The 356998-nt window shown below is 72.0% G+C and carries 316 protein-coding genes, 2 tRNA genes, 4 pseudogenes and 1 riboswitch (1 of these 323 only partly in view); of the genes and pseudogenes, 175 read left to right on the forward strand and 147 right to left on the reverse strand.

Features of this window, described 5'->3' with window-relative positions:
* The 5 genes from ACIA6C_RS22035 to ACIA6C_RS22055 form a co-directional block, all read left to right on the forward strand.
* Positions 1-849 carry the 3' portion of a hypothetical protein gene (locus ACIA6C_RS22035; protein ID WP_399278150.1) on the forward strand. Its footprint begins 15 nt before the window's first position, so only the last 849 of its 864 coding nucleotides appear in the window; the start codon falls outside the window, past its left edge; its stop codon occupies positions 847-849.
* 95 nt (positions 850-944) lie between these two features.
* Positions 945-3377 carry a Tex family protein gene (locus ACIA6C_RS22040; protein ID WP_399278690.1) on the forward strand — a complete coding sequence of 811 codons (2433 nt, stop codon included), beginning with the start codon at positions 945-947 and terminating at the stop codon, positions 3375-3377.
* Positions 3378-3621: 244 nt separating this feature from the next.
* Positions 3622-4125 (forward strand): hypothetical protein, encoded by a 504-nt coding sequence (locus tag ACIA6C_RS22045; protein WP_366082743.1) that lies wholly within the window; start codon positions 3622-3624, stop codon positions 4123-4125.
* Complete coding sequence (locus ACIA6C_RS22050; protein ID WP_399278152.1) at positions 4115-5308, forward strand: MAB_1171c family putative transporter; 1194 nt, start codon at positions 4115-4117, stop codon at positions 5306-5308. The genes ACIA6C_RS22045 and ACIA6C_RS22050 overlap by 11 nt, the downstream gene beginning before the upstream one ends.
* A gap of 95 nt (positions 5309-5403) precedes the next feature.
* Positions 5404-6195 carry an SDR family NAD(P)-dependent oxidoreductase gene (locus ACIA6C_RS22055; protein WP_399278692.1) on the forward strand — a complete coding sequence of 264 codons (792 nt, stop codon included), beginning with the start codon at positions 5404-5406 and terminating at the stop codon, positions 6193-6195.
* On the opposite strand, the gene ACIA6C_RS22060 is transcribed toward ACIA6C_RS22055, so the two are convergent.
* Positions 6192-7829, reverse strand: coding sequence for an ABC-F family ATP-binding cassette domain-containing protein (locus ACIA6C_RS22060; protein ID WP_399278154.1), 1638 nt, complete (start codon positions 7827-7829; stop codon positions 6192-6194). The two genes, ACIA6C_RS22055 and ACIA6C_RS22060, sit on opposite strands and share 4 nt — an antisense overlap.
* Positions 7830-7932: 103 nt before the next feature.
* Here ACIA6C_RS22060 and ACIA6C_RS22065 point away from each other — a divergent pair, with 103 nt between their 5' ends.
* Positions 7933-8889 (forward strand): GlxA family transcriptional regulator, encoded by a 957-nt coding sequence (locus ACIA6C_RS22065; RefSeq protein WP_399278156.1) that lies wholly within the window; start codon positions 7933-7935, stop codon positions 8887-8889.
* 206 nt (positions 8890-9095) lie between these two features.
* Positions 9096-9734, forward strand: a complete 639-nt coding sequence (locus ACIA6C_RS22070; RefSeq protein ID WP_399278158.1) for a DJ-1/PfpI family protein — start codon at positions 9096-9098, stop codon at positions 9732-9734.
* On the opposite strand, the gene ACIA6C_RS22075 is transcribed toward ACIA6C_RS22070, so the two are convergent.
* On the reverse strand, positions 9709-10458 hold the full coding sequence (locus ACIA6C_RS22075) for an enoyl-CoA hydratase/isomerase family protein (protein WP_399278161.1): 750 nt from the start codon (positions 10456-10458) through the stop codon (positions 9709-9711). The two genes, ACIA6C_RS22070 and ACIA6C_RS22075, sit on opposite strands and share 26 nt — an antisense overlap.
* A 77-nt stretch (positions 10459-10535) precedes the next feature.
* Between ACIA6C_RS22075 and ACIA6C_RS22080 the strand changes: the two genes are divergently transcribed.
* Together ACIA6C_RS22080 and ACIA6C_RS22085 are read left to right on the forward strand one after the other, a co-directional pair.
* Positions 10536-11252, forward strand: coding sequence for an HdeD family acid-resistance protein (locus ACIA6C_RS22080; RefSeq protein ID WP_399278163.1), 717 nt, complete (start codon positions 10536-10538; stop codon positions 11250-11252).
* Between the two features lie 130 nt (positions 11253-11382).
* On the forward strand, positions 11383-11886 hold the full coding sequence (locus ACIA6C_RS22085; protein WP_366081712.1) for an ATP-binding protein: 504 nt from the start codon (positions 11383-11385) through the stop codon (positions 11884-11886).
* Positions 11887-11896: 10 nt separating this feature from the next.
* Here ACIA6C_RS22085 and idi read toward each other — a convergent pair whose 3' ends face one another.
* The gene (idi, locus tag ACIA6C_RS22090) at positions 11897-12496 is read right to left on the reverse strand and encodes an isopentenyl-diphosphate Delta-isomerase (protein ID WP_366081706.1); all 600 of its coding nucleotides are present in this window, start codon (positions 12494-12496) and stop codon (positions 11897-11899) included.
* A gap of 378 nt (positions 12497-12874) precedes the next feature.
* Between idi and ACIA6C_RS22095 the strand changes: the two genes are divergently transcribed.
* The 15 genes from ACIA6C_RS22095 (at position 12875) to ACIA6C_RS22165 (ending at position 30051) form a co-directional block, all read left to right on the forward strand.
* A complete protein-coding gene (locus tag ACIA6C_RS22095; protein ID WP_399278694.1) occupies positions 12875-14656 on the forward strand; it encodes a DUF5941 domain-containing protein in 1782 nt (593 codons plus the stop codon).
* Entirely contained in the window at positions 14653-15405 is a 753-nt protein-coding gene (locus tag ACIA6C_RS22100; RefSeq protein WP_361132715.1) for a phosphocholine cytidylyltransferase family protein, read from the forward strand. Before ACIA6C_RS22095 ends, ACIA6C_RS22100 begins: the two co-directional genes overlap by 4 nt.
* Positions 15393-16454, forward strand: a complete 1062-nt coding sequence (locus tag ACIA6C_RS22105) for an iron-containing alcohol dehydrogenase family protein (RefSeq protein ID WP_361132712.1) — start codon at positions 15393-15395, stop codon at positions 16452-16454. Before ACIA6C_RS22100 ends, ACIA6C_RS22105 begins: the two co-directional genes overlap by 13 nt.
* Positions 16432-17211 carry a CDP-alcohol phosphatidyltransferase family protein gene (locus ACIA6C_RS22110; RefSeq protein ID WP_366081704.1) on the forward strand — a complete coding sequence of 260 codons (780 nt, stop codon included), beginning with the start codon at positions 16432-16434 and terminating at the stop codon, positions 17209-17211. The genes ACIA6C_RS22105 and ACIA6C_RS22110 overlap by 23 nt, the downstream gene beginning before the upstream one ends.
* An 8-nt stretch (positions 17212-17219) precedes the next feature.
* A complete protein-coding gene (locus ACIA6C_RS22115; protein WP_399278696.1) occupies positions 17220-18101 on the forward strand; it encodes a glycosyltransferase family 2 protein in 882 nt (293 codons plus the stop codon).
* Positions 18102-18199: 98 nt separating this feature from the next.
* The gene (locus tag ACIA6C_RS22120; protein ID WP_361132703.1) at positions 18200-19129 is read left to right on the forward strand and encodes an ABC transporter permease; all 930 of its coding nucleotides are present in this window, start codon (positions 18200-18202) and stop codon (positions 19127-19129) included.
* Positions 19122-19904 carry an ABC transporter ATP-binding protein gene (locus tag ACIA6C_RS22125; RefSeq protein ID WP_399278167.1) on the forward strand — a complete coding sequence of 261 codons (783 nt, stop codon included), beginning with the start codon at positions 19122-19124 and terminating at the stop codon, positions 19902-19904. The genes ACIA6C_RS22120 and ACIA6C_RS22125 overlap by 8 nt, the downstream gene beginning before the upstream one ends.
* A 340-nt stretch (positions 19905-20244) precedes the next feature.
* Positions 20245-21192 (forward strand): squalene synthase HpnC, encoded by a 948-nt coding sequence (gene hpnC / locus ACIA6C_RS22130; RefSeq protein WP_399278169.1) that lies wholly within the window; start codon positions 20245-20247, stop codon positions 21190-21192.
* A complete protein-coding gene (gene hpnD / locus ACIA6C_RS22135) occupies positions 21189-22166 on the forward strand; it encodes a presqualene diphosphate synthase HpnD (RefSeq protein ID WP_399278171.1) in 978 nt (325 codons plus the stop codon). Before hpnC ends, hpnD begins: the two co-directional genes overlap by 4 nt.
* Positions 22167-22227: 61 nt before the next feature.
* On the forward strand, positions 22228-23601 hold the full coding sequence (hpnE, locus tag ACIA6C_RS22140; protein ID WP_399278173.1) for a hydroxysqualene dehydroxylase HpnE: 1374 nt from the start codon (positions 22228-22230) through the stop codon (positions 23599-23601).
* Positions 23602-23669: 68 nt separating this feature from the next.
* The gene (locus ACIA6C_RS22145; protein WP_399278175.1) at positions 23670-24764 is read left to right on the forward strand and encodes a polyprenyl synthetase family protein; all 1095 of its coding nucleotides are present in this window, start codon (positions 23670-23672) and stop codon (positions 24762-24764) included.
* Positions 24765-24894: 130 nt separating this feature from the next.
* Positions 24895-26967, forward strand: coding sequence for a squalene--hopene cyclase (gene shc, locus ACIA6C_RS22150; protein ID WP_399278177.1), 2073 nt, complete (start codon positions 24895-24897; stop codon positions 26965-26967).
* On the forward strand, positions 26967-27614 hold the full coding sequence (locus tag ACIA6C_RS22155; protein WP_399278179.1) for a 1-hydroxy-2-methyl-2-butenyl 4-diphosphate reductase: 648 nt from the start codon (positions 26967-26969) through the stop codon (positions 27612-27614). Before shc ends, ACIA6C_RS22155 begins: the two co-directional genes overlap by 1 nt.
* Before the next feature lie 5 nt (positions 27615-27619).
* Positions 27620-28651 (forward strand): adenosyl-hopene transferase HpnH, encoded by a 1032-nt coding sequence (hpnH, locus tag ACIA6C_RS22160; protein ID WP_366081698.1) that lies wholly within the window; start codon positions 27620-27622, stop codon positions 28649-28651.
* A complete protein-coding gene (locus ACIA6C_RS22165; protein WP_399278181.1) occupies positions 28648-30051 on the forward strand; it encodes an aspartate aminotransferase family protein in 1404 nt (467 codons plus the stop codon). The genes hpnH and ACIA6C_RS22165 overlap by 4 nt, the downstream gene beginning before the upstream one ends.
* Positions 30052-30127: 76 nt before the next feature.
* Here ACIA6C_RS22165 and ACIA6C_RS22170 read toward each other — a convergent pair whose 3' ends face one another.
* Positions 30128-30934, reverse strand: coding sequence for a tyrosine-protein phosphatase (locus ACIA6C_RS22170; protein WP_399278183.1), 807 nt, complete (start codon positions 30932-30934; stop codon positions 30128-30130).
* 326 nt (positions 30935-31260) lie between these two features.
* Positions 31261-31468, forward strand: a riboswitch (cyclic di-AMP (ydaO/yuaA leader).
* 4 nt (positions 31469-31472) lie between these two features.
* On the opposite strand from ACIA6C_RS22170, the gene ACIA6C_RS22175 reads away from it, so the two are divergent.
* The 8 genes from ACIA6C_RS22175 (at position 31473) to ACIA6C_RS22210 (ending at position 39037) form a co-directional block, all read left to right on the forward strand.
* Positions 31473-32444 carry a LysM peptidoglycan-binding domain-containing M23 family metallopeptidase gene (locus tag ACIA6C_RS22175; protein ID WP_361132673.1) on the forward strand — a complete coding sequence of 324 codons (972 nt, stop codon included), beginning with the start codon at positions 31473-31475 and terminating at the stop codon, positions 32442-32444.
* Positions 32445-32618: 174 nt separating this feature from the next.
* Entirely contained in the window at positions 32619-33404 is a 786-nt protein-coding gene (locus ACIA6C_RS22180; protein ID WP_366083456.1) for an SGNH/GDSL hydrolase family protein, read from the forward strand.
* 217 nt (positions 33405-33621) lie between these two features.
* Positions 33622-34821 (forward strand): MBL fold metallo-hydrolase, encoded by a 1200-nt coding sequence (locus tag ACIA6C_RS22185; RefSeq protein ID WP_399278186.1) that lies wholly within the window; start codon positions 33622-33624, stop codon positions 34819-34821.
* Between the two features lie 209 nt (positions 34822-35030).
* On the forward strand, positions 35031-36968 hold the full coding sequence (locus ACIA6C_RS22190) for a sensor histidine kinase (RefSeq protein ID WP_399278188.1): 1938 nt from the start codon (positions 35031-35033) through the stop codon (positions 36966-36968).
* A gap of 73 nt (positions 36969-37041) precedes the next feature.
* On the forward strand, positions 37042-37473 hold the full coding sequence (locus tag ACIA6C_RS22195; RefSeq protein ID WP_399278190.1) for a roadblock/LC7 domain-containing protein: 432 nt from the start codon (positions 37042-37044) through the stop codon (positions 37471-37473).
* Positions 37474-37553: 80 nt separating this feature from the next.
* Positions 37554-37892 (forward strand): DUF742 domain-containing protein, encoded by a 339-nt coding sequence (locus ACIA6C_RS22200; protein ID WP_399278192.1) that lies wholly within the window; start codon positions 37554-37556, stop codon positions 37890-37892.
* Positions 37870-38472 (forward strand): GTP-binding protein, encoded by a 603-nt coding sequence (locus ACIA6C_RS22205; RefSeq protein ID WP_399278194.1) that lies wholly within the window; start codon positions 37870-37872, stop codon positions 38470-38472. The genes ACIA6C_RS22200 and ACIA6C_RS22205 overlap by 23 nt, the downstream gene beginning before the upstream one ends.
* A gap of 19 nt (positions 38473-38491) precedes the next feature.
* The gene (locus ACIA6C_RS22210; RefSeq protein ID WP_399278196.1) at positions 38492-39037 is read left to right on the forward strand and encodes a GAF domain-containing protein; all 546 of its coding nucleotides are present in this window, start codon (positions 38492-38494) and stop codon (positions 39035-39037) included.
* Between the two features lie 27 nt (positions 39038-39064).
* Here the strand turns inward: ACIA6C_RS22210 and ACIA6C_RS22215 are convergent, their stop codons facing one another.
* Together ACIA6C_RS22215 and ACIA6C_RS22220 are read right to left on the reverse strand one after the other, a co-directional pair.
* Complete coding sequence (locus tag ACIA6C_RS22215; RefSeq protein WP_399278198.1) at positions 39065-39976, reverse strand: transketolase family protein; 912 nt, start codon at positions 39974-39976, stop codon at positions 39065-39067.
* Between the two features lie 27 nt (positions 39977-40003).
* Positions 40004-40705, reverse strand: a complete 702-nt coding sequence (locus ACIA6C_RS22220; RefSeq protein WP_399278200.1) for a transketolase — start codon at positions 40703-40705, stop codon at positions 40004-40006.
* A gap of 158 nt (positions 40706-40863) precedes the next feature.
* Between ACIA6C_RS22220 and ACIA6C_RS22225 the strand changes: the two genes are divergently transcribed.
* The 12 genes from ACIA6C_RS22225 (at position 40864) to xdhC (ending at position 53702) form a co-directional block, all read left to right on the forward strand.
* Positions 40864-40937: transfer RNA gene (locus ACIA6C_RS22225), tRNA-Pro, on the forward strand.
* 244 nt (positions 40938-41181) lie between these two features.
* Complete coding sequence (locus ACIA6C_RS22230; RefSeq protein WP_399278202.1) at positions 41182-41772, forward strand: ABC transporter substrate-binding protein; 591 nt, start codon at positions 41182-41184, stop codon at positions 41770-41772.
* 383 nt (positions 41773-42155) lie between these two features.
* Complete coding sequence (locus tag ACIA6C_RS22235; protein WP_399278204.1) at positions 42156-42911, forward strand: hypothetical protein; 756 nt, start codon at positions 42156-42158, stop codon at positions 42909-42911.
* A 184-nt stretch (positions 42912-43095) separates the two neighbouring features.
* Positions 43096-43239 carry a hypothetical protein gene (locus tag ACIA6C_RS22240; RefSeq protein WP_399278206.1) on the forward strand — a complete coding sequence of 48 codons (144 nt, stop codon included), beginning with the start codon at positions 43096-43098 and terminating at the stop codon, positions 43237-43239.
* A gap of 276 nt (positions 43240-43515) precedes the next feature.
* The gene (locus ACIA6C_RS22245; protein ID WP_399278208.1) at positions 43516-44475 is read left to right on the forward strand and encodes a hypothetical protein; all 960 of its coding nucleotides are present in this window, start codon (positions 43516-43518) and stop codon (positions 44473-44475) included.
* A gap of 2 nt (positions 44476-44477) precedes the next feature.
* Positions 44478-45545 carry an NAD(P)/FAD-dependent oxidoreductase gene (locus ACIA6C_RS22250; RefSeq protein WP_399278210.1) on the forward strand — a complete coding sequence of 356 codons (1068 nt, stop codon included), beginning with the start codon at positions 44478-44480 and terminating at the stop codon, positions 45543-45545.
* 22 nt (positions 45546-45567) lie between these two features.
* The gene (locus ACIA6C_RS22255) at positions 45568-47376 is read left to right on the forward strand and encodes a carbamoyltransferase (RefSeq protein WP_399278212.1); all 1809 of its coding nucleotides are present in this window, start codon (positions 45568-45570) and stop codon (positions 47374-47376) included.
* A gap of 15 nt (positions 47377-47391) precedes the next feature.
* Positions 47392-47871, forward strand: coding sequence for an SRPBCC family protein (locus ACIA6C_RS22260; RefSeq protein ID WP_361132588.1), 480 nt, complete (start codon positions 47392-47394; stop codon positions 47869-47871).
* A complete protein-coding gene (locus tag ACIA6C_RS22265; protein WP_399278215.1) occupies positions 47868-48494 on the forward strand; it encodes a histidine phosphatase family protein in 627 nt (208 codons plus the stop codon). Before ACIA6C_RS22260 ends, ACIA6C_RS22265 begins: the two co-directional genes overlap by 4 nt.
* 450 nt (positions 48495-48944) lie before the next feature.
* Positions 48945-50420, forward strand: a complete 1476-nt coding sequence (locus ACIA6C_RS22270) for a xanthine dehydrogenase small subunit (RefSeq protein WP_399278217.1) — start codon at positions 48945-48947, stop codon at positions 50418-50420.
* Positions 50417-52891 carry a xanthine dehydrogenase molybdopterin binding subunit gene (gene xdhB / locus ACIA6C_RS22275; RefSeq protein WP_366082841.1) on the forward strand — a complete coding sequence of 825 codons (2475 nt, stop codon included), beginning with the start codon at positions 50417-50419 and terminating at the stop codon, positions 52889-52891. The genes ACIA6C_RS22270 and xdhB overlap by 4 nt, the downstream gene beginning before the upstream one ends.
* A gap of 1 nt (position 52892) precedes the next feature.
* The gene (gene xdhC / locus ACIA6C_RS22280; RefSeq protein WP_366082842.1) at positions 52893-53702 is read left to right on the forward strand and encodes a xanthine dehydrogenase accessory protein XdhC; all 810 of its coding nucleotides are present in this window, start codon (positions 52893-52895) and stop codon (positions 53700-53702) included.
* Between the two features lie 218 nt (positions 53703-53920).
* Here the strand turns inward: xdhC and ACIA6C_RS22285 are convergent, their stop codons facing one another.
* Positions 53921-54424 (reverse strand): nucleoside deaminase, encoded by a 504-nt coding sequence (locus ACIA6C_RS22285; protein ID WP_366080521.1) that lies wholly within the window; start codon positions 54422-54424, stop codon positions 53921-53923.
* Between the two features lie 638 nt (positions 54425-55062).
* On the opposite strand from ACIA6C_RS22285, the gene ACIA6C_RS22290 reads away from it, so the two are divergent.
* Together ACIA6C_RS22290 and ACIA6C_RS22295 are read left to right on the forward strand one after the other, a co-directional pair.
* Positions 55063-56880: an ABC transporter ATP-binding protein gene (locus ACIA6C_RS22290; protein ID WP_399278220.1), complete on the forward strand. Its 1818-nt coding sequence runs from the start codon at positions 55063-55065 to the stop codon at positions 56878-56880.
* 148 nt (positions 56881-57028) lie between these two features.
* Positions 57029-58954, forward strand: a complete 1926-nt coding sequence (locus ACIA6C_RS22295) for an amino acid transporter (protein WP_399278222.1) — start codon at positions 57029-57031, stop codon at positions 58952-58954.
* Positions 58955-59025: 71 nt separating this feature from the next.
* On the opposite strand, the gene ACIA6C_RS22300 is transcribed toward ACIA6C_RS22295, so the two are convergent.
* Positions 59026-59847 carry a helix-turn-helix transcriptional regulator gene (locus ACIA6C_RS22300; protein WP_361132952.1) on the reverse strand — a complete coding sequence of 274 codons (822 nt, stop codon included), beginning with the start codon at positions 59845-59847 and terminating at the stop codon, positions 59026-59028.
* A 140-nt stretch (positions 59848-59987) separates the two neighbouring features.
* Here ACIA6C_RS22300 and ACIA6C_RS22305 point away from each other — a divergent pair, with 140 nt between their 5' ends.
* Entirely contained in the window at positions 59988-61409 is a 1422-nt protein-coding gene (locus ACIA6C_RS22305; RefSeq protein ID WP_399278224.1) for an MFS transporter, read from the forward strand.
* A gap of 337 nt (positions 61410-61746) precedes the next feature.
* On the opposite strand, the gene ACIA6C_RS22310 is transcribed toward ACIA6C_RS22305, so the two are convergent.
* From ACIA6C_RS22310 to ACIA6C_RS22325, 4 genes are all read right to left on the reverse strand, one after another.
* Complete coding sequence (locus ACIA6C_RS22310; protein WP_399278226.1) at positions 61747-62391, reverse strand: phosphatase PAP2 family protein; 645 nt, start codon at positions 62389-62391, stop codon at positions 61747-61749.
* A gap of 53 nt (positions 62392-62444) precedes the next feature.
* Positions 62445-62723: a DUF3072 domain-containing protein gene (locus tag ACIA6C_RS22315; protein WP_399278228.1), complete on the reverse strand. Its 279-nt coding sequence runs from the start codon at positions 62721-62723 to the stop codon at positions 62445-62447.
* Between the two features lie 75 nt (positions 62724-62798).
* Entirely contained in the window at positions 62799-63194 is a 396-nt protein-coding gene (locus tag ACIA6C_RS22320) for an STAS domain-containing protein (RefSeq protein ID WP_399278230.1), read from the reverse strand.
* Positions 63195-63414: 220 nt separating this feature from the next.
* Positions 63415-63921, reverse strand: a complete 507-nt coding sequence (locus tag ACIA6C_RS22325) for a MarR family winged helix-turn-helix transcriptional regulator (RefSeq protein ID WP_399278232.1) — start codon at positions 63919-63921, stop codon at positions 63415-63417.
* 184 nt (positions 63922-64105) lie between these two features.
* Between ACIA6C_RS22325 and ACIA6C_RS22330 the strand changes: the two genes are divergently transcribed.
* Both ACIA6C_RS22330 and ACIA6C_RS22335 read left to right on the forward strand, forming a co-directional pair.
* On the forward strand, positions 64106-65281 hold the full coding sequence (locus tag ACIA6C_RS22330; protein ID WP_399278234.1) for a PP2C family protein-serine/threonine phosphatase: 1176 nt from the start codon (positions 64106-64108) through the stop codon (positions 65279-65281).
* A gap of 121 nt (positions 65282-65402) precedes the next feature.
* Entirely contained in the window at positions 65403-65573 is a 171-nt protein-coding gene (locus ACIA6C_RS22335; RefSeq protein WP_399278236.1) for a hydrophobic protein, read from the forward strand.
* A 90-nt stretch (positions 65574-65663) separates the two neighbouring features.
* On the opposite strand, the gene ACIA6C_RS22340 is transcribed toward ACIA6C_RS22335, so the two are convergent.
* Positions 65664-65885 carry a hypothetical protein gene (locus ACIA6C_RS22340; RefSeq protein WP_399278238.1) on the reverse strand — a complete coding sequence of 74 codons (222 nt, stop codon included), beginning with the start codon at positions 65883-65885 and terminating at the stop codon, positions 65664-65666.
* 180 nt (positions 65886-66065) lie between these two features.
* Here ACIA6C_RS22340 and ACIA6C_RS22345 point away from each other — a divergent pair, with 180 nt between their 5' ends.
* From ACIA6C_RS22345 to ACIA6C_RS22355, 3 genes are read left to right on the forward strand one after another with little or no spacing between them, the layout of a single operon-like run.
* The gene (locus ACIA6C_RS22345) at positions 66066-66857 is read left to right on the forward strand and encodes a hypothetical protein (protein ID WP_399278240.1); all 792 of its coding nucleotides are present in this window, start codon (positions 66066-66068) and stop codon (positions 66855-66857) included.
* Positions 66858-66859: 2 nt separating this feature from the next.
* A complete protein-coding gene (locus ACIA6C_RS22350) occupies positions 66860-67324 on the forward strand; it encodes a phage holin family protein (protein ID WP_399278242.1) in 465 nt (154 codons plus the stop codon).
* On the forward strand, positions 67300-68052 hold the full coding sequence (locus ACIA6C_RS22355) for a DUF3618 domain-containing protein (protein ID WP_399278244.1): 753 nt from the start codon (positions 67300-67302) through the stop codon (positions 68050-68052). Before ACIA6C_RS22350 ends, ACIA6C_RS22355 begins: the two co-directional genes overlap by 25 nt.
* A 95-nt stretch (positions 68053-68147) precedes the next feature.
* Here the strand turns inward: ACIA6C_RS22355 and ACIA6C_RS22360 are convergent, their stop codons facing one another.
* A complete protein-coding gene (locus ACIA6C_RS22360; protein WP_399278245.1) occupies positions 68148-68975 on the reverse strand; it encodes a DUF1206 domain-containing protein in 828 nt (275 codons plus the stop codon).
* Positions 68976-69441: 466 nt separating this feature from the next.
* On the opposite strand from ACIA6C_RS22360, the gene ACIA6C_RS22365 reads away from it, so the two are divergent.
* Complete coding sequence (locus tag ACIA6C_RS22365; protein WP_399278247.1) at positions 69442-70230, forward strand: restriction endonuclease; 789 nt, start codon at positions 69442-69444, stop codon at positions 70228-70230.
* 77 nt (positions 70231-70307) lie between these two features.
* Here the strand turns inward: ACIA6C_RS22365 and ACIA6C_RS22370 are convergent, their stop codons facing one another.
* From ACIA6C_RS22370 to ACIA6C_RS22390, 5 genes are all read right to left on the reverse strand, one after another.
* Positions 70308-70934 (reverse strand): DUF305 domain-containing protein, encoded by a 627-nt coding sequence (locus ACIA6C_RS22370; RefSeq protein WP_399278249.1) that lies wholly within the window; start codon positions 70932-70934, stop codon positions 70308-70310.
* A gap of 87 nt (positions 70935-71021) precedes the next feature.
* Positions 71022-71429, reverse strand: a complete 408-nt coding sequence (locus ACIA6C_RS22375) for a DUF6153 family protein (RefSeq protein ID WP_399278251.1) — start codon at positions 71427-71429, stop codon at positions 71022-71024.
* 124 nt (positions 71430-71553) lie between these two features.
* Positions 71554-72225, reverse strand: a complete 672-nt coding sequence (locus ACIA6C_RS22380) for a DUF6445 family protein (RefSeq protein ID WP_361132528.1) — start codon at positions 72223-72225, stop codon at positions 71554-71556.
* Between the two features lie 99 nt (positions 72226-72324).
* Positions 72325-73386: an NUDIX hydrolase gene (locus ACIA6C_RS22385; protein WP_399278254.1), complete on the reverse strand. Its 1062-nt coding sequence runs from the start codon at positions 73384-73386 to the stop codon at positions 72325-72327.
* A gap of 61 nt (positions 73387-73447) precedes the next feature.
* On the reverse strand, positions 73448-74071 hold the full coding sequence (locus ACIA6C_RS22390; RefSeq protein WP_399278256.1) for a LysE/ArgO family amino acid transporter: 624 nt from the start codon (positions 74069-74071) through the stop codon (positions 73448-73450).
* Positions 74072-74140: 69 nt separating this feature from the next.
* Between ACIA6C_RS22390 and ACIA6C_RS22395 the strand changes: the two genes are divergently transcribed.
* The 3 genes from ACIA6C_RS22395 to corA all read left to right on the forward strand — a co-directional run bounded on the left by ACIA6C_RS22395 (position 74141) and on the right by corA (position 76777).
* A complete protein-coding gene (locus tag ACIA6C_RS22395) occupies positions 74141-75064 on the forward strand; it encodes a LysR family transcriptional regulator ArgP (RefSeq protein ID WP_399278258.1) in 924 nt (307 codons plus the stop codon).
* A 17-nt stretch (positions 75065-75081) separates the two neighbouring features.
* The gene (locus ACIA6C_RS22400; protein WP_361132520.1) at positions 75082-75474 is read left to right on the forward strand and encodes a TOBE domain-containing protein; all 393 of its coding nucleotides are present in this window, start codon (positions 75082-75084) and stop codon (positions 75472-75474) included.
* A 220-nt stretch (positions 75475-75694) separates the two neighbouring features.
* A complete protein-coding gene (gene corA / locus ACIA6C_RS22405; protein WP_399278260.1) occupies positions 75695-76777 on the forward strand; it encodes a magnesium/cobalt transporter CorA in 1083 nt (360 codons plus the stop codon).
* 41 nt (positions 76778-76818) lie between these two features.
* Here corA and ACIA6C_RS22410 read toward each other — a convergent pair whose 3' ends face one another.
* Positions 76819-77550, reverse strand: a complete 732-nt coding sequence (locus ACIA6C_RS22410; RefSeq protein WP_399278262.1) for an anti-sigma factor domain-containing protein — start codon at positions 77548-77550, stop codon at positions 76819-76821.
* Positions 77547-78071: an ECF RNA polymerase sigma factor SigK gene (gene sigK / locus ACIA6C_RS22415; RefSeq protein ID WP_399278698.1), complete on the reverse strand. Its 525-nt coding sequence runs from the start codon at positions 78069-78071 to the stop codon at positions 77547-77549. The genes ACIA6C_RS22410 and sigK overlap by 4 nt, the downstream gene beginning before the upstream one ends.
* A gap of 292 nt (positions 78072-78363) precedes the next feature.
* Here sigK and ACIA6C_RS22420 point away from each other — a divergent pair, with 292 nt between their 5' ends.
* On the forward strand, positions 78364-79209 hold the full coding sequence (locus tag ACIA6C_RS22420; RefSeq protein WP_399278264.1) for a chitosanase: 846 nt from the start codon (positions 78364-78366) through the stop codon (positions 79207-79209).
* On the opposite strand, the gene ACIA6C_RS22425 is transcribed toward ACIA6C_RS22420, so the two are convergent.
* Positions 79182-80609, reverse strand: a complete 1428-nt coding sequence (locus ACIA6C_RS22425) for a glycosyltransferase 87 family protein (RefSeq protein WP_399278266.1) — start codon at positions 80607-80609, stop codon at positions 79182-79184. The genes ACIA6C_RS22420 and ACIA6C_RS22425 overlap by 28 nt on opposite strands.
* A gap of 185 nt (positions 80610-80794) precedes the next feature.
* Between ACIA6C_RS22425 and ACIA6C_RS22430 the strand changes: the two genes are divergently transcribed.
* Positions 80795-81280, forward strand: coding sequence for a GNAT family N-acetyltransferase (locus ACIA6C_RS22430; protein ID WP_399278268.1), 486 nt, complete (start codon positions 80795-80797; stop codon positions 81278-81280).
* 13 nt (positions 81281-81293) lie between these two features.
* Here ACIA6C_RS22430 and ACIA6C_RS22435 read toward each other — a convergent pair whose 3' ends face one another.
* Genes ACIA6C_RS22435 through ACIA6C_RS22445 form a run of 3 tightly spaced genes read right to left on the reverse strand, consistent with a single transcriptional unit; the run spans position 81294 to position 83283 of the window.
* Complete coding sequence (locus ACIA6C_RS22435; protein ID WP_399278271.1) at positions 81294-81980, reverse strand: class I SAM-dependent methyltransferase; 687 nt, start codon at positions 81978-81980, stop codon at positions 81294-81296.
* Positions 81977-82594 carry a DUF2064 domain-containing protein gene (locus tag ACIA6C_RS22440; protein WP_399278273.1) on the reverse strand — a complete coding sequence of 206 codons (618 nt, stop codon included), beginning with the start codon at positions 82592-82594 and terminating at the stop codon, positions 81977-81979. Before ACIA6C_RS22440 ends, ACIA6C_RS22435 begins: the two co-directional genes overlap by 4 nt.
* Complete coding sequence (locus tag ACIA6C_RS22445) at positions 82591-83283, reverse strand: glycosyltransferase family 2 protein (protein ID WP_399278700.1); 693 nt, start codon at positions 83281-83283, stop codon at positions 82591-82593. Before ACIA6C_RS22445 ends, ACIA6C_RS22440 begins: the two co-directional genes overlap by 4 nt.
* 129 nt (positions 83284-83412) lie before the next feature.
* Between ACIA6C_RS22445 and ACIA6C_RS22450 the strand changes: the two genes are divergently transcribed.
* Complete coding sequence (locus tag ACIA6C_RS22450; protein WP_399278275.1) at positions 83413-84246, forward strand: response regulator transcription factor; 834 nt, start codon at positions 83413-83415, stop codon at positions 84244-84246.
* Positions 84243-85352, forward strand: coding sequence for a sensor histidine kinase (locus ACIA6C_RS22455; protein WP_399278277.1), 1110 nt, complete (start codon positions 84243-84245; stop codon positions 85350-85352). The genes ACIA6C_RS22450 and ACIA6C_RS22455 overlap by 4 nt, the downstream gene beginning before the upstream one ends.
* A gap of 38 nt (positions 85353-85390) precedes the next feature.
* Here ACIA6C_RS22455 and ACIA6C_RS22460 read toward each other — a convergent pair whose 3' ends face one another.
* Positions 85391-86455: an NAD-dependent epimerase/dehydratase family protein gene (locus tag ACIA6C_RS22460; protein ID WP_366080486.1), complete on the reverse strand. Its 1065-nt coding sequence runs from the start codon at positions 86453-86455 to the stop codon at positions 85391-85393.
* Positions 86456-86706: 251 nt separating this feature from the next.
* Between ACIA6C_RS22460 and ACIA6C_RS22465 the strand changes: the two genes are divergently transcribed.
* The 4 genes from ACIA6C_RS22465 (at position 86707) to ACIA6C_RS22480 (ending at position 92735) form a co-directional block, all read left to right on the forward strand.
* The gene (locus tag ACIA6C_RS22465; protein ID WP_366080485.1) at positions 86707-87063 is read left to right on the forward strand and encodes a DUF805 domain-containing protein; all 357 of its coding nucleotides are present in this window, start codon (positions 86707-86709) and stop codon (positions 87061-87063) included.
* Positions 87064-87251: 188 nt separating this feature from the next.
* Positions 87252-89474 carry an NADP-dependent isocitrate dehydrogenase gene (locus tag ACIA6C_RS22470; protein WP_399278279.1) on the forward strand — a complete coding sequence of 741 codons (2223 nt, stop codon included), beginning with the start codon at positions 87252-87254 and terminating at the stop codon, positions 89472-89474.
* A gap of 377 nt (positions 89475-89851) precedes the next feature.
* Complete coding sequence (locus ACIA6C_RS22475; RefSeq protein WP_399278281.1) at positions 89852-91444, forward strand: endo-1,3-alpha-glucanase family glycosylhydrolase; 1593 nt, start codon at positions 89852-89854, stop codon at positions 91442-91444.
* A gap of 109 nt (positions 91445-91553) precedes the next feature.
* Entirely contained in the window at positions 91554-92735 is a 1182-nt protein-coding gene (locus ACIA6C_RS22480; RefSeq protein ID WP_399278283.1) for an aminotransferase class V-fold PLP-dependent enzyme, read from the forward strand.
* 4 nt (positions 92736-92739) lie between these two features.
* Here ACIA6C_RS22480 and cobF read toward each other — a convergent pair whose 3' ends face one another.
* Positions 92740-93492: a precorrin-6A synthase (deacetylating) gene (gene cobF / locus ACIA6C_RS22485; protein WP_361132470.1), complete on the reverse strand. Its 753-nt coding sequence runs from the start codon at positions 93490-93492 to the stop codon at positions 92740-92742.
* Positions 93493-93510: 18 nt separating this feature from the next.
* On the opposite strand from cobF, the gene ACIA6C_RS22490 reads away from it, so the two are divergent.
* The 4 genes from ACIA6C_RS22490 to ACIA6C_RS22505 are packed head-to-tail and all read left to right on the forward strand — an operon-like array spanning position 93511 to position 96843.
* On the forward strand, positions 93511-94287 hold the full coding sequence (locus ACIA6C_RS22490) for a (Fe-S)-binding protein (protein WP_399278285.1): 777 nt from the start codon (positions 93511-93513) through the stop codon (positions 94285-94287).
* Positions 94284-95768: a lactate utilization protein B gene (locus ACIA6C_RS22495; protein WP_399278287.1), complete on the forward strand. Its 1485-nt coding sequence runs from the start codon at positions 94284-94286 to the stop codon at positions 95766-95768. Before ACIA6C_RS22490 ends, ACIA6C_RS22495 begins: the two co-directional genes overlap by 4 nt.
* Complete coding sequence (locus ACIA6C_RS22500; RefSeq protein ID WP_399278289.1) at positions 95765-96448, forward strand: lactate utilization protein C; 684 nt, start codon at positions 95765-95767, stop codon at positions 96446-96448. Before ACIA6C_RS22495 ends, ACIA6C_RS22500 begins: the two co-directional genes overlap by 4 nt.
* A 5-nt stretch (positions 96449-96453) precedes the next feature.
* Complete coding sequence (locus ACIA6C_RS22505; RefSeq protein WP_366080725.1) at positions 96454-96843, forward strand: VOC family protein; 390 nt, start codon at positions 96454-96456, stop codon at positions 96841-96843.
* 33 nt (positions 96844-96876) lie between these two features.
* Here the strand turns inward: ACIA6C_RS22505 and ACIA6C_RS22510 are convergent, their stop codons facing one another.
* Positions 96877-97485 (reverse strand): DUF309 domain-containing protein, encoded by a 609-nt coding sequence (locus ACIA6C_RS22510; RefSeq protein WP_399278292.1) that lies wholly within the window; start codon positions 97483-97485, stop codon positions 96877-96879.
* 124 nt (positions 97486-97609) lie between these two features.
* Here ACIA6C_RS22510 and ACIA6C_RS22515 point away from each other — a divergent pair.
* The 3 genes from ACIA6C_RS22515 to ACIA6C_RS22525 all read left to right on the forward strand — a co-directional run bounded on the left by ACIA6C_RS22515 (position 97610) and on the right by ACIA6C_RS22525 (position 98668).
* Positions 97610-97683: transfer RNA gene (locus ACIA6C_RS22515), tRNA-Pro, on the forward strand.
* A 163-nt stretch (positions 97684-97846) separates the two neighbouring features.
* A complete protein-coding gene (locus ACIA6C_RS22520) occupies positions 97847-98209 on the forward strand; it encodes an STAS domain-containing protein (protein WP_361132456.1) in 363 nt (120 codons plus the stop codon).
* A 60-nt stretch (positions 98210-98269) separates the two neighbouring features.
* The gene (locus ACIA6C_RS22525; RefSeq protein ID WP_366080728.1) at positions 98270-98668 is read left to right on the forward strand and encodes an ATP-binding protein; all 399 of its coding nucleotides are present in this window, start codon (positions 98270-98272) and stop codon (positions 98666-98668) included.
* On the opposite strand, the gene ACIA6C_RS22530 is transcribed toward ACIA6C_RS22525, so the two are convergent.
* The 7 genes from ACIA6C_RS22530 to ACIA6C_RS22560 all read right to left on the reverse strand — a co-directional run bounded on the left by ACIA6C_RS22530 (position 98655) and on the right by ACIA6C_RS22560 (position 107072).
* Positions 98655-99263, reverse strand: a complete 609-nt coding sequence (locus tag ACIA6C_RS22530; RefSeq protein WP_399278294.1) for a hydrolase — start codon at positions 99261-99263, stop codon at positions 98655-98657. The two genes, ACIA6C_RS22525 and ACIA6C_RS22530, sit on opposite strands and share 14 nt — an antisense overlap.
* Before the next feature lie 25 nt (positions 99264-99288).
* Positions 99289-99720, reverse strand: coding sequence for a MarR family winged helix-turn-helix transcriptional regulator (locus ACIA6C_RS22535; RefSeq protein ID WP_399278295.1), 432 nt, complete (start codon positions 99718-99720; stop codon positions 99289-99291).
* A 108-nt stretch (positions 99721-99828) separates the two neighbouring features.
* Positions 99829-100899, reverse strand: coding sequence for an alpha/beta hydrolase (locus ACIA6C_RS22540; protein WP_399278297.1), 1071 nt, complete (start codon positions 100897-100899; stop codon positions 99829-99831).
* Positions 100900-100903: 4 nt separating this feature from the next.
* Positions 100904-102541, reverse strand: a complete 1638-nt coding sequence (locus tag ACIA6C_RS22545; RefSeq protein ID WP_399278299.1) for a molybdopterin-dependent oxidoreductase — start codon at positions 102539-102541, stop codon at positions 100904-100906.
* 82 nt (positions 102542-102623) lie between these two features.
* Positions 102624-102815, reverse strand: a complete 192-nt coding sequence (locus ACIA6C_RS22550) for a hypothetical protein (protein WP_361132441.1) — start codon at positions 102813-102815, stop codon at positions 102624-102626.
* 203 nt (positions 102816-103018) lie between these two features.
* Positions 103019-105310, reverse strand: coding sequence for an alpha-N-acetylglucosaminidase (locus ACIA6C_RS22555; protein ID WP_399278302.1), 2292 nt, complete (start codon positions 105308-105310; stop codon positions 103019-103021).
* Positions 105311-105392: 82 nt separating this feature from the next.
* Positions 105393-107072, reverse strand: a complete 1680-nt coding sequence (locus tag ACIA6C_RS22560) for a ricin-type beta-trefoil lectin domain protein (RefSeq protein WP_399278304.1) — start codon at positions 107070-107072, stop codon at positions 105393-105395.
* Between the two features lie 204 nt (positions 107073-107276).
* Here ACIA6C_RS22560 and ACIA6C_RS22565 point away from each other — a divergent pair, with 204 nt between their 5' ends.
* The 9 genes from ACIA6C_RS22565 (at position 107277) to ACIA6C_RS22605 (ending at position 119348) form a co-directional block, all read left to right on the forward strand.
* Complete coding sequence (locus tag ACIA6C_RS22565; protein WP_399278306.1) at positions 107277-107921, forward strand: TetR/AcrR family transcriptional regulator C-terminal domain-containing protein; 645 nt, start codon at positions 107277-107279, stop codon at positions 107919-107921.
* A gap of 15 nt (positions 107922-107936) precedes the next feature.
* Positions 107937-108872, forward strand: coding sequence for a serine/threonine dehydratase (locus ACIA6C_RS22570; protein WP_399278308.1), 936 nt, complete (start codon positions 107937-107939; stop codon positions 108870-108872).
* A 321-nt stretch (positions 108873-109193) separates the two neighbouring features.
* Complete coding sequence (locus tag ACIA6C_RS22575; protein ID WP_399278310.1) at positions 109194-110513, forward strand: ABC transporter substrate-binding protein; 1320 nt, start codon at positions 109194-109196, stop codon at positions 110511-110513.
* Positions 110510-111427, forward strand: a complete 918-nt coding sequence (locus ACIA6C_RS22580) for a carbohydrate ABC transporter permease (protein WP_399278312.1) — start codon at positions 110510-110512, stop codon at positions 111425-111427. The genes ACIA6C_RS22575 and ACIA6C_RS22580 overlap by 4 nt, the downstream gene beginning before the upstream one ends.
* Before the next feature lie 89 nt (positions 111428-111516).
* Positions 111517-112287 carry a carbohydrate ABC transporter permease gene (locus tag ACIA6C_RS22585; protein WP_399278314.1) on the forward strand — a complete coding sequence of 257 codons (771 nt, stop codon included), beginning with the start codon at positions 111517-111519 and terminating at the stop codon, positions 112285-112287.
* 44 nt (positions 112288-112331) lie between these two features.
* Entirely contained in the window at positions 112332-115355 is a 3024-nt protein-coding gene (locus ACIA6C_RS22590; protein ID WP_399278316.1) for an alpha-mannosidase, read from the forward strand.
* 234 nt (positions 115356-115589) lie between these two features.
* Positions 115590-117605, forward strand: a complete 2016-nt coding sequence (locus ACIA6C_RS22595) for an FAD-dependent oxidoreductase (RefSeq protein WP_399278318.1) — start codon at positions 115590-115592, stop codon at positions 117603-117605.
* A 55-nt stretch (positions 117606-117660) separates the two neighbouring features.
* Positions 117661-118074 carry a PaaI family thioesterase gene (locus tag ACIA6C_RS22600; RefSeq protein WP_366080740.1) on the forward strand — a complete coding sequence of 138 codons (414 nt, stop codon included), beginning with the start codon at positions 117661-117663 and terminating at the stop codon, positions 118072-118074.
* Positions 118071-119348: an MFS transporter gene (locus tag ACIA6C_RS22605; RefSeq protein WP_399278322.1), complete on the forward strand. Its 1278-nt coding sequence runs from the start codon at positions 118071-118073 to the stop codon at positions 119346-119348. The genes ACIA6C_RS22600 and ACIA6C_RS22605 overlap by 4 nt, the downstream gene beginning before the upstream one ends.
* On the opposite strand, the gene ACIA6C_RS22610 is transcribed toward ACIA6C_RS22605, so the two are convergent.
* The gene (locus tag ACIA6C_RS22610) at positions 119308-120246 is read right to left on the reverse strand and encodes an SDR family oxidoreductase (protein ID WP_399278324.1); all 939 of its coding nucleotides are present in this window, start codon (positions 120244-120246) and stop codon (positions 119308-119310) included. The two genes, ACIA6C_RS22605 and ACIA6C_RS22610, sit on opposite strands and share 41 nt — an antisense overlap.
* Before the next feature lie 115 nt (positions 120247-120361).
* Here ACIA6C_RS22610 and ACIA6C_RS22615 point away from each other — a divergent pair, with 115 nt between their 5' ends.
* Positions 120362-121042, forward strand: coding sequence for a TetR/AcrR family transcriptional regulator (locus ACIA6C_RS22615; protein ID WP_399278702.1), 681 nt, complete (start codon positions 120362-120364; stop codon positions 121040-121042).
* A 98-nt stretch (positions 121043-121140) separates the two neighbouring features.
* Here the strand turns inward: ACIA6C_RS22615 and ACIA6C_RS22620 are convergent, their stop codons facing one another.
* A complete protein-coding gene (locus ACIA6C_RS22620; protein ID WP_399278326.1) occupies positions 121141-122685 on the reverse strand; it encodes an alpha/beta hydrolase in 1545 nt (514 codons plus the stop codon).
* A 391-nt stretch (positions 122686-123076) separates the two neighbouring features.
* Here ACIA6C_RS22620 and ACIA6C_RS22625 point away from each other — a divergent pair, with 391 nt between their 5' ends.
* From ACIA6C_RS22625 to ACIA6C_RS22635, 3 genes are all read left to right on the forward strand, one after another.
* A complete protein-coding gene (locus tag ACIA6C_RS22625) occupies positions 123077-123742 on the forward strand; it encodes a DUF4142 domain-containing protein (RefSeq protein ID WP_399278328.1) in 666 nt (221 codons plus the stop codon).
* 9 nt (positions 123743-123751) lie between these two features.
* The gene (locus ACIA6C_RS22630; protein WP_399278330.1) at positions 123752-125134 is read left to right on the forward strand and encodes a DUF1996 domain-containing protein; all 1383 of its coding nucleotides are present in this window, start codon (positions 123752-123754) and stop codon (positions 125132-125134) included.
* A 136-nt stretch (positions 125135-125270) separates the two neighbouring features.
* Positions 125271-126110 carry an RNA polymerase sigma factor gene (locus ACIA6C_RS22635; protein ID WP_399278332.1) on the forward strand — a complete coding sequence of 280 codons (840 nt, stop codon included), beginning with the start codon at positions 125271-125273 and terminating at the stop codon, positions 126108-126110.
* Positions 126111-126140: 30 nt separating this feature from the next.
* Here ACIA6C_RS22635 and ACIA6C_RS22640 read toward each other — a convergent pair whose 3' ends face one another.
* The gene (locus ACIA6C_RS22640; protein ID WP_399278334.1) at positions 126141-127280 is read right to left on the reverse strand and encodes a PucR family transcriptional regulator; all 1140 of its coding nucleotides are present in this window, start codon (positions 127278-127280) and stop codon (positions 126141-126143) included.
* A gap of 459 nt (positions 127281-127739) precedes the next feature.
* On the opposite strand from ACIA6C_RS22640, the gene ACIA6C_RS22645 reads away from it, so the two are divergent.
* The 10 genes and pseudogenes from ACIA6C_RS22645 to ACIA6C_RS22690 form a co-directional block, all read left to right on the forward strand.
* Positions 127740-128867, forward strand: a complete 1128-nt coding sequence (locus tag ACIA6C_RS22645) for a hypothetical protein (RefSeq protein WP_399278336.1) — start codon at positions 127740-127742, stop codon at positions 128865-128867.
* Between the two features lie 5 nt (positions 128868-128872).
* Positions 128873-130312 (forward strand): NADH-ubiquinone oxidoreductase-F iron-sulfur binding region domain-containing protein, encoded by a 1440-nt coding sequence (locus ACIA6C_RS22650; RefSeq protein WP_399278338.1) that lies wholly within the window; start codon positions 128873-128875, stop codon positions 130310-130312.
* Positions 130313-130461: 149 nt separating this feature from the next.
* Entirely contained in the window at positions 130462-131529 is a 1068-nt protein-coding gene (locus ACIA6C_RS22655; RefSeq protein ID WP_399278340.1) for an SCO0930 family lipoprotein, read from the forward strand.
* Positions 131530-131560: 31 nt separating this feature from the next.
* The gene (locus ACIA6C_RS22660) at positions 131561-132160 is read left to right on the forward strand and encodes a hypothetical protein (RefSeq protein ID WP_399278342.1); all 600 of its coding nucleotides are present in this window, start codon (positions 131561-131563) and stop codon (positions 132158-132160) included.
* A 111-nt stretch (positions 132161-132271) separates the two neighbouring features.
* On the forward strand, positions 132272-133402 hold the full coding sequence (locus ACIA6C_RS22665) for a site-2 protease family protein (protein ID WP_399278344.1): 1131 nt from the start codon (positions 132272-132274) through the stop codon (positions 133400-133402).
* 154 nt (positions 133403-133556) lie between these two features.
* Positions 133557-135293 (forward strand): cytochrome c oxidase subunit I, encoded by a 1737-nt coding sequence (gene ctaD / locus ACIA6C_RS22670; RefSeq protein ID WP_399278346.1) that lies wholly within the window; start codon positions 133557-133559, stop codon positions 135291-135293.
* Between the two features lie 15 nt (positions 135294-135308).
* Positions 135309-135656 carry a hypothetical protein gene (locus ACIA6C_RS22675; protein ID WP_399278348.1) on the forward strand — a complete coding sequence of 116 codons (348 nt, stop codon included), beginning with the start codon at positions 135309-135311 and terminating at the stop codon, positions 135654-135656.
* Positions 135657-135793: 137 nt separating this feature from the next.
* Positions 135794-136195 carry a nuclear transport factor 2 family protein gene (locus ACIA6C_RS22680; protein ID WP_366080297.1) on the forward strand — a complete coding sequence of 134 codons (402 nt, stop codon included), beginning with the start codon at positions 135794-135796 and terminating at the stop codon, positions 136193-136195.
* 124 nt (positions 136196-136319) lie between these two features.
* A complete protein-coding gene (locus ACIA6C_RS22685; protein WP_399278704.1) occupies positions 136320-137408 on the forward strand; it encodes a serine hydrolase domain-containing protein in 1089 nt (362 codons plus the stop codon).
* A gap of 277 nt (positions 137409-137685) precedes the next feature.
* Positions 137686-137904 (forward strand): annotated as a pseudogene (locus ACIA6C_RS22690) (DUF1345 domain-containing protein); the annotation flags it as partial.
* Positions 137905-137966: 62 nt separating this feature from the next.
* On the opposite strand, the gene ACIA6C_RS22695 reads toward ACIA6C_RS22690, so the two are convergent.
* The gene (locus tag ACIA6C_RS22695) at positions 137967-139028 is read right to left on the reverse strand and encodes a zinc-binding dehydrogenase (protein WP_399278351.1); all 1062 of its coding nucleotides are present in this window, start codon (positions 139026-139028) and stop codon (positions 137967-137969) included.
* 253 nt (positions 139029-139281) lie between these two features.
* Here ACIA6C_RS22695 and ACIA6C_RS22700 point away from each other — a divergent pair, with 253 nt between their 5' ends.
* Entirely contained in the window at positions 139282-142497 is a 3216-nt protein-coding gene (locus ACIA6C_RS22700; protein ID WP_399278353.1) for a bifunctional cytochrome P450/NADPH--P450 reductase, read from the forward strand.
* A 71-nt stretch (positions 142498-142568) separates the two neighbouring features.
* On the opposite strand, the gene ACIA6C_RS22705 is transcribed toward ACIA6C_RS22700, so the two are convergent.
* The 17 genes from ACIA6C_RS22705 to ACIA6C_RS22785 form a co-directional block, all read right to left on the reverse strand.
* Positions 142569-143213 (reverse strand): TetR/AcrR family transcriptional regulator, encoded by a 645-nt coding sequence (locus tag ACIA6C_RS22705; protein WP_399278355.1) that lies wholly within the window; start codon positions 143211-143213, stop codon positions 142569-142571.
* Between the two features lie 50 nt (positions 143214-143263).
* Complete coding sequence (locus tag ACIA6C_RS22710) at positions 143264-145474, reverse strand: SpoIIE family protein phosphatase (protein WP_399278357.1); 2211 nt, start codon at positions 145472-145474, stop codon at positions 143264-143266.
* A gap of 48 nt (positions 145475-145522) precedes the next feature.
* A complete protein-coding gene (locus tag ACIA6C_RS22715; protein ID WP_399278359.1) occupies positions 145523-146389 on the reverse strand; it encodes a phytanoyl-CoA dioxygenase family protein in 867 nt (288 codons plus the stop codon).
* Between the two features lie 254 nt (positions 146390-146643).
* A complete protein-coding gene (locus ACIA6C_RS22720; RefSeq protein WP_399278361.1) occupies positions 146644-148296 on the reverse strand; it encodes a transporter in 1653 nt (550 codons plus the stop codon).
* Complete coding sequence (locus ACIA6C_RS22725) at positions 148293-148565, reverse strand: hypothetical protein (RefSeq protein WP_399278363.1); 273 nt, start codon at positions 148563-148565, stop codon at positions 148293-148295. Before ACIA6C_RS22725 ends, ACIA6C_RS22720 begins: the two co-directional genes overlap by 4 nt.
* Positions 148566-148661: 96 nt before the next feature.
* Positions 148662-149762, reverse strand: coding sequence for a phosphotransferase family protein (locus ACIA6C_RS22730; protein WP_399278364.1), 1101 nt, complete (start codon positions 149760-149762; stop codon positions 148662-148664).
* Entirely contained in the window at positions 149762-151000 is a 1239-nt protein-coding gene (locus ACIA6C_RS22735; protein ID WP_399278365.1) for an acyl-CoA dehydrogenase family protein, read from the reverse strand. Before ACIA6C_RS22735 ends, ACIA6C_RS22730 begins: the two co-directional genes overlap by 1 nt.
* Positions 151001-151029: 29 nt before the next feature.
* The gene (locus tag ACIA6C_RS22740) at positions 151030-151812 is read right to left on the reverse strand and encodes an SDR family oxidoreductase (protein WP_399278367.1); all 783 of its coding nucleotides are present in this window, start codon (positions 151810-151812) and stop codon (positions 151030-151032) included.
* Entirely contained in the window at positions 151809-153395 is a 1587-nt protein-coding gene (locus ACIA6C_RS22745; RefSeq protein WP_399278369.1) for a class I adenylate-forming enzyme family protein, read from the reverse strand. Before ACIA6C_RS22745 ends, ACIA6C_RS22740 begins: the two co-directional genes overlap by 4 nt.
* Positions 153396-153538: 143 nt before the next feature.
* Positions 153539-155095: a long-chain fatty acid--CoA ligase gene (locus ACIA6C_RS22750; protein WP_399278371.1), complete on the reverse strand. Its 1557-nt coding sequence runs from the start codon at positions 155093-155095 to the stop codon at positions 153539-153541.
* A 98-nt stretch (positions 155096-155193) separates the two neighbouring features.
* On the reverse strand, positions 155194-156450 hold the full coding sequence (locus tag ACIA6C_RS22755; RefSeq protein ID WP_399278373.1) for an aspartate aminotransferase family protein: 1257 nt from the start codon (positions 156448-156450) through the stop codon (positions 155194-155196).
* A 17-nt stretch (positions 156451-156467) separates the two neighbouring features.
* Positions 156468-157583, reverse strand: a complete 1116-nt coding sequence (locus ACIA6C_RS22760; protein WP_399278375.1) for a Zn-dependent alcohol dehydrogenase — start codon at positions 157581-157583, stop codon at positions 156468-156470.
* Between the two features lie 29 nt (positions 157584-157612).
* The gene (locus ACIA6C_RS22765) at positions 157613-158971 is read right to left on the reverse strand and encodes an NAD-dependent succinate-semialdehyde dehydrogenase (protein WP_399278377.1); all 1359 of its coding nucleotides are present in this window, start codon (positions 158969-158971) and stop codon (positions 157613-157615) included.
* Positions 158972-158997: 26 nt separating this feature from the next.
* A complete protein-coding gene (locus ACIA6C_RS22770) occupies positions 158998-159702 on the reverse strand; it encodes a transporter (RefSeq protein WP_399278379.1) in 705 nt (234 codons plus the stop codon).
* On the reverse strand, positions 159699-161093 hold the full coding sequence (locus ACIA6C_RS22775; RefSeq protein ID WP_399278381.1) for a flavin monoamine oxidase family protein: 1395 nt from the start codon (positions 161091-161093) through the stop codon (positions 159699-159701). The genes ACIA6C_RS22770 and ACIA6C_RS22775 overlap by 4 nt, the downstream gene beginning before the upstream one ends.
* Positions 161077-162012 carry an alpha/beta fold hydrolase gene (locus tag ACIA6C_RS22780; protein ID WP_399278383.1) on the reverse strand — a complete coding sequence of 312 codons (936 nt, stop codon included), beginning with the start codon at positions 162010-162012 and terminating at the stop codon, positions 161077-161079. The genes ACIA6C_RS22775 and ACIA6C_RS22780 overlap by 17 nt, the downstream gene beginning before the upstream one ends.
* Complete coding sequence (locus ACIA6C_RS22785; RefSeq protein WP_399278384.1) at positions 162005-163540, reverse strand: flavin-containing monooxygenase; 1536 nt, start codon at positions 163538-163540, stop codon at positions 162005-162007. The genes ACIA6C_RS22780 and ACIA6C_RS22785 overlap by 8 nt, the downstream gene beginning before the upstream one ends.
* A gap of 361 nt (positions 163541-163901) precedes the next feature.
* Here ACIA6C_RS22785 and ACIA6C_RS22790 point away from each other — a divergent pair, with 361 nt between their 5' ends.
* The 3 genes from ACIA6C_RS22790 to ACIA6C_RS22800 all read left to right on the forward strand — a co-directional run bounded on the left by ACIA6C_RS22790 (position 163902) and on the right by ACIA6C_RS22800 (position 168312).
* Positions 163902-165350 (forward strand): APC family permease, encoded by a 1449-nt coding sequence (locus tag ACIA6C_RS22790; RefSeq protein ID WP_399278386.1) that lies wholly within the window; start codon positions 163902-163904, stop codon positions 165348-165350.
* A 512-nt stretch (positions 165351-165862) separates the two neighbouring features.
* Positions 165863-166900 (forward strand): dihydrodipicolinate reductase, encoded by a 1038-nt coding sequence (locus ACIA6C_RS22795; RefSeq protein ID WP_399278388.1) that lies wholly within the window; start codon positions 165863-165865, stop codon positions 166898-166900.
* A gap of 47 nt (positions 166901-166947) precedes the next feature.
* Positions 166948-168312, forward strand: coding sequence for an NAD(P)/FAD-dependent oxidoreductase (locus tag ACIA6C_RS22800; RefSeq protein WP_399278390.1), 1365 nt, complete (start codon positions 166948-166950; stop codon positions 168310-168312).
* Between the two features lie 139 nt (positions 168313-168451).
* Here ACIA6C_RS22800 and ACIA6C_RS22805 read toward each other — a convergent pair whose 3' ends face one another.
* The gene (locus tag ACIA6C_RS22805) at positions 168452-169060 is read right to left on the reverse strand and encodes a helix-turn-helix domain-containing protein (protein ID WP_399278392.1); all 609 of its coding nucleotides are present in this window, start codon (positions 169058-169060) and stop codon (positions 168452-168454) included.
* 323 nt (positions 169061-169383) lie between these two features.
* Here ACIA6C_RS22805 and ACIA6C_RS22810 point away from each other — a divergent pair, with 323 nt between their 5' ends.
* Together ACIA6C_RS22810 and ACIA6C_RS22815 are read left to right on the forward strand one after the other, a co-directional pair.
* Positions 169384-170622, forward strand: coding sequence for a PucR family transcriptional regulator (locus ACIA6C_RS22810; protein WP_399278394.1), 1239 nt, complete (start codon positions 169384-169386; stop codon positions 170620-170622).
* Between the two features lie 850 nt (positions 170623-171472).
* On the forward strand, positions 171473-172291 hold the full coding sequence (locus ACIA6C_RS22815) for a hypothetical protein (protein WP_399278396.1): 819 nt from the start codon (positions 171473-171475) through the stop codon (positions 172289-172291).
* A gap of 428 nt (positions 172292-172719) precedes the next feature.
* On the opposite strand, the gene ACIA6C_RS22820 is transcribed toward ACIA6C_RS22815, so the two are convergent.
* The 8 genes from ACIA6C_RS22820 to ACIA6C_RS22855 all read right to left on the reverse strand — a co-directional run bounded on the left by ACIA6C_RS22820 (position 172720) and on the right by ACIA6C_RS22855 (position 177562).
* Complete coding sequence (locus ACIA6C_RS22820; RefSeq protein WP_399278398.1) at positions 172720-173133, reverse strand: NUDIX hydrolase; 414 nt, start codon at positions 173131-173133, stop codon at positions 172720-172722.
* A gap of 60 nt (positions 173134-173193) precedes the next feature.
* Positions 173194-173829 (reverse strand): GNAT family N-acetyltransferase, encoded by a 636-nt coding sequence (locus ACIA6C_RS22825; RefSeq protein ID WP_399278400.1) that lies wholly within the window; start codon positions 173827-173829, stop codon positions 173194-173196.
* A 17-nt stretch (positions 173830-173846) separates the two neighbouring features.
* On the reverse strand, positions 173847-174200 hold the full coding sequence (locus ACIA6C_RS22830) for a VOC family protein (RefSeq protein ID WP_399278402.1): 354 nt from the start codon (positions 174198-174200) through the stop codon (positions 173847-173849).
* 48 nt (positions 174201-174248) lie between these two features.
* On the reverse strand, positions 174249-175118 hold the full coding sequence (locus ACIA6C_RS22835) for a hypothetical protein (RefSeq protein WP_399278404.1): 870 nt from the start codon (positions 175116-175118) through the stop codon (positions 174249-174251).
* The gene (locus ACIA6C_RS22840) at positions 175115-176614 is read right to left on the reverse strand and encodes an MBL fold metallo-hydrolase (RefSeq protein ID WP_399278406.1); all 1500 of its coding nucleotides are present in this window, start codon (positions 176612-176614) and stop codon (positions 175115-175117) included. Before ACIA6C_RS22840 ends, ACIA6C_RS22835 begins: the two co-directional genes overlap by 4 nt.
* A 94-nt stretch (positions 176615-176708) precedes the next feature.
* Positions 176709-176843: a hypothetical protein gene (locus ACIA6C_RS22845; RefSeq protein ID WP_266906427.1), complete on the reverse strand. Its 135-nt coding sequence runs from the start codon at positions 176841-176843 to the stop codon at positions 176709-176711.
* A 156-nt stretch (positions 176844-176999) separates the two neighbouring features.
* Positions 177000-177359: a DUF6415 family natural product biosynthesis protein gene (locus tag ACIA6C_RS22850; protein WP_399278408.1), complete on the reverse strand. Its 360-nt coding sequence runs from the start codon at positions 177357-177359 to the stop codon at positions 177000-177002.
* Positions 177356-177562, reverse strand: a complete 207-nt coding sequence (locus ACIA6C_RS22855; protein WP_399278410.1) for a hypothetical protein — start codon at positions 177560-177562, stop codon at positions 177356-177358. The genes ACIA6C_RS22850 and ACIA6C_RS22855 overlap by 4 nt, the downstream gene beginning before the upstream one ends.
* Positions 177563-177718: 156 nt before the next feature.
* Here ACIA6C_RS22855 and ACIA6C_RS22860 point away from each other — a divergent pair, with 156 nt between their 5' ends.
* Both ACIA6C_RS22860 and ACIA6C_RS22865 read left to right on the forward strand, forming a co-directional pair.
* Entirely contained in the window at positions 177719-179032 is a 1314-nt protein-coding gene (locus tag ACIA6C_RS22860; protein ID WP_399278412.1) for a helix-turn-helix domain-containing protein, read from the forward strand.
* On the forward strand, positions 179029-179850 hold the full coding sequence (locus ACIA6C_RS22865; protein ID WP_399278414.1) for a class I SAM-dependent methyltransferase: 822 nt from the start codon (positions 179029-179031) through the stop codon (positions 179848-179850). Before ACIA6C_RS22860 ends, ACIA6C_RS22865 begins: the two co-directional genes overlap by 4 nt.
* 26 nt (positions 179851-179876) lie before the next feature.
* On the opposite strand, the gene ACIA6C_RS22870 is transcribed toward ACIA6C_RS22865, so the two are convergent.
* Positions 179877-180608 (reverse strand): hypothetical protein, encoded by a 732-nt coding sequence (locus ACIA6C_RS22870; RefSeq protein WP_399278416.1) that lies wholly within the window; start codon positions 180606-180608, stop codon positions 179877-179879.
* A gap of 589 nt (positions 180609-181197) precedes the next feature.
* Here ACIA6C_RS22870 and ACIA6C_RS22875 point away from each other — a divergent pair.
* A complete protein-coding gene (locus tag ACIA6C_RS22875) occupies positions 181198-181743 on the forward strand; it encodes a restriction endonuclease (protein WP_399278418.1) in 546 nt (181 codons plus the stop codon).
* A gap of 62 nt (positions 181744-181805) precedes the next feature.
* Positions 181806-182648 (forward strand): PE-PGRS family protein, encoded by an 843-nt coding sequence (locus tag ACIA6C_RS22880; protein ID WP_399278420.1) that lies wholly within the window; start codon positions 181806-181808, stop codon positions 182646-182648.
* Here ACIA6C_RS22880 and ACIA6C_RS22885 read toward each other — a convergent pair.
* Both ACIA6C_RS22885 and ACIA6C_RS22890 read right to left on the reverse strand, forming a co-directional pair.
* Positions 182578-184227, reverse strand: coding sequence for a PE-PGRS family protein (locus ACIA6C_RS22885; protein ID WP_399278422.1), 1650 nt, complete (start codon positions 184225-184227; stop codon positions 182578-182580). The genes ACIA6C_RS22880 and ACIA6C_RS22885 overlap by 71 nt on opposite strands.
* A 65-nt stretch (positions 184228-184292) precedes the next feature.
* Positions 184293-186374 (reverse strand): hypothetical protein, encoded by a 2082-nt coding sequence (locus tag ACIA6C_RS22890; RefSeq protein ID WP_399278424.1) that lies wholly within the window; start codon positions 186372-186374, stop codon positions 184293-184295.
* A 1371-nt stretch (positions 186375-187745) separates the two neighbouring features.
* Between ACIA6C_RS22890 and ACIA6C_RS22895 the strand changes: the two genes are divergently transcribed.
* Positions 187746-188672, forward strand: a complete 927-nt coding sequence (locus ACIA6C_RS22895; protein WP_399278426.1) for an HNH endonuclease — start codon at positions 187746-187748, stop codon at positions 188670-188672.
* 193 nt (positions 188673-188865) lie between these two features.
* The gene (locus ACIA6C_RS22900) at positions 188866-194160 is read left to right on the forward strand and encodes an NACHT domain-containing protein (RefSeq protein ID WP_399278428.1); all 5295 of its coding nucleotides are present in this window, start codon (positions 188866-188868) and stop codon (positions 194158-194160) included.
* Positions 194161-194641: 481 nt separating this feature from the next.
* Here the strand turns inward: ACIA6C_RS22900 and ACIA6C_RS22905 are convergent, their stop codons facing one another.
* The 3 genes and pseudogenes from ACIA6C_RS22905 to ACIA6C_RS22915 form a co-directional block, all read right to left on the reverse strand.
* Positions 194642-194941: a hypothetical protein gene (locus tag ACIA6C_RS22905; protein ID WP_399278430.1), complete on the reverse strand. Its 300-nt coding sequence runs from the start codon at positions 194939-194941 to the stop codon at positions 194642-194644.
* A 489-nt stretch (positions 194942-195430) separates the two neighbouring features.
* Positions 195431-196369 carry a hypothetical protein gene (locus ACIA6C_RS22910; protein WP_399278432.1) on the reverse strand — a complete coding sequence of 313 codons (939 nt, stop codon included), beginning with the start codon at positions 196367-196369 and terminating at the stop codon, positions 195431-195433.
* 580 nt (positions 196370-196949) lie between these two features.
* Positions 196950-197081: pseudogene (locus tag ACIA6C_RS22915) on the reverse strand (thioredoxin-disulfide reductase); the annotation flags it as partial.
* A 313-nt stretch (positions 197082-197394) separates the two neighbouring features.
* Between ACIA6C_RS22915 and panD (ACIA6C_RS22920) the strand changes: the two are divergent.
* The 5 genes from panD (ACIA6C_RS22920) to ACIA6C_RS22940 all read left to right on the forward strand — a co-directional run bounded on the left by panD (ACIA6C_RS22920) (position 197395) and on the right by ACIA6C_RS22940 (position 200463).
* The gene (panD, locus tag ACIA6C_RS22920) at positions 197395-197814 is read left to right on the forward strand and encodes an aspartate 1-decarboxylase (protein ID WP_399278434.1); all 420 of its coding nucleotides are present in this window, start codon (positions 197395-197397) and stop codon (positions 197812-197814) included.
* A 15-nt stretch (positions 197815-197829) separates the two neighbouring features.
* A complete protein-coding gene (locus tag ACIA6C_RS22925) occupies positions 197830-198183 on the forward strand; it encodes a GNAT family N-acetyltransferase (RefSeq protein ID WP_399278436.1) in 354 nt (117 codons plus the stop codon).
* A complete protein-coding gene (locus ACIA6C_RS22930; RefSeq protein WP_399278706.1) occupies positions 198177-198800 on the forward strand; it encodes an aspartate/glutamate racemase family protein in 624 nt (207 codons plus the stop codon). The genes ACIA6C_RS22925 and ACIA6C_RS22930 overlap by 7 nt, the downstream gene beginning before the upstream one ends.
* Before the next feature lie 67 nt (positions 198801-198867).
* Positions 198868-199104, forward strand: a complete 237-nt coding sequence (locus ACIA6C_RS22935; protein WP_399278438.1) for a hypothetical protein — start codon at positions 198868-198870, stop codon at positions 199102-199104.
* A gap of 126 nt (positions 199105-199230) precedes the next feature.
* Positions 199231-200463 carry a transglycosylase family protein gene (locus ACIA6C_RS22940; protein ID WP_399278440.1) on the forward strand — a complete coding sequence of 411 codons (1233 nt, stop codon included), beginning with the start codon at positions 199231-199233 and terminating at the stop codon, positions 200461-200463.
* Positions 200464-200565: 102 nt separating this feature from the next.
* Here the strand turns inward: ACIA6C_RS22940 and ACIA6C_RS22945 are convergent.
* Positions 200566-201300, reverse strand: a pseudogene (locus tag ACIA6C_RS22945) (DMT family transporter); the annotation flags it as partial.
* A 213-nt stretch (positions 201301-201513) separates the two neighbouring features.
* Between ACIA6C_RS22945 and ACIA6C_RS22950 the strand changes: the two are divergent.
* The 3 genes from ACIA6C_RS22950 (at position 201514) to ACIA6C_RS22960 (ending at position 204697) form a co-directional block, all read left to right on the forward strand.
* The gene (locus ACIA6C_RS22950) at positions 201514-202995 is read left to right on the forward strand and encodes an SDR family NAD(P)-dependent oxidoreductase (protein WP_366080305.1); all 1482 of its coding nucleotides are present in this window, start codon (positions 201514-201516) and stop codon (positions 202993-202995) included.
* Between the two features lie 386 nt (positions 202996-203381).
* Positions 203382-203549: a hypothetical protein gene (locus ACIA6C_RS22955; protein WP_361132352.1), complete on the forward strand. Its 168-nt coding sequence runs from the start codon at positions 203382-203384 to the stop codon at positions 203547-203549.
* Between the two features lie 164 nt (positions 203550-203713).
* Positions 203714-204697, forward strand: coding sequence for an NAD-dependent epimerase/dehydratase family protein (locus ACIA6C_RS22960; RefSeq protein WP_399278443.1), 984 nt, complete (start codon positions 203714-203716; stop codon positions 204695-204697).
* Here ACIA6C_RS22960 and ACIA6C_RS22965 read toward each other — a convergent pair.
* From ACIA6C_RS22965 to ACIA6C_RS22975, 3 genes are read right to left on the reverse strand one after another with little or no spacing between them, the layout of a single operon-like run.
* Positions 204683-206122: a lipase maturation factor family protein gene (locus tag ACIA6C_RS22965; protein ID WP_399278445.1), complete on the reverse strand. Its 1440-nt coding sequence runs from the start codon at positions 206120-206122 to the stop codon at positions 204683-204685. The two genes, ACIA6C_RS22960 and ACIA6C_RS22965, sit on opposite strands and share 15 nt — an antisense overlap.
* Before the next feature lie 11 nt (positions 206123-206133).
* Positions 206134-206676: a DUF1990 family protein gene (locus ACIA6C_RS22970; protein ID WP_399278447.1), complete on the reverse strand. Its 543-nt coding sequence runs from the start codon at positions 206674-206676 to the stop codon at positions 206134-206136.
* Complete coding sequence (locus tag ACIA6C_RS22975; protein ID WP_399278449.1) at positions 206673-207557, reverse strand: YndJ family protein; 885 nt, start codon at positions 207555-207557, stop codon at positions 206673-206675. The genes ACIA6C_RS22970 and ACIA6C_RS22975 overlap by 4 nt, the downstream gene beginning before the upstream one ends.
* Before the next feature lie 171 nt (positions 207558-207728).
* Here ACIA6C_RS22975 and ACIA6C_RS22980 point away from each other — a divergent pair, with 171 nt between their 5' ends.
* The 4 genes from ACIA6C_RS22980 (at position 207729) to ACIA6C_RS22995 (ending at position 212433) form a co-directional block, all read left to right on the forward strand.
* Entirely contained in the window at positions 207729-208988 is a 1260-nt protein-coding gene (locus ACIA6C_RS22980) for a DUF6777 domain-containing protein (RefSeq protein WP_399278451.1), read from the forward strand.
* Between the two features lie 7 nt (positions 208989-208995).
* Entirely contained in the window at positions 208996-211059 is a 2064-nt protein-coding gene (locus ACIA6C_RS22985; protein ID WP_399278454.1) for a SpoIIE family protein phosphatase, read from the forward strand.
* Positions 211060-211120: 61 nt separating this feature from the next.
* Positions 211121-211981, forward strand: a complete 861-nt coding sequence (locus tag ACIA6C_RS22990) for an Fpg/Nei family DNA glycosylase (RefSeq protein WP_399278456.1) — start codon at positions 211121-211123, stop codon at positions 211979-211981.
* Between the two features lie 47 nt (positions 211982-212028).
* Positions 212029-212433 carry a hypothetical protein gene (locus tag ACIA6C_RS22995; RefSeq protein WP_399278458.1) on the forward strand — a complete coding sequence of 135 codons (405 nt, stop codon included), beginning with the start codon at positions 212029-212031 and terminating at the stop codon, positions 212431-212433.
* A 9-nt stretch (positions 212434-212442) separates the two neighbouring features.
* Here the strand turns inward: ACIA6C_RS22995 and ACIA6C_RS23000 are convergent, their stop codons facing one another.
* Entirely contained in the window at positions 212443-212967 is a 525-nt protein-coding gene (locus tag ACIA6C_RS23000) for a hypothetical protein (RefSeq protein ID WP_399278460.1), read from the reverse strand.
* 211 nt (positions 212968-213178) lie between these two features.
* Positions 213179-213712 carry a sigma-70 family RNA polymerase sigma factor gene (locus tag ACIA6C_RS23005; protein ID WP_361132324.1) on the reverse strand — a complete coding sequence of 178 codons (534 nt, stop codon included), beginning with the start codon at positions 213710-213712 and terminating at the stop codon, positions 213179-213181.
* A 375-nt stretch (positions 213713-214087) separates the two neighbouring features.
* Here ACIA6C_RS23005 and ACIA6C_RS23010 point away from each other — a divergent pair, with 375 nt between their 5' ends.
* A complete protein-coding gene (locus ACIA6C_RS23010) occupies positions 214088-215293 on the forward strand; it encodes a CapA family protein (protein ID WP_399278462.1) in 1206 nt (401 codons plus the stop codon).
* A 103-nt stretch (positions 215294-215396) separates the two neighbouring features.
* On the opposite strand, the gene ACIA6C_RS23015 is transcribed toward ACIA6C_RS23010, so the two are convergent.
* Positions 215397-215858: a universal stress protein gene (locus ACIA6C_RS23015; protein WP_366080314.1), complete on the reverse strand. Its 462-nt coding sequence runs from the start codon at positions 215856-215858 to the stop codon at positions 215397-215399.
* Between the two features lie 59 nt (positions 215859-215917).
* Here ACIA6C_RS23015 and lysX point away from each other — a divergent pair, with 59 nt between their 5' ends.
* Positions 215918-219220: a bifunctional lysylphosphatidylglycerol synthetase/lysine--tRNA ligase LysX gene (lysX, locus tag ACIA6C_RS23020; RefSeq protein WP_399278464.1), complete on the forward strand. Its 3303-nt coding sequence runs from the start codon at positions 215918-215920 to the stop codon at positions 219218-219220.
* 149 nt (positions 219221-219369) lie between these two features.
* A complete protein-coding gene (locus ACIA6C_RS23025; RefSeq protein ID WP_399278466.1) occupies positions 219370-220269 on the forward strand; it encodes a polysaccharide deacetylase family protein in 900 nt (299 codons plus the stop codon).
* A 31-nt stretch (positions 220270-220300) separates the two neighbouring features.
* Here ACIA6C_RS23025 and ACIA6C_RS23030 read toward each other — a convergent pair whose 3' ends face one another.
* Complete coding sequence (locus ACIA6C_RS23030) at positions 220301-220966, reverse strand: class F sortase (RefSeq protein ID WP_399278468.1); 666 nt, start codon at positions 220964-220966, stop codon at positions 220301-220303.
* Between the two features lie 352 nt (positions 220967-221318).
* Here ACIA6C_RS23030 and ACIA6C_RS23035 point away from each other — a divergent pair, with 352 nt between their 5' ends.
* Entirely contained in the window at positions 221319-221831 is a 513-nt protein-coding gene (locus tag ACIA6C_RS23035; RefSeq protein ID WP_399278470.1) for a hypothetical protein, read from the forward strand.
* 113 nt (positions 221832-221944) lie between these two features.
* Here the strand turns inward: ACIA6C_RS23035 and ACIA6C_RS23040 are convergent, their stop codons facing one another.
* The 3 genes from ACIA6C_RS23040 to ACIA6C_RS23050 form a co-directional block, all read right to left on the reverse strand.
* Positions 221945-222550 carry a hypothetical protein gene (locus ACIA6C_RS23040; RefSeq protein ID WP_399278472.1) on the reverse strand — a complete coding sequence of 202 codons (606 nt, stop codon included), beginning with the start codon at positions 222548-222550 and terminating at the stop codon, positions 221945-221947.
* Between the two features lie 212 nt (positions 222551-222762).
* Positions 222763-223533, reverse strand: coding sequence for a hypothetical protein (locus tag ACIA6C_RS23045; protein WP_361132301.1), 771 nt, complete (start codon positions 223531-223533; stop codon positions 222763-222765).
* 30 nt (positions 223534-223563) lie between these two features.
* The gene (locus ACIA6C_RS23050; protein ID WP_399278474.1) at positions 223564-223716 is read right to left on the reverse strand and encodes a hypothetical protein; all 153 of its coding nucleotides are present in this window, start codon (positions 223714-223716) and stop codon (positions 223564-223566) included.
* An 883-nt stretch (positions 223717-224599) separates the two neighbouring features.
* Between ACIA6C_RS23050 and ACIA6C_RS23055 the strand changes: the two genes are divergently transcribed.
* Positions 224600-225430: an SAM-dependent methyltransferase gene (locus tag ACIA6C_RS23055; protein ID WP_399278476.1), complete on the forward strand. Its 831-nt coding sequence runs from the start codon at positions 224600-224602 to the stop codon at positions 225428-225430.
* A gap of 128 nt (positions 225431-225558) precedes the next feature.
* A complete protein-coding gene (locus ACIA6C_RS23060) occupies positions 225559-227712 on the forward strand; it encodes an EAL domain-containing protein (protein WP_366083113.1) in 2154 nt (717 codons plus the stop codon).
* Between the two features lie 86 nt (positions 227713-227798).
* On the opposite strand, the gene ACIA6C_RS23065 is transcribed toward ACIA6C_RS23060, so the two are convergent.
* Positions 227799-228866 carry an FAD-dependent monooxygenase gene (locus tag ACIA6C_RS23065; RefSeq protein WP_399278478.1) on the reverse strand — a complete coding sequence of 356 codons (1068 nt, stop codon included), beginning with the start codon at positions 228864-228866 and terminating at the stop codon, positions 227799-227801.
* A 106-nt stretch (positions 228867-228972) separates the two neighbouring features.
* On the opposite strand from ACIA6C_RS23065, the gene ACIA6C_RS23070 reads away from it, so the two are divergent.
* Entirely contained in the window at positions 228973-229656 is a 684-nt protein-coding gene (locus ACIA6C_RS23070) for a TetR/AcrR family transcriptional regulator (protein WP_399278480.1), read from the forward strand.
* A 45-nt stretch (positions 229657-229701) separates the two neighbouring features.
* Here the strand turns inward: ACIA6C_RS23070 and ACIA6C_RS23075 are convergent, their stop codons facing one another.
* Complete coding sequence (locus ACIA6C_RS23075) at positions 229702-230580, reverse strand: LysR family transcriptional regulator (protein WP_399278482.1); 879 nt, start codon at positions 230578-230580, stop codon at positions 229702-229704.
* Between the two features lie 94 nt (positions 230581-230674).
* Here ACIA6C_RS23075 and ACIA6C_RS23080 point away from each other — a divergent pair, with 94 nt between their 5' ends.
* The 5 genes from ACIA6C_RS23080 (at position 230675) to ACIA6C_RS23100 (ending at position 237260) form a co-directional block, all read left to right on the forward strand.
* Entirely contained in the window at positions 230675-231379 is a 705-nt protein-coding gene (locus ACIA6C_RS23080; protein ID WP_399278484.1) for a succinate dehydrogenase cytochrome b subunit, read from the forward strand.
* 1 nt (position 231380) lies between these two features.
* Positions 231381-233363: a fumarate reductase/succinate dehydrogenase flavoprotein subunit gene (locus ACIA6C_RS23085; RefSeq protein ID WP_399278486.1), complete on the forward strand. Its 1983-nt coding sequence runs from the start codon at positions 231381-231383 to the stop codon at positions 233361-233363.
* Positions 233360-234100 carry a succinate dehydrogenase/fumarate reductase iron-sulfur subunit gene (locus tag ACIA6C_RS23090; protein ID WP_361132279.1) on the forward strand — a complete coding sequence of 247 codons (741 nt, stop codon included), beginning with the start codon at positions 233360-233362 and terminating at the stop codon, positions 234098-234100. Before ACIA6C_RS23085 ends, ACIA6C_RS23090 begins: the two co-directional genes overlap by 4 nt.
* 95 nt (positions 234101-234195) lie before the next feature.
* Positions 234196-234837, forward strand: coding sequence for a hypothetical protein (locus ACIA6C_RS23095; protein ID WP_399278489.1), 642 nt, complete (start codon positions 234196-234198; stop codon positions 234835-234837).
* 125 nt (positions 234838-234962) lie between these two features.
* The gene (locus ACIA6C_RS23100) at positions 234963-237260 is read left to right on the forward strand and encodes a family 20 glycosylhydrolase (RefSeq protein ID WP_399278491.1); all 2298 of its coding nucleotides are present in this window, start codon (positions 234963-234965) and stop codon (positions 237258-237260) included.
* A gap of 7 nt (positions 237261-237267) precedes the next feature.
* Here ACIA6C_RS23100 and ACIA6C_RS23105 read toward each other — a convergent pair whose 3' ends face one another.
* Complete coding sequence (locus tag ACIA6C_RS23105; RefSeq protein ID WP_399278493.1) at positions 237268-239664, reverse strand: ABC transporter; 2397 nt, start codon at positions 239662-239664, stop codon at positions 237268-237270.
* A 10-nt stretch (positions 239665-239674) separates the two neighbouring features.
* Complete coding sequence (locus ACIA6C_RS23110; protein WP_399278495.1) at positions 239675-240691, reverse strand: LLM class flavin-dependent oxidoreductase; 1017 nt, start codon at positions 240689-240691, stop codon at positions 239675-239677.
* Between the two features lie 56 nt (positions 240692-240747).
* Between ACIA6C_RS23110 and ACIA6C_RS23115 the strand changes: the two genes are divergently transcribed.
* The 3 genes from ACIA6C_RS23115 (at position 240748) to ACIA6C_RS23125 (ending at position 243183) form a co-directional block, all read left to right on the forward strand.
* Positions 240748-241245: a hypothetical protein gene (locus ACIA6C_RS23115; protein WP_399278497.1), complete on the forward strand. Its 498-nt coding sequence runs from the start codon at positions 240748-240750 to the stop codon at positions 241243-241245.
* 143 nt (positions 241246-241388) lie between these two features.
* Positions 241389-241958, forward strand: coding sequence for a helix-turn-helix domain-containing protein (locus tag ACIA6C_RS23120; protein WP_399278499.1), 570 nt, complete (start codon positions 241389-241391; stop codon positions 241956-241958).
* Complete coding sequence (locus ACIA6C_RS23125; RefSeq protein WP_399278501.1) at positions 241906-243183, forward strand: MFS transporter; 1278 nt, start codon at positions 241906-241908, stop codon at positions 243181-243183. The genes ACIA6C_RS23120 and ACIA6C_RS23125 overlap by 53 nt, the downstream gene beginning before the upstream one ends.
* A 90-nt stretch (positions 243184-243273) precedes the next feature.
* Here the strand turns inward: ACIA6C_RS23125 and ACIA6C_RS23130 are convergent, their stop codons facing one another.
* Positions 243274-243489, reverse strand: coding sequence for a dodecin (locus ACIA6C_RS23130; RefSeq protein WP_399278503.1), 216 nt, complete (start codon positions 243487-243489; stop codon positions 243274-243276).
* A 271-nt stretch (positions 243490-243760) separates the two neighbouring features.
* Here ACIA6C_RS23130 and ACIA6C_RS23135 point away from each other — a divergent pair, with 271 nt between their 5' ends.
* The gene (locus tag ACIA6C_RS23135) at positions 243761-244555 is read left to right on the forward strand and encodes a GNAT family N-acetyltransferase (RefSeq protein WP_399278505.1); all 795 of its coding nucleotides are present in this window, start codon (positions 243761-243763) and stop codon (positions 244553-244555) included.
* A complete protein-coding gene (locus ACIA6C_RS23140; protein ID WP_399278507.1) occupies positions 244552-245493 on the forward strand; it encodes a lysophospholipid acyltransferase family protein in 942 nt (313 codons plus the stop codon). The genes ACIA6C_RS23135 and ACIA6C_RS23140 overlap by 4 nt, the downstream gene beginning before the upstream one ends.
* Here the strand turns inward: ACIA6C_RS23140 and egtD are convergent.
* Genes egtD through egtA form a run of 4 tightly spaced genes read right to left on the reverse strand, consistent with a single transcriptional unit; the run spans position 245376 to position 249710 of the window.
* Entirely contained in the window at positions 245376-246350 is a 975-nt protein-coding gene (gene egtD, locus ACIA6C_RS23145; protein WP_366080247.1) for an L-histidine N(alpha)-methyltransferase, read from the reverse strand. The genes ACIA6C_RS23140 and egtD overlap by 118 nt on opposite strands.
* On the reverse strand, positions 246347-247105 hold the full coding sequence (gene egtC / locus ACIA6C_RS23150; protein ID WP_399278509.1) for an ergothioneine biosynthesis protein EgtC: 759 nt from the start codon (positions 247103-247105) through the stop codon (positions 246347-246349). The genes egtD and egtC overlap by 4 nt, the downstream gene beginning before the upstream one ends.
* The gene (gene egtB / locus ACIA6C_RS23155) at positions 247105-248421 is read right to left on the reverse strand and encodes an ergothioneine biosynthesis protein EgtB (protein WP_399278511.1); all 1317 of its coding nucleotides are present in this window, start codon (positions 248419-248421) and stop codon (positions 247105-247107) included. Before egtB ends, egtC begins: the two co-directional genes overlap by 1 nt.
* Entirely contained in the window at positions 248418-249710 is a 1293-nt protein-coding gene (gene egtA / locus ACIA6C_RS23160) for an ergothioneine biosynthesis glutamate--cysteine ligase EgtA (RefSeq protein ID WP_399278513.1), read from the reverse strand. The genes egtB and egtA overlap by 4 nt, the downstream gene beginning before the upstream one ends.
* A gap of 125 nt (positions 249711-249835) precedes the next feature.
* On the opposite strand from egtA, the gene ACIA6C_RS23165 reads away from it, so the two are divergent.
* Entirely contained in the window at positions 249836-250702 is an 867-nt protein-coding gene (locus tag ACIA6C_RS23165; protein ID WP_399278515.1) for a TIGR02452 family protein, read from the forward strand.
* A 199-nt stretch (positions 250703-250901) separates the two neighbouring features.
* Complete coding sequence (locus ACIA6C_RS23170) at positions 250902-252056, forward strand: hypothetical protein (protein WP_399278517.1); 1155 nt, start codon at positions 250902-250904, stop codon at positions 252054-252056.
* Positions 252057-252194: 138 nt separating this feature from the next.
* Here the strand turns inward: ACIA6C_RS23170 and ACIA6C_RS23175 are convergent, their stop codons facing one another.
* Positions 252195-252659 (reverse strand): type II toxin-antitoxin system PemK/MazF family toxin, encoded by a 465-nt coding sequence (locus ACIA6C_RS23175; protein WP_361132237.1) that lies wholly within the window; start codon positions 252657-252659, stop codon positions 252195-252197.
* Between the two features lie 33 nt (positions 252660-252692).
* Positions 252693-253121 carry a nuclear transport factor 2 family protein gene (locus ACIA6C_RS23180; protein WP_399278708.1) on the reverse strand — a complete coding sequence of 143 codons (429 nt, stop codon included), beginning with the start codon at positions 253119-253121 and terminating at the stop codon, positions 252693-252695.
* A gap of 83 nt (positions 253122-253204) precedes the next feature.
* On the opposite strand from ACIA6C_RS23180, the gene ACIA6C_RS23185 reads away from it, so the two are divergent.
* Positions 253205-253762 (forward strand): PadR family transcriptional regulator, encoded by a 558-nt coding sequence (locus tag ACIA6C_RS23185; protein WP_399278519.1) that lies wholly within the window; start codon positions 253205-253207, stop codon positions 253760-253762.
* Between the two features lie 25 nt (positions 253763-253787).
* Here the strand turns inward: ACIA6C_RS23185 and ACIA6C_RS23190 are convergent, their stop codons facing one another.
* Positions 253788-254231, reverse strand: coding sequence for a DUF6194 family protein (locus ACIA6C_RS23190; protein WP_399278710.1), 444 nt, complete (start codon positions 254229-254231; stop codon positions 253788-253790).
* A gap of 45 nt (positions 254232-254276) precedes the next feature.
* Between ACIA6C_RS23190 and ACIA6C_RS23195 the strand changes: the two genes are divergently transcribed.
* From ACIA6C_RS23195 to ACIA6C_RS23225, 7 genes are all read left to right on the forward strand, one after another.
* Positions 254277-255011, forward strand: a complete 735-nt coding sequence (locus tag ACIA6C_RS23195) for a MerR family transcriptional regulator (RefSeq protein ID WP_399278521.1) — start codon at positions 254277-254279, stop codon at positions 255009-255011.
* 430 nt (positions 255012-255441) lie between these two features.
* Complete coding sequence (locus ACIA6C_RS23200; protein WP_399278523.1) at positions 255442-256464, forward strand: LacI family DNA-binding transcriptional regulator; 1023 nt, start codon at positions 255442-255444, stop codon at positions 256462-256464.
* Between the two features lie 186 nt (positions 256465-256650).
* Positions 256651-257850, forward strand: coding sequence for a thiolase family protein (locus ACIA6C_RS23205; RefSeq protein WP_399278525.1), 1200 nt, complete (start codon positions 256651-256653; stop codon positions 257848-257850).
* A gap of 193 nt (positions 257851-258043) precedes the next feature.
* On the forward strand, positions 258044-259483 hold the full coding sequence (locus tag ACIA6C_RS23210; RefSeq protein WP_399278527.1) for an aldehyde dehydrogenase family protein: 1440 nt from the start codon (positions 258044-258046) through the stop codon (positions 259481-259483).
* An 83-nt stretch (positions 259484-259566) separates the two neighbouring features.
* Complete coding sequence (locus ACIA6C_RS23215) at positions 259567-259974, forward strand: thioredoxin family protein (protein WP_399278529.1); 408 nt, start codon at positions 259567-259569, stop codon at positions 259972-259974.
* A gap of 42 nt (positions 259975-260016) precedes the next feature.
* Complete coding sequence (locus ACIA6C_RS23220; RefSeq protein ID WP_366080261.1) at positions 260017-261447, forward strand: NAD(P)/FAD-dependent oxidoreductase; 1431 nt, start codon at positions 260017-260019, stop codon at positions 261445-261447.
* A gap of 115 nt (positions 261448-261562) precedes the next feature.
* On the forward strand, positions 261563-262327 hold the full coding sequence (locus ACIA6C_RS23225; RefSeq protein ID WP_399278532.1) for a metallophosphoesterase: 765 nt from the start codon (positions 261563-261565) through the stop codon (positions 262325-262327).
* On the opposite strand, the gene ACIA6C_RS23230 is transcribed toward ACIA6C_RS23225, so the two are convergent.
* The 7 genes from ACIA6C_RS23230 to ACIA6C_RS23260 form a co-directional block, all read right to left on the reverse strand.
* The gene (locus ACIA6C_RS23230) at positions 262300-262626 is read right to left on the reverse strand and encodes a DUF2087 domain-containing protein (protein WP_366080263.1); all 327 of its coding nucleotides are present in this window, start codon (positions 262624-262626) and stop codon (positions 262300-262302) included. The two genes, ACIA6C_RS23225 and ACIA6C_RS23230, sit on opposite strands and share 28 nt — an antisense overlap.
* A 208-nt stretch (positions 262627-262834) precedes the next feature.
* Positions 262835-263485 (reverse strand): hypothetical protein, encoded by a 651-nt coding sequence (locus tag ACIA6C_RS23235; RefSeq protein ID WP_399278534.1) that lies wholly within the window; start codon positions 263483-263485, stop codon positions 262835-262837.
* Positions 263482-263994 carry a DUF6114 domain-containing protein gene (locus ACIA6C_RS23240; RefSeq protein ID WP_399278536.1) on the reverse strand — a complete coding sequence of 171 codons (513 nt, stop codon included), beginning with the start codon at positions 263992-263994 and terminating at the stop codon, positions 263482-263484. The genes ACIA6C_RS23235 and ACIA6C_RS23240 overlap by 4 nt, the downstream gene beginning before the upstream one ends.
* Positions 263985-264647: a DUF6230 family protein gene (locus ACIA6C_RS23245; protein WP_399278538.1), complete on the reverse strand. Its 663-nt coding sequence runs from the start codon at positions 264645-264647 to the stop codon at positions 263985-263987. Before ACIA6C_RS23245 ends, ACIA6C_RS23240 begins: the two co-directional genes overlap by 10 nt.
* Before the next feature lie 126 nt (positions 264648-264773).
* The gene (locus ACIA6C_RS23250) at positions 264774-265565 is read right to left on the reverse strand and encodes a MerR family transcriptional regulator (RefSeq protein ID WP_399278540.1); all 792 of its coding nucleotides are present in this window, start codon (positions 265563-265565) and stop codon (positions 264774-264776) included.
* A gap of 39 nt (positions 265566-265604) precedes the next feature.
* On the reverse strand, positions 265605-266813 hold the full coding sequence (locus ACIA6C_RS23255) for a methyltransferase (protein ID WP_399278712.1): 1209 nt from the start codon (positions 266811-266813) through the stop codon (positions 265605-265607).
* A 93-nt stretch (positions 266814-266906) separates the two neighbouring features.
* Positions 266907-267296, reverse strand: a complete 390-nt coding sequence (locus ACIA6C_RS23260; RefSeq protein ID WP_399278542.1) for a tetratricopeptide repeat protein — start codon at positions 267294-267296, stop codon at positions 266907-266909.
* Positions 267297-267403: 107 nt separating this feature from the next.
* Here ACIA6C_RS23260 and ACIA6C_RS23265 point away from each other — a divergent pair, with 107 nt between their 5' ends.
* Positions 267404-268369, forward strand: coding sequence for a pirin family protein (locus tag ACIA6C_RS23265; protein WP_399278544.1), 966 nt, complete (start codon positions 267404-267406; stop codon positions 268367-268369).
* Positions 268370-268422: 53 nt separating this feature from the next.
* Here the strand turns inward: ACIA6C_RS23265 and ACIA6C_RS23270 are convergent, their stop codons facing one another.
* The 7 genes and pseudogenes from ACIA6C_RS23270 to ACIA6C_RS23300 all read right to left on the reverse strand — a co-directional run bounded on the left by ACIA6C_RS23270 (position 268423) and on the right by ACIA6C_RS23300 (position 274096).
* Positions 268423-268983 (reverse strand): hypothetical protein, encoded by a 561-nt coding sequence (locus tag ACIA6C_RS23270; protein WP_399278546.1) that lies wholly within the window; start codon positions 268981-268983, stop codon positions 268423-268425.
* Between the two features lie 194 nt (positions 268984-269177).
* Positions 269178-269288: pseudogene (locus ACIA6C_RS23275) on the reverse strand (DNA-binding response regulator); the annotation flags it as partial.
* 124 nt (positions 269289-269412) lie between these two features.
* Positions 269413-270090 carry a potassium-transporting ATPase subunit C gene (locus ACIA6C_RS23280; RefSeq protein ID WP_399278548.1) on the reverse strand — a complete coding sequence of 226 codons (678 nt, stop codon included), beginning with the start codon at positions 270088-270090 and terminating at the stop codon, positions 269413-269415.
* Between the two features lie 3 nt (positions 270091-270093).
* Positions 270094-272199, reverse strand: a complete 2106-nt coding sequence (kdpB, locus tag ACIA6C_RS23285; RefSeq protein ID WP_399278550.1) for a potassium-transporting ATPase subunit KdpB — start codon at positions 272197-272199, stop codon at positions 270094-270096.
* On the reverse strand, positions 272196-273860 hold the full coding sequence (gene kdpA / locus ACIA6C_RS23290; protein WP_399278552.1) for a potassium-transporting ATPase subunit KdpA: 1665 nt from the start codon (positions 273858-273860) through the stop codon (positions 272196-272198). Before kdpA ends, kdpB begins: the two co-directional genes overlap by 4 nt.
* Positions 273861-273866: 6 nt before the next feature.
* Positions 273867-273956, reverse strand: coding sequence for a K(+)-transporting ATPase subunit F (kdpF, locus tag ACIA6C_RS23295; protein WP_361132165.1), 90 nt, complete (start codon positions 273954-273956; stop codon positions 273867-273869).
* Entirely contained in the window at positions 273953-274096 is a 144-nt protein-coding gene (locus ACIA6C_RS23300; protein WP_399278555.1) for a hypothetical protein, read from the reverse strand. The genes kdpF and ACIA6C_RS23300 overlap by 4 nt, the downstream gene beginning before the upstream one ends.
* Before the next feature lie 225 nt (positions 274097-274321).
* On the opposite strand from ACIA6C_RS23300, the gene ACIA6C_RS23305 reads away from it, so the two are divergent.
* On the forward strand, positions 274322-276205 hold the full coding sequence (locus ACIA6C_RS23305) for an APC family permease (protein ID WP_399278557.1): 1884 nt from the start codon (positions 274322-274324) through the stop codon (positions 276203-276205).
* A gap of 53 nt (positions 276206-276258) precedes the next feature.
* Here the strand turns inward: ACIA6C_RS23305 and ACIA6C_RS23310 are convergent, their stop codons facing one another.
* Both ACIA6C_RS23310 and ACIA6C_RS23315 read right to left on the reverse strand, forming a co-directional pair.
* Positions 276259-277458, reverse strand: coding sequence for a DUF1152 domain-containing protein (locus ACIA6C_RS23310; protein WP_399278559.1), 1200 nt, complete (start codon positions 277456-277458; stop codon positions 276259-276261).
* Positions 277455-278909 carry a coproporphyrinogen-III oxidase family protein gene (locus ACIA6C_RS23315; RefSeq protein ID WP_399278561.1) on the reverse strand — a complete coding sequence of 485 codons (1455 nt, stop codon included), beginning with the start codon at positions 278907-278909 and terminating at the stop codon, positions 277455-277457. The genes ACIA6C_RS23310 and ACIA6C_RS23315 overlap by 4 nt, the downstream gene beginning before the upstream one ends.
* Before the next feature lie 217 nt (positions 278910-279126).
* Between ACIA6C_RS23315 and ACIA6C_RS23320 the strand changes: the two genes are divergently transcribed.
* Genes ACIA6C_RS23320 through ACIA6C_RS23335 form a run of 4 tightly spaced genes read left to right on the forward strand, consistent with a single transcriptional unit; the run spans position 279127 to position 283995 of the window.
* The gene (locus ACIA6C_RS23320; protein WP_399278563.1) at positions 279127-280380 is read left to right on the forward strand and encodes an ATP-grasp domain-containing protein; all 1254 of its coding nucleotides are present in this window, start codon (positions 279127-279129) and stop codon (positions 280378-280380) included.
* 5 nt (positions 280381-280385) lie between these two features.
* Positions 280386-281711, forward strand: a complete 1326-nt coding sequence (locus ACIA6C_RS23325; protein WP_399278565.1) for an acetyl-CoA carboxylase biotin carboxylase subunit family protein — start codon at positions 280386-280388, stop codon at positions 281709-281711.
* A complete protein-coding gene (locus ACIA6C_RS23330; protein ID WP_399278567.1) occupies positions 281708-282961 on the forward strand; it encodes an MFS transporter in 1254 nt (417 codons plus the stop codon). Before ACIA6C_RS23325 ends, ACIA6C_RS23330 begins: the two co-directional genes overlap by 4 nt.
* On the forward strand, positions 282958-283995 hold the full coding sequence (locus ACIA6C_RS23335) for a peptidogalycan biosysnthesis protein (protein ID WP_399278569.1): 1038 nt from the start codon (positions 282958-282960) through the stop codon (positions 283993-283995). The genes ACIA6C_RS23330 and ACIA6C_RS23335 overlap by 4 nt, the downstream gene beginning before the upstream one ends.
* A gap of 60 nt (positions 283996-284055) precedes the next feature.
* On the opposite strand, the gene ACIA6C_RS23340 is transcribed toward ACIA6C_RS23335, so the two are convergent.
* Positions 284056-284874 (reverse strand): TrmB family transcriptional regulator, encoded by an 819-nt coding sequence (locus tag ACIA6C_RS23340; protein ID WP_399278571.1) that lies wholly within the window; start codon positions 284872-284874, stop codon positions 284056-284058.
* 304 nt (positions 284875-285178) lie between these two features.
* Between ACIA6C_RS23340 and ACIA6C_RS23345 the strand changes: the two genes are divergently transcribed.
* A complete protein-coding gene (locus ACIA6C_RS23345; protein WP_399278573.1) occupies positions 285179-287206 on the forward strand; it encodes a putative Ig domain-containing protein in 2028 nt (675 codons plus the stop codon).
* 118 nt (positions 287207-287324) lie between these two features.
* Here ACIA6C_RS23345 and ACIA6C_RS23350 read toward each other — a convergent pair whose 3' ends face one another.
* Entirely contained in the window at positions 287325-288065 is a 741-nt protein-coding gene (locus ACIA6C_RS23350) for a VOC family protein (protein ID WP_399278575.1), read from the reverse strand.
* Here ACIA6C_RS23350 and ACIA6C_RS23355 point away from each other — a divergent pair.
* On the forward strand, positions 288064-290193 hold the full coding sequence (locus ACIA6C_RS23355; RefSeq protein WP_399278577.1) for an ATP-binding protein: 2130 nt from the start codon (positions 288064-288066) through the stop codon (positions 290191-290193). The genes ACIA6C_RS23350 and ACIA6C_RS23355 overlap by 2 nt on opposite strands.
* On the opposite strand, the gene ACIA6C_RS23360 is transcribed toward ACIA6C_RS23355, so the two are convergent.
* Positions 290164-291000: a hypothetical protein gene (locus ACIA6C_RS23360; RefSeq protein WP_399278579.1), complete on the reverse strand. Its 837-nt coding sequence runs from the start codon at positions 290998-291000 to the stop codon at positions 290164-290166. The genes ACIA6C_RS23355 and ACIA6C_RS23360 overlap by 30 nt on opposite strands.
* Before the next feature lie 115 nt (positions 291001-291115).
* Here ACIA6C_RS23360 and ACIA6C_RS23365 point away from each other — a divergent pair, with 115 nt between their 5' ends.
* From ACIA6C_RS23365 to ACIA6C_RS23375, 3 genes are all read left to right on the forward strand, one after another.
* The gene (locus ACIA6C_RS23365) at positions 291116-291472 is read left to right on the forward strand and encodes a hypothetical protein (protein ID WP_399278581.1); all 357 of its coding nucleotides are present in this window, start codon (positions 291116-291118) and stop codon (positions 291470-291472) included.
* A gap of 663 nt (positions 291473-292135) precedes the next feature.
* Positions 292136-292555 carry a TOBE domain-containing protein gene (locus ACIA6C_RS23370; protein ID WP_366080150.1) on the forward strand — a complete coding sequence of 140 codons (420 nt, stop codon included), beginning with the start codon at positions 292136-292138 and terminating at the stop codon, positions 292553-292555.
* Positions 292556-292767: 212 nt separating this feature from the next.
* Positions 292768-294297 carry a serine hydrolase gene (locus ACIA6C_RS23375; RefSeq protein ID WP_399278583.1) on the forward strand — a complete coding sequence of 510 codons (1530 nt, stop codon included), beginning with the start codon at positions 292768-292770 and terminating at the stop codon, positions 294295-294297.
* Between the two features lie 46 nt (positions 294298-294343).
* Here ACIA6C_RS23375 and ACIA6C_RS23380 read toward each other — a convergent pair whose 3' ends face one another.
* The 4 genes from ACIA6C_RS23380 to ACIA6C_RS23395 all read right to left on the reverse strand — a co-directional run bounded on the left by ACIA6C_RS23380 (position 294344) and on the right by ACIA6C_RS23395 (position 297495).
* A complete protein-coding gene (locus tag ACIA6C_RS23380; RefSeq protein ID WP_399278585.1) occupies positions 294344-295105 on the reverse strand; it encodes a DUF4118 domain-containing protein in 762 nt (253 codons plus the stop codon).
* A gap of 241 nt (positions 295106-295346) precedes the next feature.
* Positions 295347-296681 (reverse strand): diaminopimelate decarboxylase, encoded by a 1335-nt coding sequence (gene lysA / locus ACIA6C_RS23385; protein WP_399278587.1) that lies wholly within the window; start codon positions 296679-296681, stop codon positions 295347-295349.
* Between the two features lie 10 nt (positions 296682-296691).
* Positions 296692-297030, reverse strand: coding sequence for an SAV_915 family protein (locus tag ACIA6C_RS23390; protein ID WP_366080154.1), 339 nt, complete (start codon positions 297028-297030; stop codon positions 296692-296694).
* Positions 297031-297273: 243 nt separating this feature from the next.
* A complete protein-coding gene (locus ACIA6C_RS23395) occupies positions 297274-297495 on the reverse strand; it encodes a hypothetical protein (RefSeq protein ID WP_399278589.1) in 222 nt (73 codons plus the stop codon).
* Positions 297496-297640: 145 nt separating this feature from the next.
* Between ACIA6C_RS23395 and ACIA6C_RS23400 the strand changes: the two genes are divergently transcribed.
* Positions 297641-298483, forward strand: a complete 843-nt coding sequence (locus ACIA6C_RS23400) for a class I SAM-dependent methyltransferase (RefSeq protein WP_399278591.1) — start codon at positions 297641-297643, stop codon at positions 298481-298483.
* On the opposite strand, the gene ACIA6C_RS23405 is transcribed toward ACIA6C_RS23400, so the two are convergent.
* A complete protein-coding gene (locus ACIA6C_RS23405; RefSeq protein ID WP_399278593.1) occupies positions 298393-299283 on the reverse strand; it encodes a serine/threonine protein kinase in 891 nt (296 codons plus the stop codon). The two genes, ACIA6C_RS23400 and ACIA6C_RS23405, sit on opposite strands and share 91 nt — an antisense overlap.
* Positions 299284-299464: 181 nt before the next feature.
* Here ACIA6C_RS23405 and ACIA6C_RS23410 point away from each other — a divergent pair, with 181 nt between their 5' ends.
* Positions 299465-300088: a hypothetical protein gene (locus tag ACIA6C_RS23410; RefSeq protein ID WP_399278595.1), complete on the forward strand. Its 624-nt coding sequence runs from the start codon at positions 299465-299467 to the stop codon at positions 300086-300088.
* A gap of 25 nt (positions 300089-300113) precedes the next feature.
* Here ACIA6C_RS23410 and ACIA6C_RS23415 read toward each other — a convergent pair whose 3' ends face one another.
* The 7 genes from ACIA6C_RS23415 to ACIA6C_RS23445 form a co-directional block, all read right to left on the reverse strand.
* Positions 300114-300434, reverse strand: coding sequence for a hypothetical protein (locus tag ACIA6C_RS23415; protein WP_399278597.1), 321 nt, complete (start codon positions 300432-300434; stop codon positions 300114-300116).
* 172 nt (positions 300435-300606) lie between these two features.
* Positions 300607-301875 carry an MFS transporter gene (locus ACIA6C_RS23420; protein WP_399278599.1) on the reverse strand — a complete coding sequence of 423 codons (1269 nt, stop codon included), beginning with the start codon at positions 301873-301875 and terminating at the stop codon, positions 300607-300609.
* A 72-nt stretch (positions 301876-301947) separates the two neighbouring features.
* Positions 301948-302112, reverse strand: a complete 165-nt coding sequence (locus ACIA6C_RS23425; RefSeq protein ID WP_399278601.1) for a hypothetical protein — start codon at positions 302110-302112, stop codon at positions 301948-301950.
* 189 nt (positions 302113-302301) lie between these two features.
* A complete protein-coding gene (locus tag ACIA6C_RS23430) occupies positions 302302-302433 on the reverse strand; it encodes a hypothetical protein (RefSeq protein WP_399278603.1) in 132 nt (43 codons plus the stop codon).
* Positions 302434-302796: 363 nt separating this feature from the next.
* Positions 302797-303204: a hypothetical protein gene (locus ACIA6C_RS23435; RefSeq protein ID WP_399278605.1), complete on the reverse strand. Its 408-nt coding sequence runs from the start codon at positions 303202-303204 to the stop codon at positions 302797-302799.
* 117 nt (positions 303205-303321) lie between these two features.
* Positions 303322-303537, reverse strand: coding sequence for an MbtH family protein (locus tag ACIA6C_RS23440; RefSeq protein ID WP_399278607.1), 216 nt, complete (start codon positions 303535-303537; stop codon positions 303322-303324).
* Positions 303538-303576: 39 nt separating this feature from the next.
* On the reverse strand, positions 303577-304617 hold the full coding sequence (locus ACIA6C_RS23445) for a methyltransferase (protein WP_399278609.1): 1041 nt from the start codon (positions 304615-304617) through the stop codon (positions 303577-303579).
* 196 nt (positions 304618-304813) lie between these two features.
* Here ACIA6C_RS23445 and ACIA6C_RS23450 point away from each other — a divergent pair, with 196 nt between their 5' ends.
* On the forward strand, positions 304814-305974 hold the full coding sequence (locus ACIA6C_RS23450) for a glycine amidinotransferase (protein WP_399278611.1): 1161 nt from the start codon (positions 304814-304816) through the stop codon (positions 305972-305974).
* 72 nt (positions 305975-306046) lie between these two features.
* Here the strand turns inward: ACIA6C_RS23450 and dpgD are convergent, their stop codons facing one another.
* Complete coding sequence (gene dpgD, locus ACIA6C_RS23455) at positions 306047-306850, reverse strand: enoyl-CoA-hydratase DpgD (protein ID WP_399278613.1); 804 nt, start codon at positions 306848-306850, stop codon at positions 306047-306049.
* Positions 306851-306956: 106 nt separating this feature from the next.
* Here dpgD and dpgA point away from each other — a divergent pair, with 106 nt between their 5' ends.
* From dpgA to ACIA6C_RS23495, 8 genes are all read left to right on the forward strand, one after another.
* A complete protein-coding gene (dpgA, locus tag ACIA6C_RS23460; RefSeq protein ID WP_399278615.1) occupies positions 306957-308033 on the forward strand; it encodes a 3,5-dihydroxyphenylacetyl-CoA synthase DpgA in 1077 nt (358 codons plus the stop codon).
* Between the two features lie 20 nt (positions 308034-308053).
* The gene (gene dpgB, locus ACIA6C_RS23465; RefSeq protein WP_399278617.1) at positions 308054-308800 is read left to right on the forward strand and encodes an enoyl-CoA-hydratase DpgB; all 747 of its coding nucleotides are present in this window, start codon (positions 308054-308056) and stop codon (positions 308798-308800) included.
* Positions 308797-310155 carry a (3,5-dihydroxyphenyl)acetyl-CoA 1,2-dioxygenase DpgC gene (gene dpgC, locus ACIA6C_RS23470; protein ID WP_399278619.1) on the forward strand — a complete coding sequence of 453 codons (1359 nt, stop codon included), beginning with the start codon at positions 308797-308799 and terminating at the stop codon, positions 310153-310155. The genes dpgB and dpgC overlap by 4 nt, the downstream gene beginning before the upstream one ends.
* A gap of 5 nt (positions 310156-310160) precedes the next feature.
* Entirely contained in the window at positions 310161-311456 is a 1296-nt protein-coding gene (locus ACIA6C_RS23475; protein ID WP_399278621.1) for a PLP-dependent aminotransferase family protein, read from the forward strand.
* On the forward strand, positions 311453-312643 hold the full coding sequence (locus ACIA6C_RS23480; protein ID WP_399278623.1) for a cytochrome P450: 1191 nt from the start codon (positions 311453-311455) through the stop codon (positions 312641-312643). Before ACIA6C_RS23475 ends, ACIA6C_RS23480 begins: the two co-directional genes overlap by 4 nt.
* Positions 312644-312657: 14 nt before the next feature.
* Positions 312658-312870, forward strand: coding sequence for a ferredoxin (locus ACIA6C_RS23485; protein ID WP_399278625.1), 213 nt, complete (start codon positions 312658-312660; stop codon positions 312868-312870).
* 29 nt (positions 312871-312899) lie between these two features.
* Positions 312900-314039 (forward strand): glycine amidinotransferase, encoded by a 1140-nt coding sequence (locus ACIA6C_RS23490; RefSeq protein ID WP_399278627.1) that lies wholly within the window; start codon positions 312900-312902, stop codon positions 314037-314039.
* 99 nt (positions 314040-314138) lie between these two features.
* Positions 314139-314981: a phytanoyl-CoA dioxygenase family protein gene (locus ACIA6C_RS23495; protein ID WP_399278629.1), complete on the forward strand. Its 843-nt coding sequence runs from the start codon at positions 314139-314141 to the stop codon at positions 314979-314981.
* 94 nt (positions 314982-315075) lie between these two features.
* On the opposite strand, the gene ACIA6C_RS23500 is transcribed toward ACIA6C_RS23495, so the two are convergent.
* The 4 genes from ACIA6C_RS23500 to ACIA6C_RS23515 form a co-directional block, all read right to left on the reverse strand.
* Complete coding sequence (locus ACIA6C_RS23500) at positions 315076-316374, reverse strand: helix-turn-helix domain-containing protein (protein WP_399278631.1); 1299 nt, start codon at positions 316372-316374, stop codon at positions 315076-315078.
* Positions 316375-316473: 99 nt separating this feature from the next.
* Positions 316474-316680: a hypothetical protein gene (locus ACIA6C_RS23505; protein ID WP_399278633.1), complete on the reverse strand. Its 207-nt coding sequence runs from the start codon at positions 316678-316680 to the stop codon at positions 316474-316476.
* Positions 316681-316968: 288 nt separating this feature from the next.
* Positions 316969-318249: an MFS transporter gene (locus tag ACIA6C_RS23510; protein ID WP_399278635.1), complete on the reverse strand. Its 1281-nt coding sequence runs from the start codon at positions 318247-318249 to the stop codon at positions 316969-316971.
* 31 nt (positions 318250-318280) lie between these two features.
* Positions 318281-320734, reverse strand: a complete 2454-nt coding sequence (locus tag ACIA6C_RS23515; protein ID WP_399278637.1) for a HelD family protein — start codon at positions 320732-320734, stop codon at positions 318281-318283.
* 239 nt (positions 320735-320973) lie between these two features.
* Between ACIA6C_RS23515 and ACIA6C_RS23520 the strand changes: the two genes are divergently transcribed.
* The 8 genes from ACIA6C_RS23520 (at position 320974) to ACIA6C_RS23555 (ending at position 330022) form a co-directional block, all read left to right on the forward strand.
* Positions 320974-322329: a DUF6002 family protein gene (locus tag ACIA6C_RS23520; RefSeq protein ID WP_399278639.1), complete on the forward strand. Its 1356-nt coding sequence runs from the start codon at positions 320974-320976 to the stop codon at positions 322327-322329.
* A gap of 47 nt (positions 322330-322376) precedes the next feature.
* A complete protein-coding gene (locus ACIA6C_RS23525; protein ID WP_399278641.1) occupies positions 322377-323519 on the forward strand; it encodes a hypothetical protein in 1143 nt (380 codons plus the stop codon).
* Positions 323516-324865 (forward strand): hypothetical protein, encoded by a 1350-nt coding sequence (locus ACIA6C_RS23530; RefSeq protein ID WP_399278643.1) that lies wholly within the window; start codon positions 323516-323518, stop codon positions 324863-324865. The genes ACIA6C_RS23525 and ACIA6C_RS23530 overlap by 4 nt, the downstream gene beginning before the upstream one ends.
* A gap of 41 nt (positions 324866-324906) precedes the next feature.
* Positions 324907-325323, forward strand: coding sequence for an aspartate 1-decarboxylase (gene panD, locus ACIA6C_RS23535; protein WP_399278645.1), 417 nt, complete (start codon positions 324907-324909; stop codon positions 325321-325323).
* Between the two features lie 24 nt (positions 325324-325347).
* On the forward strand, positions 325348-326298 hold the full coding sequence (locus ACIA6C_RS23540; RefSeq protein ID WP_399278647.1) for a RimK family alpha-L-glutamate ligase: 951 nt from the start codon (positions 325348-325350) through the stop codon (positions 326296-326298).
* A 186-nt stretch (positions 326299-326484) separates the two neighbouring features.
* Positions 326485-328467, forward strand: coding sequence for an amino acid transporter (locus ACIA6C_RS23545; RefSeq protein ID WP_399278649.1), 1983 nt, complete (start codon positions 326485-326487; stop codon positions 328465-328467).
* A 141-nt stretch (positions 328468-328608) separates the two neighbouring features.
* The gene (locus ACIA6C_RS23550) at positions 328609-328824 is read left to right on the forward strand and encodes a hypothetical protein (protein ID WP_361132120.1); all 216 of its coding nucleotides are present in this window, start codon (positions 328609-328611) and stop codon (positions 328822-328824) included.
* Positions 328825-329056: 232 nt separating this feature from the next.
* Positions 329057-330022, forward strand: coding sequence for an NADP-dependent oxidoreductase (locus ACIA6C_RS23555; protein WP_366083572.1), 966 nt, complete (start codon positions 329057-329059; stop codon positions 330020-330022).
* Between the two features lie 34 nt (positions 330023-330056).
* Here the strand turns inward: ACIA6C_RS23555 and ACIA6C_RS23560 are convergent, their stop codons facing one another.
* The 17 genes from ACIA6C_RS23560 to ACIA6C_RS23640 form a co-directional block, all read right to left on the reverse strand.
* Positions 330057-330374 (reverse strand): hypothetical protein, encoded by a 318-nt coding sequence (locus ACIA6C_RS23560; RefSeq protein WP_361132114.1) that lies wholly within the window; start codon positions 330372-330374, stop codon positions 330057-330059.
* Between the two features lie 135 nt (positions 330375-330509).
* Entirely contained in the window at positions 330510-330983 is a 474-nt protein-coding gene (locus tag ACIA6C_RS23565) for an SMI1/KNR4 family protein (RefSeq protein WP_399278651.1), read from the reverse strand.
* 88 nt (positions 330984-331071) lie between these two features.
* Positions 331072-331797 (reverse strand): 4'-phosphopantetheinyl transferase superfamily protein, encoded by a 726-nt coding sequence (locus ACIA6C_RS23570; protein ID WP_361132108.1) that lies wholly within the window; start codon positions 331795-331797, stop codon positions 331072-331074.
* A 13-nt stretch (positions 331798-331810) separates the two neighbouring features.
* Positions 331811-333073, reverse strand: a complete 1263-nt coding sequence (locus ACIA6C_RS23575) for an MFS transporter (protein ID WP_399278654.1) — start codon at positions 333071-333073, stop codon at positions 331811-331813.
* An 84-nt stretch (positions 333074-333157) separates the two neighbouring features.
* Complete coding sequence (locus ACIA6C_RS23580) at positions 333158-333472, reverse strand: hypothetical protein (protein WP_399278655.1); 315 nt, start codon at positions 333470-333472, stop codon at positions 333158-333160.
* A complete protein-coding gene (locus ACIA6C_RS23585; RefSeq protein ID WP_399278658.1) occupies positions 333469-334773 on the reverse strand; it encodes a glutamate synthase-related protein in 1305 nt (434 codons plus the stop codon). Before ACIA6C_RS23585 ends, ACIA6C_RS23580 begins: the two co-directional genes overlap by 4 nt.
* Complete coding sequence (locus ACIA6C_RS23590) at positions 334770-335753, reverse strand: asparagine synthetase A (RefSeq protein WP_399278660.1); 984 nt, start codon at positions 335751-335753, stop codon at positions 334770-334772. The genes ACIA6C_RS23585 and ACIA6C_RS23590 overlap by 4 nt, the downstream gene beginning before the upstream one ends.
* Positions 335754-335821: 68 nt before the next feature.
* Entirely contained in the window at positions 335822-337132 is a 1311-nt protein-coding gene (locus ACIA6C_RS23595) for a methylaspartate mutase (protein ID WP_399278662.1), read from the reverse strand.
* Positions 337129-337647 carry a cobalamin B12-binding domain-containing protein gene (locus ACIA6C_RS23600; protein WP_399278664.1) on the reverse strand — a complete coding sequence of 173 codons (519 nt, stop codon included), beginning with the start codon at positions 337645-337647 and terminating at the stop codon, positions 337129-337131. The genes ACIA6C_RS23595 and ACIA6C_RS23600 overlap by 4 nt, the downstream gene beginning before the upstream one ends.
* Before the next feature lie 145 nt (positions 337648-337792).
* Positions 337793-337999, reverse strand: a complete 207-nt coding sequence (locus ACIA6C_RS23605) for an MbtH family protein (protein WP_361132087.1) — start codon at positions 337997-337999, stop codon at positions 337793-337795.
* Positions 337996-345045 carry an amino acid adenylation domain-containing protein gene (locus ACIA6C_RS23610; RefSeq protein WP_399278666.1) on the reverse strand — a complete coding sequence of 2350 codons (7050 nt, stop codon included), beginning with the start codon at positions 345043-345045 and terminating at the stop codon, positions 337996-337998. Before ACIA6C_RS23610 ends, ACIA6C_RS23605 begins: the two co-directional genes overlap by 4 nt.
* 159 nt (positions 345046-345204) lie before the next feature.
* Positions 345205-347196 carry an NAD-binding lipoprotein gene (locus ACIA6C_RS23615; protein ID WP_399278668.1) on the reverse strand — a complete coding sequence of 664 codons (1992 nt, stop codon included), beginning with the start codon at positions 347194-347196 and terminating at the stop codon, positions 345205-345207.
* 235 nt (positions 347197-347431) lie between these two features.
* The gene (locus ACIA6C_RS23620; RefSeq protein WP_399278670.1) at positions 347432-352651 is read right to left on the reverse strand and encodes a condensation domain-containing protein; all 5220 of its coding nucleotides are present in this window, start codon (positions 352649-352651) and stop codon (positions 347432-347434) included.
* A gap of 4 nt (positions 352652-352655) precedes the next feature.
* Positions 352656-354485 (reverse strand): amino acid adenylation domain-containing protein, encoded by a 1830-nt coding sequence (locus ACIA6C_RS23625; RefSeq protein WP_399278672.1) that lies wholly within the window; start codon positions 354483-354485, stop codon positions 352656-352658.
* A gap of 5 nt (positions 354486-354490) precedes the next feature.
* Positions 354491-355531 carry a TauD/TfdA family dioxygenase gene (locus ACIA6C_RS23630; protein ID WP_399278674.1) on the reverse strand — a complete coding sequence of 347 codons (1041 nt, stop codon included), beginning with the start codon at positions 355529-355531 and terminating at the stop codon, positions 354491-354493.
* A 47-nt stretch (positions 355532-355578) separates the two neighbouring features.
* Entirely contained in the window at positions 355579-356367 is a 789-nt protein-coding gene (locus ACIA6C_RS23635) for a thioesterase II family protein (protein ID WP_399278676.1), read from the reverse strand.
* Positions 356364-356998, reverse strand: a 635-nt coding sequence (locus tag ACIA6C_RS23640; RefSeq protein ID WP_399278678.1) for a phosphopantetheine-binding protein, incomplete at its 5' end; no start/stop codon positions are given. The genes ACIA6C_RS23635 and ACIA6C_RS23640, both read right to left, overlap by 4 nt.

Consider the following 356998-nt stretch of genomic DNA (forward strand, 5'->3'; position numbering starts at 1 on the left):
CGCGCCGCCCGCCACTGCTGGCACGCAGCGATCAACCCGCTGCACGCCACCATCTACTTCTCGCCCGACCTCGGCAAGGAGTTCGCCGCCCTCGGCGTCACGGACCGCGCAGCCGTGAACCTCGCCTCCCGCTCCGCCGCCATGGGAGCCGTCGGCGCCGGGGCGGTGACCGCCACCTTCTACAACTACCGCAACGACCTGATCGCGCGGCACCTGCCCGCGGTCTGGGAGACCGCCTCGCCCGAGCAGGTACTCGCCGCCCGGCTGCGCGCCGCCGACAGCACCCTGCGCCGCCTCCTCGGCGACGAGACGATCGCGTCCCCCGAGGTCGCCGAAGCCGCCGACCTCGCCATGCGGGCCACCGAGGCCTGCACCCGCCACGGCCGCACCCTCTACGCCGCCCACGCGGACCTGCCCATACCCCAGGAGCCCCACCTGCGGCTGTGGCACGCCACCACCCTGCTGCGCGAGCACCGCGGCGACGGCCACCTCGCCGCCCTCCTCCTCGCGGAACTCGACCCGCTGGAGGCCCTGCTCAGCCACACCGCCACCGGCCGCGGCATGACCTCCGCGTGGATCAAGTCGATCCGCGGCTGGGACCAGTGCGACCTCGACGCCGCCACCGACCGGCTGCGCGAGCGCGGCATCCTGGACGCGGCCGGGGACCTCACCGAGCAGGGCGCCGCCGTACGCGAGCAGCTGGAGACGGACACCGACCGCCTCGACGCCGCTCCCTACGAGCACCTCGGCGTGGAGGGCCTGGGCCGCCTCGCCGAGATCGGCGGAGCGCTCGTCGCCAAGGCCATAGGCGCCGGAGCCTTCCCGAAGGACCTCTTCGGCAAGGCCTGAGCCGGGTCTTTCGGGCGTCCGTCACCGCCACCTGCCACAATTGGCAGCCTTCCACGCATCCCATGCACACGTACGAAGGCAGGCAGGACCGCACCGTGACGATGTCCATCGAAGGCAGGATCGCCGAGGAGCTCGGCGTACGGGAACGGCAGGTCAAGGCCGCCGTCGAGCTGCTCGACGGCGGCTCCACCGTGCCGTTCATCGCTCGCTACCGCAAGGAAGCGACCGAGATGCTCGACGACGCCCAGCTGCGCTCCCTGGAGGAGCGGCTGCGCTACCTGCGCGAGCTGGAGGACCGGCGGGCGGCGATCCTCGACTCCGTGCGCGAACAGGGCAAGCTCGACGCGGAGCTGGAGGCCCGGATCCGGGCGGCCGACACCAAGGCCCGGCTGGAGGACATCTACCTTCCCTTCAAGCCCAAGCGGCGCACCAAGGCGCAGATCGCCCGCGAGGCGGGCCTCGAACCGCTCGCGGAGGGCCTGCTCGCCGACCCCTCGGTGGAACCGGCCGCCGCCGCGGCCGCGTTCGTGGACCCCGACAAGGGCGTCGGCGACACGGCGGCCGCCCTGGAGGGCGCCCGCGCCATCCTCACCGAGAAGTTCGCCGAGGACGCCGACCTGATCGGCGAGCTGCGCGAGCGGATGTGGAACCGCGGCCGGCTCGCGTCCAAGGTGCGCGAGGGCAAGGAGGAGGCGGGCGCCAAGTTCGCCGACTACTTCGACTTCGCCGAGCCCTTCACCGCGCTGCCCTCGCACCGCGTCCTCGCCATGCTCCGCGGTGAGAAGGAGGACGTGCTCGTCCTCGACCTGGAGCCGGAAGAGCCGGCCGGGACGCCCGGCCCGTCCACGTACGAGGGCATGATCGCCCGCCGCTTCGGGATCCAGGCTCCCTCGGAGCGGGGCCGGCCCGGCGACAAGTGGCTCGCCGACACCGTCCGCTGGGCCTGGCGCACGAAGATCCAGGTGCACCTCGGCATCGACCTGCGGACCAGGCTGCGCGCCGCCGCCGAGGACGAGGCCGTACGCGTCTTCGCGGCCAACCTCCGCGACCTGCTCCTCGCGGCCCCCGCGGGCACCCGGGCCACCCTCGGCCTGGACCCGGGCTTCCGCACCGGCGTCAAGGTGGCCGTCGTCGACGCCACGGGCAAGGTCGTGGCCACCGACGTGATCTACCCGCACGTGCCCGCCAACAAGTGGGACGAGTCCCTCGCCAAGCTGGCCCGGCTGGCGAAGGAACACGCGGTCGAACTCGTCGCGATCGGCAACGGCACCGCCTCCCGCGAGACGGACAAGCTCGCCGGCGACCTCATCTCGCGCCACCCGGAGCTCGGGCTGACCAAGGTGATGGTCTCCGAGGCGGGCGCGTCCGTGTACTCGGCCTCCGCCTTCGCGTCGCAGGAACTGCCGGGCATGGACGTCTCGTTGCGCGGCGCCGTCTCCATCGCCCGCCGCCTGCAGGACCCGCTCGCCGAACTGGTGAAGATCGACCCGAAGTCCATCGGGGTCGGCCAGTACCAGCACGATCTGTCCGAGGTGAAGCTCTCCCGCTCGCTGGACGCGGTCGTGGAGGACTGTGTGAACGGCGTCGGCGTCGACGTCAACACCGCTTCCGCACCGCTGCTTTCGCGGGTGTCGGGCATCAGCGGCGGCCTCGCCGAGAACATCGTCGCCCACCGCGACGCCAACGGCCCGTTCCGCAGCCGCAAGGGGCTCAAGGACGTGGCCCGGCTCGGCCCCAAGGCGTACGAGCAGTGCGCCGGCTTCCTGCGCATCCGCGGCGGGGACGACCCGCTGGACGCCTCCAGCGTGCACCCCGAGGCCTACCCGGTGGTGCGGGGCATGGCCAAGACGGTCGGCAGCGAGGTGGCGGCGCTGATCGGCAACAGCGGCGTGCTGCGCTCGCTGCGGCCGGAGCAGTTCGTCACGGAGGCCTTCGGCCTGCCGACGGTCACCGACATCCTGCGCGAGCTGGAGAAGCCGGGCCGCGACCCGCGCCCCGCGTTCAAGACGGCCACCTTCAAGGAGGGCGTGGAGAAGATCGGCGACCTCGCCCCCGGCATGATCCTCGAAGGCGTGGTCACCAACGTGGCCGCCTTCGGCGCCTTCATCGACATCGGCGTCCACCAGGACGGCCTCGCGCACGTCTCGGCCCTGTCGAAGACCTTCGTCAAGGACCCGCGGGACGTGGTCAAGCCCGGCGACATCGTGCGCGTGAAGGTCATGGAGGTGGACATCCCGCGCAAGCGGATCTCCTTGACCCTGCGGATCGACGACGAGGCGACGGGCGACCGCTCGCCGGGCGCCCCGAGGCAGCGCGAGGAGCGGCGCGGCAGCGGCCGCCCGCCGCAGCAGCGCGGCCAGGGCGGCCAGCGCGGTCAGGGCGCCCAGGGCGGCCAGGGCCGCACCGGCGCGCAGAACCGCAACGGCGGCCAGGGCGGCGGCAGCGCGCCGGCCCCCGCCAACAGCGCGATGGCGGACGCCCTGCGCCGGGCCGGCCTCACCGGCAAGGAGGAGCGCCGCAAGCGGTAGCGGCCCCGCGCGCGTGAACACGTACGGGATGGCCGAATAGGTTCCCACCTGGGCACACCGTCTTGCCAACTCCCGTACATGATCTGTAGGCATGAGTGGAACGCCCGTTCGTCCTGACGCGGACGGGCTTCCGCATTCCCCTCAGGGACCGCACTCCCGGGGCCGCCTCAAGGCACAGGATGTAAAGCCCATGCCCACACACGCCTATCGACGCTGCCCGAGAAAGGGTCCGAAGAGGGAACACATGCCCTATCGGAATCTCAACCTGCGGAAACGGTGCGAGACGATTCTCGGCCATCTGGACCTGAGCCGCCCGTTCTCGCTTGAGAACCTCTGCACGGACATAGCCGAACAGCGCGGACGCCCCATCCGGCTCCACCCGCTGCCCAAGGAAGCTGCCGAAACCGGCGTCTGCGGCCTGTGGGTCGGCACGGCCGGCGTGGACTACGTGTTCTACGAGGCCCAGACCACGCCCCTGCACCGGGAGCACATCGTGCTCCACGAGATCGGCCACATCCTGTTCGGCCACCATTCGCTGGAGGGCGAGGAGACCGACGGCAAGGCCCCCGTCGTCCTCGGACGCACCAACTACACCACCCGCCAGGAGCAGGAGGCGGAGATGCTCGCGAGCATGATCCGCACGCGCACCGCCGGCCACGGCCCGCAGTCGCGGACCGCGCCCCGCGGCGCCCTCGCCCGCCTGGAGTCCGCCATGGGGTACGGACGGGGCGTGCACGATGGCAGCTGACCTCACGGCCTTCGGCAACTGGCTCGCCGTCCCCAGCGTGGTGGTCCTGTGGATCGCGGTCCTGCTGCGCGCACCCGGCGCCCTGCGCTCACCGCAGCAACGCGGCCTGTGGCTCGCCGTCGCGACCGCCGCGGCCGCGATGACCCTGAACCTGCCCGGAGTCGTCGCCTACGCCACGAGCCGGGACGCCGGCTACGCGCACGCGATCGGCCTGGTCCGCAACCTCATCGGCGTCCTCTCGGCCGGCGCCGTGGTCTACTTCGTGGCCGCCGCCACCCGGGGCCGCCGACTCCAACTGGCCTCCTGGACCGGCACGGTGCTCTGGCTGGGCATGCTGGTCGTGCTGGACTTCCTCGCGCCCGAACACGGGACGCACACCATCCCGCCCGTCGGGGACCCGGTGCCCTCGCTCGCGTACTGGCTGGTGCTGATCTCGGCCCACCTCGTCGCCAACACCACCTGCGTGTACGTGTGCGCCCGCTACAGCCGGCGCACCGAGAGCCGCGGACTGGCCCTCGGGCTGCGGCTGTTCGGCCTCGGCACGGCCCTCGCCGGCGTGTTCTGGTTCGTGTACCTGCTCAAGGCCCTGTTCGACAGCACCTGGGCCATGCCCGCCCTGCCGCTGATGATGAACCTGCACGGGCTGCTGCGCGCCGCCGCCATAGTCGTCCCGACCCTCTTCACGCTGCGCCGTACGACGGCCGACATCGCCACCGCCTGGCGGCTGTGGCCGCTGTGGCGGGACCTGGTCCAGGCCGTACCGCACGTCGTCCTGTCGAAGCCGCGGGCCGGGCGGGTCGCCGAGCTGATCTGGCCGCCCCTGCCGCGCAGCCTGCTGGTGTACCGCAAGGTCATCGAGACGCGCGACGCGATCTTGATCCTGGGGGAGTACGTGGCCCCGGGCCTCGCGGAACTCGCGCGCAACCACGTCGCCGGGAGCGGGGTGCCCGAGCAGCGGCGGTCCGCGGCCGCGCTGGCCTGCCTGCTCAAGGAGGCCCGGCAGGCGAAGCTGGCCGGAGTGCCCGGACAGCAGTCGGGGGAGGCCTCGGCCCTGGAGCTGCCCGCCGCGATCCAGAGCTCGGCGGAAGGCGGCGACCTGGACGAGGAGGCCCGCTTCCTGGTGCACGTCGCGCAGGCCTACGCCTCGCCCGCGACCACCTCCTTCGCGCCGCAGCCGGCGTGAGGCCGCGGCAGCACCCCGCCTGAACCCGCGCCGGGCCCGCCCGGGCCCGGGTGCACCCGCCGCCCGCCCCCGACACCGTAGGAGTGACCACCGACGTGACCACCGCCCTGATCACCGGCGCCAGTTCCGGCCTCGGCGCGGCCTTCGCGCGGGGCCTCGCCGCCAAGGGCTGCGACCTCGTCCTCGTCGCCCGGGACGAGGGCCGGCTCACCGCCGTCGCCGAGGAGCTCGGCCGGGCGTTCGGGACGTCCTGCGAGGTGCTGCCCGCGGACCTGCTCGACCCGGCCGGGTGCGAGAAGGTGGCCGGGCGGCTCGCCGACCGGACCCGGCCCGTGGACGTCCTCGTCAACAACGCGGGCTTCGGGCTGCCCGCGCCCTTCCCGTACAGCCCCGTCGAAGACGAGGAGCGGATGCTCGACCTGCTGGTCAAGGTCCCGCTGCGGCTGACCCACGCGGTGCTCCCCGGCCTGCGCGAACGCCGCCGCGGCGCGGTGCTCAACGTGGCGTCCGTCGCGGGACTGCTGCCGACCGGGACCTACGGGGCCGCCAAGGCCTGGCTCACCGCGTTCAGCGAATCCCTGCGGATCGACATGGAGCCGTACGGGGTGCGCGTGCTGGCGGTGGTACCGGGCTTCACCCGCACCGAGTTCCAGGAGCGCGCCGGGATGGACGTCAGCGCCTTGCGCGACGCGGTGTGGCTGGAGCCCGCAGCGGTGGTGGACAAGGCCCTGGGCGACCTGGCGCGGCGTCGCCCCGTCAGCATCACCAGCCGCCGCTACCAGGCGTACGCCCTCGCCGCCCGGCACCTCCCGCGGGACTTCGTGGCCCGCCGGATGGCCCGCGCCCGGCGGGCCCCCGACACCCTTCAGCGCCCGGACAGCCCCTAGAGCTCGACGACCTTGCCGCCCGCAACCTCCAGGCGGCGGGTCACGTGCACCGCGTCGAGCATCCGGCGGTCGTGGGTGACCAGCAGCAAAGTGCCCTCGTACGCCTCCAGCGCGGACTCCAGCTGCTCGATCGCCGGCAGGTCGAGGTGGTTGGTGGGCTCGTCCAGCACCAGCAGGTTGACGCCGCGGCCCTGGAGCAGCGCCAGGGCCGCACGGGTGCGCTCACCGGGCGAGAGGGTGGCCGCCGGGCGCAGCACGTGGGCCGCCTTGAGGCCGAACTTGGCGAGCAGCGTACGGACTTCGGCGGGTTCGGTGTCAGGGACGGCGGCGCAGAACGCCTCCAGCAGCGGCTCGTCGCCGAGGAACAGCCCCCGCGCCTGGTCCACTTCACCGACCAGCACCCCCGAACCGAGGGTGGCCGCGCCGGAATCGGGGGCGAGACGGCCGAGCAGCACGGCCAACAGGGTCGACTTGCCGGCCCCGTTGGCGCCGGTGATCGCCACCCGGTCCGCCCAGTCGATCTGCAGGCTGGCCGGACCGAAGTGGAAATCGCCCCGGCTGACGGCCGCTTCGCGCAGCGTGGCGACCACCGCACCCGAACGGGGAGCCGCCGCGATCTCCATGCGCAGCTCCCACTCCTTGCGGGGCTCGTCCACCACGTCCAGACGCTCGATCGCGCGCTGCGTCTGGCGGGCCTTCGCGGCCTGCTTCTCGCTCGCCTCGCTGCGGAACTTCTTGCCGATCTTGTCGTTGTCGGTGGCCTTGCGGCGCGCGTTCTTGACGCCCTTGTCCATCCAGCCGCGCTGCATCGCCGCCCGGCCTTCGAGCGCCGAGCGCTTGTCCGCGTACTCGTCGTACTCCTCGCGGGCGTGCGTACGGGCCCGCTCGCGCTCCTCCAGATAGGCCTCGTAGCCACCGCCGTAGAGGTTGATCTGCTGCTGCGCCAGATCGAGTTCCAGGACCTTGGTGACCGTGCGCGCAAGGAACTCGCGGTCGTGGCTGATGACGACCGTGCCCGCGCGCAGCCCCTTCACGAACTGCTCCAGCCGCTCCAGACCGTCGAGGTCGAGATCGTTGGTCGGCTCGTCCAGCAGGAACACGTCGTACCGGGACAGGAGGAGGGAAGCGAGACCGGCGCGGGCCGCCTGGCCGCCGGACAGGGCCGTCATCGGCAGGTCGAGGCCCACGGACAGGCCGAGGTCGTCGGCCACCTCCTGGGCCCGCTCGTCGAGGTCCGCGCCGCCGAGGTTCAGCCAGCGGTCGAGGGCCTCCCCGTAGGCGTCGTCGGCGCCGGGGGTGCCGTCGACCAGGCCCTGCGTGGCCGCGTCCAGCGCGGCCTGCGCGGCCGCTACGCCGGTACGACGGGCGAGGAACTCGCTGACCGACTCGCCGGGGCGGCGCTCGGGCTCCTGCGGCAGGTGACCGACGGCCGCGCCGGGCGGGGAGAGGCGGAGCTCACCGGTCTCGGGGGCGTCCAGCCCGGCGAGGAGCCGCAGCAGGGTGGACTTCCCGGCGCCGTTGACGCCGACGAGGCCGATGACGTCGCCGGGCGCGACGACGAGGTCGAGGTCGGCGAAGAGCGTGCGCTCACCGTGCGCGGCGGTGAGGTTCTTGGCGACGAGGGTTGCAGTCATGGTCCGTCGATCCTATCCGCGCGGGCGGCAGCGCCCGAGCCGTGGCCGGATAGGTGGGATCCACGACATTGCGGCCCTCACACCGGGGTCACAGGATGGAGGCATGTCATCGCGAAACGTGCTCGTCCTGCTCTATGACGGGGTGCAGAGCCTGGACGTGACCGGCCCGGTGGAGGTGTTCAGCGGGGTCGGCCGGTTCCCGGACCACGCCGGGTACCGGATCAGGACGGTTTCTCCCGGAGCCGCTTCCGTACGCACCACCAGCGGACTGACCCTGGTCCCGGACGGGGACCTGGAGAGCGCCCGGCCCGGGGCGGGGACCACCCTGCTGGTCCCCGGGGGCCGCTACACGGGCGACTTCGACCCGAGGCTCACCGACTGGCTCCGCGCGCACGGGGGTGGCGCGGAGCGGGTGGTGTCCGTGTGCACGGGGGGACTGCTGCTGGCGGAAGCGGGGCTGCTGGACGGCCACCGGGCCACGACGCACTGGAACTCCTGCGAGCGGATGGCGCGGGACTACCCCGCCGTCACGGTCGATCCCGATCCGATCTACGTGCGCGACGGCCGGGTGGCCACATCGGCCGGGGTGACGGCCGGCATCGACCTCGCGCTGGCGCTGGTGGAGGAGGACGTCGGCCGGGACGTGGCGCTGCTGATCGCGCGGCACCTGGTGGTGTTCCTGCGCAGACCCGGGAACCAGGCGCAGTTCAGCGCGCAGCTGGCGGCGCAGACGGCGCAGCGGGAACCGCTGCGGGACGTGCAGCAGTGGATCACCGAGCACCCGGGCGAGGAACTCGGCGTGGAGGCGCTCGCGGCGCGGGCCGCGCTGTCGCCGCGCCATTTCGCGCGGGCGTTCCAGGCGGAGACCGGGGTGACCCCGGGGCGGTACGTGGAGCGGGTGCGGGTCGAGCATGCGCGACGGCTGCTGGAGGAGGGCCGTGAGGGCGTGGCCCAGATCGCCCGCGCGTCCGGCTACCGCACGCCGGAGGCCCTCCGGCGCGCCTTCCTGCGCACGCTCGGCCAACCCCCGTCCGAATACCGCCGCCGCTTCGGGCCGTGACGCCCGGTCTTCGCCGCGGGCCCGGGTCTGCCCGGGCCGCCTCCCGGATCCGCCCGCCTCTGCCGGGTCCGCCCGGGCCGCACAGCCCCCGGGGGACCGCCCGGGCGGCCTCCCCCTGCCCGACCGCCGACCGCCGACCGCCGACCGGCGATCACCGATCGCCGGCAGCCGCCGGCACCGCACACCACTACCGCTCCGGAGGAGCCATGCAGATCGCCGTACTGCTCTACGACCGCTTCACCGCGCTCGACGCCGTCGGGCCCTTCGACACCCTGGGGCGCCTGCCCGGCGCCGACGTCGTCTTCGTCGCCGAGCGGCCGGGACCCGTGCGGGGGGACTCCGGGCAGCTCGCCCTCGTCGCCGACAAGGGTCTCGACGAGGTCACCCGGCCCGACATCGTCATCGTGCCCGGCGGCCCGCACCCAGAGCGGGAGATGGAGAACCCCGCGGTCCTCGACTGGCTGCGGACCGTCGACGCCACCACGACCTGGACCACCTCCGTCTGCACCGGCTCCCTCCTGCTGGCCGCCGCCGGCCTGCTCGACGGGCGCCGGGCCACGGGCCACTGGCTGTTCCTCGACCGGCTTTCCGAGTTCGGCGCCGAGCCCACCGGCGAGCGCGTGGTCTTCGACGGCAAGTACGTGACCGCCGCCGGGGTGTCGGCCGGCATCGACATGGGCCTCACCCTCCTCGGCCGCGTCGCGGGCGACGACGTCGCCAAAACGGTGCAGCTGATGACCGAGTACGACCCCCAGCCGCCCTACGACGCGGGGTCCCCCGCCAAGGCCCCGGCCGAGCTCGTCGCGCGGCTGCGCGCGGTCAACCCGCTGGGGGAGACCAGGTGAAGACGGGAGCCCTGCGCTCCAGGAACGCGGCGACGCCCTCCGCGGCGTCGCCGCTTCCGGCCGCCTGGGCGGCCCAGTGCGCGTCCCGGTCCGTCCGGCCGTCGGCGAACTCCTTCGCCGCGGCCTGCGTCAGCCGCGAACGGGCCGTCAGCGTCCGCGCGAAATCGGCGACCCGCTTGTCGAGTTCCCCGGCCGGCAGCAGCTCGTTGAGGAACCCGGCGCGCAGGGCGTGCTCCGCGTCGATCAACTCGGCCGAGTAGAGCAGGTACTTGGCGGTCGACGGGCCGACCAGTGCGGCCAACCGCCGCGTCGACGAAGCCGGGTAGACGATCCCCAGCTTCGCCGGGGTCACCCCGAACCGCGCCCCCGTCTCCGCGAAGCGCAGATCGCACGCGGCCGCCAGCTGGCTCCCGCCGCCCACGCAGAAACCCCGGATCGCGGCGATCGTCGGCTTGGGGAACGCGGCGAGGGCCTCCTCCGCGGTCACCGACAGCGCCTGCGGGTCGTCGTCACCCCCCAGCGAGGTGATGTCGGCTCCCGCGCAGAAGGTCGGCCCGGCTCCCGTCAGCACGACCACCCGTGCGGACGCGTCGTCCGCCAGGGCGGACAGCAGTCCGGGCAGCGCCCGCCACATGCCGGCCGTCATGGCGTTTCGCTTCGCCGGGTGCGAGATGACGACGGTGGCGACCCCGTCGGCCACCGTGTGAAGGAGGGCTGCGTCCATGGGCCGGATGCTATCCGGGCCGCCCGAACCTATGATCGGTGGTGTCCGTGCGGGGGGCGCTGAAAGGTGGCAGCTTCATGAGCGCAGGCCGGAGCGACCAGCAGGACAGGACCGGCCGGTTCGGCCGGAGCACCTCCCACCGCGGCCGGTCCGAGCCCCAGCGCGAGAAGAAGCAGCTGAGCCGCAGCTTCGGCGTGCTCGCCCTGCTCGGCCTGCTGCTGGTGGCGGCGGGCCTCGTGGGCCTGATCTACACGGGCGTGGCCACCCTCACCTCCATGTTCCTCTTCGGCTGGCTCCTGCTGGCCGGCGGCGTGATCGGCCTCGCCCAGGCGGTGCAGGCACGCAAGAGCAACTACTTCTGGCTCGCCGTCGTCGTCGCGGCCGTCAACCTGGCCGCCGGTTTCGTGATCCTGCGGCGCCCCGAGGCGGGCGCGGAGGCCCTGACGATGTTCGCCGCGCTGCTCTTCCTCACCGGCGGCGTGTTCCGGCTGGCCGGTTCCCTCGTGGTGCGCGGGTCGAACTTCGGGCTGACCCTCGTCCAAGGCGCGTTCGGCATCCTGCTGGGCCTGCTGATCCTGTCCGACTGGCCGGGCAACAGCCTGTACGTGATCGGCACCTTCTTCTCGCTCGCCCTGCTCTTCGACGGGCTGAGCCTGCTGGCCCTCGGCCTGGCGGCCCGCCGCATCCTGGGGCAGGTGAAGGAGGACCGGGTCGCCGGACCCGGCGAGGCGGACGGGGTGCGCGGGACAGCCGAGCAGAGCGGGCCCCTGGGTCAGGAACGGTCGCACAACTGACGCTGTCATACGCCATCGGTCAGAAAGTGCACGATTGACGCTGACTTCTGGTCAGCGATGCGGGCCGGACCTGGCCGTTGTCCACCCTTGAACCGTGGAGACGATCGAGCGCGAAGACGGGGGCGTGAAGATGGACGACAGCGGGAGTGTCCCGCCGGCCAGGGGTGGTGAGCCGGACGGCCCGGCGGACCCTCTCGCGTACGAGGGAGTGTGGAGGTTCACCGCGCCGGCGGTTGAAGAATCCGTTCCGCAGGCCCGCCGCGCGGTCCGGGACCTCCTCGGCCGGCAGGGGGTGCCCGCCCACCAGGACCTGGTCTACTCCCTGCTGCTGATCGTCTCCGAACTGGTGACGAACTCGGTCCGGCATGCCGCCCTGCTCTCCCCGGAGGTCGCCGTCGAGGTGGCGGTGGGCCGCGAATGGGTACGGGTGGCCGTCGAGGACAACCACCCGTACCGCCCCAAGGCACTGGAGGCCGACTTCGGCCAGACCGGCGGCCGGGGCCTGCTGCTCGTCCGGGAGATCACCCTGGAGGCCGGCGGGGTGTGCGACGTGGAGCACACCGCCACCGGCGGCAAGGTGATCTGGGCGGCCCTGCCGCTCACCGCTCCCGTGGCCGCGCCGGTCCGTCCCTAGGGCGTGACGGCTACCAGCCCGCCGCCTCACCGGTCAGCTCGCGGATCGCGGGCCGGGCCGCGTCCAGGACGGTCGTGAACCAGGCGGAGAACGGCGCCTCCGCGTGCCGCTTCGCCAGCTCCTCGGCGGTGACGAAAGCGGTGTCCCCGACCTCTTCCGGGTCCGGCCGCACCGCGGCCTGCGCCAATCCCACGAACAGGTGGTTGTACTCCTGCTCCACCAGCCCCGACGCCGGGTCCGGGTGGTTGTACCGCACCGTCCCCGCCTCCGCGAGCAGCGACGGCGACAGCCCCAGCTCCTCGTGGGTCCGCCGGGCGGCGGCCGCGAACGGCGACTCGCCGGGGTAAGGGTGGCCGCAACAGGTGTTCGACCAGACGCCGGGGGAGTGGTACTTCCCGAGGGCGCGCTGCTGGAGCAGCAGGCGGCCCCGCTCGTCGAAGAGGAACACGGAGAACGCCCGGTGCAGCCGACCGGGCGCCTGATGCGCGGAGAGCTTCTCCGCCGTGCCGATGGTGTTGCCGGACTCGTCGACCAGTTCGAGCATGATCGGTTCCCGGGTCCCGGTGCCGGCGGACGCGCTGTTCCCGGCGGTGGCTGGTGTGATCGGCATACCCATCCTTCGCTTCGGACTTCGGCTTTCAAGTCTGCCGTACAAAAGCGGCTTGTCCCCACTTCGCCGATCCGCGCATGTCTGCCCCCCGACGCGTGGTACGCGGTGCGGGAGCGGTCGGCTGCGCGGGGCACATGAGGACTACCCGGGCCCCCGGCGGCCGAACTACGGACCGGGCGGCGGAACACACGGGCGGTTTGTAGTCCCTCGGCGTGATCGTCAATGATGGCGGGGCCGGGTCCGCCGCCCGGGACATTCGGCTTGTGCGGGCGTAAACGGCTGGTGAACCCCGGCTTCCGTTCATCCGATAGCCTCTGCCGTCGTGCCGCCGCCCCGTTGCGGCGAGCGTCCAGTGTTCGCTGCAAGGAGTGGGTTCGTCTGCCGACCGTCATCCTCACCGGCCTGCCGGTACCCGGATCACCGCTCGCCGACGAGCTGCGGTCGCTCGGCTTCGAGGTCCGCCCGGCCGGGGGACCCGAAGACACCGCGGCCGCCCTGGCCGACGTACCGGCCGACGAGCGGGTCGCCGTCGTCGACAGCGGCTTCGTCGGCCACCGGCACGCCCTGCGCCTCGCCCTCACCGACCCGCGCTTCGACGCCTGCGCCGTGACCGGCGCCTTCGCCGTCCAGCCGGGCGCCCGCGCCGCCCTCGACGCGGCCGCGGCCCTGGCACCCGATGGCCCAGGCCCCTACGCGGACCGTCTGGCGGCCGCCGTCGAGGCCGCCGGCACCCCCGTCCAGCGCCCCGACCTCGGCACCCTCGTCGCCGCCGTCCCCGTCACCACGGCCGAGCGCGAAGCGGCCGCGGCGGCCGTCGCCGCCGTGGACGACGAAGCCGTACGCCTGCGTACCGCCGTCAAGTCCCGCGACGGGTTCTTCACCACCTTCTTCATCAGCCCGTACTCGCGCTACATCGCCCGCTGGTGCGCGCGCCGCGGGCTGACCCCGAACCAGGTCACCACCGCTTCCCTGATCACCGCCCTCATAGCGGCGGCCTGCGCCGCCACGGGTGAGCGCGGCGGCTACGTCGCCGCCGGGGTGCTGCTCCTCGTCTCCTTCGTCCTGGACTGCACCGACGGGCAGCTCGCCCGCTACTCGCTCCAGTACTCGACGATGGGCGCCTGGCTCGACGCGACCTTCGACCGCGCGAAGGAGTACTCCTTCTACGCGGGCCTCGCGCTCGGCGCGGCCCGGCACGACGACGACGTATGGGCGCTCGCGCTCGGCGCGATGATCCTCATGACCTGCCGGCACGTCGTGGACTTCGCCTTCAACGAGGCCAACCACGACGCCGCGGCCAACACGAGCCCGACGGCCGCCCTCTCCGACCGCCTCGACAGCGTCGGCTGGACGGTGTGGGTCCGGCGGATGATCATCCTCCCCATCGGTGAGCGCTGGGCGATGATCGCCGTACTGACCGCCGCGACCAACCCCCGGATCGTCTTCTACGCGCTCCTCGCCGGCTGCGCCTTCGGCGCGCTCTACACCACCGCCGGCCGGGTCCTGCGCTCGCTGACCCGCAAGGCCGAGAGGACCGACCGCGCCGCCCGGGCGCTGGCCGACCTCGCCGACTCGGGCCCGCTCGCCGAACTCGTGGCCCGGTCCGTCGGCCGGATGGCGCCGGGCGCCGGCCTCGCCGCCGCCGTCGTCGGTACGGCCGCCCTGCTGTGGGCGGCGTGGTCCCAGCCGTTCGGCGCCCGGCAGACCGTCGCCGCCGCGGTCTTCTACGTGCTCTGCGCCGCAGTGGCCGTCGCGCGCCCCCTCAAGGGCGCCCTCGACTGGCTCGTCCCGCCCGTCTTCCGGGCCGCCGAGTACACGACCGTACTGGCCCTCGCCGCCAAGGCGGACGTCCCCGGAGCGCTCCCGGCGGCATTCGGACTGGTCGCGGCGGTCGCCTACCATCACTACGACACGGTGTACCGCATCCGCGGTGGCACCGGCGCGCCCCCGCACTGGCTGGTGCGGACGACCGGCGGTCACGAAGGCCGGGTGCTCGTCACCGCCGTCCTGGCCGCCGTACTGGCGACCCGCGCCGCGGACTTCCCCGTCGCGCTCACGGCCCTGGCCGTGGCCGTGGCACTCGTGGTGCTCGTGGAGAGCATCCGCTTCTGGGTTTCCTCCGGGGCACCCGCCGTACATGACGAAGGAGAACCAGCATGATCGGCCTTGTACTCGCTGCCGGTGCCGGACGCCGCCTGCGTCCCTACACCGACACCCTGCCCAAGGCCCTCGTGCCCGTCGGCCCCGAAGGCGACGAGGAGAGCCTCACCGTCCTCGACCTGACCCTGGGCAACTTCGCCGAGGTCGGGCTGACCGAGGTCGCCATCGTCGTCGGCTACCGCAAGGAAGCCGTGTACGAGCGCCGCGAAGCGCTCGAAGCCAAGTACGGCGTCAAGATCACGCTGATCGACAACGACAAGGCCGAGGAGTGGAACAACGCCTACTCCCTGTGGTGCGCGCGTGACGTCCTGAGGCAGGGCGTGATCCTCGCCAACGGCGACACCGTCCACCCCGTCTCCGTCGAGCGGACCCTGCTGGACGCCCGCGGCAACGGCCAGAAGATCATCCTCGCCCTGGACACGGTCAAGAACCTGGCCGACGAGGAGATGAAGGTCATCACCGCCGACGGCGAGGGCGTCCGGAAGATCACCAAGCTGATGGACCCGGCCACCGCCACCGGCGAGTACATCGGTGTCACCCTCATCGAGCCCGAAGCCGCCGAGGCCCTGGCCGAAGCCCTCAAGACCACCTTCGAGCGCGACCCCGACCTCTACTACGAGGACGGCTACCAGCAGCTCGTCGACGACGGTTTCACCATCGACGTGGCCCCCATCGGCGACGTCAAGTGGGTCGAGATCGACAACCACGACGACCTCGCCAAGGGCCGGACCATCGCATGCCAGTACTGACGCGGCTGATCCCCTCGCCCGTTGTCGTCGACATCAGCCGCGGGGCGATGGACGACCTGGCCGGCCTCCTGGCCGACCAGCGCATCTCCGCGTCCGGCAAGCTCGCCATCGCGATCAGCGGCGGCTCCGGCGTGGCGCTGCGCGCCAGGCTGGAGCCCGTCCTGCCGCACGCAGACTGGTACGCGGTCGCGGACGGCACCATCGATTCCGCGGTCAAGCTCGCCGACGACATAAAGGGCCGCCGCTACGACGCCGTGGTCGGCCTGGGCGGCGGCAAGATCATCGACGTGGCGAAGTACGCCGCGGCGCGGGTCGGGCTGCCCATGGTGGCCGTCGCCACCAACCTTTCCCACGACGGGATCTGCTCCCCCGTCTCCATCCTGGACAACGACAACGGCCGCGGCTCCTACGGAGTGCCCACCCCGATCGCGATGGTCATCGACCTCGACGTGATCAAGGAGGCGCCCGTACGGTTCATCCGCGCCGGCATCGGCGACGCGCTCTCCAACATCTCGTCCATCGCCGACTGGGAGCTCTCGCACAAGATCACCGGTGAGCCCGTGGACGGCCTGGCGGCCGCCATGGCGCGCACCGCCGGCGAGGCCGTCCTGCGCCACCCCGGGGAGTGCACCGACGACGAGTTCCTCACCGTTCTCTCCGAGGCCCTGGTCCTCACCGGCATCGCCATGTCGATCAGCGGTGACAGCCGCCCGGCGTCCGGCGCCTGCCACGAGATCAGCCACGCCTTCGACCTCCTCTACCCGGGCCGCTCCGCGCTCCACGGCGAGCAGGTCGGCATCGGCGCCGCCTTCGCGATGCACCTGCGGGGGGCGGTGGAGCAGTCCGCGCTCTTCGTCGAGGTACTGCGCCGCCACGGCCTGCCGACCGCCCCCGAGGAGATCGGCTTCAGCGCGGACGAGTTCGTCGCCGCCGTCGAGTACGCCCCCCAGACCCGTCCGGGACGCTTCACCATCCTGGAGCACCTCAACCTGTCCGCAGCCGAGATCAGGGACGCTTACGCCGACTATGCCAAGACCATCCGTAGCTGAACTCCGGCCCGTCGTGCACCCGGCGGGCGTCAAGGACCGGCGCAGCGGCGAGCACTGGGGCGGCCGCCTGTACATGCGCGAGATCTCCCTGCGCATCACCCGCGTCCTGGTGGGCACCAAGGTCACGCCCAACCAGCTGACCTACGTGATGACGCTCGCCGGTGTCCTCGCCGCCCCGGCCCTGCTGGTGCCGGGCGTCTGGGGCGCCGTACTCGGCGTCGTCGCCGTCCAGATGTACCTGCTCCTCGACTGCGTCGACGGGGAGGTGGCCCGCTGGAAGAAGCAATTCTCGCTCTCCGGGGTCTACCTGGACCGCGTCGGCGCCTACCTCTGCGACGCGGCGGTCCTGGTCGGCTTCGGCCTGCGCGCCAGCGACCTGTGGGGCAGCGGCCGGATCGACTGGCTGTGGGCCTTCCTCGGCACCCTCGCGGCGCTCGGCGCGATCCTGATCAAGGCCGAGACCGACCTGGTCGGCGTCGCCCGCCACCAGACGGGCAAGGCGCCCGTCGCGGAAGCCGCCGCCGAGCCGCGCTCCTCCGGCATGGCGCTCGCCCGCCGGGCCGCGTCCGCGCTCAAGTTCCACCGGCTCGTCCTCGGCATCGAGGCCTCGCTGCTGATCCTGCTGCTGGCCGTGCTGGACCAGGTCCGCGGCGACCTGTACTTCTCCCGGCTCGGCGTCGCGGTCCTGGCCGGCATCGCGCTGCTCCAGACGGTGCTGCACCTGGTGTCGATCCTGGCCTCCAGCAGGCTCAAGTGACGACGCCGATGCGGCTGGGCGCCGTGATCATCACCATGGGCAACCGCCCCGACGAGCTCAAGGCCCTCCTCGACTCGGTGGCCCGCCAGGAAGGCGACCCCGTCGAGGTCGTCGTCGTGGGCCAGGGCGTCGAGGTCACCGGCCTGCCGGAAGGCGTCCGCACCGTGGCGCTGCCGGAGAACCTCGGCATCCCCGGCGGCCGCAACGTCGGCATCGAGGCCTTCCGCACCGCCGGACGTGACGGCTTCGACGTGGACGCGCTGCTTTTCCTTGACGACGACGGACTGCTGGAGCGGACCGACACCGCCGAGCTGTGCCGGCAGGCCTTCGCCGAGGACCCCCGGCTCGGGATCATCAGCTTCCGGATCGCCGACCCCGACACGGGAGAGACGCAGCGCCGCCACGTACCGCGGCTGCGCGCCTCCGACCCGCTGCGTTCGTCCCGCGTGACGACCTTCCTGGGCGGCGCCAACGCCGTGCGCACCGAGGTCTTCGAGCAGGCCGGCGTCCTGCCGGGGCAGTTCTTCTACGCCCACGAGGAGACCGACCTGGCCTGGCGGGCGCTCGACGCCGGGTGGCTGATCGACTACCGCGCGGACATGGTGCTGCTGCACCCGACGACGGCCCCCTCCCGGCACGCGGTCTACCACCGTATGGTGGCCCGTAACCGCGTGTGGCTCGCCCGCCGCAACCTGCCCGCGCCCCTGGTGCCGGTCTACCTGGGCGTCTGGATGGCCCTGACCCTCGTCCGCAGGCCCTCCGCCCCGGCGCTCAAAGCCTGGTTCGGCGGGTTCAAGGAGGGCTGGACCGTACCTTGCGGTCCTCGTCGCCCCATGAAGTGGCGTACGGTCTGGCGGTTGACCCGGCTGGGCCGACCACCTGTCATCTGACAAGCTCGGGTCTGGGAGCATGGGCCCGATCACCGGGCCCGCGCCCCAGGGTCCGATGCCCCCTTCTGCCGCATCTTGAAGACGGAAAGTTTCAACTTGTGAGTGACACAACCCACGACGGCGCCCTCGCCACGAGCAAGCCGCCGTCCGAAGACGCGGGGCTCACCCCCGCCGAGCTCGCCAGGAAGTACGGCCTGTCCGTCAGCGGCGCCCGGCCCAGCCTGGGCGGGTACGTGCGCGAGCTCTGGGGGCGGCGCCACTTCATCATGGCTTTCTCCCGGGCGAAGCTCGTCGCGCAGTACAGCGAGGCGAAGCTCGGCCAGATCTGGCAGGTGGCGACCCCGCTGCTGAACGCCCTGGTCTACTACCTGATCTTCGGCCTGATCCTGAACGCGGGACGCGGCATGCCGAAGGGGGCGTACATCCCCTTCCTGGTGATCGGCATCTTCGTCTTCTCCTTCACCCAGAGCTCGCTGATGGCGGGCGTCAGGGCGATCCCGGGCAACCTCGGCCTGGTCCGCGCGCTGCACTTCCCGCGCGCCTCGCTGCCGATCTCGTTCTCGCTCCAGCAGCTCGGACAGCTGCTGTACTCGATGATCGTGGTGCTCGTCATCGTCGTGGCCTTCGGGAACTACCCGCGGCTGTCCTGGCTGCTGGTGATCCCGACGCTGGCGCTGCAGTTCGTCTTCAACACCGGCCTGGCGCTGATCTTCGGGCGGATGGGGTCCAAGACCCCCGACCTCGCGCAGCTCATGCCGTTCATCACCCGCACGTGGATGTACGCCTCGGGTGTCATGTTCTCGATCGGCGAGATGCTCAAGGGCAGGCCGCACTGGATCGCGGACGTGCTCCAGTGGAACCCCGCGGCGATCTACATGGACCTGATCCGCTTCTCGCTGATCGACAGCTACGGACCGCACCACCTGCCGCCGCACGTCTGGGCCTTCGCGGTGGGCTGGGCCGTCGTCATCGGCGCCGGCGGTTTCGTGTACTTCTGGAAGGCTGAGGAGCGTTACGGCCGTGGCTGAGAACAACAGGGGCGCCGTCCCCACCGTCATCGCCGACGACGTCCACATCGTCTACCGCGTCAACACCGGCAGCGCCGGCAAGGGCAGCGCCACCGCGGCGCTGAGCAAGATCATGCGCCGGGGCAAGGGCGACAGCCCGGGCGTGCGCCGGGTGCACGCCGTACGCGGCGTCTCCTTCACCGCCTACCGCGGCGAGGCCATCGGCCTTATCGGCTCCAACGGTTCGGGCAAGTCGACGCTGCTGCGGGCCATCGCGGGTCTGCTGCCCTGCGAGTCCGGCCGGGTCTACACCGACGGCCAGCCGTCGCTGCTGGGTGTCAACGCGGCGCTGATGAACGACCTGACCGGCGAGCGCAACGTGGTCCTCGGCGGTCTCGCGATGGGCATGACGCGCGAGCAGATCCAGGAGCGCTACGCGGACATCGTCGACTTCTCGGGCATCAACGAGAAGGGCGACTTCATCTCCCTGCCGATGCGCACCTACTCCTCCGGCATGGCCGCACGTCTGCGTTTCTCCATCGCGGCCGCCAAGGACCACGACGTCCTGATGATCGACGAGGCGCTGGCGACCGGTGACCGCAAGTTCCAGGTCCGTTCCGAGGCCCGCATCCGAGAGCTGCGCGAGAAGGCCGGCACGGTCTTCCTGGTGAGTCACAACAACAAGTCCATCCGCGATACCTGTGACCGGGTGCTGTGGCTGGAGAAGGGCGAACTCCTGATGGACGGGCCCACCGAGGAAGTCGTCTCGGCGTACGAGAAGGCGACCAGCCACTGACCGCGCACTCCGTGTGACGACCGCAGGCCCCTGCCGCTCCGTGCGGTGGGGGCCTCGGTGTGAGCCGCATATTCCGAGTGCCCGACATTCCCTCCCGGACGAATACCCGATAGGCCTTCGCGGCGTTGTACAGCGTAAGCTGGACCAGTTCTTCAATCGTGCCGAGAGGGGACGATTCCCCGCAGTCGAAAAAGCCGGGGCACCCCGGGTAAAGTCCGGCGGCGTGTCCGAAATAGGCTGACTTGGGTCGGCAGTGTAGAACGGGAGATGTGACGGCAATGGCGATGGGAATTCTCCGGCCCCCAGGCAGGGGCGCCGTCCCCGCCCCGGGCGGCGGGCGGTGACCCCGGGGCACGGCACCCGACCCCGGCGGCACACGGCCCCCACAGCCTCCGACGCCCACGCGCGCGCCACCCTCGGCAAGGCGCGGACGGAGAACTTCCCCGTCGCCCCCTCCATCCTCCCGCGCGCCTGGCGGGCGGGCCTCATGGCGGTCTACGGGTACGCCCGCCTGGTCGACGACATCGGCGACGGCGACCTCGCCCCCGGCGGACACGACGCCGTGCTCCTGGGCCTGGACGCGGCCGCCGCCGACGACCGGCTCGCCATGCTGGACGCCTTCGAGGCAGACCTGGGACGCGTCTTCGGCGCCGCCGGCGGCTCCCCGCGCCACCCGCTCCTCCAGGCCCTGCAGCCCGTCGTCCGGGCCCACGGCCTCACCCCCGAGCCCTTCCTCGGGCTCATCGAGGCCAACCGCCAGGACCAGCTGGTCTCGCGCTACGACACGTACGAGGACCTCGTCGCCTACTGCGAGCTGTCCGCCAACCCCGTCGGCCGCCTCGTCCTCTCCCTCACCGGTACCAGCACCCCCCAGCGGATCCGCCACTCCGACGCGGTCTGCACCGCCCTGCAGATCGCCGAGCACCTCCAGGACGTCACCGAAGACCTCGGCCGCGACCGGATCTACCTCCCCGGCCAGGACATGCGCCGCTTCCACGTCACCGAGACCGACCTGGAAGCGCCCACCGCCGGAGCGTCGCTGCGCTCCCTGATCGCATTCGAATCCGAACGCGCCCGAGCACTGCTCGACGAGGGCACCCCGCTCGTGGGCAGCGTGCACGGCAGGCTCCGGCTGCTGCTCGCGGGTTTCGTGGGAGGGGGGCGCGCCGCCCTGAACGCGATCGCGGCCGCCGGCTTCGACGTAGCCCCCGGCCCGCCCAAGCCCACCAGGAGCGGCCTGCTCCGCGAGGTGGCCGCCGTCCTGCGCCCAGCGCCGAGAAAGGGGTGAGCCCGAACGTGGAGGGCCCCACACACGCGTCCGCACCGTCCGAGCCGGCCGTGCCGTCCGCACAGGTCTGCGCGGCCTACAGCTACTGCGAGGCCGTCACCGGAACCCAGGCGCGCAACTTCGCGTACGGCATCCGCCTGCTGCCCACGGACAAGCGGCAGGCGATGTCCGCGCTATACGCCTTCTCCCGCCGCGTCGACGACATCGGCGACGGCACGCTGCCCGCCGACGCCAAGCTCGTGCGGCTGGAAGAGACCCGCGCCCTGCTCGGCCGGATCCGCGCCGAGGAGATCGAGGAGGACGACACCGACCCGGTCGCCGTCGCCCTCGCCCACGCCGCGCGCCGCTTCCCGATCCCCCTCGGCGGACTCGACGAACTCATCGACGGAGTCCTGATGGACGTCCGCGGCGAGACCTACGAGACCTGGGACGACCTGAAGGTCTACTGCCGCTGCGTGGCCGGCGCCATCGGACGGCTCTCCCTCGGCGTCTTCGGCACCGCCCCCGGAGCGGCCGACGCGGCCCGCGCCCCCGAGTACGCCGACACCCTGGGCCTCGCGCTCCAACTCACCAACATCCTGCGGGACGTTCGCGAGGACGCGGGCAACGGCCGCACCTACCTGCCCGCCGAGGACCTCGCCAAGTTCGGCTGCTCCGACGGCTTCCGCACCGACCGGGCCCCCGCCGGCGCCGACTTCGCGGGGCTCGTCCACCACGAAGTCCGCCGGGCCCGCGCGCTGTTCGTCGAGGGCTACCGGCTGCTGCCCATGCTCGACCGGCGCAGCGGCGCCTGCGTGGCCGCCATGGCCGGCATCTACCGGCGCCTGCTGGACCGCATCGAACGCGAACCCGAGGCCGTCCTGCGCGGACGCGTCTCCCTTCCGACCCACGAGAAGGCGTACGTCGCCGTCCGCGGCCTCTCCGGCCTCGACGCGCGGACCATCTCCCGCCAGAGCACCAGGAGGCGGAGCTGATGATCGCCGGAGCAACCTCGTGCGGCACCCCGGCGTCCTTCGGGACGACAAGGGAGGACGCATGACCGCGAACCACGCGGTGGTCGTCGGCGGCGGCCTCGCCGGAGTCACCGCCGCCCTCGAACTGGCCGGCGCCGGGCTGCGGGTGACCCTCCTGGAGAGCCGCCCCCGGCTCGGCGGCCTCGCCTTCTCCTTCAAGCGCGGCGACCTCACCGTCGACAACGGCCAGCACGTCTACCTCCGCTGCTGCACCGCCTACCGCTGGTTCCTCGACCGCGTCGGCGGCGCCGCCCTGGCACCACTGCAGGAGCGGCTCGACGTCCCCGTGCTCGACGTCGCCCACCCCGGCGGCCCGCGCCTGGGCCGGCTGCGCCGCAGCGCCCTGCCCGTACCCCTGCACCTGGCGTCCTCGCTGGCCCGCTACCCGCACCTGTCCCTCGCCGAGCGGGCGGGAGTGGGGCGCGCCGCGCTCGCCCTGCGCCGCCTCGACCCCACCGACCCGGCGCTCGACGGACTGGACTTCGCGACCTGGCTCGGCCGCTACGGCCAGTCCCCCCGCGCCATCGAGGCGCTGTGGGACCTCGTCGGCATCGCCACCCTCAACGCCACCGCCGACCAGTCCTCCCTGGGACTGGCCGCCATGGTCTTCAAGACCGGCCTGCTCTCCGAGAACGGCGCCGCCGACATCGGCTGGGCCACGGTCCCGCTCGGCGACCTGCACCACACGCTCGCCCGCAAGGAACTCGACGCCGCCGGCGTACGCACCGAACTGCGCGCCCGCGTCACCGGCATCTCCCGCTCGCAGGACGGGAACTGGCGGGTGGACACCGAGACCGAGACGCTGGACGCCGACACCGTCGTCCTCGCCGTCCCGCAGCGCGAGGCCCACGGGCTGCTCCCGGCCGGGGCACTGGCCGACCCCGACAAGCTCCTCGACATCGGCACCGCGCCCATCCTCAACGTCCACGTCGTCTACGACCGCAAGGTGCTCCGGCGCCCCTTCTTCGCCGCGCTGGGCTCCCCGGTCCAGTGGGTCTTCGACCGCACCGACGCCTCCGGACTCACCGACGGCGGCCAGTACCTGGCCCTGTCCCAGTCCGCCGCCCAGGACGACATCGACGAGCCGGTCTCCGTCCTGCGGACCAAGTACCTGCCCGAACTGGAACGGCTGCTGCCCGCCGCGCGGGGGGCGAAGGTACGGGACTTCTTCGTCACCCGCGAACGCACCGCCACCTTCGCCCCCACCCCGGGCGTCGGCCGGCTCCGCCCCGGATTCCGGACCGACACGCCGGGGCTGTATCTCGCCGGTGCGTGGACCGCCACCGGTTGGCCCGCGACCATGGAGAGCGCCGTCCGCAGCGGAGTGGGCGCGGCACACGCCGCACTCGCCGCGCTCGGCCGCCACCGCGAAAACCCCCTGCAAGAGGCGGCATGACCACCACCAGCACCAGCGGCACGCCCGCAGCACGCACAGCAGTACGTACAGGAACCAGAGGAGAGCCAGTGAACCCGGGGAATCCGGCTGTCGAGAACACCGGCGGCAGTGTGGGCACGGCCGGCGGGGAGGCAGCGGACACGCTCGCCCTCCTGGAACGCGGCCGCACGCTGTCCACCCCCGTGCTCCGCGCCGCCGTCGACCGGCTCGCGCCGCCCATGGACACCGTCGCCGCCTACCACTTCGGCTGGATCGACGCCCAGGGCAACCCCGCGGACGGCGACCAGGGCAAGGCCGTGCGCCCCGCCCTCGCACTGCTCTCCGCCGAAGCCGCGGGCGTCGCCGCCGAGGTCGGCATCCCCGGCGCCGTGGCCGTCGAACTCGTCCACAACTTCTCGCTGCTGCACGACGACCTGATGGACGGCGACGAACAGCGCCGCCACCGTGACACGGTGTGGAAGGTGCACGGCCCCGCGCAGGCCATCCTCGTCGGCGACGCGCTGTTCGCCCTCGCCAACGAGGTCCTGCTGGAGCTGGGTACCGTCGAGGCGGGCCGGGCGGCCCGCCGGCTGACCACCGCCTCCCGCAAGCTCATCGACGGCCAGGCGCAGGACATCTCCTACGAGCACCGCGAGCGCGTCAGCGTCGAGGAGTGCCTGGAGATGGAGGGCAACAAGACCGGCGCCCTGCTCGCCTGCGCGGTCTCCATCGGCGCCGTCCTCGGCGGCGCGGACGACCGCACCGCCGACAAGCTGGAGGAGTACGGGTACCACCTCGGCCTCGCCTTCCAGGCCGTCGACGACCTGCTCGGCATCTGGGGCGACCCGGAGGCCACCGGCAAGCAGACCTGGAGCGACCTGCGCCAGCGCAAGAAGTCCCTGCCGGTCGTCGCCGCCCTCGCCGCGGGCGGTCCCGCCTGCGAGGAGCTGGGCCGGCTGCTGGCAGCCGATGCCAAGAGCAACGACTTCGAGAACTTCTCTGAGGAGGAGTTCGCCGCCCGGGCCGCCCTCATCGAGGAGGCCGGCGGACGCCAGTGGACCGCCGACGAGGCCCGCCGCCAGCACGCCGTGGCGATCCGCGCCCTCGACGACGTCGACATGCCGCGGAAGGTGCGCGACCAGCTCGTCGCCCTCGCCGACTTCGTCGTCGTGCGCAAGAGGTGATTATCGTCCGGGCGCGGATATGAATCATGAGTCGCCGGCCGGCGCCGCCCACCTGCTTGGCACTGCCTAGGCGTGCACCGGCCGACGGCAGACCCCAGCACAGCAGAGGACACTGCACGAAGGGGAAGCCATGACAGCGACGACCGACGGCGCCGGAACCCCGGGCGCGGGGCCCGCGCGCGAGCCGGCCGGCACACCGGGCGTGCTGCCCGGGGTCCAGGAGGCGACCGAGCGCGCCGTCCGCCACCTGCTCGACCGGCAGGATCAGGCCGGCTGGTGGAAGGGCGACCTGGAGACCAACGTCACCATGGACGCCGAGGACCTGTTGCTGCGGCAGTTCCTCGGCATCCGGGACGAGGCCACCACCCACGCCGCCGCCTTATTCGTAAGGGGTGAGCAGCGCGAGGACGGCACCTGGGCGACCTTCCACGGCGGGCCGCCCGAACTCTCGGCCACCATCGAGGCGTACGTGGCGCTGCGGCTCGCCGGGGACCCGCCCGACGCCCCGCACATGGCGCGTGCCTCGGCCTGGGTCCGGGAACACGGGGGGATCGCCGCCGCCCGGGTCTTCACCCGGATCTGGTTGGCCCTGTTCGGCTGGTGGAAGTGGGAGCACCTGCCCGAACTCCCGCCCGAACTGGTCTTCCTGCCGCCCTGGGTGCCCCTCAACATCTACGACTTCGGCTGCTGGGCCCGCCAGACCATCGTCCCGCTCACCGTGGTCTGCGCCCTGCGCCCGGTCCGCCCCGCACCGTTCGCACTGGACGAGCTGCACACCGACGCGCGCAACCCCAACCCGGCCACACCCCTTGCTCCCCTCACCAGTTGGGACGGCGCCTTCCAGCGCATGGACAAGGCCCTGCACGTCTACCGGCGCTTCGCCCCGCGCCGGCTGCGCAAGGCCGCCATGGACACCGCCGCCCGCTGGATCATCGAGCGCCAGGAGAACGACGGCTGCTGGGGCGGGATCCAGCCGCCCGCCGTCTACTCCGTCATCGCCCTGCACCTGCTGGGCTACGACCTCGGACACCCCGTGATGCGGGCCGGCCTGGAATCCCTCGACCGGTTCGCCGTCTGGCGCGAGGACGGTCCCCCCGGGCCGGACGGCCAGGGACGTGCCCCCACCCGGATGATCGAGGCCTGCCAGTCACCCGTCTGGGACACCTGCCTCGCCGCCATCGCCCTGGCCGACGCGGGCCTGCCGGCCGACCATCCCGCCCTGCTCAAGGCCGCGGACTGGATGCTCGGCGAGGAGATCACCCGCAGCGGCGACTGGGCCGTGCGAAGGCCCGGACTCGCCCCCGGCGGCTGGGCGTTCGAGTTCCACAACGACAACTACCCCGACATCGACGACACCGCCGAGGTGGTCCTCGCGCTGCGCCGGATCGCACACCCCGATCCGGCGAAGGTCGAGGCCGCCATCGCCCGCGGGGTGTCCTGGAACCTCGGCATGCAGTCGAAGAACGGTGCCTGGGGTGCCTTCGACGCCGACAACACCAGCCCCTTTCCCAACCGGCTGCCCTTCTGCGACTTCGGCGAGGTCATCGACCCGCCCTCGGCCGACGTCACCGCCCATGTCGTCGAGATGCTGGCCGTCGAAGGCATGACGGACGACGCCCGGACCCGGCGCGGCATCACCTGGCTGCTGGCCGAACAGGAGCCCAGCGGTGCCTGGTTCGGCCGCTGGGGCACCAACTACGTCTACGGCACCGGCTCGGTGGTCCCCGCCCTCACCGCCGCCGGTTTCCCCACCGGGCACCCCGCGATCCGGCGGGCGGTGGCCTGGCTGGAGTCCGTACAGAACGCGGACGGGGGGTGGGGGGAGGACCAGCGCTCCTACAAGGACCCCGCCTGGGCCGGGAAGGGCGCCTCCACCCCTTCCCAGACCGCGTGGGCGCTCATGGCCCTGCTCTCGGCAGGCGAACGCGAGGGCAAGGCGGTCGAACGCGGCATCGCACACCTCGTCCGCACCCAGCGCGGGGACGGCTCCTGGGACGAGCCGTACTTCACCGGCACCGGCTTCCCCTGGGACTTCTCCATCAACTACCACCTGTACCGGCAGGTGTTCCCGCTCACCGCGCTCGGCCGCTACCTGTACGGGGAACCCTTCGGCCCCGAGGGCCGGTACACGGCCGGTGCCGCACACGTCACCACGCCGGGTCCCGTCCGCGAGGCCACGACGGCCCTGGCCGAGGAGGCCTGATGGGCGACCGCGCCGATCCCCCCTCCGTACCGCTGCTCGTCGCCTGCGCCCTGCGCATCGAACGACTGGCCCTGCGCAGCGGCGGCGACCGGGGCTCCCCGCAGGAGTACGCCGTCCTGCGCACCGGCATGGGCCCGCGAGCCGCCGAGCGGGCCGTCACCCGGGCCCTCGCCCCGCCCGGCATGGGCGGCGCCGCCGTCCTCGCCACCGGCTTCTGTGCCGGCCTGGCCCCCGGCATGAACCCCGGCGACCTGGTCGTCGCCGAGGAGGCCCGGGACCCCCGGGGCACCGTCGTCTGCCACGGCGCCCCCCTGCTCGCCGAGGCACTGGCCCGGGCCGTTCCCGGCCGGACCGTGCACATCGGCGCACTGACCGGATCGGACCACGTCGTACGGGGCCAGGAGCGCGCCCAGCTGCGCGCCACCGGCGCCATCGCCGTCGACATGGAATCCGCGGCCACCTTGTGGACCGCGACCAGGGGCGCGAGCCGTCCGGTTGCGGCCGTCCGGGTGATCGTGGACGCTCCGGAGCATGAGCTCGTCCGAATCGGCACGGTTCGCGGAGGAATATCGGCCTTCCGCGTATTGCGTGCCGTACTGCCCGCGTTTTATGACTGGCACCGTTCTTTGCTGCTCCCCAGGAGGTGAGCCAGATGGCCATGCCGTTGCGACAGTCCATCAGGGTCGGGACCTATCTTCTCGAACAGAAGTTGCGCAAGCGTGAGAAGTTCCCGCTGATCGTCGAGCTGGAGCCGCTCTACGCCTGCAACCTGGCCTGCGAGGGGTGCGGGAAGATCCAGCACCCGGCGGGGGTGCTCAAGCAGCGCATGCCCGTCGCCCAGGCCGTCGGCGCAGTGCTGGAATCCGGGGCGCCCATGGTGTCCATCGCCGGCGGCGAGCCCCTGATGCACCCCCAGATCGACGAGATCGTGCGGCAGCTGGTGGCACGCAGGAAGTACGTCTTCCTCTGCACCAACGCGATGCTGCTCCGCAAGAAGATCGAGAAGTTCACCCCCTCCCCGTACTTCGCCTTCGCGGTGCACATCGACGGGCTGCGCGAGCGGCACGACGAGTCCGTGGCCAAGGAAGGCGTCTTCGACGAGGCCGTGGCGGCCATCAAGGAGGCCAAGAGGCGTGGGTTCCGGGTCACCACGAACTCCACCTTCTTCAACACCGACACACCGCAGACGATCATCGAGGTGCTGAACTACCTCAACGACGACCTCAAGGTCGACGAAATGATGATCTCGCCCGCCTACGCCTACGAAAAGGCTCCCGACCAGGAACACTTCCTCGGCGTCGAACAGACCAGGGAACTGTTCAAGAAGGCGTTCGCCGGCGGCAACCGGCGGCGCTGGCGGCTCAACCACTCCCCGCTCTTCCTGGACTTCCTGGAAGGCAAGGCCGATTTCCCCTGCACCGCCTGGGCCATCCCGAATTACTCCCTCTTCGGCTGGCAGCGGCCCTGCTACCTGATGAGCGACGGGTACGTCTCCACGTACCGGGAACTGATCGACGACACCGACTGGAGCAAGTACGGCCGCGGGAAGGACCCCCGCTGCGCGAACTGCATGGCGCACTGCGGCTACGAACCGACCGCCGTCCTCGCCACGATGGGCTCCCTCAAGGAGTCCCTGCGCGCGGCCAGGGAGACGCTCGGCGGCAACCGGGACACCTCGGCATGACACCCGCCACCGGAGGGGGCAAGGGCTTCGACCTCGGCGCCCTGCTGGCCGAACGCGGCGCCGAGCGGTACGAACTGCACGCCCGGCACCTCAACCACCAGCTGCCCCGGATGCTGCACACCCTCGGCTTCGACAAGGTCTACGAGCGGGCGGAAGGCGCCCACTTCTGGGACGCCGAGGGCAACGACTACCTCGACATGCTCGCCGGGTTCGGCGTGATGGGCCTCGGCCGGCACCATCCGGTGGTCCGCCGGGCCCTGCACGACGTCCTGGACGCCCAGCTCGCCGACCTCACCCGCTTCGACTGCCAGCCGCTGCCCGGGCTGCTGGCCGAGAAGCTCCTCTCCTACAGCCCCCACCTGGACCGGGTCTTCTTCGGCAACAGCGGCACCGAAGCGGTGGAGACCGCCCTCAAGTTCGCCCGCTACGCCACCGGACGGCCCAGGGTCCTCTACTGCGACCACGCCTTCCACGGCCTGACCGCCGGCTCCCTCTCGGTCAACGGCGAGACAGGCTTCCGCGACGGCTTCGCGCCGCTGCTGCCCGACACCCGGATCCCGCTCGGCGACCTGGCCGCGCTGGAGCGGGAGCTGAAACGCGGCGACGTGGCCGCCTTTGTCGTGGAACCCGTCCAGGGCAAGGGGGTGCTCGCACCCCCGCCCGGGTTCCTGCTCGCCGCGCAGGACCTGCTGCGCCGCCACAAGGCGCTGCTGATCGCCGACGAGGTGCAGACCGGCCTCGGACGCACCGGGGAGTTCTACGCGTACCAGCACGAACCGGGCCTGGAACCGGACCTGGTGTGCGTGGCCAAGGCCCTTTCCGGGGGCTACGTACCGGTGGGGGCGACCCTCGGCAGGGACTGGATCTTCAAGAAGGTCTACTCCTCCATGGACCGGGTGCTGGTGCACTCCGCGAGCTTCGGCTCCAACGCGCAGGCGATGGCGGCCGGGCTGGCGGTGCTCACCGTGATGGAGGACGAGGGGATCGTGGCCCGTGCCCGGGCGACGGGCGACCTGCTGCGCGGGCGGCTCGCGGCCCTGGTGGACGAGTACGAGCTGCTCCACGAGGTGCGCGGGCGCGGACTGATGATCGGCATCGAGTTCGGCCGGCCGTCCTCGCTCGGCCTGCGCAGCCGCTGGACGATGCTCCAGGCCGCCCGCAAGGGGCTCTTCGCTCAGATGGTCGTGGTGCCGCTGCTCCAGAAGCACCGGATCCTCACGCAGGTGTCCGGGGACCACCTGGAGGTCATCAAACTGATCCCGCCGCTGATCGTGGACGAGGCGGATGTGGACCGGTTCGTCGTCGCCTTCCGCGAGGTCATGGACGAGGCGCACGGCGGGGGCGCCCTGATGTGGGACTTCGGCAGGACGCTGGTGAAGCAGGCCGTCGGCAACCGCTGACGGCCTGCCCCGGTCGTGACGCGGCCGAGGGGCCGGTCGGTCGGGCAGCCGGTCCCTCAGCCGGCCGAGGGACCGGTCAGTCGAGCAGCCGGTCCCTCAGCCGGCCGAGGGTCGCGGGCGCGAGCCCGAGCCCCTCGGCGAGGTAGGGCCCCACCCCGCCCCACGTGGCGTCGATCGTCTCGAAGGCCGTGGCCAGGAACTCGGCGCGGGCGTCGAAGAGCGGGGCCAGCAGCTCCATCACCTCGGGGGAGCGGGCCCCGGGGGAGTCGTCGCCGCGGCGCACCCGGTAGCGGTTGTGCGGGGCGTTCGACTCCAGGTAGTCCGCCACGATCGCCTCGCGCTCGACCCCGAGGGCGAGCAGGGTGACGGCGATCGACAGCCCGGCCCGGTCCTTGCCCGCCGCGCAGTGCATCAGGGCCGGGACGCTGTCCTCGGCGAGCGCGTGGACGACGCGGCTGTGCTCCGTCGTCCGGTCCCTGATGATCGTCCGGTACGAGTTCTGCATCCGGGCGGCGGCCCTTCCCTCGCCCAAGAGGCCCCGGAGCTGCCCGAGATCGCCGTCGCGGACCATTTTCCAGAACTCCCGGCCGTCCGCCGGATCCGTCAGGGGAATGTTCACGTTCCGGACGCCGGGCAGATCGACGTCCGGGCCTTCCAGTGCGTGATCGGCGCCGTTGCGGAAGTCGAAAACGGTGTGCAGACCGAGCGAGGTCAGGAATTCCACATCGTTTTCGGTGGCATGTGCCAGATGTCCGCTTCGGAAGAGAAGTCCCGGCCTGACCCTCCGTCCGTCGGTGGTCGGCAGTCCACCCACGTCACGGAAATTGCGCACTCCGGACAGTTCGGGCCCCGTGGGCGGGTTCGTGGCTATCTGCTGGGTCACGGGACGGGTCCTCCGCATCGTCGTGGGCCGTCGCGGCCGGGGTGGTGGGCGCAGGCGGCCGGGTCCTGTCGCGCTGTCCGAATTGAGCCGGTTGAAGCCAACTTGCCATATCCGGGGGCGAGATCGCGCCGGACGCCGTGAGCCAGATCATACGGTGACGGTGCGTGCCTGATCGCGGAACGCGAATTCCCTCACCGTAACGGTCGTTGAGGGAGCGGAATGGACGCAGGGTGACGGGAATTCAGCCGGTTCCCCGTACCTGCTATTCCGTCAGGGAATTCATGGCTTGTTGTGTACTGCCCCACTGGATTACCTTCGCGATCGATCCGGGTGGACCGCCGAATCCTGCCGCCGCCCGGGAACCGCACCCGACTATTCACGCGCGCGGCAGGAGCGGGGGAACCAGGTAAGCCGCTGTTCCGGATCTTCCCGCCGGAACGGCTCGGGGTGAAGTCGTACATCGCTGCTGTGCGTACGACCGGACATCTCCAGTCCGAACCCGACAGCTCACCTCGCAGGCGACGGAGAGGAATTCGTCATGCCCGCACAAGGCAAGCACCGCCGACCGAAGTCCCGTGCCATACCCCGCGGACTGGCCGCCGCCGGTACCGGCGGCGCGGCGCTCGCGCTGCCGCTGATGGGCGCCGCCGGCGCCCACGCCGCCCCCGCCGCCGCCCACACCACGCTGCCCGTCCAGGCCCCGCAGCACCCGGTGTCCGTGCAGGCGGCACCCGCCGCGGCCGCGGCCACCGCCCCCGCCGTCTACACCGTCGTCCCCGGCGACTACCTGTCGAAGATCGCCGCCGAGCGCCACGTCTCCGGCGGCTGGGAGCGGCTCTACGCCGACAACCGCGAGGCGGTCGGCGCCGATCCCTCCCTGATCCACCCGGGCCTGCGGCTGACGCTCGGCGGTCACGGGGACCGGACCCACGCCAAGCCGGCCCCCCGGGCCGCGGGCACGGCTTCGGCTCCGGATGCCTCCGACCGCTCCTCCGGCGAGGCTCAGGCGCCCTCCGAGGCGGGCTCCGGCAGCGGTTCCGCGGCCGTGCGGCCCGAGGCCCCGTCCGCGCAGGGCTCCGGCTCCTCCACCGGCGCGGTGACGGCGTCCGGATTCGTCGCCCCGGTCAGCGGCGGGATCTCCACCCCGTACAAGCTGGCGGGCAGCATGTGGTCCTCCGGTTACCACACAGGCGTCGACTTCATCGCGAGCACCGGCACCACCGTCAAGGCGGTCGGCGCCGGCACCGTGGTCACGGCGGGCTGGGGCGGTGCGTACGGCAACGAGGTCGTGATCCGGCACGCCGACGGCAAGTACTCCCAGTACGGCCACCTCTCCCAGCTGTCCGTCTCGGTCGGCCAGAGCGTCACGGCCGGCCAGCAGATCGGGCTCTCCGGCGCCACCGGCAACGTGACCGGCCCGCACCTCCACTTCGAGGTCCGCACCGGTCCGTCCTACGGCTCGGACATCGACCCGCTCGCGTACCTGCGCTCGAAGGGCGTCAGCATCTGACGCACCGCGGCACCGCGGTACAGGAACGCGCCGACGCGTGAGGCCGGGGCCCCGAAAGGGGGTTCCGGCCTCACGCGTTTCTTATTCCTCATGTGCATCGTGGCGTAGATCACGGTCCGTCAAACCCTCATTACGTTGGCGTAGGTCGGCCGCGGGGGTGAAGGATGTGGTGCTGTGGCAGCGACGAAGACGACACTCAAGACCATCGGTTCGTACGCGGCGATCGGGGACAGCTTCACCGAGGGCGTAGGGGACCCGGGACCCGGGGATTCGTACCTCGGCTGGGCGGACCGGCTGGCCGTGCTCCTGGCCGATCAGCGGGAAGAACACGATTTCCGGTACGCGAACCTGGCCGTCCGGGGGAAGGTACTCGACCAGATCGTGGCCGAGCAGGTCCCGAGGGCCAAGGCCCTCGCGCCCGACCTCGTCACCTTCTGCGCGGGGGGCAACGACATCATCCGTCCGGGGACCGACCCGGACGACGTGGCCGAACGCTTCGAGGCGGCCGTGGCCGACCTCGCCGGCTCGGTCGGCCAGGTCATGATCACGACCGGGTTCGACACCCGGGGAGTACCGGTCCTCAAGCACCTGCGGGGCAAGGTGGCGACGTACAGCGCACACGTGCGCGCCATCGCCGACCGGTACGACTGCCCGGTGCTCGACCTCTGGTCGCTCAAGTCCGTGCAGGACCGGCGGGCCTGGGACACCGACCGGCTGCACCTCTCACCCGAAGGACACACCCGGGTCGCGCTGCGCGCCGCCCAGGTGCTCGGCCTCGACGTACCCGCCGACCCCGACCAGCCGTGGCCGCCGGAGCGGCCGCGCGGCTCGGTGGACGTGACGCGGGACAACATCCAGTGGGCGCGCGAGCACCTGGTGCCCTGGATCGGGCGGCGGCTGCGCGGCGAGTCCTCCGGGGACCACGTCGAGGCGAAGCGGCCGGACCTGCTGCCGTTGTAGGACTGCCGGGGCTGGGGCTGGGGACGCTGCTGCCGGCTCGGCTGGGGGGATCGGGCCGGGGGCGGCGCCGGGGCCGCTGAGCGGCCGCGCAGGAGGGGATCGCGCGGGGACCCCGCGACACGCCGGGGGCCGCAAGCGGAATCCCTGGGGGCCGGTGTGCGTTGGGATGGTCGTAGACACCTACGACCGTCCTGCCCCCATCCTCACAGGAGGCGCCTTGTCCGGCTCCCGTCCCCTGCGTCCCCGGCTGCGCGCCCTGCGGCCCGAAGCCTTCGGCGCGGACCCGTCCGGTGCCCGGCTGGAGCGGATCCTGTGCTCGCCGAACTTCGCCGACGGAGTCTTCCAGAACCCGGTGGGGGCGCGGACCAGGCCTTCCGGTTCCATGGCGGAGTTCGCCAAGATCTACTTCCACAAGGAGCAGCGCCTGCGGCGCAGCCCGGGTGCGCCCATCCCGGTGTACCCGACGACCCTGGCGGAGCTCGCCAAGCCGCCGGCGAGCGGACTCCGTCTGACGTGGATGGGGCACTCCAGCGTCCTCGCCGAGATCGACGGGCGCCGGGTCCTGTTCGACCCGGTCTGGGGTGAGCGGTGTTCCCCCTTCCCCTTCGCCGGGCCCAAGCGGCTGCACCCCGTGCCGGTACCCCTCGCCTCGCTCGGGGAGGTCGACGTCGTGGTGATCTCGCACGACCACTACGACCACCTCGACCTCCCGACGATCAAGGCGCTCGCCGGCACGGACACGGTCTTCGCCGTCCCGCTCGGCGTCGGCGCCCACCTGGAGCGCTGGGGCGTCCCCGCGGAGCGGCTGCGCGAGCTGGACTGGAACGAGAGCACCAAGGTCGCCGGGCTCTCCCTCACCGCCACCCCCGCGCGGCACTTCTGCGGGCGCGGGCTGCGCAACCAGCAGTTCACCCTGTGGGCGTCCTGGGTCGTCGAGGGCGACGAGCACCGGATCTACCACAGCGGTGACACGGGCTACTTCCCGGGCTTCCGGGAGATCGGCGCCGCGCACGGCCCGTTCGACGCCACGATGATCCAGATCGGCGCGTACTCCGAGTACTGGCCCGACATCCACATGACCCCCGAGGAAGGCATGCGCGCCCACCTCGACCTCCAGGGCGGCATCCCGCACGGCACGATGCTGCCGATCCACTGGGGCACCTTCAACCTCGCCCCGCACCCGTGGGACGAGCCCGGCGAGGGCACCCTCGCGGCGGCGGAGGCGGCCGGAGCGGCGATCGCCCTGCCGGTACCGGGACAGCCCTTCGAACCGGGAGCCGCCGACGCGCCGGCCGAGCCGTGGTGGCGGCCCTTCGTCGCGAACGCCGCCTCCGTGACGGCGCCCGCCGTCCGTCCGGCCTCCGCCACGCCGAAGCCGGCGCTGCCCCACGAGGAGCCGGAGTCGGTGGGCTCGTGACGACCCCGCGCCGCCGCCGGTGACCGCACGGCGCCGGCGGTGGATTCGGGCGGCCGTACGAGCGCTCCTTCCCAGGCGGTAAGACCCCGGCGAAGTTGCCCAACTGGCGGCCTGAGGTGGGACTGTGCGGTCTAGCGTGGGTATCCGGTGATCAACACCGGGCCTTGGCCGTACCGGGGGCCCGGAAGCCCCACGTACCGAGGACCCCGATGTCCGGATACCGCGCCGCCCGCCACGCCCCGTCGAGACACGCCGCCACCGGCCCCGGCCGGCAGTTACGCCCCCAGCTGGTCCGGGCCGCCGTCCTGCCCACGCTCGCCGCCGGGCTCAGCGGCGCCGCCGCCGTGATCTTCACCCTGCAACTCGGTGGCGGTGAGGGCACCCGGGACCCCCGGCTGTGGCCCGTACTCACCGGCTGCGGGCTGCTCGCGGTCGGAGCGCTCGCCGCGGCGCTGCTCGGGGGCCAGCGCGCGGCGAAGGCCGTACGCGAGCGGTGCGAGTCCCTGCGCCGCTCCAGCCTGCGCGGCCGCCAGGAACTGCGGGCGGTCGCCGACCGGCTGGAGCGGGGCGAGACCCCGCCCCGTCCGGTGCGCGGCGGTCCGAGCGGCCCGCCGGCGGGCACCGACCCCGCCGGCGTGGACGAGTTCTGGCTGCTCGCGCAGGAGCTGCGCGGCGCCCGTGAGCAGGCGCACCACGTGCTCGTACGGCTGGCCGGACAGGCCGCCCCGACCGACAGCGACCGCAAGGTCGAGGTCTTCGTCAACCTGGCGCGCCGACTCCAGTCCCTCGTGCACCGCGAGATCTCCCTGCTGGACGGGCTCGAAGACACGGTCGAGGACCCGGACCTGCTGAAAGAGCTCTTCCACGTCGACCACTTGGCCACCCGGATCCGGCGCCACGCCGAGAACCTCGCCGTGCTCGGCGGCGCCGTCTCCCGGCGGCAGTGGACCCGGCCCATCGACCTGAGCGAGGTGCTGCGGTCCTCCGTCGCGGAGGTCGAGCAGTACACACGGGTCAAGGTGGTGCCGCCGGCGGGCGGCACCGTGCGCGGGCACGCCGTCGCCGACGTCGTGCACCTGCTGGCCGAGCTCATCGAGAACGCCACCGTCTTCTCCGCCCCCGACACCGACGTGGTGGTGCGCGCCGAACGCGTCACCTCCGGGATCGCGGTCGAGGTGGAGGACCGGGGGCTGGGCATGCCGGCCGAGGAACAGCACCGGATGAACGCCCTGTTGGGCGATCCCGACCAGGTCAACGTGCGGCACCTGCTGGCAGACGGGCGGATCGGCCTGTTCGTGGTGTCGGCGCTGGCGCGCAGGCACGGGATCGCCGTCGAGCTCAAGTCCAACATCTACGGCGGCGTGCGGGCGGTGCTCGTACTGCCGCACGAACTGCTGGGCGCGCAGCCGCCGGGCGCCGCCGACGCGCAGGGCGGTTCGACGGCCACGTCGTGGGGGACCGGGGTGGGGGCGGCGATGCCTCCGCTGGAGCCGGTACGCGTGCCCCCCGCGCCGCGCCGTCCCGAGCCGGCGGGCGCGGGCCTGACGGTGCCGTCGTGGGCGGAGCCGGTGCCGCGGCCGCGTACGGAGCCGGTCGCCGAGCCGGTCCCGTACGCCGTGTCCGACCCGGGCCCCGGGCCCGGACCCGATGTCGCCCCGGGCTCCGACGAGGGCCCCGCCCTGGACGCGGGCTCCGGAAGCGGAGCCGCCCTGGGGGCGGGCGCACACACCGGAGCAGGGCCTGCCTTGGACGGGGGCCCCGGCCCCGGAGCTGCCCTCGGTGCGGGTGCACACACCGGAGCTGCCTTCGGAACGGGCCCCGGCATCGCAGCCGCCCTCGGTGCGGGCCCACACACCGGTGCAGGGCCTGCCTCGGACCGTCCCGACCCCGGAGCCGGCTTCGACGGCGGTACCGGCTTCGCCGCCGCAGGACTGGTGCCGGCGGCCGTGACCGTGCCCGCCGCGCGGGTGGATCCCGACCGGCCCACGCTGCCCCGCCGCCGCGCACAGGAGCACCTCGTGCCCGAGTTGCGCGAGGCCCCCGCCCCGCGTCCGGCCCCGGAGGCCGAGCCTCCCGTACACGATCCCGGCCTCATGGCGGCCTTCCGGCGCGGCTTCGAAAGGGCCGGGTCGGAGCCCCCGCCATGACGCCGCCCGGCGCCGGGCCCCCGGTCCTCTCCCTTCCCCACCCCCACCCCCCACCCCAGCAAGGAGCGCCCTCATGAGCGGCGAAGTGGCGACCCGGACGAACCGGCTCTCGGATCTCGGCTGGCTGCTCGGCGGCCTGGTCCAACGCGTGCCGTACACGCGCAGCGCGGTGCTGCTCACGGCGGACGGCCTCGTCAGCTGCGTGTACGGCCTGGACGCCGACAGCGCCGACCACCTGGCGGCACTGGCCTCGGGCCTGTACTCGCTCGGCCGCAGTGCCGGATCCCGGTTCGCGGACGGCGCGGAGGTCCGGCAGGTGGTGGTGGAACTCGACTCGGCACTGCTCTTCGTATCGGCGGCCGGGTCCGGCACCTGCCTGGCCGTGCTCGCGGACCGCGAGGCCGACGCCGGGGTGCTGGGCTACGAGATGGCCATGCTGGTGAAGAGCGTACGACCCTACCTGGCGGCACCGCCGCGTCGGCCCGTCGCCGACCCCGGTCGATGAGGGCCGCGGCGCGGGGGGCGTACGGGTCCGGCACGCGGCGGGAGACCGTCCCCTGGCTGGACGACACGGCAGGCCGGGTCATGCGGCCCTACACCGCGAGCGGCGGCCGCACCCGGCCGGCCGTCGCGCTCGACCTGCTCTCGGTGGTGACGGCGACGGGCGTGCGCCCGCGCGCGCCGCTCGGCGCGGAACACACCCTCGCGCTGCGCCTGTGCGCGGGCGCGGCGGCGGTGACGGTCGCCGAGGTGGCCGGTCAGCTGCGGCTCCCGACGGGGGTGGTGAAGGTGCTGCTGTCCGACCTGATGGAACACGGGGCCGTGGAGGCACGGGCGCCGAGGTTCCCGGGCGGTGACTCGCCGGCCGCCGACGACCTCGACCTGCTGCGGGCGGTGCTCGATGGCCTACGCCGAAGGCTGTGACGACCGGGGCCTGCCCGCGACCCTCAAGATCCTGGTCGCGGGCGGGTTCGGGGCGGGGAAGACGACGTTCGTGGGCGCGGTGAGCGAGATCGAACCGCTGTGCACGGAGGAGCGGCTCAGCCACCTCGGCGAGAGCGCCGACGCGCTGGAGGGGGTGCAGGCGAAGACCACGACCACCGTCGCGCTGGACTTCGGGCGGATCACCCTCGACGGCGGCCACGTCCTGTACCTCTTCGGCACGCCCGGGCAGCAGCGCTTCTGGTTCCTCTGGGAGGAGCTGTGCGCGGGCGCGCTGGGGGCGGTGGTCCTCGCCGACACGCGCCGCCTCGCGGACTGCTTCCCGGCCGTGGACTTCTTCGAGCGGCGCGGCATCGGATTCATCGTCGCCGTCAACGAGTTCGACGGCTGCCACCGCTACACGCCCGGGGAGGTCCGGGAGGCGGTGGGGCTCGGACCGGACGTCCCCGTCGTGCGGTGTGACGCACGGCTGACCAGCTCCGGCACGGGGGCGCTGGCCGCCCTCGTCCACCACCTGCTGTTCAACGCCAGGTCCGCGAAAGCGGCGGAGCTGGCCACCTAGGAGGAACGGGGGAACCGTCATGACGTACTACGAATCGACCGGCCACCTGCTGCTCACCCCGGTGGACCGGGAGGCGCCCGCCCGCGCGGTCCGGCTGCGCGAACTGGGCCTCGGGGAGCGGCCCGACGCGGAACTCGACGCCTTCGCGCGGCGGATCGCGCATACCCTGGACGCCCCGTACGCGGGGGTCAACTTCATCGGTGAGGAACGGCAGTTCTTCGCCGGTCTCCACCACCGCCCCGACGCCCCGCCGAGCGGCTACCCGGCCCGAGTACTGGCCCGCGACCACGGGTACTGCCCCCACGTGGTGGTCCGGCGGCGGGCGCTGGTCCTGGAGGACGTACGGGACTTCGCGCGCTTCGCGGGCAACGCCGTCGTGGACGAGAGCGGGGTGCGCTCCTACGTGGGGGCCCCGCTGACGGACCGGCGGGGCGCCGTCCTCGGGACGGTGTGCGCGGTGGACGTGGCGCCGCGGCGCTGGGGGACGGAGGGGCTGGGGACGGTGAAGGCGCTCGCGGCGGAGCTGGCGGGGCTGCTGCGGGAGCGGGAGGACGGGCGGGACTGAGTCCCCGGGCCGGGCCCGCCCCGCGGTTCAGGCCGCCCCAGGGCGCAGGAAGGCGGAGATCCGCTCCCTGAGCGAGCGGGCGTCCAGGCCGTGGGCGGCGGTGTGCTCGGCGATGGTGCCGTAGCGCCGCAGTTCGGCGCGGCCGACGCCGAGCCCGAGCACCCGGTGCGGGACGTCGCCGAGGGCGTCGTTCGCCGCGGCCGTGGACGTACCGGCGAGGTACGGCTCGACCAGGACCACGTCGGCCGACGCGCCCCGGCCGACGGCGGCGCGCAGTGCCGCGTCGTCGAACGGCCGCACGGTCGTCGCGTACAGCACGGTCACGTCCATGCCCTCCGTAGCGGCGAGGACGTTGTCCAGCAGCGGGCCGACCGCCAGCACCACCCCCGCGCGCCCCTCCCGCACGGTGTGCAGGCCCGGCCCGGTGACGGGACGCGGCTCGGCGTTCGTCTGCTCGCTGAGGCGGACGTACACCTTGTCGTCCCCGGCGGCGTACGCGTCGCGCAGCAGCGCCTCCGCCTCGTCGGGGTGGCCCGGCACGTGCACGGTCCAGCCGTCGAGGGTGTCGAGGAGGGCCACGTCGCCGGGTGCCATGTGGGTGAAACCGCCGGCCGGCCAGTCGTAGCTGGCGCTCGCGCTGACGAGGACGCCGCCCGTGTCCTGGTGCCCGAAGTCCAGCTTGACCTGCTCGAACGGCCGTTCCACCAGGAAGCTGGCGAAGGTGTGCATGATCGGCCGCAGTCCGGTCAGGGCCAGTCCGCCGCCCACTCCGACGAGGAGCTGCTCCCGGATGCCCACGTTGATCACCCGGTCCGGGTGGCGCCGCAGGGCGGGGCGGAACCCGTCCATGGTGATCTCGGCGAGTACGAGGGCCAGCCGGGGGTCCTCGTCGAGCATCTTCGACGTGACCGTGATGAACCGCTCCCGCATGGTGTCCATTTCTCCCCATCCCCTTTGCTTGTGGTCTCAGAACTTCTTCTCGACGCGGGCCACGACGGCGTGCGGCCGGCCCGGGTGCGGCGCCGTGAAGGCGGCGTGCAGAGCGGCGTGGTCCCGGCCGTCCACGGTGGTCGCCGACCACCCGGCGGCCTCGAAGCGGGAGGCGATCCCGCCGGGCCAGCCGTGGGTCGCCGAGTCGTTGTCGATCACGACGGTGTGCAGGCGCTCCAGCCCGGCCGAACCGGCGTAGGCGAGCGCCTCGTGGTTGCTTCCCTCGTCCAGCTCCGCGTCCCCGATCAGCACCCACACCGCCGGGTCGTCCAGCCCCTGCGCGCGCAGGCCCAGCGCGGTCCCTACCGCCAGCGGCAGGCCGTGTCCGAGGGAGCCGCTGCCGATCTCGACTCCGGGGATCAAGGTGCGGTCGGGGTGGTGCCCGAGCGGGGAGTCGAACCCGCCGAAGCCGCCCAGCCACTCCACGGGGAAGAACCCCTTGGCGGCGAGCACGGCGTAGTACGCCATCGGACCGTGTCCCTTGGACAGCAGGAACCGGTCGCGCCCCGGGTCCTGCGCGGTCCCGGGCCCGACCCGGAGCACCCGGTCGTACAGCACCCACAGCACGTCGAGCGTGGAGGTGGCGGCGGGCCCGTGCTTCTCGGCGCCGGTCATGAGCGCCATGAGCCGGCCCAGGTCCTCGTAGCGGAGCTCCGTGTCCGCGTGTGTTTGCGTCATGCACCTACCGTGCAACCTCAAGCCCACTTGAGGTCAAGCCGCGGCGGGCCCCGTCCGTCAGATGACCCGGCAGGGGGAATGTGCGCGCGGCCACCCCGCGAAGTGCGGTATTGTTTCCCTGCCGGTTCGGCCAGGGGAAACCCCAGGTCAGCGGGGCTCGGGACGTGGCGCAGCTTGGTAGCGCACTTGACTGGGGGTCAAGGGGTCGCAGGTTCAAATCCTGTCGTCCCGACTTTGCTTCATGCAGGTCGGAGGCCGTTCTCTCATCCATGAGAGGGCGGCCTTTCGTGCGTCCGGAGCCGACGTGCGGGTGGCTACGGTCGATCCATGCGCATCGTCTCCCTGCTTCCGGCGGCGGTCGCCTCCGTACCCGTCGTCACCCGTGCCGAGTTCGAGGCGGACGGACTCGGCAGACCCAGGACCTGTGCGACGTCTGCGCGGTGTTCTACGAAAGCGTCTCGCGGGCCGTGCGCGTCATGGACGCGGCAACCCGTGTGCTGAGCCTGGTGCCGAAAACCCTGGATGACGTCCTGGACTGCCTGGTCACCGTCGGGCAACTGCTCGGGGTGCGAGAGCGGGCCGAGCAGCGGCGCACCGGGCTGCGCGGCCGGCTCGATGCGGTCCGCCGGCTCACCCGGGGACGGGCCCGGCCCCGGGTGGTCGCCATCGAATGGTTCGACCCGTTGTGGCCCGCCGGCCACCGGGTGCCGGAACAGACCGCCTGCGCGGGTGGGGAACCGCCGCCGGCCGCACCCGGTGAGCACACCGGGCCGATCACGTGCGAGGCGGTACGCGCAGCTCGCCCGGACGTCCTCCTGGTGCTGCCCTGCGGCTTCCGGCCCGAACGGACCCTGCGCGAGCGGGACCTGCTGAGCGTCCTCCCGGCCTGGGGCGAACTGCCCGCCGTGCCGGAGGGGGAGGTGTGGGTCCTGGACGGGCCCGCGTACTTCAACCGGCCGGGACCGCGCGTGGTCCGCGGCGCCGAGGTGCCGGCCCATGTCCTTCACGGAGAGCGGGCGGGAGAGCCGGAGACCTCCGACTGCCGTGCGAACTCGCCGACCTCATAGGCCTCGACGCCGTCGACGCCGTCGCGGAGTTGCGGTCGCTCTCTTGCGCGCTGAGGTGACGTGCGAGGTCCCCGGTCGTTGTGCAGTCATGATCAAAATATGCTCGGAGTGGCTGTCCTCGTCAGCGCGGCCGTGGTGAGCGGTACTCAGGCCGTTCAGGCGCAACCCGCGGATGTCCGCAGCGTGCAGCACACCAAGCGGTGGGAGCAGCCGGGACAGTGGGATTGGGCGGTGCCGCAGGGAGTTCGTGAACCCACTGTGTACTCCTGGGGGGCCGGCGGGGGCGGCGGCGGGGGCGGTGGAACCGCAGGTGCGGGCGGTGGCGGCGGTGGCGGGAACGGGGGAAGCTGCGGATCACTGTCGGGGGCGGCGCGGCAGGAGGCGTGGGCGGATCCGGCGGGGCGGAGGGTGCGTACGGGAAGGGCGGGGACAGCACGTTCGGCGGTGGGACCGACGGGGCTGGTGGCACGGCAGGCGGCCCGGGGCATGCCGGAGGCCGCGCCTCGGGCTCGGGCATCGACGTCCGTGACGCGGACAACAAGTTCCTGGAGTCGGTCGCGGGCGCGCCGGGAGGGATCGGCGGTGAGGCGGGGCGGCCCGGCAGCCCCGGCTCGGGCGGTGGAGGCGGCTACAACGGCACCGTCGCGGGCGGGGCCGGTGGCAAGGGTGGCGCCGGCGTCAGCGAGGGGGGCGCGGGCGGAACCGGTGTCGGAGGCAACTCCCCCTCGGCAGGGCCCTGCGGCAAGTACGGGAAAAAGGTCACCGTGGTCGACGGCAAGCCCGGGCAGCCAGGCGGCGCCGGACTGCCCGGCGGCAACGGGACCAACGGCGACCACAATGAAAAGGGAGGCGTGAGCCGGCCCGGAAAGCACGGACAGGGCGGTCACTTCGGCGCCTTCGGCCCAGGCGGCGCCCCGGCCGCGGCGAACGGCATGACCTACGGAGCCGGCGGGAACGGCGGACCCGGATCGTACGGCCACGCAGGCGGTGACGGCGGCCAGGGCGGCGAATGGGTCCCCAACGTCGGCAACGCCAAGGGCGAGAAGTGGATCGGCCTGGACGGAAGGGCCGGACTCGCGGGCACCAAGGGCGTCGCAGGCGCCAAGGGCGGTGACGGAGCAGTCGTCATCACCTGGTGACACCCCCAGCGCCCGGGCTGGTCCTCACCGGCCCGGGCCCGGCCGCCGACGTGCATGGTCCGAGCACCCGTCGTCGATGTGGTCGCTCCTGATCAAGGGCGTAGGCGGGGGAAGGGGCCGAGTCCGAGTCCCGGCACCTTCCGGCAGGGCCGTACGTGACCGCGCCCGCTCGGGTGCTCGCCCGTTGCAGCCGGCCGCCGCGGTGGTGCGCGCGGTGGTGCCCGACGTGGCCGCCGTGGTCGCGGTGGCCGAAACGGAGGTCGGCGCGACCGCGGCGAGGGCGAGGATGCCGGCCGTCTTCGGCCGGGTCGCGATGGCCGGTCCGTAGGCTGAGATCCTGGCGCTCGCCGGGCCGTTCTCCGCCACCCTCACGCGCGGGCGCGGCCGACGCGACGCCCCCGGGCCGGCCGTGTCCGCCATTCGAGAACCCGCGTCGTCGCGCTCCGAAGGCCGCCTGAGCTGCGGCTTCCTATGCGGACTGCCTCATTCTCGTATGAACATACATCTCAGGATGATCAAGCTTCATGTATTCAACGCCTGCCTCGAACCAGCCAGTTGACGATGTACTCCTCGGGCAAGACGAACCGACGAACGGGGAAAAGTCATGTCCGAGAAGCTGTCTGAACGTCAGATCGAGATCTCCTGGCCCGACTTGGGAATCACCGTCACCGCCGATCTTGACGACCGGAACCCGGCGCTCGCCGACGCCCTGTGGGAGTCCCTGCCCTACCAGAGCCTCCAGGGACACGCCCTCATCGCGGGAGAACACCTCTACCACGTGGCGCCGATACCCACCCTGCTGCACACCCCCCACGCCACCCGTATCGCCGACCGGCGCGAGGCCCCCGACGGCACCGTGTTCTGCTCCGGTCTGCAGCACCTGGGCATCAAGTACGGCACCCTGACCGAGCCGATGCCCGCCACCCCCGTCGGCCAGATCCGTGAGGCGGACATGCCCGCCCTGCGAGAAGCCGGGGCCGCGATCTGGGACGCCGTCTACTCCACCAAGAAGCAGATCCTCGCCGAAGTCCGCCGCGCGGGCGAACAGGGCGGTCACCGCATCCCGATGCTCCGCGCCACCAACGCGGACGCCGCCCGGCTGATCGCGGACATCCTCACCGAGACCGAGAAGATCTGGCTCGCACCGCCCGTCGAGCTGGAAGGCCTCCACCAGGGCGTCATCCCGTCCCAGGCGGGCAACTTCGGCACCGTCCTTCCCACCCTGCTGTTCGTGAACGGCGAGACCCGCCCCCTGGGTTACGCGGCCTACGGCGGACTCGTACGCGCCGCCGTACAGGACATGCCCATGGCCTCCCTCGTCCACATGACCCGCCTCCTGGTCGGCGTCCCCGCCGAGTTCCTGGGCTACTGCGGCCTGGAGAAGCTGTGGGCCTTCACCCAGCGGTTCCTCGACGTACTCGACAGCCTCGACCGCGGCGACTTCTACGCCGTCACCAGCCAGATGGCCCTCTACATCAACTGCCTCGGCGGCTGGAACCTCCAGCTGTACCCGTGGGGGACCGGGGACCACCTGCGCCAGCAGGTCGCCGCGGGAGTCGCGTAGCCGTGCCCGCAGCCGAGAAGACATCGAGCGCCCTTCCCGCCCGCGCCGAAGCCGTCGTCATCGGCGGGGGAGTGATCGGAACCTCTGCCGCCTACCACCTCGCCGAAGCCGGCGTGGACACCGTGCTGCTGGAACGCGGAAGCCTCGGCGGCGGGTCGTCCGCGCACACCGCGGGCATGGTCCGCACCTACTTCCCCGGCGACCCCGACACCGGGCGACTGGCCGTGCGCAGCCTGAACGCCTACCACGACTTCGCCCGCCACACCAAGGCCCCCCTCGCCCTGAGGCGGCTCGGGTTCATGGTGCTGTTCACCGACGAGCAGCAGATCGCCGCATTCGAGGCCACCCGTGAGGCACAGGAGGCCGTCGGCGTCCAGGTCGGCCTGATCAGTGCCCGCGAAGCGGCGGGGCTCAACCCGCTGATCGACGAAGGCGCCGTCCTGGCCGCCGCCTGGTCCCCCGAGGCGTACCACGTGGACGGTCTCGACATCGTCCGCGGCTACGCCGCCGGTGCCCGCAACCACGGCGCCCGCCTGTTCACCCACACACCCGTCACACGCATCGATGACGACAACACCATCCACACCCCGCGCGGCAGCATCAAGGCCGACGGCGTCGTGTGCACGGCCGGCCCCTGGTCCGGCGAGGTGGCATCCATGGCGTCGGTCGACCTGCCGCTGGCGCCCCACACGATCGAGATGCTGTTCACCGACGTTGCGCCCGCCCCGCACCGCGAGATGCCCATGACGATGCACGCCACGTCGGGTCTGCGGATCCGCTCGTGGAAGGACCGCATCCTCCTCGCGATGGGCATGCCCAAAGCCGGCGAGGCGCGTGAGGAATGGCTCGGCCGCATCTCCGGCCACCTCGGCACCCTGTTCCCCGCCCTGGACGGCATCGGCCTGCACCGGGCCTGGTCCGGCGACTTCGACGCCAGTCCCGGCAACACCGCCTTCATCGGCGAACACCCCACCCGCCGCTTCCTGTACGCGGCCGGATTCACCGGCGCGGGCCTGTGCCAGGCACCCGCCGCCGGCGAAGAGCTCCGCGACCTGCTGATCGCCAAGTAGCCCCATATCGGGAAGGAATGTCGTGATTGTACTGGGATGTAATGGTTTCAGCCGGGTGTCGGAGTTCTTCTCCGCACGCCTCGGCGCGACCGGCATCAACAAGCACTACCTCTTGGGCCACGACGCCGCCGCCGCACTCCTGGTGGACGGCCGCCTGGTCGCCGCGGTGGAGGAGGAGCGCCTCAACCGGGAGAAGAAGACCACCGACTTCCCGGCGAACGCGATCGACTGGTGTCTGGGGGAAGCCGGGATCACGTTCGACGACGTCGACCTGTTCGCCTTCCCTTGGGACTGGTCCACCCGGGTCCTGGGCGAGATCCTGGACGGGATCCGCTCCTCGCCGGTACCGCAGGCCGCGAAGACCGAACTCATGGGCAACATCTCCGACCTGTTCGACCAGGTCGTCAGCCACGAGGCGATCCTCGCGGACTTCGAGGCCCGCACCGGACACCGCCCCGACCCGGCCAAGGTCCGCTTCGTCCCCCACCACCTGGCCCACGCCACGACCGGCTACTACCTGGCCGGCATGAAGGACTCCGCGTTCCTCGTCAGCGACGGCCGCGCCGAACGCTTCTCGACCTTGACGGGCGAGATCCGCGACGGCCGGATCACCGTGTTCGAAGACTCCGTCAGCGGTGCCGAGTACTCCATCGGCACCCTGTTCTCCTCCATCACCCGCTTCCTCGGCTTCGTCCCGAACAACGACGAGTACAAGGTGATGGGCCTGGCCGGATACACCGACCCGCCGACCCCGAACCCGTTCCTCGACCACCTCCTGACGCTGCACGACGACGGGCGCTACACCTTCACCAAGCGCCTCCAGACCGACGACCTGCACAGTCACGACGCCCTGTTCGAGGAGTACTTCGGACCCTTCGAAGACACCCTCGAATACAAGGCCCGCGTCGCCGCCGCCGCGCAGCAGATGCTGAACGTCGCCACCGCGCACCAGGTCCGCCACCTGGAGAACAGGACGGACCTGGACCGGCTGCTGTTCGAAGGCGGCGTCGCCCTGAACTGCCTGAACAACACGCCGCTGTTCGAGGGCTCCCGCTTCGAGGACATGCAGGTCAGCTTCGGTGCCTCCGACACCGGAATCACCATCGGAGCCGCGGCCCACGCCTGGCTGAACCACCCCGGCACCGATCCCGCGAGCATCCGTGCCGCCGCCGCACCCGTCACCCCCTATCTGGGGCCGTCCTACGACGACGCCGCGATCGAGGAGGCCCTCGCGGGTTTCGCCGGCCGCGTCACGGTCTCGCGCCTGGACGACGACGAGGTCATCGAGCACGTGGCGAAGCTGCTGACGGAGAAGGTCGTCATCGGCTGGTTCGAGGGCCGCGTCGAGCACGGGCCGCGCGCGCTGGGGCACCGCAGCATCATCGCCAACCCCGGTTTCAGCGACATCAAGGACATCATCAACACCCGGGTCAAGCACCGCGAACCGTTCCGCCCGTTCGCTCCTCTCGTCCTAGAGGAGCAGGCGCCGAAGATCTTCGACATGGGGCGCAAGACCAGCTCCCCGTACATGACGTTCGTCTTCCCCGTCCGCGACGAGTACAAGGACCGCATCCCCGGCGCCGTACACGTGGACGGCACCTCCCGCATCCAGACCCTGACGGACGAGGGGACCCCCCGGCTCACCGCACTGCTGCGGAAGTTCATCGAACTCACCGACACGCCCTGCCTGATCAACACCTCGTTCAACGTCGCCGGGGAGCCGATCGTCTGCACTCCCACCGACGCCCTGAACTGCTTCATGGGGACCGAGATCGACTACCTGGTCCTCGGGAACCACCTCGTCGCCAAGAGCGACCTCGTCAACCAGTAGAAGAAGGAGCACTCCGTGCCGATCCAGCGCAAGCACACCATGTACCACTCCACCGTCCTGGAGGCCGACCCGGACACCGTGTGGGCGACCGTCCGCGACGCCATGCAGATCCTGGAGATCGTCTCCCCGGGCGACCTGGACATCCACACGGACGTCACGTGGGTGGACGGAGCCTCGGTGGACACGGTCCCGGCCCGTTACGACTTCAGGCTCACGCTCAACGGCCGCCTCGTCCAGCAGGAGATCGCGGCCCGCGACGAGATCAACAAGACCCAGTCCTACCGGGCCATCGCCCCCACCAGCGGAGTCGCGAACTACGAGGCCACCATCCGCGTGCTGCCCATCACCAACGAACCGGACCGCAGCTTCTTCGACTGGTCGCGGACCCTGGAGATCGCCGAGGACGCCGACCTGAACGTGGTCGAGGCGATCATCGACGTCATGGAGCAGCAGACCGACGCCGTACGGGACCACTTCGCCAAGACCGCCAAGTGAGTGACGTGACGACGCTCGTACTGCTGCGGCACGGCGAGACCCTGCTCACCCCGCAGCGGCGGCTCTCCGGCAGCGGGGGGTCCGACCCGGGACTCTCCCCGGCCGGACGCCACCAGGCCCGGACCGTGGCAGACGCCCTCGCCCGGCGCGGCGACATCGAGGCGGTCGTCACTTCACCGATGCGGCGCTGCCAGGAGACGGCCCGGGCCGTGACCGAGCGCCTCGGCCTGGGCGTGCGGGTGGACCGGGATCTGCGCGAAGCCGACTTCGGCGCCTGGGAGGGCCTGACCTTCGCCGAAGTCCGCGAACGCCACCCGGACGACCTGAACGCGTGGCTCGCCTCGCCCGAGGCGCCACCCTCGGGCGGCGGCGAGACCATGCAGCAGGTCGCCCGCCGGGCGGGCGCCGTACGGGACGGCCTCCTGGCCCGGCACGCCGGCGCCACGGTCCTGGTCGTCTCCCACGTCGGCCCCCTCAGGACCTTGCTCCGCCTCGCCCTGCAGGCTCCTCCTCACACCCTGTTCCGCATGGAGGTGGCGGCGGCCTCCCTGTCGACGGTGACGTACGAGGGGGACGGCACCGCCACGGTGCGGGCGCTCAACGACACTCACCACCTGGACTGAACCGCGCAGGCCATGGGGCCCGGCACACACACGTGTGCCGGGCCCACTGGTTTCGCGTACGAAGCCCTGCCGCAGGAAGGGGCCGGCTTTCATGGAATCGACCCGACAATGGCTTGACCGATGTACTACGGCGACGTAAATTCGACAGCAACGACTCGTGAGCTATCAGAAGGAGGCGAAGTCGGATGTCGACCATCTCCGAGCTGCTTCGCCTCGCTCACAAGATCGCCTGGGCTCCGGGCCGTGTAGCACACGGCTGCTGAGCAGTCCCCTTCCCGGCGTGCCCTTTTTTCGGGCCCCGGGCATCTTTGCGTCTCCATCACCGCTTGGCACGTCGTCGCGTGCTGATTTGTTGCGCTCCGGGTTCTAGAGCTGCGCCACCGAAGTAGAAAGCTCAGAAATGGCTACTAAGATAGTCCGATCGATCGCGTGCCGAAATGAGGACGTGCCATGGTAGCGGCGCGTATCACGGTCAACGGGAAAGAAACCCCGATTTCTCCGGCCGCACCCCACACCACGGCGCTGGATTTCCTGCGCGAGCGCGGCCTCACGGGAACCAAGGAGGGCTGCGCCGAAGGTGAGTGCGGTGCCTGCTCCGTCCTGGTGGCACGCCCCGGCGTGAACAAGCCCACCGACTGGGTGGCGGTCAACGCCTGCCTGGTCCCGGCCGCGGCGCTCGACGGTCAGGAGGTCATCACCTCCGAGGGTCTGGCCACCGTCGGCGAATCCGGCGGGCCGGCCACCCTGCACCCGGTGCAGGAGGAGATGGCGGTCCGGGGCGGCTCCCAGTGCGGGTACTGCACGCCCGGATTCATCTGCAGCATGGCCGCCGAGTACTACCGGCCCGACCGCTGCGCGCACGCGGACGCGGACGCGGAAACGAACGACAGCACCGACCACGAGCACGGTCCGAACGGGTTCGACCTGCACTCGCTGAGCGGGAACCTGTGCCGCTGCACCGGCTACCGCCCGATCCGCGACGCGGCGTACGCCGTCGGTGAGCCCACCGACGAGGACCCGCTGGCGCAGCGTCGCGAGCAGGCCCCGCCGGCACCGGTCGCCACCGAGTACACCCAGGACGGCGCGACGTTCCTGCGCAAGGAAACCCTGGCCGAAACGCTGCAGCTGCTGCGCGAGCGGCCCGACGCGGTAGTGGTCGCCGGCTCCACCGACTACGGCGTCGAGGTGAACATCCGCTCCCGCCGGGCCGAGTGCGTGGTCGCCATCGACCGGCTGCCCGAACTCCGGGAGCTGCGCGTCGAAGCCGACCACATCGAGATCGGGGCGGCGGTGACGCTCACCGAGATCGAACGCCGCCTCGACGGCGACGTCCCCCTGCTGGCCGAGCTGTTCCCGCAGTTCGCCTCCCGCCTCATCCGCAACAGCGGCACCCTCGGCGGCAACCTGGGTACCGGATCCCCCATCGGTGACAGCCCGCCGGTGCTGCTCGCGCTGGAGGCGTCGTTGGTGCTCGCCGACGCCGACGGCGAGCGCGTGGTCCCGCTGGCCGAGTACTTCACCGGCTACCGCCAGAGCGTGCGCCGTCCCGACGAGCTGATCCGCGCGGTGCGCATCCCGCTGCCGCTGTCGCCGGTCACGGCCTTCCACAAGATCGCCAAGCGCCGCTTCGACGACATCTCCAGCGTGGCGATCGGTTTCGCACTCGACATCGAGGACGGGATCGTCCGCAAGGCACGCATCGGTCTGGGCGGCGTCGCCGCCACCCCGATCCGCGCACTCGCCACCGAGGCGGCCCTGGAGGGCAAGCCGTGGTCGGCGGAGACCGTCGAGGCGGCGGCCCGGGTGCTGCGGGGCGAGGGCACGCCGATGAGCGATCACCGCGCCAGCGCCATCTACCGTTCCGCGATGCTCGGCCAGAGCCTGCTGAAGCTGCACGCGCAAACCACCGAGGCGGTGTCGTCATGAGCCATTTGTCCGAGCGTCCCGAGAAGCCCGTAGTCGGCGTCCCCATGCCGCACGAGAGTGCGGTCCTGCACGTCACCGGTACCGCGCTCTACACCGACGACCTGGTGTACCGCACCAAGGACACGCTGCACGCCTACCCGGTCCAGGTCATGAAGACCCGGGGCAAGATCACCGCCCTGCGTACCGAGCCCGCGCTCGCCGTGCCCGGCGTGGTGCGCGTGCTCACCGTCGCCGACGTGCCCGGCGTCAACGACGCCGGCATGAAGCACGACGAGCCCCTGTTCCCCGACGAGGTCATGTTCCACGGCCACGCGGTCGCCTGGGTGCTCGGCGAGACCCTGGAGGCGGCCCGGCTCGGTGCGGCGGCCGTCGAGGTGGAACTCGACGAACTGCCCTCCCTGATCACGCTGAAGGAGGCGATCGCGGCCGAGAGCTTCCACGGCGCCCGGCCCGTGATGGAGACCGGCGACATCGACGCCGGCTTCGCCGACTCCGCGCACGTGTTCACCGGCGAGTTCCAGTTCTCCGACCAGGAGCACTTCTACCTGGAGACCCACGCCGCGCTGGCCTACATCGACGAGGCCGAGCAGGTGTTCATCCAGAGCAGCACCCAGCACCCCTCGGAGACCCAGGAAATCGTCGCGCACGTCCTCGGTCTGCACAGCCACGAGGTGACCGTGCAGTGCCTGCGGATGGGCGGCGGCTTCGGCGGCAAGGAGATGCAGCCGCACGGCTTCGCGGCCATCGCCGCCCTCGGCGCCAAGCTGACCGGCCGTCCGGTCCGGGTGCGGCTCAACCGCACCCAGGACCTGACGATGTCCGGCAAGCGGCACGGGTTCCACGCCGAGTGGAAGATCGGCTTCGACGCCGACGGCCGCATCCAGGCGCTGGACGCCACGCTGACCGCGGACGGCGGCTGGAGCCTGGACCTGTCCGAGCCGGTGTGCGCGCGTGCGCTGTGCCACATCGACAACACGTACTGGATCCCCAACGCGCGGGTCGCCGGTCGCATCGCCAAGACCAACAAGGTCTCCAACACGGCCTTCCGCGGCTTCGGTGGACCCCAGGGCATGCTGGTGATCGAGGACATCCTCGGCCGCGTCGCGCCGCTGCTCGGCCTGGACCCGATGGAGTTGCGCAAGCGCAACTTCTACCAGCCGGGTCTCGGTCAGTCGACGCCGTACGGCCAGCCGGTCCCCCAGGCGGAACGGATCGCCGCGGTCTGGGAGCAGGTCGAGAACAACGGCGGCATCGCCGACCGCAAGCGCGAGATCGCGGCGTTCAACGCCGCGCACCCGCACACCAAGCGGGCGCTCGCGATCACCGGCATCAAGTTCGGCATCTCGTTCAACCTCACGGCCTTCAACCAGGCCGGCGCGCTCGTGCTGATCTACAAGGACGGCTCCGTCCTGATCAACCACGGCGGCACCGAGATGGGCCAGGGCCTGCACACCAAGATGCTGCAGGTCGCCGCGACCACGCTGGGTATCCCGCTGCACAAGGTGCGGCTGGCCCCCACGCGGACCGACAAGGTGCCCAACACCTCCGCCACCGCCGCCAGTTCCGGGGCGGACCTCAACGGTGGCGCCGTGAAGAACGCCTGCGAGCAGCTGCGCGCGCGGCTGCTGCAGGTGGCCGCCAGCCAGCTGGGTTCGAACGCCTCGGACGTGCGCATCGTCGAGGGCGTTGCACGCACCCTCGGCAGCGACAAGGAGCTGGCCTGGGACGACCTGGTGCGCACCGCGTACTTCCAGCGGGTCCAGCTGTCGGCGTCCGGTTACTACCGGACCGAGGGTCTGCACTGGGACGCGAAGACCTTCCGGGGCTCGCCGTTCAAGTACTTCTCGTACGGCGCGGCCGCGGCCGAGGTCGAGGTGGACGGCTTCACCGGCAAGTACCGCATCCGCCGCGTGGACATCGTGCACGACGTCGGCGACAGCCTGTCCCCGATGATCGACATCGGTCAGGTCGAAGGCGGTTTCGTGCAGGGCGCGGGCTGGCTGACGCTTGAGGACATGCGCTGGGACGCCAGTGACGGCCCGAACCGCGGCCGGCTGCTGACCCAGGCCGCGAGCACGTACAAGCTGCCGAGCTTCTCGGAGATGCCCGAGGAGTTCAACGTCACGCTGATGGAGAACGCCCACGAAGAGGGCGCGGTGTTCGGGTCCAAGGCCGTGGGTGAGCCTCCCCTGATGCTCGCGTTCTGCGTGCGCGAAGCGCTGCGTCAGGCCGCTGCCGCGTTCGGTCCGAGCGGGGTCAGCGTCGAGCTGGCCGCGCCCGCGACGCCGGAGGCCGTGTACTGGGCGATCGAGGCGGCCCGCCAGGCTGATGCCTCCCGCAGCGGTGACGCGCGCGAGGGATCTGCCGTCAACGGCTCTGCCAACGGTCACGCCGTCAACGGTCAGGCCGCCAACGGTCATGCTGCCGACGGCAGGGTCCGCGCCGACGCCACCGCGTTGAGCGGTGCCTGACATGACGTGGGTCGCTGCGGTCGCGCGGTTGCGGGCACGCCGGGAGTGCGGCGTGCTGGTGACCGTCGCGACCGTGCGCGGCCACGCCCCGCGCGACGCCGGTGCGAAACTGGTGGTGGGGCGGAGTGAGACCTGGGGCTCGGTCGGCGGCGGCAACGTGGAGGCCGTTGCGATCGACCGCTCCAGGGAGATGATCGCCACGTCCAAGGCCGAGCCGGAGCTGATCGATTTCGCCCTGAACGACAAGGTGACGAACCAGCACGGCGTCCAGTGCTGCGGCGGCACGGTCTCGGTGCTGCTCGAACCCCTGCCGGTGGTGAGGGCGGTGGCAGTGTTCGGCGTCGGTCACGTCGGGCTGGAACTGGCGCGCATCCTCGCACGTCAGGATCTCGACCTCCATCTGATCGACACCCGCTCCGACATGCTTTCCAAGGAGCGGCTCGACGTGCTGTCGGACTCGGTGGCGCAGGTGCACGTGCACCACACGCCCCTGCTGCCCGAGGAGGTGCTGGAGGAGCTGCCGCGCGGTACCCACGTCCTGATCATGACCCATGACCACGCCGAGGACGCCGCTCTGTGCGACGCCGCCTTGCGCACGCCCCACCTCGGCTCCATCGGGCTGATCGGCTCGGCGGCCAAGTGGGTGAGGTTCCGCAAGCGGCTCGCCACCGAGGGCGGTCATGACGAGGCCACCATCGACCGGATCAAGACCCCGATCGGGCTCGCCGACATCACCGGCAAGGAACCCGCGACGATCGCCGTGAGCGTCGCCGCCGACCTGCTGCGCACCTTCGAGGCCGAGGACGACTGACCGTCCGCCGGGATCGACAAAAGTGCCCCCGCGTGTGTGCGAGTGAACGCACACACACGGGGGCACCTTTTTCGGCTGGCCGCCGAAGTCCTGTCAGTCCGTGAAGCCCTGCACGTCTGCCGCCGGCTTCGCCGGGCGGTGGACATCCCCGCTGAAGAACGAACTCGCCCTGTCCTGGCCACACTCGTGGGCCGGGGACAGGGCGGTGGACCGGATTTTCAGTAGTCGATGCGGTCGGACTTGGCGAGCCACGCCTCGAACGGCGCCGTGCGGTTCGGCATGTCCACTCGCTCGATCTCCATCGGCCACAGCTCCGCGGGCCGCTTTTCGAGCAGGTCGTAGAACTTGCGGTCGTCAAAACCGGCCACCGCGGCGTCATCCCGGTCAGCGGCGAAGATGATCCGGTCGACTCGCGCCCACAGCGCGGAGGACAGACACATCGGGCACGGCTCGCACGAGGTGACCAGGACGCAGCCTTCGAGCGAGAAGGAGCCCAGCGCCTGGCACGCGGCGCGGATCGCGGTGACCTCGCCGTGCGCCGTCGGGTCCAGGTGCGAAGTGACGTTGTTGTTCCCGATCGCAATGATTTCGCCGTCCTTGGCGATCAATGCGCCGAAGGGACCACCACCGTTGTGCACGCTGTTGGTGGCGAGGCCGATGGCCTCGTCCATCCAGGTGCGCTCAAGCTCCTGGATGCTCTTTTCTTCGGTGTGCGCGGTCATGGTCTCTCCTTTGTCGCAGACTGTGGGGGCTCCCCGGGTGCACCCGGGGCCAAACAGGTGGGGAATGGCGGTTCCGCCTTCGAGATCAGCTCGGCCGGCGACACCCGCGGGAGAACGGCGCGGATGGGCGCCGCCGACGTGCTGCTCGGGTGAGACCGGGCTGGTCGCCGCGGGCGGGAGAAGTCCGGGTGATCATCAAGAAGCCCCCCACTGTCCCCTCCGAAGCCTCGTTCACGTGCTGTTAATGCGGAATAGCGCAAGTACATCCGGCGGGCCCTCTGGGCGAAAGTCACCGAACCCCTAAATGACTTGGCTGGTCAGCTGGCCCCTCTTGTAGGGATATACAAGAGGCGGTCCTCCGTCCCACCCGCCGGGGCGGGGTGCCCGGGTGGGCGCCTTCGTGCCCCGTCCGTTCAAACCGTTTCCATCTGCACAGGCGCAGGGTCCGGCGGTGACCCCGCTCGGGGGCGCCCGCTGGGCGCGCGGGGCGATGTACGGCGCACCGCGGCGCATGGGTGACGCACCGCGGCGCACGGAGACGCACAGCGGCGAGCGGCGGGGAAAAGGCTTGGACTGCCCGGCCGTCCTTGCAGGACACTGCGGTTCCTGGCCGCCCGTCCCACAACGCAGGGCTCGACATGAAATCGCACGAATTACGTGAAGGTTCACCGGGTGCGGGCGCAACGCTCCTCGCCCTCCGCTACTACGGGCGGGAGCTGGCCCGCCTCAAGTGGCTGACCGCCCCCGCGATGCTGCTCCCGGCGCTGGGCAACATCGGCATCAACTACATCGCCCCCCTGGTCGTCGCGAAGCTCATCGGCCGCATCGCGGGGCACACCGGCACCGGCATCCGCCCGATGCTGCCCTATGTGCTCGGCTTCGCCGGCACCCTGCTGCTCGCCGAGGCGCTGTGGCGGATCGGACTGCACTGCCTGAACCGCCTCGACGCCCGCGGCATCGAGCGCCTCTACGTGATCGGCATGGACGAACTGTTCGCCAAGGACGCGGCGTTCTTCCACGACAACTTCGCCGGGTCGCTGACCAAGCGGGTCCTGAGCTTCGCGTCCCGCTTCGAGGAACTCGTCGACACGCTCACCTTTTCGGTCGTGGGCAGCTTCGTGCCGCTCGCCTTCGGATCCGTGGTGCTCTGGCACTACGAGCCGCTGCTCGTCATGGTCCTCCTGACGATGATCACATTGACGGCCTTCGGCGTGACGCCCCTGATCCGCCGCCGCCAGTCCCTCGTCAGGGAGCGCGAGGAGGCGATCGCCCGGGTCTCGGGCCACGTCGCGGACAGCCTGATGAACATCGACACGATCCGGGCGTTCGGCGCCGAGGAGCGCGAGGCCGCCGAACACCGGTCGCGGGTCGCCGAGTCGCGTCGGCTCATGCTGCGCTCCTGGGACTACGGCAACCTGCGCATCGACACGCTGGTCGCGCCGATGTCCGTACTGACCAACGCGCTCGGCCTGCTCCTCGCCGTCGCGCTCGCCGGGCAAGGGCACGGAGTGGAGGCGGTCGTCGTCGCCTTCACCTACTACTCCAACGCGACGCGGATCATGTTCGAGTTCAACCAGATCTACCGCCGTCTGGAGAGCTCGATGACGGAGGCCGCCCAGTTCACCGAACTGCTCCTGGTGCGGCCGACCGTGCTCGACCCGCCGCGCCCCGAGCCGCTGCTGTCCGGGGCCGGGTCCGGTGCCGGGTCCGGGGCCGACGTGCGCTTCGAACGGGTGACCTTCACCCATGCGGGTGCCCGGCCGCTCTTCGAAGGCCTCGACTTGGCCGTGCCCGGCGGATCGAAGATCGGTCTCGTGGGCCGGTCGGGCGGGGGGAAGACCACGCTCACCCGGCTGCTGCTGCGCATGACGGACATCGACGCCGGCCGGATCCTCATCGGGGGGCAGGACATCAGCCGGCTGCGCCAGACCGACCTGCGGAGCCTGATCGCCTACGTGCCCCAGGACCCGGCGATGTTCCACCGCACGCTGCGGGAGAACATCGCGTTCGCCCGGCCGGACGCCACCGACGCCGACATCCGCCGCGCGGCGCGGGCGGCGCACGTCACGGAGTTCGCCGACGCGCTGCCGGAGGGGTTCGACACCATGGTGGGCGAGCGGGGTGTGAAGCTGTCCGGCGGCCAGCGCCAGCGGGTCGCCCTCGCCCGCGCGATCCTGCGCGACGCGCCGGTCCTGCTGCTCGACGAGGCGACCAGTGCCCTGGACTCCGAGAGTGAGGTCCTCGTCCAGGACGCGCTGTGGCGGCTCATGGAGGGGCGCACGGCCCTCGTGGTGGCCCACCGCCTCAGCACGGTCGCCACCATGGACCGGCTCGTGGTCCTGGACCGCGGCCGGATCATCGAGCAGGGCACGCACGACGAGCTGCGCGTCGCGGACGGCGCGTACGCGAAGCTGTGGCAGCACCAGTCGGGCGGCTTCCTGGAAGACACGGTCTGAGGCGGTCCGGGACGGGGTCCGGCGATCTCTCGCGTTAAGAAGGCGTCAGGATCGTGCTAGAAGCGGGCATAAGTGTTCAGGCTGCGTACGCTGGCTCAGCCGTCGATGCAGATGGCTGATTTCATGCGCACGACAGGAGCCCCCCACCATGGCCACCCCTGCCCGCACGTCACGCCTGCGCGCGTGGCTGCTGGAAGGCTTGACCGACCGCACCAAGCAGCAGGCGCACGCCGAACACGAAGGCCGCACGTGGTGGCGCGTGATGTGCCTCACCGGTCTCGACTACTTCTCCACCCTCGGCTACCAGCCCGGCATCGCCGCCCTCGCCGCCGGCCTGCTGTCGCCGGTCGCGACCATCGTGCTCGTCCTGCTCACCCTCTTCGGCGCCCTGCCCGTCTACCGGCGGGTGGCCGAGGAGAGCCCGCACGGCGAGGGCTCCATCGCGATGCTGGAGCGGCTGCTCTCCTTCTGGAAGGGCAAGCTCTTCGTCCTGACCCTCCTCGGGTTCGCGGCGACCGACTTCCTGATCACCATCACCCTCTCGGCCGCCGACGCCACCGCCCACCTGGTCGAGAACCCGCACCTCACCGGCACCCTGCACGGCCACGAGGTGGTCATCACACTGCTCCTGGTCGCCCTGCTCGGGGCGGTGTTCCTCAAGGGGTTCAGCGAGGCCATCGGCGTGGCCGTCGTCCTGGTGGGCAGCTACCTGGCCCTGAACGTCGTTGTCATCGGCGTCGGCATGTGGCAGGTGCTCTCCCAGCCGCACGTCATCGTCGACTGGTCGCACGCCCTGACCACCGAGCACGGCAACCCGTTCATGATGATCGCCATCGCGCTCGTCGTCTTCCCGAAACTCGCGCTCGGCATGTCCGGGTTCGAGACCGGTGTCGCCGTCATGCCGCACGTCCGGGGCGACGAGGACGACACGCCCGAGAAGCCGGCCGGCCGGATCCGCGGCACCAAGAAGCTCCTGACCACCGCAGCCGTGATCATGAGCGTCTTCCTCATCACCAGCAGCTTCATCACCACCCTGCTCATCCCCGCCGACGCTTTCAAGCCGGGCGGCGAGGCCAACGGACGTGCCCTCGCCTACCTCGCCCACGAGCACCTGGGCTCCGCCTTCGGCACGGTCTACGACGTCTCCACCATCCTCATCCTGTGGTTCGCCGGCGCCTCGGCCATGGCGGGACTGCTCAACCTGATGCCGCGCTACCTGCCCCGCTACGGCATGGCCCCGCACTGGGCCCGCGCGCTGCGCCCGATGGTGATCGTGTTCACCCTCATCGCGTTCCTCGTCACCTGGCTCTTCGACGCCGACGTGGACGCGCAGGGCGGGGCGTACGCCACCGGCGTCCTCGTCCTGATCACCTCCGCGGCCGTCGCCGTGACCATCGCCGCCCGCAAGGCGGCCCAGCGCGGCTGGACCATCGGCTTCGGCCTCATCTCCGCCGTCCTCCTCTACACGACCGCCGTCAATGTCTTCGAACGCCCCGACGGCGTGAAGATCGGCGCCTGCTTCATCGCCGGCATCATGGCGCTCTCGCTGCTGTCCCGCCTCGCCCGCGTCTTCGAGCTCCGCGTCACCGACGTCGAACTCGACGACATGGCGCAGCGGTTCGTGCGCGACACCGCCAACCGCACGATCCGCTTCGTCGCCAACGAGCCCGGCAGCCGCGACCAGGCGGAGTACCGGGACAAGGCCGCGCAGATCCACGAGGACAACGACATCCCGGCCGGCGACGACGTCATGTTCGTGGAGGTCACCGTCCTGGACGCGTCCGAGTTCGAGTCCGGGCTGAGGGTGCGCGGCGAAGTGCTGCACGGCCGCTACCGGGTCCTGACCCTGGAGAGCTCCAGCATCCCCAACGCCCTGGCCGCCCTGCTGCTGCACGTACGCGACGAGACGGGGCAGCGCCCCCACATCTACTTCGAGTGGACGGAGGGCAACCCGATGGCCAACTTCCTGCGCTTCTTCCTCTTCGGCCAGGGCGAGGTGGCCCCCGTCACCCGCGAGGTCATCCGCGAGGCCGAACCCGACCGGCACCGCCGCCCGCACGTCCACGCCGGCTGAGCAGGACCGGTACGAAGGTCCGGACCGGTAGGAAGGCCCGGCCCGGCCGTCGCCGGCGAGCCGGACGGGGCTCAGCCGGCGACCGGGTACATCGAGCCCCGCCGGCCCTCCGGCGAGCTCAGCCACTCCAGCTTCTCCGCCGTGCCGGTGCCGGGCAGCGGCGTGTGCAGCACGATCGCCAGGTCGGGACGGGCCGGGACCCGCAGCTGCGTCGACTCGACGTGGAGCGTGCCCACGACCGGGTGCTCCAGCTGCTTCTGCAGCTGACCGCCGGGCCGGATGTCCCGCCGGTCCCACAGGGCGGCGAACTCCGGGCTCAGCTCCCTGGCCTCCTCGACGACGGCGCGGAACCCGTCGTCGTCGGGGAACTCCGAACAGGCCGCCCGGAACTGCGCGACCACGGCGCCGGCGTTCTCCTCCCAGTGCCGGGACCGCGCCTTGTAGACGGGATCGGTGAAGAACGCGATCAGGCAGTTCTGCACGATCTCCGGGCGCATGCCGAGCACCATCGACGCGGCGTCGTTGTACAGCACCGTGTTCCAGTACGCGTCCATGATGTGCGCGGGGAACGGCATCCACGCGTCGATCAGCCGCTTCAGCCCGTCGCACATGTCCTGGTCGCCCGGCGCCACCGCCAGGGCGGGCGGGTTCAGCCCCGCGAGCACGTACAGGTGCCGGCGCTCGGCGCTGGTCAGTTTCAAGACCCTGCTCACGGAGTCCAGAACCTGCGGCGACACGGTGATGTCGCGGCCCTGTTCGAGCCACTGGTACCAGGACACCCCGACTCCCGCGAGCACCGCGACCTCCTCGCGGCGCAGGCCCGGCGTCCGGCGGCGGCCCCCGCCGACCGGCAGTCCGGCGTCCGTCGGGCTGACCCTGGCCCGCCTGCTCATCAGGAACTCCCGCAGCTCGGAACGGCGGTGCTGCTCGATCGGTGTAGCCACTCACTCCCCCTGTCGGCTGCCTGGTGGTGCCACCAACAGCATAAGTTCCCACTCTCCACGGCCGTTCCCGGGCCACCAGGGTGGTGGTCATGGCGATCGATACCCAAGTGACAACCACCGGGCCGGACGTGACGACGGCCCGCCGCGAGGACCGGCTGACCGGCCGGGCCAAGCTCGTCCTCTTCGTGCTCTGCGCCGCCCAGTTCATGGTGGCCCTCGACTTCTCCGTACTGAACGTGGCCCTGCCGGTCCTCGGCGAGGACCTGGGCCTGAGCCGGTCCGCCCTCCAGTGGGCGGTCACCGCCTTCGCCCTGCCGTCCGGCGGCTTCCTCCTCCTGTTCGGCCGCATCGCCGACCTCTACGGGCGCAAGAAGCTGTTCCTGACCGGCCTCGTCCTCTTCGGCGCCGCCTCCCTGCTCGCCTCGACGGCCTGGGACCCGGCGTCCTTCCTGGCCGGGCGGGCCCTGCAGGGCCTCGGTGCGGCGGTCATCGTGCCCACCGGCATGTCCCTGCTCACCACCACGTTTCCCGAGGGGCCGCTGCGCGACAAGGCGCTCGGGATCTCCGGCACGCTGCTGTCCCTCGGATTCACCATCGGCATGGTCCTCGGCGGCGTCATGACCGACACCCTCGGCTGGCGCTCCACGATGGGACTCCTCGCCGCCACCGCGGTGATCGTGCTCCTCCTGGCCCCGGGGCTGCTGCCCGAATCGCGTACCCCGGACAGGCCCCGGCTGGACGTACCCGGCGCCGTCACCGTCACCGGCGGACTCCTCGCCTTGATCTACTCCCTGTCGACGGCGGCCCAGCGCGGCTTCGGCGGAGCAGACGTGTGGGGCACGCTCGTCGTCGCGGTGGCCCTGCTCGTCGCGTTCGTCGCGGTCGAGTCGAAGTCGCCCGCCCCGCTGGTGTCGCTGCCGATGCTGCGGCGCCGCACGGTGGCCTGGGGCAACGTCGGCGGTCTGGTCACCTTCTCCATGATGTCCACGGTGGTGTTCGTCCTGACCCTCTACCTCCAGGAGACCCTGGAGCTGTCCTCCCTCAGCACGGGCCTGGTCTTCGGCGTCCAGGGCGTCGCGTCCGCCCTCGCCGGCTCGTACGCGCCGAAGGTCATCGGCCGGCTCGGGGCCCGGCGCACCCTCATCGGCTCGCTGCTCGGCCAGGGCCTCTTCACGGCGGCACTGCTGGCGGTGGGCGAGGAGTCCGGCGCGCTCGTGGCGACCATCGCGGTGTCGGTGGCCAGCATGTTCCACCTCGGCGCGATCATCTCGTACGGACTGACCGTCACGAGCGGCGTCCCGGACGAGGAACAGGGCCTGGCGACCGGCCTCGTCACCACCACGCAGCAGGTCGGCATCACCATCGGAATCCCGCTCCTCGGTGTCCTCGCCACCACGCGGGCCTCCCTCTTCGACGGGGTGCACACGGTCCTGCTGATCGACGCGGTGATGGTGATCGCCGCGGCCGCCCTGGTGGCGATCGGCCTCGGGCGTACGGGCAAGGCGTCCTGAACGGGGACGCGACCCGGAGCCGGTCCCGGCCCCGGCCCCGACCTACGGCTCCCGGCGCGCCCCGCGCCGCGGGGCCGTTCGGGCTGCCACGGAACGACGCGCGCCGCATCCGGGGACGGCGCCCCGCGCGGGGCGGGTCCGCCTCGACCTGCGGGACGCGGGGTGCGGCGCCATCATGGGGGAGATCCCACCCCCAGCTTCGTCAGGAGCCTGTCGTGTTCGAACGCCAGCCCCGTCAGGACCGCCCCGAACGCCCCGTCGCCGCCGCGGCGGACGCCACCCGAACCGCGGTCGCCGTGGCAGGGGAGGCCCGTAGGCGTTACCTCGCCGCCGGGGACTACTGGTTCAACGAGGAAGGCGCCGATGGCCGCCACGAAGGCCACGGCCGCCCCGCCCACTGAGGCATGGCAGAAGGCCGTGCCGGCGGCGGGAAGATCCGCCACACCCGGCGCAAGGCCGCGGGCACGGCGTGGGGCAGGGCCCGGGAGACGAGGCCGATGACCGCGCCGGCCGCCACGTCGCTGGGGTAGTGGGCCCCGCTGTGGACCCGTTCGACGGCGACGGCGACGGTCGCCGCCAGGCACAGCGCACCGGCTCGCGGCCACTTCCCGGCGACGCCCGCGGTGAAGGCGACGGCGGCGGCGGTGTGACCCGAGGGGAACGACGAGGAGTCGGGCCGGTCCCGCACCTCGTCCGCGTGGAACCATTCCGTCGGCGGCCTGTCCCGGGGGACGAGGCGTTTCGCGACGCCGTTGGACAGTACTTCGGCCACCGCCATCGCCGTCAGGCCCGCCGCCGCGGCCCGGCGCCCGCGCCGGCCCCCGGTAGCCGCCAGGAGCAGGGCAACTCCCCACCACAGCTTGGTGTGCTGGGCCGCGTCCTCGACCGCCGGCAGCAGCCGGCGCGTCCAGAACGAGTCCCAGCCGGCCACGCGCCGGGTGAGTCGGTGCTCCGCGGCGCGCAGCTCGGCAACGGCGCCCATTGCGGCTCCCAGTCGGGCGTTCCAGGTCGGGACCCCCGGTCACGGCCCTGCGGTCAGGGGCTCTCCGTGTCGCCGGGCCGGGTGGCCGCCTCGTCGGCGGGGGTGCCGGGCACGGTCCCCTGCGGGGCGGCGGTCCGCGGCGAGGCCTGCTGGAGGCGGTCGATCAGCCGGGAGGCCTCCGCCTTGGTGAGGTTCTCGGGCACGTCCCGGCCCGCTTCCCGGGCCAGGGTGTGCAGGTAGCTCAGCTGGGGGCCGGTGGCCGGCTCGTCACCGGTCACCCAGTCGGCGACGTCCTTGTCGGGCTGCTGTTCGTTCGGGTTCACGTCGGTCATGACGTGCGACTACCCGCTGAGGGCCGCACCATTTCCGGCGGCGGCCGATCTCCCGTGCCGGGGTGGACGCCCGGGTCAGGGGAGGTGCGTGCACCCCGCGACGGAGTCCGGTACGGGACGGGCCGCCGGGCGCGGGCCGATCGCGAAGTGGGCGTCCAGTCCGGTCAGGCGCAGCAGCCGGACCACGCAGGGTGCGGGGTCCACGAGGCTGAGCCGGTCGGGGCCGAGGCGCAGGCGGGCCCCCAGCAGGGTGTTGACCAGGGCCGAATCGCCGAAGCGCACGTCCCTCAGGTTCAGCAGGAGGGGCAGGGCCTGCCGGGGGGAAGCCGCTGCCGCCAGGCTGCGCCGCAGGGGTTCGACGGTATCGAGGTCGACCTCTCCGCAGACCGTGATGACCCACGCGGTCTCCGTCCGGACGGTGGTCACGCTCAACAGGTCGTTGCTCAGATGATGGATACGAGTCGTCGGCACAGAGGGCCTCTCATTGGCTGCGCGAGGCCGACCTCGTGGTCGTCACTCGCTTCGGGTTCTGCGGCAGCTCCACCTCGCCGGTGGACAGGCGCAGTTCCGGCCTTGATGCACGACCAGGCTGCCCACGCTAGCGATATAGTTTCCACATGGCAACAATCGCTGGTGGGGGCGCGCGTACCGGGAGCCCCGATTCCGGGGCCGGCGCGCGGCGGGTACCCGCTCAGGCAGTTTCCGCGACGGCGGCCGGGGATCCGGGATCCCGGCGGGGGGCTCCCATGCGGGCCCCGGCGGCCTCCTCGAAGGCGGCGAGTCCGTCGGCGAGCGCGGCGAGCTGCACGGGAGACAGGGAGGCCAGTACGTCGGTCACCTCGCGCCGGCGGAAGGCGCGGATCTGATCGAGGGTGTCCTGGCCGGCCCGAGTGAGGTGCAGCTCGATCTCGCGCGCGCTGTGGGCGCTCGCCGTCCGGTGGAGCAGGCCCACGGCTTCCAGGCGGTCGCACAGGCGGCTCACCGCCGAGGCGCGGGAGCCCAATGCCTCGCCCAGGGCCCGCAGGTTGGTGCCCTGGTTCCCTTCGATGACGAAGAGCGCGCGCAGCTGGGACGGCGGGACCGCCCCCGTCGCCGCCGCCTCCTGGCCGCGCGCCCACAGCACGTCGAGCAGCTGCGAGACCGTGCCGAGGGCGTGCGCGGTCGCGAGGTGGTCGGGGGGAGGGCCGGACGGAGGCATTGGCCTACTGTGTCATCCCGCACCCTGTCCTAGCCATCGCGGCAGTTCCCGGCCGTCGCCCGGGCCGCCGCTCAGCCAGTCTTGCCCGATATGCCCCTACGTCCGACGCTGGTCCTGCAACCGTACTTCTCCCCACCGCCGTGCCCTCAAACCGCTGTGATTCCCAAGAGAGCCTGACCCGACGATGACGAACTTCCTGGCTGTCGAGCGCGCCCTGCGCGCCGCCGCCCCGCATGCACTGATCGAGGCGGCACGCTCCGCCCTCGCCACCCATTACGGGGCCCATGCCGTGGAACTGCTGGTGGCCGACTACAGCCTCGCCACCTTGCACCCCGTCACCGCCGTGCCCCGGACCGCCGAAGGCCTGTCCGTCCACACCACCGTCGCCGGCCGGGCCTTCTGCAGCCAGGTGCCCTGTCAGGAGGACGCCGGCCCCGGCATGGTCGTCCTGCACCTGCCGGTGAGCGTCCGCGGGGACCGGTTCGGCATCCTCTCGGTGTCCCTGCCCGCCGAACTTGCCACCCCTGAGACCCGCAACGACCTCGCGGAGATCGCGGGGCTGCTCGGGCACGAGGTCCTCGTCGCCCAGCGGGACACCGACATCTACCTCCAGGCCCGCCGCGTCAGCCGGCTCACCCTGGCCGCCGAGATGCAGTGGCAGCTGCTGCCGGCCCGTGCCTGCTCGCGGGCCGAGTACTCCATCGGCGCCCAGCTGGAGCCCGCCTACGCCATCCACGGCGACAACTTCGACTGGGCCAGTACGGCCGAGAACCTCACCCTCACCATCACCAACGGCATGGGCGAGGGCATCCAGGCGGCCCTGCTGACCAACCTCGCGGTCAACGCGCTGCGCAACGCCCGGCGCGCGGGGGTCGGCATCGCGGACCAGGCCGCCCTGGCCGACCAGGCCCTGTACGCCGCCCACCGCGGGGAGGCGTACGTCTCCACGCTCCTGCTCTCCTTCGAGCTGGCCACGGGCAGGGTCCAGGTCGTCGACGCCGGCTCGCCGCACCTGTGGCGCCAGCGGGACAAGGTCGTGGAGCGGATCCCCTTCGAGGCCCAGTTCCCCCTCGGCATGTTCGACCAGTCGGAGTACGCGCTCCAGGAATTCCGCGTCCTGCCCGGTGACCGTCTGGTCTTCGTCAGCGACGGCGTCTACGCCGCCTCCTCGCCCGGTGGCGAGCCGTACGAGGAGCATGCGCTGGCCCGGGCGATCGCCTCCGCCGGCCTGCTGCCCGCCGCGGACGTCCCCGCGGCGGTGCTCCGGGCGCTCGGGGACTACCGGGACCGCGACGCGGACGACGACGCACTGGTGGTCTGCCTCGACTGGCACGGTCGCGGCGCCCTGTCCACGGCCTGAGGCCCTGAACTCGCGGGGCCTGAGCGGGAAACCGTTTATAAGAATTTCATAAGAGCGCGCATGGGCGGTGCCGCCGCGGGAAGACGCCGAGTCCCTGGCCGACCGCGCCAGCCGGAGGGTGATGACCATGGTCCCGCTGCTTCTCGTCCTACTGCTCGTGCTGATCCTTTTCGGCGCCGGGTTCGCCGTCAAGATCCTTTGGTGGATCGCCCTGGCGGTCCTGGTGATCTGGCTGATCGGCTTCGTGGCCCGACCGCGCGGCGGCGGTGGCGGTCGCTGGTACCGCTGGTAGCGCGTACGCGCGCTGCCGGAACGAGGGCCCGTCCCGTCAGGGGCGGGCCCTTTCGGTTCCTTCCGCGCTTCGCCGGTGCCGGCGAGCGGGTCACCACTCGGGGTGTACCTCGTAGCTGTCGTACCGGACCCCCTCCACGCTGACCCAGGGCCGCAGGCGGCCGGGGCCGCTGTCGGTGTGGGAGTAGGAGACGGACTCCCCGGTGTCATCCGTGACGATCACGGCCCCGGCTCGCTGCGCGCTGCGCAAGGCGTGCGTCCAATGGCGCCCGCGCCTGCCCGTGCGGTAGTCGGGGGTCTTGCAGTCGGCCATCACCGATCACGCACCCCTCCGCGTTCGTGTGTAGTGCTGAACGGTTCTGCTACCCGTTTCGGCGCCGATTCCACCCTGAGTGGAATATGTCTTTTTTGTCATCATTTGGGGTTTGTTCCGATCGGTCGGGTACGCGCCGGATAGACACCGATCGAACGCTTCGACTCATGAGGAGGAGCCTTGACTGACATCCAGGACACGGGCCGCCGACCGGAGAGCACGTCGGCGGCGGTAGCGCGAACGGCCCAGGAGGCGCTGGGGGACGGCGCCGCGCTGGCCGGCGACAAAGCGGCCGAGGTGGGCCGGACCGCCAAGGAACAGGCGGCGAACGTCGTCGGCGAGGCCGCGAGCCAGGCCAGGGACCTCATCGGCGAATTCAAGGGCCAACTCCGGGACCAGGCAGGATCCCAGACCGGTCGGCTCGCCCGGAACGTGCGCAGGTTCTCGGACGAGCTGCGCGAGATGAGTGAGAACGGTCCGGCTGGTTCACCCGCCGCCCAGCTCGTCGGCCGGGTGGCGGAGGGCGGCCGCCAGGTCGCGGACCGCATGGAAGTGCGGGGTCCCGAAGGCCTGGTCACCGACCTCCAGACCTTCGCCCGGCGCCGTCCCGGTGTGTTCCTCGCCGGCGCCGCGCTGGCGGGCTTCGCCGCCGCGCGCGTGGTGCAGGGGCTCAACTCCGCGCCGCCTTCCGGATCGGGTAACGGCACCGGAACCGGCACCGGCCCCCGGGCCGTCCCGGCCGCGGAGCGCGACCGGGTGGCCTCCGGGCCGCCCCCTACCGACGGCACGGGCGAGGACAGGGGCACGACGCCGGGCGCGGACCGGGGCGTGTACGCCGATCCGCTCGACACCTACGGTCAGTCGCAGCCCCCGCACGTCACCCCGGCCCCGCAGGGCGCCCCCGCCCCGCCGGTCCATCCCCCGGGCTCCCCGCCGGGAACCGACGGCGCCACTCCGACGGGAAGGGGCTGACCGTGGCCATCTCAGCCCACGAACGGCCGCCGGCCCCGTCGGTGCCACCGCGGTGGACCACGGCGGAACGGCGCGCGACCGAGCCGCGGACCGAACCGTCGATCGGTGACCTGGTCGGCGAGATCGGCGCGGACCTGTCGCACCTGGTCCGTGACGAGATCGAACTGGCGAAGGCCGAGATCAAACAGGAGTCGGCGAAGGCGGGCAAGGCCGCCGGGATGCTGGGCGGTGCGGGCTACGCCGGCCACCTGACCATGCTGCTGGGCAGCCTGACGATCGTCTTCGCACTGGCCCACGCCATGGACATCGCCTGGGCGGCGCTGATCGTCACAGGCGTCTGGGCCGTCGCCGGAGCGGTCCTCTACGTCAACGGACGCGCCCAGCTGCGCACCGTCAACCTCAAGCCCGAGCAGACCGTGGAAACGGTGAAGGAGGACGTCCGATGGGCGCGACACCCGATCAGTTGAGAAGCGATGTGGAGTACCGGCGTGCCCACCTGGCGCGCAACGTCGACCTCCTCGCCGACAAGATGGCCCCGCGCCGGATGGCGCGGCGGCGGATCAGCTCGGTGCGACGGGGCCTGACCGGTGCGAGGGAGCGCGTGATGGGCACGGCGTACGAGACCGCGCAAGGCATCGCCGACAGTGCCGGCCAGGCCGCGGAGAACATGGCGGACACCGCCCGCGAGGCGGTGGGCGGCATGACCGAGACCTTCCAGCAGGCACCCGCCCAGGCCAGGCGGCAGACGCAGGGCAGCCCCCTGGCCGCAGGCCTCATCGCCTTCGGCGCCGGCCTGCTCGCAGGGGGCCTGCTGCCGACCACCGAAGCGGAGGAACGGGCGGGCCGGCAACTGCGGGAGCACGGACAGGAGCTGCTGGAGCCCGTCAAGCAGACGGCCCTGGAGGCGGCCCAGGACGTCAAGGACGAGCTGCGCGGACCGGCCGCCGAGGCGGTCGAATCCGTCAAGTCCGCGGCGCAGGAAGCCGTTTCCACCACCCAGGGGCAGGCCGGGGACGCCGCACAGGAGACGGCCGAGGAGCTGCGCCGGGCCGGCCGGGAAACGGCCGGCCAGGCCAAGGCCGCCATGGGCGGGGGCACCGGCGGCCCGGCCGGCGGCGCGACCAGCGACGAGGCCCGCGGCGCTACCACCGACGAGGCCCGCGGCGCGGAAGGGAGCCCCGGTTACATGACCTGATGCCGTGAACCGAGGCCCGGGCCCGGCGCCCGAACGTCCGCGTCCCCCGGCCGAACCGGCCGGGGGACGCGGACGCAGCGGAGGAACCCTCGCGCTCAGACCTCCCGCCAGCGGGCCATCGCCCAGGAGAACACCCCGAACAGCATCAGACCGACGGCCACCGCCACCAGCAGCCACGGCCCGGCCGGGGTCTGCGTCAGGGTGCGCAGGGTGTCGTCCATGCCCTTCGCCTGCGCGGGGTCGTAGCGCACGGCGGCGTGCACCGCGAAACCGCCCGCCGCGGCGAAGACCGTGCCCCGCGCCACACCGCCGGCCACGCCGAGCAGTTCGACGGCCCGGCGCCACTGCGGGGAGAGGCCGCCCAGGTTCATGTGCTTGCGGAACTCGCGCCGAACGGCCCGTACGGCGATGACGACGCCGCCGACGACCAGGGCCGCGCCGACCGCGCCGACCAGCCATTGACCGCCGGGCCAGCCGAGGACCTTCGCCGTCACGTCCCTCGACTGCTCGTCGCCGGAGCGGGTTCCGCCCGAGCCGGCCGCGAAGGACAGGACGGAGTAGGCGGCGACGGCGTAGAACACGGCCCGTGCCGCCGAGGCCAGCCGCTTCGTCGCCGCGTCGCCCTTGGGGCCGGCGGCGCCGAACACCGTTTCGGAGAGCCGCCACAGCATCATGCAGACCAGACCGATGCCGACGGCCCAGACGAGGAAGGGGCCCATCGGCTTCCCGGCCAGTTCCTGCAAGGCGCCTTGCCGGTCCGCCTCCCGGCCGCCGCTGGTGCCGAGGCCGACGCGTACGGCCAGCAGCCCGGTCAGTACGTAGAGCACGCCGCGGGCCACCAGCCCGATGCGCGCCGTGAATTCGCGTGCGGTGCCGCCCCGGGAGACGGCGCGCACCCCTTCGGCCGCCACTGTGGCGCTCATCGGCCCGGACCTCGTCCCGCGGGGCGCCGGAAGTTCACCTCTGTGTGCCACATCCCTCAACCTTCCCCGTGCGGTCGGTTCGTGCGTGCGTGTGCGGGTTGGTGCGGGCAACGGAAGCCGCCGTACCGGCCCTTCGGGCGGAGGGGTACGGCGGCGGATCGTGCCGGTATGGGTCGTGCCGATATGGGGGCCCGCACACGACACCCGGGGGGATGGGGTGCCGCGTGCGGGCGCCGATCCCGATGGACCGCCACACCGCTCGAAGCGCCGGCCCACCGACATCAAGGCGTATGGCCCCGATCCGGAGGCGTAAACGGCCGCCCCGCGAAATTTCTTCGTCCGGCCGCGTCCGGCCGCGTCCGGACGGGACGGGTGGGGCCGCCCAGTGGTCCACCGGCCGCTTCAACGCCGCTCGCCCGGGCAGACGGCAGCAACGATCTTGAGCCGACAGGGGGGCGACGCGCCGATGACCATCTCGACCGAGCGGATACCAGGGCCCACGCGCGTGGCGGGCGGACGCAGACGCCGGTTCAGTCTGCGCGCGACCGCGTTGTGGTTCGCCGCCGTCGCCCTGCTGCTGTGCGGGGCCGGCTTCGCGGTACGGATCCTGGCCGGGGCCGCCGCCGCACACCCGGTCGCGGCCGCCCTCGTGGTGGCGGCCTGCGCCCCGGCGGTGTGGAGCTTCGCCCGCGCCGGGCGCCGGCTGCGCCTGCGGCGGACGGCGCGGCGTGCCGCGCGGGCGCTGGCGCTGGAGTGCGCGGCGGCGGAGATCGCCGTGGCGGAACCGGAGCCGATCGCACCCGCGACGGCCCCCGAACGGGCCGACGACGGGCACGGCTATTGTTACGACTACGACTACGACTACGACGCGCTCGACGCCGACGCGTTCGAGGCGGCGGTCGCCGAGTTGTGCGAACGCGACGGCTGCCGGGACGTGCAGGTCGTGGGGGGCGCGGGCGACCTGGGCGCCGACGTCGTCGCCACCACGCCCGACGGGCGGCGCGTCGTCATCCAGTGCAAGCGCTACTGCGCCACCAACAAGGTCGGGTCCCAGGACATGCAGCGCTTCGGCGGTACCTGCTACGCCGTCCACGAGGCGGATGTGGCGGCGGTCGTGACCACGAGCGACTTCACGACCCCGGCCGCCGAGTACGCCGAACAGTGCGGCATCCTCTGCTTCGACCGCCAAGCCCTCCTGGCCTGGTCCGCCGCGACCGGGCCCGCCCCCTGGGGCTGGGGCATTTCGTCACAGTAGCGCCTGACCCGCGCCGCACGGACAGGGCGGCCCCGTCCGGCCGTCCCGGGTGGGGGCGGCCGGACGGGGAGGGAGGGTCAGAGGCGGGCGAGGATCCGGGTCAGCTGCTCGACCTCCGCCGACTGCGCCGTGACCACGCCGTCGGCCAGCTCCTTCGCGGCGGGGTTGCGGCCGTCCTTCTGCTCGGCGCGGGCCATCTCGATCGCCCCGTTGTGGTGGGCGATCATCAGGCGGGCGAACCTCTTGTCGAAGTCCGCGCCCTTGGCGGCGTCGAGGTCCTTCATGTCCTGGTCGGACATCATCCCGGACATGCCGGATCCGTCGTGCGCGCCCGAGCCGTGGTTCATCCCCGGCATGGCGCTGCCCGATTCCGGCTTCCCCCACGCGGCGAGCCAGGACTTCATGGTCCGGATCTCGGGGTCCTGCGCCGCGCGGACGGCGGCGGCGAGAGTCTTGACCTCGGGGTCCTGGGCCCGTCCGGCTGCCAGCGCGGCCATCTCCACGGCCTGCTGGTGGTGGGGGATCATCTGCTGCGCGAACGTGACGTCGGCCGGGCCGAACGCCGCCACCGTCCGGGAGGCGGTCGGGGCGCCGTGTTCCGTGCCGCTCGTCGCGGCGCCGCCGCCCCCGCAGGCGGCGAGGAGCAGTCCGGCGGCGGTCGCGGTGGCGGTGAGGGAGATACGGCGGAGGGTGGTGCCGGTCATGGTGGAACCTCGTGGTGTCTGATCTGCCTGATGGTGGACGAACGGAGTCCCGCGGGCAGGGCGGACCGGCCCGCGGCGGCGTTCGGCCTATATGCGCAGGATCGACAGGAGGACGAGGTCGGGCGCCCGTGGCGGCGGGCGGGGGACCGGACGGAGCATCGCGCCCGTGCCCGGCCGCGCCACCCGCCCCGTACCCCGGCGCAGGGCGGCGCCCAGCAGCGAGAGGAGGACCGCGGCGCCCAGCACGGCCACGCAGAGGGAGGTCATGTCCATCTGCATGCCGGGAGCGTGCGGCGCCGCCCGGACGCCGCTGTCCGGACCGGCCGCAGCCATCGCGGCCGCCGTGTGCGCGGGCGCCGTGTGGGCGGGGGGATGCGCGGACGGGCTGTCGGGGTGACCGACCGTGTGCATCACGAAGACCCCGAGGGCGAGCACGACGACGAGCAGCAGGTGCGCCCAGGCACCCACCGCCCGCCCACTGCGGCTCGCGTTCACGCTCCGACCTCCGCGCCCGACGATACCGCCGCGGCGCGCGGCGCTGGGTCAGGGGATCCGCGTCGGGGCGGGGCGTCAGGCGGTAGGGACCGGCAGGCCGTACGGAATCAGGCCGTCCAGAGCCTCAGGCCATCCAGAAGAAGACCGCCGTCATGCGCTTCTCCTCCAAGGTGGTGCCGCAGTACCCAGTGGCCGTGTGGATCAGGTTGGCGGAGTAGAGCAGGAGGCGGTTCGCCTTGTGGGGCACGCGCACGTCCTCGACGAAGGAGTCGGGGGAGACGAAGCGGGTGCCGAGGGCGTCCACGAGGTTGTTGTGCGGCGCCGCCACCTGGTTGCCGCCGAGGCTGCCGCCCGCCAGCTGCTGGCGGTAGAAACTCGTCCCGTAGTCCTTGGGGACCAGGGGGTTGAGGTAGAGCACGGCCGCGTAGCGGCACAGGGTGCGCGAGTCCGTGTGGGGGCGCGGCTCGCACTCGCCCGCGCCGACGACCTGGACGCAGTTGTGGTTGAACGTGCCGCCCCCGGCGGGATTTTCCGCCCATATCCTCGGGGCGCCGGTCGCCTTGCGCACCAGGCGTTCGACGTGGGCCAGTTCGGCCGGTTCCAGCGCGGGCATGGTGCGCAGTCCCGGCCAGCTCTCCGGCTTGTGGGGGTAGCCCTCCGTCCAGTCGTCCCTGGCCAGGCAGCGCCGGCGGACGGCGTCCGGGTCCGGCAGCACGTCGTCGAGTACCCAGTAGTCGCGGCCGCGCGTCGGCTTGCGGTACGGCAGTACGGGAAGGGGCGGGGGTCGTAGAGACATGGAGGGGAACGTAGTTGCCGCCCCGACCGGGCTCACCAGGGAAGGGGTCAACCTTCGGTCAAGGGTTCCTCATGGTTCCTCACACGTGTGCGGCGGTGCTCATGTTCCTCCGTACGGACGCCCGGCATGCAATTCCAGGGGGCCGGTGCCCTGCGCCAGCGCCGTCAGGCAGGCCTCGATCTGCCGGCGCAGCAACGGCTTGACGAGGCCCCGCAACTCGCCCCGGGCCGCCGTGCGCCAGCCCAGCAGCTCGCTCGGCGGCAGGCGGATCGCGTCGAGTTCGACCGGCCCGAGCACACCGCCGTCGTAGAGGAACCGGATCCGGGCCGGACGCCCCTGCCCGTGTGCCCAGTTGACGGCGAGCAGGCGCCCGGGGGAGCGGTCCAGGCCGGTCTCCTCACGCACCTCGCGGGCGGCGGCCGCCCGCGGGGTCTCCCCGAGGTCGCTGTCGACGCCGCCGCCCGGGAGGATCCAGCGGCCCGGCTTGCCGTAGGCGGGGCGTACCAGCAGGACCCGGCCGGCCCGGTCGGTGAACAGCACGCTCGCCGCGGTGACGGCCTTGGGGCGCGTCGCGCGGTGGCCGGCGGCGTCGAAGGCCCCCGCGTGCTCCAGTTCGACCCGGCGGGCGGGGTCGAGTCCGGCGGGCGAGCCGGGCTGGGGAACGCCTTGCGCCAAGTGCGCGAAGGAACCGGCGTGGAGGGCCGCCAGACCGGCGCGCAGCCGGTGGACCGCGGCGGCGGGGAGGCGTCCGTAGGCCTCGTCGGGCGTCAGCCAGTGCGCCCCGGCGATCTCGCCGCCCACCGGGGGGTCAGGGGCGGCCGGCCCGCCGGCGAGCGGTCCGACGAGGTGGACGTGTACGACGAGCGACGGCCCCGGCGCGCCGGACCGGCAGGAGTCGACGGCGAGCAGCCGGCCCGCCGGCACGGCCAGGCCGAGTTCCTCGCGCAGCAGCCGGGCCAGACCTTCCTCGGGAGTCTCCGCGCCGGTCACCGCGCCGCCGGGCAGCGCGGGTCCGTGCGCGGTGGTCAGTACGAGGACCCGCCCGCGGGTGTCCATGACGATCCCGGTCGCCACGACGAGCGGGGCGGCCGCAGCGGCCGGAGCGGGCCGGGCGGCGTCGCCGTACGCGCGCGCCTCGCCGGAGGGAGGGTGGTCCGGCACTCGGTCTCCTCGGAGGAAGGGGGCGGGGGACCATTGTGGTCGCCCCGCCGCCGCGGAGCGGTCAGGCGCGGGCCAGCAGCATGCCGCCCATGCTCACCATCGTGGCCGCTACGAGCCCGTCCAGGACCCGCCAGGCCGACGGACGGGCCAGGAACCCGCTCAGCAGGCGGGCGCCGTAGCCCAGGGTGGTGAACCACGTCAGGCTGGCCACGGCGGCGCCGACGCCGAAGGCCCACCGCAGGTCGCCCCGGTCGGCGGCGAGGGACCCCAGGAGCAGGACCGTGTCCAGGTAGACGTGCGGGTTGAGCCAGGTCATGGCCAGGCAGGTCAGCACGGCGCGGCGGGCGGAACCGGCCGCGGCGCCGTCGGCGTTGAGGGCGGCGCCGGGAACGGGCCGCAGCACCCGGCGGGCCGCGAGGAACCCGTAGCAGATCAGGAACCCTCCACCGGCGAGCCCGACGACCGTCAATGCGGCCGGCCAGGCGGTGACGAAGGCGCCGACGCCCGCGACGCCCAGGACGATGAGGACCAGGTCGGACACGGCGCAGATGGCCACGACCGGGAGGACGGCGTGCCGGCGCGCCCCCTGGCGCAGGACGAACGCGTTCTGCGCGCCGATGGCGACGATGAGGGAGAGGCCGGTGCCGAAGCCCGCCAGGGCCGCTGTGGTGATGCCGTGTGTCATGAGTCCGACCGTAGGCGGCGAAGGCGGTGCAGTACAGCTAAAGATTTTTACGTAGCATTAGCGCTTGTGATGGATGAGCTTCCCCTTGAACAGGTGCGCACGCTGCTCGCGGTCGTGGACGAGGGCACCTTCGACGCGGCGGCGGCCGCCCTGCATGTGACGCCCTCCGCCGTGAGCCAACGGGTCAAGGCGCTGGAGCAGCGCACGGGCCGCGTACTGCTGATGCGGACCAAGCCGGTACGGGCCACCGAGTCCGGGCAGGTGGTGGTCCGCTTCGCCCGGCAGCTGGCCCGGCTGGAGCGCGACGCCCGGGCCGAGCTGGGCATGGACATGGCTGACGGACGGGGCCCGGTGCGGCTGCCGGTGGCGGTCAACGCCGACTCGCTGGCCACCTGGTTCCTGCCGGCCCTGACGCGGGTCCCGCAGGACCCGCCGGTCTGCTTCGAGCTGCACCGCGAGGACGAGGCGCACACGACGGCGCTGCTCCGGGAAGGGCAGGTGATGGCCGCGGTGACCTCCTCGCCCGACCCGGTGGCCGGCTGCACGGTACGGGCGCTGGGCCTCGCGCGGTACCTGCCGGTGGCCGCCCCCGCCTTCGTGGCCCGGTACCTGGGCGGGCCGCGGTCCCTGGCCGACCGGCTGCGCGGGGCGCCGACGATCGTGTTCGACCGCCGGGACGAGCTGCAGGACAGGTTCGTCCGGTCGCTCGCCGGGGCCGGCGCGGATGAGGCCCCGGCCGGCGCGGTGCGGCACCACGTGCCGACCTCGGAGGGCTTCCGTGACGCGGTGGCGGCGGGGCTCGGCTGGGGGATGGTGCCGCAGTCGCAGGCCGAGCCCCTGCTGGCGTCCGGGGAACTGGTCCTGCTGACCCCGCGGCGGCCGCTGGACGTGCCGCTGTACTGGCAGCAGTGGAAGCTGGACTCGCCCGCCTTGGCGGCCCTCGCCGCGGTGATCGCCCGCGCCGCGGAGGAGGTGCTCCTGCCTGCGGGATGAGCCTTTAGGGTGTGCCCATGGACTCCTACACGATCGGCCAGGCGGCCCGGCTGCTCGGTGTGAGCGTCGACACGGCGCGCCGCTGGGCCGACGCCGAACGGTTCCCGACCCGCCGCGACGGGCTGCGGCGGATGGTCGACGGGCCCGATCTGGCGGCCTTCTGCGTGGAGCTGGCGAAGGAGGGGGCGGAGGAGGACGAGGCCCCGTACACGTCGGCGCGCAACGCCTTCCCCGGGATCGTCACCGCCGTGAAGCTCGGCACCGTGGACGCGCAGGTCGAGATCCAGGCCGGGCCGCACCGCGTGGTGTCCCTGCTGACGCGGGAGGCGGTGGAGGAACTCGGCCTGGAGGTCGGGGCGCGGGCCGTCGCCCGCGTCAAGTCGACCAGCGTCTTCGTCGACAGGGCCTGAGCCGACCGGGCCCCGACGGGCGGCCCTGAGGCGGCCGGGCTCGAGGCGGCCGGGTTTGAGGCGGCCGAGCCTGAGGCGGCCGGCCCCGACGGGCGGGAGTCGCGGGTGCGGGGGTGCGCGGCTGCGCGGGTACGGCCCCCTGCGGTGTGCGCCGAGGGGCGCGGGCGGCGGCGGTGGCAGACTGGCCGCTGATCCGCCGAAGGGAAGTACCCCGTTGTCCATGTTCAGCAGCCTGCGCCGGGCCGTCCGCCGTGGTTACCGCCGGGCCGTCGACCTCAGCCACCCGGCCCGTTCCCCGCTCGGCAGCGCGGTCGTCAACTGCGTGGTCTACCGCGACGGCGTCCGCCAGGACGGCTGCGCCGACGCGGAGGAGGCGCTGCGCCGGGTCCGCAAGACCGGCGACGCCTTCGTCTGGATCGGCCTGCACGAGCCGTCCGAGCAGGAACTCGCGGGCCTGGCGGAGCTGTTCGGGCTGCATCCCCTCGCGGTCGAGGACGCCGTCAACGCGCACCAGCGCCCCAAGGTGGAGCGCTACGACGACACCCTCTTCGCGGTGTTCAAAACGGTCCGCTACGTCGAGCACGAGGAGCTGACCGCGACCAGCGAGGTCGTCGAGACCGGCGAGCTGATGGCCTTCACCGGACAGGACTTCGTCATCACCATCCGGCACGGCGGCCAGGGCACCCTCGGGCCCGTCCGCGAGGCCCTCGAAGCCGCACCGGAGCAGCTCGCCAAGGGACCGGCGGCCGTCCTGCACGCGATGGCCGACCACGTGGTGGACGACTACGTGGCCGTCACGGACGCCGTGCAGAGCGACATGGACGCCGTCGAAACGGCCGTGTTCAGCGAGAACGGCGCCCGCGGCGACGCGGGCCGGATCTACCAGCTCAAGCGCGAACTGCTCGAACTGCGCCGGGCCGTGGCACCGCTGAGCCGGCCGCTCCAGCTCCTCGCCACGCAGCCGATACCGGTCATCCCGGCCGAGGTCCGCGCCTACTTCCGCGACGTGGCCGACCACCTGACCCGCGCCACCGAGCAGATCAACTCCTACGACTCCCTCCTCGACTCGATCCTCCAGGCCCACCTCGCGCAGGTGACCGTCGCCCAGAACGAGGACATGCGCAAGATCACGGCCTGGGCGGCGATCGTCGCCGTCCCCACCATGGTCTGCGGCGTCTACGGCATGAACTTCGACCACATGCCCGAGCTGCACTGGACGTACGGCTATCCGGCCGTCCTCGTCGTCATGGCGCTGGCCTGCTACGTCATCCACCGCGGCTTCCGGCGCAACGGCTGGCTCTGAGCGCTACCGGCCGCCACGGCGGGCAAGGGCGCGGGCGCCGGTCAACGGCCCGGGCCGGCGGCCAGGGCCAGCAGCACCAGCGGCCGTGTCGTCGGCTGCGCCGAACCGCCCGCCGGCTCCAGGGTGAGGCCGACCGCCGTGGCACGGCCCACCGGGCCGCTCATGAGGGTGGCGCCCCCGCCCGCGACGAGACCGGCCGGGCGCATCCCCCCGTCGTCGGCGAACCACAGCTGGTACGTCTTGCCGTCCGGGGCGGCCGGCAGCCCCGAGCCCAGGAACGCCGCCCGGTCCTGCGCCGCGCTGACCACCACGGCCGCCCTCGCGCCGGACACCGACCGGCCGGTCACCGTACGGGCGTCGGGGGCCGTGAGCACCCCGGTCAGCTCCCGCAGGTCTCGCACCGCGCGGTCCGCCTCCCGGGCCTGCTCCCGCTGCCACAGCGTCGCGGCGCCCAGCGCCGTCGCCAGGGCCAGGCACGCCGCGAGGGCCAGCGGGAGGGCCCGTCTGCGCAGGGCCACGATGCCCCGCCGGACCGGGGGCTGCTGGCGCACCGTGTCGATGCGGGCCAGCACCGCGGCGCGCATCGCGGGCGGCGGCGCCAGGGCGACCGCCGCGCCGAGCCGGGCCGCCGTGGCGCTGAACTCCCGTACCTCCTGGACGCACAGCGGACAGGAGGCCAGGTGGCGCGCGAACGCCTCGTGTTCCGCGGGGTCCAGCGCGTCCAGGGCGTAGGCGCCGGACAGCGCGTGCAACGGGTCGGCGCCGCCGCTCATGCGGTGACCCCCATGCAGTCGCGCAGCCGGATGAGTCCGTCGCGCAGTCGTGTCTTGACGGTGGGGAGCGGGGTGCGCAGGGACTCGGCGACCTCGCGGTAGGTGAGTCCGCCGTAGTAGGCCAGATGGACGGCCTGCCGCTGGAGTTCGGTGAGCCCGCGCACGCAGCGGCGTACCTGTTCGCTCTCCAGTCGGATCTCCACCCGCTCACTCACCTCGTCGTAGGCGCGCGTGTGCTCCCGCGCGGCGTTGTCCTGCTCGCGTACCGTCGCGGCCTGCGCCGAGCGGACCCGGTCCACCGCCCGGCGGTGGGCGATGGTCATCACCCAGGTCATCACGCTGCCCTTGTCGGGGCGGTAGCGCGGAGCCTGGCGCCAGACCTCGATCAGCACCTCCTGGGTGACCTCCTCGGACTGCGCGCGGTCGCGCAGGACCCTGACGACGATCCCGTGGACGGGGCCCGCGATCACCTCGTACAACTGCGCGAAGGCGTCCTGGTCGCCGCCGGCGATCAGCGCCATCAGGGCGGGGAGGTCGGGTCCGGAGCGTTCCCGGGACGCGCCGGAGGTCACCGGTTGCTGCCGCACGCGGACCTCCTTCGGTGGCCGGGGCGGCCGTTTCGCGTACACGTCATGGCGGGTCGTCCTTCCGGAGTGGGCGCGGTACCCGGGGCGTCGCCAAGCATTCGGAGCCGAGGGCGCCTGCGGATTGGATTGCTCCGGAAATGACAACGGGGGTTTCCGCCGCACCCGTTGTCTGGTAGGAAAGTTTCCTAACGGAATCGGAACGCCTCAACCCCCGTATGGAGGCCTTGTGTTCGCCGCCCACCGCAAGAGCAGGACTATCGCCGTCGGAGCCCTCCTGGGCGCCGCCCTGATCGCCGTCCCCGTCGCCGCTCACGCCACTGTGGCCCCCGCCGCGCCGGCGACCGCGCCGACGGCCGTCAAGGCGACCGGACTCGACGACCCGGCGAAGAAGGACATCGCCATGCAGATCGTCTCCAGCGCGGAGAACTCCTCACTGGACTGGAAGGCCCAGTACAAGTACATAGAGGACATAGGCGACGGGCGCGGCTACACGGCCGGCATCATCGGCTTCTGCTCCGGCACCGGCGACATGCTCGACCTCGTCGAGTACTACACGCAGGTCAAGCCCGGCAACGTACTCGCCAAGTACCTCCCGGCCCTGCGCAAGGTCGACGGCAGCGACTCGCACCAGGGCCTGGACCCCAACTTCACCAAGGACTGGGCGAAGGCCGCCCAGGACAGCGAGTTCAAGAAGGCCCAGGACCACGAGCGCGACCGGGTCTACTTCGATCCCGCCGTCAAGCAGGGCAAGTCCGACGGGGTCGGCACGCTCGGCCAGTTCATGTACTACGACGCCATCGTCATGCACGGTGACGGAACCGACCCCACCAGCTTCCGCAACATCCGCAAGCGCGCCCTGTCCAAGGCCAAGCCCCCCGCCCAGGGCGGCAACGAGACCACCTGGCTGAACGCCTTCCTCGACGCCCGGGTCTGGGCGATGAAGCAGGAGGAGGCGCACAGCGACACCAGCCGCGTCGACACCGCCCAGCGGGTCTTCCTCAAGAAGGGCAACCTCAACCTCGACACCCCGCTCGACTGGAAGGTCTACGGGGACTCCTTCCACATCGGCTGAGCCATGCGCGGCGGCCCGGACCGTACGCCCCTCCCGGCCCGGGCCGCCCACCCCGCCAGCACCGCCGCGGCCGCCAGCCCGTACACCACCTGCACCGTCGCACCGCCCAGCAGGCGCGGGGCGACGTACGCCACGGCGCCCGCCGCCGCGACCCCCAGCCACTCGGCGCGACCGTCCAGCGCCACCAGCGCGACCAGCAGCAGCGCGTACCAGGAGTACCCCGGGGTCATCAGCAGGAACGCGGTACCGGTCACCGTCAGCGCCCCGCTCCACGGCCGCAGCGGATCCCCGCGCCACCAGACGTACGCCACCGCCGCCGCCATCCCCACCGCCACGGCCGGCACCGCCCAGGACGCCGGGAGCACCATCCGCAGCAGCGCGTACCGGCCGCCCGCGCCCGGATCCCGGTACCCCTCCTCCTCGGCGTAGCCGCCGAGGTACCCGAAGACGGAGGAGCGGGACACGAGGACGTACGGCAGGTACGCCAGCCCCACCACCGCAGCCGCCGGGAGCAGCAGCGCCGCCGCCTCCCGCCACCGCCGTACGCCCGCCAGCGCTCCCGGCAGCAGCACGGCGGGCAGCAGCTTCGCGGCGACCGCCAGCCCGAACAGCACCCCGCCCGCCGCCCGGCGGCGCACCACCACCCCCAGAGCGGCCAGCGACAGCAGCACCGCCAGGCCGTCGACGTGCGCGTCGTTCACCGCCTCCACCGCGACCGCCGGGCACCACGCCCAGTACGCCGCAACACGGGGATCCGCGCCCGCGCGCCGCCGGACCAGCAGCAGGGCCCCCGTGACGCCGAGCGCCGTCAGCGCGCCCCCGGCCTGGAGCGCCTTGTGGCGCACCCCCGCCGGCGACAGGACGTGCACGAGGGCGAAGTACCCCTGCGCGACGGGCGGGTAGATGGTGTGCGCGGCCGGCCGGTTGATGCGGGTGCACACCCCCGGCTCGACGGCCGCCCGGTCCGGACCGGCGCAGGCCGCCCGGCCGCGCGGGAACAGCCAGCCGTCGCGCAGCCCCCGCAGGGCCGGATCCGCGGGGGCGTGGTCGTACGGGGAGATCCCGGCGGCCTGGACCCGTCCGTCCCAGGCGTACCGGAAGGAATCGGTACTGGTCAGCGGAGGCCCGGCCAGCCCCACCGCCGCCACGGCCAGCGCACCCGCCAGCACCAGCGGGACGACGCGCCGCCGCGGGACGCGGCGCAGCGACCACAGGGCGGCGCCGAACAGCGCCCAGGCGGCGGCGTACCACCGGATGAGCCCCGCCGGGTCGGTGAAGTAGCCCGCATCGCGGACGGCCGGCACGAGGACGGCGGCCAGGGCGGCGAGCAGCAGTGCGGTGACGGCGGTCCAGGGACCGCGGCGGGGACGGTCATGGGGGCGGCGACGGGGCTCGTTCATTGCGCCAGCCTCCCAGCGCGAGCCCGCGCCCGGCCGATGACCTGCCCGACGTCCGCGTTCCGTAAGGTGTCCGACGGCCCGCGCCCTGGGGGCGGTGGCGGCGGCGACCGGGCTCGTCCCGGCGGTCGCGGCGGTGCGTTCGCGCGGCCGTCGCCGACGGGAACGTGAGTGCATATGCTGGCGCCATGGTGAGGCTGGAGCGGCTCAGGGCCGATCACGAGGACGCCCTGCTGGCCTTCGAGCGGAAGAACCGGGCGTACTTCGCGCGCACGGTGCCGGACCGGGGGGACGCGTACTTCGCCGACTTCCCGGGCCGCCACCGTGCGCTGCTCGCCGAACAGGAGGCGGGCGTCTGCCACTTCCACCTCGTGTTCGACGCCGAGGGACAACTCGCCGGGCGGATCAACCTCGTGGACGTCCAGGAGGGCAGCGCCGAGCTCGGCTACCGGATCGGCGAGAGCGCGGCCGGCCGCGGCCTGGCGACGGCGGCGGTCGCCGCGATCCTCCGCCTCGCCGCGGACCCGTACGGCCTGCGCGAACTCAGCGCCGTCACCACCCTCGACCACCCCGCCTCCATGACCGTCCTCACCCGCAACGCCTTCACCCCCACCGGCGACCCCCTCATCGACGGCCGCCCGGGCATCCGCTACACCCACCGACTCCCCGCCTGACAGGGCAACACACCTAGCGCCCGGAGGGGCGGCGGGGTGGGGAGGGGCGGGTGAGGTCCAGGAAGACCCGGTCCCCGGCCGACCAGCGGTGGGCCGGGGTCCAGCCGGAGGCCTTCGCGTGGGAGGCCAGCGCTGCCGGGCCGACGCGGGCCCAGGGGAACGGGGAGCCGAGGCCGCCCCGGCCGTCCGCGACGCGGACCTCGCAGCGCTCGTCCACCTCCACCTCCGCGCACTCGACGACGAGCCTGCCCGCCTCGGCCAGCACCTCGGCCATCCGCCGCAGCAGCGCCACCGGGTCGCCGCCGATGCCGATGTTCCCGTCGATCAGCAGCGCCGTGTCCCAACGCCCCTCCCCGGGAAGGGGGTCGAAGACCGACCGGTGCAGTGCCGTGCCGCCGGAGCGGGCCGTGCGGGCCACCGCCTCCGGGCTGACGTCGATCCCCAGCGCGCGGTGCCCCCGCGCGGCCAGCGCCGACACCAGCCGGCCCGGACCGCAGCCGATGTCCAGGACCGCGCCCCGGCAGCGGTCCAGCACCGTCCGGTCCGCCCCGTCGGGCTCCTCGCACCAGCGCTCCACGTCCAGCGGCAACAGCCAGCCGTCCCCGCGCCGCAGGAACAGCGGCCCGCGGCCGCTGCGCAGCGCGACGGCGTACGGGTCCGCCGACCAGGCCGCGGCCGCGACCACCCCCCGCCCGCTCATCGGCGGACCGCCGGGGCGAGCCGCGCCAGGCGGGCCGCGAACGCACCCGCCGGGGCGTCGAGCGCCACCAGCCGGGCGTCCTCGGCGGTGTCCACGTCCCGCAGCACCGGCAGCCGCCCGATCCGCAGCCCGGCCGCGCGCAGCCGCTCGTACTGGACGGCGCCCGTCACCGGAACGGACATCGGCACGCCCCGCAGCAGCGCCGGATCCGGCGCTGCCAGACCGAGGGCCCAGAACCCCCCGTCCACGGCCGGTCCGAACCACGCGTCGTACTGCGACCAGTCGACCGTCAGCAGCTGCGGAGTGACCTGCGGGGTGTCCATCCCGATCAGCAGCGTCGGACCCCCGCACCTCCCGAAGGCGGCAGCGAGCCGCTCGTCCAGGCCCCCGGCCGCCTGCGGCACCACCTCGAACCCGGGCGGCAGCCACGGACCGGGCCGCCCCTCCAGTACCAGCACCCGCCGCTCGGCAGGGGTCCGGGCCACCGCGTCCAGGGTGTCGGCCAGCGCGGCCTCCGCCAGTCCGGCCGCCTCGGTGGCGGTGAACGGCGGCGTCAGCCGGGTCTTGACCCGGCCCGGCAGCGGTTCCTTGGCGATCACCAGTAGCGTGCTCACCGGGCACCTCCGGCCACCGGGCGTCCGGCGGCGGGCTCCGCCAGTACCCGGCTCATGTCCCGCACCGCCTGCCACGTGCCCCGCCAGGTTCCGGTCACCTTCGACTTCCCGGACCGTGGCAGGTACGGCACGTCCACCTCCCGGACCCGCCATCCCGCGTCCGCCGCCCGCACCACCATCTGCAACGGGTACCCCGAGCGCCGGTCGGTCAGGTCCAGCCCCAGCAGGGCGGTCCGCCGCGCGGCCCGCATCGGACCCAGGTCGCGCAGCTCCAGCCCGGTCCGGCGGCGCAGCATCCGGGCGAGTGCCAGGTTCCCGGCCCGGGCGTGCGCGGGCCAGGCACCCCGGCCCTGCGGACGGCGCCGGCCCAGCACCAGATCGGCCTCGCCGGCCGCCACCGCCGCCACGAACCCGGTCAGCAGCCCCGGGTCCAGGGAGGCGTCGCAGTCGCAGAAGCAGACGACTTCCGCCTCGGCGGCGAGCAGCCCGGCGTGGCAGGCGGCGCCGAACCCGCGCCGCTCCTCGCGCACCACGCTCGCGCCGAGCGCGCGGGCGATCCCGGCGGAGCCGTCGGTGGAGCCGTTGTCCACGACCAGGGCCCGCCAGCCGGCGGGGATGCGGTCCAGCACCCAGGGCAGGGCCTCGGCCTCGTTCAGGCAGGGGAGTACGACGTCTACGGTCGCGGTCATGGTCACGGGTCCACCGTAGGAAGCCGAAGGCCCGGATCGGGCCTGCCACTCCTTACGGAACGCGGACGTCTCCCCGGTCGGCCCGGGGCGCGGCCCCGGACGGGGACGGCGGATGGGAGGGTGGACGGCATGAGCATGGATGCGCCCCCCGCCCGGGTCCTGGTCGTGGACGACGACCCGACCGTCTCCGAGGTCGTCGCCCAGTACCTCAGGCGGGCCGGGTTCACCGTCGAGGAGGCCGGTGACGGACCGTCCGCCCTGGACCGGGCCGGGCGGGTCCGCCCCGATCTGGTGGTCCTGGATCTGATGCTGCCGGGGCTGGACGGGCTGGAGGTGTGCCGGAGGCTGCGCGAGACCGGTCCCGTACCGGTGATCATGCTGACGGCCCGGGGCGACGAGGACGACCGGATCGCGGGCCTGGAGGTGGGCGCGGACGACTACGTCACCAAGCCGTTCAGCCCGCGCGAGCTGGTGCTGCGCGTGACGTCCGTCCTGCGGCGCAGCCGGGCCGCCGGGCCCGCCGGCGTACCGCGGACCCTGACGGGTGCCGGGATCGCGCTCGACCCCGCGACCCACCGCGCCACCAAGGGCGGGCGGGAACTCGCCCTGACCTTGCGGGAGTTCGACCTGCTCGCGCACTTCCTGCGGCACCCCGGGCGGGCGCACGGCAGGGAGGAGCTGATGCGGGAGGTGTGGGGCTGGGACTTCGGGGACCTGTCGACGGTGACCGTGCACGTACGGAGGCTGCGCGCGAAGGTCGAGACCGACCCGGGCCGGCCGCGGCTGATCCAGACGGTGTGGGGCGTCGGCTACCGCTTCGACCCCACCGGCGCCACGGAACCGCCGGACCCCGGGAACCCCGCGCGCGGCGCCGACCCTAAGACCCCTTCGGGCGCCACCGACCCCGGGAATCCCGCGCCCCCCGCCGACGCGCGGCCCGCCGGGACGGGGGAGACGGGATGACCGACACCCTGCTCATCGCGCTGTTCGCCCTCGGCGGTGCCGCCTGCGCCGGGGTGCTCGGCGCGGGCGTCCTGCGCCTGGTGCGGCACCGGTCGGTCGCCGTCTCGCTCACGGTCGTCGCCGCCGTCACCGTCACCGCGATGCTGGCCGGCACCCTCGCCGTCGCCCAGGCGATGTTCCTGTCCCCGCACGACCTCGGCGTGGTGACCCTGGTCGCGGCGATGGCGGCGGTGGTCTCGCTGGGGACCGCGCTCCTGCTCGGGCGGTGGGTGGTCGCCCGCAGCAGGGAACTGTCCCGCGCGGCACGCGACTTCGGCGACGGCGGCAGCTTCGCGGCCCCGCCCGGCCAGACCACCGCCGAACTGGACGCGCTGTCCCGCGAGCTGGCGGTGACCAGCACGAAGCTGGCCGCCTCCCGGCAGCGGGAACGCGCCCTGGAGACCTCGCGGCGCGAGCTGGTGGCCTGGATCTCGCACGACCTGCGGACCCCGCTGGCGGGGCTGCGGGCCATGTCGGAGGCGCTGGAGGACGGCATGGCCGCCGATCCGGCCCGCTACCACCGGCAGATCCGCACCGAGGTCGAGCGGCTGAACTCCATGGTCGGCGACCTCTTCGAGCTCTCCCGGATCCATGCGGGCGCGCTCTGCCTGACCCCGAGCCGGATGTCGGTGTACGACCTGGTCGGGGACGCGCTGTCAGGAGTGGACCCGCTCGCGCGCGAGCACGGGGTCCGGCTGGTTGGGGACACCGTCGAGCGGGTGCCGGTGGAGGTGGACGGCAAGGAGATGACCCGGGTCCTGGCCAACCTGCTGATCAACGCGATCCGGCACACCCCGGCCGACGGGACCGTCGCCATCGCCGCCCGGCGGCAGGCCGGGGCGGTCATCCTGTCCGTCACGGACGGCTGCGGCGGCATCCCGGCCGAGGACCTGCCCCGGGTCTTCGACACCGGCTGGCGCGGCACGACCGCCCGTACGCCCCCGGCCGGGGCGGGCCTCGGGCTCGCCATCGTCCGCGGCATCGTCGAGGCCCACGCCGGGCGCGCGACGGTCCGCAACGTCCCGGGCGGCTGCCGCTTCGAGGTGACCCTGCCGCTCACGGCGTGACCGGACCGGCCCGGACGGCCTTCAAACGGCGACAGCCCTCAAACGGCGACGGCGCGCTGCGCCGCGTGGGCGAACTCCGCCATGCCCTTCGCGAAGGAGACCTCCGGGCTCCAGCCGAGGTCCGCGCGGAGCCGGCGGGAGTCGGCCGTGATGTGCCGGACGTCGCCCAGCCGGAACTCGCCCGTCACGACCGGGTCCGGGCCGCCGTGCGCGGCCGCCAGGGCCGAGGCCATCTCCCCGACCGTGTGCGGTTCGCCGCTGCCCGTGTTGTACGGGGTGCAGGCGCCCGGCGGGAGGACGCCCGGGGTCTCCAGCGCCTCCAGGGCGCACACGTTGGCCGCCGCGACGTCCCCGACGTGGACGAAGTCGCGCCGCTGCGCCCCGTCCTCGAAGACCCGCGGTGCCTCGCCCCTGGCCAGCGCGGAGCGGAAGAACGAGGCCACACCCGCGTAGGGGGTGTCACGCGGCATCCCCGGCCCGTACACGTTGTGGTAGCGCAGCGACACCGCCCCGCCGTCCACGCAGCGCGCCCAGGCGGCGGCCAGGTGCTCCTGGGCCAGCTTCGTGGTCGCGTAGACGTTCCGCGGGTCGGCCGGCGCGTCCTCGGACACCAGGCCCGGGGCGAGGTCCGCGCCGCACGAGGGGCACCGCGGCTCGAAGCGGCCCTCGGTGAGGTCCGCCACCCGGCGCGGGCCGGGACGGACGACCCCGTGGCGGGTGCATTCGTAGCGGCCCTCCCCATAGACGACCATCGAGCCCGCGAGGACGAGCCGGCGGACACCCCTTTCGGCCATCGCCGCGAGCAGGACCGCCGTGCCCAGGTCGTTGGCCCCCACGTAGGCGGGTGCGTCGGCGAAGTCCTTGCCGAGTCCGACCATCGCGGCCTGGTGGCAGACCGCGTCCACCCCGCGCAGCGCCGCCAGCACGGCGTCGCGGTCGCGTACGTCGGCCCGTACGAAATCCGGTCCCGGCGGCGGCTCCGGGGCGGGGTGGGCGGCGGGCAGCAGGGAGTCCAGGACGAGGGGGTGGTGCCCGCGCCGACGCAGGGCCGTGACGATGTGCGAGCCGATGAACCCGGCTCCTCCGGTGACGAGTACGCGCATGCACCGGACGCTACGGAGTCCGCCGCGCCGGCGGCGTCCGCCGCGCGCCGCCGTAAGGGTTCCGTCACCCCTTCCGCGCTGCCCGGCGGAGCACGGACCGTGTCACGGAAGCGTCAACTCCCCGTCACCGTAAGGGAACCGCGGTATCTTCCGGCTCGCGGGCGGCTTGAGGGCGCCGTAAGGAGGGCATAAATCCGGCCTGTGGCCGCTCCTGCGGGAGGAGTGGCCGAATCCGCTCCCTGGGGGGACCCGTGCACTACTACACGGACGTACTCAAGCGCTACGCGGACTTCGACGGCCGGGCCCGCCGGCAGGAGTACTGGATGTTCGTCCTGTGGAACATCCCGGTCGTCGTCGTGCTGATGGTCATCGACTTCGCGCTCGACAGCTACCCCGTTCTCACCTGGATCTACACCCTCGCCGTCTTCCTGCCCAGCCTGGGCGTCTCCGTCCGCCGGCTGCACGACACCGGCAAGTCCGGCTGGTGGTACCTCATCAGCCTGATCCCCTTCATCGGCGGGATCTGGCTGATCGTCCTCATGGCCACCGAAGGCCACCGCGGCGCGAACCAGTACGGGCCGGACCCCAAGCAGGTCATCGCCGCCTGACCCGCACCCCGCCCTTCCGGCGCCGCCTCCGGTCGCGAACCGACCGGAGGCGGCGCTTTCGCGTCCCTGGTGACATGTCTCTCGCGATCTCGCGGCCGGGGGGCTGTCCAGACCGGCCCGATCACGAGATATCTTGATGTCGAGCAATGTTGCAGACGAGAGACGCAGACTGTGGAGCGGAGCATCCGGTGACTGACTCGACCATCATCTACACGCACACTGACGAGGCCCCGGCCCTCGCGACGTATTCCTTCCTGCCTGTGGTCCAGGCGTACGCGTCGACGGCCGGTGTGAATGTCGAGACCCGTGACATCTCCCTGGCCGGTCGGATCATCGCCAGCTTCCCCGAGCACCTGGAAGAGGGACAGCGGATCGCCGACGCCCTCGCCGAGCTCGGCGAGCTGGCGAAGACGCCCGAGGCGAACATCATCAAGCTGCCGAACATCTCGGCCTCGATCCCGCAGCTCAAGGCCGCGGTCGCCGAGCTCCAGGCCCAGGGCTACGCGCTCCCGGACTACCCGGACGACCCGAAGACCGACGAGGAGCGCGAGATCCGCGCCCGCTACGACAAGGTCAAGGGCAGCGCCGTCAACCCGGTCCTGCGCGAGGGCAACTCGGACCGCCGCGCCCCCGCCTCGGTCAAGAACTACGCCAAGGCCCACCCGCACCGCATGGGTGCCTGGAGCGCCGACTCGAAGACGAACGTCGCCACCATGGGCGAGAACGACTTCCGCTCCACCGAGAAGTCCGCCGTGATCTCCGAGGCCGGCACGCTCCGCATCGAGCACGTCGCCGCCGACGGCACCACCACCGTGCTGCGCGAGTCCGTACCGGTGCTGGCCGGTGAGGTCGTGGACGCGTCCGTCATGCACGTCGACGCGCTGCGCACCTTCCTGAACGACCAGATCGAGCGTGCCAAGGCCGAGAACGTGCTGTTCTCCGTGCACCTCAAGGCCACGATGATGAAGGTCTCCGACCCAATCGTCTTCGGCCACGTGGTCCGCGCCTTCTTCCCGAAGACCTTCGCCCGCTACGGCGACGTCCTCGTCGCCGCCGGCCTGTCCCCGAACGACGGCCTCGGCGCGATCCTCAAGGGCCTCGACGGCGTCCCGCACCTCGGCGACGAGATCAAGGCCTCCTTCGAGGCCGAGCTCGCCCACGGCCCGGCCCTCGCCATGGTCGACTCGGACAAGGGCATCACCAACCTGCACGTCCCGTCCGACGTCATCGTCGACGCCTCCATGCCGGCCATGATCCGCACCTCCGGCCACATGTGGGGCCCGGACGGCAAGGAGGCCGACACCCTCGCCGTCCTGCCGGACAGCAGCTACGCCGGCGTCTACCAGGCCGTCATCGACGACTGCCGCGCGCACGGCGCCTTCGACCCCTCCACCATGGGCTCGGTGCCGAACGTCGGCCTCATGGCGCAGAAGGCCGAGGAGTACGGCAGCCACGACAAGACCTTCGAGATCGCCGACGCCGGCACCGTCCGCGTCGTCGACGCCGCGGGCAACGTGGTCCTGGAGCAGGAGGTCGCCGCCGGTGACATCTTCCGCGCCTGCCAGACCAAGGACGCGCCGATCCAGGACTGGGTCAAGCTCGCCGTCACCCGCGCCCGCGCCACCGGCGTCCCGGCCGTCTTCTGGCTGGACGAGGGCCGCGCGCACGACGCGCAGCTGATCGCCAAGGTGAACGCGTACCTCGCCGAGCACGACACCGAGGGCCTCACCATCAAGATCCTCCCGCCGGTCGAGGCCACCGCCTACTCCCTGGAGCGGATCCGCCGCGGCGAGGACACCATCTCGGTGACCGGCAACGTGCTGCGCGACTACCTGACCGACCTCTTCCCGATCCTGGAGCTGGGCACCAGCGCCAAGATGCTGTCGGTCGTCCCGCTGATGAACGGCGGCGGCCTGTTCGAGACGGGCGCCGGCGGCTCCGCCCCCAAGCACGTCCAGCAGCTCGTCAAGGAGAACTACCTGCGCTGGGACTCGCTCGGCGAGTTCCTCGCGCTGGCCGTGTCCTTCGAGCACCTGGCGACCAGCACCGGCAACTCCCGCGCCCAGGTGCTGGCCGACACCCTGGACCGCGCGACCGGCACCTTCCTCAACGAGGACAAGTCGCCGAGCCGCAAGCTGGGCGGCATCGACAACCGCGGCAGCCACTTCTACCTCGCGCTGTACTGGGCGCAGGAGCTGTCGCGCCAGACCGACGACCCGAAGCTGGCCGCGGCGTTCCACCCGCTCGCCAAGACGCTGGCCGAGTCCGAGGAGAAGATCGTCGGCGAGCTCATCGCCGTCCAGGGCTCCCCGGCCGAGATCGGCGGCTACTACCAGCCCGACCCGGCCAAGGCCGCCGCGGTGATGCGCCCGTCCGTCACCTTCAACGAGGCGATCGCGACCCTGGGCTAAAAGCCCTGCGCGTCCCGCGTGTTCCGCCCCGGCCGGCCAAGCGCCCGGCCGGGGCGGACCCGTTCCCGGCCCCGTTTCCGGGCTCGCTCCCGGGGTCCTTCCCGGCGCCGTCCGCGGGCCCGCCGCGCCGTTCCGTGCCGTGGGGCGAGGGCCTGCCTTCGGCGTAGGGGCCCTGGGCCCCCTGACGTACGCGCCGCGGCCCGGCCGTCCGCGAACGGTTGTCCGGGCGCCGGGAATCCGCTCTACTGCTGTGCAGCCCCGCACGGGGCATATTCCGGGAGGGGCGGCGGATGAGAGCGGACCGGCGGGCAGAGCGGGCGGCGCGTCCCCCCTCGCACCGGCGCCGCCCCCGCTTCCGGGGGCGCAGGCCCCTCCTGGTGCTCCTGATCTCGGCGTTCCTGCTCGTCGGCGTCTGCGCCGCGACCGGCATCGCCTGGGACCCCTTCACCGCCGAGGCCCACCAGGAACGTTCGGCGCCCGCCGTTGCGAACCCCCGCTCCGGCGCCCCCACCACCACTCCCACGCCGAGCGACGGCAAGGCCCCGAGCCCCGGGACCCCGCAGAAGGCGCCGCCCCGCGAGGAGGCCGGCACCGGGGCGCCCCGCCCGACCGGAGCGCTGCCCTTCGACCTGCCCGCACCGGCGGTTCTGCGCTCCGGCGCCGCGGGCAGGAAGCTGGTGTTCGCGCACTACTTCACCCCGTACCCGCTCTCCCTCGACAACGCGAGCGCCGACGCCGACTACTACACCCGCAACTACCTCGACCCCGCGGGCGAGAACGGCAAGCACCAGCGCTACGGCGGTCTGCTGCGCGACCGCCCGCTGCCCGTGCCGCCCAAATCCGGTGACTGGGAGTACGCCAACCTCCGCCAGGAGGTGCGCACCGCCCGCGACGCCGGCATCGACGGGTTCACCCTCGACCTGCTGTCCCTGTCCGGGAGCAACTGGGACCGGGCCAAGCTGCTGATGGCCGCGGCCCGGTCGGTGGACCCCGCCTTCAAGGTCATGCTGATGCCCGACATGACCTCCCTGACGTCCGACGACCCGGCGGTGCTCGCCGACGCCCTCGCCACGCTGGCCGCCTACCCCGCCGCGCACCGGCTCGGTGACGGACGGCTCGTGGTGTCGCCCTTCAAGGCGGAGGCCAAGAGCGCCGGCTGGTGGTCCCGGGTCATGGACTCCTTGAAGACCAGGCACGGCATCCGCACCGCCCTCGTGCCGCTCTTCCTCGACTTCGACGCGAACCAGGCGGCGTTCGCCCCGATCAGCCACGGCTTCTCCGAATGGGGCACCCGCAGTTACGTCGGCCAGGAGGGGACCCCGGCCGAGGTGCGCCGGGCCCACCAGGCGGGCAAGATCTGGATGCAGCCCGTATCCGTCCAGGACAGCCGCCCCAACCAGGGCGTCTACGACGAGGCGGGCAACACCGCCACCCTCCGCTCGACGTGGGCCCACGCCATCGACGACGGCGCCGACTGGGTGCAGCTGACCACCTGGAACGACTACTCGGAGGGCACCCAGTTCGCGCCCTCCCTGCACAACGGCTACACCTACCTCGACCTGACCTCCTACTACCTGACCCGGTTCAAGACCGGCAGCGCGCCCCGGATCGTGCGGGACACCCTCTACCTGACGGCCCGCACCCAGTTCGCCGCCGCCGGCCCCACCGGCGGGCAGTCGCTGGTGATGACGCCGCGCAAGGGCAGCGCCGCGCCCCGCGACACGGTGGAGGTGCTCAGCTTCCTCACGGAGCCCGCGACCCTGCGTACGACCGTCGGCTCCTTCCAGGACACGCGCGAGGCGCCCGCGGGCCCGCACTCCGAGCTGCTGCCCCTGAGACCCGGCGCGAGTTCCGCCCGCGCGGTCCGGGGCGGCCGCACCTGCGCGGAGGTGGAACTGCCGTACCCGGTGGACCGGACGGTGGACGTGCAGGACCTCCAGTACTACGGCGCGACCAGCGGACGGGAGTAGGGCCGGGGCGCCCGACCACACTGGCGCAATTGGCCCTGGCGGTCCGCTCGGGGACGCCCGCATGCTCCGCAGGACCGCCCGCCGCCCGCCGCCGTCCCGGAGGAGCAACGTGACCCAGCCGACCACCGACCCGAAGAGCACGCGGACCACCACACCGACCCGCCCCTCGGCGTTCCCGGGCGGGCCGCAGCTCTTCCGCCTCGACCCCGGGATCGCCCACCTCAACCACGGGTCGTTCGGGGCCGTCCCCATCGGCGTCCAGGAGGTCCAGGCGGCGCTGCTGGAGGAGGTCCACGCAGACCCCGACACCTTCTTCGTCGGCGTGGCCGACCGGATCGCCACCGCCCGCGGCAGGGTCGCCGCGCACCTGGGCGCCGAACCCGACGGGATCGCGTTCATCTCCAACGCCACCGAAGGCGCCAACCTCGCGCTGAACGCCGTCGAACTCGCCGACGGGGACGAGATCCTGGTCACCGACCACGGCTACGGCACGGTGGTCGCTGCCGCCGCCCGCCGGGCACCCGTCACCACCGTCGCACTGGACCCGGACCTCCCCGACGAGGACGCCGTACGGGAAGCCGTCCTGGCCGGTCTGACCCCCCGCACCAAGGTGGCGCTGCTCGACCACATCAGCTCGCCCACCGCCCGCCTCATCGCGAGCCCGGCGCTCCTCGCCGACCTGGCCGCCCGGGGCGTCACCACCGTCGTCGACGGTGCCCACGCCCCCGGCATGCTCGCCGACCCCCTCGCGGGCGGAGCCGACTTCTGGTTCGGGAACCTGCACAAGTGGGGCTACGCCCCCTCGGGCAGCGCCCTCCTGGCCGTCGCCCCCCGCCACCGCGGCCGCGTCAGGGCACTGGTGCCCTCGTGGGAGGACGGCGACGGCTTCCCCCGCTCCGTCGAGAACCGGGCCACCGCCGACTACACCGGCTGGCTCGCGGCCCCCGAGGGACTGGACCTGCTGGAGCGGCTCGACGCCGTCAAGGTACGGGCCCACAACAGCGCCATCGCCGCCTACGGCGCGGCCCTGCTCGCCGAACTCCCCGGGCTCACCCCGCTCCCGCACACCGCCGGGCTCGGCATGCGCGCCCTGCGGCTGCCGCCCGGCATCGCCGAGACCCCCGCCGACGCCCGGGAACTGCGCGAGCGGATCGCGCGGGAGCTGCGGATCAGGGTGCTGGTCTGGCCCTGGAAGGGCGGCGGCGGCATCCGGGTCTGCGGGCAGCTCTACACCCGGCCGGAGGAGTACGAACGCCTCGCCGCCGAGCTGCCCGCCCAACTGGAGCGCTGACGCCTCAGCCGCGCCGCAGCAGGTAGGTGTCCATGATCCAGCCCTTGCGGGCCCGGGCCTCGGTCCGCAGCTCCTCGATCCGGCCCGCGACTTCCGCCAGCTTCCCCGAGACCAGGATCTCGTCCGGCGTGCCGACGTAGGCGCCCCAGTAGATGAAGAGGTCCTGGTCGAGGTGGGCGGTGAAGGCGTGCCGCGCGTCCAGCATCACCACCACGTCGTCCACGTCCTGCGGCCAGCCCTCGGCCAGCCGCCGCCCGGTGGTGATCTGGACCGGCCGCCCCACCCGGTTCAGGTGAGTGCGGTGCCGGGCCAGCAGCGAGGAGATGCTGCTGATGCCCGGCACCACCTCGTGCTCGAAGGCCACCCGGCCGCGTTCCAGCACCTCGTCCAGGATGGCGAGGGTGGAGTCGTACAGCGAGGGGTCGCCCCAGACCAGGAACGCGCCCGTCTCGCCGTCCGCGAGGTCCTCGGCGATGAACCGCTCGAAGATCTCCGCCCGCGCGCTGCGCCAGCCGTCCACCGTCGGGGCGTACTCGGCCGGTGTCCGGTCGCGATCCGGGTCGCGGCCCTCCACCAGCCGGTGGCCCGGGCGGGCGTGCGCTTCGAGCATCGCCCGCCGCAGCCCCGTCAGGTCCGCCTTCTCCTCGCCCTTCTCCAGGATGAGGAACGCGTCCGTTGCGCCGATCGCCTTGACCGCCTGGAGGGTCAGGTGGTCCGGGTCGCCCGCGCCTATGCCGATCACCGAGAACTTCTTCACGCCGCTATTGTGCCCGTCATGCGTGCCGCCTTGTTCGTCACCTGTGTCAACGACGCGCTGTACCCGCGCACCGGCGTCGCCGTCGTACGCCTGCTGGAGCGGCTCGGCGTGGCCGTGGACTTCCCCGCGGCCCAGGGCTGCTGCGGTCAGCCCCCGTACAACACCGGCTACCGGTACGAGAGCGAACCGCTGCTGCGCCGCACCGCCGGGGCCTTCGCCGGCCACCCCTACGTGGTCGCGCCCTCCGGCTCCTGCGTCGCCATGATCCGCGAGCACTACCCCCGCATCGGCGCCAAGGCGGCGGCCGAGGGGCGCGGCAGCGAGCTGGCGGACCTCGCGGCAGACCTCGTGCCGCGCGTGTACGAGCTCACCGAGTTCCTGGTCGACGTCCTCGGCGTGACCGACGTCGGCGCCCACTTCCCGCACACCGTCACCTACCACCCCTCCTGCCACGGTCTGCGGATCCTCGGCCTCGGCGACCGCCCCCGGCGCCTCCTGGCCGCCGTCAGGGGCCTGGACCTGGTCGAGCTGCCCGGCGCCGAGGAGTGCTGCGGGTTCGGCGGCACCTTCGCCGTCAAGAACCCCGACGTGTCCGCCGCGATGGGCGCCGACAAGATCCGCGCCGCCCGGGCCACGGGCGCCGAAGTGCTCTGCGGCGCCGACAACTCCTGCCTCGCCCACCTCGACGGAACGCTCCGCCGGGCCGGCGCGCCGCTGCGGACCCTGCACATCGCCGAGATCCTCGCCTCGACGCAGACGACCGCCACCGCGACAGAGGGGAACCGCCTGCGATGACCGGCACCTACCTCGGAATGCCCCCCTTCCCCGCCGGCGCCCGGGAAGCCGTACGGGACGAGGTGCTGCGCGCCAACCTCCGCCGCGCCACGCACACCATCCGCGACAAACGGGCCCGCGCCGTCACCGAACTGGCCGACTGGGACCGGCTGCGGGCGGCGGGCAAGGCCGTCAAGGACCACACCCTGCGCCACCTCGACCACTACCTGCTGCGGCTGGAGGCGGCGGTGACCGCCGCCGGCGGCACCGTGCACTGGGCGGCGGACGCGGCCGAGGCCAACCGCATCGTGACCGCGCTGGTGCGGGCCACCGGTGAACGGGAAGTCGTCAAGGTCAAGTCGATGGCCACCCAGGAGATCGGCCTCAACGAGGCCCTGGAGGCGGCGGGGATCACCGCGTACGAGACCGACCTGGCCGAACTCATCGTGCAACTGGGCCACGACCGGCCCTCGCACATCCTCGTCCCGGCCATCCACCGCAACCGCGCGGAGATCCGCGACGTCTTCCGCACCGAGATGGGCCGGTGGGGACGGCCGGCCCCCGACGGGCTGGGCGACGACCCGCGAGAACTGGCCGAAGCGGCCCGGCTGCACCTGCGCGAGAAGTTCCTGCGCGTCAAAGTCGCCGTCTCCGGGGTCAACTTCATGGTCGCCGAGACGGGGACGATGGTCGTCTTCGAGTCCGAGGGCAACGGCCGGATGTGCCTGACCCTGCCCGAGACGCTCATCTCCGTCGTGGGCATCGAAAAGGTGGTGCCGACCTTCCGGGACCTGGAGATCTTCCTCCAGACGCTGCCGCGCTCCTCAACCGCCGAGCGGATGAACCCGTACACCACCATGTGGACCGGGCTGGGTCCGTCGAAAGGGGCCGACGGCGACGGGCCCGCCGCGTTCCACCTCGTCCTCCTCGACAACGGCCGCACCGACAGCCTCGCCGACGAGGTGGGCCGCCAGGCCCTGCGCTGCATCCGCTGCTCCGCCTGCCTGAACGTCTGCCCCGTCTACGAACGCGCCGGCGGCCACGCCTACGGCTCCGTCTACCCCGGCCCGATCGGCGCGATCCTCAGCCCCCAACTGCGGGGCACCGACAGCGGGATCGACGCGTCGCTGCCCTACGCCTCGACCCTGTGCGGCGCCTGCTACGAGGTGTGTCCCGTCGCCATCGACATCCCCGAGGTCCTCCTCCACCTGCGCGAACGCGTGGCCCAGGGCGGTCCGGCGACCCGCGAGGGCATCCGCGTACGCATCCGGCCCGCGCGCGGTCACACCGCCGAACGGGCCGCGATGCGCGCCGCCCGGCTGCTGCTGGAACGCCCGGGCGCGCTGCGCGCGGGGGAGCGGCTGCTGTCCCGGGCCCGGCGGCTGCGGCCGCGCCGGCTGCCCGGACCGGGGGGTGCCTGGACCGACAGCCGCGAGCTGCCCCGGCCGCCGCGGGAACCGTTCCGCGACTGGTGGGCCCGTGAGCGGGGAGGACGTGCATGAGCGGCAGGGACCGCGTACTGGGCCGGATCCGGCGCGCCCTGGGCGAGCCGGGCGCGGGCAGGACAGGGATCGGGCGGGCGACGGGGGAGCCGGGCGCCGGTGAGGCCGGCATCCCCCGCGACTACCTCCGTGTCCACGGCGACCGCACACCCGCCGAATCCGCGGACCTCCTCGCCGCCCACCTCACCGAGTACCGCGCGAAGGTCCACCGCACCGACGAGGACGGCCTCGCGCCGCTCCTGGCCCGGCTGCTCGCCGAACGCGGCGCCCGGACCGTGCTCGTACCGCCCGGCCTGCCCCCGTCCTGGCTCGACGCGGCGCAGGCGGCCCGCGTCGAAGACCGCTCCGACTCCACCCCCTACGCACTCGACGCCGTGGACAGCGTGGTGACGGGCTGCGCCCTGGCCGTCGCCGAGACCGGCACGATCGTCCTGGACGGCGGCCCCGACCAGGGGCGGCGGCGCATCACCGTGGTCCCCGACCACCACATCTGCGTGGTCCGTGTCCCCGGCCAGTTGGTGGACTCCGTCCCGCAGGCACTCGAACGCCTCGATCCCACCCGCCCGCTGACCTGGATCTCCGGGCCCTCCGCCACCAGCGACATCGAGCTCGACCGGGTGGAGGGCGTCCACGGCCCCCGTACCCTGGAGGTCGTCCTGATCGACGCACCCGCACAATGAGCGGCATGTCCGCACACATCGCCCTCACCGCCCTCGTGGTCCACGACTACGACGAGGCCATCGACTTCTACACCCGGGCCCTCGGCTTCACCCTCGCCGAGGACACCGCCCGGCCCGACGGTTCGCGGTGGGTCGTGGTCCGTCCGCCCGGCGCCACCGAATCCGCGCTGCTGCTGGCCCGCGCCAAGGACGACGCGCAGCGCGCCCGGGTCGGCGACCAGACGGGCGGCCGCGTCGGCTTCTTCCTGTACACCGACGACTTCGCCGGCGACCACGCCCGGATGACCGCCGAGGGCGTTCGCTTCCTGGAGGAGCCGCGCCACGAGACGTACGGTTCCGTCGCCGTCTTCGAGGACCTCTACGGCAACCGCTGGGACCTGCTCCAGCCGGCGTAGGCCCCGCCGCGGGCCGGCCCGGCGGGTCGCCGGTCAGGCGGAGTCCGGCCGGTCCGGCGTGGAGGTGAGGAGCGGGGCCTCGGCCGCCGCGTCAACCTCCTGCCCGGCGTCCACCCGTCCGGCCAGCTCCCGGGCCCACCGGACCAGCCCGGCCACCTCGATCCCGTACGGAGCCGGGCCCCCACCCGCGGCGTCCACCCCGCCCAGGGCCGCTTCCCCCTCCGCTTCCACCCCGCCCAGGGCGGCTTCCCCTTCCGCGTCTGCCCCGCCCAGGGCCGCACCCCCTTCCGCCTCCAGCCCGGCCAGGGCATCGGCTCCGCGCCGCAGCAGCCGCGCGCCGCCCACCGCGTTCCCGCGCGCGGCGTGCGTCAGCCCCACCGCCAGCTGCGCGAGCGCCCGCCACAGCGGGGCCTCGGCCCCCGGCCCGGATTTCCAGGCGTCCTCGAACACCTCGTGCGCGTGGAACGGCATCCCGCCGTCCAGCAGCCGCTGTGCCTCCGCCACCGTCTCGGCCGGCGCCCGCACCACCCCCTCGGGCTGCCGCTCCACCCCCGGCGTCCCGTACGGCAACGGCCGCCCCAGCCCGTCCCGCGGCCGCGCACTGCGCGCCCGCCCTTCGTCATCGCGATCCCGTCCGTTCACCCGCCCATCGTGCCTCCCCGTCGATCACCCGTGCACGTACACCCCCCGGCGTGCGGTAATGTTCTGCATGTGCCCGCCGCGGAGGGGGGAAACCCCTGGTGGGGGGCACAGTGCCGAGGCACGACGGGACGTGGCGCAGCTTGGTAGCGCACTTGACTGGGGGTCAAGGGGTCGCAGGTTCAAATCCTGTCGTCCCGACTTTACGAAGTCGCAGTTCAGGGGCCGTTTCAGAGCAATCTGGGACGGCCCTTGACCGTTTTCCGGGGTGCCTGACGCGGTGGTCCGGGGCGCCGGGGCCGCGTGCGCGTATACCGGCGGGATCCGGGCAGGTGCACCCACAGCTGGACGGAAGGTGGTGCCGATGGTGCCGGGAGCGGGCAATGAGCGGTTCACGGTCGATGTGCGGGCCGTGGACGGAACCGTCGTCCTCGCGCTCGCCGGAGAGCTGGACCATGACACGGCCCAGCCGCTGCGGGACGCCCTGGACGCGGCGGTCACCCCGGGTGGCCGGTTGCTGGTCGACGTGTCGGGGCTGGGCTTCTGCGACTCCACCGGACTCAACGTGCTGCTGCACGGCAGGATCGCGGTCCAGGAAGCCGGCGGCACGCTGGAGCTGGCCGGTCTGAGCGGACCGGTCGCACGGATGTTCCGCATCACCGGCGCGGACGGTGTGTTCCCGGTGTACGCGGACGTGGCGCAGGCACTGGAGCGACAGCCCGGCTAGCCGCTCGGACGGCCGGCGTACGGAGGCCCGCGGGGTCGAGGCGAAACGAGGAGATGAGCCATGCAGCAGCGAGGGTCACCCGGCCGGGCGCGGCTCTTGCTGCTGGAGGGTGCGGCCGACCCGGTGTCCCGCAGCCGGGACTTCGCGCGCCGGGCGCTCACCTCCTGGAAATGGCTCCCCGAGACCGCCGAGGACGTCCTGCTGCTGGTCTCCGAGCTCGTGTCCAACGCCTGTGTGCACGGCGGGGGCCCCGGAACGCTGCTGATGCACTGGACGCCGGAGCGGCTGCGGATAGAGGTGACCGACGGCAACCCGGCGCCGCCGGTGCGCGCCCGGGCCGCCGAGCCGGGGCGCCCGGGCGGGCACGGGCTGCTCATCGTGGAGCGCCTGTCCCGTAGTTGGGGCTCGCACCCCGGGAACGGCGGCAAGTGCGTCTGGCTGGAGGTCAGTCCCGGCTGACCGGCTCGTCGTCCAGGGCCTTGAGGGCCGTGACGATGTCGGCCGTGGTGCTCACCTTGCCCAGGCGCGGGAAGATCTTGCCGAAGCTGTGGTCGTGGGAGTCGGCGTCCATGTCGGTGGTGGCGTCCTCGGCGAAGACGAGTTCGTAGCTGTGCTCCCAGGCGGTGCGCGCGGTGGATTCGACGCCGATGCTGGTGGAGATGCCGCCCAGCACGATCCGGTGGACGCCGCGGCGGCGCAGCTGGAGGTCGAGTTCCGTACCGGTGAACGCACCCCAGTGCCGCTTGGTGACCACGACGTCCCCGAGGGCCGCGAGTTCCGCGGGGAGCTCGGAGAAGGCGGCGGGCGGAGCCGAGGCGGGGCCGGGCCGGTCGACGTTGGCGGTGGGCAGGTCGCCGCCGTCGGGGGACCAGGCCACCTTGACCAGGACCACCGGCAGCCGCCGGGCCCGGAAGGCCTCGGCGAGGGCGACGCCGTTCTCCAGGATCCGAGGCGCGGGGGTGGCGGTGGGAAGGGCCAGGATGCCCTGCTGCAGGTCGATGAGGACCAGCGCGGTGCCGCGGTCCAGGGTGAGGGCGGGCGCGGGGGCGGTCATGGGGGCTCCTCGGTTCGGTGGGCGTTCAGTCCTCGGCCAGGCGCCGCAGCAGCGGAACGGCTTGGGCCAGCAGCTGCTGTTCCGCCGGGCCGAGCCGCTCGGCGATGAGTTCGGCGATCCGGCCCTGCCCCGCCTCGCGCCGCTGTTGTACGAGGCCGCGGCCCTGCGGCGTCAGGGCGATGAGCTGCTGGCGCCGGTCGGTGGGGTGCGGGCTGCGGGCGACGTGGCCTTCGGCCTGGAGCGAGTTCACGGTGGCGATGACGGACTGCGGCCGGATCCTCTCGGCCCGTGCCAGCTCGGAGGCCGTGGAGGGCCCGAGCCGGTCCAGCCGTTTGAGTACGGACATCTGCGACAGGCTCACCCCGTCCCCGGCGGCGGCCCGCAACTGCCGCACCAGGATGGCGATGGCCAGCTGGAGTTCCTCGGCGATGTCGCGCGGAGGGGCGGGGTCGGTCATGTCCCTCACGCTAATGATCTACAGGCAGGCTTGCAAGTTTGCCTTGTGGTTTTGACCCGCCCCCCGGCCCCTCGGCCCGCCCTCGTCGCCCTTCCCGTGAGGTGCGGGTCAGTGCTGGGGCGCGGACGGGGCCGGGACCTCGGCGCTCAGCCAGCCCAGGGCATCGGGGTACATCCCCGTCCAGGTCTGGAAGTTGTGGCCGCCTGAGGGGCGCACCAGCGTCTTGACCCGGACCCCCGTCCCCGCGGCGGCTGCGGCGAAGGCCTCCAGCTGCCTCGGCGGACTGTCCTTGTCCTGCGCGGACGTGGCCAGGAACAGGCCGACGTCCGCCTTCTTCACATGCTTGACCAGCCACATCGGGCTGTTGCGCTCGCGCAGGCCCCGGTCGGCCAGCACCCCCGCGTCCCCCGTCAGCGCGTCGGGGTCCAGGGCCGCCCCCGCGCCGAACACCTTGGGGTACTGCAGCGGCAGCTTCGCCGCGCAGAACGCCCCCGTCGAGATGCCCATCACCGCCCACCCCTTGGGCTGGGGCAGCGTGCGGAAGTGCCGCGCGACCAGCCCCGGCACGTCGTCCGCCAGCCAGGTGGCCACCTTGTGCCCCGGCACGTCGCTGCAGTCGGTGTTCACCCCGCCCGGGTAGATCTCCGGGATCACCAGGATGAAGGGGTGCGCCGCGCCCAGCCGGACCAGGTCGTCCAGCGCACCCGGCATGTCGCCCAGCTCCATCCACGAGCGCGGCGAGCCCGGGTACCCGTGCAGCAGCGTCAGCACCGGGAACCGGGTCTTCGCCGCGCCCGCCGCGTTGTACTCCGGGGGAGTCCAGACGATCACCTGCCCGGCCAGCTTGGAGTGCGAGCCCCGGAAGTACGTGCTGCGCGTGCCGTCCTCGCCCAGGGTGAAGGTGGCCCGGCCCACCGGGGGGCCCGTCATCGTGGACTCGTTCCCGGCCTGGGTGCCCAGCAGGTCGTCCCAGGAGGCGTAGAGCCCGTAGCTGCCGTTGATCCAGGCCGCCACCACGCAGATGGCGGTCAGCTGGCACAGCCCGATCATCAGCACCCGCGCGGTCCAGCGCAGCCAGCCGGGCCCGGGAAGGCGGTTCCACAGCAGCAGCGCCGCGAGCATGGCGAGCGCGGTGACCACTACCAGGGTCACCAGGAACGACGTGCTGGTCAGCTCCACCGCCTCAATGTACGGCGCCCCCGCCCGCGCCGGCGGCGGAACGCACCGTGTCGGCGGCCCGCACGCGCACCGTCACCGCGTGCCACCCGGTGGCCCCGTCCGGGACGGTCCCCCTGCGCTCGCCCGTCTGTACGGCGCCGGTACGGTCCGTGGCGCGCACCTCCAGGGTGTGCCGCCCGGGCGTCGCCCCCCAAGGCCACAGCCACTGGCGCCAGGTGTCGTCGCCGTCCGCGTCCGCCAGCCGGGCCTCGTGCCAGGGGCCGCCGTCGACCCGGACCTCGACCCTGCTGATGCCCCGGTGCTGCGCCCACGCCACCCCGGCCACCGCCACCCGCCCGGCAGCGGGTTCCGCGCCCGCGCGCGGGGTGTCGATCCGCGACTGCGTCTTGACCGGACCCTGCTGCGCCCACGACCGGCGCACCCAGTACGCGTCGTACGCGGCGAAGGTGGTCAGCCGCAGCTCGCGCAGCCACTTGCAGGCCGACACGTACCCGTACAGGCCCGGCACCACCATCCGCACCGGGAAGCCGTGCGCGAAGGGCAGCGGCTCGCCGTTCATCCCCACCGCCAGCAGCGCCTCACGGCCGTCCATCACCGCTTCGACCGGGGTGCCGATCGTCATCCCGTCCACCGACCGCGCCACCAGCTGGTCGGCCCGGCCGCCCTGCGACGGCGGCCGCACGCCCGCTTCCCGCAGGAGGTCGGCGAGCCGGACGCCGAGCCAGCGGGCGTTGCCCGCGTACGGGCCGCCCACCTCGTTCGAGACGCAGGTGAGGGTGATGTCGTGCTCGACGAGGGGGCGCGCGAGCAGCTCCCGCAGGTCCAGGGACAACGGCCTGGTCACCCCCTCCCCGTGGATGCGCAGCCGCCAGTCACCGGCGTCCACGCGCGGCACGACGAGGGCGGTGTCCACCCGGTAGAAGTCACGGGCGGGCGTGAGGAACGGCGACACCCCGGGCGCCCGCGCCTGCGCGCCGGGCGGGACCGGCGCGGCCGGAACCGCGGGCGCCGGCAGGACGAGGCCCGCCCGGGAGGCCGTCGCCCCCGCCGATCCGTACGCGCCCAGGCGCCGCCCGGCGTACCAGGCGCCCGCCGAGACGGCGGCGGTGCCCAGCACCAGCCGCCCGAAGCCCCGCCGGTCCATCACGTAGGCCCCGCCGGACGGCGCGCCCACCGGACGCGGCCGGTTCAAGGCCCTGACCAGCAAGTACAGCACCGCGGCCGCGACCGAGCCGCCGAGCAGTGAGGGCAGCGCGTCCGGCCAGGCCGCCCCGGGCCGGCTGAGCGCTGCCACGGCGCCGACGACACCGAAACACACGGCCACGGCGAGACCGGCGCGCAGCCGGCGCACGGCGAGCGTCCCGGCCACCACGGCGACCAGAGCCAGCACCACGACGATGCCGAGGGTGAGGACCGTCTTGTCGGCCGTGCCGAAGGTCCGCACCGCCCATTCCTTGACGGCCGCCGGCGTACGGTCCACCGCGGCCCCGCCGACGGCGGTCACCGGGGACGCCTCGGGACGGACGAGCGCGGCCGCCAGCTGCGCCGCCGCCAGCCCGGCGAAGGCCGCGAGCACCCCGCAGACCGCCCCGAGGGCCGTCCGCGCCCGCGGACGCGCCGATGCCGACCGCACACCGCTCATCAGGGTCACCGCCCGGGCTCGTACCGGCCCCCACGACTGCACCTACGACTGTACGAGCCTGCGGGCCCCGCGGCCGCCCCTGTCAGGCGAGCGGATGCCCGGCCCGCTCGGCGGCCCGCCGGGCCATGCTCTCCAGGCAGTCCTCGCAGCCGGCGGCCGTAGGGCGCGCCGCCAGCTCACCCCGCTTGCGCAGCTCCACCACCCCCTCGGTGGCCGCGAGCAGCGCCAGCAGCCCCGGCGTGGCGGAGGGCCGCTCGCTTTCGGTCTCGGACATGCCCCATGCACTCCTGACGGCGTCGGAAGGGGCGGCCGCCCGGGAGTACTCCGGGTGGCCGCCCCAGTCGGGTCCGGGTCAGTGAACCGACGACCCGGACCGTACGGCGCCGCGCTGCGCGCCCTCTCCCTCGCACGAGTGCCGAATTTCCCACGGGAGGGTGACGCTCACCCGGCGGCGGTCGCCGCCCGCGCCGGTACGGCTCAGGCACCGGCCTTCGGCAGGGCCGCCGCCACGGCGGCGGCCAGCGCGTGCGGGTCCCCGCTCGGGGCCGACGGGTGGCGGGTGGTTCGCCGCGCCCACGCCTCCTCGAAGGCGTGCCAGTCGATCGCCTCGGGGGCGGCACGCTTGACCAGCGCCTCCTCCAGCGAGGCGAAGTACCGGTCCCACCGGGCGGCGTACAACTCCGAGACCAGGCCGCTCCATTCGCGGTTCGCGTAGTCGTGCAGGAAGCCGCCCTCGCTGGTGCTCCGCCGCCCCCACACGCTCAGGATCGAGCGCGCGTCGTACTCGTACCGGTCCTGCTCGGCGCGGTCCGCGCCGTGCGAGCGGGCCGCGGCCAGCCAGCGGCCCAGCAGGAAGTGCGGGTCGGAGCCGGTCACCGCGTCCAGCTTCCGCTCCCCGTCGCGCCATTGGGCGGTCAGCTGCCGCAGCCGCGTCAGGTCCTTGGCCTCGTAGGCGGCCCGGATCTTCGGCAGCAGCACCCGGGAATGATTGGCGAGGGCCTGGCGGGCGGTGTCCACCAGGTCGAAGCGGTAGGCGCTGGAGGACCTGAGCGCCGGGGGCACCGCCAGCAGCTGGTCCAGCGCCCGGCGGACCGAATCGGCCTGGTAGCGCATGGACTTGGGGCTCCAGTGGGCCGCGCCCGTCGCCGTCAGACTCGGCCGGGCGGTGAACAGGCTGTCCTGGGACTCCGACCACAGCCCCGACGAGGTGCTGTACGGGCCCTTGCGCAACTCCTCCCAGGCCGCGGCGGCATGGGCGTCCGGGCGTCCGTAGCGGCGGGCCGCGAAGTCGGCGAACCACTTGCGCTGGTCGACCGGCCCCGGCTCCCAGGCCAGGTCCGTGAAGAGGTCGAAGGCGGCCGGGTTGGTGCCGGTGGCCTCCGGCAGGTACGCGGTGCCCCGGAGCGCGCTGTCCGGCTTGTCGCGCCAGGCGCCGAACCGGTCGATCCACACCGAGGTGTTGGCACCGATCGTGGTGTGACCGCCGAAGTTGTAGATGGTGCCCATCGCGTACGGGGTGCCACCCCAGCGGGCCTCCCGGTCCAGGCGGTTGTACCGGTCGGACAGGCCGTCCAGGATCAGCAGCTTCGAGGTGTCCACCCCGGCCAGGAGTTCCTTCGTCGGGTCGTCCTGCCAGCCCAGCACCGCCCACAGGGCGCCCGGGTGGGCCGCCCACAGCGCCCGCTGGATGGCCCCCGCGGCGGCCCTGACGTCCACCGAACCCGTCCGGCCCCCCTCGTGCAGGGGGCTCATCCGGTACATGGCGCTGTCGCCGAAGACCTCGCGCTGCTCGTCGTAGTACGCGGCCGCCAGGTCCCCGAACACCGGGGAGGCGGGGTCGAGCCAGTCCGGCCGGTCGAAGCCGGCCCAGTCGCCCTGGGCCACGGTGGTCGCGCCCTGGTGGCGCGCGGCGAAGCCCGGCGGGACGGTGCCGAAGTAGCCGGGCAGCACCGGCGTCATGCCGAGGCCGCGCAGCTGGTCCGCGATCCGGGCGCCCAGGTCGGCGCGCTCGCGCATCAGGCGCTCGGTGACCGGGCCGCCGAAGCCGCTGAGGTTCTGCAGCAGCCACCAGCTCTGGTGGCCTGGGGCCGGGATCCACTTGCGCAGTTCCCCGGCGGAGTAGCCGAACCGCTGGAGCGCCCGGTAGTACGGGTATTCGGCGCCGGTCTGCACGAACACCTCGTTGACGCCGTGCAGCGCGAGCAGGTCGATCTGCCGCTGGTGTTCCTCGAAGGTGCGGTACGGGCCCGAATAGCCGTCGTCGGTGTCGTTGAGCGCGTACCGGTGGGGCACCCGCGCGCTGCGGGTGACCGGGGCGGGTACGCCGGGCAGGGTGGCGGGCAGCATGCCGATGCTGTCGCCGGGCCAGCCGATGTCGGCGCCGGCGATGTGCTGGAGGTACCAGCCGACGCCGGTGAGCAGGGTCGCCCCGGTGGAGCCGCGTACGGTGACGGCGCCCGGGGTGCCGGAGACGGTGAAGGTGTCGGCCTCGGCGGAGGTGTCGGGCACCAGGGTGAACTGGCCGGCGTGGCGGGGCAGCAGCCGCCGGAGGGCGTCGCGCGCCGGACCGGTGTCGAAGGTGCGCGGCCGGGTCGCGGGGTGCGGGCCCTGGCGTACGTCCGCTCGTGCGGGCGAGACCGGGGCGGGGGCGGCTGCGGCGGGGGCGGCCGTCCCGGGGTTGGTGCCGGCGAGGATCAGGGTGAGCAGCGCGGTGGGAAGCGTCGCGAGCGCGACGGACCGGCGCGTGCGGGGGCGCGGAACGCGTGGCATCGGGTGTGCGTCGTCCTCTGGTGTGGGGGCTGTGACGGGTCGGGCCCGGGGGCTGTGACGGGTCGGGCCTGGGTGGTTGTCGTCAGACCGGCAGGGCCCAGGTCTGGTCGACCCGGTGGTCACCGCAGGCGGCGAGCCGGAGCCTCTCGGCGGGGGCGTCCAGGGCCGTCGTCGCGGCGGGGGCGGTCAGGCACAGCCCGCTGACGGTCTCGGTCAGCGTGCCGCTGCGGTCGTGCTCCCAGCTCTGTCCCGGCTGACCGGGCGCGCAGCGGGCCAGCTCCACCAGGCCGCCGTCGCCCGCCGACAGACAGGCGCCGGCGAGTCGCAGTGTCGCCCCGTCCCCGAGGCTCCACCGCTGGTCGGGGGCTCCGGTGCAGGCCGCCATCACGACGGCGCCCACCGCGGTGGTGTTGGCCCCGTCGGCGCACCGTGCTCCGGCCCCGGCGATCTGCCCGGTCGGGACCTCCCCGGCGCAGCCGCGCGGGGTGAGCCGCCAGACGCCGGTGTCGTGAGCGGCCACCCTCCCGGTCAACGCCGCGCCGATCGGGCCGCGCCGACCGTTCCACAGGTCCTTGGCGTCGGCGGTGCACCCGGGCAGGCCGACCTCCTCGAGCGGCACGTTGATGTCGCGGGCGGCGCCCGAGCGGTTGAGGACGGCCACCGCGCGGTCACCGTTCGCGAGCGGTCGCACCAGGATGTCGAAGGTGGCGTTGGAGGAGACGACGGCCCCCTGACGGCCCATCGGGTCTTGGTCGAGCGCGATCAGATCGGTGTTGCCGAGGGCGGCGAGTCCGGCCGGGCTCAGCTCGGAGACCTGTGAGGAGAGGATGAAGGGGGCCGCCATCATGGCCCACAGGCCGACCTGGCTGCGGCCCTCCGCCGCGCTCAGTCCGGGCGCGCCCGCGATCAGGAAGTCCGGGTCGTTCCAGTTGCCGGGACCCGCGTACCGGCCGAGCCAGCGGTTGTAGCCGTAGTTGCCGAGGACCGAACTCCAGCGGGAGGTGTTCGGTGCCTTCGGGTTGTAGACCTTGATGTCCCGTCCCTCGCGCCACAGTTGGCCGGTCTCGCCGACCCAGTGGAGCACCCTGTGCCAGTCCGAGCCGCCCCATTCGCCCTGCTGGAAGTAGGCGGGTGCGGACGCGGACAGCACCATGTCCCGGCCGCTGTGGCGCAGGGCCCGTGCGACGGCGTGGTAGGCGTCGCGGTAGGCCCGTTCCTTCGTGGTGCCGGGCGGCACGTGCAGGTTGCAGCCGTCCATCTTCACGTAGTCCACGTTCCAGGACGCGAACAGCCGGGCGTCGCGCGCGTAGTGGTCCGCGCCGCCGCCCGCCGGGGCACCGCTTCCGGGGTACCCCTCGCAGGTGAGGGATCCGGCGTCCTGGTAGATGCCGAACTTCAGCCCCTTGGCGTGCAGGTGGTCGCCGAGCCAGGCCATGCCATGCGGGAACTTCCGGGTGTCGGTGACCAGATCGCCCTGCGCGTCGCGGGACTTCGTCATCCAGCAGTCGTCGACGGTCACCGTGTCGTAGCCCTTGGCGGCGAGCCCGGTGGACACGAGGGCGTCGGCGTTCGCGACCACCTTCGCCTCGTTGATGTCGCACATGTAGTGCGCCCAGTTGTTCCAGCCCATCGGCGGGGTCAACGCGAGGGGGGTGTCGGAGGTGGCGGTGGGCTCGGCCGCCGCGGGCGCGGCGCCGAGGGCGAGGGCGAGCAGGGCGGCCGCGGTCAGACAGGGGAGCGACGCACGCGGGCGAGGCGGCACGGGATCTCCTTGCGTGGGGGAGGTACCGACGGGCTGTCGAGCGCTCAGTGCAGCGGTGCGACTACCCGCTGTCAACGGTGCCGGGGGCTTTCGTCCCGATCACCAGCAATATGGGCGCAGCCGCATCACACGATCGAGGCGGTCCTCCCTGGGCGGATCCTTTCTGCGGGAACCTTTTGTGACGATGTCTGTTACGGTGTATCCATGCCTCGCAGATCAGCCGCCCTCGACCGCGCCACGCCCGGGGCGATCGCCGAAGCAGCCCTGGCGATCCTGGACGAGCAGGGCCCCGGCGCCCTGAGCTTCCGCGCCCTCGCCGACCGGCTCGACGTCTCGCACGCCACCGTCCAGCGGCGCTGCGTCGACCTCGCCGGGCTGCTGGACCTGTGCACCGAGCACCTGGCCGCCCGGCTGCCCGACATCCCGCCCACCACCGGCTGGGCCGAGGCCACCGAGCTGCGCTTCCGCGCCCTCTACCGGCTGCTCGTCGCACATCCGGGGCTGCTGGTGCTGCGCGGCGGCCGGCCCTGGCTCGGCCGCGAACTGCTGGCCCGGCTCGTCGAACCGGCCCTCGCCGACAGCGTCGCCGCCGGCATGGACGCCGCCGAGGCGATGACCGTCTACCGCCGCATGTACCTGCTCACCCTCGGCAGCGCCGCCTTCGTCGACCACCGCGATCCGGCGGGGGCCGCCGCCGCCTCGCGCACCGCGCTGGCCGCCCTGGACCCCGCCGAGTTCCCGGTGCTCTCCGCCGGGATCGCCGACGTGCTGCCCGCCCTGACCGACCACGAGGTGTACTACGGCGCCCTGCGCCAACTCATCGAAGCCGCCCGCCCCGCCGCCTCCTGAAAGGGGCCGACGCCCATGGAACAGCAGCTCGACTACGCCGCCGTACGCGCCGCCGCCGACCGGATAGCCGGGGTGACCCGGCCCGCCGCCGTGGTGGCCGCCGGCGACGGCGTCTTCTACGCGCTGGAGTACCTCCAGCACACCGGCTCCTTCAAGGCCCGCGGCGCCCACAACTTCCTGGCCGCCCACCGCGCGGCCGGCACCCTCCCGCCCGCCGGGGTCACCATTGCCTCCGGCGGCAACGCCGGCCTCGCCTGCGCCTGGGCGGCGCGCGCCCAGTCCGTGCCCGCCACCGTGTTCCTGCCCGCCAACGCGCCCCGCGTCAAGGTGGAACGGCTGCGCGGCTACGGGGCGGACGTGCGCCTCGTCGGCGACCGGTACGCCGAAGCCCTCACCGCCTGCCGGGAGTTCGCGGCCGACAGTGGCGCACTGAGCAGCCACGCCTACGACCACCCGCTGATCGCGGCGGGCGCCGGGACCCTGCTGGACGAGATCAGGGCCGCTCTGCCGGGCCTGGACACCGTCGTCGTGGCGGTCGGCGGCGGAGGGCTGTTCGCGGGTGTGGCCACCGCAGCCCGCGAGCACGGCGTACGGGTCGTCGCCGCCGAACCGGAGCACTGCCGGGCGCTCAACGCGGCCCTGGAGGCGGGCCGGCCGGTCGACGTGCCGGTGGACTCCGTGGCCGCCGACTCGCTCGGGGCGACCCGGGTCTCCGCCGACGCTCTGGCCGCGGCCCTGCATGAGGGCGTCGACTCGGTACTCGTACCGGACGCTCAGATCGCAGCCGCCCGCCACGAACTCTGGGAGGACCACCGGATCGTGGTCGAGCCCGGGGCCGCCACGGCACTGGCGGCGCTCGGCCGGTTCCGGCGGGCGCCGGGGGCGCGGGTCGCCGTCATCCTCTGCGGCGCCAACACCGATCCCGCCGACCTTTCCCCGGCCGCCCGGTAAAGCGCATTAGTAGATGAGCCGCTCCTGGGCGGTAAAGCGTTCACAAGGAGCCAACATCCGCCGGGAATCGCGTGCGTTATGGAATTGGTATACCGGCCGGTGAGGGGGTGACTAAAGCGCATTAGTCCAGGTGGTCGCGGTGTTGACGGAAAGGACGGCCTCTGCCTGGGGCCGGCCGCGGGGCCGGGGTACCCGCCGCTGCCCGGCCAGTGGCTCCCCGGCCACGTTGACGGGCCCGGGGATACGGGCGAGCGTGGTCACCGCTCTCCGGCAGCGCTGCCGGAATCCCCCCTGGAGGCCGTGACGATGCCCCGTTCCCCCATGACCCGCACGGTCCTCGCCGCACTCGCGGCGGGCACCTTCTTATCGACCGCCGCGTGCGGGGTCGGCGGCGGCCCGGGAGAAGCACACGAAGCGGCGAAGACCGGGAAGGTGTCCGGCGAGATCACCTTCCGCACCCTCCAGCTGAAACCGGTGTTCACCACCTACGTCCAGCAGGTCATCGACGCCTTCCAGCGGAAATACCCCGACGTGAAGGTGAAGTGGGAGGACGTGCCGGGAGACGGCTACAACGAGAAGCTCGTCGCCGACGCACAGGCCGGCGCCCTCCCCGACGTGGTCAACCTCTCCACCGACTCCTTCCAGCTCCTCGGCGACCGCGGCATGCTCGCCGACGTGGCCAGGCTCGACCCGCAGATCGCGAAGGAATACGTACCCGGAGCATGGGAGCAGTTCAAACTGCCGGGCAGGGGCGACAGCGTGTACGCCTACCCCTGGTACGTGACCCCGGAGATCCTCACCTACAACACCGACCTCTTCCGGGAGGCCGGACTGGACCCCGCCAAGCCGCCGGCCGGCGTGGAGCAGTTCTTCGACTACGCCGAGCAGATCGCCGCACGGTCCGGCGGCCGGTACTCCGCCTTCATGGCCGACCCCAAGGGACGGCTCCCCGGGGACTGGCAGAAGATGGGAATCCCGGTCCTGAACGGCGCGAAGGACGCCTTCACCTTCGACACCCCCAAGGCCGTCGAGTGGGTCGAGCGGATGAAGTCCCTCTACGCCAAGGGCGCCATGCCCAGGGAATCCCTCCTCACGTCCGACGACATCAACCAGCTCTACGGCGCGGGCAAACTCGTCTTCGGCCCCGGCTCCGCGGGCTTCGTCAAGGACATCAAGCAGAACGCACCGCAGGTCTACGCCACCACCCGGGTCGCGGGCGCCGTCACCGGGCAGCTCGGCCACATCGGCATCTACGCCCAGTCGCTCGGCATCCGCAAGGACACCCCGCACCCGGACGCGGCGGCGGAATTCGCCAAGTGGGTCACCAACGGCCCCAACCAGGTCGCCTTCTCCAAGAAGGCCACCATCTACCCGTCCAACGCCCAGGGCCTGACGGACCCCTACTTCTCCGACCGGGGCGACGGCACGGACGCCGAGACCCTGGCGCGCGCGGTGGGCGCAGAGGAGTTGAAGAGGGCCCAGCTCGACGCGAACACGCCCGTCCAGTGGAGCAGCCAGGTCGGCGACGCGGTCGTCCGCGAGGTGCAGAAGGCCATCAAGGGCGAGCAGGACCCCAAAACGGCGGTGAGGAAGGCGCAGGAGGAGGCGAACAAGCTGCTCGCCGACGCGGCGCGCCGGTGACGGCGGCGCCCGGCCCGGCCGCAGCCGTGTCCCCCGGCCCGCCGAGCCGGCCCGGGCGCTGGGCCCCTTATCTCTTCCTCGCCCCCGGACTGCTGCTCGTCCTCGTGTTCAGCATCTGGCCGTTCGTGAACACCGTGATCCTCTCCTTCACGGACGCCCGGATCCTGCGCGGAGGCCGCTTCACCGGCCTCGCCAACTACCGCCGCGCCTTCGCCGATCCCGACTTCTGGCTCGCGACCGGCAACAGCGTCCTGTACTTGCTGGCCGTCGTGCCCTGCCTGGTCCTGCTCCCGCTGGCCCTGGCCGTCCTCGTGCGCACGAAGATCCCCGGCATCGGGTTCTTCCGCTCGGCGTTCTACACCCCGGTGATCGCCTCCGCGGTGGTCGTCGGGCTGATGTGGCAGTGGGTGCTGCGCAGCGACGGCCTGATCAACACGGTATTCCGCGGGCTCCATTTCGTCTCGGAGCCGGTCCCGTTCCTGACGGACAGCACGATGCTGCTGGTCTCCGCGATGATCGTGACCGTGTGGAAGGGCCTCGGCTACTACATGGTCTTCTACCTGGCGGCCCTCGGGAACGTCCCCGTCTCCCTCTACGAGGCGGCCGCGCTCGACGGCGCGGGCGCCGTCCGGCGGTTCTTCAGCGTCACCGTCCCCCAGGTGAAACCGATGATGCTGCTCGTGGGCACCCTCTCGGCGATCTCCGCGCTGCGCGTGTTCACCGAGATCTACATCCTGGGCGGCGAGAGCGGCGGACCGGGCGGGGGAGCCCGGACGCTGCCCTTCCTGATCCGGCAGGTCGGCCTCGGGTTCTCCGGCGAGACCGGTTACGCCTCGGCCGTCTCCCTCCTGCTGTTCCTCCTGACGCTGGTGTTCAGCCTGCTGGGCCGCCGCCTTTCGAGGGAGGAGGGTTGAGGACGCGGGGCGCGGCCACGGGAGACCGACGCGCGGGACGCGGGCGCCGCCGGGCGGCCCTGGCCGGCCGGTACGCGACCTTGACCCTGATGCTGGCCGTCACGCTCGGGCCGATCGTCTGGCAGTTCCTGACCTCGCTGCGCGGCCGTACGGAGAACGTGTACGACGGCGTGCTGCCGTCCCGGCCCACCCTCGGCAACTACGTCCGGGTCGCCGAATCGTTCCCGCTCCTGCAGTACACCGGCAATACGCTGGTGGTGGCGGCCCTCGCCGTCACCTCGAACCTCGTCTTCGGCTCGATGGCGGGCTACGCGCTCTCCCGCACCGGATGGAAGGGCCGCAGGAGCGTCTTCACCGTGCTGGTGGCGACCCTGATGTTCCCCTTCGAGTCCGTCATGATCTCGATGTTCCTCACCGTGCGGGAGATGGGGCTGGTCGACACGCTCGTCGGGGTGTGGCTGCCGGGCGCCGTCTCCGTCCTCAACATCATGGTCATGCGGGCGGCCTTCCTCGCCGTCCCCCGGGAGATCGAGGAGGCCGCACTGCTGGACGGGGCCGGGGAGTGGACGCGGTTCACCCGGGTGTTCCTGCCGTCCGCCAAGGGCGCCCTGGCCGTCGTGTGCATCACCAGTTTCATGGGCGCCTGGGACGACTTCCTGTGGCCCCTGCTGGTCCTCACCGACAGCGAGCACTACACCCTGCAACTCGGCCTGAAGACCCTGGCCGGTGCCACCACCGTCAACGACCAGCGCATCATCGCCGCCGGCGCGATGGCCGCGCTGATCCCGATGATGCTCCTCTTCTTCGCCCTCCAGCGCTTCTTCTTCAAGGGCGTGGGCGAGGGAGCCGTCAAGCTCTGAGCCACCGCCCGTCACCCGCCCTTCCCCCTCCTGGAGCAGCCGTCATGCACGACGACCGCAGCGTTGCCGAACACCGCCTCCGCCGGGTCCTCAAGGAGCGCGTCGCACCCGCCGTCCACTCCCGCTCCCTGCCGCTGACCGTCGAGCGCTGGGACGTGCCGGGCGAGCCGGTCCCCCTGGCGCAGGGACTGGCGGCCCGCTACGAGCCCTGCGCGGTCGGCGACCCGTGGGGCCCGGCCTGGAACACCACCTGGTTCAAGGTCACCGGCACCGTCCCGGCCGACTGGGCGGGCCGCACCGTCGAAGCGGTCCTCGACCTCGGCTTCGACCGCATGATGCCGGGCTTCCAGTGCGAGGGCCTGGTCCACGGCCCCGACGGCTCGGAGGTCAAGGCGCTCAACCCGTACAACGACTGGGTGCGCGTCGCCGACCGCGCCGAGGGCGGCGAGCGGATCGAGTGGTACGTCGAAGCCGCCGCCAACCCCGTCCTCGTGGAACACCGGCCCACCTACGAGGGGGACCGGCAGACCAGCGGGGACCGGCCCCTCTACCGGCTCGCCCGCATGGACCTCACCGTCTTCGAGAGCGAGGTGTGGGAACTCGTACAGGACCTCGACGTCCTGCACGCCCTCATGGCGCAGCTCGACGAGGGCGACGCCCGGCGGTACGCGGTCCTGCGCGCCGTCGACGCCTCGCTGGACGCGCTGGACCTCGAAGACGTTCCCGGCACGGCGGCCGCCGCCCGCTCCCGGCTGGCCGGGGTGCTCGCCGCCCCCGCCCACGCCTGCGCGCACCGGATCAGCGCGGTCGGCCACGCCCACATCGACTCCGCGTGGCTGTGGCCGCTGCGCGAGACGGTCCGCAAGGTGGCGCGGACGGCGTCGAACGTGGTGGGTCTGATGGACGACCACCCCGAGTTCGTCTTCGCCATGTCGCAGGCCCAGCAGCTCGACTGGATCAAGACCCACCGTCCCGAACTCTTCGAGCGGATCAAGAAGAAGATCGCCGATGGGCAGTTCGTGCCGGTCGGCGGCATGTGGGTGGAGTCCGACACCAACATGGTGGGCGGCGAGGCCATGGTCCGCCAGTTCCTCTACGGCAAGAAGTTCTTCCTGGACGAGTTCGGGATCGAGACCCGCAACGTCTGGCTGCCCGACTCCTTCGGTTACACCGCCGCCCTGCCCCAGATCGTCAAGCTCTCCGGTTCCACCTGGTTCCTGACCCAGAAGATCTCCTGGTCGCAGGTCAACCCGTTCCCCCACCACACCTTCTGGTGGGAGGGCATCGACGGCACGCGCGTCTTCACGCACTTCCCGCCCGTCGACACCTACAACAGCGACCTCGGCGGAGCGCAGCTGGCCCACGCCGCCCGCAACTACCGTGAGAAGGGGCGCGGTTCGCGTTCCCTGGTGCCCTTCGGCTGGGGTGACGGCGGTGGCGGCCCCACCCGGGAGCACCTGGCGAGGGCCAGGCGCCAGCGCGACCTGGAGGGCGCGCCGCGCGTGGAGATCGAACGGCCCGATGCCTTCTTCGAGAAGGCCCACGCGGAGTACCCCGACGCGCCGGTCTGGGCCGGGGAGCTGTACCTGGAGCTGCACCGGGGCACCTACACCTCGCAGGCCAAGACCAAGCAGGGCAACCGGCGAGCGGAATCCCTGCTGCGCGAGGCCGAGTTGTGGGCGGCGACCGCCGCCGTGCGGGTCGCGGGGTACGCGTACCCGTACGAGGACCTGGAGCGGATCTGGAAGACCGTGCTGCTCCACCAGTTCCACGACATCCTGCCCGGCTCCTCCATCGCCTGGGTCCACCGCGAGGCGCGCGCGACGTACGCCCGGGTCCGGGAGGAGCTCGGCGCGATCACCCTGGCCGCGCAGCTCGCACTGGCGGGCAAGGGAACGCGGGAACTGGTCTTCAACTGCGCCCCGCACACCCGTCGCGGTGTCCCGGCCGGCGGAGCCGGGACGGCGGAGCCGGCCGGGGAGCCGGTCACCGTCGGGGAGCGGGCGGGCGGCGGGTACGTCCTCGCCAACGGGAGGCTGCGGGTGGAGGTCGACGGTCGCGGGCTGATCGTGTCCGCGTACGACCTGGAGGCCGGCCGGGAATCCGTCGCGCCGGGCGCCGCCGCCAACCTCCTGCAGATCCACCCCGACTTCCCGAACATGTGGGACGCCTGGGACCTCGACGCCTCCTACCGCCACCGGGTCACCGACCTGGTGGACCTGGACGCACTGGAAGTGACCTCGCGCGGGCCGGAGTCGGCGACGGTCCGGGTCGTGCGGTCCTTCGGCGCGTCGGGGGTGGTGCAGTCCATCGGCCTGCGGGCGGGCGCCAAGACCGTCGACATCCGCACCGAGGTGGACTGGTACGAGACGGAGAAGATCCTCAAGGCGGCCTTCCCGCTCGACGTGAAGGCCGACCGCTCCGCCGCCGAGATCCAGTTCGGGCACGTGTACCGGGCCACCCACACGAACACCTCCTGGGAGGCAGCCAAGTTCGAGATCTGCGCCCACCGCTGGATCCACGCCGAGGAGCCCGGCTGGGGCGCCGCCGTCCTCAACGACTCCACCTACGGCCACGACGTGACCCGGGACGTGCGCTCCGACGGTGGGCAGACCACCACCGTCCGGCTCTCGCTCCTGCGCGCCCCGCGCTACCCGGACCCGGAGACCGACCAGGGCAGGCACACCATGACCTTCTCGCTCGCGCCCGGCGCGTCGATCGCCGACGCCGTGCGCGAGGGGCACGCGCTGAACCTGCCGGAGCGGGTGGTGTCCGGGGCGGGTCCGGTGGCGCCGCTGGTGGCGGTGGACGACGACGCGGTGGTGGTGGAGGCCGTCAAGCTGGCCGAGGACCGCAGCGGGGACGTCGTCGTCCGGCTGTACGAGTCCCTGGGCGGCCGGGCCACGGCCACCCTGACGGCGGACTTCACCCCGACCGGGGCCGCCGAGTGCGACCTGCTGGAGCGGCCCCTGCCGCGCACCGCGCTCGGCCCCCTCACCCCCGACGGCTCGCTCCCGCTGACCCTGCGCCCGTTCCAGCTCGTCACGGTCCGCCTGCACCGGTCCTGACCCGTGGGCCGTCCCTTGCGGATCCCGCCGGACCGGGCGGGTCCGCCAGGGACGGCCCGGACCCGGCCGCCGCGCCGGAGTGCGTGAACTGCGCCACAGGGCCGGGCGGGCCGGGGCGTCCGGCCCGGGAATACCGGGATCCCGGCGCCCCGACAGGTTATGCACCTAGTTGCAAAATACCGCGCCCCTCGCTAGAACAGGTTCATCACCCCCGCGCGAGGAGGCACACCCCCCATGACCCGGTACCCGCACCTGCTGAGCCCCCTGGACCTCGGCTTCACCACGCTGCCCAACCGCGTGATCATGGGATCGATGCACACCGGCCTCGAAGAGCACGAGGGGGGCTTCGAGCGCCTCGCCGCCTTCTACGCCGAGCGCGCCCGCGGCGGCGCCGGCCTCATCGTCACCGGCGGCATCGCCCCCAACGACGCCGGCCGCCCCTTCGAAGGCGGATCCCGCCTCACCACCGAGGACGAGGCCGCCGAGCACCGGGTGATCACCGACGCGGTGCACGCGGAAGGCGGGAAGATCGCCATGCAGATCCTCCACTTCGGCCGCTACGCCTACCACAAGGACCTGGTCGCCCCCTCCGCCCTCCAGGCCCCCATCAGCCCGTTCGTCCCCAACGAGTTGAGCGGCGCCGAGGTCGAGCGGACCGTGGAGGACTTCGTCCGCGCCGCCCGCCTCGCCAAGCTGGCCGGTTACGACGGCGTCGAGATCATGGGCTCCGAGGGCTACCTGATCAACGAGTTCATCGCCGCCGCCACCAACCGGCGCACCGACCGCTGGGGCGGGGCGTACGAGAACCGCGTCCGCTTCCCGCTGGAGATCGTGCGGCGCACCCGCGAGGCCGTGGGCGAGGAGTTCATCCTCATCTACCGCCTCTCGATGCTCGACCTGATCCCCGGCGGATCCACCCTGGAGGAGGTCGTCCGCCTCGCCAAGGAGATCGAGGCGGCCGGCGCCACCATCATCAACACCGGCATCGGCTGGCACGAGGCCCGCATCCCCACCATCGCCACCTCCGTCCCGCGCGGCGCCTACACCTGGGTCACCAAGCGGATCATGGGCGCGGTATCCGTCCCCCTCGTCACCAGCAACCGCATCAACACCCCGGAGATCGCCGAGGAGCTGCTGGCCGACGGGCGCGCCGACCTGGTGTCGCTGGCCCGCCCCTTCCTGGCCGACGCGGACTTCGTCAACAAGGCCCGCGCCGGTGCCCCCGAGACCATCAACACCTGCATCGGCTGCAACCAGGCCTGCCTCGACCACACCTTCAGCGGCAAGATCACCAGCTGCCTGGTCAACCCGCGCGCCTGCCACGAGACCGAACTGGTCCTGTCGCCCACGCAGTTGAAGAAGCGCGTCGCCATCGTCGGAGCCGGCCCGGCCGGTCTCGCCTGCGCCGTCTCCGCCGCCGAACGCGGCCACGCCGTCACCCTCTTCGAGGCCTCCGGGCACATCGGCGGCCAGCTCGACATCGCCCGCCGCATCCCCGGCAAGGAGGAGTTCGAGGAGACCATCCGCTACTACGGCAACCAGCTCGTGGAGCGCGGCGTGGAGGTCCGGCTCGACACCCGCGCCGACGTCGAGGCCCTCCGGAGCTACGACGAGGTCGTCGTCGCCACCGGCGTCACCCCCCGCACCCCGGACATCGAGGGCGTCGACCACCCGAACGTGGTGACCTACCTCGACGTCCTGCGCGACGGCGCCCCGGTCGGCGAGCGCGTCGCCGTCGTCGGCGCCGGCGGCATCGGCTTCGACGTGGCCGAATTCCTCACGGACAGCGGCGAAGGCGCCTCCCAGGACCCGGCCGTCTACTTCCGCCACTGGGGCGTCGACACCGCCTACACAGGTCCGGGCGGCCTCGTCGCCCCCGAGCGCCCCGCGCCGCCGCGCCGGGTGCACCTCCTCCAGCGCAAGACCACCAAGGTCGGCGCCGGCCTCGGCACCACCACCGGCTGGATCCACCGCGCGGAGCTCAAGCACCGCGGCGTCGTCTCCGTGGCCGGGGCGACGTACGACCGCATCGACGACGAGGGCCTGCACATCACCGTCGACGGCGAGCAGCGCCTGGTCCCCGCCGACACCGTCGTCCTGTGCACCGGGCAGGAGCCGCGCCGCGACCTGTACGAGGCGCTGCGCGCGGCCGGCGTCGACGCACACCTGATCGGCGGCGCCGACGTGGCCGCCGAACTGGACGCCAAGCGGGCCATCCGGCAGGGCACGGAGCTGGCGGCGAGCCTGTGAACCGGTAGTGGAAAGGGTGTTGTGGCGGCCCCGGTCGGGCCGCCACAATCCCCTGATGACCTTCACACCGGCAGACGCGGAACAGATCCTCGCCGAGAACTTCGCCCCCTGGGTGCTCGCCCTCGGCCTCACCGTCAAGGAGACCGGTGAGCGGCACGCCGTCCTGCGGCTTCCGTGGTCGCAGTCGCTGGCGCGCGACGGCGGCGGGCTCTCGGGCCAGGCGCTGATGGCCGCCGCCGACACCGCCACCGTCATCGCCGTCTGCGCCGCCCGCGGCGGGTACGGGCCGATGACCACCGTTCAGCAGTCCACGAGCTTCCAACGGCCCGTGATCGGCGCTGATGTGCTGATCCACGTACGGATCACCAAGCTCGGCAAGCGCATGGCCTTCGCCGACATCACCATGACCCCCGAAGGGGCGCCCGAACCGGCGGCGACGGCCTCCACGGTCTACGCCCTCCTCGGTTGAAGTCCCTCTCCGGCAACCGGGACTTCAACGTCTTCTGGCTCGGCCAGGCCCTGTCGGTCCTCGGCGGCTCCGCCTCCGCGGTGGCGCTGCCGCTGCTGGTCCTGGCCGCGACGGGTTCCGTCTTCCAGATGGGGCTCGTCACGGTGGTCTCCGCCGCCACCTCGGTGGTGACCGGGACCTTCGCCGGCTACGTGGCCGACCGGGCGGACCGCCGTCGGCTGATGATCGCCTGCGATCTGGCGCGCGCCCTGCTCCTGGGGGCGGTGCCTTTCCTGTGGCTCGCCGCGCCCCGGGTCTGGCTGCTGTACCTGCTGACCGCACCGGTCGGCGTGCTGAAAGGCCTGTTCGACGTGGCCTACGTGACGGCGGTGCCGAGCCTGGTGGCGCCCGGGGACCTGATCCGGGCGAACGGGCGGCTGATGGGGACCTTCGCCCTGGGCACCCTGCTCGGGCCGGTGGCCGCCGGGGTCGTCACGGGCGGGGTGGGCGCGGCCTGGGCCCTCGGGCTGGACGGCGCGACGTTCCTGGTGTCCGCAGTCAGCCTGTTGTGGGTCCGGTTCACCCCGCGGCCGGGCGAAGAGCGGGAGCGGCCCGGGCCGGGCGGAGCCGCGATGCTGCGCGAGGTGTTCGCGGCGGGGTTCCGGTTCCTGTGGGCGCACCCGCTGCTGCGCCCGCTGACCGTCCTGCTCACGTTGCTGACCTGCGTCACCGTCGGCGTGACCGACCTGCTGATCTACCGGGTCGAGCACGAGCTGCACCAGAGTTCCGCCACCCTCGGCTACGTGATGGCGACGAGCGGTCTGGGCACGCTCGTCGGTGCCGTCACCGCCGGAGCCCTGCGGGGGAGGCTCGGATTCGGGGTCTGCTGGCTGGGCTCGGTCGCCGCGACCGCGCTGGGGTTCGCCGGGATCGGCGTCGCCCGCAGCGTGCCCGTCATCGCGGTACTGGCCTCCCTGTTCATGTTCGGGCTGACCGTGGGCGGCGTCTGCTCCATGACCCTGCGCCAGGAGGTGACCCCCCAGCACCTGCTGGGCCGGGTCACCTCCGCCTTCTGGACGGTGCACAACGCCTCCGGCCCGGTGGGCGCGGCCGTGCTCACCGCGCTGGCCGCGCGGCACGGGGTCCCCGCCGTCAGCCTGGCCGGCGGGGCGTTCTGCCTGCTGCTCGTGTGCGCGGGGCTGCTCACCCCGTTGCGGGGCTCCGGAGCCGCCACCGCCACCGCGCCCCGGCCCGTCAGCCGGCTTCGGCGGCCACTGCGGGACCCACGCCGGTGAGGCGTTCCGCCTCGGCCCACAGCCGGGCGTTGGCGGCCGGGTCCAGGGCGCGCCGGGTGATGCGGGACGCGCCGGACGGACCGACCAGGCCGAACATCCCGGTCGGGCCGTAGTAGCCCCCGGCGCTCGCGTCCAGGCTCGTGGCGGCGTACAGCAGTGGTTCCGTGCCCGGCCCGACCTCCTGCTTCGGGAGGAAGTCCACCGAGCTGACGAGGCCGTGGAGCCGCGAGGGCCGGCCCCGGCCGAGGCTGGCACCGGCGGTCTGCAGGTTCGTCTTCGTGTAGCCCGGGTGGGCGGCGGTGCTGCGCAGCGGCCACTTCCGCGCTTCGGCGAGGACTGCCAGATGGCGGGCCATCATGAGGTCGGCCAGCTTGGACTGGGCGTAGGCGAGCATCGGGACGTAGCGCCGCCGCTCCCACTGGAGGTCGGTGAAGTCGACCTTGCCGAAGTTGGCCGTGGCGCTGCTCATCGTCGTCACCCGCGGGGCGGGCGCCGCGAGGAGGGCCGGCAGCAGCCGCACCGTCAGCGCCAGCGGGCCGAGGAAGTTGCTGCCGAACTGGAGCTCGAAGCCGTCGGCGGTGGTCATCCGCGTCGGGGGCGCCATCACCCCGGCGTTGTTGACGAGCAGGTCGAGCGGGACGCCGTCGGCGAGGAACGCGTCGGCGAAGGCGGCGACCGAGGCGAGGTCGGCCAGGTCGATCCGGCGCACCTCCACCTGCGCGTGCGGGTGCCGGGCCAGGATCTCGGCCGCGGCCTGCTCCCCCTTGGCGGGGGTGCGCATCGCGAGCACGACGCGCGCGCCGGCCTCGGCGAGCCGGCGGGCGGCCTCCTTGCCCGTGCCGCTGTTGGCGCCGGTGACGACGGCGAGCTTTCCGGACTGGTCGGGAACGGCGTACATGACGTACTCCTCGGGGGAAGCGTGATAACAGACCATCGGTCTGATGTCTCCCGAAGCTAGCAGACCGCTGGTCTGATAACAACAGACCGCAGGTCTGTACGCTGGTGGCGTGACCCTGCCTACGAAGTTCCAGCGCGCCCGAAGCGAGGAGCAGCGCGCCGCCCGCCGCCAGGCGATCCTGCACACGGCGGCCGCCATGCTGACCGAGATGCCGGTCGCCCAGGTGACGCTGAACGAGCTGGCACGCAGGGTCTGCCTCGCCAAGTCGAACGTGCTGCGCTACTTCGAGTCCCGCGAGGCCGTGCTGCTGGAACTCCTCGACGACGCCTCCCGCGAGCTCGTCGCCCACCTCGACGGCGCGCTCGCCCGGGCGGTGGACGGCGCCCCGCCGCCCGAGCGGGCCGACCGGATCGCGGCCTGCCTCGCGCAGGCCCTCGTCGCCCGCCCGGTGCTGTGCGACCTGATCGGCGCCCAGGCCGCCGTGCTGGAGCGGAACGTCTCCCCGCAGGTCGCCGCCGCCTACAAGCGGGCCGCCATGGCCAACGCCACCGCCCTGGCCGGTCAGATCACCCGTCACCTCCCGGAACTGGGGGAGCAGGACGCCTTCCGCTTCGTGCTGTCCGCGACCATGATCAGCGGAGCGGTCTGGGCGCACGCCCACCCCTCCGCCGCCATGCGGGCTGCCTACGAGGCCGACCCGTCGCTGGCCGCGCTGTGCGTCGACTTCGCCCCCACGCTGCGCGAGACGCTGGAGGTCCTGCTGTCGGGTCTGCTGGCGCGGGCCCGGACCTCGTGACCGGCCGGACGGCATACGGCAATGCCCCCGCGCCGCTCAGGGCGTCGGGGGCGTACCGGCCGGCCGTTCGGCACTGCGGCCGGCCGGAAGGGGAAGGATCAGAACAGGAACGGCGTCGGAAGCGACGGGCCCGGCGACGCGGAGCGCCGCTCGGCCGAGCCGGGAGCGCTGCGGCACGTCACGTCCCGCGCCGGCAGCCGCCCCGTGGTGAGGTAGGCGCCGACCGGTGCCATGACGCAGGAGGCGGGGTCGACCAGGTACACCCCGTGGCCCTCGCCGCCCTCCGCCAGCACCATCCGCGAGCCGTTCAGCGCACGGTGCAGGCCCTGGCCGCTGACCAGCGGGGTCTGCGAGTCCCACTCGTTCTGCACCGTCAGCACCTGCGCCGGGGTCTTCATCGGCGTGGCGGCCTCAACCGGCCTCGGCCAGAAGGCACACGGCTTGATGTTGGACGGGAAGTCCCCGTACAGCGGGTACGCGGCCTTGTCCCGGACCGTCTCCCGCTCGTACTGCTCCGGATAGCGGGGCCATTCCGTGTCCCCGCACACCACGGCCAGCAGCGCGGCCGTGCCGTTGTCCGAGGCAGGCTCGGCGGCGGGCCGCAGCAGCTGCCGCTGCGCCGGTGACAGCGCGGCCGGCCTGCCCTCGGACGCGTCCTTGAGCGCCTTGACGGCGGGTGCCGCCTGCGCGGGGTAGAAGAAAGCCGCCCGCAGCGCCCGGATGTCATCACCCGTCAGCTTCGCGCCGTCGAGCGGGATCGGGTCCCTGTCGGCCCGGGCCACCAGCGCCCAGAACGTCTCCGAGACCGCCTGCGGGGTGTCGCCGAGCCCGTACTCGGCCGACCGCTGCGCCGTCCACTGCGTCCAGCGCGCGAACGCGGGCTCCGCCTCGCTCGCCCACACCTGGAACATGCCGCGCCAGATCCGCTGCGGGTCGACACCGCTGTCCAGTACGAAGCGGTCCGTGCGGGCCGGGAACAACTGGGTGTACACAGCGCCCAGGTACGTCCCGTACGAGTAGCCCAGGTACGAGATCTTCCGCTCGCCCAGGGCCGAACGGATCGCGTCCATGTCCCGTGCGGTGTTGCGCGTGGTGATGAAGGGCAGCACCGGGCCCGATGCCGCCCGGCACTTGTCCGCCACGGTCCGCGCCCACGCCACGTCGGAGGGGAAGCCCTCCGGCCGGTAGGCCCGCAGGATGTTCTGTTCCTCCGGGGCCAGTCCGCAGCTGATCGGACTGCTCGCACCGACCCCGCGCGGATCGAACCCGATCAGGTCATACTGCTCCCGGACCTCCTCGGGCATCCGCTCGTTCACCTGGAGCGGCAGATCGAGTCCCGAGCCGCCCGGACCCCCGGGGTTCAGCAGCATCACGCCGTGCCGCTTCGCCGGGTTCCCGCTCTTCATCCGGGATATCGCCAGGTCGATCATGCGCCCCGAGGGGCGGCGGTAGTCCAGCGGGACCTTGATGGCCGCGCACTCGTACGCGGCCGGCTGGTCCGCACTGCACCGGTGCCAGGCGGGTTTCTGCGGGGTGAACCCGGTGTCGGGGGCGGCGGACGCCTGAGGGGCGGCCAGCAGCGGGAGGGCGGTGGCGATGAGCCCGGCTGCGGCGAGCAGCGGTGTGAGGCGTTTCAAGCGCACAGGGAAGCCGTTCCTTTCGGCGGGGCGACGGTTCCCGTCCACCCTGTGGCACGCGGGCCCGGAGCGGATCCTCCCCAAGAGCTGGTCCGCGTCCTCCCCGCGAATGAAGGCAATTCCGGACAACTGGCCGACACGCCCGGCGGATTGGGTTCCTCGGCGGAGCGCAGGCCGAACGCGGCACCGTACCAGCCGTACGAGGGGTTGCCCGGATCTTTGTCCGTTCGTGATGGTCCTTCCGAACGGGTGCCCCGACTGGCGCTAGCGTCCCTTGGCACCCAGGGAGCTCGGGTGCACACGGCGTGGCTGCCGGACACTCCGGCCACGCCGCCCCTCCCTGCCCACGCAGCAAGGAGGCACAGTGCTGTCATTCCGCCGGTCGAACGTCGCAGCCATGTCGGTTGCCTCGCGGCACGTGATGGGGACGCTCATCGTCATCGGCGCCCTCGCGTTCACGCTGGTCGCGCTGCTGGTCCCGGTGCAGAAGTTCGGCGGCACCGCGGCATCGGCCGCCACCGTCCCCTCCGCCGATGACGACGGCGCCGGCACGTTGAGCACCGCCTTCGGGCCGCTGACGCCCCAGGACCGGGACTTCGTCCGCAAGGTGCGGCTCGCCGGGCTGTGGGAGCTTCCCGCCGGGCGCCAGGCCCAGCAACGGGCCACGCGCCCCGCCGTCCGCACCGCCGGCGAACACCTCATCGAAGGCCACACCGCTCTGGACCGCCACGTCCGGGACGTGGGCCAGGCCCTCGGCATGGAACTGCCCGACCGGCCCAGCGCCCAGCAGCAGGGCTGGCTCGACCAGCTCGACAAGGCCCAGGGCAACGAGTACGAGCGCCTGTTCGTCCAGCTGCTGCGCCGGGCGCACGGCAAGGTGTTCACCCTGGTCGCCCAGATCCGCGCGCAGACGCGCAACTCGATGGTGCGGGACCTGGCCACGGACGCCAACAACACCGTCCTGGACCACATCTCGGTCCTCGAAGCCAGCGGCCTCGTCGATTTCGACGGGCTGGCGGACGTCTCGCCCGCCCCTTCCACCGTTCCCCGACCGACGAAGTGAAGTGATCACATGAGCCCAAAAGGCCACAAACGCCGACTGAGGCCGTCCCACAAGGCCCTCGCCCTCGTGTCCGCCCTGGTCCTGGGCGGCGGCGGAGTCGTGATCGTCGAACAGGCGGCCTCCGCGGGACAGGACTCCGCGCGCTCGGCGCCGGTGACCGCCACCATCGACTGCCCCGACGTGGGCGACCGGCTCCGCGAGGTGCCGGAGCCCGTACGGGGCGAAGTCGACCAGGACCTGGCGCAGTTGGACACCCAGATAGCCGACTCCTACCAGCGCCTCGCCACCGGGCGCGCCCAGGGTGACGCCCTGCTCGGCGAGTTGAAGGGCAAGCGGCAGAAGACGATCACCGGCATGGCCGACGCCATCGGCAGGTCCACCTCCCGACCCCAGGGGCTTGAGGCGCTCAGCGGCTGCTCGATGAAGCAGGCGCCGGCCGCGGACGCCGCCGACACCGCCGCCGAGGCGGGCGCTCCCGCCGACGCACAGGGACTCGCCAAGAGCAAGGGCAGCGGCCCGGCCCGCTCCGACTTCGTCGTCATCGGCACGGTGAAGCCCAACGTACGCACCCCCGCCCCGCAGGCGAAGGCGTCCAAGGGGTCCTTCTCCGTCCAGTGCGGACGCAACGAGAACCGCCACCTCAACCCGGACAACGTGATCGTCGCGCCGGGCGTGGGCAACGGCGCGCACCACATGCACGACTACGTCGGCAACAAGACGACGGACGGGTTCTCCACCAACAGGAGCCTCGCCGCCTCCGGCACCACCTGCACGAACGGGGACCAGTCCACCTACTACTGGCCGGTGCTGCGGCTGCGTGACGGCCGGGCGGAGAAGGACGCCAAGGCTCCGGGCGGCGGCCAGGACGCCAACGTCGGCACCATCCTCCAGCCCAAGCAGGTGACCATCGACTTCAAGGGCAGTGCCACGGGACCGGTGACGGCCATGCCGCGCTTCCTGCGGATCATCACCGGTGACGCGAAGGCCCTCACCAACGGCACGGCCAACGCGAACGCCTCCTGGAGCTGCACCGGGTTCGAGAACCGCCAGTTGAAGGACAAGTACCCGGTCTGCCCGAAGGGCAGTGACGTCGTGCGGACCTTCAACTTCCAGAGCTGCTGGGACGGGAAGAACGCCGACAGTGCCAACCACCGCACCCACGTGGCCTTCGCCCGCCGCGACGGCTCCTGCCCGTCCGGGTTCAAGGCCATCCCGCAGCTCGTGCAGCGGATCACCTACGCGGTGCCGCCCGGCGCGCGGTTCGCCGTGGACAGCTTTCCCGAGCAGCTGCACAAGCCGGTGACCGATCACGGCGACTTCATCAACGTCATGTCGGACGGGCTGATGGCCGGCGCCGTGCGCTGCATCAACGGCGGGCGGGCCTGCCGCTGAGTCCCTCGGGGCGACGCCCCCTCCCACTCCCCGCGTCGCCCCGAGAGCGGTGCCGGTCCGAAGCCGACTTCGGACCGGCACCGCGCCGTGCCGTCGCCCGCGGCGGCCGGCCCCGAGGAACGGAGGAGCGATCGTCATGTCCGGCTCCCACCGCAGCACGGGCGGCGCGCCGCCCGACCCGGGTGTGCCGCCCGGCGACGCTGCGTCGCCCAGCGACCGGGAACTCATCCGGCGTCTCAGACGCTCGTACGCCGGCGGCGCCATGGACGCCGATGTCTGCGACCTGCTGTACCGGCGCCACCGGGGCGCCCTGCTGGCCTGCGCCCGCGGGTGCAGCCGTGCCCCGCAGGACGCCGAGGACCTCGTCTCGGAGGCCTTCGTCCGTACCCTCCAGGCCGTCCGGTCCGGCGCCGGGCCCCGGGAGCACTGGCGTCCGTACCTGCTGGCGGTGGTCCGTCACACCGCCATCGAATGGCGGGCGGGAGACGGCCGTACCGTCCTGACGCCCGACGTCGAATCCTGGTGCCGCCCGGGCCTGTCGGGCGAGGACCCGCAGCAGCGGCTGCTGCACGAGGAGGACCGCCGGCTGGCCGCCCGCTCCTTCCACTCCCTGCCCGGGCGCTGGAAGGCCGTCCTGTGGCACACGCTCGTCGAGGACGACTGCCCCCACCACGTGCCCGCGCTGTTCGGGATCACCCCCAGCGCCGTGACCTCGCTCGCCTTCCGGGCCCGCGAAGGGCTGCGCGAGGCGTACCTGTGCGCCCACCTCGGCCCGGCCGCGGCCGGCGACGAGCGGTGCCGGCCGTACGCGGGGCTGCTCGGTCCGGCCGTCCGGCGCCGGGCCGCGCCCCGGGGCGCGGGGCTCCGCCGGCATCTGGCGGGATGCCGCTCCTGCTCCCGGGCGTACGCCGAACTGCGCGCCCTCAACGCGGCCCTGGCCGCACACGCGTCCGGCCCCGGTCCCTCCCCCCGCTGAGGGGGAGGGACCGGGGCCGGGCGGAGGCACCTACAGCCCGTTGACCCGGGCCATGCGCCCGGCGCCCAGCGGGGGCCGGAACTCGGCGGTCACCACACGGGCCCTGCGGCTCACTCGCGAGTGCTGGCGCCGTACTTGAGCCATCAGACGCCGGGTGCGCAGGGCCATCTCCAGTTCGAAGCGGGTGCGCGGGTCACGCAGGCCCGTTCCGAAGAGCTTCTCCAGCTGGCGCATGCGGTAGCGCACCGTCTGGGGGTGCACACTCAGGGCTTTGGCCGCCTCCGGTGCACCGCCGCCCTCCAGCCAGGCGAGCAGGGTCACTTCCAGCCGCTCGCTCTGGCGCGGGGTCAAGTCCGCCAGCGGCCGCAGCCACCGCGCGGCCAGTGCGTGGGCCAGGGGTTCGTCCTGGAGCAGCAGCAGGGTCGAGAGGTGGTCGTCCACGAAGACGGCGCGGACCTCGGCTCCGGGCCGGGCCGGGGTCAGGTGGAGCAGGCGCAGCGCCCAGCGCAGTGAGGAGGCGGTGTCCCGGAGGGGGACGGGGTGCCCGACGGCGGCGAACCGCCCGCGCAAAGCGCACTCCAGGGGCCCGCGGGCTTCCGGAACGGGCGCGGGGACCAGCAGGCAGGGCTGCCCGCCGACCATGCCGGTGAGGGCGTCGTCCAGTACGCCCGCCAGCTGCTGCATCTCCCCGGGGGTGGCCGGTGCGACGGCGCGCACGGTGGCAGGCAGGGGCCATCCGGCCGCGGCGGCCAGTTCGGAGAGGGCGATTTCAGACATGGGCATGTCAGCCGTAAGGCCGGTGAAGAGCTCCCGCCGAGCGCGTTCGGCAGCGGTGACGCCCGCCTCGGGGGAACGCTGGGCGGGAATGGCCTTGAGGGGCACCAGCTGCCCGCTCGCGGAAGGCTCCCGTTCGGGCCCCGCGGCGGTTTCCCGCCGCTCGCCCTCGGGCCGGCAGGATGGCTCCCGGTACCCGAGAGCGGTGAGCAGCGCCGTCTCCACCCGCTGTCTGACCACCTCTTCGTCGGAGTCGGCGATCAGTTCACGGAATCCGGGGATGCTCTCCTGGAGCTCCTCCACGATCCCTGCGGCCAGCGCGGGCAGTTCCCTCCGCAGGACCCGGGTCCATTCGCCGCGCGGGCGGGACCAGATGCGGTTCAGCAGTTCGCACATCGTTACCTCGTTCGTGCCGGGGTATGGCCTGCCCCGTGGGAGGGTGACAGGCCTGTCGGGGCCGCCCCGCTCCCCGCCGGCGTCAGTGCCGGCAGCGATTCGGGCGCCTCGTACTCCCTCCAGGAGCGTGCCATCCACTTGCAGTCCCGCGACCTTGCCTGAATTTTGCCGTCGGGGAGGTGTGGCGGCGGACAAGGCGTCACCCTCGTCGCAACCGCACCACTGGAAGGGAATCTTCCGGGGATGTTCGATGCGATGACTGCGCGGGCGCCAGAAATTATCACGTTTCGATAAATCCCGTGGGGGTGCTGCGAAGCTCCACGATGCTTCTGCACTCCGGCCCCCGCTCCCCGGCCGGGCGAGGCCTCATCTCCCGCCCGCCGCCGAGCAGTTCCGACGACTACCCCGGGCGCCGAGCGCGAGGTGGAGTGCTCGGGCCCGGGCGTATGGGAGAACCACATGCCCTTGTCCCAGCCCCGTACGCCACGCTCTCACCGGGCCCGTCACACCAGACGCCACGCCGGTACGGCCACCGCGGCGGCGGGACGGCGCGCCGTGCGCCGGCCGCCGCTGCTGTCCGCCGCCGGCGGACTGCATCCCGCCGCACTGTCCGCAGCGGCCCTCGCCGGCCTCGTCTCGCTGACGGTGGCGGTCCGGGCGGGAGCGCTGACCCGGCTGTGGGAATTCCTGGACTACGGCGCGGGCGTCCTGTCGCTCGTCTCGCTCACCTCCACGGTCCTGTGGGGCCTGGCCGCAACCGACCGCACGCTCCTGGCATCGGGCCACCGGCTCGTCGCCCAGGGAGTGCACCGCGGGCTCGGCGTCGCCGGACTGGCCTTCCTCGCCCTGCACATATGGGTCAAGGTCGCGCAGTCGCAGACGGGCGCCGCGTCCGCGGTCCTGCCGTTCGCCGACCCCGACCGGCCCCTGCTGATCGGGCTCGGCACGCTGGCCGGGTACCTCTTCGTCGCCGTGGCCGTCTCGGGCGCGGCCCGCAGCGCCTTCGCCACCAAGGGCCGCTCGCTGTGGTGGCGGGCCCTGCACATGGGCGCGTACCCGGCCTGGGGCGCCTCACTGGTGCACGGCCTCAAAGCCGGACGCGCCGCGGCCGGTTGGGTGACCGTGGCGTACGGGCTCTGCCTCGCCGGTGTCGCCGCCGTCCTCGTCATCCGGCTGAGGGCGCGGCTGCGCGCCCTCCCGGCCCGCCCGGCCGTCGTGGCGCCGCCGCCCCGCACGCCCGGGCAGGGACCGCCGCGCACGCCGAGGCCGTTCGTCCGCAAGCCCGCCGAATGGGCGGCGGCCCGCCTCACCGCACGGCTGGCCCGCCAGACGCAGCCGGCCGTGCCGGGCGGGGCGGGCCCCGGTCCGCTGCCCGGCGATGCGCTGCTCGCCGCCCGGGCGGCGGCCGGTCCGGGGGCGGAGTCCAGGCCGGCCCCGCCGCCGTATTCGCCGCCGTCATATCCGCCGCCGACGTACCCCGCGCCCCCGTACGGGGCGCCGACGTATCCCGCGGTGTTCATACCGAGCAGGCTGGGCGTGGCCGACCGCCCCGGTGAACCGCTCGGCGGGGCGCGGGGGCGCCAGTGACCGGCGTGTCCCGCCCCGCCCTCGGCTGCGTGGGCATGCCACGGCTGCTCGCCGGGCTCGACGCCGCACCCCGCCTCGACCTCGCCGGGCACCTCACCGTCCACGGGGCGCTGCCCCGCTACCCCGTCGACGAACTGGTGCGGCTGGCCGAGAGCGTGGACCTCAAGGGGCGCGGCGGAGCGGGCTTCCCCTTCGCCCGCAAACTCCGCGCCGTCACCCGCTCCGCCCGGGCCCGCGACGGCCGCACCGCCGTCGTCGTCAACGGCAGTGAGGGAGAGCCCAGTTGCCTCAAGGACACCGCCCTGCTGCTGCACGTCCCGCACCTGGTGCTCGACGGGGCCCTGCTGGCCGCCGACGCGCTCGGCGCCGAGGACGTGGTCGTCGGCGTCACCCGCGACGACGTGGAGACCTCGCTGCGCGCCGCCGTCGCCGAACGCGCCGCGGCGGACCGCCGGGTCCGGGTGGCCCGCCTCCCCGAACGCTTCGTGACGGGGGAGGGCACCGCCCTGATCAACGGGATCGAGGGCGGACCCGCGCTGCCGTCCGGGCAGAAGGTGCGGACCAGCGAACGGGGCCTCGGCGGGCTGCCGACCCTGCTGTCCAACACCGAGACCTACGCCCAACTCGCCGTCGCCGCCCGGCTCGGAGCCGCCGAGTACCGCATGGCGGGCCTCGACGACGAGCCGGGCACCGTCCTGCTGACCGTCGGGGGAGCCACGGTCGTCGAAGTGCCGACCGGGACGTCCCTGGCGTACGTCCTGGACGTCTGCGGATCGGAACCCGGCCAGGGCGTCCTGGTCGGCGGCTACCACGGTCGCTGGCTGGCCCCGCCCGCCGCCCGCTCCGCCGCGCTCTCCCGCACCTCGCTCACCTCGTACGACGCCGTACTGGGGGCGGGCGCCGTGCTGCCGCTGCCCCACGACACCTGCCCGGCCGGGGAGGTCGCCCGCGTCACCCGCTGGATGGCGGACGAGTCGGCCGGGCAGTGCGGGCCGTGCGCGCGGGGCCTGCCCTCGCTCGCCGACGCGGTCGACGCCCTCGTCGGCGGTGGCGGCCGGCCGGCCCTGGAAGCCGTACAGACGCGGATGCGCTCGGTGCTCGGCCGCGGGGCGTGCAGCCACCCCGACGGCACCTCCGCCTTCGTGGCCTCCGCCCTCGCCGTGTTCCCCGACGAGTTCCGCGACCACGCGCTCGGCAGTGGCTGCGGGCGGCGCGTCCTGGGCGCCCTGCCCCTGCCGGCCGACGAGAGCCCCGAACGGCTCGTCGTGGACTGGACGCTGTGCAAGGGCCACGGGCTCTGCGTGGACCTGCTGCCCGACATCGTCCGGCTGGACGCCGACGGCTACCCGGCGCAGGGAGTCATGCCGGTCCCGGGAAGGCTGCGTCCCAAGGCGCTGCGCGCGGTCCGCCGCTGCCCCGCGCTGGCGCTGCGCATCCAGGAATGAGCCGGCCGTGAACGGCTGCGGCCGGACCCGGTTCAGGCTTTGGCGCGATCTGACAAATTCCCGTCCATTCGAATTCCGGGGGCTTTCCAGGCTTTATGAATGACCCAGGAAGAACGAACACCGAATGGAAACGCAGGGAGTGAGCAACCGTGAACAACAAGCGTCGTGGGGCGGCCGCAGCCGGATCGGTCATGGCGGTACTGGTACTGGCGGCCGGATGCGGGAGCGGCGGGACCGCGTCCGGCCGGTCGGGAAATGCCGTACAACCGGTCGGGGACAGCAAAGCCATAGGGAACGGGTACGGCAGCGGATACGGCTCCGGCGGCTCGGGAGCGGATCCCGCGGCCGGCGCGGCCGGGTCCGGCTACGGCGGCGTGGAGCCCTCGACGTCGGTGCGGGCCGGCCAGCTCGCCGTCCGGGACATCGCGAACGTGGGCAGCGTGGTCACCGACAGCGCCGGCCTCACCCTCTACCGGTTCGACAAGGACACCGCCAAGCCCCCCACCTCGAACTGCTCCGGCGACTGCGCCACCGCCTGGCCGCCCGTGCCCGCGGCGGACGCCTCCGCCGCCCAGGGCATCGACGCCTCCCAGCTCGGCGAGGTCACCCGCGCCGACGGCAGCAAGCAGCTCACCCTGGGCGGCTGGCCCGTCTACCGCTACGCCAAGGACACCCAGGCCGGGGAAGCCAAGGGCGAGGGCGTCGGCGGTACGTGGCACGCGCTGGCCGCCGACGGGAAGAAGGCCGTCGACCAGAAGGGCGCCCAAAAACCGGAGACGCCCGCCACCGGGGCCATGGGATCGGGAATGGGCAGCGGAATGGGGAGTGGAATGGGCGATATGAACGCCCGGGCCGGAACGGAACTCTCCGTCGCCACCGACGCGAAACTCGGGAAGATCCTCGTGGACGGGCAGGGGCGCACCCTCTACCGGTTCAACAAGGACAGTGCCTGGCCCATGAAATTCGGCTGCCTCGACGCCTGCCTGGACACCTGGAAGCCCGCCGCGCCGGTGGACAAGACGAAGGTCTCCGGAATTGCCGCCGGACTCGTCGGATCGGTGAAGCGGCCGGACGGCTCACAGCAATTGACGATCGACTGCTGGCCCGTCTACCTGTTCACCGGCGACACCCAGCCCGGCCAGACCAACGGACACAACAAGCAGGGCCTGTGGTTCGCCGTCGACGACGCCGGCAAGAAGGTCCCCGCGGACCGGTAGCGCGCATCCATCTCTGCGAGGGAGACCAGACATGCCGGAACCACCCCGCGTCACCGCCCGCCACCTGGCGCCCTGCGTGGCCGTGCTGGTCACCTCCCTGCTGTGCGGCGGGTGCGCCACGGGGCACGCGAAGGCCCGCCCGGTCGCCGCCGCCACCCGGGCGAGCAGCGTCAGCGTCCAGGACCTGGCGGCGGCCCTCGGCTGCACCGCCGAGATCACCGTCGACGCCGAGGAACTGCGGGAGGGGGCGTGCGGGTCGGGGGCGTCCGGCTACCGGATCGCGACCTTCACCGCCGACGAGGGCCAGCGCGCGTGGCTGGCCGAGTCCCGCGGATACGGCGGTACCTATCTGGTGGGAGACCGGTGGGTGGTCACCGCCGCCTCCGCCGAAGCCCTGGCTCCGCTGCGGGAACGCCTCGGAGGCAAGGTGGAGACCGGCGACGCGCACGGCCCCGAACACGGGGGCCCGGGCCACGCGGACACCGGCCCGGCGGACACGGGCCACGACGCCGCGGGCCACACGGGCACCGGCCCCGCTGACACTGGCCATGACGCCGCGGGCCACGCGGCCACCGGCCACGACGGCGCGGCCCAGGACGCCGGCCCCGGGAACGGTCCGGCGCACGGGTAGCGGAAGGGCGAGAGGGACACTGGAGGTGAGGCCCCGGCCGTCCGGTCCACGGGGTGCGGGTCGCGCGGTGCGGCCCGGGTGGACCGGCGGACCGGGCCGGCTGGAGAGGCCATGAACGGCTCGGTCCCCGTGGGACGCGTGGTCGGCGTACCGCTGCGCATGCACTGGAGCGTGCCGCTGCTGGCGGTCTTCCTCGCGTACGGCCTCGGCCGCCAGACCCTTCCCCTCTGGACGCCGGGGTATTCGAACGCCGTGTACACCCTGGCCAGTGCCGTCGGTGCCCTGCTGCTGATGGCGAGCCTGCTGTTGCACGAGGCGGCGCACGCCGCGATGGCCCGCCGCAAGAAGATCTCCGTACAGGACGTGACGCTGTGGGCCCTGGGCGGAATGACCCGTATGGGCCGCCCCCAGAGCGCGGCGGCGGCCTTCGCGGTCGCCGTGAGCGGGCCGCTGACCAGCCTGGTCATCGGCGGCGCGGCCCTCGGAGCAGGCATCGGGCTGAACACCCTGCCGGGCTGGGCCGTGCCCGGGGCGGTCCTCGGCTGGCTCGGCTGGGTGAACCTGGCCCTCGGGGTGTTCAACCTGCTGCCCGCGGCTCCGCTGGACGGCGGCCGCGTCGTCCAGGCCCTGCTGTGGTGGCGCACCGGGGACCGTGACCGCGCCGACCGCGCGGCGTCCCGCAGCGGCCAGGTGCTCGGAGTCCTGCTGATGGGCGCCGGCTGGGTCACCCTGCTGCGCGGGTCCTCGGGCGGGCTGTGGCTGGTCTTCACCGGCCTGTTCGTCATGGTGGTCGCCGGCGCGGAACGCCAGCGCGCGGTCATCGGCACGGCCCTGCAGGGCGTCCGCGTCGCCGACGCCATGAGCAGCCCGGTCGCCACCGGCGCCGACTGGCTGACCGTACGGCGCTTCATCGACGAGGTGGCCCTGCCGTCCCGCCACTCCGCCGTGCCGCTGCTCGACTTCGACGGCCGCCCCAGCGGCATCGTGGAACTGCGCGGGCTGGGCGCCGTCCAGGGCCCCCTGCGGGACACCACCCAGGTGCGTGACGTGGCCGTCCCGCTGTCGCGGTGTGCGGTCGCCTCCTCCGACGAGCTCCTGACCGAGGCCCTCGACCGGCTCAGCACCGCCGCCGGTACCCGCCTCCTCGTGGTCGACGGGGACCGGCTCGTGGGCATCGTCACCGCGAAGGACATCACCCGCCTGATGCGTCACAACCTGCTCGGCGGCGAGAAGCGGGGCTGAGGCCCGCGGCGCCACCTTCACCCGTACGCGCGCGCACGCCGTCGGGCGTCCGCCCGGCCGTGGCAGTAGACAGGAACGACGTGTGCGGGCGGCCCGGGCCCTCCGCCCGCGAAAGACGCACCCGTCGCCGTCCGAGGATGTCCAGGGGATCCGCATGACCACTGTCACCGAGCCGATCGCGCCCGTTCCCACGCGGGGGAGAACCGTGGGACAGGTCGTGGTGGCCTGGCTGTCGACGACGGACCACAAGAAGATCGGGCACCTCTACCTGATCGCCTCGTTCGTCTTCTTCGTCATCGGTGGCGTGCTCGCCCTCCTGCTGAGGGCGGAGCTGGCCCGGCCGGGGATGCAGATCGTCTCCAACGAGCAGTACAACCAGATCTTCACGCTGCACGGCACGATCATGCTGCTGTTCTTCGCGACGCCGACGTTCGCCGGGTTCGCCAACGCGATCATGCCCTTGCAGATCGGGGCGCCTGACGTGGCGTTCCCGCGGCTGAACATGCTCTCGTTCTGGCTGTTCCTGTTCGGCGGCATCATCGTCGTGGCGAGCCTGCTCACCCCCCAGGGCAGCGCCGACTTCGGCTGGACCGCCTACACGCCGCTCAGCAGCGTGCAGCGGACCCCGTTCATCGGCGGCGACATGTGGATCATGGGGCTGGCCATGTCGGGATTCGGGACGATCCTCGGCGCCGTCAACTTCGTCACCACGATCATCTGCATGCGCTCGCCCGGGATGACGATGTTCCGGATGCCGATCTTCACCTGGAACATCCTGCTGACCTCGGTGCTGGTCCTGTTCGCCTTCCCGGTCCTGGCGGCGGCGCTGCTGGTGCTGGAGGCGGACCGGAAGTTCGGCGCGCACGTCTTCGACCCGTCCAACGGCGGCCCGATCCTGTGGCAGCACCTGTTCTGGTTCTTCGGGCACCCCGAGGTCTACATCATCGCCCTCCCCTTCTTCGGGATCATCACCGAGATCCTCCCCGTCTTCTCCCGCAAGCCGGTGTTCGGCTACCTCGGCCTGGTCGGGGCGACCATCGCGATCGCGGGGCTGTCGGTGACGGTGTGGGCGCACCACATGTTCGCCACACAAGCCGTGCTGCTGCCCTTCTTCTCCTTCATGACGTTCCTGATCGCCGTCCCGACAGGAGTGAAGTTCTTCAACTGGATCGGCACCATGTGGAAGGGGTCCCTCTCCTTCGAGACGCCGATGCTGTGGTCCATCGGCTTCCTGGTGACCTTCCTCTTCGGCGGGCTGACCGGCATCATCCTGGCCTCGCCGCCGATGGACTTCCACGTCACCGACTCGTACTTCGTCGTCGCCCACTTCCACTACGTGGTCTTCGGCACGGTCGTCTTCGCGACGTTCGCCGGCTTCTACTTCTGGTGGCCGAAGATGACCGGCACGATGCTCGACGAACGCCTCGGAAAGATCCACTTCTGGACGCTGTTCATCGGCTTCCACCTCACCTTCCTCGTCCAGCACTGGCTGGGCGCCGAAGGCATGCCGCGGCGCTACGCCGACTACCTCGCCGCCGACGGGTTCACCACCTTGAACACCGTCTCCTCCATCGGCGCGTTCCTGCTCGGCGGCTCGACCCTCCCCTTCCTCTACAACCTGTGGAAGACCGCGAAATACGCGCCGCGCGTCACCGTCGACGACCCCTGGGGGTACGGCCGTTCCCTGGAATGGGCCACCTCCTGCCCGCCGCCGCGCCACAACTTCGTCACGCTGCCGCGCGTACGCTCCGAATCGCCCGCGTTCGACCTGCACCACTTCGAGGTCTCGGAACTGGAGCGCATCGAGAACGAGGGACAGCGCGACGTGGTCGACCAGGACAAGGCCGTCTCCCCGCCGCGCGACGACTCCGCCGGGCCGACGGCCGGGTAGCGGGACGCGGCGACGATGGACGACAACGCCCGGAGGGAGGCCGCGGCCGGCCTCGCGCGCCTGGAGGGCTACCTGATCAGCCAGGCGGCCCTCCACGAGGCCCACAGCGAGGCGCAGGCCTTCGCGGGCCGCCTGACCTGGCTCGGCCCGGGGGAACGGCAAGAGGTCGCGGGCCTCTTCGCCGAGCACCACCTGCGCCTCAAGCGGCAGATGCTGGCGGCCGTCGTGGCCCGCGGCGAGGAACTCGCGACCGCGTACGAGCACCGCTACAGACTGCTCCGCCGACGCCTGGCGGCCACGGTCGTGGCGGCGTTCCCGGTGCTGCCGGCCCTGCTCCTCGGCCTGCTGATCCTGCTGCGCTAGGGCCAGGGGGGACTTTGTCGACAGGCCCTGGGGCGGGTCCGGCCCGGGAGACCGCACGGACAGGGTCCGGGGCCGTGGACAATGGGCCGGCGCCCGGCCCGCGGAAGGCGGCCGGCGATCCGACCGGGGAGCAAGCCATGTCGCACAAGCCCGAACTCGACGCCCTGACCGCCGACTTCTTCGGCGCCTTCGACAACCGGGACGGCAAGGCCGCCGACGTGGACAGGCTCCGCCGGCTGTTCCTCCCCGGCGGCGTCATCGTCAAGACGGGCCCGGACTTCACGGTCTACACGGTGGAGGAATTCATCGAGCCGCGCCGACGGCTGCTGGCCGAGGGCCGGCTGGTCGACTTCACGGAGTGGGAGACCTCCGAACGCACCGAGATCCGGGGCGACATCGCCTCGCGCTTCGGTGACTACCGCAAGTCCGGGATCCTGGACGGTGCGCCCTTCGAGGGCTCCGGCACCAAGACCCTCCAGTTCGTCCGCACCCCCGAGGGCTGGCGCATAGCCGCCCTCTCCTGGCACGACCACTCCTGACCTGCGAGTCGGCCGCGCCGCCGGTGCTGGTCGGCGCGGCCGCCGGCCGCCCGTGTGCGGGTCGACGGACCGCCTGCTAGCGTCGATTCGCCGGGCAGGAGAGAAGGTGGTGTCCGTGAAGCGGATGCTGTCGGTGTGCACCGCCGGGGGCGCCGTGGCCGCGATCGTACTCGGCGCTGCGGCCGGCCCGCAGGCCCACGCGAGCGGTGACGACCGCGAGAAGCGCAGCGCGGAGGTCCTCCGGGAACTGGTGCCTTCTCGCGACGGCCCCGGGTGTGCGGCAGCCGTCGGCACACGGGGAAGCGTCGTGTGGGAGGCGGGGAGGGGGAAGGCCGATCTGTCGACCGGGCGCGCGATCACCTCGAAGACGGTCTTCGACATGGCCTCCAACTCCAAGCAGTTCACCGCGGACGCCCTCCTCCTGCTCGCCGGACGGCACCAACTCGCCCTGGACGACCCCCTGTCCGACTTCCTCGACGACCCGCCCGCCTGGACGCGGGACGTCACCCTGGGCGACCTGATGCGTCACACCAGCGGCATTCCCGACTACCAGGACCTGCTGGAGGCGAAGGGCGTCGAACTGACGGATCCGGCGGGCCAGAAGGAAGCGATCGAGGCGATCCTCGCGTCACGGCCGGAAGGTCCGCCGGGCAAGCGCTTCTCCTACTCCAACTCCAACTACGTCCTGCTGGCGCAGGTCGTCGAGAAGGTCACCGGCAAGCCGTTCCCGGCCTTCCTCCAGCAGGAGTTCTTCACCCCGCTGCGCCTGCGCATGACCCTGTCCCCGGCGGTCGACGTCCCCGGCAAGGCGAAGTCGTACGAAGAGAAGGACGGTGCCTTCACGCTCGATTCCTCCCCCTGGAAGCAGTACGGGGACGGGTCCGTGCAAACGACTCCCGGGGAACTCGTCCGCTGGGCCGACAACTACCGCACCGGTCGCATCGGCGGAACGGCACTGCTCACCGCGGTCACGCGGGGAGCGGTGGACGTGGGCGACGTCCTGCGTCAGCGCGGCGTCGAGAAGGGGCGGTACGGCGCCGGGATCCTCCTCCTGCCCGACAAGGGCCTGGTGCACCGCGGCGACTGGGAGGGATTCCACAGCACCTTCAAGGTGAGCCCGGACCGCAACACGGCCGTGACCGTCGCGTGCAACGCGGATTCACCCGACAATTTTCGCGCTGCCGGTCAATTGATGGACATCTGGTCCAGATGACGGTCAAACGCGGCCCCGTCTACGGTGGAGCGGCCATCCAGGCCGTCCCCTCGCCCGGTGCGTTCGCGGACGGGCCGTTGTAGGCTCCGGAGAACGCCCTTGACCTGCGGTAAGCAGGCAGGGAGCAGACATTTCGGGAGCTTCCTCATGTTTCGTACCATGTTCAAGTCCCACATCTGACATCTGGACGTTTGCGCAGGTCAGCGGCGTGGTGACGGGGCTTTGGTCAGCAAACAGTCAGCATCAGCCCCTGGGGTTGCTGATGGGTGCACCAGTCGAGGCGGCTCTGGACTTCCCCGGTGGGGGGACGGCGGCCTGGGCCGACTACGTGTACTTCGCCCTGTCGGTCATGACGGCGTTCGGTACGACGGACGTCACGGTGATGGCGCGGGAGATGCGCTGGACGGTGGCGGCCGACGCGACCATCGCGTTCGTCTTCAACACGGTGATCGTGGCCGGCATGGTCGCGGCGCTGGACGGCGAGCCGGGTGCCTGACGGAGGGGGCGGTGGCGGAACGCCCGTGCCGGGCGCGGCGAGCCGGCCACCGCCCCTCCCTCTCAGGGGGTGAGCACCAGGCGGATCGGGTCGCCGATCTTGTTCTCCAGGCGGGCGACGGCGTCCGCGGCCTCGGCCAGCGGGACGTGGGCCGTGATGGAGGGGGCCAGGTCGATGCGTCCGGCCGAGGCCAGGCCGACGAGCTGCTCGACGTGCTCGGGCTCGGAGCCGTAGTGGCCGCGGACCTGGTTGACGTTGAAGCAGAATCGGATGCTGTCGTCGATCGTGACCGGCTCCGGGATGAGTCCGGCGAGGACGAGCGAGCCGAACGCGCCGAGGGTTGACGCGGCCTGGGCGCGGGCGGCGCCCACGCCGGCGAAGTCGAAGGCGACGTCGAGGCCGCGCCCGGCCGTCGCCTCCCGCACCGCCTCCGCGAAGTCCGGCGCGAGCGGGTCGAGGGCGAAGTCCGCGCCGAAGAGCAGGGCCCTCTCGCGGGCCGATGGCAGCGGGTCGATCGCGAAGATCGGGGCCGCGCCGACCATCCGGGCCAGCCGGACGGCGTGGGCGCCGAGGCCGCCCGCGCCCCAGATGCCGACGGACTGGGCGGGGCGGACCGCGCCGGTGCCCACGATCGCGGCGTACGGGGTGGAGACCGCGTCGGGGATGATCGCCGCCTGGTCGAAGGGCAGGTCGTCCGGGATGGGGAGCAGGGTGCCCTCGCGGGCGATCGTGTACTGCGCCCAGCCGCCGTCATAGTCCAGGCCGCGGGTGAGGGGGCGGTGGCACAGCATGCGGCGCAGGCAGCCGGCGCAGTCGCCGCACGCCTCGCCAGCCTGGAGGACCACCCGCTGCCCGGGCGTCCAGTCGCCCTTCGTGTCCGGTCCGAGGGTGTGGACGACGCCGGCGACCTCGTGCCCGAGGGTGACGGCGCCCGCCTCGGTGACCGCGTCGGTGGGGAAGAAGGGGCTCAGGCTGCCGTCGATCAGGTGGACGTCCGACAGGCAGACGCCCGCGGCCCGCACCTCGACGAGGACCTCGCCCGGGCCGGGGACGGGGATGGGGACCTCTTCGACGGCGAAGGTACGGGTGTCCAGGCGCAGCCGCCCGGCCAGCATGGTGTTCATGCGGAATCCTCGATGTGCTCGGTGGGGAGAAGCGCGCACACAGCTCATGCGCTCGACGTGGTCGACTGACCATGTCGGACAACCGTGTCTATTGACGAGGTCGTCTGTCAAGCCGCTTCCGGCGGACGTTCGCGAGGTGTGTCGAGTTCCGTCGATTGACTGTGTCCTTTAATACAGTCAATCGACATGTTCATTCGACAAAGTCGTATGTAAATTGGTTGGCGACTGCTGGAGTGCAACGAAAGGCACGCTCATGACTCAGGTGTCCGTAGGCGCGGCGCGGGCGATCCCCGAGCGCCCCCCGCTGCCCCTCGTAGGCCACGCGTTCAACGTTCCCGCGGGCGCGGACTTCCTGGCCTACCTGCTGAAGGAGTTCAGGGAATTCGGGCCCGTGTACCGGCTGCGGCTCTTCGGGAGGGACACCGTCATGGTCGGCGGCCTGGACCTCGTGACCGAACTGTCGGACGAGACCCGCTTCCACAAGCACGTCCACACCGACCTGGTCGAGGTCCGGGCCCTGGCCGGAGACGGTCTGTTCACCGCCTACAACCACGAGCCGAACTGGCGCAAGGCCCACGACGTCCTGATGCCCGCGTTCTCACTGGGCGCGATGCGCAGCTACCACGACCCGATGCTCCAGGTCGCCCGCTCGCTGATCGGCAAGTGGGACCGGCTGGCCGGGGTGCAGTCGGTGGACGTGCCCGACGAGATGACCCGGCTGACCTTCGACACCATCGGCCTGTGCGGCTTCGGCTACGACTTCGAGTCCTTCCGCCGCGACGACCTGCATCCGTTCGTCGAGGCGATGGCCCGGGCCCTCGTCTTCGCACAGGAGAAGGGCGAGTCCATCCCGGGCTCCGAGATTTTCAAGAGGAAGAAGGTCGAGCAGTTCCGTGCGGACATCGACCTGATGACGGACCTCGTGGACGACGTGATCAGGGAGCGCCGCGTTTCCGGTGACACCAGCACGGACGACCTGATGGGGCTGATGCTGCACACGAAGGATCCAGTCACGGGCGAGCCGCTGGACGACGTCAACATCCGGCACCAGGTGATCACCTTCCTCATCGCCGGCCACGAGACCACCAGCAGCGCGCTCTCCTTCGCCCTGTACTACCTGACCAAGCATCCCGAGGTGCTCGCCCGGGCCCAGGCCGAGGTGGACGCGCTGTGGGGCGACACCGAATCCCCGGATCCCCGCTACGGTGACATCGGCAAGCTCACCTACATCCGCCAGATACTCAACGAGAGCCTGCGGCTGTGGCCGACGGCGCCCGCGTACGCCGTCGAGCCGATCGAGGACACCGTCATCGGCGACAAGTACCCCGTACGCAAGGGCGAGTCGCTGATGGTGATCACCTCGGCCCTTCACCGCGACGCCGCCTGGGGGGAGAACGTCGAGCTGTTCGATCCCGAGCGCTTCACCCCGGAGCGGGAGGCGGCCCGCTCGGTCCACGCCTTCAAGCCGTTCGGCAGCGGTGAACGGGCCTGCATCGGACGTCAGTTCGCGCTGCACGAGGCCACTTTGCTGCTCGGCCTGCTGGTGCACCGCTATCGCCTGATCGACCACACCGACTACCAGCTGAAGATCAAGTCGACGCTGACCATCAAGCCCGACGGATTCAGCCTGCGGCTCGCCCGCCGCACCGGCGACGAACGGCGCCTGCCCGCCGCGACGGCGGCGGACTCCGTCGCGGGCCGGACCACGGCCGTGACGCGCCGGGCGAGCGGCACCGCGCTGACGCTGCTGCACGGCTCCAATCTCGGCACCTGCGCCGGCATCGCCCGCGACCTCGGCACGGACGGCGAGGAGCACGGCTTCGCCCCGACCGTCGCCGCCCTCAACCAGTACGCGGAGAGGCTGGCCGGCTCCAAGGGCCCCGTCGTCATCGTCGCCGCTTCCTACAACGGCCGCCCCACGGACGACGCCGCCGAATTCGTCGCCTCGCTCGAGAACCTCGCCCCCGGCTCGCTCACCGGGCTGCGGTACGCCGTCCTCGGTGTCGGTGACCGCAACTGGGCGGCCACCTACCAGCGGATCCCCACCCTGATCGACGAGCGCCTGGCCGCCGCCGGCGCCGTCCCGCTCCTGGAGCGCGGCAGCGCCGACGCCTCCGGTGACTTCGGCGGAGTGGTCGACCAGTGGACGGAAGACCTGTGGAAGACGCTCCTGGACGAGTACGGCGAGGCGATCGCCGGTGAAGCGGCCGGCCCGGCACCGGAGGTCGATAGGGAAGGGCTGTACGAACTGGAGGACACCTCGGAGTCGGTCCTCGGCGGTCTCGCCGAACGCCATGGCGTCCAGCCGATGGAGGTCCTCGAAGCGTACGAACTGGTCGACACCGACCACGAACTGGGCCGTTCCAAGCGGTTCCTGCGGCTCCGGCTGCCCGAGGGCGTCACTTACCGCACCGCCGACCACCTGGCCGTCCTGCCCGGCAACCCCGAGGCCCTCGTCCAGCGCGTCGCCGACCGCTTCGGCCTCGACCTGGACCGCACCGTCCGGCTGCGCGCCCGCCGCCGGAGCTGGGGCGCCCTGCCCGTCGACCGGCCGCTGACCCTGCGCCGCCTGCTCACCGACTTCGTCGAGCTCCAGGACACGGCCACCCAGGAGCAGGTCGCCGTGCTCGCCGAGCACACCGCCTGCCCGCCCGAGAAGCAGCCGCTCACCGCCTTCGCCACCACCGATCCGGAGAACTTCCGGGAGCAGGTGACCGTCGCGGGGCTCAGCGTCCTGGACCTCCTGGAGCGCTACCCGGCGTGTGAACTGCCTTTCGAGCGCTTCCTGGAGCTGCTGCCGGTCCTGCGTCCCCGGCACTACTCGATCTCGTCGTCCGCCACGGCCCGGCCCGGCGAGGCCGATCTGATGGTGTCGCTGCTCGCCGCGCCCCACCGGTCGGGGGAGGGCACCTTCCGGGGAATCGCCTCGCACTTCCTGCAGACCGTGAACGCGGGTGACGTGATCCAGGCCCGGGTCCTGCCGTGCAGCGAGTCCTTCCGCCTCCCCGAGGACACCTCCGTACCGGTGATCCTGGTCAGTGCCGGCACCGGCCTCGCGCCCTTCCGCGGCGCGGTCCTCGACCGTCACCACACCGGCTCGACCGGCACCCTGCTCTGCTACTTCGGCTGCGACCACCCCGACGTGGACTTCCTGCACCGGGAGGAGTTCGAGGCGGCCGAGGCCGCCGGGGCCGTCAGTATGCGCCCCACCTTCATGCACGCGCCCGAGAACGGTGCCCGCTTCGTCCAGGATCGCATCGCCCGTGAGAGCGAGGAGGTGTGGTCGGTCCTGGAAGCCGGAGGCCGCGTCTACGTCTGCGGCGACGGCCGCCGCATGGCCCCCGCCGTACGGGAAGCGTTCATGGCGATCCACCGCGAGCGGACCGGCGCGAGCGACGAGCAGGCCGTGGCCTGGCTCGCCGCGCTCGTAGGGTCCGGACGCTACGTCGAGGACGTCTGGGCCGGCTGATTCTCACGAGGAGGCAGAAACGGTGGTGGGCGCACCTGGGAAGGTGCGCCCTCCACCGTTTTCGCGTCGCGTCAGACCATCGGTACGTCAGGGGCCATCGGTACGTCAGGCAGGTCGAGGTTCCCCGTGGCCAGGGCCACGGTTGCGCCCACAAGCGCCCTGAGCCCCGTCCGCTCGGTGGCCTCGTCCGGCAGGCACTGGAGGACCTGCATGGTGAGTCCGTCGAAGCCGGAGAGGAAGAACCGGGAAACCGTCTCCGGCGACTCGGCCAATTCCTGCCCCGTCCTCTCCGCCGTCTCCGTGATCACCTGCGCGGTCACCTCTATGACGCGCCGGTAGTGGCTCTGCCGGGCTTCGTTGAGGCCGGGCACCCGCAGGGCGAACATGGTCAGCTCGCCGAGCAACTGATGGTGCGACGACGGCTCGCGCACGGTGCCCCACAGGGCACCCGCCAGGGCGCTGAAGGTCTCCTCGAAGCCCGCGTCCTCCGGCGCCGCCCGCTGCACCTGCGCGACCAGCTCGTCGGTGATCTGGTCCATGACCGCTCGGTACAGGTCCTCCTTCGTACCGAAGGTGTAGTGGACGGTGGCCTGCGCGACACCGAGCTCCGCGGCGATGGCGCGGGTGCTCCCCGCGGCGACGCCCTCCCGGGTCATGAGGTCGATGGCCGCCTTGATCAACTGGGGGCGGCGCTCCGCCGCGGAAACATGAGCCATGAGTGCAGTGTATCGACTTAGTCGATCGAACAAGTCGGCCCAGACCAGCGTCACGTTCCCGCGATGTACGCGCCGTTGGCGGGGAGAGCCTGCTCGGCCCAGATGACCTTTCCCTCGCGGCCGTGTCGTGTACCCCAGCGTTCGGCGCACTGGGCCACCAGGAGCAGGCCGCGGCCGCCTTCGTCGAAGATCCGGGCCCGGCGCAGATGCGGGGCGGTGCTGCTGGCGTCGGAGACCTCGCAGGTGAGCGTCGCCTGGAGGATCAGCCGCAACTGGATGGGAGTCTTGCCGTAGCGGATCGCGTTCGTCACCAGTTCGCTGACGACCAGCTCCGTGGTGAAGGAAAGATCTTCCAGATCCCAGGCCGTCAGGACGTCGGAGGCGAAGCGGCGGGCCCCGGAGACGGCTGCCGGATCGGACGGGAGGTCCATCGTGGCGACGTGGTCCGGGTCGAGGGCACGGGTCCGGGCGACGAGCAGAGCGACGTCATCGGCGGGGCGGCTGGGCAGCAGTGCGGCCAGGAGCAGGTCGCAGGTCTCCTCCAGCGAGTCCGGCGCCGAGGTGAGGACATCGCGCAGCGTGGCGAGTCCGAGGTCCACGTCACGCATGCGGCCCGCGATCAGCCCATCGGTGTGCAGGACCAGCAGGCTGTCCTCCGGCAGCTCGAACTCGATCGTCTCGAAAGGGAGTCCGCCCAGGCCAAGGGGCGGTCCGATCGGCACCTCGGACGTCTCGACCACCCTGGAGGTCCGGGTGGCCTCGCCTGTGGCCGAGGGAGCCACCACGGTCGGCGGGACATGGCCGGCACTGGCGAGGGAGCACCGGCGGGAGACGGGGTCGTAGATCGCGTACAGGCAGGTGGCGCTGGTCTCGCCCTCGGCCGGCGACTCCTCGCGCTGCATCCGGATGACCACGTCGTCCAGATGGGTGAGGAGTTCATCGGGCATGAGGTCGATGTCGGCGAAGGCGCGGACGGCCGTGCGGAGCCGGCCCATGGCGGCGGCGGCGTGCAGCCCACGACCGACCACGTCACCGACGACCAGCGCGACGCGGGCCCCAGACAAGGGAATGACGTCGTACCAGTCGCCGCCCACACCCGCGCGGGACCCGGCGGGCAGGTAACGCGAAGCCGTCTCGACGGCCGCCTGTTTCACCGGGTGCCGCGGCAGCAGGGTCCGCTGGAGGGCGAGCGCGGTGGAACGCTCATGGGTGTACCTGCGGGCGTTGTCGATGGACACCGCCGCTCTGGAGACGATCTCCTGGGCCAGCAGGAGGTCGTCATCGTCGAAGGGGACCGAGGTGCGATGGCGTACGAACTGCACCAGGCCCAGGGTGTCCCCACGGGCGTGCAGGGGGACGAGGAGTACGGAGTGGACGCCTAGGTCGCGCAGTACTCGGCCGTGAGACGCGGACGGTGCCACCCACGTGGGCATCTCGGTCCCCGCGATGTGGTGCAGGACGGATCGTCCGGTGGCCAGTGCGTGAACCGGTTCCGAGTCGTCGGGGTAGGCGTGGCTCTCACCGACGCGGAGCGGGGACTCCGGACAGCCGTCGAGGACGGAGCGCTGGGCGACGCGGCGCTGCGCCAGAGCCTCTGGCGAACCAGTACCCGTCTCGTCGAGAACGGCGTCGAAAAGGTCGACGGTGACGAGGTCGGCGAAGTCCTCGGTACAGACCTCCGTCAACTCCTCTGCGGTGCGGCTGATGTCGAGCGTGGTCCCGACGAGCTTGCTCGCCCTGTCGGTGAGGGCGAACCGACCCTGCAACATACGGTCGCGTTCCTCCTGGTACGCGGCGACGACCTCCTCCGAGGAACGGTCCACGTAGTCGAAACCGAGTGTCACCAGCCTCGTGGAGGCCAGGTGGATCATGTGCCAGTCGCCGGTGCGACGGGCGGCCTCGGCCTGCACCTGTTCGAGGAGGCCGAGGTGGCCGAGCCGGTAGGCGCGCAGGAGCCGGCTCACCGGGATCCCCCGCCGGGCATAGAGGCGGGCGATGTCCAGGGCTGCCGGAGGGGCCTTCGACGCGCTCGCGCCGGAATGGGTCTCCAGGAGATCCAGAAGGACGGTGACGTGCTGAGCCGTCTCGTCCAGGGTCAGAGCCGCGATGTCCGCGTCTTCCCACAGCTCGGGGAGTTCGCCGTTCAGGCGTTGGAGCAGCAGTCCGGACAGCTTCTCCACCCGTGGTCTGAGGTGGCGGGCCAGCTGACCAAGGAACGCATCGACATCGGTTCCCATAGTGCGAATGTACGGGAAAGGCATGGCGTGCGCTCCTCGGACAGCTGCGGCAACCTCGGACCGGTCCGGACCTCAGAGGCCGAGGTGGTCGCCCAGATCGGCGTAGTCGACCTGCCACAGGCCGGGAGAGCCCGTGGGGTACTGGGAGCGGAAGCCGAGCATGCGCTGGACACGCGGCGAGAGCGTCCTGGCGAGCTCCCTGTCGACCAGGAAGGGGTACGCCTCCTCGCCGGTGAGGAAGCCCGCGTTGAACGTGAAGGCGAGACCTCGCCGGTACTCGTCGCCGGTCCGGTTCGCCCCGCCGCCGTGCGCGGTCTTGCCGCTGATGAGAAGGACGTCTCCGGCGTTCATGACGGCGGGGATCGTCTGCTCGGAGGTCCCGCGGTCCTCGAAGTCGCTCCAGTGGTTGCTTCCGGGGATGACGCGGGTGGCGCCGTTCACCTCCGTGAAGTCGGTCAGGGCGACCAGGAAGTTGATGGTGATCTCCGGGCCGCCGGGCCCCATGCCGATAAACGGGAACCAGTTCTCCAGGTCACGGTGGAGCATCTGCGCCTTGTTGCCGGGGCCGATCTCGATCACCTGTGCGGTGGTCATCCAGTACGTGCCCGACTCCTGGAGGAAGACCAGGTCGCTGATCTCGTGGACCAGGGGATGGTCGATGACCTCGCTGCGGAACGTGGCGCTGTGCGTCACCAGGTTCGTGAGGCGTTTGGTGTTGCTGCCGTGGAACGCGGCCACGATGTCGTTCTCGTGGGTCGACCCCGGCTTGAGCGCCTGCAGCGGCTGCTCGATCTCGGCGTTGAAGCGGGCGATCTGCTCGCCCGTCAGGAAGCCCTTGATGATGACGCCACCGTCACGGGTCACGATCTTAAGGATCTCCTCCGCCGACGTGTCGCTCGCTACGGACGTCAGGGCCTGGGCCTTCTCCTGTGTGGTCATGTGTGTCCTCTCCCTCGATCTGGGTCACGGTTGATCGACCGCTCGAGCAACCGCCGGGCATTTCGTCGTCTGGGGACTCCCGCGCGTCGTCCTCGCGACGGTCAGGTGGGTCCGATGGCCATGGCGCTTCCTCGTTGTTCACGTGGTGGTCGTCTCACTGTCGCCAGTCGGGACCGCCGGCGAGAACGACAGCGGGCACCTGCTCCGCCCCGGCCCGGTGCACGATGCACAGGCTGCTCGCGGGCACGGAGGAGCTATCCGCTCACGACGTTCTTGTCGGAGCCGACGCGCGCCCCGGGGGCGCCACGGTCAGGAGTCGGTCCCCACGCCGAACGACGGTGCGGTGCGGTCCGCTCCCCGGGACGCGCGCTGCCGAGCCATCCGAGGAGGAAAGCCGCCGGGACGGAGACCAGCCCGGGGGTGTGGAGCGGGAACAGATTGAAGTCCTGCTCCGGTAGCAGCGCGTATCTCGTCCCGGACACGGCGGGGGAGGCGAGGGTCAGGAGGGTGCACACGGACAGCCCTCCGTAGACGAGCCACAGCAGCCCCCGGCGGTCGAAGCCGCTCCAAAGGAAGGAGTAGACGAGCGCGGGGAACACGCACGAGGCCGCGAGGCTCAGCGAGAAGGCGAGGAGGAACTCGATGGGGTAGCGGTGTACGGCGGTGGTGAGGAGAAGGCTCACGGCGCAGAGCGCCACGACGGACAGCCGCAGGACTGTCGGCTCTCCGATCCCGATCCTGGTACGGCCCCTCCGCCCCACCAGGTCGCGGGTCACGGAGACGGCGGCGGCGAAGGTCACGCTCGCCACGGCCGTGAGGACGGCGAGGAAGGCGACACAGGCCACGAGGGTGATGAGCACGCTCCGGCCGGTGGAGTGCTGGGGAAGGACCGCCGATGCCAGGAAGATCGGGGCTCCCTGTCCCTTCGCGTCGACCGCCCCGATCCGTCCGCCGCCCACTACTGCGGCCGCGGCGAAGCCGGTCGTGATCAGGAGCAGGTAGAAGAGGCCGGTCAGCCCTACGGCGACGCTCAGTGAGCGCCGAGCGGCGGGTACGTCCCGGCTGGCGCTGACGCGCAGGAGCAGGTGGGGCATCATCGCGGTGCCCAGGATGACGACGATGTGGTCACTGAGCGTACCGAGCGTCCCGAAGCCGGCGGTGTGCGTCCACAGGCCGGGACTGAGGTACTCGTCCGGCGACATGCTCTTGTCCATGGCGGCCGCCAGGAGAGATCCAGGGCTCCAGTCGAACAGGCGGAGCGCCAGCAGGGACATCGCGGCGAGCGTCGCCAGGACTACGGGCACCTTGACGGCCTGGACGAAACTGGTGCCGCGCAGATCGGCCACTCCTGCGAAGCACGTGATCAGGAACCCCATCAGCACCGTGCACACCACCTGGGCCCGCTCGGTCGGCATGCCGATCAGAAGAGCGGCGGTGATGCCGCCGGCCCGCAGTTGAACCATGAGCAGGGGTACGGCGATGCACAGTGTCACCACCGCACCGGCGATCCGTGTTCCCGGCCCCTCGGCACGCAGGGAGAACAGCTCGCCCAAGGTGTAGCGGCGGGTCGCGCGGATCCTGGAGGCGAGGAGCAGGAAGACGCCGAGTGCGAGGGCACTGTCGACGGCGGTCGATACTCCGTCGTAGCCGAAGAGGGCGATGGCTCCCGGCAGCGAGACCAGAAGGACGACCGTGATCTGTTCCCCCGCCATCGCGACGCCGTTGAAGACGGGCGGGAGGGATCGGCCGGCGACGTAGAGGAGTTCCGGGTCGTCGTCCTGCGTGGCGAGCGTGAAGACCCACAGGAGGCAGAGGCCGATGAAGACGAGGAAGGAGCTGATGACCGCTCCCCTCGCGTCGGTGCCGATGAGGTCGGGCGAGCCGACGCTCAGGAGCTGCGTCGTCACCACGCGCCCCCGGCCGAACGAGCGGCGGGCGTCCCCGAGGCCGGTTCGAAGGAGGACGCGGCCCGGTTCTCGTACCACCAGGCCCCGCCGATGAGGACGGCGAGCTGCGTGAGCGCCCACGCGATGCCGAGGGTGAGACGTCCGTACACGGAGATCTCTCCGAGGGTCGTGGAACAGGACAGCAGGACGCCGACGGCGAGCGGCAGCGCGTTGACGGTGACCAGCACCCGTGTGTCACGGGAAGGATGCCGGGAGGAAGCGGAGGGCACGGGACCTCTCTCTGAAGAAAAGGAAGCAGACACGGCGCGAGGCGGCCCGGCCGCGGTGAGGCCGATGAAGAGCCTCGTACCGCGCGGCGTTGGGTGTCAGAGGCGGCTGGTCACCGTCAGGCCGGCGTATCGCCCGGCCCGCTCCAGGAGCCGTGGGACACCTGTTTCGAGCGACGGTCCGAAGGCCGTGTCGTTCGGGCGCTCACCCCGCTGCCAGCGGGTGTAGATGGCCTCGCAGAAGATCGCTGCCTTCCACAGGGCGAGGGTCTGGTACCAGGGGAGCGGGGTCAGATCGAGGCCTGTACGGCGTTGGTAGCGCTCTGCCAGCTGGCGCTGGGTGAGGTAGCCGGGAGACCGGGTCACCTTGGTGAGTTCGAGCGGTGTGGGAGGGCTGCCTGCCTCGGACCAGGTGGCGGTGAGGTACCCCAGGTCCGCGAGCGGGTCGCCGAGCGTGGCCATCTCCCAGTCCAGGATCGCGAGGACCCTGGCCGGGGCCCGGGGGGCGAACATGAGGTTGCCCATGCGGTAGTCGCCGTGCACCACCGAGGCGGCCTGGCTCGTCGGCAGGTTGCGGGCGAGCCAGTCCCCGATGTGGTCCACCGTCGGCAGGCTGCGGGTGGTGTTGACCTCCCACAGGCCGCGGAACCGCTCCACCTGGCGCCGGAGGTACCCCTCGGGCAGGCCCAGGGAGGCGAGTTCCCCCCGGCTCACGTCGATGCCGTGCAGGGCGACGAGGGTGTCGACGACCGCCTCGCTGGTGGCGCGGCGCTCTGCGACGGGGGAGAGGTGGGCCGGGACCGTGTCGGTGACGACCGTCCCGTCGACCCGGGACATGAGGTAGAACGGTACGCCCAGGACGGCTTCGTCCTCGCAGACGGCGATGATCTCGGGCACCGGAACCCCGTGCCCGTGGAGGATCTTCTGGATACGGGCCTCGCGCACCATGTCGTGCGTCGACTTCGGCAGCGGCGGGCGCGGGCCGCGGCGCAGGACGACGGACTCGCCACCGCGCTCGATCAGATAGGTGACGTTGGACTGGCCGTCGCCGATGCGCTGCCAGGCGAGCGGGCCGCTGCCGATGCCGTGGGCGTCGAGGAAGCCGGTGACCGCGTCGAGGACCAGTAGCGGAGGGCTGTCGAGGGGGCGGGCCTCCTCCCCACTCGCAACGACCTCAGTGCCGTCGGGGACGGTGTGCATCACGCGCCCCCGTCCCGGCCGACGACGGCGTCGCCCCGGTACGGCTCGCCGGCCCGGACGGCGGCGCCGCGGGCGGCGGAGGCCCGGCGGGCGATGGCCCAGCGGTGGGTCTCGTTCGAGCCGTCGTAGATGCGGAACGGTCGGACCTCGTTGAGGTACTGCGCCAGCGGGAGCCCGTCGGAGACGCCGTCGCCGCCGCAGATCTGGATGGCGCGGTCGATCACCCGGAAGATCGCCTCCGAGCAGTGCACCTTCGCGACCGACGACAGCGCCGAGCCTGCCTTCGGGTCGGTGTGCAGCAGCGCAGCGGTCTTGGTGATGACGGCGTCGGAGGTCTCGATGTCGATGACGGACTCGGCGATCAGGTGCTGGGCCAGGCCGAGCGTGTCGATCGGGCCGCCGAACAGCTCCCTTTTCGCGGCCCGGTCAAGGGCGGTGTCGTGCGCCCTGCGCGCCAGCCCCAGCCACCGCATGCAGTGCGTGAGACGCGCGGGCCCGAGCCGGACCTGGGCGTAGCGGAAGCCGAGTCCGACCTCGCCGAGCACGGCGTCATCGGGGACGAAGCAGTCCTCGATGTACAGGTGCGGGTGGCCGCCGTCGATGGAACGGTCGACGGTGTGGATCGCCTCGCCGACTCGGATGCCGGGGTTGGTCATGTCGACCAGGAACATGGTGGCGCCCTCGGGGGAGCCGTCGACGGCCGGTGTCCGCGCCATCACGATGCAGAACCCGGCGCCCACGGCCCCGCTGGTGAACCGCTTGTGGCCGTCGATGATCCAGCCGCCGTGGGTGCGCACGGCCGTGGTCCGCAGCGCCGCGGGGTCGGAGCCGGCTCCGGGGTGGGGCTCGGTCATGCCGAAGCACGACCGGACGTCTCCCGCGGCCAGCGGCGCGAGATACCGCTCCTTCTGCTGCTCGGTCGCGATCAGGTTGAGCATGTGCATGTTCCCCTCGTCGGGGGCCATGCAGTTGAGGGCGCCGGGACCGATCGGCGAGTAGCCGGCCTCCTGGAGGATCGGTGACCAGTGCTCGATGGGCAGGCCCTGCCCGCCGTACTCCTTCGGCACGAGCGGCGCGAAGACGCCGGCCTCCTTCGCCGCCGTCTGCAGCCGGTCGCGGGTGGCCTGGTCGAGACGTCCACCCGGTGCGGGCTCGGCGTCGATGACGACCTCGCGGATGAACCGGCGGGTGCGCTCCCGCAGTTCCGCGGTCTCCGGCGGAAGGTGAGGGTAAGTCATGGCTGTCCTTTGTCGGGTGGGCTCGGTCGTTACGCGGTGCCGCCGGCGACCGTGAGGCCGCCGTCGACGGTGAGGACGTGGCCGGTGACCCAGGAGGAGTCCTCGGAGGCCAGGTACGCCACGGCGGAGGCGATGTCCGAAGGCTCGCCCAGTCGCCGCAGGGGGTAGTCCGCGGCCACCTCGGTCTCCCTGCCCTCGTACAGGGCTTCGGCGAACCGGGTCTTCACCACGGCGGGGGCCACCGCGTTGACGCGGATCTCCGGGCCGAGCTCGAGGGCCAGGGTCCTGGTCAGGTGGGACACCGCCGCCTTGCTCACCCCGTAGAGCCCGATGCCGGGTGACGGGGTGTCGCCGGTCACCGAGGAGAGGTTCACGACGGTGCCGCGGCGTTCGGTGAATCCGAGCCTCGGGTGGGCCACCGCGTCCTGCACCCAGGCGAGGGTGGCCAGGACGTTGACCTCGAGGACCTTGCGGGCGACGTCGAGTTCCAGGCCGACGACGGGACCGTACGCCGGGTTGATGCCCGCGTTGTTCACCAGGACGTCGAGACCCCCGAACTCGCGTGCGACGGTGTCGAAGACCTCGCGGCGGTGCCCGGGGTCGTCCGCCCTGCCGGCGACGGTGACGACGCTGCCCGGGGGAAGAGCAGCGGCGGCCTCTTCGAGCGGTCCGGCCTTGCGCGCGGTGAGACAGACCCGTGCCCCTTCGGCGACGAGCCGTTCCGCGACGGCGAGACCGATGCCCCGGCTTGCTCCGGTCACGACGGCGGTGCGGCCCGCGAAACGGCCCTGGCCGCTGCTGTTCTGGTTCAACGGATCAGTCCTTCCGAAGGGGCGGACGGCTCGGTAGCGCCTGTCCTGCGGAGTTCGGCGCGGCGGATCTTGCCGCTCTGGGTCTTGGGCAGGTCGGCGACGAAGTGGATCGTGCGGGGGCATTTGTAGGCGGCCAACCGGTCGCGGGAGAAGGCGATCAGCTCTTCCGCCGTGGCGTGCAGGCCCGTCTTGAGCGAGACGTAGGCGACGACGGTCTCGCCCCGGTAGGCGTCCGGCCGGCCGACGACCGCGGCTTCGAGGACCGAGGGGTGCTCGTACAGGGCGTCCTCGACCTCGCGCGGCCAGACCTTGTACCCGGACACGTTGATCTGGTCCTTGAGCCGGTCCACCAGGTACACCCAGCCCTCCTCGTCGATGACGGCGACGTCACCGGTACGCAGCCGGCCCTCCGGCATCGTGTGACGAGTGGCCTCGGGCTTACCCCAGTACCCAGGAACGATCTGCGGCCCGCTCAGCTCCAGCTCGCCCTGCTCACCGCTCGGCACCGGGTCACCGTGCAAGTCCACGACGCGCGCGGTGAGGTGCGGCAGGGGCTTGCCAATGGACAAGGTCCCGCTCGGCGTATGCACCGGCGCTCTGTCCCCCGGCGGTACGGCGATGACGGCGGACGTCGTCTCGGTCATCCCGTAGCCGTTGTGGAGGTAGACGCCGAACCGCTCCCGGAACCGTACGACGGTCGCCGGCGGGATCGGCGCGCCCCCGGAGTACAGGGCCTTCACCGACGCGAAGTGCTCCGGTCCGGCCTGCGGCAGCTGGAAGATCGCGTTGTACGCGGTGATGGAGCCGATCGTGTAGGTCACCCCCTGCTCGGCGAAGGTCTCCAGGGCGACCTCGGGGTGGAAACGGCCCGCCAGGACGAGCGTGGTGTCGGTGAGCAGGGAGATCGTCGCGTTCACCACCGCGCCGGTGATGTGGAACAGCGGGGCCATGGCGAAGACGACGTCCCCGTCGCCCACCCTCATCCACGACGCGCAGGTCGCCACCACGCTCAGGACGTTGCCGTGGGTGTTCATGGCACCCTTCGGCGGCCCCGTCGTTCCCGAGGTGTACGTCAGGAACGCGACGTCGTCACGGGTCGGCTCCACGGGCGAGGGGCCGCAGCCCTCGAACTCGCTTATCAACGCCACCAGATCGCCGTCCGGCGCCGGGGCGTGGCGTTCCGTCGACGCGAAGACCCGCGGATCGTTCCTCGACTGGTAGTCCAGCGCCGAGGTGCTGATCAGCCAGCGCACCGTGCTCCCCGCCAGCGTGCCCAGCGTCTCGTGGACGTCCTCGTCCGCGCAGACGATGCCGACCGCCCCGGCGTCCTCGACGATCCGACGGAGTTCCTGGCGCCGGTACATCGGGTTGAGTCCCAGTGCCGTGGCCCCCAGCTTCCACAGGGCCAGCAGCACCAGCGCGTACTGCGGGACGTTCTGCAGGTACACCCCGACGCGGTCGCCCCGGCCGGTCCCGCGGGCCTCGAACGCGACGGCCAGGGCGTCCGACGCCGCGTCCACCTCCCGCGCGGTCAGGGCACCGTCGAAGAAGCGGAGCGCGGTGCCCTCCGGGTTCTTCGCCACGCGTGCCTTCCACGCGGAAACGAGCGAACTGGGTGCCGCGTCCGTCCCCCTACCGGACCCGTCGCGGGACGTGTCCCACCGCCGACCGTCATCCACTGTCATCTGCCGTCCTTCCCATCCGTGTCGGGCGCTTGGCGCGCCGGTCACGTGAGTTCGCGCTTGAGGATCTTTCCGGTGGACGTCATCGGCAGCGTCTGCACGACCTCGACGATGCGCGGGTACTTGTAGGCGGCCATCTGCTCCTTGCCCCAGGCGATCAGCTCGTCGGGACGGGCCTCGGCGCCTTGGCCGAGGATGACGAACGCCTTGATCTCCTCGCCGTGGCTCTCGTGCGGCACGCCGACGACCGCGGCCAGGCCGACCGCCGGGTGCGTCATCAGGACCTCCTCGATCTCGCGCGGGTACACGTTGAAGCCACCGCGGATGATCAGGTCCTTCGCCCGGTCGACGATGTAGTAGAAGCCGTCCTGGTCCCTGCGGGCCAGGTCGCCGGTACGGAACCAGCCGTCCCTGACGGCTTCGGCGGTGGCCTCGGGGCGGCCGTGGTAGCCCTTCATCACGTTGTGGCCCTTGACCGCGATCTCCCCGACGGCGGTGCCTGAGCCGTCGTCCTCGACCTCCGACCAGTCCGCGTTGACGAGTTTGACCTCGACGCCCCAGATCGGCACGCCGATCGACCCGGGCCGGGGCTCCCGCGCCGGATCGCTGAAGGTCACCACCGGCGAGGTCTCGGAGAGGCCGTAGCCCTCCAGGACCTGGACGCCCAGTCGCTCCCTGACCTGCTTGATGAGTTCCGCGGGGAGCGCGGCGCCGCCGGAGACGCCGACGCGCAGGTTCCTCGCGATGCGCTCGACGTCGACGTCGTCGGTGAGGGCCTGCAGCAGGCCCCACCACATGGTGGGGACGCCTGCGAAGACGGTGATGTCCTCCTGCTGCATCAGGGATACCGTCTGCCGGGCGTCGAACCGTGGCAGCAGCACCAGTGTGCTCGCCGTCGAGAAGCCGGCGTTCATCTGCACGGTCGCCCCGAAGGAGTGAAACAGTGGCAGCACCAGCAGATGGGTGTCCGAGGCCGGCTGGTTGTCCAACAGCCGATTGCACGCGAGGGCGTTGAGCACCAGGTTGGCGTGGCTGAGTTCGGCACCCTTCGCCTGTCCGGTCGTACCGCTCGTGTAGAGCAGCACAGCCGGGTCATCCCCCGAGGTCCCGATGCTGTCGAACGTTGGCGCGGTGCCCCGCAGCGCGGTGCCCAAGGTCTCGACGCCCTCGATCGGGCTCTCCGCCGCAGGGTCGGCGGTGATGAGGAAGAAGTGCTCGCAGCCCGGGGTCCCGGTGAACCCTGCGTGGCCCTCCGCACCCATCGGCAGACCCTCGCCGCCCTCGAAGCAGAAGTACGCCTTCGCCTCCGAGTCGGCGAGGTGGTAGGCGACCTCCCGGCCCTTGAGCAGGACGTTGAGCGGCACGACGACGGCGCCGGCCTTGAGGATCCCGTAGTAGACGACCGGGAACCAGGGCACGTTCGGGCAACTGAGCGCGACCTTGTCGCCGGGCCAGATGCCGCGGTCGACCAGGAGGTTGGCGACCTGGTTGGCGGCGGCGTCGATCTGGGCGTAGGTGAGACGCGTCGTGCCGAGGACGACCGCGTCCCGGTCCGGGTGCGTACGGGCGGAGTCCTCAAGCAGGGCCGAGAGGTTCAGCATGGTGTCTTCCGGATAGGTGGACCGGGCCAGGCCGCGGGGGATCGGAACACGCGGCCTGGCTCGGGGCGGGTGGGGTTACACGCGGCTTGACGCGGACGTCACAACTGCCGCAGGAGCCGGTCGAGGGCCTCGGCCGTCGCCTCGACGTCGGCGGTGGTGTGTGCCGTGCTGAGGAAGACCTTGCCGGACGGCATGAACAGGAAGCCCTGCCGCAGCATCCCTTCGAGGATCACTGCCCAGAGCCCGCTGGTTCCGTGAAGCCCCGTGGCGCCACCGGCGGGGACGTACTGGAGGAGCGAGCCGACCCGGTTGAAGCTGCCGAAGTCGGGCGATGAACCGAGAACGGCGCCGACGAGGGCTTCGAACTCGGACGAGGTCCGTTCGAGCTGTTCGTAGACCGCGGGGTCGGCCAGGACACGCATGGTCGCCGCGACGGCCCCCAGCGCGATCGGGTTGGCGTTGAAGGTTCCGGCGTGCACGACGCCGGACGTCACCTGGTCGATCAGATCGACCCGGCCGACGACGGCGCTCTGGGTGAAGCCGCCGGCCATCGCCTTTCCGAAGACGGACAGGTCGGGCAGCACGCCGTACTTCTCGGCCGCCCCGCCCCGGGCGATCCGGAACCCGGCGATCACCTCGTCGAAGACGAGGACGACGCCGTGCCGGTCGCAGAGGGCCCGCAGCGTCGACAGGAACTGCGGTGAGGGGGCTTCGACGCCGGCGTTGCTCATCACCGGGTCGACGAGCACGGCCGCGATGTCGCGCTCGACGGACTCGCTCAGCAGGCGCTCGGCCAGCTGTACGTCGTTGAAGCGCGCCACGACCAGGTCGTCCAGCACGCTGGCCGACTGCCCCGCCCCACCGGGGGTGGCGGGGCGGTCGCAGTCGTGCTCGGACATCCCGGCGTACACGGTGTCGTGCCAGCCGTGGTAGCTCTTGGCGAACTTCAGGACGCGGCGCCGGCCGGTGGCAGCGCGCGCGAGGCGCAACGCCACCTGCACTGCCTCGGTCCCCGTGTTGCTCCACAGCAGTCGCTCGCCGTGCGGCACGGCCTCGAGGACCGCTTCCGCCGCAAGGTACTCGAGCGGGTGGCCGGTGCCGACGACCTGCATCTTCGTCGCGACCTCGGACACCGCGGACAACACGCGCGGGTCACCGTGACCGAGGACGAGCGGCCCCCAGGCCATCACGTAGTCGACGTACCGGTCGCCGTCCAGGTCCCAGACGTGTGCGCCCCGCGCCTCGCGCACGAAGAGCGGATGGGGCGGCATCGCGGCGCGCAGGCCCGACCCCACACCCCCGCCGACACTGCGGCGGGCTCGCTCGAAGGCCGAGCGTGATGATTCCAGGGCCATGAGATCGCCCCTGCCTTTCAATACGTGATCACCGAGCGGATACCGATACCGCGCTTCATCTGGTCGAACGCCTCGTTGATGTCCTGAAGACCGATCACGCTCGTCACCAGGGAGTCCAGATCGATGCGGTCGTTCATGTAGTGGTCGATCAGCAGCGGGAAGTCGGACGCCGGCTTGCTCGATCCGTAGTTCGAGCCGATGAGCGACAGTTCCTGATCGGACATGACGAACGGATCGATGGAGATCCTCACGCCGTCCGCCACCTGCCCGGCGACCACTGCCGTGCCGCCCCGGGCCAGGACCTCGTAGGCCGACTCGATGGTGCGGGGCAGTCCGATGGCCTCGATGGCGATCTCCACACCGCGTCCGTCGGTGAGCTGGGACACCCGGCCCGCGAAATCCTCGCGGGCGTTGTTGATCAGGTCGGTCGCGCCGAAGACACGCGCCTGCTCCAGCTTCTCGTCGGAGATGTCCGCGGCGATGATCTTCCGGGCGCCGGCGAGCCGGGCACCCTGGATCGCGTTCAGGCCGACGCCGCCGCAGCCGAGGACCAGCACGGTGTCGCTCGGACGCACGCCGGCGGTGTTGACGGCCGCGCCCACACCGGTCGTGACGGCGCATCCGACCAGAGCCGACTGCGGGAACGGGGCGTCTTCCCGGATGGCGATCGCGCCCGATTCGGGCACGAGGGTGTACTGGCCGAACGTTCCGAGGCCCGCGAAGCTGAGCACGTCGCCCCCGTCGGCGGACGTGATCCGGGACCGACCGTCGAACGAGAGGTGGTTCGCCGAGTGCTGGCTGACCATGTCGCAGAGGACGGGCCTGCCACTGATGCAGTAGCGGCAGCGGAGACAGGAAGGCGTCCAGGACAGCACGACGTGGTCGCCCTTCTTCAGCGTCGTGACGCCTTCGCCGACGCTCTCGACGATCCCGGCCCCCTCATGGCCGAGGATCATCGGCGAGGGAACCTCCCATTCGCCCAGGAGGACGTGGAGGTCGCTGTGGCACACCCCGCTCGCCTGGAGCCGCACGAGCACCTCGCCGGGCGGAGGCGTCGAGGGGATCGTCACTCTCTCGACGGTCAGCGGTTCGTTCGGCGTCCTGAAGACGGCGGCGTCGAATTCGATGGTCATGAAAGGTCTCCTTCCGTGTTCTGAGGCGATCAGGTCCGAGCGGTGCGGATGAGCTTCTTGTTGGCGAACTCGTCGATTCCCGCCCGGCCCAGCTCGCGGCCGAAACCGGACAACTTGACCCCACCGAAAGGCAGTTCGGCGCCTTCGAGGCCGACGCCGTTGATGAAGACCATCCCTGCGTCGATCTGGTCGGCGACGCGCAGCGCCTGCTCGGCGTCCGTCGTGAACACGTAGGAACCCAGCCCGTACGGGGTTCCGTTCGCCAGCTCGACGGCCTCGTCCTCGGAACCGACCCGGTAGACGGTCGCGACGGGACCGAAGAGCTCCTCGGCGGCTGACGGCGACGTCGGGGAGACGCCCGTCAGCACGCCGGGCGGGAAGTACGCCCCTTCGCGCTTTCGTGCGGAGACGAAGGTCGCCCCCTCATCGATGGCTCGCCTGACCTGTTCCTCGACGTACTCGGCGGCGGCGACCGAGGACAGGGGCGCCACCCCGCCGGTCAGGGTGAGCACCTTCTCGGTGAACCTGTCGAGGAAGGCGTCGTAGAGGTCCTCGGCGACGATGAAGCGCTTTCCGGCGTTGCACGCCTGCCCGGCGTTCTCGAACCGCGTCTCGACCGCTGCCTGGACCGTGGCGTCGAGGTCGTCGGTCGACAGCACGATGAAGGGGTCCGAGCCGCCCAGTTCGAGCACCACCTTCTTGAGGCTGCGCCCGGCCTGGGCGGCGACCTCCGCGCCGGCCCGCTCCGAACCGGTGAAGGAGACGCCCTGCACGCGGGGGTCCGCGATGGCGCGACCGATCTGCTCCCCGGTGGCGTGGACGTTGACGTAACAGCCCTGGGGGAAGCCCGCGTCCGTGAACAGCTGGTGGAGAGCCGCGGACGACTCCGGACACTGCGACGCGTGCTTGAGCACGATGGTGTTGCCCAGCGCGAGGTTGGGTGCGGCGAATCGGGCCACCTGGTAGTACGGGTAGTTCCAGGGCATGATCCCCAGCAGCACGCCGACCGGCTGGCGACGGACGAAAGCGGTGCCCTCTCCCTCCAGGAGCTCGATCGGTTCGTCGGTGAGGAACTTCTCCGCGTTCTCGGCGTAGTACCGGTAGATCGAGGCGCTGAACTCGACCTCCGCGACGGCCTCGTCCACCGGCTTGCCCATCTCCCGGTGGATGATTCCGGCGAGGTGCCCGCTGCGCTCGCTGTGCAGGGTGGCGACGGTGTTCAACAGTTGGGCGCGCTCTTCCACGGAGGTCTGCCTCGACCAGTGCGTGTAGGCGTTCGCCGCCGCGTCGAGCGCCGCCTCGACGACCTCGTCCGTCGCGGTGGGGTACTCCTTGACCAGCTTGCCGCTGGCGGGGTCCACCACCGCGTACACGTGCCGCTTCGCCATACTGACTCCTTCGTCGTCATTCGGGTTCATGCGGGGGCCCCGGCCGCGCGAGCCGGGTTGGCGTCCAAGGCCGCGTTGCGGTCGTGCAGCGCGCGGTAGGCGCGGAAGTAGACGAATCCCTGGGTGCCCCAGGTCGCCAGCGCGGCGGTGTAGAAGATCGTGCGGTTCGCGTCGTCGAACGGCAGCGGGAAGAAGTCGTACGTCATCGCGATGGCGGTCCCGGCGGCCGTGACCAGTCCCGTCCAGACCGCCGGCCACCTCGCGCCCGCGTCCCAGAGCCGCTTGACGAAGTACCCGAGGAAGACCGCCGTGAGGAGATTGACGACGACGTAGAACACGGCGACCCAGAACGCGGTGCCGCCGGTGTGGAGATCCGCGCCGTGGAACTGCCGGAGGAACAGGCCGGCCACGATCGCTACCCCGAACACGGCCACATCGACGCCGACGCTCGGCTTGTAGCGATGGGTCACCTGCATCAGGGCCATGATCAGGATGAGCGTGATGCCGACCGACCTGGAGAACGCGTCGAAGAAGTACGCCACGTCGTACAGGACGCTGCCGCTGTCGCCACCGAGCAGCGACCAGAGCAGGAAGTTGCTGCCCGACGTCGCGACGACCATACATTCGAGACCGAGGAGGTAGTTGCCGTACCGGCGGATGAACTTCCAGCCGTAGAAGTAGCCGACGAAGATCATCCACAGGTCGGCCAGCAGGAACAGCGCCTCCTTCAACGCGACGCCCCCTCTCGGACGTCACGGGACAGGAGGGTGGCGATGTTCTCGGCGGTGCGCTGGCCCGTCAGGACCGCGCCGTTCATGGTGCCGGCCCATTCGCCGGCGGTTTCGGTGCCGGCCCAGTGGATGCGCCCGTGGGGCTCGGTCAGAGCCTTTCCGTAGCTCACCGTCGTGTGGGGGCCGGCGACAGGGTGGGGGCCTCCGGGGGCGAACGGTTCCGAACCCCAGCAGTGGTCCAGGTAGTCGATCGGGGTGTGGGCCTGCGGACCGTAGAGGTCGACGAGCTGCTGGATGACCAGATCGCGTCGGGTCTCGGGGTCGAAGCCGTCGAAGACGCGAGGGTCGCAGAAGGCCATCAGAACACCCGGTCCGCCGGGGGCGGGGGACACGTCGAAGGTGATGAACACGGTGCCGGTGTCGGTCACCGCCTCGCCGGAGCATCCGTCGGTCCGCCAGAACGGCTTCTCGTAGGCCACGAAGGCCTTGCTGAGGACGCCCATGCGCCACGTTCGTATGAGTCCCTCGGCCTGCTCGGGCAGAGCGGGTTCGAACTCGATGGTGGCGCGGTGCGCCGGGGCGGCCGTGACGATCGCGTATCCCGCGTGGATCTCGCCGGAGTCGGTGTGGACGGTGACGCCGTCGTCGTCCTGCGTGATGCGGCGCGCCGGTGTCTCCAGGCGCACGCGGTCGCCGAGCCGCTCCGCCACCCGCTTGGCGACCTCCTGGGTGGTTTCGGTGAACCGGTCCTGGTTCGCTCCGCCCTCGACGTCCAGCATGTGGTTGAGCCCGCCCGCTGCACGGATGTAGCGCAGTACGTGCAGCAGGGAGACGTCTCCCGGGGTGCAGCCCCACTGCACCTTGCTGACGATGGTCATCAGCGCACGGGTGCCGGGCAGCGCGCACTTCCGGTCGAGCCACTCGCCGAACGAGACGGCGTCGAGCCGGCCCGCCCCGGGCGTCTCCCACGCGGCGTTCACGTCGATGGTCGCCACCAGCTTGTTCACCGCCGTCTGCATGCGGGCCATGTCCACCAGGGTCGCGGGGGAGACCTTGGGAATGGTGCCGCTGTAGGTGCGGCGCCGACCGGCCATCCACAGCACGTTGCGACCCTGGTCGAACTGGCCGGTCGTGGTGCACCCCATCCGGTGCGCGAGGTCCCGGATGGCGGTGTGGCGTTGTGCCACCCATGTCGCTCCGAGGTCGACCTTCACGCCTGCCACCTCGCCGGAGAGCGAGCGGCCTCCGACCCGGTCGCGGCCTTCCACGACCAGGACGGACCGCCCGGTGCTCACCAGCCGCTCGGCGGCGCTCAGACCGGCGAATCCGGCACCGACGATCACGATGTCGACCGTGGTGTCCCTGGAGTCGGACTTACGAGATCCGGACATGGTTTCCTCCTTCGCCCACGCGGTTCGCGTGCTGCGAGATGTAGGTCGTGACGGGGTCGATGAGCGCCTCGGGGATGTGGTGGCCCATGCCGGGGATGACCACGTGCTGCGCCGAGCGGATCGCCCGGACGGTCGCGGCGCCGCCGCTCGGGTGCACCAGCGGGTCCCGGTCGCCGTGGATGACAAGCGTCGGGGCGGTGATCCTGCTCAGCTGGGCCGTCCGGTCTCCGGAACGCTGGATGGCCTGGATCTGTCGCGCCGTGCCGGCCGCCGGGTCACCGGCGCTGCGGTCCCAGCCGCGAGCCGCGATGGCCGCCTCGGCCGCGTCGTCGATGGGATGCCCCGTCCCCGCGACGTGCCGGGTGAGCCGCAGGTGGGCACGGACCGCCGCGGTTCTGTTCCTCGCGGGCGGGGCGGCGAGGAGCCGGATCGTCGACAGAGCCGGCTGCCCCACCTTGCGCGCCCCGGTGGTGGAGTAGAGGGAGGCCAGCGACAGGACCCGCTCGGGCGCCGTGGCCGCGATCGTCTGCGCGATCATCCCGCCCATCGACCGCCCGACCAGGTGCACCCGCGAGATCCCGAGATGGTCGAGTACGCCGACGGCGTCCTGTGCCATGTCGGCCAGTGCGTACGCGTCGCCGCGCGGGCGCGCGGCGATCTGACGCCAGATCCCGGGAGGGGGCGCGGCGACGAACGTCGACTGGCCGGCGTCGCGGTTGTCGATCGCGACGACCCGGAAGCCCCTGGTGACGAGGGAGCCGACGAACGAGTCGGTCCAGAAGGTGAGGTCTTCGCCCAGTCCCGCGATGAGCAGCATCGCTGGGTCGTCCTCGTCGCCGTGGTCCCGGAAGCAGATCGTCATCCCGGACGGCAGAGCCGCGTACTGGTCGGCGCTCTCGGAGCCACTGGCCTCAGGCATGGGTGGCGCGCCTCCCGCCGGGCGACTGCGCGGCCGCCCGGCGGGCGCCGAACTCGAGGTTCTCGTCGGCCACCGGGCCACGCAGGGCCTTGGCGTCCTCGGGGTAGGACATCGCCATCCGCCAGGGCTTCTCGGGGCCCTGCTGGGGCAGGAGCTTCTCGCCGCGCTTGGCGTACCCGGCCTGAAGGTCCATGACGGGCCTGCGCTTCGTTCCCGCCGGTGCGACCGGAACCACCGTGTCGTATCCGCGGGCGTCCATGTGCCTGACCAAGTCGATGAAGTAGCGACACATCAGACTCACCTTGAGCGTCCAGGACGAGGTGGTGTAGCCGATCGCCATCGCCCAGTTCGGGATGCCGCTCAGCAGCATGCCGCGGTAACAGAGCGCGTCCGCGAGGTCGACCTGGCGTCCGTCTACCACGAGGGGCATGCCGTCGAAGAGCTGGAGGTTCAGTCCCGTCGCGGTGACGATGACGTCGGCTTCCAGTTCCTCGCCCGACGCCAGGACGATTCCGCGCTTGCTGAACCGTGCCACGGCGTCGGTGACGACAGAGGCCCTTCCGTCCTTGATCGCGTCGAAGAAGTCCCCGTCCGGCGCCACGCACAGCCGCTGGTCCCACGGGTCGTACGGCGGGTTGAAGTGCTTGTCGACGTCGAACCCCTTGGGAAGGCGCTTGACGTTCTCGTGCCGGATGAAGGCCCGTCCGGCCTTGGGGAAGGTCCGCAGGCCCTTCACGACGGCGTGTTCGGTCCAGATGTTCTTGAACCGCGTCACGGCGTACCCGCGCTCCTCTCCGAGCAGTTTCGTGAGCGCCAGGGCGACCCTGTCGACCCGGGGGAGCGCCATGACGTAGGTGGGGGTGCGCTGCAGCATCGTCACGTGCCGGGCGGCGCCCGCCCCGGTGGTCATGGCCGGCACCAGTGTGATCGCGGTCGCGCCGCTGCCGATGACGACGACCTTCTTGCCGCTGTAGTCGAGGTCCTCGGGCCAGTGCTGCGGATGGACGATCCGGCCCTCGAAGTCGTCCCGCCCCGGGAACTCCGGGGAGAACCCCTCGTCGTACCGGTAGTAGCCGGTGGCGGCGAAGACCCATCCCGCGTGGATCGTCTTGATCCGGCTCGCTCCCGTGGCGGGGTCCGACGTCTGGACGGTGAGAGTCCACCGTGAGTCCGCCGTGGACCACTCCGAGCGGACGACCCGGTGGCCGAGCCTGAGGACGCGCTCCAGGCCGTTCTCCTCGACGGTCTCGTGGAGGTACCCCTTGATGAGGGGAGCGTCGGCGATCGCGGCTTTGTGGCGCCAGGGCTTGAACGCGTATCCGAACGTGTGGAGGTCGGAGTCCGAGCGGATGCCGGGATAGCGGAACAGGTCCCACGTGCCTCCGATGTCGTCGCGCGCTTCCAGCACGGCGAGCGACTTCTCGGGGAGCTCCCGGCTGAAATAGGAGGCCGCGCCGATCCCGGAGATCCCGGCTCCGATGATCACCACGTCGAATTCCTCGACGGCGTCCAACACCTCAGCTGTCATGGCGTTTCCTCGCTGTTCCTGTGGCGGTTACCTCACTGTCGCGAGCAGCGCCCGCCTGCGAGAACGACAGCGCGCACCTCCTTTGCCAGGGCTCGGTGCACGATGCACAGGCGGCCCCGGGCCGCTGCGCCCCGACCGACCTGGCGCACCCGTTGCGGGGGCGAGGACGGCGTGATAGTGGTTTGCCCCTCACGTGTTTAGTCGCACTAAACACGTGGCCGTGGTCGTGCGCGGAGGCCGAACCCGCTGTCGCGGGGGGCCCGCGCGGAGCCACCTCCTCTCGCGTGGGCGTACCGCCTCACGCACCCCTTCACCCACCCACGACGAGCCGGTACCGGCCCGTGAGCCGAAAGGTGTCGCGATGACCGACCTCTCCAAGACAGGGCACGTCGAAGTACCCGGCGGTGAAGCGGGCTCGGGCGACCCGCTCAACCGCGGGCTCGGCGTATCGCAGATCGTGTTCATGGTCGTCGCCGCAGCGGCGCCGCTCGGGCTTGTGGCCGGTGGGGTGCCGCTCGCCTTCACCGTGAGCGGCAGCCCGGGGATGCCGCTGTACTTCGCGCTGTCCACCGTGATGCTGCTGATCTTCGCGGTCGGCTTCACGCTGATGGTCGGACGGGTACGCAACGCGGGCGCCTTCTACGCCTACGTCCAGGCGGGGCTGGGCCGGATCCCCGGTCTCTCGGCCGCGACCCTCGCGCTCTTCTCCTACACGCTGCTCCTCGTCGGGGTGAACGCCTACGTCGGCGTCGCGACGAGCAACGTCATCGAGCGGTACGCCGACGTCGGCTCCCCGTGGTGGTCGTGGGCGCTCGTCTCGCTCGGCGTCATCGCCTTCCTCGGCTACCGCGACATCGAGCTGAGCGCCAAGGTGCTCGGTGCCGTGCTGGTGCTGGAATCCTTGCTGCTCCTGGTCCTGGACCTCGGCATCGTGGGCCACGGCGGCGCCAACGGCCTGACGGCCGAGCCGCTGTCGCCCTCGATCGCGGGCACCGGATCCCTGGGCCTCGGCGTCATGTTCGCCCTTTTCGGGTTCATCGGCTTCGAGGCGACGGCCGTGTTCCGCAACGAGGCGAAGGACCCCGACGCCACGGTCCCGCGGGCGACGTACGTCGCGATCCTGGTCATCGGGGTCTTCTACTCGTTCACCGTGTGGGCGATCGTGGTGGGTGCCGGCGTCGACGCGGTGGTCGGAGCCGCGCAGGCCGACCCCGAGGGCCTGGTCCTCACGCTGACGCGGAGCTACGTGGGCTCCGTCTGGGCCGACATCATGCAACTCCTCCTGATCACCAGCCAGTTCGCCTGCGTGCTGGCCTTCCACAACGTCGTGACGCGCTACCAGTTCGCGCTGTCCCGGGCCGGTGCGCTTCCGGCGTCGCTGGGCGTCGTCCACTCACGGCACCGCGCGCCGTCGGCCTCCTCGGCCGTCGCCTCGGCGGTCGCGTTCACCACCACGCTCGTCGTCGCCGCGCTCGGCCTCGACCCGATCGGGGACCTCTACGCATGGTTCTCCGGCGCCGCCACCCTCGGCGTCGTCCTGCTGATGGCGGCCACCAGCCTCGCGGTCATCGGGTTCTTCCGGCGCGCCGACGGGCGGCAGTCGGTGTGGCGTACGGTCGTGGCCCCGGGCGTCGCCTTCCTCGGCCTGGCCTGTGTGGTCTGCCTGATGGTCGTCAACTTCCCGCTCCTCGTCGGCACCGTCACGGGCGCCTGGGTGATCGGCGGTCTCGTCGCCCTCTCGGCCGTGGCCGGCGCGGTGCAGGCCCTCGTCCTGCGAGCGCGCCGCCCGGCCGTCTACGAGCGGCTCTAGGTGATGTCCTCGAATGATCTTGCCGAGTGGATCACGATGGGGTGGTACGTCGTCGCGAACTGTCCGATGGCGAGTGGGAGTTCGTCCGGACGCCGCTGCCCGCGCCGTCGCGGGGGCGGAAGCGGCTGGACGACCTGCTGATGTGGGCCTGACATTCATCGACAGGGCCTGGTGACCTGTCGGGGAGCTCTCGGCTGAGAGGGGGGCCGCGCCGGTCCCGGCGATTCCCGCTCCGATGAACACCACGTCGAACTCCTCGACGGCGTCCAACACCGCAGTCGGCATGGCGTTGGCTCGGCCGGCGTACGAGCGCAGGGGCGCGATCGGCCTGTGCGCCATGCACCATCCCCAGGGGAACCAGGTGCCCCGTGTCGTTCTCACCGCGGTCGTGGCTGACGACAGTGAGATGCGAGGCAATCGCCACAGGCGAAGTCCAGTTTCGCTGAACACCGTGTCGAGGACGTGCCGACCGGGGCGTCTAGGGGTGTGCATTGAGTAATCAGACTGTCATCGTGGGCCTCGCCGCCACCGGCCGGGCCATCGCTTCTTCCCTGCTGCAACGCGCGGACGTGGAGATCGTCGGAGCAGCGGACCGGGACCCCCGCGTGATTGGTCAAGACCTCGGAGCGCTGCTTGGCGGCGCCGCGAACGGCGTCGTCATCGTGAGCGACCCGGCCGACCTGCCCACCGCCGACCTCGCGATCGTGGCGACCGTTTCGGATCTGCACAGGGTGGCCGACGTCCTGCTGCCGCTGCTGGAGCGTTCGTACAACGTCCTGAGCATCTGCGAAGAGCTGGCCTATCCATGGCAGAGCCATCCCGACCTGGCCCGACGGCTCGACGACACGGCGAAGGCGCATGGCGTGACGGTCCTGGGCAGCGGGGCGAACCCGGGCATCCTGATGGACACCCTTCCTCTCCTGCTGACCGCTTTGACTCAGCGTGTGGAGAGCGTGCGGATCCGCCGACGGACGAACATGTCACGCTATGGCGCGATCCTGTCGAAGTTCAGCCTCCGTCTGACCATGCGCGAGTTCGCGACGGCTCGCAGCCGGGGCGAGGTCGTCGGACACCACGGCTTCGAGCAGGCCATCGGGGCGCTCGCGGCAGGGCTCGGATGGGATCTCGACTCGGTGGACATGGGAGAGGTCGAGCCCGCGGTCGTGACGACTTCGCCGCGCGTCGGGGACCACATGTGTATCGAACCGGGGCAGGTCGCGGCTGTCACTCATGCCGCCCGGGGCGTGCTCAAGGGCGAAGCGGTGATCGACCTGGAGATCACGTTCGGGTTCTTCGAGCCGGCCGATGAGGTGGCCGCGGGGGACGGTTATCGGATCGTCGGAGAGGAGCAGGTCGTCGACCTTCGTTCCTCCGTGGGCTTCGATTCCTTCCTCAGCACCATCGCAGCGGCGGTCAATGCCTCCACCGCTGTCGTCGAGGCGCGTCCCGGTCTCCTGTCGATGGGGGACCTCCCGGTCCGCTCGGTCGCGGCCAAGGGAGAGCGACGAGCAGCCCGAGCCTCGCTCGGGGCCACGACCTCTCAGGACTGACACGGCGACACACGCCTCCACTACTGCTAAAAGGAGACCAGCGCAGCATGAGGACCGACGGCACGAAGTACAGCAACTTCACCGGCTGGATCGACCCGCCGGACGACGTGCAGCCCGCGCTGGACGGCGATCTCACCTGTGACATCGCCGTCATCGGCGGCGGCATGGGTGGCATGGCGGCTGCGCTGCGCCTCGCGGAGCGCGACCAGGACGTGGTCCTGCTGGAGGCCGAGTTCTGCGGCTACGGCTCGGCCTCGCGCAACGGCGGTCAGATCGCCGGGGCGCCGGGTGGCGACTTGCGGATGCTCAGCCTCCAGTCCCCGAAGAAGATGCCGGTCATGGCCAAACTGGCGGAGCACGCTGGCCATTATGTGGAAAACCTCATCAAGACGCACGACATCGACTGCGACTACGTGGCGAACGGCCTGGTGTGGGGTGCGGTCTCACCCCTCATGATGCTCAGGGTGCGTACCCAGGCGGCGATCCTGCGCGCCTTCGGTGGGGACGGGACCGTCGGCAGCAGAGAGGAACTCGGCCTCCCCGCAGGTTTCGTGGGCGGGATGCGGGAATCCATCGGCGGGATGCTGAACCCGGGCAAGCTCGCTCGGGGTGTGCGCCGCGCACTGCTCGCCTCCTCGGCCAAGGTCTTCGAGCAGTCGCGGGTGAGCGACGTCCGGCGGACCGGCAGCACCGTCGAGATCACGACACCGCACGGCACCGTGCGGGCCAACAAGGTGCTGCTCGCAACCAGCGTCTACGGCGGCGAGTGGGACATCACTCCCAAGAACCTCGCGACGCCGCTGTACGTCATCGAGATCGAGTCGGAACCCATCGCGCCGGAGCGGCTCGCCGCGCTGGACTGGACCAGTCGGTCCGGCATCATCACCCAGCACCAGTTGATGACCCACTACCGGCTCACCGAGCGCAACACCATCGTCTGCGGGGTCCGCAAAGCCCAGCGAGGCCAGGCCTACCCGCTCCCGGACCGGGTCCCGGACCCCGGTGTCGTGCGGGACATGGGGAAGGATCTGGCCAACCGGTTCCCGTCGCTGTCCGACGTGGCCATCGAGCGGGCCTGGGGCGGGTGGATCGGCATCAGCCCGGACTGGCTGTCGGTCGCCGGGCAGGTGGGTGACAACGTCTTCTACGCGATGGCCTGCAACGGCCACGGCCTCTGCCAGGTGCCGTACGTGACCCATCAGCTCGCCGACTACATCGTCGACGGTGAGATGCCGGAGGACCTCGCCGGCATCTGGTCGGACGCCTCGAAGTACTCGCCGTCGATGTCGCTGCTGATGCAGCCGTTCGTCCTCCGAGCCATCTGGGGGCTGGACCGGTTCAACGACTTCTTCAACGGCAGCAGGACGCTGGCCCGGCGGGCGCTCCGTCGTGCCAGGCGCGGGGACTTCTGAAGGTTCGGGTGGCGCTTGCTCTGTGACGGTGTGATGTGACACCGCCACTCGCTACGACAAGACCGCGCCGCTCTCACGGAGCAGCCGTCCGTCGCCCTCGCATCACTCCTGATGTGGGCCCGACATGTGACGACAGAACTTATGCGGGTCCTCGCGCGGCGCGCAGCAGGGGAGGCGACAGGACCCAGAGGACCTCGCTCACCGTCGCACCCGGATTATCGAACTGGTGAAGCGTCTGTCCGGAGAACGAGGTGGACGCCCCTGCCGACAGCATCCGGGTCTCGCCCCCGACGATCAGACGGGTCGAGCCGCTCAGTCCCATCGCGAAGATCGTGGCGGTGTCGAGCCGATAGGGGCCTCCGGTGCCCCCGCCCGGCTCGATCACGGAACGGAAGACCTGGAATGCCGTGGTGCCGGCGGGCGTGAGCAGGTATTCGGCCACGCCCTCACCGCCCATGTCGATCCGGCTTCCACCCTCCACGACTTGCTCGTCGGGGTACGCGAACAGCTCCCCGACACCGATCCGCAGCACCTCGCAGACGCGCAGCAACGTCGGGACGGACACGCTGGTGAGCCCGCGCTCCAACTGGCTCAGAAAGCCCTTGGTGACCTCTGCCCGGTGCGCGACCTCCGTCAACGACAACCCGCGGTCGAGCCTGATCTTCCGCAGCTGCGCGCCTGTGGACGCTTCGAGGGCGGCGGCCCCCCTCTCCGCTCCGCCTGCCGTCCCGCTGTCACCGATGGACATGGTGTGCTCACCGCCCGTCCCGAGGCCGAGGTCGTGCGCCTGTCAGGTGACGGGCCGACCCGGACGAGTCCTCTCCGTGGCACGAGGCTAAGGCATGCGCGCCAGGGGCGGTCGGTGCGCCCCTGCGGAGGGGGCGACGGCGGCGAACCCCTTGTAGCGTCGACGAGGGCGTGGTAAATCTGCCGCTGTTTAGTGGTAGTAAACAGCGGCGGTCGGCAGCCCGCGCCTTCGCCGTCGGCCAGGCCGCCGACGAGCCCTTCATCTGTCTGTGACACGGCATGTCGGGAGCCTCGGCTCCCCGAGAGCAGAGGGACACTGAGAACATGGACGAGCTGTGGCCCCCGCCCTCGCGTGAGGTCGCTGACGCGATCAGGTCACTGTGCCAGCGCCTGCTGACGGAAACGGACGCCCTGGTCGGCGCCTTCGCAAGACCCTCTCTCATCGCCCAGAACGATCCCGCCCTCCTCGCGGACGCATCGCTGGTCGAGGAGGATCGCGCGCTCAACCGCTCCGACCTTGTCCAGTGGTTGACCGCAAACGTTCAGCAACCGGGGCGGAGGGTAGAGCCCTACGTCAGCCCGAGGACCACGGCGTACATCAACGACCTCGTCTCCCGGGGCATCGCGCCCGACTTCGCCGTCGCCTGGCGTGTGGCCCTGGGGATCGGCTGGCGGCGCTGGCTGGAGGAATGCGTGGCGGACTGCGCCGACCCCGTCCTTCTCGTCGGGGTCCTGGACGTGACGGCGCAGTCGCTGGTGCAGTACGCCCTCGACTCCGTCGCGGCCCTGCGGCAAGCCGGCCTCGCCGCAGCGATGGGCAACACGGATGCGGAGGGGATCGCACTGATCCAGCTGATCGCCAGTGGGGCACCGATGGCGGAGGACCTCGCCGAAGGGCACCTGCGCTACCGGATGGCGCGGTGGCACATGGGCCTCGTCCTCTGGGTCGATGATCCCCAGGACGCCGACGTCCTGGACGAGGCGATCGCCGCCGTGCGCTCCTCCGTCGGCGGCCGAAGCGCCGCCCTGGTGGCGCGCGCCAGCGCCACGTCACGGTGGATCTGGCTCTCGGGGGAAGCCGTCCCGGACCCTCGACACGTGGAGAAGGACCTCGCGGCGGTCGACGAGGTCCGCGCGGCAGTGGGAAGGCCGGGACGCGGTCTCGATGGATTCCGCTCCAGCCACCAGGACGCCCTCGCGGCGCAGGCGCTGGTGATCCGGCTGGGGTCCGACCGGCGATTCACCGCCTACGCCGACGTCGAGCTGATCGACGCGCTCACGAAGGACCGGCCCGGCGCACGCCGGTTCGTCATCAACACCCTCGGGCCATTGGCCGAAGCCGACACAGCGCTGCGGCAGACACTGCTCACCTATGTGCAGTGCGGCTTCAGTACCACCCGGGCGGCCGCCAACCTCTACGCGCACCGCAACACCGTCGAACGGCGGGTCTCACGCGCCAACGAGCTCTCGGCCGTCAAGGTGGAGGACAACCCGACCCACGTGGCGGCGGCCCTTCTGGTGTTGGACATCGCGCCTGACATCGTGACGGTCGCTCCGAGCTGAGCTGAGCTCACGAAGCACGGGGCCGCGGTCGGCATCTGCCGGGCAGCGTCGCTAAGGATCGGCCTGGACCGGCCGACTGGCCAGGGGGCCGTCTTGCGTCAACTGGCGCGAAATCGGTGTCGACAGGTCTGTGGTGTGTAGATGGGCGGAGAGGCTTGCTCGGTTGACGGCTCATCAGGTAAGTCAGCATTCGGTCAGCATGAGCCGCAGCGCGTTCCCGGAGAATCGCCCGAACAGATGCCGGTGATGGCGTGAAAGCCCAGGTGAGAGCCGTCTCGCCCGGACAGAGCGATGTTCCTCACAAACATCGTCCGGCGCGTGCCGGTGTACAGTCGAGACCGCCCTTGACCTGCACAAAGCAGGCGGGGAGCCGTCTCAGAGGAGTCCCAAGTGCTGCGTACTCTGTTCAAGTCCAACATCTGACATCTGGACGTTTCCGCAGGTCAGCGGCGTGGTGACGGGGTCTTGGTCAGCAAATGGTCAGCATCAGCCCCTGGGGCTGACCACGGAGGCACACCCGGCGGCGGTCGCGCATGTTGCCGGCGTAGGCGGGCTTGTCGGAGCGACGTGACGGCCTCTGTCACGTGGAGCGTGACGTTGTTGAGGCCGCGCTCGGCTGTCCTCGCCAGCGACGCGGGTGCAGTCATGCACGGGACGACGAGGGCGGCGACAGCCTCGTCTCCTTCGTTCAGGCGAAACGGTCGCTATTTCGGCAGCGGTTCGATCTCAGGGTTTCTAGCGTCGGTAGCAGTGTTTCGCTGGGCGAGAGGACTCGAACGTGAACGACCCTGCCGCAGGTGTGCGCCCACCCGCTGTAGCGCGCCGGCTTCCGGGCCGGGCAAAGCGGCGCATGGACGTCCTGCGCGAGTACGAGAAATTCAATTCCGATCGCCGCAGGGGGATTTCTCCGGTGCTGTGGCCGTTCTTCGCGCCGGACCCGGACCGGTACTACCGATGGCGGGTCCAGCTGGATTGCGATTGCATCAAGGAGATGCTGGTACCGGACGACCGCACCCCGCCGAGCGAGAGGCAGTGGCGCGGCCTTGGGGGCGGTGAAGCATTGCCGCAGGGACAGGTGTACTGCCAGCACGATGATTCCGCTGACGCCCCCTACCGCGACATCATTGAGTGGGGAGCCCGACGGGAGGTGAGCTTTCCCGCGGACCCGGTGGAACCTCCCGAATGGGCCGATGCCGACGTATGGGCCGTGCTTCGGCATGACGGAGCGCACACGTCGGCCTTCTGGAAGGTGACGCTGGCCTGCGGACACGTAGGCGAGGTTGTAGCGCCGGCCCTCGACTGGAAACCTGCTGATGGGCCGCGCTTGGCCGAGGCCGCGAGGGTTAATCAGATGATCGAGGAATTCGAGCAGGTCTGGGTCTCGGACCCGACGCTGCATTCCGAACAGCAACGTGAGCACACCCGCCGATTGCTGGCGGCAGGCTGGCCGCGTCCGAGGCCGGAACGCTCCTGCCACACGTGTCCCCACGCTCGCGCGATCGTCGCGTATCAGCGCGTGGGCTGGCTTATCCCACGGAATGAGGCGCCGAAGCCCGAAAACCCGCCGCCAGATCGCGCTGTCTTGGAGCGCCGACTACGCCGGGCCGAAGCCGAGGCCGAGCGGCTACGCGTGCAGCTGGCCAGCCATGAGGAGCGACGGGATGCCTGAAAGACGGTCCCCCTGACCTGCCGGCACTCGTCCGGATTGGAGCCCTACGTCGTCAAGGCTGACGCCAACCAGCTGGGCAAGAGCGCCATTGTCGGCGGCGACGCCTGCTGCTCCGGCCAGGAGGAGAGCGTCGGAGCCCGTGTCGGCGGCTTCGAGCTGTGCCTGCGGCAGCTCAAAAGACCGCTTACCCGGCCATCCTCCGCGCGCAGCAGGCCCTCCAGCGCGTCGCCGAGAACTGGATCACCGTCTCCATGACCTCACGAATCGATCCGGCACGCTCTGCGCCCAGGAGATCACCGGCGGCCTCGCACCCGAAGCGCGAGCCCTCATCACACAGCTGACAACCCGGTCTTGCCCCCCATGAGCACCCTGAGGGCCAACGCCGAAACGCGTTGGCCCTCAGAGGTGTTGCGTGTCGACAGGCACCGTCAGCGGTTCAACACCGAGTCGAGGTGTGCCTGCACCGGCTCGAACAGCCCGTACGGGACATACCGCGAGATCTCTGCATGGGCGACCCACGCCAGCTCGGCGAGCTCGTTGGTGTCCGCCACGTGCGCATTACCGCCGACCGCCTCGCAGGCGGTATACGACATCCGTCGGCCGGTGGCCGGGTGGATCCGCTTGCCGAGCAGCTTCACCGCTTTCACGGCAAGCCCGGTCTCCTCCTGGGTCTCCCGTACGGCGGCGTCCTCGAGGGCTTCGTTGGGCTCGACCTCGCCGGCCGGGAACTGCCAGGAGAGCTGGCCCTCGCTGACGCGCCGCCGGACCATCAGCACGCGGCCTTCGTGTACCACGATGGCCGCGGCGATGCCCGGTCGCTCCTCAGCGCCTTGCTGCGTCACGTCTACTCCTCCAGGACGGCCAGGATGGGCCGAAGATCGTATCGACGCCCAGCACGCCAGTCAGCGGAAGAGCGGGATGCAGTCAGGCAGCCCGGCTATTCCGACAGGCACCAGGCTCGCGCAACCCTGCCAGTCGGCCGCCTCTATGACCTCCTCGTGGGCGTCGTAGGGGTGGCCGTCGACGGAGATCCGGTGGACACCGTTTGGGCGGTAGCCGAACTTTCGGGACACCGCTCGGGAGGCGGCGTTGTCGGCGAAGGCGGTGGAGGTGACGCGGGCGGCACCGAGGCCGTCGAAGGCGAGGGCCAGGGCAGCGGCGCGCATCTGGCAGCCGTAGCCCTGGCCCTGGAAGCGGCGGCCGAGCCAGAAGCCGGTCCGGGCCTCGCCGGTGATGGCGAAGTCGCGTGCGGAGAGATTCTGCTGGCCGATGACCTGGCCGTCGTGGAAGACGGCCAGGAGCAGACGCCAGTTCTCGCGGGTCCAGTCACCCCTCGCCCACCAGTGGTTCTGTACGACGTTCCTGGCCCTCTCGGCCGGCGGGGCGGAGGCCCAGGGCTGCGGGAAGTACACGGCGCCGTCGGGGACGACCCCGTCGGCGGCCACCTGGGCGAGCGCGTCGAGATCGTCGTCCGAGGGGAGGCGCAGGACGAGGTCGGCGGTGGTGAGCTGGAGGGCGGTGAGGGGCCAGTGGCGCATGGGTGGGCTCCGAGGGGTCAGGGCCCGTCGAGTCCGAAGACGGTGCCGAAGGGGTCGATGAGCTGGCAGATGCGTCGGCCGGGCTCCACGTCGAGGGGGCCGCGGTGGTGGGTGCAGCCCGCTTCCAGGAGGCGCTTGCGTTCGGTGTCGAGGTTCTCGACGGACCAGTACGGGACGGTGCTTCGCCCGTGGGCGTTGGCTTTGGGGGACGCCTGGTGGAAGCCGAACTCGAGTCCGTCGAGGTCGAGCCAGGCGTAGACGGCGGTGCCGTTGATGTCGAGCTTGACATCGGCTTCGAAGATGTCGCCCCACCAGCGGGCGGCGGCTTCGGGGTCGTCGACGAAGACCATGACGGTGCGGATACCGCGCACTTGGGATTCTCCTTGTGTCGGGAAGTGGCACGGTACCGCTGGGGTGGGTCACTCGTGGGCGCCGTGCAGGGAACGGAGGCCGGTGGCTGCGGCGAACGCTGTCAGGGAGCGTATGAGGTCGTGATCGTTCCAGTGGGCGCCGAGTTCTCGTGCGTGGTGCAGGTAGGCGTGGCGTACCCAGCGCGGGGACGGGTGCCCTTGCTGGTCAGCCATGTGGGCGAGGGTGACCAGGTCGGGCAGGCCGGTGATGTCCGGGCGGAGAGTTTCTGCGTCGATGAGGGCGAGGTGCCCGTCAGCGCGGCGGCGGACGTGTTCCGGCTTGAGGTCCAGGTGACCGAGCGGTACGTGGTCGGGTCCGTGGGCGTCTGTGACGAGCTGGAGGAGTCGGTGCCAGTCGTCGGGGCGGGTGATCCAGGCCGGGGACGGGGCATCCAGGGCGGCTGTGATGTGCCAGAGGGCCATGGTTTTGGCGACCTCGGGCTGCCAGCGGGCGGAGGCGGTGTGGATGAGGGCGACCGAGCGGACCAGCTCGTCGAAGGCGTCGGTGCCCGAGAGGGTGACTTCCTCGTCGAGGTGGTCGACCAGCAGGGTGCGGGAGGTGTCGCAGGCGCGGTGGAGGTCCGGCAGGACGTTCTCGTCGGCCAGGAGGTCGTAGGCGAGGACTTCGCCGAGGTAGCCGGCCTCGTCCGCGTGGCGCTTCAGGACCCGACGGGGTGGGACACCCAGAGCGAAGACGGCGGTGCGGTAGCGGGCGGTCAGGCAGCACACCGGTCCCGGCTCGCCCGGGTGGTGGCGCGCGAGGATCACGTAAGCCTGACGCTCGGCCGTGGCGGGGTCAGTGGTGAGCGGGTTGGCCAGCCACCCGTCGGGCCGCGTGCGGGCGGCGCCGTCCAGCGGCCCGGCGGGGGCGGTGGTCATGCCGCGCTCTCCTGGTGGATGCCGAGCGCGGCGAGGCTGTGGGCGTAGCAGCGGGCGGCGAGGTCGGGCCGCTGGTGCTCGCCGTAGATCGCGAAGAGGGCGTAGACGGGGGAGTCGAGGTTCTCGCCTATGTGCCATCCCTGGTACGAGCCGCCGACGACGTCCCAGATCTGGGCGCGGCCGAGGAAGACGGCGGCGAAGTCCTGGAAGTAGATCTCGATGCCGAAGGGGTGGGCGGCCAAGGCCTCCTCCCGGCTGGTCGTGGCGATCTTGTCCCAGGTGGGGCCGGTGATGTTCCAGGCGTAGGAGTCGATCTCGCCGGGGCGGCCGGGCGGGTCGAGGAGGCGCAGGACGGCGCGGTGCGCTCCGAGAGGGCCGGCGAGGTAGTCGTGGATGCTGGTGGCCAGGGCGCCGGTACGGGTGGCGATCAGCTCACGGGCGAGCCGGGGAAGCTCCTCGACCACCAGGGCGTCGGCCTTCTCCCACTCCTCCTCGGCCAGGGCCGGGGTGACCGGGGTCGGCTCGACGCGCTGCGGGGAGTCGAGGAAGTCAGCGAGCGCGGCGAGCGCGGACTTCTCCGCCACGGGGTCGGGTGTGACCCAGGGAGCGCGGGAGGTGGTGACAGGACCGTCGCCCGCCGGGACGGTGAGGCGGTCGCCGGGGCGGGGGCCGTGGACGCGGAAGAGGTGCTGGAGCTCGTTCGCGGTCGCGGCCAGGGCCTTGTGGTCGGCGTAGAGGAACGGGCCGTGGGGGCTGCGGGGCGCGGTGAAGCCGTTGCCGCACAGGGCGACGTCCCGTACGCCGTCCAAGGGCTTGAGGTAGTCGATGAGCAGGCCGTTGAGGATCTGGAGGCCGGTGGTGCGGTTGCGGGGTCCGTCCATGCCGGGCAACAGGTTGTTGTCCGCGCCGAGGGCCCCGTACGGGACGGTCTGGGCGTTGTTGGAGACCACGGCGAGCCGGGGCGGGGCGAGGGTGCCCTGGGCCAGCTGCTCGATGTAGAGGTCGGAGACGTCGGCGTCGACGCCGATGAAGACGTCGTTGCCGGTGGTGCCGGCCAGGCGGACCAGGGGCTGGGAGACGCGCTTCTCCCAGAAGAGGGTGCGGGCGCCGGCGGGGTAGAGGGTGATCTCGACGTCGCCGACGTTCAGCGGCTGGGTGTGGTCCACGCGGTGCACAGTGAAGCCCAGGGCCTCGATGGCGTCCGTGACGGCGGCCGGGGTGGTGGTGCCGGTGTAGACGGGCACCGTACGGGCGAGGAGGTCGAGCGAGGGGAGGTGGAAGTGGTCCAGGTGCTCGTGGCTGAGGATCACCGCGTTGGGGGTGGGCATGCCCTCGGTGTCCACGGCGCGGGGCGGCCAGATCTCGAACTCCAGGCTCCCGGCGCCGAAGGCCGGCGCGAGGATCGGGTCGAGAAGGACGGAGGAGAGACCGTCGGTGATGTGCCAGGTCTGGTGGCCGAGGAAGGTCAGTTCCAGGCCGACGGGGGCTGCTGCCATGACGAACTCCTTTGCACGGTCAGGAAGGGTGCGGGGGTGGCGCGGAAGGGGACAGCGGACGTCCCCCTCCGCACCTGTCTGCGGACCGGCAGGCCTACCGGTGGTACGTGGTCGGGGAGTTGTGGGTGGTCCCGGTGGCGGCGAACGCCGTCACGCGCTGCTGGAGCCGGCGGACCGCCTCCGCGGTCACGGGCGCACTCGGCTTCGTCTGGGGCTTGGGTCGGTTCATGACGTGCCTCCATCACTTCGGTTTCTCGACGGTGCGGATGCAGCCGCCGTGCCCCGCCGCCGCAAGCGGCGGGTGGTCAGTGTTCGGTGGCGGACAGGAGACTGCCGACGACGGCACTGCAGAGGATCACGTAAACGATCACGGCAATCCGCTGCCTCACTGCGTCACCACCATGTCCGGGGCCTGCGAAGTCCGGCCGGCGCCGGTGTTGTTCCGCGACGCGTGGCGTTCGGCCAGTAGGACTCGGCAGACGCGGGCGAGAGCCTGCATGTGAACCCAGGCCTCGAGACGCCCCTCGCCGGGCCCGTGCGACAGGAGAAGTTCGGCATCCGTGCAGGCTTGGCTGCCCCCGTCCCGCTCGCAGAGCAGGAGCTGGAGGTAGCCGTGCAGAAGGGCCGTGGCCTCCCGTACGTCACTGCCCTGTATGCGGTAGGTGTGGGGCGTGAGGACGCGGGCGCACAGGGCGCGCACGGTGTCCGCGGGTACTGACGCCTGAGTCGCAGCCCTCGTCGTCATGCCAGGTGCCCCGCAGCCGCCTCCCGTATCCCAAGCGCCCGGTCCATCTGCGCGCACAGGACCTCCAGCTGGGCGGGGGCGAGGACCAGAGTCGTGATCTCGGTGGTGCCGTCGAGACGGTGCAGCGCGATCGGCAGCGTTGCCTGCTGCTCGACGTGGTTGTACGTGATGTCGCGCCGGACCGCAGTTGCGTGGGTGATCACGAAGGCTCTCCCGGAGCTGTCTGAGCGGGGGCTGGAGTTCAGTCAACTCCGGCGCCAGGTCACCGAACAGGGCATTCCACTAGGCACGTTGTAGGCACGAGCTAGGCAGAATCCCGCTAGGCTTCCGGGCGCCCAACTCGACCAGCGGACGGCGGGATGATGGCGAACGAGATCCTGCGCCGACTGAGGCGCGAGCAGCGATGGACACAGGCCCAGGCCGCCCAACGGGTGTGCACACAGGTCCAAGCGGCCACGGGCCGTGACCCCGAACTCGATGCGAACTGGATCTCCCGGCTGGAACGCGGAGCGATCACCTGGCCCTCGGGCGACTACAGGGCGGCGCTGTGCGCGGTGTTCGGTGTCGTAAGCGAGGCAGAGCTGGGCTTGCAGCCGAAGGGAGAGCCGACCAGCCCAGCTTCCGCGCAGGACGCGTCTGCGGCGCCCGGCAATGAGGCGAGCAGTCTCCAGGCCGACACGGAGCTGTCAGCCCGGCTCGCCCGACACGCTGCAGCTACCAACGTCAACGAATTGGTACTGGAGCAGTTTGACGCCGACCTGGAGCGTCTCGCCAGAGACTTCGTCAGCCGACCCCTGACTCTGCTGGTCCCGGAGATCCGTTCCCTGCGCACGGACGTGTTCCGATTACTCGAGGGACGCCAGCATCCTGGTCAGACGCGACACCTGTACGTGCTCGCAGGATGGTTGTCCGGCCTCGCGGCGCACGTGTCCCTCGACCTCGGCCACCAGCCCTCGGCCTCCACGCATGCGCGGACGGTGGTGCAGTGCGCGGAGATCGCGGAGCACCCGAGGCTGCGAGCCTGGGCTCGCTCGTTCCAGTCGCTGGCCGCTTACTGGAAGGGCGACTACAGGCGAGCCGCAGATCTGGCACGGGCCGGACGCGAGGATGGCCGAGGGCCTGGCTCAGGAACGCTTACGGCACGACTGCTGAGCCTGGAGGCCCGTGCCCTCGCAGCCGACGGAGACGGCCGCAGCGCGTTGCGCTCCCTCGCACTGGCCCATGACGCCCGCAGCAGCGCGGAACGAGACGAACTGCCAGGCGTCTTCGCCTTCCCCGAGGCCAAGCAGTGGGCCTACACGGGCACCACGCTGCTGGCCGTCGACGGCGACGAACAAGTCCAGCGGGCGATAGCGGCGTCCAGCCGTGCGGTGGAGCTGTACCAGGCCGGGGCTGAAGGGGACCGATCCTCCGGAGACCTACACGCCGCGCATCTGGACCTGGCGACCGCATACCTGGCGAGCGGCGAAGTGGAAGGAGCCGGTACGGAACTCGTCGCAGTCCTTGGCGCGGATCAGTACACCGCGAGCATCACCATCAGGCTTCGCAAACTGGGCACGCTCATCGGCAGCGGGCCGTACCGTGATTCACGGCCGGTGATCGATCTTCGGGACCACATCCGCGAGGTAACCGACCGGCCCGCTCTCGTCAGCACACCCACGGAGCCGCGATGACCACCCAGCCCATGAACGACCCTTCCGTGACCGACCGGCGCCTGCTCTCCACCCAGGCGTACGGCACCGGCCAGCACCTTGCCGCCCGCCAGTCCCTCTACCAGTGGCAGACCCCGCGACACGACCTCCCCGGCATCGTCGTCGACGAGCTGGCTGGCGTCCGTGGGGCAGTTGCGGACGTGGGCTGCGGCAACGGCAAGTTCGTACAGCGGGTACGCGCCGACCGGCCGGACCTGACAGTTCTCCCCATGGATATCTCTCCCGGCATCGTGGCAGGCATCGCCGGTGCCGTGGCCGGCGACGCCCAGAGACTCCCGATCGCGGACGGGGCCCTGGGCGCAGTACTGGCCATGCACATGCTCTACCACGTCGAGGACCAGGCCCAAGCCGCCCAAGAGCTGGGTCGTGTCCTAGCCCAGGGAGGCATCGCCATCGCGTCTACGAACAGCCGGACGGACAAGCAGGAACTGGAGGACCTCTGGCGACGGGCCGCCGGCGACGTCCTCGGCGTCGCTGAGGGACCGGCACGCGTCCAGCTCTCTGCCCGCTTCACCCTGGAAGACGCCCCGGCCATCCTGGGCGCCGTCTTCGGAGATGTCCGCACCACCCCTCTCCCAGGCGTGATCGAGGTGACTGACGCCGCGCCGGTGGTCGCCCACCTGGCCTCGTACGAGGCATGGGCCGACCAAATGGGCGTGCCGTTCAAGGAAACGATCGAACGGGCTCGCGAAAGGGTGGGCGAGACCATCAGGAGAGAGGGCGCGTTCCGAATCACCTGCCTTGGCGGAATCCTGGTCTGTCGCGCGGTGGGCGCGTAGGCCGCGGCTTTCTGCCCAAGGAGCGCTCAGGGGCCCGGCTTGAAGAGGTCGAGGATGGGGAGGTAGCGAGCCCAGTTGCTGCCGAACAGCGCCATCGTGATCAGCACGGCCCAAGCGGTTCCTGCGGCAACCGTTGCCATGTCGGGAAGGCCGAGGAAGGCCAGCCCGACCACGCCCCCGGCGATCAGCACGACAGCCGCAGCTACACGGAGCACCTCTCGGTCGCGGACCGGCTGCTTGCCCTCCAGCGCAGGCTTGGGGAGGAGAGATCCGATGTGGCCGGCCACATGTTGCTCAGCGATCGTCGCGGCCAGACCGGCGATCTCGCTGAGCACCGCTGCGTGATCCCCGTGTCCCAAGGTGGCCTCTGCTTCGCGTAGCTTGGCGACCACCTGACCGGCGTGGACCTTCAGCTCTCGGCGCCCGGGGGACAGGAAGGCAACGGTCCCGGAACGGCGATGCGCCCGCATCACGTCCCCCTCAAGGCGACGCAATGCGGTCCCAACCGCAGACAGCTTCTCCGCCCGCTGAGCATGGCTGGCGCCATATGCCTCGGAGCAGGCTCTGATCGTTGCCTTGCACTCCAAGGTGAGCAGGTTGCGGACGAACGGTAGACCGGCACCTCTTGTCTTCACGCACAGCTTCATGAGCAACGTGACCGAAATTGCCCACGCCAACATCCAGCGCCAAGGCGGATCGTGCTCGCGGTAGAGGCCCAGCACAATCACGAAGTACGCGACCGCGATGTAGGCAAGCATGACCGCAGCAAGCATGAAGACGCACCACGGGAATTCCGCTGCGCACGTATGCCGAAGAGCAACCCTCAGCCGCGGTGGAATCGGCCACCACCCATATCCCAGCCGATCAAGATCGGCGCGAAGCTCAGCTATAGCCTCGTCGCCCCAGCGCCGTGCGCGCCGACCCCACCGCGCCCGTAACGAGATGTTCAGACTCATGGCTGCGAGCATGCCACCCATCACCGACGGCGGTTGCCTCGCGACTGATGCCGGTTCCTTCAACAGCACGGTCGACAGCCCTCTCTGCTGACCTCGCACGAGAGCGAACTTCATTCTGAAGCGGTCAGTATCGGGGCCCTGCTGCCGGGAGAGGAGCCATGGCCAACAGGCGCTCTTACGCTTGCGCAGTTCCTCACCCACACTGGCGGCCGACACCAGGGGGAGGAAACGGGTGGCAGCTCGTAGGCCGAAGCGCCGGTCGTCGCGGCGTAAGCGCAGGGACGACCGGCTCGCTGCGGGAGCCGTTGGAGGTATCGCTGTTCTCGGCGTGCTCACGTCGTCATGGGCCGTGATCTGGCCCTACCTCGTAGGGACTCTGGTCATCGGGGCCGTGACCGCAGGAGGGTGGTGGTTATGGAAGACGGACCGGCTCATCCGCAACGGTGACCGGATGTGGCGTCACGAGGACGCGGTCAGCACGGGCCACCGGACCCTGATCGAAGTCGACGCGATGGACGGAACGGACTTCGAGGAGTTCGTGGCCGGCCTGTGTCGACGGGACGGATGCACCGATGTGCGCCGGGTCGGTCGCTCGCACGACGATGGCGCGGACGTCCGGGGACGGTTGCCCGACGGCCGGACCATGGTGATCCAGTGCAAGCGCTATAACCCGAAGCGGAAGATCTCCAACAGCGAGGTCCGCAACCTCCTTGGTTCCAAAGTGCACTTCGGCGCCGACGTCGCGATCTTCGTGACTACCACCTACTTCAGCGGCCCTGCCGAGCGCTGCGCTGTGCAGAACGGTGTCCTGGCCGTCCACCGCGACCACCTCGGCCTTTGGAACAACGGCGCCGCACTGTCCGCTCTCGCCTCTGTGAATGGCTCCGGCCAGGGAGACCCCCAACATCGCGCCCGACGGAAAAAGACGTACGGATAGCCGAAGCTGCGGATTCTGCCGTTGACGGCCTCCAGGAGTCGTCGGACTGGCTCAATGGACCCATGGAGATCGGAGAGCACTGGGCCTATCGAGCAAGGCCGAAGGAACTGGGCGGGGCACTGCGCCGAGTCGAGATCGTCCGAGTAGGCGGCGCCGGCAGATCCGGGAGTGTCCACGTGCGCTTCTTGGACGGTGACGCGACCGGCCTCCAGGAATGGGTGAGCCCCAACTGTCTGCTCGTCCTCTGGGCTGACGTCGACTCCTTCCGGGCGGACGACGCGGCGGAGCTGGCCCTGGCCGAGGCATCGAGGGCAGTGCGGGGAAGCGCCGAATTCGAGGCGGCCCGGATGATCCTCGGCCTCGTCCGGCCCAAGGGCCGACTACGCCTACGCAAGGCGGTAGCCGATGCCGGCATCCTGGAGCTCGGGCGCCTCGACGAGACCGCGCCACTCGTCGGCATGGACGCTGCCCAACTGCGCAACGACCCCATGCTCCACGAGGACCGCAACGGCTGCTCCCTGGCGGGCTGGCCGATCACCGAACGGATCGCACGCCAGGCCGCCCAGCGGCTGGCCGACGAGATCCTCCCGGAGGTCGACCAGCGCCACCGAGCCATGGAAGAGGAACGTGACCGATCTCCCTGGTACGGCTACCAGCGACGGGACGACCGAAAGCTGGACGCGGAGAAGGAAGCCCTGCGCACGGTGCGCGAGTGGTGCGGACAGGAGAAGGCCGAGCGCCACGACGAACTGGTGGCCCTGAGGGAGGAAGTGCTACGACTCGGCGAACTGGTCGAGCGCGCCGTGACGGCGCTCCGCGACCGGGGCCACGGCGTCATCGCCTCCACCATTGAGCGCGACCTGGGCGTCCATATCTCCAGCCTCGGTCCAGACGTTCGTCGCTGAACGCCCGCGAGCGCTCCGGCTCCGGACGCACCTCCGGCTGGGCCGGCGCGGGCTTCGACGGCGACTTCTCCTTCTCGGGACGATGCGGGTGCCAGCCGTCGAGGAACGGACGAAGCTGGTCACCCGTCGGCTCCGCGTGGAAGTTCCGCCCGCGCAGCCCCCTGCGGCCCAGGACGGGATCCAGCCGGTCTGCCTCTGACCGCCCCCAGGCCGACCACTCCCGAAGGCTCCCTGCCTCGACGGGATCATCCGCCTGGTCAGCGGCCTTGTCGAGTGCGTCGCAGAAGGCCCGGATCTCACCGGCGGCTCGCCATTGGTCCAGAGCCGTCCCGAACGTCTCGGCCCGCGCCGCGTCCACCGCCTTGATCGAAGCCACGCTGACCGCGGCCTCCCACTTCTCCTGACGCCGCTGCCGCTTATCCGCTTCTAGCCGTTGGCGCTCGGCTTCCTGCCTCGCCCGCTCCTCCTGCAGCCGACGCTGCTCCGCCTCGCGTTCCTCCCGCAGGCGGCGCTGTTCCGCCTCGTACTTCAGCCTGGCCCGCTCCTGCTCCTGCGCCCGTGCCTTCAGCACCTTGAAGACCGCATCGATCTGGTCTTCCAGCAGCTTCCCCTCGGTGTCGGCCCACTCGGTCTTGATGCCGAGGCGCAACTCGAGATCCCCAGAAGGCTCGAACCGGTGCGCTGGCGTCACCCGCTGCCAGTCATAGGTACGCCGGCCCGGCTGCTTGGGCACGTACCGGACCTGCCTCTGCCGCTCACGGAAGCTCATCTCGTACGTAATGCCATGGACAGTCAGCAACGGCCGCGGCTGCTTGCGCTTCCTGGACACCGTGATCTCGCCATGGAGGGCAAAAGCACGCTCGGCGAACAGCCGGATCAGAGACAGAATCCGGGGGAGTACCTCCTCCGAGACCTCGAAGGCACTGTGATCCTTCTCGACCGCCGCGATCACATCATCGATGTCGGTCAGAGTCCTGCTGCGCGCGAGCCTGATCCGGTTCCACTCTGTGTCATCCTCTCCGCTCACCCGGAGCAGCCCGAAGCAGATATCGCCCTTGGCCCGCCCGGTGTACTTCAGGTGGTACCCGGCAGGAGCGCACTGCCTCGCCGCATCGAAGGCCCGCCGGTACCGGGCCCGCTCCGTCTCACCGGGATCCGGGATGCGCAGGAAGCGCCCGGCCTGCTGCACCTCCGCGATCAAGGCCGACCCGATTTCCGCTGGGGAGGGCTGTGGAGCCTTGGGCGCACGCTGCATACGCGGTTTGGGTTCGGCTGGAGTCTCGGGCTCGGGACGCTCAGACTCTTGGGCCGCGGCGGCGGTCGAAGCCGTCTGCGACCTTCGAGGCGCGGGCTCAGGCCGGTCCGGGTGATGACCGTGCTGGAGGTAGAACCGCCCCGCCTCGGCGATCTCCGCCTCCCACCGCCCACCTTCCTTCGGCATGGTGATGAGGCCCCGCTCCTTCAGGACCCGTGCAGTGCGGGCTAGGTCCGGCGAGTCAGACGTGACGGGTTCAGCGCCCTCCCCGATGCGTGTGAGGAGGGCGAGCTGGCGAGCGTTGAGCGGCGACCAACGGTGCATGTGATCGTCGTACCGTCACTGGCGCGGTCAGTACAAGCCGTATGTGGATCGAAGCGTTAGGTCGGCTAAGCTGACTCCCCGTCTTCATGGTCCCCTTTTGATCCATGGGGGCCGCAGCGTGTCAGGTGTTCGAAGTTCTCCATCCAGAACCCGCTTACCAGGTCGCCGTGAAGAGCCAGCTTCGGGTTGATCACCACACGCATGCCGCGCGTCATCGCTATGCGAACAAAGCGGTCAAACTGTTCATCGGTCAAAAGTGCCGACACGGTGAACTCGGGCAGTTTGATGCCGCACCGTTCCCAGTTCCTGAGGTACGTCTCCAGCTCGAGCGGATTGTGGAGCAGAGAGATTACGCCGTCTACCACGATGGGGTCGCCTGTCTCCACATCCACAAGGTAGGCGAGCGGGGCGTAATACTGCTTGCAGTCAGAGTAGGCGTCCCCAATGGCCCGGGTGTACCGCACAGCCTCCGCTCCTGTGCAGGGCACGGGGTCGTGCCCCAGGCCGAGGAGCTGTGAGTAGGAGCCGAACATGGAACCACTGGCCGAATAGCAGACGGGATCCCCAGCCTCCCGCGCCTGAGAGATGTGGTCATTCATCACTTCTGCGCCACGGGCGGCGTGGTCGGCGGAGAAGCGCTTCACGCGCCCACGGTCAGTTACATAGTTCGCGCCGCCGTCTTCCAGGGATGCCTTGACGCACCAGCCACCCTGGGAGAAGTCGTCGTACTCGGACTTCCAGGAGATGGGGGCAAGCTTCATCGACGACTCCAGAAGCCCACCGAACAGCCATTGCCCACCCTGGACCGCCGTGATCCATCCCTTGTAGTCGAAGTTGCGCAGTCGCCGGTTCTCCCGGAACAGGGCCGCGTCGATCCCTCCGAGAACGCGGTCAGTGGGGGTGCGGCATGACTCGTGGACCAGACCGATGTCTGCCGGAGAGCCCTCCTCGTCTACCTCGACCAGGGGTGCCCCGTCCTCGGAGATGTGGTCGCCGCAGTGCCTGCACAGGAAGGTGTTCTCGATGCGCGCGGCCAAGTTGGCACAGCGGGCTCCGTGGGCCAGTGCCGCTGGCGCCGTGCTGGGATCATCCGTGAAGTTGGCGGCCAGTACCACCACCTGCTTGTCCGCGTATTCTTCGACACGGTCATGCATGTAGCGTTCGAGCCCCGCACTGGTGGCCCAGCGGCCGATGAGCTCCCACCGCTGCCCCTGTGCCAGTTCTACGTAGCCGTTGGCGAAGTTCAGACGCTTCGCCCCCGTGTCGTCGAAGCGCTTGAAGTCTGCGATGACGAAGTCGTACTCCTCGAAGGGCGACCTCGCCAGTACGATCTCCCGCCCGTAGGAGAGTCCGGCGAGGAGATCCTCTGTAAAGAGTTTCAACTCCTTGTTGTCTCGGTCTCCCGGACGCTCGCTCACGTACATCCCCATACGGTCCTGCAATCCGGCGGTGCTGATCGAAAGCCGGTCCCGGGCAAGCGAGACTGCCAGCGCAACCAGACCGCCCCAGAGCAGCCGGGGAGGAACCGTTGCCTTGCTGCTCAGCAGCAGGAGAGCAGCCGCCTCAAGGGAGCCGCCTTCCCTGATGTCCAGCGAACAGATCCGGATCCTGGCCAGGACGCGCTGGACTCCCTCCGGCGAGATCGCGTCCCCTGCCAAGGCTTCATGGTGATGGCGGATGATCCCCTCAGTCTTCTCCAGGACATCCCTCTCTTCAACGGTGAGCGGGATGCCCCTGCTGTCGGACTGATCGAGCCGAGCGGACTCAGTGAGTTTCCGGAGCACCTTCCGTACGCGCGAGGAGGCCTCAATCGAAGTAGCCAGCACGTACACGTCGCCGGGGCGGTTGTCGGAGACGTATTGGCCAACAAACTGCGCCAGGACGGATCCGAATTCCGAGGTGGGGTCTCCCGACACGCTGATCGTGTTCTTGGCCTGGACGAAGTGCCGTCCGGCGGGACCGACCAGGACGAGATCGTCGATTTGGTCCTCTGTCTCGAAGCGCAGCTCATCGACCTGCATGCCGGAGCCGAACCCCAGAAAGTCTAGATCCGTGATCCCGCATAGCATGTGGATCATGGCGAGAGCTGCGATGCGCTGCTGGAAGTCGATCCCAGAATGAGTAGCAGCACCTCCGCTGTTTCCCATGTAAGCCCCTCCCCTGGCGGATGAGAGATCCGCCGGTCGTTTGGAAGAGGGTACGTCGGCCACCTTCCGCACTTGGGCCAACGGATGCCTAAGCCCGTAGGGCCGCGGCCGAGTGCGAGGCCGAACCCCCTGACGGACAGGCGAGCACGACCGCCTATGTGGGACAGCTGGCTCGGTCTTGAGCGGAAGCCAGTCGGCGTGAGAGGCGTCGGCGAGCGCTCAGGAGCTGTCTACGGAGGACCTGGCCGCCCCCGGGACCCGACCCGCCTGACCCTGGTCGGTGTGAGGCAGAGCGCCCAGCGGATACGGAGATGGCTGAGCGTGCCGACCAGGTGCGGGTCAACTGACAGCCGAGGAGCGGTGAGTACAGCTTGATGGTGCGGGTGGCTCCCCGGACGGTGATCCTGGGGCGCCGGCTTCTTCGGACAGATGGTGGAGCCGGTCGGGGACGTGGTGCCGTCCGAGCGGTCGGCCGTCGGGTCGGCAGACCACGAGTCCGGCGATCGGGTTGTCAGGATCAACCAGCAGTTTCCCTTGCCTCTGCGCCAATGGCCCCGGGTTCCGGAGACCGGCAGCAGACTCTTGGTCTCCTGGGGTACAGCAGTTGCACCTACGGTGACTTGCGAAAAGGACAGTTGGGAAGGCCCATTGGGCGGGGGCTGGTCCGGGAATGGTCCGGATCTTGGCCTGGCGGGCGCCCACTCGGGCTGTGTCTCGGCGGCAGGGCAGCGGTCTCAACGACGCTTCTCTCGCTGATACCAGCTGCCGGCCGTGTCAGAGGTGTGAGGGAGAATCCGCAGCTGTACGGCAAGCGCCGCAGAGCGGAGCCGAGATGGGGGCGGGGCTGTGACGGAGAATGAATCCCTCTTCCGGGGGCCGCTGGGGGATATGGCGCAGAGTGAAGCGGGACCTGCGGGAGTCCATCCGGCAGACCTCTACATGGCGGCGGTCAGCTGGTGGTCTGCGGCCGTGGCCCCTGCGGTCTCGATCGCTTCGTGGCCGAGCGCCCCGGTGACCGTATGGGCGTCTGTGGTGCGGCCGGAAGGTTCCGAGGGCGATTCGCTGCATGGTCTCTTTCGCCGGCTACTCAGCGAGTCGGCTCCTTTGATACTCCACCACGATGTGACGAACCGTAGACTTCTGGGTGCGGCCTGCCACGCAACCCGGCGCGCCGAGAGGTCCGGCGTCGGTGCGCCCAGCTTCCTCCTGACGGGCTCACCGTTCACAGCAGGTCGTGGGGACTCCAGTATCAGCATGTCGTTGGAAGGGCCCATACGGCAGTCGTGGGACGGCTGGCACAGTCTGCCGACCCGCGGAGTCGGACGCTACCGGGCTGGCAGAGCCGGACCTCCGTTCGTATCACTGTGGGAGGTGTCTGCGCGGGAGTGGCGCGGTTTCCTGGCGACCGACGCGGCCACGTACTCGCGCCTCCTGCACTTCTCCCGCAAGTCAGCGCCTGCCCGGTGCACGGACCCGGAGCCGGGCAGCTGGCGCCACGAGCTGGCAGCGGCATACGGCTGGGCCTTCAACACCCGGCCCGAACTGACCTACACGCGCCGTGCGCGCCGACAGTGGCACATGATCCGCACGGCCGTCCATCATTGGGAAGACCTTCCCGAGCGGCACGCCGACTTCTTCGTCCGGATCGGCGATCACGTCTCCCGCATCGCGGGAACTCTCGCCACCACCGAACGCACCGCCATCCACAGTGCCCACGTGGAGTCCGCCTGGTCGCTGACCCGCCGTGCCGTCCTGGACACTGCAGACCTCGCCGCGATGGACCGCAGCGCGGTGGAGCGGTTCATCAAGGACCTGGACGAGATGCTTTCCGACATCGAGCCGGAGGAAGGGCAAGCCGCGCCGATCCGCCCGGTCCAACCTGAACACAGTTCCTCGCGGCTGCGAGGCAGTGGCCACCACGGACCGCAGCAGGCGACCGGCAGCAGCAGTGTGCGCAAGCTCAAGGAGTGGTACCAGGACCAGTGCCAGATGTGCGCGGCGGTGTTGGTACTGCCCTCACCTCGGCATCGGTACAGCGAGGCCGCCCACATCCGGGCGAGGGAGGACGACGGTCCCGACGTGGTCGAGAACCTGCTGTGCCTCTGTCCGAACTGTCATGTCCTCTTCGAGGCGGGCGCACGGATTCTGACCGACGACCTCGAAGTCGTCGACACCGTGACGGGCCGGCTCGGGGAGCAGATCCGGCTCCACCGATGGCACTTCATCGACCTCGAGTTCGTGCGCCACCACCGTCGGCGCTGGACCGGCGTGGAGCGTGGCGGCGCTCTCTTGGGCTAAGAAGGAGGTGCGATGGCAGGCACCTTGACGATGGCTCCGCCGCCATGTCCGGCTGCCCCGTCTGGCCACGGGCGATGCCGGTGCGCCAGCCGGCGGGCTCGCCGATCCTGGTGTCACAGATGCTGTACGCGCCCGCAGAGCGACCCACGCTTTTCGCGTGTGTCGTTGAGGGCATCGTGCGACGATACTGATCGTGGCGGGAAAGAGCGGTGTGGTGGTGCGGTCGTCGGGAAAGGTTCCTCCCGGCCTGCACGTTCCTCCGTCTGGCAGCGTTGCGCCGCCCGTTGTCACCACGGTCGACTATTTGCCGTTGGACCAGCTTCCGTGGCCGGATGTGGAACGCCTGTTTTTGCGACTTGCGGAACGCAACGGCCGGGCAGAGTGCGCCGAGCTGTACGGCACGCCAGGGCAGGGCCAAGAAGGCATTGACCTGTTCGTCCGCAACACCCGCGAGACTGATGCGCGCTCCTCGACAGATCCCGAGCGCCGTTACACGACCCTTCAGTCGAAGCACGTGAAGACCCTGAGTCCGGCGAAAATTATCCAAGCGGTCGACAAGTTCCTGAGAGGTTCCTGGGCCGAGCGCTCGGAAGTATTCATCTATGCCACCACCCACGCCCTGCGTCCCATCAAGCTGGCCGAGGAGCTCAACCGTCAGGCGGACAGGCTGGAGCAGAAGGGGATCCGGCTTGAGCGTTGGGGACACGAGTCGGTCAGCGAGCAGTTGCGCCAACTGCCCGAGGTAGTTGACGACTTCTTCGGTCGATCATGGGTAGCCCGGTTCTGTGGCCCTGAGGCCGCGAATACGCTGGCAGACAGGCTGTCTGGTCAGGATGTCACTGAACTGCGTACCCGCCTGCGCAGCCTCTATCGAGCATCCTTCGCCTTGCAGGACACCGGGGCAGTGCTCCTGAACCCGGCCATGTCCACGCACGCGCCTGCACCGCTTGAGTACATCACGCTGGACATCACCGACAGCGGCAGGGACTCCCCGGTCGGCAGCCGTCCGGACACTGAGGACCATCAGACTCAGGCGGACGATCACACGGCCGGGCACCGCCCACTCAGAGATGGCGACGAGGACTCGGCACGCCCAGGGGAGAAGAGATTCGGGAGCGAGCCTCCTTGGCAGGGGCGGGACGAGGTGCCCGCCGTGGACCGCATGCTCCAACTCAACCGAGTCGAGGAGGACCTGGGCGGACCGGACGTCACTCGCAGGGCCTGCGACGAGTGGCTGGCCGCCGGTGATCTGTCGGTCGTGGTCGGTGGGCCCGGCGCAGGCAAATCGAGACTATTGCGTTTCGTCGTGTCCGACCTGTTGGACGAGTCACCCCGTTCCTCAGCCCTGGCCGGCAAGTTCGGCTCGAGTTTGCCGGTGTGGCTTCCCTTCTCATTCCTCTGTGAATACCTCAAACAGGACGCGGAGCGGTCGATTGAGTCCGCTGTCCGGGCCTGGCTCACTCGATACTCAGCGCAGCACCTGCACGGCTTGGTGGCACGCGCCTTGGCCGACGACCGGTTGCTGTTGGTAGTCGACGGCTTGGACGAATGGACTGACGAGGACAGCGCCCACCCTGCCCTGACACTCCTTGAAAATTTCATCCGCAGTCGCAACGTTGCTGCCATCGTTTCAAGCCGCCCTTATGCCCTGCGCCGTCTAATTGGACTGGCCGGCTGGCGGGTGGGGAATCTGGCTCTGTTGTCCGAAGCTCAGCAGCAGCGCATGGCACGGGCCGCTTTCGCCAGGGCCGGTTTGGCCGAGCTAACTACATCTGAAGACCCTCAGGGCCCAAGCCAGGCCGCGCAACGCCTCAAAACAGACTCCGCTGACCGTTTCCTGGATGAGGTTAAGGCCGTAGCCGACTTGAGCACCCTCGCTACCGTGCCGCTGTTCCTGCTGATGCTGGCCGGGATGTGGTCGAATGGCCCGCTGCCAACACGGCGTATGGAAGCCCACCGGCGGCTGGTCGACGTGCTGGTTGAGCAGCACCCTGCAATTCGCAGACGGGATATGCGCCGATCCGGCAACGCACTGGACATCCGGGAAATCCGCCAGGTTCTGGCCGCTGTCGCCTACGAACTGCGTCAGGCCGAGACAGGGCCCGCTGCCAGCATCCGCGTGTGGCGCGCTAGCGTGGTCCGGGCACTATGCGATGACGACCTGCTCGGCTACGACCCTGCAGATGCTCGCCGCCTGGCCCCGCAGATCATGGAGACAGCCGAAGGCGATCTCGGCATCCTGGTCGCTCAGGGAGCCGGTGCCTTGGGATTTATCCACCGCGCCGTCGCCGAACAGCTCGCCGCTGAGCACCTGACGACCCTACCCCTGGCCGAGCAGAGGGAAATCGTCCGATCCAGAGTCGGCAGCCGTTCCTGGCGCGATGTGCTCCTTGCTCTACTGGCCGGCCAGGGACGCCCAGGCGAGGTTGCCGATCTGCTGCAGACGGCCACCAGCGCAGGGCCGGAACACTCACCAGAGGAAATGGCTGGCCATGAGCTGGTCGCAGAGGCTCTGGCAGCTGGTGTCCGCATGCCCCCCCGCGATGCCACACGCTTCGCCCGGATCCTCTGCGACCGCGTCGAACGCCACCCCTGGATGCCCCATAGGGCGCGTCTAGTCGCCGCCCTCACCGGTGCCCTAACCGAGACGACCGCGAGTCGAGTCCTGCTGCCATGGTTCGCGCGCAAAGCCATAGTCACCACGGACGACCCTAGCGCGTACTGGGCGCTGCGCCGCCGGGACATCGTCGTACCGGATGCTGAGGCGATCTTGCTGCGGGCTCTGGAACATCCGTCTTCCAGCGTCAAGCACGCCTCGGCTCAGGCTATTGCCCAGCGCTTGGGCGGCTCCGAGGAAGTGGCGCAAGGCTTGGCCCTGGTGATCCGTTCAGGAAGCGAGACCCGCACCCAAGCCGCCGCACTCGAAGCACTGGTCACCGGCTGGCCCGGCCACCCCCGGACGACGGAGCTGATCTCCTGGGGCCTGCGCCAGGGAGCCGTTGGCATCTGGGCCGTCGCCCTGCGCGCGCACCGGGCGCTTCAGGGCGAGACCTCAGCCCCCGCCTGGGATGAGAACGATCGTCAGCGGTTGCTCAGCCTGCTCGAACGGGACTCGGTAGGGGAGTTCTGGGACCTTGTCACGGTGGAGATGGTCAGCGAAGCGGCCCAAGACGATGAGTCCGTGCGAGACCTCTGCCTGGACATCCTGTCGGGTACCCCAGGCCGCCCCGGCACTCCCGGATCGCGGGAACTTGCTTGGTGGGTGCTGCTCACCGCGTTCCCGCATGACCCGAAGACGGTCAGGTGGGTGGCCCGCGAAATCGCCTCCGACGAGTATTTCCCTTATGCCCTGGCCCATGCGCCTGCAGGCTGGGCGGATGAGCTCACAATCCGCGACGCCGCTCAGACCCGACTGTTGCGCGAGGCCGCCCACCTCGGCGACGACGCCTACAACCTGGCTCGGCTGGCCAGGACTGACCAAGTACGCGACCACCTGATCGACGCGCTCGACGCCACCTTCGGCACAGCTTCGTCGGCGCGTGCCCTGCAACACCACTACGGCGATGACCCCACCGCCCGAGAAGCACTGCTACGCAAGATCAACGGACCTGCTGACGACGCGGTGCCCTTTGTGGAAGTCGTCGCTGCAGTCCTCGGGCCCGAGCAAGGAATCGAGCGCCTGGTCCAGCTGATCCAACAGGGCCCCCAGAAGTACATCGACCACGCTATCGCCGCCCTGGGCAGGCTCTGGATCGACTGCAAGAACGCCGCCCGGGGCGAATCCTCCCCCATCCAGCGCACTGAGGCCGAACGCGCCCTGGTACGTCACGATGCACGCGCTCTAGCGAGCCTGTGTCTTGACGCGGTGCCGAGCGAGGACTTCGGCACCGCGCGCGGTTGGATCATCGGGGCGTGGCCAGAAGTCCCCGAAGTCTTGGTCTACGCCCGCCAGTGTCTGGGCGGGCCTTCTCCCGAGGCTGGTGCTGTATTGATCGGCTACGGCCCGCTCGGCAGTCCGGAAGCCGCACAGATCGTCGCCGAGGCGACGTCCCTGCTCAACCCCCTCCCACCCTCCCTGCGGATGCTGATCGCCCAGCAGCTCACACGGCGCGGCATCGACGCGGAGATCGTGATCAAACTGCTGAAGCACTGGCGCCACGACACCTCGGGTTCCGTGCGTCGGGCTGCCGGTACCGCGCTCGCCCGCGGGCTCGCCCCGGCTTCTTCCACGGCGCCGACCGCTGACGGCGCCCAAAACTCCGCCACGATGCGGCAGGCACACCAGCAACAGGCACTCCAGCGCCTGCGTACCGAGTGCCGAATTGAAATGCTCTCCCAAGACCTTGAGACGGGCGATGACCGCCGCCGCACTGCCTGGGCGATCATGCTCCTGCTCAACGATGTCGCCCTCCTGCAGGGCGTCGTGGAACGCTACGACGGCCGGCCCGTCACCGTCGAACTTGGCGATCCCCTGTCCGGCTACGATCCTCAGTTGACCGAACTGATCGCCAGCCACTGGAAGGCGCTGCAAGACGAGAGCGCCAACCGATTGCCCGAGCGCCTTGTTGGACGACTCCGTCGCAACCCGCCAGATCTCACCGGCGTGTGGTCACGGCTGGCGAACGCCGCCATTCGCCACCCAGACCTCGACCGCGCACTGAACAATGCCGTGCGCGACGACCCTAAACTCTTGCGAGAAAAGGGTGTGTTTGCCTGGTACGCCAAAGCCAATCCGGAAGATCCGTGCCTGCTCAAGTATGCAGCCCAGGCAGCCCAAGCCGAGAACGACCCCCAGCCCGTTCTCAGCGTGGTGGACAGGCTCCGCCCTACTGACGTCCACCGAAGCGAATTGCTGGAGCTTCTGGTCCATCCATCGGGTATCAAACCGTCACGGCAACTGATCAGCGATGACGATATCGATGTGACTGTCACCGGCTGGCGCCGCATCGCCCTGGCCCGGCTCCTGCCCGATGACCCACACGCGCACAGCCTCTATCGCAAGTTGCAAGAAGAGCTCGCTAGCGGCTACCGGCTGGGCTGGACCTGGCCCGAGGCCATCGCCGTGACGATTAATCTTGCCCCGGCCGCCCACGTACCTGACCTCATCCTGCGCTTCGCCGAGCGGCTACAGCGCCGCGCCGTCACCTTTGCTGGCCCCCATCTCCTCGACGCCGCTGCCCATCGCATCCGACGTGATCTCGACGCTGAGGAAGCCGTAATTGCCGCCATCATTAGCCCCGATAACATGAGTACCAGTACGGTGGCATGGGGCTCCCGCAGCCGCAGCTACACCGCGGTATCCAGTGAGCCACCTCATCGACAGGTTCTTTTGGCCGGCATTCTGGCCACCGCGACCGGGCTTCCCGCCGACGTAGTCACAGCCCTGGCACCGCTCGCTGACAGCGACTCCGTGCTACATGACAACCCCCTGATGAAACCTCGGCCGATCAGATTTGCCGTTCTGGATCTCCTCGACGCCGCTCGGTGATCCCAGCGCATCCCGCGAATTCTCAAGGGCCTTGCGGTCGACGACGCATTCTGCGCCAATCAGGCCGCCCTGGCCGCAGTGTCTGACGCGGTCGGAATCGTCTCGTCGTCGACGGGTTGATCGAGGTAGTTGTCGGGGGCGTCCGGTGCGCCGTTCAGCCGCCGCAGATGCCGCGCGTCTGCGGCGCGTGGGCCGTGAGCGGGCCCTCGGTCGGAAGCTCCGTACTGAACACAGGATCGGCGTCTCGTTCCGTGCGCCGATGTCGACCGCCTCGACATGGGCGGATGCGGACGCCAGCTGAGTGTGTGACGTGGCGGCGTTGCTGTGGTTGCCTTTGAAGGCGCTCGGGATGGCCAACGATGGCTCGCTGGGGTTCCTGAGGGCGGGTGGTGTCCCGCTACGTGACTCTGGCGGCGGTCGAAGCCGAATGCTGCTCGGTATGAGCGCTGTACCGAGCAGCGGGTCTGGCGCGGCGCTGGGCTCAGGCGGCGTCGCTTGCGACGGACGGATGCCTTCGCGGGCCGAACGCGGTGTTGAAGGCGCGGCAGTGTGTCGTAGGTACGAGTAAGTACGGCGCGCCGGAGCCGGTTCGGACCGAGCGGGGGCCGGTCTGTCCCGCTGTGAGGGCGTCGTACGGGGTGAGGACGTCGAGGTTGTCGAACACGTAGTAGAGGGGCAGCCTGGTCCACGCGACGAGCTGGAGGTGCGCGTCGACCGCGGCGCTCTCGATCGCGTGGCGGTGCGTCGCCCGACTGGTCATGCTGCTCTTGCAGTCGATCATTGCGACATGGCCCTCTTTAGCGGCAAGGAGGTCGGGAGTCCACCGAAGGGAGCTGTCGGTCTTTCGGAGTGCGGCTTGAACGGGCTGGGTGAGGACTCCCTGCCCCCACGGGTTGACCGCCCATCCGCGCGCGGTCAGTTCCTTTGCGATGTGCTGCTCGTGGGCGTCCCCCACGGCTTTCCTCTGCTGAAAGCTCGGCATGGCATGAAGTGTTGCGCAGCACGCTCCCGTCAAAACGAGAGGCGGACGCAGACAGGCCAGGCGGAACGCCGCAGAAGTCGTCTCACTGCGTCCGGCTGTGTCCGCCTGCGTCCAGCTGTGTCTCACTGCGTTCGGACAATAATGGCCGGAAGTCGTCCATGTCTGGCCCTCCTCGCCCGCAGAGCTGTTGGCGCCGGGCAGGGCCCGGTGGCCTGTGTATCCACGTGTTGACCGTTCGAGGGTTTCGGGGAGCTGTCCGGCTCCCCGAAGGCATGGCAGGAGTGGTGATCAGCGAAGGCGGAGTCGGCGCAGGGCCATGACGGTGCCGTCGGGGTGGAGAGAGACGGGACCGCGCCACTTGGCGTCCCAGGGGTCGGTGGGCCAGGAGTCGCGGAGGGCGTGGGCCTCGTGGCGGTACTGGTCGACCCTGCCGTCCCGGAGGTGGTCGAAGAGGTTCTCCGCCAGGCCGGAGAAGGCCTCCACCCGGACGCCGTTGAGGCGGAAGACGTGATCGGTGCCCACGAACTTCCTGCCGTGGATGATGTGGGTGACGTCTTGGACGATGCCGGTGCCGGCGTGGGTGTACGTCTCGAAGTGGCCTTTGCCCTGACGCTTGGTGAGGTAACGGGCGGTGGGTTCGCCACCTCCGGTGAAGGCCATCAGGCCGGCGGCGTCGGCCTGGGCGAGAACCCGGCCGAACCAGCCGCACTCCTCGGGACGCACGTGGTAGCCGACCGGTGGTTCCTCGTTCGGTCCGGTCGGCGCGTCGATGCCGGGGCGGATGCTGCGGTCCTCGACGGGAGGGTCGAGGCGGAGATCCTTCGCATCCGCCAGGGTGCCGTCGCCCGGGGCGTGGAGCAGATAGAGCGTGATGCTCTCGCTCTTCTTGGGGAGCGTGGTGCCGAAGACGAAGGCTGGCGTCTTGTTGTACACGCCGATGTGGATGCCTTCCACGTCGGCGGAGGCGGTGGCCAGCTGCTTGTGGACCTGGGCGGCGTTTCCGTGCGTGCCCTTGCAGGTGACCGGGATGACCCGGGACGGCTCGCCCGGCTTCCACACCTCCAGGAAGAAGCCCGGCCGGCGCGGGGCACTGCTGCGTCCCGCCTCCCTGCCGGTCAGCTCCCAGCCGGCCCGCATGGCTATCTCGGCGTCGATGACCGAGACCGAGTGGTCCGGGTACTGAGCGGCGAGAACGCGCCGGGCGAGCCAGGGCGAAACCGATGCCAAGCTCGCCCGACTGCGTGGCCGCGTAGTGGCGCCTGGGGTTACGGCCCTCGGTGGACAGAGCCATGTAGCGGCCGTCGTTGCCCGTGAGGGCCTGGCAGTACTTCAGGCTGGCCCAGTGCTCGGCAAGTCCTCGCCCCGCGCCCTGGCGGGCGAGGACGTTGGCCCGGCCCAGAGCGTGGAGTACGTCCCAGGGAGTCAGCTGGAGCGACAGACCGAGTGACTTCACGGGCAGCGGCCGAAGCTCTGGTTTGCGGCGCAGAGGGGCCTGGTTCTTCTCCCGCTTGGCCTTGTCGTCCGCGGTCGCAGCCTTGGCAACGCTGCCCGCGAGGTCCGATGTCGAGTGAACGGCCACGTTCCACGGCTGCGCGAGATCCCTCAGCACGTCTGCTCGCTTCAAGCTGCTTCCCCCTACGTTCGTACGGGTGGTACAGGCCGGTGTCGCAAGTTACGTGGGGGAGCAGGGGCGCATGAAGGGCGTAAGCGCGCACATCGTCGGCGTCGGCCCCACCCTGGGTCGGGGCCAGCCAGTCAGGCGTTGACCTCCGCCATGCCGGCGTCCGTGCTGCTGTCGCCCAGGGTCGAGGCAGCGCTCGGCGTGCAGGACCGCTGCGTAGCCTGAGCTGGCTGCGGTGATGGCTTGGCGGTAGGTGTGGTCGACGATGTCGCCGGCGGCGAAGACGCCAGGGATGTCCGTACGGGTGGAGGGGGAGGCAGGCACAGAGACCGGTCCTGCGGGCCCTTACGGTCGGCAGCTGGGGGATCCGACACACCTGCGTGATGTGTCGTCAGGTAAGTCAGCATCTGGTCAGCATCAGTACCCCCAAGTTCCGAACAGGCTGGCCAATGGGAAGCCTGGTCGGCAACGTCACAACGGCCTGGTGCCCGCGGAAGCGCAGGCCAGAAGCCCTCTCGTCCGAGGCAGTGGATTTTCCCTTCGATCTCCGTTCCGATGCCTGCCGGTGTAGAGTGCAGAACGCCCTTGACCTGCAGAAAGCTGGCAGGGAGCCGTCTTCTAGGAGCTCAAATTGCTGCGCAACATGATCAAGTCCAAGATCCATCGGGCCACCGTCACGCAGGCCGATCTGCATTACGTGGGCTCCGTGACCGTCGACGCCGACCTGCTGGACGCCGCCGACCTGTTGCCCGGGGAACTCGTCCACATCGTGGACATCACCAACGGGGCGCGGTTGGAGACGTACGTCATCGAGGGGGAGCGCGGGTCCGGGGTCATCGGGATCAACGGGGCCGCCGCGCACCTCGTGCACCCCGGCGACCTCGTCATCCTCATCAGCTACGCACAGGTCGAGGACGCCGAGGCGCGGGCGTTGAAGCCCCGGGTCGTGCACGTCGACGCCGGCAACCGCATCATCGAACTCGGCGCGGATCCCTCCGCGCCGGTTCCCGGGACGGACCAGGAGCGCAGCCCCCACGCGGTGGCTGTCTGAGGAGAGCGGGGGAGCATGGCCGAGAACCAGGCGATCGAGTTCGAGGACGACCGGAAGGCGGGCCGGCTGCTCGCCGTCGAGGGCGGGGCGGTGGTCGGTTTCATCGCCTACTTCGTGCTCGCCCGGGAGCCCGGCGCGCTGGTCGCCGTGCACACCATCGTCGAGCCGGGCCACGAAGGCCGCGGGATCGGCGGGCAGCTGGTGAGGACCTTCTACGGGATCGCCGCCGCCGAAGGGGTGCCCGTGGTCCCGCTGTGTCCGTACGCGGCGGGCTGGGCCGCCAAGCACCCCGACGAGGCTCCCGCCGCTCCGGCCGAGGCGTTCGAGGCGGCGAAGGCGCAGCTGATCGCGGACTCCGACCGCTGGTGAGCGGCCAGGCCCTGACCCTGCTGCACACCTCCCCGGTCCACGTCCCGGCCTTCGACGCACTGAGGGACCGCGACCACCCCGGGGCGGTGCTGCGGCACCTCGTGGTTCCTGAGCTGCTGGAGCGGGCCCGTACGCACGGGCCCGCCTCGGTGGCTCCCGGACTGCGGGAGGTCCTCGCCGGGGCGGAGGGGCCGGTGCTGGTCACCTGCTCGACGATCGGGGGCGTCGCGGAGTCCCTCGCGCCCGCCGTGGGCAGGCCCGTGCTCCGCCTGGACCGGCCCATGGCCGCCGCGGCCGTGCGCACCGGTCCTCGCATCGTCGTGCTCGCCGCCGTCGGGTCCACCCTCGCCCCGACCCTGGAGCTGCTGGAGCAGGAGGCCGCCGGCCGGGACGTCACCGTACGTACGCACCTGGTCGCGGGGGCGTGGGAGCGTTTCGAAGCGGGGGACACCGACGGGTACCTGGGCCTGGTGGCCCGCGCGGCGGACGAGGCCGCCGACGCGGACGTCATCCTCCTCGCCCAGGCCTCGATGGCCGGCGCCGCGGACCTGGCGCGGACCGCGGTCCCCGTCCTGAGCAGCCCCTCCACCGGTCTGGCCGCGGCCCTGCGCCCGTAGGGCGTCTCCGGGCGCGCCGACGGGCGCCGACGGGCGTACCCGCCCGGTTCCGGGGAAGGTGGTGCGTATGGTGCTCAACCTCGTGGTGCTCGACGAAGACGAAGACCAGACGCAGCCACCCGTCCCGGAGCCCGATCCGGTGCCCGCGCCCCCGCCGGGGCCCGGACCCTTCCCGCAGCCCGACCCGGTGCCGCGGCCCGCGCCCCCGATCCCGGGGCCCGTGCCCGAGCCCGACCCGGTGCCGCCGCCCCCGGGACCGGCCCCGATCCCGCAGCCCGGGCCGCTCGGTCGCGCCACGGCGTAGGCCCTGTCCGGCAGGTCAGCGGGCAAAGCGTCAATTCCCCTTCGGAGACAGCCGGTTGTCGCTATTGTCAGCCTCCACCGGTGCCGTTAGCTTGTGCGGTCCGGCACGTCTTCGAGGGGGGCTCCCATGGGTGTACGGGGCCGGCACCGCCGGTACCAGCCGAGCAGCATCAACCGCGCCTCGCTCGCCGTCACCGCGGGCGGCGCCGGGATCGCGCTGCCGCTCATCGGCGCCGGGGCCGCCCACGCGGCCTCCATCGGCACCTGGGACAAGGTCGCCGCCTGCGAGTCGACCAACAACTGGCACATCAACACCGGCAACGGCTACTACGGCGGCCTCCAGTTCAGCCAGAGCACCTGGCGCGCCTTCGGCGGCACCGCCGTGGCGGCCCGCGCCGACCTGGCCACCAAGGACCAGCAGATCGCGGTGGCCGAGAAGGTGCTCAAGGGGCAGGGGCCCCGCGCCTGGCCCGTGTGCGGACCGGAGGCCGGCCTCAGCCGTAGCGGCCCCGCGCCCGCCACGGCGCCCGCCGCGATCCCGCGCCAGAAGCAGGCGGCCCCCGCGGCCACCCAGGTGCACGCCGAGAGCGCGACCCGCCCGACCGACACCAGGGTCCTGCCGAACCCCTACGTCGTGGCCCCCGGGGACTCCCTCTCGGCGATCGCCACCGGCCAGCACGTCGAAGGCGGCTGGCAGGCGCTGTACGAGACCAACCGGGACACCATCGGCGACAACCCGAACCTGATCTTCCCCGGCCAGCGGCTCACGCTGCGCGTCACCGCCGCACCCGTCGCGCCGCCCTCCCAGAACCCGGAGAAGCCGCCGCGGGTCGCGGAGCCGGTCAAGCCCGTACAGCCGGCCGCTCCCCAACCGGAGAAGACGCAGCCCGCGCAGACCAAGCCCGAGCAGACCAAGCCCGCCGAGTCCGCGTCAGCGAAGCAGGGGACGGCCTCTGCGGGCTTCACCGCGCCGGTCGACGCCGCCCTCGGCACGGCGTACCACGTCGCCGGTTCCTCCTGGTCCAGCGGCTACCACACCGGGGTCGACTTCCCCGTCCCGACCGGTACCAGCATCAAGGCCGTCGGCCCCGGCACCGTCCTGTCCGCCGGCTGGGCCGGGGCGTACGGCTACCAGGTCGTCATCCGGCACGCCGACGGCCGGTACTCCCAGTACGCCCACCTCTCCGCCCTCGGAGTCAAGGCCGGGCAGCAGGTCTCCGGCGGTCAGCGCATCGGCCGCTCTGGCTCGACCGGCAACACCACCGGACCGCACCTCCACTTCGAGATGCGCACCGGGCCCGGGTACGGAACCGACATCGACCCCCTCAAGTACCTCCGGGGCCGGGGCGTCGACATCTGACCCCCGCACGTGCGGCGGCGCGGCCGTGAGCAGGATCAGGCCGGCCGCCGCCACCACGGCGCTCGCCAGGGCCGCCGCCGTCCCCGCGTACCCGTACCGGAAGCCCTCGTCGAACAGCGAGAGGCCGACCGCCGCGGCCACCACCGGGTCCACCACCGTCACCGTCGCCAGCGGCGCCGTCAGTCCGGCACCCCGGTAGGCCGCCTGCGAGAGCAGCAGACCGCCGGACGCCAGGACGGCGATGGCCAGCAGCTCCGGCCAGCGGGAGAACGGCGCGTCCGGCGAGAAGCCGTCGGCCACGGATTTCGTGAACACCGAGGCCATGCCGAAAGCCGTTCCCGCGGCCGCCGCCAGCAGCACACCGCGCGGCACCGCCCGGCGCACCCGGCGCGCCGCCAGTGACAGCGTCGCGATCCCGGCCCCCGTCACGACCACCAGCAGGCCCTGTTCGCCGCCGGCCAGGGTCCGCCCCGGGTCCCGGTCACCGCCCGTCAGGGCCAGCAGCCCGGCCAGACCGGCCGTGGCCAGCAGCGCTCCGCGCCACGCCGCCGCGCCCGCGCGGCGGCGTACGAACACGGCCGCCATCGGGAGCGCGAAGACGATGGTCAGGGCCCCCAGCGGCTGCACCACGCTCAGCGGCCCATAGGCCAGCGCGAGGACGTGCAGTGCCGCGCCGAGGCCGTTCAGAACGACCGCCACCCACCACACGGGCCGGTGGAGCGGGGCGTAGAAGCGGGCCGGCGAGCCGTCCGCGACCCGCTCCTGGACGATCGCGCCCGCGGCGTACGCCACGGCCGACGCGAGGCAGAGCAGGACCGACAGTGCCAAGGCACTCATGTTGTCCACAATGCCCCACCCGGTCGGCCTATTCCTGACCCCTCTGCGCCCTGCATCGACCCAGAGGGTCTTGCGCACCGTGACGGTCGCTCGCGCTCCGTGAGGGGTCCGTCCGCGGGTTTGGTGCCGGGCGCGTGCCCTGTCGTACAGTTGCGGTTTTGGGACCTCCGCAGCAGGCGGATGCGGACGAGTGAGCAAGGAACGGCAGCGGCCATGACGGTGACCGAAGACAACCCCGTGACCGGGGACGACCAGGTGTACGGCCCGGGCATCGACCCCGACCGGCTGGCCCTCTGCCTCAGCGTCCTCGACGAGCTGGACAAGCTCGACGTGGACCACCCCGACGCCGTCACCGTACGCCGCGCCACCGCCGGCCTGTACCGCACGGTCAAGCAGCGCCGCCGCCAGGAACGCCGCGCCGCCAAGACCGCCAACGACAAGGCCGTCACCGAGGCGACCGCGACCGGCTCCGCCGAGCGCATCGACGACGAGACCCAGGGCAACGCCCTGACCGCCGCCGTCAAGGGCCCGATCGCCGGGATACTCCAGCGCCCGCGCTCCTGCTACGTCTGCAAGACGCGCTACGTCGAGGTCGACGCCTTCTACCACCAGCTGTGCCAGGACTGCGCCGCCTTCAACCGGGCGCGCCGCGACGCCCGGACCGACCTGACCGGCCGCCGCGCCCTGCTCACCGGCGGCCGCGCCAAGATCGGCATGTACATCGCGCTGCGGCTGCTGCGCGACGGCGCCCACACCACCATCACCACCCGCTTCCCCAATGACGCGATCCGCCGGTTCAAGGCGATGCCGGACAGCTCCGAGTGGCTGCACCGACTCAAGATCGTCGGCATCGACCTCCGCGACCCCGCGCAGGTCGTCGCGCTCGCCGACTCGGTCGCGGCCGAGGGCCCGCTCGACATCCTGATCAACAACGCCGCCCAGACCGTGCGCCGGTCGCCGGGTGCCTACAGCGAACTGGTCGCCGCCGAGAGCGCCCCGCTCCCGGCCGGTGAGCTGCCCTCCGCCGAGGTGATCGGCACCTTCGGCAGCGGCACCGTCGACCGGGTCGCCGCCCTGCCCACCGGCAAGGGCGAGAAGCTCAGCGCGCAGGACGTCACCGAACTCGCCCTGGTCTCCGGTTCCGCCTCGCTGGAGCGGATCGCGGCCGGTACCGCCATCGACGCGGGCGGCCTGGTCCCGGACCTGCACGACACCAACAGCTGGATCCAGACGGTGTCCGAGGTGGACCCGATCGAGCTCCTCGAAGTGCAGCTGTGCAACTCCACCGCGCCTTTCATCCTGATCAGCAAGCTGCGTCCGGCGATGGCGGCGGCCGAGGCGGGCCGCCGCTACGTCGTCAACGTCTCCGCGATGGAAGGCGTGTTCAGCCGCGGCTACAAGGGCGCCGGGCACCCGCACACCAACATGGCGAAGGCCGCCCTCAACATGCTGACGCGGACCAGTGCCCAGGAGATGTTCCAGAAGGACCAGATCCTGATGACCGCCGTGGACACCGGCTGGATCACCGACGAGCGCCCGCACCCGGACAAGATCCGCCTCGCGGAGGAGGGCTTCCACGCCCCGCTCGACCTGGTGGACGGCGCGGCCCGGGTCTACGACCCGATCGTCCGCGGCGAGGCGGGCGAGGACCTGTACGGCGTCTTCCTCAAGGACTACGCGCCCGCCAACTGGTAGGCGCTGCGGCCCCGCTCGCGCCCCGGTCTCCCCTGCGGAGGCCGGGGCGCGGCCGTATCGGCCCGTACGGCGGGCGCCCCGACGGTCGAACGCCCCGGCCGCGACCAGTGCCCCGCGCACCGAGCGGCTGCCGCACCGCGCCCGCCCCGGACGCGCCGTGCCACGACTTCCTTAACCAGGGAAGAGGGGAAGCAGACAAGAGGGCGCGAGTGAATTTTGCCTTTCCATCGAGCGGGGGCCCGCTCATATGTGTACTCTTGAGCGCATGACAGGGCCCCACCACGGCCCTCCCTCGCTCCATCACGGCGCCACCGCGTCCGGTATCCCTTTATTCCTGCCCGGCGCGGGGTTCGCCCGCCGGGTTACGCGACACAAAGGAGTGCGCGGTGACAGAACTGACGAAGTCCGACCAGGTCCTGCTGGAACGTCCGGGGCGCAAGACCCGCTCCGACGAACTCGGCAGCCTGGAGGTGTGGGCCCGCTCCGCGCCGATCCGGCTGGCGGGCTACGAAGACGACCTGGCGGAGCCGCACATCCTGCCCGGCATCGACTAGAGCGACCAGCCCCGGCAGCCCTGTGACACAGCGCCCCCGCGCCTGCCCGGCGGCGGGGGCGCCGCACGTCCCCTCCTGCTGTCCGGACGGAGTACGCCCAGGGCTTCATCGCTGAAAGCGATCAAGGGTTCCGGCCCGGGTCCGCGGCGGGCAGGCTGACCGGCATGAGACTGCTGATGCTGGGCGGCACCGAATTCGTCGGACGCGCCGTCACCGAAGAGGCCGTGGACCTGGGTTGGGACGTCACCGTCTTCCACCGCGGCCACCACGCGCCCCCGCCCGGAACCTCCGCCCTGCACGGAGACCGCACCGCCCCCGAAGGCCTGGCCGCGCTCGCGGAAGGCGAGTGGGACCTCGTCGTCGACACCTGGAGCGGGGCCCCCACCGCCGTGCGCGACAGCGCTCGGCTGCTCGCGGACCGGGCCGGACGGTACGCGTACGTCTCCAGCCGCTCGGTGTACCGCTTCCCGGCCCCCGCCGGCCTGGCCGAGGACGGCCCCCTCGTCGGGGGCTCGCCCGACGCGGCAGCCACCGCCTACGCCGAGGACAAGCGGGGCGGTGAACTCGCCGCGCTCGACGCCTTCGGCGAGCGCGCCCTGCTGCTGCGCGCCGGGCTGATCCTCGGCCCGTACGAGAACGTCGGCCGTCTGCCGTGGTGGCTGAACCGCGCCGCGCGGGGCGGCCCGATGCTCGCCCCGGGCCCGCGCGACCTTCCGATCCAGTACATCGACGTACGCGACCTGGCCCGCTGGACGCTGGACGCCGCCCGGGCCGGGCTCGGCGGCGCGTACGACCTGGTTTCCCCGCCCGGGCACACCACGATGGCCGGTCTGCTGGAAGCCTGTGTGAGCGTCACCGGAGGCGGGGCGGAGCTCCGCTGGACCGACCCGGCCAGGATCGAGGCGGCCGGCATCGAGCCGTGGACCGACCTGCCGGTCTGGCTGCCGCCGGGCGAACTGCATGCCTTCATGTTCGGCGGCGACGTCACGAAGGCGCTCGCCGCGGGCCTGCACTGCCGCCCGGTCGAGGAGACCGTGGCCGACACCTGGGCTTGGGTCCGCGGACTCGGCGGGATCGCCCCGCAGCGCCCCGACCGGCCGGCGATGGGCGTCACGCCGGAACAGGAGGCGGCGCTACTCGGGCTCTGACCAGGCCGCCTCCGCGAGCCGGGTGGGCGGCAGGTACTCGCGCAGCAGCGTGCGGTGCCACCAGGCACCCGTGGCGCGCAGCTCACGCCAGGTGGTGAACCGGTAGCGGTACAGCCTGGCCCGCACGTACACCGGCGGGGCGTCGGGGAAGGGGTTGTGGCGCAGCAGCCGCAGGGTGTCCCGGTCGCCCGACAGCAGCCGCTCCACGAACGGCCCGAACCAGTCCCGCGCGTAGCCGGGGGAGAGGGCCGCGAACCACATCAGCCAGTCCAGCCGCAGGTGGTAGGGGGCGAACTGGCGGGGCACGCGGCGCGGATCGCCCGGCTTGCCCTTGAAGCCGTACTCGCGCCAGTCGCCGTCCGTGCGCGGCGTCCGTTCGGCCGTGCCCTCCACCACCACCTCGTCGCGGATCCGTCCCACGGTGCCGAAGGCCCCGTAGGTGTTCACCAGGTGCAGGGAATCGAAGGAGCGGTTCATCACCTGGCGCCGGGAGAGCATGTTGGCCACCGGATGCCGGCTGAGGAAGAGCACCAGCGCGGTCACCGCGCACACCAGGACCAGGTACCACAACGGCGCCGGGCGCGAGGCCCCGGCGGGGGGCGGCCCGGCGAGCCCCGTGAAGTCGACGGCGGAAAGGGCCGGCGCGATCGTGATCCAGTTCAGCCAGGCGAAGTTGCCCGACAGCACCAGCCACAGCTGCGTCGCGACGATGATCCCGGCGGCGTACGAGGCCACCGGCTGCGGGGTGAACAGCAGGACCGGCACGACCAGTTGCGTCACGTGGTTCGCGGCGCACTCCACCCGGTGCACCGGCTTCGGCAGGTGGTGGAAGAACCAGCTCAGCGGCCCCGGCATCGGCTGCGTCTCGTGGTGGAAGTAGAGGCAGGTCAACTTGCGCCAGCAGGCGTCGCCCCGCATCTTGATCAGCCCGGCGCCGAACTCCACCCGGAACACGACCCACCGCAGCAGCCACAGCACCAGCACCGGCGGCCCCGTCCGCGCGTTGCCGAGGAAGACGGCGAGGAAGCCCACCTCCAGCAGCAGCGATTCCCAGCCGAAGGAGTACCAGGTCTGTCCCACGTTCACGATGGACAGGTAGAGCAGCCACAGCACGGCCCACATCGCCATCGCCGCCCCCAGCGGCACGGCGTCCCCGGCCCCCGCCGCGAGCGCGGCGGCCAGCGCCGCGCCGGCCCAGGCGCAGCAGGCGAAGAGCGGGTCGGAGTAGCGCAGTTGGAACAGGCTCGGGGCGCGGCGGAACGGGACGTGACGCACGTAGCGCGGCACGGGGAGCATGCCGTGCGCCCCGATCAGGGCGCGGAACTGGAGGGCGGCGGCGGTGAAGGCGCAGAGGTAGACGCCGGCCAGGGCCCGCTGGAAGACCAGCCGGCCCAACCAGTAGCCGGGTGCCGTGAACCAGTCCATCCCCTCCAGTATCAGGCCGCGGGGGCCGCGGCTGCCAGCTTGCGCAGGGTGCGGCCGAGCAGCCGGGCGTATCCGAGCTGGAGGAAGGGGACCACCGGGCCGCCGAGGCGGGTGTACCAGCTGGCGGGGCGGCTGAACGCGGTCACCTCGAACCACACGGTGCCGTCGGGGTCCATGAGCACCATGAAGGACTCCTCGCCCGACTCGGGGTGGCCCGTCAAGGTGCCGTAGGCGAAGCCTGTGCGGGCGCTCTCGTACGCGGTCCGCAGGACCAGGCAGGGGGCGTCGATGCGCAGGGGACCCAAACCGATCCCGACGGTGACCCGCGCGCCGGGACGTACGGCTCCCGTCTCGGCCCGGATCCGCATGCCCGAGGCGCGGTGGGCGTCGAAGGTGGACAGCGCCACCCCGGCCGTCTCGAAGACGGCCCGGCCGGCGCCGATCCGCGTCCGGTGGTGGAGGTGGTTGTAGCCGGCGGGCAGCGGGCGGTGCTCCGTCGCGCCCCGTTCGGGGTAGCTGAGGGTGTCGCGGCCGGTGCTGAGAAGTCGGGTCATCGTGTCATCTCCTGTCGGTCCATGGTGAGCCGGCGCCAGGCCAGCAGCGAGCAGAGGGCGAAGCCGAGGGCGTTGCCGAGGCCGTGGGTCGCGGCCATCCAGGTGAGGGTGGGGTGGGTGATCCCGGTGGCCTCGCCGGTCGCCCACCACAGGGCGAGCAGCATCGTGGCCACCAGGACCCCGGCCGAGGTGGCGAGCAGGGTGCGGGCGGTCCGGTCGCGGGCGCCGGGGCGGATGCCGCGCCAGGTGGTCAGGGCCACCGCCCACATCCCGGCGGTCAGTACGACCGCGCCCACCAGCTCCGCCCAGTCGCCGATGAAGTAGCCGAGCAGGACGAGGAGGGTCCCGATGGGCACGCTGTACGCCGCCCAGCGGGCCAGGGGAGCACCGGGCCGGGCGCCCGCGCCGGGTGCCTCGCCGGCCGCCGCCGCCCGGCACACCAGGCCGGCGACCAGGGCCGCGGTGAATCCGGCGAAGTGGAAGTGCGGCACGGTCAGCGCGAGGACGTCGAGGTCGAAGCCGAAGAGCCGGTACCCGGCGCGTTCCGCGACGAGGGCGCTGCCGGCGACGGCGGGCGAGACGAGCGCGGTGAGGACGGCGGCCTCGGCCGGTGCGGGCACCGGGGTCCCGGTTCGCGGGAGGGCGCGCAGCAGCCGGACCGGCGCCCTGGCCGCCAGGGCCAGGCTGGCCGCCGCGTAGAGTGCGGCGAGCCCCGTGGCGGCGGCGCCGCGCGGCAACCACAGGCACAGCGCCCCGGGGGCGGCGAGCAGGGGCCACAGCCGGGCGGTGCGGCGGAATGCGGTTCCGTCGATCAGGCGCAGGCCGGTGGGGACGACGTAGAGCATGCCCAGCGTGACGACCAGGTTCACGAGTACCGTCACGGCCCCTCCGAGGGTCGGTGCGCCGAACGGTCTTGAACGCGTTCAAGTCGCGATCGCGACCCTACGCCAGGCTTTGAACATGTTCAAGGAGTGGGGGTGGCGCTCCGGTTGCGCTGCGGGCGAGGATGCGGCAGACAAGAGGGAGCAACCGGGGCGAAAAGGGAGAATCTCGTGAGCGACGTGCCCGCACCGACATCCCGTCAGGCGCCGCGCCGTCATGCACCGGCCCGGGCACCCCTCTTCACGGCCCTCGGGCTGCTCGGCCTGCTCGCCACCGCCTGCGGGGGATCCGAGGAACCCGTGAGCACCCCCGGCCCGGAGGCCCAGGAGGTCCACCTCCAGCCCGTCGGCTCGGCGGGACCGGACCCCTTCACCACCTCCACCGCCACCGGGGAATCCGCCCCCGCCCAGCCCCCGCTGCCCAACCGGAGCGGCCAGGGCGTCCGCACCGTCAATGCCGCCACCCCCGGCCTGTACGGCGGCATCCAGCGGCTCGGCAGCTGCGACGTGGAACACCAGTCGAGCCTCATCACCGCCGACAGCGCCAAGACGGGCGCCTTCGCCGAGGCCTCCGGCATCGCCCAGGACAAGATCGGCGACTTTCTGCGCGAGCTCACCCCGGTCGTCCTGCGCGCCGACACCCGGGTCACCAGCCACGGCTTCCAGGAAGGCGGCCGGGCCGCGCCCTTCCAGTCCGTGCTCCAGGCCGGTACGGCCGTTCTCGTCGACGACCACGGCATGCCGCGCGTCCGCTGCGGCTCCGGCAACCCCCTCTCCCCGCCCCGCGCCCCCAAGGGCAACCCGGTGATCAAGGGCGACCCCTGGAACGGCTACCAGGCCAACCAGGTCATCGTCATCGAGCCGACCGTCCAGCAGCTGGACCACCTGGTGCTCGTCAACCTCGCCGACAACACCTGGCTGGAGCGCAAGACCGGCGACGACGGCGCCCAGGACAAGACCCCCGAGGGCCTGCCGCCCTACGACCCGGCCGAAAGCATCCCGAGCGGCCCCCTCACCCCCGAAGGCCCCGCCGCCCCGACCGGCCCCAACGGGCCCACCGAACCGGCGGCGCCCACCGAGCCGGCGCCGCCCACCGGCCAGAGCCGGCCGGTTCAGCCGTCCCGGCCGCTGCCCAAGCCGCCGTCGCCGCCTCGCTCCGACCCTCCCGCCGCGCTGCCCCCGGACCTCCCGGACGGCCCCGCGCCGGGCCTCCCGCAGGACGCGCCGCAGGACCTGCCGCCGTCCGGCGACCCCGGGCTGCCGACGGGGTCCGACGGCGTGGCACCGGAGCAGGCGGACCCGTACGGGTACGACCCCTCGGCGCCCTACGACCCGTACCGTCCCGCGGACCCCCAGCAGCCCTACGACCCCTACCTGCCGCCCGACCTCCAGCAGCCCTACGACCCGGTCCCCTCCATGGAGAGCGCCTGACCGGCCGGTGTGTCATGGTGGACCGGTGCCGACCGCCGTATCGCTGCCGGACGACTGGCCCGCGCACCCGGACCGGTCGCTCTCGCTGAACCGGATGGGCAGTTTTGACTGGGACCTGCTCACCGGTCTCATGCACATGGACGCGGCGGCCCTCGAAGTCTTCGACACGGGCGTCACCGAATACGACGGCCGCCCCGAGACCCTGGCCGCCCACGTGCCGCCCGACGAGGCGGCCCGGCTCGACGGGCTCGTCTCCAGCGCCCTCAAGAGCGGCGTGGACAGTTACGGCGCCTACTTCCGCATCCGCTGCCGGGACGGCACGCTCCGCTGGACCCACACCCAGGGCCGTGTCATGCGCGACCCCGACGGCCGCCCGTACCGGATCATCGGCATCGTCCGGGACGCGACCGAGGAACTCGGCCACTCGGCGGAACGCCTCGGACTGGACGAGGAGCGCCGCCGCCAGACGTCGGTGGTCGAAAGCACCACCGCCGCGCTCGCGCACGCCCGGACCGTCAAGGACGTCATCGACGCCCTCGGGGACGCGCACGGCCTGGAACGGCTCGGCTCGATGGGCATGGTGATGGGACTGGTCGAGGCGGGCCGGATCCACCTGGTGGCGGAAGGACCGGAGGGGACATTCGTCCCCGGCACCCGCTACACCCGCATCGACGAGCAGTACCCCATGAGCGAGGTCGTCCGTTCGCTCCAGCCGCGCTTCCTCGACTCCGCGGAGGAGTTCGCCGAGGGCTACCCCGGGCTCTGGGCCAAGATCTCCTCGATGGACATATCGGCCGCCGCCTACCTGCCCCTGATCGCCCAGGCCCGCCCGATAGGCGCCATCGGACTGCTCTACCAGGACAAGGACGGCTTCACGCAGGAGGAGCGGAACCTGCTGGTCGCCCTCGGCAGCAGCATCGCGCAGAGCCTGCAACGGGCCATGCTGCTGGAGCAGGAACACGATCTCGCCGAGGGCCTCCAGCAGGCGATGCTGCCCCGCCGGATCCCGTCCGTCCCCGGCGCGGACATCGCGGTCCGCTACCGGTCGGCGCGCATGGGCCAGGACATCGGCGGTGACTGGTACGACGTCATCCCCCTGCCGGGCGGCCGGGTCGGGGCCGTCATCGGCGACGTCCAGGGCCACGACACGCACGCGGCCGCCGTGATGGGCCAGCTGCGCATCGTGCTGCGCGCGTACGCCGCCGAAGGGCACTCGCCCGCCACCGTCATGGCGCGGGCGTCGGTGTTCCTGCACGAGCTAGACACCGACCGCTTCGCGACCTGCACCTACGTGGAGGCCGACCTCGCGACCGGCGTGCTCCAGCTGGTGCGGGCCGGGCACCTCGACCCGCTGCTGCGCACCCGCGACGGGGGCTGCCGCCGGCTGACCGTGGAAGGCGGGATGCCGCTCGGGCTCTCGGCGGAGTTCGGCCGGCTGGAGTACGCCGTCACCACGCTGGAGCTGGATCCGGGGGAAACGCTTCTGCTGTGCACGGACGGACTGGTCGAGCAGCCCGGCACGGACCTCGACGACGGGATCGCGCACCTGACGGAGCTGCTGTGCGGCGGTCCGTCGGACCTCCAGAAGCTCGCGGACCAGCTGTGCGGGGTCACCGACGAGCGCGGCGGCGACGACGACATGGCGCTGCTCCTGTTGCGCCGCCAGGTGCCCGACGCGCCGCAGCGCGGCGGCCGGCTCCAGCAGCACGTGGCGCCGGGGGACCCGGAAGCCCTGGTCGCGGCCCGGCACATGATCGGCGCGGCGGTGCGGGCGTGGGGTGCGCGGGAGCGGGCCGACGAGATCGAGCTGGTCGCCGACGAGTTGATCGTCAACGCCCTCATGCACACGGACGGCCCGGCCATCGTGACGCTGCGGGTCCTGCCCGGCGACCGGCGGCGGCTGCGCGTGGAGGTCGAGGACCGCTCCAGCGCGCTGCCGCGGCGCCGCGAGGCGGGGGAGGCGGGCGTCTCGGGGCGCGGCCTGATGCTGGTGGACCGCCTGGCGGACGTGTGGGGCGTGGATCCCCGGGGCGGCGGCAAGTGCGTGTGGTGCGAGTTCGTGCTGGCGTAGCCCGCCGACCGGGGCCCGTGCACGGCTCGCGTTCCGCGCCCGGTGGCGGCAGGCTGGGAGCATGCCGGAGCTGCCCGAAGTCGAGGCCCTGAGGGAATTCCTCGACGAGCACCTGGACGGGCGGGTGGTCGACCGCGTCCTCCCGCTCGCGGTCAGCGTGCTCAAGACGTACGAGCCCCCGCTCACCGCCCTCGAAGGACAGCCGGCCGGGTCCACCACCCGGTACGGGAAGTTCCTCGCGGTGCGGATCGGCGAGCTCCACCTCGTCACCCACCTGGCCCGGGCCGGCTGGCTGCGCTGGCAGGACGCCCTGCCCGACCGGCCACCGCGCCCCGGCAAGGGGCCGCTGGCGCTGCGCGTCGTGCTGGAGGGCGGCGGCGGCTTCGACCTCACCGAGGCGGGCACCCAGAAGCGGCTCGCGGTGTACGTGGTCCGCGATCCCCAGGAGGTGCCCGGCATCGCCCGGCTCGGGCCCGACCCGCTCGCCGACGGCTTCGACCGCGACGCGTTCGCCGCCCTGCTGGCGGGGGAGCGGCGGCAGATCAAGGGCGTGCTCCGCGACCAGAGCGTCATCGCCGGCATCGGGAACGCCTACAGCGACGAGATCCTGCATGCCGCGAAGGTCTCGCCGTTCAAGCTCGCCGCCTCCTTCGAGGACGACCAGGTGACGCACCTGTACGACGCCGTCCAGGAGACCCTGCGCACGGCCGTCGAGCGGGCCCACGGGGTGGCGGCGGGCCGGCTCAAGGCCGAGAAGAAGAGCGGCCTGCGGGTCCACGGCCGCACGGGCGAGCCGTGCCCGGTGTGCGGGGACACCATCCGGTCCGTCTCCTTCGCCGACTCCTCACTGGAGTACTGCCCCACCTGCCAGACCGGCGGCAAACCCCTCGCGGACCGCCGCCTCTCCCGCCTCCTCAAGTAGCCGCCGGCCACTGCCGGAGCGGGCCCGGCTGCGTAGACTTCCGGGGCATGGCCGAGGAGCAGCAGGGGGCGGGGCGGCGGGAGGTCGTGACCGGGGTGGCGCGGGGGACGCGGCGGAGGGTGCCCGCGCACACGCCGGCGCGGTCCGAGATCTCCGAGCAGACCAGTGTCGGGGCGACCTATGTCCGGGCCCTGATGCGCAGTCAGCTCCGTGCGGCGCTCTGCGCGCTGGGTGCACTCGCACTGCTGGTGGGCGTGCTGCCACTGGTGTTCCTGCTGCCCCGGGTCGCTTCGGGGGCGCTGGTCTGGGTGGTGCTGGGGGTGCTCGTGTACCCGGTGATGTGGTTCATCGCCCGCTGGTACGTGACCCGGGCCGAGCGCAACGAGGCAGACTTCACCGGGCTCGTCACCGATCCCGCCGAGGCGCCCGGCTCCCGCGGCGCGGGAGCCTGAGGCCTGCACTCAGAACAGGTGCATCGCCAAGTGGCCCAGTGGCAGCCCCAGTTGCCATGCCGGGGTCCAGACGCGGGCGTTCTCGTCCAGGCCCGCCGGGGTGTCCGCGTGGCCGTGCCGTCCGGGGTCGAGGTTCGTCGCGAACAGCTCCGTGTGGTCCAGCCAGCGCCAGGCCGCCCGGGCCAGCTCCAGGTCCGGGTCCTCCTCGCGCCCGTCCTCCCTGGCCTCCTCGCCGAGCTGGAGGAACCGGGTCTCCACCCAGTCGCGCCAAGGATGCCCGTAGGCCGTCAGTGACAGCCACTCGTCGAGCTGTGAGACCACCCGGATCCCGGAGAGCTCACCGGCCGCGTCCGAGAGGTAGATGGTCAGCGCGAGCGTGTCCCGGCCGGCCCGGAACTCCAGCGTGCTGACGGGGATCAGCCGGCCCGTGCGCAGCAGCTCGTCGGCGATGTACTCCGCGTAGAGCCACGCCATGGGCACCGCCAGCCCACCACCGCCACCGTCACTGGTGCCGTTCGTACCCTCGGGCCGCACCGTTCCACCTTCTCCCGCGTGTCGAGCTTCCCGCCGTCAGCCCCGAGCCTTCACCGAGGGCCTCGCGGAGCGGAGGATGTTTACTCAACTTGACCGGACTGATAACACTTTTGATGCGGCTTGTGTCTGGTCCGTGCCCGTCCGTGGCGTTCTCCGGACCGGCTGCCGATGTGCCGCGCCAGGTCCGCCCGCGCGCCGTCTTGACGGTATCTCAGGCGCCGAGCCCGTACCCCTGGAGGCCCTTGCGCAGGGCGCGCAGGGCGTAATACGTACGGGACTTGACGGTTCCGGCCGGTATGCCGAGTTCCGCGGCGGCCTCGGCCACCGAGCGGTCGCGGAAGTAGACCTGCATCAGCACCTCGCGGTGCTCCGGCCCCAGACTGCCCACCGCCCGCCTGACGTCGATCGCGGTCACCGAACCGGCCACCGCGTCCTGCGGCGCGGGTGCCTGCTCCAGGCCCTCCGGGTCCACCTCCTGCGGCCGGGAGAGCCGGGCCCGCCGGGCGTCGATCGCGAGGCGGCGGGCGACCGTGAACAGCCACGGCCGCATGGAGTCGTGCCCGCTGGCCAGCACCTCCGGGTGCTGCCAGACCCGTACGAGGGTTTCCTGGACGAGGTCCTCGGCCCGCTGGGCGTCCCCCGCCGTCAGGCCGACCAGGAAACCGAACAGCGCCCGCCCGTGTTCGCGCTGGAGTTCGGCCAGCGCCTCGGGATCCGTACGCCGCAGGGTGGAGGAGGGCGGCACGAGTGGCTCCTTCCGCTGTTCGCCGGGTCTGCCGGGGACCGTCCCGGAGCCCGTCTCGGGTCCGACGGATCCACCCTGACCTGCACGGGGCCGCCCGGGAACCGTCCGGGACCGCCGTTGCGCCCAAGCACCCCGCTCCTCCGGTGGGCGGCCACGCCGCACGGTGAACGGTCGAACGGCGCGGCGAACGGCCGCGGGGGTGAACCGGGCCCGCCTGGGCGGCGCCGTTCCTTGACTTGCGGCATCGCCTTCTGTGAATTCAGCTCATCAGACAGTCCTACGAATGATCCGGGGCCAGGTGGCCAGGTGGCCTGGTGGCCTGGTGGCCTGGTGACCGGGTGCCGCAGATGTCCCTCCGAGTGAGAGCCGGTACAGATGACCCAGCGCACCCGCCAGGCCATGGCCCTCCTGTCGGCCCTCCTGCTGTCCGCCACGGCCGCCGCCTGCTCCACCACCGGGAAGTCCGCGCCCGCGCGCCTGGCCGGCGGCCATGCCCCGGGGACCTCCACCGGCGGCTCCACCGCCGCCCCGGGCGGCGCGAAGGGCTTCACGCTGGTCGCGAGCGGCGACGTACTGCCCCACACCTCGATCATCCGGCAGGGCGCCACCGACGCCGGGGGCGACGGCTACGACTTCAAGCCGATGTTCGCCGGCGTCAGACCGGTGGTCTCCGCCGCCGACCTGGCCCTGTGCCACATGGAGACCGTCTACGGTGAGGAGGACGGCCCGTTCAGCGGCTACCCGGCCTTCAAGTCCCCGCCGGAGATCGCCGACGGACTCAAGGCAGCCGGCTACGACGGCTGCTCCACCGCCTCCAACCACACCCTGGACGACGGCGCCGACGGCGTGCGGCGCACGCTGGACAAGTTCGACAAGGCCGGTCTCAAGCACGCCGGCTCGGCCCGCACGGCCGCCGAGGCGGCCACCGTCACCCGCTACCAGGCCGGCTCCGCCAAGGTCGCCCACCTCGCCTACACCTACGACACGAACGGCTACCCGATGCCCGACGGGCAGCCGTGGGCCGTCAACCTGATGAAGCAGGACAAGATCATCGCGGACGCGCGGGCCGCCCGGAAAGCGGGCGCGGACGTGGTCCTCGTCAGCGTGCACTGGGGCACGGAGTGGCAGACCGAGCCCGACGAGACCCAGCTGTCGCTGGGCAAGGCCCTGACCGCCTCACAGACCGCCGGGCGCCCCGACATCGACCTGGTCCTCGGTACGCACGCCCACATCCCCCAGCCGTACGAGAAGGTCAACGGGACCTGGATCATCTACGGCATGGGTGACCAGGTGGCGGGCGAGATGTTCAACTACACCGGCGCCCGGGACCCCCGCGGCAACTACGGTTCGATCGGCCGCTTCACCTTCGCCCCGCCGGCCGCGGCGGGACAGCGCTGGCAGGTCACCAAGGCCGAGTTCATCCCGCAGATGACCGACGAGTCCCCCTGGAGGGTCGTCAACCTCCCCGACGCCCTCGCCAAGCACCCTGGCAACGACGACTGGGAGACCGCCCAGGACGCCATCAGGGAAGCGGTCCTCAGCCGCGGGGCCGCGAAGGACGGCCTCACCCTGGGCAAGTAGCCCCCGCCCCCGCACGGCCCGCCCCTCTGACGGCCGGGCCCGCACGGCCCGCCCCTCTGACGGCCCGGCCCCCTGCGGCTCCGCCCCCGACGGCCCCGGTCGGTTACGGCACCACCGTGACGGGCCACCGGCCCGCCTTGACCAGCCTGACCGCCACCGAGCCGACGATGCGGTGCCCGGCCTGCTCGGACGCCCCGACCACCACCGCGTCCGCCTTCAGCTCATCCGCCGCGTCCACCAGACCGGCGTACGGGTCGCCGCGGAAGGTGTGGAACTCCCAGCGCACCTCGAAGATGCCCTTGAGCCGCTCGGCCGCCGCACGGATCTCCGCGACGAGGCCCTGCGCGATCTCCTCCGTCGTGTCCGACACCGGCGCGCCCAAAGAGGCGCCGGCCGCCATCACCGGCTGCACGTACACCAGCGCCAGGAGCGCGCCCTGCCGCCTCGCCAGTCCCGCCGCGTAGGCCGCTGCCCGCAGCGAGGACTCCGAGCCGTCGACCCCGGCCAGGACCACTTTCGGACCGTCCGTACCGCGTTCGAATCCCGTACCCACGTGCTCCGTCACGTCCCCGAGGTTATCCCGTCGCCGCGCGGACCGGCCCCGCCCTCCCTACAGTGCGAACCATGAGTGCCACCGCGGAGCAGGCCCGGGGGACCCGCAGCCGGTTCCTGAACCGGGTCCCCGACGCGTTCGGTGCGTTCTTCGGAACGCTCGGACTGCTGTGCGCCCTCCTGTCGCTCTCCCCGGGGCTGCGCCGCCTGCTGCGCCCCGTCGTCCGCTTCCTCGACGACTTCGTGATCCCCGTCAGCGCGAACCTCGCCTACGCCGTCTTCCTCTTCCTGCTCGCCGCCGCCCTCGGCGCCCGCAAGAAGGTCGCCTGGTGGATCGTCGTCACCTATCTGGCCCTGCTGATCCTGGTCGACGTCCTGTTCATCGCGGACGACGAGTACTGGGTCGGGGGTGTCTCCCTGGCCCTCGCGGCCGCCGCCCTCGCCCTCCTGATCGCCGCCCGCAAGGAGTTCTACGCCGCCTCCCGGCCCGGCGCGTTCTGGCGGGCCATGGTCGTGCTCGGGCTGGGACTCCTCCTCGCCGTCCTCGCCGGCTGGGGCCTGGTCGCCCTGTTCCCCGGGACCCTGCCCAAGGGCCAATGGCTCGACTGGGCCGCGAAGGAGGTCTTCGGCGGCCTCTTCTCCGACCGCCGGTTCGACGGCCGCCCGCCCCGCCCGCTGTCCTTCGTGCTCGGCCTCTTCGGCGCACTCGCCCTGCTGAACGCGGCCGCGGCCCTCTTCCGGTCCCAGCGGCTGACCGCCGCCCTGCACGGGGACGAGGAACCCCGCATCCGCGCACTCCTCGGCGCCTACGGGCGCAGCGACTCCCTCGGCTACTTCGCGACCCGGCGGGACAAGGCCGTCGTCTTCGCCCCCAACGGCAAGGCCGCCGTCACCTACCGCGTCGAAGCCGGTGTCTGCCTGGCCAGCGGTGACCCGGTCGGCGACCCCGCCGCCTGGACCCCCGCCATCAACGCCTGGCTTGCGGTCGCCCGCCGCTACGGCTGGCAGCCCGCCGTCATGGGCGCCTCCGAGGACGGCGCGACCGCGTACGCCCGCTCCGGGCTCGGCGCCCTCCAGCTCGGCGACGAGGCCATCCTGCACGTCGCCCAGTTCGACCTCGACGGCCGGGACATGCGCGTCACCCGGCAAGCCGTCAACCGGGTCCGGCGCACCGGCGCGACCACCCTCATCCGCCGCCACTCCGCCCTCTCCGAGGAGGAGATGCACACCATCGTGGAGCGGGCCGACACCTGGCGCGACACCGAGACCGAACGCGGCTTCTCCATGGCCCTGGACCGGCTCGGCGACCCCGCCGACGGCGACTGCCTCCTCGTCGAGGCCTTCGACGCCGAGCGCCGGCTGATCGCCCTGCTCTCCTTCGTCCCCTGGGGCAAGGACGGCATCTCCCTCGACCTGATGCGCCGCGACCGCACCGCCCCCAACGGGGTCATGGAGTTCATGGTCGCCGAGCTCTGCGCCGCCGCGCCCGCACTGGGCGTGCGCCGGATCTCCCTCAACTTCGCCGTGTTCCGCTCCGCCTTCGAGGAGGGCGGCCGGATCGGCGCCGGGCCCGTGCTCAGGCTGTGGCGCAGGCTGCTGCTGTTCTTCTCCCGCTGGTGGCAGCTGGAGGCGCTGTACCGCTCCAACGTCAAGTACGGCCCCGAGTGGTACCCGCGGTTCCTGTGCTACCAGGACGCCGGCTCCCTCGCCCGGGTCAGCCTCGCCTCCGGCATCGCCGAGGGGTTCGTCTCCGTACCGAGCATGCGCAAGCTGTGGGGCAACGCCCACCCCAAGGGCCTCACCGCGCCCGCCACCACCGAGGGGCTGCCCTCCATCGACTCCCTCGGCCTGGACCTCGTGGGGGAGGCCGGCGAACGGGCGACGGCCGAGCGGCTGCCCGAGCAGGTCCGGGTGCGGCACGCCAAACTGGACCGGATCCGGGCGTCCGGCACCGACCCCTACCCCGTCGGCATCCCGCAGCGCACCCACACCGTCGCCCGCCTCAAGGAGGCCCACCCCGGCTACCCGCCCGGCACCCGCACCGGGGAACAGGTCACCCTCGCCGGCCGGGTGATGGTCGTACGGGACATGGGCGGGGTCGTGTTCGCCGTACTGCGGGACTGGACCGGCGACACCCAGCTGATGTTCACCCGCGACGAGGCGGGCCCCGGCGTACTGGACTCCTTCACCTCACAAGTCGACTTCGGCGACCACGTCGTGGCGACCGGCGAGGTCGGCGCCAGCCGGACGGGCCGGCTGTCCGTCGTCGTCCACTCCTGGCAGCTCACCGGCAAGTGCCTGCGCCCGCTCCCCGACAAGCGCAAGGGCCTCGCCGACCCCGAGGCCCGCGTCCGGCGCCGCTACCTCGACCTGGTCGCCAGCCCCGACGCGCGCGACGTCGTACGGGCCCGCTCCAACGCCGTACAGGCCCTGCGGCAGGGGCTGCTGGACCGCGGCTACCTGGAGGTCGAGACCCCGATGCTCCAGCAGATCCACGGCGGGGCGAACGCCCGCCCCTTCCGCACCCACATCAACGCCTACGACCTCGACCTGTACCTGCGCATCGCCCCCGAGCTGTACCTGAAACGGCTCTGCGTCGGCGGCATGGAGAAGGTCTTCGAGATGGGCCGCACCTTCCGCAACGAAGGCGTCTCCTACAAGCACAACCCCGAATTCACCATGCTGGAGGCCTACCAGGCGTTCGCGGACTACGACGTGATGCTCGACCTGACGCGTGAACTGATCCAGGGCGCCGCCACCGCCGCCTTCGGCTCGCCCATCGCCCACAAGGCCGACGCCGACGGCAGACTGGCCGTCCACGACATCTCCGGATACTGGCCCGTCAAGACGATGTACGGGGCGATCAGCGAAGCGCTGGGCGAGGAGGTCGACGCCGGCACCGACGAACGGGCGCTGCGCCGCCTGTGCGACCGGGCCGGCGTCCCCCACTCGCCCGACGACACCCGGGGCGACGTGGCGCTGGAGATGTACGAGCGGCTGGTGGAGGAGAAGACCGGGCTGCCCACCTTCTACAAGGACTTCCCGACCGATGTCTCCCCGCTGACCCGGCAGCACCGCAAGGACCCGAGGCTCGCGGAACGCTGGGACCTGGTCGCCTTCGGCACCGAGCTCGGCACCGCCTACTCGGAGCTCACCGACCCCGTCGAGCAGCGCCGCAGGCTGACCGCGCAGTCACTGCTGGCGGCGGGCGGCGACCCCGAGGCGATGGAACTCGACAACGACTTCCTGGACGCACTGGAGTACGCGATGCCGCCGACCGGCGGGCTCGGCATCGGCGTGGACCGGCTCGTCATGTTCCTCACCGGTCTGACGATCCGCGAGACGCTTCCGTTCCCGCTCGTACGGCGCGGCTGACCGGCTTTCCGGCTGCACCGGGCGACTGACCGGCTTTCCGGCTGCGCCCGGCGGCTGACCGGTCCTCCGGCTGCGCCGGGCGGGTGACGGGCAGTCGGCGCCTTCGCGCCTGCGGGCGTCTTCACCGATGTCGTTGATACCAGTTGAGAATGAAAAATGACGAGCCGACAGTCGGGCGACGCGTGCTCCTGCGCACCGCCGCCCTCCTCGGAGCCGCGGCAGCCGTCTCACTCATCACCGGCGGCGAGGGCGACACCCCGGTCCCCGGCGGCGGGACGGGCCCGGCGCCCGGAGCCGCCGGCGCGGCCGGGTCCGGCGCGCCGGGAGCCCCCGCCCTGCGCGCCCGGGGGCTCCCCCCGAACAGCTACCGGCTGACCCCGATGACGGCGCAGGCCCCGGCCCGGCCGCCCGTGGTGAAGCCCGCCGTCCGCACCCGGCCCATCCTGGAACTGCCCGCCGGGACGAGCCGGTCCGGCGAAATGCTCCTCACCTTCGATGACGGACCCGACCCCCGCTACACGCCCGGGATCCTCGACACCCTCGCCCGGTACCGGGTCCGCGCGGTGTTCTTCGTCTGCGGGGAGATGGCCACCGACAACCGCGACCTGCTGCGCCGGATGGCCGCCGAGGGCCACGTCATCGGCAACCACACCTGGACCCACCCGCTCATCCCCACCCTGGGCCGCCCCGACCTGGCCGCGGAGATCGAGCGGACCAGCGAGGTCGTCGAGCAGACGACCGGCACGGCCCCGCAGTGGTTCCGCGCGCCCTACGGGGCCTGGAACCGGGCCGCCTTCGAGATCGGCGCGGAGCTGGGAATGGAGCCACTCGCCTGGACCGTGGACACCCTCGACTGGACGGAACCGGGGACCACCACCATCGTCTCCCGCGTACTGGGAGGCGCCGCGCCCGGCGTGATCGTGCTGTCCCACGACGCCGGCGGCAACCGCTCCCAGAGCGTCGAGGCGCTCGGAACGTACCTGCCCCAGCTGCTCGCCAGGGGCTACCGGATGACGCTCCCCGTCTTCCCTGCGGCGCGGCCGCACTGAGGGCGGGGGCCGGGCCCCCGCCCGGGGGCCCTCAGCGGGCCTCCACCATCCGGGCGAACACCACCACGTTGCCGTCGTAGCCACGGCCCTTGGAGTAGCCGCCGCCACAGGTGATCACGCGCAGCTCCGGGTGGCCGGTGTCCCCGTACACCCGGGCCCCCGGGAAGGTCTCCTTGGAGAACACCTCCACGCCGTACACCTCGAACACCGCCGTGCGCCCGTCGTACCGCTCCACCTCGATGTGCTGGCCCTTGTTCAACGAGCCCAGGCCGTAGAACACCGCCGGGCCCTGCGCGTTGTCCACGTGGCCCACGATCACCGCCGAGCCCTGCTGGCCCGGGGAGATGCCGTTGAGGTACCAGCCGGCCAGGTTCGGGTCCTGCGGGGGCGGCGCGTCGATGAAGCCCTGCGCGTCCAGCCCGACCGTCATCACCGGCGCGTCCACCTTGATCGCCGGGATCCGGATGCGCTGCACCGACGAGTGCTCCAGCACCTCCAGGTCCGGCGGCGGCGCGGGCGGGGTCACGGCCGCCTGGTCGGGCCGTACCGCGACGGCCGCCGCGGCGGCGGGCTGCGGCGGCCCGTCGTTGAGGTTCACGCCGTTGCGCATCATGGCGAGGCCGGTGAGCAGGACCAGTGCGAGTGGTCCCCACGGAGAGCGCCTCCTCCGCCGCTGCTCACCCTCGTCCTCGGTCATGGCTCTCCCTTCCCGACGCGGGGGTCCCGACCCGCGTGCACGTCCCTCCCCTGTACGCCCTTCTCCACGCACGCTAAGGGGGTACGGACGGGACGGCGATCGGGGACGGGCGAACGGGTGGCGGGAGCCGGAAGGGGTGCGCCCATCCAGGTAATCGTCACATAAATGCCTGACGGGGCGTGACCTGCGGATCCGTCAGAAACATTTCTCGCTGTTCGGCGTGTCGCTCAACCGGGCGGCCCAAAGCCGAAATGCGCTGGTTGCGGGCCGCCCCGAGGGTTTGTGATGGGAGGCGTTCTCGTCGATCATCCCGGGCGACCGCTCCGGGGCGCTTCCCGCTGGAGGTTCCACCATGCGTGTTTTGCGCGCAATCACCGTGACCGCGGCTGCCTGCGCCGCCGTCGCCCTCAGCGCACCCCTGGCCTCGGCGAACCCGGCGGGCGGGCCGCCGCTGGGCGGAGGCAACGGTCCCAGCAACGTCACGGTCAACCCGTACTCCGTGCACCAGGGCTCCACGATGCAGGTCAGCGCGGCCGGATGCACCCACGGCGGCACGGTGTGGTCGCACGGCAACTTTCCCGAGACGAGACTGTCGGCCGGATCCATCGGATTCGCGACCGTACGCATCTTCAACCACGCCTCTCCCGGGCACCAGACGCTGTCCGTCAGGTGCAACGACAGCAGCCTCGTCGCCACGCACCGCTTCACCATCCTTGAGGGCAACGGCGCCCAGGGCGGTATCGGCGGCTCCTTCGGCCCGTCCGCCACCGAGACCGCCATCGGTTCCGGTCTCGTCGCCGCGGCGGCCCTCGGCGCGGGCGTCCACGTGATGCGCCGTCGCCGTCCGATCGGCAGCCGGGCCTGACCGGCCGACCTCCCCGGTCCGCCCGGCGCCGCGGTCGCCCCGAGCCCTGACGAGGGCTCGGGGCGCGTGGGTGCCCGCGGCCCGGCAGGGGGTGTCCGCCACCGTCGCCACCGTCAGTGGCCGCGCGAGGAGCGGCGGCGCAGTACGTACCCCGTACCGGCCACGGCGGCCAGCACGAAGCCGGCGCCGACGCCGAACTCCAGGAGGTCCATCCCGGCCACGCTGCCGCCGAGGCCGCCCCGCACGCCGAGGGTGGCGCTGCCCGTGGCGGGTGCGGCGGGGGCCGTGGGGGCCGTGGGGGGCAGGGGGAGGCGGCGCGGGGGACCGACGGTGGAACTCGTGGTGGGCCGGCTCGTGGCTCCGGCGATGGTCAAGTCGGCCGAACCGGTCTCCCCGTTGCAGGTGAAGGTGACGGAGTACAGCGCCCCGGGCCGGGCGTCCCGGTCGACGGTGACCCGGGCCGTCTGGCCGCGCGCGATGCTCACGGTGTCGAAGACGCCGGACGAGGAGGTGGCGAAGGCGGAGTTGCAACCGCTGACGGAGAGCACCACCTGGCCGCCGGGGGCGACCGTCGAGGGGGTGATGGCGAAGGCGAACGAGGTGACGGGCTGGGCCTCGGCCGCGACTGCGGCACTGGTGCCCGCCGGGCCGAGCGCGAGGACGACACCGGTGGCGCCGGCGCTCAGCAGGGCTGTGGCGGAGCTGCGTATCGCACCCATGAGTGATTCTCCGGATCCCCGAGGAGCAGCCGCGGAATGGTTTCCGCACGTGGAGGGACGTGCGCCTCGATGTCCGTCACGCTAGGCCGGGGCCCCGGTGCCCGCGATCAGGAACGGGCGAACGGGTCATATCGGTGGGCCGAACCGGGGACGGGGGCCCCGTCCCCGGTTTACCGGGTGGCCGGCTGAACCGCCCCGCACAGCGGGGGCGCTCAGTCGCTCAGCCCCAGGTGCGGGAACTGTGCGAAGAAGGGCTCGGCGGTGGCGGCGATGCCCCGACCGAAGGGCGCGTCGAAGTCCCAGATGAGGAAGAGCAGGAAGGCGATCAGCGCACTGAACAGCCCCGCCAGCAGCAGTTCGCGGAACGAGCGCCGGATCTGGAGCGTGAAGATCAGGCCGACCGTCACCAGCGCCCCCACGATCAGGCCGAACCACACCACCCCGGGCATGGTGGCCTGGGCACTCTGGCCGCGGGCGTTGCGGGCGTCGTCCACCGCCGCGACCTGGTCGACCAGCGGCTGGTACGCCTGCCCCTCGTGGTCGGTCTTCGGCTCGTAGTCCGTGACGTCCCGGCGGATGCGTTCCAGCAACTGCCCGCTGCGGTCGGTGAGCTTGCCGTGGTCAGCCATCTCCTTCCACTCCGTGTCCACCACGTACGTCACGTACGCGTCGACGTCAGCGCGGATGGTCTTGCGGACATCGGCGGGATATACCTCGGAGCGGACGCTGATCTCGTGCAGGGCCTGGGACTCCTGGCGCACGTACTCCTGGGCGGCCCCGCGGCCCTCCCAGACGCCGGCGATCGCCAGGCCGAGGACGATCGCGTAGATCACCCCGATCATCATCGTCATGTACTCGATGACGTCCGGGGTCTCGTTGGGATCGTCGTCCTCGCTGATCCGGCGGTGGTTGAAGAAGGCGATGGTCAGCACCACGGCGCAGGCCGCGGCCATCGCCAGGGACAGGACGAGCCATTCCGACACGATGACTCCAAACAAGGGGTAGGGGGCCGCCTAGCGGGGGCGCAGCGCGACGATCGCGAGCACCGCGGGGGCCGCGGTCATGAGCGTGAAGGTGACCGGCGAGATGTGGTGTTCGGCCGGTTTGCGGGACGGTGCGTGGTACGAGGGGCGGGCCACCGGCTTGGGGGCGGGCGGGGGCGTCACCGTCGGCGTGGGAGCGGGCTCCGGCTCAGGGGCCGGCGCGGGCGGTGGCGGGGTGGGAAGGCGCTCGGCGACCACGGGGGGTGGCGGTGGTGGCGCGGGCCTCGGCGGTGCGGGTGGCGGTGGCGGGGTGGGCTTCGGCGGCGGCGGGGGTGGTGGCGGCGTGGGTGTGGGGGAGGGGGGAGGCGGTGTGGGAGTCGGCGTGGGGGTGGGTGTCGGGGTCGGCTTCGGGGGACAGGGCGGCGGAGGCGGTGGCGGGCAGTGGTGGCCGCCGTGGTGGCCCCAGCCGTGGCCGTGGTGGCCACTGTGCCCGTCTCCGTTCCCGTCTCCGTGTCCGTCTGCCGGACCGTTTCCGTGGCCGTCCCCGTGATGTCCGCCACCCCGGCCGGCGAGGGCCCAGCCGCTGTGGGCGGCCGCGGACACCCCGGCGGGTGCCGTGCCGTCCCACGGGTCGATCGACGTGTGGGCGCGGCTATCGGCCACCGCCGGCGTGGCGGACATCGCCGCCCACACCAGGACCGGTACCGCCAGCAGGCGCCGGGCACATGCTCTGTTCACCCCGGGAGCATGGGCCCGCGCGCGCCTGCGCACGCGACGGTCGGCGCGGGTTCGCCTGAACGGGCGGAGTTCGGACCATAGTGGTTTGAGCCAGCTTTTGATCGCCTTCCCTGACCGTCCGGTCAATTCCCAAAAGGTATTTGTCGGTTTCTGTCAGATGGGGCGGTACGACCCCTGCCCGGGTTAGGTGTGTGACCAAGAACGGATCGCCAATTTCCGCTTTTGCTCGCTCCGTTGGCCAATGATCAGTACATTCGGCTCGGACAGGAGTCCGGTTCCCGACCGACCCCGGACCGGACCACGGCACGACTACGGCTTGGAGACCCCGATGGAGCGCCCCGCCTGGGCCCCGCCAGGCATCGACATATCGGTGCCGAGCGTGTCCCGCATCTACGATTACTACCTGGGCGGCTCGCACAACTTCGAAGTCGACCGCCAGGCGGCCCGCCGCGCCATGGAATTCCTGCCGGGGCTTCCCAAGATCATGCAGGCCAACCGGGCGTTCATGCGCCGCGCCGTGCGTCACGCCGTCGCCGAGGGCGTCACCCAGTTCCTCGACATCGGCTCCGGCATCCCGACCTTCGGCAACGTCCACGAGGTCGCCCGCCAGGCGACCTCCGAGGCCCGTGTCGTCTACGTCGACCACGACCCGGTCGCCGTCGCCCACAGCCAGGCCGTCCTCGCCGGTGACGACCACACCGGAGTCGTCTCCGCCGACCTGCGCAAGCCGCAGGACATCCTGAGCGCTCCCGAGGTATTCCGGTTGCTGGACCCGAGCCGTCCCGTCGCCCTGCTGCTCGTCGCCGTCCTGCACTTCCTGGAGGACTCCGACGATCCGTACGCCGCCGTCGCCGAGCTGCGCGACGCGCTCGCCCCGGGCAGCATGCTGATCCTCACCCACGCCTCCTACGAGGGCATCCCGCTCTCCGAGGACGTCGCGGTCGGGGCCGTCGGCGTCTACCGGGACATCCGCAACCCCCTCGTCATGCGCACGCGCGAGGAGATCACCCGCTTCTTCGACGGGTTCGAACTGCTCGAACCGGGTCTGGTGTCGATGCCAGACTGGCGCCCGGACCGTACCGAATCCCCGGCGGACGGTGACACGCCGGAGGACCCGTTCGCCTTCTCGGGCTTTGCCGGTGTGGGACGCAAGGCGTGAGACTCCCGGCCCCGACCCCACCGCCCGTCAGCCCGAGCACGGCCCGTCCACCGGAGGCGGGGACAGTGACGCCTAAGGCCACACCGGCCGGCGACACGCCGCCCGGCCCGCACGCGGGCCGGGCGGCCGTGCGGGATCAGCACACCGGGCTGGAGGACCGGATCGCGCGCTTCGCGACCATCTGGGGCCGGGCCATCTTCCCCGTCACGGCGACCTCGCTGACCCGCCCCGAGTTCGAACGGCACCTGGTCCCGCTGACGCGCACGCTCACCGAGGCCCTGCACGCCCGGCCCTTCGACGCCTCGCCCGCCCAGCGGGTCGGCGCCGAACTCGTCGCCGTGCACTGCACCGACCCCGAGGCCCTCGCGGGGACCCTGGGGGTCGTCGAGTCGTACCTCGTGCTGTACTGCGGCCCCGACGGCGCCGGGGCGGAGAGCACCGAGGAGTACCGGTCCCGCTGCGCGCGCCTGCAGCACGGCATCGCGGCCGGCTTCGCCCGCGCCCTGCGCGAGCGCACGCTCAAGGAGCAGGAGGCCATCGCCCGTTCCGCGCTGACCGCCCGCGCCGACGCCCAGCAGGCGCTGCACGCCAGCGAGGAACGCTTCCGGGCCGTCTTCGAAGGGGCGGCCATCGGCATCGGCATCGCCGACCTCGAAGGCAACGTCCTCGAGGTCAACGACACGCTGCTCCAGATGTTCGGCGGCCTCGAAGGGCACGTCCGCAGCCGCAACGTCAGCGAATGGGGACACCCCGACGACACCCCGCACGTCTGGCGGATGTACGGGGAACTCGTACGCGGGGAACGCGAGCACTACCGGGTGGAGAAGCCCTACTACCGCAACGACGGGACCGTCCTGTGGACCAACCTGACGGTGTCGCTCCTGCGGGACGCCGAAGGCCGCCCGCAGTACCAGCTGGCCCTGATGGAGGACACCACCGAACGCCGGCTGCTGAACCTGCGGCTGCGCTACGAGGCCACCCATGACGCCCTGACGGGCCTGCCCAACCGGACGCTGTTCTTCGAGCGGCTGGAGAAGGCCCTGAGCGGGGCCGGCGGCCCCCGCTTCGGCCTCTGCTACCTGGACCTCGACGGGTTCAAGGCGGTCAACGACAGCATGGGCCACTCGGCGGGCGACCGGCTGCTGGTGGAGGTCGCCGACCGGCTCCAGAGCTGCGCGACGGGACCGGGCGAGGTCGTCGCCCGGCTCGGCGGCGACGAGTTCGTGGCGCTGACCACCGGCGACGACACCGAGGAGAACGTCACCGAACTGGCGGTCCGGGTCCTCTCCGCCCTGTCCACCCCGATCCGGCTGGAGGGGCGGGAGCTGACGGTCCGGGGCAGCATCGGCATCGTCGAGGGACCAGCGGGCGAACGGACCCCGGCGGAGGTGCTGCGCAGCGCCGACATCACGATGTACCGGGCCAAGGCGGCGGGCGGCAACCGCTTCGAGTTCGCCGACGAGGAGGCCGACGCCCGAGCCATCACCCGGCACGGCCTGACCAACGCCCTTCCCGCGGCACTGGAACGCGGCGAGTTCTTCATCGAGTACCAGCCGCTGGTGCACATGAACGACGGCAGCGTGCACGGGGCGGAGGCGCTGGTGCGCTGGTCGCACCCGCAGTACGGGGTGCTGGGCCCCGACCGTTTCATCCCTCTCGCCGAGCGGACGGGGCTGATCGTGCCCCTCGGCCGGTGGGTCCTCGAAGAGTCCGTGCGCCAGGCCTGCAACTGGCAGCGCCAGCACGCGGGCTCCTCCCTGCGCATCAACGTCAACCTGTCGCCGACGCAGCTGCACCATCCCGGGCTGGTCGCCGACACCGTCCGCGTGCTGGAGGCCTCCGGCCTGGCCCCGGGCACGCTGTGCCTGGAGGTCACCGAATCGGCGCTGATCGGCGCCGACGACGAACTCCTCGAACCGCTGCGCCGGCTCGCCGCCCTCGGTGTGGACATCGCCCTGGACGACTTCGGCACGGGCTACTCCAACCTGGCCAACCTGCGCCGCCTGCCGGTCAGCGTGCTCAAGCTGGACCGCTCCTTCACGCAGGGGATGCAGCAGCAGCCCGCCAACCCCGTCGACCTCAAGATCGTGGAAGGCATCGTCGCGCTGGCCCACAGCCTCGAACTGGCGGTCACCGTCGAGGGCGTGGAGACCGGCGTCCAGGCGGCCCAGCTCCGCGACCTCGGCTGCGACACCGCCCAGGGCTGGTACTACGCGCGCCCCGGCTCCCCGGACCGGATCTACGCGCTGTCCCTCTCGGACGCGGTTCCCACGCCTTCCTGACGCGGGCTCGGATCCTGGGCCGGTCCGAGCCGCGGCCGCGTCGCAGCGGGGCGAGGGGCGGCCGAGGGGTGGGGGAGCGGGCGGGGTCACTCCCGTCCCACCTCCGTCCCCCGGCCGGGCGTGCGGACGGCGTCCACGACCCTCTCCCACCGCCGCTCGGTGTCGGCCACGACCTCCGCGGCCACCGGCAGCCGCTCCGCCTCGTACGCGTCCGGCACGCCGGGCCGGCCCGGATCGGCGAGCGCGGCGGCCAGCGTCCGGGCGAGGGCGGCCGCATCCTGGATGCCGGTGTTCATGCCCAGTCCGCCCGCTATGGGGTGGACGTGCGCCGCATCCCCGGCGAGGAAGGCCCGCCCTTCCCGCATGCGGGAAGCCACCCGGACATTGACCCGCCAGCTGGACAGCCAGGTCGGATCGGCGAGCCGTATCCCCGGCATCCGGGCGCACCGGTCGAAGATCCGCTGGAAGCCCTCCAGCGAGGGTGGTAGATGGCCGCCCGTGCCGTCCGGCTCGGGTGCGGCCTGGAGCTGGAAGCTGTCCGTCCCCGGCATGGGGCAGAGCAGTATCCCGCCGCCCTCCGAGGTGAACCACTGGTGCCAGAAGTCCCGGCTGAGCCCGGGCGCCCGCACATCGCCGAGCACCATCGCCGGCTCCTCACGGGTACTGCCCTCGAAGGGGATGCCGAGCAGGCGCCGGGTGGTGCTCCGCCCGCCGTCGCATCCCGCGAGGTACCGGGCCGCGACCACCCTCCCGTCGGCCAGCTCCGCCCGGACGCCGTCGGCGTCCTGGGTGAGCGCGGCGAGGGCGGAGCCGTACTCCACCCGCACGCCCAGTCGGGCCAGGCGGTCGCGCAGGGCCTGCTCGATCTGCCACTGCCCGATCAGCACGCCGTCCCCGACGGGGGTGTCGGTGACGTGCTCCCCGTCGAAGTACTTGCGCAGGACCACACCCCGGCTGCCCGCGGCCGTCACGGCATCGGCGACGCCGAGGGTCTCGAAGACCTCCAGGCTGCTCTGCTGCAGTCCCTTGCCGCGGGATTCACGGTGCGGCGCGGTGCGCCGGTCGAGGATCCGGACCGCGACACCGCGCTGGGCGAGGTCGCAGGCCAAGGTCAGTCCGGTGGGGCCGGAGCCCGCGATCAGTACGTCGTTCATGGGAGTCCCTCTCCTCGTCGTTGATCCAAGGAAAGCCGCCCGCGACGGAAAAAGCAACCCGGTTACAAAATTAACCGAGTCAGTTTTTCGTGATACGCTCGGGGGCATGGAAGAGACGACGGGTCCCCGCACGACAGGCGTGACAGGCGCAGGCGCACCGGGGCTGCGCGAGAGCAAGAAGCTGCGCACGCGGCAGCAGCTGGCGGCCACGGCGATAGAGCTGTTCATGGAGCGGGGTTTCGATGCCGTTTCGGTGGCCGATGTCGCCGCCGCGGCGGAGGTCTCCAAGCCCACCCTCTTCCGCTACTTCCCGACCAAGGAGGACCTGGTGCTCGACCGGTTCGCCGACCACCAGGACGAGGCCGCCCGCGTCGTGCGGGACCGCGAGGCGGGCCAGAGTCCGGTCGCGGCCGTGCGGGCGCACTTCCTGGCGGCGCTCGCCGAACGCGATCCCATCACCGGGCTCTGCGACCACCCGAACGTGCTCGCGTTCCAGAACATGCTCTACACCACCGCCGGCCTGGAGTCCCGGCTGAACCACTACACCGCCCGCGAGGTGGAGCTGCTCGCCGCGGTCCTGGAGGCCGAGCAGGTCCCCCCGCTCGCCGCCCGGCTGGCGGCCCGGCACCTGGTGACCACCCGCCAGGAGCTGGGCCGCGAGAACTGGCGCCGCCTCGCCGCCGGGCAGAGCGCCGACGAGGCCTACCCCACCGCCGTCGCCGATGCCGGACAGGCCTTCGCGATGCTGGCCGACGGCCTCGACCGCGCCCTGCCCATACGCCGGTCCTGACCCGCGCCGCCCGGGGAGCCGGCCGCCGACCGGTGCGCGGCGGAGTCAGGACAGCAGCATGCGCTTGAGCTCGCGGGCCGCGCGCGGGGGAGCGACATCCGTGCGGTGGGCCAGGGCGATCGTGCGGCGCAGCGGGGATCCGGCGAGGGGGGTGGCGCGCAGCCCCGGCCCGCCGTGCTCGACGACCATCGCCGGGACCACCGCGACACCGAGCCCCGCGCGGACGAAGCCGAGGACCGCGTCCATCTCGCCGCCCTCCACCGTGAACACCGGCTCGAACCCCGCCGCCCGGCAGGCCGCGACCGTCAGGTCCCGCAGGTCGTAGCCGTGCCGGAACATCACCATCGGCTCCTCGCGCAGCGCCGCGATGGTCAGCGGCCGTCCCCCGCCGGGCGCCGGCCGGTCCGCCGACGAGACCACCACCAGGTCCTCGGTCAGCAGTTCCACCGTCGTCAGCGCCGGCGCCGACGGCGGCAGCGGCAACGCGATCAAGGCCAGGTCGAGGACTCCGCGGGCGAGTTCCCGTACGAGGTCCAGCGAACCGCTCTCCTCGATCAGCAACTCGATCCCCGGGTGCGCGCGGTGGAAGGCGCGCAGCACGTCCGGCAGCAACCCGGTGCACACGCTCGGCGTGGCCCCCAGCCGCACCCGCCCGCGCCGCAGCTGCGCCAGCTCCTGCACCTCCAGGCGCGCCGTATCCGCGTCGGCGAGGATCCGCCGGGCCAGCGGCAGCAGCGCCTCTCCCGCATCCGTGAGGGCGATGTTGCCCCGCGCCCGGCTGAACAGCTCCGCCCCCAGCTCCCGCTCCAGGGCCCTGATCTGCTGCGAGAGCGACGGCTGGGCCACATGGACCCGCTCGGCCGCCCGGGTGAAGTGCCGGGTCTCGGCGACGGCCACGAAATACAGGAGCTGCTGGAACTGCATCGCCCCAGGCTAACCCGATGTATAGGCATTCCCTATCGAATGCAGCTCCATCATGTCTTGGACCTTTCGGGACCTCCGTCCCTACCGTCGTTCCATGGCTCTGGCACCGCGGACGGATCGACGGCCGTCCACCACGCGAACGCTCTGGGACTCCACCGTCGGCAAGAAGTCCGTGATGGCCGCCTCCGGCCTGATCATGCTCGGCTACCTCGTCGTCCACATGCTCGGTAACCTGAAGATCTTCTTCGGCCCGGAGGAGTTCAACGGCTACGCGCACTGGCTGCGCACCCTCGGATCCCCCTTCCTGCACCACGAGTGGGCGCTGTGGATCGTCCGGGTCGTGCTCGTCGCCGCGGTCGTCGCCCACGGGACGTGCGCCTACCAGCTCAGCCGCCGCGACATCAACGCGCGCCCCGTCAAGTACGCCCACAAGAGGCGCCGCGCGAGCTACGCCACCCGCACCATGCGCTGGGGCGGCGTCATCCTCGCCCTGTTCATCGTCTGGCACCTCCTCGACCTCACCACGCTCACCGTCAACGAGCGCGCATGGGCCGGCCATCCCTACCAGAACGTCCTCGCCACCTTCTCCACGTGGTACGGCAACACGATCTACCTCGTCGCCATGGCGGCGCTCGGCCTGCACGTACGGCACGGCTTCTGGAGCGCCGCCCAGACCCTCGGAGCTGGAAACGCCCGGCGCGAGTGGTCCCTCAGGTTCCTGGCCAACGCCCTGGCCCTCGTCCTCTTCGCGGGTTTCGCGTCCGTGCCCGTCGCCGTCATGACCGGAGTGGTGAGCTGAGATGAGCAGCAACGACAGCAACGAAAGTAACGACTACACCGCTTACACCGCCTACACGACCGGCGAGCCCCTCGCCGACACCAAGGCACCCGCCGGCCCCATCGCCGAACGCTGGGACCGCCGCCGCTTCGAGGCCAAGCTGGTCAACCCCGCGAACCGCCGCAAGCACACCGTCATAGTCGTCGGCACCGGCCTGGCCGGCGGCGCGGCCGGCGCGACCCTCGCCGAGCAGGGCTACCACGTGGTCCAGTTCTGCTACTCCGACTCCCCGCGCCGCGCCCACTCCATCGCCGCCCAAGGCGGCATCAACGCCGCGAAGAACTACCGCAACGACGGCGACTCCGTACACCGCCTTTTCTACGACACCGTCAAGGGCGGCGACTTCCGCGCCCGCGAGTCCAACGTCCACCGCCTCGCACAGATCTCCGTGGAGATCATCGACCAGTGCGTCGCCCAGGGGGTCCCCTTCGCCCGCGAGTACGGCGGTCTCCTCGACACCCGCTCCTTCGGCGGCGTCCAGGTCTCGCGCACCTTCTACGCCCGCGGCCAGACGGGCCAGCAGCTGCTCCTCGGCGCCTACCAGGCGCTGTCCCGGCAGATCGCCGCGGGCAACGTCGAGATGCACGCCCGCACCGAGATGCTCGACCTGATCACCGTCGACGGAGTCGCCCGCGGCATCGTCGCCCGCGACCTGATCAGCGGAAGGATCAGTACGTACTACGCCGACGCCGTCGTGCTGGCGAGCGGCGGCTACGGCAACGTCTTCTACCTCTCCACCAACGCCATGAACTCCAACGCGACCGCCATCTGGCGGGCGCACCGCCGCGGCGCCCACTTCGCGAACCCCTGCTTCACCCAGATCCACCCCACCTGCATCCCGCGCACCGGCGACCACCAGTCCAAGCTCACGCTGATGAGCGAGTCCCTGCGCAACGACGGCCGCATCTGGGTCCCCAAGGCCAAGGGCGACACCCGCCCCGCAGCCGAGATCCCCGAAGCCGAGCGCGACTACTACCTGGAGCGCATCTACCCCTCCTTCGGCAACCTGGTGCCGCGCGACATCGCCTCCCGCGCCGCGAAGAACGTCTGCGACGAGGGCCGCGGCGTCGGCCCCGGCGGCCAGGGCGTCTACCTGGACTTCGCCGACGCCATCCGCCGCATGGGCAAGGACAAGGTCGCCGAGAAGTACGGCAACCTCTTCGACATGTACGAGCGGATCACCGCGGAGAACCCGTACGAAGTACCCATGCGGATCTACCCGGCCGTCCACTACACGATGGGCGGACTGTGGGTCGACTACGACCTCCAGACCACCGTCCCCGGCCTGTTCGCGATCGGCGAGGCCAACTTCTCCGACCACGGCGCCAACCGCCTCGGCGCCTCCGCGCTCATGCAGGGCCTCGCCGACGGCTACTTCGTACTGCCCTCCACCATCAACGACTACCTGGCCCGCAATCCGCACCACGACACCGTCGACGACACCCACCCCGAGGCGGCGGCCGCCGTCCGCGAGACCCGCGACACCCTCGCGAAGCTGCTCGCCGTGGACGGCGACCGCACGCCCGACTCCTTCCACCGCGAGATCGGCGAACTCATGTGGGAGTACTGCGGAATGGCGCGCACCGACGCAGGCCTGCGCAAGGCGCTCGCCCGCATCCCCGAGATCCGGGAGGAGTTCTGGCGGCGGATCAAGGTCCCCGGCAGCGGCGAGGAGTTCAACCAGTCGCTGGAGAAGGCCAACCGCATCGTCGACTACCTGGAGCTCGCCGAGCTGATGTGCCTCGACGCGCTCCACCGCGCCGAGTCCTGCGGCGGGCACTTCCGCGAGGAGTCCCAGACCCCGGACGGCGAAGCCGCCCGCCGTGACGAAGAGTTCGGCTACGCGGCGGCCTGGCAGTACCGGGGCACGGGCATCGCGCCCGTCCTGCACAAGGAAGACCTCGTCTTCGAGTACGTCCACCCCACCCAGCGGAGCTACGCATGAGGCTCACCCTGCGCGTCTGGCGCCAGCGCAACCCCGAAACCCCCGGCGCGATGGCCTCGTACGAGGTCGACGGCATCTCGAAGGACATGTCCTTCCTGGAGATGCTCGACACCCTCAACGAGGACCTCATCCTGCGCGGCGAGGACCCGGTCGCCTTCGACCACGACTGCCGCGAAGGCATTTGCGGTGCGTGCAGCCTGGTCATCAACGGTGACGCCCACGGCCCCGAGCGGACGACCACCTGCCAGCTCCACATGCGCGCCTTCGCCGACGGCGACACCATCGACATCGAGCCGTGGCGCGCCTCGGCGTTCCCGGTGGTCAAGGATCTCGTCGTCGACCGGAGCGCCTTCGACCGGATCATCCAGGCCGGCGGGTACATCACCGCCCCGACCGGCTCCGCCCCCGAGGCGCACGCCACCGCCGTGCCCAAGGCGGATGCCGACTACGCCTTCGAACACGCCGAGTGCATAGGCTGCGGTGCCTGCGTGGCGGCCTGTCCCAACGGCTCGGCGATGCTGTTCACCTCCGCCAAGGTCAACCACCTGAACGTGCTGCCGCAGGGTTCGCCCGAGCGGGAGACGAGGGTGCTGGACATGGTGGCCCGGATGGACGACGAGGGCTTCGGCGGCTGCACCCTCACCGGCGAGTGCGCCACGGCCTGCCCCAAGGGGATCCCGCTGCCGTCGATCGCCGCCATGAACAAGGAGTGGCTCCGCGCGGTCCGCAAGGCGTAGCGGAAGGGGGGCGCCATCCGCCGACCGGGGGCTCGTGGGGCCCGTACGCCGCGCCGCGCCCGGGGCCGGGTCCCGGTGTGGGGGAGAGTGGCCCCATGGCACACGCCCCCGCCGGTTCCGGACCGCGCCGCCGAGCCGTGCTGGCCGCCGCCCTCGCACCGCTCGCGGTGGCCGGCTGCACCACGCGGTCCGCGCGCCCGGCCCCGGGCCCCGAGGCCCTCCCCAAGGACGCCCTCGTCATGATCATCCGGAACGGTGAGCAGCCGCCCCCGGGGGACACCGGCGAGGACGACGACGGCACCGAACACCCCGGGTCCCTGGCCGGTCGGGGCGAGCGCCGCGCCGAGGAACTGCTGCGGCTGTTCCCCCCGGGCGCCCGGGCCCCGCTGCCCCGCCCGGCGACGCTCTTCGCGACCGGCGGCCCGGCCGCGCCCGCCCGTTGCAAGCAGACCGTCGAGCCGCTGGCCACCGCCCTGCACCTGCCCGTGCGCACCGAGTTCGCCGTCGGTGCGGAACCGGCCCTCGCGCAGGCGGTGCTGGCGTCGCGGATGCCCGTGCTCGTGTGCTGGGAGCACCCCGGCATCCCGCCCCTGGTCCGCGCCCTCGGCGCCCACCACGTGCTGGGGGTTCCTGCGGAGTGGCCCGACCGCCACGACCTCGTCTGGATGTTCACCCGCCACCAGGGCCGGTGGAGCTTCCGCGAACTGCCCCAGCACCTGCTGCCCGGCGACGCCTGAGGAACCCCCGTTGCGCGGCAGTGCTCGATCCAGCCGTGTTCCGAGCATGCATTGACATGTTCTCGACACTGAGCTGCACTTGTGCACCGTCCCGCTCTGCGGCCACAGCCGGCTGGAGGCAGCCCATGCGCCTGCTCAGATTCCTGATCGCCGCCGCCTGCGCGGTGTTCGCGCTGACCCTGCCCGGCGCCGCCCCGTCCCAGGCGGCCGTCGCGGCCGCGCCGCAGACCGTACCGGCCCTTCGGCAATGGACGGCCGGCACCGGCGCGTACACCTTCACCGGAACCTCCCGCATCGCCGTCGACCCCGCCCACACCGCCCAGCTCGCCGACGAAGCGGCCACCTTCGCGGAAGACCTGCGCGCGCTGACCGGACGCAGCGTCTCCGTCGTCACCGGGAGCGCCGCCCCCGGGGACATCGGGCTCACCCTCGGTGACCCCGCCCTGCCCGCCGAGGGCTACCGGATGACCGTCGGCACGTCCCTCACCGTCCAGGCCGCCACCGACACCGGCGCCTTCAACGGCACCCGCAGCATCCTTCAACTCCTGCGCCAATCCACGACGGTGCCGGCGGGCACGGCGGTCGACTGGCCCGCCAAGGCGGAGCGCGGCCTCATGGTCGACCAGGGGCGCAAGTTCTTCACCGTCGACTGGCTCAAGCAGCACATCAAGGAACTGGCCTACCTCAAGCTCAACACCTTCCACTTCCACCTCTCCGACACCTTCGGCTTCCGCCTCGAAAGCTCCACGCACCCGGAGATCGTCTCCACCGACCACTATACCAAGCAGGACATCACCGACCTCATCGCCCTCGGCCGCAAGTACCACGTCACCATCGTCCCGGAGATAGACACCCCCGGACACATGAACGCGTTGCTGGCCGCGCACCCCGAACTGCGGCTCAAGAGCAGCTCCGGCGCCCTCAGCCCCGACTTCATCGACCTCTCGCTCCCCGCCTCGTACACGCTGATCAAGGATCTGATCACCGAGTACCTGCCCCTGTTCCCGGGGCCGTACTGGCACATCGGCGCCGACGAGTACGTCATCGACTACGCCGCATACCCGCAGCTCCTCGGCTACGCCCGCGCCCACTACGGCGCGAACGCCACCGCCAAGGACACCTTCTACGGGTTCGTCAACTGGGCTGACGCCCTCGTGCGGGCCGGCGGCAAGACCACCCGCATGTGGAACGACGGAATCAAATCCGGCGACGGAACGCTCACCCCGAACCCGGGCATCGTCGTCGAATACTGGTACAGCTACGGCCTCACCCCGCAGCAGCTGGCCGCCGCCGGGCACACCGTCGCCAACGACTCCTGGACGCCCACCTATTACGTCCTCGGCGGCGCCAAACCGGACACGAAGTGGATGTACGAGACCTGGACCGCGGACCGCTTCGAGGGCGGCGCCACCCTCGCGGACCCGGCGAAGAACCCGGGCTCGCTGCTGCACGTCTGGTGCGACAATCCCACCGCCGAGAGCGAGGACCAGATCGCCGCGGGCATCATGTACCCGCTGCGAGCCCTGGCCCAGCAGACCTGGGGCTCACCCAAGCCGGTCGCGGCGTACGCCGGCTTCACCCCGATCGTCGCCGCCGTGGGCCACAACCCCGCCTGGTCCGGCGCCGCCCAGCCGGGCAACCTGGCCCTGGGCCGCCCGACCACCGCCTCCAGCACCGAGACGGCGAACTTCCCCGCGGCCGCCGCCACCGACGGCGATCCCGCAACCCGCTGGTCCAGCGCCTACGCCGACCCGCAATGGCTCCAGGTCGACCTCGGCTCCGCTCGGCGCGTGAACCGCGTGGTGCTGCGCTGGGAGACGGCGTACGGGAAGTCCTTCCAGATCCAGCTCTCCGACGACGGCGCCACCTGGCGCACCGTCTACGCCACCGGCACCGGGGCGGGCGCGGTCCAGGACCTGACGGGCCTGACCGGAACCGGCCGCTACATCCGCGTCTACGGAACCCAGCGCGGCACCGGGTACGGCTACTCCCTCTACGAGTTCGAGGTGTACGGGGACCCCCTGGGCGGCGCCCGCACCCTCACCGCGGCCGGCAAGGCCCTCGACGACCCGGGCAGCTCCACCGCCTCCGGCACCCCGCTGATCACCTGGACACCGCACGGCGGCGCCAACCAGCAGTGGCGGCTGGACCCCGACGGCGCCGGCGGCTACACCCTCGTCAACGGCGCCTCCACCCTCTGCGCGGACGTCCCGGGCAGCGGGACGGGAGCGGCCGTCGTCCAGGCGGCCTGCACCGGCGGCGACAGCCAGCGCTGGCAGCTCACCGCCCTCGCCGCCGGCGGCTACTCGGTGGTCAACAAGAAGAGCGCGCTCCTGCTGACGACCGCCTCGGGTGTGGACGGAGCACCCGTCACCCAGCAGCCGGCCCAGGACTCGCCCTACCAGCAGTGGCAGATCACCTGAGAGCCGGTTACGCCGTCCCCAGCGCCCGGGCGAGGTAGCGGGCGGTCACGCTGCCCGGCGCCCGGGCCACGGACGCCGGGGTTCCGGCCGCCACCACGCGTCCGCCGTCCGCCCCGCCGCCCGGGCCCAGGTCGATGACCCAGTCCGCGCCCGCGACGACCTCCATGTCGTGTTCCACGACCACCACCGAGTGTCCGGCCTCCACCAGCCCGTGCAACTGCCGCAGCAGCACCCGCACATCGGCCGGATGCAGTCCCGTCGTCGGCTCGTCCAGGAGGTACAGCGTGTGGTCGCGGCGCAGCCTCTGGAGCTCCGTCGCCAGCTTGATCCGCTGCGCCTCGCCGCCCGACAACTCCGTCGCGGGCTGCCCCAGCCGCAGGTAGCCCAGTCCGATGTCCTCCAGCGCCCGCAGGCTGCGCGCCGCCGCCGGGACCCCCGCGAAGAACGCCGACGCCGACTCCACCGTCAGGCCCAGCACCTCCGCGATGTTCAGCCCCTCGTACCGCACCTCCAGCGTCTCGGAGTTGTACCGCGCGCCGCCGCACTCGGGGCAGGGGGCGTACGTACTGGGCAGGAACAGCAGCTCCACCGACACGAAGCCCTCGCCCTGGCAGGTCTCGCAGCGGCCGCCCGGCACGTTGAAGGAGAACCGCCCTGCCTTCCAGCCCCGCTCCCGCGCCTGCGGCGACGCGGTGAAGAGCCTGCGCACCACATCGAACAACCCGGTGTACGTCGCCAGGTTGGAGCGCGGGGTACGTCCGATCGGCTTCTGGTCCACCTCCACCAGCCGCCGCACCGGGAACTCCCGGTCCGCGAGCCGCTCCCCGACCTCCCCGGCCAGCGCCTGCCCGACCAGCGTGGACTTCCCCGACCCGGACACTCCGGTGACTGCCGTGAACACGCCCAGCGGGAACTCCGCGTCCACACCCCGCAGATTGTGCCGCTCGATCCCGCTGAGCCGGACCGTGCCCGTCGCGGTGCGCGCCGCCCGGGCCGGGGCCGGTCCACCCGTGCCGAACAGGTGCCGGGCCGTCGCCGACCGCTCCACCGCGGCCAGCGCCTGCGGCGGCCCGCTGTGCAGCACCCGCCCGCCGTGTTCCCCGGCCAGCGGCCCGACGTCCACCAGCCAGTCCGCGTGCCGCACCACCTCCAGGTCGTGCTCCACCACGAACACCGTGTTCCCCGCCGCCTTGAGCCGGTCCAGCACGCCGAGCAGCGCCTCCGTGTCGGCGGGGTGCAGCCCCGCCGACGGCTCGTCCAGCACGTACACCACCCCGAACAGCCCCGACCGCAGCTGCGTCGCCAGCCGCAGCCGCTGCAATTCGCCCGCAGACAGCGACGGCGCGCTCCGGTCCAGGCTCAGGTAGCCAAGACCCAGCTCGGTGACCGGCCCGATCCGCGCCCGCAGGTCCTCGACGAGTACCCGCGCCGCCTCCCCGGCCGCGGGCGTGGACGCCAGCACCTCGTCCAGCTCGGTCAGCGCCAGCGCCGCCAGCTCCGCGATGGTCCGCCCCGCGAAGGTCACGGCGAGGGCCTCGGGACGAAGCCTGCGGCCCTCGCATACCGGGCACGGCGAGTCGGCGAGGAACTTCTCGGCGCGGGCGCGCAGCGAGGCGCTCTTGCTGTCGGCGAAGGTCCGCATCACATAGCGGTGGGCGCTCATGTACGTTCCCTGATAGGGGCGTTGGATGCGGTCGGCGTCCCGTACCGGGTGCACCGTGACCACCGGCTGCTCCTCGGTGAACAGGATCCATTCGCGGTCCTCGGCGGGCAGCTCCCGCCAGGGCGCGTCCACGTCGTGCCCGAGCGCTTCCAGGATGTCCCGCAGGTTCTTGCCCTGCCAGGCACCGGGCCAGGCCGCGATCGCACCCTGCCGGATCGACAGCTCCGGGTCGGGTACGAGGAGTTCCTCGCTCGTGCGGTGGATGCGGCCGATGCCGTGGCAGGAGGGGCAGGCCCCGGCCGCCGTGTTGGGGGAGAAGGAGTCGGAGTCGAGCCGCTCCGCGCCCGGCGGGTAGGTGCCCGCCCGCGAGTACAGCATCCGCAGCGAGTTGGACAGCATCGTCACCGTCCCGACCGAGGACCGGGAACCGGGCGAAGAACGCCGCTGCTCTAGCGAGACCGCGGGCGGCAGCCCCGTGACGGAGTCCACCTTCGGGGCGCCGATCTGGTGGATGAGCCGTCGGGCGTACGGGGCCACGGACTCGAAGTAACGCCGCTGCGCCTCGGCGTAGAGGGTGCCGAAGGCGAGGGAGCTCTTGCCGGAACCGGAGACGCCGGTGAAGACGGTGAGGGCGTCGCGCGGGATGTCCACGTCGACGCCGCGCAGGTTGTGCTCCCGGGCGCCCCGCACCCGTACGTAAGGGTCGCGGGCGTCGGTCTCCGGAGCGGTGTGGGGGTGCATTCGTCCCAGTTTAGGGGGCGTCGTCGTCGGCCCTGGTGGGCAGGCCCGCCAGGGCGGCCAGCCTGCCGAGCGAATCCAGCAGCGCCGTGCGGTCGTACGTGGAGGTCGTCACCAGCAGCTCGTCGGCGCCCAGCGCCCCGGCGATCCCGGTCAGCTCCTCGGCTACCTGCTCCTCGGTGCCGTGGACATGCCCCTGGAGCGCGCCCTCGTACAGCTCGCGCTCCTTGGCGGTCATCTCCAGCGCCTCGATGTCCCCGGCCGGGATCAGGGGCGGGAAACTCCCCCGGGTGCGGGAGTACGCCAGGGCCCACGCCTCCGGGAGCAGGATCCGCCGGGCGGCTTCCTCGGTGGCCGCGACCGCCACCGTTCCCGAGACCACCACGTACGGCCGCGCACCCCAGGGGGAGGGCCGGAATTCCTCGCGGTACGCCGCCACGGCCTGCGCGACCCGGTCGCGGGCCCTCAGGTCGCCCACCACCACCGGCAGCCCGGCCCGGGCGGCGATCCGCGCACCCTCGCCCGTGGCCAGTACGTACGCCGGGATCCGCAGCCCCTCCGCCGGGCGGGCGTGCACCTCGGGGTATGCCTGCTGGGTCCCGTCGAGCCAGCCCAGGAGCTCCGCGAGCTGCTCCTCGAACCGGTCCGCTTCCCCGGTGCCACGGCCCAGGGCCCGCCGGATCCCGTCGGTGAAGCCGACCGAGCGTCCCACGCCCATGTCGATGCGGCCGGGGAACAGCGCCTCCAGCACCCCGAACTGCTCGGCGACGACCATCGGCTGGTGATTGGGCAGCATCACCCCGCCGGTACCGACCCGGATCCGGCGGGTGGAGGCGGCCACGGCCGCGGCCAGCACGGTGGGCGCGGAACCCGCGACGCCCGGCACGCTGTGGTGCTCGGACACCCAGAAGCGGTGGTAGCCGAGCCGCTCCGCCTCGCGCGCGAGGTCCACGGTGTCCCGCAGGGCCTGCGGGTCGGGGTGCCCCTGGCGGGTGCGGGACCGGTCGAGTATCGAGATGCGGGGGATCACACACCTCTCAACGCCGCCGGGCCGCCAGGATTCCCGAAGCCCGTAGGCTTGCGGCCATGTCCCGTGAGAGCGCCCACCGCCGGCCGCTGGCCGTCTTCGACATCGACAACACCCTGTCCGACACCGGCCACCGCCAGCACTTCCTGGAGCGCCGCCCGCGCGACTGGGACGGCTTCTTCGGCGCCGCCCCGGCCGATCCGCCGCTCGCGCGCGGGGTGGCCCTGGCGGTGGAGAGCGCCGCCGACTGCGAGGTGGTGTACCTGACCGGACGGCCCGAGCGCTGCCGGAAGGACACCGTCGAATGGCTGGCGCGGCACGGGCTGCCCGAGGGCCGGCTGTGGATGCGCGGCGACCGGGACCGCCGCCCCGCCCGGACGACCAAGCTGGAGGTGCTCGGCCGGATCGCCCGGGGCCGCGAGGTCCGGATGCTCGTGGACGACGACGAACTCGTCTGCCAGGCCGCCCGCGAGGCCGGCTTCCGGGTGGTACCGGCCGACTGGGCCGCGGACGCCCCGGAACTCACCGCCGCCCAGGAAACCGAGGGCCGCACCTGACGCACCCGACGCAAGAGTGCGGGGCAGTCGAAGCGGACCCGCACGAGTGCGCGGTGATGCGGCTGGCTCCGACGGAGGCAGAAACAGGTGGCAGTTGCTCAGGATTTATTGCGCAACAAATACTGAACATCTACGGTTGCGGTATGGCTGAACACTCGTCACGTCCCGTGACCACCGCGGCCGCATTGCGCGCTCTCGCGCAGCCGTTGCGCCTGCGGATCTTCTACGCCCTCGCGGCGCACCCCATGGCCACCTCCACCTTGTTGGCCAACGAGCTGGACCAGAAGGTGCCCCTGGTCAGCTATCACCTTGCCCAGCTGAACCGGTACGGGCTCATCGAGGAAGCCCCCAACCACGGTGGAGACGGCCGCGAACGCTGGTGGAAGGTCGTCGAGGGCGGCTTGCGCCTCTCAGCCAAGGATCTGGCTGCCGAACCGGGTGCCGAGGTTGCCGCCAAGACGCTCGGCCAGGTCGTCGTCGCACGCCACATCGAGATCCTTGAGAAGCACATGCAATCGGACGGCACGCATGGAGCGGACGGCCAAGAGCATTCCTTCAACAGCGACATGACGCTGCGGCTGAGCCCGGGGCAGCTCGACTCGCTCCACGCGGAGTTCACCGCGCTTCTGGACCGCTACGCCAAGGAACAGGCGGCACCCGGTGAAGGCGAGCGTTTCGTGGTCATCGTCCACGGAATCCCGTATCAACCGTGACAGCGACTGCCGCATTACCCCCGCTGAGCAAAGGACTCAAAGACCCCCGACTCCTCGCCTGGCTCGGCGGCGAAGCTCTCTCGCAATTCGGCGATCAGTTCTTCATCGTCGCACTCGCCGTCGCCGCCGTGCAGTCGGGCGGCGCCACTGGCGCGGGTCTGATCCTCGCGTCAGCGCGCTGCCCAAGGTCGGTCTGCTACTGGCCGGAGGCAGTCTCGTCGACCGGCTAGGGCCCCGCAGACTGATGCTCGGCAGCGACACGGCGCGGCTGCTCCTGATGGCCGGACTCGCCCTGTACGCCACTGCGGTTCACCCAGGCACTCTCACACTCGCCACCGTGGCATGCGTCTTCGGCGTCTTCGATGCCGTGTTCGAACCGGCGGCCAACACCCTGCCCGTCCACCTTGTGGAGGGGAACGAACTGGCCCGCCTCCAAGGTCTGCGTACCAGCCTGTCCAGAGCCGCGACCATCGCAGGAGGCCCGGCCGGCGGACTGACCGCCGGAGCCGGCGGTATCGCACTCTCCCTGGGGATCAACGCCGCCACATTCGGCATATCCGCCATCGCCCTGTGGTTCCTGCACGTGCCCAACCCTCCGACCTCGCCCTCCGCACGCTCCGGGCTGTGGCAGGAAACATTGGGCGGCTTGAGATACGCCCTCTCCCACCCCCTCCTGCGCAGCGCTCTGCTCCTCATGGCCGCCCTGGAGTTCAGCTTGACCGGCGCCGTCAACGTCGGGGTACCACTCATCGCGGAAGAACGCGGCTGGGGAGCGTTCGGCATCGGCCTGATCAACAGCGCGTTCGGAGCGGGCGCCATCCTGGGCCCGTTGTCGATGGTCTTCCTCACGAACTACGTCAACCGTGCCGGACCACTGATCCTGGCCTGTGCGGTGCTCGGTACCTCCTGCTTCGGAACTGTCGGGTCAACGTCCCGGCTCACCGTCGCTGCCGCGGTCGCCGCCGGCCTCGGACTCACCATCGGATTCGTCGCAGCCATGATCATCCCTTTGATCCAGCGGAGCAGCGATCCAAAATTCCTTGGCCGGGTGATGAGCCTCATGGCTCTCGCCCTGACAGGCCTGACACCACTTTCCATGGCCCTCACCGGCCTGACCGTCGGCCGCTTCGGCCCAGCCACTGCAATGGCCGGCTGCGCGATCCTCGCAGGCGCCGCCAGCGTGGGCGCGCTGTTCAGCAGATCACTCCGCCAGGCCAGCCTGTGACAGCCGCTGGTGGTGGTGGGACGGAGGCCCTCCGCCAGGGTGGCCGGCGGAAAGGCTGATCACGAACACATCGCGGGCGACGAGGCCCCGTCACTCCTCGTCGTCGAGTCGGAAGCCGACCTTCAAGCCCACCTGGTAGTGGGCGACCTCACCGTTCTCGATGTGCCCCCGCATCTGCGTGACCTCGAACCAGTCCAGGTTGCGCAGCTTGGCGCCCGCTCGTGCGATGCCGTTGCGGATGGCCTGGTCGATGCCCTCGTGGGAGGTGCCGACGATCTCGGTCACCCGGTACGTGTGGTGGGACATGGGCGTCTCCCGACAGTGGTCGCTATTGCCTGGTACTACGTTGCCCCAGTAAGGCCGCTCCCGCGAACTTTGCGCCGGTGGCCCGGCCAGGAGGCGCCGAAGCCCGGCCGCGCCGCCCGGTGCGCCCGCGGCCCTCCGAGCACCGAGTTCAGCGTCCGCACATCCCGCCGCCGCTGAGCGGTCATGTCGAATCCAGCCGGTCACGGAAGAAGTAAAGGAGCCAGGCCGCCGACCTGCCGGCCTGGCCTTCGTGCCCGGATCAGGAGCAGCCATGACCATCGCCCCCCTGTCCCCGTCCCCCCTCGCATCCCCCGCATCCCCGGCTTCCCCCGCCACCGCCCCCCGCTACGCCGTCCGGCTCGCCCGCGACGAGGACGAGGTGCGTGCCGCCCAGCGGCTGCGCCACCTCGTCTTCGCCGGAGAGTTCGGCGCCCGGCTGGACGGACCCGAGCCGGGGATCGACGCCGACGCCTTCGACGCCTACTGCGACCACCTCCTGGTGGTGGACGAGAACACCGGGCAGGTCGTCGGCACCTACCGGCTGCTGCCCCCCGAACGCGCCGCGGTCGCCGGCCGCCTCTACTCCGAGACCGAATTCGACCTGACGGCGCTCGCCCCCATCCGCCCCGACCTCGTCGAAGTCGGCCGCTCCTGCGTCCACCCCGACCACCGCAACGGCGCCGTCATCGCCCTCATCTGGGCCGGCCTCGCCCGCTACATGGACCGCTCCGGCCACAACTGGCTCGCCGGCTGCTGCTCCGTCCCGCTGGCCGACGGGGGCGTCCTGGCCGCGGCCACGCGCGCGAACGTGCTGACCCGCCACCTGGCCCCCGAGGAATACCGGGTCACCCCCCACCTGCCCTGGAACCCCGAAGGCATCGCCTTCCCCGACCGCACCGAACTGCCCCCGCTGCTGCGCGGCTACCTGCGCCTGGGTGCCTGGGTCTGCGGCGAGCCGGCCCTCGACGCCGGTTTCGGTTGCGCCGACCTGTACGTGCTGCTGTCACTTCGCCGGACCAACCCGCGCTACCTGAACCACTTCCTCTCGCTCGCCCCGGGCGCATGAGCGTCTGGCTGCCCACCGCGCCCTGCACCCCCGAGGCCTGCGCCGGCCACGAGGGGCGGGTGGCGAGCGTCCCGCACGCGGTGGCGAGACTCGTCTGCGCCACCGCCCTGATGCTGCTCGCGGTCCTGGCCGCGCCACCGGTCCGGCTCCTGCCGCAGCGCCCCCGCCACGCCCTGGTCCGGGCCTGGGCGGCCGCACTGGTGGGGGCCCTCGGGGTACGGATCACCGTGCACGGCAGCCCCGGGCCCGACGGCGGCCGCCTCATCGTCGCCAACCACATCTCCTGGCTGGACATCCCCCTCGTCGCCGCCGCCCTGCCCTGCCGGATGCTGGCCAAGAGCGAGATCGGCACCTGGCCCGTACTCGGCCGCCTCGCCGCCCGCGCCGGAACCCTGTTCATCGAACGCGACCGGATCAGGGCCCTGCCCCGCACCGTGGACGCCGTCACCCGGTCCCTGCTCGCCGCAGACCGCGTGACCGTGTTCCCCGAAGGCTCGACCTGGTGCGGGCGCGCCCAGGGGCCCTTCCGGCGGGCCGCGTTCCAGGCGGCGCTGGACGCACGGGTACCCGTACAGCCGGTGCGGCTCGCCTACCGGCTCGGGGCGCAGGGGGGCCTCGCCGCGGCGCCCGCCTTCGTCGGGGACGACCCGCTGACCGCCTCGCTCTGGCGGATCGCCCGGGCCCGCGGGATCCGCGCCGAGGTGCGGCTGCTGCCGCGGATCCCGCCGGGCCGTCACCCGGACCGGCGGGACCTCGCCGCGGCAGCCGAGCAAGCCGTACGCGGCGAGGTGGGGCAGCCGACGCTGCCGGGCGTTCCGGCTCAGCCCTCCCGGGCGCCGGCCACCGACAGGGACACCGCGAAACGGTCCTCCGCGTCCGTCCACCACTGCGTCAGCTCAAGCCCCGCCGCGGCCAGTTCGCGCCGCAGACCCTCCTGACGGAACTTCGCGGAGATCTCCGTCAGGATCTCCTCTCCCTCCTCGAAGGGCACGACCAGATCCAGTGCCCGGATCTTCACCAGCACCTCCGACCGGGCCCGCAACCGCATCTCGATCCATTCCTGCTCCCGGTTCCACACCGCCACGTGCTCGAAGTCGGCGGTGTGGAAATCAGCGCCCAACTCCCGGTCGATCACCGCCAGTACGTTCTTGTTGAACTCGGCCGTCACCCCCTGGGAGTCGTCGTACGCGGCCACCAGCACCGCCTCGTCCTTCACCAGGTCCGTCCCCATCAGCAGCGCGTCACCCGGCGACAGCATCGCCCGCACGGACGCCAGGAACGCGGCGCGCTCCGGCGGCCGCAGGTTACCGACCGTGCCGCCCAGGAACACCACCAGCCGCGGACCGGCCGACTCCGGCAGGCGCAGCGGTTGGGTGAAGTCCGCCAGCAGGGCGTGCACCCGCAGCCCCGGATGCTCCGCCAGCAGCGTCTGCGCCGCACCCCGCAGCGCGCTCTCGCTGACGTCCACCGGGATGTACGTCTCCAGCGCGGGCATCGCCTCGATCAGGTGGCGCGTCTTCTCCGAGGAACCGGAACCCAGCTCCACCAGCGTGCGCGCGCCGCTCTCCGCCGCGATCTCGCGGGCCCGACCCAGCAGGATCTCCCGCTCGGCGCGCGTCGGATAGTACTCGGGCAACCGCGTGATCTCCTCGAACAGTTCACTGCCCCGGGCGTCGTAGAACCACTTGGGCGGCAGCTCCTTCGGCGAGCGGGTCAGGCCGTCGCGCACGTCCGCCCGCAGCGCGGTGTCCGCGGAGTGCTCGTCGAGGGTCCGGGTCAACTGGAAATCATTCACGACAGACTCTCCTTGAGCGGGGTCAGATCGACCCGGGTGGGGGTGGCGGTCAACAACGTGCGGTCGTCCACCTCGGTCCAGCGGCTGTCCTCGTCGTACGGTTCGGACGCCACGACCGTGCGCCCGGCCTCCGGATCGGACAGGTACCACAGGGAGTCGCCCCACGCGGTCGCGGCGATGCCCCTCCCGTCCGTCAGCAGCAGGTTCAGCCGGGAGCCGGGGGAAGCGGCGGCCAGCTCCCGCACCGGCCCCGCGAGGGCCTCGCCGAGAGCGGCCCCCTCCCGCAGCCGGCGCAGCACCAGAGCCCATATCAGCGCCGAATCGGTACGCGCGGACAGCTGGAGCAGCTCGTGCGGCGGCAGAGCAGCCGCCAGCGGGCCCGCCGCGTCCGGCCAGTCGCGTATCGCCCCGTTGTGGCTGAACAGCCAGGGCCCCGACGCGAACGGCGAGGCCGCCGCCTCCCCGTCCGCCCCGGCCAGCGTGGCGTCCCGGACGGCGGCCAGCGCCGCCGTGCTGCGCACCACCCGGGCCAGGTCGGCGAAGGTCAGATCGCCCCAGACGGGGCCGGAACGGCGGTAGCGGGCCGGGACCGGATCGTCCTCGGCGTACCAGCCGACGCCGAAGCCGTCCGCGTTGATCGTGCCGTACCGCTGGCGGCGCGGTGCGTACGACTGCCGGACCAGCGAGTACTCGGGCTCGCTGAGCAGCCGCCCCAGGCACACCGATGGGCCGAGATAAGCGAGATGACGGCACATCAGACACCACCGCCGCGCGCGGTTCGGAAGCCGGCGAAGATCTGCCGGCGGACCGGCAGGTCCCAGTTGCGGAAGGTGCCCCGGCAGGCCACCGGGTCGACGGCGAAGGACCCGCCGCGCAGCACCTTGTGCTCCGGGCCGAAGAACACCTCCGAGTACTCGCGGTACGGGAACGCCCGGAACCCCGGGTAGGGCAGGAAGTCCGAGGCGGTCCACTCCCAGACGTCGCCGATCAGCTGGCGCACCCCGAGCGGGGAAGCGCCGGCCGGGTAGCTGCCCGCCGGGGCAGGGCGCAGGTGGCGCTGGCCCAGGTTGGCGTGCGCGGGCGTCGGGTCGCCGTCGCCCCACGGGTAGCGGGCGGAGCGCCCGGTGCGGGGGTCGTGGCGGGCCGCCTTCTCCCACTCCGCCTCGGTGGGCAGCCGGCGGCCCGCCCAGCGGGCGTAGGCGTCGGCCTCGTACCAGCTGACGTGCAGCACCGGCTCGTCGTCCGGGACGGGCTCGGTGACGCCGAAGCGGCGGCGCAGCCAGATCCCGCCCTCCCGGTGCCAGAACAGCGGGGCCTCGATTCCGTGCGCGCGGATCTGCTCCCAGCCCTCGGCGGCCCACCAGCGGGGCTCCCGGTAGCCGCCGTCCGCCATGAACGCCTGGTAGGCGGCGTTGGTGACCGGCGCCGTGTCGATCCAGAACGGTGCGACGTCGCGGATGTGCGCGGGCCGCTCGTTGTCGAGGGACCACGGCTCCGTGGACGTCCCCATCGTGAAAGGGCCGCCCGGCACGAGGACTTCGGCTGTCGCGGGCGGCGGCCCTTGCGGAGGATCGGGGTCGGGCGCGGCCAGCACGGGCGCTCCGCGCCGCAGCTGATGGGTGATCAGCATCGTCTCGTCGTGCTGCTGTTCGTGCTGGGCGATCATGCCGAAGGCGAACCCGCCGTCCAGGAGCGGGGTGCCCTCGAAGGCAGTGCGATCCAGCAGGTCGAAGACCCGCCCCCGCACCTCCGCCGCGTACCGGCGGGCCTCCCCGGGCCCCAGCAGCGGCAGCTTCGGGCGTTCGGAGCGAGGATGCCGGAACGCGTCGTAGAGCGGGTCGATCTCGGGCCGCAGGGACTCACGCCCGGCCACCCGGCGCAGCAGCCACAGCTCCTCCTGGTTCCCGATGTGCGCGAGGTCCCAGACCAGCGGCGACATCAGCGGGGAGTGCTGCGCCGTCAGGTCTTCGTCGGACACGGCATCGGTGAGCGCGGCGGTACGGGCCCGGGCGGCGGTCAGCGCGGCGGCGGCCCGCTCACGCGAGCCGGTGGGGGTGGATTCGGTGGTCACGGTCGCGTTTCCTTCCCGGCGGGCTGCCGCTGGTCCTGGTCGTCGGCCGGGCAGCGGCCGCGCCGTACGTAGCGCTCGGCGAAGGCGCCGACCGTGTCGCTGACGTGGGTGTTCACCCCGAGCCGGGGCAACGCCTCCGCGGCTGCCGCGAAGCAGGCGACGGCGGCCGCACGCAGATCCGGGTCTGCCAGCCCCGCCCGGGCGGCGGTCCGCCACAGCCGGTTACGGGGTGCGCGCCGGCCCCCGTACGCGTCGGCCAGCGCCTTCACCACCCGGTAGGCGGTCTCCGCGGCCTCGGGGTCGTCGAACAGCGCGTGCGTGACTGCCACCGGAACCAGCCAGCCGTCCTCACCGGGCTGGGCGTCGATCATCCGCAGCTCCAGGTGGCCGCGCGGCCGGACCGGCGGGAACAGCGTCGTCAGGTGGTAGTCCAGATCCGCCCGGGTCGGCGGCCGGGGCCCTCCGGTGCGTAGCCAGTCGCGGAACGTCAGCCCGTCCGGGGCCTGCCAGGACGGCCCGGATGAGCGTACGCACATCACCTCGGTGTCCAGCGCGTGCCGGGTCCAGGCGTCGCGCGGCTCCGCGTCCAGCGGCGGGGCGAGCGCGCGCCGCGCGTCGATGTCGCTCCAGATCCCCTGCCGGGCGCACCGCCAGTCGGCGTACGGCCCCTCGTACGCCGGGGAGTTGGCGAACGCCGCCACCAGCACCGCGCCCAGCAGGTGCGCCAGCCGCCAGCGGCGGCCGTGCCCGAGCGGGCCGGGCTCCTCCAGGCCGGCGTCCACGCAGACCTGTACGGAGGCGGAGGCGCACATCATGGCCCGCCCGGCGGGGCCGGTGCGGTCGAAGTAGCTCTCCATGGCCCGGTACCGCGGGCTGTCGAGGAGGCGGCGGTACGGGCGCCGCGGGTCACGGCCGAGACCGCGCAGGGCCAGGCCCTGCGCGCCGAGGGCGCCACGGACGGCCGTCAGGTCGGCCTGGAGGCCGTCCACGCAGGCGGTGAGGGAGCGGGCGGGGGCGGAGCTGAGCTCCAGCTGGCCGCCGGGCTCGACGGTGAACCGCGACCGCAGCGGCAGGGCCCCCGCGGCGTCGTGCGCCGCGGTCAGCCGGTCGGCGTCCAGCGGTATCCAGGGGCGCTCGGCGTCCACCACCAGCCATTCGAGCTCGGCGCCGACCAGGCGCGGCGGGCCGGTCTTGAAGCAGATGCCGTGGACCAGGTCCTCGGCGGCGGCCTCGGAGAGGGGGACTTCGGGAGGGGGCTGGCAGGGCGGAGCGGTCGAGTCCTGGTGCATGACCGGAACCTCATCTCCTGTCGTCGGCCGTCACCTGTCGACGGCTCGGGTGTCACCCGTGCCTACCCGCCGGCCCGGCACAAATTCCCTTGCCGTCAGCGCGTCCTGCGCCACAGGATCGCGGCGTGAGCAGCAGATTGCGTGAGATCGCGCGCCATAACGCGATCATTTCGGCGGCCGGTGGTTACCGGACGCGCTCCGGGCGGCAGGTCTCCCTGGCCGCCGCCCTGGCGGAGGCCAAGGCAGGAACCAGGATATATGGACCAAACCGGGTCATTCCAAGCGATGAGCCGAAGGGCGGTCCCGGCCGGACCGTCGTGGAGGTCACCGGGGAGAGCAGCACGGCCGCCGCCCGCAGGCTCGCCGGCGACCCCGGCGAAGAGCCCCCGGTCGCGGTCCTGTGCTTCGCCTCGGCCCGCAATCCCGGGGGCGGCTACATCAGGGGGGCCAAGGCCCAGGAGGAGGCGCTGTGCCGCGCCTCGGCGCTCTACGAGACCTTGCTGGAGGCGCCGGAGTACTACGAGGTGCACCGCGCCGGCCGCAGCACCTTCTACACCGACCGGGTGATTCACTCGCCCGGGGTGCCCGTCTTCCGCGACGACCGGGGCGAACTGCTGGAGATCCCGTACCGGGCCGGATTCCTCACCTCCCCGGCGCCGAACGCGGGCACGATCCGCCGCCAGGAGCCGGATCGCGCGCACGAGATACCGGACGTGCTCGCCCGGAGGGCCGAACGGGTGCTGGAGGTCGCCGCACTGCACCGCTACCGGCGGCTGGTGCTCGGCGCGTGGGGCTGCGGGGTGTTCCGCAACGACCCCCACGAGGTCGCCGAGGCCTTCCGGGCGCTGCTCGCCGGGCGCTTCGCCGGCGCCTTCGAGCAGGTGGTGTTCGGCGTCCTGGACCGGGATCCGGGGCCGCGGGAGGCCTTCGAGCAGGCCTTCGCGGGATTCGGCCGCAGGGGAGGGGAACCGGCCGCGCAGGCATCCGAGTAGGGCAAGCGGCGCAGCGGCCACCATTCGTATGAATTTCCGGAGAGTCCGTACGCGGGTGCGGGGACACGCCGGGACGCATCGGCTAACCCTGTCACGTCATGACGGCGCCCCTCACTTCCCTCCCCACTCCACTCCACCACGGCTGGACGCAGGACGACGGCGCGGGGGCCCACCTGGGTACTGAGAGGAACACAAGCGAATGAAGAAGCGTCTCGTGCTCGCCGGATCCGCTGTGGTGGCAAGCCTGGGCCTGGCCGTCGCGGCAGCTCCGGCTGTGGCCGTGGCCCAGCCCCTGAACCTCAACGTGCGGTGCGGTGACGTCGCCGGGCTCATCGCCGCCGTCACACAGGCGAACGCCAATCCCGACGGCGCGACGATCACCCTCGCCCACCGCTGCGTCTACCGCTTCACGACGGGCACCGCCGGCAACGCGCTGCCCCCCATCACCAGCAGGGTCACCATCAAGGGCATGGACTCCAGCCTGATCCGCTCCACGGCGGCGGTCAACTTCTTCCGGCTGCTGAGCGTGGCCCCGACCGGCGAACTGACGCTGAAGGGCCTCGTCGTCAACGGGGGCCGCGCCCTCACGAACGGCGGCGGCATCAACAACCAGGGCACCCTTCTGGTGGAGGACAGCACCCTCTCCGGAAACCAGGCCGCGTTGAACGGCGGCGCCATCTACAACGACAGTGGCCGCGTCACGGTGGTCGACAGCAAGCTCCTGACCAACATCGCCATCGCGGTCGACGGCGGTGCCCTCTTCAACACGACGAGCGGCAGCGTCACGCTGAAGAAGTCGACCGTCGCGGGCAACACGTCCAGCATCAACGGCGGCGGCGTCGCGAACGTCGGCGCGCTCCGCGTACTGGACCACAGCGTGTTCACCCACAACGAGGCGCATGACGGCAACGGCGGTGCCATCAGCAACACCGGCCCCACCGCCCACACCACGCTCAACGACAGCAAGTTCACCGCGAACTGGGCCGGCTTCGACGGCGGCGCCGTCTACAACGGCTTGCGTGCGGTGCTGGAGGCCCGCGAGACCGTCTTCGACCTGAACAAGGCCGGCCGCGACGGCGGCGCCATCGACAACGAAGGCACCGCACTCCTGGACCGGATCAAGGTCGAGAAGAACTCCGCCGGCCGCAACGGCGGCGGCATCAACAACTGGGTGTCCGGCCAGCCCGCCGCGCGGGTCAACCTCGTCCGCAGCCTCGTCGTACAGAACCGGGCGGCCGAGAGCGGTGGCGGCATCAACAACGACGTGAACGGGCTCGTGGAGCTCCGGGACGACAGGATCATCCACAACCTGCCCACCAACTGCGCCGGCAACGTCGCGCAGTGCATCGGCTGACGGGCTGAGCGACCGACCTCTTGAGCGGCCGGCTGACCGGCCGACCTGCTGAGCGGCCGGACGGCCGGCGGCCCCGCCCGAACAACGGGCGGGGCCGCCGTGCCGGTTGGCGCCCCTGCCGGCAGACGCGCCGCACGGCTACTGCCAGCCGTAGCGCTCCCGCAGCCGGTTCACCACCAGCTGGAACCGTCCCCGGTCCAGCGCGCACGCCTCGCGGCGCATGCCCGACTCGTGCACCCGCAGCACCCGGTCCACATCCACCCAGGACTCCCGCCCCGCGCCGTCCCACGGGCCAGTGCCGATCGGCACCCACTCCCGGTCCCGGTCGTGCCGCTTGCTGGACAGCTGCACCGCGAGCAACGTGTTCCGGCCCGCCTCCCGCGCGACCACCAGCACGGGCCGGTCCTTGCCGCGCCCGTCGTTCTCCTCGAAGGGGACCCACGTCCAGACGATCTCCCCGGGGTCGGGATCGCCGTCCTTGTCGGGGGCGTACGAGGTCCGCACGGGTCCGATGGCGTGCGGATCGGCCTCGGTGGTGGCCGTCTCCCCGCCCCGCCCGGGCTGCTCGACGTGGCTGTTGCCCTGCTGCGAAAGTGCCGTCATGCCGGTGAGGTTACTGCCCGCGGGCGGCCCGTCCTACGGCGCCGGGACCAGCCCGTCGGCCACCAGCCCCGCCAGCACCGCCTCACCCAGGGCCATGACCGCGGACTGGGGGCGGACCATCACCGTGATCTCCTCGATGCGCCCGTCCGCATCGAGGTGCAGCAGGTCGATGCCGTGGATCTGCCTGCCGTTCACCGTGGCCCGGAAGACCAGCACTGCGGCGGGCGACTCGGTGTCCTCCCGCCCCGCGCCGGTTTCGGCGGCGCCGTCGAGCCGGCCGACGTAGCGGAAGTCCTCGAAGGTGCGCAGCAGAACGCCGAACAGGCCGAGGACCATCGGCCTGCCTTCGAACGGCGTGAACTTCACCGGGCTGTACAGCCGTACGTCCTCGGTGAACAGCTCCCCGATGGCGGTCAGGTCACGGCTGTCGACGGCGGAGCGGAAGCGGTCGGCGGTGGTCATCGTGGCACACTCCTCAATCTGATTAGTCATTTTCTTGACTATCATGAGTCCGGCACCCCTGACCAGAGGAAGGAGGCGGCCCGATGGCTCTGCGCCACGCCGTCCTGGCGGCCCTGCTCGACGAGGAGCTGAGCGGATACCAGCTGGCCAAGGCGTTCGACATGGGCGTGGCGAACTTCTGGCACGCGCTCCCGCAGCAGCTGTACGCCGAACTGGCCAAACTCGAACACGAAGGCCTGATCGCCGGCCGCGAGGTGGTTCAGGAGACCAGACCGAACAAGCGCCTGTTCAAGGTCACCCGCGCCGGACTCGGCGAACTCGAACGCTTCGCCGCGGCCGCCACCAAGCCCTCCTTCATCCGCGACGACCTGCTGGTGAAGGTCCAGGCAGCCGACCACGTGAACGCCGACGCGCTGGTGGCCCAGCTCACCGAACGCATCACCTTCGCCGAAGCCAAGATCGACCTGTTCGAAGCCCTCCTGCGCACGATGCGCGGGGACCTCGCCGAGGAGGAGTTCCTGCTCCGCGGCGACCGCGTCGGCCCCTACCTGACCTGCCTGCGCGGCCTGTCCTTCGAACGGGCCAACCGGGACTGGTACGAGCGCACGGTGACGGTCCTGAGGGAACGGGCGGGGCGGTAGGCCCTGCGGGCACTACCGCGAGCGCCTACTCCGCCGTCCGCCGCCGCATGAACCGGGCCCCCGCCGCGTCATGCGCGTCCCGCAGGAGCCGTAGCACCGTGCCCGTCGTGCGCTCACCGGGGTTGACGACGCAGATCCAGCCGAGCGCGCCGTACACGGGGTGCGGCAGCAGGCGGTCGGCGGCGGTGAAGTCGTACGGCCCGTCCCCGGTGAGTCCACGGGACGCCGCACGGCCGACATGGACGTTCACACGCCAGCGGCCCGGAGGATCGAGGTCGGAGGCCGTGTCGTCAGGGTAGTCCTTGGTGACGATCGTCCCGTACGGCTGGACGTTCACCGGCATCCGCCCGTCGGGTGCGTGGTAGAAGAACGCGTCCCCCCATGCCACCTCGGGGAAAGCGCCGCCCGGCTCCGGGACGACGACCAGCGCACCGGCGAAGCCCCGCACGGTCGTGATGATCTGTTCCATACTCATGGTTCAAGCATCACCTTCAAGTGCTTATGTGGGGTTGGGATGGGCGAGGGCCTGCGGACCGTCGATGTCGCCAGGGATTCGGGCTACTCGGTGCAACAGGTCCGGGACCTGGAGCGGCTCGGCGTCCTTCCCCCCGCCACCCGGTCGGACAACGGCTACCGGTCCTACACGCCGCTCCACGTGCAGGCGCTGCGGGCCTACCGCGGGCTCGCGAGGGCGGTGGGCGCAGTGGAGGCCCGACGGCTGCTCCAGGATTTGAGGACGGCGCCCGTCGCCGAGGCCGCGGCGGCCATCGGCGCGGTACACGTACGGCTCGCCCGCGAACGGGACGAGGCGCTCCGCGCGCAGCAGGCGTTGCGTGCGATCGAGGGCGAGACCGGGGCGGAGGGGGCGGACAGCGAGCGGGAGGGCGACGCGATGACGATCACCGAGCTGGCCGGCGCCCTGAACCTGCGCACCTCGACCCTCCGGTTCTGGGAGGAGGAAGGGCTCGTCACGCCAGAGCGCGTGACGTCGCTGCGGGCGCGTCGCTACGGACTTGCGGCCATCCGGGCGGCCCGGATCGTCGCGGCCCTGCGCGGGGCCGGCTACGGGGTTCCGGCCGTCCGGGAGGTCATGGACTCCCTGCACCGGCTCGGTGGCCCGGAGGAAACGCGGCGCATCCTGAGCCGGCGGCTCGACGGGATCGCTGCGCGGAGCGTTGCGTTGTTGCGGGCCGGTGCGGATCTGGCGGCCGTCGTGACGTCCGCCGAAGGGCCGCCGGCGACCACGTAGCCGCTGGGCCGCCGTCCACGTAGCCGCTGGGCCGCCCCATGTGGCGCGCGCCCGCCGGCCCACCGGCCCAACGCCCTCCCCAGAGCGGCGCGTTCTGCGGCGCCTGCCGGCGGCCCGTGCCCGGCCGATGCGCCAGACGCCCCGCTGGGGAACCTGCGGAGCGATCGGCGGCCCCGGTGGGTGGGCCCCCTCGCTGCGCTCGGGGCTTTCTGGGGCTCCGCCCCAGGCCCCGCGCCTCAAACGCCGGCGAGGCCGGATTTTGGCGGCGTCAAGTCCCCGGGGAAGCCCAAGCACCTGCCCAACACTGCTCAGGCGAACGCCCCGCAGCCGACCGGCCTGCCCACCCACAGCATGTAACGCCAGGCCGGGATTTGTTTCAGGCCAACCGCCAACACCCCGTGCGCACGCGGTCTGCAAAGATTCCAGGGCAATGCCTCAGACACCGAACACCCAAACCGCCGACACCACATCCGCCGTACCCACCAGTGCCGACGTCGCCCGCCTCGCCGGGGTGTCGCGCGCGACGGTCTCGTACGTGCTGAACAACGCCGAAGCCGTACGCATCAGCGAGCCGACCCGCCGCAAGGTGCGGGAAGCCGCAGAGGAGCTGGGTTACGTACCGCACGCCGCCGCGCGCAGCCTGCGGGCCGGGCACACCCGGATCGTGCTGCTGCCCACCTCCCAGGTACCCGTCGGCCCGCTCTACAGCGCCTTCCTCGACGAACTCCAGCGGGCCCTGCGCCGCCTCGACTACACCGTCGTGCAGTACGGCAGCCTCGGCCTCACCGGGGACGAGGCCGCTCGCTCCTGGGCCGAGCTGCGCCCCGTCGCGGTGATCTCGCTCGGGGAGGTCGACCTCTGCGCGCGCGACGTCGACACGCTCAAACGGGCCGGTGCCCGCGCGGTGATAACGCTGGGGCCCGGACGGGTGCCGGGGGCGCACGCGCTGGTCATGGACCAGGCGGAGGTGGGCGCCCGGGCGGCCGCCCACCTGGTCGAGCGGGGCCGGCGGCGGATCGGGGTCGTGGTCCCGCGGGAGGAGGGGCTGGGTCTCTTCTCCGGGCCGCGGCTCGCGGGAGCCCGTTCGGTGGCGTCCGCCGAGGTGGAGCCGTTGCCGCTCGCCTACACCGAGGCGTCGGCCGCCGCCCTCGCGGCCCGCTGGCCGTCACTGGGGCTGGATGGTGTCTTCGCGTACAACGACGACTACGCGGCGCTGCTGATGCGGGCCCTCCAGGACGCCGGTCTGCGCGTCCCCGAGGACGTGGCCGTCATCGGCGCCGACGACCTCCTGATCGGGAGGCTGCTGCGCCCCCGGCTCAGTACGGTGCAGATCGCGATGCCCACCGGGGAGCACCTGGCCGCCCTCGTGGACCGCGCTGTGCGGGAACCGTCCCACCTCACCGAGCGGCGCGACCTGCTGACGGCCGTGGCGGTGGGGCGCGAGTCCACCTGAGCCCGGCCCGAGCCGCTCCACCCTGGCCGAGGCCGCTCCGGCGGCCCAGGCAGGCCGTTGACAGGCGGTGATCGGCGGACGGAGACTGCGGGCGCGCCCCATCCGGGCGTGCCCGGCGCCATACGCCGGCGCCGACACCGGCGCCGGCCCGGCTCCGCCCGTACGGATCCGCCCAGGAGAGACCCCATGAGCATCCGCACCGTCCGCGACGTCTACGTCGTCGACGCCGTCCGCACCCCGATCGGCAAGTTCGGCGGGGCGCTCGCCGGCGTCCGCCCGGACGACCTGGCCGCCCACGTGGTGCGCGCGCTGGTGGACCGTACGCCCGACCTCGACCCGGCCCGCATCGACGACGTCGTCTTCGGCGACGCCAACGGGGCGGGCGAGGACAACCGGGACGTCGCGCGCATGGCGGTGCTGCTGGCGGGGCTGCCCGTGTCCGTCCCCGGCGTCACCGTCAACCGGCTCTGCGGGTCCGGCCTGGAGGCCGTGATCCAGGCCGCCCGCGCCGTCGCGCTCGGCGACGCCTCGGTGGCCATCGCGGGCGGGGTGGAGTCGATGTCCCGTGCGCCGTGGGTGGTGCAGAAGCCGGAGCGCGCCTTCCCGGCCGGGCACCAGCAGATGTGGTCCACCACCCTGGGGTGGCGGATGACCAATCCCCGGATGCCCGCGGAGTGGACCGGCTCGCTCGGCGAGGGCGCCGAACTCGTCGCGGACAAGTACGCCGTCACGCGCGAGGCGCAGGACCTGTTCGCCCTGGAGAGCCACCGCAAGGCCGCGGCCGCCTGGGCCGACGGGCTCTACGACACCGAGGTCGTCCCGTACCCGGGCGCGGAGCTCGTACGGGACGAGTCGATCCGGGAGGGTTCCACGCCCGAGGCGATGGCGCGGCTCAAGCCCGCGTTCCGTACGGACGGCTCCGGCACGGTCACCGCGGGCAACTCCTCCCCGCTGAACGACGGGGCGGCGGCGCTGCTGCTGACGGACGAGGCGGGGCTCGCCGCCACCGGCCGCGATCCGCTGGCCCGCATCAGTGCGAGCGCCGTCACGGGGATCGAGCCGCAGCTGTTCGGGCTCGGGCCGGTGGAGGCCGTCCAGCGGGCGCTCGCCAAGGCCGGCCGGGGGATGGGCGAGCTGTCCGTGCTGGAGCTCAACGAGGCTTTCGCGGCGCAGGCGTTGGGCTGTCTGGCGGCCTGGCCGGAGCTGGACCCGGCGGTGGTCAACCCGCGCGGCGGTGCGATCGCGATCGGGCACCCGCTCGGCGCCTCGGGCGCCCGGCTGGCGGGGTCGGTCGCCCACCAGCTCGCGGCGGCCGGCTCCGGTACGGGCATGGCGGCGCTGTGCATCGGTGTCGGGCAGGGCATCGCGCTGGTCCTGGAACGCTGACCGGGCCGGGCCCCGCCCCCCCCGCAACCCGCACCCCTGCCCCGCACCCCGCACCCCGCCCACCCCTGTCGATCATTTCCGGTCAAAGCAGCGCCTCAACTGCCCAATAACTGAACAGAAGTGCCGCCCCGGGTCTGGCACGATGGCGCGTGCCGCCGCACCCCGCCCCACCCAGACCCGGAGGCCCCGCGCCATGCCGCTCCTCGACCCGACGCTCTGGCAGGACGGACCCACCCTGACCGGCGGCACCGCCCCGGTCGTCGAACCCGCGACCGGGCGTACCCTCGCCACCCTCGACCTCGCCGGTCCCGTGGACGTGGCCGAGGCCGCCGTACGGGCCCGGGCCGCGCAGCACGACTGGGCCCGGGCCACCCACCTGGAGCGGGCGGCCGTGCTGCGCCGCGCCGGCGACCTGTTCGCCGAGCACGCCGAGGAGCTGCGGGACTGGCTGGTGCGGGAATCCGGGTCCATACCCGGCAAGGCGGACTTCGAGCTGCACGTCGCCGCACAGGAGTGCTACGAGGCGGCCGCGCTGGCCTCGCGTCCGGCCGGGCAGGTCCTGCCCAGCGAGGCGCCCCGGCTCTCCTTCACCCGGCGGGTGCCGGCCGGGGTGGTCGGGGTCATCGCCCCGTTCAACGCGCCGCTGATCCTGTCGATCCGCTCGGTGGCCCCGGCCCTCGCCCTGGGCAACGCGGTCCTGCTCAAGCCCGACCCGCGCACCGCCGTCTGCGGCGGCATCGCCCTGGCCGCCGTGTTCGCCGCGGCGGGGCTTCCCGCGGGGGTACTGCACGTACTGCCCGGCGGAGCCGCGACGGGCTCGGCGGTCGTCGCCGATCCCCGCGTACGGGTGGTGTCGTTCACCGGCTCGACCGCTGCCGGGCGCAAGGTCGGTGAACTGGCGGGACGTCATCTGACCCGTGCGCACCTGGAGTTGGGCGGCAACTCGGCGCTCGTCGTGCTGGAGGACGCCGACGTGGAAGCCGCCGTCGCGCAGGCCTCCTGGGGTTCCTTCTTCCACCAGGGCCAGATCTGCATGACCGCCGGGCGCCACCTGGTGCACGCCTCCCTGTACGACGAGTACGTGGAGCGGCTCGCCGCGCGTGCGGAGGCGCTGGCGGTGGGTGATCCGTACCGCGAGCGGGTGCACCTGGGGCCGCTGATCGACCGGGACCAGGTGGAGCGGGTCCACGCCCTGGTCGAGGCGAGCGCCGAACAGGGTGCCAAGCTGGTTGTGGGCGGCACCCACCGGGACCTGTTCTACCGGCCGACGGTGCTGGCGGGCGTGTCCGACGACTGCCCGGCCTACACGGAGGAGGTCTTCGGCCCCGTGGCGCCCGTACGGTCCTTCGCGACGGAGGACGAGGCGGTCGCGCTGGCCTCGGCGGGCCCGTACGGCCTCTCCCTCGGCATCGTCACGCGCGACGCGATGCACGGTCTCGACCTGGCGGCCCGCATCCCGACCGGCATCGCACACGTGAACGACCAGACCGTCAACGACGAGGCCGTGGCCCCCTTCGGAGGCGTCGGCGCGTCGGGCACGGGAGCCCGCTTCGGCGGCGAAGCGAACCTAAAGGCCTTCACCGAACTCCGCTGGACCACGGTCCGCACGACCCCGCCCGCTCATCCGTTCTAGGGAACGCCACCGTGTTCCGGAATGCCCAGGGCCCATCGTTCGTTCACGCAGGACAACCGGCTACCTCAGGAGGTTCGGACACCGTGGCGACAGTCGAGCTCACCAAGGAGAATTTCGACCGGACGGTCAGCGACAACCCCTTCGTGCTGATCGATTTCTGGGCCGGCTGGTGCCGTCCCTGCCTGCAGTTCGCGCCGGTCTACGAGAAGGCCTCCGAGGCCAATCCGGACCTGCTCTTCGCCAAGGTGGACACCGAGGCGCAGCAGGAGCTGGCCGGCGCCTTCCAGATCAGCTCGATCCCGACCCTGATGATCGTCCGGGACCAGGTGGCGATCTTCGCGCAGCCCGGCGCGCTCCCCGAGGCGGCGCTGACCGACCTCATCGCGCAGGCTCGCGCCCTGGACATGGACGAGGTCCGGGCGAAGATCGCCTCGGACCGGCCCGGGGGAGCGGGCACGGAGCAGGGCGGCTCCGGCACGCCGGAGGCCTGAAATTGCCCGCCGGCGCCCCGGGCCCCCGGCGACACTGGCCGCATGACCGAAGCGGTGGAATACGACGTGGTGGTGCTCGGCGGCGGACCGGCCGGCGAGAACCTCGTGGACCGGACCCGGGCGGCCGGGCTGAGCACGGCGCTGGTGGAGAGCGAGCTCGTGGGCGGGGAGTGCTCGTACTGGGCCTGCATCCCGAGCAAGGCACTGCTGCGCCCGGTGCTGGCCCGGGCCGATGCGCGCAGGGTCCCCGGCCTGGCGGGCGCCGTCGGGGGCGCCCTGGACGCGGAGGCGGTGTACGCGCACCGCGACTACTGGACCGGCAACTGGAAGGACGACGGCCAGCTCGACTGGCTCGACTCCATCGGAGCCCATCTCTACCGGGGTCACGGCCGGCTCTACGGGATCCGCAAGGTAGCCGTCACCAGCCCCGAGGGCGAGCACCACGTCCTCACCGCCCGCCACGCCGTGGTGATCGCGACGGGCACCCGGGCCGTGATCCCGCAACTCCCCGGGATCGCCGGGGCCCGCCCGTGGACCAGCCGGGAGGCGACCTCCGCCCGTCAGGCACCGGAGCGGCTGCTGATCGTCGGAGGGTCCGTGGTCGCCGCCGAAATGGCGACGGCCTGGCAGGCCCTCGGCTCCCGCGTCACGGTGCTCGTACGCGGCTCGGGGCTGCTGCCGAGGATGGAACCGTTCGCCGGGGAACTGGTCGCCGGGGCGCTGCGCGAGGCCGGCGCGCAGATCCGTACGGACGTCGCGGTGGAGGCGGTCGTACGGGACGGGGCGACCGGGCCCGTCACCGTCGTGCTGGAAGGCGGCGAGACCGTCGAGGGCGACGAACTGCTGATGGCGACCGGCCGCGCCCCGCGCACCGACGACATCGGGCTCGACACCGTGGGCCTGACCCCCGGCGACTGGATCGGTGTCGACGACAGCTGCCGGGTCCACGGCCACGACTGGCTCTACGCCGTCGGCGACGTCAATCACCGCGCGCTGCTCACTCACCAGGGCAAGTACCAGGCCCGGATCGCGGGCGCCGTCATCGCGGCCCGCGCGGCAGGCGGGGAACCGGCCGACACCGGCCGCTGGGGCGCTCACACCGCGACCGCCGACACCGCGGCCCTGCCGCAGGCGGTGTTCACCGACCCCGAGGCCGCGGCCGTGGGCCTGACCCTGGCCGAGGCGCAGAAGGCGGGCCACCGGGTCCGCGCGGTCGACTACGACCTCGGCAAGGTCTCGGGCGCCGGACTGTACGCGGACCCGTACCCGGGCCGGGCCCGGATGGTCGTCGACCTGGACCGGGAGGTGCTGCTCGGCGCCACCTTCGTCGGGCCGGGCGCGGCGGAACTCCTGCACGCGGCCACCATCGCCGTCGCCGGGGAGGTGCCGATCAGCCGGCTGTGGCACGCGGTCCCGGCGTTCCCGACCGTCAGCGAGATCTGGCTCAGGCTGCTGGAGACGTATCGCGGGTAGGGGGCCGCCGCCTCGGCTGCGGCGTCGGAGGCCGCCGATGATCAATTGGCCCTGGAACGCGGGCGGCAGGGCCGGTTGGATGGGCGGCACCGACGTAACGAAGGAGCCACCGCCCGTGATAGTGATCGCCCACCTCAGCGATGTCCACTTCGACGGCGACGCACGTGCCGCCGACCGCGCCCGCGCCGTCATGGAGTACCTCGACGGCCTGCCCTACGACCTCGACGCGGTGCTCGTGAGCGGTGACATCGCCGATCACGGCACCCCCGAGGAGTACGACGAGGCCCGCAAGGTGCTGCGCTCGCGCCACCCGGCGGTCATCTGTCCGGGCAACCACGACGAGCGGCTCGCGTTCCGGCAGGGCCTGCTCGGGGAGGCGGAGCCGACCGCGGAGCCGGTGAACCAGGTGGTGCGGGGCGACGGCTTCGTACTCGCGGTGTGCGACTCCTCCGTGCCCGGCGAACACCAGGGCTTCCTGGAGGAGTCGACGCTGGAGTGGCTGGAGGGGGTCCTCGCCGGCACCCCGCGCGAGGTGCCCGTCCTGGTGGCCTTCCACCACCCGCCCGTCACCCTGCACATCCCGTACGTGGACGGCATCCGGCAGTTCGGCGAGGAGCGGCTCGCGGCGCTCGCCGCACGGCACCCGCACCTCAAGGCGTTCCTCTGCGGCCACGCCCACACCGGGGCCGCCACGACGTTCGCGGGACGGCCGCTGCTGGTGGCGCCGGGCGTGGTGTCCACGACGCGGCTGCCGTGGGAGGCGCAGAGCGGCCCCGACGAGCACGTCCACCTCGACGAGCCGCCGGTCGTCGCGTTCCATGTACTGGGGGAGGACGGGCGGCTGACGACCCATTACCGGGTGGTCGTGGACCGCCGGTAGCTACTGCCGTCGCGGGTACGGACGAGGTGGCCCGAGGTGACCAGGTAGCGGCGCAGCGCCGAGCAGTCCTCGTGGACGGTGCGCAGGGCGTCGTTCACCTCGGGCTCCGTGTACTCGCGCCCGGGGACGAAGAGGGTTTCGCCGAGGTGGGCCAGCAACTGCTCGCGCCGGGCCGCCTTGCGCGGAACGGCGGTGAGGCGGCCGTGGGAGAAGAGGTCCTCGACACCTCGCGGGCGGCGGGGCTCCGGGCCCCGGTCCTCGGGCCGGGCGGGCTGTGACGTTTCGGTGTTCTCTGACATGCCGTGCAGCTTCGCCCGGCCGGCACGGGTCGCGCAACGCAATTGACGGCGCCCGCCGTTCGGCCCGGGCGTATGGCCGCCTCGGCCGGCGCGGATGTGTGGCCCGGGCGCCCGGCCCGGATGTGTGGCCCGGGCGCCCGGCCTGGATGTGGCCCGCCGGTCCCGGAGGTCATCCGGGGCCGGCGGACCCGCTCGTGGTGCGCGGGGCTCAGGGGGCGACGGTGATCTGCTGCGCCGGGTTGGTGGTGTCGGTGACGTTGTAGAGGGCGTTGAAGGTGGACGACGTCGCGCTCGTCGGGCAGCCGAACGTGCCGGTTACGGTGACCGGCACCGAGGCGTTGGTGAAGGTCAGGCTGGACGGGGCGCCGTTGACCCAGGCTCCGCCGACGTTCGCCGGCCCCGTCGGGGCGGCCGTGACGGTACAGGTGGCCAGGCCGGTGGTGTGGACGACCAGTCCGCCGGTCGGCACCGTCATGGTGGCGGTGGCGGGCGAGCCGTTCTGCATCGACACCGACCAGGCGCCGCTGGTGGTCACCGTCGGGGTGACGCCCGGCATGCTCGACGTGCAGGAGCTGTACGTGGGCGGGGAGATCGGCGAGGAGACCGGCCCGGCCGCGTTGTGGTTGCCGGGGGCGGCCGGCACCGTACCGGTGGAGACGGAGACCGTGCAGGTCACGGTCACCGAACCGGCCTTGAGGGTGGCCTTGCCGCTGAGCGTGGCCCGGAAGGCGTGTCCGGCCGGGGTGACGGTGGTCGACCCGGCCAGCGGTAAGGGCGTGGCGGTCGCGGAGGTGGAGGCCACGGTCAGGGCCGCTGCGGCGGCCATCCCGAGGGCGAGCGCGGTGCGCGTACGGCTCATGGCTGTACTCCTTGGGAATCGTGGAGCGGGGTGGGGGAGCGGGTGGGGTCCGCTGCCGCGTCCCGGCCGGGGATGGGGCCCGGGGAAGCGGTGGGTTCCGCGGCCTCGGTGGCGTCCGGGGCGCGCGGGGTGGCGTACGGCTGCCAGGCGAAGATCAGGCCGCCGCCGAGAATGCCGAGGAGGGTGCCGATCAGGAAGCCGCCGAGGTTCGACAGGACCAGGGCGGCGGTCGCGATCAGGGTGGTGAGGATTCCGGCGAGGGTGCGCTGGTGCGGGGCCCACCACGCCGTGAGCCCGAGGACGATCATGACGATCCCCATCAGGACGGACGGGATCCCTGCCACCCCCTGCTGGAGCATGATCTTCAACGGGGCCAGCGGCAGCACGCAGATCCAGGCCCCGGCCGCGATGGCGGCCAGCCCGCCCCAGAAGGGCCTGCCGCGCCGCCAGCGCCGCCACGACGGCCGGCGCCCGTCCATGCGACCGTTGCGGCGACCGCTCAGAAGCATTCCTTCTTCCCCTTGCTGATTCCCATGCTCAGCCCGGAGAGTTTGAAGGTGCCCGCGTTGGTGGCCCACGCGGTCTGGTGCAGATTGCTGATGGCGACCGTGTCCGCTTGCTGGGCGAACAGGTCCTGCATGCCCACCGCCTCGGTCGGTCCCTTGTCGAGCGTCGACGCGTCGCGGCCGATCTCGATGTTGCTGAACACGGCGTCACCGGAGAGCTGGGTGGCGTCGACGAACAGGTTGCTCGCCTCCACGGGGTCCTTCCCGCCCGCCGTGAGGTTGAGCGAGATGTCCCCGATGAGCGGGAGGGTCGTCACCACCGACTGGCACAGGCTGTGGAGCTTGGCCTCCTTGATGGCGGTGACGGCCACGGGAATGAGGTCCTCGCGGGCGTTGACGTCGACACTGCCGTACTGCGCGAAGCCCTCGCCCTCCAGGCTCTTCGCCGACACCTTGAACTGCTGTCCGGAGACGGCGAATGAGGCGGCGAGCGCGCCCTGCGCGAGGGCGATCCCGAGGCCTGCGGTCACGGCCACGGCGGGCACGGTCAGGAGGGCGAAACGCCGCCACCGGACCCGTCCGGTGCCCCTTCGGTCGTCCCCGCCGGTGGTGTCCCCGGTACCGGGTGGTTCGGATAAGTTCGGTGAGCTTGCCATGAGATCGTCCCTGTATCTCGGCTGTGCACCTTTGTTACCGACGAGTTGAATGTAAGAGTGCCAATGGGGGTTGGCAAGGTTGCTCGAACGTACCTTTTCGGCCGAGTCCTACTGCCCCGTAGGCCGTTACTCGGCCTCCGCACGCAGCAGTTCGGCTATCTCCGCCTCCACCCGCCGGGCCATCGCGCGGGCGAACTCGGCGGCCACGACCTCGCCCGCCACCGGCCGCAGCGCCGCGGCCGCCCCAGAGATGTGATCCAGCTGGGTGGCCGAAAGTCGCTCCGTGCCGTCCGCGCCGACGAGCCCGTCCGGACCTATGACGTGCCGCCGGAACAGCCCGACGAACCGGTCGGCGAGGGCCGCCGCCTGATCCTGTACGAAGTCCCCCGCGTCCAGGATCTCCGCGAGCGGCACGCCCTGGCGCACCAGCGCCAGCGTCGCCTCCAGCAGCCGCCGGCTGCGGTGCGTGACCCGGTCGCCCTCGACCCGTACGTAACCCAGCTCCACCGCCCGCCGGGTGTCCTCGGCCGTCCCCGCCGGACCGAACAGCTCACCCAGCTCGGCCGTGGTCATGGTGACCGGCTCCTCCTGCTCCCAGCCGTCGGCCATCGCCCGCTCCAGACCCAGGAGTTGGGACAGACCGCCGCCCTGCTCCCACGCGTCCAGCAGCTCGGCGATGCCGTTGACGGAGTAGCCGCGCCCCAGCAGGTCGCTGATCAGCCGCAGCCGCACCAGGTGCTCGTCCGAGTACCAGGCGAGCCGGCCCTCCCGGCGGGGCGGGGGCAGCAGCCCGCGCTCCTGGTAGTAGCGAAGGTTGCGCACCTTGACGCCCGCCGCCCGTGCCACGTCCTCGCGGCGGTAACGGCTGCCGCCGCTCCGGCCGTCGTCCGGTTCGTCCTGATTCACCTGGCTGCCCACGCGGCCGAGTGTAGGACGTACCGGCAGGTCACTTGGGCCCTACGGGCGCTGTTCCCGTTCCATCCGCTTGACCGCCCGCAGCACCACGAACTTGGGCTCGCTCGCCGTGACTTCGCTGTTGCCGAAGAGCCGCTTGAGGTGGGTGTGGTAGCCCATGTGGCGGTTGGCGACCACCCACAGCTCGCCGCCCGGCCGCAGCACCTTGCGGGACTGCGCGAACATCCGCAGCGCGGTCGCGTCCGTGGTGGCCTGGTGGGAGTGGAACGGCGGGTTGCACAGGACGAGGTCCACGGAACCGGGGTCGAGCATGGCCACGCCGTCGCCGACGAGGAAGTCGGCCCGGTCGCGGTCGCGCGTGACGTTGGCACGGAACGTGGCCTTCGCCGAGGCGATCGCCTGGTAGGACTCGTCGGTGAACACGACCTCCGCCCGGGGGTCGGCGACCGCCACCGCCGTGCCGATGACGCCGTTGCCGCAGCCGAGGTCCACGACGCGGGCGCCGTCGGTGTTGGTGGGGATGGACTGCAGGAAGAAGCGGGTCCCGACGTCGAGCCGGTCCGCGCAGAAGATGCCCGCGTGGTTGACCACGGTCAGCCCGGCGCCGGAGCCGCCGTCCTCGTCGATCGTGTACGTCACCGGCCACGGGGCGGACGCGCCGCCCGTCTTCGCCCCTGGGGTGCTCGCCGCGTGCGCGGGCGCGGCGAAGATCAGGCGCGCCTTCTTCTCGGCGAGCGAGGTCTTGGTCGGCCCCAGGATCCGCTCGAAGAGGCGCAGCGTGGAGGTGTGGATCTCCTTGACCATGCCGGTGCCGACCACGACGCTGTCCGCGTGCAGCCTGGGCGCCAGCCGGTGGAGCTGGTCCTCCAGCAGCGCGAGGCTCTTGGGGACCCGCACCAGGAGCACGTCGATCCGCGCGGGCGGCTCGTCCTGCGTCGTCAGCAGGGTCACCGTGTCCTTGGCGGTGCCGATCCCGGCCCGGTCCAGGTTGGCCATGGTGGCCGAGCGGGTCAGGGAGGAGTCGGTGATCTGCGTCGGGTGGTAGGCGGCCAGGGCGGTCGTCAACGCCCCCCAGCGGTCGCCGAGCACGGTGATCTGCCGGCCGCCGCCGAGGTCGACCGGTCCGCGGTCCCCGGTCCCGGACGCGAGGTGCTGCAGGAGGTACTCGTCGGCGGCGTCCCAGGCGCGGAGCCGGTCGCGCGGGTCCTGGGGGAAGCGGGTGAGCTCGTAGGAGCCGAAAGGCGTGGTCAGACGGTTCATATTGGCCCCAGGCTATCCGAGACGGCCGCCCGGCCCCGCACGGACGGGGCCGGGCGGCCGCGGGCCCGGTGTCGCGGACGGCCCTCAGGCAGGCAGCTCGCCCGCCATGGCGGCCGCGATGCGCAGGTACGGGGCCGCCTCGGCGGAGCGGCCCTGGCGCTCCAGGGTGCGGCCGAGCATCAGCTGCGCGTAGTCCTCCACCGGCCAGCGCTCCAGGATGGCGCGCAGCTCCTGCTCGGCGCGCGAGAGCTGGGCGGAGTGGTAGTAGGCGCGGGCCAGCAGCAACCGGGGCGCGAGCTGCTCGGGGGCCTCGGCGGTCAGCGTGGCCAGGACGCGGGCCGCCGTCGCGTACTCCTTCGCGTCGAAGAACAGGCTGCCCCGCGCCCAGCGCTCGGCGGCCGTCCCGTGCCCGTAGTACGCCGCCTGCGCGTCGCGCGCGGTGTCCTGGGCCTCCCGGGCCTCCTTGGCGTCCATGACCGTTCCTTCCGCCGTTCAGGTGGTGCGTCCGGTCCCTCCAACACGGTGGCTTCCCCGCACATTCCATGGAACGCGGCGGCCCCGGCGGTACTAAGTTGTGCGGTATGAGCAATCTCGATCGCCAGCCCGCCCTCTCCGTCTGCGGGGGCCGCGGTTTCGTCGTCGCCGAGCCGGTACGTGAGCTCCTCAGCCCGCGGACGGTCAAGCTCGGGGAGTCCACCGAGGTGCGCCGGCTTCTGCCCAACCTGGGCCGCAGGATGGTGGGGGCCTGGTGCTTCGTCGACCACTACGGTCCCGACGACATCGCCGACGAGCCGGGCATGCAGGTGGCGCCCCACCCGCACTCCGGTCTGCAGACCGTGAGCTGGCTGCACGAGGGGGAGGTCCTGCACCGCGACAGCGAGGGCAGCCTCGCGACGATCCGCCCGCGCGAGCTGGGCCTGATGACCTCGGGCCGCGGCATCAGCCACTCCGAGGAGAGCCCGCGCCCGCACGCCCGGTTCCTGCACGGCGCCCAACTGTGGGTGGCCCTGCCGGACGCCCACCGCGACGTGGCCCCGCACTTCCAGCACCACGCGGACCTGCCGCGCGTCACGGCCCCGGGCCTGACGGCGACGGTCATCCTGGGCACCTTGGACGAGGCGACCTCGCCCGGCACCGCCTACACCCCCATCGTGGGGGCCGACCTCGCCCTGACGGCGGGCACCGAAACCCGGCTGCCGCTGGACCCGGACTTCGAGTACGCGGTCCTGTCGATGTCGGGCGAGACCCACGTCGACGGCGTCCCCCTCATGCCGGGCTCGATGCTCTACCTCGGCTGCGGCCGCACGGAACTCCCCCTGCGCGCCTCCTCGGACGCGAGCGTGATGCTCCTGGGCGGCGAACCGTTCGAGGAGGAGATCGTCATGTTCTGGAACTGGATCGGCCGCTCCCAGGAGGACATCGAACAGTTCCGCCAGGACTGGACGAACGGCACCCGCTACGGCGAGGTCAAGGGCTACGACGGCCCTCCGATCCCGGCGCCGCCCCTCCCGGCGACCCGCCTCAAGCCGCGTGGCCGCGTGCGCTGAACTGCCCGCCGCGGTCTCGGGTGCCCTGGAGACCGGGCGAGGCTACGAGCCGGTCACCGCAGGCCGGAGACCTTGAAGACCGTGTGGGCCGTCTCGCGGTCGATGCGCTGCGCCAGCTGTCGCAGTGCGGTCACGCCGCGCAGCAGGGTGCCGGACCGGATGGACGTGCGGGTGTCCGTGTCGAGGCGGTGCCACATGGCCGGGTTGCGGATCATGATCGTCGGATCGATCTCGACCTGGCTCCCCTCCGTGTCCCGGAGGACCATCCGCTGGGCCACCCCGTCGGACCACCGGACCGAGACGAGGGAGTCGGTTCGGACGGTGTCCGTGACGAGCAGTCCACGGGTGATCAGCAGACCGGGCCGTACGGAGACCCGAGGCGGGTGCAAGACCACGAGGAGAAGGCCGGCCAGCCCCGTCCAGAGGGCGCCGCGGGCCACGTTGAGCTCTCCGAAGCCCGCGTCCATGGCGAACAGGACCGTGAGCAGGATGAACGCGACACCGATCGCCGAGCGCCTCTCACCGGCCCAGTGGACGTCCTGTGCGAAGGGTCCGGGCGGCGCCGCTTCGGAGCCCTGTGCGCGGGTCGGGGCGTGAGTGAAACGTCTTCCCATGAGAGCGACGTTAGGGCTGGCGGAAGCCTCTGGGGCGGACCCTGACGCACCGCTGACGTGCCGGCTACGCCGTCTTGATTCCGACGGCCTTTTCGTCAGTGCCGCGTCAAAGATCGACTCATCGGTCGTCACGACGGCGGCCTTGTCGGGCCGCGGGGCGGCAGCCGGCTCCTGCCTGCGGGCGGCCGCCCCGCAGCCGGGCCGCCGTCGCAGGCCTCCACGACGTCGAACTTGCGCGCCTGGAAATTGATCTTCAGCGCGCGGACGAGCTGAGGGTCGTCCTCCGCCACCAGCACCCGGGTCATCGGTGTGCAGCCTTTCCTTCGTCGCGGGCACGGTGAGCGGCCGGCGGGACGCCGGGGAACCCTCCCGGCGTGAGCCGGGGGAGTTCCGCGCCCCGCCCGCCACCGGTCCGTGCGAGGGGGAACATCAGCTCTTGGTCAGTGCCTTGAGGGCGATGTTGAGTTCGAGGACGTTGACGCGGGGTTCGCCCATGAAGCCGAGGGTGCGGCCGGTGGTGTGGTCGGCGACGAGCTTTTCGACCTGCTCGACGTCGAGCTTGTTCTGCTCGGCGACCCGGTGGACCTGCAGCTCGGCGTAGGCGGGGGAGATGTCCGGGTCGAGGCCGGAGCCGGAGGAGGTGACGGCCTCCGCGGGTACGTCTTCCGGCTTGACCGTGTACGAGGCCGTCGTGTTGGCGGCGACGACCGCGGCCTTGGCGTCCTCGACCAGCTTGACCAGGTCCGGGTTGTCGCCCGCCTTGTTGGTGGCGCCGGAGAGGAGCAGCGAGTACCGGGTGTTGACGCTGTTGGAACCGAGGCCGTTGGAGGGACGCGGCTGGAACCATTTGAGGTCCGGCCTGGCGGCTTCCTCCGGGTCGTCGGGGTTCTGCTTGGGGAGGTCGTAGGTCTGGCCGATGAGGGAGGATCCCACGACCCGGCCGCTCCCGTCCTTGATCTCGGAGCCGTTGGCCGTGTCACCGAAGGCGACCTGGGCGAAGCCGGTGACGGCCAGCGGGTACAGGACGCCGCAGACGACCGTCAGAACCAGCAGGGCGCGCAGACCGGCCCACAGCAGACGAGCGGTGTTTCCTACGGAGTTGTTCATGGCTCAGCCGATTCCGGGGATGAGGGAGATGAGCAGGTCGATGATCTTGATTCCGATGAACGGGGCGATCAGACCGCCCATGCCGTAGAGGCCGAGGTTGCGGCGGAGCATCTTGTCGGCGCTCGTCGGCTTGTACCGGACGCCCTTGAGGGCGAGCGGGACCAGGGCGACGATGATCAGCGCGTTGAAGATGACGGCGGAGAGGATCGCCGACTCGGGCGAGTGCAGGCCCATGATGTTGAGCTTGTCCAGGCCGGGGTAGACCACGGCGAACATCGCGGGGATGATCGCGAAGTACTTCGCGACGTCGTTGGCGATGGAGAACGTGGTCAGGGCACCACGCGTGATCAGCAACTGCTTGCCGATCTCCACGATCTCGATGAGCTTGGTGGGGTTGGAGTCCAGGTCCACCATGTTCCCGGCCTCCTTCGCGGCCGAGGTGCCCGTGTTCATCGCGACGCCGACGTCGGCCTGGGCGAGCGCCGGGGCGTCGTTCGTACCGTCGCCGGTCATGGCGACGAGCTTGCCGTCGGCCTGCTCCCGCTTGATGAGGGCCATCTTGTCCTCGGGCGTGGCCTCGGCGAGGAAGTCGTCGACACCCGCTTCTTCGGCGATGGCCTTGGCGGTGAGCGGGTTGTCCCCGGTGATCATGACGGTCTTGATGCCCATGCGGCGCAGCTCGTCGAACCGCTCCCGCATGCCCTCCTTGACGACGTCCTTGAGGTGGATGACACCGAGGACGCGGGCGCCCTGCTCGTCCCGAACGGCGACGAGGAGCGGGGTTCCGCCGGCTTCGGAGATCGTGCCGGCGAGGAGTCCTGCGTCGTCGCAGACCTCGCCGCCCTGCTCCTCCACCCAGCTGATGACGGAGCCGGCAGCGCCCTTGCGGGTCTGCTTGCCGTCCACGTCCCCACCCGACATACGGGTCTGGGCGGTGAAGGCGATCCACTCGGCCTGCGACAGCTCGCCCTGGTGGCGCTCGCGCAGCCCGTACTTCTCCTTCGCCAGGACGACGATGGAACGGCCCTCGGGCGTCTCGTCCGCGAGGGACGACAGCTGGGCGGCGTCCGCGAGTTCGGCCTCCGTCGCGCCCTTGACCGGGACGAACTCCGAGGCCTGGCGGTTGCCGAGGGTGATGGTGCCGGTCTTGTCGAGGAGCAGCGTCGACACGTCGCCCGCGGCCTCGACCGCACGCCCCGACATGGCCAGGACGTTGCGCTGGACGAGGCGGTCCATCCCCGCGATGCCGATCGCGGAGAGCAGCGCGCCGATGGTGGTCGGGATCAGGCATACGAGCAGGGCCGTCAGCACGATCATCGACTGTTCGGCGCCCGCGTAGATCGCGAACGGCTGGAGGGTGACCACCGCCAGCAGGAAGACGATCGTGAGGGAGGCGAGAAGGATGTTGAGCGCGATCTCGTTGGGCGTCTTCTGTCGTGCCGCGCCCTCGACCAGGGCGATCATGCGGTCGATGAAGGTCTCACCGGGCTTCGTCGTGATCTTGATGACGATCCGGTCGGAGAGGACCTTCGTGCCGCCGGTGACCGCGCTGCGGTCGCCGCCGGATTCCCGGATGACGGGGGCGGATTCGCCCGTGATGGCGGACTCGTCCACGGACGCGACGCCCTCGACGACGTCACCGTCGCCCGGGATGATGTCGCCCGCCTCGCAGACCACCAGGTCACCGATGCGCAGGTCGGTGCCCGGGACCTGCTCCTCGCCCTTGCCGTCATCGGCCAGCCGGCGGGCGACGGAGTCGGTTTTGGCCTTGCGCAGCGTGTCGGCCTGGGCCTTGCCCCGGCCCTCGGCCACCGCCTCCGCCAGGTTGGCGAAGATCGTGGTCAGCCACAGCCAGGCCGTGATGGCCCAGCCGAACCAGTCCGTCGGGTCCAGACAAGCCAGCACGGTCGTGACGACCGAGCCGATCAGGACGACGAACATGACCGGCGACTTGATCACGACTCGGGGGTCGAGCTTGCGGACGGCGTCCGGGAAGGACCTCAGCAGCTGCTGCGGATCGAACAGGCCGCCGTCCACGCGTCCGGTGCCCGGCTTGTGTCCGGTGGGCACGTCCTGGTGCGGAGCCCTGGTGGGTGTGGCGGTGCTCATGATGCGAGTCCTTCGGCGAGCGGACCCAGCGCCAGGGCCAGGAAGTAGGTCAGACCGGTGACGATGAGGATCGTGCCGACGAGCAGGCCGGTGTAGAGCGGCTTGTCGGTACGGAGGGTGCCCGCCGTCTCGGGGACGGGCTTCTGCTCGGCGAGCGAGCCGGCCAGCGCGAGGACGAAGACCATCGGGAGGAAGCGGCCCAGCAGCATGGCGATGCCGATCGTGGAGTTGTACCACTGGGTGTCGGCGTTCAGTCCCGCGAAGGCGGAGCCGTTGTTGTTGGCGCCCGAGGTGTAGGCGTAGAGGACCTCGGAGAACCCGTGCGCGCCGGAGTTCAGCATGGAGTGGGGCGGGGTGGGCAGGGCCATGGCCGCGGCGGTGAAGCAGAGCACCAGGGCCGGGGTGATGAGGATGTAGCAGGCCGCGAGCTTGATCTCGCGGGTGCCGATCTTCTTCCCCAGGTACTCGGGCGTCCGCCCGACCATCAGACCCGCGAGGAACACGGCGATGACCGCCATGATCAGCATGCCGTACAGGCCGGAACCGACACCACCGGGCGCGATCTCGCCGAGCTGCATGCCCAACAGCTGGATGCCGCCGCCGAGTCCGGTGAAGGAGGAGTGGAAGGAGTTGACCGCGCCGGTCGAGGTGAGCGTGGTGGCGACGGAGAAGATGGCGGAGGCGCCGATGCCGAAGCGGGTCTCCTTGCCCTCCATCGCCCCGCCGGCGGCCTCGAAGGCCGGGCCGTGGTGCGCGAACTCGGTCCACATCATCAGCGCGGTGAAGGCGAGCCAGATCGTCGCCATCGTGGCGAGGATCGCGTAGCCCTGGCGCAGGCTGGCGACCATGCGGCCGAAGGTGCGCGTCAGCGCGAACGGGATGACCAGGATCAGGAAGACCTCGAACAGGTTCGAGAAGGGGGTGGGGTTCTCGAAGGGATGGGCCGAGTTGGCGTTGAAGTAGCCGCCGCCGTTCGTGCCCAGCTCCTTGATGACCTCCTGCGAGGCGACCGCCCCGCCGTTCCACTGCTGCGTGCCGCCCGGGAACTGGCCGACCCCGTGGATGCCCGCGAAGTTCTGGATCGCGCCGCAGGCGACCAGCACGATCGCGCCGATCACCGAGACGGGCAGCAGGATCCGGACGGTGCCGCGGACCAGGTCGGCCCAGAAGTTGCCGAGTTCGCCGGTGCGGGAGCGCGCGAAGCCCCGTACGAGGGCCACGGCCACGGCCATGCCGACCGCGGCGGAGACGAAGTTCTGCACCGCCAGGCCGCCGGTCTGCACGACGTGGCCCATGGCCTGCTCGCCGGCGTACGACTGCCAGTTGGTGTTCGCCACGAACGAGGCAGCGGTGTTGAAGGCCTGGTCGGGGTCGATGGCCCGGAAGCCGAGCGAGCCGGGCAGGATCCCCTGGGCGCGCTGGAGGGCGTAGAGGAACAGGACGCCGACCGCGGAGAAGGCGAGGACGCCGCGCAGGTACGCGGGCCAGCGCATCTCGGCCGTCGGGTCGGCGCCGATCGCCTTGTAGATCCACTTCTCCGGGCGGTAGTGCTTCCCGGAGGAGTAGACGCGGGCCATGTGGTCGCCCAGGGGCCGGTAGGCCAGCGCGAGCGCGGCCGTCAGCGCGAGGAGCTGGAGCACACCAGCGAGAACGGGACTCATCGGTGGCTAGAACCTCTCCGGGTACACGAGGGCGAGGACGAGGTATCCGAGCAGGGAGACGGCCACGACGAGGCCGACGATGTGTTCGGCGGTCACAGCTTGGTCACCCCCCGGGCGATGAGGGCCACCAGCGCGAACACCGCGATCGTGGTGACGACGAAGGCCAGATCGGCCACCGTGAGCTCCTGGATGATGTGGATGAGATGAAATCGGCCAGATGGCCGATGACGAGACAATCGCGTCCCCAGCCCGGAGTTAAGCCGCCTTGACGGAGTCCATACGGCCGCGGGGGATCTCTTGACGGCACCCTGACGGGAAGCGCCGGCCGGCTGCCCCGCCGCGGCGTCAAAGGCGCGTGAATACCGCAGCGGCGGTCGTATGGACGGCGCCAAGAGCACGGGCGATCCGCCCGCGGCATTGCGACGCTGTCCTCACGTGGTCCAACGGAGGAACAGCGAAAGATGTCCATAGACATGGGAAAGCCGGGCACGGCAGGACAGACCCCGGGCACGGAGGAGCCTCCTGATACCGGCGTACGGGCGCCCGCGGGAGGCGACCGTCACCGGCTGACCGCCCTCCAAGGACTGGCCGCGCTGTCGCTGGACGCGATGGCGTCCGTGGCGTACGGCCCGGAGTCGATCGTGCTCGTCCTGGCCGCGGCCGGTGCCCACGGCGTGGGCTTCACCCTCCCCGTCACCCTCGCGATCGCCGCGCTGCTGGCGGTGCTGGTGGCCTCGTACCGGCAGGTCATCGCCGCCTTCCCGGAGGGCGGGGGCGCGTACGCCGTGGCCAGGAAGCACCCGGGCCGGCGTACGAGCCTGATCGCCGCGGCCTCGCTGATCCTGGACTACGTCCTGAACGTGGCCGTGTCCGTCACGGCCGGCGTGGCCGCCCTGACGTCGGCGTTCCCGGAGCTCTACGGGGAGCGGGTGTGGATCTGCCTGGGCATCCTCGTCCTGGTCACCGCCGTGAACCTGCGCGGGGTCGCGGAATCCGCCAGGGCCTTCCTCGTACCCACCGCCGTGTTCGTCGCCTCGATCCTCGCGATGGTCGTCGTGGGATTCTTCCGCGACGGTCCCGTCAGCACCGCGTCCGCCGCCGGGCACGCCTCCGCCCTCGGTGAGGGCGCGACCACCGTCGGCGCGCTCCTGCTGCTGAAGGCCTTCGCCGCCGGCTGTTCGGCGCTGACGGGCGTCGAGGCGGTTGCCAACGCCGTGCCGTCGTTCCGGGCTCCGGCGGCCCGCCGGGCCCAGCGCACCGAGGTCGCTCTCGCCGCGCTCCTGGGCGTGATGCTGATCGGCCTGTCGGTCCTCATCGGCCGCTTCCACCTCCAGCCGGTCGAGGGCGTGACCGTACTGGCCCAGCTCGCGGACGCCTCCTTCGGCCACGACCTCGCCTTCTACGTGGTCCAGTTCGCCACGATGGTGCTGCTCGCGCTCGCCGCGAACACCTCCTTCGGCGGGCTGCCCGTCCTGATGGGCCTCCTGGCCCGCGACCACCACCTGCCGCACGTCTTCGCCCTCAAGGCGGACCGCCAGGTCCACCGCCACGGCGTGGTCTGGCTGGCGTCCGTCTCCGCTCTCCTGCTCGTCTTCTCGGGTGGCGACACCAACACCCTCGTCCCGCTCTTCGCCATCGGTGTCTTCGTCGGCTTCACCATCTGCCAGGTCGGCATGGTCCGTCACTGGTACAGGGAGCGGCCGCGGGGCTGGCAGGCGAAGGCGGCCCTCAACGGCTTCGGTGCCCTGCTGACCGGTGCCTCGGCCGTCGTCGTCACCGCCACGAAGTTCACCGAGGGCGCCTGGCTGATCGTCGTCGCACTGCCGTTGCTCGTTGTCGGCTTCGAGAAGATCCACCGCGCGTACACGGAGATCGGTGAACGCCTGGAGCTCGGCCGGGTCCCGCAGGCTCCGCGGCGCTCGCGCTCCCTGGTCGTGGTGCCCGTCTCCGGTCTGTCCCGCCTGACCAGCCAGGCGCTCACGGCCGCCCGCTCACTCGGCGATGACGTCTTCGCCGTGACGGTCACCCACCCGTCCCCCGAGGACCATGAGGCAGCCGAAGCCCTCAGGCGGGACTGGGAGTTGTGGAAGGCCGGCGTCGAGCTGATCGAGATTTCCTCGGAAACCCGCTCGCTCGGCCGCCCCCTGTCGTCGTACGTGCGCAAGCTGGCCCAGTCCCATCCGGACGCCCAGGTGACCGTCCTGATCCCGGAGACCGAGCCGGCCCGCGTGTGGCAGCGGCTGCTCCAGAACCAGCGCGGCTCCGTCGTCGCCCACGCGGTCCGCCGCGACACCGACGCCGTGATCTGCCGGCTCCGCTTCCGCATCACCGCCGACGCTCGCTGACCGGCCTGCGATGCCGGCCCCGCCCCCGGCCCCGCCCCTCCTGGCGGCCCGGGTCACGTCGCGTGGCCGCGAGCGCTGACCTGCGCCTTCGCGGGGCGGGTCGAGGAGCGTGCGGGGGGTCGGGCGAGGCGGAGGAGAGGGGTGTGCGTGGTGAGGACGGTTCGGAGGGCGGGGATGTCCGTCCAGGCGAGGCCGAGGGTGCGGGCGGCGTAGCGGAGGGTGACGTGGTCGGCTCCGTGCGCTGCTTCGCGGAGTGTCTTCATGGCCTCATCCCGGTCGAGGAAGGTGATTCCGCCGGCGGGCGGGTCCTGCCGGGGGGTTCGGGTGCGCTCGCTCTCCAGCCCGGGAATGCCGGTGAGCCGGTGGGATATCCCGGCGGCGGCGTCCAGGGTCGCCGGGTGCTCGTCGACGAGGGCCCGGGCGACCGGGTTGTGGCCGATGGCATCCCGGAGCGGCAGCGGGTACAGCCCCGGGGAGACCTCGGTGAGGTGGATGACGCTGTTGACGGTGCGGACGGCGCCGCGGGCGCCGTGGATCGCGGCGGCCCACAGCGCGGACGCCTCGGAGGGGTGCCAGGCCAGTGCGCGGTCGGCCGCTGCCGCCGCGTCCCGGTCGGGGACGAGGGGGCGGCTCGCGGCGAGGCGTTCGAGGAGGGGCCGCTCACCGATCTCTCCGTCGAGGCCGGGCCCCGCGACGTGGACGGTGGTGGGGATACCGGTGAGGTGGCACGCGGCGAGGGTGAGGGCGTCCCCGAACGGGCTGCACAGGCCGGGCTCGTCGCCGTGGGTCAGGATGTCGCCGCCGATGTCGACGATGCGGATCCGGAGGCTGCCCGCGGCTTCGGCCATGGATTCGATCTGCCGTGACAGACAGGGGAGCCCTCGGGCGGGGTCGAGGAGGAGCAGCCGGGCGGGCAGGTCCCGGGCGAGGCCGGGCATGGTGGATCCGGCCGGCCGGCGGGCGCGGGTGGCCGGTGTGAAGGCCGCGAAGCGGCGGCGCCCGCTGCCGTCGCCTTCGCGCAGGAGCCTGTCGAAGTCGCGCTCTCCGAGGGGGCGGGAGGTCGGGTCGACCTCGGGGCGCTCCCACGCGTAGGTGGCGATCAGCGGTGGACCGGCCGGACCGGCCGGACCGTCCGGGTCGGCCGGGTCGGCCGGGTCTGCCGTATTCGCCAGGCCGGCGGTGAGGGTGCGGGCGGCGATGAGCGTCCCCACGGGATCGCCACCGCCGCCCGCCGCGATGTACAGATCGCTCACGCGGCTCCCTCGCGCCCGCGCTCGTGCAGATCGATGCCGGTGATCCGTACGGGCGTCGCCCCCATGTTCCGCCGTGCCCGCTCGTTCGCCGCGTGGAGGTCCTCGTAGTACTCGCGGTCGAGGTCCTTGACCATTCGGGAGTAGAACATCCAGGACAGCACGTCGCGGTACTTGAAGCCCTTGGGGGTCAGCTGGACGCGGCGGCCGAGGCGGTGGACGAGCCCGTTGGACTCGGCAGCTTCGAGGACGGCCTCGAACTCGGCGGCGTGCTTCTGGTATCCGAAGCGGTCGAGCTCCGTGAGGTCGAGGTCGAACGTGTCGAGGACCAGGCGCTTGCGGACGATCTCCTCGCCGGTCAGTTCGAAGCCGGTCACGGGCGCGAGCTCGTGGTTCTTGGCCTTCTTGATGTAGTCGGCGGCCTCGGCCGTCGAGGGCTTCACGCTGCCGCACATGTAGTCGAGCACGCTGGTGTACGAGCGGGCGCCGACGCCGAGCCCGAGCAGGGGCACGCCGTGGAAGGTGAGCACCTTCTGGACGTACCCGCCGCGGCCGGGCTTCTTGTAGCGGACGGAGCCCTCCTGGACGTAGCCGTGGTCCAGGAAGGTCCGGCGGGCGTAGTCGTAGCGCTCGTACAACTCGGGCTGCCACATGTACTGGTAGGCGCCGGTCTTGGAGAACCAGGCGTCCGGCCGCACCGTGAGGAAGTAGGTGCTGATGGTCGTCGGCTGGAGTGCGGCCAGCTCGTCCACGCTCTGGCGCCAGGTTTCGGGGGTCTGCCCCGCGAAGCCCATGATCAGGTCGGTGGACAGGTCCGGCAGGCCGAGTTCGTGTGCGGTGCGGACGGCGCGGCGGATGACGTCCTCGTCCTCGCCGCCGCGGCCGGCTTCGCGGATCTCGCGCGGGACGAGGGACTGGATGCCGACGTTGGCGCGGGTGAGGCCCATGTCGATGAGGGCTTTGAACTCGTCGGGCGCGTCGGCGATCGACGACGGGGTGGCTTCCACGGCGACTTCCTCCGCCGTGGAACGCCAGTTGGGGTAGATCTCCCCGATGGTGTTGAAGATCTGCTCGAAGTGGCGGGGCTTGAGCAGGGCGGGGGTGCCGCCGCCGATGTAGATGGTCCGTAAGCGCCGGGCCTGGATGATCTCCGCATGATCGCGGATCTGGGTACAGAGGGCGTCGGTGTAGGCGTCGTAGACGTCCTCGTCGGTGCTGATGATCGTGTAGAGGTTGCAGAAACCGCACTTGCGGTCACAGAAGGGGACGTGCAGGTACAGGTTGAGCTCGGGGACCTGGTAGTTGGCGAGATCCCTCGCCCACACGTCGGGGATGCTCCACTTGCCCTCCGGGAGGGGGCGGTACGTGGAGCGGGGCGGGTACGAGTACTGGTAGGGCGGGATGACGCCCTGGTCGATGTGGTCGGCGAGCTGCTGGTGCAGGCTGCTGGTCACGATGTTGCCTTCCCGGACGGTTGCGGCCGCGAGTTTTCCCGGCCTGGCGATCCGATCACGGGACGCTTGTCCGATTCCATCGGGTGGGCCCACCAAATACCCCATGTCTACTGGTCAGTTCGTTGGTGATTGCTCCAAAGGCCGCCCCGATCAGGCGAGTTGTTTTCGTTCGTCAGGCCCATAGCCGCCACACCCGCCCCACGGCTTTGCTGGAGGAATGACAATCGGGGCGGGCCCGCGCGGGCCGGGAGTGCTGGTGGTCGAGCCGATGGGGAACGCGGGGCGTTTCCTCGTCGAGGCGGCCGGCCGGCTGGGTGTGCGCCTCTTCGCGGCCACCCACAAGGACATCCACGACGGCTATCCGGACTGGCTGCGGGCCGCGCTCGCGGGGGTGTGCGCGACGGACCTGACCGACATCCCGAGGGCCCTGGGGGACATGGAGGAGTTCTGCCGCCGTCACGGCATCGCCGCCGTGGCCCCCTGCTTCGAGCTGTTCACCCCGCTCGCCGCGCTGCTCGCCGAGCGGACCGGCCTGCCCGGCAACGATCCCCGGCTCGCCCGGGCGGCCAGGAACAAGATCCTGATGGGTGAGGTGTTCGCGGCCGCCGGGGTCCCGGCCCCCCGCTGGGCCGTCGCGCACGACGGCGCCGAGGCACACCGGGTGGCAGGAGCGCACGGGCTGGGATGGCCGCTGGTGGTGAAGCCCGCGGAACAGGGCGGCTCGTGGGGCGTGTCCGTGGTGGACGGCCCCGACCGCCTCGCCGAGGCGGTCGGCGCGGCCCGGCAGTACACGCACGCCCACCCGCACGGCCTGGAGCTCGACAGCCGGGCCCTGCTCCAGGAGTACGTCGCGGGGGACGAGTACTCCTGCGACACCGTGGTCGCGGACGGGGTGGCCTACCCCTTGCCCGTCGTCGCGAAGGACACCACCGAGGGCCGGTACCGCATCGAGACCGGACACACCTGCCCCTCCGGTCTGCCCGCCCCGCTGGTCAGGAAGGTGCAGCACACCGCGGCGCGGGCGGCGCTCGCCGTCGGCGTCCGCAACGGGATCGCGCACACGGAGCTGAAGATCCCTCCGGGTACGCAGACGCCGTACGTGATCGAGACCGGTGCCCGCCTGCCGGGGGACAACCTGTGCGAGGTCGTCGAGGCCGCGACGGGTGTGAGCGAAGCCGTCGCCCACCTCCAGGCCGTGCTCGGCCTGGTGCCCGACACCGCCGCCTCCCGTACGGACGCGGCGTCGATCCGGTTCCTGCTCCCGGAGCACGGCGGGGTGCTGCGGCAGGTGGTCATCCCGGACCTGCCCGGCACGCACAGCGAGGTGCACCTCCGGCCCGGTGAGGTGGTGCCGGAGCCGGTGGATTCGACCTGCCGGATCGGGCACGTGGTGGCCCGTGCGGAAACGGCTGACCGCGCGCGTGGACTGGCCGACCGGGTGGCTGCCCGGTCCCGAGTGGAAGTGGGCTGAGACCGGTGCGGAAGATCGCGTTCTTACGGTCGGTACACATCCGGCGCGCCGACCCCTACATCCAGCAGGCCGTACGCGCCCTCGCGGCCGACGGGATCGAGGCCGGGCTGTTCCACACCGGCGCAGCCGTCGGCGACGAGGACTTCCCCGGCTACACGGAACGACTCGATCGGGGGGTGACCCCGCGGGAGCTCGCGGCCGCGGTCGCCGCCTGGGGGGCGGATGCGGCGGTGTCGATCTCGCTGCCGTGCGAGAACGCGCTGCGTGACGCCGCGGCCAAGGCCTTCCTGGACGCCTCGGGCATCCCGACGGTGATGACACCGCTCGCGGCCACGATGCGGCTGGTGGACAAGTGGGAGACCAAGCAACTGTGCCGGCAGGCGGGGTTGTCGGTGCCGGAGGGCTTCCGCGTCGACTCCGATCTGCTGGCGGGGCGGGGCCTCGCGGTGCCCGGCTACCGCGACGCACTGCGCGTGGAGGCCGAACGGATCGGCTATCCGCTGATGTCGAAGCCCGTATGGGACTCGACCAGCATGGGCATCCGGCCCCTGCGCTCACCAGCCGATCTCGACGCCTACCTCGACGGCTACCTCGCACCCGGCTCGGAGGCTGCCCCGGCGGCGGTGCCGGCAGCGGCCTCTGCGGCGGTGCCGGCAGCGGCCTCTACGGCGGTGTCGGCCGTGGTGGAACAGGTCGTCGAAGGTGACCTGTGCAGCGTGGACATCGTGGGGCGCCCCGGCTCCTACCAGGTCCTTCCCCTGTGCTGGACCGGCCGGGCAGGGGCGGAGCCCGTGTTCACCTTCGCCGACCTGCGCTGGTGCGGCCCGCGCGCGGAGGCGGACGCCGCTTTCGCCGAAGTGGCCGACACACTGGCCGCGTTCTGCGGAAGCCTGGGAGTGCACGGGTCGGTCAACGTCGACATGATCTACACCGGCGGCCGGTTCGTGGTCCTGGAGGTCAACCCGCGCATCGGCGGCGCCACCACCCTCTCGTGCGCCGCGTCCGGCACCAACACCTTCACCTCCCTCGCCCGCTTGGCCCGCGGCCTCCCCTTCACCGGAGGCCCGGCACAACGGACCGGATGGGCGATCGAGTTCCTCGCCGGGGACGGCATCCCGCCGGCGGTGGCCGAAGAACTCCGCCGACGCGTCCGGGTGGTCACCGCGCACGAGCTGGTCATCGACGGCGCCTCCCACGGAGACATCGTGGTGATCACCCTCGCGGAAGGCGAGGAGGACCGGACCGTGAAGTCCCTGACGCAGCTGCACGAGGCGACCGGCTTCCCCGCGGCCGGTGTCATGGCCAAGATCAGCTCCCTGCTGAACCGGTGAGCGCGGCCACCGAAACCCGCCGCCCGCGCACCGCGGCGGATCGCCTCGGCCTGCCCGTGCTGCGCGGGCACGGACTGTTCATCACCGGCAACCTGATCGACTCCGTCGGCAACGGAATGCTCCTGCCGCTGGGACTGCTGTACTTCACCGACGTGCAAGGCCTGCCCCTGGCCCAGGTGGGCGCGGCGATGACGGCGGGACAGGCCCTCGCGCTCCCCGTCACGTTCCTCGCCGGACGGCTCATGGACCGCTTCGGGCCGAAACGCGTCGTCGTATGGGCGAACATCCTCTCCGCCGCCGGGTTCGCCCTGTTCCTGCTCGCCGGCCGGCCGTGGCACATCACCGGTGCGTACGTGCTCGTGCAGGCCGGCATCAACATGTACTTCACCGCGCAGCGCACCCTGATCACGCACGTCACACGGGCGGGCGAACGCCGTTCCTGGTTCGCGTTCACCGGCTCGCTGCGCAACATCGGGCTCGCCGCCGGGTCCGCCGCCGCGGCGGGCGCCCTGACCGTGTTCGGTAACGGCTCGCTGCGCTGGATGATCGCGGCCGATGCCGCCACCTACCTCCTGGCCGCCGCCTGCTTCGCCGCCCTCGCCACCGAGCCGCCGGAACCGGACGGCGCGTCGCCCACTGCCCTCGTGACCCGCACCGACGACACCCGCCGGTACCTGCTGCTCGTGGCCGTCAACATCCCCTACGTCCTCGCGCAGGCCGTCCTCGCCGTCCTCGTCGCCGTCTACACCACCCGCGCCCTCGGGCTCCCCGCCTCCGCGGCGAGCACGCTGTTCGTCGTCAACACCGTCATCGTCTCCGCGTGTTCGACGGCCGTCACCGCACACCTGGCGCCCAAGGTGCCCCGCCGCGCCGTGGCCGCCGGATACCTGGTCATGACCGCGGGGATGGGGGTGTTCGCGCTGCCCGCACTGCCCGGCGCCGCCTCCGCCGCCTGGGCGGCCCTCATCGTGGCGATCACCCTGTTCAGCGTGGCGGAGATCCTCCTCGGCCCGGCCCTGAGCGAACTGTCCGTCAGCCTCACCCCCCAGGCGGCCGGGGGCTTCACCCAGGGCCTCTACCAGTTCTCTTGGGCCGTCGGCATGGTCGCCGCCCCCGCCCTGTTCACCGGGCTGCTGGAGGCGGGCCCCCTCCTCCCGTGGGGTGTCGAAGCCGCCGCCTGCCTGGTCGGCGCACTCGCCGCGCCCGCCCTCAGAGCGCCCAACCGCCACCGCCGGAGGAATCCCCGTTGATCACGAGCATCATCGAGTCCATCCACGAGGTGCCCGCCGCCGAGTGGGAGCACCTCGCCCGGCCGGCCGGCCTCTACCTCTCCCACCGCTGGCTCGCCGGCGAAGAGGAGGACCCCACCGCCACCTGCGCGTACGCGCTCGTACGGGACCGCGCGGGCACCCTGCTCGCCGCCACCCCCCTCTACCTGGTGCGCGACGAACCCAACGACAGCTACCAGCCCGAGACCGTGCTGCCCCCGCACCTGCGGCCCCGCGTGATCGCCGGAGCGAGGCGCGGCTACCACAACACCCCGCTCACCGCCCCCGGCCTCGGCCCGGAGCGGCGCGACGCCTGCCTGGCCCTCCTGCGGGACGCCGTACGCCGCTTCGCCGACCACCACGGCACGACGCACTGGTGGCCCTACCTCACCACCCCGGCGGCCGCCCGGCTCGCCCCCCTCTACCCGGCTCCCGCCCTCCACCTGGAGGACGACGCACTCATCCCCCTCCCCGGCACGGGCATCGACGACTACATCTCCTCCCTGCCCTCACAGCGCCGCCCCGGCGTACGCCGCGAGCGCCGCGACTTCGCCTCGGCCGCCCTGGACGTGCGCCGGCAGCCGCTCGCGGACTGCTTCGAGGACGCCGGCGTCCTCCTCGCCGGCCACCAGCAGGACCACGGGCACGACCGGGACGGGATCGACGCGATGACGGCCCTGCTGAAACGGCAGGCCACGGCGATGGGCAGTGAAGCGCGCGTGGTGGCGGCCTACGACGGACACCGGATGACCGGCTTTTGCCTCTACTACCACTACGGGACCACGACGTGGATCCGCGCGGTCGCCTTCGACCGCAGCCACCCCGCACCCCACCTGTACTTCAACCTCATGTACTACCTGCCCGTCGAGGACGCCTACGCCCACGGCACGACCGCCCTGCACGCGGGCATGACGGCCATCGAGGCCAAACGCCGCCGCGGCGCCCGGGTGTCCGCCCTGTACGCCCTGGTCGACCGGCCCTCCGCCGAGCCGGAGCCTTCGCTCCGGAGGGGCTGACGGCCCTGCGCGCGGCCCGGGCCCCGCGTGGTGGATCTGGCCGCCGGGCGCGGGGAGCGGTCAGCAGCCGCCCGGTACGGGCGCGGTCCGGGCCTGCTCCCACACCGCCAGGAAGGCCAGCCTCAGGCAGTCCGCCAGCGCCGGGTGTTCGATGTACAGGGCGGTGGTGGCGCGCGTCCCGGCCACCGGGTCGGGCATGTCGCACAGCACCAGCGAGGCGTCCGCGACGATCAGTTTGAGCGGCAGGCTCGGAGCGAAGCGGGACTCCTCGCCCGCCGCGGCGAACCGGCGCACGTTCTCCAGTACTTCGCCGTCGCCGAGCGCGTCGTGGGTGTAGACCGCGCGGGCCGTTCCCCCGGCCCGACGCAGGCGGCGGACCGCCTTGATGCCCTCGTTGTTGGCCGGGGGAGCGACGAACGGCGGCTTGCAGAAGCTGAGCAGCTCCCGGGAGGCCTGCTCCTGGATGCTGTCGAACCGCTCGGCTATCGCCCGGGGGTCGCGCAGTACCTCGATGTAGTCGAGCGGATCGGTGTGGGTCCGCCCGTCCGTCCAGACCGGGAGCAGCGCCGTGGTGAGCGCGGCCGACACGGCGTTCAGCCGCTCCAGGGACTCCCGTTGGAGGGCCATCAGCCGGGCGAGGGCCAGTTCGGGAGCCACCGCGGAGAAGGCCGCGACCCGTCCGGGGCGCAGGACGGCGAGGCGTCGTCGTACGAGGGCGTCGAGTACGTCGTAGACGCGCTGGCGCGGTACGTCCGCTGCGCGGGCGGCCTCGGCGGCGGTGTACGACTCCCGCCGGACCAGGGCCAGGTAGACCCGGGCCTCGTACCGCGAGAGACCCAGGGACACCAGGTCGTTGACCGCGCCGTCGTCCAACTCCATGGCACGAAACGGTATACGCGGACATCACCGACCGAAAGCAAGCCTTTGCATTCGCCGGGTAGTCCCTTGGCCCGGCTTGAAATACCTTCATCGGTGGCCACCACTGCACGTGGTGGCAGTCCGCACTGATGAACTCGTGCCACTCACAAACCGCGTCGACCCTCCGTCCGGCATGCCCTGAAGCAGAAGCGTCAAGGCCGGGTGCCACGCATCCGGGATGTCATGCATCTGGGCCGCCCTATTGATATGTCATGCACCTGACATATCCCGACGGGGATCCCCCGGCGCGGCAAAACAACCCCCCATGGAGGGCAGTTCATTGCGCAACGCCCTGTCCCACCGCGCCGCCCGGCTGAGCCGCCGCGGCACGACCGCCTTACTCTCGGCGGTGGCCCTGATATCCGGCGGGATGATCGCCTTCGCCGCCCCGTCGGTCGCCTCGGCCGGACCCCACGCGACGGCGGGCACCGCCTCCGCCGCCGTGCACACCCAGCGGCTCTGCTCGGAGCCCGTCAAGGCCGGCTACATGGCCTGCCACGCGCTGGCCCGCACCGACGTACAGCAGCACATCGGCCTGGCCCCCGGCATCCTGCCCTCCGGCTACGGCCCCACGGACCTCCAGGGCGCGTACGCCCTGCCGGCCTCCGCGGGCGCCGGCGCGACCGTCGCCATCATCGACGCCTACGACGACCCGAAGGCCGAATCCGACCTGGCGGCCTACCGCTCCCAGTACGGCCTGCCGGCCTGCACCACGGCCAACGGCTGCTTCCGCAAGGTCGACCAGAACGGCGGCACCAGCTACCCGACCGCCGACGCCGGCTGGGCCGGCGAGATCTCCCTCGACGTGGACATGGTCAGCGCGGTCTGCCCGCAGTGCCACATCCTGCTCGTCGAGGCGAACCAGCCCAGCATGGAGGACCTCGGCGCAGCGGTGAACCGCGCCGTCGCCATGGGCGCCAAGTACGTCTCCAACAGCTACGGCGGCGGCGAGGACTCCACCGACCCGGCCTCCGACGCCTCGTACTTCAACCACCCCGGCGTCGCCATCACCGTCAGCTCCGGTGACAGCGGTTACGGCGTCGAGTACCCGGCGGCCTCGCAGTACGTCACCGCCGTCGGCGGCACCTCGCTCAGCCGCGCCGCCGGCACCCCCCGCGGCTGGTCCGAAAGCGTCTGGGGCACCAGCTCCGGCGGCAACGGCGCCGGTTCCGGCTGCTCCGGCTTCACCACCAAACCGTCCTGGCAGAGCGACAGCGGCTGCGCCAAGCGCACCGTCGCCGACGTCTCCGCCGTCGCCGACCCGGCCACCGGCCTCGCGGTCTACGACAGCTACCAGGCCAGCGGCTGGAACGTCTACGGCGGGACCAGCGCCTCGGCGCCGATCATCGCCTCCGTCTACGCCCTCGCCGGCACCCCGGCCGCCGGCTCGTACCCGTCCTCCTACCCCTACGCCCACACCGCGTCGCTCAACGACGTGACCAGCGGCGCGAACGGCTCCTGCTCCGGCAGCTACCTCTGCACCGCCAAGGCCGGCTACGACGGCCCCACCGGACTCGGCACGCCGAAGGGCACCGCCGCCTTCACCGGCGGCTCCACCGGCGGGAACACCGTGACCGTCACCAACCCCGGCAACCGCTCCACCACCGTCAACACGGCCGCCTCCCTCCAGATCCAGGCCACCGACTCCGCCAGCGGACAGACCCTCACCTACAGCGCCACCGGACTCCCGCCCGGCCTCGCGATCAACGCCTCCACCGGCCTGATCAGCGGTACGCCGACCACCACGGGCAGTTACAACGTCACGGTCACCGCCAAGGACACCACCAACGCCGGCGGCAGCGCCTCCTTCACCTGGACCGTCACCCCGACCGGCGGCAACTGCACCCCCGCCCAGCTCCTCGGCAACCAGGGGTTCGAGAGCGGCACCGCCCCCTGGACCGCCAGCAGCGGAGTGATCGACAACAGCAGCGGTGAGGCCGCGCACTCCGGATCCTGGAAGGCCTGGCTCAACGGCTACGGCTCCAGCCACACCGACACGCTCTCCCAGTCGGTGACCGTACCGGCCGGCTGCCACGCCACCCTCAGCTTCTACCTCCACGTCGACACCGCGGAGACGACCACCACCACCGCCTACGACAAGCTGACGGTGACGGCCAACTCCACCACCCTGGCCGGCTACTCCAACCTCGACAAGAACACCGGCTACGCGCAGAAGACCTTCGACCTGTCCTCCTTCGCGGGACAGACCGTCACGGTCAAGTTCAGCGGCACCGAGGACTCCAGCCTGCAGACCTCGTTCGTGATCGACGACACCGCGCTCAACGTCGGCTGACGCCGAGGGCGCAAGAAGGACCGGCGGGTCACCGTATCTCCACGGTGGCCCGCCGGCCCGTCGGCGGCGGACACACACCGGCCTGCGGCTGCCGGCGGCCGTGACGCTCGTCCGCGGGTCAGCCGCCGGAAGGGGCGAGGAGGACGAAGTCGGCGTTCGACGGGTCCAGGCAGACGGCGAGCCGGCCGACGCCCTCCGCGTCCTGCGGTCCCCTCTGCACGCTGCCGCCGTTCCCCGTGACCTCGGCGACCGCCGCGTCGCAGTCCGCGACGGCGAACACGGGGTGCCAGTACGGCCGTCCGCCCGTGAGGGTGAGGTGCTCCGCGGGCAGCTCCATGAGTCCGCCGTGCATGCGCTCCTCGGCAAGCCCGGCAGGGGTGATGAGGGTGTACGTCCCCCCGCCGCCGGGCAGCTCGGTGTCGCTGAACCGCCAGCCGAGGACGCCGCCGTAGAACTCCTTGGCGGCCCCGGCGTCGGTCGTGCACAGCTCGGTCCAGGACAGCGAGCCCGGCTCGTCCACCAGCTCGACGCCCGAGTCCTTCCCCGGCTGCCAGACGGCGAACTCTGCGCCCAGGGGGTCGCTGTACTGCGCCATCCGGCCCCACTCGCCGAGATCCCCCGGGGCCACCCGCACCGTGCCGCCGGCGCGCTCCACCGCCCGGGTCGTGGCGTCCGCGTCGGTGACCCCGTAGTAGATCATCCAGGCCGGGCGGGCACCCTCCTCGGTCCGGTACCGGCCCAGCCTGGCACCGGAGGCCGGCGCCCGCCCGCCGATATGACCTGAATGGCTCCTCGGGCCGCTGCCGCGCGGATACAGTCCGGCCAGTGGCGGTACGGGGACCAGGGGAGGGGCCGGCATGCTGGAGGTCGTGGCGCTCAGCGCGCTCACCGCATTTCTCACCGCGGTGGGCAACGGAGCCGCCGGGGAGATGGGCAAGCAGCTGCTGCTCTCGACCGGCTCGCTGGCCAGACGGACCATGGGCCGTCAGACGCCGCTGCCCACGGACCCCGAGGGCTGGCAGACACTGGCGGGCCACATCCACGCCCGCCTGGGCGACGACCGGCGGCAGGCCGGCGAGTGGTCGCTCCTCGTAGGAGGCCTCCCGGAGCACCCGGCGGGGTTGCCCGCCGCGAGCGCGATGCCCCCGGCATCACGGGACTTCACCGACCGCCAGAACGTCGTCAAGCAGCTGAAACGCGAGGCGACCCGCCCCGCGGCAGGGCGGCCGCGCGTCGCGCTGCTCCACGGGCCTGCGGGGATCGGCACCACCGCCGTGGCCCTGCACCTCGGCGCCCTGTGCCACGCACAGTTCCCCGATGGACGGTTTTACGTCGATCTTCGCGACACTCCCGGAGAGCTCGGACCGGCACCGGCCGCCGTCCTGCTGCGCCTGCTGCGGCAGATGGGCGTTCCACCGGAACGGATTCCGCCCACGGAATCGGGCCGGCAGCAGCTGTACCGGCAGCTGATCGACGGTCGCAGGATGATGGTGGTGGTCGACCACGCCTCGTCGGTCGCGCAGGTCCGCAGCCTCGTCCCGGCCACGCCCGACGTCTTCCTGCTGGTGGTCGTGTCCGGGCCGGCCTTCGCGTTCGAGGCGGAGCGGATCGAAGTGCCTGCCCTGAGCGACCGGTACGCAGTGCAGCTGATGCGGAAGGTCGCCGGAAAGGAACGGATCGCGCGTGCCACATCCCAGTTGCCGGACATGCTCGACCGTTGCGCGGGCAACGCCTTCGCCCTCAAGGCTGCGGCGGTGCGCCTCCGGGCCGAGGACGCGCGTCCCGGCCCGCCCGACCCGGCCGCCGAGGCGTGGTCGGGCCGCCATCCGGTGCACGACGCGGCCCGGAGCGCCTGCCGCCGGGTCCGGCCGGAGACGGCTCGGCTCTGCCGGTTGACGGCCCTGGGCGGCTGGCCCTCCGTCAGCGCGCGGATCGCCGCGGCCGCCGCCGGCGTCGCCGAAGGGGAGGCCGCCCGCATGCTGGACGAAGCGGCGGACGTCCAGCTGCTGGAACCCCTGCCCGACGGCCGCTACCGGTTCCGCCCCGAGGTGCGCCGCCACCTGGCGGACACGGCCGGCCCGGAACACGGGATCCCGGAGTGCTCGGCGGCGGTGACCCGGACCCTCGACGCCCTGCTGGACCAAGCGCTGCACGCCGCCCACGCCGCCCTGCCGCGGAGCTGGCGGACCGAGCCTGCGCCCGCGCGGGGAGAGGCGTACCGCGACGAAGCGGAGGGCGTGGCCGTACTCGTGGCCGAGGCCGGCAATCTGGTGCGTGCCGTGTCCGTGGCCCGCCGGTACCAGCACCTCACCACCGCCATGCGCCTGGGGCGGGCCCTGTGGCCGCTGCAGTTGAAGGCCGGGCACTGGGACGAGGTGCTGCCGGCGCTCCGGGCCGCGGCCCGGAGCGCGGACGAACACCGGCCGAACTCCCGCATGGCCGGCGCCCTGCACTTCCAGCTCGGCCACTGCCTGGGCGAACTGGGCCGGTGGGAGGAGGCGGACGAGGAGGCGCAGGCCGCTGTCGCATGTGAACGCGCGGCGGGACACCTGCGGGGCGAGGCCTCGGCCGTGGAGCTGCTGGGCCTGCTGAACCTGCACCGGTGGCTCTACGGGCCGGCCTACGAGCGGTTCGTCGAGGCGGAGCGGATCTACCGGCGGATCGCCCCCGGCCAGGAGGGTGCGCAGGACGTGCCCCGCGCCCTCGCACTCGCAGGGCGCCACCAAGGGCGCGCCCTGCGCGGCATGGGACGGCTCGACGAGTCACGCCGCCTGCTGGAGGAGGCGACGGAGTTCTTCGCGCGTCAGGCGGAGGCGTACAACCAGGCCCGCGCGCTCACCGATCTGGCCGAGACGCTCCACGACGCGGGCCGCAACACCGAGGCGCTCAAGAAGATCGACGACGCCGAACGGCTGCTCGACCCGGCCGCGGCTCCCCATCGGGGGTACCTGGCCGCCCTACGGCTGCGCTGCGAAGTCGCCGGGTAGCCGCGGACCCACGACCACCCGGTGCACGCCGCCCGCGGCGTGGATCCGCAGGACGCCGCCTCCTTCGGGCACGCATCCGCCGGCGGCCAGCCAGGCGTGCAGGGAAGAGGCGTACGCCGCCGGGTCCAGGTCCGTTCCCGGACCGGCGAGCAGCCGGAACACGCCGTGCGCCCGGGCGCGGACGGTGCAGGTGTGCGGTCCCGTCACATAGGCGGCGAGCGCGCTGCGCGGATGCCGCCGCAGCACCTCCGCCGTCCAGGCCTCGGGACCGCCCAGGCGGGGGTCGTCGGGCGGCCCGTCGCGGGTGATCACGTCGGCGAGCTCCAGGCTGCCGGGGTCGAGGGTGTCCTCGTGCACCGCGAGGTGTGTGGTGCCGCCGGCCCCGTAGGGGTGCTCCGTGGAGCGCTCGATCGTTATGTCCGTGCCGTGGACGCGGGTGCGTACGTGCAGGGGCGAGGTACGGCTCGGGGGATCGTACGGGGGCAAGGGCAGCGGCTCCAGCAGCGCCGGGCGCTCGGGCTCGGGAAGATCCATCAGCGTGTAGAAGTGCCGCCGCAGCAGGGCGGCCGAGGCGCCGGGAGCGGAGGTCGTGAACTCGGCCGGACCGGCGAGCGGACGGTGTCCGGCCGTCAGCTTCTCCACCTGCTCGCGCAGCGGGCCGTACGGGTCGAGCCGGGGCGCGTCCCGCACGAACGCGGCGAGCGGGGCTTCGGGGTCGAGCCTGTCCTGCGCGGCGGCCGCCAGGAGCACGGGGGTGCCGAGGGCCGCCGCGTAGTAGGTGACGGCCCCGAAGTCCCCGAGGACCACGTCCGCCGCCAGCAGGGCCTGCCGCCAGGCGTGCAGGGGATCGATCAGGGTCAGCCCGCTGCGGAGGGCCCCGTCCAGCCAGGCGCGGACCTGACCGGGACCGTGCCCGTACCAGATGTTGGGGTGCCAGGATCGCCGCGAGGCGGTAGTCGTCGGCCGGCAGCTCGGCGGCGAGCCGTGGGAGCAGGCTGGGCAGGACGTCCTGACCGCCGCCGCTGCCGAAGAACCCCTCCGCGTTCCAGGTGGAGTTGAGTACCACCAGCCGCTGGCCGCGCCGCACGCCCAGGGCCCGGCGGAACCGCTCACGGTAGGGGCGGGCGGCCAGCATGCGGTCGAAGCACGGATCGCCCGCGAGTACGGCCGCACCCACCGCTTCGGGGCATGCGCGGCGCAACCGCTCCAGCTGCTCCGGGTGGGACAGTACGAGGCCGTCCACGAACGGCTCGCTGTCCGCCAGGAGCCACTCGGGTGACAGACCGAACGTCGGCTCCCGGCTCCCGGCTCCCGGCTCCCGGCTCCCGGCTCCCGGCTCCCGGCTCCCGGCTCCCGGCTCCCGGCTCCCGGCTCGGCCAGCGTCTTAGTGTATCCGACCCCATGTGACAGCACGCTCAACTTCCCGTCTAACAAAGGTAGTTGACCGCCGAAGCTGGCGGAGACCGCGAGGTCGACCGGCGTCGCCAGTGCTTGCTCCCACGGCAGCACGGGCAGGCCCAACTCGGCGAACAACTCGCGGATCCCGCCCTGGAACGCGGAGGATCCGGTGGAGGTGACCAGCAGCTGTACGCGGAAGTCGTCGTGGAACAGCGGGAGCACGTCCAGCAGGCGTCCGGCGGAGGTGGTGTTGTGCACCACCAGCAGCACCCGGCGCAGTGCCGTCCGGCTGACCCACCGGTCGGATCCGTCCCCGACCGGTACGCGAATCGGCGGCGGTTCGACCGACCCCACTCTTCCCCCCTGAGCCTGCACAACGTGCACATTCTTGTGATCACCTTAGTCATCCGGGCGTGCGCGCGGCAGACGCGCGGCCCGACGGCCGGGTGTGGAGCCGCGCACGGGCGGGCGGAGCAGTAACGTCGGCGATGAGCAGGACCAGAAGGGCCCTGCCGTCCCACCGAGTTCTGTGAGGCGTTCCCGCATGAGCCTGAGCATCCGCAACCAGATCCCCGGCACCGTCACCTCCGTTACGGCCGGCGAAGCCATGGCGACCGTGAAGGTTCGTCTGGCCGGTGGCCAGGACATCACGGCCGCCATCACCGCGGACGCCGTCAAGGAGCTCGGCTTCACCGAGGGTTCCGCCGTCAACGCGCTCGTGAAGTCCACCGAGGTCGCCCTCTCGACCGGCCCGGTCGAGGGCATCTCCATCCGCAACCAGCTCCCGGGCACCGTCACCGACGTCGCCACCGGTGGCGCCATGGGATCGGTCAAGGTGTCCGTGGAGGGCGGCGAGCTGACCGCCGCGATCACCAAGGACGCCGTCGAGGCGCTGGGCCTGGCCGCCGGCTCCTCCGTGGTCGCCCTGATCAAGTCGACCGAGATCTCCCTCGCGTCCGCCTGATCCCGCTGGAGCCGCCGTTGAGGGCCCCCATCAGCCGGTGCGGGCCCTCGGGCATCACGGTCCAGCACGGCATCACGGTCCAGCACGGCGTCACGGTCCAGCGCGGCGTCACGATCCTCCACGGCGGCGGGGGCAGCGAACGCGGCCCGCCAGGCGTTTTCCCTGCCCCGGCTCCCCGGGCGCCCGACGCAGGACGGGCGTTCAATGGACGTATGCGACGCGACAACAAGCGCAGGGGGCTGACCGTGGCCGCCGGGCTCGCCCTGGCGGCCGGGACTTTCGCCGCCGCACCGTCGCCGAGCCCCGGCGGCCTCGACGTGACCAAGGCCCTGGACACGCTGGACTCGCAGGTGCGGGACGGCATGCGGCGCACCGGGGTGCCCGGCGTATCGGTGGCCGTGGTCCACGACGACAAGGTCGTCTACCTCAAGGGTTTCGGTGTCCGCAGCACTGCCTCCCCGGGGCGGAAGGTCGATCCGGACACCGTCTTCCAGCTCGCCTCGGTCTCCAAACCGGTGGCCTCCACCGTGCTGGCACAGGCCCTCGGCGCCGACGGCTTCGACGCCCCGCTGGCGGGCATCACCCTCAAGGACCCGTGGGTCAGCTCCCACGTCACCGCGGCCGACCTGCTCTCGCACCGCTCCGGCCTGCCCGACCACTCGGGCGACCTCCTGGAGGACCTGGGCTACGACCGGTCGTACATCCTGTCCCACCTGCGCTACGAGCCCCTCAGCCCGTTCCGCACCAGCTACGCGTACACCAACTTCGGCTTCACCGCGGCCGCCGAGGCCGTCGCCAAGGCCAAGGGCGTTCCCTGGGACAAGCTCTCCGAGGACCTGCTGTACAAGCCCGCCGGGATGACGCACACCAGCTCGCGCTTCAGCGACTACGAGAAGGCGGCCGACCGCGCCCTGACCCACGTCAAGACGGCCGACAGCACCTGGAAGCCGCGCTACGTCCGCGACGCCGACGCGCAGACCGCGGCGGGCGGCGTCAGCTCCAACGCCCGCGACATGGCCCGTTGGCTGCGCCTCCAGCTGGGCGGCGGAAAGATCGACGGCCGGCAGGTCATCGACGGCGCGGGTCTGGCCGAGACCCACGTCCCGCACATCATCAGTCAGCCCTCCGCCCAACCGAACGCCCAGCCCGGGTTCTACGGCCTGGGCTGGAACGTGCGCTACGACGACCACGGCCGGTTGCGGCTGAGCCACGCCGGCGCCTTCGCGCTCGGCGCCAACACCAACGTCACCCTGGTCCCCGCCGAGAAGCTCGCCATCGTGGTGCTCACCAACGGCGCCCCCACCGGCCTCCCCGACACCGTCGCCCTCGACTTCTTCGACACCGCCGAGTTCGGCAAGCCCAGCCGGGACTGGCTGCCCGTGGTGGCCGAGGCATACAAGCAGCAGCTCGGCGAGGGCCGCTCGAAGACCGACTTCGCCAAGCCGCCCGCCAACCCGAAGCCGGCCGGCGAGGACAGCGCGTACACCGGCACGTACACCAACCCGTTCTACGGGCGGGCCACCGTCACGGCCGGCCCGGGCGGCGGTCTGGTCCTGCACCTGGGGCCGAAGCCGCAGGTCTACCCGCTCACCCACTACGACGGGAACACCTTCAGCTTCGAGACCACCGGAGAGAACGCCATCGGCCGCACCGCGGTGACCTTCACCGACGGCAGGATGCGGGTGGAGTACCTGGACGCCAACGGCCTCGGCACCTTCCAGAAGGGCGGCCAGGTGTATTGATCCGCAGCGTTGTTCACGCGGCTGGCCTTGGCGAAGCCGGCGGTGCTCAGCCGCGGTGCGCCAGGCCGGACGTGTCCAGTGCCGCGCCGGCCTGTGCGGCGAGGGCGACGGCCACGACACGGGCCTGTCGGGACGGCAGGGGGCCGGGGACCGGGTCGAGGACGAAGCGGCCGTAGTAGTGCCCGCCGCCGACGGCGCGGAGCTCGGTCTCACCCTCCGGCCACCGCTCGGGCCAGTAGGCGGCTTCGCCGTCGCCCGACTCCAGGCCGAGCCACAGGCCGCCGTCGTGTTCCAGCCGGGGCAGGTGGCCCATGAGCGACCCGTACTCGAATCGGCAGGCGCGCAGTCCGAGCACGTCGATCAGGTCCCGGCGCACGTGCTCGACCACGACTTCGGGGGAGCCGCCGTCCTCGGCGAGGCGGCCGGTGGCCGCGAGCCGGGACAGGTGGGTGCCGTCGGTGACCACCACGCCTTCCAGACGGCGCACGCGCACCGCCGACTGCGAGACGATCAGGCCGACGATCAGGAGCAGGACAGCGGTCTGGACGTCGTCCCCGCCGGCGATGGAGAAGTGTCCGTACGGCCGGGTGAGGAAGAAGTCGAACCAGGCCGCCGCCGAGAGCGCCCCGAGGGCCCCGGCCGACCGGGTGCCGAAGGCGGCCACCGCGACCACCGCGACGACGAGGACGAGGGCGGCGTTCGTCGCTGAGAGGCCGGTGCGGAAAGGCACGAGTGCGAGGGCCACGAGGAAGGGGACGGCGACGGCCGCCGCCATCGCGGCCACGTCGTGGAGCCGGTACCCGGACATGGGACGCCTCCCGTCCGGAGGTGGTGGTCTTGGGGGCCCGAGGGGCCGGACCCGGTGCGGGCCGGGATCCCGTCCGGAGGGTCCCGCCCACCTCCACAGTGCCCGCGTCCGTCGCCGCGACGGCGTGATCGCGCGGCCTTTTGACGCACTCCATACGGCGACACGGCCATACGGCTACCCGGCTACCCGGCCATACGGCGTTACGGCGACGGACAGCGGTGACGACCCGTGGGGCGGGGCTTCAGCCGCCGATGTCCCGGCTGCGGAAGTCGGCCAGGGTCTCGCGCCGCACGAGCAGACGGGCCGTGCCGGCGTCGACCGCGACGACCGGGGGACGGCCGACCATGTTGTAGCCGGAGGCCATGGACAGCTGGTACGCGCCCGCCACCGGTACGGCGAGCAGGTCGCCGGGGTGGACGTCCCCGGGAAGCTCCACGTCGGCGGCGAGGACGTCACCCGCTTCGCAGTGCCTGCCCACCACCGTTGCGACGCACGGCCCGGCGGTGGAGCGGCGGCCGATGAGGCGGGGCGCGTAGCGCACCCCGTACAGGGCGGGCCGGGGGTTGTCGCTCATGCCGCCGTCCACGGCGACGAACACCCGCTCTCCGGTGCGCTTCACGGCGAGGACCCGGTAGAGCGCCACCCCGGCCGGTCCGACGACCGCCCGGCCGGGCTCGATGGCGAGCCGGGGCACGGCCAGCCCTGCCGCGGCGCAGCTCCCGATGAGTTCGGCGCGCAGCCGGCGGGCCAGCGCGGTGAGGTCCAGCACGGGGTCCCCGGGCCGGTAGGCGATGCCGTGCCCGCCGCCCATGTCCAGCTCGGGCAGCACGACACCGTGGGCGTCGCGGATCCGGGCCATCAGACCCACCATGCGGCGCACGGCGGCGAGGTACGGCTTGATCTCGGTGATCTGCGAGCCGATGTGGCAGTGCAGCCCCACCAGTTCGAGCCGCGGCTGGCCGAGGATCCGGGCGATGGCGTGCTGGGCGGAGCCGTCGGTGAGGGCGAGGCCGAACTTCTGGCCGTCGGTGCCCGTACGGATCTTCTCGTGGCCGCCGGCCGTGATGCCCGGCACGACCCGGACCATCACCTTCTGCGAGCCGCGGGTACCCACGGCGGCGGCCAGCCGGGCGATCTCGGACGGACTGTCGATGACGATCCGGCCCACGCCCAGCCGGAGCGCGGCCTCGATGTCGTGCGGCGACTTCGCGTTGCCGTGCAAGGTGATGCGGTCCGCCGGGAACCCCGCGGTGACGGCGAGTTCGAGCTCGCCCGCCGAGCACACGTCCAGCCCGAGGCCCTCCTCGTCGACCCAGCGGACCATCGCCCGGGACAGGAACGCCTTGGCGGCGTACAGCACTTCGGCGTCCGGGAACGCGCCTCGGTACACGCGGCAGCGGGCCCGAACCTCGCCCTCGTCCAGGACGTACACGGGAGTGTCGAAACGGTCGGCGATCTCGGTGAGTGACACCCCGCCGACGGCGAGCCCGCCGTGCGGCAGGCGACTGGTGGAGGCCGGCCAGACGCAGTGGTCGTCCGCGCCCGCGGTGACCTCGGAGGGAGCGGCTGTGGTCATGGAGTCCCCCTCAGGCGGTGCGGGCCGTGAGCCGGTCCGGCCGGTGGGTCGTGGCGGCGGCCGCGGGAGCCGACAGCGTCGGGTCCACCGTGATCAGCTCCGCGCCGAGCGGGCCGCACAGTTCCCTCAGCAAGGACTCGGACAGCCGGATGCACGCCTGGCCCTCGCCGAGGGTCGCGGCCAGCCGCACCGGACAGGTGAAGCCGACGGCCGTCCGCAGGCCCAGCGGGGTGCGGAACAGCCGGATCACCGCCCCGGCGCCGTCTCCCGGCCGGACGGGCACGTACAGGAGCCCGGCCGGGGTGCGTTCCTCGGGCTCGGGGTCTTCTTCGTACTGGAACAGGCACATGGGCTTCTCCCTGGGGAACCGCGGACGATGGGCGGCCCCGGTGCGGGGAGGCGGTCCGGGGCACGTGAGTGAAAGCTATCCCCGCTCCCGCGCCCCGCGGCCGGCCCCCTGACGCCTCCTTGACGGGCACCGGCCGACTCCATACACATCACTGACGTCGGCCGGGCAGCGGGGCCAGGAGGGAGCCGAGGACGCGGGCGAGCCCGCCCCACGAGGGACTACATCCGCGTGGGCGGGGCCCAGCTAGCGGCAGTTGCGGAACGTGTCGGAGCCGAAGGCGCTCCGCGCGGCCGGCAGCCCGGACGAGACGGCCCACAACAGCGGTGGCAGCAGCGCGCGTCGACGCCGGGCGGGGGAGACGGGACGGGCGCTGGTGGTGGTCGTCGCCGCCGTCCCGGTGACGGCCTGGCCGGGGTCGTGCCCGATCCCCCATGCCGAAACCCCCGCTCGTGGATCTCCGTGCACACGGGCGAGTCTGCCGTGTGCACGGGCGAGTAATCCGGGCGCCGCCGGCCTCCCCTGCTGCGGTACCCCGCCCTGTGGCCGATACTGCGAGTGACGGGCCTTGCGGGGGCAGTGCCGCCCGCCGAGCACGGGAGGCGGTGGGCGAATGCGTCCGGATGACGGTGAGGTGCCCGCGCGCTCCCCGGCCTCCGGCCGGTACGGGAGGGCGGTGTTCCAGCCCGGGCGGGCCGGGGAGGACGAGCGCATCGACCTCGGGGCGCTCACCTACGACGACATCACCATCGCCCGCCTGCGGGAGCTGGGCGCGGGGCCCGGGTGGAGCTGCCTCGATGTGGGGGCGGGCACCGGGAGCGTGGCCCGACGGCTGCTGGGGGAGCTCGGCGTCACGCGGGTGCTGGCCATGGACCGCGACACCCGGTTCCTCGCCGCCCGCCCCGAGCCCGGTCTCGACCTCCTGGAGGCGGACCTCACCGACCCCGGCTTCGATCCCGGGCGGTTCCACCTGGTCCACGCCCGCTTCGTCCTGATGCACCTGCCCGCCCGGCAGCGCCTGATGGCGGCCCTCGCCGATCTGCTCGTCCCCGGCGGAGTGCTGGTCCTCAGCGACGCGTTCGACCCGGCCTCCGACACCGCCCCGCCGAGCCCGTACACCCGGGCCGTGCAGGCCATGTGGCAGGGCCTGCACGACACGATCGGCACCGACGTCTCCTGGACGCCGCGCTACCCGCAGCTGCTGCGCGGGGTGGGGCTGGAGGCCGTGGCCGCCGAGGTCCACGTCCCGCCGCTGGTGCCGGGCTCCGCCATCAGCCGCTTCTGGGCGGGAACGTGGGACCGGGCGAGGGAGGCGATGACGGCGACGGGCCTGGTGGACGACGCGGACATCGACGCGGCGATCCGCTACCTCGACTCTCCCGACTGCGCCGACCTGTCCCCCGGCATGATCACGGCCTGGGGCCACCGCCCGGAACCCCGGACCCCCACCGGCTGAGCCCCACCCCAAGCCTCCACGAGCGCACGCACGGAGGGCCACCGGCTCTCCGGCTCCGGCGCGGTGGCCCGCCCGACGACGGCCAGCCGACCGGGGCTGCCCCGCCACCGCGCCTCCTCGTCGCCGGCGTCGAGAAGCAGCCGAAGCGCCCGGCCGAGGTTGAACACGGTGGTCCGGGCGTCGATCACCGCGCCCCGCACGAACTCCTCGGGCGCCATGTACCGCCGTGACCCGGGCAGCCGTTCGCCTTCGACGGTGAACGGCCCCGGCCGGTACTCGTCCAGGTCGCACAGCATCATGCGGTGCGAGTCGAAGTCGTACAGCAGACAGCCGTCATAGAAGTCGACCGCCACGAATCCGGCCTGCTCGACGGCAAGGTGCGCATCGAGGACGGACGCGAGCGCCGCCTCAACCCGCGACAGTGCCAGCCCCCTGAACCGGGCCATCGGACTCCCGGCCACCGTCCGGCCACCGTGGCGGGACCTCGTCGGGTGGTAGAGCACCTCGCCGCTCATCCACGGGTAGACGAGTGCCAGGCCGGTATCCGTCGTGAAGGTGTGCACCAGCGGCACGATGGCCGGATGGGACACGGCATGGTGGACCGCCACCGCCCTGCGCAGTGAGGAGACGGTGTCCGGTGTCGAAGCGGTCTTCACGAACCAGCGGCCACTGCCGGCCGCGAGCCCGTAGGAGGTGCAGCCCGAGTCCTGGTCGTCGAACGTCCGGAAGACCTTCCCCAGCGTGTCGAGTAGCGGCCTGGTGGACGCGGTGTGCGTGACGTGCTGGAACGGGTGGGTCATCACTCCTCGATGGTGTCACGTCCGTCTCGTGGCGACGCAGTGCGCGGAACAACGCGGCCGGTCGCGTCGGTTTCCCCGTACCTGACCACGAGGGGGCTTGATTTGGCAACCGCTTGGCAAGAAATTGACAAGCTTGTCAGGGTCTTCCTATGCTCCGGGCCAACGCACACAGGGGGCTGCCATGCAGATGAACTTCGCCGGTCAGGCGCAGATCCGCCGAGCCATTCACGGGGCGCGCAGTGAGGTGCTGCTGGCGGTGCCGGGGGAGGGGCCGCTGGAGGACCAGGTCGATGTCACGGCCGCGCACGGTATGACCGGAAGCGCGGGTGTGAGCGTGAAGATGTACGTCCCGGCAGCCGCACGCGGGACCGACAGGCTGCCGGAGCGCCAGCTGGCCGCGCTGGCGAGGCGAGGGGTCGAAATCCACTCCACACCCGGCCGCAGCCCGCGCATGGTGATCATCGACCGGTCCGTGGTCGTCCTGGCGCGGAACGAGGAGGACTACAGCGAGGGCGCTCTCATCGGTCACAGCCTGCCCTTCACGCCGATGCTGGTGCACTCGCTGACGGCATCCGCCCCCAACGGCCCCGAGGACAGGCCGGTGCCCGAAGAAGCGCTGACCGCGCTGGACCGGGAGGTGCTGCGACAGCTGGCACTCGGCACCAAGGACGAGACCGCCGCCCGGGAGATGGGCCTGGCCCTGCGTACATACCGGCGGATGGTGGCCCGGCTCATGGACTCCCTCGACGCCCGCAGCCGCTTCCAGGCCGGGTACCTGGCGGGCCAGCGCGGCCTGCTCCAGTAGCCGCGACGCGAACGGCGCCCGCCGGTCAGAGGATCAGGCCCACCACGAGGAAGCCGCCCACCAGCGCGACCAGCGGGGCCACCACCGGCTTGCACCCACCTTCCTCGCGGCGCCCCGGCCACGCGCCGGCCACGGCGGCGGCGACCAGCCACGGACCGCAGAGCAGCGCGACGTATGGGATCCCCAAGTGCGGGGGCCGTCCCGCCACGACCTGCCCGCCGCCGAAACCGGCGATGACGGCGGCGAAGACGTGGGCCGGCAACGCGCAACGCAGCCGGGGGAGGCCGGGCAGGACGTCGCCGGCTGCCCACCACAGCGTCACCAGCGCGGCGGCGAGGAGGGTCACCGCACCCGCGCAACCCCACACGCCCCCCATCACGTGGTCCGCGCCCCGGCCCGGGACCCGGCACCAGCGTCGGCGGCCGGGCCGATTCCGCGCGCGTGCAGCGCGACACACGTACCGCAGCACAGCAGCCCGGCCAGTCGCCTCCGCAGCCTCCGCACCAGCCTCGACGGCATCACGGAGCCACCTCCGCCGGTACGCCTTCCGGCTGCCGGGACCGGGCCGCCTCGGTCATCGCCCGCGCGACCTTGCGGTTCGAGGTCATCGTCAGGCTGATCAGCGTGCTGGACGCCAGGAACACCGCACCCACCAGGTACGGGGCACGCAGCCCCGCCACGCTCGCCAGCCAGCCGCCCAACAGCGCACCGACCGGCGCGGCGCCCAACGACATCAGCCGCCCGGCGGCGGCGACCCGGCCCATGAGTGCGTCCGGCACGATCGACTGCCTCACCGTCGCGGACAGCACGATGGTGGCGCCGAGGGCGCCGGCCCGCGCGGCCATGGCGAAGCCCACCAGCCAGGGCCCGCCGGAAAGGCCGATCGCGGCCTGCGCCGCGGTCAGGACGGCCGCGGTGAGGATCAGGGCGCGTCCGGTGCCCAGGCGGTCGCTCAGCCAGCCGCACGCCATGCTGCCCAGGAATCCCCCGATGGCCTCGGAGGTGAGGAGGATGCCGTACCCCGTCGCTCCCAAGTGGAGCTTCTCCTGCGCGAACAGGACGAAGACCGCAGCGCCCGCGCTGAAGGCGAAGTTGCCGAGCGCCGGACGCAGCGAGAGACCGAGCAGCAGCGGGTCCCGCAGCAGGTACACCGCCCCCTCGCGCGCGTCCTTGAGGAGGGAGCGCTCGGGCGCCGGGGGCTTGGGCGGGGCCGCCGGGAGCGAGCGGATCACCAGCGAGCTGAGGAGGAACGACAGCGCGTCGATGAGCAGTGGCACGGTGCGGCCCAGGTTGAACAGGGCGGCTCCGGCCGGGGGGCCGGCGAAGCCGTCGAGTACGTCCATGGTGCCGCGCAGCCGGGCATTGGCGCGCTTGAGCAGAGCGGGGTCCCGGTCCAGAACCTCGGGCAGGAACGCGGAGGCAGCGCTGTCGAAGAGGATCTGGCCGATCCCGAGCAGGAACGCGAGCGCGATCAGCAGTGGCACCCCGAGCCAGCCCGCCGCCGCTCCCGCCACCGCCGCCACGAGGAGCGTGCCCCGGGCCGCGTCCGTGAGGTACATGATGCGCCGCCGGTCCCAGCGGTCGACCAGCGCGCCGCCGATCAGGCCGAACAGGAGCCACGGGAGCAGGGCGGCCGCGGTGACGACGGAGAGCAGGACGGGATCCTGGGTCAGGGTCGCGGCGAGAAGCGGCAGCGCGGTCAGGTAGACCCCGTCGCCGAAGGACGACACGCCTGAGGCGAGCCACAGCCGGCGGAACGCCTTCGGCATGGGCGACGTGCTGGGCAAGCTGCACTCCATTCATGTGGGTCTTCCGGGCAGAGACGCGGGTCGGCCGGGTCGACGCGCGTCGAGCAGGGATCAGGCGGTGGCCGGTCGGGCGGACGGCAGCAGCCGCACGCCCGTGTCCGCGGAGAAGAGGGCTCCCGGCGCCGGCCGGCCCGTACCCGCGGCCGCCAGACGGGCGGCGCCGACCGCGACGGCGCCCCCGCTGACGATGACCGGTGCGATGTCCTGCGCACGCATCCGTACGACGTCATCGGCGAGCGCGGCGCACGCGGCCCCGTCGAGCCGCCCCCCTGGGCCAGGGTGGAGGTCCCTACGCCGATGACGACGCAATCCGGGCCGCTGCCGGGCGACATGGGGTTCCCCTCTCTTGCCGGGTGCTCACAGGGTGTGCGGCGGGCGCCGCCGGACCGACGGCCGTACGGGCGGTCACGGCAGGTCCCCGAGGTGCCGGGCGACCACGCGGCCGATCTCCGGGAGAGGGCCCTGCACCGTCATCGCGCCATGGGCGCAGTCGACCTCGTGGACTTCGCTGCCGCCGGCGACGTGCGGCGTCCACACGGGCGCCGGATCGTCCGGTGGCGTCGACCGGGGCCCGGAAGAAGACCATCGAGCCGTCGAACACGCCGGATTCGAAGGTTCCGGACAGGTCCGTCCACGCATTCCCGTGCCAGGGCGGCGAACCCCTCCACGGTGAACAGCGGGCGCCGCTCACCACCCGTACGCAGCGGCAGGAGCACCGCGAGTGAATCCCCGGAGCCCTCCCGGCCCGGCCGAGCGGGCCGGCATGGCCACGATCGGTGCCTCGAACAGCGCCCGGACCGGCAGCTCGCAGTCGAACGCCGTACGGGTACGGTTGATCAGCCCGGGTCGCGAGCAGCGAATGACCGCCCAGCCTGTCCGGCACCACGACGGCAGCCGAGGTCATGTACTCGGGCAGCCGGCGGGCCGCCGGGCCAAGGCGTCGACGTCCGCCTCGCCGTCGCCGGCCAGGCAGACCGCCAGTCGCTCGTCACCGGGCCGGTCCTCTCGGGCGATGACCGCGCCCTGCCGGATGCCGGGGTCCCCGGCCAGGACGGACTCGACCTCCGGCAGTTCGATGCGGAACCCGTGGGTCTTCACCCGGGTGTCGGCGCGGCCGACGAAATCGAGCAGACCGTCCGCGGCCCGGCGGACCCGGTCGCCCGTCCGGTACATCCGTGCACCGGGCGGCCTGTGGCCGGTCAGTGCGGATCGCGGGATCCTGCGGACAGCGGGATGCAGCGGCAGGCAGCCCGCCCCCGTCTTGAGGACGGCGAGGAGTGCGACGACCAGTTCGGCCCTGCGGTCCATCAGGACCAGCACAAGCGCCGCCTGTTCCCGGAGGGCGCCGGCACCGAGCCCACGATCATCGTCTCTGACTCCTGCAGCAGACGATTGCCGTCGCTGCGACGGGCGTACAGAGGGGGATCAGGCGGTTCGGTCCAGCTGGGCCGCCAGGCTGCGCGGTCGCATGTCGGTCCAGGTGGCGTTGATGTGCTCCACGCAGGACGCCCGGTCCGATACGCCGAAGGTCACCGTCCAGCCCTGCGGAACCTCCGCGAACTCGGGCCACAGGGAATGCTGGCCCTCATCGTTGACCAGAACGCGGAAACGGCCGTCGGGGTCGTCGAAAGGATTCGCCACGGTTGAGATCTCCTCGGGATAGTGAAGGGCGGAGAGCGGTCACTTCACGCCGAGCGTGAGGCCATGCTCGTAGGGCAGTCCGCCGATGGTCTGCACGCCGGTGAAGCCGACCTGGCTCAGCCACGCCTCGTAATCCCGAGCCGGGTAGGCCATGCCCTGGCCGCTGGCAAGGACGTTGAAGTAGAGGCCGAGACGGGCACCGAAGATGCCGGTGGTCTCGTCGTCGGAGACGTTGTATCCGTAGACGAATACCTTTCCGCCCTCGGGGAGGGCGTCGTACGCCTTCTTCATCAGGCCGAGGATCTGGTCCTCGGAGAAGATCTCCAGGACGTGGCTGAAGAGAACCGCGTCGCTGCCGAGCGGGAACTCGTCGTTGAAGATGTCACCGGGGTGGAGTTCCACCCGGTCCGCGAGGACGGCGGTGGCCTTCTCCTCGCCGAGCTTGGAGACGCTCGGCATGTCGAAGACGGTGGAGCTGAGGTCCTGGTGGCGGGCGACCAGACGGGCGGAGGTGGTCCCGTCTCCACCGCCGATGTCGAGCAGCCTGCGCACCGACTCGAACTCGGGGCGTTCCACGAGCGCGTCGAGGGACTGCAGGGTGAACGCGCTCATCGCGCGGTGGAAGACCGCCTCCAGCTCCGGATTGCGCGAAAGGCGCTGGTAGAGGGTCGGCTCGTCACCGGGGTAGGCGTCGAGGGCCGTGTTCGTACCGGCCTTGAGTGCCTTGGTCATGTGGGCGAAGGCCGGGTAGTAGACCTCCTTCCAGCCCACGATGATGTGGCCCCAGCTGTCCTCCGCGTCCGAGGCGAGCAGGTCCTGCGCCACGGCGGAGTTGAAGTAGTTCCCGTTCTCACGGCGCAGCAGGCCGGTCGTGCACACCGCCTGCAGCAGGACGCGCAGCTGGTGCTGCGGCATGTCGGTGAACTCACGGATGTCCTTGGGGGTGGAACCGGGATTGTCCGCGAGGAAGTGGAAGATCCTCAGCTCGACCGCCGTGGCGACCGCGTTGAACAGCGCCGGGGCATTCACCAGGAACTGAAAACGCTCGAAAACCGGGTCGCCGTGGTGCAAGGTGTCCATTTTGCCTGTCACTTTCCGTTGCGTCTGCCGGGCTCTGGCTGGGTCGAGTCCCTGGCCGACGACGAACCTAGCCGGGGAGGCGAGGCGTTGCCGGATGAGTGGCAAATAATTGCCATCCGTCGTGGAGGGTGTCCGGTCACCCAGTAGCGTTCCGGCGGGAGCGGCCGGAGAGCCGGGATACAGGAAATGAGGGACCGTGCAACTGAACAGCTTTGACGAGTGGTCACCCTTGAAGGAGGTGATCGTCGGCTCTGCCAGGAACTACGTGTCGCACGAACGGGAGCTGTCGTTCGACCTCTTCTTCCACGACAACCTGGCCCTGGACAACTCGTCCCGCTCCGAGTGGTATTACCCGCGGCTGTCCGCGCGCGGGGACGAGCCGCGCGGGCCGGGCGACGGGCGGGTGCCGATCAAGGAACGCTACGTCGACGAACTGAACGAGGACCTGGAGGAGCTCGCCGGCGTGCTCCGCTCGCTGTCGGTGAAGGTCCTGCGGCCGTGCGACCTCGAGGCGCAGACCAACGAGGTCCGCACGCCCGGCTGGTCCGCCTCGGTGGTCCCGCCGCTGAACGTGCGTGACAACACCCTGATCGTGGGTGACGAGATCATCGAGACCCCGCCGATGATCCGCTCACGGTACTTCGAGACGCAGTTCCTCAAGCCCGTCTTCCAGGACTACTTCCGGCAGGGGGCCCGCTGGACGGTCATGCCCCGCCCGATGATGACCGACGCGTCCTTCGACCTGTCGTACGTACGGACCAGCACAGCGGGAGGACCCACCGAGCCCATCACCGACCCGCAGCCGTCGCCGTACGACGTGGGTCTGGAGATGATGTTCGACGGGGCGCAGTGCCTGCGGCTCGGCCGGGACATCGTGGCCAACATCGCGACGGCCAACCACGCTCTGGCCGTCGACTGGCTGGAACGGCACTTGGAGGGCCGGTTCCGGATCCACCGGGTGCACCAGCTCAGCGACAGCCACATCGACAGCATGGTGCTCGCGCTGCGGCCCGGGACCCTGCTGGTCCGCTCGAAGGAGGTGGCCGAGAAGCTGCCGGAGCTGCTGCGCAAGTGGGACCTGATCGTGGCGCCCCGGCCGACGGTCGACAACTTCCCCCGCTACGAGGACGACGACCTCATCCTGACCAGCCCCTTCATCGACCTGAACGTACTCTCCGTCGGCCCCGACACGGTGCTGGTGAACGAGGCGTGCCCCGAGCTGATCCGGCTGCTGGAGTCGCACAAGTTCACCGTCGTGCCCGTCCGGCACCGGCATCGCCGGCTGTTCGGCGGCGGGTTCCACTGCTTCACCCTCGACACCGTGCGCGAGGGCGGAGCCGAGGACTACCTCGGCTGAGGAGGGAGCGCCGCAGGGGCGGCGCCACTCGCCGACGAGTACGTCGGCGAGCCGCCCGCGCCCGGCAGTTCCTCAGCGGGCCTCCCATCGCGGAGCGCGCTTCTCGGCGAAGGCCGCCGGTCCCTCGACCGCGTCCCTGCTGTGCATCCGCCGCTCCTCCCACGGGTAGCGGGTCGCGAACGCCTGCTCCAGCGGCATCGTCGCGGACTTCGTGGCCGCCTCCTTCATCGCCCGGACCGAGAGCGGAGCGCAGCGTACGAGGTCGGCCACCCAGCCTTCGACGCACGCCTCGAAACCGTCGGCGGAGGCGACCTCGTTGACCAGACCGAGTTCGTAGGCCCGGCGGGCATCCATCGGGCGACCCGTGAGGAGGTGTCCCATCGCCGTCTTCCAAGGCAGCTGCCGGGTCAGCCGGAACACCCCTCCGGCGCCCGCCATGAGGCCGAGCTTGGCCTCGGGCAGGGCGAAGGAGGCGTCCTCGCAAGCGATGACGATGTCGCAGGCCAGGGCCAGTTCGAAGCCACCTCCCAGTGCGTATCCCCGCACGGCGGCGACGACCGGCTTGGCCAGGTCGAACCGTTCGGTCAACCGGGGCCAGCCCGGCTTGCCGCGGCTGCCGAAGGTGGCGGGGGCGGCGGTGCCCGCGCGGTCCCGGCCGGCCAGTTCCTTCAAGTCCTGACCGACGGAGAATGCCCGCTCGCCGGCGCCGGTGAGTACCGCCACCCGCATGTCGTCGTCACCCTCGAAATCGTCCCAGATTTCAGCGAGCTCCGCGTGCATCGACAGGTTCATCGCATTGAGGACCTCGGGCCTGTCGAGCGTGATCCGGGCAACGTGGTCATTCTTCTCGTACCGCACCGCTGAATGTTTTGGCATGGAAGTATTGTAACCTCAGGGAGCAAGTGTGAAATTGACAGCAAATCCGCCGAGGATAACGGGAATCGGGACTGCTGTACCCAAGACTTCCTACACGCAGCAGGAGATGCTCGACGAGTTCGGAATCACCGATCCGCGCGTGCGCTCGATATTCCTGAACAGTGCCATCGAGCGCCGCGGTCTGACCCTGCCGCCACTGCTGCCGGACGGTTCCCGGGCCATGGAGACACAGGGCGAACTCCTGCAGAAGCACCGGGTCAACGGCCTCGCCATGGGCCGGGAGGCGATCGAGGCGTGCCTCAAGGACGCGGGCGCCTCCCTGGAGGACATCCGCTACCTGTGCTGCACGACGACCACGGGCCTGCTCACACCCGGTTTCTCCGCGCTCCTCATCAAGGAGCTGGGTCTGGACGTGCACACCTCCCGCCTCGACGTCGTGGGAATGGGCTGCAACGCGGGACTCAACGCCCTCACCGCCGTGGCCTCCTGGGCCAACTCGCACCCGGGTGAACTCGCGGTGCTGGTGTGCATCGAGGCCTGCTCGGCGGCGTACGTCTTCGACGGCACGATGCGTTCATCCGTGGTCAACAGCCTCTTCGGGGACGGCTCCGGCGCGGTCGCGGTCATGGCGCCCGCGGTGGCCGAGGCGGACTCGCGGCCCCTCGCGGCCGTGGCACCCGCCGCCTCCCCGGCACCCACCGAGGACGCCGCACCCGTCGAACGGGCCGCGCCCGCCGGCTCGGATCCCGCCCTGCTGAGGTTCTCCAGCTGCATCATTCCCGAGGCCGTGGGCGCCATGCGCTACGACTGGGACGACGCCCACGGAAAATTCAGCTTCTATCTCGATCCGGAAGTCCCTTACGTGGTCGGAGCCCACGCGGAAATCGCACTTGACCGGCTCCTCGAGGGCACGGGCCTCGGCCGGTCCGACATCGCCCACTGGGTCATCCACTCGGGCGGAAAGAAAGTGATCGACGCGGTCCGGGCCAACCTCGGGCTCAGCCGGCACGACGTACGGCACACGACCGGGGTCCTGCGCGACCACGGAAACGTATCCAGCGGATCGTTCCTCTTCTCCTACGAACGGCTGCGTGCCGAGGGCGTCACCGCCCCCGGTGAATTCGGTGTCTTTATGACCATGGGGCCGGGATCGACCATCGAAATGGCCCTGGTCTCCTGGTGACGGAAGGAATTACTGCACTCATGAACAGCAATATCGCGGAGATCGACGCGGCCCGCCCCCTGGACGAGCTGACCGCCACCGTCCAGGCCCTGTGCGACGAGGTCGAGTCCTCCCGCGCGAAGACCGCCGTGGTCCTGCGGCTCGTCGGCGCAGGCGAGAACCGGCAGTGGCCCGGGGACGTCAGCGTTTCGGCCGTCAACCGCTGGGAGCGGGCCGTCCGCCGCCTGGAGAAGCTCGACGCGATCACCGTCGCCGTGGCTGCGGAGAGTTGCGCCGGCCCGGCCCTGGACCTGCTCCTCGCCACCGACTTCCGGATCGGCGCCACCGGGCTGCGACTCGTGCTGCCGGTCAACGACGGCCACTTCTGGCCCGGCATGGCGCTGTACCGGCTCGTCCGTCACCTGGGCGCGCAGCGGGCCCGGCAGATCGTTATGTGGGGCGCGGACATCACGCTGGGCAGGGCGGTGGGCCTGGGCCTGATCGACGAGGTCGGCGACGGCATCGAGGAGGCCCTCGCCACCGCGACCGCCCTCACCGGCCGTCTGTCGAACCGCGAGACCGCGCTGCGCCGCCAGTTGATCGCCGAAGCCGTCTCCGCCGAGTACGACGAGGCCCTCGGTCTCCACCTCGCCGCCTGCGACCGCGAACTGCGCCGACTTCGGGCGGCGGCGGGAGCCGGGCGCACCGAGAGCCCCGAGCCCACGGACGAGGCGTCGGCCGCGGTCGTCGCGGACACTGCACCGCAGCTGACCGGAGCCGTCGCATGACCACCGCCGTCGCACCCGGGACCGCACCCCTGTGGTCCGCCCCCGCCCCCCGCTTCGGCGGCGTCCTCGCGGACGACGCACAGACCCTTGCGGCGTTCGCCGCCGCCGGGGAGGAACTGCTCGCCGCCCTGCCGTCCAGACCCCTTCGCGACGAGGGGCAGGACGCGCTCGCGCAGAGCGTGTTCACCGCGTGCCGTGCGGCCCGCCGCTCCTTCCTGACCCTGCACGTCGAGGCCGTGTACGACGATCTGACCGAGGGGCGCAAGCGCCACGAGCGCCTGACCGGGCTGCTCGACGCGGCGGCCCTGCGCTTCCCCGGACTGGTACCCAGCGGTGATCAGATGGCGGCCGAAGGCGCCTGCATCCAGGCCGAGAAGGAGGGCCGGGAGATCGACCAGGCGATCTTCTGCGCCGCGGTGCTGCGCTCGCAGACCGCGGGACCGCATCTCATCGACGCCATGCTCATGCCCAGCCCCCGGGCCCTGGAGCTCCTCGACGGGTTCCGTGCCACGGGACGGGCCGAGCTGGAACGGGTGCTGGTCGAACGGGTCGGCGAGGCGGCCCACGTGACGTTCCGCAACGCCCACTGCCTCAACGCCGAGGACAACAGCCTGATCGCCGACCTGGAGACGGCGGTGGACCTGGTGCTGCTCGACGACCGGGTACGTGTCGGCGTCCTGCGCGGCGGAGAGGTGGACCACCCCCGCTACGAGGGCCGCCGGGTCTTCAGCGCCGGCATCAACCTCAAGGACCTGCGCAACGGGGACATCTCGTTCACCGGCTTCCTGCTGGGCCGGGAGCTGGGCTACATCAACAAGATGTACCGCGGTCTGCTGACCGACCCCGGGGCAGCCGCCTGGGCGGAGCGGACCGTGCAGAAGCCCTGGATCGGCGCCGTGGACACCTTCGCCATCGGCGGCGGCATGCAGTTGCTGCTCGTCCTCGACCGGGTCATCGCCGAGGAGGGCGCCTATCTCAGCCTGCCCGCCGCCGAGGAAGGGATCGTGCCGGGCCTCGGGAACCTGCGGCTGAGCCGGCTGACCGGCGCCCGCACGGCCCGCCAGGTCATCCTCGGCGGCCGTCGCATCACCACGGACGACCCCGACGTACACCTGGTCTGCGACCGGGTCGTGCCCGCACAGGAGATGGACGCGGCCGTCGAGAGCGCCGTACGGGAACTCAGCGGTCCCGCCGTCGCGGCCAACCGGCGCATGCTGGGACTCACGGAGGAGCCGCTGGACCTGTACCGCACCTACCTGGCCGAGTTCGCGGTGGTCCAGGCCGCCCGCTCGTACAGCGAGGACGTCCTCGCCAAGGTCGAGCGGCGCTGGCAGCGTTCACAGGAGCGGGGCTGAGCCGCATGGTGGAAATCGACCCCTCCCGGCTGCACGGATCGCTGCGCGCGCCCGTGCTGGGATCGCTCAGCTTCCTCAACGAGGTGATGGGGCGCTTCCCCGAAGCGATCTCCTTCGCGCCGGGCGCTCCGCACCCCGAGACCCTCCCCGGAGCGGACCTCCAGCGCTACACGGACCGCTACCTCGCCCACCTGCGGGAGCGGGGGACCAGCCCCGAGCGGGCCCGCCGCACCCTCTACGAATACGGGCCCAGCCGCGGCCTCGTCAACGACGTGGTCAGCGAGGCGCTGTGGCGGGACCACCGCATCGGCTGCGCACCCGAGGAACTCGTCATCACGGTGGGCGCCCAGGAGGCGATGCTCCTGGTCCTGCGTGCGCTCTTCGCCTCGGCCGACGACCTGCTGGCCGTCGCCAACCCGTGCTTCGTGGGCATCACGGGGGCGGCCCGGCTGCTGGACATCGACGTCGTCCCGGTCGACGAGACCGAGCAGGGCATCGATCTCGACCGCCTCGCACAGGAGTGCCGGGCGGCGCGACGGCAAGGACGCGCCATCCGCGCCCTGTACGTCGCTCCGGACTTCTCCAACCCGGGGGGCACCAGGATGTCCCTCGAATGCCGCCGGGGGCTCCTCGACCTGGCGGAACGGGAGGACTTCCACGTCCTGGAGGACAACGCCTACGGGTTCACGGCCGGGGCGGGCACCGAACTCCCGCCGCTCAAGGCACTCGACACCCGCCGCCGGGTGATCCACATCGGGACGTTCGCCAAGGTCGCCTTCCCGGGCGCCCGCGTCGGCTACGTCGTGGCCGACCAGCGCGTGGGGTCCGGGTCGGGCGGCACGCGGCCGCTCGCCGCCGAGCTCGCAGCCCTCAAGACGATGGTCACCGTCAACACCTCCCCCCTCGCGCAGGCGGTCATCGCCGGGATGCTGCTCGAACACGGCGGTTCCCTGGTCGAACTCAGCCGCCGCAAGGCCGTGCTGTACCAGCGCAACCTGACGGCACTGACGGAGGCCCTCGAGCACGAGCTCGGCGGCGGCCGGGTGCCGCCCGGGATCCGGTGGAACCGGCCGGAAGGCGGGTTCTTCATCCGCGTCCACCTGCCGGTGCGCGCCGACACCCGGCTGCTGGAGGTGTCGGCGGCGAAGTACGGCGTGCTGTGGACGCCGATGGACCAGTTCTACCTCGACGGCGCGGGCGACACCCAGATGCGGCTCTCATGCAGCTATCTCGACCGCGGGCAGATCGAGGAAGGCGTGCGGCGACTCGCCGCTTTTCTGACGAAGGAGATCCGGGGATGATCCAGACCGATTCGCACCCGACCGTGCGGCACAACGCCTTCGACCCGCCGTCCGAACTCGCCAAGTACCGCGAGAACGAACCCGTCCGGCGGATGCGCTACCCCGACGGCCACATCGGCTGGCTGGTCACCAGCCACGCCCTGGGCCGCAAGCTCCTGGCCGACCAGCGTTTCAGCGCCCGCTCGGAATTCAAGCGCGCCCCCGTGTCGCGGCCGGGGGCCGACCCTTTCTACGGGGCCCCCGCCCTGCCGGGCTGGCTGGTCGACATGGACCCCCCTGAGCACACCAGGCTCCGTCAGCAGCTGGCCGGCAAGTTCACCGCCCGTCGCATGCGGGAGATGCGCCCGCAGATCGAGCGCATCGTCGAAGAGCTGCTGGACGCCATGGCCGAGCGCGGTGGCCCCCTCGACCTCGTCGAGGCGTTCGCCCTGCCGGTGCCCTCCCTGATGATCTGCGAGCTGCTGGGTGTCCCGTACAGCGAGCGCGCCGAGTTCCAGCGCAACAGCGAGATCCTCTTCAGCCTCAACGCGACGGCCGCCGAGGCGTCCGAGGCGATGGACCGTTTGTACGGGTTCCTGCGCGGGCTCGCGGCGAGCGACGGCGCCCGTACGGCTGACGGGCTGCTGGCCATGCTGGCCGCGGACGGCACGCTCGACGCCGAGGAGATCGCCGGGGTCGGCGTCCTGCTTCTGACGGCCGGACATGAATCCACCTCCAGTTCACTGAGCCTGAGCACCCTGGCCCTGCTGGCCCACCCGGACCAGCTCGCGGTGTTCCGTGACGACCCCGCCCTCACCGACAACGCCGTCGAGGAACTGCTGCGCTACCTCTCGGTCTTCCACTTCGGTGTGCCGCGCACGCCGCTGGAGGACGTGGAGTTCGAGGGCCACCTCTTCCGGCGGGGTGAGTCGATCACCGTGTCGATCCCGGCGGCCAACCGCGATCCGGCCTGGTTCGAGGACCCGGACCGGCTGGACTTCACCCGCAAGACGGCCGGCCACATGGCTTTCGGCTACGGCATCCACCAGTGCCTCGGCCAGAACCTGGTCCGCATGGAGATGCGCACCGCCCTGCCCGCGCTGTTCCGGCGCTTCCCCACCCTCGCCCTGGCCGTTCCGCCCGATGAGGTCCCGCTCGCCGCGGACATGAGCGTCTACGGCGTCCACCGCCTTCCGGTCACCTGGTAAGGACCCACCCACCCATGCACATCACCATCGAGCACGACGCCTGCGTCGGATCCGGGCAGTGCGCCCTGGCCGTACCCGAGGTCTTCGACCAGGACGACGAGGACGGCACCGTCGTCCTCCTCGACGACCGGCCGCCCCACGACCTGCACGAAGCCGTGCACGAGGCCGCGGGACTCTGCCCCGTCCAGGCCATCCTCACCGCCGCCGCGGCCGACACCACGCCCTGATCACCGCCCGCCCCACCGAAGGACCCCCCATGAAGCTCAACAGCTACGACGAATGGTCTTCGCTCAAGGAGGTCATCGTCGGCTCCGCCGACAACTACGCCCAGCGCGTGCGCGACCTCACCTTCGACATGTTCATCAGCGACAACCTCACCGGCGCCCGGGGCTACTACCCGAGCATCCGGGTCTCCGAGGACGGCGCGACCACGGAGTCACCGGAGCGCGTTGCCTTCCGCCAGCGCCTGGCCGACGAACTCGTCGAGGACGTCGAAGGGATGGCCGACACCCTGCGGTCGCTCGGCATCACGGTGCACCGGCCGCTCGCGCCGGAGAAGTTCGACCGGGGCGTGACCACCCCGTTCTGGTCCGCGCCCGTCACGCCGCCGCTCAACGTCCGCGACAACACGCTGATCCTCGGCGACGAGATCATCGAGACCCCTCCGATGCTCCGGGCACGCTACTTCGAGACGAAGTTCCTCTCCCAGATCTTCCAGGACTACTTCCTCCGGGGCGCGCGCTGGACCACCATGCCCCGCCCCGTCATGACCGACAACTCCTTCGACCCCGGGAACGTGGCCACCGCCGCCCCCAACGTGGAAGTGCCGCTCGAACCCCGGCCCTCCCCGTACGACGTCGGCCTGGAGATGCTGATCGACGGGGCGAACGCCCTGCGCTTCGGACGCGACGTGATCGTCAACATCTCCAACGCCAACCACGCGCTGGCCGTCGACTGGCTGGAACGGCACCTCGAAGGCCGCTTCCGCATCCACCGCATGCACAAGCTCACACAGAGCCACATCGACAGCGTCATCGTCGCCCTGCGACCGGGCACCTTGCTGCTGCGCTCGGAGGGGGTCCGCGACTACCTCCCCGAGGGGCTGCGCAACTGGGACGTCATCGTGGCGCCCACGCCGGCGCTGGAGGACTACCCGCAGTACGAGGGCGGCGACCCCATTCCGCCGAGCCCCTACATCGACCTGAACCTGCTGTCGGTCGACGAGTCGACCGTCATGGTCAACGACGCGTGCAAGACGCTCATCCGCACGTTGGAAGACCACAAGTTCACGGTCGTCCCGGTCCGCCACCGGCACCGCAGGCTCTTCGGCGGCGGCTTCCACTGCTTCACCCTCGACACGGTCCGCGCCGGCGGCGCCGAGGACTACCTCGGCTGACGCCCAGGCTGCCCGTCCGCGGCCTCGCCCCCGCACCGGTGGCTCCGCACGGCCGCCCGCAGCACCCGTACAGCGAAAAGAAGAACGAGGAGCATGTTCATGTCTACGTCCACCGTCATAGGCGGGACCCGGTCCGAGCTGATATCCGCCTACGAGCGGGACGGTTCCTGCGCCCTGCCCTACCGGTTCGACGGCGAGTCGGTCGAGCTGCTGCGCCGGCGGGTGGCGGACATCAGCGCCCGGCGCCGGCCCGAGGTGGTGCACGAGAAGGACAGCGACGTCGTCCGGGCCATCCACGGCTGCCACGAGTTCGACGACGTGTGCGCGGCGCTCGTGCGCCACCCGGTGCTCGTGGAACTGGCCGAGACGCTGATCGGCGGCCCGGTCTACGTGTACCAGTTCAAGGTCAACCTCAAGCAGGCCCGTGAGGGAGCGGCCTGGCCGTGGCACCAGGACTACGCGTTCTGGAGCGAGGAGGACGCGATGCCGCGTCCCGACGCGGTGAACTTCGCGATCCCGCTGGACGACGTGCACGAGGAGAACGGCCCCCTGGTCGTGATCCCCGGTTCGCACACCATGGGCCTGTTCGACCTGCCCGACAAGTCGGCGGACTCCGCCTCGGACTGGCGCCGGCACGTGTCCAACGACCTCGCCTACACGGTCGGCGCCGACCGGGCGGACCGGCTGATCGCCCAGAACGGCACGTCGACGATCCTGGGCGCGGCGGGCTCACTGCACGCCTTCCACCCGAGCATCGTGCACTCCTCGTCGAACAACCGCTCCGCCGACCGGCGAGCCCTCCTGCTGATCACCTACAACGCGGTCGCCAACGCCCCCGCCAACCCCACCCGGCCGGCCTTCCTCGTCGGCCGGGACACCACGCCGATCACCGCCCTCCACGACGAGCGGCTGGGCTTGCTGCCCGCATCCGAACCGGTCTGAACCGGCCGCGCCGCACACCGCAGAACGCCTCCAGGGCCCGGCGAGGAGCCGGGCCCTGGAGGCGTTCTGCGGTGTGCTCCCGGAGGGAGGCTTCCTACCGCCCGCTGTTCTCGGCGACCGTCCGCCAGACCTCGGCGGCGAGGTCCGGCATGTTGGCCGTCTGCACCTTCGCCGCGAGGTCGGTGAGGCGGCGCCGGGCGTCGGGGTCGCCGGCGTACATGGCGAGGAGGCCTTCCAGCACTTCGTAGCGGACCTGGTCCCGGTACGACAGGAGGGAGGCGCCCTCCTTGGCCCGGGCGGCCAGTTCGGTGGCCCGATCGATGTCGCCCTGGTGGAACGCCAGCTTGGCTTTCAGGAACAGCAGCTCCTGGAGGTGGCGGGCCGTTCCGGTGAGTTCCAGCGCGGGCTCGACGCTGTCCAGGTAGGACTGGGCGTCGTCGAGCCGGGCCGGCATGGCCTGGATGGACAGGGACGCGGCGGCCAGCCGCAGCCTGATCCACAGCATGAGGTCGTCGCGGCTGTCGATGGCGGCCAGGGCCTCCATCAGGCGTGCGAGCGCCCGCGGATGGTTCCCCTGGCGCGTGCTGACGGTGGCCGCCGTCCAGTACGCCTCGGCCGCCAGCGTCCCGCGCGTGGATTCCAGCGCCTCGCAGACCTCGTCGCTGAGCCGGGCCGCTTCGGCCAGGTCGCCCAGTTCGGCTTCGGCCGAGACGAGGACGAGCTTGCTGCGGACGCGGTCGGAGGCGGAGATGCGCAAGTGGTGCTGCTCGCTCAGGGCGAGTGCTTCGCGCACCGCTTGCCGGGCGGCGCCCGCGTCACCGACGTCACGGGCGCAGCGGGCCATCCAGATCCGGGCGCGGACCTGGAGCGCGGGGCGGCCCAGCTCCTCGCCGAGCGCGGTGAGCTCGGTCAGGGCGTCGCGCTGCGCCGGGGAATCGCCCACGACCTCGTACACGCGCCCGAGCTGGGTCAGTCCGTGCCAGCGGGTCATGGGGTCCGAGCCCGGGTCGCTGCGCAGGGCTTCGGAGAGGATCCGACCGGTCTCGGCGTCGAGTTCGCGCTCGGAGAGGGAGGCGATGGTGGCCACCACGTCCGCCAGGCTGTCCTCGGGCTGCTCCGCGAGGGTGCGCAGCGGGACGCCGAGCTTTTCCGAGAGGTAGGCGACGGCCCGGTCGGTGGGCCTGCGTGCGCCGGACTCAAGACGCGAGAGGTACGTCGCGGACATGCCCGGGCCTGTCAGATCGGCTTGCGATTTGCCCTGCTGCTGCCGCAGTTGCCGCAAGCGACGGCCGAATCCTGGCTGCTCCAGCAAAGTCCGCTCCTGTGTGGAGATCAACCGAGTGTCCAACACCTGGCGTCCAGCGCCAGGAGGGGGTGGACCAAAACGGCCCACCCCCTCATGATTCCACCTCGGGCCAAGGTTGGTCAAGCCTTGCCCAAATTTGGCAACTCACTGCCGACGTGAGTCGGAGTCAGCAGCTCCTGCCCCGCGCTACGGCCAGTCGATGACCGGTGAAGCCTCGGTCGAGGAGCCTGCGGAAGCCGCGGGCCAGTCTATGGCAGCCGTGACGACCACCTTCTCGGTCGGCGCCGGCGCCTGGGCCGCCGCGGCCGTGCCGCCACCGAGCAGCAGCAGGGCCGAGGCGGCGGCTGCGGCGAGTCCGGCTGTTCCGGCGGCGGCGATCTGGGTGATCTTCACAGTGTATTTCCTTCGCGTATGCGGACAGTCCACCTCGATGGACATGGCTGCATCCATCGGAAGGTCGCGCACGGTCGAACCTTGTGGGCGCAGGACGACCATAGAATCCCGTCATCTTCTTTGGCAATAGCTAGACAAGGTCCGGCAATATCGGCAGGGTCCCTGTGGACCCCTCCGAGCTGGGGTTTTGCTGCGGAGTGGACGATGAGGCGAGGTCGGACCGCGACCCCTGCGAGCCCGCTATAGGCCGGATCTTGCCAACTTGGGCGGCGGGATGCGGAAGCTGTTTCAGCCGCGCCGCGCGGGCTCCCGGACGAGCTGACGTACATGGACCGACCAGACCAGCGCCGCGGCCACGGCGACCGAGGCGACCGCCGTCGACATCCCGGCGTGGATCCCGAAGCGCACGGTCACCGCGCTGGCCACCAGCGCTCCCAGCGGGACCCCCAGGCCCGAGGAGAGCATCCGGCGCGTGGTGTTCACCCGGCCCTGCAGCTCCGTCGGCGTGACCTCCTGGGAGTAGGTCATCGTGTTGACGAGCACCACCAGGTAGGCCGATCCCCATACCGCGAGGGCCACCACGGCGACCCGCCAGTCGTGGGAGAACACCACCACCAGACCGAGCAGCGAACCCGCCGGCAGCGCCAGCAGGAGGATCCGGAAGGCGTCGAGCCGTCGCCGGATCCGGGGCAGGAGCAGCGACCCGCCGATCCCGCCGGCGCTCCACGCCGCGTAGAGGAATCCGATCCGCGCGTCCGAGCCGTGGATCCCGAGCCCGCGGTCGGCGTAGACGACCATCTGGCCGACGATCGCCCCGCCGGCGAAGGACTGCAGCGTGCCGACCACGGTCATGGTGCGCAGCACCGGGTGCCCCCACAGGAACCGCAACCCCTCACTGACGGACTCCTTGAAACCGGGGCGGCGCGCGGCCGGAGCGCCACTGCGGGGCTTGCGGGCGACGGCCCGGACGAGGATCGCGGAGGCGATGAAGGAGACGGCGTCGACCACGACGGAATCCGCCGGGCTCAACAAGACCATCAGGCCGCCGGCGACCGCGGTGCCGGTGATCCGCACGATGGACTCCGCGCCGTAGATCAGGCCGTTGGCCTGGGCGAGGTTCTCCTTGCCCACCGTCTCCGGGACGAACCCGTACACCCCCGCGTCGAAGAACAGCGCCAGGCTGGACGACAGCAGCGCCACGACGATCACCTGGGCGCCCGTCAGCACCCCGAGGGCGGCGGCCACCGGGATGGTCGCCAGACAGAGGGCGTTCAGAGTGTCGGCGGCCACCATGAGCCGGCGGCGGTCGACCCGGTCGGCCACGACCCCGGCCACCAGCCCGAACAGCAGGTACGGCAGGGTTCCCGCGGCCGCGACCAGAGACACCAGCAGCGGGGACCGCGTCTGCTGGTACGTGAGGACGGGGAGCACGACCGTGGTGACGGCCGAGCCCAGTCCGGAGATCGTCCGGGAAAGGAAGAAGAAGCGGAAACCCCTCAGTTTCCTGAGGGGTTGTGGGGTCGAATTCGCGGGATCGTCGATGGTCTGCTGCTCTGCACTCGAAGACATAGTGGTTTATAGGCAGACCTCGACAGACGGGTCAACCCACGCCCGGAACGGATTCTGATTTCCTTTCGGGCAGCCGCGCGAGGACGGCGGGGATTGCACCGGGATGCACCACGCACAGCCGCCGGGTCGCCCTCGTGAGCGCCACGTACAAGTCGCCCGGACCGCGTGCCGACGCGTCCAGCATTCCCTGCGGATCGACCAGCAGGACCGAATCGAACTCCAGCCCCTTGGCCTGACGCGGGCCGAGCACCACCGTCCGCCGGTCCAGGTCCGGCTCGGGCCCCCAGGAGGCGTCGGGAACGGTCTTGCACACCGCCGCCGCCAGCCGCTCCAGGTCCCCGGCCGGCACGATCACCGCGAACCGCCCCGAGCCGACGGCCGAAGCCTCCCGGCCGGCGAGTTCGGCCACGCGGGCCGCCAGGGCACCGGGGGACACCTGCTCGCGCCACGGTTCCTCGCCGGCCGTGCGCACCGCCCGCGCGCCCTCCAGCTCGGGGTGGATCGCCGCCAGGACGTCATCGGCTGCGGACACGATCTCGGCAGGAGTACGGTAGTTGACGCTCAGCCGCTCGAACCGCCATCGGTCGCCGAAGTGCGGCTGGAGGGCCTCGCGCCACGACACCGAACCGGCGGCGTCCCCGGTCTGCGCCACATCGCCGACCACGGTGAACGAACGTGACGGACACCGGCGCACCAGCAACCGCCACGCCATCGCCGACAGTTCCTGCGCCTCGTCGACGATCACGTGGCCGAAGGCCCAGGAACGGTCACCCGCCGCCCGCTCCGCGACCGTCGTGACCGCCGCCTCCCGATAGCCCGCGGCCAGCCGCCCGGCGTCCACCAGGTCCGCCACCGTGAGCCTCTCCGCGCCGTCCCCCGCCTCGTCCTCCACGGCCCGGGAACCGCGTGCGATGTCGATCACCCCTTGCGCGTACTCGACCTCCTCGGCCCGTTCGCCGGCCAGCCGGTCCAGTGCGGCGCCGTGGTCGAAGCCGAGCAGTTCCGCGGCCTCGTCCAGCAGCGGCACGTCGGCAGGTGTCCACGGGCTCGCGGGCCGGCGCGACAGCAGCGCCCGCTCCTCGGGCCGCAGCCACGGCGCCGCCGCGCCCAGTGCCTCCTCGTCCGCGTAGAGCTCCTCCAGCAACCGCTCCGGCGTGATCACCGGCCACAGCCGCTCCAGCAGGCGCAGCATGCCGGGATCCCCCGGCAGCTCGGCCAGCCAGTGCTGCTCCGCATCGGCCAGCTCGTCCAGCGCCTGCTGCGCGAGGTCCACTTGTGGCGCGTGCGGGCCGAAGACGGAGGCCAGGTCGCCGGCCACGGCACGATCGAGCCCGGCGGAGTCGATCCGGTCGGACAGGTCCTCCTCGAAGCGCTCCTCGATGTCGGCGATGACCTTCGCCAGCCGCCGGGCCACCTCGGCGATCACCGCTCGGCAGAAGGCGGGCCTGGCCAGGTTGTGCGGCAGCCGCGTGCTGCGTGCGGCGTCGGCCGTTTCCCGGAGCCAGCGCCGCCCGAGCGTCAGGACTTCCCCGCCCAGCCGGGCCCGTACCGGGGCTGCCACCTCGGCCTGCCGGGCGCGGACCGCGGCCTCCAGCATCCGCGCCATCTCCGGCCGGCCCTTGAGCTCGGCCGCGGCTTCGCACTCGACCGCGGTGGCGGTCACACCTGGATACAGCTCGCCCACCGCGCGCAGCAGCACGCTGGTCTCGCCGAGACCCGGCAGCACCTGGCTGATGTAGCTGCGGAAGACCGTGCTGGGGCCGACCACCAGGACACCGCGGTCGTTCAGGCGCGGGGCCGTGTACAGCAGGTACGCCGCCCGGTGCAGGGCGACCACGGTCTTGCCGGTTCCGGGACCGCCCTGCACCACCAGCACGCCGGAGTGCGGGGAGCGGATGATCCGGTCCTGTTCGGCCTGCAAGGTCGCCACGATGTCGCGCATCCGGCCGGTGCGGTCCGCGGCCAGCACCGCCAGCAGGGCCGCCTCACCAGTCAGTTCGACGCCCGCGGCACCCGGGGCGGAGGCGTCCAGCAGCTCGTCGTCGAGCCGGGTCACGGTGCGGTCCTTGGTGTGCAGGTGCCGCCGTCGCAGCACCCCCTGCGGGGCGGCCGGGGTAGCGGTGTAGAACGGCCGGGAGGCGGGGGCGCGCCAGTCGATGAGCAGCGGGTCGTCCTCCGGCCGCTCTCCGCGCACGCCGATGCGGCCCAAGTAGCGGCGTTCCCCGTCGCTCAGGTCGAGCCGGCCGAAGCAGAGCCGGTTCTCCGCCGCGTCGAGTGAGGTCAGCTGCCGGTTCAGCTGCTCCACCGTGCTCTGCCGCTCGATCCGGGACTGGGCCGTCCCCGCGCCCCCCTGGGCGAGCGTCTCGGCGAGCCGGTCCCCCAGCTCCGCCCGGCGGGCGTCGACCCGGGCGTGGAGCACGTCCAGGAACGACTGTTCGCGATCGAGTTCGCAGCCGTCGGACTCCACTGGCGGTACGGCGGTCACATCTGCTCCACATCCTGGGTACCGGGGACTGCGGAGGGACGGGTTCCTCCGGTCTTGATTCTCCTCGCGCACGTCGCCGCGATGGTCGCCTGGCAACAAATGGCCACTTCCTTTCTGGTCCGTGGGACGCCGGATAGCGTCCCTCCTGCTCCGGTGCGGACTTCCGCCGGAAATGTGGACACCGGATATGCGGACGGTTCACTCGGCGCCGGTAGAAGATGAATCGAAGGGGATGGAACGTGATTCTGGAAAGCGCCCTTGTCACCTACTACGAGGAGATCCGCGCCGCGCTGAGGGACCTGCTCGGCCGCGGGGAAAACACCGGGAGCGGTGATTTCACCCCGGGCGTCGAACTTCCCGAACTGACTCCGGCGATGCGGGAGTACCTTTCGGTGTCCGGTGTGAGGCACGCGCCGATGGGGGACTACCGCGGCAAGAGCCTGTCGCTGCTCGACCTGACGGGGAACCCGGCGACCCTGACGACGAAGACCTTCGCGTCGCTCATCATCGTCGCACGAGCCGTCAGATACATCCAGGACACCGGTGAACGCATCACCATAGTCACACCGTCGTCGGCCAACAAGGCCACGGCCATGCGCGACGCCGTACTGCGCGCCGTCAACACCGGTCTGGTCACCGCCGAACAGCTCAACGTCGTCGTGGTCGTCCCCGAGCGCTCGGTCGCCAAGCTGCGCAGCTCGGAGCTGTTCACCGACCCGCTGCTGCGCGACCGCAACCCCGTCTGCGTGTACCGGGGCGAGCAGCCCGGCACGGTGAAGACCATCGCCCGCGGCCTGGTGGACAACGACCGCGAGTTGATGGAGACGGAGCGCAAGACCCACCTCTGGTACACGCTGCAACTGGAGAACTACCTCGCTGCGGACGTGGTCCGGGCCTTCGCCGAGGCCGAGCACTTCCCCCCGGCCGCCGACCGCCCCCGCCTGCACGCCCACGCCGTGTCGAGCGCCTACGGCCTCCTCGGGCACGCCTACGGGCGGAGCATCCTCCCCGAGGCCGACCGCGCGCGCTCACTGCCCTCGCGCTACTTCCTGGTGCAGCACCTCGGGGCGCCCGACATGGTGCTGAGCCTGTACAACGACGGAACCGTCGACGAGGCCCATCGGCCCGCGTACGTCCACCGCCCGCAGGACGGCATGTACGTACAGGAGCAGGACCCGCACTTCCCGGCCGTCACCTTCGACCCGTACGAGACGCTCGACCCGACCTTCTACACGCGCAACCCGCCCACCTCGGCCCGGATGAACGAACTGATCGGCCGGCAGGGCGGCGGCGGCATCGTCGTCTCCCTCGCCGAGTGCCTCCAGCGCTACGGACAGGCCCGGACCCTGCTCGGCGCGGCGGGCGTCCAACTGCCCGCCAACCCGACCGCGGTGCGGGAATGGTCCCTCACCATGGCCGTCGTCGGCGTCCTCAACGCGGTCGACCGCGGACTGGTCACGGAGGACGACATACTCGTCCACGGCTCCGGGAGCTACTCCGCAGGCGACTTCGACCCCCTCACCCTGCGCGATCTGCACGCGGTCCAGGACGCCGAGTCGCTGCGACACGTGGTGCTCGACGCGACGGTCCTGTGACCCGCCCGGACGCCGCCGCGCGCTCCCCACTGCCCCGGAGGCTCTGGATGCACGCGGCCTACCACTGGCGCAACAGCGGGAACCGCCTGCTCACCTCCGCGCGCACCGCCTGGGACACCCGGGACGCCGCCGTCTTCCCGAGCGTCAGCTCGGACCTCGGCGGGATGTCCGTCAGCTACTCCGGTCTGGCCGAAGGCATCGCCTACACGCTGGAGTTCACCGAACTGCGCCGGGAGGGCGAGGGCCGGTCCGCGCAGCGCACCACGACCACGGTCCGGGGCTCGCAGCTGCGCGAACCCTCGCGGTTCGCGGACGCGGACATCGCCATCGTCGGCACCAGCGCCGCCAGGGCGCGCAAGCTGCCCGCCACGGCGTCGTTGATCGTCCCCATGCGGGTGCACTTCGTCATCGACTTCGACCACCACGACGGCTCCGGCGCCCCTGCGGCGGCCCCGCAGATCTCCAAGCGCGAGCGCGCGCAGTTCCGCAGTGGCCTGCGCCGGCACGCCTGGACCTGGGCCGAGGAGCGCAGCCCCGAGTGGTTCGACGTCTTCTACGACCGTGTCTACCGCGCCACCATGCAAAAGCGCCATGGCACGCGCGAGCGCACCGAGAGCAAGGAGGTCTCCTACGAGGCCCTCTTCCGGCGCGGCCGCATGTTCGTCCTCTCCCAGGACGCGGAACGCGTCGGCGGAGCGCTGTGCCACTGGGACAGGCGCTCGGGAACCCTGACCCTGCGCCTGCTCGGCGTACTGGACGGAGCGCAGCAGCACCTCGACAGCGGCGCCTTCAAGGCCATCTACCACTTCCTGATCGGCTGGTGCGCCGAAAACGGGGTGCGGCGGCTCGACTTCCAGGGCACGGAACCCTTCCTCAGCAAGGGCACCTACCAGTGGAAGCGGCGGTTCGGCACGCGCGTCGTCCTTCCCCCGAACCACTTCGGCAGCAAGCGGCTCTGGTTCCACGTACGCCGCGACACCCCCGAGGTCCGCGACTACCTGGTGGCCAACCCGATGCTCGCCGAGAGCGGCGACGGCCGCCTGGAGGCCGTCTACTTCCACGACGCCGAGCGTCCCGCGCGTCTGGACTACTCGGCGAACTCCCCGGGGGTGAGCGGGATCAGGCACATCGACCTGGACTCCTTCCTCGCCTCCGTCCCCAGCACCTCCGACCGGAAGGCACGCGTATGAGCGCCCCGTGGTACGGAGCCGAGGCCCCGCCCCTCGGCACGCGGCTCGACCTGACGACGGTGCGCCGGGAACTGCTCCGGCTGGACGAGGGGGAGTACGCCCACGTCGTCCCGTCGGGCGTCTCGATGCGCCCGGTCTTCCTGCCCGCTTCCTCCTACGACGAACTGTTCACGGCGGGCCGGTCCCTGCTGCGGCTGCTGCGCCGGGCGCTCCTGGAGTCCGCGCCCACCGCGGCCGGCCGCATCGCGGCGCTCGGCGCCGACGAGGCGATGTACCCGCTCTTCATGGACGACCCGGCGGAGGAGGCGTACGCCACCTGCATCGCGCGGCCCGACGTCATGGTGGGTGCGACCGGCCCGAAGTTCGTCGAGTTCAACATCGGCTCGGGGATCGGTGGCGTGGTGGACACCTCGCTGCACTCGGCAGCATGGACGGCGGCGTTCGGCGGAGCCGACCGTGCGCCCTTCAAGGCCGTCGACCCGCTCACCGTCCGCGACGACCTCTTCCTGCGCGCCGTCCGCGACCTGGAGGTGAAGCCGGCCGTCGCGATCGTCGGCACCCTGCGGGACCTCGGAGGGCGGCCCAGCCGCTACTTCGAACTCCAAGCGGAGTCGCTGCGCCGCCGCGGCGTGGACGCCGAGTTCTTCGAGCCCGAGGAACTGGCCGACGGGCTCGGGCTGCCGGGCAACCCCCGCTTCCAGCTGGGTCTGCGTCACTTCACCGTACTGGAGTGGCGCGAGCACGGCATCGACTTCGCCCCGGTGCGCGCCGCCCTCGACGCCGGCTGCAAGCTGATCGCCAGCCAGACGGCCTACCTGATCGCCAACAAGAAGGTGCTCGGCTGGATCTCGGAGGGCCTGCCGTGGATGACCGCCCAGGACCGGGACGACGTCGAACGCTACCTGCCCTGGACGCGGGTGACCGGTGAGCGCGGCGTCTCATGGCGCGGAACCACGTGGCCGCTCCCCGAACTCCTGCTCTCCTCGCCCGAGGAGTTCGTACTCAAGCCGGCCATCGGCATGAGCGGCCAGCAGGTCCTCGTCGGACGCCACTGCCCGCAGGAGGAGTGGCGCCGTGCGGTGGCGGCGGCGGTGGCCGCCGAAGACCACATCGTGCAGGAGTACGTGGAACCCGCGCCGTACCTGATGGAGTTCACCGGCTCCGCTTCCGGCGACGGATCCGGCGCCGACACCTACGAGGCCGAGATCATCCCCGTGTTCAGCCCCTTCCTCTTCGACGGGCAGGACGCCGGCTGCATGGTGCGCTACCTCCCTCCCCAGGACCGGGGAATCGTCAGCGTCCACGGCACCGGCGCCCTTTCGAACGTCGCCTTCGCGGTGCGTTGACCGCCGCCACCCCCCACCCCGACATCCCAAGGAGACACCCCGTGCACCGCACCATGATGAAGTCCAAGATCCACCGTGCCACCGTCACCCAGGCTGACCTGCACTACGTCGGCTCGGTGACCGTCAGCGCCGACCTGCTGGAGGCGGCGGACCTGCTGCCGGGGGAGAGGGTCGACATCGTCGACATCGACAACGGCGCCCGCCTCTCCACCTACGTCATCGAAGGCCCCCGCGACTCGGGCGTCATAGGCATCAACGGCGCCGCGGCCCGTCTCATCAGCCCCGGCGACCTCGTCATCCTCATCGCCTACGCCTCCGTCACCGACGACGAGGCCCGCGAGCTCAAGCCGCGCGTCGTCTTCGTCGACCACGACAACAAGGTGCTCACCGAGGGAACCGACCCCGCGGACGTCCCGGCCGGTTACGGCCTGGAGCGCGGCGACCAGCTCACCCGCTGACGACGACCAGGAAGCGTGAACAGGATGAGCGAGAACCAGCTGATCACCTGGATCTACCACTCGGAGGACTACGACCCGGGAGAGGTGGACGCGTTCGAGGAGAGCATCACCCGCAGGTACTCGGCGCTGGGAGCCCCCCGCGGCTTCGACTTCCGGGTGATCAGTGCGACGGAACTGATCCCGTCCTGCGTCGGGAAGCCCGCGCTGCGCCACCGCGGCAAAGACCTGCTGGAACAGCGGCAGTGCTACATCGTCGAGGACATGAGCACGGACGCCCAGGGCACGCACGCGCTGCGGGCCATCTACCGCACCATCGCGGCCAGCGATTCGGTGCTGCTGAACCGGTCCTTCACGGGCCCGGACTACCTTGAGCGGGACAAGCTCGCGCTGATCCAGCACGCGGCCGCCCTCGGCGTCCCGACCATCGCCACGGTGGGCGTGCCCCCCGGCAAGTACGCGAGGCGCGCCATAGGCGAAGCCCGGGAGGCCCTCGGGACGGAGCGGTTCGTGGTCAAGCCCCGTGAACTGTCCGGCGGTACCGGCGTCCTGCGCGCGGACTCCGACCAACAGCTCGCGGCGGCCATCGACATCGTCGCCCAGAGCGACGCCGGATACGTCATCCAGCCCTACCTCGCCCACCACGGCGACATGCGGGTCTACGTGGCGGATGGCAAGGTCGTCTGCTCGCTCACCAGGAGGCCGCGCAAGGACGGCTACCTCGCCAGCGTCAGCCAGGGCGGCTCCATCGAGGTGAACGAGGACCACGAGCTGGTCGCCGGGCACTGCGAACGCATAGCCGGCAGCCTGTCGGCCGAGTGGATGTGCGTCGACTGGCTGATGACCGACGAGGGCCCGGTGCTGAACGAGTGGAGCACCGCGCACGGCGGCTTCACGATGATGCCGGAACCCGAGCGGACCCAGGTCGCGGACGCCTTCTTCGGCTGGATCGCCCGCAAGGCGGCCGCGGCCGCCTGAGCCCGCGCCCCGGGCGGAGCCGTCCGGCAGGGGGCGCGTGCGCCGTGACACCGGCCCGCGAGGGGCGCCGGCGCCCCCGGTCGGGACCTCGCGGGCGGCAGGCCGCATACTCGGTGATCGTCGTCGCGGGCATGGCCGCGGCGGAGGGCATGCCCGGCGCTCCGGGCCGGAAGGTTGATGGGGGACATGAAGGACACGAACGAACTGGCCGTACCGGAAGAGGTGGACAGCCCTGCTCTGCGTCCGCAGCCGAGCGGAGGCCTGGCGCAGTGGCTGCTGCGGCACCGGGTACAGCCGGTCGGGCCGGCGTCCGGCGAGGGGCACAACGAGCCGCACGCCTGGTGGAAGGTGATGTGCCTGACCGGCGTCGACTACTTCTCCAGCCTGGCCTACGTACCGGCGATCGCCGCGCTCGCGGCCGGTGCCGTCTCCCCGCTGGCCACGCTGGTGATCGTCGTGCTGACCCTCCTCGGCATGCTGCCGATGTACCGGCGCGTGACCCGCGAGAGCCCTCACGGCGCGGGCTCGGTGGCCATGCTGGAGGACCTGCTGCCCTTCTGGCGGGGCAAGTTGTTCGTGCTGGTCCTGCTCGGCTTCGTCGCGACCTCGTGGGTCATCACCATCACCCTGTCGGCGGCCGACGCCTCCGTGCACGTCGTCGAGAACCCGTTCTTCCCGCAAGCCCTGCACGGCCACGAGGTGGCCATCACGGTCGCAATGCTGCTGCTGCTCGGCGGCGTGTTCCTGCTCGGGTTCAGCGAAGCCGTCAGCGTGGCCATCCCCTTGGTCGCCGTCTTCCTGCTCCTCAACGCGGTGACCATCGGCGTCGGTGCGTTCGACGTGTTCACCACCCCCGGAGCCTGGTCGTCCTGGACGGACGCCCTCGTCGCGGGCGGAGGCGGCTTCGGCGACCTGGTCGGCCCGGCACTGCTGGCCTTCCCCCTGCTCGTCCTCGGCCTGTCCGGGTTCGAGACCGGGGTGAGCATGATGCCGCTCGTCGCCGCCGAGGGCGCGGAGCCCGAGGAGCGCCTGCAGTCCCGGATCCGCAACACCCGCAAGCTCCTGACCACCGCCGCGCTCGTGATGAGCGTCTACCTGCTGGCCGCCAGCTTCGTCACCACGGTCCTCATCCCGCACAAGGAGTTCGAGGCCGGCGGCGCGGCGAACGGCCGTGCGCTGGCCTGGCTCGCCCACGAACACGTCGGAGAGGCCTTCGGCACCGTCTACGACATCAGCACCATCCTGATCCTGTGGTTCGCGGGTGCCTCGGCCATGGCGGGGCTGATCAACATCGTGCCCCGCTACCTGCCCGACTACGGGATGGCCCCCGAATGGGGACGCGCGGTGCGGCCGGTGGTACTCGTCTACACCGTCCTGTGCGTCGGCATCACCATCGCCTTCGACGCCGACGTCAACGCCCAGGCCGGTGCTTACGCCACCGGCATCCTCGCCATGATGGTCTCCGGCGCCTTCGCCGTCACCGTCTCGGCGCTGCGCCGCCGCCAGCGCGCCACGACCGCGGGCTTCGCGGTCCTGACCGCCGTCCTGCTCTACGCACTGGTCGCCAACATCGTCGACAAGCCCGACGGCATCACCATCTCGGGGATGTTCATCGCCGGCATCGTCGTCGTGTCCCTGATCTCCCGCGTCTCGCGCACCACCGAACTGCGGGCCGACCGGATCGTCTTCGACGAAGCCGCCCGCCGGTTCATCACCGACACCCTCGCCCACGACAACGCCATCAACATCATCGCCAACCGCCGGGAGGCGGGGGACGGGGCGGAGTACGCGGGCAAGGAACGCGAACAGCGCGGCACCAACCCGGTCCCCGGACCGGCCGACGTCATCTTCCTGGAGATCGACGTCGTGGACCCCTCCGACTTCAGCGAGACCCTCACCGTCCGCGGTGTCGAGGTCGACGGGTACCGGATCCTGCGAGCCGAGGCGCCCGCCGCGCCGAACGCCATCGCGGCGATCCTCCTCGCCCTGCGCGACACGACGGGAGTCAGGCCGCACTGCTACTTCGCCTGGGCGGAGGGCAGCCCGCTGCGGCACATGTTCCGTTACTTCCTGCTCGGCAGGGGCGACACCGCCCCCGTCACCCGCGAGATCATCCGCAAGCACGAGCCGCGTCCGGAACGGCGCCCGGGCATCCACGTCGGCGACTGAGGAACCGGCCCGGCCGGCCGGGGGGCCGCACGGGTGCACGCCGGGGGCCACTCGGCGCTTGCGGACGCCGTCGCGGGGGCATGTCCCTTACGTCCGGGGGCGGGAGGCCGATCCACGGACGGGATGTGAGAGGAAGGGATCGTGACCGATTTCAACTCGCTGGAACCCGTGGCGACGTTCTGCGGCAAGTGCGACTGCGGCTGCCCGCAGTTGTTCGTCGACGAGTCGGCGCCCGCGGAGCGGCGCATCGTCATCACCGACGACTTCGGTCAGCGCGTGGAGATGAGCGCGGACCAGTTCGGCTCCCTGATCGAGGACGCGAAGGCGGGCAGGCTCGACGCCGCTGCCCTCGCCTGACGACCGTCAAGGGCCGTGCCGCCCCGCCCGGGGCGGCACGGCTCCCCTCTGCGGCGACGGAGACGGGGACGGACCGCCGGGAACACGGATCCGGCCCGGGGCCGGCACCGGAGCCGGGCGGGTGACCCGACCGGCGGCATGCGGGTGCTTGCGCACCCCGGGGTGGAATGGATCCGGCGGCGGGCGGCCGGGCCGACCGCCAGTGGCGTCCTGACCCCGGGAGGAACCCCTCATGTACGCATTCGCCGTCGAAGCCTTCGGTGAGCCGCCCGCCCTGCGGGAGGTACCCGCGCCGGAGCCGGGCCCCGGCGAGGTGCTGATCAAGGTGCGGGCCGCTTCGGTCAACCCCATCGACTGGAAGATCGCCGACGGTCAACTCGCCCGCCCGGGCGTCACCTTCGCCTTCCCCCTGGTCCTCGGCTTCGACGTGGCCGGCCAGGTGACCGCCGCCGGGGACGGCGCCGGGTTCCAGGTCGGCGCGGAGGTCTTCGGCATGCGCCGCCCCGCGACCATCGCGCAGCACCCGTACGGCTCGTACGCCCCGTACATGACCGCGTCCATCGAGACCGCCGCCCTGGCGGAGCGCCCCGAGGACCTGGACGTCCTCTCGGCGGCGGCCCTCCCCATGACCGGCGGGACCGCGCTCGCGCTCACCCGTTGGCTGGACCCCCGGGAGGGTGAATCCCTGCTCGTGGTCGGGGCGGCCGGCGGTGTCGGCTCCTACGTCGTGCAGCTGGCCGCGGCCCGCGGGGCGCGGGTGGTCGCGGTCGCCGCCGGCCGGGACCACGACTACGTCCGCGGCCTCGGCGCCGCCGAGGTCGTCGACTACCGCACCGCCGACGTCGCCGACGCCGTCCGCGCGGGTCATCCCGGCGGTGTCGACGCCGCACTCGACCTGGTGGACGGCCGGGACCTGGTGGCCGGCCGGATCGCGCCACTGCTGCGCGACGGCGGGCGGCTGGCCAGCACGCTCTTCGCCGCCGACCCCGACGCCCTGGCGGCCCGGGGCGTGCGCGGCGTCAACTTCAACTACGACGCCACCGTCTCGGACATGGAGGAACTCGCCCGGCTCGTGACCTCCGGCCGGCTCCGGGTCCCCGAGACGACCACGTACCCGTTCTCCGCCATGGGCGAGGTCTACGCCGCCTCCACCGCCGGTCACGTACGGGGCAAGATCACCGTCACCACCGAGGAGTGAGGCGGCGTCCGGCCGCCGCCGGCCCGGCCTGTGCTCACACCCGCCGCCAGCGGGGGCGGCCGTCCGCGGCGGCGGGCCCGGGCGCCGGTTCGGGGCCGCGCAGGTGCAGGTCGCGCACCGTGGCCGCGGTCTCCCGCTGGAAGTGCTCCCAGGACACCAGCCGCAGCCACGTCGGATCCGGCCGGTTGGGCACGGTGGCCCCGCGGGCCGCCCACTCCCGGGCCAGTTCGTCGAACAGCGGTGCGGACCCGGCGGCGTGCGACGGCTGGCGGGGCACGAACAAACTGCGGACGCCGTCGTCCGCAGCCCGGTGCCGCGCCGAGGTGGTGGGCGTGGAGTGCGTCGTCGTCATGCCTGCGAAAACGATTCACCGGCCCACCGGACACGCCCGCCCCGGGATCGCCGGGCCGACGCGACCACACCGGCCGACGCGACCACGCCGAACGGCACGCGACCACGCCGGGCCGACGCCGCTTCGCCGGACCGCTCAGCGGCAGAGGGCCTCGACGTCCCGGACGTACCCCGGGAACTCGGCCCTCGCGCCGAGCACGATCTCGCGGGCCAGCCGGCGCGGCGTGGTCGCGTGCCGCTCGGCGAGTTCGGCGAGGACCGGGTCCGGACGGCCCGCGAGGTCGTCGTACTCCACCGCCTCCATCGGCCCGATGCCGTCCGCCGGCACCCACGGGAAGTCGGACAGGCTCCCGGCCACGACACCGCAGGCCCCCTCCGACCCCATGAACACCACGGGCTGCTCGACGAGGGGGTGCCCGGGGCGCACGCACCACAGGGCCGGCCCGCCCGTGCCGTCCTGGCCGAAGACGCGGTACGCGCCGCCGTCCAGGCCGGGGTTGCCCGTCCGGCTCCGCAGCCAGTCGGTGGTCTCTTCCGCGGAGTCGAAGGCGGCGTAGGGCTCGAAGTCGATCCCGTTGCCCTCGTCGTGGCCGAACTCCGTCGCCGCCACCTCGGCGAGGGCGGGCGGGAGACCGCGGTCGTCGTCAGGCGTCGTCGTCCGTGCAGGGTAACCACCGCCCCGACAGGGACGGTGGCCCTCACGGGTCGCGCAGGGCCACCGCCGCGCAGTGGCCCTCCGGGACCAGGGCGTCGGTCAGGGACCACCCCGGCATGCGGGCCGGGACGGGGCCCGTGCCCACGTAGTCCGCCGCCGGGTTCTCCGACAGGCCCACCCCGAGCCCCTTGAGGTAGGCCTCCTTGCGGGTCCACACCCGGGTGAAGGCCAGCGAGCGGTCCCCCGCCGGGAGGGCGGCCAGCTCGGCCGCCTCCCTGGGGTGCAGGACGTCGGCCGTCTCCGCGATCGACTGCGGCAGGACCAGCTCCTCCACGTCCACCCCGACCGGGGCGGTCGCGAAGGCCAGCAGGCTGATCCCGGTGCAGTGCGAGAGGGAGAAGTGCAGGGCCCCGCCCGGCAGCACGGGCCGCCCGTGCGGCTCGTCGCAGTGCGTGCAGGGCGCCCTTTCCACGACCACCTCGCGCGCCGGCATGCCCAGGTAGGCGCCGAGCAGCCGGCGCAGCGCCACATGGGCGCACACGTAGCTGTCGCGGTCCGCGGCCCGGACGAACTCCGCCGCGCGGGCCAGTTCCTGCGCGTCCAGGGTGCCGGGTGCGTGCCGGGCCGCGTGCACCCGGTAGGCGGTGGTGTCCACGAGCCACAGCTGCGGACTCGCCGCCACCAGGACGGCCTGGGCCGCCCCCGGCCCGGGACCCGACAGCGGCGTCGGTACGAGAAGTCGAGCAGTGCCCGATTGCAGCTCACTCATCGCAGCCACCTCCCTATACGGCCGCGGGGACGGGGAGCTCCACCGGGGCGGGCTCCTCCTCCTTCGCGGGGTGCCGCAGCGCCATGACGGCCGCGAGCGGCGAGACGAACGCGATGGCCCCGCACAGCAGCCAGGTGGTCTGCACGCCGAGGGCCAGGGACAGCGAGCTGAACACGGCGATGGAGATCGGGGCAGTGCCGATCCCGGAGAGGGAGAGCGTCGACATCGCGGCGCCCATCCGTTCCTCGGGGGCCGACTGCTGGTACAGCGTGACGATGGCCGGCCCGTTCAGGCCGGACAGCAGGCCGACCCCGGCGGCGACCGCGGTGAGGGAGGCCACGGACGGCATGAGGGCCATCACCAGGATCCCGGCGGCCAGTCCCGCACCGGTGACGACGAGCCGCACGAACATCGGGATCCGGTGTGCCATGGCCGCGCCCACCGCGCTGGAGCCGAGGGCGCCCACGCTGAACGCCGCCAGGACCACACCCACCGCGCCGACCCCCCAGCCGCGTTCGGAGACCAGCAGCGGCAGCGCGACCTCGGCCGGCCAGCTGAACGCCATGTCCAGGCACAGAGCGGCCACGAACATCCAGCGCAGCCTGGGGTGCCGGGCCAGCAGCCGGAAGCCGTCCCCGGAGCGCTTGACCAGGGACACCCCGGGCTCGGGCGCGGGCCGGACGAAGCCGTGCGTGACGTGCAGCAGGCAGCCGAGCCAGATCGCGCCGGTGACGGCCCCGACGAGCATCGCCAGCCACAGTTCCCCGACGGTGATCAGGAACGCGCCGGCCGGGGCCCCGAGGATCGGCGCGACCCGCAGCACCATGGAGTAGAGGGAGTTGGCCCGGGCGAGCTGCTCACCCCGGGCGAACATCGGCAGCAGCACCCCGGAGGCCGGACCGGCGAGGCCCAGCAGGATCCCCTCGACGAGGGCGATCACCACCAGCGGCCACAGCTGGTGGGTCGTCGCGGTGACCACCGCCCCGGCGCCGAGCACCGCGACTCGGGCGGAGGTGGTCCGCAACAGGACGAAGCGCGGGCCGAGGGTGTCGGCCACCGCCCCGCCGAAGATCAGCATCAGCGCCCGGGGGACGGTGGCGGCCAGGGTCAGCAGGGTGACCGCACCGGTGCCGCCCAGCTGGACGGCGGTCCAGTTCATGGCGATGAGCAGGGCGAAGCTGCCGAGTTGGACGGCGGCCTGGCCACCGACCAGGGAGCTCACACGGCCCCACTGGACCGTGGGGGCCGCGGTGGGCGTCTGTACGGGGGTTTCCATGGTGAACCTGTTCTGGGTGAGGGGCGGGTGAGCGGTACGGGACGGAGGGACTGCGGTACGGGACTGCGTGCGCGGGCGGCCCGGTCAGCGGGCGCGCCGCAGGGCGGCCGCTACGGCGCGTTCCGCCGCCCGCGCCAGATCCCCCGCGCGGACCCCGGCAGGGCCGCGCAGGGCGAGGTGGCCGCCGAGGTGGCCGAGTCCCGCCCGGGCCAGGGCCCGCGAAGCGGCGGCGGCGCCGGCGGCGCAGGCGGGGGCGGCCGTGACCCCGGGGAGCTCGGAGAGCCGGAACCGCGCCCGCACCGGGCGCGGCCGCCGCCCGTAGGGCCGTCCGCTCCCGGCCCGCAGCGGCCCGGGCCGCAGCCGCCCGGGCCGACGGGCGGACCCGGAGCGGGCCGTCACGACCGCTCCCCGGCCGGCACGGACCGCGAGGTTCGCGGTGCGGGGGTCTCCGGTCCGGCGGCGCCGGGCGACCACAGGTCCTCCGGGTCCAGGTCGACGACCCGGTACTTGCCGACGGCGCTCACCAGCAGGCGGGTCTCCAGCGCCAGTGCCCGCACCAGCCGGACCAGGCCTTCCCGCGGATCCTCGTCCACCGCGAGCAGCGCCGCCCGGCCCAGGCCCACGGCCGTCGCCCCGAGCGCCAGTGCCCGCACCGCGCGACCGCCTTCCCAGATCCGGCCCGTGGCGAGCAGGTCCCCGGCCGGGGTGCCGATCCGGCGCAGGCACTCCCCGAGCGGCAGGCCGACCTGGTCGAGGAAGACGCGGGGCGCCCAGCCGGTGCCGCCCTCGGCGCCGTCCACCGTCACCGCGTCGGCGCCCGCCGCCCACGCGGTGGCCGCGGCCCGCGCGATGTCCCGGCCGGGATGGAACTTCACCCAGGTGCGGGCCAGCGGGAAGTTGTTCCGCATGAACCGCAGCTGCTGGCGGACGATCTCCTCGGTGAAGGTGCCCGGGGTCGCGCACCGCAGCAGCCGGCCGCGCTCGCCCAGCAGGTCCCGGACGGTGAACTGCCCGGCCAGCCGCTCGCCTTCGCCGGCGCCGACCACCGTCATCCCGCCCAGTCCCGGCTTCGCCCCCTGGCCCACCTTCAGCTCGAAGCCGAGGCGGCCGGAGTCCCGCAGTGCCCGTGTGCCCGGGTCGCTGTAGAGGAGGTTCCACACCTCCGAGTCGGCGTCCTCGGTCGACTGCTGCACCACCACGCCGCCGACGCCGTCCGCGACGCTCTCCGCGTACGCCGTGATCCGCTCCAGCAGCGCCGACCGCATGCCGTCGCCGCCACGGGAGTACCCGTGCACCGGCACCATGTTCTCGCCGATCACCATCGGGATGCCGAGCCGCGCCGCCTGCCGGCCCGCCGCCACCCCGAGGTCCCCGCTGCCCGCCCGGGTGGACCCGAACGCCGACAGGTAGAGCGGCAGCTCAGCGACGAAGCCGCCGACGGTCGTGCGCAGGTCCACGTCCTCGTACGAGGGCTCCCGCCCCAGCTCGATCAGCTTCTCCAGCCGCCGCGGCATGAACACCGGCGGTACGAGCCGCAGTTCGTCCAGCGGGTCCGGCGGGTCCGGTGCCCCCTGGGCCGCGGCCCCGTACAGCTGCGCGCCGTAGGAATCCGCGGCCGGGAACACCTCGGCCGTGCCCGCGCGGGCCCGGGACCGTACCGCCTGCTCGGGGAAGCCCGCCGCGCCCAGTGCCCCGCTCACGGCGCGATCACCCCCGGCAGCTTCGGGTAGGCGCTGACCTGCCACAGTGCGTCCAGCCCGGTCAGGAACCGGACCAGGCGCTGCAGGCCCATGCCGAAGCCGGCGCTGGCCTCGATGCCCTCACGGGCGAGCTCCAGGTACCAGGCGTACTTCGCCGGGTTCTCCCCGCTCTCCCGCATCCGCGTGACGATCGCCGCGTAGTCGGACTCGCGCTCGCTGCCGCTGACCAGCTCCCCGTAACCGCCGTGGGCGATCAGGTCGAAGTTGCGCAGTACGCCCGGGCGTTCGGGGTCCTCGCGGTCGTAGAAGCCGCGCGAGCCCTTGGGGTAGTCGTTGATGAAGAACGGCCGGTCGGCCTCCAGCGAGAGCACCTTCTCGCCCTCCCAGTCGATCTCCGCGTCAGGGCTCTGCGGGTGGCCCCGGCCCAGCAGGCGGGCCACCGCCTCCTCGTGGGTGCAGGAGTCGAACTTGCCCTGCCGGAGCTCGGTGAAGTCCAGTTCCTCCCGGCCCAGTTCGCGCAGCACGTCCGGTACCGCCGTCCACACGTGGTCCACCACGTGCGTCAGCAGCCCCGCCGCGATCTCCTGCACCTGGTGGCGCGTGGCGCCGGCCATCTCCACGTCGATCTGGTGGAACTCCACCAGGTGCCGCCCGGTGGACGCCGTCTCCGGCGGCTCCACGCGGACGTTCGGCGCGATGTAGAACAGGCGGGGGAACCCCTCCAGCGAGGCCTGCTTGTAAAGGATCGCGCTGGTCATCAGCTTGTACGGCGCGCCGTAGTAGTCGACGTCCAGGGCCTTGGCGCCCCGGCCGCCCGGGTCCGTGACCGGGCCGACCAGCGGCGGCAGCAGTTCCACGAAGCCCTCGCCGCGCAGGAACGCGCGCGCCGCGTACAGGGCTTCCTGCTGCACCAGCATCGCGGAGCGCAGCCGCGGCGAGCGCAGGTGTTCACCGAGCGGGGGAGGGGTCTGGATCTCCATGTCGACTCCTGTCGAGATCGGGTGGGTCGGTATGCCGAGGGGTGGGAAGGGGCCCTGCGCGGGCCGGTTCACGTGGCGGTCTCGCCCTCGTCGAAGCGCCGGGCCAGGCCGTGGAGGGCCGCGAGCAGCCCGTCCGATGTCATCGGTGTGCGCCCGCCGGACCCGGAGTACGGTGCGACCGGCATCGCGCCGACCTCCGACCACCGCAGCCGCCCGTCGGGGCCGACGAAGCTGCGCGAACGGCCCGCGTTGTCCGGGTGCAGGCAGTACGGGACGTCCAGCACGCCGCGCGCGAAGGCCGTCCGCAGCGAGCGCCCGAGGTCGCCGCCGAACTCCAGCACGGCCTCCACGAAGGCCCGCGCCTCCCGGTAGACCTCGCTGTCCGCGGGGTCCCCGGTCAGGGCCGGGCGCTCGGTCAGCGCGGCGGTCGCCGCCGCCGTCTCCAGCGCCCGTACGTTCTCCTGCACGGTCGGGATCCGGTGGGCCTCCGCGGCGGTCTTCACGATCAGGCGCTGCGCCCCGGCGCGCACGGCCAGCCGCGCGGAGGCCTCCAGCAGCCGGGTGGCACCGCGGGCGGTGCAGGGGAACACCCCCATGTAGGTGTAGAGGACCACGTGCCGGTCCACCGCCGCGGGCAGGAACTCCTCGGCCAGCCGGCCCAGGGCGCGCACCGCCTCGGTGTCCTGGGCGGGGTCGGTCTGCTGCGCGTAGCTGAGGGAGACGGACCGGATGCCGTGCTGCACGAAGAACATGCCCTCCAGCAGGCTCAGTGCCACCAGCAGCCCGGGCGGGCAGAGCTGCCCGAGCATGCAGCCGCCGAAACTCTCCACGTGTGGCGTCCGCGGAGCCGCCGTCAGTGCCGCGAGCAGTTCGCAGCAGCGGGCCCAGTTGTCCACGGACTCGGCGAGCGGGGTCCGGCCGTAGGGCAGGCAGTAGGAGACCGGGCCGCCCTCGGTGGCGTCCAGCCCGGCGGCGGCGAGCGCGCGGACGATGGCCTCGGGGCGAGAGGAGCCGTGGCGGACCTGGACGGGGAACCCGGCGTCCCGGACCCCGTCGAGGAGCGACCGGGTCCGTGCGGTGGGGTGGGTGGCGATCGGGTAGCCGTTGAGCGGTGTGCCCTCGGCCAGGGCGGCGCGGGCGGCGGCGTGGGCGCCGACCCGGGTGTAGCTGTCGATGGTGAGCGTGCCGACGGTGGTGGCGAACGCCGACTTGGTCCGCTCCAGCCCGTCGCGCATCCGGTGCGGATCGCTGAAACCCATCCGGGGCTGGACGACGAGCTGCCCGGCGGCCGCGCAGGCGCCGACGAAGGCACCGAATCCCGCGGCGGCGGCGAAGGAGGGGGCGGCCACGTCCGGTGCGGCGAGCGTGGCGGCGGTCATGCGACGGCCCGCCCACGGGCACCGGCCATGACACCGGCCTCGGCACCGGCCAGGGCGTCGGCGCCGGCAGCGAAACCGGCCGTGGCACCGGCACCGGCCCGGACGCGCGCCCGCGGCAAGCTGCCCAGATAGCTGCGCAGTCGTCCGACGTCGCCGTCGTCGAAGACGGCGTCGAAGCCCGCGTCGAGCAGCCGGCCCCGCTGCCGCGGGTCGGCCTCGCCCGCCACGCCGAGCTTTCCGCCGATGACGACGGGCCCCGTCAGTCCGCGGGCCCGCAGCGCCCTGACGGCGCCGAGCCCGTCCCGGTAGCCGTGCCCGTTGACGCTGCTGACCACGACGAGGTCCGGGTCGCGGTCCGCGCAGACGCCGGCCAGCAGGTCGTCCGGCACGCAGGGCCCCAGGTTGTGGACCCGGTGCCCGAGCTCCTCCAGGAAGAGCTGGAGGTAGACGAGGTTCCAGGTATGGGAATCGGACGCCGTACCCGTCAGCAGGATGTTCACATTCCTTCGTCGCATACCGAGAAATATAGAAAGCGATCGACCGGTCGAGGGGAAGTTCCTGCGGCAGTATGGAGGAATTCCGAAATGGATTTCGAAGAGGGGTACGCGAGAAGCCGCGCCCCGCAACGCGGGACACGGCTCCTCGATCGGCGCAGACCGTCTACGAGTATTGTGCGACCAGGCTCTTCGGGCGGATGTCCGTCCAGTTCTCCTCCACGTACGCGAGCGCGTCGGCCCGCGTCCCCTCGCCCCACACCACGTCCCAGCCTGCGGGAACGTCGGCGAAGACGGGCCACAGGGCGTGCTGGCCCTCGGCGTTCACCACGACGTTGAAGGTGCCCTCGTTGTCGTCGAACGGGTTGGTCATGACAGACTCCTCAATTTCTCGGAAAGAATACGGCCGATCAAAGCGAGCGGTTCCGGTTCACCCATTCTGGTGTGCGGAACGCCGATGACGTGATTTTCCACGCGGCCCTCGATATAAGGGATCCAGTGCTGCGCGAGGGTGTTTTCCGTTTCCCCGTCCTCGATGGCCGCCAGGAAGAGCAGGTCCGTGGCGACCGGGCGCGGGGCGTACAGGTTCATGATTTCGGCGTGGTTCACGGAGGCGCCGATCACGGAGCGGATCTCCGCGTCGGAGAAGGCCCCGAGCACCGGGTCCTTCAACCGGACCAGGCCGATCAGGGCGTCGACGTCGAACGGCGCGTCCGCCGGCTCGTCCGTGGCGTCCCCGACGAGCATGTCCCGCTTCTGCGCGGGCGTCATCCGGCGCCGCACCGGTTCGGTGGGCAGCAGATGGACGTCCATCATGGCCAGCAGGTCGGTGCGTTCGCCCAGCTCCGCCAGCCGGACGGCGAGCGCGTGCGCGACCGTCCCGCCGAAGGACCAGCCGAGGAAGCGGTACGGGCCGTGCGGCTGGACCTCCCGGATCAGCGGCAGGTAGTCCTCGACCATCTCCTCCACCGACTCGGGGGAGTGGCCCAGTTCGCTCAGCGCCCGCGCCTGGATCGCGTACAGCGGCTGGTCGGGCCCCAGGTGCCGGGTGAGCCCGGCGTAGGGCCAGCCGACGCCCGTACCGGGATGGATGCAGAACAACGGGGCCTGCGAACCGCGGGTGTTGAGGGGCAGGAGCACCCCCATCGGGTCGAACCCGGTGGGTTCGTCGCCCAGCAGTCCGGCCACGGTCGGGGTCCGGAACAGGTCGCGGACCCCGCGCTCCAGTCCCAGGACGGTCCGCATCCGGCTGACCAGGCGGACCCCGAGCAGCGAATGTCCGCCCATGCCGAAGAAGTTGTCGTCGATGCCGACGCCTTCGACGCCCAGGACCTCGGCGAACAGCCCGCACAGGATCTCCTCGCGCGGCGTGCGCGGGGCCCGTCCGTGGGGCCGCGCGGCCGGGGCGGGCGCGGGCAGGGCCTTGCGGTCGGGTTTGCCGTTGACGGTCAGCGGGATGGCGTCGAGCAGGACGGCCGCCGAGGGCACCATGTGCTCGGGGAGTTCGTCCGCCGCCCAGCGCAGCAGCCCGGCCTCGGTGAGGGTGTGACCGGTGCGCGGGACCGCGTACGCGACGAGCCGCTTGCCGCCGGGACCGTCCTCGAAGACGACCACGGTGACCTGCCCGATCCCCGGGTGCCGGGCCAGGGTCTCCTCGATCTCGCCGGGTTCGATCCGGAAGCCGCGCAGCTTGATCTGTCCGTCGGCCCGCCCGATGAACCGCAGTTCACCGTCCGGGGTCCAGTGCACCAGGTCTCCCGTGCGGTACATCCGGCCGCCGTCGGCGCCGAAGGGGTCGGCGACGAACCGTTCCGCCGTCAGACCGGGCCGGCCGATGTAACCGCGGGCCACCTGGGTTCCGGCGAGGTACATCTCCCCGGCGACCCCGGGCGGCACGGGCCGCAGCCGCTCGTCCAGGACGTGGACGCGGGTGTTGTCGAGCGCCGACCCGAGGTACACGCCGTGCAGGGTGCGCTGCGCGAGCGGGAAGCGCTGCTGGTGGGAGGCGAAGGTCGTCTCCGTGGGACCGTAGGAGTGGACGAGCACGGTCTCGGGGCAGTGCGTCAGGACCCGCTGGAGGGCGCTGGGCGAGGCCACGTCACCGCCGGTCCAGACCTCGCGCAGGAGCTTGAGGGTGTCCAGGCCCTCGTCGGCCATGATGTGGAACAGGCCCATCGTGAAGTAGGCGGCGGTGACGCCGTAGGTGCGGATGGTGTGGTCGAGTTCGGCGACGTCGGTCCCGTCGCCCGGGGCGATGACGAGCTGCCCGCCGCCCAGCAGCGGCACCCACAGCTCGTAGGTGGAGGCGTCGAACCCGATCGCCGAATGGACCAGCATCCGACGGTGGTTGGCGAGGTTCCAGCACCGGTCGGTGACGAGCTCGACCACGTTGCGGTGGGTGACGCCGACGCCCTTGGGCCGGCCGGTGGAGCCGGAGGTGAACATCACGTACATCAGGGCGTCCTCACCGACCGCGACCCCCGGATCGGTGGTGTCCCCGTCGGGCACGAAGGTGTCGACGGCGAGGACCCGCAGACCGGCGGCGCGTTCCTGCACGACCGCCGGCTTGTCCAGGTACGCCTCCTGCGTCAGCAGGACCGTCGCCGCCACGTCCTGGGTGATCATGCGGACGCGGGCCTCGGGCAGCCGCGGGTCCAGCGGTACGTACGCGGCGCCGCACTTGAGCACCGCCAGCGCCGCCACCAGCAGGTGCGGCGTGCGGTCCATCAGGACGGCGACCGTCCCGTCCCGCGGCACGCCCGCCCCGATCAGCCGGTGGGCCAGCGCGTTGGCGCGCCGGTCCAGCTCCGCGAAGGTGAGGGTCTCCTCCCCGTACGAGAGCGCGATGCGGTCGGGGGTCCGCCGGGCCTGCGCCGCGAACCGCTCGTGCACCAGCCCGCACGGTGCCTGCGGGGTCGCCGTGTCGTTGTACTCGGTGACCAGCCGGAACTCCTCCTCGGCGGTCATGAGCCGTACGTCGCCGATCCGCTGCCCGGGGTCCTCGGCCACCGCCCGCAGGATGCGGGCCAGATGCGTCGCCAGCAGGGCCGCGGTGTCCGCGTCGTAGAGGTCCGTCGCGTACTCCAGTACGCCGGCCAGCCCGAGCGGAGCCCCCTCGGCGCTCCGGACCTCCCGCAGGGACACCGTGAGGTCGAACTTGGTGAACCCGGAGGCGGTGCCCAGCGGGGTCCCGGCCAGCGCCGCCCCGGGCGGGGTCTGCGGTTCGGCCGGATGGACCTGGACGATCGCCTGCACCAGCGGGTGGTGGGCCGTGGAGCGCACCGGGTTCAGCCGCTCCACCACCAGGTCGAAGGGCACGTCCTGGTGGGCGTAGGCCGCGAGGTCGGTGTCCTTCACCCGGCGCAGCAGCTCCGAGAAGCGCGGGTCGCCGGAGGTGTCGCAGCGCAGGACCAGGGTGTTGACGAAGAAGCCGACCAGGTCGCTGAGCGCCTCGTCGTCCCGGCCTGCGGTCACCGTGCCCAGCGGCAGGTCGGTGCCCCCGCCGTGCCGGGTCAGCAGGGCCGCGAAGGCCGACTGCACCACCGTGAACAGCGTCGTCCCGTGCTCCAGGGCGAGCTCCTCCAGCCGGGCGTGCGTCGCGGCGTCCAGTTCGAGGGGGACGGCCGCGCCTCGGTGCGAGGCGTCGGCCGGCCGGGTACGGGTGGAGGTCAGCTCCAGCACGGGCGGCGCGTCGCCGAGGGTCTGCTGCCAGTAGGCGAGGTGTCCGGCGGCGGCCTCCCCGTCGAGGGCGGCCCGCTCCCACAGCGTGTAGTCGGCGTACTGCACCGGCAGCGGCTGCCAGGCCGGCGCCGCCCCGGCCAGCCGGGCCTCGTAGGCGGCGGCCAGGTCGGCCAGCAGGGGGCCGGTGGACCAGCCGTCGGCCGCGATGTGGTGGACGAGCAGCACCAGCACCCGGGCGGGACCCGCGCTGATCAGCGAGGCGCGGAAGGGGAGTTCGGCGGCGAGGTCGAACACGTGGCCGGCGGCTTCGTCCACGGCGGCGTCGAGCCCGTCCGGTCCCGCGGTGACCAGGTCCAGCACGGGCCGGGCCGCGTCCACCACCCGCTGGTACGGCTGACCGTCCACGGCCGGGTACACGGTGCGTAGCACCTCGTGCCGCCCGGCGACATCCGCGAGGGCCTCGGCCAGCACCGCCGGGTCCAGCGGCCGGTCCAGCCGCAGCGCGAACGGGATGGTGTAGGAGCGGCTCGGCCCCTCCAGCTGGTCCACGAACCACAGCCGGCGCTGCGCGTACGACAACGGCAGCAGCTCGGGCCGCTCCTGCGGCGGTACGGGGACCAGTGCGGGCCGTCCGGCGGGCGCGGCCTCGCGCAGCAGGCGCACGGCCAGCTCCGCGGGGGTCGGGGCGAGGAACAGGTCGCGGATCCGGGCCTCGACGCCGAGCGTGGCCCGGATCCGGTTGACCAGGCGCACGCCCATCATGGAGTGCCCGCCCACGGAGAAGAAGTTCTCGTCGGGAGCCACCCGGCCCAGACCGATCACCTCCGCGAACAGCGTGCACAGCACCTCCGTCACGGCGGGGTCCCCGGCCGTGGCCGCGGGCACCGGCTCAAGCGCGCGGGCCCGTACGAGCCGCTCCCGGCGCTCCGCCAGACCCGCGGCCTCCTCCTCGGTGAGCAGCGCGGGCGCGGCGTCGCCGGTCGGGGCGTGCGGGTCCTGCGCCGCCCGGGACAGGGCCCGCAGGAAGACGTCCAGCAGCAGCTGCGCCGTCGGGGCGTCGAAGAGGTCCGCGGCGTACTGCCACCACACCTCCAGGCCGCCGTCCGGGAGCTCCACGCAGGAGGCGCTGAGGTCGAACTTGGCCGCTTCCAGGCCGGGTTCCACGAAGCGGCCCTCCAGGCCGCCGCCCAGGGACAGGGCCGTGTCGCCCTCCTCCTGCACGGTCAGCATCACCTGGAAGAACGGGTTCACGGCCAGGCCGCGTTCCGGGTTGAGGTGCTCCACCAGCAGGTCGAAGGGGAGTTCCTGGTGGGCGTAGGCCGCCAGGTCCGCCTCGCGCGCCCGGTCCACGAGTTCCGCGTAGCAGGCTCCGCCGCTGACGTCGGTGCGCAGGACGAGGGTGTTGACGAAGAAGCCGACCAGATCGGAGAGGGCCTCGTCGCCCCGCCCGGCCACCGGGGTGCCGATCGCGAGGTCCGTACCGGCACCGGCGGCGGCCAGGGCCAGGGCGAGCGCCGGCTGGAGGGCCATCAGCACGCTCGCCCCGCGTTCCTGCGCGAGCGCCGCCAGCCGGCGGTGCGCGCCCGCGTCCAGCCGGGCGACCAGGGTGGCGCCCTCTCCGGTCGGCTCGGCGGGCCGGGGCCGGTCGGCGGGCAAGTCCAGGACGGCCGGCATCCCGTCGAGCGCGTCCCGCCAGTGGGCCAGCAACGGGGCCGGATCGGTCAGGAGTTCCTGCTGCCACAGGGTGTAGTCGGCGTACTGCACCGGAAGCGGCTCCCACTGCGGAGCGCCGCCGTCCAGCCGGGCCTCGTAGGCCTGCCCGAGGTCGCGCAGCAGCGGCGGGACCGACCAGCCGTCGGTGGCGATGTGGTGGGTCAGCAGCGCGAGGGTCGCCGAGCCGTCGCCGGGCAGGAACAGCCGGGCCCGCAGCGGGAGGTGGGCGCCGAGGTCGAAGGTGCCGGCGGTGAAGCGGGCGACCAGGGGGGCCAGTTCCTCCGGCGTGCAGTCCCGTACCGTCAGCGGCACCTCGGGCGCCGGGAGGACGTGCTGGTAGGGCTCGCCGTCCACGGCCGGGTACACGGTGCGCAGCACCTCGTGCCGCTCCACGACGTCGGCGAGGGCCGCCGCCAGCGCCCGCCGGTCGGGGACGGCGTCCAGCCGCAGCACGAGCGGCAGGTTGTAGGTGGCCGACGGCCCCTCCAGACCGGCCAGGAACCACAGGCGGCGCTGGGCGAAGGAGAGCGGCACCCGGTCCTCGGCGGGCAGGACCGCCCCGTCGAAGACGCGGTCGGCGCCGCTGTCGTCCACCGGTGCTTTGAGCTGCTTGCGGTCTATCTTGCCGGAGGAGGTCCGGGGCAGGGCCTCGACCAGGTTCACCGCGCTCGGCACGGCTGCGGCGGGGAGCGCGGCCCGTACGGCGGAGCGCAGCGCGGCGGCGCTCACCCCGGCGTCGGCGACCACGAACGCCACGAGCCGCTTGACTCCGTCGGGCGTCTCCCGGGGGACGACGGCCGCCTCGCGCACGCCGGGATGGCCGGTGAGGACCGACTCCACGGACCCCGGGTCCACCCGGTGCCCGTTGATCTTCACCTCGTCGTCGGCGCGGCCCTGGAAGCCGAGCTGCCCGTCCTCCTCGCGTACGTGGACCAGGTCGCCGGTCCGGTAGGCCCGCTGCCCCTCCAGCGAAGCGAAGCGGGCGGCGGTCAGCTCGGCCCGGCCCAGGTAGCCGTGTGCCAGCCCGCCGCCCAGCAGCCACAGTTCGCCGTCGACCACGGCCGCCCGGACCCCGGGCAGGGGCAGTCCGATCGGCACCGGTCCGCCCGGGTGCCGGGACAGGTCGGCCACGGTGGCCACCACCGTCGCCTCGGTCGGGCCGTAGGTGTTCAGCAGCCGCACCCGGTCCGGGTCCACCGTCCGGCACCACTGCGCGACCCGCTCGGGCAGCGCGGCCTCTCCGCCGATGACCACCGTCCGCAGCGTCGGCGGGAGTTCGGCGGCTCCGGTGGCGAGGGCGTGCGCCAGCTCGTGCCAGTAGGCGGTGGGCAGGTCGAGGACGGTGATGCCGTGCGCCGCGCAGCCGGCCAGCAGCCCGGGGACGTCGAGCATGTCCTCGTCGCGCAGGACGAGCGTGCCGCCGGCGCCGAGGGTCAGGAAGACCTCCTCGACGCTCGCGTCGAAGTGCAGCGGCGCGAACTGCAGGACCCGGTCCTCGGAGGTGATGCCGTACCGGGCGGTGGCCCCGGCCACGAAGTGGGCCAGCGCCTCGCGGCCGACGACGACGCCGTTGGGCGTGCCGGTGGAACCGGAGGTGTAGATCAGGTAGGCGGCGTCCTCGGCGACCCCCGGGCCGGGCAGCACCACGTCGCCCTCGCTGAGCGTTACGTCGGCTCCGGCGCAGTCGGCGAGGATCGAGGCGTTGCGCGCGGCCGGTGCTCCCGGGTCAAGGGGGAGGTACGCGGCCCCGGTCCGCAGGGCCGCCAGCAGTCCCACCACGGCGTCGACGCCCCGGGGCCGGTGCACGGCGACCAGCCGCCCGGGACCCGCCCCCGCAGCCGCCAGCTCGTCGGCGCGGAAGGCCACCGCGAGGGCGAGCTGCCCGTAGGTCAGCCGGCGCCCGCCGTCCACCAGCGCGACGCGCTCGGCGTCCTGGGCGGCGATCCGGTCGAGCACACCGGGTGCGGGGGTGATCGCCGGTCCGCCGTCCAGGACGGCGGAGGCGGTGGGGGCGGTCGAGGGCATCGCGGGGCCTCCAGGCGAGGGGAAGGGTGCGGAGAGGACTCCGTGGCCTCCACGCTAGGTACCCCGCGGGCCCCCGGCGGGCAGTCCCCGCGGCAGCTCCCGCTCCGCTCCTGCCGCCCGCAACTGCCGCCGGTCCGGGGCCCGTGCGCGGACCGCCCGTCAGGAGCCGCCGGGCCCGGCCGGGGCGGAGGAACGCTCACCGGGCCGGGCCGGTCTTGGCACGGCGGCGCGGTGTACGGGTTCCGGGGCCAGCACGATGACCGAGTCCGCGGCGTCGAAGCGCACGGGGTCCCGCTTGTCGGGGTTGAGCCGCACACCGTAGGAGGGGCCGAGCGCGCTGTCCCCGTGGAGCCGGTACCCGATGACGCAGAGCCCGCGCCGCCGCCCGGACTCCACCACCGTGGCGAACGGGACGGACCGCCCGAGCCGCACGAAGTGCGCGGCGGGAGCGAGGTGGAGGCCGGGGCCGTCAGCCGCGAACAGGAGCTCGAAGACCTCGGCGAGGTGGCGGTTCTCGGCGATCTGTGTCATCAGCAGACTGACGAGCCGGCCGCCGACGATGAAGTCGGCCCCGGCCCGGGCCGGGGCGAGCAGCCTGTTGCGGTCGTCCCTCATCTCGGTGACCACGGCCAGTTCGCGGCCCGAGGCCTCCTCCAGGGCCCGCAGGTGCAGCAGCGTCACCAGCGTCCGGTCGTCCCCCGCGAGCGCGCCGGCCGTCCGGTCCGTGGCGTCGTACCCGAGGACGATCACCCGGTCGAACGACAGGACGTCCAGGTGCTCCAGCACCCGCGGGTCGGTGATGTCCCCGTCGTGGACCCGGACCCGCATCCGGCGCGCCGAACGCCCCGTGCGGCCGGCTTCCCGCAGTGCTTCGCCGCCCTGCGCGACGACCGTCAGGGCGGTGCCCGGGGGCACGCTCAGGTCCAGCTGCTCCAGGATCAGCGGGGCCTGCCGGTTCCACCCCAGCAGCAGGACGCGCTCGGGCGACGCGCTCACCGGCCCGGGCGCAACGATCGCGTCCTCGTCGACGGCGAGCGGCCGCTCCACCGGCACGGCGGTGTCGTCGTCCTCGGTGATGACGATGACGCGGTCCTCACCGGCCAGTACCGTGCCTGATGCGGGACCGAGTTCGACCGCGCCGCCGGCCCGCAGGATGCCGACGACGCTCGACGTGGCGTACGCGAGGAGCAGCTCGCCGAAGGTGCGTCCGGCGAGGGCCGGTGCGCCGACCGTGTAGAACTCGTCCCCGGCGAAGTCCAGCAGCTCCTGGTGGACGAGGGAGAGCCCGGGCTGCCGGGACGTCTGCGCGATCAGCCGGGCGGTGACCTCCTCGATGTTCAGCACCCGCCCGTGGCGTCCGGCGGCCAGCTGCGCCGCGCGGTGGTGGCGGCCGTCGCGGACCGCGGCCACGACCGTGGGGCGGCCCCGCCCGCGCACGGCCGCCTCCAAGGAGAGCAGCGTCTTGACCACGTGCGCGTCGCCGTCCTCGCCGTCGTGGGAGAGGACCAGGACGGAGCGCGCGGTGTGCGGGCTGACGAGGGCGATCACCGCGGGATCGGTGGTCACCCCGGTCCGGCAGATCAGCCGGGTGCGGCCGAGCCGGCCGATCGCGGTGGCGATCTCGTCCTCCATCTCCGCCTTGTCCTTCGGGCCGAGGACGGCGACGACGGCCCGGCGCTGGTTGGAGTTGGCGGCCACCAGCTCGGAGACGATGGGGAAGACCTGCTCCGACCAGCCGAGCAGTACCGAGTGCCCCTGTTCCAGCACGGTCGAACGGCCGCGCCGCAGCGCCAAGACCTTGTCGTTGAGGCCGGTGGTGATCAGGCTGACCAGGGTGGAGACGAACAGCAGGGCGACGAGGGCCAGCACGACCGAGAGCAGCACGTAGAGCGGGCTGCCGACGGCGCCGCCGATCTTCAAGGTCTGGCCGACGCTGACCCAGACCGCGACGAGCCGCCCGGGCCAGGTGCGGGGGGCGCCGGGGTCGGCCCAGACCAGAGCGGCACTGGCGGGGACGACGATGGCCAGGCAGACCAGCGTGAGCCAGCCGATCAGGACCGACGTCCCGCGGGCCATGACGGTGTCGAACCGGTAGCGGGTACGGGGCCACCTGGAGCCGCCGCGCTGTCGTGCCGTCCTGCGATCCGTCAACCGGGGTCCTTCGGGCAGCTCGCGATGTCCGCCCGGGCGGGCGCCGGGTTCCGGTCATCGGTGGTGTCTACCTGCGCCACGCTAGTCGGCCCGGGGACGCGGCGAAGGCGTTGGTTGTGCCGGTTCCGTCCTTCGCGTGAGCATTCGGCACTTTTTGCGAGTGTCCCGGCGGGTGTGAACGTCCGTGACGCGCCGCAGGGCCCGGCACCGGAGGCGCCGGGCCCTGCGGAACGTCTCAGTGGACGCGTGCCCCCGACCGGGTGCGGCGGCGCAGGGCCGGGGCGGGGGCGGCGGCCGGCGCGGCTGCCGCCAGCAGGGCCGCCAGTTTCGCCGGGGTCGGGTGGCGGAAGACCTCCCGGATGGTGAGCTCCCGGCCCAGCTCCGCCCGTACCCGGTTGACCAGCCGGACCGCGAGAAGCGAATGCCCGCCCGACTTGAAGAAGTTGGCGTCCGCCGTGACCCGGCCGTTCTCCAGCACCTCCGCGAACAGCCGCAGCAGGGCCGTCGTGAGGCCTTCGTCCGCCGGGGCCTGCGGCTGTGGTGCGGCCGCGGGGAGGTGGACCACCGAAGGCACCGCGTACTCCGGCAGCCGCTCCGCCGCCCAGGCCTGGAGTTCCGCCTCGGTGACCGCCCCCTCGGCGTGGGCGACCAGCCGGCCGTCCGCCGCCTCGGCCCGCGCCCGGGTCACCGCAGGGTGCTCCGCGAGCACCGCCGCGACGTGGCCCGGATCGATGCGGTAGCCGCCGACCAGGGGCCGGTCGGCCGGACGTCGGTCCGCCGGTGCGGGGAGGTCCCCGACCCGCAGCGAGGGGTCCGCCGCGAACAGGTCCAGCGCCGCCACCAGCAGGCCGGCCAGGCGCCGGGCGCCCGAGGGGCCGTACAGGTCGGTCGCGTACTCCAGGACTCCGGACATCCCGCCGCCCGTGTTCTCCGTCAGGGCGAACGTGAGGTCCGACTTGGCCGATCCGGAGCGGTGGTTGAGTTCCTCGCCCGCCAGCGGACCGGCTGCGCAGTGCGGGGCCGCGGCCGCCGGGCCTACCTGGAGCATCACCTGCACCAGCGCCTCGTGGGCGGCCGACCGGTGCGGGTTGAGGTGCTCCACCAGCCGGTCGAAGGGCAGGTCCTGGTGCTCGTAGGCGGCCAGGTCAGCGTCCCGCACCCGGCCCAGCAGCTCGCCGAAGGACGGGTCCCCGGAGGTGTCGGTGCGCAGCACCAGCGTGTTCACGAAGAACCCGACCAGCCCCGACAGCGCCTCGTCGGAGCGGCCCGCGACCGCCGTGCCCACCGCGAGGTCGGTTCCCGCCCCGAGCCGGGTCAGCGCCGCGGCGAGCGCCGCCTGCACCACCATGAACAGGGTGGCGCCGTGCGCGTGCGCGACCCGGGCCAGCCGCCGGTGCGTGTCCGGGGTCACCGAGAACCCGGTGACCGCGCCCCGGCCCGACGGCTCGGCCGGCCGCTGCCGCTCCGTGGGCAGGTCGATCAGCGGCGGCAGCCCTGCCAAAACCCGCTCCCAGTAGGCGAGTTCATCCTCCGTGGGAAGCTCGCGCTGCCACAGCGCGTAGTCGGCGTACTGGACGGGCAACGGTTCCCAGCGCGGCGCGTTCCCGGCCAGCCGCGCCTCGTAGGCCGCCGCCAGGTCCGCGAGCAGCGGCTCCGTCGACCAGCCGTCCGCCGCGATGTGATGCAGCAGCAGGACCAGCGTCTGCGGGCCGTCCCCCTCGGGCAGGAGGAGCCACGCCCGGAAGGGGAGTTCGCGCGCCAGGTCGAAGACGTACGCGGCCGCCTCGTCGACCGCGGCCTGCACGTCCGCGGGCCGGGCCAGCTCCAGCTGGGGGCGGGCGCCCACCAGCACCTTCTGGTACGGCTCCCCTCCCTCGGCCCCGTACACGGTGCGCAGCACCTCGTGCCGGGCAGCCACGTCCGCCAGTGCCCCGGCCAGCGCCGCCGGGTCGAGCGGCCGCTCCAGCCGCCGCACGAGCGCGATGTTGTAGGTCGGGGAGGGGCCCTCCAGCTGGTCGGTGAACCACAGCCGGCGCTGTGCGTACGACAGCGGGATCCGCTCGGGACGCCGCTCCGGCGGTACGGGCGCGGGCGCGGGCCGCGAGGTCCCCGACGCGGAGCCGAGGCGGTGGTGCAGGGCGGCCGGCGTGGGGGCCAGGAACAGGTCCCGGATCCCCGTCTCGACGCCCAGTACGGACCGGATGCGGTTCACGAGCTTGCTGGCGAGCAGCGAATGCCCGCCCGCCTTGAAGAAGTTTTCCGCCGGGCCGACCCGGTCCCGGCCGAGGACCTCGGCGAAGAGGCCGCACAGGATTTCCTCGCGAGGGGAGGGGCTCGCCGTCCCGTGCGCCGGTACGGGCGCTGCCGGGGTGGCCGCAGCGGCCGCGAGCCGTGCCCGGCGCTCGGCGATCCCCCGCCGCTCCGGCTCCGTGAGCAGCCCCAGTTCGCCCAGCCGGGCGTCCGGCGAGGCGGCGAAGGCGCCGAGCGCCCGCACGAACACCTCCAGCAACAGCCGCGCGGTGGGCTCGTCGAACAGGTCCTGCGCGTACTGGACGTACACGTCGAGCCCGTCCGGGCCGCCGTCCGCCGAGCGGCGTTCGGCGCAGTGGAAGGAGAGGTCGAACTTCGCGGCGCCGAGGTCGGTGCTCGTGGCGCGCCCGGTGAGCGGGCCGAGCCGCACCGTGTCCTGCGCCGCCTCCTGCACGGTCAGCATCACCTGGAAGAAGGGGTGCTCGCCCAGGGTGCGGCCGCCTTCCTCGGACAGGTGCTCCACCAGCAGGCCGAAGGGCAGGTCCTGGTGGTCGAAGGCCGCGAGGTCGGCGTCGCGGACCCGCTCGACCAGTTCGCCGACCGCCGGGTCCCCGGACAGATCGGCGCGCAGGACGAGGGAGTTGACGAAGCAGCCGACCATCTCGTGCAGGTCCTGGTCGGGGCGGCCGGCCACGGGTGTGCCGATCGCCAGGTCCGGGCCGGCGCCGGTGGCGGACAGGGCCGCCGCCAGGGCGGAGCGGGCCACCATGAACAGGCTGGCCCGCCGGGTGCGGGCCAGCGCCGCCAGCCCGCGGTGCGCCTGCGCGTCGAGCCGCGCCGTCAGGGTGGCTCCGCGGCCCGAGGGCTCGGCGGGGCGCGGCCGGTCGGCGGGCAGCCGGGTCCGGGCGGGCATCCCGTCCAGGGCCGTCTTCCAGTGGTCGAGCAGCGCGGCCGGGTCGGCCAGCAGGTCCGCCTGCCAGAGCGCGTAGTCGGCGTACTGCACCGGTAGCGGGCGCCACCGGGGCGCCCGGCCCGCGCACCGGGCCTCGTACGCCTCGCCCAGGTCCCGCAGCAGGGGGGACAGGGACCAGCCGTCGGTGGCGATGTGGTGGACGAGCAGGACCAGCACGCAGGTGCCGTCGCCCGGCAGGAAGAGCCGGACGCGCAAGGGGGGCCGGGCCGCCAGGTCGAACGTTTCCCGGCCGAAGCGCGCCACCCGCTCCTCCAGGTCGCCCGGAGTGCACTCGACGCTCTCCATCAGCTCCGCCGGGGTGTCCAGGACCCGCTGGTACGGTTCCCCGCCCTCGGCCCCGTACACGGTGCGCAGCACCTCGTGCCGCTCCACGACGTCGGCCAGCGCGGCCGAGAGGGCCTCCCGGCCGGGCACCCCGTCCAGGCGCAGCACCAGCGGGGCGTTGTACGTGGCGGAGGGGCCCTCGATCCGGCCGACCAGCCACAGCGCGCGCTGCGCGGCGGACAGCGGGATCCGCTCCGGCCGGCCGGCTGCGGCGGTCAGAGCGGGCCTGGCCCCGGCCACCGCGCCCCGCTCGGCCAGGCGCCGGTGCAGGGCGGACGGGGTGGGGGCGAGGAACAGGTCGCGGATGCCGAGTTCCAGGCCGAGTGCCCCCCGGATCCGGTTGACCAGTTTGCCCGCCAGCAGCGAATGCCCGCCGTTGCGGAAGAAGTTGGCGTCGGCGGCCAGTTCCTCCCGGCCCAGTACCTCCGCGAACAGCCCGCACAGGATCTCCTCGCGGGGGGACAGGACGTCCCGCCGTGCCGGCGCCGGGGCGCCGCCCTGCGGGCGGGACACGGCGGCCGTCCGCGCGGGCCTCCGGTCCAGGGCCGCCGACTCCTGCGCCCCCAGCAGGCCCGCGTCGGCGGGTCGGCGCAGCGGGTCGGCGGCGAAGACCTCCAGGGTCCGTACGTAGACCTCCAGCAGCAGCCGGGCCGTGGCCTCGTCGAAGAGGTCGCAGGCGTACTGCAGGCAGACCTCGACCCCGTCCGGACGCCCGTCCGCGGTGTGCCGCTCGGCGCAGTACCAGGTGAGGTCGAACTTCGCGGAGTCCAGGCCCACATCCGTGAGCCGGGCGCCGACACCGCCGCCGAGCGCCACCCCCGGGTGCGCCTCGCCGCCCGCCTCCACCGTCAGCATCACCTGGAAGAACGGGTGGTGGCCCAGAGCCCGTTCGGGCGCCAGGTGCTCCACCAGCAGGTCGAAGGGCAGCTCCTGGTGCTCGAACGCCGCCAGGTCCGCGTCCCGGACCCGGCCCACCAGCTCACCGACGGTCGGATTGCCCGACAGATCGGTACGCAGCGCGAGGGAGTTGACGAAGAAGCCGACCAGGTCGTACAGGTCCTCGTCCGGGCGCCCCGCCACGGGCGCGCCGATCACCACGTCCTCACCGGCCCCGCAGGCGGACAGCGCGGCCGCGAGTGCCGCGCGGGCCACCATGGTCAGGCTCGCCCGCTGTCCGCGCGCCAGGGCGAGCAGCCCGCCGTGCGCCGCCGCGTCGAGCCGTCCGGCCACCAGGGCGCCCCGGCCCGAGGGCTCGACGGGCCGAGGCCGGTCGGAGGGCAGGTCGATCACCGCGGGAGCGCCGTCGAGGGCGGCCCGCCAGTGGTCCAGCTGCTCCCGGGCCAGACTGTCCGGGTCGGCGGGGTCCCCGAGCAGCTCGTGCTGCCAGAGGCTGTAGTCCGTGTACTGCACGGGCAGCGGCTCCCAGGCCGGTGCCCGCCCGGCGAGCCGGGCTTCGTACGCCCGGGCGAGGTCGCGCAGCAGCGGGCGTACGGACAGCCCGTCGGTGGCCACGTGGTGGATCAGCAGGGCCAGGACCGGCGTCCCGTCACCGAAGGTGAACAGCCGCGCCCGGAGCGGCGGTTCGGCGGTGATGTCGATCGTCTCGCGGACGAACGCGGCCACGGCCGTGTCCCGTTCGGCCGCCGCGCACCGTACCTCCGCGAGCGGCGGCACGGCGGCCGCGTCCAGCACCCGCTGGCAGGGCTCCGCGTCCGCTCCCGCCGGCAGGACGGTGCGCAGCACCTCGTGCCGCTCCACCACGTCGGCGAGTGCCGCTCCGAGGGCGTCGACGTCGGGTTCCGCGTCGAGGCGCAGGACGACGGGGGCGTTGTAGGCGGCGGACGGGCCGTGCAGCCGGCCCAGGAACCACAGCCGCCGCTGGGCGAACGACAACGGGATCACGGTCATGTCCTCATCCGTCCTGGCGCTCGGCGGCCGCCGCGGCGGTCGCCTCCACGAGGGTGTCGATGTGTGCGGCGAGGTCCCGCAGCCGGGGGTTGGCGTACACGGCCTTCACCGGGAGCGCCACCCGCAGTTCGGCGCGGACCCGCGACACCAGCTTGATCGCGAGCAGGGAATGGCCGCCCAGCTTGAAGAAGTTGTCGTCCGGCCCGATGTGCGAGGCGCCCAGGACGCTCGCCCACACCCCGGCGATCAGCTCCTGCGAGCGGGTCATCCCGCCGGCCGCCGCGCTGGGCGCTGCTACCGGGTCCGTGGACGGGGCGGGCAGCGCGGCCCGGTCCAGCTTGCCGTTGGTGGTGGTGGGGAAGCGGTCCAGCGCGACGAAGGCCGCCGGGAGCATGTAGGCCGGAAGCACGGCGGCCAGCCGGGAGCGCAGCTCGGACCCGCTGACGGAGCCGCGGTGGTAGGCGACCAGACCGGGCGCGCCGTGGACCTCGTCCCGCAGCACGACGGCCGCTTCGGCGATCTCCGGCATCGCGGTCAACGCCGCCTCGATTTCGGGGAGTTCGATCCGGTGACCGCGGAGCTTGACCTGCCCGTCGGCCCGGCCCAGGTAGGCCAGCCGGCCGCCCGGCAGGAGCCGTACGAGGTCACCGGTGCGGTACATCCGGCCGCCGTACCCGGCCGCCTCCCCGCAGTCCGCCACGAACCGTTCCGCCGTGAGGCCCGGGCGGCGCCGGTAGCCGCGGCCCACGCGCGGGCCCGCCAGGTACAGCTCGCCGCTGTCACCCTCCGCCACCGGGTTCAGCTTCTCGTCCAGCACCCGCATCCGCAGGCCCGGCAGCACGCTCCCGATGTGCGGCGCGTCGGCCGGGTCCACCCAGCCCGCCGTGGCGTCGACGGTGCACTCGGTGGGCCCGTACAGGTTGACCGTCCGCAGCACCCCCTGCGCGCCGCGCTCGCCCAGACGCCGCCACAGCGCGGGGCTGATCGCCTCACCGCCGACCAGCAGCGTCAGCGGACGCGGACCGCCGTCGGCACCGAGCAGGTCCAGCAGCGGATCGGCGTGCGAGGGCGTGATGTCGAGGTCGGTCAGCGCCTGCTCGTCGATCAGTGCGGCCAGCAGCGCCGGGTCCGCGCGGGTCTCGTCGTCGATCATCACCAGGGTGTCACCCCGGCACACCCGGACCCACTGCTGCACGGAGGCGTCGAAGGACGGCGAGGCGTTCCAGCCGACCCGGCCGCCCTCGGTGGCGGCGATGCCCGCGCCCTCCAGCTCGGCCAGCAGTGCGGAGGCGGCTCCCCGGCCGATCTCCACGCCCTTGGGGCGGCCCGTCGAGCCGGAGGTGTAGATGACGTAGGCGAGGGTGTCACCGTTCACCGGCACGGGGGCGAACACGGCCTCCTCCCCGTCGGGCGCGCTCAGTTCGGCCACGGCAACCGCCGCCACGCCGGGCGCCGGCGGTACGGCCGCGGCGTCGGCCACGACCACCAGGTCGGCGCCCGAGTCCTCCACCAGGTAGCGGCGCCGCTCGGCGGGCAGCTTCGGGTCGACGGGCAGGTAGGCAGCCCCCGCGGTCAGGGTGCCGATCAGGGCGGCGACCAGCGAGGCACCGCGGGGCAGGCACAGCGCGACCACGCTCTCCGGCCCGATGCCGCGGGCGGCGAGCCGCCCGGCGATGCGCATCGCCTCCGCGCGCAGTGCGGCGAAGGTCAGCTCGTGGTCCCCGGCGACGACGGCGGTGCGTGCGGCGGGGGCGAGCGCGAGGCGGGCCAGCAGATCGGCGGGGGCGTCCGTGCCCTCGTGGGTACGGGGACGCTCGGGAAGCAGGGCGGTCATGGTGGTCACTCCCCGGCGAAAACGGTGGTGGACGGCTGGGTCTCGGGGGAGCAGTCGGCCAGCGCGACCGGCTCGCCCATGGCGACGAGGATCTTCCGGTCGCCCATGTACGCCTCACGGCCGTGCGCGCACAGGATGTTGTCCACGATCATCAGGTCGCCCTGCTGCCAGGTCTCCCGTACGGTGACCCGGTCGTAGACGGCGTTGATCGCGTCGACCTCGGCGTCGGTGAGCCGGGAGCCGTCACCCAGGTAGGTGTTGAACGGCAGGCCGTCCTCCCCGTACGTCTCCACGAGCACCTCGCGGACGTCCGGGTCCAGGGTGCGGCTGTTCCAGAAGGCGAAGTGGTTGAACCAGGTCTTCTCCCCGGTCACCGGGTGCGTGACGATTGCGGAGCGGCGCTGCCGGGTGATCATCGAGTCGTCCTCGTCGACCCACTCGTAGCCGACCGTGTTCTCCTCGCAGTACGCCTCGGCGACGGCCTTGTCCTGGGTCGCGAAGGTCTTGTACCAGGGCAGCCCGGCCAGCTCCGAGTAGTTGCGCACGAGCAGCCAGCCGGCCCGGGCGAAGCGCTCCACCAGCTCCGGCGGCAGCAGGCGCAGGGCCTCGCGCATGTCGCCGACGGTGGTCGCGCCGCCCTCCTCGGGGGCGGTCACGCAGCCGAAGAGGAGCACGCCCGGGAAGTCCAGGGTGTAGCTGTTCTCGTTGTGCAGCCGGATCGGCTGCACGGCCGGCAGGTCGGTGGACGAGAACACCCCCTCGCCGAAGTCGGTCCGCGGCGTGGCCTTCTCCTTGTAGCCGGCGCGCCGCTCGATCAGCGCGTCCCGGGCCGCGGCGAAGGACGCGGCGTCATCGACCGGCAGCCCCCGCAGCAGTACCGCACCGCTTCGGTGCAACTCGGCCTGGATGTCGGCGCGGTGGGCGGTGAGCCAGGCGACGGCCGACGCGAGGTCGGCGCCGGCCGGGGTGTGGACGACGACGGGCTTGCCGGGCTCGCGGACCGGGGTGATGCCGGTCGTGGTGGGTGCGTCGGCGAACGTGGTCATGGGAGTTCCTTAGAACGGCGCGGGAGTCGGGAAGTGTGCGGTGCGGGTCAGGCGGCGGCGGTGGCGGGCGCGCCGACCACCGGGGCCAGTACGGCGAAGAAGTCCGGCAGCTGCTGCTGGAAGTAGAAGTGCCCGCCGGGCAGGACGTACGAGGCGAACGCGTGGTCGGTGATCTGCGCCCAGCGGCCCAGCGAGGCGGCCGGCGCGACCGGGTCGGCGTCCCCGCCGACCACCGTCACCGGGCAGTCCACCCGGGCGGCCGACTCCTCGCAGCGGTAGACGTCGTCAATGGCGAAGTCCGCGCGGATGGAGGGCAGGATGATCTCGCGCAGCTCCGGCTCGTCGAGGATGCCGTCGTCGGTGCCGCCGCGCTCCTTGATGGCGGCGACCAGCTCGTCGTCGTCCAGCCGCTCGGGGTACACGGCGCACGGGTTGGCCAGGTAGGGGGCCCGGCAGGCCGAGGCGACGAGCGCCCGGGGGGTGCGGCCGGACGCCTGGAGGGCGCGGACGACCTCGAACGCCACCAGCGAGCCCATGCTGTGTCCCAGGACCACGAGGTCGTCGGTGGTCCCGGCGGGCAGGGCGGCCACGACGGGCCCGGCCAGGTCGCTGATGTCGCGCGGCAGGTCCTCGGCGAAGCGGGCTCCGCGGCCGGGGTACTGGCCGATGAGCAGCCGTACGTCCGCCGGGAGGTACGCGCGCCACTCGGCGTAGGCGTGGGCGTTGCCGCCCGCGTGCGGCAGGACGAGCAGCGAGGTGCGCTGGGGGCCCTCGCCGGGCAGGTCCCAGACCACGTCGTCGGGTGCGGGGGTGGCGTCGTACTGGTCGTGGCTCATGAGGAGATCCGTTCCGTGTCGGGGGTGCGGCGGCGCAGCGCCGGCCTGGGCCGCCCGGGCGCCCGGGGCGCCGACTGCCGCAGGGTCTCGATGCGCTGGGCGAGGGTGGCGGGGGTGGGGTGCTGGAAGACGTCGCGGAGGGTGAGGGTGACGCCGAGGGTGGTGGAGATGCGGTTGGTGAGGCGGGCGGCGAGCAGCGAGTGGCCGCCGTGGTCGAAGAAGCTGTCGTCGATCGAGAGCGGGGCCGAGGTGTTCAGCACGTCCGCGAAGTACGTGTGCACCTGCTGTTCCAGCGGGGTGCGAGGGGTGCGGCCGCCGGCCTTCAGCACCGCCTGCGGGGCGGGGAGGGCACGCTTGTCGATCTTCCCGTTGGGTGTGAGCGGCAGCCGGTCGAGCAGGACGACGAACGCGGGGACCATGTGGTCCGGCAGCAGGGTGCGCAGCCACAGGCGCACGTCCTGCGGGGCGAGCTCGGGGTCCGTGGCGACCACGTACGCGCTGAGCTGCGGGGTGTTGTGGTGGTCGAGGTGGGTCGACAGGGTGGCTTGGGTGATGTGGGGGTGGGTGGTGAGGACGGTTTCGATTTCGGTGGGTTCGATGCGGAAGCCGCGGATTTTGATTTGGGTGTCGG

The organism is Streptomyces sp. NPDC051578, assembly GCF_044454045.1.
Lineage (GTDB): Bacteria > Actinomycetota > Actinomycetes > Streptomycetales > Streptomycetaceae > Streptomyces.

Excerpts from the sequence above, each read along its gene's own strand:
- ACIA6C_RS22295 (WP_399278222.1), top strand. The coding sequence starts at position 57,029 with ATGGCCACCCCTGCCCGCACGTCACGCCTGCGCGCGTGGCTGCTGGAA.
- ACIA6C_RS22995 (WP_399278458.1), top strand. The coding sequence starts at position 212,029 with ATGGCCGAGGAGCAGCAGGGGGCGGGGCGGCGGGAGGTCGTGACCGGG.
- ACIA6C_RS22075 (WP_399278161.1), bottom strand. The coding sequence starts at position 10,458 with ATGGACGCAGCCCTCCTTCACACGGTGGCCGACGGGGTCGCCACCGTC.
- ACIA6C_RS22825 (WP_399278400.1), bottom strand. The coding sequence starts at position 173,829 with ATGCGCCACTGGCCCCTCACCGCCCTCCAGCTCACCACCGCCGACCTC.
- ACIA6C_RS22760 (WP_399278375.1), bottom strand. The coding sequence starts at position 157,583 with ATGACCATCGAATTCGACGCCGCCGTCTTCAGGACGCCGAACGAACCG.
- ctaD (WP_399278346.1), top strand. The coding sequence starts at position 133,557 with ATGACCACTGTCACCGAGCCGATCGCGCCCGTTCCCACGCGGGGGAGA.
- ACIA6C_RS22455 (WP_399278277.1), top strand. The coding sequence starts at position 84,243 with ATGACCGACACCCTGCTCATCGCGCTGTTCGCCCTCGGCGGTGCCGCC.
- ACIA6C_RS23235 (WP_399278534.1), bottom strand. The coding sequence starts at position 263,485 with ATGAGCCGTACGCGCACCGCGCTCGCCCTCGGGATGGCCGCCGCAGCG.
- ACIA6C_RS23380 (WP_399278585.1), bottom strand. The coding sequence starts at position 295,105 with ATGTCCGGGTACCGGCTCCACGACGTGGCCGCGATGGCGGCGGCCGTC.
- ACIA6C_RS22360 (WP_399278245.1), bottom strand. The coding sequence starts at position 68,975 with ATGAGCGCCACAGTGGCGGCCGAAGGGGTGCGCGCCGTCTCCCGGGGC.
- ACIA6C_RS23090 (WP_361132279.1), top strand. The coding sequence starts at position 233,360 with ATGAGGCTCACCCTGCGCGTCTGGCGCCAGCGCAACCCCGAAACCCCC.
- ACIA6C_RS22305 (WP_399278224.1), top strand. The coding sequence starts at position 59,988 with ATGGCGATCGATACCCAAGTGACAACCACCGGGCCGGACGTGACGACG.
- ACIA6C_RS22430 (WP_399278268.1), top strand. The coding sequence starts at position 80,795 with ATGGTGAGGCTGGAGCGGCTCAGGGCCGATCACGAGGACGCCCTGCTG.
- ACIA6C_RS22300 (WP_361132952.1), bottom strand. The coding sequence starts at position 59,847 with ATGAGCAGGCGGGCCAGGGTCAGCCCGACGGACGCCGGACTGCCGGTC.
- ACIA6C_RS22815 (WP_399278396.1), top strand. The coding sequence starts at position 171,473 with ATGGACGTCCTGCGCGAGTACGAGAAATTCAATTCCGATCGCCGCAGG.
- ACIA6C_RS22245 (WP_399278208.1), top strand. The coding sequence starts at position 43,516 with ATGTCCGAGAAGCTGTCTGAACGTCAGATCGAGATCTCCTGGCCCGAC.
- ACIA6C_RS23605 (WP_361132087.1), bottom strand. The coding sequence starts at position 337,999 with ATGACCAACCCGTTCGACGACAACGAGGGCACCTTCAACGTCGTGGTG.
- ACIA6C_RS22780 (WP_399278383.1), bottom strand. The coding sequence starts at position 162,012 with ATGCCTGAGGCCAGTGGCTCCGAGAGCGCCGACCAGTACGCGGCTCTG.
- ACIA6C_RS23600 (WP_399278664.1), bottom strand. The coding sequence starts at position 337,647 with ATGCGACGAAGGAATGTGAACATCCTGCTGACGGGTACGGCGTCCGAT.
- ACIA6C_RS22380 (WP_361132528.1), bottom strand. The coding sequence starts at position 72,225 with ATGTCTCTACGACCCCCGCCCCTTCCCGTACTGCCGTACCGCAAGCCG.
- ACIA6C_RS22500 (WP_399278289.1), top strand. The coding sequence starts at position 95,765 with ATGAGCGGCAGGGACCGCGTACTGGGCCGGATCCGGCGCGCCCTGGGC.
- ACIA6C_RS22330 (WP_399278234.1), top strand. The coding sequence starts at position 64,106 with ATGACGAACTTCCTGGCTGTCGAGCGCGCCCTGCGCGCCGCCGCCCCG.
- ACIA6C_RS22685 (WP_399278704.1), top strand. The coding sequence starts at position 136,320 with ATGCTGTCGGTGTGCACCGCCGGGGGCGCCGTGGCCGCGATCGTACTC.
- ACIA6C_RS23065 (WP_399278478.1), bottom strand. The coding sequence starts at position 228,866 with ATGAACGACGTACTGATCGCGGGCTCCGGCCCCACCGGACTGACCTTG.
- ACIA6C_RS22905 (WP_399278430.1), bottom strand. The coding sequence starts at position 194,941 with ATGATCGACTGCAAGAGCAGCATGACCAGTCGGGCGACGCACCGCCAC.
- hpnE (WP_399278173.1), top strand. The coding sequence starts at position 22,228 with ATGACCGCGAACCACGCGGTGGTCGTCGGCGGCGGCCTCGCCGGAGTC.
- ACIA6C_RS22630 (WP_399278330.1), top strand. The coding sequence starts at position 123,752 with ATGAGCCCAAAAGGCCACAAACGCCGACTGAGGCCGTCCCACAAGGCC.
- sigK (WP_399278698.1), bottom strand. The coding sequence starts at position 78,071 with ATGGCGCTGATCGCCGGCGGCGACCAGGACGCCTTCGCGCAGTTGTAC.
- ACIA6C_RS23010 (WP_399278462.1), top strand. The coding sequence starts at position 214,088 with ATGACCCAGCGCACCCGCCAGGCCATGGCCCTCCTGTCGGCCCTCCTG.
- ACIA6C_RS23030 (WP_399278468.1), bottom strand. The coding sequence starts at position 220,966 with ATGACCGAGGACGAGGGTGAGCAGCGGCGGAGGAGGCGCTCTCCGTGG.
- ACIA6C_RS22880 (WP_399278420.1), top strand. The coding sequence starts at position 181,806 with ATGGAGATCGGAGAGCACTGGGCCTATCGAGCAAGGCCGAAGGAACTG.
- ACIA6C_RS22325 (WP_399278232.1), bottom strand. The coding sequence starts at position 63,921 with ATGCCTCCGTCCGGCCCTCCCCCCGACCACCTCGCGACCGCGCACGCC.
- ACIA6C_RS23115 (WP_399278497.1), top strand. The coding sequence starts at position 240,748 with ATGTCCCGTGAGAGCGCCCACCGCCGGCCGCTGGCCGTCTTCGACATC.
- ACIA6C_RS22190 (WP_399278188.1), top strand. The coding sequence starts at position 35,031 with ATGTCCGGATACCGCGCCGCCCGCCACGCCCCGTCGAGACACGCCGCC.
- ACIA6C_RS23320 (WP_399278563.1), top strand. The coding sequence starts at position 279,127 with ATGACAATCGGGGCGGGCCCGCGCGGGCCGGGAGTGCTGGTGGTCGAG.
- ACIA6C_RS23180 (WP_399278708.1), bottom strand. The coding sequence starts at position 253,121 with ATGACCACCGCCGACCGCTTCCGCTCCGCCGTCGACAGCCGTGACCTG.
- egtC (WP_399278509.1), bottom strand. The coding sequence starts at position 247,105 with ATGTGCCGTCATCTCGCTTATCTCGGCCCATCGGTGTGCCTGGGGCGG.
- ACIA6C_RS22755 (WP_399278373.1), bottom strand. The coding sequence starts at position 156,450 with ATGGCCCTGGAATCATCACGCTCGGCCTTCGAGCGAGCCCGCCGCAGT.
- ACIA6C_RS22550 (WP_361132441.1), bottom strand. The coding sequence starts at position 102,815 with ATGTCCGAGACCGAAAGCGAGCGGCCCTCCGCCACGCCGGGGCTGCTG.
- ACIA6C_RS22220 (WP_399278200.1), bottom strand. The coding sequence starts at position 40,705 with ATGACGCAAACACACGCGGACACGGAGCTCCGCTACGAGGACCTGGGC.
- ACIA6C_RS23635 (WP_399278676.1), bottom strand. The coding sequence starts at position 356,367 with ATGAGCCACGACCAGTACGACGCCACCCCCGCACCCGACGACGTGGTC.
- kdpB (WP_399278550.1), bottom strand. The coding sequence starts at position 272,199 with ATGAGCACCGCCACACCCACCAGGGCTCCGCACCAGGACGTGCCCACC.
- ACIA6C_RS22565 (WP_399278306.1), top strand. The coding sequence starts at position 107,277 with ATGCCTCGCAGATCAGCCGCCCTCGACCGCGCCACGCCCGGGGCGATC.
- ACIA6C_RS22575 (WP_399278310.1), top strand. The coding sequence starts at position 109,194 with ATGACCCGCACGGTCCTCGCCGCACTCGCGGCGGGCACCTTCTTATCG.
- ACIA6C_RS22675 (WP_399278348.1), top strand. The coding sequence starts at position 135,309 with ATGGACGACAACGCCCGGAGGGAGGCCGCGGCCGGCCTCGCGCGCCTG.
- ACIA6C_RS22535 (WP_399278295.1), bottom strand. The coding sequence starts at position 99,720 with ATGACCGACCCCGCCCCTCCGCGCGACATCGCCGAGGAACTCCAGCTG.
- dpgC (WP_399278619.1), top strand. The coding sequence starts at position 308,797 with ATGACCACCGCCGTCGCACCCGGGACCGCACCCCTGTGGTCCGCCCCC.
- ACIA6C_RS22315 (WP_399278228.1), bottom strand. The coding sequence starts at position 62,723 with ATGACCGACGTGAACCCGAACGAACAGCAGCCCGACAAGGACGTCGCC.
- ACIA6C_RS22805 (WP_399278392.1), bottom strand. The coding sequence starts at position 169,060 with ATGTCCATCGGTGACAGCGGGACGGCAGGCGGAGCGGAGAGGGGGGCC.
- ACIA6C_RS23530 (WP_399278643.1), top strand. The coding sequence starts at position 323,516 with ATGAGCGCCCCGTGGTACGGAGCCGAGGCCCCGCCCCTCGGCACGCGG.
- ACIA6C_RS23365 (WP_399278581.1), top strand. The coding sequence starts at position 291,116 with ATGTTGGGGTGCCAGGATCGCCGCGAGGCGGTAGTCGTCGGCCGGCAG.
- ACIA6C_RS22065 (WP_399278156.1), top strand. The coding sequence starts at position 7,933 with ATGTCATCGCGAAACGTGCTCGTCCTGCTCTATGACGGGGTGCAGAGC.
- ACIA6C_RS22525 (WP_366080728.1), top strand. The coding sequence starts at position 98,270 with ATGCAGCAGCGAGGGTCACCCGGCCGGGCGCGGCTCTTGCTGCTGGAG.
- ACIA6C_RS22710 (WP_399278357.1), bottom strand. The coding sequence starts at position 145,474 with ATGCCTTTCCCGTACATTCGCACTATGGGAACCGATGTCGATGCGTTC.
- ACIA6C_RS22595 (WP_399278318.1), top strand. The coding sequence starts at position 115,590 with ATGACCCGGTACCCGCACCTGCTGAGCCCCCTGGACCTCGGCTTCACC.
- ACIA6C_RS23445 (WP_399278609.1), bottom strand. The coding sequence starts at position 304,617 with ATGGACACCTTGCACCACGGCGACCCGGTTTTCGAGCGTTTTCAGTTC.
- ACIA6C_RS23595 (WP_399278662.1), bottom strand. The coding sequence starts at position 337,132 with ATGACCGCCGCCACGCTCGCCGCACCGGACGTGGCCGCCCCCTCCTTC.
- xdhC (WP_366082842.1), top strand. The coding sequence starts at position 52,893 with ATGACGTGGGTCGCTGCGGTCGCGCGGTTGCGGGCACGCCGGGAGTGC.
- ACIA6C_RS22840 (WP_399278406.1), bottom strand. The coding sequence starts at position 176,614 with ATGGCAGCAGCCCCCGTCGGCCTGGAACTGACCTTCCTCGGCCACCAG.
- ACIA6C_RS23555 (WP_366083572.1), top strand. The coding sequence starts at position 329,057 with ATGTACGCATTCGCCGTCGAAGCCTTCGGTGAGCCGCCCGCCCTGCGG.
- ACIA6C_RS23570 (WP_361132108.1), bottom strand. The coding sequence starts at position 331,797 with ATGAGTGAGCTGCAATCGGGCACTGCTCGACTTCTCGTACCGACGCCG.
- ACIA6C_RS23245 (WP_399278538.1), bottom strand. The coding sequence starts at position 264,647 with ATGGCAAGCTCACCGAACTTATCCGAACCACCCGGTACCGGGGACACC.
- ACIA6C_RS23485 (WP_399278625.1), top strand. The coding sequence starts at position 312,658 with ATGCACATCACCATCGAGCACGACGCCTGCGTCGGATCCGGGCAGTGC.
- ACIA6C_RS23400 (WP_399278591.1), top strand. The coding sequence starts at position 297,641 with ATGCGTCCGGATGACGGTGAGGTGCCCGCGCGCTCCCCGGCCTCCGGC.
- ACIA6C_RS23055 (WP_399278476.1), top strand. The coding sequence starts at position 224,600 with ATGGAGCGCCCCGCCTGGGCCCCGCCAGGCATCGACATATCGGTGCCG.
- dpgB (WP_399278617.1), top strand. The coding sequence starts at position 308,054 with ATGAACAGCAATATCGCGGAGATCGACGCGGCCCGCCCCCTGGACGAG.
- ACIA6C_RS22790 (WP_399278386.1), top strand. The coding sequence starts at position 163,902 with ATGACCGACCTCTCCAAGACAGGGCACGTCGAAGTACCCGGCGGTGAA.
- ACIA6C_RS23305 (WP_399278557.1), top strand. The coding sequence starts at position 274,322 with ATGTCCATAGACATGGGAAAGCCGGGCACGGCAGGACAGACCCCGGGC.
- ACIA6C_RS23630 (WP_399278674.1), bottom strand. The coding sequence starts at position 355,531 with ATGACCACGTTCGCCGACGCACCCACCACGACCGGCATCACCCCGGTC.
- ACIA6C_RS23220 (WP_366080261.1), top strand. The coding sequence starts at position 260,017 with ATGACCGAAGCGGTGGAATACGACGTGGTGGTGCTCGGCGGCGGACCG.
- ACIA6C_RS22045 (WP_366082743.1), top strand. The coding sequence starts at position 3,622 with ATGCCCTATCGGAATCTCAACCTGCGGAAACGGTGCGAGACGATTCTC.
- ACIA6C_RS22395 (WP_399278258.1), top strand. The coding sequence starts at position 74,141 with ATGGATGAGCTTCCCCTTGAACAGGTGCGCACGCTGCTCGCGGTCGTG.
- ACIA6C_RS22845 (WP_266906427.1), bottom strand. The coding sequence starts at position 176,843 with ATGAACCGACCCAAGCCCCAGACGAAGCCGAGTGCGCCCGTGACCGCG.
- ACIA6C_RS23240 (WP_399278536.1), bottom strand. The coding sequence starts at position 263,994 with ATGCTTCTGAGCGGTCGCCGCAACGGTCGCATGGACGGGCGCCGGCCG.
- ACIA6C_RS23410 (WP_399278595.1), top strand. The coding sequence starts at position 299,465 with ATGCAGATGAACTTCGCCGGTCAGGCGCAGATCCGCCGAGCCATTCAC.
- ACIA6C_RS22870 (WP_399278416.1), bottom strand. The coding sequence starts at position 180,608 with ATGCTTGCCTACATCGCGGTCGCGTACTTCGTGATTGTGCTGGGCCTC.
- dpgD (WP_399278613.1), bottom strand. The coding sequence starts at position 306,850 with ATGCCAAAACATTCAGCGGTGCGGTACGAGAAGAATGACCACGTTGCC.
- dpgA (WP_399278615.1), top strand. The coding sequence starts at position 306,957 with ATGCTCGACGAGTTCGGAATCACCGATCCGCGCGTGCGCTCGATATTC.
- ACIA6C_RS22195 (WP_399278190.1), top strand. The coding sequence starts at position 37,042 with ATGAGCGGCGAAGTGGCGACCCGGACGAACCGGCTCTCGGATCTCGGC.
- ACIA6C_RS23370 (WP_366080150.1), top strand. The coding sequence starts at position 292,136 with ATGAGCCTGAGCATCCGCAACCAGATCCCCGGCACCGTCACCTCCGTT.
- ACIA6C_RS23170 (WP_399278517.1), top strand. The coding sequence starts at position 250,902 with ATGAAGAAGCGTCTCGTGCTCGCCGGATCCGCTGTGGTGGCAAGCCTG.
- ACIA6C_RS23610 (WP_399278666.1), bottom strand. The coding sequence starts at position 345,045 with ATGCCCTCGACCGCCCCCACCGCCTCCGCCGTCCTGGACGGCGGACCG.
- idi (WP_366081706.1), bottom strand. The coding sequence starts at position 12,496 with ATGCCGATCACACCAGCCACCGCCGGGAACAGCGCGTCCGCCGGCACC.
- egtA (WP_399278513.1), bottom strand. The coding sequence starts at position 249,710 with ATGCACCAGGACTCGACCGCTCCGCCCTGCCAGCCCCCTCCCGAAGTC.
- ACIA6C_RS23080 (WP_399278484.1), top strand. The coding sequence starts at position 230,675 with ATGGCTCTGGCACCGCGGACGGATCGACGGCCGTCCACCACGCGAACG.
- ACIA6C_RS22885 (WP_399278422.1), bottom strand. The coding sequence starts at position 184,227 with ATGCACCGTTGGTCGCCGCTCAACGCTCGCCAGCTCGCCCTCCTCACA.
- ACIA6C_RS22285 (WP_366080521.1), bottom strand. The coding sequence starts at position 54,424 with ATGACCGCGCACACCGAAGAAAAGAGCATCCAGGAGCTTGAGCGCACC.
- ACIA6C_RS22645 (WP_399278336.1), top strand. The coding sequence starts at position 127,740 with ATGCCCTTGTCCCAGCCCCGTACGCCACGCTCTCACCGGGCCCGTCAC.
- ACIA6C_RS22425 (WP_399278266.1), bottom strand. The coding sequence starts at position 80,609 with ATGAACGAGCCCCGTCGCCGCCCCCATGACCGTCCCCGCCGCGGTCCC.
- ACIA6C_RS22495 (WP_399278287.1), top strand. The coding sequence starts at position 94,284 with ATGACCGGCACCTACCTCGGAATGCCCCCCTTCCCCGCCGGCGCCCGG.
- ACIA6C_RS23265 (WP_399278544.1), top strand. The coding sequence starts at position 267,404 with ATGAGCAATCTCGATCGCCAGCCCGCCCTCTCCGTCTGCGGGGGCCGC.
- ACIA6C_RS22590 (WP_399278316.1), top strand. The coding sequence starts at position 112,332 with ATGCACGACGACCGCAGCGTTGCCGAACACCGCCTCCGCCGGGTCCTC.
- corA (WP_399278260.1), top strand. The coding sequence starts at position 75,695 with ATGTTCAGCAGCCTGCGCCGGGCCGTCCGCCGTGGTTACCGCCGGGCC.
- ACIA6C_RS22205 (WP_399278194.1), top strand. The coding sequence starts at position 37,870 with ATGGCCTACGCCGAAGGCTGTGACGACCGGGGCCTGCCCGCGACCCTC.
- hpnH (WP_366081698.1), top strand. The coding sequence starts at position 27,620 with ATGGCCATGCCGTTGCGACAGTCCATCAGGGTCGGGACCTATCTTCTC.
- ACIA6C_RS22960 (WP_399278443.1), top strand. The coding sequence starts at position 203,714 with ATGAGACTGCTGATGCTGGGCGGCACCGAATTCGTCGGACGCGCCGTC.
- ACIA6C_RS22705 (WP_399278355.1), bottom strand. The coding sequence starts at position 143,213 with ATGGCTCATGTTTCCGCGGCGGAGCGCCGCCCCCAGTTGATCAAGGCG.
- ACIA6C_RS23435 (WP_399278605.1), bottom strand. The coding sequence starts at position 303,204 with ATGGACCGCAGGGCCGAACTGGTCGTCGCACTCCTCGCCGTCCTCAAG.
- ACIA6C_RS22100 (WP_361132715.1), top strand. The coding sequence starts at position 14,653 with ATGATCGGCCTTGTACTCGCTGCCGGTGCCGGACGCCGCCTGCGTCCC.
- ACIA6C_RS22990 (WP_399278456.1), top strand. The coding sequence starts at position 211,121 with ATGCCGGAGCTGCCCGAAGTCGAGGCCCTGAGGGAATTCCTCGACGAG.
- xdhB (WP_366082841.1), top strand. The coding sequence starts at position 50,417 with ATGAGCCATTTGTCCGAGCGTCCCGAGAAGCCCGTAGTCGGCGTCCCC.
- ACIA6C_RS23280 (WP_399278548.1), bottom strand. The coding sequence starts at position 270,090 with ATGAACAACTCCGTAGGAAACACCGCTCGTCTGCTGTGGGCCGGTCTG.
- ACIA6C_RS23510 (WP_399278635.1), bottom strand. The coding sequence starts at position 318,249 with ATGTCTTCGAGTGCAGAGCAGCAGACCATCGACGATCCCGCGAATTCG.
- lysA (WP_399278587.1), bottom strand. The coding sequence starts at position 296,681 with ATGACCACAGCCGCTCCCTCCGAGGTCACCGCGGGCGCGGACGACCAC.
- ACIA6C_RS22660 (WP_399278342.1), top strand. The coding sequence starts at position 131,561 with ATGCCGGAACCACCCCGCGTCACCGCCCGCCACCTGGCGCCCTGCGTG.
- ACIA6C_RS22165 (WP_399278181.1), top strand. The coding sequence starts at position 28,648 with ATGACACCCGCCACCGGAGGGGGCAAGGGCTTCGACCTCGGCGCCCTG.
- ACIA6C_RS23525 (WP_399278641.1), top strand. The coding sequence starts at position 322,377 with ATGCACGCGGCCTACCACTGGCGCAACAGCGGGAACCGCCTGCTCACC.
- ACIA6C_RS22210 (WP_399278196.1), top strand. The coding sequence starts at position 38,492 with ATGACGTACTACGAATCGACCGGCCACCTGCTGCTCACCCCGGTGGAC.
- ACIA6C_RS22335 (WP_399278236.1), top strand. The coding sequence starts at position 65,403 with ATGACCATGGTCCCGCTGCTTCTCGTCCTACTGCTCGTGCTGATCCTT.
- ACIA6C_RS22050 (WP_399278152.1), top strand. The coding sequence starts at position 4,115 with ATGGCAGCTGACCTCACGGCCTTCGGCAACTGGCTCGCCGTCCCCAGC.
- ACIA6C_RS22370 (WP_399278249.1), bottom strand. The coding sequence starts at position 70,934 with ATGACCGGCACCACCCTCCGCCGTATCTCCCTCACCGCCACCGCGACC.
- ACIA6C_RS22060 (WP_399278154.1), bottom strand. The coding sequence starts at position 7,829 with ATGACTGCAACCCTCGTCGCCAAGAACCTCACCGCCGCGCACGGTGAG.
- ACIA6C_RS23185 (WP_399278519.1), top strand. The coding sequence starts at position 253,205 with ATGGCTCTGCGCCACGCCGTCCTGGCGGCCCTGCTCGACGAGGAGCTG.
- ACIA6C_RS22085 (WP_366081712.1), top strand. The coding sequence starts at position 11,383 with ATGGACGACAGCGGGAGTGTCCCGCCGGCCAGGGGTGGTGAGCCGGAC.
- ACIA6C_RS22445 (WP_399278700.1), bottom strand. The coding sequence starts at position 83,283 with ATGACCGCGACCGTAGACGTCGTACTCCCCTGCCTGAACGAGGCCGAG.
- ACIA6C_RS22835 (WP_399278404.1), bottom strand. The coding sequence starts at position 175,118 with ATGACCACCGCCCCCGCCGGGCCGCTGGACGGCGCCGCCCGCACGCGG.
- ACIA6C_RS22775 (WP_399278381.1), bottom strand. The coding sequence starts at position 161,093 with ATGTCCGGATCTCGTAAGTCCGACTCCAGGGACACCACGGTCGACATC.
- ACIA6C_RS23025 (WP_399278466.1), top strand. The coding sequence starts at position 219,370 with ATGAAAAATGACGAGCCGACAGTCGGGCGACGCGTGCTCCTGCGCACC.
- ACIA6C_RS23540 (WP_399278647.1), top strand. The coding sequence starts at position 325,348 with ATGAGCGAGAACCAGCTGATCACCTGGATCTACCACTCGGAGGACTAC.
- ACIA6C_RS22215 (WP_399278198.1), bottom strand. The coding sequence starts at position 39,976 with ATGGACACCATGCGGGAGCGGTTCATCACGGTCACGTCGAAGATGCTC.
- ACIA6C_RS23095 (WP_399278489.1), top strand. The coding sequence starts at position 234,196 with ATGGCACACGCCCCCGCCGGTTCCGGACCGCGCCGCCGAGCCGTGCTG.
- ACIA6C_RS22365 (WP_399278247.1), top strand. The coding sequence starts at position 69,442 with ATGACCATCTCGACCGAGCGGATACCAGGGCCCACGCGCGTGGCGGGC.
- ACIA6C_RS23035 (WP_399278470.1), top strand. The coding sequence starts at position 221,319 with ATGCGTGTTTTGCGCGCAATCACCGTGACCGCGGCTGCCTGCGCCGCC.
- ACIA6C_RS22640 (WP_399278334.1), bottom strand. The coding sequence starts at position 127,280 with ATGTGCGAACTGCTGAACCGCATCTGGTCCCGCCCGCGCGGCGAATGG.
- ACIA6C_RS22785 (WP_399278384.1), bottom strand. The coding sequence starts at position 163,540 with ATGACAGCTGAGGTGTTGGACGCCGTCGAGGAATTCGACGTGGTGATC.
- ACIA6C_RS22115 (WP_399278696.1), top strand. The coding sequence starts at position 17,220 with ATGCGGCTGGGCGCCGTGATCATCACCATGGGCAACCGCCCCGACGAG.
- ACIA6C_RS23620 (WP_399278670.1), bottom strand. The coding sequence starts at position 352,651 with ATGACCGTGATCCCGTTGTCGTTCGCCCAGCGGCGGCTGTGGTTCCTG.
- ACIA6C_RS23140 (WP_399278507.1), top strand. The coding sequence starts at position 244,552 with ATGAGCGTCTGGCTGCCCACCGCGCCCTGCACCCCCGAGGCCTGCGCC.
- ACIA6C_RS22680 (WP_366080297.1), top strand. The coding sequence starts at position 135,794 with ATGTCGCACAAGCCCGAACTCGACGCCCTGACCGCCGACTTCTTCGGC.
- ACIA6C_RS23105 (WP_399278493.1), bottom strand. The coding sequence starts at position 239,664 with ATGCACCCCCACACCGCTCCGGAGACCGACGCCCGCGACCCTTACGTA.
- ACIA6C_RS23545 (WP_399278649.1), top strand. The coding sequence starts at position 326,485 with ATGAAGGACACGAACGAACTGGCCGTACCGGAAGAGGTGGACAGCCCT.
- ACIA6C_RS23390 (WP_366080154.1), bottom strand. The coding sequence starts at position 297,030 with ATGTGCCTGTTCCAGTACGAAGAAGACCCCGAGCCCGAGGAACGCACC.
- ACIA6C_RS23195 (WP_399278521.1), top strand. The coding sequence starts at position 254,277 with ATGGGCGAGGGCCTGCGGACCGTCGATGTCGCCAGGGATTCGGGCTAC.
- ACIA6C_RS22105 (WP_361132712.1), top strand. The coding sequence starts at position 15,393 with ATGCCAGTACTGACGCGGCTGATCCCCTCGCCCGTTGTCGTCGACATC.
- ACIA6C_RS22520 (WP_361132456.1), top strand. The coding sequence starts at position 97,847 with ATGGTGCCGGGAGCGGGCAATGAGCGGTTCACGGTCGATGTGCGGGCC.
- ACIA6C_RS23205 (WP_399278525.1), top strand. The coding sequence starts at position 256,651 with ATGAGCATCCGCACCGTCCGCGACGTCTACGTCGTCGACGCCGTCCGC.
- ACIA6C_RS22850 (WP_399278408.1), bottom strand. The coding sequence starts at position 177,359 with ATGACGACGAGGGCTGCGACTCAGGCGTCAGTACCCGCGGACACCGTG.
- shc (WP_399278177.1), top strand. The coding sequence starts at position 24,895 with ATGACAGCGACGACCGACGGCGCCGGAACCCCGGGCGCGGGGCCCGCG.
- ACIA6C_RS22555 (WP_399278302.1), bottom strand. The coding sequence starts at position 105,310 with ATGCCACGCGTTCCGCGCCCCCGCACGCGCCGGTCCGTCGCGCTCGCG.
- ACIA6C_RS22290 (WP_399278220.1), top strand. The coding sequence starts at position 55,063 with ATGAAATCGCACGAATTACGTGAAGGTTCACCGGGTGCGGGCGCAACG.
- ACIA6C_RS23085 (WP_399278486.1), top strand. The coding sequence starts at position 231,381 with ATGAGCAGCAACGACAGCAACGAAAGTAACGACTACACCGCTTACACC.
- ACIA6C_RS22970 (WP_399278447.1), bottom strand. The coding sequence starts at position 206,676 with ATGACCCGACTTCTCAGCACCGGCCGCGACACCCTCAGCTACCCCGAA.
- ACIA6C_RS23490 (WP_399278627.1), top strand. The coding sequence starts at position 312,900 with ATGAAGCTCAACAGCTACGACGAATGGTCTTCGCTCAAGGAGGTCATC.
- ACIA6C_RS22570 (WP_399278308.1), top strand. The coding sequence starts at position 107,937 with ATGGAACAGCAGCTCGACTACGCCGCCGTACGCGCCGCCGCCGACCGG.
- ACIA6C_RS22530 (WP_399278294.1), bottom strand. The coding sequence starts at position 99,263 with ATGACCGCCCCCGCGCCCGCCCTCACCCTGGACCGCGGCACCGCGCTG.
- ACIA6C_RS23040 (WP_399278472.1), bottom strand. The coding sequence starts at position 222,550 with ATGGGTGCGATACGCAGCTCCGCCACAGCCCTGCTGAGCGCCGGCGCC.
- ACIA6C_RS22155 (WP_399278179.1), top strand. The coding sequence starts at position 26,967 with ATGGGCGACCGCGCCGATCCCCCCTCCGTACCGCTGCTCGTCGCCTGC.
- ACIA6C_RS22730 (WP_399278364.1), bottom strand. The coding sequence starts at position 149,762 with ATGCACACCGTCCCCGACGGCACTGAGGTCGTTGCGAGTGGGGAGGAG.
- ACIA6C_RS22585 (WP_399278314.1), top strand. The coding sequence starts at position 111,517 with ATGCTGGCCGTCACGCTCGGGCCGATCGTCTGGCAGTTCCTGACCTCG.
- ACIA6C_RS22610 (WP_399278324.1), bottom strand. The coding sequence starts at position 120,246 with ATGTACGCCGTTCCCGACCAGTCCGGAAAGCTCGCCGTCGTCACCGGC.
- ACIA6C_RS23590 (WP_399278660.1), bottom strand. The coding sequence starts at position 335,753 with ATGGAGATCCAGACCCCTCCCCCGCTCGGTGAACACCTGCGCTCGCCG.
- ACIA6C_RS22865 (WP_399278414.1), top strand. The coding sequence starts at position 179,029 with ATGACCACCCAGCCCATGAACGACCCTTCCGTGACCGACCGGCGCCTG.
- ACIA6C_RS22750 (WP_399278371.1), bottom strand. The coding sequence starts at position 155,095 with ATGCTGAACCTCTCGGCCCTGCTTGAGGACTCCGCCCGTACGCACCCG.
- ACIA6C_RS23070 (WP_399278480.1), top strand. The coding sequence starts at position 228,973 with ATGGAAGAGACGACGGGTCCCCGCACGACAGGCGTGACAGGCGCAGGC.
- ACIA6C_RS22400 (WP_361132520.1), top strand. The coding sequence starts at position 75,082 with ATGGACTCCTACACGATCGGCCAGGCGGCCCGGCTGCTCGGTGTGAGC.
- ACIA6C_RS23340 (WP_399278571.1), bottom strand. The coding sequence starts at position 284,874 with ATGGAGTTGGACGACGGCGCGGTCAACGACCTGGTGTCCCTGGGTCTC.
- ACIA6C_RS22695 (WP_399278351.1), bottom strand. The coding sequence starts at position 139,028 with ATGAACACCATGCTGGCCGGGCGGCTGCGCCTGGACACCCGTACCTTC.
- ACIA6C_RS22450 (WP_399278275.1), top strand. The coding sequence starts at position 83,413 with ATGAGCATGGATGCGCCCCCCGCCCGGGTCCTGGTCGTGGACGACGAC.
- ACIA6C_RS23175 (WP_361132237.1), bottom strand. The coding sequence starts at position 252,659 with ATGACGGCACTTTCGCAGCAGGGCAACAGCCACGTCGAGCAGCCCGGG.
- ACIA6C_RS22310 (WP_399278226.1), bottom strand. The coding sequence starts at position 62,391 with ATGGGCGCCGTTGCCGAGCTGCGCGCCGCGGAGCACCGACTCACCCGG.
- lysX (WP_399278464.1), top strand. The coding sequence starts at position 215,918 with ATGAGTGCCACCGCGGAGCAGGCCCGGGGGACCCGCAGCCGGTTCCTG.
- ACIA6C_RS22810 (WP_399278394.1), top strand. The coding sequence starts at position 169,384 with ATGGACGAGCTGTGGCCCCCGCCCTCGCGTGAGGTCGCTGACGCGATC.
- ACIA6C_RS23345 (WP_399278573.1), top strand. The coding sequence starts at position 285,179 with ATGGAGGGCAGTTCATTGCGCAACGCCCTGTCCCACCGCGCCGCCCGG.
- ACIA6C_RS23230 (WP_366080263.1), bottom strand. The coding sequence starts at position 262,626 with ATGTCAGAGAACACCGAAACGTCACAGCCCGCCCGGCCCGAGGACCGG.
- ACIA6C_RS23355 (WP_399278577.1), top strand. The coding sequence starts at position 288,064 with ATGCTGGAGGTCGTGGCGCTCAGCGCGCTCACCGCATTTCTCACCGCG.
- ACIA6C_RS23405 (WP_399278593.1), bottom strand. The coding sequence starts at position 299,283 with ATGACCCACCCGTTCCAGCACGTCACGCACACCGCGTCCACCAGGCCG.
- ACIA6C_RS22355 (WP_399278244.1), top strand. The coding sequence starts at position 67,300 with ATGGGCGCGACACCCGATCAGTTGAGAAGCGATGTGGAGTACCGGCGT.
- ACIA6C_RS22860 (WP_399278412.1), top strand. The coding sequence starts at position 177,719 with ATGATGGCGAACGAGATCCTGCGCCGACTGAGGCGCGAGCAGCGATGG.
- ACIA6C_RS23130 (WP_399278503.1), bottom strand. The coding sequence starts at position 243,489 with ATGTCCCACCACACGTACCGGGTGACCGAGATCGTCGGCACCTCCCAC.
- ACIA6C_RS22950 (WP_366080305.1), top strand. The coding sequence starts at position 201,514 with ATGACGGTGACCGAAGACAACCCCGTGACCGGGGACGACCAGGTGTAC.
- ACIA6C_RS22625 (WP_399278328.1), top strand. The coding sequence starts at position 123,077 with ATGTCGGTTGCCTCGCGGCACGTGATGGGGACGCTCATCGTCATCGGC.
- ACIA6C_RS22230 (WP_399278202.1), top strand. The coding sequence starts at position 41,182 with ATGGACGCGGCAACCCGTGTGCTGAGCCTGGTGCCGAAAACCCTGGAT.
- ACIA6C_RS22460 (WP_366080486.1), bottom strand. The coding sequence starts at position 86,455 with ATGCGCGTACTCGTCACCGGAGGAGCCGGGTTCATCGGCTCGCACATC.
- ACIA6C_RS22435 (WP_399278271.1), bottom strand. The coding sequence starts at position 81,980 with ATGAGCGGGCGGGGGGTGGTCGCGGCCGCGGCCTGGTCGGCGGACCCG.
- ACIA6C_RS22340 (WP_399278238.1), bottom strand. The coding sequence starts at position 65,885 with ATGGCCGACTGCAAGACCCCCGACTACCGCACGGGCAGGCGCGGGCGC.
- ACIA6C_RS22635 (WP_399278332.1), top strand. The coding sequence starts at position 125,271 with ATGTCCGGCTCCCACCGCAGCACGGGCGGCGCGCCGCCCGACCCGGGT.
- ACIA6C_RS22765 (WP_399278377.1), bottom strand. The coding sequence starts at position 158,971 with ATGGCGAAGCGGCACGTGTACGCGGTGGTGGACCCCGCCAGCGGCAAG.
- ACIA6C_RS23190 (WP_399278710.1), bottom strand. The coding sequence starts at position 254,231 with ATGGAACAGATCATCACGACCGTGCGGGGCTTCGCCGGTGCGCTGGTC.
- ACIA6C_RS22965 (WP_399278445.1), bottom strand. The coding sequence starts at position 206,122 with ATGGACTGGTTCACGGCACCCGGCTACTGGTTGGGCCGGCTGGTCTTC.
- ACIA6C_RS23135 (WP_399278505.1), top strand. The coding sequence starts at position 243,761 with ATGACCATCGCCCCCCTGTCCCCGTCCCCCCTCGCATCCCCCGCATCC.
- ACIA6C_RS22600 (WP_366080740.1), top strand. The coding sequence starts at position 117,661 with ATGACCTTCACACCGGCAGACGCGGAACAGATCCTCGCCGAGAACTTC.
- ACIA6C_RS22715 (WP_399278359.1), bottom strand. The coding sequence starts at position 146,389 with ATGACCACACAGGAGAAGGCCCAGGCCCTGACGTCCGTAGCGAGCGAC.
- ACIA6C_RS23100 (WP_399278491.1), top strand. The coding sequence starts at position 234,963 with ATGCGCCTGCTCAGATTCCTGATCGCCGCCGCCTGCGCGGTGTTCGCG.
- ACIA6C_RS23270 (WP_399278546.1), bottom strand. The coding sequence starts at position 268,983 with ATGGGAAGACGTTTCACTCACGCCCCGACCCGCGCACAGGGCTCCGAA.
- ACIA6C_RS22700 (WP_399278353.1), top strand. The coding sequence starts at position 139,282 with ATGACTCAGGTGTCCGTAGGCGCGGCGCGGGCGATCCCCGAGCGCCCC.
- ACIA6C_RS22390 (WP_399278256.1), bottom strand. The coding sequence starts at position 74,071 with ATGACACACGGCATCACCACAGCGGCCCTGGCGGGCTTCGGCACCGGC.
- ACIA6C_RS22800 (WP_399278390.1), top strand. The coding sequence starts at position 166,948 with ATGAGGACCGACGGCACGAAGTACAGCAACTTCACCGGCTGGATCGAC.
- ACIA6C_RS23475 (WP_399278621.1), top strand. The coding sequence starts at position 310,161 with ATGGTGGAAATCGACCCCTCCCGGCTGCACGGATCGCTGCGCGCGCCC.
- ACIA6C_RS23575 (WP_399278654.1), bottom strand. The coding sequence starts at position 333,073 with ATGGAAACCCCCGTACAGACGCCCACCGCGGCCCCCACGGTCCAGTGG.
- ACIA6C_RS22175 (WP_361132673.1), top strand. The coding sequence starts at position 31,473 with ATGCCCGCACAAGGCAAGCACCGCCGACCGAAGTCCCGTGCCATACCC.
- ACIA6C_RS22665 (WP_399278344.1), top strand. The coding sequence starts at position 132,272 with ATGAACGGCTCGGTCCCCGTGGGACGCGTGGTCGGCGTACCGCTGCGC.
- ACIA6C_RS23210 (WP_399278527.1), top strand. The coding sequence starts at position 258,044 with ATGCCGCTCCTCGACCCGACGCTCTGGCAGGACGGACCCACCCTGACC.
- ACIA6C_RS23260 (WP_399278542.1), bottom strand. The coding sequence starts at position 267,296 with ATGGACGCCAAGGAGGCCCGGGAGGCCCAGGACACCGCGCGCGACGCG.
- ACIA6C_RS23425 (WP_399278601.1), bottom strand. The coding sequence starts at position 302,112 with ATGCGTGCGCAGGACATCGCACCGGTCATCGTCAGCGGGGGCGCCGTC.
- ACIA6C_RS22735 (WP_399278365.1), bottom strand. The coding sequence starts at position 151,000 with ATGACTTACCCTCACCTTCCGCCGGAGACCGCGGAACTGCGGGAGCGC.
- ACIA6C_RS22080 (WP_399278163.1), top strand. The coding sequence starts at position 10,536 with ATGAGCGCAGGCCGGAGCGACCAGCAGGACAGGACCGGCCGGTTCGGC.
- ACIA6C_RS22925 (WP_399278436.1), top strand. The coding sequence starts at position 197,830 with ATGGCCGAGAACCAGGCGATCGAGTTCGAGGACGACCGGAAGGCGGGC.
- ACIA6C_RS22490 (WP_399278285.1), top strand. The coding sequence starts at position 93,511 with ATGCGTGCCGCCTTGTTCGTCACCTGTGTCAACGACGCGCTGTACCCG.
- ACIA6C_RS22070 (WP_399278158.1), top strand. The coding sequence starts at position 9,096 with ATGCAGATCGCCGTACTGCTCTACGACCGCTTCACCGCGCTCGACGCC.
- ACIA6C_RS22110 (WP_366081704.1), top strand. The coding sequence starts at position 16,432 with ATGCCAAGACCATCCGTAGCTGAACTCCGGCCCGTCGTGCACCCGGCG.
- ACIA6C_RS22505 (WP_366080725.1), top strand. The coding sequence starts at position 96,454 with ATGTCCGCACACATCGCCCTCACCGCCCTCGTGGTCCACGACTACGAC.
- ACIA6C_RS22200 (WP_399278192.1), top strand. The coding sequence starts at position 37,554 with ATGCGGCCCTACACCGCGAGCGGCGGCCGCACCCGGCCGGCCGTCGCG.
- ACIA6C_RS23560 (WP_361132114.1), bottom strand. The coding sequence starts at position 330,374 with ATGACGACGACGCACTCCACGCCCACCACCTCGGCGCGGCACCGGGCT.
- ACIA6C_RS23200 (WP_399278523.1), top strand. The coding sequence starts at position 255,442 with ATGCCTCAGACACCGAACACCCAAACCGCCGACACCACATCCGCCGTA.
- ACIA6C_RS22270 (WP_399278217.1), top strand. The coding sequence starts at position 48,945 with ATGGTAGCGGCGCGTATCACGGTCAACGGGAAAGAAACCCCGATTTCT.
- ACIA6C_RS23120 (WP_399278499.1), top strand. The coding sequence starts at position 241,389 with ATGGCTGAACACTCGTCACGTCCCGTGACCACCGCGGCCGCATTGCGC.
- ACIA6C_RS22890 (WP_399278424.1), bottom strand. The coding sequence starts at position 186,374 with ATGGGAAACAGCGGAGGTGCTGCTACTCATTCTGGGATCGACTTCCAG.
- ACIA6C_RS23350 (WP_399278575.1), bottom strand. The coding sequence starts at position 288,065 with ATGCCGGCCCCTCCCCTGGTCCCCGTACCGCCACTGGCCGGACTGTAT.
- ACIA6C_RS23625 (WP_399278672.1), bottom strand. The coding sequence starts at position 354,485 with ATGACCGCCCTGCTTCCCGAGCGTCCCCGTACCCACGAGGGCACGGAC.
- ACIA6C_RS22545 (WP_399278299.1), bottom strand. The coding sequence starts at position 102,541 with ATGAGCGGTGTGCGGTCGGCATCGGCGCGTCCGCGGGCGCGGACGGCC.
- ACIA6C_RS22940 (WP_399278440.1), top strand. The coding sequence starts at position 199,231 with ATGGGTGTACGGGGCCGGCACCGCCGGTACCAGCCGAGCAGCATCAAC.
- ACIA6C_RS23480 (WP_399278623.1), top strand. The coding sequence starts at position 311,453 with ATGATCCAGACCGATTCGCACCCGACCGTGCGGCACAACGCCTTCGAC.
- ACIA6C_RS23495 (WP_399278629.1), top strand. The coding sequence starts at position 314,139 with ATGTCTACGTCCACCGTCATAGGCGGGACCCGGTCCGAGCTGATATCC.
- ACIA6C_RS23075 (WP_399278482.1), bottom strand. The coding sequence starts at position 230,580 with ATGCAGTTCCAGCAGCTCCTGTATTTCGTGGCCGTCGCCGAGACCCGG.
- ACIA6C_RS23375 (WP_399278583.1), top strand. The coding sequence starts at position 292,768 with ATGCGACGCGACAACAAGCGCAGGGGGCTGACCGTGGCCGCCGGGCTC.
- ACIA6C_RS22935 (WP_399278438.1), top strand. The coding sequence starts at position 198,868 with ATGGTGCTCAACCTCGTGGTGCTCGACGAAGACGAAGACCAGACGCAG.
- ACIA6C_RS22410 (WP_399278262.1), bottom strand. The coding sequence starts at position 77,550 with ATGAGCGGCGGCGCCGACCCGTTGCACGCGCTGTCCGGCGCCTACGCC.
- kdpA (WP_399278552.1), bottom strand. The coding sequence starts at position 273,860 with ATGAGTCCCGTTCTCGCTGGTGTGCTCCAGCTCCTCGCGCTGACGGCC.